Annotated in this window: 343 protein-coding genes, 9 tRNA genes, 1 CRISPR repeat array, 2 riboswitches and 1 other annotated feature; of the genes, 79 read left to right on the top strand and 273 right to left on the bottom strand. The window is 38.5% G+C overall.

The window, feature by feature from the left end; translation table 11 throughout:
- Nucleotides 1-211: 211 nt before the first annotated feature.
- A complete protein-coding gene (locus R8923_RS04855) occupies nucleotides 212-820 on the bottom strand; it encodes an HD domain-containing protein (RefSeq protein ID WP_485871643.1) in 609 nt (202 codons plus the stop codon).
- A 59-nt stretch (nucleotides 821-879) separates the two neighbouring features.
- Here R8923_RS04855 and R8923_RS04860 point away from each other — a divergent pair, with 59 nt between their 5' ends.
- Complete coding sequence (locus R8923_RS04860) at nucleotides 880-1,662, top strand: ABC transporter ATP-binding protein (RefSeq protein ID WP_485871644.1); 783 nt, start codon at nucleotides 880-882, stop codon at nucleotides 1,660-1,662.
- Between the two features lie 14 nt (nucleotides 1,663-1,676).
- Entirely contained in the window at nucleotides 1,677-2,045 is a 369-nt protein-coding gene (locus R8923_RS04865; protein WP_485871645.1) for a hypothetical protein, read from the top strand.
- 15 nt (nucleotides 2,046-2,060) lie between these two features.
- Here R8923_RS04865 and pepT read toward each other — a convergent pair whose 3' ends face one another.
- A complete protein-coding gene (gene pepT, locus R8923_RS04870; protein WP_485871646.1) occupies nucleotides 2,061-3,287 on the bottom strand; it encodes a peptidase T in 1,227 nt (408 codons plus the stop codon).
- A 27-nt stretch (nucleotides 3,288-3,314) separates the two neighbouring features.
- Entirely contained in the window at nucleotides 3,315-3,842 is a 528-nt protein-coding gene (locus tag R8923_RS04875; protein WP_485871647.1) for a DUF1697 domain-containing protein, read from the bottom strand.
- Nucleotides 3,843-3,929: 87 nt separating this feature from the next.
- Here R8923_RS04875 and R8923_RS04880 point away from each other — a divergent pair, with 87 nt between their 5' ends.
- Entirely contained in the window at nucleotides 3,930-4,685 is a 756-nt protein-coding gene (locus tag R8923_RS04880) for an exodeoxyribonuclease III (protein WP_485871648.1), read from the top strand.
- 15 nt (nucleotides 4,686-4,700) lie between these two features.
- Here the strand turns inward: R8923_RS04880 and R8923_RS04885 are convergent, their stop codons facing one another.
- The 5 genes from R8923_RS04885 to R8923_RS04905 all read right to left on the bottom strand — a co-directional run bounded on the left by R8923_RS04885 (nucleotide 4,701) and on the right by R8923_RS04905 (nucleotide 9,166).
- On the bottom strand, nucleotides 4,701-5,159 hold the full coding sequence (locus R8923_RS04885; RefSeq protein WP_485871649.1) for a DoxX family protein: 459 nt from the start codon (nucleotides 5,157-5,159) through the stop codon (nucleotides 4,701-4,703).
- A gap of 19 nt (nucleotides 5,160-5,178) precedes the next feature.
- Entirely contained in the window at nucleotides 5,179-5,925 is a 747-nt protein-coding gene (locus R8923_RS04890) for a DM13 domain-containing protein (protein ID WP_485871650.1), read from the bottom strand.
- Between the two features lie 112 nt (nucleotides 5,926-6,037).
- Nucleotides 6,038-7,087: a HAMP domain-containing sensor histidine kinase gene (locus R8923_RS04895; RefSeq protein ID WP_485871651.1), complete on the bottom strand. Its 1,050-nt coding sequence runs from the start codon at nucleotides 7,085-7,087 to the stop codon at nucleotides 6,038-6,040.
- Nucleotides 7,084-7,773 carry a response regulator transcription factor gene (locus R8923_RS04900; protein WP_485871652.1) on the bottom strand — a complete coding sequence of 230 codons (690 nt, stop codon included), beginning with the start codon at nucleotides 7,771-7,773 and terminating at the stop codon, nucleotides 7,084-7,086. Before R8923_RS04900 ends, R8923_RS04895 begins: the two co-directional genes overlap by 4 nt.
- Nucleotides 7,774-7,963: 190 nt before the next feature.
- Nucleotides 7,964-9,166, bottom strand: a complete 1,203-nt coding sequence (locus R8923_RS04905) for an MFS transporter (protein ID WP_485871653.1) — start codon at nucleotides 9,164-9,166, stop codon at nucleotides 7,964-7,966.
- A 165-nt stretch (nucleotides 9,167-9,331) separates the two neighbouring features.
- Here R8923_RS04905 and msrA point away from each other — a divergent pair, with 165 nt between their 5' ends.
- A complete protein-coding gene (gene msrA / locus R8923_RS04910) occupies nucleotides 9,332-10,144 on the top strand; it encodes a peptide-methionine (S)-S-oxide reductase MsrA (protein ID WP_485871654.1) in 813 nt (270 codons plus the stop codon).
- Between the two features lie 37 nt (nucleotides 10,145-10,181).
- Here msrA and rplT read toward each other — a convergent pair whose 3' ends face one another.
- The 16 genes from rplT to groES all read right to left on the bottom strand — a co-directional run bounded on the left by rplT (nucleotide 10,182) and on the right by groES (nucleotide 25,937).
- On the bottom strand, nucleotides 10,182-10,541 hold the full coding sequence (gene rplT / locus R8923_RS04915) for a 50S ribosomal protein L20 (RefSeq protein WP_485871655.1): 360 nt from the start codon (nucleotides 10,539-10,541) through the stop codon (nucleotides 10,182-10,184).
- A gap of 37 nt (nucleotides 10,542-10,578) precedes the next feature.
- Complete coding sequence (gene rpmI, locus R8923_RS04920) at nucleotides 10,579-10,779, bottom strand: 50S ribosomal protein L35 (protein ID WP_007477029.1); 201 nt, start codon at nucleotides 10,777-10,779, stop codon at nucleotides 10,579-10,581.
- Nucleotides 10,780-10,801: 22 nt separating this feature from the next.
- Complete coding sequence (infC, locus tag R8923_RS04925) at nucleotides 10,802-11,317, bottom strand: translation initiation factor IF-3 (protein WP_088810987.1); 516 nt, start codon at nucleotides 11,315-11,317, stop codon at nucleotides 10,802-10,804.
- Between the two features lie 320 nt (nucleotides 11,318-11,637).
- The gene (locus R8923_RS04930) at nucleotides 11,638-11,949 is read right to left on the bottom strand and encodes a DUF5713 family protein (RefSeq protein WP_485871656.1); all 312 of its coding nucleotides are present in this window, start codon (nucleotides 11,947-11,949) and stop codon (nucleotides 11,638-11,640) included.
- Nucleotides 11,950-12,030: 81 nt separating this feature from the next.
- Entirely contained in the window at nucleotides 12,031-13,581 is a 1,551-nt protein-coding gene (locus R8923_RS04935; RefSeq protein WP_485871657.1) for a hydantoinase/oxoprolinase N-terminal domain-containing protein, read from the bottom strand.
- Nucleotides 13,574-14,677: an S-methyl thiohydantoin desulfurase family protein gene (locus R8923_RS04940; RefSeq protein ID WP_485871658.1), complete on the bottom strand. Its 1,104-nt coding sequence runs from the start codon at nucleotides 14,675-14,677 to the stop codon at nucleotides 13,574-13,576. The genes R8923_RS04935 and R8923_RS04940 overlap by 8 nt, the downstream gene beginning before the upstream one ends.
- A 17-nt stretch (nucleotides 14,678-14,694) precedes the next feature.
- On the bottom strand, nucleotides 14,695-15,975 hold the full coding sequence (locus tag R8923_RS04945; RefSeq protein WP_485871659.1) for a cytosine permease: 1,281 nt from the start codon (nucleotides 15,973-15,975) through the stop codon (nucleotides 14,695-14,697).
- A gap of 131 nt (nucleotides 15,976-16,106) precedes the next feature.
- Nucleotides 16,107-17,675: a PucR family transcriptional regulator gene (locus R8923_RS04950; protein ID WP_485871660.1), complete on the bottom strand. Its 1,569-nt coding sequence runs from the start codon at nucleotides 17,673-17,675 to the stop codon at nucleotides 16,107-16,109.
- A gap of 71 nt (nucleotides 17,676-17,746) precedes the next feature.
- A complete protein-coding gene (locus R8923_RS04955; protein WP_485871661.1) occupies nucleotides 17,747-18,145 on the bottom strand; it encodes a VOC family protein in 399 nt (132 codons plus the stop codon).
- A gap of 56 nt (nucleotides 18,146-18,201) precedes the next feature.
- Nucleotides 18,202-19,266: an alpha/beta hydrolase gene (locus R8923_RS04960; protein WP_485871662.1), complete on the bottom strand. Its 1,065-nt coding sequence runs from the start codon at nucleotides 19,264-19,266 to the stop codon at nucleotides 18,202-18,204.
- Nucleotides 19,267-19,270: 4 nt separating this feature from the next.
- Nucleotides 19,271-21,112 (bottom strand): beta-glucoside-specific PTS transporter subunit IIABC, encoded by a 1,842-nt coding sequence (locus R8923_RS04965; RefSeq protein WP_485871663.1) that lies wholly within the window; start codon nucleotides 21,110-21,112, stop codon nucleotides 19,271-19,273.
- Nucleotides 21,113-21,124: 12 nt separating this feature from the next.
- A complete protein-coding gene (locus R8923_RS04970; RefSeq protein ID WP_485871664.1) occupies nucleotides 21,125-22,159 on the bottom strand; it encodes a 2-hydroxyacid dehydrogenase in 1,035 nt (344 codons plus the stop codon).
- A 109-nt stretch (nucleotides 22,160-22,268) separates the two neighbouring features.
- Nucleotides 22,269-23,111 (bottom strand): BglG family transcription antiterminator LicT, encoded by an 843-nt coding sequence (licT, locus tag R8923_RS04975; protein WP_485871665.1) that lies wholly within the window; start codon nucleotides 23,109-23,111, stop codon nucleotides 22,269-22,271.
- A gap of 412 nt (nucleotides 23,112-23,523) precedes the next feature.
- Entirely contained in the window at nucleotides 23,524-23,763 is a 240-nt protein-coding gene (locus R8923_RS04980) for a hypothetical protein (RefSeq protein ID WP_485871666.1), read from the bottom strand.
- 229 nt (nucleotides 23,764-23,992) lie between these two features.
- A complete protein-coding gene (gene groL / locus R8923_RS04985; protein ID WP_485871667.1) occupies nucleotides 23,993-25,621 on the bottom strand; it encodes a chaperonin GroEL in 1,629 nt (542 codons plus the stop codon).
- Nucleotides 25,622-25,652: 31 nt separating this feature from the next.
- Nucleotides 25,653-25,937, bottom strand: coding sequence for a co-chaperone GroES (groES, locus tag R8923_RS04990; protein WP_485871668.1), 285 nt, complete (start codon nucleotides 25,935-25,937; stop codon nucleotides 25,653-25,655).
- 208 nt (nucleotides 25,938-26,145) lie between these two features.
- Between groES and R8923_RS04995 the strand changes: the two genes are divergently transcribed.
- Together R8923_RS04995 and R8923_RS05000 are read left to right on the top strand one after the other, a co-directional pair.
- On the top strand, nucleotides 26,146-26,829 hold the full coding sequence (locus tag R8923_RS04995) for a CPBP family intramembrane glutamic endopeptidase (protein ID WP_485871669.1): 684 nt from the start codon (nucleotides 26,146-26,148) through the stop codon (nucleotides 26,827-26,829).
- Between the two features lie 9 nt (nucleotides 26,830-26,838).
- Complete coding sequence (locus R8923_RS05000; RefSeq protein ID WP_485871670.1) at nucleotides 26,839-27,045, top strand: YdiK family protein; 207 nt, start codon at nucleotides 26,839-26,841, stop codon at nucleotides 27,043-27,045.
- A 32-nt stretch (nucleotides 27,046-27,077) separates the two neighbouring features.
- Here the strand turns inward: R8923_RS05000 and glmS are convergent, their stop codons facing one another.
- The 17 genes from glmS to R8923_RS05085 all read right to left on the bottom strand — a co-directional run bounded on the left by glmS (nucleotide 27,078) and on the right by R8923_RS05085 (nucleotide 48,787).
- Nucleotides 27,078-28,886, bottom strand: a complete 1,809-nt coding sequence (glmS, locus tag R8923_RS05005; protein WP_485871671.1) for a glutamine--fructose-6-phosphate transaminase (isomerizing) — start codon at nucleotides 28,884-28,886, stop codon at nucleotides 27,078-27,080.
- Nucleotides 28,887-29,334: 448 nt separating this feature from the next.
- Nucleotides 29,335-29,946 (bottom strand): DUF5105 domain-containing protein, encoded by a 612-nt coding sequence (locus R8923_RS05010; protein WP_485871964.1) that lies wholly within the window; start codon nucleotides 29,944-29,946, stop codon nucleotides 29,335-29,337.
- Nucleotides 29,947-30,119: 173 nt separating this feature from the next.
- On the bottom strand, nucleotides 30,120-30,956 hold the full coding sequence (locus R8923_RS05015) for a hypothetical protein (RefSeq protein WP_485871672.1): 837 nt from the start codon (nucleotides 30,954-30,956) through the stop codon (nucleotides 30,120-30,122).
- 61 nt (nucleotides 30,957-31,017) lie between these two features.
- On the bottom strand, nucleotides 31,018-32,367 hold the full coding sequence (glmM, locus tag R8923_RS05020; protein WP_485871673.1) for a phosphoglucosamine mutase: 1,350 nt from the start codon (nucleotides 32,365-32,367) through the stop codon (nucleotides 31,018-31,020).
- Between the two features lie 163 nt (nucleotides 32,368-32,530).
- Entirely contained in the window at nucleotides 32,531-33,874 is a 1,344-nt protein-coding gene (locus R8923_RS05025; protein ID WP_485871674.1) for a CdaR family protein, read from the bottom strand.
- Nucleotides 33,871-34,692 (bottom strand): diadenylate cyclase CdaA, encoded by an 822-nt coding sequence (gene cdaA / locus R8923_RS05030; RefSeq protein ID WP_485871675.1) that lies wholly within the window; start codon nucleotides 34,690-34,692, stop codon nucleotides 33,871-33,873. Before cdaA ends, R8923_RS05025 begins: the two co-directional genes overlap by 4 nt.
- 186 nt (nucleotides 34,693-34,878) lie before the next feature.
- Nucleotides 34,879-37,137, bottom strand: a complete 2,259-nt coding sequence (locus R8923_RS05035; protein WP_485871676.1) for a glycoside hydrolase family 65 protein — start codon at nucleotides 37,135-37,137, stop codon at nucleotides 34,879-34,881.
- An 11-nt stretch (nucleotides 37,138-37,148) separates the two neighbouring features.
- Entirely contained in the window at nucleotides 37,149-37,949 is an 801-nt protein-coding gene (locus R8923_RS05040; protein WP_485871677.1) for a DUF1189 family protein, read from the bottom strand.
- A 24-nt stretch (nucleotides 37,950-37,973) separates the two neighbouring features.
- Nucleotides 37,974-38,825 (bottom strand): sugar ABC transporter permease, encoded by an 852-nt coding sequence (locus tag R8923_RS05045; protein ID WP_485871678.1) that lies wholly within the window; start codon nucleotides 38,823-38,825, stop codon nucleotides 37,974-37,976.
- Nucleotides 38,825-40,132: a sugar ABC transporter permease gene (locus tag R8923_RS05050; RefSeq protein ID WP_485871679.1), complete on the bottom strand. Its 1,308-nt coding sequence runs from the start codon at nucleotides 40,130-40,132 to the stop codon at nucleotides 38,825-38,827. Before R8923_RS05050 ends, R8923_RS05045 begins: the two co-directional genes overlap by 1 nt.
- 70 nt (nucleotides 40,133-40,202) lie before the next feature.
- Nucleotides 40,203-41,462, bottom strand: coding sequence for an extracellular solute-binding protein (locus tag R8923_RS05055; protein ID WP_485871680.1), 1,260 nt, complete (start codon nucleotides 41,460-41,462; stop codon nucleotides 40,203-40,205).
- A 183-nt stretch (nucleotides 41,463-41,645) separates the two neighbouring features.
- Nucleotides 41,646-43,403 (bottom strand): glycoside hydrolase family 13 protein, encoded by a 1,758-nt coding sequence (locus tag R8923_RS05060; protein WP_485871681.1) that lies wholly within the window; start codon nucleotides 43,401-43,403, stop codon nucleotides 41,646-41,648.
- Between the two features lie 297 nt (nucleotides 43,404-43,700).
- Complete coding sequence (locus tag R8923_RS05065; RefSeq protein WP_485871682.1) at nucleotides 43,701-44,153, bottom strand: lipocalin-like domain-containing protein; 453 nt, start codon at nucleotides 44,151-44,153, stop codon at nucleotides 43,701-43,703.
- A 21-nt stretch (nucleotides 44,154-44,174) separates the two neighbouring features.
- Nucleotides 44,175-44,705: a phenolic acid decarboxylase gene (locus tag R8923_RS05070; RefSeq protein WP_485871683.1), complete on the bottom strand. Its 531-nt coding sequence runs from the start codon at nucleotides 44,703-44,705 to the stop codon at nucleotides 44,175-44,177.
- 458 nt (nucleotides 44,706-45,163) lie between these two features.
- Nucleotides 45,164-46,126 (bottom strand): LacI family DNA-binding transcriptional regulator, encoded by a 963-nt coding sequence (locus R8923_RS05075; protein ID WP_485871684.1) that lies wholly within the window; start codon nucleotides 46,124-46,126, stop codon nucleotides 45,164-45,166.
- Between the two features lie 167 nt (nucleotides 46,127-46,293).
- Complete coding sequence (locus R8923_RS05080) at nucleotides 46,294-46,542, bottom strand: hypothetical protein (protein ID WP_485871685.1); 249 nt, start codon at nucleotides 46,540-46,542, stop codon at nucleotides 46,294-46,296.
- A 415-nt stretch (nucleotides 46,543-46,957) separates the two neighbouring features.
- Nucleotides 46,958-48,787, bottom strand: a complete 1,830-nt coding sequence (locus R8923_RS05085) for an APC family permease (RefSeq protein WP_485871686.1) — start codon at nucleotides 48,785-48,787, stop codon at nucleotides 46,958-46,960.
- A gap of 274 nt (nucleotides 48,788-49,061) precedes the next feature.
- Here R8923_RS05085 and R8923_RS05090 point away from each other — a divergent pair.
- From R8923_RS05090 to R8923_RS05120, 7 genes are all read left to right on the top strand, one after another.
- Nucleotides 49,062-49,133 (top strand) — tRNA-Glu (locus R8923_RS05090).
- Nucleotides 49,134-49,274: 141 nt separating this feature from the next.
- Nucleotides 49,275-49,348 (top strand) — tRNA-Thr (locus tag R8923_RS05095).
- 11 nt (nucleotides 49,349-49,359) lie between these two features.
- Nucleotides 49,360-49,443 (top strand) — tRNA-Tyr (locus R8923_RS05100).
- A 4-nt stretch (nucleotides 49,444-49,447) separates the two neighbouring features.
- Nucleotides 49,448-49,522: transfer RNA gene (locus tag R8923_RS05105), tRNA-Gln, on the top strand.
- Between the two features lie 5 nt (nucleotides 49,523-49,527).
- Nucleotides 49,528-49,600: transfer RNA gene (locus R8923_RS05110), tRNA-Lys, on the top strand.
- Nucleotides 49,601-49,668: 68 nt separating this feature from the next.
- Nucleotides 49,669-50,319, top strand: coding sequence for a phosphatase PAP2 family protein (locus R8923_RS05115; protein ID WP_485871687.1), 651 nt, complete (start codon nucleotides 49,669-49,671; stop codon nucleotides 50,317-50,319).
- A gap of 73 nt (nucleotides 50,320-50,392) precedes the next feature.
- Complete coding sequence (locus tag R8923_RS05120; protein WP_485871688.1) at nucleotides 50,393-51,475, top strand: FAD:protein FMN transferase; 1,083 nt, start codon at nucleotides 50,393-50,395, stop codon at nucleotides 51,473-51,475.
- A gap of 34 nt (nucleotides 51,476-51,509) precedes the next feature.
- Here the strand turns inward: R8923_RS05120 and R8923_RS05125 are convergent, their stop codons facing one another.
- Nucleotides 51,510-52,148: a GntR family transcriptional regulator gene (locus tag R8923_RS05125; RefSeq protein WP_485871689.1), complete on the bottom strand. Its 639-nt coding sequence runs from the start codon at nucleotides 52,146-52,148 to the stop codon at nucleotides 51,510-51,512.
- A gap of 184 nt (nucleotides 52,149-52,332) precedes the next feature.
- Between R8923_RS05125 and R8923_RS05130 the strand changes: the two genes are divergently transcribed.
- From R8923_RS05130 to R8923_RS05140, 3 genes are read left to right on the top strand one after another with little or no spacing between them, the layout of a single operon-like run.
- A complete protein-coding gene (locus R8923_RS05130; RefSeq protein WP_485871690.1) occupies nucleotides 52,333-53,235 on the top strand; it encodes an ABC transporter ATP-binding protein in 903 nt (300 codons plus the stop codon).
- Nucleotides 53,228-54,463, top strand: coding sequence for an ABC transporter permease (locus tag R8923_RS05135; protein ID WP_485871691.1), 1,236 nt, complete (start codon nucleotides 53,228-53,230; stop codon nucleotides 54,461-54,463). The genes R8923_RS05130 and R8923_RS05135 overlap by 8 nt, the downstream gene beginning before the upstream one ends.
- 13 nt (nucleotides 54,464-54,476) lie before the next feature.
- Nucleotides 54,477-54,950, top strand: coding sequence for a GNAT family N-acetyltransferase (locus tag R8923_RS05140; RefSeq protein ID WP_485871692.1), 474 nt, complete (start codon nucleotides 54,477-54,479; stop codon nucleotides 54,948-54,950).
- An 855-nt stretch (nucleotides 54,951-55,805) separates the two neighbouring features.
- Here R8923_RS05140 and R8923_RS05145 read toward each other — a convergent pair.
- The 8 genes from R8923_RS05145 to R8923_RS05180 all read right to left on the bottom strand — a co-directional run bounded on the left by R8923_RS05145 (nucleotide 55,806) and on the right by R8923_RS05180 (nucleotide 63,668).
- Nucleotides 55,806-56,045, bottom strand: coding sequence for a hypothetical protein (locus R8923_RS05145; RefSeq protein WP_485871693.1), 240 nt, complete (start codon nucleotides 56,043-56,045; stop codon nucleotides 55,806-55,808).
- Between the two features lie 367 nt (nucleotides 56,046-56,412).
- Nucleotides 56,413-56,826, bottom strand: a complete 414-nt coding sequence (locus R8923_RS05150) for a hypothetical protein (protein ID WP_485871694.1) — start codon at nucleotides 56,824-56,826, stop codon at nucleotides 56,413-56,415.
- 27 nt (nucleotides 56,827-56,853) lie between these two features.
- Nucleotides 56,854-58,257, bottom strand: a complete 1,404-nt coding sequence (locus R8923_RS05155) for a T7SS effector LXG polymorphic toxin (RefSeq protein WP_485871695.1) — start codon at nucleotides 58,255-58,257, stop codon at nucleotides 56,854-56,856.
- 148 nt (nucleotides 58,258-58,405) lie between these two features.
- Nucleotides 58,406-59,374, bottom strand: coding sequence for a FecCD family ABC transporter permease (locus tag R8923_RS05160; protein ID WP_485871696.1), 969 nt, complete (start codon nucleotides 59,372-59,374; stop codon nucleotides 58,406-58,408).
- Nucleotides 59,371-60,351 (bottom strand): FecCD family ABC transporter permease, encoded by a 981-nt coding sequence (locus R8923_RS05165; RefSeq protein WP_485871697.1) that lies wholly within the window; start codon nucleotides 60,349-60,351, stop codon nucleotides 59,371-59,373. The genes R8923_RS05160 and R8923_RS05165 overlap by 4 nt, the downstream gene beginning before the upstream one ends.
- 15 nt (nucleotides 60,352-60,366) lie before the next feature.
- Nucleotides 60,367-61,281: an iron-hydroxamate ABC transporter substrate-binding protein gene (locus tag R8923_RS05170; protein WP_485871698.1), complete on the bottom strand. Its 915-nt coding sequence runs from the start codon at nucleotides 61,279-61,281 to the stop codon at nucleotides 60,367-60,369.
- 791 nt (nucleotides 61,282-62,072) lie between these two features.
- Nucleotides 62,073-63,089, bottom strand: coding sequence for a PTS sugar transporter subunit IIC (locus tag R8923_RS05175; protein ID WP_485871699.1), 1,017 nt, complete (start codon nucleotides 63,087-63,089; stop codon nucleotides 62,073-62,075).
- Between the two features lie 264 nt (nucleotides 63,090-63,353).
- Nucleotides 63,354-63,668 (bottom strand): nucleoside triphosphate pyrophosphohydrolase family protein, encoded by a 315-nt coding sequence (locus R8923_RS05180; protein WP_485871700.1) that lies wholly within the window; start codon nucleotides 63,666-63,668, stop codon nucleotides 63,354-63,356.
- Between the two features lie 197 nt (nucleotides 63,669-63,865).
- Between R8923_RS05180 and R8923_RS05185 the strand changes: the two genes are divergently transcribed.
- On the top strand, nucleotides 63,866-64,045 hold the full coding sequence (locus tag R8923_RS05185; RefSeq protein ID WP_485871701.1) for a hypothetical protein: 180 nt from the start codon (nucleotides 63,866-63,868) through the stop codon (nucleotides 64,043-64,045).
- A gap of 49 nt (nucleotides 64,046-64,094) precedes the next feature.
- Here the strand turns inward: R8923_RS05185 and R8923_RS05190 are convergent, their stop codons facing one another.
- The 6 genes from R8923_RS05190 to R8923_RS05215 form a co-directional block, all read right to left on the bottom strand.
- The gene (locus tag R8923_RS05190; RefSeq protein ID WP_485871702.1) at nucleotides 64,095-64,382 is read right to left on the bottom strand and encodes a nucleotide pyrophosphohydrolase; all 288 of its coding nucleotides are present in this window, start codon (nucleotides 64,380-64,382) and stop codon (nucleotides 64,095-64,097) included.
- A 49-nt stretch (nucleotides 64,383-64,431) separates the two neighbouring features.
- Nucleotides 64,432-64,758: a thioredoxin family protein gene (locus R8923_RS05195; RefSeq protein WP_485871703.1), complete on the bottom strand. Its 327-nt coding sequence runs from the start codon at nucleotides 64,756-64,758 to the stop codon at nucleotides 64,432-64,434.
- Nucleotides 64,755-65,189 carry a flavodoxin gene (locus R8923_RS05200; RefSeq protein WP_485871704.1) on the bottom strand — a complete coding sequence of 145 codons (435 nt, stop codon included), beginning with the start codon at nucleotides 65,187-65,189 and terminating at the stop codon, nucleotides 64,755-64,757. Before R8923_RS05200 ends, R8923_RS05195 begins: the two co-directional genes overlap by 4 nt.
- Entirely contained in the window at nucleotides 65,186-66,235 is a 1,050-nt protein-coding gene (locus tag R8923_RS05205; protein WP_485871705.1) for a ribonucleotide-diphosphate reductase subunit beta, read from the bottom strand. Before R8923_RS05205 ends, R8923_RS05200 begins: the two co-directional genes overlap by 4 nt.
- A gap of 84 nt (nucleotides 66,236-66,319) precedes the next feature.
- Nucleotides 66,320-68,593: a ribonucleoside-diphosphate reductase subunit alpha gene (locus R8923_RS05210; protein WP_485871706.1), complete on the bottom strand. Its 2,274-nt coding sequence runs from the start codon at nucleotides 68,591-68,593 to the stop codon at nucleotides 66,320-66,322.
- A 487-nt stretch (nucleotides 68,594-69,080) separates the two neighbouring features.
- Nucleotides 69,081-70,415: an MATE family efflux transporter gene (locus R8923_RS05215; protein WP_485871707.1), complete on the bottom strand. Its 1,335-nt coding sequence runs from the start codon at nucleotides 70,413-70,415 to the stop codon at nucleotides 69,081-69,083.
- A 192-nt stretch (nucleotides 70,416-70,607) separates the two neighbouring features.
- Here R8923_RS05215 and R8923_RS05220 point away from each other — a divergent pair, with 192 nt between their 5' ends.
- The gene (locus tag R8923_RS05220; protein ID WP_485871708.1) at nucleotides 70,608-70,949 is read left to right on the top strand and encodes a YxeA family protein; all 342 of its coding nucleotides are present in this window, start codon (nucleotides 70,608-70,610) and stop codon (nucleotides 70,947-70,949) included.
- Nucleotides 70,950-70,964: 15 nt separating this feature from the next.
- Here the strand turns inward: R8923_RS05220 and R8923_RS05225 are convergent, their stop codons facing one another.
- The 3 genes from R8923_RS05225 to pdxR all read right to left on the bottom strand — a co-directional run bounded on the left by R8923_RS05225 (nucleotide 70,965) and on the right by pdxR (nucleotide 74,414).
- Nucleotides 70,965-72,374: an MDR family MFS transporter gene (locus R8923_RS05225; RefSeq protein ID WP_485871709.1), complete on the bottom strand. Its 1,410-nt coding sequence runs from the start codon at nucleotides 72,372-72,374 to the stop codon at nucleotides 70,965-70,967.
- A 98-nt stretch (nucleotides 72,375-72,472) separates the two neighbouring features.
- Nucleotides 72,473-72,940, bottom strand: coding sequence for a MarR family transcriptional regulator (locus R8923_RS05230; protein WP_485871710.1), 468 nt, complete (start codon nucleotides 72,938-72,940; stop codon nucleotides 72,473-72,475).
- Between the two features lie 58 nt (nucleotides 72,941-72,998).
- On the bottom strand, nucleotides 72,999-74,414 hold the full coding sequence (gene pdxR, locus R8923_RS05235) for a MocR-like pyridoxine biosynthesis transcription factor PdxR (protein ID WP_485871711.1): 1,416 nt from the start codon (nucleotides 74,412-74,414) through the stop codon (nucleotides 72,999-73,001).
- A gap of 110 nt (nucleotides 74,415-74,524) precedes the next feature.
- Here pdxR and pdxS point away from each other — a divergent pair, with 110 nt between their 5' ends.
- Entirely contained in the window at nucleotides 74,525-75,412 is an 888-nt protein-coding gene (gene pdxS / locus R8923_RS05240) for a pyridoxal 5'-phosphate synthase lyase subunit PdxS (protein WP_485871712.1), read from the top strand.
- A 2-nt stretch (nucleotides 75,413-75,414) separates the two neighbouring features.
- On the top strand, nucleotides 75,415-75,981 hold the full coding sequence (gene pdxT, locus R8923_RS05245) for a pyridoxal 5'-phosphate synthase glutaminase subunit PdxT (RefSeq protein ID WP_485871713.1): 567 nt from the start codon (nucleotides 75,415-75,417) through the stop codon (nucleotides 75,979-75,981).
- Nucleotides 75,982-76,016: 35 nt separating this feature from the next.
- Here pdxT and R8923_RS05250 read toward each other — a convergent pair whose 3' ends face one another.
- The 5 genes from R8923_RS05250 to R8923_RS05270 form a co-directional block, all read right to left on the bottom strand.
- Nucleotides 76,017-76,679, bottom strand: coding sequence for a CPBP family glutamic-type intramembrane protease (locus tag R8923_RS05250; protein WP_485871714.1), 663 nt, complete (start codon nucleotides 76,677-76,679; stop codon nucleotides 76,017-76,019).
- Nucleotides 76,680-76,700: 21 nt separating this feature from the next.
- Nucleotides 76,701-76,883, bottom strand: coding sequence for a hypothetical protein (locus tag R8923_RS05255; RefSeq protein ID WP_485871715.1), 183 nt, complete (start codon nucleotides 76,881-76,883; stop codon nucleotides 76,701-76,703).
- Nucleotides 76,884-77,150: 267 nt separating this feature from the next.
- Nucleotides 77,151-82,565: an immunoglobulin-like domain-containing protein gene (locus tag R8923_RS05260; RefSeq protein WP_485871716.1), complete on the bottom strand. Its 5,415-nt coding sequence runs from the start codon at nucleotides 82,563-82,565 to the stop codon at nucleotides 77,151-77,153.
- A 304-nt stretch (nucleotides 82,566-82,869) separates the two neighbouring features.
- Nucleotides 82,870-83,850, bottom strand: coding sequence for a dimethylarginine dimethylaminohydrolase family protein (locus tag R8923_RS05265; RefSeq protein ID WP_485871717.1), 981 nt, complete (start codon nucleotides 83,848-83,850; stop codon nucleotides 82,870-82,872).
- Nucleotides 83,851-83,959: 109 nt separating this feature from the next.
- Nucleotides 83,960-84,979, bottom strand: a complete 1,020-nt coding sequence (locus R8923_RS05270) for a branched-chain amino acid aminotransferase (RefSeq protein WP_485871718.1) — start codon at nucleotides 84,977-84,979, stop codon at nucleotides 83,960-83,962.
- 217 nt (nucleotides 84,980-85,196) lie between these two features.
- On the opposite strand from R8923_RS05270, the gene R8923_RS05275 reads away from it, so the two are divergent.
- The 3 genes from R8923_RS05275 (at nucleotide 85,197) to R8923_RS05285 (ending at nucleotide 87,124) form a co-directional block, all read left to right on the top strand.
- Nucleotides 85,197-85,946 carry an alpha/beta hydrolase gene (locus tag R8923_RS05275; protein WP_485871719.1) on the top strand — a complete coding sequence of 250 codons (750 nt, stop codon included), beginning with the start codon at nucleotides 85,197-85,199 and terminating at the stop codon, nucleotides 85,944-85,946.
- Nucleotides 85,947-85,963: 17 nt separating this feature from the next.
- Nucleotides 85,964-86,395: a GNAT family N-acetyltransferase gene (locus tag R8923_RS05280; RefSeq protein ID WP_485871720.1), complete on the top strand. Its 432-nt coding sequence runs from the start codon at nucleotides 85,964-85,966 to the stop codon at nucleotides 86,393-86,395.
- Nucleotides 86,396-86,500: 105 nt separating this feature from the next.
- Nucleotides 86,501-87,124 carry a DUF1361 domain-containing protein gene (locus tag R8923_RS05285; protein ID WP_485871721.1) on the top strand — a complete coding sequence of 208 codons (624 nt, stop codon included), beginning with the start codon at nucleotides 86,501-86,503 and terminating at the stop codon, nucleotides 87,122-87,124.
- Here R8923_RS05285 and rpiA read toward each other — a convergent pair.
- Nucleotides 87,121-87,789 carry a ribose-5-phosphate isomerase RpiA gene (gene rpiA / locus R8923_RS05290; protein WP_485871722.1) on the bottom strand — a complete coding sequence of 223 codons (669 nt, stop codon included), beginning with the start codon at nucleotides 87,787-87,789 and terminating at the stop codon, nucleotides 87,121-87,123. The genes R8923_RS05285 and rpiA overlap by 4 nt on opposite strands.
- A 238-nt stretch (nucleotides 87,790-88,027) precedes the next feature.
- Here rpiA and R8923_RS05295 point away from each other — a divergent pair, with 238 nt between their 5' ends.
- From R8923_RS05295 to dltD, 5 genes are read left to right on the top strand one after another with little or no spacing between them, the layout of a single operon-like run.
- Nucleotides 88,028-88,174 carry a teichoic acid D-Ala incorporation-associated protein DltX gene (locus R8923_RS05295; RefSeq protein WP_485871723.1) on the top strand — a complete coding sequence of 49 codons (147 nt, stop codon included), beginning with the start codon at nucleotides 88,028-88,030 and terminating at the stop codon, nucleotides 88,172-88,174.
- A gap of 34 nt (nucleotides 88,175-88,208) precedes the next feature.
- Nucleotides 88,209-89,729, top strand: coding sequence for a D-alanine--poly(phosphoribitol) ligase subunit DltA (dltA, locus tag R8923_RS05300; protein WP_485871965.1), 1,521 nt, complete (start codon nucleotides 88,209-88,211; stop codon nucleotides 89,727-89,729).
- The gene (gene dltB, locus R8923_RS05305; RefSeq protein ID WP_485871724.1) at nucleotides 89,726-90,910 is read left to right on the top strand and encodes a D-alanyl-lipoteichoic acid biosynthesis protein DltB; all 1,185 of its coding nucleotides are present in this window, start codon (nucleotides 89,726-89,728) and stop codon (nucleotides 90,908-90,910) included. Before dltA ends, dltB begins: the two co-directional genes overlap by 4 nt.
- Nucleotides 90,911-90,923: 13 nt before the next feature.
- A complete protein-coding gene (gene dltC / locus R8923_RS05310) occupies nucleotides 90,924-91,163 on the top strand; it encodes a D-alanine--poly(phosphoribitol) ligase subunit DltC (protein ID WP_485871725.1) in 240 nt (79 codons plus the stop codon).
- Nucleotides 91,160-92,443: a D-alanyl-lipoteichoic acid biosynthesis protein DltD gene (gene dltD, locus R8923_RS05315; RefSeq protein WP_485871726.1), complete on the top strand. Its 1,284-nt coding sequence runs from the start codon at nucleotides 91,160-91,162 to the stop codon at nucleotides 92,441-92,443. Before dltC ends, dltD begins: the two co-directional genes overlap by 4 nt.
- A 281-nt stretch (nucleotides 92,444-92,724) precedes the next feature.
- On the opposite strand, the gene fabI is transcribed toward dltD, so the two are convergent.
- The 4 genes from fabI to yjbM are packed head-to-tail and all read right to left on the bottom strand — an operon-like array spanning nucleotide 92,725 to nucleotide 95,961.
- Nucleotides 92,725-93,513, bottom strand: coding sequence for an enoyl-ACP reductase FabI (fabI, locus tag R8923_RS05320; protein WP_485871727.1), 789 nt, complete (start codon nucleotides 93,511-93,513; stop codon nucleotides 92,725-92,727).
- A gap of 47 nt (nucleotides 93,514-93,560) precedes the next feature.
- Nucleotides 93,561-94,466 carry an RluA family pseudouridine synthase gene (locus R8923_RS05325; RefSeq protein WP_485871728.1) on the bottom strand — a complete coding sequence of 302 codons (906 nt, stop codon included), beginning with the start codon at nucleotides 94,464-94,466 and terminating at the stop codon, nucleotides 93,561-93,563.
- 13 nt (nucleotides 94,467-94,479) lie between these two features.
- Nucleotides 94,480-95,274, bottom strand: a complete 795-nt coding sequence (locus R8923_RS05330; protein WP_485871729.1) for an NAD kinase — start codon at nucleotides 95,272-95,274, stop codon at nucleotides 94,480-94,482.
- A gap of 21 nt (nucleotides 95,275-95,295) precedes the next feature.
- Nucleotides 95,296-95,961, bottom strand: coding sequence for a GTP diphosphokinase (gene yjbM, locus R8923_RS05335; protein WP_485871730.1), 666 nt, complete (start codon nucleotides 95,959-95,961; stop codon nucleotides 95,296-95,298).
- 104 nt (nucleotides 95,962-96,065) lie between these two features.
- On the opposite strand from yjbM, the gene R8923_RS05340 reads away from it, so the two are divergent.
- Complete coding sequence (locus tag R8923_RS05340; protein WP_485871731.1) at nucleotides 96,066-96,650, top strand: CYTH domain-containing protein; 585 nt, start codon at nucleotides 96,066-96,068, stop codon at nucleotides 96,648-96,650.
- 212 nt (nucleotides 96,651-96,862) lie between these two features.
- Nucleotides 96,863-97,672 carry a protease adaptor protein YjbH gene (yjbH, locus tag R8923_RS05345; RefSeq protein WP_485871732.1) on the top strand — a complete coding sequence of 270 codons (810 nt, stop codon included), beginning with the start codon at nucleotides 96,863-96,865 and terminating at the stop codon, nucleotides 97,670-97,672.
- A gap of 147 nt (nucleotides 97,673-97,819) precedes the next feature.
- On the opposite strand, the gene R8923_RS05350 is transcribed toward yjbH, so the two are convergent.
- From R8923_RS05350 to R8923_RS05365, 4 genes are all read right to left on the bottom strand, one after another.
- On the bottom strand, nucleotides 97,820-101,239 hold the full coding sequence (locus R8923_RS05350; RefSeq protein WP_485871733.1) for a putative mucin/carbohydrate-binding domain-containing protein: 3,420 nt from the start codon (nucleotides 101,237-101,239) through the stop codon (nucleotides 97,820-97,822).
- 332 nt (nucleotides 101,240-101,571) lie between these two features.
- Nucleotides 101,572-102,798 (bottom strand): peptidase U32 family protein, encoded by a 1,227-nt coding sequence (locus R8923_RS05355; RefSeq protein WP_485871734.1) that lies wholly within the window; start codon nucleotides 102,796-102,798, stop codon nucleotides 101,572-101,574.
- Between the two features lie 11 nt (nucleotides 102,799-102,809).
- The gene (locus tag R8923_RS05360) at nucleotides 102,810-103,718 is read right to left on the bottom strand and encodes a peptidase U32 family protein (protein WP_485871735.1); all 909 of its coding nucleotides are present in this window, start codon (nucleotides 103,716-103,718) and stop codon (nucleotides 102,810-102,812) included.
- Nucleotides 103,719-104,052: 334 nt separating this feature from the next.
- Nucleotides 104,053-105,117 carry a glycosyltransferase family 4 protein gene (locus tag R8923_RS05365; RefSeq protein WP_485871736.1) on the bottom strand — a complete coding sequence of 355 codons (1,065 nt, stop codon included), beginning with the start codon at nucleotides 105,115-105,117 and terminating at the stop codon, nucleotides 104,053-104,055.
- A gap of 214 nt (nucleotides 105,118-105,331) precedes the next feature.
- Here R8923_RS05365 and R8923_RS05370 point away from each other — a divergent pair, with 214 nt between their 5' ends.
- On the top strand, nucleotides 105,332-106,294 hold the full coding sequence (locus tag R8923_RS05370; protein WP_485871737.1) for an LCP family glycopolymer transferase: 963 nt from the start codon (nucleotides 105,332-105,334) through the stop codon (nucleotides 106,292-106,294).
- Between the two features lie 111 nt (nucleotides 106,295-106,405).
- Here the strand turns inward: R8923_RS05370 and R8923_RS05375 are convergent, their stop codons facing one another.
- From R8923_RS05375 to R8923_RS05405, 7 genes are all read right to left on the bottom strand, one after another.
- Nucleotides 106,406-107,128, bottom strand: a complete 723-nt coding sequence (locus R8923_RS05375) for a GntR family transcriptional regulator (RefSeq protein ID WP_485871738.1) — start codon at nucleotides 107,126-107,128, stop codon at nucleotides 106,406-106,408.
- Between the two features lie 16 nt (nucleotides 107,129-107,144).
- Entirely contained in the window at nucleotides 107,145-107,849 is a 705-nt protein-coding gene (locus R8923_RS05380) for a glucosamine-6-phosphate deaminase (protein ID WP_485871739.1), read from the bottom strand.
- Nucleotides 107,850-107,868: 19 nt separating this feature from the next.
- Nucleotides 107,869-109,002 carry an N-acetylglucosamine-6-phosphate deacetylase gene (gene nagA, locus R8923_RS05385; RefSeq protein WP_485871740.1) on the bottom strand — a complete coding sequence of 378 codons (1,134 nt, stop codon included), beginning with the start codon at nucleotides 109,000-109,002 and terminating at the stop codon, nucleotides 107,869-107,871.
- A 193-nt stretch (nucleotides 109,003-109,195) separates the two neighbouring features.
- Nucleotides 109,196-110,038: a PspA/IM30 family protein gene (locus tag R8923_RS05390; protein WP_485871741.1), complete on the bottom strand. Its 843-nt coding sequence runs from the start codon at nucleotides 110,036-110,038 to the stop codon at nucleotides 109,196-109,198.
- A 15-nt stretch (nucleotides 110,039-110,053) separates the two neighbouring features.
- Nucleotides 110,054-110,371 carry a lmo0954 family membrane protein gene (locus R8923_RS05395; protein ID WP_485871742.1) on the bottom strand — a complete coding sequence of 106 codons (318 nt, stop codon included), beginning with the start codon at nucleotides 110,369-110,371 and terminating at the stop codon, nucleotides 110,054-110,056.
- 163 nt (nucleotides 110,372-110,534) lie between these two features.
- Entirely contained in the window at nucleotides 110,535-110,756 is a 222-nt protein-coding gene (locus R8923_RS05400; protein WP_485871743.1) for a hypothetical protein, read from the bottom strand.
- 102 nt (nucleotides 110,757-110,858) lie between these two features.
- Complete coding sequence (locus R8923_RS05405; RefSeq protein WP_485871744.1) at nucleotides 110,859-111,320, bottom strand: DUF4064 domain-containing protein; 462 nt, start codon at nucleotides 111,318-111,320, stop codon at nucleotides 110,859-110,861.
- 135 nt (nucleotides 111,321-111,455) lie between these two features.
- On the opposite strand from R8923_RS05405, the gene R8923_RS05410 reads away from it, so the two are divergent.
- Both R8923_RS05410 and R8923_RS05415 read left to right on the top strand, forming a co-directional pair.
- Complete coding sequence (locus R8923_RS05410; RefSeq protein WP_485871745.1) at nucleotides 111,456-112,274, top strand: alpha/beta hydrolase; 819 nt, start codon at nucleotides 111,456-111,458, stop codon at nucleotides 112,272-112,274.
- A 21-nt stretch (nucleotides 112,275-112,295) separates the two neighbouring features.
- Nucleotides 112,296-113,171: an alpha/beta hydrolase gene (locus R8923_RS05415; protein ID WP_485871746.1), complete on the top strand. Its 876-nt coding sequence runs from the start codon at nucleotides 112,296-112,298 to the stop codon at nucleotides 113,169-113,171.
- 58 nt (nucleotides 113,172-113,229) lie between these two features.
- Here the strand turns inward: R8923_RS05415 and R8923_RS05420 are convergent, their stop codons facing one another.
- Both R8923_RS05420 and R8923_RS05425 read right to left on the bottom strand, forming a co-directional pair.
- The gene (locus tag R8923_RS05420) at nucleotides 113,230-113,676 is read right to left on the bottom strand and encodes a GNAT family N-acetyltransferase (protein WP_485871747.1); all 447 of its coding nucleotides are present in this window, start codon (nucleotides 113,674-113,676) and stop codon (nucleotides 113,230-113,232) included.
- Nucleotides 113,666-114,718: an AI-2E family transporter gene (locus tag R8923_RS05425; protein ID WP_485871748.1), complete on the bottom strand. Its 1,053-nt coding sequence runs from the start codon at nucleotides 114,716-114,718 to the stop codon at nucleotides 113,666-113,668. Before R8923_RS05425 ends, R8923_RS05420 begins: the two co-directional genes overlap by 11 nt.
- A gap of 124 nt (nucleotides 114,719-114,842) precedes the next feature.
- On the opposite strand from R8923_RS05425, the gene R8923_RS05430 reads away from it, so the two are divergent.
- Together R8923_RS05430 and R8923_RS05435 are read left to right on the top strand one after the other, a co-directional pair.
- Nucleotides 114,843-115,511, top strand: a complete 669-nt coding sequence (locus R8923_RS05430) for a FadR/GntR family transcriptional regulator (protein WP_485871749.1) — start codon at nucleotides 114,843-114,845, stop codon at nucleotides 115,509-115,511.
- A gap of 6 nt (nucleotides 115,512-115,517) precedes the next feature.
- Nucleotides 115,518-116,723, top strand: a complete 1,206-nt coding sequence (locus R8923_RS05435; protein WP_485871750.1) for a CynX/NimT family MFS transporter — start codon at nucleotides 115,518-115,520, stop codon at nucleotides 116,721-116,723.
- Nucleotides 116,724-116,772: 49 nt separating this feature from the next.
- Here R8923_RS05435 and R8923_RS05440 read toward each other — a convergent pair whose 3' ends face one another.
- From R8923_RS05440 to R8923_RS05460, 5 genes are all read right to left on the bottom strand, one after another.
- A complete protein-coding gene (locus tag R8923_RS05440) occupies nucleotides 116,773-117,930 on the bottom strand; it encodes a M20 family metallopeptidase (RefSeq protein ID WP_485871966.1) in 1,158 nt (385 codons plus the stop codon).
- Nucleotides 117,931-118,022: 92 nt separating this feature from the next.
- The gene (locus tag R8923_RS05445) at nucleotides 118,023-118,253 is read right to left on the bottom strand and encodes a DUF3006 domain-containing protein (RefSeq protein WP_485871751.1); all 231 of its coding nucleotides are present in this window, start codon (nucleotides 118,251-118,253) and stop codon (nucleotides 118,023-118,025) included.
- A 9-nt stretch (nucleotides 118,254-118,262) separates the two neighbouring features.
- Nucleotides 118,263-119,402 carry an MBL fold metallo-hydrolase gene (locus R8923_RS05450; RefSeq protein ID WP_485871752.1) on the bottom strand — a complete coding sequence of 380 codons (1,140 nt, stop codon included), beginning with the start codon at nucleotides 119,400-119,402 and terminating at the stop codon, nucleotides 118,263-118,265.
- 102 nt (nucleotides 119,403-119,504) lie between these two features.
- The gene (locus R8923_RS05455) at nucleotides 119,505-119,807 is read right to left on the bottom strand and encodes a HesB/YadR/YfhF family protein (RefSeq protein WP_485871753.1); all 303 of its coding nucleotides are present in this window, start codon (nucleotides 119,805-119,807) and stop codon (nucleotides 119,505-119,507) included.
- Nucleotides 119,808-120,020: 213 nt separating this feature from the next.
- Entirely contained in the window at nucleotides 120,021-120,494 is a 474-nt protein-coding gene (locus R8923_RS05460) for a Dps family protein (protein ID WP_485871754.1), read from the bottom strand.
- A gap of 183 nt (nucleotides 120,495-120,677) precedes the next feature.
- Between R8923_RS05460 and R8923_RS05465 the strand changes: the two genes are divergently transcribed.
- From R8923_RS05465 to R8923_RS05475, 3 genes are all read left to right on the top strand, one after another.
- The gene (locus R8923_RS05465) at nucleotides 120,678-121,397 is read left to right on the top strand and encodes an SMI1/KNR4 family protein (RefSeq protein ID WP_485871755.1); all 720 of its coding nucleotides are present in this window, start codon (nucleotides 120,678-120,680) and stop codon (nucleotides 121,395-121,397) included.
- A gap of 2 nt (nucleotides 121,398-121,399) precedes the next feature.
- Nucleotides 121,400-121,870 carry a low molecular weight protein-tyrosine-phosphatase gene (locus tag R8923_RS05470; protein ID WP_485871756.1) on the top strand — a complete coding sequence of 157 codons (471 nt, stop codon included), beginning with the start codon at nucleotides 121,400-121,402 and terminating at the stop codon, nucleotides 121,868-121,870.
- 66 nt (nucleotides 121,871-121,936) lie between these two features.
- The gene (locus tag R8923_RS05475) at nucleotides 121,937-122,098 is read left to right on the top strand and encodes a lmo0937 family membrane protein (RefSeq protein ID WP_485871757.1); all 162 of its coding nucleotides are present in this window, start codon (nucleotides 121,937-121,939) and stop codon (nucleotides 122,096-122,098) included.
- A gap of 43 nt (nucleotides 122,099-122,141) precedes the next feature.
- On the opposite strand, the gene nfsA is transcribed toward R8923_RS05475, so the two are convergent.
- The 4 genes from nfsA to R8923_RS05495 all read right to left on the bottom strand — a co-directional run bounded on the left by nfsA (nucleotide 122,142) and on the right by R8923_RS05495 (nucleotide 124,701).
- Complete coding sequence (gene nfsA / locus R8923_RS05480; protein ID WP_485871758.1) at nucleotides 122,142-122,879, bottom strand: oxygen-insensitive NADPH nitroreductase; 738 nt, start codon at nucleotides 122,877-122,879, stop codon at nucleotides 122,142-122,144.
- Nucleotides 122,880-122,892: 13 nt separating this feature from the next.
- Nucleotides 122,893-123,402 (bottom strand): tRNA (uridine(34)/cytosine(34)/5-carboxymethylaminomethyluridine(34)-2'-O)-methyltransferase TrmL, encoded by a 510-nt coding sequence (trmL, locus tag R8923_RS05485; RefSeq protein WP_485871759.1) that lies wholly within the window; start codon nucleotides 123,400-123,402, stop codon nucleotides 122,893-122,895.
- A 7-nt stretch (nucleotides 123,403-123,409) separates the two neighbouring features.
- A complete protein-coding gene (gene queG, locus R8923_RS05490) occupies nucleotides 123,410-124,546 on the bottom strand; it encodes a tRNA epoxyqueuosine(34) reductase QueG (RefSeq protein WP_485871760.1) in 1,137 nt (378 codons plus the stop codon).
- A gap of 84 nt (nucleotides 124,547-124,630) precedes the next feature.
- A tRNA-Gly gene (locus R8923_RS05495) sits at nucleotides 124,631-124,701 on the bottom strand.
- Between the two features lie 217 nt (nucleotides 124,702-124,918).
- On the opposite strand from R8923_RS05495, the gene R8923_RS05500 reads away from it, so the two are divergent.
- Together R8923_RS05500 and R8923_RS05505 are read left to right on the top strand one after the other, a co-directional pair.
- The gene (locus R8923_RS05500) at nucleotides 124,919-126,913 is read left to right on the top strand and encodes a glycosyltransferase family 39 protein (protein WP_485871761.1); all 1,995 of its coding nucleotides are present in this window, start codon (nucleotides 124,919-124,921) and stop codon (nucleotides 126,911-126,913) included.
- Nucleotides 126,914-126,932: 19 nt separating this feature from the next.
- Nucleotides 126,933-127,907 (top strand): glycosyltransferase family 2 protein, encoded by a 975-nt coding sequence (locus tag R8923_RS05505; protein WP_485871762.1) that lies wholly within the window; start codon nucleotides 126,933-126,935, stop codon nucleotides 127,905-127,907.
- A gap of 35 nt (nucleotides 127,908-127,942) precedes the next feature.
- Here the strand turns inward: R8923_RS05505 and R8923_RS05510 are convergent, their stop codons facing one another.
- The 8 genes from R8923_RS05510 to R8923_RS05545 form a co-directional block, all read right to left on the bottom strand.
- Nucleotides 127,943-129,646: a carboxylesterase family protein gene (locus R8923_RS05510; RefSeq protein WP_485871763.1), complete on the bottom strand. Its 1,704-nt coding sequence runs from the start codon at nucleotides 129,644-129,646 to the stop codon at nucleotides 127,943-127,945.
- 254 nt (nucleotides 129,647-129,900) lie between these two features.
- Nucleotides 129,901-130,350, bottom strand: a complete 450-nt coding sequence (locus R8923_RS05515; protein ID WP_485871764.1) for a hypothetical protein — start codon at nucleotides 130,348-130,350, stop codon at nucleotides 129,901-129,903.
- On the bottom strand, nucleotides 130,347-130,781 hold the full coding sequence (locus R8923_RS05520) for a LytTR family DNA-binding domain-containing protein (RefSeq protein ID WP_485871765.1): 435 nt from the start codon (nucleotides 130,779-130,781) through the stop codon (nucleotides 130,347-130,349). Before R8923_RS05520 ends, R8923_RS05515 begins: the two co-directional genes overlap by 4 nt.
- A gap of 160 nt (nucleotides 130,782-130,941) precedes the next feature.
- Complete coding sequence (locus R8923_RS05525) at nucleotides 130,942-131,328, bottom strand: hypothetical protein (RefSeq protein WP_485871766.1); 387 nt, start codon at nucleotides 131,326-131,328, stop codon at nucleotides 130,942-130,944.
- Between the two features lie 214 nt (nucleotides 131,329-131,542).
- Nucleotides 131,543-132,538 carry a lipoate--protein ligase gene (gene lplA / locus R8923_RS05530; protein WP_485871767.1) on the bottom strand — a complete coding sequence of 332 codons (996 nt, stop codon included), beginning with the start codon at nucleotides 132,536-132,538 and terminating at the stop codon, nucleotides 131,543-131,545.
- A gap of 14 nt (nucleotides 132,539-132,552) precedes the next feature.
- On the bottom strand, nucleotides 132,553-133,284 hold the full coding sequence (locus R8923_RS05535) for an MBL fold metallo-hydrolase (protein ID WP_485871768.1): 732 nt from the start codon (nucleotides 133,282-133,284) through the stop codon (nucleotides 132,553-132,555).
- 110 nt (nucleotides 133,285-133,394) lie between these two features.
- The gene (locus tag R8923_RS05540) at nucleotides 133,395-134,057 is read right to left on the bottom strand and encodes a class A sortase (protein ID WP_485871769.1); all 663 of its coding nucleotides are present in this window, start codon (nucleotides 134,055-134,057) and stop codon (nucleotides 133,395-133,397) included.
- A gap of 59 nt (nucleotides 134,058-134,116) precedes the next feature.
- Complete coding sequence (locus tag R8923_RS05545; protein WP_485871770.1) at nucleotides 134,117-134,731, bottom strand: DNA-3-methyladenine glycosylase; 615 nt, start codon at nucleotides 134,729-134,731, stop codon at nucleotides 134,117-134,119.
- 211 nt (nucleotides 134,732-134,942) lie between these two features.
- Between R8923_RS05545 and ltaS the strand changes: the two genes are divergently transcribed.
- The 4 genes from ltaS to kdpDN all read left to right on the top strand — a co-directional run bounded on the left by ltaS (nucleotide 134,943) and on the right by kdpDN (nucleotide 140,467).
- Nucleotides 134,943-136,916 carry a lipoteichoic acid synthase gene (gene ltaS / locus R8923_RS05550; RefSeq protein WP_485871771.1) on the top strand — a complete coding sequence of 658 codons (1,974 nt, stop codon included), beginning with the start codon at nucleotides 134,943-134,945 and terminating at the stop codon, nucleotides 136,914-136,916.
- Between the two features lie 184 nt (nucleotides 136,917-137,100).
- Nucleotides 137,101-138,342 (top strand): dicarboxylate/amino acid:cation symporter, encoded by a 1,242-nt coding sequence (locus tag R8923_RS05555; protein ID WP_485871772.1) that lies wholly within the window; start codon nucleotides 137,101-137,103, stop codon nucleotides 138,340-138,342.
- 102 nt (nucleotides 138,343-138,444) lie between these two features.
- Nucleotides 138,445-139,194, top strand: coding sequence for an SDR family NAD(P)-dependent oxidoreductase (locus R8923_RS05560; RefSeq protein WP_485871773.1), 750 nt, complete (start codon nucleotides 138,445-138,447; stop codon nucleotides 139,192-139,194).
- A 124-nt stretch (nucleotides 139,195-139,318) separates the two neighbouring features.
- Nucleotides 139,319-140,467, top strand: a complete 1,149-nt coding sequence (gene kdpDN, locus R8923_RS05565) for a KdpD-like non-kinase potassium sensor (protein ID WP_485871774.1) — start codon at nucleotides 139,319-139,321, stop codon at nucleotides 140,465-140,467.
- A 113-nt stretch (nucleotides 140,468-140,580) separates the two neighbouring features.
- Here the strand turns inward: kdpDN and R8923_RS05570 are convergent, their stop codons facing one another.
- The 10 genes from R8923_RS05570 to abc-f all read right to left on the bottom strand — a co-directional run bounded on the left by R8923_RS05570 (nucleotide 140,581) and on the right by abc-f (nucleotide 151,195).
- The gene (locus R8923_RS05570) at nucleotides 140,581-141,954 is read right to left on the bottom strand and encodes an MATE family efflux transporter (RefSeq protein ID WP_485871775.1); all 1,374 of its coding nucleotides are present in this window, start codon (nucleotides 141,952-141,954) and stop codon (nucleotides 140,581-140,583) included.
- 81 nt (nucleotides 141,955-142,035) lie between these two features.
- Nucleotides 142,036-142,446 carry a MarR family winged helix-turn-helix transcriptional regulator gene (locus tag R8923_RS05575; RefSeq protein ID WP_485871967.1) on the bottom strand — a complete coding sequence of 137 codons (411 nt, stop codon included), beginning with the start codon at nucleotides 142,444-142,446 and terminating at the stop codon, nucleotides 142,036-142,038.
- 221 nt (nucleotides 142,447-142,667) lie between these two features.
- On the bottom strand, nucleotides 142,668-143,264 hold the full coding sequence (locus R8923_RS05580; protein ID WP_485871968.1) for a TetR/AcrR family transcriptional regulator: 597 nt from the start codon (nucleotides 143,262-143,264) through the stop codon (nucleotides 142,668-142,670).
- A gap of 75 nt (nucleotides 143,265-143,339) precedes the next feature.
- Nucleotides 143,340-144,467 (bottom strand): ABC transporter permease, encoded by a 1,128-nt coding sequence (locus tag R8923_RS05585; protein ID WP_485871776.1) that lies wholly within the window; start codon nucleotides 144,465-144,467, stop codon nucleotides 143,340-143,342.
- On the bottom strand, nucleotides 144,464-145,186 hold the full coding sequence (locus R8923_RS05590) for an ABC transporter ATP-binding protein (protein WP_485871777.1): 723 nt from the start codon (nucleotides 145,184-145,186) through the stop codon (nucleotides 144,464-144,466). The genes R8923_RS05585 and R8923_RS05590 overlap by 4 nt, the downstream gene beginning before the upstream one ends.
- A 102-nt stretch (nucleotides 145,187-145,288) precedes the next feature.
- Nucleotides 145,289-146,209, bottom strand: coding sequence for a type I pantothenate kinase (gene coaA, locus R8923_RS05595; protein WP_485871778.1), 921 nt, complete (start codon nucleotides 146,207-146,209; stop codon nucleotides 145,289-145,291).
- A gap of 90 nt (nucleotides 146,210-146,299) precedes the next feature.
- On the bottom strand, nucleotides 146,300-147,139 hold the full coding sequence (locus R8923_RS05600; protein ID WP_485871779.1) for a TIGR03943 family putative permease subunit: 840 nt from the start codon (nucleotides 147,137-147,139) through the stop codon (nucleotides 146,300-146,302).
- A gap of 15 nt (nucleotides 147,140-147,154) precedes the next feature.
- Entirely contained in the window at nucleotides 147,155-148,195 is a 1,041-nt protein-coding gene (locus tag R8923_RS05605) for a permease (RefSeq protein ID WP_485871780.1), read from the bottom strand.
- A 132-nt stretch (nucleotides 148,196-148,327) separates the two neighbouring features.
- Entirely contained in the window at nucleotides 148,328-149,512 is a 1,185-nt protein-coding gene (locus R8923_RS05610) for a GNAT family N-acetyltransferase (protein ID WP_485871969.1), read from the bottom strand.
- A 90-nt stretch (nucleotides 149,513-149,602) separates the two neighbouring features.
- Entirely contained in the window at nucleotides 149,603-151,195 is a 1,593-nt protein-coding gene (abc-f, locus tag R8923_RS05615) for a ribosomal protection-like ABC-F family protein (RefSeq protein WP_485871781.1), read from the bottom strand.
- Nucleotides 151,196-151,482: 287 nt separating this feature from the next.
- Here abc-f and R8923_RS05620 point away from each other — a divergent pair, with 287 nt between their 5' ends.
- Both R8923_RS05620 and R8923_RS05625 read left to right on the top strand, forming a co-directional pair.
- Entirely contained in the window at nucleotides 151,483-151,800 is a 318-nt protein-coding gene (locus R8923_RS05620) for a PadR family transcriptional regulator (RefSeq protein ID WP_485871970.1), read from the top strand.
- Nucleotides 151,797-152,312, top strand: coding sequence for a DUF2812 domain-containing protein (locus R8923_RS05625; RefSeq protein ID WP_485871782.1), 516 nt, complete (start codon nucleotides 151,797-151,799; stop codon nucleotides 152,310-152,312). The genes R8923_RS05620 and R8923_RS05625 overlap by 4 nt, the downstream gene beginning before the upstream one ends.
- A 121-nt stretch (nucleotides 152,313-152,433) precedes the next feature.
- Here the strand turns inward: R8923_RS05625 and R8923_RS05630 are convergent, their stop codons facing one another.
- The 4 genes from R8923_RS05630 to R8923_RS05645 all read right to left on the bottom strand — a co-directional run bounded on the left by R8923_RS05630 (nucleotide 152,434) and on the right by R8923_RS05645 (nucleotide 155,410).
- Nucleotides 152,434-153,249, bottom strand: coding sequence for a formate/nitrite transporter family protein (locus tag R8923_RS05630; RefSeq protein ID WP_485871783.1), 816 nt, complete (start codon nucleotides 153,247-153,249; stop codon nucleotides 152,434-152,436).
- A gap of 117 nt (nucleotides 153,250-153,366) precedes the next feature.
- Nucleotides 153,367-153,861 (bottom strand): GyrI-like domain-containing protein, encoded by a 495-nt coding sequence (locus R8923_RS05635; protein ID WP_485871784.1) that lies wholly within the window; start codon nucleotides 153,859-153,861, stop codon nucleotides 153,367-153,369.
- A gap of 62 nt (nucleotides 153,862-153,923) precedes the next feature.
- Entirely contained in the window at nucleotides 153,924-155,024 is a 1,101-nt protein-coding gene (locus tag R8923_RS05640; protein ID WP_485871785.1) for a DUF1648 domain-containing protein, read from the bottom strand.
- 2 nt (nucleotides 155,025-155,026) lie between these two features.
- Complete coding sequence (locus tag R8923_RS05645) at nucleotides 155,027-155,410, bottom strand: GntR family transcriptional regulator (protein WP_485871786.1); 384 nt, start codon at nucleotides 155,408-155,410, stop codon at nucleotides 155,027-155,029.
- Between the two features lie 124 nt (nucleotides 155,411-155,534).
- On the opposite strand from R8923_RS05645, the gene R8923_RS05650 reads away from it, so the two are divergent.
- Nucleotides 155,535-156,680 (top strand): AI-2E family transporter, encoded by a 1,146-nt coding sequence (locus R8923_RS05650; protein WP_485871787.1) that lies wholly within the window; start codon nucleotides 155,535-155,537, stop codon nucleotides 156,678-156,680.
- Between the two features lie 41 nt (nucleotides 156,681-156,721).
- On the opposite strand, the gene R8923_RS05655 is transcribed toward R8923_RS05650, so the two are convergent.
- The 41 genes from R8923_RS05655 to R8923_RS05855 all read right to left on the bottom strand — a co-directional run bounded on the left by R8923_RS05655 (nucleotide 156,722) and on the right by R8923_RS05855 (nucleotide 190,004).
- The gene (locus tag R8923_RS05655; RefSeq protein ID WP_485871788.1) at nucleotides 156,722-157,399 is read right to left on the bottom strand and encodes a histidine phosphatase family protein; all 678 of its coding nucleotides are present in this window, start codon (nucleotides 157,397-157,399) and stop codon (nucleotides 156,722-156,724) included.
- A gap of 15 nt (nucleotides 157,400-157,414) precedes the next feature.
- A complete protein-coding gene (gorA, locus tag R8923_RS05660; RefSeq protein ID WP_485871789.1) occupies nucleotides 157,415-158,764 on the bottom strand; it encodes a glutathione-disulfide reductase in 1,350 nt (449 codons plus the stop codon).
- A gap of 128 nt (nucleotides 158,765-158,892) precedes the next feature.
- Complete coding sequence (locus tag R8923_RS05665) at nucleotides 158,893-159,516, bottom strand: cyclic nucleotide-binding domain-containing protein (RefSeq protein ID WP_485871790.1); 624 nt, start codon at nucleotides 159,514-159,516, stop codon at nucleotides 158,893-158,895.
- Nucleotides 159,517-159,833: 317 nt separating this feature from the next.
- Entirely contained in the window at nucleotides 159,834-161,330 is a 1,497-nt protein-coding gene (gene yjeM, locus R8923_RS05670) for a glutamate/gamma-aminobutyrate family transporter YjeM (protein WP_485871791.1), read from the bottom strand.
- 244 nt (nucleotides 161,331-161,574) lie between these two features.
- Nucleotides 161,575-162,078 (bottom strand): hypothetical protein, encoded by a 504-nt coding sequence (locus R8923_RS05675; RefSeq protein WP_485871792.1) that lies wholly within the window; start codon nucleotides 162,076-162,078, stop codon nucleotides 161,575-161,577.
- A 119-nt stretch (nucleotides 162,079-162,197) separates the two neighbouring features.
- Nucleotides 162,198-162,860, bottom strand: coding sequence for a YdeI/OmpD-associated family protein (locus R8923_RS05680; protein WP_485871793.1), 663 nt, complete (start codon nucleotides 162,858-162,860; stop codon nucleotides 162,198-162,200).
- Between the two features lies 1 nt (nucleotide 162,861).
- Nucleotides 162,862-163,098, bottom strand: a complete 237-nt coding sequence (locus tag R8923_RS05685; RefSeq protein WP_485871794.1) for a hypothetical protein — start codon at nucleotides 163,096-163,098, stop codon at nucleotides 162,862-162,864.
- 245 nt (nucleotides 163,099-163,343) lie between these two features.
- Entirely contained in the window at nucleotides 163,344-164,417 is a 1,074-nt protein-coding gene (locus R8923_RS05690; RefSeq protein WP_485871795.1) for a Glu/Leu/Phe/Val dehydrogenase dimerization domain-containing protein, read from the bottom strand.
- A gap of 259 nt (nucleotides 164,418-164,676) precedes the next feature.
- On the bottom strand, nucleotides 164,677-165,060 hold the full coding sequence (locus R8923_RS05695) for an OsmC family protein (protein WP_485871796.1): 384 nt from the start codon (nucleotides 165,058-165,060) through the stop codon (nucleotides 164,677-164,679).
- Between the two features lie 108 nt (nucleotides 165,061-165,168).
- Nucleotides 165,169-165,945 (bottom strand): DUF2653 family protein, encoded by a 777-nt coding sequence (locus R8923_RS05700; protein WP_485871797.1) that lies wholly within the window; start codon nucleotides 165,943-165,945, stop codon nucleotides 165,169-165,171.
- Nucleotides 165,946-166,134: 189 nt separating this feature from the next.
- The gene (locus R8923_RS05705) at nucleotides 166,135-166,626 is read right to left on the bottom strand and encodes a hypothetical protein (RefSeq protein ID WP_485871798.1); all 492 of its coding nucleotides are present in this window, start codon (nucleotides 166,624-166,626) and stop codon (nucleotides 166,135-166,137) included.
- 20 nt (nucleotides 166,627-166,646) lie between these two features.
- Nucleotides 166,647-167,597 (bottom strand): flotillin-like protein FloA, encoded by a 951-nt coding sequence (gene floA / locus R8923_RS05710; protein WP_485871799.1) that lies wholly within the window; start codon nucleotides 167,595-167,597, stop codon nucleotides 166,647-166,649.
- A complete protein-coding gene (locus R8923_RS05715; protein ID WP_485871800.1) occupies nucleotides 167,598-167,894 on the bottom strand; it encodes an NfeD family protein in 297 nt (98 codons plus the stop codon).
- 521 nt (nucleotides 167,895-168,415) lie between these two features.
- Complete coding sequence (locus R8923_RS05720; protein WP_088809174.1) at nucleotides 168,416-168,691, bottom strand: HU family DNA-binding protein; 276 nt, start codon at nucleotides 168,689-168,691, stop codon at nucleotides 168,416-168,418.
- Nucleotides 168,692-169,095: 404 nt separating this feature from the next.
- Nucleotides 169,096-170,076 (bottom strand): tyrosine-protein phosphatase, encoded by a 981-nt coding sequence (locus R8923_RS05725; RefSeq protein ID WP_485871801.1) that lies wholly within the window; start codon nucleotides 170,074-170,076, stop codon nucleotides 169,096-169,098.
- A gap of 163 nt (nucleotides 170,077-170,239) precedes the next feature.
- Nucleotides 170,240-171,256 (bottom strand): NAD(P)H-dependent glycerol-3-phosphate dehydrogenase, encoded by a 1,017-nt coding sequence (locus tag R8923_RS05730; RefSeq protein WP_485871802.1) that lies wholly within the window; start codon nucleotides 171,254-171,256, stop codon nucleotides 170,240-170,242.
- A 17-nt stretch (nucleotides 171,257-171,273) separates the two neighbouring features.
- Nucleotides 171,274-172,584: a ribosome biogenesis GTPase Der gene (der, locus tag R8923_RS05735; RefSeq protein WP_485871803.1), complete on the bottom strand. Its 1,311-nt coding sequence runs from the start codon at nucleotides 172,582-172,584 to the stop codon at nucleotides 171,274-171,276.
- A gap of 141 nt (nucleotides 172,585-172,725) precedes the next feature.
- Nucleotides 172,726-172,816: transfer RNA gene (locus R8923_RS05740), tRNA-Ser, on the bottom strand.
- Nucleotides 172,817-172,821: 5 nt separating this feature from the next.
- Nucleotides 172,822-172,894 (bottom strand) — tRNA-Asn (locus R8923_RS05745).
- 55 nt (nucleotides 172,895-172,949) lie between these two features.
- Nucleotides 172,950-173,423, bottom strand: coding sequence for a SprT family protein (locus tag R8923_RS05750; RefSeq protein ID WP_485871804.1), 474 nt, complete (start codon nucleotides 173,421-173,423; stop codon nucleotides 172,950-172,952).
- A gap of 1 nt (nucleotide 173,424) precedes the next feature.
- Nucleotides 173,425-175,614: a Tex family protein gene (locus tag R8923_RS05755; protein ID WP_485871805.1), complete on the bottom strand. Its 2,190-nt coding sequence runs from the start codon at nucleotides 175,612-175,614 to the stop codon at nucleotides 173,425-173,427.
- Nucleotides 175,615-175,668: 54 nt separating this feature from the next.
- Nucleotides 175,669-176,265, bottom strand: a complete 597-nt coding sequence (locus R8923_RS05760; RefSeq protein WP_485871806.1) for a PP2C family serine/threonine-protein phosphatase — start codon at nucleotides 176,263-176,265, stop codon at nucleotides 175,669-175,671.
- Between the two features lies 1 nt (nucleotide 176,266).
- Complete coding sequence (gene sigB, locus R8923_RS05765; RefSeq protein WP_485871807.1) at nucleotides 176,267-177,049, bottom strand: RNA polymerase sigma factor SigB; 783 nt, start codon at nucleotides 177,047-177,049, stop codon at nucleotides 176,267-176,269.
- Nucleotides 177,027-177,500 (bottom strand): anti-sigma B factor RsbW, encoded by a 474-nt coding sequence (rsbW, locus tag R8923_RS05770; protein WP_485871808.1) that lies wholly within the window; start codon nucleotides 177,498-177,500, stop codon nucleotides 177,027-177,029. The genes sigB and rsbW overlap by 23 nt, the downstream gene beginning before the upstream one ends.
- Entirely contained in the window at nucleotides 177,484-177,828 is a 345-nt protein-coding gene (locus tag R8923_RS05775) for an STAS domain-containing protein (protein ID WP_485871809.1), read from the bottom strand. Before R8923_RS05775 ends, rsbW begins: the two co-directional genes overlap by 17 nt.
- Before the next feature lie 57 nt (nucleotides 177,829-177,885).
- Nucleotides 177,886-178,902 (bottom strand): SpoIIE family protein phosphatase, encoded by a 1,017-nt coding sequence (locus R8923_RS05780; protein ID WP_485871810.1) that lies wholly within the window; start codon nucleotides 178,900-178,902, stop codon nucleotides 177,886-177,888.
- A 12-nt stretch (nucleotides 178,903-178,914) separates the two neighbouring features.
- Nucleotides 178,915-179,325: an anti-sigma regulatory factor gene (locus R8923_RS05785; RefSeq protein ID WP_485871811.1), complete on the bottom strand. Its 411-nt coding sequence runs from the start codon at nucleotides 179,323-179,325 to the stop codon at nucleotides 178,915-178,917.
- A 2-nt stretch (nucleotides 179,326-179,327) separates the two neighbouring features.
- On the bottom strand, nucleotides 179,328-179,684 hold the full coding sequence (locus R8923_RS05790) for an STAS domain-containing protein (RefSeq protein ID WP_088809186.1): 357 nt from the start codon (nucleotides 179,682-179,684) through the stop codon (nucleotides 179,328-179,330).
- Nucleotides 179,685-179,688: 4 nt separating this feature from the next.
- A complete protein-coding gene (locus tag R8923_RS05795; protein ID WP_485871812.1) occupies nucleotides 179,689-180,522 on the bottom strand; it encodes an RsbT co-antagonist protein RsbRA in 834 nt (277 codons plus the stop codon).
- A gap of 237 nt (nucleotides 180,523-180,759) precedes the next feature.
- The gene (locus tag R8923_RS05800) at nucleotides 180,760-181,104 is read right to left on the bottom strand and encodes a type II toxin-antitoxin system PemK/MazF family toxin (RefSeq protein WP_485871813.1); all 345 of its coding nucleotides are present in this window, start codon (nucleotides 181,102-181,104) and stop codon (nucleotides 180,760-180,762) included.
- A gap of 4 nt (nucleotides 181,105-181,108) precedes the next feature.
- A complete protein-coding gene (locus R8923_RS05805; RefSeq protein ID WP_485871814.1) occupies nucleotides 181,109-181,387 on the bottom strand; it encodes a CopG family transcriptional regulator in 279 nt (92 codons plus the stop codon).
- A gap of 212 nt (nucleotides 181,388-181,599) precedes the next feature.
- Nucleotides 181,600-182,718, bottom strand: a complete 1,119-nt coding sequence (gene alr, locus R8923_RS05810; RefSeq protein WP_485871815.1) for an alanine racemase — start codon at nucleotides 182,716-182,718, stop codon at nucleotides 181,600-181,602.
- 19 nt (nucleotides 182,719-182,737) lie between these two features.
- Nucleotides 182,738-183,094 (bottom strand): holo-ACP synthase, encoded by a 357-nt coding sequence (gene acpS / locus R8923_RS05815; protein WP_485871816.1) that lies wholly within the window; start codon nucleotides 183,092-183,094, stop codon nucleotides 182,738-182,740.
- On the bottom strand, nucleotides 183,087-184,481 hold the full coding sequence (gene hemG, locus R8923_RS05820; RefSeq protein ID WP_485871817.1) for a protoporphyrinogen oxidase: 1,395 nt from the start codon (nucleotides 184,479-184,481) through the stop codon (nucleotides 183,087-183,089). The genes acpS and hemG overlap by 8 nt, the downstream gene beginning before the upstream one ends.
- A 108-nt stretch (nucleotides 184,482-184,589) precedes the next feature.
- Nucleotides 184,590-184,778 (bottom strand): hypothetical protein, encoded by a 189-nt coding sequence (locus tag R8923_RS05825; RefSeq protein ID WP_485871818.1) that lies wholly within the window; start codon nucleotides 184,776-184,778, stop codon nucleotides 184,590-184,592.
- Between the two features lie 20 nt (nucleotides 184,779-184,798).
- The gene (locus R8923_RS05830) at nucleotides 184,799-185,455 is read right to left on the bottom strand and encodes a hypothetical protein (RefSeq protein ID WP_485871819.1); all 657 of its coding nucleotides are present in this window, start codon (nucleotides 185,453-185,455) and stop codon (nucleotides 184,799-184,801) included.
- A gap of 144 nt (nucleotides 185,456-185,599) precedes the next feature.
- Nucleotides 185,600-186,346: an amino acid ABC transporter ATP-binding protein gene (locus tag R8923_RS05835; RefSeq protein ID WP_485871820.1), complete on the bottom strand. Its 747-nt coding sequence runs from the start codon at nucleotides 186,344-186,346 to the stop codon at nucleotides 185,600-185,602.
- A gap of 13 nt (nucleotides 186,347-186,359) precedes the next feature.
- Nucleotides 186,360-187,058, bottom strand: coding sequence for an amino acid ABC transporter permease (locus tag R8923_RS05840; protein ID WP_485871821.1), 699 nt, complete (start codon nucleotides 187,056-187,058; stop codon nucleotides 186,360-186,362).
- The gene (locus R8923_RS05845) at nucleotides 187,045-187,848 is read right to left on the bottom strand and encodes an amino acid ABC transporter substrate-binding protein (protein ID WP_485871822.1); all 804 of its coding nucleotides are present in this window, start codon (nucleotides 187,846-187,848) and stop codon (nucleotides 187,045-187,047) included. The genes R8923_RS05840 and R8923_RS05845 overlap by 14 nt, the downstream gene beginning before the upstream one ends.
- A 202-nt stretch (nucleotides 187,849-188,050) precedes the next feature.
- Entirely contained in the window at nucleotides 188,051-189,529 is a 1,479-nt protein-coding gene (locus tag R8923_RS05850; RefSeq protein ID WP_485871823.1) for a PH domain-containing protein, read from the bottom strand.
- On the bottom strand, nucleotides 189,522-190,004 hold the full coding sequence (locus tag R8923_RS05855; RefSeq protein WP_485871824.1) for a PH domain-containing protein: 483 nt from the start codon (nucleotides 190,002-190,004) through the stop codon (nucleotides 189,522-189,524). The genes R8923_RS05850 and R8923_RS05855 overlap by 8 nt, the downstream gene beginning before the upstream one ends.
- A gap of 121 nt (nucleotides 190,005-190,125) precedes the next feature.
- Here R8923_RS05855 and R8923_RS05860 point away from each other — a divergent pair, with 121 nt between their 5' ends.
- Nucleotides 190,126-190,614: a hypothetical protein gene (locus R8923_RS05860; RefSeq protein ID WP_485871825.1), complete on the top strand. Its 489-nt coding sequence runs from the start codon at nucleotides 190,126-190,128 to the stop codon at nucleotides 190,612-190,614.
- Nucleotides 190,615-190,742: 128 nt separating this feature from the next.
- A CRISPR array of direct repeats spans nucleotides 190,743-191,834; the repeat unit is 36 nt; unit sequence GTTTTGGAATCATTCAAAACAACATAGCTCTAAAAC.
- Nucleotides 191,835-191,972: 138 nt separating this feature from the next.
- On the opposite strand, the gene csn2 is transcribed toward R8923_RS05860, so the two are convergent.
- The 5 genes from csn2 to R8923_RS05885 all read right to left on the bottom strand — a co-directional run bounded on the left by csn2 (nucleotide 191,973) and on the right by R8923_RS05885 (nucleotide 198,716).
- Entirely contained in the window at nucleotides 191,973-192,644 is a 672-nt protein-coding gene (gene csn2, locus R8923_RS05865; protein ID WP_485871826.1) for a type II-A CRISPR-associated protein Csn2, read from the bottom strand.
- Entirely contained in the window at nucleotides 192,631-192,972 is a 342-nt protein-coding gene (cas2, locus tag R8923_RS05870) for a CRISPR-associated endonuclease Cas2 (RefSeq protein WP_485871827.1), read from the bottom strand. The genes csn2 and cas2 overlap by 14 nt, the downstream gene beginning before the upstream one ends.
- On the bottom strand, nucleotides 192,969-193,835 hold the full coding sequence (gene cas1, locus R8923_RS05875) for a type II CRISPR-associated endonuclease Cas1 (protein WP_485871828.1): 867 nt from the start codon (nucleotides 193,833-193,835) through the stop codon (nucleotides 192,969-192,971). Before cas1 ends, cas2 begins: the two co-directional genes overlap by 4 nt.
- Nucleotides 193,836-197,831, bottom strand: a complete 3,996-nt coding sequence (gene cas9 / locus R8923_RS05880; protein ID WP_485871829.1) for a type II CRISPR RNA-guided endonuclease Cas9 — start codon at nucleotides 197,829-197,831, stop codon at nucleotides 193,836-193,838.
- A gap of 399 nt (nucleotides 197,832-198,230) precedes the next feature.
- Nucleotides 198,231-198,716: a QueT transporter family protein gene (locus R8923_RS05885; protein WP_485871830.1), complete on the bottom strand. Its 486-nt coding sequence runs from the start codon at nucleotides 198,714-198,716 to the stop codon at nucleotides 198,231-198,233.
- A gap of 7 nt (nucleotides 198,717-198,723) precedes the next feature.
- Nucleotides 198,724-198,768, bottom strand: a riboswitch (PreQ1 riboswitch).
- Between the two features lie 179 nt (nucleotides 198,769-198,947).
- Here R8923_RS05885 and R8923_RS05890 point away from each other — a divergent pair.
- Together R8923_RS05890 and R8923_RS05895 are read left to right on the top strand one after the other, a co-directional pair.
- Nucleotides 198,948-199,436 carry an RrF2 family transcriptional regulator gene (locus tag R8923_RS05890; protein ID WP_485871831.1) on the top strand — a complete coding sequence of 163 codons (489 nt, stop codon included), beginning with the start codon at nucleotides 198,948-198,950 and terminating at the stop codon, nucleotides 199,434-199,436.
- 16 nt (nucleotides 199,437-199,452) lie between these two features.
- On the top strand, nucleotides 199,453-202,212 hold the full coding sequence (locus R8923_RS05895) for a YhgE/Pip family protein (RefSeq protein WP_485871832.1): 2,760 nt from the start codon (nucleotides 199,453-199,455) through the stop codon (nucleotides 202,210-202,212).
- A gap of 113 nt (nucleotides 202,213-202,325) precedes the next feature.
- On the opposite strand, the gene R8923_RS05900 is transcribed toward R8923_RS05895, so the two are convergent.
- The 23 genes from R8923_RS05900 to R8923_RS06010 all read right to left on the bottom strand — a co-directional run bounded on the left by R8923_RS05900 (nucleotide 202,326) and on the right by R8923_RS06010 (nucleotide 222,380).
- A complete protein-coding gene (locus R8923_RS05900) occupies nucleotides 202,326-202,511 on the bottom strand; it encodes an enhanced serine sensitivity protein SseB C-terminal domain-containing protein (protein ID WP_485871971.1) in 186 nt (61 codons plus the stop codon).
- Nucleotides 202,512-202,517: 6 nt separating this feature from the next.
- Nucleotides 202,518-202,784: an SseB family protein gene (locus R8923_RS05905; protein ID WP_485871833.1), complete on the bottom strand. Its 267-nt coding sequence runs from the start codon at nucleotides 202,782-202,784 to the stop codon at nucleotides 202,518-202,520.
- Nucleotides 202,785-202,881: 97 nt separating this feature from the next.
- Nucleotides 202,882-203,160 (bottom strand): hypothetical protein, encoded by a 279-nt coding sequence (locus tag R8923_RS05910; protein WP_485871834.1) that lies wholly within the window; start codon nucleotides 203,158-203,160, stop codon nucleotides 202,882-202,884.
- Nucleotides 203,161-203,212: 52 nt separating this feature from the next.
- The gene (locus R8923_RS05915; RefSeq protein WP_485871835.1) at nucleotides 203,213-203,335 is read right to left on the bottom strand and encodes a hypothetical protein; all 123 of its coding nucleotides are present in this window, start codon (nucleotides 203,333-203,335) and stop codon (nucleotides 203,213-203,215) included.
- Between the two features lie 296 nt (nucleotides 203,336-203,631).
- Nucleotides 203,632-203,967: a DUF7957 family protein gene (locus tag R8923_RS05920; RefSeq protein ID WP_485871836.1), complete on the bottom strand. Its 336-nt coding sequence runs from the start codon at nucleotides 203,965-203,967 to the stop codon at nucleotides 203,632-203,634.
- A complete protein-coding gene (locus R8923_RS05925; RefSeq protein WP_485871837.1) occupies nucleotides 203,964-205,475 on the bottom strand; it encodes a T7SS effector LXG polymorphic toxin in 1,512 nt (503 codons plus the stop codon). The genes R8923_RS05920 and R8923_RS05925 overlap by 4 nt, the downstream gene beginning before the upstream one ends.
- On the bottom strand, nucleotides 205,462-205,842 hold the full coding sequence (locus R8923_RS05930; protein WP_485871838.1) for a hypothetical protein: 381 nt from the start codon (nucleotides 205,840-205,842) through the stop codon (nucleotides 205,462-205,464). Before R8923_RS05930 ends, R8923_RS05925 begins: the two co-directional genes overlap by 14 nt.
- Nucleotides 205,832-206,101: a DUF3130 family protein gene (locus R8923_RS05935; protein ID WP_485871839.1), complete on the bottom strand. Its 270-nt coding sequence runs from the start codon at nucleotides 206,099-206,101 to the stop codon at nucleotides 205,832-205,834. The genes R8923_RS05930 and R8923_RS05935 overlap by 11 nt, the downstream gene beginning before the upstream one ends.
- A 259-nt stretch (nucleotides 206,102-206,360) precedes the next feature.
- Entirely contained in the window at nucleotides 206,361-207,764 is a 1,404-nt protein-coding gene (gene gad, locus R8923_RS05940) for a glutamate decarboxylase (RefSeq protein ID WP_485871840.1), read from the bottom strand.
- 149 nt (nucleotides 207,765-207,913) lie between these two features.
- Complete coding sequence (gene cshA / locus R8923_RS05945) at nucleotides 207,914-209,422, bottom strand: degradosome RNA helicase CshA (RefSeq protein ID WP_485871841.1); 1,509 nt, start codon at nucleotides 209,420-209,422, stop codon at nucleotides 207,914-207,916.
- Nucleotides 209,423-210,321: 899 nt separating this feature from the next.
- The gene (locus R8923_RS05950; protein ID WP_485871842.1) at nucleotides 210,322-210,984 is read right to left on the bottom strand and encodes an alpha/beta hydrolase; all 663 of its coding nucleotides are present in this window, start codon (nucleotides 210,982-210,984) and stop codon (nucleotides 210,322-210,324) included.
- Between the two features lie 33 nt (nucleotides 210,985-211,017).
- Nucleotides 211,018-212,391, bottom strand: a complete 1,374-nt coding sequence (locus R8923_RS05955) for a UDP-N-acetylmuramoyl-tripeptide--D-alanyl-D-alanine ligase (RefSeq protein ID WP_485871843.1) — start codon at nucleotides 212,389-212,391, stop codon at nucleotides 211,018-211,020.
- Nucleotides 212,392-212,451: 60 nt separating this feature from the next.
- A complete protein-coding gene (locus R8923_RS05960) occupies nucleotides 212,452-213,564 on the bottom strand; it encodes a D-alanine--D-alanine ligase (RefSeq protein ID WP_485871844.1) in 1,113 nt (370 codons plus the stop codon).
- Nucleotides 213,565-213,682: 118 nt separating this feature from the next.
- Nucleotides 213,683-214,003 (bottom strand): DMT family transporter, encoded by a 321-nt coding sequence (locus tag R8923_RS05965; RefSeq protein WP_485871845.1) that lies wholly within the window; start codon nucleotides 214,001-214,003, stop codon nucleotides 213,683-213,685.
- Between the two features lies 1 nt (nucleotide 214,004).
- On the bottom strand, nucleotides 214,005-214,334 hold the full coding sequence (locus R8923_RS05970) for a DMT family transporter (protein ID WP_485871846.1): 330 nt from the start codon (nucleotides 214,332-214,334) through the stop codon (nucleotides 214,005-214,007).
- 1 nt (nucleotide 214,335) lies between these two features.
- A complete protein-coding gene (locus R8923_RS05975; protein ID WP_485871847.1) occupies nucleotides 214,336-214,905 on the bottom strand; it encodes a TetR/AcrR family transcriptional regulator in 570 nt (189 codons plus the stop codon).
- Nucleotides 214,906-214,976: 71 nt separating this feature from the next.
- Nucleotides 214,977-215,747: a hypothetical protein gene (locus R8923_RS05980; protein WP_485871848.1), complete on the bottom strand. Its 771-nt coding sequence runs from the start codon at nucleotides 215,745-215,747 to the stop codon at nucleotides 214,977-214,979.
- A 216-nt stretch (nucleotides 215,748-215,963) separates the two neighbouring features.
- A complete protein-coding gene (locus tag R8923_RS05985) occupies nucleotides 215,964-216,110 on the bottom strand; it encodes an Lmo0850 family protein (RefSeq protein ID WP_485871849.1) in 147 nt (48 codons plus the stop codon).
- 221 nt (nucleotides 216,111-216,331) lie between these two features.
- On the bottom strand, nucleotides 216,332-217,060 hold the full coding sequence (locus R8923_RS05990) for an amino acid ABC transporter ATP-binding protein (protein WP_485871850.1): 729 nt from the start codon (nucleotides 217,058-217,060) through the stop codon (nucleotides 216,332-216,334).
- A complete protein-coding gene (locus tag R8923_RS05995) occupies nucleotides 217,057-218,475 on the bottom strand; it encodes an amino acid ABC transporter substrate-binding protein/permease (protein WP_485871851.1) in 1,419 nt (472 codons plus the stop codon). The genes R8923_RS05990 and R8923_RS05995 overlap by 4 nt, the downstream gene beginning before the upstream one ends.
- A gap of 251 nt (nucleotides 218,476-218,726) precedes the next feature.
- Nucleotides 218,727-219,101: a RidA family protein gene (locus R8923_RS06000; protein ID WP_485871852.1), complete on the bottom strand. Its 375-nt coding sequence runs from the start codon at nucleotides 219,099-219,101 to the stop codon at nucleotides 218,727-218,729.
- A 69-nt stretch (nucleotides 219,102-219,170) separates the two neighbouring features.
- Complete coding sequence (locus R8923_RS06005) at nucleotides 219,171-219,509, bottom strand: hypothetical protein (RefSeq protein ID WP_485871853.1); 339 nt, start codon at nucleotides 219,507-219,509, stop codon at nucleotides 219,171-219,173.
- 225 nt (nucleotides 219,510-219,734) lie between these two features.
- Nucleotides 219,735-222,380, bottom strand: coding sequence for a cation-translocating P-type ATPase (locus R8923_RS06010; RefSeq protein ID WP_485871854.1), 2,646 nt, complete (start codon nucleotides 222,378-222,380; stop codon nucleotides 219,735-219,737).
- A 271-nt stretch (nucleotides 222,381-222,651) separates the two neighbouring features.
- On the opposite strand from R8923_RS06010, the gene R8923_RS06015 reads away from it, so the two are divergent.
- The 4 genes from R8923_RS06015 (at nucleotide 222,652) to R8923_RS06030 (ending at nucleotide 229,325) form a co-directional block, all read left to right on the top strand.
- Complete coding sequence (locus R8923_RS06015; RefSeq protein ID WP_485871855.1) at nucleotides 222,652-223,563, top strand: AEC family transporter; 912 nt, start codon at nucleotides 222,652-222,654, stop codon at nucleotides 223,561-223,563.
- Nucleotides 223,564-223,799: 236 nt separating this feature from the next.
- The gene (locus R8923_RS06020; RefSeq protein WP_485871972.1) at nucleotides 223,800-226,079 is read left to right on the top strand and encodes a glycosyl hydrolase family 18 protein; all 2,280 of its coding nucleotides are present in this window, start codon (nucleotides 223,800-223,802) and stop codon (nucleotides 226,077-226,079) included.
- 132 nt (nucleotides 226,080-226,211) lie between these two features.
- Nucleotides 226,212-227,264, top strand: a complete 1,053-nt coding sequence (locus R8923_RS06025; RefSeq protein ID WP_485871856.1) for a GGDEF domain-containing protein — start codon at nucleotides 226,212-226,214, stop codon at nucleotides 227,262-227,264.
- Nucleotides 227,265-227,360: 96 nt separating this feature from the next.
- Nucleotides 227,361-229,325, top strand: coding sequence for a fructose-1,6-bisphosphatase (locus R8923_RS06030; protein ID WP_485871857.1), 1,965 nt, complete (start codon nucleotides 227,361-227,363; stop codon nucleotides 229,323-229,325).
- Nucleotides 229,326-229,555: 230 nt separating this feature from the next.
- Here R8923_RS06030 and R8923_RS06035 read toward each other — a convergent pair whose 3' ends face one another.
- Nucleotides 229,556-231,919: a cation-translocating P-type ATPase gene (locus R8923_RS06035; RefSeq protein WP_485871858.1), complete on the bottom strand. Its 2,364-nt coding sequence runs from the start codon at nucleotides 231,917-231,919 to the stop codon at nucleotides 229,556-229,558.
- Nucleotides 231,920-232,059: 140 nt separating this feature from the next.
- Between R8923_RS06035 and R8923_RS06040 the strand changes: the two genes are divergently transcribed.
- The gene (locus R8923_RS06040; protein ID WP_485871859.1) at nucleotides 232,060-232,626 is read left to right on the top strand and encodes a GNAT family N-acetyltransferase; all 567 of its coding nucleotides are present in this window, start codon (nucleotides 232,060-232,062) and stop codon (nucleotides 232,624-232,626) included.
- 113 nt (nucleotides 232,627-232,739) lie between these two features.
- Here the strand turns inward: R8923_RS06040 and nifJ are convergent, their stop codons facing one another.
- Both nifJ and R8923_RS06050 read right to left on the bottom strand, forming a co-directional pair.
- Nucleotides 232,740-236,447 (bottom strand): pyruvate:ferredoxin (flavodoxin) oxidoreductase, encoded by a 3,708-nt coding sequence (gene nifJ / locus R8923_RS06045; RefSeq protein WP_485871860.1) that lies wholly within the window; start codon nucleotides 236,445-236,447, stop codon nucleotides 232,740-232,742.
- A gap of 147 nt (nucleotides 236,448-236,594) precedes the next feature.
- Nucleotides 236,595-237,638 (bottom strand): alpha/beta hydrolase fold domain-containing protein, encoded by a 1,044-nt coding sequence (locus R8923_RS06050; RefSeq protein ID WP_485871861.1) that lies wholly within the window; start codon nucleotides 237,636-237,638, stop codon nucleotides 236,595-236,597.
- Between the two features lie 190 nt (nucleotides 237,639-237,828).
- Between R8923_RS06050 and R8923_RS06055 the strand changes: the two genes are divergently transcribed.
- The gene (locus R8923_RS06055) at nucleotides 237,829-239,043 is read left to right on the top strand and encodes an argininosuccinate synthase (protein WP_485871862.1); all 1,215 of its coding nucleotides are present in this window, start codon (nucleotides 237,829-237,831) and stop codon (nucleotides 239,041-239,043) included.
- Nucleotides 239,044-239,045: 2 nt separating this feature from the next.
- Nucleotides 239,046-240,413 carry an argininosuccinate lyase gene (gene argH / locus R8923_RS06060; RefSeq protein WP_485871863.1) on the top strand — a complete coding sequence of 456 codons (1,368 nt, stop codon included), beginning with the start codon at nucleotides 239,046-239,048 and terminating at the stop codon, nucleotides 240,411-240,413.
- A gap of 24 nt (nucleotides 240,414-240,437) precedes the next feature.
- On the opposite strand, the gene R8923_RS06065 is transcribed toward argH, so the two are convergent.
- Complete coding sequence (locus tag R8923_RS06065; protein ID WP_485871864.1) at nucleotides 240,438-241,301, bottom strand: helix-turn-helix domain-containing protein; 864 nt, start codon at nucleotides 241,299-241,301, stop codon at nucleotides 240,438-240,440.
- 219 nt (nucleotides 241,302-241,520) lie between these two features.
- On the opposite strand from R8923_RS06065, the gene R8923_RS06070 reads away from it, so the two are divergent.
- Entirely contained in the window at nucleotides 241,521-242,408 is an 888-nt protein-coding gene (locus R8923_RS06070; RefSeq protein WP_485871865.1) for a CPBP family intramembrane glutamic endopeptidase, read from the top strand.
- A complete protein-coding gene (locus R8923_RS06075) occupies nucleotides 242,386-243,015 on the top strand; it encodes a CPBP family glutamic-type intramembrane protease (protein WP_485871866.1) in 630 nt (209 codons plus the stop codon). The genes R8923_RS06070 and R8923_RS06075 overlap by 23 nt, the downstream gene beginning before the upstream one ends.
- A gap of 59 nt (nucleotides 243,016-243,074) precedes the next feature.
- Here the strand turns inward: R8923_RS06075 and R8923_RS06080 are convergent, their stop codons facing one another.
- From R8923_RS06080 to R8923_RS06180, 21 genes are all read right to left on the bottom strand, one after another.
- Complete coding sequence (locus R8923_RS06080; RefSeq protein ID WP_485871867.1) at nucleotides 243,075-244,004, bottom strand: nitronate monooxygenase; 930 nt, start codon at nucleotides 244,002-244,004, stop codon at nucleotides 243,075-243,077.
- Between the two features lie 52 nt (nucleotides 244,005-244,056).
- On the bottom strand, nucleotides 244,057-244,932 hold the full coding sequence (locus R8923_RS06085; RefSeq protein WP_485871973.1) for an ROK family protein: 876 nt from the start codon (nucleotides 244,930-244,932) through the stop codon (nucleotides 244,057-244,059).
- A 133-nt stretch (nucleotides 244,933-245,065) separates the two neighbouring features.
- Entirely contained in the window at nucleotides 245,066-245,608 is a 543-nt protein-coding gene (locus tag R8923_RS06090; RefSeq protein ID WP_485871868.1) for an HD domain-containing protein, read from the bottom strand.
- A 55-nt stretch (nucleotides 245,609-245,663) separates the two neighbouring features.
- Complete coding sequence (locus tag R8923_RS06095; protein WP_485871869.1) at nucleotides 245,664-246,365, bottom strand: carbonic anhydrase family protein; 702 nt, start codon at nucleotides 246,363-246,365, stop codon at nucleotides 245,664-245,666.
- A gap of 148 nt (nucleotides 246,366-246,513) precedes the next feature.
- Nucleotides 246,514-247,386 carry an ROK family protein gene (locus R8923_RS06100; protein WP_485871870.1) on the bottom strand — a complete coding sequence of 291 codons (873 nt, stop codon included), beginning with the start codon at nucleotides 247,384-247,386 and terminating at the stop codon, nucleotides 246,514-246,516.
- 21 nt (nucleotides 247,387-247,407) lie between these two features.
- Entirely contained in the window at nucleotides 247,408-248,874 is a 1,467-nt protein-coding gene (locus R8923_RS06105; RefSeq protein ID WP_485871871.1) for a glycoside hydrolase family 32 protein, read from the bottom strand.
- Between the two features lie 15 nt (nucleotides 248,875-248,889).
- On the bottom strand, nucleotides 248,890-249,738 hold the full coding sequence (locus R8923_RS06110) for a carbohydrate ABC transporter permease (protein ID WP_485871872.1): 849 nt from the start codon (nucleotides 249,736-249,738) through the stop codon (nucleotides 248,890-248,892).
- Nucleotides 249,735-250,619 (bottom strand): carbohydrate ABC transporter permease, encoded by an 885-nt coding sequence (locus R8923_RS06115; RefSeq protein WP_485871873.1) that lies wholly within the window; start codon nucleotides 250,617-250,619, stop codon nucleotides 249,735-249,737. The genes R8923_RS06110 and R8923_RS06115 overlap by 4 nt, the downstream gene beginning before the upstream one ends.
- Before the next feature lie 56 nt (nucleotides 250,620-250,675).
- Nucleotides 250,676-251,986 carry an ABC transporter substrate-binding protein gene (locus R8923_RS06120; protein ID WP_485871874.1) on the bottom strand — a complete coding sequence of 437 codons (1,311 nt, stop codon included), beginning with the start codon at nucleotides 251,984-251,986 and terminating at the stop codon, nucleotides 250,676-250,678.
- A gap of 116 nt (nucleotides 251,987-252,102) precedes the next feature.
- Nucleotides 252,103-253,086 carry a LacI family DNA-binding transcriptional regulator gene (locus R8923_RS06125; protein ID WP_485871875.1) on the bottom strand — a complete coding sequence of 328 codons (984 nt, stop codon included), beginning with the start codon at nucleotides 253,084-253,086 and terminating at the stop codon, nucleotides 252,103-252,105.
- A 221-nt stretch (nucleotides 253,087-253,307) separates the two neighbouring features.
- Nucleotides 253,308-254,381 (bottom strand): ABC transporter substrate-binding protein, encoded by a 1,074-nt coding sequence (locus tag R8923_RS06130; protein WP_485871876.1) that lies wholly within the window; start codon nucleotides 254,379-254,381, stop codon nucleotides 253,308-253,310.
- The gene (locus R8923_RS06135; RefSeq protein WP_485871877.1) at nucleotides 254,378-255,184 is read right to left on the bottom strand and encodes an ABC transporter permease; all 807 of its coding nucleotides are present in this window, start codon (nucleotides 255,182-255,184) and stop codon (nucleotides 254,378-254,380) included. Before R8923_RS06135 ends, R8923_RS06130 begins: the two co-directional genes overlap by 4 nt.
- Nucleotides 255,181-255,990 carry an ABC transporter permease gene (locus tag R8923_RS06140; RefSeq protein ID WP_485871878.1) on the bottom strand — a complete coding sequence of 270 codons (810 nt, stop codon included), beginning with the start codon at nucleotides 255,988-255,990 and terminating at the stop codon, nucleotides 255,181-255,183. The genes R8923_RS06135 and R8923_RS06140 overlap by 4 nt, the downstream gene beginning before the upstream one ends.
- Nucleotides 255,990-257,084, bottom strand: a complete 1,095-nt coding sequence (locus R8923_RS06145) for an ABC transporter ATP-binding protein (protein WP_485871879.1) — start codon at nucleotides 257,082-257,084, stop codon at nucleotides 255,990-255,992. Before R8923_RS06145 ends, R8923_RS06140 begins: the two co-directional genes overlap by 1 nt.
- Before the next feature lie 14 nt (nucleotides 257,085-257,098).
- Complete coding sequence (locus R8923_RS06150) at nucleotides 257,099-257,641, bottom strand: helix-turn-helix domain-containing protein (RefSeq protein ID WP_485871880.1); 543 nt, start codon at nucleotides 257,639-257,641, stop codon at nucleotides 257,099-257,101.
- A 195-nt stretch (nucleotides 257,642-257,836) separates the two neighbouring features.
- Complete coding sequence (locus R8923_RS06155) at nucleotides 257,837-258,397, bottom strand: LOG family protein (protein WP_485871881.1); 561 nt, start codon at nucleotides 258,395-258,397, stop codon at nucleotides 257,837-257,839.
- 12 nt (nucleotides 258,398-258,409) lie between these two features.
- The gene (locus tag R8923_RS06160; protein WP_485871882.1) at nucleotides 258,410-260,449 is read right to left on the bottom strand and encodes a Na+/H+ antiporter; all 2,040 of its coding nucleotides are present in this window, start codon (nucleotides 260,447-260,449) and stop codon (nucleotides 258,410-258,412) included.
- Nucleotides 260,450-260,533: 84 nt separating this feature from the next.
- Entirely contained in the window at nucleotides 260,534-261,133 is a 600-nt protein-coding gene (locus R8923_RS06165; protein WP_485871974.1) for a GTP pyrophosphokinase, read from the bottom strand.
- A gap of 148 nt (nucleotides 261,134-261,281) precedes the next feature.
- Nucleotides 261,282-262,103, bottom strand: a complete 822-nt coding sequence (locus R8923_RS06170) for a LysR family transcriptional regulator (protein ID WP_485871883.1) — start codon at nucleotides 262,101-262,103, stop codon at nucleotides 261,282-261,284.
- A gap of 15 nt (nucleotides 262,104-262,118) precedes the next feature.
- Nucleotides 262,119-263,108: a YeiH family protein gene (locus R8923_RS06175; RefSeq protein ID WP_485871884.1), complete on the bottom strand. Its 990-nt coding sequence runs from the start codon at nucleotides 263,106-263,108 to the stop codon at nucleotides 262,119-262,121.
- A gap of 161 nt (nucleotides 263,109-263,269) precedes the next feature.
- Nucleotides 263,270-265,153 (bottom strand): endonuclease MutS2, encoded by a 1,884-nt coding sequence (locus R8923_RS06180; protein WP_485871885.1) that lies wholly within the window; start codon nucleotides 265,151-265,153, stop codon nucleotides 263,270-263,272.
- A 651-nt stretch (nucleotides 265,154-265,804) separates the two neighbouring features.
- Nucleotides 265,805-265,992: riboswitch (Lysine riboswitch) on the top strand.
- A gap of 108 nt (nucleotides 265,993-266,100) precedes the next feature.
- On the opposite strand from R8923_RS06180, the gene R8923_RS06185 reads away from it, so the two are divergent.
- Entirely contained in the window at nucleotides 266,101-267,567 is a 1,467-nt protein-coding gene (locus R8923_RS06185; RefSeq protein WP_485871886.1) for an amino acid permease, read from the top strand.
- Nucleotides 267,568-267,634: 67 nt separating this feature from the next.
- On the opposite strand, the gene R8923_RS06190 is transcribed toward R8923_RS06185, so the two are convergent.
- The 3 genes from R8923_RS06190 to R8923_RS06200 all read right to left on the bottom strand — a co-directional run bounded on the left by R8923_RS06190 (nucleotide 267,635) and on the right by R8923_RS06200 (nucleotide 272,563).
- On the bottom strand, nucleotides 267,635-270,322 hold the full coding sequence (locus R8923_RS06190) for an immunoglobulin-like domain-containing protein (protein WP_485871975.1): 2,688 nt from the start codon (nucleotides 270,320-270,322) through the stop codon (nucleotides 267,635-267,637).
- 289 nt (nucleotides 270,323-270,611) lie between these two features.
- Entirely contained in the window at nucleotides 270,612-271,961 is a 1,350-nt protein-coding gene (gene brnQ / locus R8923_RS06195; RefSeq protein WP_485871887.1) for a branched-chain amino acid transport system II carrier protein, read from the bottom strand.
- Nucleotides 271,962-272,134: 173 nt separating this feature from the next.
- Nucleotides 272,135-272,563 carry a MarR family transcriptional regulator gene (locus tag R8923_RS06200; RefSeq protein ID WP_485871888.1) on the bottom strand — a complete coding sequence of 143 codons (429 nt, stop codon included), beginning with the start codon at nucleotides 272,561-272,563 and terminating at the stop codon, nucleotides 272,135-272,137.
- Between the two features lie 213 nt (nucleotides 272,564-272,776).
- On the opposite strand from R8923_RS06200, the gene R8923_RS06205 reads away from it, so the two are divergent.
- The 3 genes from R8923_RS06205 to ybaK all read left to right on the top strand — a co-directional run bounded on the left by R8923_RS06205 (nucleotide 272,777) and on the right by ybaK (nucleotide 274,994).
- Nucleotides 272,777-273,307, top strand: a complete 531-nt coding sequence (locus R8923_RS06205; protein ID WP_485871889.1) for a YceI family protein — start codon at nucleotides 272,777-272,779, stop codon at nucleotides 273,305-273,307.
- A gap of 278 nt (nucleotides 273,308-273,585) precedes the next feature.
- On the top strand, nucleotides 273,586-274,503 hold the full coding sequence (gene rarD, locus R8923_RS06210; protein ID WP_485871976.1) for an EamA family transporter RarD: 918 nt from the start codon (nucleotides 273,586-273,588) through the stop codon (nucleotides 274,501-274,503).
- Nucleotides 274,504-274,520: 17 nt separating this feature from the next.
- Nucleotides 274,521-274,994: a Cys-tRNA(Pro) deacylase gene (ybaK, locus tag R8923_RS06215; RefSeq protein WP_485871890.1), complete on the top strand. Its 474-nt coding sequence runs from the start codon at nucleotides 274,521-274,523 to the stop codon at nucleotides 274,992-274,994.
- Nucleotides 274,995-275,027: 33 nt separating this feature from the next.
- On the opposite strand, the gene R8923_RS06220 is transcribed toward ybaK, so the two are convergent.
- Both R8923_RS06220 and R8923_RS06225 read right to left on the bottom strand, forming a co-directional pair.
- Nucleotides 275,028-275,399 carry an iron chaperone gene (locus R8923_RS06220; protein ID WP_485871891.1) on the bottom strand — a complete coding sequence of 124 codons (372 nt, stop codon included), beginning with the start codon at nucleotides 275,397-275,399 and terminating at the stop codon, nucleotides 275,028-275,030.
- Nucleotides 275,400-275,464: 65 nt separating this feature from the next.
- Nucleotides 275,465-279,904: an acyl-CoA dehydratase activase-related protein gene (locus R8923_RS06225; protein WP_485871977.1), complete on the bottom strand. Its 4,440-nt coding sequence runs from the start codon at nucleotides 279,902-279,904 to the stop codon at nucleotides 275,465-275,467.
- A 301-nt stretch (nucleotides 279,905-280,205) separates the two neighbouring features.
- Between R8923_RS06225 and R8923_RS06230 the strand changes: the two genes are divergently transcribed.
- The 6 genes from R8923_RS06230 to R8923_RS06255 all read left to right on the top strand — a co-directional run bounded on the left by R8923_RS06230 (nucleotide 280,206) and on the right by R8923_RS06255 (nucleotide 286,577).
- Nucleotides 280,206-283,025 (top strand): sigma-54-dependent transcriptional regulator, encoded by a 2,820-nt coding sequence (locus tag R8923_RS06230; protein WP_485871892.1) that lies wholly within the window; start codon nucleotides 280,206-280,208, stop codon nucleotides 283,023-283,025.
- 272 nt (nucleotides 283,026-283,297) lie between these two features.
- Nucleotides 283,298-283,732: a mannose/fructose/sorbose PTS transporter subunit IIA gene (locus R8923_RS06235; protein WP_485871978.1), complete on the top strand. Its 435-nt coding sequence runs from the start codon at nucleotides 283,298-283,300 to the stop codon at nucleotides 283,730-283,732.
- Nucleotides 283,732-284,211 (top strand): mannose/fructose/sorbose PTS transporter subunit IIB, encoded by a 480-nt coding sequence (locus tag R8923_RS06240; protein WP_485871893.1) that lies wholly within the window; start codon nucleotides 283,732-283,734, stop codon nucleotides 284,209-284,211. Before R8923_RS06235 ends, R8923_RS06240 begins: the two co-directional genes overlap by 1 nt.
- Nucleotides 284,212-284,293: 82 nt before the next feature.
- On the top strand, nucleotides 284,294-285,109 hold the full coding sequence (locus R8923_RS06245) for a PTS mannose/fructose/sorbose transporter subunit IIC (protein ID WP_485871894.1): 816 nt from the start codon (nucleotides 284,294-284,296) through the stop codon (nucleotides 285,107-285,109).
- 18 nt (nucleotides 285,110-285,127) lie between these two features.
- Nucleotides 285,128-286,006, top strand: coding sequence for a PTS mannose transporter subunit IID (locus tag R8923_RS06250; RefSeq protein WP_485871895.1), 879 nt, complete (start codon nucleotides 285,128-285,130; stop codon nucleotides 286,004-286,006).
- Nucleotides 286,007-286,112: 106 nt separating this feature from the next.
- Complete coding sequence (locus R8923_RS06255) at nucleotides 286,113-286,577, top strand: Lmo0779 family protein (RefSeq protein WP_485871896.1); 465 nt, start codon at nucleotides 286,113-286,115, stop codon at nucleotides 286,575-286,577.
- A 46-nt stretch (nucleotides 286,578-286,623) separates the two neighbouring features.
- On the opposite strand, the gene R8923_RS06260 is transcribed toward R8923_RS06255, so the two are convergent.
- The 4 genes from R8923_RS06260 to R8923_RS06275 form a co-directional block, all read right to left on the bottom strand.
- Nucleotides 286,624-287,007 (bottom strand): hypothetical protein, encoded by a 384-nt coding sequence (locus R8923_RS06260; protein ID WP_485871979.1) that lies wholly within the window; start codon nucleotides 287,005-287,007, stop codon nucleotides 286,624-286,626.
- Between the two features lie 62 nt (nucleotides 287,008-287,069).
- Nucleotides 287,070-288,209, bottom strand: coding sequence for a serine hydrolase domain-containing protein (locus R8923_RS06265; RefSeq protein WP_485871897.1), 1,140 nt, complete (start codon nucleotides 288,207-288,209; stop codon nucleotides 287,070-287,072).
- Nucleotides 288,210-288,326: 117 nt separating this feature from the next.
- Nucleotides 288,327-288,659 carry a hypothetical protein gene (locus R8923_RS06270; protein WP_485871898.1) on the bottom strand — a complete coding sequence of 111 codons (333 nt, stop codon included), beginning with the start codon at nucleotides 288,657-288,659 and terminating at the stop codon, nucleotides 288,327-288,329.
- A gap of 48 nt (nucleotides 288,660-288,707) precedes the next feature.
- Nucleotides 288,708-289,631, bottom strand: a complete 924-nt coding sequence (locus tag R8923_RS06275; RefSeq protein ID WP_485871899.1) for a diacylglycerol/lipid kinase family protein — start codon at nucleotides 289,629-289,631, stop codon at nucleotides 288,708-288,710.
- A gap of 128 nt (nucleotides 289,632-289,759) precedes the next feature.
- Between R8923_RS06275 and R8923_RS06280 the strand changes: the two genes are divergently transcribed.
- Complete coding sequence (locus tag R8923_RS06280; protein WP_485871900.1) at nucleotides 289,760-290,743, top strand: oxidoreductase; 984 nt, start codon at nucleotides 289,760-289,762, stop codon at nucleotides 290,741-290,743.
- 36 nt (nucleotides 290,744-290,779) lie between these two features.
- Here the strand turns inward: R8923_RS06280 and R8923_RS06285 are convergent, their stop codons facing one another.
- The 11 genes from R8923_RS06285 to R8923_RS06335 form a co-directional block, all read right to left on the bottom strand.
- The gene (locus R8923_RS06285; RefSeq protein WP_485871901.1) at nucleotides 290,780-291,430 is read right to left on the bottom strand and encodes a GntR family transcriptional regulator; all 651 of its coding nucleotides are present in this window, start codon (nucleotides 291,428-291,430) and stop codon (nucleotides 290,780-290,782) included.
- 36 nt (nucleotides 291,431-291,466) lie between these two features.
- The gene (locus tag R8923_RS06290; protein WP_485871902.1) at nucleotides 291,467-292,225 is read right to left on the bottom strand and encodes an ABC transporter ATP-binding protein; all 759 of its coding nucleotides are present in this window, start codon (nucleotides 292,223-292,225) and stop codon (nucleotides 291,467-291,469) included.
- A 230-nt stretch (nucleotides 292,226-292,455) separates the two neighbouring features.
- A complete protein-coding gene (locus tag R8923_RS06295; protein WP_485871903.1) occupies nucleotides 292,456-293,067 on the bottom strand; it encodes a PepSY domain-containing protein in 612 nt (203 codons plus the stop codon).
- Between the two features lie 81 nt (nucleotides 293,068-293,148).
- Nucleotides 293,149-294,015: a metallophosphoesterase gene (locus R8923_RS06300; RefSeq protein WP_485871904.1), complete on the bottom strand. Its 867-nt coding sequence runs from the start codon at nucleotides 294,013-294,015 to the stop codon at nucleotides 293,149-293,151.
- 65 nt (nucleotides 294,016-294,080) lie between these two features.
- Nucleotides 294,081-295,334: a GTPase HflX gene (gene hflX / locus R8923_RS06305; protein ID WP_485871905.1), complete on the bottom strand. Its 1,254-nt coding sequence runs from the start codon at nucleotides 295,332-295,334 to the stop codon at nucleotides 294,081-294,083.
- A gap of 357 nt (nucleotides 295,335-295,691) precedes the next feature.
- Complete coding sequence (locus tag R8923_RS06310; protein WP_485871906.1) at nucleotides 295,692-296,306, bottom strand: flavin reductase family protein; 615 nt, start codon at nucleotides 296,304-296,306, stop codon at nucleotides 295,692-295,694.
- On the bottom strand, nucleotides 296,303-296,914 hold the full coding sequence (locus tag R8923_RS06315) for an alpha/beta hydrolase (RefSeq protein ID WP_485871907.1): 612 nt from the start codon (nucleotides 296,912-296,914) through the stop codon (nucleotides 296,303-296,305). The genes R8923_RS06310 and R8923_RS06315 overlap by 4 nt, the downstream gene beginning before the upstream one ends.
- A 4-nt stretch (nucleotides 296,915-296,918) precedes the next feature.
- Nucleotides 296,919-297,878: a ring-cleaving dioxygenase gene (locus tag R8923_RS06320; RefSeq protein ID WP_485871908.1), complete on the bottom strand. Its 960-nt coding sequence runs from the start codon at nucleotides 297,876-297,878 to the stop codon at nucleotides 296,919-296,921.
- A complete protein-coding gene (locus tag R8923_RS06325; protein ID WP_485871909.1) occupies nucleotides 297,878-298,729 on the bottom strand; it encodes a VOC family protein in 852 nt (283 codons plus the stop codon). Before R8923_RS06325 ends, R8923_RS06320 begins: the two co-directional genes overlap by 1 nt.
- Before the next feature lie 80 nt (nucleotides 298,730-298,809).
- Nucleotides 298,810-299,157: an iron-sulfur cluster biosynthesis family protein gene (locus R8923_RS06330; RefSeq protein WP_485871910.1), complete on the bottom strand. Its 348-nt coding sequence runs from the start codon at nucleotides 299,155-299,157 to the stop codon at nucleotides 298,810-298,812.
- Between the two features lie 12 nt (nucleotides 299,158-299,169).
- Entirely contained in the window at nucleotides 299,170-299,610 is a 441-nt protein-coding gene (locus R8923_RS06335) for a GNAT family N-acetyltransferase (RefSeq protein WP_485871911.1), read from the bottom strand.
- Between the two features lie 172 nt (nucleotides 299,611-299,782).
- Here R8923_RS06335 and R8923_RS06340 point away from each other — a divergent pair, with 172 nt between their 5' ends.
- Nucleotides 299,783-301,507, top strand: a complete 1,725-nt coding sequence (locus R8923_RS06340; RefSeq protein ID WP_485871912.1) for an EndoS/ChiA family endoglycosidase — start codon at nucleotides 299,783-299,785, stop codon at nucleotides 301,505-301,507.
- Between the two features lie 230 nt (nucleotides 301,508-301,737).
- Here R8923_RS06340 and R8923_RS06345 read toward each other — a convergent pair whose 3' ends face one another.
- From R8923_RS06345 to R8923_RS06360, 4 genes are all read right to left on the bottom strand, one after another.
- The gene (locus tag R8923_RS06345) at nucleotides 301,738-302,079 is read right to left on the bottom strand and encodes a GIY-YIG nuclease family protein (protein WP_485871913.1); all 342 of its coding nucleotides are present in this window, start codon (nucleotides 302,077-302,079) and stop codon (nucleotides 301,738-301,740) included.
- Nucleotides 302,080-302,090: 11 nt separating this feature from the next.
- Nucleotides 302,091-302,567 carry a DUF6530 family protein gene (locus tag R8923_RS06350; RefSeq protein WP_485871914.1) on the bottom strand — a complete coding sequence of 159 codons (477 nt, stop codon included), beginning with the start codon at nucleotides 302,565-302,567 and terminating at the stop codon, nucleotides 302,091-302,093.
- Between the two features lie 116 nt (nucleotides 302,568-302,683).
- The gene (locus R8923_RS06355) at nucleotides 302,684-303,427 is read right to left on the bottom strand and encodes an FAD synthetase family protein (protein WP_485871915.1); all 744 of its coding nucleotides are present in this window, start codon (nucleotides 303,425-303,427) and stop codon (nucleotides 302,684-302,686) included.
- 49 nt (nucleotides 303,428-303,476) lie between these two features.
- Nucleotides 303,477-304,265 carry an aminoglycoside 6-adenylyltransferase gene (locus tag R8923_RS06360; RefSeq protein WP_485871916.1) on the bottom strand — a complete coding sequence of 263 codons (789 nt, stop codon included), beginning with the start codon at nucleotides 304,263-304,265 and terminating at the stop codon, nucleotides 303,477-303,479.
- Nucleotides 304,266-304,396: 131 nt separating this feature from the next.
- Between R8923_RS06360 and R8923_RS06365 the strand changes: the two genes are divergently transcribed.
- On the top strand, nucleotides 304,397-304,627 hold the full coding sequence (locus R8923_RS06365; RefSeq protein ID WP_485871917.1) for a DUF3955 domain-containing protein: 231 nt from the start codon (nucleotides 304,397-304,399) through the stop codon (nucleotides 304,625-304,627).
- A 74-nt stretch (nucleotides 304,628-304,701) separates the two neighbouring features.
- Here the strand turns inward: R8923_RS06365 and R8923_RS06370 are convergent, their stop codons facing one another.
- From R8923_RS06370 to R8923_RS06385, 4 genes are all read right to left on the bottom strand, one after another.
- On the bottom strand, nucleotides 304,702-309,261 hold the full coding sequence (locus R8923_RS06370; RefSeq protein ID WP_485871918.1) for a SpaA isopeptide-forming pilin-related protein: 4,560 nt from the start codon (nucleotides 309,259-309,261) through the stop codon (nucleotides 304,702-304,704).
- A 129-nt stretch (nucleotides 309,262-309,390) separates the two neighbouring features.
- Complete coding sequence (locus tag R8923_RS06375) at nucleotides 309,391-309,609, bottom strand: lipopolysaccharide assembly protein LapA domain-containing protein (RefSeq protein WP_485871919.1); 219 nt, start codon at nucleotides 309,607-309,609, stop codon at nucleotides 309,391-309,393.
- Between the two features lie 68 nt (nucleotides 309,610-309,677).
- Nucleotides 309,678-311,630, bottom strand: coding sequence for a heavy metal translocating P-type ATPase (locus R8923_RS06380; protein WP_485871920.1), 1,953 nt, complete (start codon nucleotides 311,628-311,630; stop codon nucleotides 309,678-309,680).
- Nucleotides 311,631-311,857: 227 nt separating this feature from the next.
- Nucleotides 311,858-312,772, bottom strand: a complete 915-nt coding sequence (locus R8923_RS06385) for an aldo/keto reductase (protein WP_485871921.1) — start codon at nucleotides 312,770-312,772, stop codon at nucleotides 311,858-311,860.
- A gap of 148 nt (nucleotides 312,773-312,920) precedes the next feature.
- Here R8923_RS06385 and R8923_RS06390 point away from each other — a divergent pair.
- Nucleotides 312,921-313,011 (top strand) — tRNA-Ser (locus tag R8923_RS06390).
- 255 nt (nucleotides 313,012-313,266) lie between these two features.
- Here the strand turns inward: R8923_RS06390 and R8923_RS06395 are convergent.
- The 5 genes from R8923_RS06395 to R8923_RS06415 form a co-directional block, all read right to left on the bottom strand.
- Nucleotides 313,267-313,668, bottom strand: a complete 402-nt coding sequence (locus R8923_RS06395; RefSeq protein ID WP_485871922.1) for a DUF805 domain-containing protein — start codon at nucleotides 313,666-313,668, stop codon at nucleotides 313,267-313,269.
- Between the two features lie 333 nt (nucleotides 313,669-314,001).
- Nucleotides 314,002-315,531, bottom strand: a complete 1,530-nt coding sequence (gene ahpF, locus R8923_RS06400; protein WP_485871923.1) for an alkyl hydroperoxide reductase subunit F — start codon at nucleotides 315,529-315,531, stop codon at nucleotides 314,002-314,004.
- Nucleotides 315,532-315,533: 2 nt separating this feature from the next.
- Nucleotides 315,534-316,097, bottom strand: a complete 564-nt coding sequence (gene ahpC / locus R8923_RS06405) for an alkyl hydroperoxide reductase subunit C (protein ID WP_485871924.1) — start codon at nucleotides 316,095-316,097, stop codon at nucleotides 315,534-315,536.
- Nucleotides 316,098-316,322: 225 nt separating this feature from the next.
- A complete protein-coding gene (locus tag R8923_RS06410) occupies nucleotides 316,323-316,760 on the bottom strand; it encodes an SRPBCC domain-containing protein (RefSeq protein WP_485871925.1) in 438 nt (145 codons plus the stop codon).
- A gap of 43 nt (nucleotides 316,761-316,803) precedes the next feature.
- Nucleotides 316,804-318,315 carry an ABC-F family ATP-binding cassette domain-containing protein gene (locus tag R8923_RS06415; RefSeq protein ID WP_485871926.1) on the bottom strand — a complete coding sequence of 504 codons (1,512 nt, stop codon included), beginning with the start codon at nucleotides 318,313-318,315 and terminating at the stop codon, nucleotides 316,804-316,806.
- Nucleotides 318,316-318,702: 387 nt separating this feature from the next.
- Here R8923_RS06415 and R8923_RS06420 point away from each other — a divergent pair, with 387 nt between their 5' ends.
- A complete protein-coding gene (locus R8923_RS06420) occupies nucleotides 318,703-319,119 on the top strand; it encodes a hypothetical protein (RefSeq protein ID WP_485871927.1) in 417 nt (138 codons plus the stop codon).
- A 63-nt stretch (nucleotides 319,120-319,182) separates the two neighbouring features.
- A complete protein-coding gene (locus R8923_RS06425) occupies nucleotides 319,183-319,704 on the top strand; it encodes a GNAT family N-acetyltransferase (RefSeq protein WP_485871928.1) in 522 nt (173 codons plus the stop codon).
- Nucleotides 319,705-319,741: 37 nt separating this feature from the next.
- Here the strand turns inward: R8923_RS06425 and R8923_RS06430 are convergent, their stop codons facing one another.
- The 12 genes from R8923_RS06430 to R8923_RS06485 form a co-directional block, all read right to left on the bottom strand.
- Complete coding sequence (locus R8923_RS06430) at nucleotides 319,742-320,353, bottom strand: DJ-1/PfpI family protein (RefSeq protein WP_485871929.1); 612 nt, start codon at nucleotides 320,351-320,353, stop codon at nucleotides 319,742-319,744.
- Between the two features lie 80 nt (nucleotides 320,354-320,433).
- Nucleotides 320,434-321,492 carry a Gfo/Idh/MocA family protein gene (locus R8923_RS06435; RefSeq protein WP_485871930.1) on the bottom strand — a complete coding sequence of 353 codons (1,059 nt, stop codon included), beginning with the start codon at nucleotides 321,490-321,492 and terminating at the stop codon, nucleotides 320,434-320,436.
- On the bottom strand, nucleotides 321,492-322,460 hold the full coding sequence (locus tag R8923_RS06440) for a sugar phosphate isomerase/epimerase family protein (protein WP_485871931.1): 969 nt from the start codon (nucleotides 322,458-322,460) through the stop codon (nucleotides 321,492-321,494). The genes R8923_RS06435 and R8923_RS06440 overlap by 1 nt, the downstream gene beginning before the upstream one ends.
- Nucleotides 322,461-322,466: 6 nt before the next feature.
- Nucleotides 322,467-323,189 (bottom strand): ThuA domain-containing protein, encoded by a 723-nt coding sequence (locus tag R8923_RS06445; protein WP_485871932.1) that lies wholly within the window; start codon nucleotides 323,187-323,189, stop codon nucleotides 322,467-322,469.
- Entirely contained in the window at nucleotides 323,186-323,920 is a 735-nt protein-coding gene (locus tag R8923_RS06450; protein WP_485871933.1) for a sugar phosphate isomerase/epimerase family protein, read from the bottom strand. Before R8923_RS06450 ends, R8923_RS06445 begins: the two co-directional genes overlap by 4 nt.
- A gap of 14 nt (nucleotides 323,921-323,934) precedes the next feature.
- Complete coding sequence (locus R8923_RS06455; protein WP_485871934.1) at nucleotides 323,935-325,005, bottom strand: Gfo/Idh/MocA family protein; 1,071 nt, start codon at nucleotides 325,003-325,005, stop codon at nucleotides 323,935-323,937.
- A 62-nt stretch (nucleotides 325,006-325,067) separates the two neighbouring features.
- Nucleotides 325,068-325,955 carry an AraC family transcriptional regulator gene (locus R8923_RS06460; RefSeq protein WP_485871935.1) on the bottom strand — a complete coding sequence of 296 codons (888 nt, stop codon included), beginning with the start codon at nucleotides 325,953-325,955 and terminating at the stop codon, nucleotides 325,068-325,070.
- A gap of 61 nt (nucleotides 325,956-326,016) precedes the next feature.
- Nucleotides 326,017-327,384, bottom strand: coding sequence for an Nramp family divalent metal transporter (locus R8923_RS06465; protein ID WP_485871936.1), 1,368 nt, complete (start codon nucleotides 327,382-327,384; stop codon nucleotides 326,017-326,019).
- Between the two features lie 208 nt (nucleotides 327,385-327,592).
- Nucleotides 327,593-328,729 (bottom strand): low temperature requirement protein A, encoded by a 1,137-nt coding sequence (locus R8923_RS06470; protein WP_485871937.1) that lies wholly within the window; start codon nucleotides 328,727-328,729, stop codon nucleotides 327,593-327,595.
- Complete coding sequence (locus R8923_RS06475; RefSeq protein ID WP_485871938.1) at nucleotides 328,726-329,007, bottom strand: GNAT family N-acetyltransferase; 282 nt, start codon at nucleotides 329,005-329,007, stop codon at nucleotides 328,726-328,728. Before R8923_RS06475 ends, R8923_RS06470 begins: the two co-directional genes overlap by 4 nt.
- Nucleotides 329,008-329,019: 12 nt before the next feature.
- On the bottom strand, nucleotides 329,020-329,271 hold the full coding sequence (locus R8923_RS06480; protein WP_485871939.1) for a (4Fe-4S)-binding protein: 252 nt from the start codon (nucleotides 329,269-329,271) through the stop codon (nucleotides 329,020-329,022).
- Nucleotides 329,272-329,283: 12 nt separating this feature from the next.
- Nucleotides 329,284-329,910, bottom strand: a complete 627-nt coding sequence (locus tag R8923_RS06485; protein WP_485871940.1) for an MBL fold metallo-hydrolase — start codon at nucleotides 329,908-329,910, stop codon at nucleotides 329,284-329,286.
- Between the two features lie 134 nt (nucleotides 329,911-330,044).
- Between R8923_RS06485 and gloA the strand changes: the two genes are divergently transcribed.
- Nucleotides 330,045-330,425, top strand: coding sequence for a lactoylglutathione lyase (gloA, locus tag R8923_RS06490; RefSeq protein WP_485871941.1), 381 nt, complete (start codon nucleotides 330,045-330,047; stop codon nucleotides 330,423-330,425).
- Between the two features lie 92 nt (nucleotides 330,426-330,517).
- On the opposite strand, the gene R8923_RS06495 is transcribed toward gloA, so the two are convergent.
- A complete protein-coding gene (locus R8923_RS06495) occupies nucleotides 330,518-331,552 on the bottom strand; it encodes a nucleoid-associated protein (RefSeq protein ID WP_485871942.1) in 1,035 nt (344 codons plus the stop codon).
- 87 nt (nucleotides 331,553-331,639) lie between these two features.
- Between R8923_RS06495 and R8923_RS06500 the strand changes: the two genes are divergently transcribed.
- Nucleotides 331,640-331,939: an MGMT family protein gene (locus R8923_RS06500; RefSeq protein WP_485871943.1), complete on the top strand. Its 300-nt coding sequence runs from the start codon at nucleotides 331,640-331,642 to the stop codon at nucleotides 331,937-331,939.
- On the opposite strand, the gene R8923_RS06505 is transcribed toward R8923_RS06500, so the two are convergent.
- The 10 genes from R8923_RS06505 to R8923_RS06550 all read right to left on the bottom strand — a co-directional run bounded on the left by R8923_RS06505 (nucleotide 331,936) and on the right by R8923_RS06550 (nucleotide 343,784).
- On the bottom strand, nucleotides 331,936-332,724 hold the full coding sequence (locus R8923_RS06505) for a Cof-type HAD-IIB family hydrolase (RefSeq protein WP_485871944.1): 789 nt from the start codon (nucleotides 332,722-332,724) through the stop codon (nucleotides 331,936-331,938). The genes R8923_RS06500 and R8923_RS06505 overlap by 4 nt on opposite strands.
- A gap of 445 nt (nucleotides 332,725-333,169) precedes the next feature.
- Nucleotides 333,170-334,984, bottom strand: coding sequence for an oligoendopeptidase F (gene pepF, locus R8923_RS06510; protein WP_485871945.1), 1,815 nt, complete (start codon nucleotides 334,982-334,984; stop codon nucleotides 333,170-333,172).
- Nucleotides 334,985-335,061: 77 nt separating this feature from the next.
- Nucleotides 335,062-336,165, bottom strand: a complete 1,104-nt coding sequence (locus R8923_RS06515; RefSeq protein ID WP_485871946.1) for a competence protein CoiA family protein — start codon at nucleotides 336,163-336,165, stop codon at nucleotides 335,062-335,064.
- Nucleotides 336,166-336,283: 118 nt separating this feature from the next.
- Nucleotides 336,284-336,940: an adaptor protein MecA gene (gene mecA / locus R8923_RS06520; RefSeq protein WP_485871947.1), complete on the bottom strand. Its 657-nt coding sequence runs from the start codon at nucleotides 336,938-336,940 to the stop codon at nucleotides 336,284-336,286.
- 190 nt (nucleotides 336,941-337,130) lie between these two features.
- Nucleotides 337,131-337,526, bottom strand: a complete 396-nt coding sequence (gene spxA, locus R8923_RS06525) for a transcriptional regulator SpxA (RefSeq protein ID WP_485871948.1) — start codon at nucleotides 337,524-337,526, stop codon at nucleotides 337,131-337,133.
- Nucleotides 337,527-337,861: 335 nt separating this feature from the next.
- On the bottom strand, nucleotides 337,862-338,818 hold the full coding sequence (locus R8923_RS06530; protein ID WP_485871949.1) for an ABC transporter ATP-binding protein: 957 nt from the start codon (nucleotides 338,816-338,818) through the stop codon (nucleotides 337,862-337,864).
- Nucleotides 338,811-339,890, bottom strand: coding sequence for an ABC transporter ATP-binding protein (locus tag R8923_RS06535; RefSeq protein WP_485871950.1), 1,080 nt, complete (start codon nucleotides 339,888-339,890; stop codon nucleotides 338,811-338,813). The genes R8923_RS06530 and R8923_RS06535 overlap by 8 nt, the downstream gene beginning before the upstream one ends.
- Before the next feature lie 17 nt (nucleotides 339,891-339,907).
- Complete coding sequence (gene opp3C / locus R8923_RS06540; protein WP_485871980.1) at nucleotides 339,908-340,942, bottom strand: oligopeptide ABC transporter permease; 1,035 nt, start codon at nucleotides 340,940-340,942, stop codon at nucleotides 339,908-339,910.
- Nucleotides 340,939-341,868: an oligopeptide ABC transporter permease gene (opp3b, locus tag R8923_RS06545; RefSeq protein ID WP_485871951.1), complete on the bottom strand. Its 930-nt coding sequence runs from the start codon at nucleotides 341,866-341,868 to the stop codon at nucleotides 340,939-340,941. Before opp3b ends, opp3C begins: the two co-directional genes overlap by 4 nt.
- Before the next feature lie 236 nt (nucleotides 341,869-342,104).
- Entirely contained in the window at nucleotides 342,105-343,784 is a 1,680-nt protein-coding gene (locus tag R8923_RS06550; RefSeq protein WP_485871952.1) for a peptide ABC transporter substrate-binding protein, read from the bottom strand.
- A 637-nt stretch (nucleotides 343,785-344,421) separates the two neighbouring features.
- On the opposite strand from R8923_RS06550, the gene R8923_RS06555 reads away from it, so the two are divergent.
- Complete coding sequence (locus R8923_RS06555; protein WP_485871953.1) at nucleotides 344,422-344,769, top strand: DUF3899 domain-containing protein; 348 nt, start codon at nucleotides 344,422-344,424, stop codon at nucleotides 344,767-344,769.
- A gap of 46 nt (nucleotides 344,770-344,815) precedes the next feature.
- Nucleotides 344,816-345,026 (top strand) — a binding site (T-box leader).
- Between the two features lie 72 nt (nucleotides 345,027-345,098).
- Nucleotides 345,099-346,091, top strand: a complete 993-nt coding sequence (trpS, locus tag R8923_RS06560; protein ID WP_485871954.1) for a tryptophan--tRNA ligase — start codon at nucleotides 345,099-345,101, stop codon at nucleotides 346,089-346,091.
- Nucleotides 346,092-346,131: 40 nt separating this feature from the next.
- Here the strand turns inward: trpS and R8923_RS06565 are convergent, their stop codons facing one another.
- From R8923_RS06565 to R8923_RS06610, 10 genes are all read right to left on the bottom strand, one after another.
- A complete protein-coding gene (locus R8923_RS06565; protein ID WP_485871955.1) occupies nucleotides 346,132-346,548 on the bottom strand; it encodes an organic hydroperoxide resistance protein in 417 nt (138 codons plus the stop codon).
- Between the two features lie 12 nt (nucleotides 346,549-346,560).
- Complete coding sequence (locus tag R8923_RS06570) at nucleotides 346,561-347,001, bottom strand: MarR family winged helix-turn-helix transcriptional regulator (protein WP_485871956.1); 441 nt, start codon at nucleotides 346,999-347,001, stop codon at nucleotides 346,561-346,563.
- Nucleotides 347,002-347,118: 117 nt separating this feature from the next.
- Complete coding sequence (gene fabF / locus R8923_RS06575; protein ID WP_485871957.1) at nucleotides 347,119-348,360, bottom strand: beta-ketoacyl-ACP synthase II; 1,242 nt, start codon at nucleotides 348,358-348,360, stop codon at nucleotides 347,119-347,121.
- 252 nt (nucleotides 348,361-348,612) lie between these two features.
- Nucleotides 348,613-349,554 (bottom strand): beta-ketoacyl-ACP synthase III, encoded by a 942-nt coding sequence (locus R8923_RS06580; protein WP_485871958.1) that lies wholly within the window; start codon nucleotides 349,552-349,554, stop codon nucleotides 348,613-348,615.
- 265 nt (nucleotides 349,555-349,819) lie between these two features.
- Entirely contained in the window at nucleotides 349,820-350,764 is a 945-nt protein-coding gene (locus R8923_RS06585) for a DUF4822 domain-containing protein (RefSeq protein WP_485871959.1), read from the bottom strand.
- A 377-nt stretch (nucleotides 350,765-351,141) separates the two neighbouring features.
- The gene (locus tag R8923_RS06590; protein WP_485871960.1) at nucleotides 351,142-351,408 is read right to left on the bottom strand and encodes a hypothetical protein; all 267 of its coding nucleotides are present in this window, start codon (nucleotides 351,406-351,408) and stop codon (nucleotides 351,142-351,144) included.
- Nucleotides 351,409-351,536: 128 nt separating this feature from the next.
- Nucleotides 351,537-351,908 (bottom strand): hypothetical protein, encoded by a 372-nt coding sequence (locus R8923_RS06595; RefSeq protein WP_485871961.1) that lies wholly within the window; start codon nucleotides 351,906-351,908, stop codon nucleotides 351,537-351,539.
- Nucleotides 351,909-351,912: 4 nt separating this feature from the next.
- Nucleotides 351,913-353,094, bottom strand: a complete 1,182-nt coding sequence (locus R8923_RS06600) for a hypothetical protein (protein WP_485871962.1) — start codon at nucleotides 353,092-353,094, stop codon at nucleotides 351,913-351,915.
- A gap of 72 nt (nucleotides 353,095-353,166) precedes the next feature.
- Entirely contained in the window at nucleotides 353,167-353,571 is a 405-nt protein-coding gene (locus R8923_RS06605) for a DUF1310 family protein (protein WP_485871963.1), read from the bottom strand.
- An 80-nt stretch (nucleotides 353,572-353,651) separates the two neighbouring features.
- On the bottom strand, nucleotides 353,652-353,945 hold the full coding sequence (locus tag R8923_RS06610; protein WP_485871981.1) for a WXG100 family type VII secretion target: 294 nt from the start codon (nucleotides 353,943-353,945) through the stop codon (nucleotides 353,652-353,654).
- Nucleotides 353,946-354,035 lie beyond the last annotated feature (90 nt).

Raw genomic sequence — 354,035 nt, forward strand, 5'->3', positions numbered from 1 at the left:
CCTGTCCTATGAATTGATTGGTGAAACATCTGTTTCATCGCTTTTTCATCTTCGTTTTGTTCAGTTTTCAAAGGTCACATTGCTCTTTTCGAGACAACTTAATTATCATATCATGATTTAGTTGCTACGTCAATAAAAATTTTATTTTTATGAACCTCTTTTTTTGAGCTTTTTAAGTATATAATAATTATTGAAATAATTCAAGGAAAAACTACTTGATTTCGATGACTTTTTCATTTTGTAGTTCTAAAAGGAATTTTAGCATGTAGGTGTGTCGTTTTTCAGCAGACTTTATCGCGGTTTTGGTGTGCATCTTATCTTTTAATAGTAGTAGCTTATCAAAAAAGTGTGCCAGAGTGGTGTTTTGGTTTTCGAGATGATAATCGAGAGGCGGGCGGGATTTCGCGCCGCCATAAGTAAATGCTCGGATGATCCCAATTGCGCCAAGGGCATCAAGACGGTCGGCATCTTGCACAATTTTTTCTTCAAGCGTTTCAGCCAAAATGGAATTTTTACCTTGTTTATAGGAAACAGATTCGACTGCGCGGATGATTTTTTTCACGGTGTCAGGATCTAAGCCAGATTTCTTCATCCAATCGCTTAGCTCAGCTTTAGCCAAAGTGGGGTTCGTTGTTAATTTTTCATCAGGATAATCGTGAAAAAGGGCAGCAAGTTCGATGATGAGTGTGTCCCCGCCTTCCTTTTGTTGTAGGTGTTTTGCAGTTTCATAGACACGCATAATGTGCTCAAAGTCATGACCAGTGTGGTCAGCTTCGAATTTTTCTTGCATCCAAAATTTCGCTTCTTCTATTATATTCATTTTATTATCCCCTTTCTTTTTTCAGATAATTGTGTAAAATAAAAATTGAGGTGATATAAATGTTCGAATTTCAACAAGTGACTTTTGTTCGGGAAGAAAAAGAGATTGTTAAAAATATTAATTGGACTGTGCATGCTGGCGAAAAATGGGCGATGCTCGGTTTAAATGGTGCTGGAAAAACAACGCTTCTTAAACTTTTGAATGGTTATATTTGGCCAAGTAGCGGGCAAATGCAAGTACTTGGGCAGTGGTTTGGGAAGACTTCCTTACCTGAACTGCGAAAATCAATTGGCTGGGTGAGTAGTGCTTTACAATATCAACTAAAGGAATACGAAACAGCAGAGCAAATTGTCCTTAGCGGAAAATATGCGAGTATTGGACTTTATCAACCGTTTACAAAAGCGGATATGAATCAGGCGAAAGAGATACTTCAGGAAGCGCACGGCGGTTCGCTTATTGGTAAGGTTTATGCGACACTCTCGCAAGGCGAACGTCAACTAGTTCTCATCGCCCGCGCACTGATGGCAAACCCTAAATTGCTTATTTTAGATGAACCCTGTAGCGGGCTTGATTTATTTGCGCGCGAAAAATTGCTTTATCAAGTTGAAAAAGTCGCAGCAAGTGATAAAACTATCCTTTTCGTTACGCATCATACAGAAGAAATTTTACCACACTTCAATAAAACCGTTCTATTGAAAGATGGCGAAATTTTTGCAAAAGGCGATACAACAACCATGCTTTCTTTAGAAAATATGGAAAAGTTTTATGAACATCCGATTGACACATTTAAAGTTGCAAACAATCGAATAGCGATTTATCCGCAGGAAAGCTATAATGGTTAAGGGAGGCGAATTTAATGTTAGCCTATAAAAATACAATCGCAAATGCCATTTCGCATGGCTTGATTGAACCAGGAAGTGTGCCTATTTATGGTAACTTTTTATTTACAATTGAAGATGAACAGGCAAATTTAGATGGGCTGTGGATTGCAAATGCCAAGGGCGTTACTTTTTTTTCGGAAAATGATGCGTACTATTTAAATCGCACGTTTATCTATTCGGAAATTGCCCACTGCACGAAAAAAGTGAGTTTGCTTGCAATGAGTCCAAAAGTAGAACTCTCTACCTCAGATGGGCATACATATAGCATGATTGTGGAACAGGAAGACGCTAGACGATTTACGCACACTGTTCACGAACGAAAAAAAAACATCGCGAAATTTTAATTTCGCGATGTTTTTTTATGCGCGCTCTTCGAATAGCTGCACAATTTCAACAATTACTTTTGTTGCAAGTTCCATATTTTGAACGGATACATATTCAAACTTACCATGCATGTTTTCTCCGCCAGCAAAAATATTCGGTGTGGGCAACCCTTTAAAAGAAAGTTGAGAACCGTCTGTTCCGCCGCGAATCGGTTCGATAAGTGGTTCAATTTCTAAATTTTTCATCGCATCAAACGCAATATCGACGATTTCTTTTACGGGTTCGATTTTCTCACGCATGTTGTAGTATTGGTCATTTAATTCCAAGATAATTTTGTCTTTCCCATATTTTTCCTGCATAGAAGAAACGATTTCTGCTATTTTCGTTTTTCGTTCCACAAATTTTAAATGATCGAAGTCACGGATGAGGTATGCGCTTTTTGCTTGCTCTACCTCGCTGTTTAAAGTCATCAAGTGAAAGAAACCTTTATAGCCTTCTGTTTGTTCTGGTACTTCTTTTTGTGGAAGCTGTGCGTCAAACTCCATCGCCATCTTTGTTGCGTTAACCATTTTGTTTTTCGCTGTTCCTGTATGAACGCTATTCCCTTTAAAGGTAATTTTTGCGGAAGCAGCATTGAAACTTTCGTACTCAAGTTGTCCGCGCGGTCCGCCGTCCATTGTATACGCATAATTTGCACCGAATGCTTCCACATCAAAAAGGGCCGGACCGCGTCCGATTTCTTCATCTGGCGTAAATGCCACGCGAATTTTACCATGTTTTAGTTCGGGATGTTTTAAAAGATAATTCATCGCTACCATAATTTCTGTAATGCCTGATTTATCATCTGCACCAAGTAGCGTCGTGCCGTCTGTTGTAATGAGCGTTTGACCTTTGTAAGTTGCCAGTTCTGGGAATTGTTTCGGTGAAAGTGTTATCTCTTTATTCAAAATAAGATCTCCACCATCGTAATTTTCATGCACCATGGGCTTCACATCTTTCCCTGTAAAGTCCGTAGCCGTGTCAAGATGTGCTAAAAAACCAATTACTGGCACATCTTTATCCGTATTTGCGGGCAAAGTTGCCATGACGTAACCATTTTCATCGACAGTAACATCTGACATGCCAATCTCTTTTAGCTCCTCCACAAGAATGCGACCAAGCTCAAGTTGCCCTTTTGTCGTCGGACAAGTCGTACTTTCCTCATTTGACTGCGTATCCACTTTTACATACGTCGTAAAGCGCCGAATTAGTTCTTCTTTCATTTTTCTACACTTCCTTCAATTCATTGTCTACTCTATTATAGGCTTTTCTAGCAGATCTAACAACTTTTCACTCGTATTTAAATTACGCCCTGTAACGGCTTCTTCCGTCCAATTTTTGATAACCTTATCCGTCTTAACTTCATGGACTTTTGTGGTGTACATTTTAACAAAAATGGCTGCACCGCACGCTACATAACTTGCGTCTGCCGTTTCAATTTGGGCGTTTTCCAACTGTCCATTATGAAAGAAAATCATTAAACGTTCCGATTCTAAAATCGTTTGAAATGGATTTTTAGCTAGCGTCAAACGATAAGTTTCTTCATCTAACACAACGACAATTGGGTTTTTTATAGCGTAATGTGTTGTTAGATGCTTCTCTATTTTTGCGCGCACTTCTGGTCTTTTAAAAGGGGCGTTTAAAATGAGGTTACCGCTTTGAATATACGTCAAAACGTTTAAAAAGCCCTCTTCCTGTAAGCTCTGTCTTAATTCTGCCATCTTTACTTTATTGTGTCCGCCAACATTTACGGCGCGTAGAAGTACAACAAATCTCATTTTAATCCTCCTTTATAATTCGCTATTTTATTATATCTTAAAAGCTTTGTGCGGTATAATGAAAAAAAGACTTGGAGGGTGATTTTTTTGAAATTGATTTCTTGGAATGTAAATGGTTTGCGTGCGGCTGTCAAAAAAGGGTTTATGGATTATTTTCATGAGGTTGATGCGGATATTTTTTGTTTGCAGGAAACAAAGCTACAAGAAGGCCAAATTGAACTTGATTTAACTGGCTACCATGACTACTGGAATTATGCCGTCAAAAAAGGCTATTCGGGTACGGCGATTTTTACGAAACAAGAACCGCTAAACGTATTTTATGGCATTGGGGCAAAGGAGCATGACCAGGAGGGCCGCGTCATTACGCTTGAGTTTGAAAATTTCTTTTTTATTACCATCTATACGCCGAATTCGCAACCTGAACTTGCACGACTTGCCTATCGTATGACTTTTGAAGACGCTTTCTTAAACTATATTAAAAGTTTGGACCAAGAAAAGCCCGTTATCTTTTGTGGGGATTTAAACGTTGCACATCGCGAAATTGATTTGAAGAATCCGAAAACTAATCGGAAGAATGCTGGGTTTACAGATGAAGAGCGCGCAAAATTTACGGCGCTACTTTCGGCTGGTTTCACCGATACATTTCGCTATTTTTATCCCGAAAAAGAAAGTGCCTATTCTTGGTGGTCATATCGCATGAACGCTCGGGCGCGTAACACGGGGTGGCGGATTGACTATTTTGTTGTGTCGAGCCGTTTAGAAGAAAAGCTTGTTGATGCGAAAATTCATGCGGATGTGCTCGGGTCCGATCATTGTCCTGTTGAGCTAGAGATTAACTTATAAAAAAAGTGAAGAGAATCAAATTTGATTCTCTTCACTTTTTTTATGGCGGTAATAATCATACAGATTTGAAATGCTAAAATGATTTGTTTGATTAATGGCTAGAATAAGTAAGACAGCGACAGCTAATTGGGTAGGGTAAATATAAATCATGTCTGCTAGCCAGTAGTTGATACCCATAAAAATTCCTGAAATTAAGGCTGCCCATGTTAGTATGCCTGTAATAAGCCCGAGACCTACTAAAAGTTCTCCCCAAGGAATTAGAATGTTAAATAGTCCGGTGTTAGGACCAACAATATGCTCCATAAATGCTTTATACCAATCTGGCGAGTCTGTATTCATTAGCACACTCGGAACTAATCCAGAAATATCAAAATTAGCTTGTAATTTAAACCACCCTTGATGAAACCAGCTGATACCAAGAAGTATTCGAATAATCGGAAATAAAATACTGGCACCTTTTTTTATAATCAGCATTTTTCTCACTCCTGTATTTTTAGCTTAGCTTCGCTTGTCCAAATGCTTCGTGAGCTTTTTCACAGTAGATTACTACAGTGTCGTAATCCGCTGTTTCAATTCCACCTAATGAAAAAGTTTGCTCCGTTGCTTTCAAATCAATATCAGAAACTTCTTTTCCGCTATCGATATTCCCACTTTTTGTTAAGTAAACATGCAAATCAGGACCTTCATCGGTTTTAAAATTAGAGAGTTCTAAATCACTATTTGAGACAGTAACCATTCCACTAACCATATGTTTTCCGACACCTTCAAAATCACCTTTCATCATAGCAACATCATTTGCATCTTGTTTATCTGAAAGCATACCTTGCCCAAATATTTCATGCGCTTTTTCGCAATAAATCATAACTGTATCATACTTTGAAATATCTTTATCAGGAATGTCAAATGTTTGTGTCTTGTCTTTTAAGTCAATTGCACTAATTTCAAGTCCATTTTTCACATCATCACCTTTTGTTAAATAAACATGCAAATCAGGACCTTCATCTGTTGAAAAATCAGTTAGCGTCAATTTATTGTCTTTAATCATTGCTTTACCACTAACTTGATGTTTCCCCGTTCCACTTAACATAGCCATACTAGAAATTTTTTCATTCTGGGCAGACATTGAGGTTTTTTCTTCATTCATTGCTTTATCTTTACTTTCTGAATCCCCGCTTCCACATGCCGCTAATGCCAATGTAGCACCTAACGCTATTGTTAATAAACCTACTTTTACTTTCATTTTTATTCCCCTCTCTACGTTTTCTTATTTTCTACATTGTTATCATAACAATTAAAAATAAGCTAAAATTTATAAGATTCTTACGTATTTCTTAAATTTTCAAAAAGGGAATTTACGATATCATATAGGTCTCATTTATTGGAACTTCTAAAACAAATGTACTGCCATTATTTGGGGAGCTACTCACACTAAGCTCTCCTTCGCTTAGTTGTGCTAAATTGCTGGCAATGTGAAGGCCTAGACCAGAACCGCCATGAGCTAAATTACGCGATTTTTCAACTCGGTATAGTCGTTCGAAAATCCGTTTTTGTTCTTCCAATGAAATCCCGATACCGTAGTCTTTTACTAGAAAAAACATTTTTTTCTTTTCTCGTTTCACAGTGATTTCAATGTTGGTACCTACTTCTGAAAATTTCAAAGCATTCTCAATTAAATTACATAGAATTCGAACAATAAAGTTCGGATTGGCATAAATAAATTTACAATCAGGTTCAATTTGAACACATAGCTCCCTATCTTCTCGTTTTAACTGAACATCGAACATTTGTAAAACATCAAGTAATAATTGATCAATCCAAATTCGAACGATATTGATATTTGATTCTACTTTTTCAATAGCAGAAAGTTCCATTAATTCGTTGACTAGGTCGCCAAGTCGTACTGTTTCACGCTGAATCGTTCTTAAGTATTGTTGTTTTTCTCTTTCCTCAACAAGGACACCATCTAAGAGCGCTTCGGAAAAAGAACGAATGGAAGCAATTGGCGTTTTTATGTCATGTGACAAATTGGCAATTAACTCATTTCGTTCTCGTTCTCCATCTTTAGTTTTTTGAAACATTTCACCTAGTCTTGCTGACATTTCATTAAAATCTTCCGCCAACATCCGCGTTTCAAGTGACCCCGATACTTCTACTTTCCCAGAAAATTTCCCCTGTGCTATCTCTCTACTTTCTCTACTCAATTTATCGATTGCTTTAAACATGGGTAAAAGCAAAATGTAATTAATAGTGAAGGCAAGAATGCTTGCACCTAGAGTAATACATATCGTAAAGATAACCAAACTTGTTTTAAAAATCATTTTATAGGCACTAAAACCTAAAATAAGCGTTACTAAAATAACGCCAATTCCGTAGGATAACAAAATAAGCGTTCGCAGTTTCATTTTATCAGCTCCATTTCAAACTTATAGCCTAACCCCCATACTGTCTTTATAAACACGGGTGTATCGTCATTCACCTGTAGCTTTTCTCGTAAATGAAAAATATGAACATTGATGGTATTGGCATCGCCATCATATTCGTACCCCCAAACACGTTCTAACAGCTCTGATTTTGAAAAAACGCGTTTATTTTCACTGGCAAGAAGCCATAACAAATCAAATTCTTTAATTGTTAAATCTACTGTCTTTCCATCAACAAGTATTTCTCGTTTATTTTTATCTAAAAAAAGTGGTCCGTAATTTAATTGGTCCAGTTTTTTATCAAGATGTGTTCTTCGGAAAATGTTTTTCACACGTAAAACTAGTTCTCTCGGGCTAAAAGGTTTCGACATGTAATCGTCTGCTCCAAGTGTGAGACCGTATAAGCGCTCCATCTCTTGTGTTAGTGCTGTTAAATAGATAAAGGGAATATCTTTATTGCGTTGTTGTACTTCTTTGATGAAATGATGACCATCCATTTTAGGCATCATGACATCTACAATCATTAAATGCACTTGCTCTTTTTCTATTATTTGTAAAGCTTCTAGACCATCTCCAGCTGTCAAAACTTGAAATCCTTCATTTTCTAAATACCGACGGCACACATCGACTATCGTTTCTTCGTCATCTATTAATAAAATTGTTTTCAATTTCATCTCCTCCATTTGCGTTTAGATACCGATATTCGGAAAATCTTTATTATACCTAACATACTCCGAAAAAATTTTTTATAACTTATCTAATTATTAGGAATTTCTTAACTTTAATTTTCTAAATAAAAAGTGAGTCTAGGCCAATCTCAAAATCCGATTGGCTAGACTCAAATTGATAAGAGCAAGTTTAATTAGCTGGATTATTCGGTTTTTTTACTCCTAGGGCAATAGCTCCAGAGATTAAGAATGTAGCTGCCATAAAGAGAAAAGCCGTTTGATAAGAGTTTGTTGCGGCTACTAAATCGCCGATAACCATTGGGGCAAAAAAACCGCCTAAAACGCCCCCTGAATTGATGGCTGCATATTTAGTTGCAATGTGGCTTTGCTTAAATAGTTTGTGCGGTAAACCCATTAAAGTGGTGAACGCTACGATAAGAAAAATATTAGCTAGACATAAACAAATTATCGATAATATTAATTGTTTGGATAAGTAAACACCATAAACACTAAGTGCCCCTAGTATACTAAAAGAAAAAATAACTAGCTTCTCTTTTCCAATAAAGAAACGACTGATGAAATAACCACCTAAAATCCCAGCAATAAGAATACATAGCCCAGCTAGGGAACTAATGTAACTTACTTTGCTGATGGAAAGACCTCTTGCCTCATTTAAATAAGAAGCAAGCCAGCTTGTTAATCCATAGTTAGCAGCATTAATAAAGAAAGCAGATAACAATAAAATCCACAGTTGTTTATCGCGTAGTAGTTCTGAAAAAGGGACTTTATTTTTTTCTTTATTAGAAAGTCTTTCTTCTTTCGTTGATTTTGGAACAACAAGAAAAATACAAAGTCCAATTAAGACGACAATTGCCCCCATAACATAATACGTGTATCGCCAACCAATCGATACAAGTAGCGGTGCAATTAGTAATGGTCCAATGAACGCTGCAAAGCCAGAAGAAGCGAGCATGGCCGACTGTGCGAATCCCCTTTTATTTAAAGGAAAGTGTAGTGAAATATAATTGCTGACCGAAGGAGGATAACCCGAGTGACCGAGTGACCCTGCTAAAAAACGAACAATAATTAGAAAAAGTAGTGAATAACCGAAGCCGAAGATGGCTAAAAATAGTCCAACAAGAATGATGGACATCGCGAGTACTGGTCTTGCGCCGATTCGATTATTTAAGTAACCCATGGGAATTTGAAAAAGCGTATATCCCAAAAAGAAAGCGCTTAAAATTAAGCCTTTTTGACTTGGGTCAAATCCTAAATCTTGTGCAATGGGGACAAGCGAGATTCCAATTGTAAATTTATCCACATACACACTTGTGTAGCCAATGAATAGAACGAGCAAAATAATTAACGACTGTTTTTCTTTCACTTTGTTCATTTGAATTACCCCTTTGATTAAGCATAAATACTTCGATTCATAACACCTTTATTATATAATAAAAAAATGCTCCACTTGTGACAACGGTGTGTAACTTTTGATTAAATGGACATTAAAATTGTATAAACTACACATTATTAATAGGTTTATTGGAGGATGGTACAAATGAAAGAGAATCAAACCGAGCTGTTAAATGATTTATATAATTTAATTTTAAATCCTGGTACACGCGAATTTGAACGTTCCTTTTTTTTAAAAATGAAAAATAGGCTAGAAGATGGGGCTAATTTTCAAAATGAGCTTTCAAAGCTTGAAGCCGAATTGCGTCCCCTTGCACTACGAAATAATTTAACACCTGATGTTACCGACTTCTATTTAAAAATAACAGGAGACGAGTCTACGCCTTTTGATTTCACGTTACATGCAAAAAAAGCTGGGCAAGAACGTGCTATCTTTGCAGGTGGCTGTTTCTGGTGTATGGTGGAGCCGTTCGAGATGAAAGCGGGAATTATTTCTGTCTTATCAGGCTACACGGGAGGACATGTGGAGCATCCAACTTATGAACAAGTTCTTGGTGGTTACACGGGGCATGTCGAAGCGGTGGAAATTATTTTTAATCCACAAATTATAAGTTACTTGGAGCTTGTGGCGCTTTATTTCCAGTTGACTGATCCAACTGATGCATTTGGACAAATGAGTGACCGCGGCAGTCAGTACCGCCCAGTCATTTTCACATTGGATGATGAGCAGCGCCAAACAGCGGAACGCTATAAGGAAGAGCTCGTTAACTCAAAAGTGTTTAAACGTCAGATTGTAACAGCAATTGAACCGGCTAGCACTTTTTGGCCGGCTGAAAATTTTCATCAACAGTTTTATAAAAAGAATCCGAAACGTTACCGGAAAATCAAGCGGGTTCGCAGGCAGTTTTTATTTCTTCAGCATTTACAAATGAAGCTGCGTCATTTTCAGCAAAAATAAAAAGCGACCTGATACATGTCAAGTCGCTTTTATTTGTTTATTTCGCAAGTTCTTTTTTCGCTGCATCTGCGAGTGATGCGAAAGCTTGTGCATCGTTTACAGCTAAATCAGCAAGCATTTTACGGTTAATATCGATACCAGCTAGTTTTAAGCCGTGCATTAATTTGCTATATGATAAGTCGTTTAGACGTGCTGCTGCGTTAATACGAGCAATCCATAATTTACGGAAATCACGTTTCTTTTGACGACGATCACGATAAGCATATTGGTAAGATTTCATTACCGCTTGGTTAGCTACTTTAAATAGTGTATGTTTAGAGCCATAATATCCTTTGGCTAATTTAATGACCTTTTTACGACGTTTGCGAGTTACTGTTCCGCCTTTTACGCGTGGCATATTGTCTACCTCCTAGAATTTAGAAAATTATTTTTTATTATTTCATTTTAGCGACCATTTGGCGAATACGTTTGAAATCGCCAGCTGATACCATTGCCGCTTTACGCAGTTTACGTTTTTGTTTTTGAGATTTGTTAGCAAACATATGGCTAGTAAAACCATGTCTGCGTTTTAATTTTCCAGATCCTGTTCTTTTGAAACGTTTAGCGGAACCGCGGTGAGTCTTCATTTTTGGCATGAATTTTTCCTCCTCAAAACTTTTACTTTTCTTGAAGTGGTGCTAGGACTAAGAACATTGAACGTCCGTCCATTTTCGCTTTTTGCTCGACAGTGCTTACATCCTTACACTCGTCTGCAAAACGGTCAAGCACCTTTTGACCGATTTCTTTGTGGGTGATTGCACGACCTTTAAAGCGGATAGAGCATTTTACTTTATCGCCTTTTTCAAGGAATTTACGTGCATTACGCAGCTTCGTATTGAAATCATGCTCATCAATCGTTGGGCTGAGTCGCACTTCTTTTAACACGATGACTTTTTGGTTTTTGCGGGCTTCTTTTTCTTTCTTTTGCTGTTCAAAACGGAATTTACCGTAGTCCATAATACGAGCAACTGGCGGTTTCGCGTTTGGCGCAACAAGCACAAGATCAAGATTAGCCGCCTCAGCAATACCAAGTGCGTCAAATTTACTTTTTACACCCAATTGTTCACCGTGTTGATCGATCAATCTCACTTCACGTGCACGAATCCCATCATTTACCAACATGTCTTTGCTAATGGCGAGCCACCTCCGTAGTTTATTGGTACAACAAGTCAGAAAAGAGCAAATCATGCGTCTACCAGTGGCAGACATACAAAAAGCGAGTCTGCAAACTGCAAACCCGCCGATTCAAAGTCACACCAATACTGGCGCAACGGAAAATTGAACTTTTTGCCTGAGAACATTTGTTAACGAGGCGAGAAGCGGGTTGCTTCTTCTTTCTTGTTTTATAACCTTAGTAACTATAGCATAGATGAAAAGGTATTGTCAACCTAGTTTGATCTCTTTTTTGTATAGTCACCTCTCTCACTTTCTAAATCGGTTCTAGCATTGCGTATCTACCAATCTCTATTTCTCAAGGCATCTTCAAGATCAATTTGAATCTTGTGCTGGTCAAGTAAATGATCAACTGAATCAGCAATTTCCTCACGTGCAAATGTTTCTATTTCACTATCATGCGCCCAAAACTCTTCTTGAATTTTGTTAATTTTAACAGTCATTTCATCCAGCTTATTTTGAATGACTTCGTCAGTATATTGACCTTTTTCAAGAAACTCTGCCACTTCGATAATCGCCATCTCAATCTTCTCCACTAAAAAATCCGGAAAATAATCATCTTCATACATGCCTGCTAAATATCGGTTAGCCAAATCTAAAACCTCATTTCCTACTTTAGTCATTTTATTCAGTAAAAAGGAAAGAAAGATTCTTTCCCCATTTATATAACCCTATTATACTAAATTTCCAACAACTTTTATTCTTAAGCGATTTGCATTATCTGGATGATAGGCGAGTGGAATTTCATCTATCTCCACAATTTCAATGGTATCCTGAATTGCTCCTGCTAAAGTTGCTTGTGCACGTGCTTTACTTTCCGCATCTTGGAGCGCCTCTTCACGCGGCTGTTTGGCGTAAATGTAAATTTGCTCATATTGACCGCTGATTTGTGAAATTGAGGCACCAATTGCGTTTGCTACGGCACCGTTTGGGTCGCGAATGATTTTGGCAACGCCATCTAATTGTTCAGGAATAATAACACTGCCTCCACCAACAAGAATAAGTGTCACATCGCCCGAGTTTGTCTTCATTTTATCAATTGCATCTTCCGTCATCTCAGCCATTTTTGCGTAAGCTTTTTCCGCAAATTCCTGGCTAATATGCGCGACTAGCTTTTTATCCCCAATTTCAACTTTTCCTAGTCGTACAGCAATATCTGTTGCTGTTAGTTCGCTGCCACCAAATACAAGGGCCTTTTCCGTAATTTGATAACCCACACTGTCAGGTCCGACTGTCACTTCACCGTTTACTTCACGAACGATGCTGCCTCCACCAAGACCAATGGAAATAATGTCTGGCATTCTAAAATTAGTACGTACACCTCCGACATCAACAGCTAACGAAGACTCACGAGGAAAACCACCAGCAAGTACACCAATATCCGAAGTTGTGCCACCAACATCAAGCACCATTGCATTCTCAAGACCAGCAAGATAGGCTGCCCCGCGGATACTATTTGTCGGCCCACATGCAATTGTCAAAATGGGAAACTGGCGAGCGTAATCAAGCGACATTAGCGTCCCGTCATTTTGGCAAAGGTAAATGGCCGCTTCCTCCACCCCTTCTTGTTGTAGTGCTTTTTCAAACCCATTTGAAGTTAAAGCCATCACTTTCATGAGAGCCGCATTTAATATGGTGGCATTTTCTCGTTCGATTAAGCCAACCGAGCCAATGGAGGAGGATATTGAGACAGGAATGGCATCACCTAGTACTTCTTTTGCTAGTTCAGCGACCATCTCTTCCTGATCATTTTTAAGTGACGAGAAAACGCCAACAACGGCAATAGATTCCACTTCATTTTGCCATTTTTTAAAGACTTCTCGAATTTCAGCTTCTTTGAATGCAGAAAGTTCACTTCCATCATATTCATAACCACCTTGTGCGAGTGCATATGTGCCTGAAAGAGTGGCAATCATATCTTCTGGCCATGCCGTATAAGGAAGAACAGAGGCTGTCGCAGGGTAACCTAGACGTAAGACGCCCACTTTGGCTAGCTTTTTACGTTCTACGATGGCGTTCGTACATTGGGTCGTGCCAAGCATAGCATGGGTAACCAATTTGCGATCGATACCTGTATCTGCTAAAACTTGCTTTAGCGCACGTGCAATGCCTGTTTCAATGTCTTCACTTGTTGGGATTTTGACACTGTGAATTAAATTTAAGTTTTCATCTAAAATGACGGCATCGGTATTTGTTCCGCCAACATCAATTCCTATTTTATACATGATTAAGTTTCCCTACCTTTCCAGCAAGTTCTTCGACAGGCGTATATGGATAGTCGTAGCCAAAATAACGCGGTCCAACAGTTTCGATGCCTTTTTCTGTACGCCACTGTAAATCGCAAGGAAGCGCTAATGTACGCACTCGTTTTCCGTATTTTAGTCCTTCCGTTGTAACTGGATTTAACGTTTCTAAATCAACTAGGCAAATCAAATCAGGGGTTAATGCAATTGGCTTGCCGTCCATCTCAGCTACTAAGTTTTCATTTTGGAAAAAGATTTTCACTTGACTGTTTGCATATGCATGTAGGCCTTCAATCGTCACACAACCGCGATTAAACCCGCCTGAGGTGCCACGTTCGACGTCAACAATCTTACCATCAAATAAATGAAATCCTCCCGTTGCTTTTAAAAGCTCGTTTAGTTTCACCTGCTCGTCTTGTTGGTTGGAGCGAATAATTTGGCCAATTTTCTCAGAAAGTGTCACAATATTTTTGACGCTAGCTTTTTTAAGCTGACCTCCTGTACACGGATAAATGCTGACTAATGAACTGGCCCCCATTTCAACAGTTGAAACACGTGCTAAACGCTCCGTCCATTTATTATCAATCGTTTCCATGATACCAATGTTTCCTTTTTCATCCGTGATGGCCATTGGTGTAGAAGGGATATCATGCAAATGAAATGTCACCATTTGGAGTTCTGGAAAAGCTCTTCCCATTCCGTCACAATCGATTAGCGGCAATCCTAGCTGGGCGGCTACCACAATTGGAATCATTGAATTGACTCCGCCTGCTTCCATTGGAAACGTTCCTTTTACGTCACGACCTAAATAGCGGCCTAACTTTTGAAACACACGAGTAAATTCGTCGCCTTTTGGAAATTTTTCAATCAAGACAGAAGGTGCTCCCATCATTGCAGCAGGAATGAAGAAATCTTCCTCTTCCACTTCTTCTGTTGATAAAAGCTGGACTGGCCCGTATTTTTTGATTGCAGATAAGGCCATCATTTTCCCGATGTAGGGGTCTCCGCCCCCGCCTGTTCCTAAAAAAGCAGCACCTACTGCTATATCTTCAATTGCTTGTTCGTCTAAATAACGCATCATCATTCCTCCAACGCTTAATAATTTTTCTTTACGCTTCCTCGGGCGGTATTTCCAACTAGCTTTTGTCCAATAAGATAAAGGGCTAGTGAGATAACGATACCGATTAACGGTTGATTTGGTAGTTGCGGCAAAGTTTCAGGGAAAAAGGAGAAAATAACTGGGAGTGCTGCAAAAATAGCACCCGCAGACCATGCAACAACGCCTAACCAGTTAACCCCTTCTACAAGTTGCCATTTGTTTGGATCGCCTTTTAGAACAATCCAGTAAGATGCAATCATAACGCCTGCAACTGGTGGTACCATCGCAGAAAGTACGGACATAATCGGGATAAAATAATTTAAAATACCGAAAACCGCTAAGAGTGTCCCTATTCCACCTGCAATGGCGACAGCTACTTTTTCGCGTTTTTTAGAAATGTTAAAGACGTTTACAATCGCTATCCCGCCAGAAAAAGCGTTGACGGCATTGGTTGTCCATGCGGCCAGAATGAGTGCGATAACACCTAAAACTGGCATACCTAGTTCGTTAAAAACAGATGTAATATCGGCTGTTCCTGAAGTTATAGTAAGGATGGCTCCTACACCTATCATTAAAATTCCAGATGGTAGTATTCCGCTAATAGCTGCTTTGACAATATTTCCGCGTCCTTTTGTGTACTGCGCATAATCTCCGGCAATCACTGCACCTAGCGCAAATGAACCTACTGTTACAGATAAACCAGATAAAAACGGTAATGTCGTCTTCGGCGTGTAGTTTGTAATTTGAGCGAATCCTCCGCTTTGTAGGGATGTGATTAGCGCATATATACAAACGATTAATAGAATCGGAACCGCAACATAATTTAAAATATTCAAAATTCGTATTCCGTATAAAGCAGACAAGAGCATGATAATTCCCCAGACAAGTGATGAAAGCCAAACTGGAAACTGAATACCATACACTGCTAAAAATCCAGAAAAGGCAACGCCACAAACATTGGCTTGAATTCCGAACCATCCGAGACAGGCGATTGCTAAAATAATAGATATAATTTTTTTAGACCCTTGTTCTCCAAAAACTTGCGCAGCCGCTTTCACGGTTGGAAGTTTCAAATCACTCCCTTGAATCCCTTGGAAAATCATAAATAATACGATAATTCCATAACCAACACACGCGGTTAAAATCGCCTCCCAGAAAGGCATACCTCCAATTAGCGTTCCACCTACCAAGAGGGCAGGTACACAGATCATTGCGCCAGTCCATACAAAAGCTAAACTTCCCCATGACTGAGCCTGTTCTAAATTCTTGTTTGTCATGATTTTGTACCTCCAATTTTTTTAATATTTTCATTATATAGAAACGTTATACTGTTGTAATTGTTAAAAATACAAAATAAAATAAGCTTTCATTGTTAAATTGAACAACGAAAACTTATTCAGTGCGCGTTTTACGTTTGGTTCATTTCTTGAAGTAAGCGCCAAATCGCAACAGATGTGTATAAATTATAGCTTTCTGGAAGTTTTGTAACCGGATATTGCAAAATTTCATGCAACCTTGCTAATCGGTATTTGATGGTGTTTTTATGGAGAAATAAAATGTCTGCTGCTTTATTCATATTATTTTCAGTATCAAGTAAGAAAACACCCAATGTTTGTAGCAATTCCTTACCATGATGTTGCATTTTAAGAAGAGGCTGAACTGATTTAAGTTGCTCGGAAATAGCTCTTTCCCCTCTATTCATGATTTCATAACATTCGGCTGCAAACATCACTTCTTGGATAGAAAAAATGGTTTTCAGTGGGTAAATGATTTTCGCGGCAGAAAAATAGCTTGAGACAGTCGCATAACTTTGTTGCACATCTGTTGTATTTTCCTGTCCACCACAAATGATAATTTGGATGTCAAGTTCCTTAAGTAAATGTTCTGCGAGTTCACTAGACTCTCCTTGCGTTAAACTATTATCCATTAAGGCCACAATGAAATCATCATGAAAATCGACAAGTGAAACTTGAAAATGCGAGGAAAAATATGATTGAATTTTTTGTAGCGCCTGTTCATTCGCCTGTGCATTTCGTGCTTCGATAAGCCACATGGTTTGAATGCTAGCCACATCAATGCCTAATATTTTTGCTAAACGGCGCATTTTAACGCTCTCATTATTCAAAATAGCTTTCACAAGTTCAGATGTGCTAATCTCGCTATATTTTTCACCCCACAGATTCATAAAAACTTGAACAACTTCTGTCATTTGTGCGGCGAGCTCCTCTGTTAAAGCTTCATTTTCTTTAATTAGAAAAAGTTGTAACATCTTGACGCCTTCTTGCAAAAGCGGTCGTTTCGTGATGAATAGTTGCTCATGTTGCTCGATTTTCTCTTGAATTGGGAGCTGAATGACTTTGTCTAAACGAATCGTATTAATTCGTGGCCAAGTAACGGCATGCACAATTCCGCCTGCATTATCAGTTAAAACGACCGAAGAACGCGTGCGGTCTGTTAAAATTTTTAGCATGGTGTCAATATTTCGCTGATTGTTTGGCAAATTTGAAATTTGTTCAAGAAGCTCACTCGCAAAATGAGTAACGCGCATTTCTTGTTTTACAATAGCTTCTACAACTTCATAAATAACCTCGCTATAACGGAGTGTCATTTCATTTTCAGGCATAACGATGAGCGTGAAATCCAGTTTATTAGCTAATCGGATTAATCTTTCATCTACTTTTGGCATAAAAATACCGACATAATAGAGAATTAATGCTACTTCACCAGCGCTATGTAACCTTTCTATCATACTACATTGTGCGTCGATGTTATCTTTTATGTTGATAAACGCAGAAATCACAATTTCACTACCATAAAATTCATCATTATCAAATAAAGCATCTTCCAAAATTTCAACATCCGTATTTTCTAAAACGGATACGGAAGAGACTAATTTCTTCAATCCCGTCTTCCCCGCAACCACCTTTGCTTCCCGTAGTGATGGTAATTTAAGCAATTCTTCCAACTTAATACTCATTTTTTATGCCACCCTCCTCATTAAATAAAAATGAAATAAGCTCTCTTTTACGAAGAAAAGAGAGCATTACATTAAACATGTGTATAATTTAATTCCCACATGTAACCGAACTTGTCTTCCACTTTGGCGTGTGTAGCTCCCCAAAACGTGTTTGCGACTTCCATTTCAACGCGTCCACCAATTTGAAGCATTTCCATATAACGGAGGAGTTCTTCGTTTGAATTGCACTCTAACCCGGTAATCAGTGTGTTTCCGTGAGTCATCTTTCCAAGCTGCAAATCGTTGAAAAAAAGAATAAGGTTTTCAGCAATATGCAGTTCGGCGTGGATAAGTTTATCCGGAAACAGTTCGAATCCGGGTACATCTTTTCCGTAAGACTCATGAAGAATTTCGCCTCCAAATACACTTTGATAGAAAGAAACAGCTTCTGCGCAATTGTTCATCGTGAAATAAGGAATAATTTGTTTCATGAAAGCACCTCGCTTGCTCCATTTTTCTCTATCATACTTCAAAATGGCGTTGCAAGCTACCTTTTTGTAAATTCTGCCATTTCCCGGATGACATCTTCTGCTTGTGGGAATAAACCTAATTTGTCCATAAAACCGTGTATCATGCCGTCATAACGCAGAAGTGTGACAGGCACGTTTTCCGTTTTCAGTCTTGCAGCAAAGTCTTCCTCCTCCATTCGAAGCGGATCAAATTCAGCTACTGCCATAAAAATGGCTGGCAATTTCCGTAGTGAAGGAGCTAAAAGCGGCGAAATAAATTCGTTTTTACTATCCGTACCGCTTGGCACATACCAATTTGTCACTTGTTCATTTGTGCCGATAAAATTGGTGAAGTATTTTTCAATATGGGCTTTTTGTTCTGGAATTACGGCGTACTCATGAATGCGTTTTGCAAAATCAATTGGGTTAATTTCCCGATTAACGGTCGGGTATACCGTCATAATACCTTTAACCATTCCCGTACCTAGCTTTTCATCCAAAAGGCTTGTGGCAATTGCTAAGCAGCCACCCGCTGAATCACCTGCAACAAATAGCTTTTCCCGGTTAAACTGCCAGTTCTCTTGATCTAGAAAAATGGTGCGAACCACAGAGTAGCAGTCCAAAAGGCCTTCTGGGTATGGATTTTCTGGTGCCAATCCGTATTCTACCGACACGACCTCCATATCGCTATAATCTGCTAGTGCCTGACATGGCTTTTCCATCAACCTCGCTGCGCCTGAGAAGAATCCGCCTCCGTGGAAAAAGAAAATAATTCCTGCATCAGCTACTTTCTTTTCCGGCGTGTAGCGTCTGACAAATATTTCTTTCCCATTTGCCAAAAGTTGAGTATCCGTTATCGTAATTTTTTGGCGTGCGTTATAGCTTGTCTGATACGTTCCTACGCGTTTTCTAAGTTCCGCAGGCGTTAGTGAAGCCGCATCCTTATCGAATAACTTTGGGCGTTTCTCTTTGATATCATTTTCCATGCGCAGAAGCGTTCGCGGTTCGAGACCGCGAACACCTTCTGGAATTTTTTTAAGACGAAAGTCACCACATAGCTCCGAACTTTCACGTAATCGTTTTAAACATTCTTTATAGTCCACCTTTTTAACCTTCTTTCTCCAAATAAATATCAAGCAAAGGAGTGCCCACATGAACATGCTCTTTTTCTAAAATAGCGACTTCCTCGTGCTCCGTTAAATTCGTTATCACAACAATCACTTCATCACGGAATCCAGCATCCCGAACTTTTTCAGCATCGAATTTGACCAATAAGTCGCCTGCTTCCACTTCTTCGTCAACTGCAACTTTTGGTTCAAAATAATCGCCCTTAAGTTTGACTGTGTCGATGCCAATGTGAATAAGAATTTCTTTTCCGTCCGTCGCCGTAATCCCAATAGCATGCCCTGAATCAAACAATGAAGTGACTTTTCCGTTACACGGCGCGTAAACTTGACCTTTAGTCGCTTGAATGGCCACACCACGACCTACTGCGCCAGTTGCAAACGCTTGGTCTGGCAGTTCAGAAAGTGGTACGACTACGCCTTCAACAGGCGATTTAATGAATGATTCATTTGTTTTTTCTTGCTTTTCTTCCAATTCTTCTTCGAGCATTTTATCACTAAAGCCGAATAAATACGTTAAGATGGCCGCTACAGCAAAGGAGCCGAAATACGCGAGTAAGAAAATGGTAAAGTTTTTCGTCATAAAGATGGGTAGTGACATGATGCTTGGAATTGCAAAGGCAATACCGCCACTGCCAGCAAAACCGATGACCATTGCGCCAACTGAACTCGTAGCAAGCGCAATAAAGAATGGTCTTTTAAACCGAATATTCGTCCCGTACATGGATGCTTCTGAAATACCGAAAAATGAAATGATTGAAGCGGCGGAAGCAATTTCTTTTAGTTTGCGATTTCTTGTTTTTAGGAATACTCCCAATGCAGCGCCGCCTTGTGCGACGATTGTTGGTGCGACAAATGCTCCAAATGTATCAAACCCTGTGGCTTCCAAATTGGCAAACGTAATAGGTAGAAGCCCCCAGTGAAGTCCAAGCATTGTAATAATTTGGAAGAAGAATCCGACAAATGCGCCTGCAAGTCCTGCGCTAAAGCCATAAAGTGCTGTATAGAGTGTATTAAGACCTTCGCTAAGCCATGCGCTTGCTGGACCAAATAGCATAAGTGTGATAGGCACTAAAATCATCAAGGAAAACATTGGTGTTAAAAAGTTTCTCACCATGCTTGGTAAGATTTTATTCAATCCTTTTTCTAGCCAAGCAAGTAGTGCTACTGCAAAAATGGCTGGGAAAACAGAGCCAGAAAATGTTGCAACCGTAATCGGGATATTAAAGAAGGATAATGCTTCCCCTGCTTCTTTAATCGCTGTAATGCTTGGATAAAGTAAGGTTAGACCAATTAAAACGGCGACATATTGATTGGCGCCAAACTTTTTAGCGGCTGTCATTGAAAGTACAACTGGTAAGAAATAAAAGACGGCGTCAGCTGCTGCACTCCAAACTAAATACGTACCATCTGTTGGCTGTAGCCAGTTCAACATAACAAGTAATGCCAATATCCCTTTTAACATACCAGAAGCAGCTAATACATAAATGATTGGGGTAAAAACGCTTGATAAAATATCGATTAGCCCTGTGATAACGCCTTTCTTCTGTCGTTTTATTTTAACATCATCAGATAATGGCAGAATTTTTTGCAATTCTTGGTAGACTTCTAAAACTTGTGGTCCAATAACGACTTGAAATTGGCCGCCACTTTCGATAACCGCTGTGATGCCAGATAAATTTTCCAATTCTTTTTTTTGTGCTGCTTTGTGATCTACAAGTGAAAAGCGCAATCTGGTTGCACAATGTGTATAGGTGACGATATTTTCTTTACCGCCAACTAGTTCAAAAATTTGCTTTGCTAATTCTTTTGTATTGATACCCATTTTTTTCTCCTCCTAGTTTTTACAAATGTTGTTTAGTGGTTTATTTTCCAAATAGTTCACAATATCTTCATAACAAATTTCCACCGAATTAAATACCGTGTCAGCTGAAAAGCCTGCTAAATGTGATGTTAATGTAATATTATCTAACTTAAGAAGCGGCGAATCCTGAGGGAGTGGCTCCACGTCATAAACATCAATTGCTGCGCCACCAATTGTTTCCTCTTGTAGTGCTTCTATGAGCGCTTTGGTGTCGACTAGTCCTGAACGGGCAGTATTAATGAAGTAAGCTTCCTTTTTCATCTGTGCAAATTTTTCTTTGCCCATGTAGTGGGTTGTCGCTGGAACAAGGCGCAGATGCATGGACACAAAATCTGAAGTCGCAAGAAGTTCTTTTTCGGAAACTGGTATATAACCTTCTTTTTGGATGACTTCATCTGGCACCATGGGATCAAAAATAACAATTTCACACCCAAAACCTCTAAGGCGTTCTGCAACGCGGGCTCCAATATAGCCAAAACCGATTAAGCCTACCCGGCAATTTCTTAAATCATGGATATACGTTTGATTCATAAAATCTTTACGCCATAACCCAGCTTTAATCGCAGCATGGCTTCTAGCGATATTTTTATTTTCAGCAAGCATCATCCCGACTGTAAAATCGGCTACAGCGTTCGCGCTCCGCCAGGGTGAATGGATAAGCGGAATTCCCATTTTTTCCAAATATGCTTTATCCGCATTTTCAGTACCACCACGTAAAATGGCAAACAGTTTTACATTTTTAGCCTTATTGATCACCTCTTGATTAATGGCAGCACAGTGGACGATAATAATATCTTTATCTGCACAATTTTCAATAAGTTCTTGGCAAGTCGGGGCTTCCTCCACTCCTTTTTGTTCTAATAAAAGCATACGGTCAGTGATTCGTTCAATTTCGCTTAAGCTACTATCGTTTACAAAGGTCACTTCCGCACCAAGCTCCTCCAAGTTTTTAAAACGTTTCATTACTTCATAAGGTTCATTTGCATCACACACACATAAAATTTTCACTGTTTAACACCCTTTCTTTTAGTAAAAAAGCAAGCAACACTCAAGTAATCAAAATGGAGAATCCCACTTTCATTTCCTGAGTGTTGCCTGCTTTACCAGTCACAATCTCTTAATTTTTTTGTACTAATCGCTCAATATGAGCTGTTAAAAAAACGATTTCATCCTTTCCTAGTTGGTAGCTATATTGTTTGTTTAAATAATCGTCAATTTTTCGTGTGCAAGCGTACGCTTTTGGCATGTCATAAATAATTCGGTTATAAAGCCATTTATCAGTTTCAAGTACTTTTTTAGGTGTCGCTTCAAACATTCTCATTGTGAAAAAACGAAGATGAACAATTAAACGCCTATAATCTAATGATTCCTCATCAAAACTAAGTCCGAAATGATAGCGAATGATGTTTAGTACATCTTGGATTAAAATAGTTACTTGCATTGTTTCATCAACGGATTTATAACCATTACAAGCATTTACAATGTGTAGTGCCATGAAACCTGCTTCGTCTTCAGGTAAATCAACCGCTGCATGTTCATTAATACGTTTCAAACATACTTTTGCGATTGCAAATTCTTCTGGATAAAATTTTTTTATTTCCCAAAGCAACCGATTTTCAAAAAAGATGCCTTGTTTAAAACGGGATACAGCGTAATGAATATGATCAGTTAACGTAACATAAATAATCTTATTTAATGATTTTCCGAGTTCTTTCTCTGTGTAGCAAATAATATCATCTGCCAAAGAAAAATAATCGAATGGTATTTCTTCCAGAAGCTGAATAAGTTGCTTATTCGATGGATCATTGTCAGTTGTAAAAATTTTTTCAATCTTTTCTGTTGGAATCACATCGCCAACTTTCCGATTAAAGCCCACGCCAAGACCTGTGACGATGACTTCTTCTTTCGTTTGGTTGACTGAAAAAACAACATTGTTATTTAGAATTTTTGTGATTAGCATCTGTAAAAATCTCCTTTTGCACGAAATAAAACCCGTATTAGTTGACACACTGCATTTCTAATAAACAGTATGTAATAATACGGGTCTTGCCTGCTTTACCAGTCACAATCCATTAATTTATTATAGTGTATCATAAATAGTAAGCGATTACAAGATGATTTTTAATAAGTATTTCTTTACTAAAAATCAATCAATCATTTATATTCGCTTTACAAAATTACGTTAAAATAAGGTTACAAGCTTTGAACTTGTAACCTTTTAACTCCCTAACTTTAGCTAGTTGCTGCTGGCTTCAGACTGCTGACAAACAACAATCCTCGGTACTCGGATTTCATCATTTGCCAGCAGTCTTTTTTTTGTGTGGAACGTTTTGCTTTTTGTATACTTCGAGTTTTTCTACAAGCTGAGCTTTTTATTCGTTACAACTTCTTTTGGTTAAAATAATTTCTTTATCCGCTGTGATACGAACAAAGTTATTCCAATCAGTTCGAATAAGTGAAACTTCTTTTTCCGCACAGCTGAATTTTAGCAACACATCATCATCTGCGTCTACAACCAAATAAATATCTTCCGTACTTTGGTAAAGTTTTAAATCATTCTCTAATTGAATCTTCCATCCGAAAATTAATAAGTCTGTTTTCATAATCGTCATTTCCGTTCACTCCTCCTATTTTAACTTTTATTTAGAGTGAATGGACTAGCTTTTATTTCAAGTAAATCTTTTTTCCATGATTGTTTTCTCCTTCTATAGTATTAAATTCATTTTAACTGGAGGAAATAAGAATTTCAAGGACTCTTTTTCTGCTAATAAAAAAAGAGACCTCTAAAAATAGAGATCTCTTCGTAGATTTGGGTAGGAGCTAACTAACACGTTTGCCTTGTTACATCATACCGCCCATTCCACCCATGCCGCCCATATCAGGCACAGCAGGAGCATTTTCTTCTGGTTGGTCAGCAACTACTGCTTCAGTTGTAAGAAGTAGTGCTGCAACAGAAGAAGCATTTTGAAGCGCAGAACGTGTTACTTTTGTTGGATCTACGATACCTGCTTCAATCATGTTGACCCATTCTCCATTTGCTGCATTGAAACCAACGCCAACTTTCTCACCTTTTAGACGCTCTACAATGACAGAGCCTTCTAAACCTGCATTGTGTGCAATTTGACGAACTGGTTCTTCAAGTGAGCGAAGAACAATTTTCACACCTGTTGCTTCGTCACCCGTAGCTTCAATTGCAGCTACTTTATTGTAGACATTTACAAGAGCCGTTCCACCACCAGATACGATACCTTCTTCAACAGCTGCACGTGTAGAGTTTAATGCATCTTCAATACGAAGTTTACGCTCTTTTAATTCTGTTTCAGTAGCTGCGCCAACTTTAATGACAGCCACACCACCAGCTAATTTAGCTAAGCGCTCTTGAAGTTTTTCTTTATCAAACTCTGAAGTTGTTTCTTCCATTTGCGCACGGATTTGATTTACACGTGCTGCAATTTGATCAGAGTCCCCGGCACCTTCAACAATTGTCGTATCGTCTTTTGTTACGACAACTTTTTGAGCAGTTCCAAGTTGTTCCATCGTTGTTGATTTAAGTTCAAGACCTAAATCTTCTGTAATGACTTGGGCACCCGTTAAAATACTAATATCTTCAAGCATTGCTTTACGACGGTCACCAAAGCCAGGTGCTTTTACAGCTACTACATTAAATGTTCCACGAAGTTTATTTAATACAAGGGTAGCTTGTGCTTCACCATCAACATCTTCAGCAATGATAAGGAGCGGACGACCTTGTTGAACGACTTGTTCTAAAATAGGTAAAATTTCTTGGATATTCGAGATTTTTTTATCTGTAATTAAAATATAAGGTTTTTCAAGTACTGCTTCCATTTTGTCAGAATCAGTGACCATATATGGACTAGTATATCCGCGGTCAAACTGCATACCCTCCACAACATCAAGTTCAGTTGCAAAGCCTTTTGATTCTTCAATTGTAATCACGCCGTCATTACCAACTCGTTCCATCGCCTCAGCAATCAATTTCCCAACTTCCTCATCACCAGATGAGATAGCAGCAACTTGTGCAATAGAATCTTTTCCTTCGATTGGTTTTGAAATAGATTTAAGTTCTTCGATAGCTGTTACAACAGCCTTTTCAATTCCGCGGCGGATACCAACAGGATTGGCACCAGCTGTTACATTTTTAAGCCCCTCTTGAATCATCGCTTGGGCTAGAACCGTTGCTGTCGTTGTTCCATCACCGGCTACATCATTTGTTTTAGATGCCACTTCCGATACAAGTTTAGCCCCCATGTTTTCAAAAGCATCTTCTAATTCGATTTCTTTAGCAATCGTAACACCATCATTTGTAATTAAAGGCGACCCAAATTTTTTCTCAAGGACAACGTTACGTCCTTTTGGACCAAGCGTTACTTTTACTGCGTTTGCTAATTGGTCAACGCCGCGTAACATTGCGCGACGAGCGTCTTCACTAAATTTAATATCTTTTGCCATAAGTCAATACCTCCATTTTAATTCAAAAATTCTATTTAATTACTGCTAAAATGTCACTTTCGCGGATAATCAACAAGTCTTTTCCTTCAAAGGTTACTTCCGTTCCAGAGTACTTGGAGAAAATAATGTGGTCGCCTGTTTCAACTTCTAGCGCATCTTTTGCACCGTTATCAAGAACTCGACCAGAGCCTACTGCAATAACTTTACCTTCTTGCGGCTTTTCTTTTGCTGAATCTGGTAAAACAATCCCGCTCGCTGTTTTTTCTTCAGCCTCTACAACTTCAATAATAACGCGATCTCCTAATGGTTTTAACAATTCCATAACCTCCTTGAATCTTTTTAGCACTCTATACACTCGAGTGCTAACACAATTCTTATATTAGTCAAAATAGGTTAAAAAAGCAAGTATAAAGGGCTCATTTTTATTAAATTTTTTCTTTCTTATTTGCAACGAATGCCTATTTCTTAGTACAATAGAACAGAATTGAAACGAAACGATAAGTTTCATGGAAGGAAGCGGTTTTTTGGCAAAACGATATATCATCATTATTGTAAGTTATTTTATTCTACTATTTTCTGGTATTTTAGGTGTACCTCTTGTTGCAACCATTTTACATTTATTTAGCCAAGCATCAAATACTGAAATTGCAAATCTCTCTGTTGTAATCTGGAGTATTCTTGCAAACATCGCTTCACTTTGTATTATTTGGCTGACGCTCCGAAATCAACCTGAATTTAATAAAATTGCTACTGGACAAAAAGCAAAACCTTCAAGTAGCATCCTTTTTGCAATAGGTGGTTTCTTCATTTTACTAGTTGCTCAGTATGTGGCGGTGTTTGTTATTACCATTTTTGCTGGTCTACCTAGTGGTTCTGAAAATACAGCAGAACTTTTAGGCTACTCGAAAACAGCGCCCATCTTCCTCATTTTCATTAGTATCCTTGGTCCGATTTTAGAGGAACTAGTGTTTCGTAAAGTGCTGTATGGTGGTCTTTCTAACATCATAAATATTCATGTTGCCGCGGTTATTAGTTCGCTTGTTTTTGCGCTCTTACATGGTGATATTCAATATTTACTCTCCTACTTCTTAATTGGTCTTATTCTTTGTTATCTTTATACGAAAACAAAGCGCATTATTGTTCCGATGTTCGCACATATCTTAATGAATTCTTTCGTTATAATTTTAAGTCTTTTCTTTTGGGGGTAAAAAAGAGATATGAATCGACGCTTTCTATTACAAGGATTGCTTTATATTATTTTAGGTATCGTATTCGTTTATTTCGCGATACAACAAGTAAACTTAAATGGATGGGGCTTTTTTGCTTATGTGATTGCCGGCATGGCGGCTGTGGATTTTGTGACAGGTGCCCGCTTTATTATCCAAGGCTTTAAAAAAAATACTCCACCATCTGATAAAAACTAAAAAAGCTTCCAAAATTTGGAAGCTTTTTTAGTTTATTCTACTGTAACACTTTTCGCTAAATTACGAGGTTTATCTACATCGCACTCACGGTGAAGCGCCGCATAATAGGCAAGTAATTGGCACGGAATAACGCTAGCAAGTGAAGTTAAAAGCGGATGAACTTGCGGAATCACAAGACGGTCACCAGGCTGTTCTAGGCCTTTCATTGCAAATACACAAGCATTTGCCCCGCGTGCTAAAACTTCATTTACATTTCCGCGGATATTCCAGTTAATATTTTCTTGGGTGACGATAGCTAAAACAGGTGTCTCTTCCTCAACAAGTGCTATTGTGCCGTGCTTTAACTCGCCACTCGCGAACCCTTCCGCTTGAATATACGAAATTTCTTTCAGCTTTAAAGCCGCCTCCATAGCGACGAAATAGTCGACACTTCTTCCTAGGAAAAAAGCATTCCGTGTAGTTGCGAGAAACTCACCGGCAATATGTTCAACTAATTCCTTCGAAGATACCATCGTTTCCATGGCTGTCGCGACAATACCAAGCTCAGTAGCTAGATTCAAATCTAGCGCGTCTTGAATTCCTTTTGCTCGACCAAGTGCAACCGCTAGCACACTTAAAACCGCAATTTGTGCCGTATAGGCCTTTGTTGAGGCTACTGCAATTTCAGGACCCGCGAATAAATACATAGTATGATCTGCTTCACGGTCGAGAGTTGATCCTGAAACGTTTGTAAGCGTTAGTGTTGGGTATCCCATACTCTTCACTTTCACGAGCACCTGACGGCTGTCTGCTGTCTCCCCGCTTTGCGTAATAAATAAAAATAGCGGGCGCTCAGATAGAAGTGGCATATTATAGCCAAATTCACTGGAAACATGGACTTCTACAGGAATGTGCGCCAATTTTTCAATTAAATTTTTTCCAACTAGACCTGCATGATAGCTCGTGCCACAAGCAATGATGTGCACACGGTCAGAGGCTAAAATGGCATCTAAGACCGCCTCATCTACACTAAGTTCGCCAGCTTCATTTTGATACGACTGGATAATGCGGCGTGTTACAGCCGGTTGCTCATCGATTTCTTTTAACATATAGTGTGGATAAGTGCCCTTTTCAATATCTGTCGCATCAATGGTTGCTGTATAAGGTGAGCGCTCAATTTCTTCGCCTTCAATGCTTCGAATTTGAATGCTTGTACGTTTTAAAATCACCATTTCTCCGTCCATAATTTCAATGAATTGGTCAGTTTCTTTTAAAGCTGCCATCGCATCACTTGCGATAATATTAAAGCCATTTCCTTTACCGATTAGAAGCGGGCTTTTGCTTTTCGCCGCATAAAGCGTATGACTTTCTTTTTTATCGATCAAACTAATGGCGTATGAGCCGCGTAAAAGTGTGAGCGTCTCGCGAAGCGCTTCTTCGGTCGTTAAACCTTCGTTCGCGAATTTCTCAATCAACTGAACGATGACTTCTGTATCCGTATCGCTTTTAAATGTTGCCTCTTTTAAATAATTTTCTTTTAAAAGAGAATAGTTTTCAATAACGCCATTATGAACAATCGTAAAACGACCAGACGGACTTTGATGGGGATGCGCGTTCTTGCGACTTGGTTTCCCGTGTGTCGCCCAGCGCGTATGTCCGATACCAATTTCTCCGTATGCATTTTTTGCGACAGCTTGAGATAAATCAGCAATCCGTCCCTGTTCTTTTACAACATAAACATCATTTTTATCAAGTAACGCAATACCTGCTGAATCGTAACCACGATATTCTAGTTTTTCTAGTCCATTTAATAAAACATCTTTTGCATTTCTTTCACCAATAAATCCTACAATTCCACACATAATTTATCCTCCAATAGTTAAAAAGGGCAGACGAATCCAATTTTTTGCCCTCCCGAAAAATTTTCGTTTCCTTGGAGAAAAACACATGCTCTTTAGCGCTCTGTTCACTTGGTCACCCAAATGGTTTGTAGCTAAAGCATAACGACTGCATGTACAGCCGGGAGACTCCCGCCGAAATTTCGATTAATCTCCTCCTCGTCAACTAATTTCGTAGCAAGCTAGGATTTCACTAGTCGCTCGTTCCGTTCAATTAGTTCTGGCGCTTTTATTTAATTGTAAACGATCCTCCTTTTCCTTTTTTTCAAGGAAACAAAATCATTCTACACTAAATTGTATAGTTGGTCAAGCATTTTATTAAGCCAATTATTAACAATTGGTATAGACAAGAAAAAGAAAAATTTAAATAAAAAATGGAAATCTATTAATAGACTTCCATTTTTTATTAGTTTTACATACCACCCATGTAGAAAGCTTGCATTAATTCTTGGACAAATAGAACTTGGCTATCCATTTTCCATACGCTTTCATCTTTTGAGTTCACTGAAAGCTTCAGTTTTACCTCTTTTGGTGTCGATACAATGTCTGCTTTATTAATTTGATCTGTGTAAACTTCAAGTAACTTCTTAATAAGTTTATCTTTGTCAGAAGCAATTGACGGGTCTGCTGTAAGTTCCTTTTGTAATTCAGTCGTCAAATTTTCTTGTACGGCATTCATATTAAGACCTTTAATTGAATACGTAATTTCAGGATTTTCCTTATCATCATTTGTTACTTTTGCTGTATACGTTGCTTTTTCTTTAACGCGATTACGTAAAGCTTTGTATAAACTATCCACTTCACTATCAATGTTCAAAGTGCTGCCTGTCATTTGTGCTAAAGAAGATGTAAAGCTCTGTTTAAAGCCCTTTTCAAACTCTTTTTCCGTATCTGTACCGTCTTCACCGTATACATCCTTTACTTTATCCGTGTCTTTTCCGTATACAAGCGCATTAACAGTAACTTCAGCCGCTTCTTTAGGCTCCACACGGTCATTCCCGCATGCCGTTAAAAAGATAGACATAACGAAAATTAAAATTAAACTAACAATACCCTTTTTCTTCAAAACTAAATCCCCCCAAAACAATAATATACTTTCTATCCTAGTATATCATTTTTGCAAGAAGTCTCAATAGATTCCCTATAAAATTCACCTATTTGACACAGAAAACATCGAATTACTTTGAAAAAGTGAAACTATTTACTTTTTTTCCCAATAAGAATTAACAATCCTGAAAGAAAACCAGAAATACCTACGACAAATTGGATGCCGAACAAGCGATTTTCATTTTCGGCAAGGTCATACCCATTTTTTATCGCAAAGTTCATCCATTGTTCAAACCAAGTATAGTTAGACAAATATAAAAAGCCGATTCCAAGCACGATTCCCGCCATAAAGTAAGACCCTCGTTTTAAACTGGAGGCTGCTGCTATTAATAAAAGCACTGTGCTCACACAGGCAAATACTGCATCAAAATCATTTGTAAAAATGTATGCATCGCTGACTTTTGGATTTTGGAAATGCTGAATAATAATGACAGAAAGCCAAATTGTGAGTCCTGCGCTTGCTACTAAAAAGATAACACTTGTCACAAGCCACTTGCGTTTCCAACTTTCATTCTGGTTGAGCTCTGTTGTAAGTAGACCATTTTTATTAAAAAGGAAAACAAAAAATAAAATAAGGCTAATAACCGCTAAGATAGAATTGGTGTAATTAAATGGGCCTTGAATGTCTTCTGTTTTATCAAGCAAAGGCTGGATTTGATAAAAATAAACTGAAAATGCTTGAAAAGCAGTATAGGCAAGTAAAATAGTGGCTACAGCTAAACGAAAAATATCATTTTGAATCATGACTGCCCCGCTCACAATTAGGAGTAGCGCGAATAAGCCGATGACCCAGTAGTTCCAAACAAAATTGTAATTACCTGAATCGCTCATGAAATAGCCATAGACAGCGCTAGAAAAGCTATAGAGTTGGGTGAAACCTATCATTATTGTGAAACTTGCAGCCACTTGGCGTAATTTTTGCAACATAAAAATCCTTTCTTTCATAAAAATCCCGTTATCATAATCGATAACGGGATTTTTAGGTTACTCAGCTCAAACCCATCTCTGCGCGAACAACACTTGCAATTTGTTCACAATAGGCTTCTGTTTTTTCGGTTGTTTCGGCTTCGACCATTACCCGAACGAGTGGTTCTGTTCCTGAAGGACGAACTAAGACACGTCCGTTATCTCCCATATCACTTTCAACAAGACGAATCGCTTCACTTACTTTAGGATTTTCTTCTACCGCATTTTTATCCGTAACACGAATGTTCACTAATTTTTGCGGGAAAGTTTGCATTTCATTAGCCAGCTCCGATAATTTCTTACCAGTCGCCTTCATCACGTTAATAAGTTGGATACCTGATAATAGGCCATCTCCTGTTGTATTATGGTCAAGGAAAATAATATGACCCGATTGTTCCCCGCCGAGGTTATAGTCGCCAGCACGCATGGCTTCCACAACGTAACGGTCACCAACAGCCGTTTGCACATCTGCAATATTCAATTCTTTTAACCCTTTATAGAAGCCTAGATTACTCATAACCGTTGAAACAACTGTATTTTGATTAAGAGACCCGCGTTCATTTAAATATTTGGCACAAATAAACATGATTTTATCGCCATCGACAATTTCACCATTTTCATCAATCGCAATCACGCGGTCCCCGTCTCCGTCAAATGCTAAGCCGACGTTAGCTTCTTTTTCTTTTACAAATGCAGCTAAGCTTTCTGGATGTGTTGAACCAACACCATCATTAATATTTAAACCGTTTGGTGAAGCGCCCATTGACACGGTTTCTGCTTCTAAATCAGCGAACAGATGATTCGCCAAGCTAGATGTGGCTCCGTGAGCACAGTCAAGAGCTACAAGTACACCTGAAAAGTCTTGGTCAACTGTTTGCTTCAAGAATTGTAAATACTTTTGCTTTCCTTCCAAATAATCGCTCACTGTTCCTAATCCGTCAGAACTAGGGCGCGGAAGCTCATCTTTTTCTTTATCGAGTAGTTCTTCGATTTCAAGTTCTTGGTCATCTGAGAGCTTGAAGCCATCAGAACCAAAAAATTTAATACCATTATCTTCAACTGGGTTGTGTGATGCAGAAATCATTACACTGGCTGAGGCGCCTTGTGCACGTGTTAAGTAAGCAACTCCTGGTGTTGAAATAACACCCAAACGCATGACTTCAATTCCTACAGAAACAAGTCCTGCAATAAGCGCAGATTCTAACATTTCCCCTGAAATACGTGTATCTCTTCCTACCAATACTCTCGGGTGCTCTCCCACATGTTTGGTTAGAACGTAGCCTCCCATGCGTCCTAAGCGGAAAGCAAGCTCTGGTGATAATTCCTGATTAGCTATACCGCGAACTCCGTCCGTTCCAAAATATTTTCCCATTATAATTCTCTCCTTCTGTATCAAAACATTGGATTACATTTCTAACAGCAGATTTTTTCTGCTTGCATTCTTCAACTATTTCATTTCTACCAAAAGACAATGCAATTTCTATTATACCTTTTTTTATTAAAAATTTCATCTTGCCGAAAAAAATGCGACTTTATTAGCTTACAGCAGCCGTTTCTTTGACCTTAATCAAAAAATCAGCAGTACTTACAGAAAGTTTATAACTTACTTTACTAGGTAAATTATTCACTTGAATTTTAGTGCTATATTCGCCTTCTTTTGCATTTGATAGATCTGCAATTGCAGTAATGCTTGACTCACTAATTTGATTAATGGTATTTCTTGGACCGCTTAATGTGACATTCACTTTCCCATTAGCAGGCGTTATCATTTCCGCTGTATAGGCGGACGGCAATCCTCTTGTAAAGACATCTAAACTTTGGAAAGTCTTTGAAACCGTTTGATCTCCGTCAGGTTCATCATCTGAACCTTGATTAGTATCATTGTTTGAATCGGGTTCATTTTGATTCGTGTTTGAATCATTATTCGACTTTTTTGCCGTCTTTATTCGCACCTCAACAGTCTGTGGCTGAACAGATTTTGCGCCATTTGGTACTGGAATAGTCACTTTTTGCACGGTATCTGCTGTAATATTACTTACATCTACATCCACACTAATTTGATTAATTTTATCAAGCACATCCGCCTCACCTTCAACTACGACTTCCTTCGTATCAGGCGTGATGCTTGAGATTGTAATATCATCACTAGGCGTCCCCGTTTGATTTATTTTAAGCGGTACTGACTTCCCGACTTTTTCTACCGGAACTGAAACATCTACTTTTTCAGGACTAATTTCAACATCTAATTTGTTTAAATGACTGTCAAACGCAGAAACTGTAGCTTCCGCTTTAAAGTCTTCCTTGTGCGTTGTGTTTGTTTCAACGTTCGCTTTCACATAAGCAATTTGTTCAATCGTGTCTTTGGCACCTGTAATTGATACTTTTTCTGGATCTATCTTCGGCGTTCCCGCCTTATATCCGTCTGCAATGGCCGCGTTGCCAATTTCTGCTTCAACAGAAAATCGCTTCGTCACTTTCTCTTGCACATTCACTTTGGCAGATTCAGGACTAATGGTCACTTTCAATCGTTCCGAAATATCTTTTACTTGGAATTTCACTGTTTGTTCCCCAATTTTAGCATCTCTTAAATCGGCGTACACTTCAAAATCTTGTTGCGCGCGCGCATTTTGAACGATGCTTCTAGGTCCGGAAAGTGTTACCGTTACCGTATCTGGCACACCAGAAACATACAAATTTTCTTTGTCATAATAAACTTGAACTTTCACATTTTGAATGGTTTCTGTGTCCATCTGAGAAGCCGTTTGAAAAGAACCATCACCCGCATTATTTTCAGCTGTAACGGATGTAAACAAAATCGCAGCTAAAACGAGTGAGAGAATACGAATTGACCATTTATTATTTAAAATGCGATCCATCATTTTTTACGACCTCCCTTCAAACGTGAAAAGAAGGATTTTTTCGCTTCTGCTTGCGTAACTAGTTCTTTTTCCAAAATTTCCTTTAGCCGTTCTTCCGACACTTCACGGAATAATTCACCATTTTTTGTTACAGAAATCCCGCCTGTCTCCTCCGATACGACAATCGTTAAACTATCCGTCACTTCACTAATCCCAAGCGCTGCTCTGTGTCTTGTTCCAAGCTCTTTGGATAAAAAGGGGCTATCAGACAGCGGCAAGTAACTTGCCGCAGAAGCAATTTCATTTCCACGAATGATGACTGCTCCGTCATGAAGTGGCGTATTCGGAATAAAGATATTGATTAAAAGTTGGGAAGAAATATTCGCATGAAGCGGTATCCCTGTTTCAATATAGTCTTCCATACCAGTATCTTTTGCAATCGAAATAAGCGCGCCAATTCGGCGTCTTGCCATATAATTTGTCGATTTCAAAATAGAATCAACCAAATTGTGTTGCTCTTTCTCGATTCTTGTGCCGAGTCGAATAAAAATATTTCCCCGTCCAAGCGATTCAAGCGCACGACGGAGTTCTGGTTGAAAAATAATGATAATTGCAAGAAATCCCCACGTTAATGCCTGGTCAGTAATCCATTCAACCGTTTGCAAATGCAGGAAGCTACTTGCCACTTTCACAACGATAATAATAAAAATACCTTTTAAAAGCTGAACCGCCTTTGTTCCGCGGACGAGCATAATTAATTTATAAATGACAAACCAAACAACAAGTATATCTACAATGTTCGCTAAGTATTGTAAAAGTGGTATATTTGCAAAGCTCATCTTTTCGCCTCCAATGCTAAAGCAACTTAATATCTATGCTAGTTTTTCTAAACAGTTTAGACACTGTTCTTTCATAATTTTCATTATAGCATAAGTATACAGCCATAAAAAGAAATCAAAAAGACAGTTTGTTAAAGATTTTTATAAGAAAAAAGCTTTGCTAGAGTTTCCAGCAAAGCTTTTTTCTTATTGGTGCCTTAGTTTTAATTCCGCTGTAGATGTAAGTAAATATTCTTCGTCGTAAACAAAGACTGGTATCTCTTTTCCTGCTAATAGTTTTAGGCATACTTGCTCTTTTTCTACATGAACTTGAATCAGCGTATGGCGATAATTAATTTTGAAAGAATAGTCCTGCCATGTTTTTGGTAAGAAAGGAGCAAATTTTAATTTCCCTTGTGTCGTCCGCATACCTGCAAATCCTTGCACGATAGCAAGCCAGCTGCCAGCCATTGATGTGATGTGGAGCCCATCTTCTGTGTCGTTGTTATAGTTATCTAAATCAAGGCGTGCTGTTCGTTCGTACATTTCAACGGCTTTATCATGTTTACCGATTTCAGACGCGATAACGGCGTGAATCGCTGGTGATAAGCTTGATTCATGAACAGTTAGCGGCTCATAAAACTCAAAGTTACGTTGTTTGGTGTCGAAATCAAAATGATTGGGGAAATAGTAAATGCCTTGTAGCACATCCGCCTGCTTGATAAAGCAGGAGCGTAAGATTTTATCCCAAGACCAGTTTTGATTAATTGGCAAATCAGTGCTTTTTAGTGTGTCTGTTGCGCGTAATTCTTTATCAAGAAAAGTGTCGTGTTGAATAAAGATTTGCCACTTTTCATCATAAGGGAAGTACATGCGTTTTATGATGTCTTGCCACTTTTCAAGTTCTTGCGTATTAATTTGCAGGCGCTCACTCGTCTTAGCATCTAAGTTTTCTAATGTGAATTGGAGCGTCCATCTTGCCATATAATTGGTGAACCAGTTGTTGTTCACGTTATTTTCGTATTCATTTGGACCTGTAACACCATGAATCATATATTTGCTTAACCGGTCAGATAAGTGGACGCGGTCCGCAAAGAAGCGGCTAATTTCAACTAAAACGTCAAGGCCATACTCGGTCAGATAGTTTTTGTCTCCCGTATAGGTGACATAGTTGTAAATCGCGTACGCTATCGTCCCGTTTCGATGGATTTCTTCAAATGTAATTTCCCATTCGTTATGGCATTCAATTCCAGTGAAAGTAACCATTGGATAGAGCGCGCCGTTTAAACCAATTTTCCGAGCGTTTTGTTTCGCCTGTTCAAGCTGATTAAAACGGTATTTTAAGAGGTTATGTGGTACTTCTTCGCTTGTTAGCGCTAAATACATGGGAAGGGCAAAGGCTTCTGTATCCCAATAAGTTGCGCCGCCGTATTTTTCCCCCGTGAAGCCTTTTGGACCGATGTTTAGACGGGCATCCTCGCCGTAGTAAGTGGAAAACAATTGGAAAATGTTGAAACGAATTCCTTGTTGAGCAGAATCGTCCCCTGATATCACCACATCCGCTTTATTCCAGCGTTCCCCCCAGGTAGCGACCTGTTCATCGAAAAGATTTTCAAAAGACTTCATAGCTTGATCCTCTAAAATCGTTTGTGCGCGTTCTTTTAAATCTGCCCCGTCTCGCGAAGTTGTTATAACCACACGTTTTTCAAGGGTAACAGGCGCCTGCTTCTTCGCTAAAATCTTAAACCGTTTTTCGGTATAAAGCGAGCTCGTATGTTCTGTTTCCGCCAAAACTTCACCCGAAATTTTATTTTCCATATGTGCATGTACTGTGAAACGTTCTGTATCAAATGCATTTGGGATTGTCCGCGTTGTAAGTGTATTTTTTGTCACATCCACAGCTTCCCAAAACATTTCGTCATAGTTGGCATCTTCATTATGAACTTCTCCGTCTAAAAATGGCGCTAAAACAAGTTCTGCATCCCCATCGAGGGCTGTAATTGTATACTGTATAACAGCAAGTTCGCGCGTTTCAATGCTTAAAAAGCGAGTGGCGCGAATTTCGTAGCGTTTATCATTTTTTAAAACGGTGAATTGCCGCGTTAAAATTCCCTTTTGCATATCAAGTGTTAAATCAAAATCGATTAATGTATCTGTGTATAAATCTAGTTTCTCACCGTCAATAAGTACTTCGATGCCAATAAAATTAAGCGCGTTAATGACTTTACCAAAATAATCAGGATAGCCATTCTTCCACCAGCCCACCCGTGTTTTATCAGGGAACCAAACACCTGCAATATAAGTACCTTGATGTGTATCCCCTGAATAGCCTTCTTCAAAATTGCCGCGCATGCCCATGTAGCCATTTCCAATAGATGTTAGACTTTCCTGCAAACGTTTTTGTTCTTTATTTAATTCTTTCGTTCTCAGTTTCCATGCGTCTACTTCGAATAATCGTTGCCTCATGCTAAATCCTCCTAAACTAACCTCACATCTTCTTTATAAAAACGTGTTTTTAAAAATGTCATTGCAATGAGTAAGACCGCACCGAGTGACTGAATCCCAATCATTACTGTGATATCAAAATAAATGAAACCAAAAATGGTCGCGACAAGCGTTGGTAGTCCAATTGCATTCAGCGATAAATTCATCGCTTCTTTAAATGAATTGATTTTTGAAAAAGAACTTTTTTTCGTGAGCGCTAAGCAAATGGAACTAAATAAAATGAGCATGAGCGAACTTACGAATGTTAAAGTGCCTAAAACGAAAACCATTCCTAGAAATACGACCGGTTTATACTGCGCGTACCAAGTTGTGTTAATAAAATCTCCCAAGTTCGTAACCACGCCACTTTCTGGATAAACTAAGGAAAACTTGTAGCCAGATGCATCTTTTAAGTCTAAACGTGTTTCACCAAATGAAATTGCGCTCTTAGCGACATCAAATGTATGTTGCGGGACGAAAACGCCAGAGACGCCACTATCATCTTGAAAAACCATTTCGCTTCCATTTACTAGTTTCCCATCTTCAATTTTAAGCTGTTCCAATTGGCTCGCCGCCTGATTACTGGAAAGCGCATCTAAACCGCTCGTCCATTTCAAAATTTCAAAATCGTTTTGCTTCGCCTGATGAAGCGAAATCGGTATAAGTAATAGCGCATTCAGTAAAATAAAGCAAAAAAGCATTTTTAACCACGAAAGATTTTTTCGGGCTGCAAAAATCCGTTTAGGGCTCCAAATATTTGGAAAGTATAATTCCGGAAAGGTTTGCTTTTTCATTTTAGGACTCCTTTCAAAAAATGATTATCCTTTCGTACCGCCTGCTGTTAAACCAGAAACAAAGTTTTTTTGCAAGAAGAAGAAAAGGAGACAAATTGGAAGTGCTGCTAGTATGGCACCTGCCGCGAACAATGCCACTTTTTGTTGTTGTGGGTTTGAAATGAAGCTTTGCAATCCAACTGCAATCGTTAAGTTTTCTGGGGTACGCAGTAAAAATTTCGCTAGTAAAAAGTCGCCAAACGGTCCCATAAAGGCCCAAAGCGCTTGGACAGCTATCATCGGTCTAACGAGCGGTAAAATAATTTGCCCAAAAATCCGGAAATGCCCAGCCCCGTCTAGTTTTGCCGATTCGTCCAAATCGCGTGGAATGGTATCAAAATAGCCTTTCATGAGCCATGTATTCATCGGAATCCCCCCGCCGATATAAATAAGCGTTAGGAACCAGTAGTGATCGAGTGCTCCGAGTAACATTGCGAGTACGTAAAAAGCTGTTAATGCCGCCATTGTTGGTACCATTTGAATAATTAAAAAGAAGACTAGGCTATTTTTCCGCCCCTTAAAACGATATCTACTATATGTGTATCCAGCGAATGTAACGATTATAACCTGTAAAATCATCGTGAAAGTCGCAATGATTAGCGTGTTTTTATACCAATCAAGGTAGAGTGTTTCGTTAAACAAGCGCGCGAAATTACTTAGTGTCCAGTCATCCGACCATTCAAGTGAGAAGGCTGCAATGTTCCCTGGTTTAAATGCTGATGATGCGGTAATTAAGATTGGATAAAGGATGACAACGGAAAGCGCTAGTAAAAACAAATAAGTGAAAAACTTCGTCAAAAAGTTCGTTGTTCTTTGATCTTTAAAAAATGCCTTCATTACATCATCTCCTCATTTCCAAATGCATTAGTCTTCTTAAAGGCAATCATAGAAACACCAATGACAATTGCTGAAATAATAAGTGTTACAGCTGCCGCGAGTGCATATTGCGGGGATGTCCCTGTCGTGAGTTTATAGATCCATGAAATTAAAATATCGGTCGAGCCAGCGCCACCGCCAACACTGCCAGGTCCTCCTTCATTGAAGAGGTAAATAATTGAGAAATTATTAAAATTAAATGTATATTGGGTAATAAAAACAGGTGCTGTTACAAATAAAATCATCGGTAGAGTAATCTTTCTAAATCGCGCCATCGCACTTGCGCCGTCAATTCGTGCGGCCTCATACAGTTCTCCTGGAATTGCTTGCAAGACGCCTGTCACCATCACGTAAATGTACGGAAAACCAAGCCACCCTTGAATGGAAATAAGGGCTACTTTCGTCCAAAATGGATCTGTCTTCCACGGTATGGCATTAATATCTACAAATGGCAGATGGTTTAAAAGTGGAATGACTTGCGCATTAATCGCACCAATGCTGTCATTAAACATATTTGAAAAACTCATAATGGTTATAAAAGCTGGAACCGCCCATGGTAATAGAAAGATAACACCAAAAAGGCGTTTTCCTTTAATAAAGCTTTGGTTTGCAACAATTGCTGTGAATACGCCTAATACGATTTGTAGGGTAGTCGCACAAAGTGTCCAAACAATCGTCCATGAGAAGACGCTTAGGAATGTGTCACGGTAAGCGCTCAAGAAGAAAATATTAAAGAAGTTTTTAAATCCTACCCAGTCAATGAGATTGGCTGGTGGAATATGGTAAAAATCGTAGTTTGTAAATGCCATGAAAAGTGTTACTAATACAGGGAAAATAATGACAAAAGTCATGACGATATACGCCGGCATCGTAAAGAGATACGGGAAACCTTTATCCACCATATTTTTTAAGATGGCTTTTGTGCTAACATTGACACTTTCCCCGAGGTTCCACTGTTTAGCCACTCGGTTTGCATCGTATAAATTAAGTATGTAAAAGCCGATAAATATCATTGTAACAATGAGTTGCAACGTGCCTTCAATCAAAAGAAAGAGCGAATGATCGACACCAGGAATAGATCCAAGCGTAATCAAATTATACAAAGCTCGAAAACCAAACATAGCAAGCTCAATCGCAAACAAAATGAAAATAACTAAAAAGATAATTCCTTTAAAATTTTGTTTATTATAAAACTGGCCTAGCCCGGGAATGATTGATAACAAAGTCGCTTTACGGACATTTTTTATTTCCTTTTGTTCGATATCCATTTTGTTACCCTCTCACTTCTTTTAATAGTCCGTACGGGAAAGCATGAAAGCTTTCCCATACGTCATTATTTTATTTCGTGTATTTTTGCGAAATGTTATCTTCAATAACTTTTACAGCATCGTCTGCTGATTTTTGTGGTGTTTTCTTACCAGAAGCTGCATCAAACATTAAGTTTTCTGCTCCTGTCCAAACTTCAGCCATTTCTGGAATATTTGGCATTGGTTGAGCATTTTCATATTGTTCAATAACAGCATTTGTTAGTTCATCATTTTTATCAAGAGCCGCTTTTCTCGCAGCGGTATTCGCTGGTACTTCATTTGTTAAATCATAAAATGTAGATTGATTTTTTTCATTTGTAACATAATCTAGGAATTTTTGCGCTAAATCTTTTTCTTTTGAATAGTTACTAATCACCCAGCCTTTACCACCTGCAAACGGTGAATATTCTTTTCCATTTGGAAGCGTTGGAATTTTAGCAACCCCGTAATTCAATTTCGCTTCTTTATAATTTGCTGCTGACCATGGTCCACCAATAATTGCTGCTGTTTTACCTTTAACAAATTGATCTTGAATAAAGTCGTCAGCACTCTTATTATCTTGCATTCCTTTTGGCCATATATCTTGGAACCATTTCGTTGCATAAGTAATTCCTTCTACAGAACCTTCATTATTTAAACCAATATCTTGTGGATTTGTACCATCATCTCCAAATACATAACCGCCGTATCCTGCTAAAAGCCCATAAGAGAAGTAGAAATCTGTCCATTTTGCTAAGAAACCGATATTTTTTCCTTTTTCAGAACTAAAATCGAAACGTGTGTCTTTTGCGAGATTTTCTAAATCGCCAAATGTTTCAGGTGCCTTGTCAATTAAATCTTTATTATAATAAAGCACAACCGTTTCAATAATTGCTGGTGCTCCGTATATTTTTCCGTCTATTGTAACTTGTTTTACGTCTTTATCATCATATTGGTCTTTATTTCCTAGTTTTACTTCTGCCAAATGCCCTTGTTGCCCTAGCCCCCCGATTCGGTCGTAAGCAGACATCATAACATCTGGTGCCGTTCCAGCAGGTCCATCAAGTGGAAGCGCTTCTAATTGTTCAAACATATCTTTTTCAACAATTTTGATTTTCGCATTATTTTCTTTTTCAAAATCACCTTTAATTGAATCCATATATTTTTTGTATCCGCTATCAACTGAAACAGTTAATGTTTTCGTATCCCCACTACTTGCTTTATCATCAGATGCTCCGCCGCCACATGCTGCTAAACTTAGAACAAGACCAGTTGCCAGTCCTAAAACACCAAGTTTCTTTTTCAAATCCATTACCTTTTCCTCCTCAAATTTAAAAAATCAGTTTGACGCTTCTTTCGTAAAACTAGGTTAACCTTACATTTATTATAGCCATGACAAGAAAACGTTTTCAACTCCATTTTTCATGTTACCGATAACAGAATTTTGGAAACGCATTTGTGAAAAATACGCAAATTCGTTTCCAAAACCTGCTTCCTATTTCACAATCCGAAAACCATCTTTCGGTACAACAACTTCTGGCGCAATCTTTTCATTCCGAAAGACGTCGATACTCGCTTCAACAGACACGACATTCTCCTCTTTCCCTTGGTTAAAAATAAAAGTAATGGCTTCTCCGTCTAGTTCACGCTTAAACATAACCAAGCCTTCCTGAACCCGACTATTGTCCCAAATCAGTTCACCGCGTGAAATGAGTGCTTGATATTTTTTTCTGATTGCAATTAAACGCTTTGTAAATGTGAACATATCTAAATCTTGTTTTTCTTCATCCCACACCATACATTTCCTACAAAGTGGATCATTTGCACCACTCATTCCCACTTCAGTTCCATAATAAATACACGGCGAACCAGTATGAGCGAACATGAATGTGAGTACCTGTTTCACCTTATCTTTATTTCCGTCTGCGCGCGTTAAAATTCGCGCTGTATCATGGCTATCCAGCAAATTAAACATGACTTCACTCACTTGTTTTGGATAGCGCATATATTGCTCATTAATACTTGCAATCATCTTTTCAGGTGAGATTTTATTTTCAATAAAGTTTTCAATAATCGTCTGCGTAAACGGATAATTCATCACCGCATCAAATTCATCACCAAGCAACCAAATCCAAGAATCATGCCATATCTCTCCTAAAATATAAACATCTTCTTTCTCACTTCGCACGACTTGACGGAATTTTTTCCAAAAAGCATGATCGACTTCATTTGCAACATCAAGGCGCCAACCATCTATATCAAATTCTCGAATCCAATAAGCCGCAATATCGAGCAAATATTTTTGCACTTCTGGATGGCTCGTATTTAATTTTGGCATGTGCGTTGTAAAGGCAAATGTGTCATATGAAATCGATGTTGCATTCTCCACGTTCCCATTTTCCCCGTAGCGAACAGGGAAACTATGCACATGAAACCAATCTTTATATTTTGATTTCTCCTCATTTTGTATCACATCTTGCCACATTTCACTCGTATCACCGATATGGTTGAAAACAGCATCAAGCATCACTTTTATCCCACGTTTATGCGCTTCATCGACAAGCTTTTTAAACGTCTCTTTGTCGCCAAAATGTGGATCAATTTTCATATAGTCAAGTGTGTCATACTTATGATTTGTCGGCGCCTCAAAGATCGGCGTCATGTAAATCCCATTAATTCCAAGATTTTCCAAGTAATCTAAGTGCTCAGTAATTCCAACTAAATCGCCACCAAAAAAGTCGGTTGTACTTGGTTCCTTACTACCCCAAGGAAGTACATTTTCCGGTGATAAACTCGGATCTCCATCTGCAAAGCGTTCTGGAAAAATTTGGTACCAGATTGTGTTTTTAACCCACTCCGGCGCTTTAAAAGTATCCACCTCATGAATGAACGGGAATTTAAAATAATAGTCCATCGTATTCAAATTAATTAGCGTATCTTCAAAAAAGCCACGCCCGCCGTAAAATATCGTTTCCCCTTCAAAATCCTCTAGAATAAAACCATATTGCACACGTCTACGTTCTGGTTCTACGACAAAGCCAAAATAATCATGTTCTTCTGTCGTCGCGATTTTGCTCATTTCAAACCGCTCGCCCATCCACTTTTCGTTCTCATACTCATACGGATCCGCACAAATAAGCATGACCTTCTTAATATCATCCTTTTTTGCTCGAATACGAATATGTAAATCAAAACCATCATAACTAAAAGCATAGTGACTTGCCGGTTGGTGATAAATTGCAGCTTTTTCCATGAATATGCCCTCCTTTTTACTTTCTATCACAACGTTAGCAAACAATGTAACCGCTCGCAATCTTTTTTTCCTCGTTAACGGTAACAAAAAAACGTATTCTCTCTTAGAATGGTTTGAATTTTATTGAACAGATTTTCCGACCGGATTATATAATGCAGAATCCCTGTCTATCAAAAATCAATTGATTCCTTTTTCGTGTGAACATCGACTATAAATGAGAATATAAAAAAGACTAGAGTCATTATTAAAACCCTAGTCTTATATTCTATTAAAAAAACATATACTTCTATTCGTTATTTAAATTTCATCTCCATCATCAGACTTTACTTTTTTCCACACTAATTTAGATTCATTAACTTCTGCTGTTATTGTCAATAAACCATCCTCATATCTTGCAAATCTTTTTTGAACTTGACCAAGCCAAGTTGGATTCATACTCACTGACATCGTATGCAGTATGGTTATGGTATTCGTTGCTTCATCAAAGCTTGTAATTTTATAAGCACCCGCATAAGCTAAATAACCATGAGCAGCTTCTGCCATTTCTTTCTCTGTTCCGGTGTGCAAATCATGGCTTTTATAGGGAGGTCTTCCTCTTTTCATCATTTGTGCCGAGACATAACCATCTGGTGTATACATTAGAAAGCCTGTGGGTTGCAGACCTAAAGGTGTACTTTTTTTCCCATCTATTCGATACTCATAGTCAACAAGTTCCCAAGTTCCTACCAAAAACTCTGTTAAATTCATCATTCATCGTCTCCACATAACTCATTATTTTTTTCTTTTATAATTGGCATCAAAATATTTTCCGGCACGTATATCATCTGTCATCCCTTTATACGGTGCCTCTGATATAACTTCTTCATTATTTATTCCTGCGTCCCCAATATACGTAATTTTAGCAAACTCTGGAACAACTAATTTTGGATAGGTTTCATATTTTTCGCGTGCTTCAATCATCTGATCAATATGATCATTTTGGAAAGTAACAGTAATTTCAGGATGTTCTTCTACCCACTTAGGGAAAAAAATAGTCCCATGCATTTTCTTTTCATTAGGCATAAAATCAAGGGCTACATCAGTACCCGTTGGTTCCGTCCAAGTCACTTTAAAAACACCTTCTGTCAATTGAACCATATTAACTTCTTGATTTCTCACCCATCTTCCTGCTACCATACCCCCGTGAATTCGATAATCAAGAGTATGATCATTCTTACCATACCACTCATATTCCCAACCATTATCATAAGTGTAGATGAAATGAGATCCAACAAAATCATCTAAAGTTTCAAATTTCTTCATATAACCCCTCCTTAATGATATATAAATATTTGCATATCCATATTGTGCCTGTTTTAGAAATTTGTCAAGTAACTATACGTACACATAAAAATATAATTCGATATATTCCGATTAGTCAAATTGGGCAGGAAAATATGTCTTGCAATAATTTTTAAAAACGCCTTTTCAGATTGCAATCGGCGAACTTTGGCAAACTAAGTATGGCCAAATTCACCCAGCACTAAAAACTTTGAATAAAAATCGGATAGCTTCTCAAATGACAATTGTTGGGATCAAACTAGAAAAAATCTGTTCAGTGACCCCTAGAAAAAGAACAGATTAATAATTGGTTATTGGACCGACCATCATTTTCTCCGTCATAGCGGTGAAAATGATGGTCGGTCCATTTATGATATTTTAACTAAATAGCAACCCTTTCATCAATAAAAACTAAACTTTTAAAATTCTTGATAGAAAGATTACTCTAACCCTGTAGTAGAACCACGCACAATAAGTTGTGGCTCAAATAAAATATTATCTTGAGAGGCTCCGGCGTCATTTATTTTGCGAAGAAGCATACGTGCGAGCTCTTCTCCCATTTCAATAACAGGTGATTGTACGGTCGTAATATGCGGCGAGGAGATGCGGTCTAAAAAGACACCGTCAAAACCAGTAACAGCGAAGTTTTCCCCAAATTTCCGTCCAAAACTCAGCCCAGCTCGAACAACACCAATCGCAATTCGGTCAGATGCACAAACATAGGCGATATCATTCGAGTTATAACGGAGCAAATCAATCCCTTTTTGCTCGGCTACACGTGAACTGTTTTTTAAAAAGTAGGATTCCGGTGTAAGCCCGTTCCGGCGCATTGTTTCTTCATATCCCGCCAGACGAGAAACCATAAATTGCTCTTCTAATAAATCAATGCCTAAAAAAACGATACGCTTAAATCCTAAATGAATCACATGTTCCGTCGCAAGTCTCGTTCCTTTTTTATTATCCACATCAATAAAATCATAACCACGTGTATTTTCCCCGTATAAAATTACAGGTTTTTCAATATCTAATACGCCTAAGTCAAAATCTTCATTTCGAATTCCTGTTACAATTAAGCCATCATAAGAACCGATATTTTTAGATTTTCGTGTAACAAGCTGTAAGGAATAAAAATGCTTATCTAATTCCCGGCTGATACCTGTCAGTAAATTCATGTAGTATGGTTCAACTGTATCAATTTCTTCTAAAATCAAAAATTTTATCACCTGCGTCCGGTTCTGTACAAGTGCTCTGGCTGCAAAATTAGGTACATAGTCAAGCTCTTTCATCGCTTTAAAAACGAGGGTTTTTAATTCATCAGAAACTTGATCAGGATGATTGATAACACGCGAAACTGTCATTTTTGAGACATTCGCTTTTTTTGCGACATCTGCTAATGTGGCCATCAAAATCCCCTTCCAATTCGATTCTTGTACTTTAATTGTATCATCTTTTTCTATTAGAACAAGAAAATAAAAAATATCAGACTACTGATAAATAACTTTTATCAATAGTCTGATTCAATTCATCTTATAATTTCTATACAAACCGAAGTATTTCGATAAAAAACACATTAAGCCTTGTTGTATTGTGTCCCCATTTTCTTTTTGGACGACTCCTTCGCGCGATATGTACGCACGTTTTCTGCGACAAGTTTACACAACTGATGCGTTGTACCTATAATTACGCCTGTAATACATGAGATGAGTGCCACAATAAAAAAGTTCAGTAGCGGGGAAGCTACGCTATTCATAGCCGCAATACCAAGAATAAAAATGATACAAGCTGGTAATACAAAATATCTAATATCCTGTTCCGACATACAACGCACCCCTACTTTCATAACTTTGTGAAAATCTCTCACTTACACTTTTTAGTATACTCCGTTAAATGGCATTTTTCAAGGGTTTTTCAAAACGTCACAAATTTGTCAAGTTTGCGCTTTTTTTCAATAAATGGGGTAATAGCGCGTTTTTCGTTCTACGAATACGTCAACTTCTCTCCAGACATCGAAATGATATAATTGTTACCTTTTTGTAAATAAAAATCATTACTAAATACCCAATTTTGTATTTCATTGTATATTAGGCTACAAAAAAACCTCTTTTCATCCAAATGAAAAGAGGTTTTTAAATAAATTTCATTTTAAAAATAAGATTTTCTTCTTTTTACAAAACCTAAAGAAGTTGCTATCCTATAGCTGTTCCACAAATTACTTTTCTTTCCCCCGAAGAAAGTTATTCCTTCAAATGGTATGGATATGTGGCGACAACAACATCGCGTTTCATCATGAGCTTCGTTCGTATCATAAGGCTTGTCTGATTGTGCAAGACATTTTCCCATCCTTTTTTAGGAATAAACTGCGGAATGAGCACAGTTAATGAATAATTATCTTGGTCCGCTTTTTGTTTTGCGGTATCAATAAACTTCATCAGCGGTTCGGAGATAGACCTATATGTTGAATATAGGTGGGCAATTCTAACTTCAGGATGGACCCGATTCCACCTTTCAACAAACTCCTTCCCTTGTGTACGGTCTACAGATACATGAACCGCGATGACTGTGTCTCCAATGGATTTAGCATATTTCAATGCGCCTTCAACTACTCTTGTCGTATCTGAAACTGCAACGATGACAGCATTTCCTTTAAAGTCTGGCAAATCAAGATCCATTGACTCATCAACTTTGAGTTGCGGTCCAAGTTTCAAATAGTGACTTCTCGTCCGGTGGAATACATAAATCATAATCGGCAAGAAGATAAAAACTGGCCAAACGGATTCAATTCGAGTTAGAAAAAGTACAATCAAAACGGTAAATGAAATGACTGCGCCAAGCAAATTCGCCGCAAGTTTTTTCTTCCAACCTTCTGATCTTTCTTTCCACCATTTTATAATCATACCGGATTGTGATAGTGTAAATGGGATAAATACCCCGACAGAATACAGTGGGACAAGTAATTCTGTTTTTCCTTTAAATAGAATAATAAGCAAAATAGAGCCAATCGCAAGTGTAATAATTCCATTCGAGTACCCTAAGCGATCACCACGAGCTAAATACATCCGTGGCATATATTTATCCTTAGCTAAATTAAAGGCAAGTAGTGGGAAAGCTGAAAAACCTGTGTTAGCTGCTAGTACTAAAATGAGCGCTGTTGTTGCTTGGATAAAATAAAACATGAAATTGCGTCCAAATACATTTTCAGCAATTTGAGATAACACCGTCACCTTGAGTTCGGGCACTGTTCCGTACATAAAGGCAAGTAAGGTAATCCCTAAAAAGAAAAAACCTAACAGTGAAGCCATAATCGTTAACGTTTTTGCTGCATTTTTAGCTTGCGGTTTTTTAAAGAGCGGTACTGCATTTGAAATAGCTTCAATACCAGTCAAAGATGCAGAACCTGACGCAAATGCCCGTAGTAGTAAAAATACCGTAACGCCTTGTACATGTGTCCCAACTGATGCTGTTTCATGAGTGGCATCGATACCCATTATTAATTTGAATAGACCTGTAAATATTAAAACCACAATGGAAAAAACAAATAGATACACTGGAATTGCTAAAATACTTGCGGATTCTGTGATACCACGCAAATTAATGATAGTTACGATAATAACTAAAACAATAGCAATAGGAACAGCAAATGGAAATAAGGATGGAATTGCAGAGATGATGGCATCTGTACCAGAAGATACACTAACTGCTACCGTTAACATATAATCAACGAGCAGTGAACCACCTGCAATCAAGCCAGCATTTTTTCCTAAGTTTTCCCTAGAGACTACATAAGCCCCACCCCCGTGAGGGTAGGAGTAGATAATTTGTTTGTAGGATAAGTTTAAAGCTAGTAATAAAATGAGCACACAAAGTGCAATTGGAAGCGAGTACCACATTGCTGCTGCGCTCACAGTAACAAGCACAAGCAAAATTTGCTCGGTTCCGTAAGCAATAGATGAAAGTGCATCCGATGATAAAACTGCGAGTGCCTTTAATTTTCCTAATTTTTGCTCCCCTGCTTCTGAACTTTTAAGCGGGCGCCCAATTAATAATCTTTTTAGAGGCGAAGCCATGATTTTCCCTACCTTTTTTAGTTTAATTTAAATAAGCAAAAAACAATATGACAAATTATAGCACAGCTAGCCATAGAAGTAACGCGTTTTTTTTTCAACTTGAAAAAGGACTTGTAGCGTAGCTGAATTTGTACTTCTATACCCTCTTTTCAGTCAAGGAATGCAAATCTAAAAGCTCCGTTATTTTCAGAAAAATGAAACTTTATTTTAGGTATTTACAAATCTGTAAAGTGTTTATATAATAGATTTTGGCTGTAAAATTACTTTTTATTTTGGCCCGTTGGTCAAGCGGTTAAGACACCGCCCTTTCACGGCGGTAACACGGGTTCGAATCCCGTACGGGTCATTGTAATTCTTATTTCTTAAAACTAGCATTATTTAGGAAAATATTATATTATAATGAAGTAACTTTTAATGGAAGTTGTGTTTACATCTGAAATTTTAAAAGAGACTGATATTTGTTGCCTCAACATTCAGATGTGCCTATGCCGACTTAGCTCAATCTGGTAGAGCAACTGAATCGTAATCAGTAGGTTGCGGGTTCAATTCCTGCAGTCGGCATCTTAATATTTGGAGGAGTAGCGAAGTGGCTAAACGCGACGGACTGTAAATCCGTTCCTTAGGGTTCAGTGGTTCGAATCCACTCTCCTCCACCAGTAATGGGCTATAGCCAAGCGGTAAGGCAACGGATTTTGATTCCGTCATGCGCTGGTTCGAATCCAGCTAGCCCAGCCATTTTTGAGCCATTAGCTCAGTTGGTAGAGCATCTGACTTTTAATCAGAGGGTCGATGGTTCGAGCCCATCATGGCTCATCAAGGATGAAAGATTTTTCTTTCATCCTTTTTTCTTACTTTAAACTAAAAAAGGCGAGGTGGTTCAGATGGTTCAAAAGGTCAATCAAAAATATTCATTTTTAATACTTAGTATTATTTGTTATTTACTTTTTCTTTGTCTATGGATTGGCGTAATGTTTCAGCTTTCTTTCATTTCAAAATTGGATAGTACGCTTATTCCTCTTGTTCAAGGAAGCATTACAGATGCAAAAACACACTTTTTTAGGATACTTACGCAATTTGGTGGCACCGTCGCAATGATTATCTTCTCGCTTATAACGGTTATCGTTGTGTGGCGCAAATTAGGTAGTAAAATTGCAATTTGGACGGGAGCAACATTTCTTACGGGGGAGCTTTTGCTTCCACAAATTTTCAAACATATCACTTTACGTCCGCGGCCAGATGAACCGCTTATTCCAATATCTGGCTATAGTTTCCCAAGTGGTCATGCAACTGGTTCCACAACTTTTTATGGTTTTTTAGCCATCTTACTTATTCTTTTTTATCTAAAGAAAAAAAGCAGTAAAATTATTGTCCCTCTCTTATTTGGATTTTTCGTGATACTTGTAATGATTTCTCGTGTGTATTTATCGGTGCATTACCCGAGTGATGTTCTTGCTGGATGTTTGCTTGGTTTAGGGACGATTTTTCTTGCGACCTTCATTTATATAAATGGCAATTTCCGAATTAAAAAGTAGTTCACTTGCCTTATTGACTTCATTTGTCTGACAAGTTACATTAATAACGTAGGAAAAAATTCGAGGTGACATAATGAAAAAAAGCAGATTACTCATTAGTATTGCGGCTTGCTCAGTTCTTCTCTTGTCTAGTTGCGGGGGAGCTCCAAAAGAGGCAAAAAGCGAAACGAGTCAGACAGAGCGCAATTTAGCTTCTAGTCCATATACAAAAACAGAATTCCTCATGGGGACTGTTGTAACGCTTAAAATCTATGATGAAGGGAAAGAAGCCGTTTTAGATAAAGGATTTGACCGAGTTCGTGAACTCGCAAATAAGATTGATGTAAACGATGAGCAGGAAAGAGCATCTGAAATCGATAAAATCAACGCACAAAGCGGCACCTCGCCAGTTAAGGTCGATGATGATATTTTCTATCTCATAAAAGAAGGTATTAAATATAGTGACCAAACTGGTGGGACAAAAGATATTACAATTGGTCCTATTACTTCTCTTTGGCATATTGGTTTTCCTGATGCAAGAAAACCTTCTCAAAGTGAAATTGATGCTAAATTACCACTTATCAACTATAAAAATGTGACATTAAACGAGGATGACAAAACGGTTTATTTAAAAGAAAAAGGTATGCAACTTGATTTAGGTGGTATTGCTAAAGGGTTTATTGCTGATGAAGTTGGGAAAGTATTTAAGGAAAACGGCGTGACAACAGCCATCATCGATTTAGGTGGGAATATTTTACTTCTTGGAGAAAGTCCTAAAGGCGGCGACTGGAATGTTGGTATTCAAGATCCTTTCTCTCCGCGCAATACGATTCTTGGGAAGCTTCCTGAACAAAATAAATCGATTGTTACTTCTGGAATTTATGAACGCTATTTAGAAGTAGACGGTAAAAAATATCACCATTTATTTGATCCTAAAACGGGGTATCCTTTTGATAATGATATTGCAGGTGTTTCAATTATTAGTAAAAAATCAATTACTGGTGATGGGCTTTCCTCTGCTGCTTTCTCAAAAGGCATTAAAGAAGGACTCAACTTTATTGAATCACATGATGGCGTGGAAGCCATTTTCGTAAGTAAAGATAAGAAAGTATATATCACATCTGGCTTAAAAGGAAAATTTGAATTGACCAATGATGATTTTAAGATGGGAAATTAAAAAACAGGAGATTTCTAGCGAAATCTCCTGTTTTTTATGAACCAAAAAGTAAATTTACGTTATGCATATAAAATTGATTGAGTGTTTGATGACATTTTTCAAATTCTTGTTTATCTAACGAATCGATTAGCGTTTCCAAGTAGTTGATTATGCCACAAGCTTGCACATTGAAAAACGCCTGACTATCTTCCTTTTCTAAAGAAATTAAAATATTGATTAAATAGGTTGTATTTTTTTCTAGACTGGGCATTTCTGTATGTTCAATCATGCAACCATAAAAATTACGGATACTTTTTGTAAACACTTCAAAATTTTGTTCACAAACGGCTAGTTTAATTTTCACAAGTTCCTGTTTTAAACAATCAAAACAAACGGGAACATCTTTCTCTTCTAATTTTTGAACGGCGTAATTTAAATTGTAAAAAGTCATTTTCAACCGTGACATGATGCGAAAATCTGCATAGTCCGTTGTATGTACCTTATAATCATAGCTAAGTAAGCCCATTTCCACTAAATTCTCAAGTGCATCCATCGCAAAAGGTCGACAAACATTAAATCTGCGCATGACGTATTCTACTGAAATCTTTTCTTCTCGTTCAAACTTGTGGTTCAAAATATCTTTTTTTAACTCTGCATAAATTTCGTCTGCAACAAAAGTTAATTTTATTCTCATATTATTACCTTCTTCTTTAAAAATCAAAATATTTTGAGCTACTGTTATCATAACGAATTATGCGCTAATTTTTAAATCAATCTTTTCACTATAAAAGGAAAAAATTTACATTATCCATAAATTTATGCAATTCATTCTGTATTTTTTGGTAAAATAGAATATATAGAAAAAAGGAGGGGAATAGATGTCACTCGAATTACAACATGTTACAAAACAATTTGGTCAAAAAATAGCGGTTGATGACCTATCGTTTAAAATCGAACCTGGTGAAATACTTGGTTTAATTGGACAAAACGGGGCTGGCAAGACGACCACTTTCCGACTGGTTTTGCATTTTATCGAGGCAACAAGTGGACAAATTACTTGGGACGGGCAGCCAACCATGAAAATAAATCCGAATTTAATTGGTTATTTGCCTGAAGAACGCGGGCTTTATCCGAATGTAACGATTGAAGACCAGCTTCTTTTTTTCGCTGAACTAAAGGGAATGCGCAGAAAAAATGTTCTGCCTGAAATTGATCGTTGGTTAGATAGAGCTGAAGTTGTTGGTAAAAAAGGCGATTTGGTGAAGACATTATCCAAAGGAAACCAACAAAAAATCCAGCTAATTAGTACGGTCCTGCACAACCCTAAATTGCTTATTTTAGACGAGCCTTTTAGTGGGCTTGATCCTGTAAATGCTGAAATTCTTAAAAGTATTGTCTTTGAAATGAAGGCGCGAGGTACTGCAATTATTTTTTCTAGTCATCGTATGGAGAATGTGGAGGAACTTTGCGATTCCTTAATTATGCTTAAAAAAGGGAAAACTGTCCTACGTGGCGACACGGATTCGGTGAAGTTAAGTTTTGGAAGTAAACGAATTCGCTTAAAATCGCCTTTTTCAAAAGAAGAATTACAACTTTTACCTGGTGTGAAGCAGGTCGAAACAAAACGCGATGGTATTTTACAACTTGAGTTAGCTGATGAATCATTTGCAGAAGCTGTTTTTGAGCATGTAACAAAAGACGGATTTATTCCGATGTTTAGCTTGGAACCGCCAACCCTCGAGGAGCTTTTCAAATGGAAAGCAGGTGAAGAAAATGAGTAAGTTTTGGGTTATTACAAAGCAAGTTTACAAGCGGCGCGTCAAAACGAAGTCATTTCTTTTTTCACTGTTGTTCCCGATTTTAATTGCGGCTTTCATTGCTGGTCTCCCAAAAATTATGGATTATTTTAATCATGATGATATGACTAAAATTGCCGTTTTAAGTGACAATAAGGCTTTTATTACGGCTTTTCAAAAGGATAAGGATTATTTTAAAGTAAAAACGGATGTTAAGACGGAAGACGAAGCGAAAAAAGCTCTCTCGAGCGGCAAACTAGATGGCTATTTGACAGTGGCGGATACGGATGGGCAAATTTCAGCCGTTTATACAACGGAGGAAACAGCAGGTCAGGAAGTGCTATCACGAATTACGTCTGACTTAACTGCTGCAAAGGTTGCGACAAAGGCGGAAAATTATAATATTACGGAAACACAATTACAAGATATTACTTCTCCTGTGCCAGTCAAAAATCATGTTGAATCAACTGACCAACTGACGAATAAACAAAAAGAAGTTATGAGTGCCGCCATCTTAGTTTTAACCCTTATCATTTTTATTTTTGTTGTAAGCTATGCAAATATTGTAGCATCTGAAATTGCAACGGAAAAAGGCACGCGCATTATGGAAGTCATTTTATCGAGCGTTTCTGCAACAACGCATCTACTTGCTAAGCTTACTGCCATTGTTTTAATGCTTCTCACACAAATTGGCTTCTATGTCGTGGCGTCGCTTTTTGTGATGCTCGGGATGAAAAATACGGATGTTGTGCAAAATATTTTAGATCAATTAGCGGCATTCCCAACCTACTATTTAATCCTAAATCTGCTCTTTATTTTATTTGGTCTACTGCTTTACATTATTTTATCCGCGATGGTCGGTTCGATGGTGCCAAACGTCGAAACGGTTGCACAGTTTATTTATCCCCTTACGATGCTCTCGATTCTTGGCTATTGGGGTTCGATTGCTGCAAGTAACGTTCCAGACAACATTCTTGTCATTATTGGCTCATACATTCCGATGTTCTCTCCAATGATGATGCTTGCGCGCATGGATTTACTCTCTGTTTCAAACACGGGCATTCTCATCTCGCTTGGCATTTTAATCCTTACAACAGCTCTCTCCTTCCTGCTTACACTCAAATTGTATAAAGGAAACGTGCTGCTTTACTCAAATGATGGACTCATTAAAACATTAAGAAAATCTTTTTCTTATGCTAAAAAATTAAATTAGAAGGTGACACGATTTGGAAATTAGACATTCAAAAAAAGAAGATGCGGCGTCAATGATGGCGCTCGAACATTTAGTTTGGACGGCTGGAACTACACCTAGTAAGATTCATTTTGACTCCCCCGCCGATTATTTAGCGAAAAACCCTGCTGGCGACAAATTTGTGGCAGTTAACGGGGACCAAGTGGTGGGTATTCTCGGGTACCACTCTCCGATTCCGCTACCGTCCAATAAACATGTGGCAACACTTGACATTGCAGTACATCCAGACTACCAAAAACAAGGTATCGCAAAGCAATTGATGGCTTTTCTAAAAGAAACCGCCAAAAAAGAAGGCTACACAAAACTTCAACTACGCGTCCTCTCTAAAAATGAGAAAGCGATTCGTTTCTATACAAAAAACGGCTTTCACCTGGAAGGACGTCTAGAGAAAGAATTTTTGCTAGACGGGGAATATGTAGACGATATAATTATGGCGTATTTTTTGTAGGGAGAAACTCTTTTTCCTAATACAAAAATTCATTTGGTTTATGATGAAGACGAGCCTGATAAGGAGTGAATAGGGATAGAAAAAGAGAAATATTTTCCTGTTTTAGGATTTGTTTCTCTTTTTTAGTCCAACTATTCTTTGGCTCCTATAATGGAATTATGGACAAATTGTCAGATATCATTCTATAAAAGGAGTTTTTTAGATGACAAATAAAAAGAATGTAAAATCATATACCCCTGAATTTAAGGTGTCTATTGTGGCACTTTATCAGGTCGGACGGTCTGCCAGTTCCTTAGTTCGAGAATATCAGATTAGTGTGTCCATGGTAACGAAATGAGTTCATCAAGCCAATCCTACACATGAACAAACGATATCCTTACGTGAACAAGCCCTTCTAAAAGAAAATCAGTGATTAAAGGAAGAAAAGGATGCTTTTTTCAAGTCATACGCACAAAAAAGAGGTGCTTTCTATGACATCTATTGTATTCTAGGGATGAGCAGCTAGAAGAAGAAAAAAACTATTTATTCATATTTTTTGTCCCAATTCTTGGCATAGAAGCCCTTTTGTTAGCTATTCGTAACTTGATGAGTTTGGAACATAATTAGACTTTGTTCCAAAAAAGGCAAATAGACAAGTAAAAATCCAGTAATTATCCCATTTTAAAAATGGATATGACTGGATTTTTGCTTATTTTTTATTTATGTCCCAGACTCTTCGATAACTTTATGTTTCCTAGCTGAATAACTGTACAATACATACAATTAGCTATTGGCAACTTGATTAGTGAGTGCTTGCTTATTATAGTCAAGGCTTTATCACTTGATTACTAGGCTTATGATAAAGCGTCTTTTTATTTAAAAAATATTTTCTTCTAAAGCATATTGATATTTTAGTTTATCTCCATCAAATACATACAATCTTTTACACACAGGGCATCTCCAAACATCTAATTTTGGAAATGGTATATCCATAGAATCAATCATTCCTAAATTAGTTAACTCATCCCATTCCTTATCTGTATATACCCGTAGCTCTATGTCATTTGGAGACATACCATTGGACAAAATTTCTCCACATTTACATTGAAATCTCATATATCATACTCCTCCTATTCTGCACCTCCTAATAGTTAAAAAAATCTTCAATTTTAGTATATCCTTTATACGGTAACTCTACTTTTTCAATAAGCACATCACTAAACTTAAGCTCCTTAGCTGCACGTAATCTATGGTGCCCATCTACCACATACTTTTTGCCATTATAAATTTCTCAATATTGGTGGTCGCCTATTCGATTTAAATAGGCTTTTATATTTATTTAGCGTATAACGTGGAGAAACAAAAATCGAGAAATATTTCCTTCGTTAAAATTTGTTTCCCGATTTATTGTTTCACATATTGAACTAGATTTGCGATAAATCCACATCAAGCTTGATTTGTTCTAGTTTAGATAGAGTGCTAATTATTTTGGCACAAACGTTTTTGTAATATGAGTAAAGAGATGGGGAATATCAGAAACTCCATCCTCACACAATTCTTTGTATTCTTGGTTAGAAAAATAATCTTTTTCAGATAGCGTTTCCCCCCTATTATGCAGTTCTCTTTCCATTTCATACAGCTTTTCCGGGCAAAGTAAATAATTTTTTATTTTTTTTCCATAAAAGCTCTTAAAAACAGTCCATTTAATTTTACCCTGAAAGGATTCCACACTTTCTCTTAATTCATCATATAATGTTTTATCTATATCTTTCACAAACCTAAAAACTAGTACTGGCACTCTATGATAAATATCTCCCTCTACATACATGTTATATTTGATTTGCTCAATTGGAAAATTCTCCTTCAGATAATCTGCTATTAATGTTGCATTACTCATACATATACTCCTTTCCTAAAAAATAATTTAATGTTTAGTAATATCAATACCGTCCGGATTCCATTTTTTAATCTTTTTGAAATAGCTTTTCTCCAAAATAGGAGCGTCACTATATCTCGGATCATATATATACTTTCCATCCGAATATACAGAATGATACTCAAATTTTTCTGTTTGACCATATTCTTTAATATTTACCCCACCAGATTTTGATTTTATTTCATATATATTCCCTTTATTTCCAGAAGCTTCATACAAATCTTCTGCTATCTCTGAGCAATCATAAGAGTTCACATAATCCTTATAGAATTTTTTATTATTAGCTATTTCATTCATAACATTTTTATTTCCTTGTACTGTAACGATACTACGTCCCCTATACATCACACTTCCGCTAATTGCCGCCAAACTCAAACCCACGCCCGTGATCGCATCCATCACGCCTGCTTCAGATAGTTTTCCTTCCCAGTCTTCCACATAGGCTGAAGCCTGTAATATTTTCCCTGCTGCACCGGAATATACTTTTCCGTCCATGTAATACGTTTTATTTTGCCACGATTTCATGATTTTTTCGTTGAGTTCATCTAACGTTAGTATAGTATATTTATCCTTCGCTTGGTAGTCGCCTGTTCGTTTTAAATACGCTTCAAGTTCGCGGTTCGGGACACGGACGCCGTCTTTCTCCAAAAGCCACATCACTTGCTCTTTTCCATTTGAATCGGTATAAGGCACCTTGAACAAGAGATAGCCTTCCAACTGGGCTTCACGTTTTGGATCTATCCCGCGCGCTTCATTCAGCGACTGCTGCAAGCGTTGCATCGCCGACATAAAGGTTTTCGCGACACTGTACATGCCTGTTTCTGCGTTAAAGTGTACTTGATTTTGGAGCGCATCCACTGCACGCTGCACAGCGTGCACAAGCTCACGAAACGGGGCGAAAAAATGCGTATGACTTTGTTCAAAGGCGATGTATTTCTCGAGTATCTTTTCTTCCTCCATCACTTCGTAAAGTTGCATCGAATAGGTTTGTTGCTGACCTTGCAACGTTGTCCCCATACCACCGCCCATTGATTGTGCGAGTCGCTCTTTTTCCCGCTTTAGCCGCCGCACGTCCGCCATCACATCCTGCAACAGCTCCGCATCAATATATGTATCTGGCGTGGCATCAACTTGGCTATAAAAATCTTGTATGTACTGCGCGAGTAGCGCCTCACTCATATCCATGGCTTGCAAAACGGTGTCCACCAGGGGCATATAACTTGCTTCAAAATAGGCTTTTGATGCCTCGACTGCCTTCCCCGAAACACGCGATTCCTTCGTATAACCGATAACCGCCTGTTGAAATGCCTTCAGCCACGTGCGCGCCTCCGCATTGGAGGTTTGAAGCGTCACTAAAAAAGCCTTCACTTCCAAAATGGCAATCCGACTCATTATCCTCATCCCTTCTGAATTTTTATCTGTAATATCATTATACCAAACAGAAAGATGTTAGAATGTGTATATTTTTCGAACTTTAACACAGAAAGAGGCCTCAAAATCCGGGAATTGAGGCCAATAAAATATATGTTTTTGGGAAGCTTTATTTTTTAAATAACAAGTATATAAAATACGGGCTGCCGATGATTGAAATGATGATACCTGCTGGCAAATCGAATGGTTTTGCGATGGTGTCGGCAATTAAAAATAGTTCTGCACCGATGAGCATGGCAACGGGCATGAAGAAACGATGTTTTGGGCCGACTAGTGATTTTGCGATATGTGGACCAATCAAGCCAAGGAAAGTAATCGCACCAGTAATTGATACGGTTACGGCAGCAAAGACAACGGCAATTCCAATGAAAAGAATGCGCCAAATACCTGCCCGTAAACCTAAATTAATTATCGTATTTTCATCCAAAGTTAAAAGGTCTAATTTATGGTTGTATAAAAAGAGTATGGGGACGAAAATGATGAGCACCGAAAGCATCAACCAAACATACGGCCAGTCAACTCCCCAAATTGAGCCAGACAGCCATTTTGCTAGAAAATCTACTTTTTCGCGGTTTGCAGAAGACATGAGGACGACCATGAGTCCGCTCATTGCAAAGGAAAAGCCAATTCCGTTTAGGATGAGATACTTAGGATTATTGCGTGACAAGACAATGATGAGTAATGCTGTCATCAGTCCGCCAATGACCCCTGCAAGTGGCAACATCAAATTGATACTCGCTGCTCCAAATGGCATAAATAGGAAAAATATTGCCACGCCGACACCCGCGCCTGAATTGACGCCGATAATTCCGGGATCGGCTAAATCATTTTTCATGAGTGTTTGAAGCAAGCTGCCGGATAAGACAAGCGCCATGCCGCCAAAAAGAACGATAAGTAATCGTGGCAATCGTAACTCGAATAAAACGAAATTCTCGAGCATTTCGCCTTGCCCCGTTAAAACAGCAAAGAGACGTGAAATTGGTAACGCGTCTGTGCCGATTGTTAAATTGAACAATGCCGTTACAATTAGAAGGGCGATCCCGGCACAAAAAACAATAGCAAAACGGGATTTTTTCATCCTTTTAGTCCCCCTCTCACGATGTAAATAAAGAATGGCAAACCGATGACAGATAAAATGGCCACAATGGGAATTTCAAAGGGTGGATTAAGGGTGCGGCTTAGCGTATCTGCGATTAGCAAAAATAATGCGCCAACGAGTGCTGACATTGGCAGTATGTATTTATAATTTACGCCTACTATAAAGCGCGCGAAATGCGGGACAATGAGACCAACAAAGGCCACTTCACCGATTAGCGCAACAGACGCACCTGTTAAAATGGCAACGAACAAAAACAAAGTGAGCCGCATTCGATCAACCGAAATACCAAGCCCAACAGCAACCTCATCGCTCATCGTTAGGATTCCGATTTGTTTTGAAAAAAACAGCGTCACAAGAAGCGCCAAGAGAATAACCGGAGCAATTAAAATCACCTCGTGAAAAGTTGTTCCTACAAGGCCTCCGGACGTCCACATATTCATTTCTTTGGACGTTTTAAACAAAATATTTATCGCACTAGCAATTGCAGTAAGAAACGCTGAAATGGCCGCACCTGCGAGGACGATTTTGTAAATATTCCCCTGTTTGCTAATCGCTAGAACGAAAAGTGTCCCGAGAGCCGCCCCGAGGAAAGAAGCGAGCATTTTCCCGGGGAAAGCTAAGGTTGGCATGAACGCAATGACGAGCGCTAAGCTCAAATTGCCACCTGCTGATACGCCTAAAAGCCCTGGATCGGCTAGCGGATTTCGCGTGACTGCTTGCATAATACTCCCGGACACCCCGAGTGCTGCGCCAATCAGAATTGCCGCGATGTTCCGCGGCAATCTAAGTTCATATAGGGTTGTAATTTCTTTTTGATGTTGCGCGTTAAAAAAGCCATCAAAGAGGAAGCCAAATGAATAATGGACGGATCCAAAAGATAGGGCGAGACCAAATGCGCCAATTAGCAGTAAAAGTACGAGTATAAATCTGGACCAAATCGGCATTTTGAAATACATGTGAACCCACCTTTTCTATTTTCCTAAAAAGTAATCTTGAAATGTTTTTAATTGGAACTCTAATGTTAATGCATCGTTAAAGTAAAATTCATTTGCTTTCACTTGTAAAACATGATTATTTTTTACTGCGGGAATCTCTTTATATGTTGTTGTGCTCATAAAAGAGGCATCCTGACCTTCTGTTTTACTTAGCACCATGTAATCACCGGTATATTTTCCAAGTTCTTCAGGTGAAACCGCATAGTAACCAGCTTTTAATGCAGCATCTTTTACAGTTTGTGGCATTTCGAGTTTCATTGCTTGATATAAGATTTCTGTCCCTCGTCCCCAATTATCGCCAAACACATATAGTTGTTTATCAAAATTTTCAGCAACGGAAATGGTTGTATCCGCACCAATTTTATCTTTAATTTCTTGACCGGTTGCTTCAGCGCGTTTTTCAAAATCAGCTGCCCAATCAGTCGCTTCTTTTTCCTTATTCACAACTTTACCAATTTCAATATGTTGCTGTAAATAATCATTTTTACCATACGTAAAAGTCACAAGTGGCGCAATTTTTTTCAGTTTGTCTTGGTTTTTAGAAGTGCTTGCCCCGATAATTAAATCTGGTTTTAAAGCAATAATCTCTTCCACGTTTTCCTCAGAAATTTCTTTCGCGTTTTTTAAACCGTCTTTAAAATTCGGATTTTGGAAACTGTAAGAATCCGCGCCAACAATTGGAATTCCGAGTTGAATCAAATCCCCCGTGTAACCAGTTAATACGACCACACGCTTCGGATTTTGAGGAACTTTTATATCCCCATTTTCCGACTTATATGTAATGGTTTTACTCTCATTTGCCTTTGAATCTGCTTTATCTGAATCGCTAGCACTGCACGCAGCAAGAGCCAGCGTTAAAATAAGAAGCATACTAAATAAAACTTTTTTCATGTTTTTACCCCTTTTTCTTTTAAAATTCGAGACTGATAATCATTCTCATTTATATTTATCATAATCGAATTTTACAAAGCTGTCAATCTTTTTCAATATAAATAATAGTACGTAAGGCGCACTTTAATGCCAATTTTTCCCAAAAAGCAATCTTTCGACTTATTTTACTTATAAAGCGTTTACAAATACGGGAAACGGATATAATATAGTAACAAAAGAAAGAGAGGCGTTGCGAATGAAAGATTTTTTAATTCATTACGCACACATCGCATAAAATCGCTTCTACGAAAAAAAAGTGTGTGTACAAGCTGATTTTTTCAGCTTTGTCATATGCCGGTAACGTCTGATGGATGGTGTTTCGAACTTGGATGCAGGAGGAAGGCGATGGTGAATAGCCGCGACTAAGACCAAAGTTCAATTCGGAAACGACTTGAGAAACGGATTTTCGTTACGTCAATTGCTTCAATTTTAAACTTGAAGCAGATGAATACAGTATCGTATATTTAAAAGATGGCGAGATGTTAAGTAGCTACCTTATGATGTTCATCATTCGGTCAAGAGTCAGGGAACATGAAAATTAACTTTTTTCCCAACTATTGGATTGTGTGACAAGATTCCAATTAGTAAGGCTCCACTTCTCTACTTGCATAATCAAAATCTAACCGTTATTTTTACTCAAGTGAAAATGTTTAAACAGAAACATCGGGCAAACCGGCCATCAGGTGAGTGGCAAGACAACTCATCGGTAAAACCCCCTATACGAAATGTATAGGGGGTTTTATGTTGCACATTTATTCTAATTCGATTTTCAAATCACCTGTTCGAAGTTTTTCATTTCGCAATAAAATCGGACGAACGATAAGAGCTACAACTGCTGGAAAAATAACGGCGACAAGAACGAACGCTAGGAATGTTTCGATTCCGTAATTAGCGATAAGGTAGAGCGGCGCAACAAGCGCACATAAGCCCATGCCAGCAATTTCTGCTGTGGCATGTAAGTTAAAAACGAGGACACCAATGGGACCAGCGACTAGGGCCGTTAAAAGTGGTATGAACATGAGGCTTGGCTTTCGAATAATATTTGCTGTTTGCAGTTTTGGTGTGATGATAAGTTGGGCAAAAAAGCCGCCCCAATTGTTGTCGCGAAAACTTAAAATGGCAAATGAGGCAAATTGAACGCTACAGCCTATTAATGCGGCGGCGCTTGCGGTTGGGTCTAATTGGAGTGCAATGGCTAGTGCGGCGGATGATGCTGGACTTAAAATAAGAAGCCCAAAAACAGCAGCAATCACCATTGAGGAAATAAGCGGTGAACCAGACACGAGTGACGTTATAAAACCGCTTGCGGTCACTAAAATTGGCGTCATAATTTTTGCAAAAAGAATCCCTGAAAGCCCTCCTGCTAAAAGAGAAACGGCTGGGATGACAATCATGTCAAACTTTGTTTTTCCAGTAACCCGTTTTCCTGCCCAAACAGCGACAAGGACGGCTAAAATGGCTCCCACTGGCTCACCGCCTGCGATTGCAAAACTACCATTTTCAAGCGCTAAAATACCGCCGCCCCCGATAACTGCAGAGGCAGCAGCGCTAATGACAACGAGTGTATTTGCTTTTAGACAAATGGCAATTCCAATACCTAAACCCGGAATTAACATATTTTTTCCAATTGCACCAATTTTCACAAGAAAATCGAGACCTACTAAATTTCCGATGGTTTGTAGTAATAATCCCATACCAAGTGTAACTAAAACAGCGTTTGCGATTCCCATCGATGCTTTGTAAGAACGGTCAACAAAATACTCTTTCATTCTAAAATACCCCTTTTTCCTTAGATAGACGACTTATCACGCCAGTCTTTTATTACTTCTTTCACATTATAAGGGTTTTTCTTAAAAAAAGCTAACTTTAAGTGTCTTGTCACCTGTTTTGCATATTGGATCTGCTCGCCAAATAAAACTTTAACTTGGTACACAACAATAAATTAGGCTTTAATCTTATATCTTTTTATTTTAAAGGAACATTAAAAATGGAATTGCAAGCAGACTCGCAATTCCCATCTCAATTTACTTTCTCTAAATATTAAGCTTACTTCTTTCGCGGTCAAAGCCATTAGGATACCGCTTTTGTAATTTTTCAATGTTAGCATATGCCACATCTTCCATCCCAATATCCGCCCATTTAGCAATTTGCGAAACATACCATAAGACATCGCCTAGTTCTTTTGTAAGCTTCTCTTTATTTAAATCATGACCATGAAACGCATATTTTTTAATGATTTCCGTCACTTCACCAGCCTCACCAGCAATACCTAAACCATAATTCGTGAGCGCTTGTTCATGATGAGCCGCCGTTCTGCTCGCTTTTTCCTGATACTCATTAAAATTCATTCCGTATTCCCCCTGTAACATATTCCTCCTTACTATAACAAAAAAATAATTCGATTTGCAGTCTTGACTAATTCCCTGAAATGCGAACCTATGCTCCCCCAATCTCTTTCTTTAAAAACTTTTTCCTTTTTCCTCTTAAAATTTGGTTCGCTTTTCGTTATAATGAATGTACGAGATTTTTTGAAAGGAGCTTATTCGTGAAAATTACAGCGCTTATTTTACTTATCCTTGGAATTATCGGTGTTGCCGTTTCATTTAGTATTTCAGGCTTAATTGGTTTTTTCGTGTTTCTTATTTGCCTTTTGTTTATTATCACAAGTATTTTACTTTTTATCAAAGCCAAAAAACGTCGTTCAAGAAGTTACTCGTTCCGTTAACATATAAAGCCGCGTAATCTCCTGATTTCAGAAGTGTTACGCGGCTTTTTTATGGCCTATTTCGATTTATTTCTAGTTTTCTTCTAATGACTTCTGCCCCGTCCTCCCCCAAACTTTCAATAAGTTGAAGGGAGTAAATCATCACATCTGCTAATTCTTCTAAAATTTCCTCACGGTTTATAGCGATAGCTTCCTCTGAGGACTTCCACTGAAAACATTCTAAAAGTTCAGCCGCTTCAATGGAAATTGATAAAGCTAAGTCTTTTTTATAGCTATACTGGTCCGTCCAATTCTTTTCTTCTAGAAAAGCTGTAATTTCATTCTGCAAGTCTTTCATAGTTTCTCCTTCCAAAAAACCTTCCTCGAAAGGAAGGTTTAGATATTGATTAAGCCTCTTTGACAAGCGCTTCTTCAATTTTATTTGGTGGGATGAAGCCGTTTAAACGTGTGACTTCTTCACCGCTACGATATAAAACAAGTGTAGGCGTTTGGCGAATATCTTGATCAAAAAAGAAGTTTTCGCCCATTTCTTCTAATTTTACTTTTAATACTTTTACTTTTTCAGCATGATCAGAGTTTTTAAATTCCTGGAAGGAAAGGTCTAGCATTTTGCAATTTGGACAGTTATCTTTCCAAAAGTCTACATATACTAATTCATTACTAGCCATATGTTTTTGAAATTCTTCTAATGATTTAATCTCAATACTCGTCAAAGTGTTTCACTCCTTTTATCCAAAACTTGCTGGACATAATTTTTAATCGCTTGTCTATCTTTTTCCGTATGAGGCATTTGTTCAATTTTTAAACTTGGATAGGTCGTTTCGAAGAATTTTTGCATTCTATCAACCGCCCCGCAAAAATTTTCCACACCCCACTGCGTTTCACCAGTTCCAAAGAGCGCTACATGGTTAGGTTTTCCTAACTCATAAATGAAGTCTTTCATATCTGGTGGTGTTCTCCCGTAATCGACTGTCCATGCCCCTAAAATGTACAAGTCGTAGCGTTCGTCAAGTGGGTAGCTCATATCTTCTGCCACTCGAAAGGCGGTAACATCATGTCCCTGCGTTCTAAGTTCAGCCGCGATTTCATCTGCTACCATCTTCGTATTTCCACTTAACGAGTCATACGCTAGGAGAATTCTCATAAATCGTCAAATCCGTTATCAATATTTGTCTTTTTATAACTTGAATTGCGCATTTCGAAAAAGTCGGTTTTCGTTTCTGTAAAGTTATCAGCATATGCTTTAATCCATGTCATTGTATTGTCGCTATACCCTGGGTAAAGTTCTTCCATGCCTAACATACCAAGCATTTTATTCGCCCGGTATTTAACATAGTCAACCATTTCCTCTACATCGATTCCTTCAATTCCTTGAAGCACTTCTTTCGACCATTCAGATTCAAGGTCGACTGCATGCTTGAAGGCATTGTTCGTATACTCAATCAGTTCATCTGTCAAAAGCTCTGGATTTTCCCCTAAAATAGCTCGAATTACTTCTGAAATAAATTTAGAATGAGCGAGCTCGTCGCGATTAATGAAGCTAATGATTTTACCAGTGCCCGTCATTTTATTTTGGCGAACAAGATTATAGAAATACGCAAAGCCACTATAGAAATTAATCCCTTCTAAAATAGAAGACTGGATGAGTGCTTTCACAATTGTTTCGCCTGATTTATTTTGCATAAAGTCATGGTAAGCATCCATGATTGGTTCATTACGTTTAATAATTGTCGGATGCGTCCGCGCTAGTTCAAATACACGATTTTGCTCCTGCAAATTAGTAATCGAAGCAAGCACATACGAATAGCTTTCGTTATGAATAACTTCTTGTTGTGCGATAATAGCAGCATTCGCATGAACAGCAGGGTCCGTTACATATTCAGCAATGTTATAAATAAAACGGGTTTGCGGTGAATCAAGTGTCGCGAGCAAGCCAATAATCGCATCAAATGCGTAGCGTTCTTCATCAGATAACTCTGGATACTGTTTCGCATCCCCTTTCATATCTACTTCATCTGGAATCCAGTAATTTGTTGAAAGCTCTTTATACGCCCTATAAAAAGACGGATACGGAATATCATTCCAGTTTAAAATGCCGCTCGTTTCCCCATTGATGATTGCCGTTGAACGGTTTGGATTTAACGGTTCTAATATTTTAATTCTTGTTAATTCTTTGTTTTGTTCGCTCATCCTAAAGCTCCTCCCAAATATGTGATAGAATCAGTCAGACTAGCGATTAAAGCAAACGCCAGTCTGATTCATAGGTTATTTTTATCAGCTTGAGCACCATTCACACTCGTCAACATCAATATCATTTGAGCGCACATAGTAAGTTGTTTTTAATCCTTCTTTCCAAGCATTTAAATGTAGTTCTAGCAATTTGCTTGCTTTAATACCACTTGGCACATAGAAGTTAAAGCTTAAAGATTGATCCACATGACGCTGTCTACGCCCGTTTTGACGCACACTTGCAAACTGATCCACTTTATACGCCCCTTTTTCATAGTAAGGGTAAGTATTTAAGCTTAAATCAGGTGCGATTACTGGTCTTCTATAATCTTTCTTCTCTTCGTAATAAAATGCGCTATAAATTGGGTCGATAGAAGCTGTCGAACCTGCGATTTGAGCAGTACTCATGTTCGGGGCTACCGCGACAAGATAGGCATTACGAATACCATTTTTAGCCACATCTTCAGCAAGTTCACGCCAAGCGTCACTTGTATACTTACGGCGCGCAAAATATTCACCCGTGTTCCAGTCGCTACCTTTGAAAATTTTATACGCCCCTTTTTCTTTGGCAATTTCAGCACTTGCTTTTATTGTTAAAAAGTTGATTTTTTCATATAACTCGTCCGCAAATTCTTCGGCTTCTGTAGAATCCCACGCAATATTTTTTTGCGCAAGTAAGTGATGCCATCCAAATGTACCAAGACCAATGGAACGATACTTACGATTTGTAATCGTCGCTTGGGGTACCGGAAGTTCATTTAAGTCAATAACATTATCAAGCATGCGAACTTCAATTGCAATTAAGCGTTCCAGCACTTCATCGCCCGCCGTAACCGCACGACCAAGATTCACTGATGACAAATTACATACAACAAAGTCTCCCGCCTGTTTCGTAATCACAATTTGATCCCCAGAAATGATTTCCTGAATCATTCTTGTCGGACTCATGTTTTGCATGATTTCCGTACACAAATTACTTGAATAAATCATACCTTCATGTTTATTTGGATTCATACGGTTTACTTCGTCACGGTAAAACATAAATGGATTTCCTGTTTCAAGTTGGCTTACCATGATGCGTTTCATAATATCAATTGCTTTCACGATTTTTTTACTAATCGTTTCATCGGCAACCAGCTCTTCATATTTTTCTCTAAAAGAGCCACTTCCTTTTTCTTCATCGTAAAAGTCTTGCAAATACCAGCCTTTTTTCGCTTTTACTTCATGCGGGTCAAATAAATACCAGTCGCCTCGGCGTTCCACTGTTTCCATAAACAAATCTGGAATACATACAGCTGTAAACACATCATGTGCACGTAAACGTTGGTCTCCGTTGTTTAAACGTAAATCTAAAAACATTTCAATATCTTTATGGAAAACATCTAAATAAACTGCGATAGCGCCTTTACGCTGACCTAATTGGTCAACACTCACAGCTGTATTATTTAGTTGTTTAATCCACGGAATCACACCACCACTTGCACCTTTCACACCGCGAATCGCAGCGCCTGTTGAACGCACATAACCAATATAGGCACCAACACCACCGCCGTGTTTTGAAACACGTGCAACATCTGTATTGCTATCATAAATACCTTGTAAGCTATCATCAATTGTATCAATGAAACAACTTGACAATTGACCACCCGTTTTTCCAGCATTTGCAAGAGTTGGTGTTGCCACTGTCATGTATAAATTACTAAGCGCCCAGTATGCCTCATTCACAAGCTCCATCCGTTTTGCTTTTGGCTCCTCTTGCATTAAATAAAGCGCGATTGTTAGCCAGCGTTCTTGTGGCAGCTCATAAACGTTTCGTGCCTGATCTGTTGCTAGGTAGCGTGTTGCAAGTAAATAAAGACCGTTGTATGTAAACAATTTATCCTTCTCTGGGTCAATCATTTTACCTGCTTCAATTAATTCTTCCTTCGAGTAATTCTTTAAAATATTTCCAGAATAAATGCCTCTTTCGCCTAAACTTTCTTGTAACCCGACGTAAGAACCATATTTATCATCATCATTATAAAAGCGATTTTTACTAGCTTTTTTATAAAGCTTATTTAAGTATAAACGCGCTGCAAAATGTTCCCATTCTGGCAAATGAATATCTGTACGCGCCTCTGCCTCACGAATTAAATAATCCACCAATTCATCTGCAGCATACGCTTCTTTTTTTTCAATAAAATTAAAAATTTTACGCTTATACTCTTCGATGTCCAGTTTCGGAAATTCCGTATGAATTTTGTCTAAATATCTGTTTAAACGCTCTTTGTCAAACGGTAATTTACGATTTCCACCATCTTTAATAATATACGTCGTCATTTGCACTCCCCATTTCCTAAACAATAATACATAAAACTCCAATACTATTCGATTGCATGCAATTTATGTTATCACATAAAAATGAACTTTTTGAAGGCTTTTATATCGCTCTAAAAAAAGTTACATTCGATGATGCAATTTATTTTTATGACACTATATATAGTATAACTTTTTCATTGTGAATTCAAGATATAGTACTTGGAGTTTTAATCAAAAAACGCATTCAACTATTCTATTACCAGCATTTAGAGCCAAAAAAAATTTTTTTCTTGCTTTTCCCCTTGTGAAACATCATGCAAACTACAACACATTACATACAACTTATAGTGAAATTTTACGCTTTTAAAACAAGATTTAGTAATTTGAAATTGTCAAATGATTTATGAATTATTTAATTTCACAAACTAAAAAAAAGCATCCACATGTGGATGCTCCAGCTTGAAGAAAAACTTAAAGTTTACGTAACATAAAATCAGGCTGCTTACGTTTATACTTTCTTAAAAATGTGTTTTCTATAGGCATATATAAAAATCAAGCTTGCCACAATGAATTCCGAAATTGGAATAGCTACGAAAACACCTGTTGCGCCTAAAAGTGGCGGTAAAATGATGAGAAAAATGACCATTAAAATGAGCTCGCGAGCAACAGTAATGAACGTTGCCATCCCAATTCTGTCAGTAGTTTGAAAATAGGTCATCATGACAAAATTAAAGCCCATAAATAAATAACCGGAGAAAAAGACGCGAACGCCCAGAACAGCAAGGTCATGGATTTCTTGGTCAAAGTTTCCAAACAAATTCACGATATTGTCAGCGAAAAGGAGACCGGCGGCAAAAAACAACAACCCAGTGCCGAAAGCAACAGAAATTGATAGGCGAATAGTTGCCGTTTCTCGTTCTGCCATTTTGGCTCCGCGGTAGTAGCTTATAAGCGGTTGAATCGCTGAACCCATACCTAAAAATAGCATTAAAATCACGCTATGGGTGTAGTTGAGTACAGAAAAGGCCGCGACTCCTGCTGTACCCGCAACAGCAGCAATAGCGATGTTATAGCCCATTGTAAACGCAGACATGCCTAATTCTGAAAGGAAACTAGGCAGGCCGATTGAAAGTGTTCGTTTTATTGACTGACCTGTGACGCGACTTCTGGCTAGTTTTAAATGGCTAGATTTTTTGAAAAAATGTGTGCATAAAATCAGTACACCGATAGCAATTGCGGACATTGTTGCAAGTGCAGAGCCTCTTACGCCGAAGTTAAAGACGAATAAGAAGAGGTAATTTAAAATGATGTTGATGACAGCTGTTGCAATTAGGGCCACCATCGCTAAATTAGGATCACCGTCATTACGTACAAATATACTTAGAATATTTTCAAGTGTTAACACGAATCCAAATAGGAGTAATACGTTCATATAGTCCATCACATACGGCAATGTTTCATCATTTGCGCCAAGTAAATAGGCAAGTGGGATACGGAAAATGAAAGCAATGATTGCCAGCAAAATTGTAATACTAATCACTAAAATGATGGAGCGCGTAAAAATCTGCTGTGCTTTCTTAATTTTCTTCTCCCCTAAAGCGAACGAATATTGCGTGGCACCACCAATACCAATCCAAAGTGAGATCGCTGTAAAAATAGAAAAAACTGGCACGGCAATATTAATTCCGGCAAGTGCCACACCACCTAATCTGTGCCCGACAAAAATGCCGTCCATCACAATATTAACTGACATAAGTAACATCCCTGTTAAAGACGGGATTAAATATCTTAGAAAAACTTTTAAAACTGAATCTTGCTCCATGCGAGCATCCATTGATTTCATCCAAACACCTCTTTTTTACCTAACGTTTATTAGCTATTCTATTAAACCATATTTTCAACAGAAAAAGCAAGTCATTTTTAACTGACAAAATTGTAAGGTTAATCGGGCATTTTGTTAGTTTAGCCGAGGGATTCACTGACAATTTTACGGTAAACTTAAAATAATTCATCACGTCAGGAAAGGACGAGTTCAATGAAAAATAAAAAAGCACTTATTCTACTTTTATCTGGTTTATTAATGGTAACAGTACTCGTTTTTGAATATATGTTGCCAAACGAAAAAACAGCTTCACCTTATTTTGTACAAATGAATTCTGAAGGTAAGCTAGTCAAAAAAGACCAATTCAAAGGATATTCTTACACTGAAAAAGTTTATGATAGTAAAGGGCACGCCAAAACCATTTCTTTTTTAAGCGAGAAAAAACTTCCAAAAAACGGACAATATAAAATTGTTGTCGCTGGTAATAAACTTGTTATGAACTACAAAAAAATCAATGCCCTACCAAAAAATATCCAATACTTAGCGGAAAAATAAAAACAAGAAGCAACGTCACGATTCAGACAGTTGATTCCTGTTTTTTTTATGTGTTAAAAACAAACTTGGAACGCCAATAAAAATGAGCGCAACAAGAGATACTAAAAAGCCCACATGATAACCGTTTAGACTTGCCGAAATGGACGGATTCGCTCCTTGCATAAACGCCCCGACCATTGCCGCAATAATTGCCGTTCCAAAACTTGCACCAAGATTTTCTGTAATCGTCACTCCAATGCTCGCCTCAGGAATTTGCTCGTCTTTTAGCCCCGTGTAGGCATCACTCATGAGCGGCAAATTGATACCACCAACGCTAAGACCACGAATGAAAAGAATGATTGACAGCCAAAAAATACTCGTATGTTCGGTCACAAAAAGGAAAGGGAGCGTCCCTAAAATGGCTAACGCTAAACTGATAAATACAACGGATTTTGCGCCAACTTGGTCAATCATTTTTCCAATAAAGGGTCTTGCAATTAGCATCCCAACACCTTGCGGGACAAGCGCGAGTGCGGCTTCTATCGCTGTAAAACCACGCAAATTTTGGAAAAAGAGCGGTAAAATAAACATTGGCCCCATAATCGCAATATTGGCAAGAAACAACCCGGTGTTTGAAGCTGCAAAACTCTTATATTTGAATAAAATGAGCGGGACGACCGTTCTGTTCTTTTTATGCTGATTGTTTATCACATACGCCAAAGCTGAAATACAGCCAATTGTAAGCCAAATCAATGTTTCCTTGTTGTGAAATGTTTGATAGCTCGCCGCTTTTGTAATGCCATAAATAAAGGCGGCGCTAAATAGCGACAGGCTTAAAATGCCGAAAACATCTAATTTACTCGCCTTATTAAATGGCTGAAAATCAGGTAATGCACGACTCATGAGCGGCACCGCTATAGAGACCACAAAGACATTTAGAAAGAACAACCAATGCCAGCTTGCAAATTGAATAATTACACCACCAATGACCGGACCTAAAATTGGTCCTAGAATGAGCGGTGTGCTAACAATCGCCATAATCCTTCCTAAATTCTGTGGCCCCGCCGTTTTAACTAACAGTGTGGTCATAAGAGGTGTGATAATCCCCGCAGCAGCGCCTTGTAGCAAACGGAAGAAGATGAAGCTTGTGATGCTCCAACTAATGCCTGCTAAAATAGAAGTTATGCCAAACGCGATAACAGCCCCAATAAATACTTTCTTGCCATTCAATTGATTCATAAGCCATCCTGAAATCGGCACAGCAATTGCAAGCGCTAATATATATCCAGTAATGGCCCACTGGACAACATCAATGGTCGTATGAAACTCCTGATTTAATTGATCTACCGCAATATTAATCATCGTTGAATCTAACATTGGTGCAATGGCAGCTAAAGCGATTGCCCATGCGGCAGTTAAGGTTTCTTTAGGTATTCGTTCTTTCATTCTTGGTCTCCTTTTTTATTTTGTTTCCCAGTCAACAAAACATTATACCTTTTTTGTTTCCTTGTCAACAAAAAAGAAATCCTACTAAAAGAATTTCTCTAACGCCGTTTTTGACCTTCTTTTTCTATTTCATTATCCAAATGAGCGCGATAAGTCTTAATAAACTGGAGCATCGCATCATATTGCGCTTCTGTCACTTGGTCAAAAACAACTTTATCTCGCTTTTGAAAAGACTTATGCAAACGGTCGTGAATATTATAAATTTTTTCCCCTTCAGGAGTTAATAAAAAATAAACTTCTTTTTTATTCGCATCATTTTGATAGCAGTCAATATAACCTTTTTTTAGCAACTTTTTTGTAAGCTTACTAACAGCACCACGTGTCATGTAAAGTGCCTCTGCCATTTTTGTTACATTAGGATCCACATTTTGACCAATAAATTCGATGCAATGCACCTCAGAAGGCTTATAGCCATCAAGCTCTTCCTCCATTTTTTCTTTATTTAACCAGGCCATTTTATTGAACACATCCCGGAATTCTAATAAAATCTCTTCTTGCTTATCCATCGTCGCCCTCCGTTCATTAGTTTTAGTATAGCTCGATTTTGTTTCCCGTGCAACAAAATCATTTCTCATAAGAAGCGCGCAAAATTTTTGCTGCTTTTTCAGCAGACTCCTTCGTAATTTGCGCAAAACTAAGTCGCACTTTATTTTCTTTAACGCCAAATAAATAACCAGGCATCACGAGTAATTTTTCCTTCAGAAGCGCGTCAAAATCAGCTTTTTGCACAGACTCAGTCGGCAATGTCGCCCATAAATGAAAGCCTCCCACTGGGTTTTCAAAGTGAATTTCAGGCGCATATTTGTTTAAAGCAGCGGTTAAGATGTTTGCACGTTCCAGCAAAATCTCATGTAAGTTTTGAATGTGCAAGAGGTAGCTTGGCTCTGCTAAAACTTGATTGGCTAGAACTTGCGGGAAAATACTTAGGCCAAAATCCATTTCTTGTCTTGCCGATGCTAAACGTTGAACAACAGCCGCAGGACCAACGAGAAAGCCGATACGAGTTGTAGAGCCGAGTACTTTTGAAAGGGAGCCAATGTAGAGAACATTTTCATCATCCAATTTTTTAAGCGGCGTAATAGCCATATCACTTCCATATGTGAGCGCACCAAACGGGTCATCTTCAACGATTGGAATGCGAAGTTCCGCACAGATTTTCACAAATTCACGTCGCCGTTTTTCTGACATCACCCGTCCCGTTGGATTTTGAAAAGTCGGATTCACAAACACCATTTTAATTCGGTGCTTTTGATACAATCGTTCTAACTCCTCCGTCTTAACACCCTCCCCGTCCATCGGTAAAGCAAAAATACGCAAACCCGCCGACTGGAATAGCGATAACGAATAAAAATAGGACGGGGCTTCAATCGCAATCGCATCAAACGGTGATAACAGGCATTGTGTAATTAAAAATAAAGCCTGTTGTGCGCCAGATGTGATCAAAATTTGCTCCCGTTTTGCACTGAGCATTTGTTCTCGCTGCAATTCTATTTGAATGGTCTTTCGAAGCGGTAAATAACCTAAAGCATCATTTTGATCCTCCTCACGCAAAAAAGTTTGCCAAGACATTTCTGGCATTGATTGACGCGGTGCAAGATCGAGCGGCAACTCCCCTGTAGCTAAATCAATTACGTCTTCTTCGGTCGCAACCTCCGCCATTTTCCGAATATAGGGAATTTCATGATGAAACGCGCCTTTTTGAACATAGTGACGCCAATTTGTTTGGAAAGCCGCGACACCCCATTTTTCCTCATTGACATGCGTTCCGCTTCCTTGAACAGAGACGAGCACACCACTTGCCTTTAATTCATCGAACGCACGCGCAACTGTTGACCGATTGACGCCTAATTCAGACGCAAGCTTTCGTTCAGGGGGAAGTTTCTCACCTGGTAGAAGCTCCCCAGAAGAAATTTTTGCTTCAACTAATTGTGCGAGCTGTAAATAAAACGGTTTTGTCGCTTCTTTATTTAGTTGCCACATCCAATCACTCCTTTTAGAATTGGCTGGGTAAAAAAACAACCAATTGGCTGTTTTTATTTTATACAAATTAGCTTAACATAAGAGGCATACGAGTACAAGGAGGCGTTTTTATGGACAAAGTTGTTGGAACTGAAGTAGTTAAGCGTGGTATGGCACAAATGCAAAAAGGTGGCGTCATCATGGACGTTGTAAACGCAGAACAAGCTAAAATTGCGGAAGAAGCTGGAGCAGTAGCTGTTATGGCCCTTGAACGTGTCCCATCTGATATTCGCGCAGCTGGTGGCGTGGCACGGATGGCCGATCCGCGTATTGTCGAGGAAGTTATGAATGCTGTTTCCATTCCTGTCATGGCTAAAGCCCGCATCGGTCATATCACCGAAGCACGCATTTTAGAAGCGATGGGCGTCGATTATATCGATGAAAGCGAAGTGCTCACCCCTGCTGATGAAGAATATCATTTGTTAAAAAGCGAGTTTACCGTGCCATTTGTTTGCGGTTGTCGCGATTTAGGTGAAGCTCTTAGAAGAATTGGTGAAGGTGCAGCGATGCTCCGAACAAAAGGCGAGCCTGGAACCGGAAACATCGTTGAAGCTGTTCGGCACATGCGTAAAGTGAACAGTCAAATTAGCCAAATTAAAGGCATGGACCAAGCTGAACTCATGACAGCGGCGAAAAATTTAGGCGCACCATATGACCTTTTAAAAGAAATTAAAACCCTCGGAAAATTACCCGTCGTCAATTTTGCGGCTGGTGGCGTGGCAACACCTGCTGATGCGGCACTCATGATGACGCTCGGCGCTGATGGCGTTTTTGTTGGCTCCGGAATTTTCAAATCAGATAACCCTGCTAAATTCGCAAATGCCATTGTTCAAGCAACAACCTACTACACAGACTACGAATTAATTGGCAAACTTTCAAAAGAACTCGGAACGGCTATGAAAGGCATTGAAATTTCCAAACTTGAGCCAGCAGATCGCATGCAAGACCGGAGCTTTTAAATATGAAGACAATTGGAGTTTTAGCGCTACAAGGTGCCGTTTCAGAGCATTTAACTATGATTGAAAAAACCGGACATAAAGCGGTACCGATTAAGCACAAAGAGGAACTAGCCTCACTTGACGGTTTGATTTTACCCGGGGGAGAAAGTACCACGATGCGACGTCTCATTGAAAAGTATCATTTTAGCGAGCCTCTTTCTGATTTTGCAAGGAGCGGGCGTGGTATTTTCGGTACATGTGCTGGACTTGTCCTTGCTGCAAGTGCGATTTCAAGTGGCGACACAGGCTACAAATTGGCAGATTATACAGCTGTTCGTAACGGTTTTGGCCGACAAAAAATGAGCTTCGAAGCCGACTTAAAAATTGCTGACCTTGGCGAAACACCATTTCGCGCCATTTTCATTCGCGCCCCTTACATCGAAAAAGTGGGCAAAGGCGTCAAAGTTTTGGCGCGCACTGATGATAAAATTGTCGCCGCACACGAAAAAAATGTTTTAGTCACCGCATTTCATCCCGAGCTAACAAATGATACCCGCTTCATGCAGTATTTCATTTCAAATTGCTTATAAAAAATTTCCGCGCACTAAAAATGCGCGGAGATTTTTTATATCATCATAACAACAACAATACTAACGGTATCATACATACAGTGGGCTATCCAGCTTGAAATAATCGATGGTTTCTTCTCCGCTTTCAAAAAAATATAACTCAAAATAACCCTCGGAATAACTAACGTTGACAACACTTGCCCAACATGCCAGAAATAAGTACTTAAATGCAACAACGCAAAAATAACGCCACACACGAAAACCGCAACCCAAGTACTTGTTTTTTGAGAAAGCTTATTTCTACAAAGCGAAAAAATCGCTACCATAATCGCTATACTTAAGACTTCCTCACCAAAAAGTTGAATGAAAATGCCCACCCAGTTTAAAAGACGAAGACTAGTCTCCACAACCGGATTCGCACTAATATTCGTTTCCCCTACAAGAGATATATAAATAACCGAAACAACAAATACTAATACATTCGCAAGTAACGTTAAAAGTATCATTTTGATTGTCCCTTTAGGCGTTAGTTTTGAAAAAAGTGCTTGAAAGCTAGCTTTTTCTAGCCAAAGCCACACTATAATTGGCAATCCTGTAAAAATGATTTGTTTCATTAAAAGAGGCAGTGTATGCAAACTAACAAGTTGAAGAAAGCCAATTGCGACCGCAAACAACACAATAAAATAATTTCTTTTTGATTGAAATATTAATCTTTCCAACACCATTCCTACTTTCCAAGTTTATTTCGCCAATATCTTTTTAATGGCTTCCCGCTCATCTGCCTCCTCAAACTTTTTCGAGCGTTCTTTTAAGTTTTTACTTGTTGCGTGCATAACGACTAAAATAATGATTACAATCAAAGCTGCTAAAATAAATATCCATATACCGAATATTTCTGCAAAAAGCAGTGGACTAATAAGCAATTTGCTCAACTCCTCACGTATTTTTTACATATTATACTTTAACGCTTAAAAGTGTTAATTTAAATAGGGAATTAGTCGCGAAAATCATTACATTATTGTAAGTTAACATAAAATAGTAAGAAGCGTATCCCTATTTTTTACCATTATCAGCTAAGAGCTTTTGTGCATTCAAATAACTTCTCCTGCGCGGTGATTATAGAACGTTGACATTATAAAAGAAGTGAAGAATCTTTTAAAGAATTCTTCACTTCCACTAGTCTTGCTTATTTACGGTTGATTAATGACCACTGGTGTAGTAGCAACCACTTCATTTCTCGCATTAAGAGCCGTCATAACAATTTCATCTGCTGCACTTGTCACGTAGCGTTTAATATAATACGTATACGTGCCTGTTCCATCTACAGGAATTTTGGAAAGTGGCGCCCCACCATTTATGGTCGCATAAATATATTTCACATCCCCAGAATAAGTACCTACGATAGAGCTATCCGTCATACTATAGTTATTTGCAGTTATCGTACTTTCGATAATATTTTCATCGATTTGGACTATCGCTTCGGCTACTTGGACACCTCCGCCATTATAGCCAATAACAACTACTTCATCTTCTCTCGACTTAATACGAGAACCCACATAGTAATTAAAGCTTCCACCTGAAACTGGGACCTTATCTAACACAACACCATTTACTTTAACTCCCACATACTTAATACCACCTGTATAGCTTCCTGTCACATACCTATCTTCATTTAATAAAAAGTTATTCGCTGTAATCGTATTTTGTTCATCAGGTGAGAATTCATAAACCGTAATCGGTTTTTCATCAACTTTCACCCCGGCCACATTATATGCCCTAATACTTACTGAATTGCCAGGTGTAATTTTACCTTTTGAATAATAACTCCATTCTGTTGCATTATTTACTGGAACTTTACCATATTCTCTTCCATCCACTACAAGAGATACATATTTCACATTTCCACTATAAGTTCCTTGTATATATCTGTCCGAAGTTGTTACAAAATAGTTTGGTGTAGGTGTAATAGAACCTACTAGACTATCTGCTCCGTATAAAGTTACTTTCTCGCGCGTGATTTCACTTTTTTCTACATTGTAACCAATAACATAAACTTGATCTGTCGCATCAAGAATATTTGGACGCGCATAATATTGGAATGTGCCATCTGGATTAACGGGAATGCTATATAGTTCCGTCCCGTTCACAGAGAGCCCCACTTTTGTCACAGAGCCAGTATAACTTCCTCTAACATAACCGTCTATCCCCACAACAAAGTCATCCGGGGAAACTGTCCCGATTTTAAGCTGACCATCCTTCAAAGTCACTTTAACACGGTCAAGCTCTGCCCCTTTTGAATCAAGCCCCACAAGATAAACTGTTTGTTCAGTACTTGTAATAACATTTCTTGCATAATAGCCAAAGCTGCCACTTACAGGTACAGTTTGCCCTCTAACACCGTCTACCTCTAAATATACTTTTGTAATATCACCTGTTACTTCGGCCTGCACTCTACTATCATAACCCACATAAAATGCTTCTGTAACAGTAATCGTACCTTGAGAATTTTGTATAACCGTTGTACTCGCACTTGATGTTTCCCCGTTTTTCGTCGCTGTCGCCGTCACAACTGTCCCAGCAGTTTGCCTTGGAATCGTAATACTATAAGTCCCATTTGCCTCGACTAAACCACTGGCGATTTGATTATGATTTTGGTCCCTAAACACAATAGTTGCATTTGGTTCAGCTGTTCCTTCAACTTTAACAGAATCCGTTGTAAGTGCTTGAATTGTCGTCTGAGCAATATTTCCTTGCGTAACGGTTGTACTTGCGCTTGAAACCTTATCATTTTTAGTCGCTGTCGCTGTTACAACAGTTCCAAATGACTGTTTTGGAATCGCAATACTATATGTCCCGTTCGCCTCGACTAAACCACTGGCGATTTGATTATTATTTTGGTCTTTAAATACAATGGTCGCGTTCGGTTCAGCTGTTCCTTCAACTTTAACAGAATCCGTTGTAAGTGCTTGAATTGTCGTTTGAGCAATTTCTGCTTGTGTTACAGTTGTGCTCGCACTAGACGTTTTTCCGTATGCCGTAGCAGTAGCTGTCACAATAGTTCCCGCGGCTTGTTTAGGGATTAATAAATAATATCTGCCATCTGAACCTACTCGCCCACTTGTAATCTCCGTATCATTTTGATCTTTCAAAACGATTGTTGCATTTGGCTCAGCTGTTCCTTCTGCAGCTGTAGAATCTGTTGTCAAAGCACCAATTGTCGTATCCGCAATATTTCCTTGCATAACAGTTGTACTTGCACTAGATGTTTTTCCATTTGCTGTTGCAGTTGCTGTAACTACAGTCCCAACTGGTTGTTTTGGAATAGTTAAATGATAATTTCCATCTGAACCTACTTGACCACTTACGAGTTCCACATTATTTTGGTTTTTAACTACAATATTCGCATTTGGTTCTGCCGTCCCTGTTACCACTACCGAATCCGTTGTTAGTGGACGAATGGTTGTTTGAGCAATTTGCATTTCTTGCAACGGCACTTTTGATTGTGCAATCTCGTCATTTGCAGCGTTATAACCAATTACATAAACGTCGTCTGTCACACTCACAATGTTATTCTTTGCATAATATCGAAACTCTTCACCATTTAAAACCGCAACACGTTTTAGAATTGTTCCATTCACAGATAGCGCTACTTGTGTAACCGCCCCCGTATAAGTTCCTGTCACATAGCTATCACTACCAACTATATATTTAGACGGTGTTATCGTTCCTATTTTTAACTGTCCATCCCTTAAAGGAACTAAAACGCGAGAAAGTTCATTATTAGAAGCATCCAACCCAACTAGGTACGCTGTTTGCGTCGTACTTGTAATGATGTCTCTTGCATAGTAGTTGAAACTTCCACTTACCATTACTGTTGCTTGTCTTACACCATCTAACTCTAGGTAAACTTTAGTTACATCACCTGTTGCTTCCGCTTGAATGTTACTATCATAGCCAACATAATAAGGTTCCTTTATAAGAATCGCACCTTGAGTGCCTTGCGTTACCTGTGTAGATGCACTAGATGATTGATTTTTTGCTTCTGCAGTTGCCGTTATAGTTGTTCCTACCGCCTGTTTTGGGATAGTCACTGAATAATTCCCGTCTGAGCCTACCCTACCAGTTGCAAGAATAGTACTTCCTGCATAAATTGTAATTATTGCATTAGGCTCTGCTGTTCCAACCGCTTGAGTAGAGTTTGTTGTTAAATTATTAATTGTTGTTTGTGCAATCGCATCATTTACTACTATTGTGGACGCACTAGATGTTTTACCATTTGCCGTTGCAGTTGCCGTCACAATGGTTCCAGCCGCTTGCCTAGGAATTATTAAGGAATAGTTCCCATCTGAACCTACTCGGCCACTTGCTAATTCATTATTATTTTGATTTTTTATTACAATGGCTGCATTTGGCTCTGCTGTTCCAGTGGCTTTAGTAGAACTTGTTGTTATGGATGCGATTGTGGTTTGAGTAATATCACCATTTGTCACTATTGTTGTTGCACTTGATGTTTTGCCGTTTGCAGAAGCTGTAGCAGTTACAACAGTTCCTAAAATTTGTTGTTGAATAGCAAAGTGATATAAGCCTTCCGAACCCACTCGACCACTTGCCAGTATATTGTCATTTTGATCTTTGATGACAATGTTCGCATTTGGTTCTGCCGTCCCTGTGACAGTTAACGACGTTGTTGTAAGAGGATCAATTGTCGTTTGAGCGATGTCACCTTTTACTACAGTAGTAGATGCACTAGACGTTTTGCCATTTGCCGTTGCTGTTGCTGTAACAATAGTCCCTTCAACTTGCTTAGAAATTCCAAAATGATAGCTTCCATCAGACCCTACTCGACCACTTGCAAGCTGAGTTCCTACTTGATTTTCAATGATAATATTTGCATTTGGCTCCGCCATTCCTTCAACAATCACAGAATCTGTCGTAAGTGGTCCAATTGTGGTTTGAATAATCTCTCCTTGTCTAACAGTCGTATTCGCACTAGATGTCTTGCCATTTGCTGTTGCAGTGGCATATACAATGGTTCCAACTGCTTGCTTTGGAATAGGCAAAGCGTATCTCCCGTCCGACCCCACTCGGCCAGAAGCAATTTCCACTGAGCCAACTTGAATCACAATGTTCGCATTTGGTTCAGCTGATCCTTGTGCAATGGTCGAGTTGGTTGTAAGTGTTTCAATCGTTGTCTGGACAAGATTACCTTTTACGACCGTTGTAGAGGCAGTAGAAGTTTTATTTCCTTTTGTTGCAGTTGCAATTATAACTGTTCCCACTGTTTGTTTCGAAATTGGTAAACGATACGTTCCGTTACTCGCTACTTTTCCACTCACAAGCTGGTTATCATATTGATCTTTAATGACAATGTCTGCACTAGGTTCTGCGTTTCCTTCAACAAAAACCGAATCTGTTGTTACTGAATGAATGGTTGTTTGCGCGATATCCCCTTGTATGACGGTTGTTGAAGCACTTGAATTTTTCCCATTCTTCGTTGCCGTTGCCGTTACAACAGTGCCCGCCACTTGTTTCGGGATTGTCAGTCGATATGTTCCGTTAGAGCCTACTTGACCATTTGCAAGTTGCCGATTACTTTGATCTTTAATGGTAATACTTGCATTTGGCTCTGCACGACCTTCGACAACTTCAGAATCTGTCGATAAAGAGCCGATAGTTGTTTGCGCAATACTTCCTTGCGTGACTGTTGTAGAGGCACTTCGAGTTTGCCCATCTAAAGTCGCTGTTGCAGTGACTACTACTCCCGCTTTTTGTTTAGGAATGGCCACATTATAATGACCATCTGCACCAACCTGTCCCGTTGCAATTGTAGTTGCTCCTGCTTTAATCGTTAAACTTGCATTTGGCTCTGCACGACCCTCTGCTCTATTAGAATCAGTAGATAAAGTATTAATTGTCGTATCTTCCATCACGTCTAAATCTACAATGCTAAGACCGCTGACACGAATCGTACTCGCATTCACTTCTAAAGTAACACTCGCCGAATTAGACGTAGCCGTAAATTCACCTGTCCGTGCTCCGTTAGCAGTTCCCCAACCAAATGCAGTTGATGTATGCCCCCAAATTGGTGCCGGGTTTGCTAAATGATGATAAATCGTGGATCCGTTATTTACTACCAAATCAAAGCGATTCCCTCCGCCCACGTAACTAGCATTATAGGAGATTCGATAACGATGGCCAGGAACAGTAGTGAAACTTTGACCAATTCCAACCGCATGATTAACAACTGTAGATCGAAGTGTTGCCGATCCATTTCCAGAAAATTGAACAGATTGTGTGAGACTACCATTAAAATAATCATAGCCTCCCATATTAGAACCCCATGATCTACGAATGGTATCACCTGGTCCATTGGCATTCGTCCACGTTATCGGACTCCAGCTATTTCTACTGCTAAAACTTGCATCAATCAAATTTTCAGAAGTTCGTTTTAAATTAGTTGATTGCACACCCGTCTTGGAAACGTTAGTAGCACTTGCTTCCATACCAAAACCAAAAGGAAAAATTGTTGTAATTGTAGACATAACTAGCATAACTATTACAATACTAATCGTCATTTTCTTAAACTTTAGTTTTTTTCTATTCACTTTATGTACTCTCCTTAAATAATTCCGCCAAGAGTTTTCCTTTAAATTACATTAGTAAGCTAGTTCAAGAAAATTCTGCTATGTCCCCCCTTATTATATTGTTAGACTTTAAATACTAGCATTTTTTAAAAATAAAAATAGATATTAAAACCTATTTTGAAGATTGTTTTATGTAAATTTTGTGACATTCAAACGTCATTCCCCCAAAAAAAACTCAGTTATTTAATAAAATTAAACTTCAATACACCTAAAAGATAAAATATTAAAAACCCCTTTTCACTTAAAGGTAAAAGGGGCATTAAATCTAACTATTTTTTCTTAAAAGTGGTTGTGTGGTGCATCTAAACGAGCCTCCAAAGCTTCTTGAAATTTTGTAGTCTACATACTCTACATGAATTTTCTTCGCTTCCAACTGTTTTCCGAGATGTTTAAAAGAGGAATCAATAACATACGTTGACTCATTAATTGGCAACCCATTTGTAATGAGCTTTTCTGCAGCACTAAACGAAACCTCTATTTTTTCAAAAGATGCAAGTTTTTCAGGAAGTTCTTTTAAAAATGCCTCTTTACAAATGATAAGTAAGTCAGAACGAACAAAGCTTAACGCGCAATCAAGGTGTAAAATATGTGGGTGGAGCGGGATTTCAGTTACTTGATAATTAAGTGGCGTGAGTAAATTTCTAAGCCAATCGATTCCAGCTCGATTTGAAGCAAGACCTGAATTGCCTACAAAAACATCTTTACCAAGAACAAGCACATCCCCACCCTCTAAAAATGGTCCCTCCATCTCATCAAAAGTACCGAGCCGCTTGGCATTTGGCATGCCAACGTAGCACACCTGATTTTGGTAAGCTTCTTTCTGTAATAAATCCTGTAACGGGAAAACTTCATTTACACGGTGTGCCAATTTCATATTCGCTTCAATCATCATTTCACCAATTACAAAAAATGGATCACGACAGAAAAAATTAGCAAATCCCGCACATTCATTCGCTTCTTTTTCCTCATTCGTTAATAGCCGCGGACGTAAAACTTCTACACCATACTTTTCCAAAACACGTTTAAATTCAAGCTTTTCGCGTTCCCAAGCTACTTGTAAATCTGGACGAAAATCTTTGAACTCCATTCCAGCAGAACCGCTATAGGATGCTATAGTCGCATCAGTTAAAAAGCGTTCACTCACATCGTCAAAACCTTTTTCAGGAAAGCGAAATTCCGATTCAGCAAGAACAACCCGTTTCAAAGGCGCAAATTCACTTTCCACATAAACATCAGTTTCCTTCATAAAAACACCCCATTTTACCTAACGTTCATTAGTTACTGTAACGTATTTTGGAGTCGCCTGCAACTAGTAAGCACAAAAAACCCCCATCAAGTTGACTGGGGGATAACTCTTATTTTACTTTCACAATCCAATCTTCCGGGGCTTCCTTCTCACCAAATTGAATCCCACAAAGTTCATCGTACAATTGTTTTGTTATCGGTCCAACTTCCGTTTCACTGTAGAAAACATGGAAATCATCCCCGTTTTGAATCCCACCAATTGGTGTAATAACTGCTGCCGTACCACAAGCGCCGGCTTCTTTATAGTCGTCCAATTGGTCAATATAAACGTCACCTTCCTCTACTTCTAGCCCTAAACGATGTTCCGCTAAATAAAGGAGGGAATATTTTGTAATACTAGGTAAAATAGAAGGAGAAAACGGTGTGACAAAACGATTATCTTTTGTGATCGCAAAGAAGTTTGCAGCACCAACCTCTTCAATTTTCTTATGTGTCGCAGGGTCTAAATAAATGGCATCTGCAAAGTTTCGTTCTTTCGCATTTTGTCCAGGTAAAAGACTTGAAGCATAGTTTCCACCAACTTTTGCAGCTCCAGTTCCTTTTGGCGCAGCGCGGTCATAATCTGATGCAATAAAGTTCGCTGGTTGCAAACCGCCTTTAAAATATGCGCCTACTGGAGTACAAAAAATCGAAAAGATATATTCCGGTGCAGCGTGAACGCCAACGTTATCTCCAACACCAATTACAAATGGACGTAAATACAATGTTCCACCTGTTCCGTATGGCGGTAAATACTCTTCATTCGCTTTTACAACCGCACGGCATGCTTCAATAAATTTTTCAGTCGGAATTGTTGGCATTAAAAGACGTTCACAACTTCTTTGCATTCTTTGCGCATTTTGATCAGGCCTAAACAGATTAATCGAACCATCTTTCGCTCGGTAAGCTTTAAGACCTTCAAAACACTGCTGCCCGTAGTGAAGTGCGGTGGAACCTTCGCTAATATGAAGCACATTATCTTCTGTTAATGTACCTGCATCCCATTCGCCATCTTTCCAGTAAGAAATATAGCGTTTATCTGTTTTAATGTAACTAAAACCTAAATTAGCCCAATCAATATTTTTCGTCATTTTTTTCCCTACTTTCCTGTATGCTCAACTTATTCCCCTAGTATAGCACAACTTTTCAAGCCTTACAGTATTTTTCTCTAACTAAATAAACTAAATAGAAAGTATTTTCAAACTTTTTCTTTAAAAATAAGCAAATTATACACCCTTTTTCAATAAAGCATGATAAAATGAAGACATTCTACAAAAAACAAAAAATTGGTGAGAGGAGAGATTGACGATGGCTGAAGGTAAAATGCGCGAAGAAAAATTGTTTAGCAAACATTTGAATGAGGAAATGGACATGATTATTTACTTACCACCGGATTACTCGCCTCTTTATAAATACCCACTTTTTGTCGTCCAAGATGGGAAAGATTATTTAAGTTTTGGTAAGTTGCCTAAATTTGTTGACGAACTAACCAACCAAAACAAAATTCAAAAAGCTATTTTTGTTTGCTTGCCGTATAAAACAGTAGAAGATAGACGTAGAAAATATCATCCAGATGGGGAACAAAATGAAGCATACATGCGCTTTTTAGCCCATGAACTCATCCCGTATTTGGAAAACCAGTTCCCTTCCTTCCAAATGGCAAATAGCCGCTTTTTAATGGGGGATTCACTCGGCGCAAGCGTCTCTTTAAAAGCTGCACTTAAATACCCTTTCACATTTGGAAATGTCATTTTACATTCCCCTTTTGTAAACGATGACCTTTTGGAACTCGTTCAGAGCGCAAACCCCGCTGCTCTTAAAATTTTCCACATCATCGGGGACGGAGAAACTGAAGTGGAAACGACCGACGATCAAGTCGCCAATTTTTTAGAACCCAACAAAAAACTTCATTTTCTTATTGAAAAGAAAGGTTTTGAAGCTGAATTTCATCTATTTAACGGTGGACACCGCTGGAAATACTGGCAACCGTTTATTAAAACTAGCTTAACTTTTATGCTCCCAACTCATACATTTGATTTAGAGAGCATGGGCGTTTAACGAAGGGAGAAAGAATTTTGACAGTAAAAAAAGTAATCAATGAGCAAATGCGAAAAGAGGCCTTAAAAATCCGCTTCGACGTTTTTGTTACCGAACAACAAGTTGATCCTGAACTAGAGTGGGATGAGTTTGATAGCAATCCTTCCACCATCATGTTTGTCGATTATGATGAGGACGGAACACCCCTTGCCACTGGTCGTTTGCGTATCCTTCCTGAATACGGAAAAGTGGAACGAATTTGCGCTCAGAAAAAAGCGCGTGGTAAAGGGTCCGGGCGAAGGATTATGGAAGCCATTGAACTAGAAGCTAAACAACTAGGTGCTACCCAATTGAAGCTTGGCGGTCAAGTTACCGCAATCCCATTTTATGAAAAACTTGGTTACACAGTTTGCTCCGATATTTTTATGGATGCAGGCATTGAACATAAGGAAATGAAAAAAACCATCTAAAACGAACTTTTTTATTGAAGTTCGTTTTTTATTGTCTTTTTATAAATTTTTGTTAAAGAACGAACAATTTCATGTATAATAAACCTTGTTGAAAGGAGTGGTTTGATGAATAAACTAATTTGGGGTTGCCGCATTTTTTACATAAGTACGATGCTACTCCTTTTCTTTATACTAGATTACTACCATTTTTTAATTTTAAATATCACATTAGCATATATTCCTTTTGAAATTGCTACTTTTCTCCATAAAAAAAAGCGACCCGCCTTTATTTTTTGGATTTTGGCTGCCGCTTGGCTCGTATTCTTCCCTAACACTTTTTATTTAGTTACAGATTTTTTTCATTTAAAGCAATTTAACATTTATGACTTTAATGGCATTCTTCAAAAAGACAGCCTATTATGGCAAAGTTTCACGGTGATGACAGGTGCAATATTTTTTGGTCTTTTCGCTGGCAACCTATCTCTACGTTTTATTTTAGATGCCTTAAAAGAGCGTACAAATTGGCGTGAAAGCATTCTTGTCCCCATCATTTTACTTTTATCAAGTTATGGGATTTATTTAGGTCGTTTTGATCGTTTACACACGGTCCATCTTTTAACAGATCCCGGTACCGTAGTACGCAGCATTTTAGATGTTTCGAGTTTTCAATTCGAGTTCATTCTCTACTTCTTTATTTTACAACTAATGCTCTACCTCATGTTCCGGTATTTCCCTAAATCAACAAACTAGCTTAACATACTAACCGTCCCGTCATTTTTACCAATAATCAGTTCATTTGCTACACTTAAAAAAAGACCATGTTCCACAATACCCGATAAACTGTCTAATTCATTAGCCAGTTTTTTAGCGTCTAAAAGCGGAAAAACTTCTAAATCTAAAATCATATTTCCATTATTCGTTAAAAAAATCTCCCCATTTTTAGCGTAGCGAACTTTTGTCTCAATCTCTCGCTTTTTCAGTTCTCGCTCCACATATTTATAGCTAAAAGGCAATACTTCAACCGGCAAACAAAATTTTCCAAGCACTTCTACCACTTTGGATTCATCCACAACCCAAATATTCCGTTTTGAAATAAGCGCAACCAATTTTTCGCGAAGGAGCGCGCCGCCCCCACCCTTAATTCCTTCTAAATCTCGCGTAACCTCGTCCGCACCGTCAATTGTGACATCTATTTCTGTTACTTCGTTAAAGGAAAGTAAAGGAATGTGCCACTTTCTAGCCAGTTCCTCCGTTTCAATTGATGTTGCAACACCTTTTATCTGCAAGCCAGCTTGCACAAGCTTCCCTAGTTTTTCTATCGTATAAAAAACTGTGCTCCCCGTTCCAAGACCTACAATCATACCATCTTGAATTACTTCACAAGCCTTTTCTCCCGCAATGCGTTTTGACTCCACCTTTAACCACTCCTTTTTAGTAACCTTACAATTTTAAAAGAATTTTCTCGCCTAAAAATGCATTTTATAGCCTATTCTTACTAAAAATCTTTAAAAACTAGCCTTTTTAACCGAATGTAAGCGCTCCAATCTTACAAAAATGTAATTAGACTTTTCAATACAGATGCGTTACATTATATGATAGTTACACATTTAAATTTAACATTTGTAACAAAACAGAAATAAACGGGGTGAATAGATGCAAAAAGTAAAGTTGTTTTTTCATAAGCCAGCCACAATCTTTATACTTAAAACCGTATTCTATTTAACTATTTTACTTGGACTTCTATGGTTTTACGGCTTTAAAAACCCAAATGGCACCAATTTTATTTATAACGAATTTTAAAAAGAAAGGATGATGACGTATGGACTTACAAACGATGACCAAAACCCTTACCGAACGCATTGATGAATGGGCTACACTTACTCCACTAAACGTTTGTTACGAATATAATGGTACCACACTTTCTTACGCAGAACTAAAAAATCAATCTGATGCCCTAGCTTTCTTTTTAGAAAAACAAGCTTTTCAAAAAGAGGCACCCATTGTGGTTTACGGACACATGTCCTCGCTTATGATAGTCGCTTTTATGGCTTGCTTAAAAAGTGGGCATGCGTATGTTCCTGTTGATACTTCAATGCCGAAAGCGCGCATTACTCAAATTGTGTCTGCATCAAAACCAGCTTGTGTGCTTACTATAGAAGAACTTCCGATTGAAGCGGATACACCCGTTCTAACTGCCAGCGAAATCGCTGAACTTATCCGCCTAAATACCGGTAAATCACCGTGCAGGTCGAGCGCCGTTCAAGGTGATGACACGCATTATATTATCTATACATCTGGAAGTACTGGTCTACCAAAAGGTGTCCAAATTAGTCAAAACAATTTAACGAGCTTCTCAAATTGGCTCCTGCAAGACTTTTCATTAACAAGCGGCTTACGCATTTTGAATCAAGCACCTTTTTCATTCGACCTTTCCGTTATGGATTTGTATCCAAGCTTACTTTCAGGGAGCACTCTAGTTCCCATTGATAAGACTTGTAGCGCCAACTTAAAAGACTTATATAGCCGAATTCCAAAGCTTCGACTTGACGTCTTTGTTTCAACGCCCTCCTTTGCAGATATTTGTTTACTCGACCCCCAATTTAATGGCACAAACAATCCGTCGCTTACAAAATTTATTTTTTGCGGGGAAGTCCTCACTAAAGAAACTGCACGCGAATTAATTGCCCGCTTCCCAGAAGCTAAAATTTATAATACTTACGGACCAACCGAAGCAACCGTTGCCGTCACCAAAATTGAAATTACAAATGAAGTCACAGCAGCATATCCAAGTCTTCCACTTGGGCAAGTAAAGCCCGATACGCACCTTTTTATTTTAGATCCAGAAACAAAGGAACTACTACCAGACGGTGAAAAAGGCGAAATTGTGCTTGCCGGACCAAGTGTGTCTAAAGGCTATTTAAACAACCGCGAAAAAACTATGGAAGTTTTCCAAAAAGCTTCTGATTTCATGGTCTATCATACGGGTGATTGTGGTGTGATTAGAGATAATCAATTGTTTTTCCAAGGCCGTTTAGATTTCCAAGTAAAACTACACGGCTACAGAATTGAGCTTGAAGACATTGAAAACAACTTGAAAGAAGTGAGCTACATTAGGTCTGCTGTTGTCGTACCCAAACTTGTAGCAGGAAAGGTGGATTCATTAGTTGCGTTTGTTGTCGCAAATGAGCATGACTTTGATAAGCCGTTTAAATTGACGAAAGCAATCAAACAGGAGCTCGCAAATAAAATGCCAAGCTATATGATTCCGCGGAAATGGATATATAAGACTAAATTCGCTTTAACTAGTAATGGTAAGATTGATCGAAAATCTTTGGAAAATGAGGTGAACGAATGACCACCCCATATGGCTCTATCTTTTATTTTGCAATCCTCGCACTGTTTATCGCACCAATTGTGATTGCAAATTTAATGGGGAAAAGACTTCCAGTTTATAACGCATTTGTTACTTTGCTATTCATTTTCTTCATGTTCCAGAGCAACCTCGTGCAAGGCATTGCCTTTATCATTTTCATTTTTTGGCAACTCATCGTTGTTCGCCTTTATTTTAATTATCGATGTATTCAAAATAAAAACCATGGTGGTGTTTTTACACTCGCTGTGATGCTGTCCATATTGCCGCTCATCATTGTCAAAGTGCAGCCGCTTCTTTTAAATCACGTGACACTTGTTGGTTTTCTTGGAATCTCCTACCTAACTTTTAAAGCAACTACAATGGTAATAGAAATTCGCGATGGCCTTATAAAAGAGTATGATTCCGTCGAATTTGTGAACTTTCTTTTGTTCTTTCCAACCATTTCCTCCGGCCCAATTGACCGTTTTAGGAGATTCCAAAAAGATGTGAAAAAACCACTTGAGCCCTCAAAATATGTCGAACTTTTAAACCGTGGTATTTTTTATATTTTCTTAGGTTTCCTTTATAAGTTTATCATAGCCTATTTAATCGATGTTCATTGGAAGACCCCACTTGAAGGGCTTTTAATCCAACACGTTGACTTTAATATGAGTCTACTCAGTTACATGTATGCTTATAGTATGTACTTATTTTTTGATTTCGCTGGTTACAGTTTGTTCGCCGTCGGAGTTTCTTACTTGCTTGGCATACAGACACCTATGAACTTCAACAAGCCGTTTCTCGCACGTAACATTAAAGACTTCTGGAACCGTTGGCATATGACGCTTTCATTTTGGTTCCGCGACTTCATTTTTATGAGGCTCGTCTTCTTTTTGACAAAAAAGAAATGGTTTAAAAGTAAATTTACAATCGCCTACATGGCATACTTTGTCAATTTTTTTATCATGGGCGTTTGGCATGGACTCCACTGGTACTACATCGTGTATGGCCTATACCAAGCGGCGCTTATCGTCGGTTTCGACCTTTTCGAGCGCATTAATAAAAAATATAAGTTTTATCAAAAAAATAAAATCACATATGTTATTGGAATGATTATAACGTTTAATTTCGTTTGTTTTGGTTTCCTTATTTTCTCTGGCATATTTGATAAAATAACTTTCTAAGGTGGTAATAAAAATGAGTTTTCGTAATCAAATTTTAGATATATTAGAAGAAATTACAGAATCAGAAGAAGTAAAAGAAAATACTAACATCCGCTTATTTGATGAGGGCTTGCTCGACTCGATGGCAACGGTGCAACTACTTGTTGAAATCGAAAGCACTCTTGAGATAACTGTACCCGTTTCCGAGTTTGACCGTGATGAATGGGCAACACCAGAACTTGTGATTAAGCAATTAGAGGCTCTTAAATCATGAGAAAAAAACTATGGATGACATTTGGCCCTATTTTAATGGCCTGTAGTGTCTTCTTGTTTATTCTTTTTGGGCCAAGCACGCTATTTGGTGGTGTTTCAAACACTGCCGTTCAAAACGCGGCTACGTCCATGAATGGAAATGTTGTTGGCGGTGAAATTCTACAACAAACGGCGATGAGCCAAGATTACATGCCCATTTTTGGCTCATCTGAACTATCGCGCATGGATCCCTTCCACCCGAGCGTTGTAGCTAAAAAATATGGCACAAGCTACACACCGTTTTTAATTGGACAGCCAGGCACTCAGTCGCTCTTTCATTATTTGGATATTAATATGTTGTCCGACCAATTGAAAGGTAAAAAAGTCGTATTTATTTTGTCACCACAATGGTTTCAACCAAATGGCGTAGATGACGCACATTTTGGCGCCACATTTTCGCCGATTCAAGCGTACACGTTTGCGCTTCAGGAAGAAAAAGCTACACCAGAGCGCAGGTTTGCTGCAAGACGGTTATTAAGCTACAAAGTTGTTCAAAACGACTCGACGCTAACAAAACTACTTGAAAACATTGCAACCCCTGGGCCTAACAAACCGCACGACTCCGTCCTGACGCGTGCCGCTGCTCACATTCAGTACCGTATTTTAATCCGAAAAGATGAACTTGAAGCGAAATTTGTCACTGGCTCAAAAGAGAAGCAAATTCAGGACGGCGTTCAAAAGCTCCCCTCTGTTCTAAATTTCGATGAGCTCGATCACATGGCCGCTTCGCTTGGTGAAAAAAGCACTGGCGACAACCCATTTCGTGTGAAGCAAAAATATTTTGATAAAAAAATTGCGCCGAATATGGCTAAACTTAAAGATAGTCGTAAGAATTTAAGCTACGCCAACTCGCCCGAATATGATGATTTACAACTCGTCATGGACGCCTTCAAAAAAGCAGGTGCCGATGTCCTATTTGTAAATCCTCCTGTAAACGGCGAATGGCTGCGATTTATCGGTATGCACCAAGAGGGGCTCGGTGACTATTATAAAAAAACAAAAGAGCAGGTGGAACGAAACGGTTTCCATTATCTTTCACTTGAAAGAAAGCAAGATTCGCCTTACTTTTTAGAAGACCCCATTCATTTAAGCTGGCGCGGCTGGGTGCAAATTGACAAAGCTATTGCCGACTTTACCAAACAACCGGCACCAGCAAGCTATCCAAAAACATCTCGTGATTTCTATTTTCACAAAGCAAAACTGCCGAAAGAGCTCAAAAAAGATTTGGAGACAAAAAATTAAAAATAAACAGCTCAAGCGAAAGTTGGACTCCATCGTTCAACTTTCGCTGAGCTGTTTTTAGCAATTTTCCATTGTACCATTCTTTTTTCGGTAATTTCTGAGTATTTTCTTAAAATAAATCCATCTACTGCAAAAGCTACACGAAAAAGAAGCGCCGAAAGTAGTGTTACTAGAACCAAGATAGCTGACTGTAGCATATCTATACTCACTTTACGACACAAAACAAGCTCCTTGTCCCCTCATAAGAGAGAACAAGAAGCTTACGCAAAGTTTATTTTCACTTAAAAACCAATAATATGGTAACCGCTATCCACATGAATTAGCTCGCCTGTTATCCCTCTTGAAAGCGGGCTAAACAAGAAGAGTGCCGTATCACCAACTTCTTCAGGCTGTGTCGAGCGTTTAAGCGGTGCTTTTTCCTCCACAATCGCTAGAGATTTTGTGAAACTACTTACTCCTCGTGCAGATAGTGTACGGATTGGTCCTGCGGAAATCGCATTCACACGAACGCCCACTTTACCAAGGTCCATTGCCATATATTTGACAGTCGCATCAAGAGAAGCTTTTGCTATCCCCATAATGTTGTAATTTTCAACCACACGTTCGCCGCCAAGGTACGTGAGTGTTAGTAAACTCGCATCTTCAGTTAACATCTCTAAATGTTTTAATGTACGTGCGACAGCTGTAAAAGAGTATGAGCTAATTTCATGCGCTTGTAAAAAGCTTTCACGATCTACTTCTAAATAATCGCCTGCAAGAAAATCTTTGTTTGCAAACGCAATACAATGCGCTAGACCGCTGATTTTTCCAACTTGTGCTTTAATTGTCTCAAAAGCTGATTTAATACCCTCTTCACTTGTTACATCACACTGCACAACAGGTGCCGCATGATTTTTTTCAGCAAGCGTTCCAGAAAGTTCATCAATGCTTTTCTTTGCGCGCTCATCAGCATATGTAAAGACAAGACTTGCTCCTGCATCATTTAAAGATTTCGCAATGGACCAAGCGATACTGCGTTTATTCGCTACCCCCATTACCACATACGTTTTTCCCTCTAAAGTTAAATTCATTACTAATTCCTCCTCAATTTGCATTGCCTTTTCTATTTTACATCATTTTAAAACTCATTTGCCACATTTTTCTCTAAAAGCGCTTGTAAATCTTTTGGCAACGGGATTTCAAACTCCATATACTTTTCGGTAAAAGGATGCACCACGTGTAGATGATACGAGTGTAACGCGTGGCGTGCTAACAATTCATTTGGCCCACCATACATCGTGTCTCCGATTAGCGGATGACCAATATAAGAAAAGTGTACTCGAATTTGATGTGTCCTACCCGTTTCAAGCTCAATTTGCAGATGATCAAACGACGTATAGCTGCCAAGCCTTTTATAGTTTGTCTTCGCATACTTTCCGTCAGGTGTGACCATGCGCTCCATAATGCTAATATCACTGTTACGCCCAATTGGCGCCTCAATAGAACCAGCATCTTCAGCCAAGTTTCCCGAAACAAGCGCCTGATAGCGCCGTTTTAATAGCCCTTTTTGAAGAGTTCTACTAAGACGCGCATGTGCAAACCGATTTTTCGCAATCAGCATCAAACCAGATGTTTCGCGGTCTAAACGCGTCACGATATGAATCGCCGAATCAAGACCAATCGTTTCATAGTAACCCTTTAGATGGTTTGCCACCGAGCCACTCGGATGATACTGAGCCGGAATGCTCGCCATGCCTGCCTCTTTATTTAAAATTAAAATAAAATCGTCCTCATATACAATATTTAGCGGTTTAAACTCCGCAATTAGACGTGTGTTTTCCTTCTCAGGTGGAAAATGGATACGAATTTGATCCCCCGCCTGGACTTTATAAAGCACATTTTGTTCCACGCCGTTCACTTCAATTTTACCATCCTCATTATATTTCACCGAAGCAAGTAGCTGTTTTGAAATATGATGATGGCGTAAAAATGTTCGAAGTAAAATGCCCGTCTCCTGTTCACTAACTTGCCACTCTAAAAACAAAACTTTTTTCCTCCTAGTCTTCAATAAAGGAATCATGCACTCGCTTCCAAAACGGGAACGACCGGAAACGAGCAAATTGTATCTCCGCACTAGCCACCTCATACACAATTTCGCGCACATCGCGGTGCAAAATACTTAGATGATCCACTGAAATTTGAAAATCTTTATCATTCACTGGTTTTAATTTAACTTGATGATGCATTGGGAAAACAAGCGGACTTCCAATCGTCCGGTAAATTCGGTTATTGATGGAGGCCATTTCCGTAAGCTGCATGGCTTTGACAGATGGATGCATGAGGGCACCACCGAGCGATTTATTGTAAGCAGTTGTGCCACTAGGCGTAGACATACAAAGCCCGTCACCGCGGAAGCGCTCAAAATGACTTTCATTAATCATAACATCGACGACAAACGGACCCCCGGAACTTTTTACCGTGGATTCATTTAAAGCTAAATAAACGGCTTCTTTTTTCCCCAGCTCATAGTGTACTGTCGTTTTTAAGAGTGGGTAGCATACTTTGTCATATTTGCCTTCTGCAATGAGCTTCACTAGTTTTTCTGCCTCGTTCGGTCGCCAATCTGCGTAAAAGCCCAAATGACCTGTGTGAATCCCAACAAACGCCGTCTCATTCAAGCGATGCTCATACTCATGAAAAGCAGCAAGTAGCGTGCCATCACCACCAATTGAAATGACAATTTCTGGATTTAACGCATCATATTCCATCTCATAATCACCAAAGGCCGCAATCATCGTTAGCCTAAGTAAATTGGACTTTTCGTCCCCTTTCGATGTAATCACATATTTCACTATGCATTCTCCTTTTATCGTTCACTTATTTTTAGGCAATTCATGATGGCTTTGTGTTTTACTTTTCTGCACATCTTTGTTTTTGGAAAAATAAACTTGGGCTTCTTGAATTTCCTCTCGAATTTGGCTCATCTCTTCATCAAGCTGAAAGGCCGCTTCTGCCGCGCGTTTTAAACGCGTATTAATCGCTTCTGGAAATTCCCCTTGATATTTATAGTTGACAGAATGTTCAATAGTAGCCCAAAAATTCATTGCCAGTGTCCGAATTTGAATTTCAACAAGAATCTTCTCCGCACCACCAATTGTCTCAACTGGATATTCAATCACAACATGGTAGGAACGATAACCACTCGGTTTTTTATTCGCAATATAGTCTCGCTCTTCAACAATCCGAAAATCTTTTCTTTGTCTAAGTAAATGAACAACGGTTTCAATATCATCAACAAACTGGCACATCATGCGAAGTCCCGCAATATCCTGCATTTCTTCCGCCAAACGATCCAGTGCAATATTTTTTTGATTCGCTTTATCTAAAATACTCGCAATCGGCTTTACCCGCCCCGTCACAAACTCAATCGGTGAATGGTTATTTTCAAGCTGAAACTGTGCACGCATCCCCTTTAATTTCACTTTTAATTCATCGACAGCCTGCTTATATGGCGCCAAAAAATCTTCCCAATGATTCAAAAAACTCACCTCATAGACTGAACTTTTATTCATACCCTCTTATTTTACCATATTTTCTCCATTATGTTACTATAGAAGAAAAGCACGAAAAGAGGAATTTGCCTATGGAAGAACTGGAAATTGAGTTCCGCAATCTTTTGACAGAAAACGAGTACGAAACCCTTTGCGATTTGTTTCGCTTAAAAGAAAACGATTTTTTCGAGCAAACAAATTATTATTTTGACACACAAGATTTTGCTCTAAAACAGCGTCTTAGCGCCCTTCGCATTCGCCAAAAAGGCACGCACTTTGAGATGACGCTGAAAACGCCACAAGGAGATGGCCTACTTGAAACCTCTCAACTTTTAGGTAGTGACCAAGCAAAAGCCATATTTGACGGCGCTAACATTCCAACCGGACCAGTCCGCAACAAATTAGCCACACTAAACGTGTCGCATGATGACTTACACTATTTTGGTTCCTTAAAAACAAGACGCGCAGAAGTAGCCTACAAAAAAGGCCTTTTAGTATTCGATAAAAATTTTTACGGTGATAAAACAGATTTTGATTTAGAATATGAAGTCTCTGATTTTGAAAAAGGACAGGAAATCTTCAACCATTTTTTAGAGAAAAACGATATTTCTCCTAATCCTGCTTTAAATAAAATTGAACGCTTTTACAACTATATTTATAAAAGTGATGCAAATTAACACTTTTAGGCTGAAAATATGACGATTTTATTAAACCTATCTAGTTTCTGCTGATTTCTCAGGTATAATTATTTGTTAATTTATATTGTGGCTGATAGAATAAATATAGATAAAAAAAGTGTATCAGCAAATGCTAAAGAACATTTTCACACTGGTACAAAGACTATGACAACGAATACTATGTCAGAAATTGAAAATCAGGTGATTAAAAAATGATTAATCAAAATTTATATTATACGTCCATCGCAAATAGTAAGCCGATTGAGATTTATCTATTTTTCGATCCAGCCTGTAAAGACTGTTTCGATATGGAAGCTAATATTCGGCGCTTGCAAATGGAATATGGCAATTATTTTAAATTAAGATATATTCTTCATAATAATCTTCAAACTTTCATGCATAAGCAAAAGCGTTCCAAAGAAAATCTACCTTTAAAGGAACAGCAAATACTTGCTCATCGCTCCTATGTTTCTTGTCTTGCCGTCAAAGCAGCTGAACTTCAAGGAAAAAACCTTGGAATTTCGTTTTTACGCAAACTTCAAGAAGCTTATTTTGTGAATGAAGAAGATATTTCAAATGAGAGCCTTCTTTTTGAAAAAGCACGTGCGACGGGACTAGATTTAACTGAATTTCGTAAAGACTTCCATTCCAACATCGCGAAACGTTCCTATATTGGGGATCAAAAAGTGGCACGTGAAATGGAGATTACCGAAAATCCAACGGTTGTTTTTTTCAATCGCAATATTGAAGATGCCGGTCTAAAAATTACTGGCCTACACCGTTATGATATTTACGTCCACATCTTATCTGAACTTTTAAACCATTTTCCAGAACCAGAAGAAAAGCCATCAATGGAAGAATACATTGAGCTCGTTAAAGTAACTAGCACCAATTCAATGGCACAATTCTACAACGTCTCGCAATGCCAAATTGAACGCCAAATGAAAAAGTGGCGTCTTCAACAAAAAGTGACTCCAGTCGAATTAAAAGACGGTGAAATTGTTTGGCAATATATTGGTTAAATGGCCCATTAGATACAAAACAGCTTACGCAAAATCAAACTGCTGACAAAAGGTGAAATTCTAGGCAAAGCCAAGCGCGGAGGCACAAGCGAAGAAGATTGCCGTTTGTCAGCAACCTAAAAAGAGTGGTTTCCCACTCTTTTTTTGTTATTTAACGCTAGCCAAGCCATTTGCAGTTACACGATAGGTGAGTGTTTCATTTTTTTCTAAAGAAAGATGGTTCATTTGATTTTGAATGATAAGTCTATTCGGCGCTTCCGCATGTTCGATTCGAACAACATCTCCTTCCTCCATTTTCACCTTCTCTAACTTCGCATTATACGTTATTGTGCCAATAAATGACTGATGATATTTTTCTTTATTCTCACTGTTTAAAATGGTAATTGCTGCATATTGATTAGTGAAATAAACATGTGGTCGTCCAGCATACAGGTTGATTCTATATTCCATATCTTCTAATGAAGCATCAATTGTTAGAAAAGTATGGTCTCCTAAGCCATTTAATGTGTATAGGAAACTAGATCCAATTTCCGCTGTCTGAACAGGTATCTCACTTAGACTAACTTTCTCCATACCATTTTCCCCAATACGGTAAACAGCAGTTTGTGTTTTTTCAAAAAAGAGGTTATTTGTTTTATTTTGAATAAATAGGCGGCCTTCACCCTCTTCATGATGAACTTTAATATAGTCACCCTTAACTAAATGAATTTGTTTTATACTTAGAGGATAGTTAGTTATACCAACATAATCTTGCTTATATTTTTCTACACCATATTTATTGTAAATTTCGATACTTGCATAGGATTTATCAAAATAGACATGTGGTTTATTTTCGGGAGTCTCAATTGTCGCAAGCCCTTTTGATAACGAAATATCCATTTTCGCAACGATATGATCCCCTAATCCTTTTAATGTATATTGGAATTCATCTCCCTGTTCTGCGTTTGGAACAGGAATGTTTTGACTAGCTACTGGTTTTAAGCCTTCATTTTCTATAATAAAAGTGAGTGTTTTCGCTTTATCCAAAAAGGTAAAATTCGAACGATTTTGGACAGACAGACGACTTTCGCCTTCTTCATGATACACATGAATATAGTCACCTTTTTCAATATTGACTTGTCGAATTTTAGCAAGATAATTGGTTGTACCTACAAACTCTTGCTTATATTTTTCCACACCGTATCTATTGTAAATTGCGATACCCGCATAAGGTCTATTAAAATAAACATGTGGTTTATTCTCAGGCGTATCGATTGTCACAAGTCCTTTTGCTAAAGAAACATCTACTTTTGTGACAAGATGATCTCCTAATCCTTTAAAAATAAATTGAAAATCTTGACCTTTTAATTTATCAGGTAAAAGAGCCGCATATTTTTGTAGAAACTCTGATTTTGCAGGTTCCTCTAAAGAATTTACACCCATTATAAAACTTTTCTTTTCATCAGAAAGTGAGATTGAAGCTTCTTTTAAAGCCTCCTCTTTCAAAAGTAGATTTCCTAAATTAGTTAATTGCTTTTCAAAATCATTTTCCGCATTATTATTAAGCTGTTGATTGACGAGTCCCCATTTTGTCATGACCCAAGTATTTGTATTTTGCGTGTTATCTATGATGTTTTCATTTGATTTTAACCTCGTACTTGTTTCACTATGGTAAATCTCTATCAGGTAACCTTCTTTCATCGGAAATTCCCTTGTCTCAACCGGAGAATTTGTTCCTTCTAATACTTGATTGTAAATAATCTTATTATTAGCATCCTTTACAGTAATTTCTGCATATTTTTTATTAGCAAAATAGACATGCGGAGTACTTGTTAGAATAGATACTCTTGCCTTTTCAGTAGAACCATCTATTTTGAAATCCGCAATTTTACTATCACTTAAACCGAGAAGTTGAATCTCTTGATTTCGAAATGATGTTCCATGTAATTTTGAAAAAGTAAGGTTACTTTGATTTTCTTTTTCTTTCACATAAACATATTTTGTATCAAATGTATAGTTGCTCATATTAGCTCCTACAACTTCTACGCTATATACACCATTTTTTACATCAGAAAATTTCACTGTATTCCCTGTAATCGTTTTTTCCTGGATGATTTTAGCCCCGTCCCGCAAACGAATCTCGCTACCATAAAGTTCAGCCATATTATCCGCTTGTAAATTAAAGGTGATTTCGCCTTTTAAATTTAATGGCGCAATTTCTTCATTAGTTACCATTTCAAAATTAGATGTAACTAAAAGTTTTGCATCTAATAAGTTTCTCGCATCTGCTAGCTTATCCTTAGGTACTACATGTGCGAGAGAAGCAATAGCTGGATAGCCTTTAATCCGGTTGAGTTCACTTTGACTTTTCTTCAGCTGGAGTCCCCACTTTTCAAGAACTGCAGAAAAATCTAGATGGCTATATTCGCTATAATATTGATTAAACAAATCTGGCAGTAAGTAATCTTCTCTATTAAAATCACTTTGATTAGCTGAAACTCTATATCCCTGGTAAAGCTTTGTCAAAGCTTCATTTCCAGCTTTTTGACGCAATAAAGACAAAAATATAAGTTTCTCACGGAGTCCGATAGAATGATATGTGCCCTCTTTTTCCAATAAACTAGTATATAAATTAGATTCAACATTTTCTTTATGTCCATAATCAAAAAGCCAACCTAATTCGTCTGCTTTTTTACCATAAAGGTTGTATTGATACTGAACACCATATAAATTATTAAATACTTCCCCAGTATACATGCCATTACTATCAAAGCCAGCTTGATAACCGTGACCAATTTCATGTAACTGACCCCAATCACCATCTTTTAACCAACTTCCAATAGATGGACTTGTTATCGCTGTCCAATCACTACAATAATAAGCACCACCTGCTCCGTGCGCATCCGCTTTTAAGAAATAACGATTTTCTGAGTTTTCATTAAGTGGGGTCAAATTATCAAAACCTGCAACATCATTATACATTTTAAACAAATTTTTATAATGAATAATCAACTCGTCCAAATTTTCGAAATCTTCCATATTTTTAAGCGTGATTTTATCTCGTTTAGGAACTAATAATTGAAAGTCAGTCCCTTTTACAAGCGCATAATCACTATCATTTTTATCCCATTTATCAAAAAAGTCTTGTTCATTTTCTTGATATTGATAAATAGGTAATGGTTTTTGTTTGACACTACTAAGTACTTCATACTCTACTGTTGCATTTTCATTTCCATACGGCGTTGTCACAAAAGGGACTAAACTTGCAGTACTACTGATTTCTTTCCAGTCACGACCAACTTCAACAGATTTTTCAACTTGAGAATCATTCCCCAACAAACGCACAACCAGTGTACTCTTAAAATCCGGATTTGTTTGACGAATCCTTAATACCGTATTTGCTTGTAAAATAAATCCTAAATCTTGGCGGTCATGATAAATTCCTTTATTCATACCAGATTTTCTAATCCAATCTGCGCTCTCAATACTTTGAATATTCACACTTTTTTGTTCGTTAGCGAGTGCATTATGCCCCCATAAAACTGTTACAAACAAAAACAACACCAAACTAAAGAATACCTTCTTCATTTATGCTTTCCTCCCATTAAAAATTTAACTAAAGCTATATTCGCCTTAGACTTTATTAAGTATATCACAAAAAATTACTATTTCTGTGTCAATATTTTGTATTTATTCCACAAAAACAGCACTAATTTTTTAAAAAGTAAAATTAGCAAAAAAATAAATCACTTTTGTTTTTTGGGTTTATACACAAAATACAAAAGAAGTGCGACAACAACTAATCTTAAGTTACCGAGTAAAAGAATAATAGAACCAAAAACCAAGCAGTCTTGCCATTTTAAAATAAACATTGCTTGATTTTTGATTCTTTTCCAATTATATTCTAGGCTTTTATTAAATTATTTTTTCTTCCTCATAAAATAGAAAGGTTTGACAGGAAAATCTACTTCCATTTTCACTGTCATCATCGCATTTGGAGCGCGGTCAATTGCATCCCCGTCTTCATTCCAAATCTCACGAACAGTTTGTTTAAAACCTGTATCATCTGGTCCGTAAAACTCAATTTCATCCCCAACACCAAAATTATTTCGCTGTTGCAACGTCGCAATCTTCGTTTTTTCATCGTACTCAAGAACTTGCGCAGCAAAAGCATATTGCGGTATTTTCCGCGTCTTACCGAAAAGCTGCTCATCTTCTGTTGGCTCTTTGTAAAAAAATCCTGTCGAAAGTTCGCGCTGAGCTACCTTCCATAGTTCATCTTCCCAAGCTGGATCAAATTCAAAGTTTTCAGGATCCGCGCAGTAAGCATCTACTACTTTTCGGTAAATGCTTGCTACCGTTGACACATAATGAATTGATTTCATTCGCCCTTCTATTTTCAAACTATCCACGCCCGCATCTACCATATCAGGAATAAAACGAATCATCGATAAATCAACTGCACTCATAGAAAATGGCTCTTCGTCTTCATCCACTAAATTTTGCGGTTTTCCGTGGTCCATCTCAAACAAATCATATTTCCAACGACAGCTTTGTGCACAACCGCCGCGATTTGCATCACGATTCGCCATATGATTCGAAAGCGTACATCTACCCGAATAAGAAATACACATCGCTCCGTGGATAAAAGCTTCCATTTCAACATCCGTATTTTTACCGATTTCGCGAATTTCTTTCATGCTGACTTCGCGCGCCAATACAACACGTTCAAGCCCTCTCCTTCTCCAAAATTCAAGCGTTTTGTAATTCGTGGCAGATGCCTGTGTTGATAAATGGACCGGAAGTCCAGGTGCGCTATCAAAACAAATTTGAATGAGTGCGGGATCTGACACGATAACCGCATCAATCCCAATTTCGCGTAGCTTTAAGAAAAATTCTCCCGCGCCTTCTGTATCCCCCTCATGGGCAACCATATTCGCCGCAACATAAACTTTTGCCTGATATCCATGCGCAAATTCGACGCCTTCTTGCATCTCCTCAAAACTAAAATTCCCTGCACGTGAACGAAGTCCAAATGCCTGTCCACCAATATATACAGCGTCCGCTCCGTAGCGAATTGCAATTTTCAATTTTTCTAAATTCCCTGCTGGCGCAAGCACCTCAGGTTTTTTTAACATCGTCTTCATCGAAATTCCCCCTACCTCACTTCATCCGGATTTTTTAAATAGAATCCAGCACCTAGTTCACGTGTGTCTGGAGCCAGGTTTGCTAAGCGGTTAACAAAGGTTTCCGCCACAAAATCCCCCGCAATAAGCGCCTCCTTGGCTTCTACAAAAAGCTTTGCAATAGCAACAAAATCTGCGCCATGCAAAAGTATCCCGTCAAGCTTCCATGCCTTGACACCGGCGTCAAAGAGCTCCTCTAAATAGGGCATCATACTAATATCTTCCGTACTAAATATATGCGTGCCATTTTCATCCTCATAAATCGGCAACATACTGTCCGCATCATTTGGCTCACGTAAATAAAGTCCACGCGATTTGTCAGCACTCTCGTTTAACTCAACAATATTATAATAGTTCGTGACAAGCTTTCGTTTCGATTGATGGATACAAGTTGGCCCGTAAACAAGTACTTCTACGGGAACATCTAGGCGAGCCGCAATTTGTGCGACCTCTGGCCGAGTTAATTCGCGTGCGAGTACCGCTCCTTTAGCCCCTTGCTTCACCCAAAAATCAATTTGTTCGGCGCTCGTTACAAAAGTTTGTGCATCATAAATGAATGGCACAGATAATTCTAGCTCTTCAAGCATTAAAATAACGCCTGGATCCCCTACAGCAATTTTATCAACTGCCATCGCATCTAGCGCTTTTAAAAATACCGGAATCTCTTCGACATGTTCATTGTGCATCAAAGCGTTCACCGCCACAATCACCTTTTTCCCAAAAGAATGGGCTAATGTTGTGATTTCTTCTAGTTCTTCATTTGAAAAAGAAGCTGGCAGTCTAAGGCCGAAACGACTATTTCCAATATAGAGCGTATCGACTCCGGCGCGAAGCAAATTTTCAGCTTGCAGTGCAGATTCTGCTGTCGCAATAATTTCCATATTCAATTCTCCTCTTCTCCTTTTAACTTACAATGAATAATGTATCACAAGTCCGACGCACGAGCAATACTTCATTAGGGTGTTGTTTGTACCAAATAAAAGCTAGGCACCTTTTTGGTACCTAGCTTTCAGACTGCTGACAAAAGGCAATCTTCGTCGTTAAACCCTCCGTTCCGAGGTTCACGTACTCGAGTACGCTCCACTTCAGTACTCGGCTTTGCCTAGAATCTCACCATTTATCAACAGTCTGATTTTGCGTGGGTCGTTTCGTTTTGTGTAAACTTTAAGTTTTTCTTCAAGCTAAAAGCTAGGCACCTTTTTGGTGCCTAGCTTTTTAAGATTCATTCTCATCATCGCGTGCCTGCTCAATTCGCAGTAGTTTCATAATTGGGCGGTAGTTTTGACCAATTAAGCCGAGCGATTCGATAAAAATTTCAACGAGGAGAAGAAGTACACCCATTAGTAAGATGGAGCCCCAAATCGTTGACATTGTAAAAATAAATGAAAATAGTGAAAAAAGTGCTGCAATCGCATAAATTAAAATAACAGTTTGCCGATGCGTGAAGCCTAAATTCATCAATTGATGGTGGATGTGTGACTTATCAGCCATCGCAATTGGTTGTTTCGTGACGGCTCTTCTGATAATCGCAAAAATCGTATCCGAGATAGGCACACCTAAAATTAAAATTGGTACGATGAGAGATACAAACGTGACGTTTTTGAAGCCCATCACAGACAACACCGCAATGATAAAGCCTAAAAAGAGCGCCCCCGTATCTCCCATAAAAATTTTCGCTGGATTAAAATTATATGGTAGAAAGCCTAAAGTTGCTGCGATTAAAATCGCCGAAATCGAAATGACAATTGGATCTGACATGATAAAGGCCATCCCTAAAATTGTGAAAAGTGCAATTGTAGAAACACCCGCCGCCAAACCGTCCAAACCATCAATCAAGTTGACTGCATTGGTAATAGCAACAATCCATAAAATTGTCAGTGGTAAGCTGAAAATGCCAAAATGAATTTCCCCGCCAAAGGGTAGATTAATAAATTCAATGGAAATTCCGCCCCAAAAAACGATAATAAACGCGGCTAAAACTTGACCAATTAATTTATATCGCGCTTTTATTTCAAATAAATCATCAATAAATCCTGTTAACATCATTATTGTACCAGCTAGAAAAAGTGGCCAAATGAAGGTTTTATCAATCGGAAGCAAAAATAGTCCAATTGAAAAGCTTATGTAAATCGCAAGACCACCAAGGCTTGGAATCGGTCGTATATTCACACGTCTTTTATCCGGTTTATCTGTTACATCAAAATGTAAAGCGGCTAGTCGCACAAGTGGCGTTAGCACGATTGATGCAATCAAACAAAGGATAACAATTGAAGGTAACAAGGCAAGGCCTCCCCTACATTAAATTCTGTACTTAATTATACGTTGTTATTCTTGAAAAAACAACGTAAATTCTAAAATCTTAAGCTCTTCTTTAAAGCTTAGTGAGAAAAATTTCTACTAAATGTTAAAAATTGTGTCGATTTTTCGACTATTTCCTAAAAAGGCTGACGTCAGGTTTAATTTGTATTAAAATATAGTTATTGAATAAGAAAGGATGAACAATTTGCGATCTAACAAACATAAAAAGAAGAAGCGCAAAGGCTTAAAAATATTTCTTACTATCTTGCTAGTTATCGTCCTCGGAATTGCCGGGTACCTTGGCTATGCTTACTGGAAAACAACATCAACTTTCAATAAAATCCATACCCCAATTGAAGGAAAAGAAAACGCAAGTGTTAATTTAGAAAAGAAACAACCTTTTTCTGTTTTAATTTTAGGTGTCGATGAACGTGATGGTGATAAAGGGCGTTCAGATACGCTTATTGCAGCAACTGTAAATCCGAATACGAATAAAATTCAAATGCTAAGTATTCCACGTGATACAAAAACTACAATTCCCGGGTACGATTCAAACCCGCATAAAATTAATGCGGCCTACGCTTATGGCGGTGTTAAAATGACGGATGCTACAACAACACAGTTTCTAAACGGCATTCCGTTCAACTATTATATCAAGATAAACATGGAAGGCTTCCGCGATTTAGTCGATGCGGTGGGTGGAATCGATGTTGTAAACGATAAAGATGGTTTGACGCTCGCCTCACAATCGGCAAGTGGCAGTAAGAAAGTGTTTAATAAAGGCAAAATTCATTTAAACGGCGAAGATGCACTTGCTTATGTACGAATTCGTAAAACCGATGCGGAGGGCGATTTTGGACGTCAAAAACGGCAACAACAAGTGATGTCTGCTGTCGCGGAGAAAGCCTTAAGTACTGGCCTTATTTGGAGATTTGACGGTATTTTAAGTGCAATTGGTGATAACATTCAAACTGACTTCACAATGAATGATATTACGCGTATTGCGAAAGATTACCGCGGTGCACTATCTAATGTTGAAAACCTCCAAGTCAAAGGTGAAGGTAGCCGCGTTGACGGTGGTCCTTGGTACTATGTTGTATCCGATGCTGAGCGAGCTCGTTTACACGATGAACTAGCTGAAAACTTAGAAATGAAATAAAAGAACTTCCAAAAAGAAGTTCTCAAATTGAAGAAAAACGCACTTTTCAAAAAGGAGAAAAGTGCGTTTTTTGATGCAAAATGAAGAATAAGAAAGCATATTTTTTTAGATTTATTGTTTAACTTTCGCTACAAATTGAAATCTACTTCCCACATACTGCGAACGAGTAAATTCAAATGGGCGACCATCTTCTAAAAATGTAATTTGTCTAAGTTTCATAACCGGTGAACCTAATTTTACATCCAAATAAGGAGCAACTTTTTCTGAGACAAGCGCCGCCTCCATTGTTTGCTCAGCTTCACCAATTCGCTGACCTAATTTTGTTTCCACTGCTTCATACAACGAATTCATAATATCCTCTTTCGTAAGAAGTGCCGCAATATCTTCAGGAATTGTCGCTACTTCAAATAAAATGGGAACTGAATCCCCGTAACGAATCCGTTCAATTTTCATAACATTACTTTTTTCTGGTATTGCTAGTGCTTCTTGTTCCTGCGTGCTAGCAGGGCGAATACCATAAGAGACGATGCGCGTGGAAGGCTTCTTTCCTTCCTGCAACATTAAATTAGTAAAACTTGTTACCGCTTCAAGACGTTCAGTCAATTTTTTTTCCGCTATGAACGTGCCAGCTCCGACGCGTCTTTGTAGAATGTTGTCATCAACAAGACCTTGAATGGCTTGCCTAACTGTCATACGACTCACATGGAACATTTCTGCCAGCTGGCGTTCGGCCGGAATCGCTGTCCCGACCTGCCAAGCACCCGCCTCAATTTTTTGTTTAATTTCGGTTTGGATTTGAATGTAAATTGGAATTCCCGATTGTTTATCGATCATTTTTCAGCCCTCTTTTTTATAGAAGTGAAGCCGCCTCTTCGTCCACAATGATAGTTACATCTGGGTGATTTTGTAATACGGAAGCCGGGCAATCTACCTCTACAGATCCGTTTATAGTTGCATGAATTGCTTCTGCTTTAGATTTTCCAAACGCAAATAAAATGATTTTTTTCGCATTCATAATCGATTTGATTCCCATAGAATAAGCATGCGTTGGTACATCTTCCTCTTTTTCAAAGTGAATTTTATTTGCTTCACGAGTGGATTCTGTTAAAAGCACTTTATGTGTTAAAGAATCAAAAGAAGTCCCTGGTTCATTAAAACCGATGTGCCCATTTGTTCCAATACCTAAAATCTGAATATCTACTGGATGCGAATTTAAAATTTCCTCATAACGTGCACATTCAGCTTCAGCATCTGTTGCCTTGCCGTCAGGTAAGAAACTATCTTTAAATTTCCGTTTGGAGAAAAGTAACTCGTTCATATAATAATGATAACTGTTTGGATCGTCAGCTGCAAGACCTACATACTCATCTAAGTTTACAGTTGTAATATCGCTTGAGTCAACGTCACTTTTAATGAATTCTCCGTAAAACAATTCTGGTGTGCTTCCTGTAGCTAGCCCTAATGTTTTCACATCACCATTCCGGATCGCTTTTTCAACAATTTCAAGACCTTTTTTTGATCCTTCTAGTTTATCTGCTGTTTTAATAACTTGCATTTTTATTTCTTCCTCTCAATTAAACGTTTTTTTGACCATAAGAATATGTGGCGGTTAAGTTTAGCGCATCATCAAAAATGTTGAAGTCCGCGTCTTTACCTGCTTCAAGACCACCTTTTTTGATTAAATTAAACTCTCTAGCTTGATTGACGGAACTCATAAGTACCGCTTCTTCAATTGTGCAGCCCGTAAATTCAATCATATTGCGGAAAGCATCATCATATGTCAGTACACTTCCAGCGAGCGTTCCGTCTTCAAGACGCGCTTGTTTATCCTTCACGATAACCGTTTGACCACCAAGTTCGGATTTCCCTTCTGGCATTCCTTTTGCGCGCATCGAATCCGTAATAAGTGAAATGCCATGCGCCCCTTTCATTTTATATGCTAGCTTAACCATATCTTTATTAACATGAATCCCATCAACGATAAGCTCTGCTTGAATGCCGTCTTCTAATAAAACATGACCAGGAACACCAGGTTCACGGTGCGTCATTCGGTGGCAGGCATTGTAAAGGTGTGTCGCGTGCGTTGCCTTGCTGGTTTTTAAATGTTCGCGCACATCATTGGAATGCCCAACACTTGGAACTACACCGAGTTCTTGGCATAAATTTTCAAAAGCAGGAGATGTTTCGTGTTCCGGAGCATACGTAACCACTTTGATTAGCCCACCTGAAATGTCATACCATTTTTTGAATAGCTCAAGATCTGGAGCTTGAATGTATTCTTCGGGTTGTGCCCCTTTAAATACAACTGAAACAAACGGTCCTTCCAAGTGAATACCGCCAATAACTGGTTCCTCTTTCGCTACTTCGCCAATTACTTTTAAGGCAGCTTCGATATTTTTGTGTGATTGTGTCATTGTTGTAGGGAAATATGTTGTAATTCCTTCATTCAACATACCGCGCACTTGTTTTTTGAGCGCCGCTGGATCAGCATCCATCGCATCATGACCATAACCACCATGTGAGTGAACATCAATAAAACCAGGGACAATTTTTTGTCCTTTTGCATCAATGATTTCTTCCCCATCATTCGATTTAAAGTTTGTCATGGAGCCAATTTCCTCTACTTGTTTATCAAAACGCATATAAGCATCTTCTAAAACAAGTTTTCCTGTATAAATTGTTGCATTCGTTATTACTTTTTTAGTCATTACGAAAGCCTCCTATTCTCAATCGGTCTATACCAATTATTATACTGCTTTTTTCAAAAAAAGCAACTTATCTTTTCTTTTTACCCTGATGATTAGGAAAGAAACCACCTAGTCAGATGGTTTCAGAAGGATTTTTTATAGAATTCAAGCTTTTTGGCAAATTAAAACCACCTTTGCAGGTGGCTTCAACTTGTTACTTTTTATCTTCATTTTCTTCTTTTTTCTCGAGTTCCGGAATTAAAACTTCTTTTTCATCATTTTTTTCGCTTTTCTTTGATTCTTTTTCAAGATCATTTAGAAGTTCATCCATAGAAGCTTTATCTTTTTTCTTGAAATTTTGTTTTTCACGTTCGATAATGTCATCTACCATAGATGTGAAATCTTGTGCTTTATCTTTAATGACTTCTTTACTTTTAGCTGTTTTCTTTTCAAGTTCATCCATTAGCTCATCAAATGATTGTGAAAGTTCTTTAGCCATATCAGCTTTTTTGTTTGCTTCCTCAGCTAAATCACGTTGTTTTTGTGCTTCATGATAGTCTGAAACACTGCCCCAACTCATATCATGGATAACTTTATCCATTTTTTCTGAAGTTTCAGCTGCATTTTTTTCAGCCATTTCAGCTAAATGTTGCGTCTTTAAATTTTTCCATTTTAAGCGCATTTCGTGCATGCGAAGCTCTAAATCTTCTAATTGCTTGGAAGCTTGCTCATAATGACCTTTTGTTGTTTCTAATTGTTCTTCGTATTGCGCTACTTCAGCTTTTGCAAATTCAGCGAGTTTGGTTTCGCCAGCTTCTTCCGCAATTGTTATTTGGCGGCGACGTTTTTCGACATAAGTTTCCATTTCCTTATACTCTTTATAAAATAAGGATTTTAACTCGCGTTGCTTTTCAACCATGCGTTCTGCATCTTTCATTTCAGCTTTTGTTTTATCCATGTAATATGTTACGGAACTACGGCGTTTTTCAGCACGTTCATCAATTTTCTTAGTAACCTCTTTATTCCATTCTTTCATCTTATCAAAGAAATTTGCCATTTTGTTCTCCTCCAATTATTTGTTATATGGGTAATCAAATGTATCGTTGTTATCATTTCGTTTATTACGGTTGTTCTTAGTTAGGAAGTAAACAATTGCTGCAATGACTATGACAACAATTGCGCCTTTTAAATTTGTAAGAATTATTAAGGCTCCGATACCAATTAGTATACCGTACACGACTTTTTGTCCAATTGATTTTGTTTCAAGTAACTTTTTAAGCGAATAGAAACCTAAGACGGCTCCAAGTGTTGCCATAATCGCAGGCCATAAAATGGTTAAGATTAGACCGATTAAGATGACAACAAGTATCGCAATGATTATGCCTCTCATCAATTTTACCTCCTTACTTTAACTGTATCCATCATAACGTGAAACTTCAACTAAAATAAGCACCTATAGAAGGAAATTCGAGTCATACTAGAGTCTTACTTCTTCATTTATAAAAAAAAACAAAAAAAATGGCATTAAACCAATGTTAATACCACTTTTAACTTTACTCTTGTGACTTATTTGCATAATTAACGCTTGACATCGCACCTTCAGACACCATATTTTCTGCTTCAATTTCTGTTTCTTTTTCTTCATATTTCTTTCGAATATCTTCCACACTATCAAATGGATCGTTTGTTCGTTGCCGGTAAACGATATAAGATAACACACCAACTGCAGCTCCAGACACGGCACCAATAATTGCTAAACTAGATTTTTTTCGCAAAACCCGCACCTCCTTATTATCCATTTGGCTCTTTCCCGTTTGGAAATTTTTTTAAACAAAAACGACACTTAGAAAGCGTCGTTTTTGTTATGTAACTATCATTTAAAATGAATCAAATGGACTGACTTTTGGTTTACGTACCCAGCACATAATTGCTGCAATTAAAAATAGAAGTGCTGGAATGAAACCAATTAAGAAGGTTGATGCTATAACAAAAAAACCAGTAAACAAGAACAAGAAGCCGGCAAGAACGGGCTTTTTATTACGAGTAATAAAAATAATACCTAATACGGCTAAAATAATCACTAAGATGAAAAAGGCTAGAAGAAAAATAGAGTACTTGCTTAGAGAATCAATTAGTTGTGTACTTGATGGTGCATCTGCTAAACTAATCCCCGATTTGCGTAGCGTCTCTTCATAATTAGATATAAATACATCACGTCCACTTTGTGTGCTGGTCACTTTTACAAAAGTAAAAGCATAATAGGTCATGAAGCCTTGTAAAACGAGAGATAAAACTAAACCAACACTCGCTAAAATCACTTCACCTGTTCTTTTAATCAAAATTAACTCCTCCTAACTCTCATATAGTCAAGTATACTATTAAACGTTCTCTTATTCCAAGTTTTTAAGTAAGTGCATTTTCATTTAAAAGCATGTATAATCAAATCAGACTTTAAATTAGGGAGATGAAATCGCGTGATGAAGCGTATTTTATTAGCTTATGTGGTGCCAATTTTATGTATTGTGGGAGCAGTTTTCGCGCTAATCCAACTAAATCCGGTTCGACCGGAAGCAGTAAGTACTGGAATTCCAACCATTTTTATCCACGGTTACCACGGAACAGATCGCTCACTTCATGGAATGATTCGTCGTTTTGATCAAAAATATCATGTGGGTACTGATGCGATGACCGTTCACGTTAGTAAGGTTGGTGAAATTTCGACGGAGGGTGTTTACAACCCTAAAGCTAAAAACCCGCTCATCAATGTGGTATTTGACAATAATCGCGCTACTATTACGCAACAAGCAATGTGGATGAAAAAAGTAATGGCATATTTGCAAAAATATCAGCACATCACACAATTTAATGCCGTTGCTCACTCTATGGGTGGCGGTGTTTGGGAAGCGTATTTAGCATCATACTCAAAAGATCCTAACTACCCAGCCATCCACAAAGTTGTATTTTTAGCGGTACCACTTTATCCCGAGGAATATATCAATGGAGATGAACAAGTTGATATTCGAAACGAGGAAAAAGTCCATTCGAATTTTGCCGCGAAAATGGCGCAAGTTTTACCCGAAAATATTCCGATTTTAATTATCGCTGGTAACTTAGAGGATGGTACGAACAGCGACGGGGAAGTAAAAGTAGACAGTGTGATGTACGGAAAAACGCTTTTTAAAAATCAAAAAGTGTCGGCATATACTATAAAAGGTCCTGAGGCAACGCATAGCAATATGCACGAACTCACCGTAGTCGACAAGAAAGTAATCCCTTTTCTTTTTGGAAAATAAAAAAGGAGGAGTTTCTTCGATATGAAAAAAATCATTTTTTTAATGCTTGCGCTTTGTCTCCTTTTTTTAGGATTTAGTTTTATCTTTCAGACGATGGATAAACGAAATGCTGATGAAAACAAAGCAAAACAAGCTGCCACAGTGAAAGCAGTTGTGAAAAAACCTCGTGAAGTCGCGATTCCTACATTATTTGTTCATGGCTACGCAGGGACCAAAAATTCGCTTGGTGGCATGATAAAAAGACTGGAAACGCAAAATGATGCAACAAAATCACTTGTTATTACGGTTAAATCTGATGGAGGGCTTGATATTTCAGGTAGCTATGACAAATTTAGTCATGATCCGCTTATTCAAGTTTTATTTGAAAATAATAAAAGTTCAATGGTTAACCAAACAGAATGGCTAAAAACGGTAGGTAAGGCATTAAAATCGGATTATCATATTACGAAGATAAATGCGGTAGGTCATTCGATGGGTGGTGTTAGTTTAACAAATTATGTGGAGCAAACTGGAAATGATGCCATGTATCCAGTTCTTGAAAAGCTCGTTTTGATTGGTGCCCCGCTAAATGGGCTTGCAATTGGAAACAGCGCATATGATTTAGCTGATTCGGGACCAAAAACGGAGACTGAACGCTATACTAATTTTATTCAGCATAAAGCAATGATCCCACATTCTATCGAAGTATTTAATATCGCTGGTGATTTATTAGATGGCACAAAAAGCGATGGTAGTGTGCCTGTTTCAAGCGCGCTTTCCGGAAAATTCATTTTTTCCGATATTTTAAACTATGAAGAGAAAATTTTTGAAGGCGATAATGCGTCGCATAGTAAACTTCATGAAAATCCAGAAGTAGATGCTGTAATTGGTGATTTCCTGTGGGTTTCAAATGGATGATAACGACTAATTTCATATTCTTTCTCAGAAAAAAATCATGCCCATTTTAGCATGATTTTTATTTTAAGCTTATCGATAGACGAATCATATCTCGGCATTCAATACCATTTTCAAAAATAGGCTTTTCATAATACTTGGTGAAATGATTTTTTTCAATATGTGTTACTCTAAATCCGCACTTTTGATAGAGCGCAAGCTGGTCTATGCTTGAATTTCCTGTTCCAATTTCAATTGTTGTGGCGCCACTTTTTTGCGCGATGTTTATCGCCTGCGTAATGAGATTTTTTCCGTACCCTTGTCCCCTTTTTTCTTCCACAATAGCAATGTTCATAATTTCAACGGTTTTAGGACGGGTTTTGAGTAAAACGATGGTTCCAATGAGTTTTTTTTCTTCAAAAAAGCCATAACATTCGCCGCGTTCTAAATAATCTTCCACAATTTCTGCAGACGGGTCTGCATCATAAAGCAACTGGTATGGGTAATTTTCTGTAATCTCACAAATCATCTTTTTTCTTCCTCCCACCAAAAAAGTTTTTACGTGGAATTTCGCTTGTGCTTCTCACACCTAACATATCCAAAATAAATACAAAGACTGGAATACCAACAATCAGTCCCCAAACGCCGAAAAAGGCTTCTGAAAAAATGAGCACGATAAAAGTATAAAACACTGGTAAATCTGTCTTTGAAGACATTAATTTGGGATTTAAAATATACGTTTCAATAGCATGGACAATGACGACAGTGAGTAAAATGTAGAACACATCTGTAAATCCGCCAATAGAATACGCAATAATTGAAAGCGGAATGCAGGAAATAATCACACCAGCCACCGGAATCATGCCGAGAACAAAAACCATAATTGATAAACTAAGAAGTTGCGGAAAGCCCATAAGATAAAGCGCAATCGTTGTAATACATGTGTTAACAAGGGCGATAAGAAGTTGCGCCTCTAGAACAACACCGAATGTTTGGACGAACTTTCTTCCAAAATAAGCGAAATCTTTAAAAATAAAGCCGATTTTGCTTGTGAAAAATTGTGAAGTAAACTGCGTAACACGCTCTTTTTCAAGTGAAAAGAATAGGCTTAGAATAAGCGCCAAGAAAAAGGACATCCCAATTGAGCCAATGCCAGATAATGAGGCGATAACAAATTCGACACTTGCTTCTAAATATTTTTCAACATTGGATTGCTTTAACCAATCTACAATCCAATTTACGACAGCATTATTACCAGGTTGGTTATACATTTTAACAAGATTATTGACGAGATCTGAAATTTGCTGAACAAGAATTGGCAAATAATAAACAATCGCCACATATAAAAGTCCCGCTACAAGTATGTATAAAAGAATAACGATAAGTCGTCTTGGAATGCGAACACGTTTTAAAATGACATTTTCAAGCCTTGTGACTAAAAATGCAAAGATAAACGTGAGTAAAATTAAATCAATCATACTGCGAACTAAATAGATGAGCACACCAAGAATGACAAAAACAAAAAGTCGCCTTGGAGTATCTTTCTTTAAAAATTGTGTAAACCATTCCAATTTTGTCACTCTCCTCTTTAACACTTCTAATGATAGCACATCTCCTTACTCACTGCTATTTACAACTATTTAAAATTCCTTTACAATAAACCTATCATCCTACCTTTAAGAAAAGAGGGATTTTATGGAGCAGAAAATTGAACGGAAAACGCTTAGTAAACAAGTTTATTCGTTGCTTGAAGAAAAAATTTACCATGGGAAATGGCAAGTGGGCGATAAAATTCCGAGTGAGAAGCACTTGATGGAAGACTTACAAATTGGTCGAAATACTCTTCGGGAAGCCATCCAAGCTTTAGCCCAAGTTGGTCTATTAGAAGTGCGGCAAGGGCATGGTACTTTTGTTGTCGCAAATAGTCCGCTTCAAGCTATTTTACATCAGCGCGTTTCGAAGTCGTCGCTATTTGAAATTTTTGAAGCTAGGCATGCGCTTGAAAGTGAGATCGTGGCACTGGCTTGTGCTAGGCGTACAGAAGCAGAACTTGAAACGCTTTATGAGCTTGTAAAAAAATGCCAGCAAGCAACTAGTGTGGAACAGTTTATTCAAGCCGATATGGCACTTCATCATCAAATTGCACTTTGCTCAAAAAATGCGTTGTTATCAGATATTTATGAGCATTTATTTGATAAAATCCACATATCGATTATGCATTCTACTTGGCTGAAAGAAGATCGTTTGACTAGCCACGTGGCGCTTGTTGATGCTATTTCTGATCGAGATGTAAAAAAAGCGCAATATGAAGTCGATATCTATATTTCCGTTTACAAAAATAGAGTTTCAGATAAGGGGTTTTAACTAACAATGCTAGAAAATTCAGAGAGAACACGAAATCAAAAGATTTTTTTAATGATTGGCATCGTTTTAGTTGCCATCAATTTACGGATGCCGCTTACGGCGATTAGTCCACTGCTTGATTATATTCGGGAAAGTATTCCCATTTCCAACACACTCGCAGGTTTTTTAACGACGCTTCCACTCATTGCCTTTGCGCTTATTTCACCTTTTGTTTCCAAAATCAGTCAAAAAACGGGTGTAGAAAAACTCGTTTTCTATACATTACTTATGATTTTGCTTGGGAGCATCATTCGTCCGGCAGGGAGCTTAACATTTTTACTTATTGGGACACTTTTTATCGGAATTGGAATTGCATTTGGAAACGTTATGATTCCTAGTTTAATAAAAAAAGAGTTTCCATTTCAACTTGGTATGATGACTGGAATCTATTCTATTTCAATGAATTTATTCGCTGCCATTTCTTCGGGTTTGAGCGTGCCAGTGGCAAATAAAATGAATGGTGACTGGCAGGCGGTGCTTTTTATTTGGGCGGGATTTGTAGCAATTGCCCTTTTTGTTTGGCTACCACAATTAAAAAATAAGCCCGCTCAAATTGAGCAGGCAAATATAACGAAATCAGTTACTAAAAAAAATGTTTGGCGTTCGAAAATGGCTTGGCAAATTGCTGTTGTAATGGGGATTCAATCGGCTGTTTTTTATATTTCAGTTGCCTTTTTACCAGTCATGGTTCAAGAACACGGCTTCTCTAGTGCTGAAGGCGGTTTTATGCTTTCGCTCATGCAATTCGGCATTATGCCCATCACCTTTATCATTCCGATTATTGCATTTAAAATGAAAAACCAACGCGCACTCGTTTTATTTTCAACTGTTATGATGGTCTTAGGAATTTTAGGTTTGTTGTTGCCGGTTCAAAGTCTCATGCTGCTCTCTATTGCCATATTGTTTCTTGGTATTGGCTCTGGGACATCATTTAGTCTTTGTATGATGTTTTTTAATTTACGAACAAATACGGCAAGCGAAGCAGCGGACATGTCAGGAATGGCGCAGTCAATTGGTTATCTGCTTGCTGCTTGCGGTCCAATTTTGTTTGGGAGTTTGCATGACCTGTTAGGTAGCTTTGTTGTGCCGCTCATCATTCTACTTTTCGCACTTGGTATTTTGTGTATTTGCGGATTGAATGCAGCGCGCGATAAAACCATTTTCGATGACTAACTACGATGTTCTAGGAAGACTTAGCTATTAAAAAATTTATTTCATCGTTTTATTCTTGCTTTAAAAGGCGCACTTGGTCCTGTTTGATTTCTTCAAGTAGGTCTGTCTCCTTGTAAAGTTGTAGCGCAGTCAAAGCGAGTAGTTTTGCCCCAAGTAAAAGGGCTTTATCTCCTTCGCTTGATTTTGCTGCCTCACGAAATTCATCTGTATGTGCAACAAGTGTTTCAGGTCCGATTTTTATAAAGGGATGAATCGTTGGAATGACTTGGCTAACATTTCCAGCATCGCTTGACCCGACACCTTTTCCAGTTGTATCACATGGAATATCAAGACTTCTCGCAACCTCACTAAAAAGGCGATTAAATGGCTCATTCACCCATACATTATCGACACCATTTTGAATACGAATCGCGTTCATTTTAGCGCCTGTCTGCAAAGATGCGCCTTCCGCAATTTGAATAACTCGCTCAGTCAAACTGTTTAAATCTTTCCGTTTAGCCGAACGGATAAAAAAACGCGCCTTAGCATAATCTGGCACAATATTTGCTGCCACTCCGCCATCCGTTATAATTCCGTGGATACTGGCATCTTTTGGTAAATGCTGTCTAAGTGCATTAACCCCGTTATAAAACTGAATGACACCGTCAAGTGCATTAATTCCTTCATCAGGATTCGTTGCCGCATGTGCCGCCTTACCAATAAATTCAAAATCGAGCACATCGACAGCTGGCGCCTTCACCGTAGCATGTGTTTTACCATTTGGGTGAATCATGAGTGCCGCATCAATATCAGTAAATAGACCCTCGCGGACAAAGCTTCCCTTAGCGCTACCATTTGGACCGCCTTCTTCAGCTGGCGTCCCGTAAACAAGCACATCGCCGCCAATATCAGCCAAAACCCGAGCAAGAGCAATCGCTGCAAAAACACTCGTCGTCCCAATCAGATTGTGCCCACAAGCATGCCCAAGACCAGGCAGCGCATCGTATTCCGCTAGAAAAACCACTCGCGGACCTTTTTTACCACTTCTTTTTTCGGCAATAAAGGCTGTTTCATGATTTGCGACACCGCGTTTCAAACTAAACCCTTCTTTTTCAAGCGTTTCCGCCAAAAGACGACTCGCAAAAAACTCTTCGTTCCCAATTTCTGGTCGCGCATGAATCGCGTGACTAATCGCAACAAAGTCCGCCTGATTTTCTTCTAAATACATCAAAATTCGCTCTTCCAAATGAAATCCCCCTCATGCAAAAAAAATCTCAGATTCTTCTATTTGAATTAATATACCTCGCTTATTTTCACATGTCAACGTCCGTTTTGCTTTCGGAGGCGTTCTAATTTAGCTTCAATTCGCGATTTAGCATCTCTAGAGGTGGCTTCATTTTTCGTCACTGTCCCATCCGCGGCAATCCAAACGCTGTCCCCTTCTTTTAAGTCAGTTGGCATTTTAGCATGCTCCATTTCAAATTCAGATTCATCCTGTTTTATAATAAAAACTGCGATACCATCTTCAATTCGGTCAAGTACAGCCTCCACATTTCTCACCTACTTTGTTACCGCAATTCCTTGCGCTTTTATTTGTCGCACTATCCCGTCACCAATTCCGTTAATGCGTTTTAAATCGTCAATAGACGTATAGGGTCGCTCTGCAATAATTTTATTCGCCAGTTCTGGACCAATAAGCGGTAAAAATTGTAACTCCTCAAGCGAAGCCGTGTTTAAATTAATCGAAGTTGGCATTTCTTCTGCCTCTCCCTCGTCCGTTTTAGATGCCGCTCTTTCCTTTGTGTCAGCCTCGTAGCTACTACCGGATTTTGGTGTGCCTGTTTTTTCCGTTGCCACATTAAGCGATTGTCCGTCTGTCGTAATCGTCACAGTCCCATTTACATCCGTTCCGTAAGTTTCGATGTTTCGTTCCTTCAACCATTCTAAAACCTCAACATGAGGATGTCCATAACTATTTCCTTTTTCCGCAGAATAAATGGCTATCTGAGGCGCCACTTTATCCAAGAAAAAAGGTTGATTGGACGTAGAGGAGCCGTGATGCCCAAGACTTAAAATATCAGCTTTCAGATTTAAATTGCCAGCCACCATTTCCTTTTCGCGCTCTTTTTCAGCATCCCCTGTGAAAATCGCCGAAATGTCCTTATATGTAAGTTTAACCGCAATACTATCATTATTAGCGTCATTACTAAGCTCTTTTGGGCTTAAAACGGAGAGTTCAAACGGTCCAAAAGACGCCTGATCTCCTGTACGGGGCTCCTTATACACCGCATCAGAATTAAGCGCCGCATCAATTACTCGCTCATAGATGGAACTGTTAAAAGTTAAGCCGTCCATCCAAATTTCCTTTGGCTGGTAGGTTTGAATTATTTTGTCTGCATTTCCAATATGGTCAGCATGCGGATGGGTTAGAAGAAGCAAATCAATTTTTTTGATGTTTTTTTCTTCCAAGTATGTCAAAATGCGATTATCATCGCTTCGACCCGTATCAATTAAAATGGTTGTGCCGTCGTCCGCCTCAATTAGGGTGCTGTTCCCTTGACCAACATCAAAAAATGTAAAACTCGCGCCGACTAGCTTTTCTGAAGAAATTTTGCTCTCTACCTCTCCTGAAACAATCGACATGTTGCCGCATCCAGCTAACAAAAGCAGTGCGGTAATTAAAACTACTAATTTTTTCATCTAGTAAAAACCCCCTGTTTTAGTAGCTTAACAGAACATACGTTTCGAGTCAATCTCTAAAAAACTGCAAGCATATCTGCTTGCAGTTCATTAAAATGATATTTACCTGACCGTTTCAGTATAGGAATATTTTACTTCCTCTGTATCAGGGTTGTAATCAATTTCCCAGTCATGTTCTTTAAAATACCAGTAATCATGTTCTTCGATAAAGAACAGAATTCCTTCTTCTTGATCGGTTACGACAGCTTCATGTGGAACTGCAGCAGATACTCCGATTGAAAAACCTGGATGCAAGGAACTGTTGGAGCCACCGTATTTAGCGAATAGGCGAATACCGTTATCGCCTGATACATCGAACTCATCTTTAAACCAGCTTTGGGCATTTTCCGTCACTTTAATTTCCATAATTTCACTCCTCATTCCTTCATGATTTATAGCTAGATTAGCAGATTTTTACCAATTAATCATGTATTCTGCTTTTATGCTTGATTTTTTTATACCTCTTTTCATAAAACTTTAAACATTTTGTTAAATAACAATTTTAATAAAGGAATTCTGTTATATAACATAAATTGTTTACATAAAAAAAGATGTGACAAAGCGCCACATCTTCACTCCTTATTTGTCTAAAGGACCTTTACCAAGATAAGCTTTAAACATCCAAATATGTTTGTCAATCTCTGCCTTAAAGCCAATTAACATGTCATTTGTAACATCATCGCCCTCTTTTTCAGAAAGCTCAATTCCTTGCTTATACTCATCACGGAGAAGTTCTAAAGTACCCACAAGATCTTCCATCAACTCTTCCATCGTTTTTGGTTTTGTGTAAGGCGTTTCTTCAACACTTGCATTGTCTAAAAATTCTTTTAATGTACTGAACGGGCTACCGCCAATTGCAAGTAAACGTTCTGCTACTTCGTCCATTTGTTCCCCAAATTCGCTGTATAAATCATCCATTTTTTCATGTAAAGTGAAAAAGCTACGTCCGCGCATATACCAATGAATTTGATGAATTTTTACCGTAAATACATTTAAATTTGCAACTTGGTGGTTTAAGAATTCCTTCGTATCAACTGAGTTAATTGTTTTCATAATCTTTTTTCTCCTCCTAAATTATAATTACTATTATATAATAATTATTATAAACTAAGACTTGCATTTTGTCCAGTGTGGAAAGTATCACAATCTAAGTTTACCACAAAATTAGTTTCCTAAACGATTTAAGGTTGCAAGCTTCAAAAATCTTTAGCATAATGGAATTTGGAGGTGTTTAAAATGTGGATAGAATCCAAAACAGCACAGGCGTTAGAGCATGACATGGATGCATTTGAAATAGCGAATCAAATTCAGTTACCAAAAGCCTACCGAAAGCTAATCGCAAAACAAAATGGCGGCTTTATTCAAAAAAACCATTTAAAAACAAACGAACCAACTTCATATGGTTTTGATTTTTTGGAAATTTATCAAATTTTTGGTCTTAACCATTTAATTACAGACCCTCCAGCCCTATCTGAAAACCCACTTCCTAGGAAAATCATTTATTTTTCTAAGGATAGTGAACGTTATCTCGGTTTTGATTATAAGGCGGCTATTCCAAGTATTTTATACGCCGATTTTGAAACTTTGCAGACACTTACAGTTGCTCCAGATTTTGATACTTTTTTAGAAGCACTTTATTTTGAACCGTTTGATGTTGAAAATATTGAAACGTACGGGCATATAAAGCTTGAGCAGATGTTACTTCAAGCGGACTCTTCTAGAAAGAAAGACATTTTAACCTTGCTTGAAGATGAAACGGATAAGTCGTGGTATTTTCATCATTTAGAAATGCTTATTTTGGCTGGTGACGCAAAAATTGCTTTTCCTATATTTGAAAATCAAATTTTATATTTTAAACGAAAATTACCAAAAGATCTTGTAAATGATTTTTTTCAGCAATTTCAAGCTTGCGGTATTGATATTTCGGCATTAGAGAAAGAATGGAAGGAGGAATAATCATGATTAAAGTGGTTTTTGTTTGCCTCGGAAATATTTGTCGCTCTCCGATGGCAGAAGGTTTTTTTAGAAAGGAAGTTTGGGAGGCGAATTTAGCTGACCAGTTTGAAATCGATTCAGCTGCAACGGGTACTTGGAACTTAGGAAATCCACCTCACCGCGGAACGCAAAAGGTTTTAGAAAAACATCAAATTGATTTTAGTCATATGCGTGCTAGGAAAATAAGCTTAGCTGATTTTGAAACGGCAGATTATATTATTGGAATGGATGAATCTAATGTGGAAGACATTTACGCGCTAGGTGGTACGAATAGCTCAGCTTTAATTTATAAATTGATGGATTTTGTTCCAAATTGTGACCGTTCGAGTATTCCTGACCCGTATTACACGGGAGATTTTGATGAAACAGAACGACTAGTCTCAGCTGGAACAAAAGGACTCTTACAAACTATTCGTGAAAAGCACCATCTCTAACATGTTTTGTACGCTTCAAATTGTGGTAAATATTTAACGTACAATCAAAGGATTTGAGGTTTTAATATGTTGGGTATAATTTGGGGAATTATCGTTGTTTTATTCGTTGTTTGGCTTATTGGGTTGATTTTTCACATCGCGGGTGGTTTAATTAACCTCCTTCTTATTGTGATTTTAGTTCTCATTATCTGGAACTTAATTCAATCCGCCCGAAACAAGCGAAACTAGTAATAGGACAAAAAAGTGCAGGTGAGAAGTCACCTACACTTTTTTATTTTACCCCTAAATGTTTACTTTCAATAAAAGCTTTCAACTCTGTGCGCGTTTTATGACTCATACCTTTGGCAATTTGTTCCGTCCATGCTTCAACACGCGCACCGCCAGTTCGTTCCTTATAATAATCTCGAATAATCTTATCATACGCATAATATAAATCCTTTTCTTTTTCCTGATAAGTATTCTCATGATAAATTAGCCCTTCTGGCATCCGCGGTTTAGGCGCAGAATTTTGCACTGGGTGCCCCACTGTCAAGCCAAAAAGTGGCACCGCATAATCTGGGATTTGAAGAAGCTCGGATACTTTCTTCAAATCATTTCGAATACCGCCAATATAGCAAACCCCAAGTCCCATTGATTCAGCCGCAAGCGCCATATTTTGAGCCGCAAGCGCGGCATCGATGACCGCCACTAAAAACTTCTCAACTGTTTCTAAAGAATCAACCGAAGTATTGTATGCTTCCGCAATACGTTTATTTCTTGCTAAATCTGCGACAAAAACGAAAAATTGCCCTGTCTTTTCGATGTAACCCATATTATTTGCAATTTTAGCCAGTTCTTTACGAATCGATTTATCACTTACTCCGATTACCGAATACGCTTGGACAAAGTTGGAAGTAGATGCCGCTTGCGCACTTTTCACGAGTAGTGTAATTTGTTCCGCAGATAGCGGTTTATCTTTAAACTCACGCACAGAATAATGTCCTAAAATTTGTTCAATCGTTTCATTCATTGTAACTCCCCCTTTAGTCTTCAAAAATTTGGCGTTCATAATGCGGCGCCTGATCAAGCTCTCCAAAATTTTGTTGTCTCAAAGTTTCATAAATTAAAATCGCTGCCGTATTAGATAAGTTAAGTGATCTGATTTTATCTGTCATTGGAATTCGAAGAGCCGTTTCCTCATGCGCTTTTAATAACTCATCAGGCAACCCCGTTGTCTCCTTCCCAAAAATAAAAAAGTAATCTTTATCAGGGTTGCTATAATCCACATCACTATATACATGACGACCAAACTTTGTAATAAAATAAAACTCGCCACCCACATTTTTTTCAAAAAACTCATCCAGTGAGTCGTAATAATTTAATTTTACGTGGTCCCAGTAATCTAGACCCGCGCGTTTCAACATTTTATCATCTGTGCTAAAACCTAGCGGGCGAATAAGATGCAAATAAGTATCCGTCCCCGCGCACGTGCGCGAAATATTTCCCGTGTTCGCCGGTATTTCTGGTTGATAAAGAACAATATGATTGGCCATTTTTTACTCACCTTACCCCTAAAATTTTTTTTGCTTGTTTAATTTCTGTTAAAACCTCTTCATTTGTTTCTACTTTTTCTGCCGTTAAAATGGCATTTTCAGCGTTTTGACCACCAATTCTAGCAAGCGCCCATGCGGCAGTGCCACGAATGACTGGACGTGTGTCATCATATAAACAGCCAATTAAATCAGGTATTGCCGTCTTATCTTTATAGCGTGCTAGGACAATAATTGCATTGCGCTGAATTGGCTTTTTCCCCCGCCAAGAGCCCGCCATATGCCCAAACTTCTCCTTAAATTCACGATTAGAAATGTGTAATAGCGGCTTAAGTTCTGGCCGTACACGTTCTGGATCTGGTTCCATTTCTTTATGCAGGTGAAAATCTTGTCCGCGGTTATACGGACAGACGACTTGGCACGTATCACAGCCATATAAACGATTATGCAATATATCGCGATATTTTTCCTCTAAAAAGCCTTTCGTTTGCGTTAAATAGCTTAAACAAATTTTAGGATTCATTGCGCCTTCGCCGAGCAGTGAGCCAGTTGGACAAGCTTCGACACATTTATTACAGTCACCACAGAGGTCCCCGGTAGGTTTATCTGGTGGAAAAATGATATTTGTTAACATTTCGCCCAAATACACCCATGAGCCATATTCTTTTGTAAGTAATAGCGTATTTTTAGCACGGGCACCAATACCTGCACGTTCGGCCACAGCCACATCAGACAGTTCACCCGTGTCGACCATACTCTTCATTTTAGCATCGGGCACTCGTTTTAAAATAAAAGCTTCAATAAGTGCTAGCTTTTCGCGCAAAATTTTATGGTAATCAGTCCCCCAAGAAGCACGTGCAAAAACACCGCGCCGCGACTCGCGTTTACTCACTGGGCTCTCCTTAAGTTTTGACGGATAGGCAAGCGCAATTGCGATTATCGATTTTGGCTCTTCAAAAATAAGCTCTGGATACACTCTTTCGTCTAAAATAGGATGTTCAAACCCGGTTAAAACCTCTTCTTTTTCGGCAATTTCTAAACGTTCTTTTAAAAACAAAAAAGGGTCCGCAGTCGTGAAGCCAATTTTCTGCACACCAATTTCGGTCGCATACTGAATTATTTCAGCTTTTAGCTTTGCTGTGTCCATGCGAAAACCTCCTTTTAAATAAAAAATAAACGCAATGCTTCGCTTAAAAAGGTCGAAACACTGCGTTAGTAACAGTATGTAAAGAGCGGGTGAGGAGAATCGAACTCCCGACAACAGCTTGGAAGGCTGTGGTTTTACCACTAAACTACACCCGCATAATTGGCTTTATAACGTTGTTTGTAACAACTTTTATATCATAACACCAGTTACTAATTTTGACAAGACCTTTTTTAAAAATTTATGTTTTTTTTGTAAAAAATTGGGTATATCGCTCATCAGATTTAATTTTAAACTTCTTTCTAAATTTATTCATAACCTATTCACATTTAGCTTTTACACTTAGTTTATTCATAAAAAGAGAGAAGTGATTTCATGAAGAAAAAAATTGATTTTTATTTAATTGGTATTATTTGTATTGCTATTTTTGTTAATTTTTATGGTATTTGGAATGATGCGACGGTTAATCCTTATTATACCGCAGCCGTGACAAGTATGGTACAAAATTTCCACAACTTCTTTTACGCCTCCTTTGATCCAGCAGGTTTTATTACTGTAGATAAGCCTCCAGTTGCCTTTTGGTTTCAGGCAATTAGCGCTAAACTATTCGGGGTTCATGGTTGGAGCGTCATTTTACCGCAGGCTCTTGCGGGCGTTTGTTCTGTTATCATTTTATATTTCCTTATTCGCCCGCGGTTCGGGAAATGGGCGGCTCGTATTTCAGCCCTCATCCTCGCACTAACGCCCATTGCCGTTGCCGTTTCACGAACCAATAACGTGGACGCTATCTTAGTTTTCTTCCTAATGCTCGGCACGCTCTTTCTTTTTAAAGCTGTTAAGCGCGGAAAACTTGGTTGGTTGCTTCTTGCTTTCGTTATGATTGGGGTTGGGTTTAACGTTAAGATGTTACAGGCGTACATGGTTCTTCCCGCTTTCGTAGTTTTCTATTTACTTGCGACAAACATTTCTTGGAAAAAAAAGGCGGTCCATTTGGCGCTATCTCTCGTCCTTATGCTTGGTGTATCCGTTTCATGGGCGGTCATTGTTGATCAAACAAGCGCGTCTAGTCGTCCTTATATTGGAAGTAGCCAGACAAACTCCGTCCTAGAACTCGCTTTTGGCTACAACGGTATGGAACGTTTACTTGGACAAGAAACAGGTACTGGTACTAGTGGTGGTGGCCCGTCTAGTAGTGTTTACGGCATGCAAGGCGGCGCACCTGGCGGACAAAATGATGGCAGCCAATCATTTGGTGGTGGAAGTTCAACTGGCATGCCAAGCCCTCCTTCTGGACAAGGAAGCGGTGGACAAGGCGGCTCAAAAATGATGGGCAGTAGCGGTATGTTTGGTACGGGTGAAAAAGGCCCGTTACGACTTTTCCAAACAGCCTTAGGCGACCAAATTAGTTGGTTCTTGCCACTAGCACTCTTTGGCATAATCGCGATTTTTATTGCGTATCGCCGTGAAAATGAAAAATGGTTCCATTTATCAGACGCTCAAAAGGAAATGGTTTTCTGGACTGCTTGGCTTATTCCAGTTGCTGGTTTCTTCAGTGTAGCTGGCTTCTTCCATCATTATTATCTAATCATGCTTGCCCCACCAATTGCGGCGCTAGCTGGCGCAGGTTTAGTCGCTCTTTTCAAACTTTATCGCGAGAAGAAAAATTGGCAATCCTTTTTACTCCCAAGTGCTATTACTTTAACGGGGCTCTTGCAGGCATTCTTTGTCTTTCAGTACACCGTACCATTTGCGATTGGGATTGCACTTCTTTCAGCGGCGATTTCACTATTCCTCGTGCTATATCGTCATGAATCAAAAGGACTAACTGCAAAAATCACAGCGCTCGGACTAGCGATTTTACTAGCAGCTCCGACTTATTGGTCACTAACACCTCTTATTTATGGTGGCAATAGCTCACTTCCTGAGGCGGGACCACAGCTTGCGAGTTCAAGTGGCGGCGGTTTTGCAGATGCTTCTGTCGATACTGGGCTAATCGCTTATTTAGAGAAAAATAATACTGGTGAAACTTATTTATTTGGCACAACAGATGCGACAACAGCAGGTCCTTACATCATTAAAACACAAAAAGCCGTCATGGCGATGGGTGGATTCAACGGGACTGACCCAACGCTTTCAGTAAGCGAACTTAAAACGATGATTAAAAACGGCGAAATAAAATACTTCTATATTCCAAGTAATAGTAAGGCAGCCGATTCAGATGTCATCAAGTGGATAGAAGAGAACGGCACTGCAATTGATTCTAGCGAATATAGTTCAGAGACAGATACCAATTCATCTGCCACTACAAGCAATTTCGGAACTCAAGGCATGAATGGAACTGGAAATGGGACGCTTTATTTATTGAAATAGGAAAGGACGATGATGTGAAATGACAAATCAGATGGAGCTTTCAGTAGTCATTCCAGTCTATAACGAGGAAGAAGTTTTACTAAGCAGTTACGAACGACTAACAGCCGTCATGCGAAAACTAACACCTCATTTCGAGCTGATTTTTATAAATGACGGAAGCCAAGATAATACACGTTCCATTTTGGATGCCCTCCAAGAGACAGATGCACATGTGAGAACTATCCATTTTTCAAGGAACTTCGGTCATCAAATTGCGATTACAGCAGGTGTTGATTATGCAAGTGGCGCTTCCGTCATTGTGATTGATGCCGATTTGCAAGACCCACCAGAACTCATTCCCGAAATGGTAGAAAAATGGCGTGAGGGCTACCAAGTTGTCTATGCGAAACGTCTTGTTCGAAAAGGTGAATCTTTTTTTAAAAAATTTAGTGCCAAAGTGTTCTATCGTGTTCTTGAAAGGCTTTCCGATACACCCATTCCTGTTGATACTGGTGACTTTCGGCTAATGGACGCAAAGGTGTGTAGCGCGCTACGAAATTTGGAGGAGAAAAATCCGTTCGTCCGGGGTCAGGTGAGCTGGCTCGGATTTAAGCAAACGGAGGTTGAATATGAACGAGACGAGCGGCTTTACGGCGAAACGAAGTATCCGCTTAAGAAAATGATTAAACTTTCACTAGACGGCATTACTTCTTTCTCTTATTTGCCTCTAAAACTCGCAACTTATTTAGGTGTAACGGTTGCCACATGTGGCTTTCTCTACATGATTGTTGTCCTTTTTCAAAAGCTCTTTACAACCATGACGGTGCCTGGATGGGCATCTATTGTCATCATTCAGCTTATCTTTTTCGGCATCGTCCTCCTCGTCCTTGGTATGATTGGCGAATACATTGGCCGCATGTATGAAGAAGTGAAGCACCGCCCGCTTTACGTGGTTGACGAGGCCAATGGGTTTGAGCCAAACAATTTATATGCGCTAAAAGAACAGATTAAATAAAAGGAACCGCCCAACTTACGGGCGATTCCTTTTATTTAATTGGGCCATAAACTTGGATTATGATAATATGCATCCAGATCAGCACTAAACCAGCGTCCATTTAACACATGATGAACGATTTCATTTTTCGTAGCTTCAGAAATACTTGTATCTGCTTCAATACGTTTAATGACTGCTTGATTTGTATCTGTTTCTTTCTCCATTTTAACTTGTGCATGATTGTCATCCGCATCTAGTATCAAACTAGCATGATTTTGTTTGCTCCATTTAGTCCAGTTCGTCAAATCATCACCGTTTGGATTCCCTTCATGCAAGAAGTTTTTCAAATACGCTCTGAATTCCCCTTGTAGTTCTTTTGCACCTGGTAATCCATATGATTCTGTAATGGTAGATAAATACGTTTGATTATTTGTATCTAGGAATGGAATAAATACACCGTGAAAAGCTCCTACAAGACTCATATCTGTTGTCGTTTTAAGATTTGTCCCAAAAGGCATTTTCGTGTTGTAAATATCGCCTTTATAATGTTCACTTAATTTTTCTGCTGAAAGCTCCGTATTAAACAAAGCATAAAAGTCGCTTCCATATTGTTTTGCAAAGTTAAATTCAGCAAGTTTTTCTTGATTTTTTGGAATATCGCCATTTGCTAGGCTTTCAGCAAAATAAGGATCTCCCATTGCGAAAAAGGAAAATTCGCTTGTTCCTGACAACATCATTAATGGCACATCATTGTATTCTTTCGTATTAAAACCGTTTTTAGGTAACACAGCTCCGTCTGTATAAAGATGCGGGAAAGCACTCATACGAATCGAGGCATTACCCATCAACTTGCTTAGTCGTTCAGCAGACAAACCGTATAAATAATCTCGCACTTCTTTATTATCTTCTTGTAGCCATGTATAAGCTTCGTCCGTTGTCTTTTTGACACCATCTTCAACAACAAGTGGCGCTATTGCTTTTGCAAATACTTTCACGCTATCTTCTGGATCTGCTACCGTCATACCACCACTAAAGGCAATCGCTTTTTGATACTTCCCGTCAAAAACAGGCGAAGTTAACGAAGCCATAACATCTCTTCCCCCTGCGGAAAAGCCAGAAAATGTAATGTTTTTTGGATCTCCACCAAAAGCGGCAATATTTTCCTTCACCCAATCTAATGATTTAGCCATATCAAGTAACGCATAGTTACCAGAGTCCTCTAACTTATCACCAGTGTTTAGAGCTGGCAGTGGATTAAATCCTAAAGCCCCAAGACGATAGTCGACTGAAATAAAAATTGCATTTAAATCCTTTACAAAAGCTTCGCCACTAATTTCCGTAGCGCTTCCTCCTTGGTTGTTTCCACCATGAATGTAAACCATAACAGGTAGATTTTTCTCTTTTGTATTAGGTCTGTAAATATTCAATTTTAAGCTTGATTCGCTTCCTGTTACACCATCTTGAGAAGATTGAATAAACATTTCGCTGTCCTTTGTTGCGTCTAATGTACCTTTATATTTTTTGGGGTTTTCTGGTTTTTTCCAACGTAATTCATCAACAGGAGCCTTGGCATAAGGAATTCCCTTCCAAATTAAAACGTTTTCATTTTTACTCGTATACCCCTTTACTTCCCCGTATTTTGTGGTTTCTAGCACGCCTTGTTTATACGTTAATCCAGCTGGGGCTTCTGATTGACTCGTTCCACATCCAGCTAAAGCAATTAAACAGCCCGCTAAAATCAACATAATCCACTTTTTCATAGTTCCACTCCTTTTTTTGAATATATAATAAAAACCTGAAACAAAAATACACAAAAAAGGTGTGCATCATTGTTTCAGGTTATGCCCATAAGGTTACATTCCTAAAAGGTTATATATAAATTTATAAATTTAATATAACATGTATTTTAGTGAAAGCAAGAGAAAGCGCTTAAAATTTTATAAAATGACATATTTTTTAAATTTCATGTGTGATTTACACACTTTTTTAAATTAGTTATTTCATACGCCCCTTATTACAAATTTGCTTGATATTCCTTCAATTTCTCTGTATATCGTTTCCCTTCTTTTCTGAAAAATAATTCACCTAAAATAGCTATAACGATTAATCCAGTAGCAACAATTGCTGTAACAACAATCCATAAATTTACCCATTGAGCTGATAAAGAAAGTAGTGTGAGTGCGCCAATTTTAACAAGTCCAATAAGAACAACTGCAAAAATGATTAGTCGTATAAAGGTCCGACTTTTCCTCTTATTATGAAACAAGATGGACCACAAGCACGAGATTACTAACGCTAACACAAGTCCTTGTAACACAAAGCTAAATGGAATTTTATAATCAAAGTCCGTGTTATACATAGCCCCAAATAATACGCCTGTCACCATGTAAAGAATGATAAATCCTGCAAAAATCATTGCCGCGAAATTTTTCATTGGTAATATATATGCCATTATTTTATTCATTTTAAACCAATCCTTTCTTTTAATTGCCGAGCATATTGCCTTGAAACAATTAATTTTTCTCCATTGTCTAAACTAACTTCTAACTTACCATTAAAATCTGGACGAAGAGCTGAGATATGCGAAATGTTTAATATTTGGGATTTGGCACTGCGGAAAAGGCTACTTTCAGGAAACCTTTCCTCAAATTCATACAATTTCAAAGAGGTTTCATATGCTTCATCTGCCGTATAAATAAAACTTTTCCTATCTACAGATTCAACATACAATACATCTGGTAATTCAAGGAGATAGGTTTTGCCATCTAGTTCCCCACTAATTTCCTGCCCAATGCTTCTAAGCAAGCTTTTAGCCCTCCTTATTTCTTCATCTTCAAATGGACAAAATATTTCAGCTTTAACTACCGGAAAGCCATCTCGGATATCCACTTTCATCTTCTTACCTCCTCACTTCATACACTAATTATAATCAAAAAACATAATATTTAATAGGTAACTTACGTAGCTGAATAAACAGGTTACGCTAAATAAAAAAGTGATTTAAAAGTTTCTACAACTCCTAAATCACTTTAAACATACCTTATGTAGTTTTTACTTACTGCTTATTACGTGTTGATGTAGGCGTTACTATATAATAGTTGTTGATGGAATAAAATAAAACGACAAGGACACATACTAACAATGCTCCTGCTATGATGATACCCTTTAAAAAGATTGATAAAATTAAAAGAGCTACAAAGATTCCAAATAAAAGCAATGCTGTCGGATTTGTTTGAATTTCTACAGAATCTCCTGCAGCGACTTTCACACCTTTACTTCCAAAGAACCATTGATTGGCATTTACTTCAGCTGACTCTCCTTGTATATTAACTTCTACTTCTTCATTGTTTTTTAGTGCTTTTACCTTTTGTTGATCCACTTTCAAGGCAATTTTACTAGCTCCCCCCATAAAACCAGTATTTCTTTTCACTGTTATTTTCATTCTTTCCAGAGCATCCCTTCTTTGCTTCATCCTACCCTGTGTTAAAAAATACCACCTGATAATCATTCAGCCCATTTTTATTTTGAAAATTTTTTCTAACAATAAGTATAGCATATATATAACGAATATTTTGTGTCTATTATGTGAATTTTTCAGTTTATTATTTATTTAGAAATAATAAAAGAGGATAGGCAAAATGCTACCCTCTCACGTGTTAATAAAGCAATTCGAAAAATTCTTCTTTCGTAATATTACCAAAATATTTTTGGATGTCTAAATCAGCAAGCGCCGTTTCAAGTGCCTCTTTTTTGTAAGTGACTCCTTTTAAACGCTCTTCAATATCTGCTACATTTAATACGCCAAAGAAGTCCCCAAAAATTTTGATGTCGGAAATGATGCCCTTATTAACATTCAAACGAATATCGACAGAGCCGACTGGAAAGCGTTTTGTTCGCTCCAAGTCAAATTTAGGTGATTTTCCGTAGTTCCAATCCCAATTGGCGTAGCGCTCTTTTGAAATTTCGTGAATGCGCGTCCAATCGGCTTCTGTCAGCTTGTATTCTTTTACATCGGCTACGTTTTCTACATCAAAAATGTAAAGTAATAATAAATCGCGAAACTCCTCTGTGGTCATCTTTTCATCCAAAAAGTCGGCAATATTAGCAACTCGGCTGCGTACAGATTTAATCCCTTTTGATGTCAGCTTATCTTTGCGCGGTTTGAGCGAAGCTGCAACATTATCAAGGTTTAAGTTGTACATGAGCGTCCCGTGTGAGAACATTTTTCCTTTTGTCGCAAACTGTGCATTCCCAGATACTTTGAAGCCATCAATCAACAGGTCATTTCGCCCTTTCAGCTCCGCATTTACGCCAAGTTTTTTAAGCGCCTCAACAATCGGCTGCGTAAATTTCGCAAAGTTATGGAAAGAGTCACCATCATCTTCTGTTATAAAGCTGAAATTTAGATTTCCTTCATCATGATAAACTGCCCCACCACCCGATAAGCGTCGTACAACGATGACCTCTTCTTTTTCGATATATTCCGTGTTAATTTCCTCAATTGTATTTTGATTTCGTCCAATAATCACAGATGGCTTGTTAATATAAAATAGCAACACAGGCTCATCTAAATGCAGCTCCGTTAAAATGAACTCTTCAACCGCAAGATTAATGCGCGGATCTTTTTCATCATTATTATCAATAAAATACACGTTCCTTACCCCTTTTATATATGAATTTTCAAACCTTTTTCAGCTAATTTCGTGTCACCGGTAAAAATCGATTTCGCTTCATTTTTCAATTGCTCTAAATCTCCTTTTTGTGGCAAGTGGCTTAACAGCAACATTTTAACGCCCGCTTCTTGCGCAACTTTCCCCGCTTCAACGCTCGCCATATGCACCTTGGACTTTCCAGCCATATCCTTAAAGAAATTTGTATCGGTAATAAGCAAATCAGCACCCTTAGTAAATGGAATAAATGCCTCCTGGTACGCGCTGTCAGCCGTATAAACTAACGCCTTACCATTTGCTTCAATCCGCATCGCATAGCACGGAACAGGATGAATGGTTTTTAAAAACCGAATTTGAAAAGGTCCAATTGTAAGCTCTTCATTTGCCCGGTATTCATGTGCTTTTGAAACACCATTCATATCTAAATACGAATAACCTCGTGCATCTTCTTTATGCGCATAAATTGGCAAAACAGGTGGTCGATCTTCCGAACTTGAAAGTAAACGAATATGTTGTAAAATACCCACATCTGCAACATGGTCTGGATGATAATGTGAAATGATAACCGCATCCAAATCGTTTGGATGCATGTAATTTTGCATAATTGAAACGGCACTAGCTCCGACGTCAATTAATAGATGAAAGTCACCTTCTGTTAGCAAATAACTACTTGTCCCGTCATTTGCAAGCGGATACCCACCCCAGTGACCAAAAACAGTAAGTTCCATATGTTTTTCACCCTCTCCTCAACTTAATTCCATGATACAACACTTCGTTTTTAAACCAAAGTGATAGGCCTCTATATAAATAAGCCGCAAGAATTACTTGCGGCTTATTTTCATTCGAAATATTTACTTTTAAGTTCTGGAGTTAATTTCTGTGTGTTAGTTAGTTCGCCAACTGCGACAAAACGTTTTGTAGTTTCAGTCGGCTTATCGCACGTGATAAGTGTAATACGGTTATCACCTGCATCATCTAGTACACCAACATTTGTTTCATCAATGATTTTAGTTGATGTGATTTTATATTCATAAAGTGAGTTTAAATCTGTTAAATAAACTTTAGCGCCTTCTTTAACATCCATAAGCGGACCAAAGAGCATCGACTCATTACGCATATGATGACCTGCAAGTGGATAATTGCCCTTACCCATTTCTTGATCTGGGAGCATCGTTGTCGCACCAGCAAGCAAATTAGCAGTATTTGTACCTTTTAATACCATAAGTTGAATATCTACAGACGGAATGGCAATGGAGCCAATCACGGCGTCTTTATCATAGTTCGCCGCGCCTTCAATCACATTTTTCATCGAAGGAAGTTGCACACTATCATAATCAAATGTAGCCTCTTTTTTATTATTATCGTCTAAAGTTTGAGCTGAATAATTCGTAATGTTGTCATGCCCACTTAAATATTTCACAATACCACTTTTTATAAACGGGGAAAAAATAAGTAATAGACCGACAACTAAAATGATAATCGCTATAATTTTCTTTGCCATAATCTTCCTCCTTTGCTTTTCTATTATATAGCAGCCCCTGCGTCACATCAAATTAAAATTCAATGAAAACCGTTATTTTTTGAGATTTCTTTAACTTTTCCCGAAACATATGGATTTCCACCCACAATAAATCTTAGGGGAAAATGCTTCGCCAACTTTTTATTAGGGAGGCCAATTCTTTCGGTCGCAACAATTTGAACCGGCTCTTTACCTTCTTCAAGCCAGATATTACTGTCAAAAAGCGTTTTACCATAGTCCTGCATCGAAAAAGCCATCGCCTGTGTCAATTTGCCAGGTCCGTTCGAAAGATCAAAACCTACTTTACCACCGCGATTTAGTTCCATTTCAGCTAGAGGACTAAGCGGCGCAACAGCGCGAATTAATACAGCTTCTGGGATACCCGCTTCCATCGTAATGAAATTTAGTAAAACTTGGCGATGCATTTGATACGTGTAAATCGCACCCGCTCGCCGAAACATGACTTCCGTGCGATTTGTGCGCCGTTTCTGATAGCTATGAGCCGCCTGGTCGGTTTCGCCTAAATAAGCTTCGGTTTCAACGATTAAGCTTTCATACTTCACGCCACACGTATCATGTACGAGTTTGGTCCCTAATAAGTCCCGCGCCACTTCAATTGTAGTCTTTCTTTCAAAAAAATTTTCTGCTAGTTTCAATGATTTCCCTCTTTTTCCTCTATAATAACTGATGCGGAATACTTTTTTCCAGTCATCCATCTCAAGACCCATGTGTTATGTTTTCCCTTTTGTTAAAATTATGTTAAGATTATGTTGGTGCAGGCTTTGTATTTTATATGCGAAACCCTGCTTTTTTTCATCAAAATCTAAAAAATGCTAGATAGTAAATAGAGTGTAGGAGAGGTGTACTATGAAGGATGGGAAAGGAAAAATCCTTACTTTTCTAAGTAAAAATTATGGATTTTTTATTCTAGCCGTCGTTCTGTTTTGGCTAAAATCAGTCATTGCCTATGAAACGCAATTTAACCTTGGTATTGAAAATGCAATGCAACAATTCTTATTAATTATTAATCCGCTTAGTACGGCTGTGTTCTTTATGGGGCTCGCACTATTTGCAAAAGGTAGACGTTCTTTTATTTGGATTATCGTAATCGATTTCCTTTTAACTTTTATTCTTTTTGCAAACATGGTGTACTACCGTTTCTTCTCGGACTTTATTACGCTTCCAAATTTAAATCCGAAGCAAATGCAAAATATGGGTGACATGGGGGGAAGTATTCTCGCCTTAATAAATTGGACGGATATTTTATTCTTCGTCGATGTGCTCTTTTTAATTGCTTTGCTTGTTTTTGGTATCGTACGTCCAAATAAAGAAGCGCGAATTCGTGCGCGAAAAGTAGTCGGTGTTCTAACGCTTGGTGTTGCGATGTTCTTCGCCAATCTTGGTTTAGCCGAAATTGATCGCCCGCAGCTTTTAACAAGAACATTTGACCGTAATTATATTGTGAAATACCTAGGAATGACCAATTACCAAATCTACGACGCTGTGAAAAGCACTGAATCTCAAACGCAAAAAGCGCTTGCTGATTCAAGTGATGTCAATGAAGTACTTAATTATACGAAATCAAAATATGCGGCACCAAACATGGAATATTTTGGGAAAGCAAAAGGTAAGAATGTTATTTACATCCATTTAGAAAGTTTCCAACAATTTCTAATCAACTACAAATTAAATGGTGAAGAAGTAACGCCGTTTATTAACTCCTTCTTTAAGGATGAAAACACACTTAGCTTTACAAATTTCTTCCATCAAACGGGGCAAGGTAAAACGGCTGACGCCGAAATGATGCTTGAGAATTCCCTTTACGGCTTATCTCAAGGGTCCGCCTTTACAACAAAAGGTTCAAATACGTTCCAATCTGCTCCAGGGATTTTAGCAAACTATGGTTATGATTCAGCTGTATTCCACGGAAATTATAAGAGCTTCTGGAATCGCGATGAAGTTTACAAGCACTTTGGTTACAATCATTTCTTTGATGCAAGTTACTATGATATGAACGAAAATGATGTTTCGAACTACGGGTTGAAAGATAAACCATTCTTTAAAGAGTCAGAGCCATATATCGAGACGCTTAAACAACCGTTTTATGCGAAATTTATTACTTTAACAAATCACTTCCCTTATCCAATTAATGAAGATGAGGCAAGTATTGCACCTGCTACAACGGGGGATTCATCGGTTGATACTTACTTCCAAACAGCTCGCTACTTAGACGAATCGGTGAAATCATTTGTCACATACCTAAAAGAAACAGGGCTATACGATAATTCTGTCATTGTAATGTACGGTGACCATTATGGAATTTCTGACAACCATGCTTCTGCCATGACTCAAATTTTAGGAAAAGATTACAACGCTTATGAAAATGCCCAAGCTCAGCGCGTGCCGTTTATGGTTCACGTTCCTGGCGTAAAAGGTGGCATTCAAACACAGTACGGTGGTGAAATTGATGTACTCCCTACGATGCTTCACTTATTAGGGATTGATACAAAAAATTACCTACAAATGGGAACAGACCTTCTTTCGAAAGATCATAAAGAACTCGTACCATTTAGAAATGGTGATTTTATTAGCCCAACCTACTCTTTAATTGGTGGAAAATATTATAACCAAGCAACTGGTGAACCAATTGAAACAGAAACAAAAGAAATGGAAGCAACGAAAGAAACCGTTTCTAAAGAACTACAGCTTTCCGATTCTGTTTTACAAGGCGATTTGCTAAGGTTCTATACACCAGAAGGCTTCAAAAAAGTTGACCCATCAAAATACAACTATAATAAAAAGAAACAAGACAGCGACGAAACGTCTGAAACAACGAAATAAAATGAAAACCACCTTTTAAAGAAGGTGGTTTTCATTTTATTAGTAAAGCAAAATACCTGTTAAACAAATGCATAACCAAAGTATTTCACCTATTTTATTTAGCAAACCTTACATAAATTTTCCTTCCATTCCCCTACTATCTTTGCTATTCTATTAAAGTACTTACTAGAAAGGGAGATTTGGAATGAAACTTTTACGAAATTATGCTTTTACCCTATGTCTTTTACTTGGGATTGTTTTAGGCGGACTTTTTGGGATTATTTTTGGAGATAAAACGGCAGTTGTAAAGCCGATTGGAGATATCTTTTTAAACTTGATGTTTGTTGTCATTGTTCCGCTTGTTTTTCTTAGCGTCTCATCAGCTATCGCAAATATGAAGCAAATGGCACGTCTTGGAAAAATTATCGGTACGATATTCGCAGTGTTTTTTACAACAGCCGCTATTGCTGGAATTATTGCATTTATTGGGATTTCAATTTATAACCCATTACATAATGTGGATTTGTCGGCAATAACAGCAAATTTGCCAAAAGCCCCTACTGAGGAAGGAAAAGGACTTGCGGAAATTTTGGTTACAACTTTCACTGTTCCTGATTTCCTTGAACTATTTACAAAGTCCAATTTGCTCCCACTTATCATCTTCTCGGTTCTATTTGGCCTTGCTACTTCCATGTCCGGGGAGAAAGGACAGCCCGTTGCTGCACTCTTAAATTCAGCAACCGAAGTTATTCTAAAGGTCGTACAGTTTATTATGTACGGTGCACCAGTTGGTCTTGGCTGTTATTTTGCTGTTACTGTTGGCGCATTAGGTCCACAAATTATTAACGGCTATCTTGGTATCTTCTTCCTCTATCTCGTCCTAGCCGTAATCTACTTCTTCGGCATGAACACACTGTATGCTTTTATTTCTTCTGGGAAAACTGGCGTAAAAGTTTTCTGGAAACATGTCACAACGCCAGCCATTACGGCAATCGCAACATCTTCAAGTGCTGCCTGTATTCCTGTTAATCTTGTTGCGACTAAAAAAATGGGTGTTCCAGATGACATTGCTGAAACGGTCATTCCACTCGGGGCAAACACCCATAAAGATGGTTCTGTTATGGGCGGTATCATGAAAATTGTGTTTCTCTTCACCCTGTTTGGAAAAGATATGACGAGTGTTTCAAGTATTTTAGCAATCCTCGCTGTAGCCTTTTTAGTTGGTGCTGTCATGGGTGCCATTCCAAGTGGCGGAATGACTGGCGAACTTTTAATCATCTCCATTTTTGGGTTTTCACCTGAACTTGTCGCAACCATCATGATTATTAGTACAATCATTGACATTCCTGCAACATTGCTCAATTCAACTGGTAATACAGTATGCGCCATGCTCGTATCGCGTTTTGTAGAAGGAAAGAATTGGCTAAAACGTAAAGTTAGTTTTTGATACTAAAATTTAAGTACTATTTTTTGAGCAGTTTTCTGGAACTGCTCTTTTTTTCGTTCTATAATAATATTGTAAGCGTTATCAAATTAGGAGGGATTTAAAGTGAGATTAAAAGACAAAGTTGCAATCATTACAGGTGCCGCTGGTGGACAAGGGAAAGAAGAAGCCCTGCTGTTTGCGAAAGAAGGGGCTTTCGTAATAGCGACAGATATGCAAGAAGAAGTTTTAAACAAAACTGGCGAAGAATTAAAAGCTATACAGCCAAAATGCGAAGTTTTAAAACATAATGTTGCACTTGATGAGGACTGGGAAAGAGTAATTCAACTTGCTTTAGATAAATTCGGACGTGTTGATATTTTAGTGAATAATGCTGGCATAAGTACGGAATTAAACTTGGTTAATACAAGCATCCCGCAGTGGGATAAAGTTATCGATGTTAACTTAAAAGGGACATTTTTAGGTATGCGCCATGTTATTCCTCTTATGGAAAATCAGGGTGGTGGCTCTATTATTAACATTTCTTCCATCGCTGGTTTGACAGGTGGTTCAGGAGCGAGTGCTTATACAGCATCAAAAGGTGCTGTTAGATTGCTTACAAAAGCTGTAGCCGTTGATTATGCCAAACAAAATATTCGTTGTAATTCAGTGCATCCTGGCTATATTGAAACACCGATGACGAAAAAACTATTTGAAGATGAAGCGACTAAAGGCTGGTTTGAATCACTCACACCACTTCCTCGTCTCGGTCAATCACGCGATATTGCATACGGTGTTCTGTATCTTGCAAGCGATGAATCTAGTTTCGTCACTGGAATTGAATTACCTGTTGACGGAGGATATTACGCGCAGTAAAGTAGGAAGAATGGAAGCTGGCAAAATTGCCAGCTTTTTTTATTTAAAAAGAGCTTCTTTCTTAAAAGAGTTTGTGCTAAAATGAATATTTGTAAACAGCTTAAAGTTAATGGAGGTGCGTCTAGTGAGCAACAAAAATCTTTCCTTCCATCGTAAAAGTCCGGAAGAGTTGCTAGCACAGATTGAAAAATTAAAGCGTGGTAAGTTGAAAATTTATATTGGATCGGCGCCTGGTGTCGGGAAAACGTACCGAATGTTAACGGAAGCGCATGAACTGGAAAAAGAAGGTATTGATGTGGTTATTGGACTTGTGGAAACACACGGCCGGAAAGAAACTGCCGCATTAATTGATGGGCTCGAACAACTTCCTTTAAAAGAAATTCCATATAAAAATAATACGTATTTTGATTTAGATGTTGAGGCGATTATTGCTCGAAATCCGGAGGTCGTCATCATTGATGAGCTGGCGCACTCGAATATTCCTGGCTCAACGAACGAAAAGCGTTATCAGGACATTCAAAAAATATTAGAGCACCGAATTAATGTGATTTCAGCCGTCAACATTCAGCATTTGGAAAGCTTACGTGATGTTGTCCAAGATATTACTGGGGTCGTTGTACGCGAACGAATTCCAGACTTTTTATTAGAAGTAGCTGATGAAGTGATTTTAATTGATGTGACAGCGGAAACTTTGCAAAAGCGGCTGAAAGAAGGCAAAATTTATGCGCCTGAAAAGATTGAGCAATCCCTTGAAAATTTCTTCACAACGAAAAACTTGTCTGCCCTTCGCGAAATCGCGCTTCGAGAAGTGGCCGATGATGTGGACGATAAAACGGATAAAAAAGCGGCACGCCTCCGGGCAGCGATGATGAACGAAAAGATTCTTGTCTGTATTAAAAATGATGCCAACGCTGAAAAATTGATTCGCCGTGGCTTCCGCATTGCAGACCGTTTACGGAGTGAGCTATATATTTTAGCTGCCATTTCAAAAGAGCTTGATGAGCTCCCTGAAAAAATTCAACAAGAGTACGTTATGTGGCAAAATTTAGCGAAACAATTTAACGCCCATTTCTTGGTGGAACCCATTAAAGAGCGTAAAATTGCGCAAGTGATTACAGATGTGGCAAACAAAAATAACATTACGCAAATTATACTAGGTCAATCTATTAAAACAAGGGTGGAAGAAGTCACAAAAGGTTCCATAGTCAATTCCATCATGCGCAAAACTGATGGTGTAGATATTCATATTGTGGCAAATTCACGAAAAAATTGATCAAGAAAAGGCAAATTCACGGCAGACTCGCCTAACATGAGTTTGCCGTGTTTCCTTTTTTTTAGCGAATCATATGGTGCGTATTCACGTAAGAGTCAATTATTTTTGCATTCTTATTGTTGCAAGGCTGGCAATTCATTTTTGCTTAGTCTATTCAAGTAAGGCACTAGCATAATAACGCCAGCTATAAAAGCAATTCCTTCCGTCACTGTCATTGACCAAATCAATCCATCTAGTCCGTAAAAATAGTGGAGTAGTAAAACGACTGGGATAAAAAAAGTTCCTTGAATTGTTGACATGACGCCAGTTTGAATACCACAGCCAGATGCTTGGAAAATTCCAGTAAATAAACCAGAAAAACCGTTAAATACTGAAGAAATTAATTGTGCTGCCAAAACGGTCAAACCAACTTGTATGACAAGTGGATCACTGGTGAATATACTTAATATAGGTATGCGGAATAAGTAAACTACAAAAGCAAAGAGGATGGAAATCCCTCCAATCCATAAAGAAACTTCCTTCAACGCTTCTTTTAACCGCTTTGTATTCTTTGCGGAGAAGGCGTAGGCAAATAAAGGCATTACGCCTAAGAATAGGCCCATTGTCAAAAATTCAGGTAATTGGGTGATTCGAACGGCTATGCCAAAGCTAGCAACAACATTATCCCCATATTCAACGGAAAAATTGTTCAACAATAAAGTCGTAACAATCATAAAGGCGGATTTAAACAACTCCGAAACACCAATTTTGTAGACTTCTAATTGATTTTTAACTGAAAGTTTCAAATGTTTTAAGAAGCCTTTTAAAGACTCACTTTTGTTTTCTAAGAACCAAACATAATAAATGGTTGAGGCAAGATTGGCAACAACTACCGAGATGCCTGCTCCAATCATATGAAGATTAAAGACTAAAATCAATAACGCATCTAAAACAATATTGACAGCAACACTAATGAACATGCCATACATGGATTCTTTTGACGCTCCTTCTGAACGTACCAATTGTTCCAAAGCGAAATTTAAAATAAAAGCAAAACTGCCTGCAAATAGGATTGTTGCATATTGTTTTGTATAAAGTAGTGTTTGACCGTCTGCACCAAGTAAATGGACAAATGGATTCATAAAAATAATCGCAATAATTCCGATAATCAAGCCAACTATAATGCTCATGTAAAAAGAATACCCGGCCACTTTCCGACCTGTTTCCTTATCACCACTCCCTAACAAACGTGAAATAAAGCTTCCTCCACCAACTCCAAACATATTTCCAACAGCCATCAAGATGATTGTAATTGGTAACGCTAAAGTAACTGCGGACATCATATTTGTATCACGTAGCAAACCAATAAAGTAAGCATTAATCAAATTGTAAAGCGTTGTTGCTGAAATTCCCACCATCATTGGAATTGATAAGTGAGCGATAGACTTACGAATCGGACTTTCCTTTAAATAGTAAATATTTGATTCATTGACTTCAAATTCTTCCATGATAATTCCTTCTTTTCGTTAGATTTATAATTGTTAGTTTTCTAACTATCAAGTTGCAAGCAGGGACTGACTGCTTGTTAATTAAAGGCTACGGTCAATTTTTCTTAAAAGTGCTGTCAGTTGCTGAACTTCTTCTTCACTTAGAGCATGGATTAGTTCTTTCTCCGCCTCATAAAAGGCTGCATTCGTTTCAGCCACCAAGGACTTACCTTTAGGAAGAGCATAAATATTTTTTTGCCGCTCATTGTCTATAGGGATACGTCGTTCAATATAGCCTTTCTTCTCTAACCCTTGCAACATGCTCGTGATACTTGCACCGCGACGTTGAAATACTTCTGCCAAATCTTTTTGGATTAATCCTTTCTCTTCATTTTGCGCGATATAAGAAATCATTCGACCTTGCTGTGAACTAACGCCCATTTCTTTAACGCGCTGTTCCATCGATTCACGGGATTTATGCATGATTGAGCGCAATAAATTTGAAACAACCATTTGATCCAAAAAAAATTCCTCCTCAACTAAATAATTAGATGTCTAACTGTTCGAGATAAATATACACGCTTAAAACGAGAATGTCAACTATAAAATTCCATTTCTAACAATTAGGTTTCTAATAATAAAATAGGAATTATATATTAAAAAACGAAACTCATTTTGCTTGAATGAGTTTCGCTTTCCAATAAACTTTCAGATATCATGTAGTACAAATGGGGTTACTTGACAAGTCCTTGCATCATATAGCGAACGGTGAAATTAATTTCGGCTTCATCGTCCCAAGTAGCATCTGGCATAACGATGAAGCGAGTGAGGATAAATCCGACAATATTTGTGATAAGCGCACGCATGATGGTGCTGTTTGGCATGTCAGCAAGTTCTCCTTTTTCCTTATAGAAGTCAATAAGTGCATCAAAATGCTCTTTTACATGTGTCATGAAAATCTCAGAAAACTGTGTCCGCAACTCATCATGGTACATGAGCTCCATAAAATAAATTTTGATTACTTTTCCGTTATCTTTTGCAAACTCAAAACGGTTTTTGATAATAGCTTTTAGGAAAGTTTCAAAATCGGCATACTCTTTTTGGAACACTTCTTCGGCAAAATCTTGCGCTAAAAACGGGACGACACCTTCAATTAAAGTTGGCATTGTAATCGCCATTAGCAAATCTTTTTTTGTTTTATAGTGCCGGAAAATCGTGCCTTCTGCGACCCCAGCGCGTTTTGCGATTTCACTCGTACTTGTTGCAGAAAACCCTTTTTCGGCAAAAAGCTCAATTGCGGCTTTGACAATATTTTTTTGCTTCTCGCTCATTCGCTTATCTTTTTCGGTGACATCCAAAATCTGGCGTAAAAGATCAATTGGTTGTTTCTCCAAATTTATTCACTCCTATACTTTTCGGTATTTCTTTAGTGCAAAGATGTTAAGAATTAAAAATGCTGCTACGAATAGAAGGAGGATGTAGAAATCACCAGCAAAACTACTGAAACCTTCCCCTTTAATCATAATGCTTTGTAACGCCTGTGCACCGTAATACATTGGCATAATGTGTGCAATCCATTGCAACCAGTCAGCCATTCCTTCAAGCGGGAAAATTCCACAGAAAAGGATTTGCGGCACAATCACAATCGGAATAAATTGGATAATCTGAAATTCATTATTCGCAAAAGTTGAAAGTAACATGCCAAGTGCAAGTGACGCCATGGCAAGTGTTAAAGTGATAAGTAAAACATACCAAATGGAGCCATTTTGAATCATATCGAGTACTTGAACAGAATAAACAGCTACTAAGACGGATTGAAGAAGTGCAAAAATCCCAAAGCCAATCATATACCCAAGTTCAATTTCAAAACGTTTAATTGGTGTGGCCATAAGACGTTCAAGTGTGCCAGTTGTGCGTTCACGTAGAAATGAAATACCAGCAATTAAGAAGACGAAGAAAAATACAAAGAAGCCAATGAAAATGGGACCAATTGTATCAAAAAACGTTGTATCCTTATCTCCGTACACATAATGCGCTGTTACTTGAATATCCGCACCATTTGTTGGCATCGTAATGAAATTTCCTTCAATGTCTACGCCACTTGCTTGCAGTTGTTTGGAAATATTTTCAATTTGTTTAGCAGCATCTTTCATGGCTGTTTCTTGTTCTTTTAATAGGGCCCCTTGCATTTTCATCGCAATTTGTTTACTTTTTGTAGGATCACTATTTTCATAAGTGATAGTCAATTTATTGCCTGACAAATCGATGAAGGCATCTAAATCATCTTGTTCAATTTTTTCCTTAGGACTCGCATTATTGGCATATTTTTTTACATCCAAATCATTTTTTTCCAGTTGAGTCACTATATTTTCTGTCATACCGTGAACACCAATTTTAGGTTCCACAGAGTCGCTATCAAATAAGAAATTGAGAAGCGTAATAAGGAGAAGAGGTGCAATAAACATGAGTGCAAGCGTGCGTTTATCACGTTTAAATTGGTTGGCAATTCGTTTTACAATCGCTAAAACTCTCATTTTGTCACCCTCCCAAATTTTAAGAATGCATCTTCCAACTTGCCACTTTCCGTCTTGCTTGCAAGCTCCTCTGGTGTGCCTTCTGCTATAATTCGTCCAGCCCGTACCATCGCAAGGCGGTCACATTTCTCCGCTTCATCCATCACATGTGTCGTGACAAGAATGCACTTCCCAGCATTTTTCAGCTCATTTAGCTCGTCCCAAATCGATTTCCGAAGTTCTGGATCAATTCCAACAGTAGGTTCATCTAAAATCAACACATCAGGATCAGCAAGCACCGCAATTGCAAGCGAAAGCCGGCGCTTCATTCCACCAGAGAACGCACTTACTTTTTTGTTTAAATCATCGGTCAAGTTCACAAGCTTAGCCGCATATGCAATCCTTTCACGTTTTACTGCCCCTTTAAGCAAATAAAGCGATGCGAAAAAATCTAAGTTTTCCCTTGCCGTTAAATCAACATATAAAGCGTCTGATTGTGCCATATAGCCAATTTGATTCATAACGCTAAGTGTTGGCATTTTTGCATGCAATACGTGCACTTCCCCGCTATTTGCACGTTCCATTCCAACAATAGCTTTTACAAGCGTCGTTTTACCAGCACCTGAGGGGCCAATTAGACCATAAATTTCGCCCTTACTTACGTTCATCGTCACATCAAATAAAATCTGTTTATTATGAAACTGGATATTCAAATTTTCCGTTGCAATAACCGCTTCCATATCACATTCCCCACTTTACATTTTAATGAGTGATTACTCACTTACAATATACATCTTTTTTGTTTGAATGTAAAGGAATAACCGCCTAGAATTTCTAAGCGGTTATTTGCGTAAGTACACATCTGAAATTAGGTGATTATCCCCTTTATGCAAAATCAAATCAGCACGGTACTTTGTTTTTTCGATATTTTCTTTTAAGTTCAAGCCATTTATCGTGTCCCAAATTTCTAGTGCATAGTTTTCCGCAACTTGCTCACTAATTTTGGTGTACTGATGAAAATAAGAGCTCGTATCTTGAAATGCTGTTTCACGAAGCATGAAAAAGCGCTCTAAATACCAGCGTTTAATACTTTCTTCCGCAGCATCCATGTAGATAGCGAAATCAAAAAAATCACGCGGAAAAAAGGTTGAAGTCGCATCCGTTTGCAACACATTAATCCCTTCGACAATGACAATATCTGGATTTCGCAAAGTACGCGTATCTTCCAAAACATCATAGGTCAAGTGCGAATAAAGTGGCACTTCAACATTCTTTTTGTTTGTTTTCAAATCCATCAAAAAATCAATAAAACGATTTTTATCATAACTTTCAGGGAACCCCTTCTTATTCATAATGCCACGTCGCTCAAGCTCTGCATTTGGAAACAAAAAGCCATCTGTCGTCACAAGCTCCACTTCACGCGTTTTTGAAAACCAGCGATCAAGCATAAGCTTCAGCACACGTGCTGTTGTACTTTTACCAACTGCAACCGATCCAGCAAGCGCAATAATGAAAGGAGGTCGTTCCTCTTTCTTTTTTAAGTATTCCATTTTTTCACCGTGAATAAAAATCGCTTCGTGGTACTGAATTGCAATCAGTTTTATAAGCGGCAAATAAATTTCCGATATATCTAGAAGAGAAATTCGGTCATTCAAACCACGGATTTCCTCTAGTTCATCTGAAGTTAAAATTTGATCTTTACTTACTTCAAGCTCCTGCCAATCAGCACGCGGAAAATGATAGTAGTGACGATAATCATTCATTGTTAAGTCCATCCTTTTATCGATTCGTGAAAACGTAAACAGTTCACAAAAATAAGCATACCCCAATCATGTTAAATCCGCAACCAATAATTAATATTTTCGGTAGACGTATACATCTTTTGGCTTATCAATTTTCGTATAGCGATCCACCTCAAGTGCTGGAATATTCATTTTAAACGGCGCATAATAATCCTGCGTAATTTCACCAGACACCCTTACCCAAGTATCATTCGGTAATTCTTCTGTTCCCTGAGGCATTTTCGCAAGCATCCCAAAAACACCAGAATCTGCCACACAATGAATAATCCCAAAACGGAATAGGAAAACATTGTCCGATTTTGTAACAGGGTCATTATAAACAAAACCAGTGAATTCAATTTTCTTCCCCGTAAACTCACCTGGATAGTTATATAAAATTTCCATTGTCATTAAATAGTTTTCGTCTGTCACTTGGATTGGATTTTGATTGACTATCGCTGCCTTTTCTTTTTCCATCATTTTTTCATAATCGGTTTTTCCAAAATAGCCGCTTGTATCAGGTCGTAAAAATTGGTTTGCGGCATACGGGTCGTCACCCGCTGCATTATTTTTCGGAAAGTGAAAACCTTTCGCGGAAACAATCGTTGAATCAAGCGTGGCAACAGGAAAGAGAAAGCCTACCATTAGCGGATAAATCAGCAAACTATAAACAAAGATTTTTTTCCAAAGTGTGTTTTCGCCTTCATGTGTGTGCCCTAAATGATTGTGGCTACCTTCGTCTTCGTCGCGAAATACCATAATAAGCTGAATTGTGGCGAGTAAAAAGGACGCAATCATGGCGGAAAAAGAGAGGTAGGAGTACTTCATATTAATATATTTACTAATATCGCCAGAAATGTGCAGAAACATCATGTAAAAACCAAAACCGAATAATATAAATGCGCGTAACATCGAACTCCTCCTTTTCTAAATTATAAGGGCGTAAATGAACACCACTATCGTGACGGTAGTGACAAGAAATAAAACAAATTTTGCTTTAAATGACACCATCATCATCATGAGATTTTTAATGTCGAGCATTGGACCAAATACGAGAAAAGCGACAATCGACTGTGTAGAAAAGATACTGCGGAAAGAGGCGCCTATAAAGGCATCTGCTTCGGAACAGAGTGACAAAACAAAAGCTAACACCATCATAAGTAAAATCGATAAAACAGGACCATGTCCAATTTGCATGAGTGTAGAGGTTTTAATATATGTTTGCATGGCGGCGGCTATGAATGCTCCGAATACCAAATATTTGCCCACTGAAAAAAATTCATCAACAGAGTGTTGGGCAGTATGCCATAATTTTTGACCAAATTTCATGTCCGCATGCTGATGGTGGTCGTGGTGTTGGTTGTCATCATGATGGTGATGGTCGTTGTGACCCTCTCCTTCTATTGCGACATTTTCTGTGCCACTAGCAAATTGCGTAATGGTAGTTTCACTTCCAGCTAGCTCAAGTGATGTCATTTGGACAGTCTCAACTTGTTCTTTCGGTTCAAATAAAATTTTCTCTTTCAACCCTTCACCTTTATAGAAAAAGGCAATTAAATTCCCTACGACCATCGCTACAACAAGACTTCCTATAACACGTAAAAGAGGGATTTCAAATGAACTTCCAAAGGCAACATATGTTGAGAAAAGCACGACTGGATTAATAATTGGAGCGGTCAACATAAAAGCGATTCCCGCATGAAGGGGTACTCCTTTTTTTAATAAATTACGAACGATGGGCACAATTCCGCATTCACAAGATGGGAAGAGAACGCCAATACATGAGCCAACAACGACCGCAAGAAAGCGGTTTTTAGGAATGACACGTGCGATAAATTGTTCGGAGATAAACATTTGAATGAACCCAGCGATGAAAACGCCGATTAAGACGAATGGGAGTGCTTCTATTAAAATGGAAATAAAAATCGTATTCATTTGTAAAAATGAACTTGGTAAATTGCTAAACAAATTTATGCCTTCTTCCTGTTTCAAATCTTTGTTTATTCTATTCCTATCAGACACATAAATCAAGTTAAAAAAGCACACCTTTCAAAATTGGAAGGTGTGCTTAATCTCTTTACTTCGTTTTGCTCACTTTTTTTAAAAATAATCCGAGAAGTAGGCGGTTTCAAGCGGAATGAGTTGTTCAAGCTGAGCAATAGTAGCTTGAGTTGCCTTTATCCGACCAATTTTGGCTAGGTAGCTCGGGCGTTTGTAGCTAAATAACATGGTGGTCAGTGTTCCAATGTCAATTTTCACTTCAGGGCCGATTGCTTCTTGGGTAATACGTTTCTCACCATTTGCAAATGAAATACCGAAAGGTCCCAAGTTCCAATCTAACAGCGGATCCTCTACCACAAAATGGAAGGCACGCTCGTTTTCTTGATGTCGAAATGGGTATTTTTCTAAGAAGCCCAGAACGTCCACAATACGCGCCATGTAATATGGCTGAATCGTTTCGACAATCTCGCTATCTTCGAGTAGGTAAGCGATTGGCTCGTTCGTATATGTTCGCCCCTTAACATCGGTCACCATTGAAAAATGCGCACTAATAAAATTCCAAAGGCCAGAACGCGCCTCTTCAGTTAAATAAATCATTTCTTTTAGATGGAAAATATCGTCCGCAATCCAGTAGAAGACAAAGCCCAGAGGTGTGTGGTTCGCATCGTAATAAACACCCGCTGTAAGTTCATCTTTTTCCCAGCGAAAATATTCTTCCCAAGATAACTCCCCGCGAATCATTGCTGCGTGGTGCGTGCGGGCAAAGCGGTCGTATGTCATTTTTATATCTGGATGATGAACATCAGTACGCTCCACCATGCCAGAAACTTGAACAAGGCTTGGGAGCTGCGTATCTTTAATGGAAAAAGTCATCATATCAGATATGATTTCCCAACCTTTTCGGCGGTAATAAGGAATCGAATAAGGAAATAAATAGGACACAGTTTGCTTACGGTCACGCATATCTTTTAAGCTTTGCCGCATAAGTTGATGCATCAAGCCAAAATTCGCATACTCAGGATATGTGCCAACACCCGTTAAGCCGCCCATCTCATAAATTTCACCGTGAATATTCACAAGAAGCGGATAAACCGCAAGTTGTGAAACTAGTTTATCCTGATCAAACCAACCTAAAACATCAGCTTGTTTTAAAACGGGACGTTTCGCCTGCTCGATTTCGTCCTCCTCGTATCCTACTTCTTGCAAGTCTTGGTTCGTCACTTGAAACACATAGCGCAAAAGTTCATTAAACTGCACTAAATGCTCCATCTCAACTTTCTTCATTTTCAATCTATCATGAACATCATTTTGCAATGTAGTCATACCTCGCTTTAACTTGAATTAAGTTCACTTTATCATAAACACCTCGATAATTCACTTTTCAAGTTGCCGCAAAATTCTACTATTTTCTAAATACGCCTCGTTTAGCTGTTCTTTTTCCACTGCACTTATTTTTGGGTCGGAAAGCTTCGCGGCGATTTCTGTCAGCCTTAACTGGACAATCAGTTTATCTTCCGCAACCGTTTCTTTAGAATTTTCTTCTTCCGCCAAAATATCCGTCATCGCTTTTGGAATCCATTTCATCTGTCCGTCTTGAATACGAATCACCTGTTCAGATACGTTACGCACAAAAGCCCCATCATGCGAGACGAATAAAACGGCACCGTCAAAACCACGTATCATGCCCTCGAGCGCTTCCATCGCATCAATATCCAAATAATTTGTCGGTTCATCCAAAATGAGCAAATTGGCGTCACTAAGTAAAATCATAGAGAGGTACAACTTGACGCGTTCGCCGCCAGATAAAATGGTGACTTTTTTATTTAAATCGGCTTGTGTGAAATGCATGCTACCTAAAACGTCCATCGCAAGCTGCTTATCATGGGCATTCACACGATTTACGTTTTCAATAAGCGTATCTTGAAGTTTAAGTCCAGCTAGTTCTTGGTCGAAGTAGGCGATTCGAACTTCCTTTGTCCGCCGTAAAAAATCACTCTCGTTTAAAATTGCCCGCAAAAAGCTCGTTTTCCCACTAGCATTTTTTCCAACAAGTGCCACTTTATCTCCTATTTTTATTGAAAAAGCTTCCGTTTGAAAAAGCTTCTTCGTAGGAACTGCGACTTCTCCTTTTGAGATTTGTAGCAGTGTCGTGCCTTTTTTCAGTCTACGTGTTTCAGGTAGTGTAATTTTAACGGGCTTAAATTGAAATGGTTTGTCGACGTGTTCCAGTCTCTCCAGCCGTTTTTCAGTCGCCTTAATCGTCTTATGCTGGCTTTTTTGCTGGACGCCCTTAAACATCTTACCGTATGCCACTTCTTTTCGTGTCAGCCCTTTTTTAAACAGCTTCTCCTGTTTGGCATCCATGCTACCAGCCATGTCTTTCCGATATGAAATCGCTGCCTCCAGCCGTTTTTTCTCCGCCATATTTTCCGTATACGCTTTTTGCTGAGTTTCCTGTTCTTGCGCTTTTTGCTTACGATATGCCGCATAATTCCCTTTATACCTTGTAACGGTTTCCCCTTCAAGTTCCCAAATTTCCGAACAAATTGCGTCTAAAAAATCTCGGTCATGTGAAATGACAAAAATTGTTCCAGTAAATTTCTTAAAATCGCGTTTTAAATGCGCCGCACTGTCCGCATCTAAATTCGAAGTTGGTTCATCAGCAAACAAAATCTCTGGTCTTTGTCGCAACACTTCCTGAATCAATTTCCGCGTTTTTTCTCCGCCACTAAGTCGCTCATCTTGCGGATTAATTTGACGAATGTAACCTGTCGTACCATTACGCAAAACTTGCCCCGCATCCATTTCAGTTTCACCAGCTAAAATTTCAAGTAGTGTCGTCTTCCCTGTCCCGTTCCGTCCAACAATACCAATTTTATCGCCATGCTTTGCCGTCAAATGTTGAATTTCAAATAGTGTTCTAGCACCAATATCTTTTTTCAAATCTTTCACTTCTAATGTAAACATAAAAAAACCTCCTATCCACTTTCCGGATGAGGAGTACACAAAATAAACTTACGTCACAACGATGTTAACAAGCGAAATGAGCATACGTATCCTGTCCGAAAAAAATGGTTTTACATTCATTTTTTCATATAAAACAGGATTATAATTTCATTGGCTTAAAAATAACACCCCTTTAATTTAATACATTAAGTATATAGACATTCTACTTTTTTTGCAAGCCCTACTTGCTAAATATATCGAATCGTGATATATTTAAGACATCAAATATATCGAGGTGTGATATAATGCTGAATGATCGTTTAAAAAAAGCATATCTTCCCATGACAGAAACCGCTTTTTATATATTATTTTCTTTAAGCCATGCTATGCACGGTTATGCCATCATTCAACATGTTGAAGATTTGACAAAAGGTCGCATTAAATTAGGACCTGGAACTTTATACGGCAGTCTTTCTAAAATGAAAAAAGATGGCTTAATTGAGCCTGTAGAAGAAATAAGCAATCGGAAAATTTATCAAATTACCCCGCTCGGTCTCGAGCTTTTAACACTCGAAAAAAAGCGTATTACAGAGCTTTACGAAAATATTTGGAGGGAACAAATATGAAAACTAGAAAACGCACCATCAAATTTTTTACTGTAGCTAATTTTGAAAAAGAAGAACGCTATTTAGAAAAAATGACTGCTTCTGGATGGCACTTTGAAAAATATCGTTTCCCTTTTTATTATTTTAAACGCGATGAACCAAAAAAAGTCACTTATCACATTGACTTTAAAGAAGACTTAGATAATTTACCAGAATATTTAAGTATTCACCGTGATGCTGGCTTTCAAAATGTTTTTCAGTATCCTATTTTACAAGGCACATGGATGTATTTTAGGCATGAAACGGCTCCAAACGAAGCGAAAGCTAAACTGTATACGGATTCGGCATCACTCATTGACCTTTGCAAAAGAATTCGGACAAGATGGACAGTTTTTGGGCTATGCATTATTCCATTTACTTTTATTCCGACCTTTACAATATCCACGTATTGGATAATGATGCCAATTCTACTCATCGTTCTTTATGGCAATATCTTTATCACCCTTACAAGAAAAATGGCAGCACTTCGCTAATTTTGTTTATTCGTAGAAACTAGATGAAGGCTAAAACTTAGAAATTTTTAAAAATCGAAAAAAGGCGATAAACAAAGAATTTCCTAACTTTGTCTATCGCCTAAATTATTGGGCGTTCATATTACTCGTTTTCTGTAATTGGTAGCTTAATTTCTTCTTTCTTAGCATGCGGGGTTTCCTTTTTAAAGGCTAAGAAATAACAAAGGCTTACAAAAATGGCGCCACCAACAACGTTTCCGAGATATACAGGAATGATATTTAAAATGAAATCCGTCCATGTGTAATGCCCTGCGAAAATCGCTGCTGGAATGATGAACATATTCGCCACAACGTGCTGGAATCCAATGGCCACAAATGCCATGACAGGAAACCAAATGGCGAAAATTTTACCAGCAAAATCTTTTGCCCCGTAAGATAACCAAACGGCAATTCCAACAAACCAGTTACAACCAATGCCCGAAACGAAAGCCACCCAAAATGGCGCTTCAATCTTCGCCCCCGCTGTTGCAACAGTTTTTTCTAAAAAGTCCCCTTCTGTAAGGCCGACAAAATGACCGAAAAAGTAAGCAACAAATAAGGCGCCGACTAAATTCATCACCGTGACAATAGCCAAATTACGCAGCAGCATTGCGGTCGTTATTTTTTTATCAAAAAAAGCAAGCGGAACCGCCATCATATTCCCCGTAATCAACTCGCCACCACCGAGTAAAATGCAAACTAAACCAACTGGAAATACACTTGCCCCAATAAACGTAGCAAAACTTCCCCACTCATGTGGCATCGTGCCAACAACGCGAACATAAAGCAAATACCCAAGCGAAATAAAAGCACCGCCTAGAAATCCTAAAATAACTAAGCTTAACGTACTTGATTGCGCTTTTTGAATCCCCTTTTCAATTGTCACATCAGTAATTTCTTTTGGACTGTAATAGGACAAACTTAATCACTTCTTCCTTTTTGTTAATTCATTCACAAAAAATGCGACTTCATTATAGCACACTTCGGCAATTCCTTCTAGCTATTTCCAAATAAAAACGCAGGAAAATTTCCTGCGTCAATCCATCATTTTACGAACAACGGGAATGCGGATTTCAAATTCACTTTCTCCGTTAATATCTTGTTCTAAATCAAAAATTTCAATTTTAAATGGTAGTGGGTCAAAAACAGGAAAATCGGCCGTCATGTAGGGTTCATAATTGCGATTTTCGATTTCTAACGCAACTTCTTGATAAGTTGCCTCAACATCTGTTTTTCCCTCGTGTTTTCCAACAAAGTAAGTGTGTGCTGGGATTTCTAGCCATTCAAGTTCATCTGGCAAGTGTTTGGGCTTGTGGTCAGCTAAAACCGCTGAATAATGCGTCAAGCCTTCCTCAATGTTGTGAATGGAAATTCCGTAAAGCTCTCTAAACTCGCCTCCTAGAAGCGATTTCATTTTTTGAATAACCTCATGTATGTTTCCCTTGCGAGCCTCAGAAAACGTTCCCTGCCAAGCTAAACCAACTAAAAAGAGATCTTCATGTTCTTCTAACCGTGCGGATTGTAAAGACATTTCACTCACTCCTCTGCTGCTTTATAGCTAAAAGGATAACACAAAATGACAGAAGTTGCACATTAAAGGATGACACCAATTAAAATTGAAATCAAAATGATAGAAAGGAGTAAAATCCAAGCGAGAGGTCGCCCCACATTAATCGTCCAGCCGATTCCAAATCTTTTCTCAACAAAGAGCGAAGGATCTTTTTTGTTTAAATAAAAGATACCGAGTTTCCAGTACTTGTCGTCGTCCCGAATGGGCTTATCTGTATTTCCCCGCCCCCCAATTTTCAGCCTCGAGCCGCCTTGACCGACAAAAAAGGCTAGTAGGAAAATGATAACTAAAATGAGTAACACGAAAACAAGTGTAATCGTCGTCATCACTTTTGCATTTAACCCAGTTAGAAATGTCAATTGAATCCCAAAAAGCATTAAAACCATTAAAATGCACATGACAAGCATGGCTTTACTAAAAATTGCGCGCGCAAGCTGATTACGCCTAACCGAATCACTTGGATTGTCATTATCTAGCACCTGTTTGCTGCGTGACATGATAAAATTGATTCCCATAAAGATACCAATCATGAAAAGCTGCATCACGATAAGTAGCGATACATTTCGAATGGTTTTTGGCATTTCATCTGTCACATTTCCATTGAAATCATAATGACTTGGTATCACATCTGGAGCTGAGGTGTAAAACACGATGGTCATCGCAAGTGTGATGAGTGTAATCAAAAATGGAATTAAAAACCATGCATATGAAATAATCATTTTATTCCGGTGAAAAGCCGTATCCACTAAAATAACACTCGATTCGCTAATTTCCCCACTCTTCACTTTTTTTGCCTTCCAAGCAACTGTTTGCCTGTGGTATTTCACGTAAAGCACAAATGCAATAATTAAAATTAAAAACATCGATGCTGTAAATAAAAATCCTTGCGCCCTCTCATTACCTGAAAAAGCCGCCATTAAAGCAAAGCTAAGCATCACGACAAAAATACCGTACAATACAACTTTAAAAGCATATTGCTTTTTCATTTGCTTTAGTTCAGGCTCCTGATTCGCACGAACCCCAACACTTACACCAAAACATTCCGTTCGGTGCACAATAAAAGGGGTAACGGCTTCAAGTAAAATAATAAGTAACGATATTGCAATGAAGATAATGGCCTCCATTTCTATTCTCCTTTCATCTCGGTGTATAAAGCAGTAACCAATTTCGTTATTTCATCAAGTGGCATTTTGCGCGCAGCCGCTTCCGCAATTACCGGCCGAATGTCACGCTTCAACTTTTCAAAATAAGCTTGATCAGCTTGATATGCGCCATCAGGATGAATGACAACCCCTTTTTGTCTATGAATTAAAATAAAGCCTTCCTGCTTCAATATTTGATACGCTTTATTCACGGTATGAAAATTAATGCCTATATCAGCACCTAAACTCCTAACAGAAGGCAGGTCGTCCCCTGGCTTTAATTCCTGCTTTGCAATCCCTTCAATAATTTGATTGACAATTTGCATGTAAATGGGTTCTTCTGCTTGCAAGTTAATCTGTAAGAGCATACTTCCTCCTCCTTACTGTTATATATATAATATAACAGTTCTCCTAGAAGGTCAATTTATACATGGCTATTTCATGCTGATAATGGTACACTATAAAAAAAGAATTTTTAGAAAGGGGCTCCAAATGAAAGGTTCACGCTTTAGAGAAAGCAAGCTATTCTTTTGGACAATCGAAGTTTTAGCGGTTGTCGCAATTGTTTTCTTACTACTTCAAATGAAATATATCTTCTCGCCAATTGGGGTTATTATTTCAACTTTATTTTTACCAATATTAGTTTCAGGGTTTTTATTTTATATGTTTAACCCACTCGTGCTTTTTTTAGAAAAAAGAAAAGTGCCGCGCCTGCTTAGCGTTATTTTAATCTTTATCGCATTTATTGCGGTAGTTACACTTGCAGTCGTTCAAATTGGTCCCGTGCTCGCTAATCAAATTAGTGAACTTGCGAAAGCAATTCCAGGTTACTGGGCCGATTTTGAAAAATGGCTTGGTGGCATTACAAAAAATCCACCACTAAATGATTTTGATATAAAAGGCGAACTTGAAAAAGCAAATATTTCGGTTCCTCAAATTTTAAATAGCGTCCTAAACGGTGTAACAGCAGGAATTGGTGCCATCGCAAGTTTCCTTACAAGTTTTGTCATGATTCTTGTTACAGTCCCGTTCATCTTACTTTACATGTTTAAAGATGGTCATCGTTTTATGGATTCTGTTGAAAAATTTTTCCCGAAAGTAATTCGTCCAGATGCAAAAAAAATTATCCAAGAAATGAATAAAACATTATCCTCTTACATAAGTTCACAAGCTTTGGATTGTTTATTTGTAGGTATCTTTACATTTATCGGCTATTTAATTATCGGGCAGCCTTATGGTTTACTATTCGCCTTAATTGCTGGTGTGACGAATATCATTCCATATTTAGGGCCTGTCATTGGGGCAGCACCAGCTGTTATTGTGGCACTCTTCACTTCGCCATTTCAGGCGCTACTTGTTATTATTGTAGTTGTCATTGTTCAACAAATTGATGGTAATGTCTTACAGCCGCTCATTATGGGACGTTCGCTTAAAATCCATCCTTTAACCATTATTATTATTTTACTTGTTGCCGGTAATTTAGCCGGCCTACTTGGAATGGTTCTAGGTGTCCCACTTTACGCTGTAGTGAAAACAGTCATTATAAACATTGTTAAGCTCATCCAACTAAGGCGTAGTGACAAGAACTCCTCGCCTCCTGATGGCAAGAGCGCACCAGATGCTGAACAGGCAAACTAAATCCACGAAAAAGGCTGAGACAGAGGTCTCAGCCTTTTTTCTCATGATTCAGCTTGAAAATGAGAGATGTCATTCAATCGTTCCACTTTAAATAAACCATTTTCGTATACTAAAACCGTCACGCTTGCATTGTCTAAAATAAAGCTTTCTGTAATGGACGGTTCAAGTTCGTGGACAATATTACGAATAGTATTTCCGTGGGCCACAATTAGGACGTTTCCACCTGTATCACGGTGCTGGTTGATGACGTGAAGGAAACCTTTTTCTACGCGTGTCCAAAAAGTCATGAAGTCTTCGGCATCGCCAGTTGGGTCTGCTTTTTTTGTGTCATTCATCATTGTTCTAACATCGACTTTTGAAAAGAAGTCTTCCTGTGAATCGTAGCCGCTCAATCGAGCGATTTCGCTCCACGCTACACTCCCTTTTTCTCCCTCAAAAGAACCGAAGAAAGTTTCACGAAATTCGCTGCGAGGTTCTAGTTTCAGCCCAAAACCATGTTTATTCTCATGAAGCAATATTTCAGCAGTTGAGATGGTGCGGTGTAAGTCGCTGGAGTAGGCAGCAACAAATTCAGTATCCGCAAGTCCTCGCCCGCTTTGGCGTACAATTTCAATGCCTTCTGGTGTAAGCGGGGTGTCCGCCCAACCTTGCATACGTAAATTTTTGTTCAAATAGGTTTGACCATGTCTAACGAAATAAAGTGCAAGTTTTTTTGTCATGATAGCTCCTCCTTTTTAACGCATTGTAACGAACTCTTCGGCGCTTGTTGGGTGAATTGCAACGGTATTGTCAAAATCGGCCTTCGTTGCTCCCATCTTAATGGCTACTGCAAATCCTTGAAGCAGTTCATCCATGCCGGTTCCAATTCCGTGTAGTCCAACAATTTTTTCATTATCACCTTCACAGACGAGTTTCATGCGGCAAGGCTCGCGGTGTTCGGTAATAACCGAGTACATGGAAGTAAACGACGACGAATAAATTTTAATATTTTTCTCCCCAAATTTTGCTTTTGCTTCTTCTTCGGTTAAACCTATCGTGCCAATTGGCGGATGGCTAAATACGACAGTCGGCACAAGATTGTAGTCCAAATGTTCATCAAGCTTCCCGTTAAACAGTCGCTCAGAAAGCCGTCTACCCGCCGCAATCGCTACAGGAGTCAGCTCGATATGCCCGGTCACATCACCTACCGCATAAATTCCCGGAACCGAAGTGTTTTGATATTTATCAACTTTGACAAAACCTTTTGCGTCAAGTTCTACGCCACTAACGTCAATATTTAGCGTCTCAGTAACTGGTGTCCTCCCAATCGCCCAAATTAGCTTATCAACGACCGTTTCTTGCCCATTTTGAAGCTCAAGTGTCAAGCTCCCATCTTCATTTTTCCGAACCGCTTTTGGTACACTTTCTGTGTGCAGTTTCGGTCCAGATTTCTCCATCAATTCTTTTAAAGTATCTGAAATCATGGAATCAAAATGGCGCAGCGGCGCAGATTTACGAACAAAAAGATGTGTCTCTACACCAAATGCGTGTAAAATTCCCGATAACTCGACAGCAATGTAACCAGCACCAACGACAGCCACACGTTTTGGCAACTCACGCATAGCAAAAAAGCCGTTTGAATCCGTCCCAAGCTCAGCACCCGGAATATCTGGAATAGCCGGCTTACCTCCAGTTGCAATTAAAAAATGATCTGCTGAATATGTTTCACCTGCGACCTCAATAGATTTTTCACTCGTAAATTTTGCATAACCATTTAATACCGTTACTTTATTTTTGTCTAAATTGGATTTATAAATACCATGTAGCCGCTCGATATAGGCTTCACGATTTTTAACAAGTGTTTCAAAATCAAAGTCAACCTTACCGTTTAAACCATAATCCGGTCCCAGTTTCTCAATGCCTTCTTTGATTTGCGCCCCGTACCACATCACTTTTTTAGGGACACAACCAACATTGACACATGTCCCGCCAAGATGGACTGGCTCAACTAATGCCACTTTTTTTCCGTACATTGAAGCCCGGTTTGCAGAAGCAATCCCACCACTTCCGCCGCCGATAACAATATAATCATAATGTTTGCTCATAAAAATCCTCCATTCCTGACTAGCTCTTCTCACTTAAGTGTACTAGAAAAACTAGTTTTCTAATAGAGAAATGCTTGTTATGTTTTAAGTGTTGTGATAATTTACACCTTTTAAAGTTGAAAAAACTATCAGCTTTTGAAATAAAGCGTTCGTTGTTCCATTTTAATTACATTTTTTTGAATAAGAGTTGCTAGCAGCATATCTAATTGTTGTCGCGAAATATTGCTATATTTGGATAAAGTTACTTTACTTATGAAAACTGGAATTTGATAGTATCCATTCCTTTCGGATATGCTCAACTTTTCACATAATGTTTTTAGTGAGCTCAATAACCTTTCTTCTGACGGATATTGGTATTTTATTAACTCATCATATAGATTCATATTATTTACTAAAGACATATCGAGAAACCATTTTAAGTAACTTGGCTTATTCGTTGCGAAATTAAGAAAATATTCTCGGTAAACAAAGGTTAATGTAACGTCTGTATCACAAACTAATTGAAGATTATTATTCGTACTTAGCTCCGAAACCAATTGATTAATCACATCCCCTTTAGAAAAGAAAAGTATAATCTGTTTGTTTTTGTTCTCTAAATGTAAAATTCCATCCATGACTATCATAAACTCATTTTTAAAATATTTCCCCGAAATCAATGTATTCTTAACTAAATCCATTTGGCGAACCCATGTAGAGTCTGCCTGATTTCTTTTCAAATCCTTTATGATTCCGGCTGTTTCATTTTTTTCCATTCCACTCACTCCTATTTTTTATTTTTATAACTTAGAATATCAAAAAGCTTCTACTTTAGCTTGTATAAACTATACACAACCATAATCTTTCATTAAAAATAATGTGACAAAATTTTCATAAATAAGCATAACTTCCATATGAATAGCGCTAGATAGCGGAATCTTAGTTGGTTTAGGCGCGCTTTTACTAGGAGCTTTTGCAGTATTTACTCGTAGACAAAGAAAAACAAAATAAATATGATGAACACTAAATATATCTATTAAAAAGAAGGCAACAACTCTTGGAAAATTCAGGAGTTATTGCCTTCTTTTAAAAGTTACTTTTTCAATTTCTTTTGTCTAATTTGATAGTTTTCATAAATTCCCATTGCGATAATGGCGAACACAACTGGTCCTACTATCATCCAAATAGTATCATTCCAATTGCCACTCATTGCAGGTTCAATAATTGTAAACACATTTGAAAATCCTACAATCGCTACCACAATAAAGGTTACGATATAAGTAATTGCCTTTGTTTTATATACAACAAAAGGTCTTTCAAGTCCTTCACGATTTTTAAAGAACGGGAATGCAAACCCTAGGAACACATATGGTAAGGTCATAGAAACATTTGCCATAAGCGTTAGTGTGTTATAGAATGCCGATGCACTTTTCCCACCGAATGAAACAATTAAAACGATGATGACAACAAGTAGACACTGCATCCACATAGCAAATTCAGGCATACCAAATTTGTTGATTTTGCTCATGCGCTTCGGCCAGTACTCAGCTGTTCCTTGAACAATTGCTTTTAGCGGTGAATAGATGAGCGTAAAGAAAGCACCTGTATAGGCTAAAAACATGGAAAGACCCGTGACTCTTGCGAACCAATTGGCCATTTGTGATGCTGCATCCGTTGCAAGACCAAGCGCGTTCCCAAATTCTAAACCGAGATTATACATTAGAACGTATGTGATATTACCGTAGTTGACATTAGAGCCACTTAGAATTTTATCCCAATTGGTACTAATTCCCCACATGAAAATTTCTAGAGCGTAGCCGATTGAAATAATAAAAGCGGCAATCATAATCCCTTTTGGAAATGTTTTCGTTGGGTTTTTCGTTTGGTCAACTAGGCCGGCTACAGCCTCAGTTCCCCCATATGCAAATATCGCAAATACGCAGAATGATAGAATGGCTATTGGGCTAAGATAACTTGGATTTGGCGATACAAGGAAATCTTTTACTCCCGAAATATCTTGCGCAAAATTCCCGCCATTTAACATTAAAATAAGTAAACTCACGACAATTAAAACGACGTTTAGACCCATAACGGCGATTCCGCCGACAGCCGTCACTTTTGTAATTTGTTTTAAACCTTTTGAAGCGAGTAATGTAACAATAATCATCCAAACTGCAGCAAGTATCCCGACGGTTTGGGTTGGCGATAAGCCAAAAAGTGACCATGTTTGGGTTTTATCTTCGCCAAAAATGAAGATGGAAAACGGAATCCAAACTTTAGAAGCAGTTCCGACCATCCAAATGACGTATGAGGTAAACCACATGAATGTAACGATGAAGGCATAGCGCGGGCCAATGCTGTCGTTCATCCATGAATAAATTCCCCCTTTTTCTTTACGGTAAGCAGCCCCGTATTCGGCCATCATAAGCGCAAAGGGAATAAAGAAGAAAATCCCTGCTCCAATGTACCAAGGAATCGCACTATAACCCATTCGGTAGAAACCGATTGGACCGTTTGCAAAACCAAATACGGAAGTGAAAATCATTAGAATTAAACTAATAAGTCCCATTTTTTTAATTTCGTTTGACATTAATCTCATTCCTTTTTTGTGTAATAGTATACATATCATTTCTAATTATTGCATCCCATCCTAGACCGTCATTATACCATTAAAAATTAAAAATCCTTTTTAAAAGAACAGTTCAAATAGAATGGAAAGTCTGATGTGCGTGATTTTTCCGATAATAGTGCATAAAATAAGCGTCCGAAGCCCATAAAAATTATGCTCCTAAACAAAAAATCAGACTAATGACACTAGATATAGCCCGTCGTCATCAGTCTGATATAAATTTCTCACCGCGCATTACAGTTAATACCCGCGGATTTGGTAAGTAGCGTTTAATTTCCTTTAGCCTTAAAAGTGTATAGGTATCATTATAATGTTCAGCAATCCCCATTGCAACAGCGCTACTTCGGCTAACGCCAGCGTTACAGTGCACAACAATTTGGCCATGATTTGGGTGATGATCTAAAAAAGAATAAATCGCAGCAGCATGCCGCTCATTAAAAAGCTTCATCTCATGCTCTTCTTTTTGACTTAATCCCCAGTAATCATCTTCTTCATTAATGTCATTAAAACGCACTTCAAGAATTCCTTCAAACAGCTCAGAATTTTTAAGAGATTTAAAAGCAAAACCAACATCTGCTATTCGGATTAAAAGCGCATTTTCTGATTTTGGCGTGAAAGATACCGCCATAACTTCTGGGATGGCAATGATTGGCAACTGAAGTGGATCGAAATCAATTTGTCGCTTTTCCTTATTCACATAATTCGCCATATAAAACGAGTCCCTTCCACTATTCCTACTCGTATTGTACCATATTTTCCTTAACTCCATACGAATTCGAATCGTAGAACTGAAAAACGTACTCAGTGAAATCACTGAGTACCTCATGTTTATTTTTTATTTTGACGGTATAAGTCTTTGCTTTTAAAACCCGCTTTTAAAATGGTTTTAGTTTCTTCTATACGTTTTGCCTGAGTTGTTGCTTGCTTCGCACTAAAAACGTAGCTAGCCCAAGTTTTTTGATAGCCAAGAGTAAGATTTTCATACCGTAAAAGAGCCTCTTTATCTTCTAAAAGTAGCGCTTTTAAATCAGGAATTTTTTCCACATAGTTTGGCTCATTATTCGCCGTTTTTTTCCCTTTTTCATGCAAAGCTTCTTTCATACCAACAACCGTAAACGTATCATCCATACTCACCATACGTGAAAATTTTAAACTGCTTTTCGGTAAAAAGCCTTCTGCATCTACTTTAAGCGTCGGCATAATTTCATCACGATGCACAAACGTATCGTATACCGTACTCCCTTTTTTAGGATACGAAATAAACAAATACCCCTTCTTAGCTAGGCGGTCATGCCGAATAACATCGGTCACAAAAGCCTCCATTTCAGCCATCGTTAGCGCAAAACCGAAAATCAAGTCATACTGTTTTTGTTTAAAAGAATGGTCCACGTTAGCTAAGGCATCAAGCTCCGTAAAATCCTGTGGCACGTTTAGAACCGCTTTTTTCGCGTATTTCGTTAAATTAAGCTTTTCTACAATCGTCTTTGCCATGTTACTTACTCACATGACTTGCGCCAAATTTTTGAACTACTTCCATGACCTCATCACGCTTTTCCAAACGAACATAAGCTATCATTTTTGGAACCATCGCCATCAAATACTTTTGATCAAAATTTCCTGAATTCTGTTTGTCAAAGCTTTCGGTAAGAAGTTCCTTCATTTCGGACTCCTTGCCTGTTTCAGTACGCTCTAAAATAAAATCAAGAAACTTTTGTTGTCCTTCATTCATTGCCAATTCCTCCTTGTGTCTTATGAAATAAGTATAATGATGTAGCGGCTTTTAGGCAAGAAAAAGCACCATACTACTGACAAGCGGTAATCATAGTTGTTATCCGATATTTTGTACCCATGCATGTTTTGCTTTACCTAAAAAGGCAACATTTGCCAGTAGTATGATTTTTCGTAAGGCATTTTATTTGGTCTAAATCTTGAGTTTTTCTACAAGCCTACATCCTTCAAAAAAGGATTCTTACATCATCTCATCATCAAAAATGTACTCCTAACTTGTTTCATCATTTCAATTCGTTTTTCAGACATGCGGTCAGCTGCTTTTGCCGGAATAATGCCCTCGTCATTTGAGATTTCATACACTTTTCCAATTTGATCATAGATTTCATCAATTTTTTTCTTTGCGCGCTCCTCGTTATATCCCAGCAATTCGTCTGCCACATTAATGACGCCACCAGCATTTACAATATAATCTGGCGCATATAAAATTCCGCGTTCATAAAGCAACTCGCCGTGTTTTTGAATATCTAGTAATTGGTTGTTTGCACTACCACAAATCATTTTAAATTTAAAATTTAAAATGGTAGCATCATTTAAAATTCCACCTAGCGCACACGGGGCAAAAATATCCGCGTCAACCGTATAGATGTCATTTGGCAAGACAGCTTCCGCACCAAAATTGCGTACCGCTCGTTTGACCGCTTCCGTATTAATATCCGTCACGATAAGCTCCGCGCCGTCCGCGCGTAACAGTTCACAAAGCGCGTACGCCACGTTGCCAACACCTTGGACTGCTACTTTTTTCCCGAGTAAAGAATCACTTCCAAAAACTTCTTTTGCCGTGCGTTTCATTGCTGCATAAACTCCCCGCGCTGTCATTGGACTTGGATTACCAGATGAACCAAACGTTTCAGATATTCCTGTCACATATTTGGTTTCTTCGTGAATGTAGTCCATATCTTGCACGGTCGTACCGACATCCTCGGCAATAATATAACGGCCGTTTAGACTTTCCACGTAGCGTCCTAGCGCACGAAATAATGCCTCGCTTTTATCCTTTTTGGGGTCCCCAATAATGACCGTTTTCCCGCCACCTAAATTAAGCCCTGCCGCCGCATTTTTATAAGTCATCCCGCGTGCTAGACGAAGGACGTCTTCAAGCGCTTCCTCCTCTGTTTCATACGGCCACATTCGGCACCCACCAAGTGCTGGTCCGAGTGTCGTATCATGAATCGCAATAATCGCTTTTAGTCCAGAAGCCTCATCCTGGCAAAAAACAACTTGTTCATAATCATATTCTTCCATCTTCTCAAATAACATGTGATATAGTCCCCCTTTAGTCTAAACCATATTAAAATCAGCTATCTATTTATATTATACGAATTTTGAAAGCGCTTTAAAAGTTTTTGGATTATTTAAGACGAAATTCATACTTTTTATTTAAAACAAAAACTTTTGACCTATTTAAATTGTATGCGCTTTCACTAAAAAAGGACTTTTGTTTTAGCTTTTACGTCGCAAGACATGTTATAGTTTGAAAATTGACTCGAAGCAGAAAAATAAAAAAGCAGGCAGGCACCTACTTTTCCAAAAACGTCACATGTTCTATAATTTCAATATCTGGGTGCATGCTTTTGGCAACTGGGCATGCATCTTTCACGAGATGGACCGTTTTTTCAGCTCTTTTTTGAAATTCCTCAGCCACTTTTAGCTGAAAATGCACATCAATTTTTTTAATCACATGGACGGTTTGTTCTAAATCTTGCTCATAGCTCACATCAACATCCAAATCTTCAAACGGAATTCGCTTCTTGTCAAGCAACTTTGCATACACATAAACACTACAAGCCGCGACCGCCGCCACCGTAATTTGAACTGGCGAGAAACCTTCTTCTTTGATTAAAGGCCAGTTCCCAGTTTCATGTTCTAGTTCCACTTTTTTTCCTACTTTTTTTAAATGCACAATAAACCCCTCCAAAATCCGACTAAATAAGTAAGGATAATTATACCGCTACTTGCATGGCCTGTCAAAAAAGCAGCTAAGCTTTTACGCCTAGCTGCTGCTTTCATGTTATTGTGTGACAACCGCATAAATGCCATCACGTTCCGAGTATTCAAGCTTCAAGCCCATATTTGGATCCATACGTGCAAAATGCTCTGCCCAGTAACGAATCGCTTGAACAAGCGAAAAATGGTCTAATTGCTGAATCACACGGTCATTTTGAATGACATCTGCGCCAAAGCCAATTTTATCATCATACGTTAATGCAACTTGTACATCATCCAGTGTCAAACCTTTTTCATGCGTGAAGAAAGCGATAACCGCGTTTGAAATATTTCCCTCATCAAGAATTTCCTCACGCGCACTCGTTCCAGCTTGAATCGTTTCATGTTGAACACTCGATTGAGTACCACGACTAGATTCAAGGACAGGTTCCGCATGGCGATTTTTTCGTTTATTAAATAACATCATGACAAGACGAATAATTAAAATAATCGCCAAAATGTTAATCATTAATCCTAAAACATTCCCAAATGCGCCCATCCCAGAGAGTAAACCACCAAATAATAGCCCTGCGATTCCGCCCATCATTAAGCCGCCCATAAGTCCGCCGCCGCTAAAGAAACCACGCTTAGTAGCATTCGTATTCGTCTGCGAGCGGTTTACATTTGAACGATTGACTCCGTTGTTATTTGACTTAAAAGACCGAACAGGTGAGCGATACCCCCTTGCGTCCGCCTCTTTTACTTGGGAATATTGTGCAGGAACTAGGTTGTCGACAATTGTACCTCCTACTGGCGTAAAAATTAAGCCAGCTGCTAATAATACTGAAACTAGTTTTTTCACACTTTTCCTCCTTCTTTTGCGTACAAAAAGACCTTACGAAATAAACGTAAGGTCTTGCAAACAATTTAAAAATTGCTAACTATGCCGGGCATAAAATCCGGATTGACGACATAGCTATGACTGCTACTCCCCTTAGGTGGGAATTTCTTATGAACTTAATTTCAACTATACATGTTTTTATAACAAATTTCAAGATGAATGATCACGAAGAGATACAGGTTTGTCTAAAACCTCTTTCGCAATCATGGCACTCTTCAAATTTATGCTTGATAGTTTTTGTCTGTCCGCACGTCGCGTCTCAAATTCACTTCTTGTCACGTTAATATCGTCAATTGTCGACTCACGCTCCATTTGTTTTCGCGCACGTTCCGCTTGTTTTTTCGCCGCCGCGTCCACTTTAGCAGTTTGAACTTGTGGCGCACTCGTATAAGTTCCACTGGTTACGGCCGTTTTTGCTTTTGGACGCGGTTTTGAATGGGTCTTCACCGCATCACGATATTCATTTCGCGCTTCATTCATTATTTGCTTCATCGTGCTTTGTGGCGCTTTTTTATTTCCTGCTTTTCGCTTGTTTTCAGCCTCTTTTTTAGCATGCCGAGCAAGCATGACACCACCTACCATGATAAACAGTGGTAAAAAGCCCATCAAGTCGCTAATGAAATCCATTAGATCAAAAGACATATTAGGCACCTACTTTCCTATCAACCGATTGGTTTGTCGTCGCCAGCAATTGTTTCGCGCATACTCGTATCCGCTTGAACGTTCTCCATCTTATAGTAATCCATGACACCTAGTTTTCCAGCCTCAAAAGCACTTGCTATAGCTCTTGGAACTTCGGCTTCTGCTGCCACAACGGCTGCGCGGTTTTCTTGTTCCAGCGCAATCGCCTCCGCTTTACGTTTTGATGCTGCTGCCTGAGCAACTTCCATATCAGCGTTCGCTTTTTCAATATCAAGTTTTGCTTTGATATTGTCCCCGATGCGCATTTCCGCAATATCAATGGATAAAATTGTATAAGCGGTCCCGTCCCCAAGTCCTTGTTCTTGAACCTTTTTAGAAATGCTGTTTGGGTTTTCTAAAACATCTGTATGTTCACGCGTTTCACCGACTGTTGAGACAACTGCTTCACCAACACGAGCGATAACAGTATCTTCACCGGCACCACCGACGATACGTTCAATATTAGATTGCACCGTAATTTGTGTAATTACTTTTACTTCAACCCCGTTTTGCGCTACACCAGTAAATTCAGGTGTGCGAATAACTTTTGGTGTTACAGAAGTTTGAACGGCTTCTAAGACGTCACGACCTGCTAAATCGATAGCTGCTGCTCGACTAAAATCAAGTTCAATGTTCGCACGGTGAGCCGCAATGAGTGCATCAACCGTATTATCCACATCCCCACCAGCTAAATAGTGACTTTCCAATTGGTTAACTTCAAGTTCAAGACCTGCCTTTACCGCTTTAATAAGCGGTTTTACAACACGTGATGGTACAACGCGACGTAAACGCATTCCAATAAGCGTTCCTAGTCCAACTGGTACCCTTGCTGAAATTGCACTAATCCAAAGTCCAACTGGTACTAGTGTAAAGAAAATAATTAAAACTAAAATAATAAGTACTGCAATAATAATTGGTCCTGCATACATCATCTACTTCGCCTCCATTTTTAGTTCTTCTACTAGCAAATAGCCAAAATCAATTCCAACTACTGTAATCGGCGTCCGAACATCCAAATAACCATTTTCAAGTCTCGCCTCATACACTTTGCCTTCAATCTCAACACGCCCAATCGGCTTCATCGTCGTGACAGCAATACCAGACTTCCCGTAAACCTTATCTCGTAGCGCTTTCATTCTTTCAATTTCCTTATCCTCTAAAACGCCACGATGAACCAGTCCAAAAGAATCTCCATATACTAGCTCATCTTCTGAAAAATTGTGCGTCATTTTGTCACCCTCTTTCATCAAGGTCATGCGCAACTGCTATACCTTTACCATACCTTAATTACCATACATTTACAATTATTTTTTTGTAAAAAAGCTCCTTTCTTGCGATTTATTTAACGCCAATAAATAGTTAACTGAAAATTTTCGCTTATAAAATAATTATAACTTACCTAACGTTCATTTTCTAACGTCTAGGAATGTATTGTGCATCCGTCTTAGGTCTGATTCGTGTAGACATGGTGGGAATTACAAGGAGGTATCTGAAGGTCCATTTTGTAGCGAGGAAATATGAATCGTAATTCTAGCTTTCAGAGGTCGTGTTAAATTTTGGGGATTAACACCTCTTTCCGTTCGGTCTTATATTGGGTTTCTAAACACTGAAAGTGTTAAGAAACTTAATGGATTAACACCTCTCTTCGTTCGGTCTTATATTGGGTTTCTAAACACTGAAAGTGTTAAGAAACCCAATATAACCCATCCACGATGTGGATGGGTAGTTTTAGCTTAAAGTCGTATGTAGATTATTTAACTGCTTCTTTAAGCGCTTTACCAGGTTTGAATGCCGGTACTTTACTTGCTGGAATGTCGATTTCTTCTTTAGTACGTGGGTTGCGGCCTTTACGAGCAGCACGTTCACGAACTTCGAAGTTACCGAAACCGATTAATTGAACTTTTTCACCTTTAGAAAGGTTTTCTTGAATAGTTTCAAATAATGCTTCTACAGCTTTCGCAGCATCTTTTTTAGAAAGTTCAGCTTTTTCAGCTACACTGTTTACTAAATCTGTTTTGTTTGCCATTTTTGTTTCACCTCCCTCAAAAGAATAATCCAAAATAATCAGGTCTTAATTATTACTTGGACGTTCCTTTTCCCAAAATTACTTTAAGGCTCAAGAAAAATCTTTGAAGAATTAAGACCGAAACGGCTTAAATGCAAGCCTTTGCAGTAATTCTGATAAAAGATTATCACATAATCCCCGCAACTGCAAGGATTTATGCCAAATTGACACTATTTCTTAACATTTAAAACATAACACATTATGCTCAAAACGTGATAGTATCAATCTGTTACCCATAATACTAACTTGGAAGGCTTATAATAGCAAGCGAAATCATCGCTAGGAGCGAAAATAGTTCTTTTTCCTTATAAAAACAAAGTGAAAACATACCTGTTGCCTGAAAAATCTAGGTTTCTTCGCCTAGTTTAAGCCAAAAGCATATTTTGTAAACGCGCTTTCATTTCACTATCGATACCAATTCCTTCTTCAATGAACGCATCTACAGAACCATACAGCTTTTCCATTTCTGTAAAAGCAATCTTCAAATAGCTCGGCTTTGCTTCTGCCATTGGTCGAACGGCATTTACGTCAAGCGGAGCGCTCTTCCCAGTGAAAGCTTTGATTAAATCAACCATTTCACTTAAAATTTCGTCTGTATACTGATTTGTAAGCTCATAGTCGCTAAAAATTATTTTTTCAGGGACATCTAGTACTTTTAATAAAAGAGCGCCCAAAACGCCCGTACGGTCCTTTCCGGCAGTGCAGTGGAATAAAAAGGGCGTTTGTCGTGTGAGAATCTGTTCGAAAATTTCGCGATAGCTATCAAGTGAACTTGCAAAAACTTTGTAACTCTCACCCATCAGTGGTTCATAAATCGACTGATCCGCTGGCAAATCTAGTTTTTGATGCTCTACTGGTTCATTTTTCGCTGTACCAATTGGGATGTTGATGTTTGGGATATTGGGGATTTCAGGCGTTTGTTGCGCAGTCACTTCGGTCGTGCTACGTAAATCGCAAATCCATTTGATACCAAGCTGTTCTATTTGTGCTAAGTCGCCTTTAGTAAGACTAGCTAAACTGCCGGAGCGGTACAGCGTCCCCCACTTGATTTGTTTACCGTTTGCACTCACATACCCGCCTAAATCGCGGAAATTAAACGTACCTTCAAAATTTAGAATTCGCTGGGCTGAAATCTTTGTTTCTCCATTTGGCTGCTCCAAAATAAAATACGGCCGCGCATTTGTATCAGAAGTGTAGACAACAACTCCAGGATTTTCTTTAAGAGTTGCAACCAGGCGGCTTTTACTAGTTTTTCCAGGCTCTGTATCCACATATAGAATGGAGCCGTTTTCAATTTTTTCATCAAAGGTAATCTTGTATTGTTTTTCTTCCTGAATCACGAACATTTTGCCCCTCCTTTTGCTTTTTATTCTAGCATAAAAACCGACTCTAAAATAGAGACGGCTTTTAAAGTGCCTAAATGGCTTATTTTATAGAGTTTAACGTTTTTTAGAATATAAAATGCCATTTTATCCGTTGTAAAATCACTCTATTTTAGAGTTTTTAGTTTTAAAACTTTTCTTTTTCTACTTTTTTCTCGCGTCCCATCAACATATCAACAGCTTCGCCCGGGTCTTTTTCGGCAAAAAGGACTTCATAGATTGCTTTTGAAATCGGCATATCGATATGAAGCTTTTCCGCCCAACCATAAACCGCTTTTGCAGTTCTTACGCCTTCTACGACCATTCCCATACTTTCTAAAACCTCATCTAAGCTTTTCCCCTTACCTAGCATGTTCCCAGCTCTCCAGTTACGGGAATGCACACTCGTACAAGTAACGATTAAATCACCAATCCCAGTTAAGCCATAAAACGTTTGCGGATGTGAGCCTACTGCAACACCTAGACGGGTAATTTCCGCCATTCCGCGCGTCATGAGTGCAGCTTTTGCGTTATCCCCGTAGCCAAGACCATCAGAAATTCCTGCACCTAAAGCAATAATATTTTTAAGGGCTCCCCCAATTTCAGCGCCAACAACATCTTCATTTGTATAAATGCGCAAATTATTGTTGATGAAAACGTCCTGAACTTGCTCGGCCAGCGCTAAATCGTGGCTACTAGCACAAAGCGTCGTTGGATGACGAAGGGCTACTTCCTCGGCATGGCTCGGACCAGATAGGACTACAATACCTTTTCGTTTCGCTGCATCAATTTCTTCTGCAATGACTTCTGACATACGCAAGTTCGTCTCTGGTTCAATCCCTTTACTTACATGGACGATGATTTTCGGCTCTGTGAGCGTTTCATTTAGCTGTTTACAAACAATGCGCATTGCATTTGTTGGAATCGCAATGACGAGTATATCTGCCTGGCTAATCGCCTCTTCTAGTGAAAGTGTAGCACGAATAGACTCCGGTAGCTTAATATCAGGAAGATAATGTCCATTTTTATGCGACTGGTTAATTTCGTCCACAATCGGCTTATGATTTCCCCAAATCCAAACCTGTTCATTATTGTCAGCTAAAACCATAGCAAGAGCAGTTCCCCAGCTTCCCGCACCGAGAACTGCGATTTGTTTTTTAGTCAAAATAAGCTCCTCCGTTTCTATTTCCGTTTGCGTGGTATGACTCGAATTGGTGTTCCTTCAAATGGAAATGCTTCGCGAATTCGGTTTTCTAAGAAGCGTTCGTATGAAAAATGCATAAGTTCGGGTTCATTGACAAATACAACAAAAGCAGGTGGTTTGACAGCTACTTGCGTTGTATAGAAAATTTTAAGTCGCTTCCCTTTATCCATCGGTGCTGGATTCATGGCAACGGCATCACTAATGACGTCGTTAAGCATGCTTGATTGCACACGCAGTGAATGATTATCGCTCACTTGGTTAATAAGCGGGAACAAGTTGGTTAGCCGCTTTTTCGTTAATGCAGATACAAAAACGATAGGGGCGTAGGTTAAAAATTGGAATTGTTCACGAATGTCTTCCGTAAAAGTATTCATTGTTTTCTCGTCTTTTTCAATGGCATCCCATTTATTTACGACAATAATGATAGCACGTCCTGCATCATGAGCATATCCTGCAATTCGCTTATCTTGCTCTCGAATACCTTCCTCGGCATTTAAAACGACAAGGACGACGTCAGAGCGCTCAATTGCGCGCATTGCACGTAAGACACTATATTTTTCAGTACTTTCGTAAACCTTCCCTTTTTTTCGCATACCGGCTGTATCGATCATTACGTATTCTTGATCTTCAAACGTATAACTGGTGTCAATTGCATCGCGTGTTGTTCCAGCAATGTTTGAGACAATAACGCGGTCTTCGCCTAGCATAGCATTGATAAGCGAGGATTTACCAACATTCGGACGCCCAATCAATGAAAACTTAATGACATCATCGTCGTATTCGTCGTCTTCTTCTTGTGGGAAATGTTTTCGAACTTCATCAAGTAAATCCCCAAGACCTAAACCATGCGATCCAGAAATTGGATAGGGTTCGCCGAAACCAAGCGAATAAAAATCATATACTTGATCGCGCATTTCAGGATTATCTACTTTATTAACGGCTAAGACGACTGGTTTTTTTGAGCGGTATAAAATCTTAGCCACTTGCTCATCGGCATCGGTCACACCTTCGCGCCCATTTGCGATAAAAATAATGACGTCCGCCTCATCAATTGCGATTTCTGCTTGTGCACGGATTTGGTCTAAAAACGGCTCATCGCCAATTTCGATACCGCCTGTATCAATAATATTAAATTCTTTCCCAAGCCATTCTGCTGTATTATAAATTCGGTCACGCGTCACGCCTGGAACATCTTCTACAATAGATACACGTTCCCCAACGATACGGTTAAAAATGGTCGATTTCCCAACGTTCGGTCGACCTACAATTGCAACAACTGGTTTCACCATTCTATTCACCTTCTTTTTCTTTCAAATTCCTATTTATCAGACTTTATTAAGTTTATCAGTAATTGCCCCTTATCGCAACAACTGAAATTTAAACATAAAAAAAGCTTTACCAGAGAAGGTAAAGCTTGCTTGGTTTGTTTATGGCGGAGAAAGAGGGATTTGAACCCTCGCGCCGCGCAAACGACCTACACCCTTAGCAGGGGCGCCTCTTCAGCCACTTGAGTATTTCTCCGAGAACTCCACAGGCAGGACTCGAACCTGCGACCGATCGGTTAACAGCCGATTGCTCTACCAACTGAGCTACTGTGGAATAAATGTAACAATTTTAATTATAATCAGCTTTTTATAAAAAAGCAAGCGAAATTTCAAGTGAAATTCCGCTTGCTCGGAGCCGTTCCATTCGCTATATACCGTAACTTTCCGCCACATTTACCGCACGCATAACGATTCACGTTAAACTTCCTTTTTCTAAAAAAATCTTGCCCGCATTGTTCGCAAACATAGGCGTGTTTCGGAGCTTCTGGTTCAATAGCTTTACAAAAGCGCGGCGCATCGACTTCTTTTAAAAGTGCGCGAAATTCGGCATCACGGTGCATATAGCCTTTTCCTTCTAAATGTAAATGGTAATGACAGAGCTCGTGTTTCATAATGCCTAAAAAATAGTCACTGCCGTAGTGAGACAAGTATTTCGGATTCATTTCAATGTCATGCGACCGAAGCAGGTAGCGCCCGCCCGTTGTTCGCAGTCGTGTATTAAAACGCGCCTGATGTTTAAACCTTTTACCAAAGTAGTGAAGCGATGTTTCTTCCATCCATTTTTGTAATTCCGCTTGCTCCATCTTAAGCTCCTGTTTGTCCTATCATGGAAAGAGCGATTCGGTTTTTCTTTAAATCCACTTCCTCCACCCAAACGGTCACAATATCACCAACAGAAACGACATTCATCGGATTTTTAACAAACGAACGACTTAGTTTTGAAATATGAACAAGTCCGTCTTGTTTTACTCCAATGTCAACAAAAGCACCAAAGTCCACCACATTTCGAACCGTCCCTTGAAGTTCCATTCCCGCTTTCAAATCTTCCATTTTAATAACATCTTGTTTTAGTAATGGCGCTTGGAGCGAATCACGTAGGTCACGCCCGGGCGCAATTAAGTTTTGAGTAATATCTTTTAGCGTTTCTACCCCAATTTCAAGTTCTTTCGCTGTCTCTTTGATATTCAAATCAGCGAGCGCTTGTTTTAAACTATCTGAACCAATATCTTTTACGGTATGATTCGTTTTTTCAATAAGATTTTTTGCAGCAGGATAGCTTTCTGGGTGAATCGCGGTTTTATCGAGTGGATTCTTGCCTTCTAATATTCGCATAAAACCAATGCTCTGTTCATAAGATTTCGCACCAAGACGAGGCACTTTTTTTAGTTCGGTTCGTGATTGAAATGGTCCGTTCTCCTCGCGATATTTGCGAATGTTGCTCGCAACCGTTTTGTTTAGTCCTGCCACATATTGAAGTAGCGCAGCCGATGCTGTGTTCACGTTTACGCCAACTTGGTTTACGGCCGTTTCAACGACAAACGTCAATGTTTCATTTAATTTCTTCTGTGCCACATCATGCTGATACTGCCCAACACCAACTGATTTTGGGTCAATTTTAACGAGTTCCGCGAGTGGATCTTGTAGACGACGTCCAATTGAAACAGCGCTTCGTTCTTCGACTTGATAATCTGGAAACTCTTCACGCGCTACATCGCTTGCGGAGTAAACGCTCGCACCAGCTTCATTAACAATCGTATAAAAGGCCTTACTATTCGCTTCTTTTATGACTTCCACAATAAATTGTTCCGTTTCTCGCGATGCAGTGCCGTTTCCAATGGCGATAACTTCAATTGCATATTTAGAAAGCCAATCTGTTACTTTTTGTTTAGCCTCAGGACGACGTGCTTTAGCCGTATGTGGATAAATGACGCCAATTTCAAGTACCTTTCCGGTAGAATCTAAAACGGCAAGTTTACAACCTGTACGATAAGCTGGATCAACACCTAACACTACCTTCCCTTTTAAAGGTGGTTGTAGCAATAATTTCCGCAAGTTTTCTGAAAAAATATCAATCGCATGGTCTTCAGCGGTCTCGCTTAACTCGGCGCGAATCTCACGTTCAATTGCCGGACCAATGAAGCGTTTATAGGCATCTAAAATCGCGACACGGACGACTTGTACGGAAGCGTTCTCCTTTTTCGGCAGCATATTTTCTTCCAAAAAATGATGAATTTTTGTCGTATCTACTTGCACAGCGACGCGCAGAACGCCTTCTTTTTCGCCGCGGTTGAAAGCTAGGACGCGGTGATTTTGCATTTTAGCAATCATTTCTTGGTAATCGTAGTACATCTCGTAAACGCCTTTTTCATCTTCGGCATCATTTTTTTTCGCGGAAATAATCATTCCAAATTTTCGAGTGAAATCACGAATCCATTTACGATACATAGCCACATCGCTCACTTGTTCGGCGATGATTTCATGTGCACCTTGAAGTGCTTCCTCAGCGGTTTGAATGTTGTTTTCAGCCGAAATATAGCGGGCCGCCTCTTCTTCTTTTCTCCCATCAGAAAACGTGAGTAGCCACTCAGCAAGCGGCAATAACCCTTGTTCTTTGGCAATGGTTGCTTTTGTTCTTTTCTTTTGTTTAAAAGGACGATAAAGGTCTTCTAGCGTTTGTTGCTTATCCGTCCCTAAAATTTGTTTGCGCAGTTCTTCTGTTAATTTCCCCTGTTCTTCAATCAGACGAATGACTTCTTCTTTTCGCGCTTCTAACTTGGTCACATATTGGTAAGTTTCTTCAATATCTCTAATCTCAACCTCGTCAAGACTACCCGTTTTTTCTTTACGATAGCGGGCAATAAACGGGACTGTATTCCCTTCCTCAAGTAATCCAATTACTGCGTCTATTTGTGCAGGCTTATAAGTTAATTTTTTGTAAATAAATGGTAAAACACTTTTTTCCACGTTATGTACCTCCTCAGGCTTCCTTCTCATCCAGTGTATCAATAAATAGAAAAAACTGCCATTCTAAAATGACAGTTTAATCTCTTATTCCGGAAATTTCCCAAGCACAAAAGTAACATCATCCATTGGTATATCGGGCACTAACCGTTCGATGCTATGACCAGTTTTTGCGATGCACTGCGATGAAGTTAAATAATTTTTCACTTTTTTTAAAACTAATCCGTCTGAATGGAGGAGGAACTTTGAGCCGGGCTTAAATTCCAGATTTTTTTGCTTAAAATGTTGCGTTCTTCCAGACAGAAATCCAGTCGTAGAAAGTGGAAAACTTAGTTTCCCTTGACGATCCAGCATGTAAAAACGAATATTACCAAGCCCCACATACGCCAGTTTTTGCAGTTGAAAATCTGCACGGATGATGGCAACTGCTGCACCTCGAAGTCCGGCAACAGCTTGATTGCAATGTTCAATCATCGTCACCAAATCTGCTTCTGGTTCACTTTCCACAATATCCGTTACGGCTTTCGCAGCTAAATTCGCTTCATAACCACTCCCTAAGCCATCTGCTAATACACACAAAAAATGGTCCTCTTTTTCATACGTATAAAAAACATCACCACAGTACTGCTGAAGCAACTTTGCACGTTGGAATGTGAACAAATCTAATTTATTCTCCGTTGTCATTTTAATCCACTTCCTCATTTTGTAAAGCATCTCGCAGTTTTTTGATGGCTTGACGCTGAATGCGCGATACGTGCATTTGCGAAATATCAAGCAGTTCGCCTGTTTCTTTTTGACTACGATTTTCAATAAACGTATATTGTAAAATTTTCTGTTCGCGTTCATCTAAAACTGGAAGAACCTTTTCTAAAAGCATGCGCTGATTGACTTGTTCAAAACCATCGTCATTATTTCCGACAACATCTAAAAGTGTAATTGTGCTCCCATCTGAATCCGCTTCAATGGAATGATCAACAGAAAGTGCTTGATAACTCTTGCCCATTTCCATCGCTTCCAAAACTTCTTCTTCGGAAACACCAATGTAATTTGCAATATCTTTAATTTGCGGTGAATTCTGCATTTCTCGTGTTAATTCTTCAACCGCATTTTTAATTTTCGGACCAAGTTCTTTAATTCGTCTTGGCACATGAACACTCCATGTTTTATCACGTAAAAATCGTTTAATTTCACCGACAATAGTTGGAACAGCAAAGGCTTCAAAACTTTTACCAAATGTGGCATCATAGCGGCGAATGGCTCCAAGTAAACCAATATTTCCGACTTGAACTAAATCTTCATGGAAGGACTTACCTTGCGAATATTTACGCGCAATCGACTCGACCAAGTTTTTATAGTGCACAACGAGTTGATACTGCGCTTCGTCGTCCCCTGTTTCTTGGTAAGCCTGTATCCATTCATAGACTTTTGCTTTTGCGGCATCTTTATCAGGTTGAGACACTCTCTGCATTCTCCCCCACCTGCTTTTCATCAATATATTTGGTCATTACTACAGAAACTCCGTCATCATAATACAACTTCACATCGTCCATAAGCGTTTCAATCAGAAATAATCCTAGACCTCCAATGCGCATAACATCTGTTTTATCTCCAACTTTGTATGGTCCAATATCAGCTTTTTTTGCTTCTGGATTAAAACTTTTTCCTTTGTCCGTGACAATAACGTCTAGTCTGTCTTCATACAATTTAAACTCTACTCTCACTTCACCGTCCGCCACTTCTTTTAACCCGTGGTGAATTGAGTTTGTTATCGCTTCGCTAACGGCGATTTTTAAATCCTCAATTGCTTCATAGGAGAAACCGGCTTGACTTGCAATACCAGAAAGAGCAAGGCGACCAAGACTTACATATTCTGGTTTTGCCGGAAGCAGTAGTTCAATTTTATCACACGTTGTTGCCATTTATTTCACCCTCTATATTTTTGATTTCAATAATATCTGACAGTCCAGTAATTTCAAATAGGCGATATAAACGTTCAGAAAGTCCGACAAGCACGAGTTCACTCTCATTTGAACGCAAATTTTTAAATACACCAACAAAAACACCTAATCCTGTACTATCCATATAGCCCACTTCTGTTAAGTCTACTTTTAAAACAAAACTCTTTTTATCTTGAAAACCTTCAAGTGCTTCTCTAAGCTTTGGAGCCGTATAGGCGTCAATTTCCCCAATGACAAAAGCACTTGCCGTATTTTCATTCTGCTCTTTAATTTCGATTTTAATGTTCATTTTGTCACCCCATTAAATTTTGGTATACCCAGTGCTATTACCCTAACCTTTTTATCATTAAACCTGCTTACTACGCTTTATTGCGATTAGCGTAAAATCGTCATGCAATAAAAAATTTTGCATTTTAAGTAAATGATTATAAACCGCTTCAACCATTTTTTGTGGTTCTAAGTGTATGTATGTTTCAAAAATCTTGATTAAGTCATCTCGTTCGATAAAGTCATTTTCAACTTTCGTTTCTGTTACGCCGTCTGACATGATGAAAATAATATCTTCTTTAGCTACTACTTTTTCAAATTCACGATACTGCGCATTTTTATCTACACCAAGTGGTAATCCTTTCGCATATAAGTCTGAAAATGTGGCGGTATCTGCTTGATAGTACAATCCGAGTTCATGGCCTGCTGAACTGTATTCAAATAAATTTGTATCAACATGATAAATCCCAAAAAACATCGTTATAAACATATTATCATTGATATTTTTTTCAGCGATTTCATTTAAAGATTCGAGTACTGTTTTAGGTGTGAATTTTTCACCAACCATATTGCTTAGCGCGTACTTGATCATTGAAATACTAAAAGCAGCTGGAATGCCTTTACCAACAACATCTGCAAGTGCCACAGAAACTTTTTCTGGGAACAATTCATCTCGAATAAAAGAATAGTAATCTCCACTCATCTGTCTTGCCGCTTTGCTTACAACACCAAATTCCAGGCCGTCTTGGCAAGGTAATTCAGTTTTCATCAATGTTTTTTGAATTGTTTCAGCCTGTTCAATCTCACTTTGAAGGGCTCGTTGTTCTGTTCTTAAACTAATGTGTTCTAAATAGGCGAGACCGTAACCAATCATCATTTCAAGCAAGACATCAAATGATTTTCTAACGTGCTCCGGCAAATTTGGGTCATATTCTTCAAGAACAGAACGATGAATGTTAATAATTTCTTCAGGCGGAATGTTATTTTCCATTGCCACTTTTGTTAGTTTTTCACAGCTATACAAAATTTCTTCATCTTGATGCTTTAAATATTCAGTTAAAATCTTTTTATATTGCGTATTAAATCGTTCGTTCATTTTACTTGCCCCCTAGCGAACCCACTTCGTTGCAACAATTATTGTCCCCTTCTCATCTCCACTTGTATAGGAATCAATATTGAAGCTATCCATAAGGCGTTTTACTCCCGGAAGACCTGCACCTAATCCGCCTGACGTTGTATAACCGTCTTGCATCACTTTTCGAATATCCAAAATACCTGGTCCTTTATCTTTTGCTTCAATTTGCAATCCTTGTTTACCCGCTTCTGTTACTTTCATTATGCATATTTCCCCAGTCCCAGCGTAGAGGAAAATATTTCTTGCAAGCTCACTAATTGCAGTTGTGATTCTCGCTTGATCGACAGTACCAAAGCCGATTTCTTTTGAAATTTTCCTTCCAAGTTGTCTAGCTGAAACAATATCCCATTCATCAGTAATTTTTACACAGGATTGGAAATTCATCTCTATTCCCCCAATTCCTGTTTCAATTTTTCAAGACCACTTTCAAGGTCCATGGCCGAAAGAACACCTTCAAATGTAATCCCAAGTTCAATTAAAGTAATCGCGACTGCTGGTTGTATTCCCGTTACAACAACACGCGCTCCCATAAGTTTCGACATACTGACAACATCTCCAAGAATTTTAGCGATAAAAGAATCAATAAAATCAATGGACGTAATATCAATTACAACACCACGAGCAGAAGTCTCGTGAATTTTCGCCAGAAGGTCTTCTTGAAATTCCATTGCTGTTTTATCATCGAGTTCACTTTGAATCGAAATTAATAAACATTCTCCTAGTTTTAAAATTGGAATCCCCACAGTTTCACCCCTCTTTTTCTACTATTTCTCTATTTGTTAAAGCAAGCGCACGCTCCATTCCTTTCTTCAAGGTATTTGTTGTAATAATCTGATCGAGTTCTATCCCTAAATTAACGATGGTTTGTGCGATTTCAGGTCGAATGCCGACTAGCATTGGCTGGCAACCAACTAACCGAACTGCTTCAGAAGCCTGAATAATATGATGTGCGACCATTGTATCTACAACAGGAACTCCTGTAATGTCAATGAGCACTACCTCTGAACGATGTTTTACAACACCCATAAGTAGGTTTTCCATAATTTGACGCGCACGTTCTGTATCAATCGTTCCAATTAAAGGCATGACTGAGATGTTATCAAAAATGGGTAAGAGTGGTGCCGATAATTCTTGCAGCGCAAGCCGTTGAATGGAAACCGTCTTTTCCCAAGTATCCGCATATGCTGTCACAATTTTGTTGTACATGGAGGATAGCCAGTTTTCAAAGCGATAATAGGCATCGTTTTCAGCCGTTTCTTCTCTTTTTTCGAAAAATACTTCGTCACGAATTTGTTTGTAAACGAGCAGTCCAAAAATACGTAAACCAGTTGTTACAAAATGGACAGGCCAGCCTAAAAGGACTACTTTTTCAGCAAAGTCATCTAGCTTTTCATTAAATGTGTCTACATCAATAACATTCGAAACAATTAAATCAATAAATTCATGACTTGTTTCTTCGTACATAGCCTCTGTGACAACATCAGAGATTCGAGAATCAACTTGTAGCTTCATTTCGTTCATCCATTCGGCCAAAATATCATCTCGATTTAAATGGATGAAATTCGCAAAATCTTTATACATCTGTTAAAATCCAACCTTTCTTCTACCACCTAGTTAAACTCCCTTTTTGTTTCAAAAAACCTGACATAAGGAAACATTATTGAACAACATAGGTTCGATGCTTCTTATGCCAGGTACTTCAGACATTTCAATATGATTGTTTAAAATTATGTACAAGTAGCCCGTCATCTAAAATGCCTTTTTCGCGAAACCTTGACCTTATTGCCATCATTCGTTTTCCCATTTTGTTATGTATTTTTAGAACTCAACAATCCCTAAACTAATTTCGAGTGCTTGGTTTACTTTATCCATGAGTTCATCGTCTAAATGGGTGATTTTATCCGTTAAACGCTGCTTGTCTATCGTTCTAACCTGCTCTAGTAAGATAACCGAATCTCGGTCAAAACCATGTTTTTTGGTAGCTTCAATATGTGTGGGTAGTTTTGCTTTCTGAATTTTCGCAGTAATGGCCGCAACAATAACGGTTGGGCTAAAACGATTACCGATGTCGTTTTGAATGATGAGAACAGGCCGTATTCCCCCTTGCTCGCTACCGACCACGGGGGAAAGATCCGCGTAGTAAACATCACCACGCTTAATCAAAAGCCTAACCTCCTAATACTTCAATATTCTTACTTTCTGCTTCTGCCTCAACATGAGTGCATTCACAAGCGATTGCAAAATTTATTTTGGCCATTTCAGTGTAGCCACGTTCCATTTCCGTGCGCATTTCACGTGCCTTCTTCTGTTTCAAAAATTCTTGAGTTGCCTCCATAATTACTTCACTCCGCTCCACTTTTTCTTCTACCACTAGACGGTCGATTTCATCAATCACTTCTTGAGACAAAACAATCGAAATCTCTTTGTGTTGTTCTCTTTCTAACACGTCTTACACCCCCAAAGCTGCATACAAAACTTGTATCACCTCTATGGTAACATTATGTGCTATTTTAGAAAAGTATTTTTATGGTTTTTCTAAGTAAAAAAAGCAAATTTTAGCTATTAGTCCTATGGAAACGAAGAATTTTTAAGCCAATCTAGTTATTTCGTATTATTCATTATAAACTTCATTTGTCATAAAAGCACGAAACTTGACTTCTAATCAGGATAGATTCTTGGTAAGCGCTCAGATAATAGACAGGTTACCTCATAATTAATGGTTTCTAAATAGCCCGCTACATCCGTTGCGGAAATTGAGGCGGAACCGTCTTTTCCAATTATTGTTACTTTTGTCCCAACAGAAACTTCACCCGGAAGGCGGATGATGAGTTGATCCATGCAGACACGACCAATAATTTCACATGGCTTTCCGCCTACTAAAACGTGGAAGCCACTGTAATGACGGATGATTCCGTCTGCGTAACCAATTGGGACTGTTCCAACCCATTCGTTTTTGTTCGCTTCATAAGTTGCGCCGTAACTCACATGGTCGGAAGGGTGCAGTTCTTTTACTTGCACGATTTTTGAAAAAAGGGAGAGTGCTGGTCGTAATTTAAATGGCAATTTCGCTTCAATTTCAGGCGACGGGGTGAGCCCGTACATGCCGATTCCAAAGCGGATGGCGTTGAATTCTTTTTGGGCATCAGCATGCAAAAGTGATGTGGCGGAATTGGCGCAATGAACGTAGCGCGGCTTTTCTGGCAGCACACTTAGCATGTCTTGGAACTTATCCCACTGCGTATTAAAATAGGTGGTGTCCACTTCATCAGCGGTTGCAAAATGCGTGTAGATGCCTTCAAAATGAAGATTTTCATGGCTTTTCAAGCTTTTTAGTGCCGTTTCAATTTCTGGTTTTGTGCGGAAGCCAAGGCGGCCCATTCCGGTATCAACCTTTAGGTGAATTTTAAGCGGACGGCTACTAGCACATAGGTCTAGTTCATCAAAAAAAGCTTGGTGGAAAACCGTTACGGAAATGTCATTTTCGATAGCCAAGACGGCGTCTTCACTTAAAATTGCACCCATGACTAAAATAGGCTCACAAAATCCAGCGGAACGTAGCGCCAGAGCTTCATCAAGAATGGCAACACAAAAACCCGTGGCACCAGCTTTTTTTGCGGCTTCCGCGACAGGAATCATGCCGTGTCCGTAAGCATTTGCTTTCACTACAGCAAAGATTTCAACGTTTTTAGGCAATTGTTTTTGTTCGTTTTTAATATTGGTCATAATTGCATTTAAATCAACTTCAACCCATGTCGGTCTATGCCACCCTGTTACCATTTAAAACACTCACTTTCACTTAAATTTCAATAATGACTTGCGCTGCGGCTGAACGACCCGTGTGTGTAATGCTCACAAAAACTCGCTCGCCTTGTATTTGCGGCTTTAAAAGCTTAGGTTCGCCGCTCTCACCTGTTAAAATTTCAACATCAAGGAAACTGAGCTCCTTGCCAAATCCAGTGCCATTCGCCTTGGCGTATGCTTCTTTGGCGGAAAATCGTCCCGCTAAAAATTCCACTTGGCGTCCGCCTGTAAATTTGTGGTACAAATCTTGTTCCCTAGGAGTTAAAATCCGCTCCACAAAACGTGGATTTTGTTCAACTGCCAGTCGAATCCGTTCTAGGTCAATCATATCAAGCCCAATGCCTTTAATCAATTGCTTTCACCTCATTCAAAAGTCTCTTTGCCCCTAATTCTGCACCACGAATACAATCTGGTATCCCTACACCATTGTAGCTCATTCCGGCGAATCCGACACGCGGGTAGTTTGCCGCTAAATTCTCTTCAAACGCGCTAAGGCGTTCAATATGCCCAACATCATACTGCGGCATTGCTTGGTTCATTCGACTGACCTCTGCAAAAAGTGGCGTTTCTGTAAGGTTCATCATTTTTTTATAATTGTTTAAAACAATCGCAGTGAGTTCCTCATCACTTTTTTCTGCGACTAAGTTTTCGCCTGATTTCCCGATAAAACCGCGCAGTAGCATTTTATTTTCAGGCACCATGTGCGGCCATTTTTTGTGTACCCATGTGCAAGCTGTTGTTTCGTCATTTCCTGTTCGGGAAACGAGGTATCCAGTCCCTTCTGGCAAATGCGCACGCGAGGCATCCTCGTAGGCGAGTGATACGGTAGCGAGCGTTGTGAGCGGTCTGTTTTGAAACGGCGCGGTTGTCGCCGTATCTAGTAGCGTAATTAGCGCATCATGTGTTGTGGCAATTAAAATCGCGTCTGCATCTTCTGTTGAGCCATCGGTAAATTTCACCGCATAGCCGCTACCACGTTTCGCGATTTTAATGGCCTGTTTACTCGCGTGGAGTTGCGCGCCGGGCAGCTTGCGCACAAGTTCAGCCGGCAGTTCAGACAAGCCGCCAGCAAGTGTGCGAAAAGCCCCAATTGTATTTTTCGTGCCAGTCGTATTCATCTTCACATCACTCGGCGTCTTTAGCCCTTCCATCAAACTGCCTGCTTTTAAAATCGCCTGTTCAAATTGTGGAAAGGTGGCGCGCAGGCTCATCTTATAAATATTCCCCGCGTAAATCCCCGAAAGTAGTGGCTCGACCAAACGTTTCACGAGCTCATGGCCAAATCTCGCCTCAAAAAATTCACCAAGCGACACATCTTTTAATTCAGGTTCATAAGGCAGGGTTTTCTCCAAAATCGCTCTTTCTTTCCCAGCAGCAGTCAACAAATCACTTGCAAGAAGCGCCTGTTCATCGGTCGGAATGCCCATCACAGAGCCTTCTGGAATAGGGTGCAACTTTCCTTCGTTAAAAATATAAGAACGCCCCGTCGCGTTCGCAATCAGCTTATCCGCTAGCCCAAGTTCACTCACTAACCCTACGCCCGCAGGTTTTCTGGCTAAAAAGGAGTCTGGGCCTTTCTCAATTAAAAAGCCGTCCCGTTTCACTGTTTCAAATTTCCCGCCAAACGTTTCAGCTTGCTCATATAAATCCCACGTGACGTCTTCCGTTTTATTTTTTTCTAGCGTATACGCCGCGGTAAGCCCCGAAAGTCCGCCACCAATAATTAAAATCCGTTTCAAGCCCATTCATCCTTTCTATCTTACAATATGTCTATTTTATCACAAAAAGACGCCCGATTTAAATCTCGGCCGTCTAAAAGATAGATTATCATAAGCTGTTTTTTACTTTTAACTTTTCTTCACATATGCCTGTTTTGCTATTCGGTAACGTAAAAACTGAACAAAAGCCCCAAAAAGGGCTATGCCAGCTAAAATAAGCATAACTAAACCAGATAAAAGGAAATAAAAGCCTAAACAAATGAGACTTACCAATATGTAAAAGCTAATCATCCATTTTTCTTTTTTTATCTTTTTCATCCGTAACACCCTCTTTTCATTCACCCGTATGGACGGTATTTATGTGAATAGGTTTTAATCAAGCTTGTATAATTTGATTTTTTATAGAAAAAATAATCATTTTTTATCTCTCTTAACCCAGCATTATAATATTGTTTAATCTTGATGTAAACTTCTTTTTGCGTTGTCAAAGATTTAAGTCCAGACACAATACCAGCAACAGTAGAAAAGGCTCCAATTGGTCCGCCAACAAGTCCAGCTAACCCGATACCTATTGAGGCGCTTGTTTTTTGTATAGACATTTTGGTTTTAAAAGTTGTCACGTACTTATAACTTGTAGCCTTCAATAATGGCCGTTTCTCTTCTTCCTTTTCTATTACTATCTCTCCAATAACTTCATTATTCAAATAAATTTTACCATCTTTTTTTATTAACCTATCAATTGTTTTATCCGAATTTACAATCTCCGCTTTCGTAAAATCAGGTGAGAAAGAAATAGTACTTTTTTCATTGGATTCTCTATCTTCTACAACGAAAACGTTTTCATTTATTTCCTTTATTTTGAGCTCACCTATTTCTGCTATACCACCCATAATTTCATCGTTTGAGCCATCGCTAGCACACACTAACGATGGTGTAATTGTAGTTGTTATAAAGAAAATAGAAACTAATAGAGTTAAAACTTTCTTTTTTTTCATGATGATTCATCTCCTCAATATTTGAACAATTAATGTTCATCATTTGTCAATAACAAAATGCTCAACTTTTAACAATCTATCTATTTTATCATAACACATCTTTTAGTTTAAAGTCCATTCACTAAAAAAAGCACATCCGTTTTATTAAATCGGGTCAAGTATCCGCTCTAAAAATTGTTTTGTGCGTGCTTCTTTTGGATTTTTGAAAAACTCATGTGGGTCCCCTTGCTCCACCACAACACCACCGTCCATAAAGACAACTTGACTTGCCACATGTTCAGCAAATTTAAGCTCGTGTGTCACGACAACCATCGTCCAGCCCTCAGCCGCAAGCTCCTTCATGACGCGAAGCACATCGCCTACAAGCTCAGGATCAAGTGCCGAAGTTGGCTCATCAAAAAGTAAAAGTTTTGGTTTCATCGCAAGCGCCCGCGCGATGCCAACGCGTTGCTGTTGCCCACCAGACAGCTCATAAGGATATTGATTTGCCTGCGCCTCTAAATTCACTTTTTTAAGTAAAGCAAGTGCTTCCTCGCGCGCCTCATTTTTATCCATTTTCAACACTTGAACAGGGCCCTCCATCACATTTTCAAGCGCCGTTTTATGCGGAAAAAGATTGTAACTTTGGAACACCATTGACGACTCACGGCGCACATCCGCAATTTCTTTTTTGGTTAATTTCTGAGAAAAATTGATGGTCAAGTCATCGAAACGGAGGACTCCTTCTTCTGGAATTTCAAGCGCGTTTAGCGAGCGCAAAAATGTTGTTTTGCCAGAGCCAGACGACCCAATGATAACCGTTACACTTCCTTTTTCAACCATTAAATCAATGCCCTTTAGCACTTCGTTTTCGCCAAATTTTTTATGAACATTTCTTGCTTCCACATACATAGTAAACGCCTCCTTACTTTGCAACATAGCGGTCTAGCCTCTTCTCCAAGCGATTTTGAATCCCAGATAAAAAGACACAAAGAATCCAGTAAAGTAGTCCTGCTTCCATATAAATAAGTAAAAATTCATAACTTGTCGCCGCAATTTCTTGTGCCTTTCGAAAAAGTTCAGAAACCAGCACAAGTGACGCAAGCGATGTATCTTTTACAAGACTAATAAAAGTATTTGAAAGTGGCGGAACAGAAACACGTGCGGCTTGTGGAATGATAATGCGAAACAGTGTTTGGCGATAGTTCATTCCAATTGTATAGCCTGCTTCCCACTGTCCTTTTGGGACGGATTGAATGGAGCCGCGCACAATTTCCGCAGCGTAACCTCCGACGTTCAGTGAAAAAGCAATAACCGCAGCGAGGAAAGGATCAAATTTTAATCCAATCGTCGGTAAACCGTAAAAAATCACGAAAAGCTGCACTAGTAGCGGTGTTCCGCGAATGATTGATACATATACTCGGCCGATTCCACGTAATAGTTTAGAACTAGAAAGACGGCAAAGTGCAATAAGAAGCGCAATGACCATACCGATAATAAAGGAAATGAGCGCAAGCGGAATCGTATACTGAATTCCGCCCATAACCATCGGCCAAAACGCTTCTTTTAGCACATCCCAGTTCAAATTATTAAACGAGATATCCCCAAGATTAATTGGTAACATCTTCACCAAACCATTTTTCGGAAATCTTTTGTAGTGTGCCGTCTTCTTTCATTGCCTTAATTTCCTTATCAAATGGCGCTTTTAGACCCGTATCTTTACGGAAAGCAAATGCGGAGCTACTTGTTTCTTGATCAAGTTCAGCAGCGATTTTAATATTTTTATCGCCAGTTTCTTGAATGTAATCTAAAACAGCAAGCTTATCATTGACTGTTGCGTCTACGCGCCCTTGTTTAATTAGTTCAAGCGACTGCGCGAGCCCTTCCACAGATTGAATATCTGCATTCGCATCTTTTGCGATTTGACCATAGTTACTGGTTAAACTTTGGGCTACTTTGACGCCATCTAAATCATCAATCGATTGAATCGAATCGTTATCCTTTGCGGTCACAATAACAGCCGTGCTTTTCGAGTATGGAAGAGATAAATCATATTTCTTTTCACGTTCAGCGTTTATGCCCACTTGGTTCGCAATCACATCAAAACGCGATGCATTTAGTCCAGCAAACATCGAATCCCACTGAGTTTCTTCAAATTTCGTCTTCAGTCCTAAACGTTTAGCCACTTCGTTAATTACATCAATATCGTAACCAGTTAATTTATTTGTTTTACTATCATGAAAAGTAAATGGGCGATAAGTCCCTTCCGTTCCAACAGTTAGAACCCCATCTTTTTTTACTTGATCATATAATGAATCGTCAGCTGATTTTGAATCGCCCCCATCTGAACTCGAGCAAGCTACAAGAACCACAGCAAGAAGAGATGTAAATAAAACGGCAAGTAATTTTTTCATTTTGAAACGCTCCTTTTTTGTGTCAGACCTCCAGAAAATCAAACTATTCCGATTTAAATAGAAGGGATTGACGTCATATAAAAATTGATTTTAGCAATTCTGTTTCTCATTTTAGGTAAATTTCACCTTTTTTGCAAGCAAAGTGACTTACCAAAGATAAGTGCGTCAATTGCCATATAAAAAGAGCTAAAGCATAATTGCTTTAGCTCAGAGGGCGATACCAGGCGTACAAGTCACTCGTTTGTTCGTCACCTAGATAGCGCAGGTAGGCTGCTGTATTTCCGTTTCCGGATTTAAGCGCGATTTGAATGTGGTTTGTTTTGCTTTTTGCCATCCACATACTTTGGCGTACGTGCATAGATTGAATGCGTTCTTTGCGAACGAGATGCGTTGTTTTAGACAGAACGGGTCTTGACTGAAAAAGAACGGTTCCGCTTCTGAAATGAAATCCCGTGGCGCGGTAGCTAAGAATGGCTTTTAAAACGGCGAGTGCCGGTAAGATAAGCGCGATTAGCCCGAGTGGATAAAACAGGATGCCAAGTGCGACGGCTGGAATAATCGTCCAGATGAAATAAATCCAAATGAAGCGTTTTAAACTTGCTTTTGGTGCATGTTTTAGTCCTTCGTTTGGCACATGATATTGGGGTAGCATTTCTTGAATGATTTTCAACGCCTCTTTTTTCTTCATAATCGGAAGCATTAAAATATCGCCTGAATGCTCCTTATCGCCAGAACTTCCTGCTGTAATGAGTTTGACGGCAACTAACCCGAGCATTTGGCGAAACGGCGATTCAGTAATGATGACGCCTTGAATTCTCTCCAAACGAATTGTCGTGTGATTTCGTTGCAACAATCCCTTTTCAATTTCTAAATGATTCTCAAACTGCTTTAATTTAAACTGGAAATACTTAAATAGTGTGGCAACAATGGAAATGCCCCACATGATAAGCAGTGCCAAAATAGCAAGAATGACAAACATTATCACGCCCAGTTTAACGATTTGATCGTAGCTTTCGGAAATAAGTTCATCTGGTATGAGTTCTCGAAATTGACCAAATAAAGCGAGCAAAATTACAAATCCCCCGAGCACCCCACTTGAAGTGACTGCCATAAGTAGCAATTGGTTCGTTTTAAGCATAACCGTTTGAATAGGCTGATCGGATTCTTTTAATTTTGGAACGTCAAACGGGTTTCCTGTATCATCTTCTATTGTGGAAGCCTCTTCACGCTTTCCTTCGCGTAAATCGCGCAATTCAGTTGCCACTTTTTTAGGAACTGCAGACAAGTCCCCTTCAGCCTTTCCTTTTGTACTAGCAGTTTCAATTAGGATTTGCGTCACATCAAATGGTATGTAGAAAAACCATTGTTTCTCTTGAATCGTTTGAATTCTTTCATACGGAATGTAAATATTTTTTCGAAACACGAAACCATATTTAATCCGAATGCCTTCCTCTTCAAGCGTATAACGATACGTCAAATATTTCATAAAAGCCGGTGCTAAAATAAGCAAGGCTAGTAAAATTACAATCAGAACTAAAAGCCACATTGGCAAAAAACCATTATTACGAATCGCCTGAAATGCCGAGAAAAAACCGACGAAAATAGGAACAATATTTTGTCTCACATTTACAATAACTTCTTTAATCAGTGCAATCGGATGCAGTTTTCTTTCCTCAAACATCTTCTTTCGCCACCTTTACAAGCTCTAAGATGTGATGGCGTAGCTCATCTGAAATTGAGGCATTAACCGCTTCAATCACGTGAGCTCCTGCTGCTGTTGTAATGGAAAGCGACACCAAATTTTGCATACGTAAAAGTGGTCCTTGCGCTGTTTCGACATGCTGAATACGAATCATTGGGATTAAAATACGACTTCTGAAAATGATGCCGTGCTGAATTTCAATTTCATCGTGACGAATTTGGTAGCTCCACCTTTTCCATCTAAACGGGATAAGAAATAGATAGCAAAATAAAAAATAAGCGATTGTTACAAAAAAACCAATCAAACTAAATATAAGATTAATATCGGCAAAATAAAAAATAATAAAAAGTGCAACAGAAATAAGCAGTAAAAAGGCACCACTAATCCCATACGTTTGACGCCACACTGTTTTAATTTCTGTTGGTAACTGTTTTTCTAATTGTTTTAATTCCACAAAAGCCCCTCCTTTTTATTTCATCATACTGTATTTTAGTTCACAATAAAAGACTTTGTTCATGGTTTGTCCATAATTTTATGCTATCATGGGTTTACTAACCATTCTAGGGGGTTTTAGAATGCGAAAAAAATCACATTTATTTGTCGTTTCGGTCATCGTATTTGCTGTACTTTGCTGGGTCGCTCCACTTGCAAAAGCTGCACCTACACCAGAATCTGAGATTACCTATTCGACTAAAACGGCCGAAGAACTTTCTGATATGTTTTTAATTGATGACTATACGTTTGAGGAACCTTATGTCATAATGAATGCTAAAAATCAAGCAACCGTTATGTTTGGAACAACTTCTGCGGTAAAAGTATCGTATGCTTTTCAAAACAAGAAAATGACGGAGCATACTTTTACGGAAAGCCACCAGTTTACGATTTCTAATTTAAAAGCTGGCAAAAATGACATTCTGATAAAAAGCGCTAATAAAAATGGGAGAATTGAAACGGCGATATTAACAATTAGAGTCCCTATAAAAGAAACTTCTAAACAAAATCATGATTCCCACTTCGCATTTTACAATTTAGCCGCCACTCGAGAAGTAAAACCGTATGAATAAAAAACATACATCCAGTAAAAACCATTTATTATATGGTATTTTTACTGGATGTATGTTTTTACAGAATAATTACATCTCTTCCAACATGCCCAGAAACTTCTAGCATGACAAGAAAATTTGCACTGATTATTTGGGAATCATTCAAAACAACATAGCTCTAAAACCGATACGGGACGAATGACGGGACTTTACAAGTTTTGGAATCATTCAAAACAACATAGCTCTAAAACTGGCGGTCATAAGGTGGAACAGAAATTCCGGTTTTGGAATCATTCAAAACAACATAGCTCTAAAACTCACTAAATGGTGAAGGGGCTTCTATTTTTGTTTTGGAATCATTCAAAACAACATAGCTCTAAAACACACCATACAGCTCTTGTAGTTCCGCATCGGTTTTGGAATCATTCAAAACAACATAGCTCTAAAACTGCGCATCGAGCCATCTGAACGCATATAAGGTTTTGGAATCATTCAAAACAACATAGCTCTAAAACCTTTTCTTTCTTGTTTCTTCGCTTCTGCTTGTTTTGGAATCATTCAAAACAACATAGCTCTAAAACTTCAGGTAGTTCATATGGCATTTTTGACACGTTTTGGAATCATTCAAAACAACATAGCTCTAAAACTATAACTTATTTATAAAGTTCTGTAATTTCGTTTTGGAATCATTCAAAACAACATAGCTCTAAAACACGTGTTATCTCCACGCGGCAACTCACTGAGTTTTGGAATCATTCAAAACAACATAGCTCTAAAACTGGCAAGACTTATCGGGACAATCGAGAAACGTTTTGGAATCATTCAAAACAACATAGCTCTAAAACAGCGCTTCTTTTGCATAAAGCGGGATAGGTGTTTTGGAATCATTCAAAACAACATAGCTCTAAAACAATTCTGCGCTAACTTCTTTCAACATGTTTGTTTTGGAATCATTCAAAACAACATAGCTCTAAAACAAAGTAAAGTTTCGGGAAAGTTTTTCCAAGGTTTTGGAATCATTCAAAACAACATAGCTCTAAAACTAAAGCAACCGCCTTATTAAAAATAGCTCTGTTTTGGAATCATTCAAAACAACATAGCTCTAAAACAAGAATTAGAGTTCTTCAATAAAGATTGACGTTTTGGAATCATTCAAAACAACATAGCTCTAAAACAGCTAGAGATACCGTCATTACGCTTCATCCGTTTTGGAATCATTCAAAACAACATAGCTCTAAAACTCGTAGTTTTTTTCAAAGTTTCGTAATCGCGCTACTCAGCCTATAGCAGGGCTTATATTTTGATGATTCGTGTTAAAGAATAAGTTTACTTTAAATTTACACTGAAATGACGGAAAAAGCTATCTTTTTCTTCTAGTTTTAAAGGCTCGATGGTTGATGGTAGCTTAAAAAATAATCTTCATCCAAAACAAATTGCTCACACCCAATAACTTGCTTTGGCTCAATCATTAAAGTTTTTACTTGATTTAATGAAATGTAATTTATGATTTCTAACATTTCTTCTGTCGTTAAATAAGAGCAAACATTTATTAAAACTAAAAGTTTTTTCTTGGATAGATATTTGTACACTTGGACAATTTCAGTGATTTTTTCAAAGAATGAATCACTTTTTGTTTCGATTTTGATTCCAAGTGCCTTAAATAACTCCGAAACTGTTATCTCGTCTCCTTCTAAATCAAGTTCATGTTCTACTAATTCGTAGCCAATTAATTCGCCGATTGTCGCAGTTAATTTATCTATCATCGACTTCACTTCTGGTTTATCATTTAATTGCTCTTCTAAATCCGCGTAAATTAATTTTAAAGTTGTTGGAGAGTTAATATCAAACCCTAGAATATCAGTAATAAGCATTAATTCATTTTTTCTCAAAGCGGTATATTTTGCATCAAATAATTTTAATACATTATCTTCCTCATACTGATAAAAATGTTGTACAGTTTTCGAAAACAATTTTACATTTTCAATGACTAACACAGTTCCTGGAAAAATTTCAATCGGCCTTTCCAATAACGGAAATTTAATATTCACCATAATCCTCTCCTAAAAAAATGATTCTTGCGTCTGTGTTTCGCACACTACTATCTTTTGCACCGCTTAGATAAATCATTCTAGCAAATTGTTTTTCCGTAACTGTCAATAATGTAATCAATCCTTTCTTAGGTGCATGTTGTTTTAAACGCCCTACCATTGCTGTATTGGCCGACCCATTTAATAGAATTTTACTGTATACAGAAAACTGGTGCATAATGAAGCCTTCATTTATTAAGAAGCGACGAAATTGCCTATAGCTCTTTCTTTCCTCAGCTGTATCTGTTGGCATATCAAACATTAACATCATTCGCATAAATCGATAACTCATATCCTAAATTCCGGAACCCTTTCTATTTCTTTGTTTAAGACCTTGATTACTTTCTTAGTATAATCACTAACGATATTTGTTAAAAACATTTGCTGGTTACGGTATAAGTAATGATTCTCAAATAAATCAAACAACCTTCGTTTTATAACTAGAAATTCCTCGTTTCTATGCGTATAAACAATTTGATCGACTAACGGACGAAATGGCTCCATTATATCACTAGCTAAATTGAAATCATTGAATTGATTTGCATGTTTTAGACCTAATTGAGTTAAGCATCCTGACTTTACAACTTCCCTTGCAAACATACTCATTAATAGTGTATAACCATAATCTAAAGCGCTGTTTACCGCCATTTCTGATTCTCTCGTAAAATCTTTTCCAAAGAGGCTATTAAAATAAATACGCGCTGAGTGACCTTCCCGATTAGAAGGATCAAATTGTTCTAAACTATTATGCAATTTCTTTAATGCCTCAGCTTTTTCATACTTTTCTAATTGAGTAAGGTATTGTTGTTGATTTAAAATTTTTTGTGATATAATCTCCGTCCAAATAATTTTTTTATGAGAATCTTGCCAGGCGATTTGTTTAGCAAGCTGGAGACTACTATCATGACGAGCGTAAAATGGTTGCAACTGGGCAGTTGGTAATCGTTTTTCATCACAAAAAATAACTAAAACTTGTTCATCAACTAACCTTTTCATCAGCATTGTTGTCACTACAATATCTGTCGTTTCCAGCAATAAAATATCGATTTCTGAAAGGTGAATTAATTCTTGCTCACTTGATGTTCGGTAAATTAAATGATTGTTTTTATAAGACAATTTTGAATGTTTATTTACAACAATAGTCCGAAACCCCATTTATTCACCTAGATTCCTTCTCGTTTCATATAAACCTGTAATAGACTGGTAAATGATTGTAGCATTTAGCAATTCTGTTACACTCGTGTAGCGATTTCGATCAATTGGCTCACCAAAAAATTCAAATTTAGCAGGAGCCCCCATCTTATTGAATTGCATTAAATTTACAAATGAAGCAGCTATCATTTTAATATCACCGTCTTTATTTTTCTCATACAATGCCTCAATTTGTTCTAATCGCTTAGGTGCTAAAGTGTATTGTTCCGCAAAAACTTTGACAGTAGATAATACTTCCGGGAAATCTTCTAGGTGCCTTTTTATGTATGCATAACTCTCATCCGCATCAAAAGAATTATTCAAATAGTTTTTCGAGTGGTACAATAACTCGATTAAATAATTAGGTAGTATCATTTGGTTCCCTTTTTGAGCTTCACCGGCACTTGCAAGCATTCGCCGTCTACCATCATGGAACTCAAACAAAGTATATTTAGGTAGCTTTAACTGTAGAATAGGGTTTATATACCCTTTATCTTTTAAAAATTGAGTTGAATTCTTTTCAAATTCCGTTCGTTCCATAATGGTAATACCTATAAGCGCCTTTATGACTTTTCGATTTTTCCCTTTTTCGTGAGAAAATAAGACGGAATAGGCTACATTTTGGCTATCAAAGCCACCATATTTCGTTGTATCCCAACCGGTTTTCCGTGGAAACAATTTCTTTGATGGACCTTTTTCTAAAATAGATTCTTTAGAGAAACTCCCCGTTTGGATTTCAGTTTTCTTCACAATATTCATTTGATGATAATTTAAAACCTTCCTTATTGTGAACATATCACGTTTTTGATCCCATAAAATTTCTCTGTCTTCATTAATTTGGAGTGCTTCTTTGAAACAATTCATGATATTGGAATAGAACCTTTTTTTCTCCGTTGCTTTTTGTCCTTTAAAGAGATCAAATTTACGGTAATCCCCATAAACAAATTCGGGTTCTAAATTTGGATATACCTTTAACAAAGTATTCGCGATAACGCCATTTAAATACGCATCGTGCGCATGATGATAATCATTCACTTCCCTCACTTTAAATAATTTAAATTCTTTCCGAAATTGGCTCGTTAAGGTAGATTTTAATGTTATAATGCGAACTGGTTGATCTTCTTCTGAAATTTTTTGAGCGTTAAATTGTTGTTGCAATATGCTAGCGACATGTTTGGTAATTTGTCTTGTTTCAACAAGTTGTCGTTTAATAAAGCCTAATTTATCTTTTTCCGTCAAACCGCCTCTTTCCGCTTTCGTTAAATTTCTTAATTTCCTGTCACTAATGAGTTTTGAACGATGGAGCGAGTTCCAAAATGGTTTCATTTTATCGACAACACTCTGACTAGGGACATCATCAAGTTTCCCACGATTTTTAGTAGATGCAACGAGCACACGATTATCGAAAGAATTATCTGTTATAAAGCTTTGAGGTATAATATGATCAATATCATATTGCCAGAGCTTATTTATATCTAAGGAATCGTTTGTATACATATCCCGCCCATTTTGCAAATAATACAAATACAATCGATCATTTTGCAACTCCTCATTTGTAACTGGGTTGTCCTTTAATATACTGCCTTTTAGCGCTTCTTCTAGTTTTTTCAACCTCGATTTAGAAGCACTTTTCCCTCTTCCCGTTGTTTGATTTTCTCTTGCCATCTCCACAACAATATTTGTTGGAGGATAGCCCATAATTTCCCAAAGTTCTTGAACAATCTTTAAACTTTGTCGGATTCCTTTTTTTATAGCCGGGCTCCCTGGCAAAGCTTGCACTACTTCATCAATATCTGGGCTTTCATCAAAACTAGATTTTTCAATAGTTTCTTTGAAAGATAGCGTTTTATCATTTATAAGCTGCATAAAATTACGATTCAAATTCTTCTTGACACCATCGTCTTCCATCAAATAATCTAGAATCGTTTTTTGAGACTGGTGATCACGAATCCCCGTTAGCAATTTTTTAGAAAAGCGTCCCCAACCAGTATAATGACGACGTTCCAGTTTTCTTATTATATCTTTTGAAATAAGCGATTCGTATTTTTTCAATTGTTGGTGAATCATCTTTCTGTCTTCAAAAACTGTTAAAATTTTAACAATCTCTTCGAATACTTCTTGATTCTGAGGGTCATTTAAAACCTCTTTTGAAATACCCACTTTATGAAAATCGTGATAAGTTTTAAGCCCAGCATTAAATGCCGTTTCAATGCCCTTTATTTTAGGACTATCCAATTCAAAAATATTGAACAAATAATTTTCTAACATTTTTTTAGTGACTTTACGTTGATTTTTAAATAAATTTGTAAAAATATCTCGTTTCTCACTACTAGAAAAGTTTTGCATTATACCACGTTCATCACAGTATGTAACTTTTGTTAATTCATTATATACCATATATGTTTCATAGAGCATACTATGTTTGGGTAATACTTTCTCTTCTGGTAAATAGGTATCGTAATTGGTCATTTTATCAATAAATTCTACTGCTGAATTTATTAAATCTACATTTTCATTCATATTCCATGGTCTGACTGCTTGTTCTGTAGTCCGTTCTAGCCACGCAAATCTACTCTGTCCCTTCGCCAGTGGTCCTACATAATAAGGTATTCTAAACGTGAGAATTGCTTCTATTTTTTCTTTATCTTTTTCTAAAAAAGGATAGTAAGCTGACTGTTGTTTTATAATTGCTTGTAATTCCTTTAAGTGAACTTGATGCGGAATGACACCATTATCAAATGTTCGTTGCTTCCTTAAGAAATTTTCATTTTCAATCTTAGTAAGAAATATGTCTGCTCCCACACTTCCAGAAAGCTTTTTTTTCAAAAAAGAATAGAAATCAGCTTGAGTCGTTTTATCTTCAATATATCCGGCATATCCATTTTGTTTTTTATCTTTAAAAAGAGCGCCATATTCAAGCGGCAAATGTAACTTTACGTATTTCTTCAGTGCACTCAAATCATCCCTATGCTCCTCATACCGCTTTATCATCGAACTCGATAATTTCGCTCTTGTCTCGACATCATTCGTAGTTAAAATATTGGCAAGTTCCATCGCTTCATATACATTTTTAGCAGCTACAAAAAGATCCGCATACTCATCACCAATTCGATTTAATAGCTCTTCCAAGTCCTCGTCATACTCTTCTTTATTAAATTGAATTTTTGCATCTTCTGTTAATTTAAATATTGTTTTAAAGTTCCCTTGATTTCCAACGATAAGTTTTAAAAATTGGCCGAACATCCCATTTGACTTTTCAACAGGGAATAAGCTAAGCAGTTGCTCAACCTTTTTTGCTCTTGCTAATTTATCTTTCAAAATATTTTCTATGTTTTTTAGTAAAGAATGTTTATCAATTACCTGTACTTGAGCATCTATTTTTTCATTGTAAATGTTTAAAAAATGTTGGAAATTTTCTTGAATAGAATTATTTTCAAGATTTAATTCTCCCTCAATTAAAAAATGCCCCCGAAATTTCACAATGTGTGCTAACGCTAAGTAAATTAAACGTAAGTCAGCCTTCTCTTTTGAATCCGCTAAAAATTGTCGTAAATGATAAATTGTTGGAAATTTTTCGTGGTACTCTTTTTCTTCTTTTATCGTCCCAAAAATAGGATGCCTAGGATTATTCTTATCATCTGCAACTAAAAAGCTCTCATTTAGTCTCGCGAAAAAGTTCTCATCCGACTTCATCATTTCGTTCATAAAAATATTTTGCAAATAAATCAGGCGATTTCTCCGGCGTCGTAGTCTTCGACGAGTTGTGCGTTTTAGACGTGTGTCTTGTGCAACTTGACCTTCATCAAAGAGCCTAACACCCCAAAAATTCTTCTTAACTTTTTTTATTCCCGTATTTGTGCTCACTTTCATGCGACGGCGAACAAGATTATAATCTTCCGTCAAAACAGCCCATCCAACGCTATTTGTTCCAATATCCAAGCCAATTGTGTAATTTTTCATTCGAGTTCCTCTTTTCTTCTAGTGATATAACCTTTGATGGTTTCTGAAACATTATTCAAAAAATAAAACTTAGATTTCTAGTGAAAACTCCATTTATAGCTTGCAAAATACAATGGATTTGGTATAATGTATTTGTTGGAATCATTCAACACAACATAGCAAGTTAAAATAAGGCTTTGTCCGTAATCAACTTTTTAAGTAGCGCTGTTTTCGGCGCTTTTCTTATGCCATCAAGCTTTTACAAATCTATTTTTTGAAAACGCTTCATACTATATTATACAATAAAAAGGAAACGATGGATACAAATGTAATAAATTAATGTGTTTTATTTGTACTTTTCCTAGAAAATATAACTATAAAAAACTTCCAGCGTCCATTTGCTATGAACGCTGGAAGTTTTTATTCTATCATTTCTTTAAATTTCACACGTTTATTAATAAAGTACATTAGTGGAATGCCGATTCCCATCACCGTTAGTTCGCCAATTGCGCATGTTAACCAAGTGAAGAAAAATGGTAATCCAAAGGCTAAATGCAGTTCAAAGGCGATGATGAACATGGTAAAGGAGAATAGGAGCGTATTTAAAATCATACGCAAAATGGTTCCCTTCGCATATTTCATAATGCCAAACATCAAAAGCATGGATATAACAGATTGTCCGACACCAAAGACTAAATCATACCAGCCTAGTGGCGAAAACAGATTGGTAATGAGCACGCCTAGCGCGACTCCCCAAAAATACTTTTTACTAAATACAATGAGATGGTTAAACAATTCTGGCACTCTAAACTGGATGGCACTAAACGCGATGGGCTGAATTAAAAAGCCCAAAATGACGTATAGCGCAGCCACAATGGCGTTAACCGTAATTAATTTTATTTTCATTTTTTTGCACTCCCTAGTTTTTTTACGTAGGATGGTTTCGAACTACGTGTTTATCAAACTATATCATTATAGCCTAGTTCATTCGTAAAGGAAAGACTTATTTTTTTCAAAAAAAAGAGTTTTTTCTCTTGCATTTTCTGAAAATGGGTTTATAATCAATATAGACTTTAAATATCCATGATGGATATGAGATATCCCTAAAGTACTTTTAAACAAATCGAGGTGAACATGATGAAACTCACGAAAGGGCTTGAGCAAGCCGTTTGTATTATCACGCTACTTTCTACACAAGATAACCGAGCACCACTCGCATCAGACGCGATTAGCGAACGCCTACTTGTCTCTCCTTCTTACTTAAAAAAAATCATGCGCAAACTAGTTGTAAAAAACATTATCAGGTCCGTTCCTGGAAATAACGGTGGTTTCTTTTTGGCAAGAAGTCCTGAGCAAATCAGTTTATTCGAGATTGTTGAAGCTGTTGAGGGCGAAACAAATTCTTACCCTAACAGCGGGTTGATTAAACAGGTGTTTGGCGACATCCGAAAAGAAGCTGCAGAAAAAGGCGAAACGATTTTAACACATGCGTTTAGTGCGGCTGACCAAGTTTGGAAAGAAGCGCTAAAGAAACAAACGGTCGCCGATTTACTGTTAGAAACACTTGGCCGTGATAAACTGCCTTACACAAACTGGAACGAAATTAACCCTGAATTACATTTTTAGATTGGTGATGATAGAAGTGTTTAAAAACGAATGGAAACGATTATTTAATAATAAGATTTTACTTATTTCTTCCATTGTTATTTTGTTTATTCCGATTTTATATGGTGCATTTTTCTTGAAATCCGTTTGGGATCCTTACGGTAAAACAGGCGACCTCCCTGTTGCCGTTGTAAATCAAGACGAAAGAGTAAACTACGCGGGAAAAACGCTTGATGTCGGCGATGAACTTGTAAATAATTTAAAGAAAAATAATGACTTAGATTGGAATTTTGTCAGTGCATCTGATGCCGAAAAAGGATTAGAAAACGGGAAATACTACATGGTAGTCACAATTCCTAAAGACTTCTCCAAAAATGCCTCCACACTACTAGATGACAAACCTAAACAAATGGATTTAAGCTATAAAATTAATCCATCACAAAACTACATTGGCGAAGTCGTGACAGAGCAAGGCGCTAACCAACTTAAAAATGAAGTCGCAACAAGTGTCACAAAAGAATACGCCAAAAGTGTTTTTGCACAAATTAAAGAAGTTGGAGTAGGCATGACTGAGGCCGCTAGTGGCGCGCAAAAATTACATGACGGCACAGCGAAACTAGCAGACGGGAACAAAACGATTACCGACAACTTAAACAAACTTGCAAGTAGTACGCTTACGTTTAAAAACGGGGCAGAGAGCGCAAATGACGGGGCAACAAAACTGAAGAACGGCGCCGACCAAATTAATGTCGCAGTCGGGGCAGCCATTCAAGGTTCTGGTAAACTGACAGACGGCGCAAACAAAATCGCAAATGGCGCAAATGATTTAAAAAGCGGACAAAGTACCTTCAGTGCTAAATTAAATCAATATACAGATGGTGTGAGCCAGTCAGCAAACGGTGCGACCAAATTGTATCCCGCAATGAACCAGCTAAATGGCGGTTTAAGTCAGCTACAAGGACAACTTCCTGCCTTATCAGGTGGTGTCAACCAACTTGCAAGCGGCCAAAAAGACTTAAATAGCGGCATCAGCCAATTGGTATCTGGGCTTGATCAAGCTGCTCAAAACGTAGAAGCAAGTATTAAAGCGGGGAACTCCGCCGAAACACAAAATAATATAAAAGCATTAGAAACTGGTGCTAGGCAACTTGAAGCAGGCATCGCACAACTAAATGCAAATGTTAATGCGACCGGAACTGGTGACAACAATGCGCTATCACAACAATTAGCTTCGCTTAAATCTGGTCTTGAAACATTAAAAGCAAGCAATACATCTTCCTATGATTCTGCCATCGATCAAGGTGTCAACCAAGCAATACAACAAGCTGGAATTGACCCAAACTCTAAAGAAGCAAGCGAAATCATTGCAGCCGCTAAACAAGGCGCTAAAAGTGGAGTAAATAGCGTTAACACCGCTCAAAATCAAGAAATTGATAAAGCCATCACACAAATTACAAATTCGCTTCCTTCGATGAAAGCATTATCAGATGGTATCACGCAATTAAATAATGGGGCACCAAAAGTAACAGCCGGCGTCAACACGCTAACAGCCTCAACTCAAAACTCACTTACTAAAATGCAAACCCTCGCTGATGGGTTAAATCAACTAAAAGCAGGTGCCATTAAAGCGAAAAGCGGCAGCACTCAACTTGTTAACGGTACAAGCCAATTACAAGCAAACGTGCCAGATCTTTCAAATGGCGTAACGAAGTTAACAGATGGGTCACAACAAATTACAACGGGACTAGGTAGTTTAAATGGTGGACTCCAAACGTTATCTAGCAACAACGGAGCTTTAAACGGCGCTAGTGCGCAATTAGCAGCAGGATCTTCCACCCTTTCAAACGGTGCGAACGCACTAAGCGGCGGACTAAATCAACTTTCCGCACAGCTTCCAACACTATACGCTGGAACAAATGCGCTCGCAAATGGACTTACCGCATTAAATGATGGTACCTCGCAACTTTCTAGTGGGGCCGGTCAAATTAGTGACGGGGCAGGACAACTGGCGGACGGCTCGAGGACACTTGGCACCGGTTTAAACCAAGTTGGTAGTGGTTCAAAAGAGCTTTCTGATAAACTGGGTGACGGCGCAGAGCAAGTGAACGATGCGAAAGCGACTGATAAAACGTATAACATGTTCGCAGCTCCAACTAAACTTTCTGAGGAAAAAGTTAGTCACGTTCCAAACTACGGACACGGTTTAGCACCATACGTCTTGTCTCTTGGGCTTTATGTGGGGGCATTAGTATTTAATTTCATCTTCCCAATCCGTCGTCCTTCCATGACGCCAACAAGTGGTCTTTCTTGGTGGTTTAGCAAATTTTCGATTGGTTTTGTCGCTGCGGTCTTACAAGCAATTATTTTAGATGTGATTATGCTCATGCTCGGTCTTGGTGTTGAAAATCTTGCGCAGTTCATTACGATTTCGATTCTCACTTCGCTCACATACATGTTCCTTGTGATGTTCCTTGCGATGAGTTTTGGAAATCCAGGACGATTTATTGCAATGGTACTACTCGTCTTGCAACTCGGCGGTGCTGGCGGTACATTCCCTATGCCACTTACTAATTCATTCTTTAACTTTATCCATCCTTTCCTTCCAATGTCCTACTCCGTTTACGGATTTAGACAAGCGATTTCTGCTGGGTTAGGAAATTCGGTTTATGTGCATAGCGCCATTATCCTGTTCGTCATCTTCATCTTATTCAACCTCCTACTAATTGGGACAATGTATTTGAGAAAAAACAAACGCTTTAAAACAGACAACCAAAGTTTAATTGAACAAGAAGCGTAAACTGAAAAGATATTAAGACTAGTAGGCAAGCCAAGTTCATGGTCCTGCCTACTAGTTTTTTGTTCTAGTAGTTATGAAGTATAGATTGACAATATCAAAAATTTCACCTTTATTTAGGTGTTTGAAAAAGAGATTAATTCTTTTAAATTATTTTCGTCACTACTATCAATGACTAATAAATTGCTCTTATTTACTTTTTCACGGATTAATTGAATTAAAAATGCAGCGTTGATTACTGGGTTTTCCGTAAAATAGTGGATTAGTTTACTCATCAATTTTTCTGGGAGCTCACTGGGTATCCCAAATTATACATTCTCATTTTTCATTATATTAGAATCTTCACTAATAAGATTTAAAGTCTCTTTACTTATAACTAAATTATCACTATAAGGATTGATTACAGTTCCATAAAGTGATTGATCATTTCTAATAACTGTTAAACAATCCTTCAGAGGAAAAAAGACCGCTTGAGAAAACTCGTGATTTAATTGCAAATTATCCCAATCAGTAAAAACGGGAATAAACTCATTTCCTTTTTCATCTGTAATTTTAATGATATTTATTTTCTTCATGAATTTTTGCAGGAACTAATAATTGGGATTTCTTAACTCTTCTTAATAGCTTTTATAATTGATAATAAAGCTGGATTTTTTATTTCTTCTTGCTTATTCATTTAGTTGTCTCCTGCATCAGCATTAAATCATCTTTAATTTTCTCAAATCCCAATATTATAGGGCTTCTATATTGTGTCGTTGCATCTACAAATTGTCTGACTAAGCTGTCCCAATTGATATTCTTATCTAAGACTTCATCTTTTTTAGCGAAATAAAGAATTTGATCTACAATATCATAAATATTTTTGATGATACCTGCATATTGTTTTTGTGAAGGGAATTCTTGATTAATTAAATCCATAACTTTTACGCAATCATTGATTAACCTATCCATTTTTTCACTCCTTATTTGGTATAGGTCTTATTTTTCTAATCCAGTTTAAAGATCAATCTTGTGGCATCAATATTTGATCAACTCCACCAACCAATTTTGTTCCAACTCCCGGAATAGTTTTAGGTGCTACTTTTACTATATTTAATTTTTCTCCCTTTGGAATAACAAATTCCACTTAATACATACGGGTATTCTTCCACTCAGGTAAGAGAGCTACTTCTATTTTTGCATTTATTCGGGATTGAGCAGGACTAGTTGTGAAGCCACCACCTGCATCTGCATATACACCAAAGGCTCGATAAACGGTAACCTCTTCAGTCGTCTCAACAGTTCTATAATACCCCTTTATTCTAACTCTTAGTTTTTTTGTTAGCTATTGGCAACTTAATTGGTGAACCCTAGCTACTAGTTAGCACCTTTCCACCTGTGATTTTCATTTTACGCTTCCTTGCTATTTTAAAAATAATTATCCTACTTTGTAATTTTCATTGCATGTGGAACCCCAGTTTCTTCATCCACTAAATATCTTCTACCTAAGAAATCATTAGCGTGTAACTTTCCATCGTTGAAGTTAATCATCGTATAAACTGCTTCATCACCCTGAGGTCTCGGTTGAATTTGCCAATTTAATTTGCCCTCTGTTGAATAAGAATAAATATTATGATAGTCGTTGTAATCTAATTCTGCTTTGGGAGAAATATCTAACAAAATATATATTCTATCTCCTTGTTCCAAAATACAATCAATACGCTCATTAAATTCAATTTTTACATTTTCTAAAAATAGTTGATTTTCTTCACATCTCATTCTAATGAACTCCAATCTTTTATAGTTCCAATCTCCTTAAATTCTCCAACAAATTGTTGTTTCAAATCAAACTGGATTCCCCCACCTTTTTGCCCAAAAAGTGGATTAACCTCTCCCATTCTTAGTTGTGTACCTGCTGGAAGATTTACTTCTCCAACAAAAATAGGTGTCGTCGGAAGTGCAAATTTTTCTTGAATTTGTTTTTGTGTTAACCCTTGTACATCCTCTTCTCTCATGAGCCAACCACCTTTTAATCCTGAATTTTCTTTATCATAAACTCTCACAAATTTCTCAGGTTTCTTTAGTGTTATATCTTGTATCACTGTTTTCGGTGTATATGGAGGCGAAGCATAACCTTTTTCGCTCCACCAATTATTAACACTTTCTGCAGATTCATATTTTTTTATGTCGATCCTATTTTTCAAACTACCTAATTGATCATCAAAATACTGATAACCTTTACTATTTTTCAATACTATTGAGTCTTCTTTAGTTAATTTAACTCCTTCTAGAGCTTTATTTCCTTTCCCCATATTCTTCAAAACCTTTAGAGCAGTGGCTTCTGTCACAACTGTTAGAAGAAACATCAAGGACGAAATGGCTTGCTCATTATTTGTGATTTTTTTACTGGTTAGCGGATCTATCCCGTCCACCATTCGGATATAATCATTGATTCCTACAACCTCTTTAAAGAAATCTTTTGCTTGGTCCATTTCTGCTTTTTTCTGCAATTGATTAAATTTATCGGTAGCTTCAGGGTCATAAAGCCCATTTTTATACAGACGATACTCATACGTATAGCCGTGATTCGTTTTGACGGCAATGCGTTGCACTTCATAATGATCCTTTTGACTCACATTATAACGACTTAGTTCTTTATAAAACTTTTCTTGACTAAAGTCAACCGATTGATATGTATTGGAAGAAGCATCGTATCTCCCATCTTTTTTCAAACGATCTAGGTAGGTATCGATATGATCCCATATTTCACTAACTGCAGAGAAGTCAGAGGCATGACTCGATTCAAAACGACGATAATCTTCTAAAATTTGAATATCCTTATTAATATCTTCCATGGCATTGTCAAAGCTCTGCCCAACGGAACCTGAATAACCACCTGCAACATACGACTGCGTAATTTTACTTTTCATCATTTCAAGCACTTGTGCCTTCGAAGCTTTAACGGTTTTTAGACGATCATTTAAGTCCTCTAAATCGGCTGTATCTAATTTATTTTTAGGAGACCCTACTTCGCTCTCAAAAGCAGCGAGGTACTGCTCAAAACGTTCTCCGAAGTCTGCTAGTGCATTGAAAATACCATCTGAAATTGGAATATACTCACCGAAATGTCGTTTAGCCGAATCCCAACTCGTTCCTTTTAACTTGTGGGTTCCTTCAAACTCTTTCACTTCCGTTTCAAATTTCCCAAATTTGTTTAGAATCTCTAATCTCGATTTTTGAGTCATTTCTTTCGCAGATGATAACTCACTTTTACTAATTCTCGGCATAATCATCACTCATTTCATTCTTTTGAGCTATTTGGTATTCTTTTTCAAGTACGGAAACTTCTTGTTTTAATTTTTGAATATAGTCCATATAACTCTCTTTCATATCCTGAAAAAGATAACGATGCCCTAACTCTTCATGGTATAGTTGATCCATTCGTTGCTCTTCAAACCTTCTTGCCCTGGTTCCTTCACTAAAGAAAAGAACTTCTTCCCTTAACTGACGTTCTTTTCTTATCCAATCGACAAGTTCTTCCGAGAGCTGATCGATTTCACGGGCTTCTTTTTCGATATCTGATAATTCTTCATTTTTTTGAATCAATTCTTTCTTTAGTCGAATCACTTGGTCGGTTCGTTCGTTACCCCCCATATTTTTTCGCCTCATTTATATCTGTCTTTTCGAGTGCATCACTGATACTTTGGATGGTTTGACTATCTTTTTGAACTTGTGCAGAAAATTTTTTCACAACCGCTTCTGAATGTTTTAAAATTTTTTTGATATCTTTCACAGCTGGGCTACTCGAATAATCAATTTGAACAACTGGTTTAAATTCCATATCTGTTTGTTGTTGAAATTGGTTGGCAAAGTCTTGGGCTACCTTTGAATCATTTACAATTTCCTCATTCATTTTATCAACTCCTCTTAAAATCCAACGTTTTGAGACAGTTGTTCTTTCGCTTATTATGTATTTTTCTTACAATTTTAATGTACCATATTTTTTCAAAAAAGTGTGTGTCGATTCGATGAACTTTTAAGCTAAATATACATAAAAAATCCTCCCACAAAAGGTGAGATTAGACCAAAGAAAACACACTTTCCAGAAGGAGAAGGATGCATTTTTCTTCATTCTAAAAGCCACAGGGTTAGATACCCTGTGGCTTTTTCCTTTAATGTGTAAATCCATACGTCTTTTTATCATCCTGATTATGATACAAAATCCGTGCTTCGTTTAGCTCAGTAATGGCATCATTAAAATCCGCTACCAGCTCTTCTGCCATGTTAAACCCTAAATCTGCTCGGCAAACATAGCGCTGAATCACCGTGTCGCTCATCTCACTCGGTAGTGGATACGCTGGAATTTGCCAACCTCGCATAAGCAATCGATCAGCCAAATCATATAGCGTCCACTCTACCTCCGCATCTTCTTTCAACTTATAGCAAACAATTGGGATATTTTCACCATTGTTATAAATTTCAAATAAACCCGTTTTGCTTATCTCTTTTGCTAAAAAGAGCGCTACTTTTTTTGTTCGTTCGTGGATTTCCTGATAACCACTAAATCCAAACCTCAAGAAGTTATAATACTGCCCAATGATTTGGCTTGCGCTTCGCGAAAAATTAATGGCCATCGTAGGCATCTTGCCGCCTAGATAACTCACTTCAAAAACTAATTCTTTTGGCAAATACGCCTTGCTACGCCAAACAATCCACCCCACACCTGGATAGACAAGTCCATATTTGTGCCCCGAAGTATTAATGGAAACAACATTTGGCAAACGAAAATCCCATTCTAGTTCTGGTTCAACAAATGGCGCAAACATCGCCCCACTCGCCCCGTCCACATGAATCACAAGCTCATGGTCATGCGTTTGATTATATTCGCTAACCAATCGGTCAAGTTCCTTAATATCATCAAATTTCCCTGTATACGTAATTCCCAAAATCCCTACAATTCCAATCGTGTACTCATCTACATAATCCAAAACCTTCTTTGTATTTATGCTTAAATGGGCTGCGTCCATTGGTACTTCCCGCATTTCAATATCCCAGTACACACAAAATTTTTCCCAACACACTTGATAGCCTGACGAAATCACCAAATTCGGTTTTTTACGCGTCACATCAAGCCCGCGCTTTAAAGCCAAATTGCGCCATCTAAATTTCATCGCCATCCCGCCCAGCATACAGGCCTCACTAGAACCCACCGTTGAAGTTCCCATATACGTTTCACTATGCGGAGCATTCCAAAGGTCCGCTAAAATATTCACACAGCGGTTTTCAATTTCCGCAGTTTGCGGATATTCCGACTTATCAATTGCATTCTTCTCTAGTGTTTCTGCCATCAGACGCTCTGCTTCGGGCTCCATATACGTTTGGCAAAACGTCGCCAAATTTTGTCTAGCATTTCCTTCATCAATCAGTTGGTCTTTCACGAGCTGATAAGCAATCCGCGGGTCCATCCCGTCTTCTGCTATTTTATATTTTGAGATCTTTTCTCCCTCTTCTTTCGAACCAAAAATTGGTACCTCATAGCGCTTATCCTTTTTCTTATCTTTCTCACCGTACAACATTAGGCGTACCTCCTTTTCATATCTCTTTTCAGATACCCTGAAACGAAAGAAAGAAACCCTCTGATTTTGTATGTGCTGTTTTGTGTTGTGTAAACTTTAGGCCTTTCTTCAAGCTAAAACCACCTGCCTATGGCAAGTGGTTTGAATGGTTATTTTGATTTTTTATAGTTGCTTTTTCCGCCAGAGCGTTCACTGTTCGGGCGACGATCACGACTGTCGCTACTAGAACCACGACGACCTTTTCCGCTGTTGTTACGGTCGCGGTAGCCACCTTTGCCACCGCCACGGTAATTTCCGCCTTTTCCTTTACCGCCGCCACCTTTTCCGTTATAACGAGACGGAAGAGGACGTTCTTCGGTAATGTGAACAGGTGTTTGATCAGGTTCTTTTGCAAGCATTTTAAGCATAGCTGCTGCAATATCTGTAGCATCATATTTTTCAAGTAACTCACTAGCTACAGCTTTATAATCTGCTAGGTTTTCTTCTGTCACAATTTCAGTGATTTTCTCAGTTGCTACACGAAGTTGTCCAGCAAATGCTTCATCCCAAGTTGGTGGCTTAAGAGGTTGCATACGTTTTTTCGTTGTTTGTTCAACTGTACGAAGGTAACCCATTTCACGTGGCTGAACAAATGTGATTGCCATACCTTCTTTACCAGCACGACCAGTACGTCCAATACGGTGAACATAACTTTCAGGGTCTTGCGGAATATCATAGTTATAAACATGTGTTACGCCTGAAATATCAAGTCCACGAGCGGCAACATCAGTCGCGACTAAGACATCAATTTTTCCTTCTTTAAATTTACGTAACACACTCATACGTTTAGCTTGTGTTAAATCACCGTGAATACCTTCTGCAACGTATCCGCGCATATCTAATGCTCTTGAAAGCTCGTCTACACGGCGTTTCGTACGTCCAAAAACAATAGCAAGTTCTGGAGATTGTACGTCAAGAAGACGACTTAAAACATCAAATTTTTCCTTTTCATGAACTTTGATAAAGAATTGTTCAATTAAAAGGGCCGTCATTTCTTTTGCTTTAATGCGAACCATTTCTGGGTCGTGCATAAAGCGCTCACCAATACGACGAATTGGGTCAGGCATTGTAGCAGAGAATAAAAGTGTTTGGCGTTCACTTGGTACTTCTTTTAAAATTGACTCAATATCATCGATAAAGCCCATGTTTAGCATTTCATCCGCTTCGTCAAGTACAAGCGTCTGTACATTATCAAGCTTCAATGTGCGACGGTTAATATGGTCTAAAATTCGACCAGGTGTTCCGACAACAATTTGAGGTTTCTTTTTAAGCGAACGAATTTGGCGACTGATGTCCGAGCCACCATATACAGCAAGAACACGTACATGTTTATCGTAGCTTAATTTATATAGCTCCTCTGAAACTTGAATGGCAAGCTCACGTGTTGGCGCAATAATAAGCGCTTGAACGTCCCCATTTTTTTGGTCGATTTTTTGAATCATTGGTAGGCCAAATGCCGCCGTTTTCCCTGTACCAGTTTGCGCTTGCCCAATTAAATCTTTTCCTGCTAACCCAATTGGGATGGTTTTTTCTTGAATTGGTGTTGCCTCTTCAAACCCCATACGCTTTACTGATTTTACAATTTTTTCGTCCAGACCGAACTCTGAAAACTTTGTCAATGTCATTTCTCCTTTACCTAATTAAAGTTTGGTAGGAGAGCTTTATTTTCTCATCTACATGTTTCCAAACGAATATTTCAATGAAAATAAACGTTCTAAGTTTCATTTTATGGCATAAAAAAATTGATTTTAAAATCAATGCCACTCTGCACCTTCCAAAAATGCTATCAAAAATAGCAAATTCGATGCACATAAATAAAAAAAGCCCTCATAATTATCACTAGGCCGTAATTTTTAACCTAATAAACATCCGTCTTATATTTTAACACGTATTTTAGTTATTTTCAATGTGAAAGGCTTATTTCTACCCCAATTTCGCGAATAAAAATATAGAAAGCGCTTTAAATATACGGGAAAATGGCAATAAATGAATACAATTAATCAAAACTGGTAACCTACATTTTTGACATTTATGCTTAGAACTACAAATAGAGAATTTAGGATATTCTCACCCTGTATTTGTGATATAATTAACATATAATCGTATTACAGCTTAACAACACTAACAAATAAATGTGCTTGTCAAAAATAGAAAGCATGTGTAGCACGCAGTTATGCAACTTATATGGCATCTGAGTTGCTTACAATTTGTTCGTTAAAAAAGGGCAAGTGCATACAGGAGGCAAAAATGAATAGAGATCGATTTTTCTATATAATAAGTTCTTCAGTAGCTTCAATAATTTTTTTAGTATTGTTATGGAATTTTAAATGGTATGTATCAGGGATTTTTTTAATAACCTATTTTGTAGCGCAAGGACTACTAACATCAGCCAACAAAAAAAGAAAACAAAAAACAGAATAAGTATCATTTTAGTCCACACACGAAAAAGAAAAGAACCAAAAATCAAGCATTCTGGAGCTTTGCCTGGTTTTCGTTTCTTTTCTAATGATGTTTTGGACTATTTTTCCGTAAGAAAGCGGAGTAGTGCTTCAAATAATTGCTCGCTCTCACTGTCCTGACAAATGAAATGACCTGATTCATTTAGTACTAACAGCTCTTTTTCCGATTGAATCGCATCCATCAGAAACTGAACGCTTTGTTCGGCCGGAATGATGTCGTCTTTTGCACCTTGGGCGATAAAGGTCGGGACTTCAATGTGTTCAAAAACAGGTTTGGCGTGTGCCATCATTTTGGCAAGTTGCATTTTTGATTGATTGGGCACATCCGTAAGCTTTTTAAAATAGCGACTTAGCACGGATTCTGGTTTTTCTGCTATTTCAGAAACAAGACTTGGCCAGTCTAAATAGTTGGCGGATGTGCTAAGCAAACCAAGTTTCTTCACTTCTGGATGATGTCTTGTTAGCCAGCCTGCTAGAAGGCCGCCAGAGCCAAAGCCGATGATATACACTTCCTCGTCCTCTTTCAACAACTGCGTAAGAATACTTTCGATGAAAACATGCCAATCTAGGAACGTAGCATTTTTTAAAAAATGAGCTCGGTTTTGACCTGGAAAAGTTGGTGTTAAAACATCCCAGTCCGTATTTTTCTTCAAAAAATCGCTTAACGGCGTAATTTCATCGGGTGTCCCAGTAAAACTATGGATACACAAACTCGCTACCATTCTTGTCAACTCCTGTTTTGTAGTTACCGCATATTACCCTATCATAAGTTTTTCTACAATATCTTTCAAGCCCATTCCGTAAGAACCTTTGACCAGTAACCACTCACTTCCGTCAAGATTCTGAATAACGGCTTTTTGAAGCGCTTCTTTTGTTTGAAAATAATGGATTTTTTCTTGACCAATTTGTTTAGCGGCAGCTTCGCAAAAAACAGCCATCGCTTCTCCGTATGCAAAAACCGCATCAATACTTTCTTGTAAAATGGCGCCTGATTCGCGGTGGAAACGCTCTTTATCATCGCCAAGTTCGAGCATATCAGCCACTAAAATCTTTTTCGCTTTGCCTTCTGAGTCCATGTGCATAAACGTATTTAAGACAGCTTGTAACGCCGTCGGACTCGAATTATATGCATCATTTAAAATCATTGTTCCATTTGGCGCCTGTAGCCATTCTAGGCGGCTTTTTGAACGCTCCATCGTACTAAGCGCTGCCCGAACGTCTTCACTCGAAATCTCAAGCGCTTGTGCCGCCAAAATGACAGCCATCGTATTAAACACGTTATGCTCCCCAATGATGGGCACAAAAATAGGCGTATCAGAAGCCACATTAGTCGTAAACGAAGTGCCATCTTTCTTCGTATCAATTGTGAGCGGATAAATCGTAGCGTTTTTTTCGCGTCCAAATGTTGCCGTCTTAAATCCCTTAGCGCCATCAAGATATTTATCAATTAACGCCTCTTCATTCGGATAAATGAGCATCCCATTTTCCTTCAAACCAGCAGTAATTTCGAGTTTTGCCTTACAAATCTCATCGCGTGAACCTAAATATTCGATGTGCGCCTCCCCGACGTTTGTAATAATTGCAATATCTGGCTCTGCAATAAGGGATAACTTTTCAATTTCACGGCGATGATTCATACCCATTTCCAAAATCGCGACTTCAGTTTCTTCTGGCATCGTTAAGATGGTATAGGGAAGTCCAATGTGATTATTGAAATTTCCTTTTGTCGCATGCACCTTATATTTTGAGCTAAAAATAGCATTTGCAATATCTTTCGTCGTCGTTTTCCCGTTACTACCTGTAATTGCGAGAACAGTCGGCCTCACTTCTGCCAAATATTCTTTAGCCAAATTTTGCAAAGCTGAAAGTGTGTCATCCACAATCATAACCGGGAAGTCTGTCGGCGGGTGCGGAACATCTTTTTGCCAAAAAGCTGCTGCTGCACCTAATTCAATCGCTTGCTTAACAAACGTATGTCCATCACGAGTATCGCCAACAAACGGAATAAACAAGTCCCCTTTTTTAATCTGTCTTGTATCAAAGCAAATGCCTGTAATGAGCGTGTCGCTAAACGCCTCATCATACTGAATAGTAATGAGTTTTGCAATTTGTCCAATCGTTTTTTTCATACTAAATCTCTTCTCCCATAAAAAAGCAGTTTGCAAGAAAGTCAAACTGCTTTGCCTATTTTAATCTTCAAAACTATGTTTCAATTTATTTTTTACGTCATAACGCTCTAACGCCAGTTCTACAAGCTGTTCAATCAATTTATCATAAGCTAAGCCACTCGCCTGCCATAATAACGGGTACATACTAACTGGCGTAAATCCTGGCATCGTATTCACTTCATTTAAATAAATATCCTCATTCTCCGTTACGAAAAAGTCAGCGCGCACAAGACCACTTCCGTCGATACCTAAAAAAGCCTGAACCGCATAATTTTTAAGCTTCCTAAGAACATCTTCCGAAACCTCTGCTGGAATCACAAGCGTCGTATCGTTATCTTGATATTTCGCTTTATAATCATAAAAACTTGAATCTGCACCTTTTGGTAAAATCTCGCCAGGTACGGAACAAACCGGCATATCGTTCCCGAGCACCGCCATTTCGATTTCGCGTGCCACAACACCTTGTTCCACAACAACACGACGATCATATAAAAATGCCTCTTCCATTGCGGTCACAAGTTCTTGTCTGTCCGTTGCCTTGCTAATTCCAACACTTGAACCTAAATTCGCTGGTTTAACAAACATTGGATAAATGAGCGCTTCTTCCATATCTGTTACCATTTCATCTTTATAATTGCGCCAATCAATTTGCCTAACAGCAACTGCTGGAAGTTGCGGGATGCCAGCATCTGCAAATATTTTTTTCATAACAATTTTGTCCATCGCAGACGCCGATGCTAACACGCCGTTCCCAACATAGGGAACATTTAGAACTTCAAGCAAGCCCTGGACCGTACCGTCCTCCCCGTTTGGCCCGTGTAAAAGTGGGAATACAACGAGATTTTCCGTTTCATCAGCAATCGCGGCCGGACTTACCGCATAGCCTGTCGAAAGTTCTCCTTCTTTTTCAGCAAGTTTAAATGCTTCTGCCGGTGCAAAGCGCAATTGTTCGCTAAAGCTGAGTTTATTTGTAATTTCTGGACCGTTAATCCATTCGCCCTCATTCGTTATGTATATCGGAATCGCTTCAAATTTATTTAAATCAAGTGCATTAATGACCGAAAAAGCCGTCTGAATAGATACTTCATGCTCAGCAGATTTCCCGCCGTATAACAATATTAATTTTGTTTTCAAAATAACCCCTCCGAAACTTGGATTTCTGTAGTCTATTTTACCATGTTTTAGACAGATTAAAAGGAATTTCTTCTAAATACAAACGAAAAAGAGGTATATACCTCTTTTTCGTTTGTATTTAGACGCCAGAAGTTAATTTGAGTCCGATAACTCCGGCGATAATCATTGTGATAAAAAGCAATTTTAGTGTGCTTTTGCGTTCTTTGAAGAGAATCATTCCGGCTAGCACACTTCCAACTGCGCCGATTCCAGTCCAAATGGCGTAGCCTGTCCCAATCGGAATCGTTTTTAGTGCTAAGGAAAGAAGAAAAAGGCTTGCTGCCATAAACAGGATTGTTAAAATCGAGTATTTTACATTTTTAAACCCATTAGAGAACTTCATCGTGACAACAAAGGCCATTTCACAAACACCTGCGACAAACAAAAAAAGCCACTCCATGCTAATTCTCCTCCTTCCCATCAACTAATTTCAAGCCAATAATCCCCGAAATCAGCACCATTAGCGAAATAATTTTCCACAACCCCGCTGTTTCGTCTAAAAAGAGCATCCCGATAAGCGCCGTACCCGCGGCACCGATTCCGGTGAAAACCGCATACGCCGTACCAATTGGAATCTCTCGCATCGCTTTTGCAAACAAGTAGAAGCTAATAATAAGAAAAATAATTGTGAGTAGGCTCCATCCTGTCACTGTAAATCCGTGTGATTGTTTAAGACCAAATGCCCAAACGATTTCTGAAAGCCCTGCTAATATTAGATAAAACCAAGCCAATTTATGATCCCCCTTGTGCCATCAATAAACTTAACGTGTCAAACGCTGATGCACGTCTTTTTTCAAATTCCATTTTATTGTATAATTCATGTTCTACGCTCAAACCGTCAATAAAGCAGTAAAACGTATGAATCCATTTCTCTTTTGCTTTTTTCGCCATGTTTAATTCGTTTAAAAAAGTACCCATGATCTCAAAAGTAAGTGCCTCATAACTTTCCGTCTCTTGAATTAAACTCATTTTCAAGCTCGCAGGTGGAAAATAGACGGATCTTTGAAAGAATTTTTTCGTTTCTGGATTCGTTTCAAAATCTGTTGCATCATAAAAAACGGCTTTAAAATAGGCTTCGAGCGACTTGAACTCCTGCCGATTATGCTCTTTGAAACTATTTAATTCCGTTTGAATAACTTCACGGTAAACTGCAATGTAGAGAGCTTCTTTTGATTCGAAATGCGCATAGATGGATGGTGTTTTAATTCCTGCTTCCTTCGCTATTTCAGAAAGCGCCGTCCCGTCGTAACCTTTTTCAGCAAATAAATGTAGCGCCGCCTTTTTTAATTTTTCTTTTGACATTGAAAAGCCTCCTTAACTAACGTTTGTTAGTTTTATACTAACAAAAAATAGATTAAATGTAAAGGTTTAATCTATTTTTCAAGGCATACCCATTCATTTTTCTTTAAATCATAAACTAAATGCGCCACAGTTTCTGAATAAGAAAGTTCTTCACCACTATGTAACATTTCCATCATATCCTCATCAAGACCAAACCCGATTGGAATACGTACTTGCGATCTTGTTTTCTCTGCAGTAGCAAAGGAAATACAAGCCCCTTCTTTAAAGTAATCCGCAAACCGTTTAAGTAGGTCAACAGAAGGAGTGGGAATATATTTTCGCTTGTTTAATGATAAAAATGATTTCTCATTTAAGATTAAAGCGGTCTTTTTCGAAATAACGGTGCTTAAAAGCGCATAAAAGTGGTTCATGTTGCGATAATAAGTTTTATTATAACGACCATCTTTTCGAGTTAAATAAACGAAATTATTTTGTAACTTATAATAAAAAGGTGAACGCAAATGTCTTCCCGTATGAGCGAGATAAAGCATCTCTGCGACTTCTTGGGGTGAAAGTTGATTCACTAAATCAATATCTTCAAAATCAATCCAACAAAGCTCACCAAATTTTTGCCCTTGACTATTTTGCAACTGCTCTAAATCATGTGACTCAAGATAATCAAAAGCCGTATGAGCATTGTATGAAGAGTCTTTCATATGGTGTTTGATTAACAAAATATTTTCAGGCGGAAGTGTGACACCCTGCATAAAATCACAAAAAGTAATGCCACTAGTCACGACGTTGTTAATGACATTGTCCATATGTATATAAATAGATTTTTGTTTAAATGTTTCTTTTTTCATTCACTATTCCTCATTCTATAGCTTTTTTTGAACTATCGCCGTATACAACTATCATACACCATTTTTAGCTAAGTTGTATAACAATAAAATCAAATCTACATCACTATATGATTACAAAACATTTAAAATAGCCATTTCGAATATAAAAATTTAAAAAATCTTAAAAAAAAGCTTTTTAAACCTATGCGGATTAAAAAGCCATTCTTCTAAATTTCTTTAACGCAACCCTAATTTTACATTAGGCATTTGTTTCACTTTTAAAGCTTTCCAAATATCTGTACGCGATTTTGTTTTTTCTACAACAATACCTTTTTGTTCTAACTCTCGAATGATTTTATTAAGTTCTGCATGGCTTTCTCTCATATAAGACCACTCCGTTCCCAAAAATAAGTTTTCATTCATTTCTTTCTCTTTGTATTCTCACTTTACCATAAATATAAACATAAAAATAGCCCTATTTTTTATTTTTATGCAAAATGTATCGCTATTTTTTTAAGAAAGCGATTCAAAAACGAATTTTATATAAATTTCTCTTTTGATTATTAAGTTTTTACTAAAAAAAGATTGGCGTAAAAGCCAATCTTTTAGAGAACTTTATCTAGGAAACTAATTGTCCGCTCGTGCTTAGGTGAATCGAAAATCACTTCTGGCTGTCCTTCTTCCACAATATATCCACCGTCCATGAAGATGACGCGATCACCCACTTCTCGCGCAAAACCCATTTCATGTGTGACAACAAGCATTGTCATACCTTCTTTTGCTAAATCTTTCATGACCGTTAGTACCTCTCCAACCATCTCCGGATCAAGTGCTGAGGTTGGCTCATCAAACAACATAATATCAGGATTCATTGCAAGTGCTCGCGCAATTGCCACACGCTGTTTTTGTCCACCTGATAATTCGCTTGGATAGCTTGATTCTTTATCGGACAAACCAACACGTTTTAATAAGTCACGCCCTAAAGTTTCTGCTTCGCTTTTTGATTTCTTTTTTAATTCAATTGGAGCAAATGTAATATTTTCCAGCACCGTTTTATGCGGGAATAAATTAAAGTGTTGAAAAACCATACCGATATTTTCGCGCACTTTGTTAATATCCGTTTGTTTATCTGTTAAATCAAAATCATCTACGATAATCTTACCACTATTTATTTCCTCTAATTGATTCATACAACGTAAAAATGTACTTTTCCCAGAGCCAGAAGGACCAATAACACAAACAACTTCGCCTTCTGCAACTTCAAGGTCAATTCCTTTTAGTACTTCGTTATTTCCAAAACTCTTTTTTAAAGCTGTTATTTTTAACTTTGTCATTTTGAAAGTCTCCTTTCAAGCACATTAGAAAGTTTGGTGAGAAGCGTGATGACAATGAGATACATAATCGCGACAACTAACCAAATCCCTGATGTTTCAAATGTGCGGGCAATAATAATTTTACCAGATTGTGTAAGCTCAACAATTCCAATGACACTCATAATAGATGTGTCTTTTAAAGTGATGACAAATTGATTGATGAAACTCGGAACCATGACACGTACTGCTTGCGGTAAAATAATTTTCGTCATCGCTTTCCCGTACGGTATGCCGAGCGACCTTGCTGCTTCCATTTGCCCTTTATCGACAGCTAAAATACCACCACGAATAATTTCCGTAATGTAGGCCCCCGCATTCAAGCTTAGTGTCAAGACAGCAGCCAAATTCGGATCCATTTTAAAGCCAAATGCTTGCGGTATTCCAAAATAGATGAAAAACGCAAGGACAATAAGCGGAATCCCTCTGAAAATATCTACATAGATAGTCGCAATGCCTCGGAGAAACTTGTTACGACTTACTTTTAAGAATCCAAATAGAAGTCCTAGAAGTGCTGCAAAGAATAATGAAATGAAAGTTAATTTAATCGTATTCCAAAGTCCAAGCAGTAAAGCTGGCATGCTAGCCATTAGTGTGTCCCAAAATGAATCTTTTTCAACATCAGAACCGATGTACGTATCTAAAATATCATCATATGTTCCGTTTGCACGAATGTTCGTTAAACCTTGATTAAATTTCTCAAGCAATTCGGCGTTTTGACCTTTCTTTACAGCAAAGCCATACTGAGCGCCGCTTTCTTTGTCAGTTACGATTTTTAAACCATTTCCAATTTTAACACCGTAGGCAAGTACGGGGTAATCATCAAACGCAGCAGCTGAATTTCCAGTTTTAACGTCCTCGTACATACTTGCTGAATCATCAAATGGTACAAGCGTGTAGCCATACTTGTCTTTATTTTTTTCTGCAAAAGCATAGCCTTCTGTACCTGTCTTAACAGCCACTTTCTGCCCTTTTAAATCTTTGTATGATGTGATGTCATCATTGTCTTTTTTAATTGCCATGACAACGCCAGAATCAAAATACGGAGCGGAGAAGTCAAATTTTTGCTTACGTTCGTCAGTAATGCTCATACCAGCAATGACACCGTCCACTTGATTTCCTTCAAGCGCTTGAACGGCTGCATTAAAGCCCATTGGTTTTACAGTATATGTAAAACCTTGGTCTTTTGCGATGGCCTTTAGAATATCCATATCGATTCCGATAAGTTCACCTTTTTTGTTTTGGAACTCAAATGGCGCAAAAGTCTCATCTGTCGCAATTTCATAATCAACATTTGCAGCATGCGCCGGTGTTAGAAAACCGCTAAACACAAATGCAAATACGAATAGAATAGGTAATAAAAATTTAATTCGTTTCATTGTATCCTCCCTTATGTAACAAATAACTGTTGGAAGCTTTAAGCTAAGTTGAAAAACTTTTCACTTTTAGAATTTTACCATAAGGGAACGTTATTGACCATAATTATTTATGATAAGTTTTTGTATATAACAACATGATGTCAGGTATTAAATCTTCTTTTTTTACACCTAAAACCTAGATATTTAAATCATTATATTCATGCATACAAAAAAGTTGCACCTCACATCACGAGGTGCAACTTTCTAAAAAACTATACTTCAGCAACAACTTCAATTTCAACGAGCGCATCTAGCGGAAGTGCTGCTACTTGAAAAGCACTCCTAGCAGGGAATACGCCTGTAAAATAAGTCGCATAAATTTCATTTACTTGTTGAAAATCTTGTAGGTCTTTCAGAAATACAGTGACTTTGACAGCCTTGTCTAAGCTTGAACCAGCTTCTTCTAACACATTTTTAAGATTCTGAAAAACTTGTTTTGTTTGACTTTCAATATCTTCTCTTAAATTCCCCGTTGATGGATCTACTCCAATTTGACCTGACGTAAAGATGAAACCATTTGTTTTCACAGCATGTGAATAAGGTCCAATTGCTTTAGGCGCTTTCTCACTATGTACTTTTTCTTTCATAAAATCTCCCCCCATTTTTTGTATTTCTACTATCTTAATCGAATTATGACTATTTTTCAATCAATCAAGTTAAATGGTCGAGAGTAATGATTGTTTCTCAAGCTGAAGCTGATAAAGCTGACGTCCGATTTGGTCTTCTTCTGCCAATAATTGTTCGTGACAAGTTATAATGCATCGCTTAATTTGTTGTTCTAAATTTTGTAAGCTTTGCTCCCGTAATTCGTGAATTACCTTTTTCAATTCATTTATTTCTGTATCTTCTTCCATTTCTTTACTTAAATGTGCGTTAAAATCATTTGGGTTTTTTAACAGCAAATTTAATTTTTCTTGTTCCGTTCTGATGTGCAGTAAAGCTTTTTTAAGTTGTATTTCCTTGTCTTGTAATTTAGCTATTTTTTCTCTATGCACAAATCCAACCTCCTATGTTTGCTCATTCACTCTTCTAGTCTATCACGAAAACTTCAGAAAATCTGTGACATTTTCATGAACGTTTGTACTCAGGAGGAGTATGAATTATACACTTTTCCTAATGACACATAACAAATAGGCACTAGGACTTTTAAAAACCCTAGTGCCTATTTTTACGTAAGACGTTTTGTGTTGCATAAATTCCCAAGTTCCTCTACAAGCAAATTATTTACTTAATTTATTCGATATAAACTTGATAATTTCCATCAAAACAACTGAAAGAATTGCTAATCCCGCTGCAATTCCCCACTCATTCCAACCAAAACTTACAGGAATAGAGAAAATTTCACGTGCGCCAGGTAATACCGTAATCACATAGAGAACAAAACAAGTTAAAACCGCGAGCAAAACATATTTATTGCTGAAAAATCCCGCCCCGAAAGCAGTCTGTGTATTTGATCGTGCAGCAAACGTTTGAAGTGTCCTTGCTAAAATTAAGGTTGTAAAAGCCATAGCGACACTCATTTCAGGGCTATCTTGAAGTCCGATAAATTGCGAAAGAATGACAGCTAGCCCAATTAGTGTCCCCCTTGTAACAACAGCACGCATTGTGCCGCCTGCAAAAATACCTTCATCAATATTACGAGGTTTCCGCTTCATCACATCAGGCTCAGGTTTTTCCATTCCAAGCGCAATCGCTGGAAGAGAATCATTGACCAAATTGATAAACAAGAGCTGCAGTGCCGTAAATGGATTAATCCAGTCGACAATAAGTGCAAATAAAATGGCAATGATTGCCCCTAGATTCCCCGCAAATAAGTAGCCAATTGCTTTTTTAATGTTGTCAAAAACAGTTCGCCCAACGCTTACCGCATCGACAATCGAAACAAAATTGTCATCCGTTAAAATCATCGCCGAAGCATCTTTTGCAACATCCGTACCGCTTCCCATGGCAACACCAATATCAGCTTGTTTTAATGCTGGGGCATCATTGACACCATCACCAGTCATGGCAGTAATTTTATTTTTCTTTTGCCAAGCTTTTACAATACGGATTTTATTTTCAGGAGAAACTCGTGCATAGACCGCAATATGCTCTAGTTTCCCGTCCAATTCTTCCTCGCTCATCGCATCAAGTTCTTGCCCCGTAACAGCAAAATCAGATTCATCCATTAAACCAATATCTCGTCCAATTGCTTGTGCAGTCGTCTTATGGTCACCTGTTATCATGACCGTTCGGATACCAGCTTTTTTCGCCTCTTCAATCGAGCCATAAACAGCTTCGCGTGGCGGATCAATCATTGCAGTTAAACCGACTAATACAATATCATGTTCATCTTCAAGCGAAATGTCTACTTGCTCGGGGGCTAAACGTTTATAGCCATACGCTAGGACGCGCAGAGCTTGATTAGAAAATTCCTCATTAACCCTTTGTAGCTCAGTCAACATTTCATCTGTGATTTCAACTTCTTCTCCGTCTTTAAACACATATTTCGCCCGATTGAACATCACATCAGGGCCACCCTTTGTAAGCATGGCTTTATTCCCGAGAAACGTGTGCACCGTCGACATTAATTTCCGGTCCGAATCAAACGGAATCTCTCCTTCACGAATAAAGGCTTCGCGGATTTCATTGTAATTTTTATTTTTCTTATTGCTAAACGCAATTAAAGCGACTTCTGTCGGATCGCCTAATTCCATCCCCTCTTCATTAATATTAGAGTCATTACATAAAACGGCGATGTGAATGAGGCGGCGCTCCCCTTCCGTCCAGTTTTCAGGAGTATCAGGGAAGTTTTCCTTTGTACCATCTGGCAAATAATAATCAACGACGGTCATTTTATTTTGCGTCAGCGTCCCTGTTTTATCTGTACAAATGACACTTGTCGAGCCTAATGTCTCAACTGCAGGGAGCTTACGAATAATTGCATGTTGCTTCGCCATCTTATTTGTTCCAACTGCCAGTACAATCGTAACAATCGAAGAAAGTGCTTCAGGAATGGCAGCAACCGCAACGGCAACCGCAAACATAAAGGCATTTAAAATCGCTTCAGTTAAAAGAACACCATCGCTCCCGCCTAAAAAGACACGAGAAGCCTCGACTGCAAAGATCAGAATACAAAGCGCTAAAATCGCAAAACCTAGCTTTTTACTAAAACTTTCTAATTTTTGTTGAAGTGGTGTTTGTTTGGCTTCAGCCGTTTCTAGTAATCCGGCAATTTTACCGATTTCTGTTTGACTAGCTGTTCCTGTCACTACAAATACGCCACGACCATATGTAACGAGTGAACCACTAAAAACCATATTTATACGGTCCCCTAAGCCTACTTCTTCCGGAATGACAGCAACTGATTTTTCAACCGTTTCCGATTCACCAGTTAGCATGCCCTCATCCACTTTTAAAGTGCCACTTTCAAGTAACCTACCATCTGCAGGCACAAAATCTCCTGCATCCAGTAAAACAATGTCCCCGGGAACTAATTCATTTGCGTGGATTGTCTGCTTTTCGTTATCACGAATGACTTTTGCCGAAGGGGCAGACATTTCACGAAGCGCATCAAGCGAGCTTTCTGCTTTCCGAGTTTGTACAACGCTAATAATGGAGTTGACGATTAACACAATAAAAATAATAATCGATTCCATAATTTCGCCTAAAACAAGTTGTACGAGTGCAGCAGCAACTAACACGATGACCATTGGATCTTTAAATGTTTCTAAAAAAAGTTTCCAAAGTGGGTCTTTTTCTTTTTGTTTTAATTCATTCATTCCATATTTCGCTCGACGTTCTAATACGGAAGAGTTTGTTAAACCTTTATCTGTTGCCTCTAGCGATTTTAATGTTGTTTCCGTTGTTTCTTGGTAAAATTTCACAGGTGAAAACAGCTCCTTCCAAAATAGCAATACTCATTTATTATAACAGTTTGATAAGTAAACTTTCTTACCATTTACAAAATCTTAACATTATTTACCCGAAATCTGAGGTTTTAAAGCTTGTAAAAATAGCTAGCAAACAAATTATGATGAACTAGCGAATTGATGAAGTATTTGCTAAACTGTTAAAGAAGCAAATTTTCATCGCTAAATTAACTCACCTATACAAAAGAAACTAGTTTTATAATATACATAGAAAGAAGCGGTTTAAATGTCCTTTATTCTCATCTTACTACCCGTTTTCGGAATTTTTGCAATCGGCTTTATCGGTCAAAAACTACTCCACTTTGATATTCCAAACCTATCTAAATTAACCCTTTATTTAATGTCTCCATTTCTAGCCTTAGGTACCTTTTATAAAAATCCGCTTACGATGGACTATGCTTATTTAGCGGTTTATATTTTTGTACTTTGCCTCGTTTTAGTTCTTATTGTTAGCATTCTTTCAAAAATAATGGGCTATTCAGTTCGTGACCGTTGCGCACTCATTTTAGCAAGTGCCTTTATGAATAATGGCAACTACGGTACACCTGTTGTGCTACTCGTTTTTGGTGCCAGCGGTTTAAACATTGCCGTTATTTTAATGGTCTTGCAGCAACTTGCCATGAGTACAATTGGGATTTATTATGCGGCGAAAGGAAGTTCTGACTTAATTGATTATAAAATCGTGCTAAAGCGAGTTGTGCGAATGCCAATTGCGTACGGAGCGCTCATTGGTCTATTTCTACAACTTTTTTCGATTAAGCTTCCAGATCCCCTTTTAACTTGTATCGATTTAGTAGGTAATGCGGCCATTCCAACCATTATGATTGTACTTGGAATGCAACTTGCGGTTATTTCATTTCGCCAAATTGAGCTATTAAAAGTTAGTTTTGCGCTTGTTCTCCGTCTGCTACTCTCGCCAATTATCGCATTTTTACTTACCTTATTTTTACCGGTTGACCAAATGACAAAGCAAATTATGATTTTACTTGCGGCAATGCCTACAGCTGCAAATACAACGCTTATGGCTGTACAATTTGATACGAAACCTGATTTAGTTTCAAGCGCCACATTTATTAGTACCGCACTCAGCATTATCACACTTCCAATTGTTTTAGCACTTATTCACCTTACCTTTTAATTTTTCAATATCTGTGTACTCTTTTACACATTAAAGCTAGAAACGTGTGTAAAGGAAAACTAAGTTGTTAGCGCTTTCATTATTGGCATGAAAATTGCATACTATTCAAACGTCTAGAATTCAATTTGCAAAAAAGGGAGGAAGATTTATTAGCGAATTCTGGCAAGCAAGAAAGTCACAAGTTTCTCAGTCAAGATTCTATAAAAATAAAAATCGGGGTGAGAGTTTTGAAGAAGATGAAAAAGAAAATTTTTAGTATGTTTTCGATTGCAGCTCTAGTACTATCAGGATTTGCGATCACACAAGTTTCTTTACCTGCAAAAAGCGTTCAAGCAGCGACAACGGAAACGCCTAAGTATCGCAATGTTATGTACTACGGGGACTGGTCAATTTGGGGAGGAGAAGGCAATTTCTATCCAAAAGATATTCCAGCTGATCAATTGACACATTTAAACTTTGCTTTTCTTGATTTTGATAGTGACGGGAATTTGAAATTCACAGACACAGATGCAGCAGTTGGTGCCCCTGTTGGACAGGAAGGTGTCCAGTGGAATAGTGCTAACTCAGGAATTTTAAATGCTATCCAAGATCTTCGAGCAAAAAATCCAAACTTAAAAATTGGAGTTTCTATTGGAGGTTGGTCGAAATCAGGCGATTTTTCTGAAGTTGCGGCCGATCCTGTTAAACGGGCTAATTTTGTAAAAAACATTACCAAATTCATCAAGTATACGAACATGGACTTTGTTGACTTAGATTGGGAATATCCAGCTTCTGTTCGTCAAGCGGATTTAGTTGATAATAAAAATGATGAGGGTACGCCAAAAGCAACTGCAGCTGATAAGCAAAACTTCATTACTTTACTTAGTGACATCCGCACGGCAATTGATAAACAAGGTAGTGACTTAAATAAAAAATATGAACTATCGGTAGCACTGCCTGCCTCGCAATCAACGCTACAAAATGGAATTGATACGGCAAAACTGTTCCAAATCGTCGACTTTGCAAATATCATGACTTATGATATGAACGGAGCTTGGACACCAAACAGTGCCCATCAAACAGCTCTTTACGGAAATCCTGCTGATCCAAATTACAATAGTGGACTTTCAGTAGATCAAACGGTCACTTATTTGAAAGGACAAGGTGCTCCGTCAGAGAAAATTGTTATTGGTGCGGCTTTCTACACGCGCGGCTGGAACAAAGTAGCCGAAGGCAACAACCCGCTTCAACCAGGGCTTTTCCAACCAGCTGAAAAAAATAATAAAGATGCAGATCAATCACCTACTTACGGAGCGCCTAACGCGAGTCCATTAACAGTCGGTGACGGCGGACGCGCTGGTGGCGTTTGGCCTTACCGTTCGATTGATCAATTAAAAGCGAAATCTGCTGGCTTAACAGAATACTGGGATGACGTGGCAAAAGCGCCTTACATGTACAACAAAACAACTGGCGAGTTCTACACTTACGATAATGTCCGTTCTATTGGCTATAAAACGGATTATGTGAAAGAAAAAGGGCTCGGTGGTGTCATTTCTTGGTCTCAATCACAAGATAAAGCAACGACTTCTACAAAGCGCGACGAACTTACTAAAGCTATTAAAACAGGCTTATTCGGAAGCACTACTCTTCCATCTAGTCAAACTGTATATTCAGATTTAGATTTAGCAGTTACTGTAACACCTTATAACGAAAACGGGGTTGGTTATGAGATTACAGTAAAAAATAATGAAACCGTCGATGAGACAAACGCTGTTTTGAAATCTGTTGAATTTGCACAAGAAACGGTGAAACTACCGAAATTTTATATCCCGGTAAATGCGAGTGAAACGCTAACTGCTGGTGACTATAAAGCTGGGACTGTTCAAACGGGAAACGGTTATGTAACGGTAGATTTAGCATCTGTTTATGATGGGCAACAACTTCCTCAAGGGGCATCTTATACGTTCCGCTTGAAATCAAGTGCTTCTTCTGTGGATGTAAATCGTATTTCACGTATTGATTTAACACAGCGCATATCAAAAACAGGGGCAGAGTTAAATCAACAAACGGTATTTGGTGGCGGAGCTGTCATTCCAGATCCATCAGACACAACACCACCAACAGCACCAACAAACTTAGTCGCTTCAAATGTAACAAACAACTCTCTAACGATAACGTTTGCACCTTCTACAGATAATGTAAAAGTGGCTGGTTACCAAATTTTCAGAAACGATGTATTAGTTGGCACTACAGGCACAACTAGTTTTCTTGATAGTAATCTTCAAGCTGACACAACATATTCTTACAAAGTAAAAGCTTACGATTCTGCTGGAAATGTTTCTAATTTTAGTACAGCTCTTTCAGTAAAAACGAGTGCTTCAACCACACCACCTGTATCAAATGCTTGGGACGCAAATAAAGTATATAATACAGGGGATATTGTCACCTATGAAGGACATTCTTACAAAGCAAAATGGTGGACACAAGGTAATGTTCCAGGAGCCGAAGAATGGGGACCTTGGGAATTACTAAATTAATAAGCTAAACATTAAAAGAAGCAACTTATAACGGGGAGTTGCTTCTTTTTTATTTACAACAGCTATCTCTTAGGGCACTTCAATTGACGTAAAAATATAACTCCCCTAAGATGAAGATGTGGAGGTGGTAAAATGGATTTTTGGAATTTTTCTAAAGTTGCGAGCTATGCTTTTGCCAATGTATCTGTAGTCGTATTTGCTTATTTTTTACTTGCGCGCCTTATGAAATTCCAATTTGAGAGTACGCCAACATGGTCTATCCGCATTATTTCTAGCCTTTTCGGAGGAATTTTTGGCTTTATTCTCATGAATTTTTCCATCGTCGTAGAAGGCTCCAGAACGCTAAACTTAATTTGGGTGCTTATTTTGCTAAACGCCTATTATTTCGGCGGTGTATCCTCTTTTTTAACAGCTACCTTCATTGCTTTTGAACGTCTCCTCTTTGGGGAAAGCGAGATTGCTACAATCTTCATGTTCGTTTACCTTGCCATAGGTATCGCTCAACTAATTGTAGCCCCTTACATACGAAAAAAGAGCAATTTGGTACAGCTTTATGTTATTTTCTCGATCACAATCATTCCTTTAATTATCAGTGGGTTACTAATTGCGCCACAAATTAGTTTTCAAGTAATTATTGAAATTATGATTTATATTTTACTCGGTGTTTTTACATATTTCTATATTGTCACGGATCTTACAACGCTCGGCAAGAAAATGAATTTTTTTGAACGCACGTCAAAAATTGATTTTTTAACGAAAATTGAGAACCGTTACATGTTTACAACGAAACTAGAAAGCCTTTTGGGGCACGAAAAATTCTATTTATTTTTGCTTGATATTAATCACTTTAAGAAAATTAATGATGTGTATGGTCATGATATTGGCGACTTAGCATTAAAACTATTCGCGGAGAAGCTTTACGAACTTTATCCCGGGCATTGCTACCGACTCGGTGGTGATGAATTTGCGATAATCGTCGTAAGTCGTTCTCCGTTTAACCCTGACAGCGCATCAAGACTGCTAAAAAAAGAGATGGCTACCATTCAAGTTGAGCTGCCCAATGAGGAGTTTATTCATTTTTCAACTTCTGTTGGGTATGTGAATTCTTATGAGGCTAATTCTGAGGAAAAACTTTACCGCCTGGCAGATAAAGCTTTATATGAAGACAAAGCGAATAAATTTTGATATATACCAATCAAATCCAATTCATTGATATAAATTGCATTTAAAGATATAATGACAACATTATTATATATACCAATTTTTTGGAGGTTGATGTTTTTGGAAACGGCTAATTTAAAATATTTACATTTACTCGCAAAAAGCTATCCGACCATTGCAAAAACTGCCACAGAAATCATTAATTTAGAAGCCATTTTGAATTTACCGAAAGGGACTGAGCATTTTTTAAGTGATATTCACGGGGAATATAGCGCGTTCTTACAGGTGTTACGAAATGGTTCAGGGGTCATCAAACGAAAAATCCACGATGTATTTCCTGATCTTTCAGAGGAGGAAACTGGACGGCTTGCGACTCTTGTTTATTACCCTGAACAGAAATTAGATTTGCTTTTAGCAGAAGAGGAAAACCCTAATTTTTTCTACAAAGAGACGCTCTTTAAGTTAATTGAACTGTGTCAATATGTGTCTTCCAAGTACACTCGGTCGAAAGTGCGAAAAGCCATGCCTGCTGATTTTGCTTACATATTAGAAGAATTGTTGCATGAAAATTATGACGGGGCTGATAAGGAGCTTTATTATGCGGAAATCATTCAAAGTATAATTGCGCTAGACCGGGCGAAGGATTTTATTCAAGCACTCTCTAAACTCATTCAGCGCCTTGTTGTAGATCACTTGCATGTAGTGGGTGATGTTTATGACCGCGGACCTTATCCGGATAAAATTTTGGATGCACTCATGGATTATCATTCGCTTGATTTCCAGTGGGGCAATCATGATGTACTTTGGATGGGGGCGGCATCTGGTTCAGAGGTTTGCTTGGCTAACGTGGTTAGGATTTCAGCGCGTTACTTAAATTTAGATATTTTAGAGGATAGTTACGGGATTTCGCTTCGTCCGCTCGCTTTATTTGCTGATGAGATGTATGGTGATGATCCTTGCACGGCATTTCAACCTAAAAATGAGGATGGAAATGAATTCAGTCATGCTGAAATTGCACAAATTGCTAGGATGCATAAGGCCATTTCCATCATTCAGTTCAAACTTGAAGGACCGATTATCGCACGGCATCCTGAGTTTGCAATGGAATCTAGGCGAATTTTGGAGTTGATTGATTTTGACAGTGGGACTGTTCGCTTAAAAGGTAAGGAATATCCCCTTTTAGACAGCCATTTTCCGACAATTGATGTGAAAAATCCGTATTCACTAACGGAAGCGGAGCAAGATGTTATTCGGAAGCTTACTAGTTCGTTTCGTAACTGCGAACGTTTAGCGGCGCACGTGCAGTTTTTATATGCGAAGGGCAGCATGTTTTTAACCTATAATGGCAACCTGCTCTATCACGGCTGTATTCCACTTGAAAAAGATGGGAGCTTTATGGCCCTCACTCTTAAGGGAAAAAAATACGCCGGAAAAGACTTGTTCGTCCAATTTGAACATTTAGCGCGTGAAGCTTACTTCCTCCCTTTTCATCATAAAGAAAAAGAATATGCGTTAGATGTGGTTTGGTATTTATGGACTGGGGCGGCTTCTTCTTTGTTTGGCAAAAGTGAAATGACAACATTTGAACGTTATTTTGTAGCGGATAAAAATACACATCTAGAGGAAAAAAATCCCTATTATAAAAAGCGCGATGACGAAGCAATTTGTAAACAAATTTTGCATGAATTTGGGCTTGACGCTGAATCAGGACACATTATTAACGGGCATACACCTGTTAAAGAAGGGCGTGGTGAGAGCCCGATTAAAGGAAACGGGAAAATGCTCGTCATTGATGGCGGGTTTTCAAAAGCTTATCATAAAACAACGGGACTAGCAGGTTACACACTTTTATATAATAGCTACGGCTTACAACTGGTGCGCCATCAGCCATTTACAACGACAGAAGATGCCATTCGAAAAGAAACAGATATTTTATCCACCCGCAAAGTTATTGAAACGGAGACGAAGCGAAAACGTGTTTCAGATACAGATATTGGAAAAGAATTAAAACAACAAGCGGCTGATTTAAAATATCTTTTAGAAGCCTATCGTAAAGGCCATTTACACGAACAAAGCACTTTTTAAATTTTGTCATAAAACTTTCACAATTTCAGAAACCTAATACTATCAATGCTTTGCAGACTTTCGTGCTGTAAATCACAAAAATTTTAGGTGCAACTTTTGAAAAATCTATTATAATGATAAGAGTAGTTAGTCCTTTTTATAAAAGATTATCTATTCATACATCCCTTTTTACCTAAAATACCCACAGATTTTAGGTAAACAAAAAACGCGTCTTTTTCCGGACGCGTTTTTTATTTAAAAAATCGTAGCATAAACGCACGAATAAAATGGAAATATGGATATACACTAACGAGTAGTGGTACATAAATCATTGCCATGCTTACATTCCAGATTGGCGCAAGGGCAAAGAACTTCCCTGCAAATAAGAACAGCAAAACAAAGGCTGTCATTAACAGTGTAATTAATACTTTGATTTTAAAATCAAATGGTTTTGCAACGGTAATTAACGTCGTGAAACATACAGCACCTGTTAAGAGGACATTAATTGTTGATGTTTGCTCGAAAGTAAGGTGGACAAGTTGCCCGAGAAGCATGGTTACGATAATATATGTGACGACTGCAAATGCAGCAGGAAAAGCATTATGCAATACTTTCTTTAAAAATTCGCCTTGAATGCGTTTATAGTTTGGCTTAATTGCTAAGAAAAATGATGGTATGCCAACAGTTAACGATGAAATCGGACTAAGCTGAATGGGTTGAAATGGATATTTGCTATTTACGAACGTAAAAATGATGGTCAAAATAACAGAATAAATCGTTTTAATTAAGTAAAGGGAGGCCACTCGTTCAATATTATTAATCACTCGGCGCCCTTCTTTTAGCACGTGAATCATGGAATCAAAATTATTATCTAGTAGGACAAAATCGGCGACACTTGTTGTCGCATCGCTTCCTTCTGCCATCGCGATACTACAATTCGATTCTTTAAGTGCAAGCACATCATTTACGCCGTCACCAGTCATGGCCACTGTATGCCCTTCACTTTGGAAAGCTAAGATGAGCTGTTTCTTCTGATGCGGCGTCACCCGTCCAAAAACAGTAAATTCCCGCACAAGCTCCAAAAAGTCCGCCCCTTCGCCTACTCGGCTCATATCGATAAAGCGATCGCCATTTTCAATTTCTGCTTGCATAGCAACGTTTGAAACTGTGACAGGATTGTCTCCTGAAATTACGCGAATTGAAACGCCCTGTTCCTTAAAATAGCGAAATGTATCGCGCGCTTCATTTCTTAGTTCATCAGCCACTAAAACATGGCCGACAAGTTGCAAATCAGTAGGTTCCGCCTGTAGACTTCCCGCTCGTTTAGCGAGGCATAAAACGCGGTATCCTTTTTCTGCAAAAGCGTTAACTTTTTCAGCATGTTTTGGATGCATGTTCCGAAAAACAAATTCTGGCGCTCCGATGATGTATACACCGCGATTTCCAAATGCCGCACCACTCCATTTTCTATCAGAGGAAAACGGAATTTTCTCTGTGGCTTGCCAGCCCGGATTGTTTGGGAAAGCTTTTTTTAGAGCGAGGCTTGTCGCGTTATTATCATTTAAAGCATAGACAATTGCAGCAATTGCTTCGTCCATTTCTGCTACTGTATAACTTTGCTCAGGTAAAACATCCGTTACGTTCAAGTTTCCGTTTGTAATGGTCCCGGTTTTATCGAGGCAAAGAACGTCCACGCGTGCAAGGGTCTCAATCGCAGGCATTGTTTTCACTAAGACGCGGTGCTTTGCCAAATTGATGACGCCAACTGCGAGCGCAATGGAGGTCAAAAGAACAAGACCTTCCGGAATCATGCCAATCATGGCTGCTGCTGTGCCTAAAATAGAGGCATTAATATCGCCACTTTTTGAGAGTTGTGAGAAAAACAAAATTAGTCCTAGCGGAATAATAATGAATGTTAAAATTTTAATAATGGTTTTGATGGAACGAAGCAATTCACTATAAACTGTTTTTTCTTGTTTTGCTTCCAGTGACAATTTGGAGATGAAGCTTTCCTCACCAATTGCCGTCGCCTGCACATACGCGCGTCCACTAATGATGAAGCTCCCAGACATGATTTCATCAGATTCGATTTTCCGAACGGGGTCGGCCTCGCCGGTAAGTTGTGATTCATCTACCTCAAGACCAGTCGTTTCGAGCACAATTCCGTCGGCACAAACTTGGTCGCCTGCCGTGAGCACCATAACATCGTCTTCTACTAAATCTGGTTGCTCGATGAGATTCTCCACGCCACTACGTACTACTTTTACTTTGGCCTGTGTCAAAATCGTTAGTTTATCAACTTGTCTTTTAGCCCGAATTTCTTGAAAAACCCCCATCGCTGTATTACAGAGCGCAACGCCTAAAAATAGCAAATTTTTATAGCTGCCTGTATAAATAATAAAGCACGCGAGGGTTACATTGATTAAATTGAAAAGCGTCAGTGTGTTATCAGCAAAAATACGTTTAATGCTTCTTGTCATCGGTTTTAGTGGATGATTTTTCCGTCCGTCTAAAACGCGCTCATTCACTTCGTTTAGAGTTAACCCGGCGTGAGGATCTACTTTTCTATGGTTTGCTTGCTTACTTGTTTCCAAATCCATCACATCCTTTCTCAATCTTATACCCTTTTCTAATTTAAAAATATCAGAAAGAAGGTAATCTATCCATTTATTATACTTCTAAATTGTGACAAACTTATAACTAAAACACTTTTTTTAGGGTATATTTTAACTAATTAGAAGCAGGAGATGAAAATATGAATTCAATTTATTTTAATCCATTCCCCGTTTTACTTACAGAGCGTTTTATTTTACGGGCTTTAACAGATGCCGATTTACAGCCTCTTTTTGAGCTGAAAAGCAGTGCTCAGGTTGCGAAATATACTGGTCTACCGCTCGACAAATCTTTAGAGGACACGAGAACTTTTATAAAAAAAATAAACACCTCTATCGCGCAAAATAAATCTGTTTATTGGGTGATTGAAGATAAAAACACGCACAACTTTTTAGGAACTATCTGTTTATGGAATATTAACGTAGACGAAGAAACAGCAGATGTCGGTTATGAACTTCTGCCCGCATTTTGGAAGCAGAAAATCATGACTGAGGTTTTAACAGTTGTAATGAATTATGCATTCAATGTCATTCGTTTCAAACAATTATACGCCGTCACAAACCCAAACAATACCGCTAGCATTCGCCTTTTAGAACGCCTCCATTTTGTGCAAAACAACGAGCTAAACGATTTCGACCTTAGCGAATCTGGCGAAAAAATCCCGCTCGTTTTTTATGTGTCGACAAAAAAGAGTTCAGGACATCAATAAAAAATAAGCAAAAATCCAGTGAATTCCATTTTTAAAAATGGCATGTTCACTGGATTTTTGCTTATCTACTTTCTTTTTTTATAAAACAAAATCTCATTACGTCCTAAACTTTTTTATTTCTCCTCTTGCTCCATTTTTGCCTTTTTGCGTGCTTCCCTCGCTAAGCGTCTAGCCTCACGCTCTGGGTCAATTGGCTTTTTGGCGCGCGCTGCTTCGCGTGCAAGTTTTCTGGCCTCGCGCTCGCTATCATTTGCTTCTTTCTTTGCTTCACTATTTTTTTCACCTAAAATTTTATCAAGATCGAGCCCGGCCATGTTTGCATAGCGTTTAAAGCGGCGTAACGCATCTTCTTTTGTGGCATTTGAGATGGAGAGCGCCGTATCTGGATTGGCCTTGTAAAGTGCCGAAAATCGCGTTTCACGTTTTAAAAAGTCATAAAACTGGTTAAAATCCGGTTTTTTAAAGTCCATCACCATCGGATTCTTTCCTTTTTCAAGTAGTTCTGGATTGTAGCGATATAAATTCCAGTAACCGCATGAAACTGCCATATCTGTTTCCGTTAACATGGTTTTCATACCTGCTGAAATCCCGTGCGTGATGCAAGGTGTGTAGGCGATAATTAGCGATGGACCATCAAATTGCTCCGCTTCAAGAAACGCTTTGATGAGTTGCTTTTTGTTTGCCCCCATAGCCACTTGAGCCACATAAACATTACCGTAACTCATCGCCATAAAACCGAGGTCCTTTTTCCCCATCCGCTTCCCAGAACTTGCAAACTTCGCAAGAGCCGACATCGGGGTCGCCTTAGATGACTGCCCACCCGTGTTCGAGTAAACTTCATTATCCATTACGAGCATGTTCACATTTTCACCAGATGCAAGTACATGGTCGATACCTCCAAAGCCAATATCATACGCCCAACCGTCGCCACCAACCATCCACTGCGACCTTTTTAGGAATAAATCGCGTTTCGAGTATAGCGACTCAAGTTCTGCATGACCATTCATTTCTGCGAGAAGAGCCAGTTGCAGATTTTCCGCACGTTCCCGAGTCCCTTCGCTTTCCTGCATACCGTCCCGCCATTCCGTGAGCGCAAAACGAAGATTTTCGGAAAGCGTATTTTGTTTTAGGACTCCGTCAACGTCGTGTGCGAGGGCCTCCCGCATCGTCTTGTTCGCAAGGTGCATCCCAAAACCGTATTCCGCATTATCTTCAAGAAGTGAATTGGCCCAAGCAGGACCATGTCCGTCAGCATTTACCGTATACGGTGTTGCAGGTGCAGATGCCCCCCAAATGGATGAACAGCCAGTTGCGTTTGCAATCATCATTCTATCGCCAAATAATTGCGTCAGAAGCTTCACATATGGCGTTTCACCACAACCCGCACAAGCGCCAGAAAATTCAAGAAGTGGCTGTTCAAACTGGCTACCAGGTAATGTTTCTTTTTTGCCAGGATTTTTCTTCGGCGTGACTGTCATCGCAAAATCCCAATTGCTTGCTTCTTTTTCAGTCATTTCTTCAAACGGCTTCATAACAAGCGCTTTATCTTTTGCGGGACAAGCATGTGCACATAAATTGCAGCCTGTACAATCCATTGGTGACACTTGAATACGGTAATTTAACCCGTCTTTCCCGCGCATCTCACGCGTCAAAAATCCAGCCGGAGCCGCATCTTTTTCAGCATCATTCACGAGAACTGGACGGATAGCCGCATGTGGACAAACGAAGGCACATTCATTACACATCGTGCAGTTTTCAGAGACCCATTCGGGCACTTCAAGCGCCACACCACGTTTCTCGTAAGCCGCTGTACCTTGCGGGTAACTACCGTCCACCATACCATTTGCAATGAGCGTACCAACCGAGAGCGAATCGCCCTCTAGGCGGTTTACGGGTTCTAAAATGTGCTTCACGTAAGCCGGTTTATCAGCATATTCAGGCACCGCATCCTCAGAAGCCGCCTTCCAAGACGCAGGAACTTCTACTTTGGTTAAATGCGTAAGCGTGTCACTCATGGCACAAATATTTTTTTCTGCAACCGCCATATCTTTTTTTCCGTAGGTGCGAATGGCAGATTCTTTTAGTTCGCTGAAAGCCTCTTCAAAAGGCAAAATATTGGTCAGCTTAAAGAAAGCTGTTTGCATGACCGTATTCATACGACGTCCAAGCCCGGCATTCGCCGCTATTTTAATAGCATTTATCGTATAAAATTGAATATCATTTTCCGCCATGTAACGTTTCATTTTGGCAGGCAAATGCTTTTCAAGTTGTTCACCTTCCCAAACCGTATTAAGTAAGAAAGTGCCGCCTGGTTTTAGACCATCAAGTAGGTCGTACTGGCTTACGTAAGACGCTGATGAGCAGGAAACAAAATTTGGCTTCGAAATTAAATATGCTGAGCGAATCTTATTTTCACCAAACCGAAGATGCGAAATGGTTAACCCACCCGATTTTTTCGAGTCGTAAGAAAAATAACCTTGCACGTTTAAATCTGTCTTGTCACCGATGATTTTAATAGCTGCTTTATTCGCCCCAACTGTACCATCAGAACCAAAGCCAAAAAATTTACATTGGAATGTATTTTCGTTCGTCAAATCCTTCGTTCCAATTGCTGGTAGCGACAAATGCGTCACATCATCTAAGATTCCAATTGTAAAGCGCGCTTTTGGCGATGCACTTTTTAGGTGCGAATAAACGCCCAGTATCTGGTCTGGGGTAACATCTTTTGAACCTAAACCGTAACGCCCACCAATGACAAGCGGCCGCGTTTTGGCATCATAAAGCGCACTTTGAACATCTAATAAAAGTGGCTCACCAGAAGCGCCTGGCTCCTTTGTTCTGTCAAGCACTGCGACACGTTCCACTGTTTTTGGCATTTTCTCTAAAAAAACATCTACTGGGAACGGACGATACAGGCGAATATTCAGTAGTCCGACTTTCTTTCCTTCTCGCATCATTTGATCGATAACTTGCTCCACAACTGGCGTTACAGAGCCCATTGCTACGATAATATCAGTTGCTTCTTCGTCTCCGTAATAATTAACTAAATCATAGTTTGTGCCACGTAAGCTGTTAATTTCGTTCATATACTCGCGTACGATGGTTGGAATTTTTTCATAATACTGATTGACGGTTTCACGTTGTTGGAAAAATATATCTGGATTCTGGTTGGATCCAGACGTTGTAGGACGATTGGGCGACATGGCTCGTTCACGAAATTCGGCGAGGGAACTTTCGTCCAAAAGTGCTCTTAGCTCTTCGTATTCAAGTACGTTGATTTTTTGAAGTTCATGGCTCGTTCGAAAGCCGTCGAAAAAATTCATAAATGGTAGCCGGCCTTTTAATGTAGCTAGGTGTGCGACTGCCGATAAATCCATGACTTCCTGAACTGAACCTTCTGCAAGCATAACAAATCCAGTTTGTCTCGCTGCCATTACATCACTATGGTCCCCAAAAATGTTTAGCGATGCGGCAGAAATAGTTCGTGCGGAAACATGAAAAACGGTTGGCAATAGTTCACCAGCTATTTTATACATGTTTGGAATCATAAGTAACAGCCCTTGCGAGGCTGTATACGTACTTGTTAAAGCCCCTGCGCGTAGTGAACCATGTACCGTTCCAGCTGCCCCTGCTTCTGATTGCATTTCAACAACCTTAACTTTTTCCCCAAACAAATTTTTCTTACCAGCAGACGACCACTCATCCACGAGCTCTGCCATTGTCGAACTTGGTGTGATTGGATAGATTGCGGCAACTTCTGTAAAGGCATAGGAAACATATGCCGCAGCCGTGTTCCCGTCCATTGTTTTTTGTTTTCGCATGATTGCACTTCCAGTCTCTAATTTTTTGTTCAAACTTTATCATATTATTTTACACCAGTTTAGCTCGAGGCTCAATTGGCATTTTTACCTGTTTTTGTAAAAATAAAAAGCACGACCCGCAATACTTCGCAGGTCGTGCTTTAATTTTTATTTTTCATCCAAAAATTCTTGAATTAATTCATATGTTTCTTCTGCCGCAGCCGTTTCTGTATTCATGAAATCGTGCGGAACTTTTTCAAGACGTTTCGCATAGACAGGAACGCCAGCATCTTTTAATTTTTCTGCATACGCCTCGCCTTGGTCACGAAGTGGATCATACTCGGCTGTCACAAGGAACGTTTTCGGTAAGCCACTTAAATCTTTGCTCCGAATTGGCGCTACAAGCGGATCGTATTTCCGGTCCGTTGCATTCCGTAAGTATAGTTTAAAATACTTATCAAGCGATTCTTTCGTAAGTACATACCCCTCGCTAAATTCATCCATGGATGGGTATAAAACAGAAGCATCACGACTAAAGATATCCGTAGCCGGATAAAGTAAAATTTGCTTGCTGATTTCTGGCTGTCCTTTCGCTTTAGCGAGCTGGGCTACAACCGCCGCGATATTGGCACCGGTACTATCACCGGCAACAATTAGTTGGTCCGTTTTATTTCGCAAACTAGTTCTATGACTTGCTGCCCAAAGTAGTGTGGCATAAGCATCTTCAATGGCTGCTGGGAAAGGATTTTCAGGCGCCAAACGGTAATCGACAGATACAACGCGTGCACCTGTTTTTTGAACAAGTTTACGTGCAATTGTATCATGCGTTTGAAGTCCACCCGTAATAAATCCACCACCGTGGAAGTAAATAATAATATCATATGGACCTTCTTCTTGCGGCGTATAAATTCGTAGTGGAATTTTGCCAGCTGGACCATCAATTTTCTTATCTTCTGTGTCCCCAATTTCAATTTGTTTTGCTGCTGGAATTGCTTTTTCAGCTAGGCGCATGTATTTATAACGAGAATCCACATCAGAAAGTGGCGCCTTTTTCTTCACATACTCCTGCGCAGCCTCTTCTAGATTATCCAAAACATTTGGATCATAATCCCGCTTACCAACCGCTTTTTTATAAATAAACAAAACAGCTAGTAGTGGCAATAAAATGATTCCAAAAAGAAGGATACCCACCCATTTTAACGTATTTTTCAATTGCGCTCATCTCCTTATCAGTAACTTACGTACTAAGTATATCAGTTTTATTTCTGTTAACCAATTATAACGCAATGTGGATTTTTAAACATAAAAATGAATAAAAATAAATTTTTATTGCCAAAATAGTTTATTGATGTTAATATATATTAAATTAAATGTATATTTATAAATTTAAGGGGTTGTTAACATGGTGAAGGAAAAAATTATTTTGGCTTATTCTGGTGGTTTAGACACATCTGTTGCAATTAAGTGGCTCGTTCATTCTAATTATGATGTCATTGCTTGCTGTTTAGACGTCGGGGAAGGGAAAAACCTTGATTTTATTAAAGAAAAGGCTTTAGAAGTTGGAGCCTCCGCATCTTACACGGTCGATGCAAAAGATGAGTTTGCCGAAGATTTTGCTTTAGTAGCGCTTCAAGCTCATGCTTATTACGAAGGAAAATATCCGCTTGTTTCGGCACTTTCAAGACCTTTAATTGCGAAAAAACTCGTTGAGATTGCCGAAAAAGAAGGTGCCACGGCTATCGCACACGGCTGTACGGGCAAAGGCAATGACCAAGTCCGCTTTGAAGTTGCTATCCATGCGCTAGCGCCGCATTTAAAAGTAGTCGCGCCCGTTCGTGACTGGAAATGGTCGCGCGAAGAAGAAATTGCCTATGCAAAAGAAAATGGTATTCCAATTCCAATTGATTTAGACAACCCGTTCTCTGTAGACCAAAATTTATGGGGCAGAAGCAATGAATGCGGCATCTTAGAAAACCCTTGGGCCGCGCCACCTGAGGAGGCGTATGATTTAACTGCCGCGCTTGAAGATACGCCAGATACGCCAGAATTCATTGAGATTGCATTTATTTCTGGCGTTCCAATCGCGTTAAACGATGAAGAGATGGGACTTGCGGATTTAATTCTTACGCTGAATAAACTTGCAGGTAAACACGGCATTGGACGTATCGATCATATCGAAAATCGTCTCGTTGGCATCAAATCGCGTGAAGTATATGAATGCCCGGGTGCCGAGACACTTATTGCCGCGCATAAAGCGCTTGAAGATTTGACTTTTGTTCGCGAAATGGCGCACTTCAAACCGCTTATTGAGCAAAAAATCAGCGAGACCATATATAACGGCCTTTGGTATTCGCCACTCACTGAAGCACTTATCAGCTTCCTAAAAACGACACAGCAGTATGTTAACGGCGTTGTCCGCCTAAAACTTTTCAAAGGGCACGCGATTGTGGAAGGAAGAAAATCACCTAATTCCCTTTATGATGAAAACTTGGCCACGTATACCTCGGCAGATACTTTTGATCAGGAGGCTGCAGTTGGTTTTATTAAGCTGTTTGGTCTGCCAACTAAAGTGAACGCTGAGATTAATGCACAAAAAACGGCGATAAGCGAGGTGTAACGATGGAAAAACTTTGGGGCGGCCGCTTTGACGGCGTAAGTGAAGACTGGATTGATGCGTTTGGTGCTTCGATTTCTTTCGACCAAAAGCTAGCAGATGAGGATATTACAGGTAGTCTGGCGCATGTGAAAATGCTTAAAAAAACTGGGATACTCTCACATGATGATGCCGAAACCATTGAAGCGGGTCTTCTTACGTTACAACATAAATTGCATGCAGGGGAGCTCTCGTTTACTATCCAGAATGAAGATATTCATTTAAATATTGAAAAGTTGCTGCATGATGAAATTGGTGCGGTAGCAGGTAAGCTACACACGGCGAGAAGTCGCAACGATCAGGTGGCGACCGATATGCACCTTTACTTAAAACGCGCGGTAAGCGATATTTTAGCGGAGCTTGAACATTTGAAACTCGTGTTAATCCAAAAAGCAGAAAGTCATGTGGAAACGATTATGCCTGGCTATACGCACTTACAGCATGCGCAGCCGATTTCGTTTGCGCACCATCTTATGGCCTATTACAACATGTTTTCGCGTGATGCGGAACGTTTTCAGGAAAATTTGGCGCGTATCGACTATTCACCGCTCGGAGCTTCTGCACTTGCTGGCACAACATTCCCAATTGACCGCGCGTATAGCGCAGAGCTATTAGGTTTTAAAAATATGTATACGAATAGTTTAGACGCCGTAAGTGACCGCGATTATATTATCGAATTTTTGAGCCATTCCTCACTTTTAATGATGCACTTGTCGCGTTTTTGCGAGGAGCTCATTTTATGGACGAGCCATGAGTTTCAATTTATTACGCTAACGGATGCCTTTTCAACTGGTAGCTCTATCATGCCACAAAAGAAAAATCCCGACATGGCAGAGCTTATTCGGGGGAAAACTGGACGGGTCTACGGAAATTTATTTTCACTCCTAACCGTTATGAAAGGCCTTCCTCTCGCCTATAATAAGGATTTTCAAGAAGACAAAGAAGGCATGTTTGATACTGCCTGGACTGTCACAAAAAGCCTCGCTATTTTCGCTGGCATGATTGACACAATGTCAGTGAATGAAAAAGTGATGCAAAAAGCGACTGAAAGAGATTTCTCAAATGCGACTGAGCTTGCTGATTATTTAGCCAAAAAAGGCATTCCCTTTAGAGCTGCCCATGAAATCGTTGGAAAACTCGTTTTGGACTGCACAAAAAAAGGCATTTTCTTGCAAGATATTCCGCTATCAGACTATAAAACTGTCTCTCCGCTAATTGAAACTGATATTTATGAAGCGCTATCGTCAAAAACAGCCGTAGAAAAACGCATTTCATACGGCGGAACTGGGTTTGATTCAGTGCGGGAAGCGATTCAAAAAGCGAAAGAAAAATAGAGAGCCTCTTTCGGCTCTCTCAAATTATGTTTCTTCATTCAGCAAAATGATTAACTCATTTGCTATAGATGTTTGTCCACAAGTTAAAATCATGGATAAAATTTCTTTAGCTGCTAGATAACTCGCTTGATGGTTGTCCCGTTTAAAAGCGAAAACTTTATCAAAATAAACTGCAAGGGTTCGGTGAAAAAATTCTTTATAGCTTGTGCTTAGAAGCTTTAACTGTTGATTTAATACCTCTGCATAATCTAAATAACCATGTTTAATTGCTTGTGTGATTAAATTTACTAACATCGCACAAAATATTTCTCGCCCTTTATCATAGTCAGTATACAGGTTAAGTGATTTTGATAAACTTTTAAATAGCGGGAAATGCATTTCAAAATCTAAAAATTCAATTGTATTTCCAAACAATTGAACTTCTTGTAATGTCCACGTTTCAATACTCATTAAATAGTCTTGAATCAATCGCCTGTCTTCCACTAAAATACGATTAGTATCAATTTTTTTTGGATCTTTTATGTTTTCGATGAAGTGAATACGACAGCGAACTTCCGCACAACGAACACGACTCACAAGGTCATCCTTTTCTAAGAGCTTATTTAATAATTTATTTAAAGACTTCACATCGTGTAAATTCGAGTATTTTGATAATTGGTAAATATAATCTGAATATGAATTTAAAAGATATCCTCTATATATAAATAAAAACTCATCTATATCCATGGAAAGACGATCCAATATCTCAATTAATAAAGTTGTTGAAATATTGTGCTTCCCTTTTTCAAACTCAATCGAGTATGACTTTGAAATAATCCCATTATATATTTCCTTTTGAGAAAAACCTTTCTTCTGTCGAATGTCCCTTATAGCAAATCCAAAATTCACAGAAACCACTCCTTTTCAGAGAATATTTACCCCAAAAACTCATTTTTTAACTAAACAATGCTCGTTCTCTCTTTCGAGTCGCCTCATCTATTTTTGATAAAAAACTTAGTCCAACATATAAGACCATTTCATCTATAAGATAATAAATCCTGTATTATCAAGTTTATCAACAAATCTATAGGGCTATATTATTAAAAATGTATAAAGGAGATTACAAAATTGAAAATACCGTTCAATGAGTCCATTCAATTAACTAAACAGGAAAGAAGAGGCTTCCTTGGCATAACCGTAGTTGCCGGATTAGTGATTGCCATTTTAACACAAACTCTACTAAGCTCTTTTTCAACATATATTTCAAATCCTGGATGGAGCGAAATTTATGACAATATCTCAACAATTGGCATCATCCTAGTTGTTTTATTATACTGCCGGTTAGTCGAAAAGCGAACACCTGAGTCTTTAGGATTTATTAAAAAAAATGCAGGTAAAAATTATTTGATTGGCATCATGATAGGCTTTCTTTTCATTAGTAGTGTATTTATTATTAATCTTCTCACTAATTCTATAACGGTCACATTTGATTTTTCGTCTATCCAGTGGTGGTATATCATTTTTTCTTTTATTGGTTTTATGTTCCAAGGCCTTATGGAGGAAACTGTTTGTCGCGGTTTTATAATGAATAGTATCGCATCTAAACGAGGCGTCTTAGCCGGTATGATTATCAATTCTATTATTTTCGCATTGTTGCATTCTTTCAATAGTGGATTCACTATTTTTGCTGGTATTAATTTATTTTTAGTTGGCATTTTATTTTCAACATTATTTTACTACACAAGTAGCATCTTTTTAGTAGCTGCTGTCCATACCGCTTGGAACTTTACTGTCGGACCAATATTCGGTGTAGAAATTAGTGGTACTCCAATCTATTCACCCATTATTACTACTGTCGGAAACAAAGCGCACTCCCTTTTGAACGGTGGAGATTTTGGCTTTGAGGGCGGACTTTCTGTAACGCTAGTCACTTTAATATTGTTTGCTATTGTGCTTTATTTTATCAAAAATAAAAAATGGGAAGATGTATTAAATGGATCAACTCATAGACGTTAATATAAAATGGAAAAATAGTATCATTGGAATACTAATTATCCTAATAGGTTTTTTCAATCTAAGCTTTGGATGGATTCCAACACTTGCTCCTTACTCTTTAATGCTTTCTGGTCTAATTGCTTTCTGGATTACATTCGGAAAACATACTCTATTTCTCTTCTCTAGACCCGTCAAACCGATAAGAAATTTTTTGATTTTCTTTCCACTCTCCATTATTATCCCTTTAGGCATCAGCTTTTTTTTAATCATGGAGCTACATCTCAACTTAAAAGAAAACGTAGTAGCGCAACATGTCCCGTGGGTGCCACTACCTTTTATGTTACTTGGCGAAGAACTAATCACTTTCTTTATCCTGCTATTAATTGCTAAAGGGCTAAAAAATTATCCTCATAAACTTTTGATTGCAAATATCGTGAGTGCCTTATGTTTTGCTTTCATGCATATTTTAACTTATTGGAACGGAGATTTTTTTGTTACGTTGTTACATGTTTTTACCCTCCAAGGTATAACTCGATTGCTATACAATGAAGCAGGACTAAAATCAAACACGATTATCGTTCCGTGGATTATCCATATTTTATTCGATACTATAACATTTTTATTGTAGAATAAAAAAGCACCGCTATATAAGGTTAACACATAGCGGTGCTTTATTTTTCACTTCCCCTATTCGATAGATAAACTCCCCGCCGCACGTTTTGCATCACGCATCATTTCATCGATGATTTCTTTACACGGTTTCACCTCCGTAATCATCCCTGTAATTTGACCAGCCATAATAGAACCATTTTCCGTATCGCCTTCTAAGACGGCTTTTCGTAATGAACCAAGTGTCAGTGCTTCAAGGGCATCGCGGTCGACATTTTCCTCTTCCAGACGCAAGTATTCTTTAATCATTTTGTTTTTAATCGAACGCACAGGCGCGCCCGCTTTTCTACCCGTGACCGTCGTATCACGATCACTTGCCTTTAACATAGCAGCCTTGAAGTTAGGGTGTACAGGACATTCATCGGTTGCTAAAAAGCGGGTCCCAACCTGAACGCCTTCTGCGCCTAGCGCAAAACAAGCCGCAATCCCCCGCCCGTCTGCAACGCCACCAGCCCCGACAACGGGTATATCGACAGCATCTACAATTTGCGGTAACAAAGCCATCGTCGTCGTTTCGCCGACATGCCCACCAGCTTCCGTACCTTCCGCAATAATCGCATCCGCCCCAAGCTTCGCCATCCGTTTAGCAATCATAACAGACGGAACAACTGGCATGACAATAATACCTGCTTCCTTCCAAATGGGCATGAAACTTTTTGGTGTGCCCGCACCAGTTGTAATGATTTTAACGTCTTCTTCAATTAAGACGTCCGTAAGTTCCTCAATATTTTCCATCATGAGCATTAAATTAACGCCAAATGGCTTATCCGTGAGTGCCTTCGTTTTTCGAATTTCAGCTCGCAAATCATCCGCACTCATGCCACCTGATGCGATAATGCCAAGCCCACCTGCATTTGAAACAGCAGAAACAAGTGGTGCCTTCGCAATTTGTGCCATCGCCCCTTGAATGATGGGGTATTTAATTCCCAGTAAAGTAGTAATTGACATGGTAATCCTCCAAATGTGTATTTTCTCACATTATACCAAAAATATCCCCGTTTTAAAACTCTCTTTTATACGTTTGAACAGCTAAAATCACACAGCCTGTAATACCAGCATCGTCTTCTAGAAGCGGTGGAACGATGTACTCATCAAGTGGTGGTAGCTGCACGTACTGATTCATGAGACCTTTCAATTTTTGGCGAATAAGTGGGAATAATTGGCGCTGTTTCATGACGCCGCCACCTAAAATGATTCGTTCGGGTGAAAGAATTAAACTGTAATTCATAACCGCCTGCGCTAAATAATGCGCTTCTAGGTTCCAGACTTCTTCGTTCTCGGCAAGTGTGACGCTTTTTTGCCCCCAACGTTTTTCAATCGCTCCGCCTGCCGCGAGTCCTTCCAAACAGTCATCATGTGAGGGACAATTCCCTGTGAAACGGTCGTGTTTATGGCGTTTTACCATGATGTGCCCCATTTCCGGGTGAGAGAATCCTTCTAAAATCTCGCCTTGAGTGACTGCACCACCACCGATTCCAGTGCCAATCGTCACATAAATACAACTGTTAAGTCCTTTCGCCGCACCAAGTGTCACTTCACCAAGTGCCGCTGCATTTACATCTGTTGTAAAGCCCATCGGTACATTAAACTCTGCTTTAAGTCCCCCGATAATATTGTAGTTTCGCCAAGCGAGCTTCGGTGTATGCGTGATATAACCATAAGTTACGCTGTCTTTTCGAATGTCAATTGGACCAAACGAACCTACGCCAATCGCCTTTAAATCGCTTTCATATTGTTTGAAAAACTGAATTACTTGTTGCATCGTTTCCGCGGGTTCCGTCGTTTTGTAGGTTTCACGCTTTATAATTCGACCTTTTTCATCACCAACCGCGACAACAAATTTTGTGCCACCAGCTTCAATCGCTCCATATACCATCATTCATTTCCTCCCATATAAAACGTTTTCAAATACATCTTACCGCATTTTTTTAAAAACGCAAAACTATTTTTAGAAAATTACTGTTTTTGATTCTTTTTACCTAAAAAAACAGATAATTAAATCCAAAAATTTAGCTTCGAAAAACCGTTTTGACTAGTCGCGCATATTGTCCGAAAAAAGCTGGCACTTCGTCTTTTGAAAGGCCACACAACATCACTTCTGCAACACTCGTGTAATACCACTTCTGCTCACTATAGCCACGTTTAAAATACGTCCATGCTCGATTGCCTTCTGAGCTAAGGGCGTACTTGATCGAGGTTAAGTTGTCTAATTTATCGGCAACAATTAGGGATTTCACTTCTAGGTCGCCTGTTTCGACGACATGAATGGTGTGACTTTTCCTATTTTCCCAAGAAAGCGATTTATCCTCCGTGTGAGCTGCTACAAGTCTTGCAACTTTCTCGCCAAATTCCCGCTCAATATCAGCTAATGTAAGCATCGTATCTTCCACTGCATCATGAAGAAGCCCAGCTACGACAACGTATTCGGGCATCTTAGCCTGACGCAAAATGCGCGCTACATTTAGTGGGTGCGAAAAATATTTTTCACCTGTAATTTTACGTTTTTGACCTTTATGTGCGTCTCGAGCAATTTTTACGGCTTTTTCATACATCTGTCATCATCCTCATTCTGTCATAAATAAGACGCAAAAAAATTGCGTCTTACTTTTAATTATGAAACGTAATTTGGCGGCCGTTTAACTCTTGAATCGGGCGGTTCGTACCACCAATAACTTTTTCAAGCGCCTTATGTGCCACATGCCCAAATACACGTCTGTTTTTAAGCACAATCCATGTAACGCCCTCCACAGTTGGCGGTGTCGTTAGCGACCCTTCATAGGAGAAAAAAGCTTTTTCTTCGGGTAAAAAGTCGCAAACATTGAGTGTTAGCTCACGCTCGATACCAAATTCTTTGAAAACTTCTGGAAAAGCACGTCTGACATTGGTTAAATCAATGGAAATGTTCGTGCCAACTTCCATGAAAGCCCCAATAACTAATTTTTCCCCGCGCGCATTCTCATGAACAAAATGCCACTCAATTGGGTAACTTTCTCCGTCTAAATGATGTTCACTTGGCATATGTGCGTGGAAAGCTTGAAGCGTATATTTCTCATCACGGAATGTGACATATTGGTTATGTTCATGCGGAAAAAGATGCACAGAATTTTCCACACGTTTTATTGTAAAGTTTGTATTTGTATAGTGGAAATCGATCGGACTTCCGTCTACAATTTTGACTTCTTCAGTCAGAATATTAATTGGTGATTGTTTTTCTCCAGTTTGCGCAATTTCAAAATCGGAACAAATATGTCCCCAGTTCTCTGGCCCTTTCTCGCCTTGATACGACCAATTTATCTCATAAGCAGGCATAGTTATCCCCCATTTCTAACGAACTTACAAATATTGTAGCAAAAAAGTTGACTAATTTACAATTGGGATGCTTACGAAAAAACAAATTAATTTTTTCACAAAAAAAGAGAGAAGAATCACTTGCTCCTCTCACTCTAAAATATTATTTCTATTGACTCAATAATTTTTTAGCCAAAGCTAAGCAACCAATTGTCCCTGCTTGATTACCTAATTTTGGCGTTACAACGTAGTTTGCCATATCTGGCGTCTTGACATAACCGTTCATTAACTCAAAAAAAGTTGAATGAACTTTTGGAAGTATATGCCGCTGATTGATTACACCGCCACCTAGTATAATAATATCTGGCGAAAATAACAAAGTCGTGTTGTAGACGCCTTGAGCAATATAATAGGCCTCTATTTCCCAAAACGCATCATTCTCTACTAACTCTTGACCCTTTTTCCCGTACCGTTTCTGAATAGTTGGTCCAGCAGCCATTCCTTCTAAACAATTTTTATGAAAAGGGCAATTCCCTTCAAAAAAGTCCTTTGGATGTTTATTTACAAGCATATGGCCCATCTCTGGGTGACTAAATCCCTCAATAAATTCTCCATTTTGTAAAACAGCTCCGCCAACACCCGTACCAATGGTGTAATAAGCCACACTAGAAAAACCTAGACCGTTTCCTTTCACATATTCGCCGTAGCAGGCGGCATTAACATCTGTTGTAAAAGCAATGGGCAAATTAAAATGTCGTTTTAAGGTTCCAACAAAATCAAAATACTGCCAAGAAATCTTAGGCGTGGAGGTGATGTAACCATAACTTTCAGAATCTTGCCGTATATCAATTGGTCCAAAAGAGCCTACTCCAATACTTTGTAATTCTTTAGTAAATTTGCTAAAAAAACGAATGACATCTTCCATTGTTTCGTTCGGGGCTCTGGTAGGGAAACTAACTTGTTCTATGATTTCTAAATCACGATTGCCGACTGCACATACAAATTTTGTACCTCCAGCTTCAATTGCGCCGTAAAGTTTCATTTATTCCATTCTCCCTTCTGGTTACTCTATTTCTCCCACCTGAATATTGGTTAGCGTAGCTTTATCCGTTGATGAAATCGTTAAATTATGCCCTTTATTTTTTTCATAAAAGGTAAAAGTCATAGAACTAGTTGAATTAATAAAGATTTCTGCCGACGACGTATCTCGCACAATCTCTAAAATTAATTTCCCATCTATTAAAGGTGTATGCATACTACGAGTGTGATGTGAGCTTCCTTCATTTCCGTCGATATGCCAACCTATGTCTTCTCTACTAACTGTGAGCAATGCTTCATCTGAGGAATACAATATTTTCAGCCTTTCTTCTCCTTTAGCAAAATCTATCCTAATTGTTTGAGGTGTTAAAATTTCAAAAGCGAGTTGGGCATATGTTTGGTCTGAAATCACCCCTTCAAACTCTTTTAAAGATTCATCAATAGAAATATTTTTCTTTTGAAAATGAATATTTGTTGCGTTAGTCAGTTGTTTTATTGGTTTTTGACAAAGTCGATTTCCTTCTACCCGAAGCTCTCTTGGCAAAGTCATTGTTCCTGACCAGTGGTGCTCTAGCTCTTTACTAGGTATTGTACGATGCCACATTTGCATCCATGCTACCATGATCCGCTTTCTTTCATCACCTAGGCAAGTTTGTGGGGCATAAAAATCCAGTCCAGCATCAATTTCATGAAAATTTTCAACAGTGAATTTCCCATTCTCCCAGTCCACAGTCCCGATAAATGCAGCTGTCGAGCTAGTGTTCCAATAGGAATATCCTTGTTTTGGCATTTCAATGGGGGACATAATCAGTACATCTTTGCTATCCAAATGGAATAGGTCTGGACATTCCCACATAATCCCCTGTTGCTCTGTTCCTTCCAATAAAACGGATTTAAACTGCCAGTCAAGAAGGTCCTCTGATTCAAATAAAAGAATCTGTCCTCTATTATCCGTTGTTCTTGAAGCAACAACCGAATAAAAATGATTGTCTTTTTGAAATACTTTTGGATCACGAAAATCTTCTATTGGCGCTATATTAGCAATATGTTTTTCAAAAATAATAGGATTTTTTTCATACTTTTCAAACGTAATACCATCATCTGAAACAGCCAAGCATTGTACTTGTCTAACTTGTCCGTCAATCACATTATGTCCTGTGTACATTAAATAAAGTCGACCGTCTTTTTCAATCGCACTTCCAGAAAAGCAGCCATCTTTATCATAGGCCTCACCAGGGGCTAGCGCTACTGGTAAATGCTCCCAGTGAAGAAGATCTTTTGATTTTGCATGTCCCCAGTGCATAGGACCCCAGACACTATCATATGGATAATACTGATAAAACAAATGATATTCTCCTCTAAAATAAATGAATCCATTTGGATCATTAATCCAGCCAATAGGTGCCATCAAGTGGAAATGATTACGATATTGTTTAACTACTTCTTTTGAATGTTCTTTTATATAATGATTAGCTTTTATGAGTGATTTCATTTTTCCCTCCTCGGGCTATTTGATTCCTGTACCAGAACCACCAAGCCCTTGTAAAATATACTTTTGTGCAACAATATAGACAATGATTAGCGGAATCGTTGAAATTGTTAATACCGCCATCACTTGATTAATATAAACTGGTTGTGTCGTATTAATTGTTGTAATAGCAACCTGCATCGAAAATTTACTGCGGTCAGTTAACACCATTAGCGGCCAGATATAATCATTCCAGCTTCCGATAAACGAAAGTACACCTACAGTCGCAATTGCTGGCTTCGACATAGGTAGCATAATTCGAAGAAAGATTTTAAAAATACCTGCGCCGTCCAATTTTGCAGACTCAATCACTTCTTCTGGTATCGCAATGAAAAAATTTCTAAACAAGTAAATATTAAATACGCTCGCCATTGCAGGTAGTATTACAGCAAGTCGATTATTTACTAATCCTAATGAATTGACAATTGTGAATTGTGGAATTAGCACTGTTTCAACGGGTATGATTAATAATGCCAATAATAAGCCAAAAATAATTTTTTTCCCTTTAAAATTTATTTTGGCAAAAGCAAAGCCTGCTAACGAGTTGACAATAATAGACCCAAAAGCAAAAGTAACACCATAAAAAATACTGTTTAACAAATAGGTGCCAATACTAAAGCGGCTCAAAATTTCTTGATAGGTTTTAAACCAATTGGCTGGATTTAAGCTAGGTAAAAAAGCTTCTAAAGAACTTAAATTTTTATAAACATCTGCTTCTGGTTTCATAGATGATACAACCATCCAAAGCATCGGAAATACGAACAAAGCAGCAAGTAAGATCAATAAGATATACTCAATTAGTCGCAAAGGTCCAAATTTCTTCATCATACGTCTTCATCCTCCTTGACAAGCTTTCTTTGTACAATTGTGATTATCCCAATCATGGTCGTAAAGAGCAGTGCAATGGAACTTGAATAGCCAACTAATCGGTCTGTAAAGCCTGTTTGGTAGATATAATAAACCATTGTCATAGTTGAATTCATTGGCCCTCCTTGGGTCATTACCATTGGCTGGACAATTAACTTGAAGGCGGAAATAAGTGTTGTAAGCAATACAAAAATAGCAGTCGGTTTTAAAAGCGGCAACGTAATATAGCGGAATTGTTGGAATTTTGAAAAGCCGTCAATTTCCGCTGCCTCATAAAGGCCTTGTGGAATATTTTGCATGCCGCCTAAAAATAGCAACATTTGATAGCCTGCACCTTGCCATGCGGAAACAAAAACAATGGCATACATCGCTTGTTTAGGACTAGTTAAAAATGGCTGTGCGGGAATACCAATTTTACCTAGTAAGGTATTAATTAAGCCATCATTTGGATTTAATAAATAAAGCCATAAGACAGAAATGACAACTAGCGACATGACAACTGGCGCAAAGAAAGCTACTTTAAAAAACATATTCCCTTTTCTTTTTTTATTTATGATTAATGCCATTCCTAGTGCAGCACCTAATTGTACAGGAATAATCCAAATTACAAATTTCCCCGTATTCCATATACTTTTGATAAATAGCTCATCATTAAATAAACGTTTAAAATTAGCAAAGCCGATAAATTGTCTCGCATCTGGTGTTAATAAATAATAATCTGTAAAAGCATAGTAAAATACCATCGCCACAGGAATAATTAAAAAAACTGTTAATAAAATAAGGGCTGGTGCCAAAAAACTGTAACCTATAATCGTTTCTTTTGCATTCGCTTTTTGTTGCATAATAGTTCCCCCTTAAAGAGGGTACTTTAGCCTGTGCCAAGCACCCTTTAAGTTACTTATTTTAATGAAGTATCAATAGCTTGCTGCATTTCTTTTGCTTTCGTATCTGCCACTTTCTCTACATCTGGATTTTCCTCGTAGTAACTAATATCTTGCACGGCTTGTTGGAAGGCTCTTGAAACCTGAGGATAAGCCACAACAACTGGTCGGGCATGCCCTGACTTTTGGTTTTGTTCCATGAGGAAGCGCATATTTTCTGAAACATCATCCTTAATTAATTCAATGGTTGAATTACGAATTGGCAAGACACTATTTCCTAAGCTCATAATTCGGCTAGATTCCGTGTTCGTTGCATATTTTATGAAGGCTGCAGCTGCGTCCTTTTTCTCGGTTTTACTTGTCATGCCTAATTGCCAGCTACCTGTTGGGGAAACAAGTTCCTTCGTATTATCTGAAACTGGGTAAGGTAAAATTCCATATTCAATATCTTTATAGTTTTCATCCAAATCAGCCATTGCCCATGAACCACTTAATAGCATTGGATATTTTCCTGTTTCAAAACCCTTTTTGACCGGGCTAATCGTCGTATAGTCTTTTTTCACAAGTCCTTGAATAAAACTAAGCGCTTCTACTGTTTTTTCATCATTGAAAATCCCTTCAGCTTTTGTGCCAGCTTTATTCACAACATCTCCACCATTTGACCATACAAAAGGTGTATAGGCATATGTAAGCATCTCATCACCTGACGCTAATTGAAGATCAATAGCAGGTCCTCCGTGTTTATCCTTTAGCTTTTTACAAATAGCTTGAAATTCTGTCCATGTCCATGGCTTATCTAATGTAGGCAATTCTGCATCCGTAATTCCAGCATCTGCAAACATTTTTTTGTTATAGTAAACACCTACGTTAGATTCAGAAAAACCAAACGCATAAAATTTATCTTTATAGGTTCCTTGTTCAATAATACTATCTAAAACATCGTCCATATCTGCATCCTTTAAATAGTCATCCAGTGGTGCTAAAACTCCTGAATCCGCATATGCTGCTGTATTTGGACCATCTAACGTAATGACGTCTGGCAAGCTGTTCGTTGTAATAGCAGCATTTACCTTATCTTCGTAACCACCGCCGCTTCCACTTCGCGGAATGTATTCCGTTACAGCTTTATACTTGCCTTTATTTTCTTTGTTAAAGCCATCTACAATTTCTTCCCAAGCTTTTCCTTCAGCAGTTTCATCAGAAAATTGGACCCAAACTTTGATTTCTCCAGGCTCACTACTTTTCCCTTCAGATTCTGAACTACATCCACTGAATAGCACTAAAATGAATGCACACGCTGTCATTATTCCTAAAAAATGTTTTTTCATAAACTAGTCCTCCTCTTTTTTGAAACGTTTCCATTTTGTTTTAATATAAATGGAAACGTTTCCTTTATTGGGTAAAGAATACCATTGGAAACGTTTCCTGTCAATATCAAAATGACTTATTTTTTTATTTTTTCTCCTGTCGTGTTTCCTTGGACAAATTTTACTGGCAAAACTACTCTTTCCGGCAAAGCTTTTTCTTCTATCATCTTAACCAATAATTCTACGGATTTCCGCGCCATATCAGGGATAGGTTGTGCAATTGTTGACAGTAAAAAATCTTTTTTTTGCGCGATTCGTATCCCGTCAAAACCAATAATTTGATAATCTTGAGGCGCTGTTCGTCCCAATTTCTCTAAAACTTTAATGACTTCTATTGCCATAAAATCATTTATTGCAAAAATACCATCAATATCAGGATTTTCAACAAAAAAGGCAGTTAGATGCGTTTCTAAATCTTGAATAGGTTCTAGCATATTTAAAATTTTTACATCTTTATTTTGCGAAGCACAAAAGCTTCCAAAGCCCTCTTTTCGGTTTTTGGTTTCATTTGGATAAGGTGAGTTCCCACCAATAAAAGCAAGTTTTTTTGCATTTCTCGTAATCAGTTCCTGGGCAGCTAACTGTCCACCAACAAAATTATCAGCAGTCACATAAGCTACTTTTTCCGAGAAATGTCGATCAATGCTGACAAAAGGAAGGTTAGAGGAAATATATTTGTCAATATCAGAATAGGTGATGCCAATAATTCCATCTACTTTGCTTTGTTTCAACATTTGAATATATTCTTTTTCTTTTTCTGCGTTACCATCCGAGTTACATAGAAATAATTTGTAGTTTAAATTGCTAAGCGCCTCTTCGACAAAATAGGTAAATTCCGAGAAAAAAGGGTGCCAAATTGTTGGTAAAATCAGTGCTATTGTATTACTTTTATTAGTCTTCAATCCCCTAGCATACTCATCAGGTTCATAGCCCAATTCTTCAATCGCCGCTAAAACTTTATCTTTTGTAATCTTTTTAACTCTGACACCATTTATAACACGAGAGACTGTCCCAACACCCACATTCGCAAGTTTTGCGACATCTTTCATCGTTGCTTTCATATCATCACTCCTTTATTTACTTATCATAACAAATAAAATGAAACGATTCCAATTTTTATATAAAATATGGCTAAGTGCTTTCAGTAAAATTTATATCTGACCGCTGCTTTTTTAATAAACTCTTCCGCTAGATTTTAAACGATAAGTACCTAAAACATTCACAACCCTCTCAAAACAAAAAAGCACCGCTATCCATGTAACGATAGCAATGCCTTATTATTTTACTTCCGATACATCTTAAATTCCAAAAATAGTTCATTGTAATGCGAAAGCATGCGCTTGCCAAGGTTGTCGTAAACTTCTAAATTGTCAAGTTCATTCATATCTGGATAAAAACGTTTATCTTGCGAGACTTCTTTCGGCAAAAGTTTAATGGCTGCCTTGTTTGGCGTCGCATAGCCGACATATTCCGCGTTGATTGCGGCGTTTTCAGGTTTTAACATGAAGTTGATAAATTGGTGTGCCCCGTCTACATTTTTAGCGGTCTTCGGAATGACCATGTTATCAAACCACAAATTGGATCCTTCTTTTGGAATAACGTAGTCTAAATCCTCGTTCTCACTTAGCATTTCAGACGCTTCGCCGGAAAATGTGACGGCCACACCAGCTTCATTATCGGCCATCAAAAGCTTGATTTCATCTCCAACGATTGCCTTAACATTTGGCGTCATTTTTTCTAGTTTCAAAAGAGCTTCCTCAAGGTGTGCCTCGTTTGTGTCGTTTAGCGAGTAGCCGAGGCTATTTAAGCCGAGCCCCATAACTTCTCGTGCGCCGTCAATGAGTAATATTTGGTTTTTGAGTTCTGGGTCAAAGAGCGAATCCCAGTTATCAAAATTTTTATCTGGAAACATCTTTTTGTTATAAATGATGCCAAGTGTACCCCAGAAATAGGGCATGGAATATTTATTGTCTTCATCGAATGAAAGATTCATGAATCGTGTATCTAAATATTTTTCGTTTGGAAGTTTAGTATGATCAAGCGGGATAAGTAAATTCTCTTGTTTCATTTTATTAATGGCATAATCACTTGGTACTGCAATATCAAATGTTGTACCACCCTGCTCAATTTTTGTCATCATCGCTTCATTCGAATCAAAGGTTTGATAGATGACTTTCATACCAGTTTCTTTTTCGAATTTTTTGATTAAAGCAGGGTCGATATAGTCACCCCAGTTGTAAATCGTAAGTGTATTACCGCCTGAATATCCTTCAGAACGGTTCATCATGGTTGCTAAAATCATCATTCCGAAAGCGAGAATGAGAACTGGAATAAAAATTTTAAGGAGTGCCTTCATTCTTTTGTCGCCCCCGATCTGATTCCTTTATTGCCATTTTTACGGTTAATGAAATAATAACCGATGACGAGCAAAATGGTGAAAAGGAAAATTAAAGTGGAAAGTGCGTTAATGGACAAGGAAATCCCTTGGCGCGCGCGCGAATAAATTTCGACAGCGAGCGTTGAGAAGCCATTTCCTGTGACAAAAAAGGTGACGGCAAAATCATCAAGCGAATACGTGAGAGCCATAAAAAAGCCTGCAAGTACGCCTGGCGCAATGTATGGCAAAATGACTTTCGACAACACATTCCACTGACTGGCACCTAAATCGCGAGCGGCATCGATGAGCGTTGGACTCATTTCTTGTAGCTTCGGTAAGACCATTAAAACGACAATTGGAATACTAAAAGCGATATGCGAAACTAGGACGGAAATGAAACCGAGCTTAATTCCTAAAATCGTAAAGAAAATTAGAAAACTTGCGCCAATAATAACATCAGGACTAACAATAAGGACGTTATTTAAGCTTAAAAGTGAGTTTTTCCCAAAAGGCCGTGGCATGAATTTGATTGCCAGTGCACCACAAACGCCAATTGCTGTTGCGATAACTGATGAAAGTAATGCGACAACAAAAGTATTTAAGACGATAATTAAAAGACGCGTATCGCTAAAAACTTCTTTATAGTAACCAAGTGTGAATCCTTTAAAACCATGCATTGTACCGCCAGAGTTGAAAGAGTAAAACATTAAATAAAAAATCGGTGCATAAAGCAAAATAAAGACGATGATAAGGTAAATATTCCCATAATTTCGCTTTTTCATTTACGGACACCTCGCTTCCGTTTTGAGCCAGTTAGGAACATAATTAAAATCATTGCAATGATTAAAAAGACGCCGATTGTCGATCCCATACCCCAGTCTTGTGTGACGAGAAAATGTTCTTCAATCGCGGTTCCAAGTGTAATGACGCGGTTCCCAGCGATGAGTCGGGTAATCATAAAAAGTGATAATGCTGGTATGAATACGGCTTGGCAACCTGATTTTACCCCGTCAGCAGTCAGTGGTAAAATGACACGCCAAAACGTCGTAAAGCCAGATGCACCTAAATCTTTAGATGCTTGGATGAGCGATGGACTTAATTCTTCAAGCGCGTTAAAAATGGGTAAAATCATGAATGGGATAAAAATATAGGTGGAGACGAATAGGAAACTAAAATCGGTGAACAAAATTTGTTTTTGCCCGATGCCAATAAGTTCCAAAAATTGGTTCGCAGCGCCATATGTCCCGAAAATCCCAATGAATGCGTATGCTTTCAAGAGTAAATTTATCCAAGTCGGCAAAATAATTAAAAGTAGCCACAATTGTTTATGTTTAAGTTTTGTTAGTAAATAGGCTGTCGGATAGGAAATTAAAAGTGTAAAAACGGTAATCAAAAACGCGTACCAGAAAGAACTTAGCGTCATTTTCATATAAACAGGTGTAAAGAAATGTACGTAATTACCAAACGTGAAATTACCATCCACATCGAAAAATGAGTAGTAGACGATGAGGAGAATTGGTGCGATAACAAATAGCACAATCCAGAGAACGTAAGGGACGAGATACATATTTCTTGCACGTTTCGTCATTACTCTACCTCGTCGTAGCTTTCTAGGCGTTTGTCGAATTCTGCTTCGGTTTCACCTAGTCGCATTACGTGAATAGCTTCGGCATCAAAAGTTAAGCCGATTTCATCGCCAATTTTAGCTTTTTTCGTTGTATGCACAAGCCATTCGTTGCCGTCCACATCGATGCAGCCCATTTCGTAGTGCACACCTCTAAATAAGAGCCAGTCTACTTTAACACGTAGCTGTCCTTTATCGGCGGCAGTAATTTCTAGGTCTTCTGGGCGAATAACGATTTCTACGGTTTCGTCCAGATTAAAGCCTTGGTCGACACACTCAAAATGACGGCCGACAAATTCCACTTCAAAATCTTGAATCATTTTGCCAGGGACAATGTTTGATTCGCCGATAAAATCCGCCACGAACCGATTAATTGGCTCGTCATAAATATCAATCGGCGTCCCGCTTTGCTGGATCTCCCCTTTATTCAAAACAAAGATTTCATCACTCATGGCAAGCGCCTCTTCCTGATCATGTGTCACGAAAATGAAGGTGATGCCTAAGCGACGTTGCAAGTCGCGGAGCTCATATTGCATTTCTGTGCGTAGTTTTAAGTCGAGTGCGGAAAGTGGTTCATCGAGTAGAATGACTTCTGGCTCATTAACGATGGCACGAGCAATGGCAACACGTTGACGCTGACCGCCACTCATTTCACTGATTTCGCGTTTTTCATAGCCAGAAAGATTGACGAAACGAAGTGCTTCTTTCACTTTCTCATCGATTACTTTTTTAGCTAATTTTTTAATTCTAAGTCCAAAAGCAACATTTTCATATACGTTTAAATGCGGAAAAAGCGCATAATCTTGAAAAACAGTGTTAACTGGGCGTTTATTCGCTGGAATCGCGTTAATTTTCTTCTCGTTTAAATAAATATCTCCTTCTGTCGCTTCTAAAAAACCTGCGATAAGGCGCAAAATCGTTGTTTTCCCGCAACCAGATGGCCCGAGAAGTGTATAAAATTTACCTTTTTCTATTTCAAAGCTGACATTGTCCAAAACTGGCGCATCGTCATCAAATTGTTTCGTTACATTTTCAAAGCGAATAATTGTATCTTGCACGCGTTATTCCTCCCTCACAAATACGAATCTGTTGCCACTAAAATGAGCATGGCAGGTTCTTTCCCGTCATTTATAATTTGATGCTCATCAGCTGCATGAAAATAAATCGTTTCATTTTGCTTTGCTTTATAAGTTTTGTCACCTAACTTCACAGTCACTGTCCCTTTTAGCACGTAAGCAAACGTTTCTGAAAGCGATGGTTCAAATTGTTTAAAACAGCTTCTAGCACTGATTTCCAGTAGAACAGGTTCCATTTCTTTTTCGTTCGATTCTGGTACGAGCCACTCAATTCGGTAGCCTTTCTCGGCATCCTCGTAAAAAGTTCGCTCCTCTTTATTATAAATTACCTTTTGTTGCCTTTCTTCTTCGTCAAAAAAATCTTTTGGTGATTGCCCTAATACTTCCAAAATAGCGAAAAGCGTCTCAATGGAAGGTGAACTAAGGTCGCGTTCTAATTGCGAAATATACCCTTTCGTAAGATCCGTTCGCTCACCTAATTCTTCTTGCGTTAAATTTTTACTCAGTCGTAAATTTTTAATTCGATTCCCAATTTCCATTCGCGCATTTTCCTTTCGTGAAGTTTAGTTATTCTAAACTCTAAAGCACACTTGTTTAGTGAAATTAAACTTTAGGTTTAGTAACAGCAAGACTCATTATACAACAAAGCATTTTGAACTTCAATAGCTTTTTTAAATAAAAAAATCCCCACCGAAAGTTAATCAAAAACTAACTCCCGAAAGGGATTTCACCATTTAATATTGTCTCACATTTGTGGCCTTATAATTCGCAATAAACGCTTCAATTTCGGCAAAATCATCGCTAAATAAAATATTGGCACGATCTTCTGCCGTCAAAAAACCGTCTTCTACCATTTTGTCATAAAACATTTGCACCAAGTGATAATAGCCTCCGGCGTTAAAAAAGATACACGGATTTTGATGCTCCAAAACACGCCCCCAAGAAACAACCTCTGAAATTTCTTCAAGCGTGCCTGGACCGCCTGGAAGTGCAATATAAACATCGGCAAGTTGCATCATTCTACTTTTCCGTTCATGCATATCCTTTGTAATAACAAGTTCGGTTAATTGGTCATGGGCAATCTCACGGTCCACTAAAAATTGTGGCATGACACCATAAACTTTTCTGCCAGCATTTAAAACGGTATCTGATACAATACCCATCAAGCCAACTTTACCGCCGCCGTATACCAGATTATGCCCAGAACCAGCTAACCACTGCCCTAATTGTGCGGCACTTTCAGCATAAACCGCCTTTTCGCCAACACTCGCACCGCAATACACTGCAATATTCAATCTTATCTCCCCTTACGCCATTTCTTCTTCCATCGTGTAGGTTTCAAGCATATTTAGATTTTGCCTCAAATCACGCGCTAAATCACGTGAGATACTACCATTTTCAAACATAGTTTGGATGTTGTCGCGCTCCATTTGAATGCCAAGCAATTCGATTTCGCGCGTTTTTTGATTTGCTTTTGGACGCTCGCCTGGCCGCATTTTTTCCTCACCAAGACGGTCAAGGAACATTTTATGCTCCGTAATGAGCGGCCCAATTAAATCCATATTTTTATCTGTAATTTGTACTTTCAAACGACGAATAACTAACTTTTCATTTTCCTCACGTAAAAACTTCATTTCCGCAAAAGCAGCTTGTTGTTTTTCCGATGTGTTTTCAGTTTTTAATTTCGCATCCCTAAATTTCTTCGGATGTAAAAGAAGTTTCAGTGCGCGTTTTGCAAACATTAAAAACGTTTTAGTTCGAGCAAAGAATTTTTGTTTTAAAGCCGATTCCATCATACCAAGATAGCTTTCATAACGGTAAACCGTGTTCGCACTAATTTGTTCATTATCTCGCAGTTCTTGCATGTTTTCGCGCTCCCAGCCGATAATTTCCAGGCGCTTCGCTCTTTCCTCATCTGACATTTTGCGCCTCGCCTCGCCTTGCTGGAGACTATGAATCCGGCCGCGATACTCCTGCATGACAAGCTCCGTTGCCGCTTTATTTTCAGGCGTAATCTGAGCATGCAAACCGCGAATGACATTTCGCAAAATCTTAATTTGCACTGCTCGCTCAAGCCGTAAATCGCCCACATTCGCTTCATTGCCATGCGCCAAAATTGGCAAAATAAACGTCGCAATCAAAAGCGAGCAAAGAATCACACCCGAAGCGATAAAAATAAGTAAATCTCTCTGCGGGAAACGCTCGCCATTATCTAAGAAAAAAGGAATCGATAAGGCGGTAGCAAGCGTTACAGCTCCCCGAACCCCAGAAAGACTTGTCAGTAAAGCCGTTCGTAACGCTGGCCGTTGTTTCGTCTTCCTCGCTTTACGAAAGTGGTCAAACTGCCAAAAGCCAAAAACCCAAACAAAGCGCAGTAAAATGAGCGCCGCCGTAATGAGTAAAATATACACTGTCACTTGTAAATTACTAATACCTGAGTCACGCCAAACCACTTCTGCGATAGACGGCAATTGCGTCCCTAAGATTAAAAAAACAAGTCCATTCAAAACGAATACAATAACCGACCACGTACTTTTTGAAACAACATTTAGTTTCACCTGTTGTGGATCCATTTTCTTTCCTTCAACCGCGTGAACAACACCAGCCGCAACGACTGCTAAAATTCCAGAAACATGAAGCTCTTCTGCAGCTAAGTAAATTAAAAACGGCGTTAAAATTTGGATGAGCATATGAAACGTTACATCTTCCATACCAAGACCGCGCACCCATTTTAAAAATAGAAATTTTAAAAGGCTAAGAATTAACCCAACTAGTACACCACCAATTGAAATGAAAAGGAAACTAAGTGAGGCATTAAACAAACTAAACATCCCTGTAACCATTGCAGCAATCGCAAATTGGAATGACACAAGACCTGATGCATCATTAATTAATGACTCTCCCTCTAATAAATTCACAATTCTTTTTGGCAAATGAATGCGTCCTGAAAGTGAGCCAACAGCAACCGCATCAGTCGGCGCTAGCGAAGCAGCCAGTGCAAAGGCGGCAGCTAGCGGAATAGTTGGTATCATCCAGTTCACAAAGTAACCAATAATAAGTACCGTAGCAAAAACTAAACCTAGAGCCAGTAACAAAATGGGTGTCCGAAGCCTCCAAAGCGCTTTCTTATCCGTTCTTTTTCCATCATTAAAAAGAAGTGGTGCAATAAACATGACTAAAAACAATTCTGGATTTAATTTTATTTCTGCGCCAATCGGTAAGAGAGCAATTAATATCCCGAGTCCAATTTGAATAAGTGGGACCGAAACAAATGGGATAAACCGGTTTAGTAAATTGGATATAAAAATAGCGACTAATAGTAGTAATACAAATAGGAATATCTCCAAGTTACTTCTCCTCCTCTAGAATATTATGCCCGAAAACGCAAAAACGCGCAAATAATTAACGAAGTTAATCATTCACGCATCGAACTAAATATTTTTTTCTTGCTCAGATTTATATTTTTCAATTTCATCATTCAAATTCTTCATCTTATCATCAAGTTCTGTCACAATTTTTGCCGCCGCACGAAGCTCGTTGACTAAATGCTCTGGCGCCTCTTGTTTATATTTATAATAAATCTTATGTTCTAAACTTGCCCAAAAGTCCATAGCAACTGTGCGAATTTGAATTTCAACGACAATTCGTTCTACACGGTTCGTCAAGAAAATTGGAACCTCACATAATAAATGCAAACTTCTGTAGCCATTCGGCTTCGGATGTGTGACGTAGTCTTTTTCGCGCAAAATCTTCAAATCATTTTGGCTTTCAAGCATCTCTTTAATTTTAAAAATATCTGAAACAAATGAGCAACTAACACGTATTCCAGAAATATCATGTACATGTTTCCTAGCATTTTCAGGTGTAATATCCACTTGCTTTTTTTCGAGTTTTGCACCGATACTTTCAAACGACTTTACACGCGATTTAATATGCTCCATCGGATTATAATCATGCAAAAACTGAAATTCTTCATTTAAAATTTTCAGCTTCGTATTGACTTCCTCAAGGGCAAAACGGTGCATTAACATGAGGTCCCGCCACTCTTTTAGTTCGTTTACTGAAGGTTGTTGTTCCACTAGTTAATCTCCTCTCAAACTTCTCACCTTCTATGTTACTACATTTTCCGGGAAAGTACTGCCAAAATGGAAAAAAATTTATGCAATTCTCATGAGATTTTTACTTTAATTGCGTTAAAAGATGAAAAACATTTTTCTTTATCTCTAAGTCTAAATTTCGATTTTGTTCGCTTGTAATCAAATAAAAAGGCCGACTCAAATCCGTTTGTTCTTGCGTCACGTGCTTTGAATGTGTGACGAATTTCGATTGCAGCGTGCGACCAAGTCCGAGCTCAATCGCCTGGTGAATGATGGCATTATGGTTAATCACCATTTTTTCTTCAGGTTGGATATTTTCCTCAAGTAAATACTGATCTGTATACGCTCGGATGCCAGACCCTTTTTCTCTGAAAATCCACGTTTTGCTTTCCGAGCTACCAAAAACAGCCATTTCATCCCACATAAAAATTTCCCGTTGCACACCTGGCACAATTTCTGGCGACTCTACAAGCCCAATATCGGCATCTAACATATGCACGGAATGGAACACATGACTCGAATTTTCAATAAAAAAATTAAAATCAATCTGCGGAAACTGCTCTTTTAATGGCTTTATAATTTGCGGCAAGAGAAAATCACCAATCGTTTGTGAGGCAGCAATTTTGAATTTCTTACGCTCAAAACCGTCAATACGCGAAAGCTCACTTAGCACTCCGCTCCAATTGTTCTTCATTTGCGTGGCTTTTTCATATAAGAAATCAGCCGCTTTTGTCGGCGTAATCCGGTTGTTACCACTTCGCAAAAACAGTTTTATTCCTAAATCACGCTCTAGCTTTTCAATATGCACGGAAATTGTCGGTTGCGAGATATAAAGCTTTTTCGCCGCTTTCGTGAAATTTCGCTCTTCGTAAACAGTCGTAAACGTCTCTAAAAGTTGAAACATCGCTTCTCCTCCTGATTAAAAAAAGAATTTACTTGCCAAAAATGAAAAGCCAAACAGCACAGCTGAACTAATGCTAGCCGCTAAAAACACATTGCCCCCACGCGCCCGAATAACCTTGAAATTCACACTCATGCCTAGTGCTGCCATCGCCATACCTAGAAAAATATATGCGGCACTCACAAGCCCGTTTAGTAACGCCGCGCCGAGTGGTAAAAATGTTCCTGCAACACTTGCGAGTAAGAACCCGACCATAAACCACGGGACTAGCAATTTGCGTTTTCCTTCTGCCCGACTTTCCTTACGCCCAAACCACATGCCAACGAAAATCGCAACTGGTGCTAACAAAATGACACGCGATAACTTCGTAATTAAAGCCGCATCAAGTGCTGCAGCACCGCTTGAACTTCCCGCTGCCACCGCATGGGCAATCTCGTGTAAAGACGCCCCGTTCATCACCCCAAATTGCGTTGCTGACAAACCAAGCCACGGCTTCAAACCAATTTCAATGAGTGTAAAAACTGTCCCTAAAATACAAACGACCGCAACCGCGAGCACCGAGTCATCTTTATTCGCCTTCACTTCTGGTGATACGCCCATGACAGCCGCTGCCCCGCAAATCCCGCAACCAGTTGCCGTTAGAATGGAGAGTTTTTCATCCACTTTAAATAAACGACATAAAAAATAGGTTAAAAAAATCATTCCTGTTACGACAACGAGTGCAAGCAAAATTGTTTTTACGCCTGACTCTGCAAGTACTTTTAAGTTGAGCCGAAAACCTAACAGAATAATACCTAACCGTAAAAATTTATTGGAGATAAACGCCATCCCTATTTCACTTTTTTGAATGACTGGTCTACTCACTTGAAAAAGCATCCCAAATAAAAGCGCAATAACAAGCGCCCCTATCAAACTAAAGCCTGGCAAAAGCGCCAAATATTTCCCCGCAAGCGAACAAATGAGTGTCACTCCCGCCGCAATCCAAAAACTTTGTTTCGTAAAAATCATTTTTATCCTCCTCAGTCCATATCTTACTTTTAGTATAAAAGATTTTCATAATTAAATAAAATAGTAATAATAAATGATTTTAATTATATTTTTTAATAACAAAAAACTATAGATAAAGAATTTTATATCTTCATCTATAGTCTAGGAATCACCATTTGCAATTATTCAAGCGTTTTCTTCATTTCCTTCTGTATTTTGCGCAATGCTTTTTTAGAGCCACGCTCGAAATCATGCACTTCCTTACGTTCAGCAAAAGATGTGAAAAGCGAGTCTAAATCGTAGTCGGCTGGATACAAATCGCTTGCCTTAGCAAGTCTCTTTAGTCGTTTAGCGCGTACAGTCACTTGTTTTTCTCTCGCAAAAACGGTCACATCATCTTGGTCCTGTGCGTAAACAAGACCCACTTCTTTTGTTTCTAAAAGCTCAACTCGGTCACCTTTCGAAAATATAATTTGTGGTTCATACACTTCTTGTTCGACTTTTCGAAAAGTGATTTTTTCATAAGCGTAATCTTTTGATGTCATGTAACGCGAAGCTTGGCGGATGATTTTGTCATCCAAATTCATTTTTTTGGCAATAAAAAGCGCATTGCTTTCCCCGGATTCGCCGATGATGAGCTGATATTTTGGCTCAAGTGTCTCCTGATTAAAGGCCATTTTCGCATTCATGAAGTCTGGATGTTCGCTTCCATATTTTTTAATTTCCGCATAATGGGTTGTCGCAATGGTTGTTGCCCCTTTTTTGTAGCAGGTTTCTAAAATCGCGACTGCGAGTGCCGCCCCTTCATTAGGTTCCGTTCCACTTCCAATTTCATCAAAAAGAAGTAGTGTCTGTTTATTTGTGCGCGACACAATGTCTGCAATGTTTTGCATATGGGAAGAGAACGTGCTAAGCGCATTTTCGATACTTTGGTTGTCGCCAATGTCCACGAAAACACCGTCGAAAATCGCCATTTCTGCACCCTCATCAGCTGGAACATGCAGCCCCGCCATCATCATGAGTGTAAATAACCCAATTGTTTTCAGCACGACCGTTTTCCCGCCAGCATTTGGTCCCGTAATGATAAGACTTCGATAATTTTCCCCAATTTCAAATTGAAGCGGCACATTTTTAGTCCCTAAAAGAAGAGGATGCCGCGCATTTTTCAGCCGAATAATCCCATTTTCATTAATGTTTGGTGAAATGCCCTCCATTTGTCTAGAAAGCTTCCCTTTAGCAAAAATAAAATCAAATTCACCAATAATATCTTTATTGTGCTTAATACCGTCTAGTTGTTCGATAATGCTTCCAGTTAATGTCATCAAAATCTGATAGACTTCCGCACTTTCAAACGCGTAAAGGCCAACAAGTTCGTCATTTAGTTTCCGCACCGCTTCAGGCTCAATAAAAACCGTCGTCCCTTTTCCAGAAGATTCCACAATCGTTCCTGAAACAAATTTCTGGAAACTCGCTTTGATTGGCACCGTATAGCGGTCATTTTTTTTACTCACAAAAAATTCTTGGATATATTTACGATTTTGGCTATTCTTCATGAATTTTTCAAGTCGTTCAGAGATTTTTTCTTGTGTGTCTAAAATCGCTTTCCGCACTTTCCTGAGCGCACGGCTCGCCTCATTCACCACTTCGCCATTTCGAATCGCTGCATAAATTTCATCTTCTACATCCATAAAACTTTGAATGCTAGCCGAATAGCCCGTTAAAATCGGCGCAACATGTCCATTTTTCTCCATAAACTGCTTTACACGTCTTGTACTCCGCAAAAAATCAGCTATTTCAGTGAGTTCTTGCGGCATTAGTTCAAGTCCGCGGTCAATTTTTCCGACAAGCTGGTCAATATGACTGACGCCCGCAAGCGGTAAATTTTGTCCACTATTTAAAATTGCGCGTGCTTCGGAAGTCTCCGCTAATTTATGCACAATTGTTTTTTTCGTTTTATAGACATGCCCTTCCTGCGCTTTTTCTTTTGCAACATTACTTATGCAGTTTTCACCTAGGCGTGTCATTAATTCATTAAATCCTAATTTTTGATACGTTTCTGTATTCATTTCTTCCATTCTCCTTTGTTTAAAAGTGGAAGATACCTTGTTACTTGCGTCCATTTTTATTTTATTAGTGTTTTAGGTTGGTCGTTTACTCCACTTGATACTCGCATCAACGTTTCGCTCTACTTACCTTGTATTGCACCTCTAAGCGCTAAAGCGCTAAGTGGCTCCTTGGATCAACGTTTCGCTTTGCTCAACCTTGTATTGCACCTCTAAGCGCTAAAGCGCTAAGTGGCTCCTTGGATCAACGTTTCGCTTTGCTCAACCTTGTATTGCACCTCTAAGCGCTAAAGCGCTAAGAGGTGCAACAAAAAACTGCAACACCTATCTTTGCAGTTTCATAAACATATCAAATTATGGTAACCATAATCGTGAATGTTCTTTGAAAGAGTTAGGTATCTTCATAGGCAAACCAAATAAACTTTCGATTTTGAAAAATTTAATTGGTTATTTATTTCCTAAATTAAGATACGACTACACTCACAAAAAGCACCTCGATTATTTGTTTGGACGCTAAACTTTCTTTCAATAACAGAATACAAGCTGTGTGGTGTTTTGTCAACCTTAAATCTTTGAATCACTTTTAATAAAGGGTTGATTTATTAAGGGTTTTCCTTTAAGATAATACAAGTAATTAAATAAAATCCTCATCATTGGTGAGGTAGAGGTTGCAAAAATCACAAGTAGATTTCTTGAAGCGCGCGAAACGCTATTGACGGGAATGGAAAAGGAGATTTGCCGAAGTAAAATGAATTTTTGCGGTTTATTTTGCTGGGACAGTTTGCGAAAGCGGCTGGACTGCTACTAAAATAGTCTTTTTTAGTAGGTGCGCTATCTGACAAGGATGCTTTGAATGTTATCCCCGACTTATAGCCATAAGACGGGGTTTTTTATATGACTAGAAAGTCCTGAATACAGCGCGAATTATAAACAAAAAGGAGTTTTTATAATTGACGAAAAAATCTAGTGGGGAGATTAGGAGATCTCTTCAAACACGACATTTATCAATGATTGCAATTGGGGGATCGATTGGGACGGGGCTATTTCTTGCAAGTGGGAACGCCATTGCCACTGCAGGACCAGGCGGAGCCCTTGTGGCGTATGCAGCGATTGGGCTGATGGTATTTTTCCTGATGACAAGCCTTGGCGAAATGGCCACATATATGCCAGTATCAGGCTCTTTTAGCACATATGCAACACGATTTGTTGACCCCGCTTTCGGGTTTGCCCTTGGCTGGAATTACTGGTTTAACTGGGCGATCACGCTCGCCGTTGATATTTCAACCGCAGCGCTCATTGTACAGTTTTGGTTACCAAATACGCCTGCTTGGCTTTGGAGTGCGATTTTCTTACTACTTATTTTTGGATTAAATGCACTATCTGTTCGTGCTTACGGGGAATCCGAGTACTGGTTTTCCATCATCAAAGTTGCCACCGTTATTGTTTTCCTTATCGTAGGCGTTTTAACGATTTTTGGAATCCTTGGCGGGGAATTCATTGGGTTTAAAAACTTTACAGTTGGGGAGGCACCATTTAAAGGTGGATTTTTCGCGATTCTTGGAACATTCCTCATCGCTGGCTTTTCCTTCCAAGGAACAGAGCTTGTAGGTATTGCAGCTGGTGAGAGTGAAACACCTGAAAAGAGCGTTCCAAAAGCGATTAAACAAGTTTTCTGGCGGATTTTGTTATTTTACATCTTTGCAATTTTCGTGATTGGTTTGATTATTCCTTATACAAGTCCGAACTTGCTTGGCGGCGAGGCAACTGATGTGGCGATTAGCCCTTTTACACTTGTTTTTGAAAAAGCCGGCTTAGCATTTGCGGCCTCTGTCATGAATGCGGTTATTCTGACGAGCGTTTTGTCTGCTGGAAACTCTGGTTTGTATGCTTCAACTCGTATGCTTTGGTCGATGGCAAAAGACCGAAAAGCACCACAATTTTTGTCTAAAGTAAATCGTCGTGGTATTCCGATGGCGGCCCTTGCGGTCACAACAATTGTTGGAGCACTTACATTTGTTACTACTTTAAGTGAAAATGGAACCATTATTTACACGTGGCTACTAAGCGCATCTGGCTTAACTGGCTTCATCGCCTGGGTCGGTATTGCCATTAGTCATTACCGCTTCCGCCGTGCTTTTATTAAACAAGGTCATGATTTAAATGAACTCAAATATCGCGCAAAATTCTTCCCATTCGGACCAATACTCGCGTTAGTCTTATGTATTCTCGTCATCATTGGGCAAGATTACAATTCCTTTTTGCATCCTGATTTTACTAGTGCTAATTGGTGGCAAAAAATTGGAATTTCTTATATTGGATTGCCTATTTTCTTCATTTTCTGGCTCTCTTATAAATTGACGAAGAAAACAAAAATTATTCCACTTGAAGAAGCAGAGTTTGACCATAAGAAGATGTAATTTACTCGAAAAAAAAATCACCCTTCCTACTTAAAGGATAAGGGTGATTCTTTTTACCTTAAAATACTTATTTCTTTCTCCAGAAGAATAGACTTCCAGCAATTAGAAGACCCAAACCAATTAATCCTGTCGTTTTGGATTCACTATCCCCGGTTTTAGGAAGAGCACCTGTTATTTCTTTCACTGTTGGTGAACTGCTATAGGCTTTTTGCTGGTTTCCTGAATCATTATTCATCGCATTTGGGTTCGCTTTATTTGTTACGTCGTCTATTTGTTTTTCTGCATCATTATCTTGAGCGTTAGAATCCGTGTCATCTATCGGGAGTTCAGTAATAATAACAATTCGTGAAAAGTTTGTTTTATTCCCGTCGCTATCTGTCACTTCATATACAATTTCATAAGCGCCGGGTTTACTTGTATCGAGATTATTCTGGATGATTTTCACTTGATTTGTTATATCCCCATCTTCTTTATCGGTTGCCCGAATATCGCTCATTGGATCAAACTTACTATTTACTTGTAAACGAACTATTTCCTCTCCCGCAATTTCAGGAGCTGCTGTGATAACGACTGTACGTGTGAATGAAGTTATGTTTCCATTGCTATCTGTAACCTCATACATTACTTCATAGGTGCCAGGTACACCTTCTCTTACTGTATTATTTATCACTCGAATTTGACTCGTTATATCTCCGTCTTCTTTATCGGTTGCTTGAATATCAGTCATTGGATTAAAAGTATCACTTGGATTCAGTTGAATAGTTTTTTCTCCAGTTATTATAGGAGCTTCTGTGACCTCGACCGTCCGATTAAATGTTGCTGTATTCCCGTCGCTATCTGTCACCTCATAGGTGACTTCATAGGTGCCAGGCACTCCTTCCTGCACGGTGTTACTTGTCACTTGAATTTGACTTGTTATATCCCCGTCTTCTTTATCTGTTGCTTGCAATCCACTCAGTGGACTAAATTCGTCTGTTGGATTTAGCTGAATGTCTTTTTCTCCCGTTATTTCAGGAGCTTCTGTGACCTCGACCACCCGTTTAAATGTTGCCTTATTCCCGTTGCTATCTGTCACTTCATAGGTGACTTCATAAGTGCCAGGTACACCTTCTTGTACAGTGTTATTTGTCACTTGAATTTGACTTGTCAAATCCCCATCTTCTTTATCCGTTGCTTGTATATCAGTCATTGGATCAAAAGTATCGGTTGGATTTAAGCGAATAGTTTCTCCTCCTGTGATTTCAGGTGCCTCTGTCACAATAACTGTCCGCGTGTACGTTGTTAAATTCCCATCGCTATCTGTGACTTCATAGGTGACCTCGTAAGTGCCAGGCACTCCTTCTTGCACGGTGTTATTTGTCACTTGAACTTGACTTGTAATGTCCCCGTCTTCTTTATCTGTTGCTTGAATATCAGTCATCGGATTGAAGGTGTCTGCTGGATTTAAGCGAATTTCTTGAGTTCCAGTAAATACAGGAGCCCCCTTAACAATTACTTGACGAGTAAAGGTTGAGGTGTTTCCATCGCTATCAGTCACTTCATAAGTCACTTCATACGTCCCAGACTCTCCCAAATTCACCGAATCATTTGTGACTTTTATTTGGCTAGTTAAATCTCCATCCTCTTTATCCGTTGCTTGTATCGTACTCATCGGATCAAATTCGCTGTTTGGTTGAAGAATCGTTTCTTGCTCTCCTTGAATAACAGGCACATCATTGCTTGTGATAGCTACAGATTGATCTATACCTTGAGACGTATAGGAATCTTCTTCAAAATTTTGATCGTGATATTCTACAGATGTTTCAGGAGTAACAGCGGTAGCTTCTATCGCTCCTTTTAAAGGAATATCAATGTTTACTGTAGCATCTTTAGCAATATTCCCTGTTGTAAATGTTAATGTCCTTGTTGCTGCATCATAACTCTCACCAGTTATTGCAGTATTAGCAGAGGATAAACTTCCTTCAGTATACGTTAACTCTTCTGGAATTTTAACTGAAAACGTGTTATCTGCTGCAGTCATTCCTCCCGTATTCGTTGCCTTTATACGGTATGTCACATCTTTATTAACTTTTGTGCTAGGTGCGGAAAAAGCTCCTTCTACTTGAAGATCGGATTGTGTTGCGAATTGAACATTATCAAGTAAGTTCCCTACTGCATCGTTTCCTCCAGCAGATGAAACTGCACGAAATTGAAAACGCGTTGTTGTTTGACCCTCAGGAATTGTATAGCTCCCTTTATAAAGACCCCACTCCGAATTCCCATCAACCATTGTGGTTTGTTCGACCATTGTACCCCCTGGTGCCCCAAACTCTACAACCGCAGTATCCGTTCCTTTCCGTCCTTTATGATAGACTTGCCAGTGCACAGTAACGCCTGGTGTGGTTGGAATATCTTGGTATAAAGCACTCGCTGTATAAGCATTAAGTTCAGCCCATTGACTGCCTGATACAGGTTTTGTACCATCAATATTTCTCTGTAATTCGATTTTCCCGTCGCTAGCTGTTGTGCTCCAGCCTGGAACACTTCCTTGAGCATATATTTTGCTAGTTGCACTAAACTGAGGACTTTCAAAATCACCATTCACTAAAGAAATTGTAGAACTTGATGCTTGCACATTAGCCGCTTCTACATTGGATGTTTGAAGACTCGTGGCAGCACTTACTTCAGAGCTTACAGGGATTATAACTAAATTTGATAAGAAGATAGTTGAAGAAACTGCTAGCATACTTTTTTTTAGTTTCTTTTTTTTCGCCATCAATTAAAATCCTCCTTTTAAATTATATATCTAGCATACCAGTAGCATTTATTCATTCCATTGGTATTTTTTACATTTTTCCTTAGAAAATGTGACATTTTTGTGAAGAGAATTTCCAAATCAAAAAAAGAGTAGAGAACACCGAAATGGTATCCTCTACTCTTTTAGCATTATTTTCACTTCATTAGCCATTTTTCTTTTTGAACATATAAAGGCCTAGCCAAATTAACAAAAATGGTGTTGCAATAATTATTACACTTACTATAATTGAAAACATTACACTAACTCCTTAGACATTAATTTCATTATGAACAGGCTCTACAGTAGGCTTTGTTACAAGCGCGATAATGATTCCAACTACAAAGCCGACAACTGCAAAAGTTGCCCATCCCATCGAAATGTCGTAAAACGGAATAAAACCTCTAAAAAAGACATGAATGCTATCAATTGGTAAACTAATAGCTTTTGCTCCTTCTAAAATCGATATAATGGCCGTAAAACAAATTGTCGTCACATAAACTACTCGGCGCCCTTTAAACAAAGGATTAAGGAATGTGAGAAGAATGAGGACAATGGTTAACGGATAAATCATCATAAGAACCGGTAATGAAAATTCGATCAACTTGCTAAGTCCAACATTTGCAACTAAGCAGGCAAATACAGAAAACACAACGACGTAAGTTTGATATTTAAATTTGGGCATTAATTTCTGGAAATAGCTCGCACACGCTGTAATGAGTCCAATACTTGTCGTCAAACACGCAAGCGTAATAATGAACGCGAGCAAAATCTTACCAGAATACCCAAAATAAAACGAAGCTGCTCCAGATAAAATAGGTCCTCCGTTATCGAAAAGTCCAAGGCGGTCCACACTCATGGACCCAATATAAGCTACAAAAATATAAATGATCGCCAAAAAACCTACCGCAATAAGACCCGTTTTTAAACAAGCTGCCGCAATCTCACGTTTCGATTTTGCTCCGTAAGATTTAATTGCATTAATGACAATAATCCCAAATACAAGTGAAGCGAGTGCATCCATTGTGTTATAGCCACTGATAAATCCAGTAGAAAATGGCGCTGTAATATACTCACCCTTTGGCATAGTTTGTTCCCCTAGCGGTTTTATAAGCGCTGCTATAATCAAAATGAAAATAAAGATAAGTAGCGCTGGTGTCAAGTATTTACCGACACGGTCCACAATTTTCGATGGCGAAAGCGACAGCCATAATGATATGCCAAAAAAGATAAGCGTGAAGACGAACAACGCAAAAGCATGACTCCCCTCATTTAAAAATGGAGCTACTCCAATTTCAAAAGATACGGTTCCCGTACGAGGTAATGCAAAAAATGGACCAATGGTTAAATATAAAACCACCGTGAAAATTACCCCGTAAATGGGATGAACACGGCCCGCTAAGCTTTGTAAATCATTGCTACCTGATATTCCAATTGCTAAAACGCCAAGAAGTGGCAAGCCTGCTCCCGTAAGCAAAAATCCTGCTATCGCCACCCACACACTCGTTCCTGCTAATTGACCTAAGTGAGCTGGAAAAATTAAGTTTCCCGCTCCAAAAAATAATGCGAAAAGCATCAGGCCAATAAAAAGGTAGGCTGAAAATGATAGTTGTTTATTCAAATTATATCTCCCCTTTAAAATCTGTCTTGTTTCTTTACCATACAGATTCCCTGGGTCAAAAGCAATAGCGAACAGTCATTTTAGCCTATTTGTAATAGCTGAAGTAGTTTTGTTTTCGAACAAATCGGGAATTTTTACCTGTTTTCTCAAAAAAAGTATTATTTATCGGAAAATTAGCTGTTTAACATCTTCGCGATTTTTTGATTATAATTTTGTAATATTTCTAAATCGCTGTCATCAAGTTCTGTACAAACTTTCATAAAAGCTTTATAAATATAGGTATTCATCTCATTTTCATCTAAAATCATCTTTCCTTTTTCTGTTACAGTCAGTTGAAAATTTTTTACTTGAAGTAAGCCTCTTTCAGTCAATCCTCGTATATTCGCAGCTGTAACTTGATGCTTGTCCTTTACTTCATATAAAAGCTCACGTAAAAAGATATGTTTTTTCTCTGCACATTTTTTTAAAATCCGTAGTTGTTCATATGAAATGCCCATGCTGTTTTGATGCTCTTTAGTCAATACTTTCATCGATTTTTGAACATTTATATAGCTAGAAACTAGTTCTTTCATTTGTTCTACTTTACTTTCTTTTATTTGCATCGTAGCACCTCCCTCTTTATTTTAAAGGAAAAACAAGTATTCAAAAGAAAATTTACAAAAACCTAACGAAAAAATAACTTTTACATTTTATTAGTTGCTTATGTTTTGTAAGTGTGATATAGTTTATTTATAAACAATAACATTTTGTGTTTAACATCACTTTTTAAAGTGAATACAAAAAATGTAAAAGAAAAAAATGGAGGCATGATTAATATGGCAATAGAAAAATGGAACGTTGATCCAGCACACACTTCAATTGAATTTCAAGTAAAACACATGATGGTATCAAAAGTGAAAGGTGTCTTTAAAAATTTTGAAGCTGATATTCAAATGGATCCTGAAAATTTAGCTGATGCTAAAATTAAATTTACTGTTGATGCAGCAAGCATTGACACTCGCCAAGCACAGCGCGATGGCCACCTAAAAAGCGATGACTTCTTTAACGTAGAGAAATACCCACACGTTACTTTTGTTTCAACTGAAATTACGCCAGATGGTGACGCTGAATATGAAGTAACAGGTGATTTAACAATTCGGGATACCACAAAACCGCTTACACTTCACGTGACTTATGAAGGTTCCGGGAAGGATCCAAATACTGGAAATATTGTAGCCGGCTTTGAAGGATATGGTAAATTCAATCGTAAAGACTTTGGTCTAAATTATAATGCAGCACTTGAAACTGGCGGCGTTTTAATTGGTGATGAAGTTAAATTAAATATTCAAATCGAAGCATCTAAATAAGTACAAAATCCCCTTGAGACAAATTGTTCAAGGGGATTTTTTTATGCTTTATTTAATACATCACCTGCACTTAGCGCCCTTTTAGTCAGACTGGCAAAGTATTTCTGCTTCTTTTCAAGTCTGACATTAATGGTGTCGTCTTGTTCATTGCTAGTCTTAATTTGTTTGTTTTCACTGAGACGAGTGTGTAGGAAATCCAATTTTATGAGCAGGTCCCTAGTTTTCTTCCCAAAAATGCGTTAAAATGGTGTATTGCTATTTTTTAGAGAAAGAGGGACATTATGAATAAAAACGAAAAATTAATCGGTGTCGTAGCAGGTGCGCTCGCCTACGTTTTATGGGGTATTTTGCCGATGTACTGGAAACTCGCAACTGAAGTTCCGGCAATGGAAATTTTAGCTTATCGCATTGTTTGGTCCTTTGTTTTCATGGTATTTTTAATTGCAATTTTACGCAAATCGAATGAGGTTTTCCTTGAAATCAAAGATGTTTTTAAACGGCCGAAAACAGCAACACTCATTACGCTGGCAGCGATTTTGATTACTGCCAACTGGTTTATTTTTATTTTCACTGTAAATAGCGGGCACGTGACAGAAGCGAGTCTTGGCTATTATATTAATCCGCTCGTTAATGTACTCATTGCGACTATTTTTTTGAAAGAACGTTTAAGTCGGGGGGAAATCATTGCGGTGGTGCTTGCTTTTATCGGTGTTTCCATTTTAACGTATCATCAAGGTACGGTGCCCTATGCGGCGCTAGGCATGGCTGTTTCCTTTAGCCTTTACGGGTTAATTAAAAAATTCGTTTCGGTGTCAGTATGGACGGGATTAACACTAGAAACGCTAATTATAATGCCGTTCGCACTTATTTACTTATTATTTTTCTCCCAAAATTTCTTTATGAGTTATTCTGTAAGTATTGACTTCATCATGATTGGCGCCGGCATTGTGACGGCGATTCCGCTTCTTCTTTTTGCGACAGCTGCGAAGAAAATCAGCTATACGATGGTCGGTTTCTTGCAATATATTGGTCCCACGCTCATGTTCGTTCTAGGCGTTCTTCTCTATAAAGAAAGCTTTGATAAGGTGCAACTTATGGCCTTTATTTGTATTTGGGCAGCGATTTTAGTCTTTACGATTTCGCACATTTATTTAAATGCTAAAACGAAACAACTAAAATCTGCGGCTTCAAAATAAGTCGTGAGGTGAGAGTTTTGGTACACAAAACAAATGCGTGTCGAATGCTTGATCAAAAGAAAATTTCCTATTCGCTCCATGAATACGTGGTCGATGAAGATCACTTAGATGCGGTTCATGTAGCAACGGAAACGGGCCGAGATCCCGCACAAATTTATAAAACACTTGTGACCGTTGGCGACAAAACCGGATACAATGTAGCTTGCATTCCAGCGAATCAAACACTCAATTTAAAAGCCTTTGCAAAAATTAGTGGCAATAAAAAAGTGGAGATGATTCATGTGAATGATTTAGAAAAAATTACAGGTTATATTCGCGGCGGCTGTTCCCCGATTGGCATGAAAAAAGCCTTCCCAACCTTTATTGACGAGGCGGCGCAAAAGCGCGATACGATTTTCATATCTGCAGGTAAACGCGGCTTGCAAATTGAACTAAACGCAAGTGACTTACAAGCCGCGTGCCGCGGACAATTCGCTAATATTTCAATGTAATAAGAAAGAGTCATGCCTCAGCATGACTCTTTCTTATTTCCGCCAAAACGTCGTACAGCTCGCCTTGTCTTCAATATTAAATTCAATAATACGTTGCAGTAAGTCGTAGTCAATGGGTTTGTCCCACGGGAATTGAATGAGCATTTTTGTATGCTTATAGCCCGCTTTTTTTATTTCTTCTGAAAAAGCTTCAATACCCACTAATTCAGGAGACATGGCTAAATGCTTTTTGGAAACGCTAAACCCGGCAATGAATGTGTCGTGATCCGTGAACATCGGTTGGTTCCAAGCAATTCGTTTACCTAAGTTTGGAAACGTCTTCTCCACCCATCCTAGCACTTCAGCAGTACGTGCCTGCTGTTCGGTATCCTCAATTTGTCCAATAAAATCTTCAAAAGTTTCCATGTTTGCTTCCTCCTTTGGTTATGCGTCTATCTTTATTGTAGCGAAAGAAGCAAAATTTACAAGTTTTACTCACGGCAATCGCACTGACAGCCGCCACCGCAACAACCTTGCTGGTTTCTTGCAACTTGTGCAATCGTTTCAGCAGGCACACTTTCTTTCGCTGCCTTCACAGTTTCGCCGATTTTCATTGCTGGCGCGCTCTCGCGAACTTTTCGCGCTTTATCGAGAATGGCATTTTTCGGATTAAAACGCTTCGCTTCTTTGCTTATTTCGCCTTCTTGCTGTACGTCTTCCATGCCTTTTTTGGCTATCGAAAGCATCAGTTTAATGCGATTCAATTGGTTCACCGCACTCGATCCAGCATCGTAGTCAATCGACATAATATTCGCATGTGGATAAAGCTTTTTAAGCCCTTTAATCATGCCGCGCCCAGTAATGTGGTTAGGCAGACAGGCAAATGGTTGTAGACAGGCAATATTTGGCACATCACTATCTAAAAGCTCGAACATTTCGCCCGTTAGGAACCAGCCTTCACCCATTTTGTTTCCGAGTGACAATAACTGACTCGCTTTTTCAGCGATGACTTCAATGCTTTCTGGGGCATCAAAACGCGTGCTTGCACGAAGCGCATCTGTGACCGGTTTGCGGTACTGATTGATGGCAGGAATGGCAAGGCTTTGTTTGGCGAATGATTTCACTTTGGAACGTCCAAATGTGTTGGCTGCAAAATGGTCATCATAGCAGCAATATAGCAGGAAGTCGACCAAATCTGGCACGACAGCTTCCCCGCCCTCTTGTTCAATGACGTCAACAATACTGTTGTTGGCACCTGGGTGGAACTTCACCAAAATTTCCCCTACAACACCGACACGTGGCTTCTTCTCCCCGCTAATTGGTAGCTTGTCAAACGCGTCGACCATTTCTTTTGCAAAAGCTTTATACGCTCTAAAAGAATACTGTTCCATGAGTGTCTTCGCTTTTTGGAGGTAAGTGTGATACAACTTGTTCGCACTACCTTCTGTGATTTCATACGGCCGAGTTCGGTACAGCATTCGGTCTAGCGCATCACCAATTGCTAGCCCCGCCATAAATCTCGTTAATAGTTTTGGCGAAAGCTTAAATCCAGGTTGCTTCTCAAGTCCATTCGCGTTTAGTGAGATTACTGGGATACCTTCAATTTCGGCTTCACGAAGCGCCTTTTTGAGCATTGAAATATAGTTTGTCGCCCGGCACCCTCCGCCTGTTTGCGTCATTAAAACAGCCGTTTTATTCAAATCATAATCGCCGTGCTTAAGCGCATCCATCATTTGTCCAATGGTTAGAATGGCAGGATAGCAGGCATCATTATTAACGTAGCGCAAACCTTCATCGACAGCTCGCGGTGTAACGGCCGGTAATACTTCCAGGTTATAACCGCTAACTCGACCAGCCGCTTCAAGAAGTGCAAAATGGGTTGGCGCAAGTTGCGGTGCTAAAATAGTGTAACCAGCTTTACGCATTTCTTTTGTAAAGAGTGTTCTTGGTTCAGGTGGTGCCATTTCAGTTGGTAAAACACCATTTCGGTCACGCTCATCAATTGCCGCTTTTAAAGAGCGCACGCGTATTCTAGCTGCCCCTAAATTATTGATTTCATCAATTTTAAGAAGCGTATAAACTTTCCCGTGACCTTCAATGATTTCCTGACACATATCCGTCGTGATAGCATCAAGCCCACACCCAAATGATGTCAATTGGACAAACTCCAAGTCTTCCCTTTTCCCCGTAAAGCTTGCAGCACGGTAAAGTCTAGCATGGTATTTCCACTGATTTTCAACGCGCAAATCATGCTCAATTTCGCCAAGATGAGAAATCGAATCTTCAGTTAAAACAGCCATACCATTCATCGTAATGAGTTCTGGAATGCCATGGTTCACTTCTGGATCAATGTGATAAGGGTGCCCAGCAAGCACAATGCCCTTCACTTTGTTTTTCGCCATATATAAAAGAGCCGCTTCACCTTCATTTTGAATATCTTGACGGCATTTCTCAGCTTCCGCAAGTCCTGCTAAAACAGCTTGTTCCATTTCCTCAGCAGGAATATCTGGGAAAGTGAGTTTCATTGTTTCAATGAAGGATTTTTCATTGTCGAGCGCGATAAACGGGCTATACATTGGAATTTCTTTTTCCTCAAGTGCATCCACATTGACACGAATTACTTCTGGATAACCCGCCACAACCGGACAGTTAAAGTTATTCGTCGCTTCGCCAAATTCAGGTTTCTCATATACCACTGACGGATAGAAAACGGCATCGACTTTTTTACGGACTAAGTCCATCACATGTCCGTGCGTGAGTTTTGCTGGATAGCAAACCGCTTCAGATGCAATCGTTTCAATACCTTTTTCGTATAAATTCTTCGATGACTTGCTAGAGAGAACAACCCGGTAACCCAACTGATTGAAAATAGTAAACCATAGCGGGTAGTTTTCAAACACATTCAAAGCGCGCGGAATACCAATTGATCCCCTTGTTGCTTCGGTTTTCTTAAGCGCCTTATAATCAAACGTACGTTTTAGCTTATACGCATACAAATTGGGCAATAAATTCCGTGTCGTCTCCACACGTTCACCGCGTTCACAGCGGTTTCCACTTACAAACGTGCGGTCGTCGCCAAAGCGTGTTACAGTCAATTGACATGTATTGCTACACAGGTTACATCTAGACTGCGATGTTTCTGCACTAAATTCGCGTAATTTTTCCAAAACTAGCATTTCTGTGACTTCACCAGTTTCATAATTTTCACGCGCAATTAGCGCCGCCCCGTAAGCGCCCATCATACCAGCAATATCAGGACGAACCACTTCGCGACCTGTTAAAAGCTCAAAAGCACGTAAAACGGCTTCGTTATAAAAAGTTCCACCTTGTACGATAACTTTTTCACCAATATCTTTTGGACTGCGTAGTTTAATCACTTTTTGGAGTGCATTTTTCACAACAGAATAGGCAAGCCCTGCTGATAAATCTTCAAGGGTAACGCCTTCTTTTTGAACTTGTTTTACCTTTGAATTCATAAAGACCGTACAACGCGATCCTAAATCAACAGGTTCTTTCGCGCTAAGCGCACGTTCTGCAAATTCTTCAATCGGCACATCGAGCGTATGGGCAAACGTTTCAAGGAACGAACCGCAACCGGCTGAACAGGCTTCATTTAGCATGAGGCTATCTAATGCGCGATTTTTAATTTTCATACATTTCATATCTTGGCCGCCAATATCCAAAATAAAATCAACATCTGGCAAGAATTCTCGTGCCGCCCGGTAATGCGCGACCGTTTCAATTTCACCTACATCAATTTTAAGCGCCGCCTTAATAAGCGATTCTCCGTAACCCGTTATACCCGACTGCACAATTTGAACTTGCTCCGGCAGTTTTTCATATAGGTCACTCGTCGCATCAATGACCGACTGTAGCGGATTTCCATTATTACTTCCATAAAAGCTATATAAAATTTCGTTGTTTGTTCCCATCAAAATAAGTTTCGTTGTCGTTGAACCCGCATCAATCCCCAGATACGCATCCCCTATGTAACTCGACAACTCCGCACGCGGCGCCTTCATTTCGCCGTGTCTTGTCCGAAAGGCCACTAAATCTTCTGCTTTTGTAAAAAGAGGAGGTAGCGTCACCGTATCTTTTGCGAGGCTGGATAAATCCATGCCTGATAGCCTGCTTGTCACACTATCGATTGAAATTGGTTCGCTATTAAACCCAGTAAACGCTGTGCCAAGCGCAATGAAATACTCTGCATTTAGCGGCGCAATAATATCTTCTTCCTTCATTTTAAGTGTTTCCGTAAAACGAAAGCGTAATTGATCTAAAAACGTCAGCGGTCCACCAAGAAATGCCACCTTCCCTCGAATTGGACGCCCACATGCAAGTCCCGAAATGGTTTGCGTGACCACACTTTGAAAAATAGAAGCCGCAATATCTTCTTTTCTAGCCCCTTCATTTAAAAGTGGCTGAACGTCCGTTTTAGCGAAAACACCGCACCTTGAGGCAATTGGATAAATGGTTTGCGCATTTTTGGCGAGCTCATTTAAACCGGTCGGATCAGTCTGTACAAGCGTTGCGATTTGATCAATAAACGCACCTGTTCCACCTGCACACGCATTATTCATGCGCTGTTCAATTCCACCAGAAAAATAAATAATTTTCGCATCTTCCCCGCCAAGTTCGATAACCACATCTGTTTCTGGAATTACTTTTTCGACAGCCTCTGTACAGGCGATAACTTCCTGAACAAAATCAACTTCCAAGAATTTGGAAATTGCAAGACCTGAAGAACCCGTAATCTTAAAGGTCATTTCATCTGTTAAACATTTTTCTTTTAAATCTTCCATAATAAGGAGTGTCACTTTTTTAATGTCCGAATAGTGTCTACGGTATGTTTGAAATAAAATTTCTCCTTCTTCATTTAGTGCGACGGCTTTTGCAGTAGTTGAGCCGACATCCAGTCCGACATGAATCATTCTTCTCATCCTTCCCCTTTGGATGTTCAAAACATCACATTTTTCTTTTGATTGTACCTTCATTCACATAAAAAACCATTTTTTAAAAATGAGTGATTACTCACTCAAAAGACGAGTGCAACAGAATTATTTAGACACCTCTATTTTTACACTTTTACTTCCATTTGTAAAGAAAAAAAACTATTGCATGACGGAAATTGACATTTTCATGAAGCGTGCTAAAATTAATACAGAAAGGAATAGTGTATTATTTATTTCCAATACACTTTTATGGTAGTAATTTTAAAAAGGTGGGTTTAAGTTGAAGCGGATTGATAAAATTTATCAACACTTAGTAACATTATCTTCAAAAACAACTATTCGTAAACAAATTGCTGAAAAAGAAGGGTTTACGGCCTCCATCATTGCGGATGACTTACATATTTTAAGAAATAATGTCAGCATGGAATTGAATGAACTTTTTAGGCAAGGAAAAATTGTTAAAGTAAATAGCCGACCAGTATTATACTTCGTTCGGCAAACGATTGAAGAAGCCATTGAGCGCCCTCTTTCTGAAAATGAACTTACCTTTAGTCAAGTAGAAGATATTTTAGCTCTCTTCACTTCCGATACGATGAAAAAAAGTCCGTTTGAAAACTTAATTGGGGCTAGCGAAAGTTTGAAAACGCCTGTCGAACAAGCCAAGGCGGCAATGCTCTATCCACCAAATGGGCTTCATACACTAATTTTAGGTCAGACGGGGGTTGGGAAAACACTTTTCGCCAACTTAATGTATCGTTTCGCCCATCATGCGAATCGTTTAACGCAAGAAGCTCCTTTCATCGTCTTTAATTGTGCCGATTACTATAACAACCCACAACTACTCATGTCACATATTTTCGGGCATGTAAAAGGTGCCTTTACTGGTGCTGATGCTGAAAAACAAGGCCTTGTTGAAAAAGCAAACGGCGGCATTTTGTTTTTAGATGAGATTCATCGCCTTCCTCCTGAAGGGCAGGAAATGATTTTCTACCTGATGGATTCTGGCACCTTTAATAAACTTGGCGAAACGGACCGCAAACGAAAATCGAATGTTTTAATCATCGGAGCAACGACCGAAAACCCCGCATCCTCGCTATTAAAAACATTTGTAAGACGTATTCCGATTACGGTTTCCCTTCCCTCACTTGATGAGCGGACGGCGAAAGAACGTGTAGAACTACTTACCCACTTACTTTCCAATGAAGCGCACCGGGTCAATAAGCCAATTCGAATTGAAGATGAAGCCGCGAAAGCCTTGCTTGGTAATACGACGAGCGGAAATATCGGGCAATTGAAATCAAATATCCAACTTGTTTGTGCACAGGGATTTTTAAATAGTTTTGACCAGGATACTGATATTGTCATTGACTTTAAAACGCTGCCAATTGAAATTAAAGACGGTTTCTTCCATTTTAGTGGGCGCCGAAAAGAATTACAGGAAATTTCGGAATACCTTGAGCCATACACGACCATCTATCCTGAACAAGTTCGCCCACTCATCACAACTGATGAATATGAGCCAAACTTTAATTTATATAAGATTATTGAAGATAAGGCTTCTATTTTAATGGATCAAGGCGTTTTAGATGATGACATTAAAAAATTCATTACGATGGACATCGATATTCATTTAAATAGCTTCTACAATAAGTTTAAAAATACGATTCAGACGCGTGAAAACATTTTAAAAATCGTTAATGAAGATATTTTAAATTTCGCAGAAGAAACTAAACTTCGTACGGAGCGTCACCTAAACAAAAAGCTGAACGAACGATTTGTGTTAGCGTTTAGTCTTCATTTAACTTCCTTTATTAAAAGAGTAGAAAGCAATAAGCCTTTAAAATACACAAACATTGAAACGGTTATTAATGATAAACCGGAAGCTTACGAGATTTCTTGTGAAATAAAAGATGAAATTGAAGCGGTCTTTCACATTCGCGTGCCGAATATGGAAGTCATGTATTTAACACTCTTAATTAGTTCGCTTTTGAAAGAGCAAGAGAACGCGCGGGTTGCCGTCTTAGTTGCGGCGCACGGTAACAATACGGCTAGTAGCATGGTCGGTGTGGCTAAAAAACTGCTTGGCGATGGTCTCGTTGAAGGAATTGATATGCCGCTTGACCAAAGTCCAAAAGTCGTGCTCGATAAATTGACTGAGCGCGCGAAGGAACTGGATACGGGGCGTGGTGTCTTGTTACTTGTTGACATGGGCTCACTTACTGGCTTTGCACAAGTCATTTCTGAACGTACGGGCATTGAAGTTCGCTCTATCGACATGGTTTCAACGGCGACTGTCATTGAATCTGTGCGAAAATCAAATATTTTAGATATGGACTTAGGCAGCATTTATGATTCACTAAAAGACTTCCGCGGTTACGGCGGTTATGCTTCTGATAATGATTTGCAAGATGCAACTGGGAGACCTCATGCCATCGTGACAATTTGCGCAACTGGTGAAGGTACGGCGGAAAAATTACAAATTTTTATTGAAAACATTTTAGATACGATTACGACCGAGCGCATCCCTGTCATTCCAATTAGTGTGGCAGATATGCAGCCGCGCCTTGCGGAACTTCAAAACGAGTATGATATTCTCATGGCAGTTGGGATTCGTGATCCGCAAAATGCGATACCTTTCATTCCAATTGAACGTTTATTCGCGAGTGACGGCGAGGAACACCTTGTTAACCTCGTTAAACAGCGAAATATTTTCGTCAAAAAAAGTGAAACGAACCGCATAACAAAAGAAGTTGTAGAAGATAGCCTGAATGAATTTCTTACGTATTTGAACCCAAGAAAAACACTCGATATTTTAAACACCTTTAATACCGTTTTAGAGGAAAAACTCGGTCAGAAAATCGAAAGCGCCCACCAAATCAACCTACTCATACACGTCGGATGCGCGCTCGAGCGAATGGTCATAAACGATAGTTTGATTTACCGAGAAACAGAAGAAAACTTTGACCCACACATTTTAGCTGCCTTAGAAGCAGCTAGCGATGCCGTCAAAAGACGAATGAATCTCTCTTTAACAAAAGATGAGCTTTACTATATTCATGATATTTTAAAAGATATTTATTTACCAAAAACCATGCAGTAATATGACGGAATAACCAAGACGGAAAGAGGTGAAGTTTGCCTCTTTTTTGTTTGCCATTCAATATTACAGGGTAATGTAGTTTGTATCTCAAATATAAAATTAGTGTATTGTCGTTCTTCTTTAGCGTATTAAGCATAGCCTTTTACATATTTAAACATCACTTTCTACACTGATTTATAAAGTAAAGGAGGGAATACTTATCATTGGCATGTTTCTTGCTTTCTATATGAATTGCGGGATTTAAATATTCGTCATAAAGGAGGAGATGGATGATGCCAGTAGGGATTATTATTGGCACGCACGGTGAATCTGCCCGTGAACTGTTGAAGTCAGCTGAAATGATTATTGGTAAACAGGAAAACGTAGAATATATTACGTTTGTTCCTGGTGAAAATACAGACACTTTAATTGCCAAATATACAGAAAAGCTGAATTTAATTGACTCTTCGGAAGGCGTTATTTTTATGGTTGACCTCTTTGGTGGAAGTCCTTATAACGCTTCCAGTACGATTGCCTTACCAGAAGAGAATATGGATGTCGTAACAGGTGTAAACATTCCAATGTTACTTGAAACACTATCAATGCGCGCTGGCGCTAACGTTAGCGACTTAGTTGATACTGCGATTCGTGCAGGTAGCGAAGGAGTGAAATCATTAAAGCAAACATTACCGAAGACAAATGAAAATGAAGGGGAGGACGATTTATAATGGATATTCGTCTAGCAAGAATTGATGACCGTCTTATCCACGGTCAAGTAGCCACAGTATGGACTAAAGAAACAAAAGTAGAACGCATTATCGTAATTAATGATGATGTTGCTAAAGACCAAGTACGTAAAACTTTACTTACGCAAGTTGCACCACCTGGCGTTAAAGCTAGTGTTGTCGATGTTGACAAAGGAATTCGCGTTTACAACAACCCTAAATACGCCACTACACCAGTTATGATGTTGTTTACAAATCCAACAGATGTTTTAAAACTGGTTGAAAATGGTGTAGATATTAAGTCTGTAAACATTGGTGGCATGGCTTTCCGCGAAGGGAAAAAGCAAATCACTAACGCTGTTTCAGTTGATGAGCAGGATAAAACTTCTTTCCGTGAGCTTGCAAAACGTGGCATTGAACTTGAAATCCGTAAAGTCGCATCGGATAATAAAGTCCAATTAATACCGCTTATTGAAGACTGATTTATAGTGAATTTCAAGCGTTACTTTTTTCTAAAAAAATCGATCTTATTTATATCTTACTTAAAAACTGGGAGGGAAAATAATGACTGCTATACAACTCGTTCTTGTATTTTTAGTTTCTTGTGTCAGTGGTATGGGGAGTATCCTCGATGAGTGGCAAACGCATCGTCCGTTAATTGCCTGTACGCTCATCGGTCTTGTTCTTGGGGATATTACAACTGGTATTATTATTGGTGGTACCCTTGAAATGATCGCTCTTGGTTGGATGAACATCGGAGCAGCAGTTGCACCAGATGCGGCACTCGCTTCTATCATCTCAACCATTTTAGTTATTACTGGAGGGCAAGATATTAGTGTTGGGATTTCGCTTGCCATTCCACTCGCAGCTTTAGGTCAAGTCTTAACTATTTTAGTTCGTACAATCACAGTTGCTTTCCAACATATGGCCGATAAAGCTGGAAAAGCTGGTAACCTGCGAAGTCTCGACTGGATTCACGTCACAGCCCTTTTACTACAAGCGATGCGTATTGCGATTCCTGCACTTATTGTCGCTGTGACAGTTGGTACCGATGTCGTTACTGATATGTTGAATGCTATTCCAGATGTTATCGTAAATGGGCTAAATGTAGCTGGCGGATTCATTGTTGTTGTAGGTTATGCAATGGTTATTAATATGATGCAAGCCAAATATTTAATGCCGTTCTTCTTCTTAGGATTTGTCGTTGCGGCATTTACTGCCTTCAACTTGGTAGCCCTTGGTGTTCTGGGACTTGTAGCAGCAATTGTTTACATCCAACTCAACCCTAAATATCAACTTAAAGCGGCTATTGAGCAATACGGCGGGGGCGGCGGAAAACGCCAATCAGATGATGACTTAGATGACGACTTGGATGACTAAGAGAGGGGGATAATAAACATGGCTAATGAACAAGTTACTGTCGGTGAAAAGAAACTAACGAAACGGGATTTAATGGGTGTTTTCATTCGCTCAAACCTTTTCCAAGGTTCATGGAACTTTGAACGTATGCAATCACTCGGATTTTGTTTTTCTGTTATCCCTGTGATTAAACGCTTATACCCTGAAAAAGGTCCTGAACGCGAACTTGCCATTAAGCGTCATCTAGAATTCTTTAACACACATCCTTATATGGCAGCACCAATTTTAGGGGTAACAAGCGCGATGGAGGAACAAAAAGCAAACGGGGCTGATATTGATGAAGGGGCAATAAACGGGATTAAAGTTGGTCTTATGGGACCACTTGCCGGTGTAGGTGACCCAATTTTCTGGGGTACTGTTCGACCAGTTCTCGCTGCACTAGGCGCAGGTTTTGCTACAGATGGTAGTATTATTGGTCCTATTTTGTTCTTCGTGCTCTTTAACGCAATTCGACTTGGTTTCCGTTATTGGGGTGTCGTCTATGGTTATACGAAAGGAACAGATGTTGTTTCCGATATGAGCGGCGGCGTGCTTCAGAAGTTGACGGAAGGTGCTTCAATTCTTGGACTATTCGTTATGGGGGCGCTCGTTAACAAGTGGACCACGATTTATGTGCCACTTGTAGCTTATACAACAACTGATGATAACGGTAAAACAGTAGAAACAACGGTTCAAAGCATATTAGACCAATTAATGCCTGGCTTACTTGCTTTAGGACTTACATTCTTATGTATGTGGATTTTGAAGAAAAAGGTCAATCCGCTTTGGCTTATTTTAGGTCTTTTCGTGGTCGGAATTGTTGGCTATGCTACAGGCGTTCTTGGCATTCCACCAGCAAACTATTCTCCACTTGGTTAAATCAATTAAAATGGCGAGGAATCTGGGGTGTCCTAGGTTCCTTGTCTGTTCTTTCTATGCTACAATGATGAAGAAATAATTTTTAAAGAATGTGAGTGAAGTATAAATGGAGTGGACTGCTACAAACATTTTTCTACTTATTTTCAGTATTGGCGCTTTAGCTTTTATTCTCTATGACGGGATTGTAATCACTTTCTGGAAGGGTCGGACAAAATTAAAAGCCCGCCTTCGTTCACGTGGAAAGTGGGATGGATACATATTTATTGGGTTAATTATTCTTCTTTTCGGCATGAATATTTCGCGAAATGGTCCTTTCTCAACCACGATTTTGCTCGGAATTTTAGCGGTACTCTTTATTTACATTAGCTTCTTTCGTAGTTCAAATGTCGTTTTTAAAGAAGAGGGTTTATTCTATGCCCTACTCTTCTTCCCTTACTCAAAAATTGAGCGAATGAATTTATCAGAAGACGGCGTTTTAGTGATCGAAACTGACCGCAGACGACTCATGCTTTTCGCAAAGTCAGAAGATGATTTAGAAAAAATGATGAAGGTTCTAGCAACATATAGTTAACCAACATAAAAGGGGATGGGTTTATATAAACCCATCCCCTTTCTATTTATAGTCCCACACTATTCAGCCTAATCTCAGAAACAAATACATCTATAAATTTACCGTGCAAATGTTCAATTTGCTCATCAAAATCTGTGTCAAAACAAATGATACTCTCTTCAAGACGCAAAACAGCAAAGCCGTCTTCCTCATAGTCTTCAAGTTGACCAACAATGTGGATTTTTCCATTTTCATCAACTTCAATTAAACAGTGCTTTTCTTCACTTTCATTTAAAAACTCAAACGTGATTTTTTCAGGAATCGTTACCTCTACCGTGTACTTACTCCCCGGGTCTGGCTCCTCGTCCATCCAAGTGCCAACACCTTCACCAAAATCACTTAGAAAAGCCACCTTATTATCTTGAATTTTACTTCGAACCATTATTTCCACCAATTATTTCCTCCTGTGTCATCAAGTTCTGTCACTATTATAGCACGGCTTTTTTAATCAGCCTAATTTTTTTCCATAATATCCAGAATTTTTCTCGTATCCACATAAAAAGCTGTTTTCGTTTCAGCGTTTCTAGCATTTGTTAATAAAATAATCGTTTTTGTATGGTCTTTCGTAAAAACATTGGCAGACTCATAACCATATAATACACCTCTCGAAATATAATAATTCCCAAAATCATATATACCAAAGCCATATTTCATAGCCCCTTTTTGCAAAAGGCGTTTCACTCCAGCTTGCGAAATTAATTTCCCAGAAAGCAGTGCATCATCAAATTTTTTCACATCCGTTGCTGTCATATACATGTCCCCAGCACCAAAAAACTGCGACAAATCTTCTTTTAACGGGGCCAAAATTCGTTCATGATTTTTTGAATAGTAACTCGTTGTATGTGCTGCAAGTTTATAAAAGTTTTCTCCAAAGCCCGCTGAACTCATTTCTGCAGGAATAAAGATATGCTCTTTAACATAGTCATTCAGCTTTCTACCTGAAATTTGCTCAATTAAGTAAGCAATTACGGCATAATTATCATCAGAGTAATTCCATTTCCCTGGTTTCTCTTTAATTCCTGCACGTTCGATCGTTTTCACAATTTGATACGGCGTTGTCGCTCCATTTCCTTTTTGGTGCTCTTTTAATCCACTCGTATGCCCTAAAAAATTTTTCATTTTAATGGCTTGGCCGTTCGGAAAATGAGGTAAAAATTTTTGAATAGGGTCATTTAAACTGATCTTTCCTTGCTCAACCAGTTGCATAAATGCTGTTGCAATCATCGCTTTTTGCATTGAACCAATCAAATAGACACTGTCCGTCTGATTTTTCTTCCTAGTAGCTAAATCGGCATTGCCGTAACCTTTATTTATCACATATTTGCCCTTGTCTTCAATATAAATGGTACCGTTAAAACCAATATCTTCCAAATACGTATCAATTGCTTTTTCAGGATCAACATTTGCCTCTACCACTCGTTGTGGTTTCACTAGCGCTTTCGATGTTTCTTTCACATTCTCTTTAGTTATGTAAAAATAAAAACCTCCACCCACTATACCTAAAAGAAAAATAAGACTCATGATACCATAAATATTTTTGCGACGCCGTTTCAACTTTCTTCGCTTATTTTTTTCACGACGTGTCTCTATCATGAATTGCTTCACCTCTTGCTTTCATTTGAGCTATCTTATCATAAAATAGCGACTCACTTAAAGAGGTCATATTGCCTATTTTATAAATAAAAAAGGGCGCTTATCATAAGCCCCCATTTAGTCCCCTAATTTTTTTGACTGACCATTTTCAGAAAATAATTTTGTAATTGCTTCTAGCCATTTTTTTTGTTTATTTACTACAAACTGATAAATTGTCCCGTTTTCCAAGTGAATTTCAATAATATTAGGAATAACTTCCCTCCCAAAAATCTTCGTCTTCACTCCGCGGATTTTAGCTACATCATCAAAAGAAATAACCAATTCCTCATCAAAATATTCATTTGGCTGATGTACCAATTTAGTTGGCGTCAAATAAAGTTTTCCCGGAACAGCCTTAAAATTCATCTTCAAATTTGCAAGCCCTTTATAGATTACATCAAGTTGTTCCATGACTATTGCCTCCTTTTACCCTTTCGCCTCTATTGTAGCAAATTCCCGCTAAATTAGCCTACCAAACACCTTTTTCTTATTTTGCTTTTCTGGAACAAACAGCTCCAAATGACTTGGCAAAACCTCAATTTTAACAGGTAAACTCGGTCCTGGGTCACCGTCTACATTTACAGAAATACCGTCACCACTTGCTTCAATCTCTAAATGGCTCGTCTTATAATACTGCACACCATTCGCCTTTTGAAGCGTTCCCCTGACAAGTTGCGGGAGAATATTAGCCGCATCAATCAAACCGAGCTTTGTTAGGATGAAAACGTGAAGTAAACCATCATCTAATTCAGCTTCTGGCGCCCATTTTTCCATTCCACCAACTGAATTCGTAAGCCCGGCAACAACTAATGCAGCTTTATCATCAAAATCCACTTCCTCACTCCGAATTTTAAAATGGAGCAATTCATGCCGATTGAATGCCTTTAAACCTTCAATAAAATAGGCAACTGGACCAAATTTTGTTTTTTGTTCCACACTCACTTGATCGACTGCTTGAGCAATCATCCCAATGGCTAACACATTCATAAAATATTGGTCATCAATTTTCCCAACGTCCATTGGTTTTAAAACAGCCGTTTCAAGCATTTTAATCGCTTTATCAGGTTTTAATGGAATTCCCGTTGAGCGCGCTAAATCGTTTACAGTACCAAGTGGAATAAAACCAAACGCTGGACGCTTATCATGTTTAGCAAGACCATTAATTGTTTCATTTAATGTACCGTCACCACCCATAGCAATCACTGCATAAAAGCCTTCTTCAGCAGCCGTAGAAGCAAATTCCGTCGCGTCACCACCTTTTTCAGTAAGCCTAACCTCTACACTCTCAAAACGATTTTTCAAAACTTTTTCTGCTTTTTCCATATAGGTTTTCGCCTTTTCTTTCCCTGATGACGGGTTTACAATGAGAAGAACTTTTTCCATGTGTCATTTACCTTCTTTCCTGACAATTCCTATTTTATTATACCCAAAACGTAAATTAAATACCATTTTCAGTTGATTAGACCTTCATTATTCGTTACATTTAACGTATATACTAAAGGAGGAAAAAGATGTCTAAATTTCGCGCTCTATTCGTAAACCAAAATGCAACTGTTACTATCGCCAAAACAGACTTCACTGCATTACCAGAAGGCGATGTCACCATACGCGTTCACTACTCCAGCGTTAATTACAAAGATGCTCTTGCGACTTTGCCAGACGGAAAAATCGTCACACACTACCCGTTTATTCCAGGAATCGATGCAAGTGGTGTCGTTACAGATTCAACATCTTCTCTCTTTAAAAAAGGCGACCAAGTTATCGTCACAGGCTACGGACTCGGCGTAAGCCATTTTGGTGGATTTAGCGAATTCATTCGCGTTCCAAAAGAATGGGTCGTTCCGCTCCCTAAAAATTTAACATTACGGGAAGCCATGTGTTATGGTACGGCCGGTTTCACAGCAGCACTAAGCGTGCAAGCCCTTTTAGATGGTGGTGCCAAACCAGATGACGGAACTGTTGCTGTTAGCGGGGCTTCAGGCGGCGTTGGAAGTATTGCAACAGGTATGCTAGCTAAAAAAGGCTTTTCAGTTGTAGCCTCTAGCGGAAAATTAGGGAACGAGACGCTATTACGCGAACTTGGTGCAGCGCAAATTGTCACTCGGTCCGATTTTAATCCCGAAAAAAAACGGGCATTAGATACGGAACGTTTCGCTCACGCTACCGATTGTGTTGGCGGTGAAGTGCTTAGTTACTTGCTTTCTGCTACAAAATATGGTGGCTGCGTAACTGCGTGCGGTATGGCGCTTTCTGGGAAACTGGAGACTACGGTTTTCCCGTTTATCTTGCGAGGTATAAGCCTTCTTGGCATTGACTCCGTTTATTGCCCGTATGAAAAGCGTGTACAAATTTGGGAGCAGATTGCAACTGATTTACGTGTGGATAAGCTACCCTCGTTATTAACTGAAATTACGTTAGAAACTTTGCCAGAAGCGCTACAGAAAATCATGGATGGTGGTATTCTTGGTCGCTATGTAGTCAAAATTGCTGAGTGAAAAGAGCGGAAATCTACTGATTTCCGCTCTTTATTGCTAACGATATGCTGATAAAATTTGAAATTCTGTTGCTTGATCTACTATCATTTTAGCTTCAAGATAATTTTCACATTCGATTGCATTTAAAAGGTCATCCAATTTACTAACGAGTTCTGGACCAGAATGTTCTAAAATAAAATTCACTTCATGATCTGCAAATTGACCAATTTTATCGAAATAAGCAACTAAAATTTCATGATAATATTCATTTTTCAAGCAGTTTACAAGTTCCAAAACAACCACACGACAATAATTTGTATAAGCCGCTTTATCGCCATTTTGAACCTGCCATTCAAACTCTACTTTTCTAGGAATAAGTACCCGATGATCGAATCTAATTTTTTTAGATTCAATTCGTTCAATCGTATGTTTTAAAAATAAACCGACAATATCCAAAATTTCAATATAATTATCTTTAGATATTTTGCTACTCTTTACGATTGCCCCGCGGTAATCTATATTTTCTACAAATCCATCCGCTGTGAGCATCGCAATCGCCTTTCTAACAGGCGTACGACTTATTTTTAGTTCTCGTGAAATCGTTGTTTCAATTAAACGTGTTCCCGATTCATATTCCCCTGACTGAATTCTTCTTTTGATTTCCTTGTAACATTTCGTCTCCATTGTCTCCTTTTGACCTTTTTCCATCTCGTACCCTCTTCTCTCTGTTTTTAGTAAACTGTATTATAAAAAGGATTTGGAAAGAATGATTTCCTGTAAGAATGGATTTTCTCGCGTTTTTCTCTCTACTGCAAGAAAAGGACTATATTCCGTATTTTCACTTGTTAAAAGAACGGTTTGAATCGCAATAATCTGCCGCACTAAATAAGCTCTTAGACGCGCTTCTTTTTGGGTGAAATGCCGAAACAATTGTTCCATCATTTTTCCTAAATAATAAAGAACCAAGGCTAAAATAATAATGATAAGCGCAACAATAACTCTACTTTTCTCATCAAAAACTTGAAATAAGAAACTTCCACCAAAAATAGCCAAAAAAACAGCAATAAAAACACTCATGACTATTCCAAGTAAATTCCATTTTTTAGATGTGTTAATCTGTTTCGTTTCAGATTGAATAAACAAAATTAACTTATCCAAGTCTTCTCGCGTAATAAAACCATTTCTTTTTAAATAGGCATAGAGAAGATATTGTTTTAATTTTCCTAGCTCATTAAAATTACGAATTTGATAGTTTAGTTTAATGTATCTACGAGCTTTCCTTGTAACTAATACATGAAACAATAGAATCATTAAAAATAGTACTGCGCCTAGCACGCTCCAAGCAATTGAATTCGAAAGATACATAAAGCTGAAGATTGCAACTCCACTTAGCGAGATACAAATAAGTAAATACGTTACCCAGTAACCTTTTACAAAACTATAAATTAAATTCCAATTCCCTAGTTTCTTAAAATAAAAATGAAATAATTTGTCTACTGCCATTGCTACACTCTTTTCTATTTTTACCTATTCTTAGTTTAACATGGATACGCCTCATGTGGAAGTTTAATTCTACTTATCTCGTGTAAGTTTATACTATAAAATCAGCCTGCCTAAATCTCTCTATATACTAAAAAGCCGAAAAATGTTTAGGAAAAACTCCAACAAAAAACCAAGCAATACAGCCATTTCAAAAAATGGATTTGCTCGGTTTATTGTTTTAAATAGTATTTTTAGTCATTTTCAACATTTAATATGGAACCGTTTTGAGCATTTAAGCGAACTTCGGATTCGTTTGCACCATTTTGGATCGATACGTCATAAACTGTATCGTTATAAGAACGATCTAGCTCAACGCTTTCGACAGCACCTTCTACTTCTGCTACTGCTTTTTGCATAGCTTCGTCCATTAGGATGACATTCGTTACATCAATTTTTTCATTGTCGACTTCATTTTGATCATCTCTATCCAGTGCTTCACTTGAATCTTGTAGCACTTCTTCAGAGTCAGCATCAAATACCATTTCATATTCATTTGCGTTATCCATGCCTTCGACTTTATAAACAACTTTTCCGTTTTCATATTCCAGTTTTACCGATGTTAAATCCGCATTTTTATTTTTTGATTGGAATTTATTTACAACATCTTCCATTGATAAATTAAATGTTTGGCCCTTCAAATCATTTTGTTGTACGGAAGAACCGTTAGAACTTTTTGATGAAGAGGACTGTTTTGAGTCATTCTTATCATTTGAACGATAATCGTCATCATCTCCACAAGCTGCAAGAACTCCTAGCGATAATACTAATGTTGCGGCGATTCCTATTATTTTTCTATTTTTCATGTTGTTTCCCCCTTGTAAAATAATATACGTTTCTATTTTTATTATAAAGAGGATTCCTCGAAAACACGTCCTACTTTAGTCTTAACTTTCTCGTTTCAAATGGAGGCGCACAATTTCTGGATTGTTTAAAACACGAGGGATAATCGTCGTATTCCCGAGCCCCCTGCTTACTATCATTGCCCTTCCATTTGCCAAATGACAGCCAGCCGTTAGTTTTGGTAAAAATCCTTGTCCTGGGGAAAATAGCCCTTCTGTTAGCGGTAAGCGAATTTGTCCGCCGTGTGCGTGACCACACAAAACAAGATCCACTGGCATATTTTGATAAATCGACCAATATTCTGGACGATGGGCGAGTAAAATGGTGAACGCATCACGTGGAATATTCGCGGTCGCGCGTGTAATTTCATCTCTCACAATTTCACTCATATCAGATTTATGCTTCACCCAACTTGGTTTTTCCTCTTCGGGTAAATGAAAAGTAGGATCATCCACGCCAGCAAGCGCGATTCGTTCTCCGCCGCTTCCCAAAAATACGTGTTCATTGTGCAAAATTTGAACGCCCTCTTCTTTTAGCGAAACGAGTAAATCTTTGAAAAACGCGCTTTTTTGCTCATGATTACCACTTATATAATAGAGCGGACAGATTTTTTTCAACTTGCGAACTAATGCCATGGCAACATTATGCGGCTCGTCACCATCAATTAAATCGCCTGTCAGAAAAATACCATCTGGCTCCATCAAAGCAACTTTCTTAATAAGTTTATGGTTAAAACGGCCAAATGAACAACTGTGTAAATCGGATAATTGGATGTATGTTTTTTCATCAAATGACACAGGAATCTTGCTTGAACGTATTACATAATCTGTTACCACTAATTTTTTTGTCGCATAATACGAATGGCACATAAAACCAGCAAATGCCGCGATTCCAACAATATTTTTTTTCATGCTATTTCCTCACTTTGCATTTTCCTATTCGTTTTATTCTACCATTTCTAAACATAAAATGCTGATTATTTCATTTGGAAGGCATGAAACCTTTCCGCATCAACCGGGCTAACCTCGGCGCGTAGTTCAGCTCCAGATTCCGTATATTCCTGCGCTAACACGCGTGCATGTTCATTTAAGTATGAAATAATATCACCGCGATCAAACGGGATAAGGAAAACTATTTCTTTATAGTCTTCGAAAACTTGCTCAGCAATTTTTTGTGTTAGCATTTTTAAACTTCTTGTATCTTTTGCAGAATAAATGAGACCACCATCTTTTAGCTCGGGATACTCGGCTCCTGCTACTTTATCGGCCTTATTGAAGATGAATAAAACAGGGATATCCTTTATTCCAACAGCCTCTAAAGTCTTTTCCGTTGTTTCTATCATTGCGTGATAATTTTCATCTGAGTAATCCACCACATGTAGCAATAAATCGGCCTCTTTTGCCTCCTCAAGCGTTGAGCGAAATGCCTTCACAAGGTGCGTTGGCAATTTACTGACAAAACCAACCGTATCTGTTAATAAAAACTGTTTTTTGTCTGGTAAAATGATTTCGCGTATGCTCGTTTCAAGCGTTGCAAATAGCATATCTTTTTCAAAAACCTGTTTGTGGGCGGATTTGCTAAAACGTTCAACCAGGCCGTTCATCGTGGTAGACTTGCCCGCGTTTGTATAGCCGACGAGTGAGACAATTGGAATTTCATTTTTCTTTCGCTTGCGCCGTCTTGTTTCGCGCTCCTTTACAATCTCTTCCAATTCTTTCGTCAAGTGGCGAATTTGATTTTTAATAATTCGCCGGTCGCTCTCGATTTTTTTCTCCCCTGAACCACGGTTTGCCATACCGCTTGCGCCGCTTTGTTGGTCAAGTTTATCATCGCCAAAAGCAAGGCGCGGGAGTTCATACTTCAAGCGCGCAATTTCCACTTGAAGCTGAGCTTCACGTGTTTTTGCACGTTCCGCAAAAATCGCCAAAACAAGCGCTGTTCGGTCAATGATTTCCAGTTCAAGCTCCATTTCCAAATTGCGAATTTGCGATGCCGTAAGCTCATCATTCATAACAAGCGCATTCGCACCAAGCATTTCCGCAATTTGTTTTAACTCCTCTACTTTTCCTTTTCCAACATAAGTCGCCTTGTTTAGTCGGTCCATATTTTGCTTCACGACATCTAATACCTCGTAATGATTTGCCTCTGCCAAATTGCTAAGCTCAATCATTGAGTATTCAAAATCCTTATCTGAACCACTAACGCCAACTAAAATAACTTTTTTGTTCATAAAAAATGACCTCCTGAAAAAATTTTTTCTTTCAGTGCGGTCAGGAATTGTATAGATTTGCGCCTAAAAAAGCGTACAAAAAAAGAAGCATACACTTCGCCTCTTCGAAAAAATTTCCGTATCAAATTAAAGCCACGCAAATTATGAATAGACAAATCCCGTTACCCACGTCAAATAAACGTAGATTTCCGCACTATTTAATTAGTTGCAAGAACCGTTTCCGGAACGAAGTCTAATCCAAATCATAATTCGCCGAGCCTCCTAGCCTTTTAGATACCGCCATCATAACATGCATATCTTTAAATTTCAAGCACAAAAAAATCAGCCTGAAACTTTATGATTTCAGGCTGCTAGCATTTATTTGGGCCGATTTAATTGAAAGCGCTCGCCTAGTTTGGCATAATCACTACCCGCTAAGCGCGATACGGGCTTTATTTTGTCCGCAAGCAAATATCCTTTTTCGGCATTTAAAACCGACTCATCCATATCGTATTCCCGAATACGAACTAAAATCAAATCGGCGGTAGTCGCACCAGCATCATTTTGAACTGGAAGCACTTGCCAAACCTCTCCCGCCAGTTTAATTTTAGCTTCCTCGATTTTTGGCACATTAAAATTTTCATCATATGCAAGATGTAAATTCGTAAGCATAAGCTCACTTTCATCAGGCGGCAGACTAGCCGCGGTTTCATTTACATCACGCACAAAATCTTCGCTCACAATATGAATCATGAGTTCACCAGATCGAATCGCATTTCGCGCCGTGTCCTTCATCTCGCCATTTCGGCGCTGAACTGCTAACGATACAATCGCCGGATCACTCGACACAACACTAAAGAAACTAAACGGCGCCGCATTCACAATACCATCAGAAGATTGCGTCACAACAAAAGCAATTGGTCGCGGGATAATAGCACCACTTAAAAATTTATAATTCTCTTTTGGGGAAAGCTCGTCTGAAAAGAACTTCATGCTCCCGCACCCAAATTTTCATACCATAATTTTGCTGCCTGCACTTCATCTGCCGTCAAATTGTGCCCAGCTTCCGTCCAGACGGTTTCAATTTTTGCCGCGCGAGCTTGGAACAGTTCAACTAATTTTTTAGACGCAGCGAAGCTTACAAGTGGGTCATTTACGCCGGCACTTAGAAAAATACGGCGCGTCTTTAAAGAGAATTTTTTCGGAGCATTTTCAGCGGGCATGGCGTGGAACAAAATGGCATTTTGAAAACCGTCCACATCTTGCAAAATGGCATTCGCTGCAATATTCGCCCCGTTTGAATAGCCAATAACAACTAATTCACCAAAATCCAAATCATACGCTGCCGCAAGCTCTTGTGTCGTTCGTAGTAATTTTTCCGTCTGCAAAGCAAGGTCCTTAAGATCCAAACTGCCATCACTAAAGCGTTTGAAAAATCGATTTGCGCCGTGTTCCGAAATTTCACCACGTAACGATAAAATTGGTGCGCCTTTCGCAATAAGACTTGCTAGTTCTACTAAAGAATGTTCGTCACCACCTGTTCCGTGCAACAAAAGTAGCGGCTTTTTCGTTTTATCACCGGGAATGAAAATGTGTTCCATCTCTTCAACTCCTTTTTGTGTCGATTGGTCGTACTTGCGCCTCAATTTCCGCTCGTTTCCCTTCTAAAAAGGGAGGTAAGCTTAGCTTTTCACCAAGGGTTTCATATGGTTCGTCGCTAGTAAATCCGGGGCCGTCCGTTGCAAATTCAAAGAGGATCTGCCTACTCACAGGTACATAAAGTGATTCAAAATAGAAGCGGTTTACAAAGCCACTGTTTGGTGCCTGAAAAGTATTTATTCGCTCAATCCATTTCATCAGTTCCTCGTGATCGCTAACGCGAAAAGCCACATGATGAACGCCGCCAAAACCTTGCATCGCACTAGGAATATCCGTTCTTTCCTCCACAATCACTTGCGCTCCGTTTCCACCCTCGCCCACTTCATACAAATGCAAACCATTCTCCTCGCTAACAAAACGGAAGCCAAGAATCGCTTTTAGCACCGCATCCATGTTTTCAAGTGAGGGAACCGTAAGGAATACGGGGCCTAAACCGTAAATCGCATATTTTTCGGGAACTGGGCCGTTTTTCCACGGCACGCCAGGTGCGACCCCTTCATTTTGTTCGTCAGAAATTAACTGTAAGGCTTGCTCGTCAAAGTCTTGAAACGCAAGCACTTTTTTCCCAAATAATGTTTCAATCTCTCCGTGCGGCACATCTAATTTTTGGAACCTGTCCTTATAGTATTCAAGCGCCGCATCACTTGGCACACGAAAGCTCGTTTTGGAAATGCTATCCGTTCCAGGTCTACCTTTTGGCAAATTTGGAAAATCGAAAAAGGTCATATCTGTCCCAGCATTTCCAGCATCATCGGCATAGAACATGTGGTACGTCTGGATATCATCTTGATTGACTGTTTTTTTAACTAAACGCATACCTAGAACGTTCGTGAAAAAATCATAGTTCTTCTCAGCACTACTTGTCATGGCTGTTACATGGTGAATTCCTTTTAAATCTTTTATCATTATTTTTCCCCTCCAAAATAAGTTTCAATTTCATTTCTTTTTTCTTCTAAAAATGGTGGTAAACTAAAATGTGTGCCGAGTTCTTCTACCGTTTCATCTAATGTGAATCCTGGCTTGATGCCTGCAAATTCAATTCTTAAACCAAATGGATCAAGGATATAAAGGCTCATAAAATAGCCTCTGTCAACATATTCTTCCACTTCCATTTTATTTGTTTTGGCAAACGTGTAGAGGGCTTCTAATGCTTCGTTGCTTTCTACAAGGTAGGCGACGTGATCAATTGTGCCTCGACCAAACCTCGTTTTTTCTAAAGAAGAAGTTTTTTCAGTTGTTAATTCATTTACGTCAAACCTAGCTAGAAATTTTTTCGTCTTATCTGGCTCTGGTATATGATAAACCACATCTAAAATACGAATAATTTGTTTATCTAGCGGAATATCCGTGTGCGTTGTTGCATTTTCTTCACGGATTTCCTCTCTCAATTCGAAAAGCTCAATTGTAAGTCCATCTGGGTCGGTAAAATATAAATTCCCTTCTTGAATAGATGTTTCTACGCCAAAATCTGTTAAACGTTTTCGCCAAAAACTCATACTGTTTATCGGTATCGCAAGTGTGATGCGTCCAAAAAAGGCTTTTTCATTGTATGTGCGTCCTATCCGCGGAATTTCAAAGAATGTTAATAGCGTACCTGGATTCCCTCTTCTATCGCCATAAAACAAGTGCCGCATTTGAATATTCGCCTGGTTGACTGTATTTTTCACAAGCCGATAACCTAAAATATCTTGATAAAAATGATGGGACTGCTCAAAATTTTTAATAAACGCAGAAATATGATGGATTTTTTTAGTCATGTCGCGCCTCCTTTCGATATCTAAAGTTTATAACTAAACAATTAAAATGTAAAGCAACTTGCTTACAAAAAATAAGTGCATTAGCTCCTTTTTAGTTTTACGTTTTGGCAAATGACACCACTTGTCTCTCCAACTAAAGCATAGGTGCCCATGGAAGTGACTTTTAAACTATTTTGCTCATCTAAGTAGGTAAGCGAATAAGGTTTCATGTAAATTGAACCGAGCGTTGATGGCAAGAGGCTACTATACTCCGCTAAATCTTCATTTTGTGGGACGATAATTAAATCGAAATAAAGATCTGCCGCACAAGACGCGCAGAAATCAGAATATTTTCCAGCACCGTCGTTTAAATTTAATACGAGCCGTTCATTGGATTGCCGCAGTGCTGCAATTTTTTCTTGAATGATTTGGCTAATGGAAAGATACATCAATAGCACCTTCTAACGTAAATTTTTTCGTTTCATCCAGATATAGCGGTCATCAAATGGTTTGATTTCTTCAAAACCGAAACTTTTGTATAGCTTAATAGCGCGTGTGTTTTCTGGCAAGACGCGAATAAAAATATCATCATAGGGAAATGTTTTTGCTTCTTCAAGTAAATCTTCGACTAGTTTTCTCCCGTAGCCTTGTCCTCTCATTTCTTGTGATGTAATGAGATGTGCAAGTTCTAAGTCACCTTCCTCCTCGTCTACCCAAATTTCGCCATATGCGGTTGGGATATCTTCTTCATAGGCGACAAACGGAATTTGATCAGGCGTTTTGAACCATGAAAAAATATCTGCTTTTTCAATAATCCTTTTATTTGTAGCCATATAATTATCGGCTTCATTTTGGAAAAGTGGTAAAATCCGAATAATATCACTTTCTTCTACTTTTTTCATTTCATCGCCTCCGTAAAATATCTATCAGTCATTTTAGTATAACAGAAAAAGAATCCCTATGATTATTACTTAAAATACTTTAATTTTTACATATTAATATGATTCATTTGTGATAAAATTCATTTGAAAGCGTTTACTTTTTGCTTTCAACAATAAAAAAAGGGGTGTTTACATGAAAAAGAAAAGCTTTATAGTTGGTTTAATTCTGCTACTCTGTATTAGTTTGATTCCCGTAATCCCTCCCGCAAAACATGCCGAAGCGGCGGAAAGTAAAAACTTTATGATTTACTACCGAGCATGGCGAGACAAAGAGATGAAAGGTGTTAACACAAGTTTGCCAGATGAAAACTGGCTATCTATGAGCGACATTCCATACGGGATTAATATTGTGAATGTGTTCAGTTATGTACCTCCTGGTCAGGAAGACTTAGCAGAGCCTTTTTTTAAAAAGTTAAAAGAAGTCTACGAGCCAGAGCTTCATGCGCGAGGAGTCAAATTGATTCGTGGTTTCGACTACACAAAATTACTCGAAATACCTTATGCTGGTGATTTTCCAACTGAAAAAGAATTTGATGACTATGCTAAAGCCTTGCTAGATGAACTGATGTTACCTTGGGGACTTGATGGTCTTGACATTGATATGGAAACTTTCCCAACTGATGAGGAGGTCCGTATCTCTGATGGTGTCATTCAAGCACTTTCAAAATATATTGGGCCAAAAGCAAACAATGGCACTCTCTTCCTCTATGACACAAATGGTCAAAATACGAAGCCTTTCCAAAATGTAAGTGATAATTTTGATTTACTAGCCTATCAACAATACGGAAGTAATGCTGATCGAACGGCACGTGCTTCTGACGCCTATACTCCTTTTATTCCGAAAAGTAAGTTTTTACCTGGTTTGACTTTCCCAGAAGAACAAGACCCTGTTAATCGTTGGTATGATGCAACCCTTCCATATGAACAATCTAACATTTATCAAGTTGCAAAATATTCCCGAGAAAACAATTTAGCTGGTATGTTTCTCTATGCTTTTGATAGAGACGGGAAAACCTATGAAGAGCCAGATATAAGTAGCATTTCTCCGTCTAATCTTTTATGGACGAAAACTGCGATTTTAGAAGTGAATGGCTACTCTCTTCTTAGCGCAAAAAATTTCGCTCTTCATCACTTAAATCGGATTAAATATGCGAAAAATTTAACTGCAAAAGAAATTCAAACGATTGAAGGAAAGATTCAAAATGCAAAAAATTTATATGATGTAAATGTTGCTATTTTAGGAGCTACTTATGATGAAGCGGTAAACCCAACCTATGATCCTATTTTAGAAAAAGAACTTATGGCTACTGATTTAACTAGTGCAACAACCGCTTTAGACGAGGCAGATGCACTTCTACAAAGCCATGATTTACCGGCTCTAAAAGCAGCACGTGAAAAACTTGCTACTTTGTTAGGCGAGAAAAAATATACTGCCGCAGAAGTTAATTCGCTTACAACGGCACTTCAAAAAGAACTTCAAAATGTAGCTGCCAAGCCGGCAACAGCTAAATATCAAGATGAAAGTGGTAATAAAATTGCAGATGATGTTGTACTTACGGGCGAATTAGGCGAGAGTTTTGCTTTTTCAAAAAAAGAAATCCCTGGCTATACGTATATGAAAACAGTAGGAATAGCAAATGGTACTTTTTCAAGCCAAGCACAAGAAGTAACCTTTGTGTATTCTAAGAAGGATTCAGCAGTACTTGTTAGCGGGGATAAAGCAAAGCCAGAAAAAACAAGCGATCCAAAAACAACGAAACTGCCACAAACTGGTGATAGCTCTGTTAACATTTGGGTTGCGTTTGCTACGATACTAGTAGGCTTAATTCTACTTAAGAAGAAGAAAGTAACAAAATAAGACTAAAAGAACCGCTAGTTAGCGGTTCTTTTAGCTTGAAGAAAAACTTAAAGTTTACACAAAACGAAACGACCTACGCAAAATCAGACTGCTGACAAATGGTGAGATTCTAGGCAAAGCCGAGTACCGAAGTGGAGCGTACTCGAGTACGTGAACATCGGAACGGAGGGTTTAACGACGAAGATTGCCGTTTGTCAGCAGTCTGAAAGAACTGCTAGTTAGCGGTTCTTTTATTTGCACTTCTCTTCCCAAATTTCAAACAATACATCACATTCTTCTTGAATATCTTCACGCGTCATTTCTGGTTTTACATCTACGCGTTCGAGCACTTCAAACGTGATATTTTCCACACCTGATTTTCGTGCCTCATCAGCCATATAACGAGGTAACATGCTTCCCTCTCCTAGCTTTAGACCAAATTCAAGCTTGGAAGAAGCACCTTTTAGGTTCATCGTTTTTCCAATTAAAAATACACCTGTTTCTTTGTTTAAAAAGCGGTACACACCAGCGTCAGGCGGCGTTTCTTTATACGCACGGATTTTTGCTTTTCTGTCATCGCGATTTTGTCCCATTTTACCAACTCCTAGTAGCCAGATTCTTTCAGCAACTTGCTTAAAACTCGTAAACGTTCACTTAAAAGTTCATCATCATCATGTAAAGCTTGCTGGAATAGCTTCATATCTTCATCAATATATGGATTTTCTTCACAAACTTGAACCGTCATCGCATCACCTTGAAGCCCAATGCGATCTAATTCAGGTTTTTCTTTATCATAAAAGTGATCATATTTATATGCATCGTTAAAATGAACTTTTGCACGTGCAATTAAAATAGCTAAATCTAACACACGATGTAGTGGCATTTCTTCTGATTGGCGTGACCATTTACCACCTGTATGGCGCCATATCTTAGCGGAAATATCCACCTTGCCGCGGTCATTCCACTGTGCTAAGCCAAGTGAAAGTCCTTTAGCATCTGAATGATAGGCGAGTTTTCCATCAACATCTTCGTAGTTTGGCACAACAAATACTGGTTTATGTTTTAAATTTACAGGAATCATATTTATTCTCCTTTTACTAATTTACTAAATTAGTATATTACTAAATAAGTAAAATGTAAAGCGCTCTACTTTTGCCTATTTTCAAATAAAAAAGCCCAGAAAATACTGGGCTAGGGCTAGCTTAATGATGGAGTGGCTATAAAACGGAGCGTATGCACTCCATCTGATAGATCGACTTTTATTTGATGATTTTTTGTAATTTGGACGAGACCGTGGTTCGTCTCATAGCTTGTAGCGGTTGGCAGACAATAATCGTCTAGTCCTGTCATAATACCGTTTTTGACTTCACCAGACACATACCACGGGTGACCTAACCATTTTTCAGCTTCCCGAAATTCTGCACGCCGAATCATAGCACGGATATCCGTCGAACTCACTTTATTTTTTCCGTCCTTTTCCACAGGAACAGCCGTCACTTGAATATTAAAAGGCTTACAAAGCTCTGATAAGAGATCCACATCAGAGGCGCGACCTTTCCCAAAGTTAAACTCTTCACCGACAACTATACGGGATAAATGAAGCGCGGCCAAATGTTCATATACAAAAATTTCGGGTGTTGTTTCTGCATATTTTGGTGTAAAATCTGTTTCAAATAGCACATCTACACCGTAATACGCGAGCCAGCGTTCCTTCTCTGTTCCTGGTGTAATCGCTTCCCGGTACTCGGGCAAATTTTTTAAAGCCCAGAGCGGGTGCGGACTAAAACTTATCACCGAAAGCTGCTCATCCTGCCGCTTTAGTTGATGTGCTACTTCCAAAATTTTTTGATGCCCAAGATGAATACCGTCAAATTTCCCTATGGACAAAACGGCTTTTCGTTTATCGGGCACTGGCCCCATTTCCACATGATAAATCTCCATAAACTTCACTCCCACTTTTACTGTAAACGTCACACTCAAAAAGTACAAATTAAACGCTTAGAATCACTTTTTCAAGCTTTGCAAGACGTTTTTCATCAAGAGAAAAACCACGTTTCGTACAAATTTCCTGTACTAATGCTGAAAACAAATCAAATACCTCGACAACCTCATTTTTTCGGAATAAAAGCTGAATTTTGTCTAGCCACACCGTTGGTAGCCAGTCGGCCATGCGCCGACCAAGGAAATGCGGCTTCTTGCCAGCTAAATAGGCGATTTCCTCTAAAAGTGGCAGAAAATAATTTTCACGTATGCCAGCTTCCAGTTGCCCGACAAACCAGAAATCGCCACGCTTTAGAAACTTCGCCACATAATGCATCTCCAAATAAAATTCATCGACGAGCGTCTGAAATTCCGTCTCTCCTATTCTAGCCTCATCTTCTTTTTGCAAAAACGGAATAAGTTTTTCGCTGAATTCTTTTTTATCAAGCAAAACTAAATATTTCTTGTAATATGGAAACGGAGATTCAAGTAAACGAAGTGGCCAAAATGAAAAATCAACTTTAACACCATTATCAAAAATCACAATTAGTGAGCGCATCTCTTTTTGAACAGGAAAATCAAGCGGCACTGCTACGAGCGGATATCCAATTTTTTCAAGCCAAGTGAGCTCTTTTGTAAAATCACGGCTTCCTTCGAACCAAACATTTATATCTAAATCTGACCATTTGTCGATATGCTCTTTTTTGGCGAAGGAACCTTCTTGAACTAGCATTTTGACGCTCTCTTCTGTTTGAAAATACGTAACTATCTTTTGTAGAATTTCATCTGTTTTTATCATTTTACACCTCTTTATTATTGTTTTTCGATAAAATTATATTGTTTTTTAGAATCATATCGTTTATAATGAAAACATGAAAGTGATACTTTCAATTTATCATAAAAAATCGATTTTTTGAAAGGATGAAAAAAATGAATTTAGCATTTAAATATAGCGGTCCTATTTTTATTGTTTTAGGTTTTGTCTCGTTTGTTTTATCCATGCTCTTTGACGTTACAGTTGATGCAAATGGGATTGTTCACGAGCCTGGTTTGGCCTATGTAGCATTAGGACTTCTTAGCATCTATTTTGGAATATTCCTCGTCATCGTTTACTGGATTGTAAAACTTATTAAAAAACGTTCAGCTAAAAAATCAAATTAGTTTGCAACTAAAAACACCCCACTATGCATTATCGTTAAACCGAGTTAGCATAGTGGGGTATTTTAACAACTTGATTAACTATCCTTCCGATATTCTCTAATCACAAATATTCCTGCTGAGCTAACAAGTAGCAAACCTAGAATTAGCCACCAATTCGTACTACTTGTATCCCCTGTTTCAGGGAGTTTTGTGAAATCTAAATGAGATGTGCGGTTGGAATTGCCGCTATTCGTATGATCTGCTGGGGTTACATTCGTATTTTCATTCGCCTGATTTATAGCTGTTAGTTCAATTCGTTTAGGCTCTCCTGCTGCTTCAGCTACAATATTAAATTGAATTTTTGATTCATCCAGAACATAGCCATTTGGTGCCTTAGTTTCGATAAAATAATAGCTCCCCGGCAAAAGATTTGAGATTTGGATGACACCGTTTTTATCCGTCACCAAATTGCTTTTTACAAGAGTCCCGTCCTCTTCATATAAACTAAAAATAGCACCAGAAAGCGGGTCTTTGGAATCGTTTATTTTCAGAAGTTCAACGCTTCCTCGGTAATTCACGAGCGCATCTAATTGCATCACACCCGGGTCACCTGAATACTCACTAGGAATCGTAAATGTGACCGGTGTCGTATTCTTAATATAACCACGAGGGGCACGAACTTCAATTAAACTGTATTCACCAGGAGCTAGATTATCTACTGAAACTCGCCCATTTCGATCAGAAATAACCCGTTTCACTAGATTTTGCTCAGAATCTCTCACTTCAAAGATTGCTCCGGGTAAAATTTGTCCAGATTCGCTTTGCTTCACAGCTTCAATGCTACCTGTATAATTTATGAATGGCCCTAGCGTAATATCTGGAATTTGACCTTCAGCCGTTTCTGAAACCGTGAATAAGATAGGTTCCGTATTTAAAATATAGCCTGCCGGAGCATAGGTTTCCGTCAACCGATAATCTCCTGGTAGAAGCCCATCAATTTCAAGTTGTCCATTTAAATCCGTCTTTAGTTCTTCGTCCGTTTGAACCGTACTCCATGAACCTGCAATGTTTTGCTCCAATTTAAATTCTGCGCCAACTAAAGGCTCACTAGAATCATTCTCTTTTTGAAGAATGACTTTATTTGGATTGTTCACAATTTCAATTGGTGTTGTTCCCGCTGTTGTTCCCTCATCAATTGTGACAACTTTTCCATTTAGAAGCTCATCGCTAATCGTATATCCAGCAGGTGCTTCAATTTCTTGCAAAATATAGTCGCCATATGGCAAATTACCAAAAGTCAACACGCCGCTTGCATCTACTGCTCCTTCTCTAAGAATAATCGTTTTATCTTTATTCCAAAGTACAAACTTCGCTCCCGTAAGCGGCTCTCCAAGGTCGTTAACTTTTTGGAAACTAATGCCACCTGTTTCGCCAACAGCGGTTCCAGAACCGTTTATGACTACCACATCGACGGTCGTATCCGCACCATCATTAATCGTAACATCATTATTCCCGTTTACCGTAACGTCATTTGTAAGCTTTTGCTCAGGCGCATTACTTATAAATACAAAAGAACGATATTCAATAATATAAGGCGCTTTAATTTGATGTAGAAATTCAATCTGCAATTCCTGCTCTCCAGTTGCTGGGTCAGTTGTTAAAGAAACCGAGTAATCCGTTCCTTCAACTAACGGTAAATATGGATTTTTAACAATCGTCCCGTCTGGTTTTACAATCGTTCGATACACGACAATCGAATTCTTATCTATTGCTTGATTCTTCGACGGATGATCGGTTACAACCACATCATTTAACGTCGAACCACTTGGATTCACAGTAATGGACCAGTGCGCAAACCCCTCTTCATCCTGATAGCCCGTTTTATTTACAAAATCTCCACCATTTTGGATAGAAACCTCAGCCGTTAAGTGGTGCGGCGCGGCATCGCCGTTTGTAAATGTTGCGTCATTATCATAAGTTGGCTGAATAACTTCACCATTTAGTGACGTTTTAAATTCAACAATATATGCCGCAGACTCCTCATCCGGGAATCGAACCGTAAGCGTTTGATTATTAATATCAGAAGGCTCAATAATGGTGAAGTCACCGTAGTTGTCGACCTCATCTCCTTTTTCAACACTGCCATCTGGGTTTACTGTATAATGGTAAATTTTAACTGATCCTGGCACAAATTGTTGATTTCCTAAAATCGGATCAACTAGCGTAGCGTTCTTTAGTTCTTTTGAGTCATAATTGATTCCAATTGACCAAGTAATTCTTGAAGTCGTTGCATTATAGCTCCCGTTTTTAAATCCATCATATTTGGCTGGATCATTCGGATCAAAAGTTGCTCCATCAGTACTCGTATGAGTGTCACTATTTTCATCCGTCCAAGTTGTTGTAGCTGTATTAGGGAAAATCCGATTTGGATCATCAATTCCGTCCACACTCGTATTAAATATCGTTTTATACGTAATACGGAAATCATGGTCCGTTCCCGCCGCGTACGTATTTAAAAATTTAACTGTAAATTGAAGATTGGGTTCATCATAAACTAAAGAATAATCCTCATTTTCAACAAGCGTATTCCCTGTTACATTATCTACCATAACAAACGTTTCAGGTACGAGAGTCAAACCCGGACTCAGTTCATCTGTCATTTGCCAATTGGTCATCATATAATGATTTTTATTAATGTCAATCTGCCAAGAAACCTCTTTTGCATCATAATCAACCGTTCCAAGCGTTTTAATTACATTTTGTTGCACAATACCGCCTGAGGAATTGCTCGTATCCCCAGTATCTGTAGTGATGGAATTATTAATCGTCACATTGTCATCAACAAATCCCGTTAGTTGTGTCTGATATTTAATTTTCACAGCATAGTCAATATCATGTAGAAAGACAATATCAAATCCGTTACTTGTATTTTCAATTCTATAGTCGACACCTTCAATGAGTTGCCTACCCTGAACTTCCGAACCGTCTGGATTAAATGTAATCACATGAAGTTCCATAGAACCATCTACAAGTTTCATGCGACTATCCCCAAATTCATCGTGCAGTGTCGCATCTTCTTTCGCAATTGTTTTTTCACCGTAGTTATATTTGACAGTCCATTCCGAAGTTTGTGTATCAGAATTATAGTTACTTGCCTGTTTCGTTAAGAGTACTCCGTATGAACTCGCAACAGATGCTTTAGCCGGAAGCTCCGTCCCGTCTGCATTTAAAACAGCCGTATTTTCAAAGGTCTTATTTCCGCCATTTTCAGGTTTTGCGTCCTCATCAATTTTTGTTGTATATTCTAAGCGGTAGGCATCACTAATTGGTGTCGTGAACGTCACATTACCGGAAGCATCCACAATATAGCCCGAAGTGACAAGCTCTTCACTTCCCGGATAGATTTCCCCGTATAAATCCACTTTTACTTTATAAACTTCCACAGATTGATAGGTTGTACCTGGTGGAAAACTCTCTGTTACAACAGCTTGATTAATTGTATCAAGCGCTTTATTAATATCCACTTGCCAGTAAATAAAATCTGGATTTAATTGTTTATCAAAGTGCCCACTTTTTTCAATTGTACTATCTACAGCAGGTTTAACGTTAATGTCAACTGGAGGGATGTTATCTTCAAAAGGAATTTTAATCGTAATTTCCCCAGGTCCATCAATATCTTCTGGATTTAGCTGTGTATCAAATTCCAAAGTTCCGTGCACGTTGGAATTTTCATGAACAGCATCAGTAAAAATAAATTTTATCGTCCCGTCCGTATTCACTTCAACATTCGCATATGGATCAAGCGATATAGTTTGATTTTGTGATACTTTTACCGTATCTGGTAACACAAAAGTATAATAGTCCCCTGCATTAATTTCTGCACCAACATCATTTGGTATCGCCCATGTGAATTTAAAATGGACGTAATCATCAACAGTTGGTTCGTCAACAGGGTTTCCATCTGCATCAAAATAAGTTAATTCCATCCCTGTTAGAATCGTTGAGTCCTCCGCGGGATAGCCAAGACTTTCAAAAATGTCTTTTACATCTTGTGGCTCATCTGCAGCAACTGCTCTTTGCTCAGGCTTTTCAGTAGAAGCCATTGTATCACTCTCAGTTTGTTCATTTTGTGTTACTTGTTCCGAATCACCTGTTACATTTGGCGTTTCCGCTTCACTTTCATTTGGCTTAGCAGGTTCTTGATAAAGGGAAACTTCTTTGTTTAAATGATTTAGACTTGTTGAAAAATCAATATTGTCTTTATCCGGCACAGTTTCCTTTTCTAAATAAGTGGTTGAAACCACAAGCGAAATATCTGAGTCAAACTCTTTTGGTATATCAAATAGCAATTGATTGCCTTTAATTTCATAAGTGCCAACCGCCTGATTGTTTGAATCTAAAATCGCTCCCTCATTTGCTTCTTGTAGCGAAAAATTTTCAGAAACCGAAATTGTTTCACTTTTTGATTGTATTTCACTATTTTTTGCATGTGCTGTCAGTTTAAATGTCACTTGATTCTTTTCATTTACTTCTTCTTGCTGATCTATGCTAAGTAAACGAACCCCTTCTTCTTCCGAATCAGCATTTACAATGTACGGTAAAAACATTTGCGTTATAAGCAGAAAACTAAACAACAAATAAAAGGCCTTTTTCAAACCAATTCCCCCCCTAAATATATTTTTTAAAATAAAAAAAATCTATTTTAGTTATTCCCCGCCCTTTCACCAACGAAACAAAAAAAGACCCATTCACATGAACGAATCTTTTTCCTTAATAAGCCATATTTATTTTTCTTTTTTCCTAACTTTTGGTACTAAAAAGCCAACAAGCCAACCTAAAATTGCAGAAATAGCTATGACCATGAAGAGAGGAATCGTCATTTTACCAAATAATAAGTTGATCGTGACACTTTCTCGGTTAAGAATCATAAACAAAACAACAAGCGCAATGATAATACATATGACGATGAGCCTTATGGATATTTTTTTGGAATCATCTTCCATGTTGTAGCCCCCTTTTTTAATTTATTCTTCTCTTCTTTTCCCTTTTCTTACAGCTAGAAACGTTCTTTTTAAAACAAGTTTTTCGTGGTAGTCTGCACATAGATTTTAGGTTGTATTCCTTTTTTGGCTTCTCGATTTATTTGTTTTTTAGGCTTCCGATTATTTATAAGCAGCCTCAAGCCGTTTAAAATGACGAGTATTGTGCTACCCTCATGCCCAATGACGCCAAAAGGCAAATTAATGGACTGAAATACATTTAAAATGACGAGTGAAATAATCACCGCAATCGAGAAGAAAATATTTTGTTTAACAATACGGGAAAGTCGTGCTGAAAGTTTTCGTGCATACGCTAATTTTTCTAAATCATTTTTCATAAGGACTATATCCGCAGCTTCCATCGCAATATCAGTGCCTTCCCCCATCGCAACCCCGACTGTTGCATGTGCAAGCGCGGGTGCGTCATTAATACCATCACCAACCATACAAACGCTACCGTAAGAGGCTTTTAAATCGTTCATTACGGCAACCTTATTTTCTGGCAAACAACCCGCGATAACATAATCAATGCCGATTTCTGAGCCGATAGCAAGACCCGTTTCCTCGTTATCTCCTGTCACCATAACCGTTTCTAGCCCTTCCGCTTTAAGCGCAGAAATCGCCCAGTAAGCCTCGATGCGTGCCTCATCTCGAAGCGCAAGTACCGCAACAACAACATTGTCTTTTGCTACATAAACGATAGTTTTCCCTTCTTTGGCTAAATTTTCGGCGTATTCATCTGCATATTTGGCCGTATTTTCTGCGCCTATAAAACGGGCTTTGCCGACTTTCCAGTTATGACCCGCATAAGCGGCCTGAACACCAAATCCAGGTACATCTTCGGTCACTAAATCGGACAAGTAGATGGCGCCTCGGCGTCCTAGTGCTTCTGAAATCGCTCTTGCTAGCGGGTGAGTAGAATTTCTTTCGAGCGTATAGGCGACATTTAGTAGTTCAGCTTGGTCTTCCGTTTCTACAATAAAATCGGTGAGGGTGGGCATTCCACGCGTTAGGGTGCCCGTTTTATCGAAAGCTACCGCACGAACGCGTTTTAAATGCTCAAGGTGAACGCCCCCTTTAAACAAAATCCCGTGTCTTGCTCCGTTTGAAATTGCGGCAAGTGTCGCGGGTGTAACAGAGGCAACGAGTGCGCACGGCGAGGCGACGGTTAGGAGAACCATGGCCCGGTAAAAGGTTTCATTCCACGTCCAACCGAGTGCAAAATGCGGTAAGAACAGCATGATGCCAACTAAAATGAGTACGGCTTTGACGTATTTGTCTTCAAAGCGCTCAATAAAAGCGGCGGTTTCAGATGGCTGATTTTCGGCGTCCTGCACCATTTGAATAATTTGGCTAAAAAGCGTCTCTCCTTCCGTTTTGCTGACGGAAACTGTGATGGCTCCAGTCAAATTGACGGTCCCGCCAAACACATCAGCGCCATTTGCTTTTTCCTTTGGCATCGATTCACCATTTATCGCGGACTCATCCACAGTCGTTTCCCCGCCGCAGATGGCGCCATCAATTGGAACGCGCTCACCGGGGCGAACTAAAATGAGGTTGCCAATTGCTAGGTCGCTGACGGGCACTTCTGTCAACTCTCCTTTTTCCCCTTGTAGAAATGCGGTTTTGGGCTTTAAAGCCATCAATTTCGTAAGCTCGCGCTTGCTTTTGTTTGTCGTGTAAGTTTCGAGCGCCCCGCTTAGTGAGAAAATGAAAATCAAGACAGCCCCCTCTAGCCAATATCCGATGATAGAAGCGCCTGTAGCAGCCAGCACCATCAATAATTCAACGTTCAACTTATGCGTTTTAACAGTGTCCAAAATGCCAGATTTTGCTTGCTCAAATCCGCCAATGATGAATGCTGTTATAAAAATTATCGCGATGCTAGTGTCCGAAATTTCACCTTCAAGTTGCCAGCCAATCAGAATAAGTATCCCGCTTACTGCTGTTGCGATAAAAGCGATATTTTCTCTTAATTTTTGCATTTTCACCCACGTCCTTTCTACTTGAGAATCATTTTCGTTGCCCTAAAAAACACGAAAATCTGCTCCCACTAGTGTGAGAAACAGATTTACAATACATTTATATTATTTTCAACTTCATTATACTAAACTTGTTAAGGTATTTCAATATAAGGAGCTATCTTTCATAACATTTTACTTAACCTCATAAAAAAAGCCATAAAAACATATTCTATGGCTTTTTAAAATTATTATGGCAATACATTTCCTGCTGCACGGTAGATTTCGTACCATTCTTCACGTGACAGTTCAATATCTGCGCCTTTTCGAATTCCTGCAATACGTTCTGGGTTCATCGTTCCAAGCACCGTTTGAATCTTAGCCGGGTGGCGTAATATCCAAGCCACAGCAATTGCAGAATTTGAAACTTGGTATTTTTCCGCCAATTTGTCGACTGCTTGATTTAACTCCGGAAATTTCGGGTTATCCAAAAACACGCCTTCGAAAAAGCCGTATTGGAACGGCGACCATGCCTGAATGGTCATATCATTTAAACGACTATAGTCCAAAATCCCACCATCACGAACAACACCAGCGTCAACCGTCATATTCACATTCAGCCCGGCATCAATCATGCCCGTATGCATAATACTAAGTTGCAACTGATTCACAAGCAAATCCTGCTCGACATATTTCTTCAAAAGCTCAATTTGTAACGGATTCTGGTTACTTACGCCAAAATGACGCACTTTCCCACTTTTTTCAAGTTCAAAGAAAGCTTCCGCTACTTCTTCGGGACAAACAAGCGTATCCGGACGGTGCAGTAACAGGACATCCAAATACTCCGTACGCAACCGTTTTAAAATGCCATCAACCGAGTTTATAATATGTTCCTTCGAAAAATCAAAGAAGCCATTTCGAATTCCACATTTCGATTGTAAAATAAGTTTTTCACGTGGCACCGAAGCCATTTGAACCGCCTCTGCAAAAATTTCTTCCGATTTTCCGCCACCATAAATATCCGCATGATCAAAAAAGTTTAAACCATTTTGAAGAGAAGTTTGAATCACTTTATCTGCTTTTTCAACTGATAAATCAGCCATACGCATACAGCCAATTGCGATACTAGGTGCAGCGAGTTTGCCGCCAAGTTTTAACTGTTCCAATATATCCACCTCTTTAATTATGATAGTTTCATTTTACCACTTCATGAAAACGATATCACCTTTTAATAAAAAAACTCGCTAAATCCCCTATTTTAAACAACTTGCAGTTGCTTTTTAAAGTGTTTTATTATACAATAACTTTTGTCGTGGAGAAATACCCAAGTCCGGCTGAAGGGGACAGACTCGAAATCTGTTAGGCGGGTCTAACTCGCGCCGGGGTTCGAATCCCCGTTTCTCCGTTCGCACAAAACAAAACGACCCACGCAAAATCAGACTGCTGACAAATGGTGAGATTCTAGGCAAAGCCGAGTACCGAAGTGGAGCGTACTCGAGTACGTGAACCTCGGAACGGAGGGTTTAACGACGAAGATTGCCGTTTGTCTGCAGTCTGAAAGCCTTGAATTTTCAAGGCTTTTTGTTTTAACAGAATACTTTTTATTATTCTTAAGATCATTATCCATATTTTGTGATTTCGAGTTATTTAAAATAAACATTTATAAATTCTCATCCTTCTTTTCCGAAGGCTTTGTACCGATAATAAGAAAAGATACGATTACAAAAATATTTGCAATAATTAAAAGTAAAAAAAGAATGTCCGTAATTGGTGGAAGGAAACTGACGATGATATAAGCTGTAATCACTGTTATTTTATAGCCTTTTCCGACACTCGCATCATTACAGCGGCGCGCAATTAACGCAATAAGCGGAATAAATAGAATAAGCTCAAACACACTAAGCGAAATAAGAATGATTAGTGACTCGTTTAAAAAGAAGCCTAATGTTCTTCCAATTGCATAGTACAAAATAAAATTGCACCAGAACTCCATTCTACCTGCCCTTCCCTTGAAATTCGCAAAATTAACCCAAAACGATTGTAGTCCTTTAAAAAATGTCATGTTGTTAGCCCCTTTTTGTTGTATTTTAAAATTCTTTTTATAACTGAAAGAAATCAAGTAGCAATATTTTATCAAGTCGCCAAACGATTAATTAGTGAACGCATAGATAAAGATAAGCTTTTACTACTATTTTATAAGTCAAGTTTTTCTACCCAAATTCAAGACGCCTATTTTACGATACATAGATTTAAAGCGATTGAAGCGCTCGTGAACATTTATTTCGTTATATTATCCACTTACATGACAACAGATGAATTTTTCCAGTATATTACTATCTGTCTGATTCTGACAACCGCAAAAACATAGCAGGCATAAATATGCCTGCTATGTTTTTTAATTCCGAATCATATAATCAAACGCACCCAGCGCAGCTGTCGCACCTGATCCCATCGAAATGATAATTTGTTTGTAAGCACTATCCGTACAGTCACCGGCAGCAAATACACCTGGCACATTTGTCGCGCCACGTTTATCTACTATAATTTCACCCATTTTCGTACGTTCTACGGTGCCTTCTAGCCATTCTGTGTTTGGTGCCAGACCAATTAGAATGAAGACACCTTCCACGTCAATATGTGTTTCCTCGTTCGTTTCGCGGTCCACATATGTGACGCCATTTACTTTGCTGTCGCCCGTAATTTCTTTCGTTTGGACGTTTTTCAGCACCGTTACATTTGGTAAGGAGTATAGGCGGTTTTGTAGCACCTGGTCAGCTTTTAATTCTGGCATAAATTCGAGCACCGTCACATGTTTGACGATTCCCGCAAGATCAATTGCGGCTTCAATTCCCGAATTACCGCCACCCACTACAACGACTTTTTTCCCTTCAAAAAGAGGACCATCGCAGTGCGGACAGTATGCTACACCTTTATTTTTAAACTCCTGTTCGCCAGGAACGCCAATATTACGCCATCTAGCGCCCGTTGAAATAATGGCGGTTTTACTCGTCAATACAGCACCATTTTCAAGTGTTACTTCTACTTGTTCGTTTTTCGAAAGGCTTGCTACACGAACGGATTTCATCACGTCAACATCGTACTCGTTCACATGTTCTTCCACTTGTGCCATAAGTTTCGGGCCTTCCGTATATTTCGTTCCAATCACATTCTCGATGCCTAAAGTCTCTAAAACTTGGCCCCCGAAAGTTTCAGCTACGATACCCGTTCGAATGCCTTTTCTAGCCGCGTAAATCGCCGCGCTAGCACCAGCCGGCCCGCCGCCAATAACGAGGACATCAAACGGTTCTTTCGTTTCAAACTCGGATGCGTCAGATGCACCAGCAATTTTAGTTACGATTTGTTCGATTGTCATACGGCCGTTTCCAAATGGCTCACCGTTTACAAAAACGGTCGGAACCGCCATAATGTTTTTCGCTTCGACTTCCGTTTTAAACATACCGCCTTCAACCATCGTGTGGCTAATATTTGGGTTTAAAATGCTCATGATGTTGAGTGCTTGAACAACGTCCGGGCAGTTGTGACAAGTTAGGCTAACGTAAGATTCGAAGTGGAACGTTCCACTAATTTTTTTAATCTGCGAAATGATTTTCTCGTCCACTTTCGGTGCGCGACCGCTCACTTGTAAAATCGCTAATACGAATGAAGTAAATTCATGCCCGAGTGGGATGCCAGCAAAAACGACACCCATATCTTCATTAACGCGTTCGACACTAAAGCTAGGCGTTTTCGGAAGACTCGCTTTTTCCATGTGGATTTTAGGCGACATCGTAGCGATTTCTGTTACGAATTCTGCCAGCTTCTCTGAGTTTTCATCTGATGCGACACTTACTTTTAACACAATATCTTGCTCAAGTAATTCCAGATAACCCGCTAGCTGTTCTTTGATTTCTTTTTCCAAAGCCATCTTTAGATTTTCCCTACAAGGTCAAGGCTTGGTTTAAGTGTTTCAGCGCCTTCTTTCCATTTCGCTGGGCAAACTTCGCCTGGATTGTTTCGCACATATTGACCTGCGCGGATTTTATCAATTAAAGTACTAGCGTCGCGACCAATACCATCTGCGTTAATTTCTACAGCTTGAACAACACCATCTGGGTCAATAATAAAAGTCCCACGATTTGCTAAGCCTTCCTCTTCGTCCAACACATCGAAAATCGTTGAAATGGTGTGTGATGGATCGCCAATCATTATGTACTCAATTTTTCCGATGGCCTCTGAAGAATCGTGCCATGCTTTATGTGTAAAGTGTGTATCAGTAGAAACTGAATAAACTTCTACATCTAAATCTTGAAGTGTTTTATATTGGTCTTGCAAATCCTCAAGCTCCGTTGGGCAAACAAATGTGAAATCTGCTGGATAAAAACAAACCACACTCCATTTTCCTTTAAAGTTTTCAGATGAAACATCAATAAATTCACCTTGGTGGAATGCTTTCGCCGTAAATTCCTCTATCTCTTTTCCAATTAATGACATATATTTTCCTCCTAAAAGCTTTAATTTGTGATTGCTCACTCTTAAATTATCAACTGATTTTAGACAGATGTCAACAGTAAATTATAATATTTATAAACTAAAAATAAATACAAACTGAACATTCTAAGCTTTACACCAGCTTGAAATCTTGATATAAAGCCATGTTCAGTTTGTGAAAACATAAGTTAAATTTGTGATATTTTTACCATTTTATCAATTAGCTAATTATTTTTCTCTATCAATGCGCGCATTTGGATGCTTATCTTCTATTAAGTTCAACATAATCCCATGTTCTAAATAAGCTTTCAATCCACTTAAAACGAGCGTGTAACCTTCCGTTGCATCAATTATTTCATGCAGCTCATCAAATTCACCATTTTGAATTTTAACGATTGTTTCCGTCTCTGAATAAGTTTCAAATTCCCAAACCGTTTCTTTCGTGTTAGCATGGCGAATGTGAATGCGCGCATTTGGAACGATTTCTAAAACTAAAATTTCTTCGGAAACACCATACATTTCCCATTCCCATGTTATTTTTTGACCAGCAACTAACTCTCCTGAACTTTTTGTAAACCAAAACTTGGTTGTAATTTCTGGATTAATAAAGGCTTGAAATACAGTTGCAGCAGGTTTTTTTATTAGTAAACTTACATTGGCTTGCATAAGACTCCCCCTTTTCTTCTATTGTAATAAAATCTATTCTTCCTCACAACTTTAATTCGCGGTCTACTAAATTTTTATAAAAATCAGCTTCATGCGATACTAAAAGTAAACTCCCGCCATACACTTGAAGGGCCTCTCTAAGCGCTTCTTTCGCCAGCGCATCCAAATGATTGGTCGGTTCATCTAAAATTAAAAAATTCGTTTCCAAAAGCAGCAACTCCGTCAATTTCACTTTCGCCTGTTCGCCTCCGCTAAGCGTTATAATTGGGCGTTCTACAAACTCAGAGCGGATGCCGCCATGCGCTAAAATTTGCCGCACTTCTTTTGTCCCTTTTTCAGGAAACTTATTTTTAATGTAGGTAAGGGGCGTCATTTCTGGTGCTTCGAAAATGAGGTCCTGTTCAAAGTAACCAACACGCACATTTTTAGCAAAAACAGCTTTTCCAGAAAGCGCTGGTATTTTGTCAAGAATCGTTTTCAAAAGCGTCGACTTCCCAATACCGTTGAACCCAGTAATCACAAGCTTTTCACCGGCATGCAAACGAAAATCAATCTCTTTTAAAAGCGCACTCTCATATCCGACCAAAAGTTTTGATACAACAAGACTTTCGCCACTAACTACATCCATTTTTTCTTTAAAAGTAAAGCGAGGTTTTTCGTGTGATGTCGGAGGGGTAATCCGTTCCAGTCGATTCAATTGCTTTTGTCTCCCCCGTGCCATTTTAGAATTAACACCGGCCTTATTTTTTCGAATATACGCTTCCGTTTCCGAAATCTTCCTTTGCTGTTTTGTATATTCACGCGTATAAGCTTCCTGTAGATGTTTTTTCTGTTGTAAAAACGCGTTATAGCTTCCCGTATATTTTTTTATTGTCCCAAATTCAACATCTAAAATATGCGTCGTCACATCCTCTAAAAACGTCTGATCATGCGACACCACAATGAAAGCTCCCTTTGTAGCTTTTAATTCGCCTGAAAGCCACTTAATATGGAATTCATCTAAAAAGTTGGTCGGTTCATCTAAAATTAGAATATCTGGCGCAGCAAGGAGTAGCTTCGCCAAAATCACCTTGGCGCGTTGACCGCCGCTTAAACTTTTCACCTTCTGCCCTAAAAACACATCAATTCCAAGCCCCTGCGTCACTTTCACAATCTTCTGGTCAATCCCATAAAAATCCATTTGGAGCAGTGTTTCTTGGATTTTCGCCGCCATTTCAATTGCTTCTTCGTCACCAGTCGCATATAGCTCATTCATCTTTTCTTCTTTATGAAAAAAGTCAGAAAAAGCGAGCTTCAAATAAGCTTCAACGTCATGTTCTCCGTCTACTTCCGCATATTGGTCTAAATGCCCAATTTGTAAGCCTTTTTGCCACCTGATGTTGCCACTGTCTGGCAAAAGCTGTCCAAGTAAAACTTGTAATAACGTGCTTTTTCCAGCACCGTTTTGACCTACGACACCAACGTGTTCCCCTTTAAAGATACTAAATTCCGCCTTCTTATAGAGCAAACGGTCTGGAAAACTTTGTGTCAAATTTCTTACTTCTAAAATACTCATTTTAATCTCCTCTTCAAACCAAAATAAAAACAGGAAGCATTCCGTTCGCCTCCTGTTTCAAGTCAAACAAAAGGCCAAAGACAATCGCAATTGTCTTTGGCCTTTTACTGAAATTTTAATTACTGCCGGTAAATGTGCAACACAAATAAACTTCCATAAATGTGGCTTTTACCGACAAGGAATTTCAAATTTATTAGCCTCTACACAATGCCTTGTCCAACTCATTTGTGCAGAGGAAAATTTTTCTATTAACGGTACAATTAGTCTCAATTTCAACACTTCCTGTTCAACAGAAGAATAAACCATAATTTAATTTCTGTCAAATGCGTTTTAACTAAACTGAAAAAAGGTATAAGAACCCTAATTAGAATAGAGGGAGGGAATTTTATGTGGCTCTATGAAAAATCTGTAGCTGAACGCATTGTCTCCGCGCCAATTGATAGAGTTTGGGAATTATTAGCTAATCGCAGTAACGTTTCTTGGCGAACAGATATTATGCATGTAGAAACTGAACTTTCTCAAAATAAAATAACTGAATTTTATCCGAACGGCCAAAAATTGGAATTTTTTATCATCGATGAACAGCCGAATAAATATCGCATTTATAAAATTAAGCATCGTTTTTTTAGTGGCTACATCTGGGAGGAATATAAAACCGCGAAGAACAATCAAACGCGCATCATTATTACAGAGAAAATTCGTTTGCACAATGACGTACTAGGCGTTATCTCCCGTCTCGCTTTTAATTTAAAAAATGGGCAAATTAAATATTTACATGATATTGAAATGGTTTTAACGCATTAAAAGTCGTCGTCCCTTCCTATCTCGTGTATACTAAAAACAGTTGAATGTTTAGGGAGGGATTTTATGATTCATCTACGGCAAATGGAAGTGGCTGATGCAGAAGATTTGCTTGCGCTTGAACTGAGGAACCGAGAATTTTTTCAGGGCTATACTGGACTACGAAACGAAGATTTTTATACACTCGCTGGGCAAAAAATCCGCATTTTAAAAGCCATCTCAGATAGTGAAAATGATTTAGCTTATTCCTTTGTGATTGAAGATAACCAAACTATTATCGGCCTTATCGCGCTCACGGGTGTACTACGCCATAGTTTACAAAGTGCTTGGGTTGGTTACTTTTTAGATAAGGAAATGAATGGTCGCGGGTATATGACGGAAGCGGTCAAAAAAGTGGTCCATATCGCCTTTTCAGAACTAAAGTTGCACCGCCTTGAAGCTGGCGTCATGCCACACAACATTCGAAGCATGCGTGTTTTAGAAAAAGCTGGTTTTGAAAAAGAAGGTATTGCACGAAAAAACGTTAAAATTAATGGAAAATGGGAAGACCATATGACCCTTTCCATTATTAATCCAGAAGATATTTAAATAAAACAAATGACAATGAGCGACTATCCGCCCATTGTCATTTGTTTTTCTTTTTCGCTTCATAATAGCCTAGTTTAAAGAAATCATACCACTCTAAAATTTCCTCTTTCGGAAAAGCTTCCATCGCGAGCATGACTTCCTTGCCAAATTCAAAAATGGCAGAACCATTTGCTGTAACGATTAAACCATCTCGAACAGCTTGTTTTTCTTCAAAGTGTTTTTCACCCGTATAGACAGGAACATCTTGCAACTCTTCTAAATAGTTTGCCGTATGCTGTACTTGATTTAAGACGCCATGCGAGCCAATAAAGTAGGCAGCATCACAAATTGCTCCTAAGACGGCATTTCGCTTAATTGCATAATGTACAAGCTCCATCACATCTTCACTTTCTTTTTTGCGCCATGAGTTCCCACCAATTAAAATAAGTGCTGCAAAATCGGTTGGAACTTCGTTTAATGCATAATCAGGGAGTACTGTCATTCCACCAATGGATTTAATTGGCTCTTTCGAAAGTGACACGGTTTCCACTATATAGCGCTTTTCTTCGCCATTTTCTGGCGTTTCATTGATAGCCGCTGCGAGGGAGGCAATTTCCCAGTCGGCGAATTCGTCTAGCAATACGAATAGTACTTTTTCCAAGATTAACACCCCTTTTCTAAAAAAAAAGCCTGATTCCTCTATGTAAGAAATCAAGCTATTTTTTAGTATTGTTCCACTATAGAACTTTTTTAAACTATATCAAAGCCTTCAATGATTTTATTTTCTTCTGCTGCTTTAAAAATGGCTTCGATTAAAAGTAATACACGATGAACTTCTGTATTTTTAATAATCGGTTCTGCGTTTTTCAAAATGACGTCTGCGAAATTGTTATATAGCGTTGTTTCCATTTCGAGTGGTGCGGGAAGCGCGGTTGTTTCAGTTGCTTCTTCTGATGGTGGCGCCATTGTTTTAGTTAGACCTTGTCCCGCTTGAATCGGTGTTGGCTCCGAATTATGCAGATTCTCCGTTGCAACAACCATCTCGCCGCTCATATCCCAGTCGTGAATGACCGCCGTTCCGTTCGTGCCGAGAACATACCAGCGCGGCAACTTAATAAAGTTTGTTGTTCCCACTTCAATATGAGCTATCACACCATTTTCAAATGTGATTAAACTTGTGAAACCATCATCCACTTCATCTCCTAAAATAAAGCTTAGATTTGCAGATACACTTTTGATACGCGAATCAACCATAAATAGTAGCTGGTCGAGCAAATGAACGCCCCAATCAAGTACCATGCCGCCGCCTTGCGCTTTCAAATGTCGCCAGTCACCTGGGATACCATTTGCCCCTTGCACTCGCGATTCAATTCGAAATACATCACCAATTGCTTTTTCTTGCAACATGCGTTTAATGATTAAGAAATCTTGATCAAAGCGCCGATTTTGATGCACCATAAACGTTCGCCCCGTCTTATCTGCCACCGCTAAAATTTCTTTTAGCTCCTCGCTATTTAACGTAACTGGTTTTTCACATAAAACATGCTTACCAGACTCTAATGCTCGAATGACTAGCTTTTTATGCACATCATTTGGTGTCGCAATTAAAACCGCATGGACCGAATCATCTGCTAAAACTTCCTGATAGCTTCTATACACGCGTAGACCCTTTTCTTGAATCTTTTCATGCACTTTTCCATCAATATCAAACGCTCCCACAGGAACAACATGATTACTCATCTTAGCGAGCTCCACATGGTAGGTTCCCATGCCACCAAAACCGACAATAACTAAATTCACTTTTTCCATTACGCCCACCACATATCTTGCGGCGTATCACGAATCAAAATCGAACGTAAATTTGTTACCGCACGCTTGAAACCTTCATCAACCGACATGAGTGGATCTTCATGCTCGATGCTCACAACATAGTCGTAGCCGTACGTACGAAGCGCACTCATCATATCAGACCACTCCGACAAGCTATGACCACACCCCACTGAACGGAATGTCCACGCACGCGTTTTCACTTCCCCGTATGGTTGCATATCTGTGAGACCGTACATATTAATATTATCTTGGTCTAAATAGGTGTCTTTCGCATGGAAATGATGTATCGCACTGGCTTCGCCTAAAATTTTAATTGCGCCAACCGGATCAATCCCCTGCCACCACAGATGACTTGGGTCAAGGTTGACACCAATTGCGTCACTTGTTTCTTCCCGTAATTTCAAAATTGTGTAAGGTGTGTGACAAAGGAAGCCGCCGTGAAGCTCAATGCCGATTTTGATGCCGTGTTCCTCCGCCAATTTTCCAATTTCTTTCCAATACGGGATAAGTTTTGTTTCCCACTGCCACGTTTTCATATCACTATAAACCGTTGGCCACGGAATGACAGGCCAGTTTGGCGCTTTCGCTTCGTCCGAATCCCCTGCAGTGCCCGAAAACGTATTGACAACTGGCACATTTAAAAGTGCCGCAAGCTTAATTGTTTTCCGCAAAATCAAATCCGCCGCCACACGCTCCTCTTTTACCGGCGAAATTGGATTATCGTGACAGCTTAACGCACTAATTTGAATCCCACGCTCTTTAAATTTCGCAAGATACGCCTCGCGCGCCGCCGCACTTTCCAAAAGGTCATCTGTCGGACAGTGGTGATTTCCAGGATTCCCTCCCGTTCCAATTTCCACCGCGTCAAGTCCACTTTCCTTTGCCTTATCAAGCATCTCTTCTAAACTCAAGTCCGCAAATAGCGGCGTAAAAACTCCTAATTTCATCACACATTACTCCTTCCCAATTGAATAAAATGGTTGCTGATTCCCGTACTCTGGATACGTCTTCCGATTTTCCGAACACCATTTAACCCCGTTTACAATCACCTTTTGCACCCATTCATGATAATAAGTTGGGTAGGATTCATGCCCCGGTTGGAAGTAAAAAATTCGTCCATTACCGCGTTTATACGTAATCCCACTTCGGAACACATTTCCACCTTCAAACCAACTCAAGAAAACTGTCTCATCAGGCGCTGGGATATCAAAATGTTCGCCGTACATTTCTTCTTTTTCAAGCTCAAATGATTCTGGAATACCTTCTGCAATTGGATGACTCGGATCAACTACAAAAATCCGCTCACGCTCATCTGCCTCGCGCCACTTCAAATCACAACTCGTACCCATTAGGCGCATAAAAATTTTCGACATATGACCCGAATGAAGCACGACAAGCCCCATGCCGCGGAGAACATGTTTTTGCACACGTGAAACAATTTCCTCCGACACTTCCGCATGCGCCACGTGCCCCCACCAAATCAAACAATCGGTTTTGTTTAAAACTTCTTCCGTAAGACCGTGTTCAGGCTCATCAAGTGTAGCTGTCTGCGTGTCAAAGCCCGCCGCCTTTAAAAATGATGCTATCTGACCATGAATTCCGTCCGGGTAAAGGCTTTTTACAACCTCGTCTTCTTTCTCATGGCGAAACTCATTCCAAACTGTGACTTGTGTCATTTTACAACCATCCTTTCTAGGCTATGAAAGCCCGCTTCAACACTCCTAAGTGGTTCAAATTTCTGAAACGCTTCCTGCTCCACAATAAGCCATTCAGTTCCATTTTTAGATGCCACATCAACAAAACTTTGAATATTTAAATGGCCATTGCCGATTTCAGTACTTTCATCACCCAAACGGTCTTTTAAATGTACAAGTGACATTCTTGTTTTATATTTATCCATGTATTCTACTGCCGACACACCAGCGAATTCCGCCCAGTACGTATCCAGTTCGAGCGAAACATGTGGCGCTTTTTCAAGCAAAAAGTCTAAAACATATTGGTCATTAATTGTTCTAAATTCATGCGCATGATTATGGTAACTAAATGTCATCCCCTCTTGCGTTACGAGCTTTGCTATTTGTTCAAACTGTACAGCAAGCTCCCCCCATGCTTCCGCCGATTTAAAATCCGCATACGGACAGATGATATGCCTATTACCGAGTATTTTTTCATATTCAATCACTTCTTGAATATCACCAAGCAAGCGGTCGAGCGGAATGTGTGAACCCGCTACCGCGAGCCCTAGTTCAGCTAGCTTTGCCTTTAAATCCGTCGCACTCACACCGTAATAGCCCGCAAATTCAACGCCGTCGTACCCCATTTCTGCAACTTTTTCAAGCGTTTCAAAAAAATCGCGCTCCGCATCTTCCTTCACACTCCACATTTGTAGTCCGATTTTCTGTTTCATAAAACCCCTACTTTCTAATTAAAAAATACTGGTTTTCCAGTTTTAGCCGACTCATAAATGCCTTCTAAAATTTGCGTCACAACAAGTGCCTGTTCTGGCTTCACAACTGGTTCACGTCCTTCGCGAAGCGCCTCAATCCAAGTTTGCGCTTCAAGCACAGCAGGATCCTCACCAGTCCCGTCATAAAAGTCAACGCCACCCGTTTCAAGATCAATTTTTTTCTCATACGTTAAGCCATGAGCCTCCCCGTTAATTCGAAGGCCATCTTCCATGTCCGCGCCGCCTAACGTCCCGGAAAGTACAGTTTTCGCTTCTCCAACATCTAACGTGTTTAACGCCCAGCTCGCCTCCAGCACAATTGTTGCACCATTTTCCATCGTAATAAAGCCGAATGCCGAATCTTCCACAGTAAATTTAGCCGGATCCCATGAACCCCACGCATTTGCAGCATTCTCCGTTCCGGAAAGTTTATGGTAGCTATTTCCAACCACATATTTTGGCTTATAATTATCCATCATCCATAGCGTCAAATCTAGCGCATGTGTGCCAATATCAATTAATGGACCCCCGCCCTGTGCCTCCTCATCTAAAAATACACCCCAAGTTGGCACAGCACGTCTACGAATTGCTTTCGCCTTTGCATAATAAATATCCCCTAGTTCCCCGTCTCCGCACACAGTATGTAAATAGCGCGAATCTTTACGGAAACGATTTTGATAGCCAATTGTTAATTTCTTTCCTGTTTCTTTAGCCGCATCAACCATCGCCTGTGCTTCCTTAGTCGTTTTCGCCATTGGTTTTTCACACATCACATGCTTATCCGCATGAAGCGCTGCAATTGTAATTTCTGCATGAGAAATATTAGGCGTACAAACATGGATAACATCAATACTTTTATCCATCAAAAGTTCTTTATAATCTGTGTATACGCTTGCATTTTCAGTCCCAAAATCACGTTTTGCCGCCTCTGCACGTTCTGGAATAATGTCACAAAAAGCGATCATTTCTACCCCTTCCACTTGTGCTAAACTAGGCATATGTTTTCCGTTCGCGATACCACCACAACCGATAATTCCAATCTTCATAAAAAATCCCCCATTCGTTTTTGTATAGCCTAATCATACAAAACAAATGAGAGAAATTCTTCCTACTTTATTGTCCGATTCTTCCCGTATATTGTCTTCCTAAATTTGAGCGGTGCAATTCCCATCGCTCGTTTAAAAGCATGATGAAAAGTTTTCACACTGCTAAAGCCCGTCATCTCTGCCACTTCCGTAACCGGATAGTCTTCATTCATTAAAATCCATTTTGCTTTATTTAAACGATAATCATTTAAAAAGGTCACAAATGTCATACCCGTATTGCGTTTAAAAAACTTTGTAAAATAATAAGTGCTAAAACCTGTTAAATCAGCCATTTCCTGTAAGGTAATCTGCTCCTTGTAACGTTTTTCAATGTATGAAAAAATTTCATCGAGCATCTCTAACGTTTCTTGCGACTTTAAAACAGCTTCATCCCGTAATAGATTATCTGTACTAACCTCAATTTTTGGTACTTCTCGATATAATAAAACGAGCATCTCTAACATTTTTGCTTTTGTCGCATATTCAAATCCATGTTTCTGGCTTTGTTCTTCTTCATGAACGTCTAAAATTAGTTTACGCATCTGTGAACGAATGGCGTCAGCCCAGTACTTACTTGAGCTTTCGCATGTTTGAAACAAACGCCTTAAATCCGCCTGTTCATCCGTCTTTTTATCTTGCTGAAAAAAAGCTAAATCAAATTGAATCACGATTCGCTCACTGTTCGGGGAAGCTAGAAAATAGTGCACATCTCCTCCGTTAATAATTTGAATTTCTCCTGCATTCATTTGGATTGGCACATCATTCACACCTAGATTCAAGCTACCGCTAAGCACATAAATTATTTCAATTTCTTTATGCCAATGAGGATACACAAGAACTTCACCGTCATTTGTAAATGTACGAAATGGAAAATTTTTGTCCAAATTCGGGATTTCAAGATAATTGCCCATCAGATATGCTCCTTTTCACTCAGGCTTCTTCTCCATTTTACTATAAATCACGGACAGAGTGTTACCCTAAATCTTGTCCCGTTAAGACGATATAACATAATAAGAAAACATTAAGCATGACAATTAAAGCCGTTAAGCACCATGCTGTCACTTTTACTAGCCAACTATTCGCAAACTCACCCATTTTCTTTTTACTACTCGTAAACAAAACGAGCGGAACAACCGCAAATGGTAGCTGCAAGCTTAGAATCACCTGGCTCCAAAGTAAAAGCGAACCCGTTCCTTTTTCGCCTGCTAAAAGCGTCACAATAAATACTGGAATGACCGCAAGAAGACGCGTAATTACACGCCTCAGCCACGGTTTCATCCGAAGGTGAATAAAACCCTCCATGACAATTTGACCGCTTAAAGTACCCGTTATGGTCGAATTTTGCCCAGAAAGAAGAAGTGCCACAGCAAATAACGTACTCGCAATTCCCATCCCAAGCGTTGGACCGAGCAGATCGTAAGCCCCCTCAATCTCCGTCACATTCAGCCCCGTTCCGTGAAATGCTGCGGCACCAAGAATAAGAATCATTGAGTTAATAACAAAAGCTACGGTTAGGGAAAAAGTGGAATCAATCTTCGCAAATTTAACAGCTTCCTTCTTCCCGCGAAGCGTCCGGTCGTAGCGTCTCGTCTGCACAAGTGAAGAATGCAAATACAAATTGTGCGGCATTACCGTTGCCCCGAGTATCCCAAGGGCAATAAAAAGCATCGCAGGATTTGTTGCAACTTCTTTTTGCGGAATGTAGCCTTTCATAAGTTCAGCTACATTTGGATGCGAAACCACAACCTCAAACCCAAAAATCAAAAGAATCGTTGTCATTAAAACAATCACGATTGATTCAATAATACGAAACCCTTTTTTCTGTAAAAGTAAAAGCAGCAAGACATCAAGCGTTGTAATCGCCACCCCTAAAATAAGCGGAATACCAAACAACAAATTAAGCGCAATGGCTGAGCCAATGACTTCCGCAATATCCGTTGCAATAATAGCAAGCTCCGTCAAAATCCACAACACCACCGCTGTTTTTTTCCCAACAGCAGCCCGAGTTGCCTGTGCGAGATCCATTCCCGTCACAATTCCAAGTTTCGCCGACAAACTTTGCAAAAGCATCGCAATTAAGTTGGAAATTAAAATAACACTAAGTAATGTATAGCCAAATCTTGCGCCCCCAGCAATTGATGTCGCCCAGTTCCCTGGATCCACGTAACCAACCGCAACGAGTGACCCTGGGCCCATAAAAGCTAATAATTTTTTCATGAAACTTGCATTTTTAGGAACCCGAATCGTACTATGCACTTCTTCCAGGCTAACATTATGTGCTTTTTGAATCCAAGCATCTTTTTTCTTTTTTTTATTTATAATAAGCTCCTCTGACTCCATACGTTTGCCTCCTCTCTATCATTCTGATACATATATTTTGCATCAAGGCAACTTTTTTGTCAATAGGAAAGTATTGAGTTTTATGAAAAATAATTCTCACCTTTCTAGTAGTCCATTAACTACGGTTGAACCAAGCGCTTCTTGATTTTAGAATGCATAATAAAAATCAGACAAGCGACCACAGTCACCCATCTGATTTCACATAAATTCACTTAGCGCGCACTTGCCGCGTTTTCCTAAATTGCAGCGCCAAATCAAGAAACGCAATAAGCCAGAGCGAAACGAAGCTTGCAACAACTGGTAAAGTCGTCAATTGGTTGATGAAAAACGCGGCGACTAGAAGCAGCACTAAAAAGGTGTCTTTCCAAAAAGAAAATTCGATTTCAGCTTTTTGATGATAGCTAAACACAATTTGTTTCGCAACAAAAAATACAGCGACCGCACCATAACTAAACAGCAGTAAAATATTCTTTTCAAGATGTCCGGCAAAAAGCAAATGAATATTTGCGGCAAGAATCATGATAGCCACAATAATAAAATAATGTCCGTACAACAACACTTGCCCATTTGTTTCTTTCCCGTGGTCCAAAGCATGCTCAAAACTATGAAAGTAAGACACAAAAAGTGTGGCAATCAGACCGAAACTGAGTATTGTATAAAGTAACGTATATAAGTCTTCCGTGCGTCCAACTAAAAGGCTTGTAATTGCAACGATACTTTCCCCAAAAGTAATAATGACAAACAAACCAAAGCGCTCCGCCAAATGCGGGAAATCTACTGGTACCTTTTTTAGGCGGCGAGTAAGCAAAATCGGCATAATGATATCAAATGAAATCCCAACATACATAATAAAATAACGAATTGGACTAGCGAAAAACACCGAGCTTAACGAAATCAGTATACCTACTAGAAAAACTGTTCCAAGTAACTTAGAAACGTGCCTAGCATCCGCCAAAAGCCTTTTTCTCACAATAAAATATTGCAAGACTGTAATCAGCCGAATTCCCGCATACCCAATGATAAATGTGTAGAACGTATTGTTAAAATTCAAATCGAAGCTCGCCGTCATTAAAATTAGGAAAAACATTTGACCAAGCATAAATATTTCTGGTTTTTTCACCTTTTCCCCGTAGCGATTGAAAAACATCGTCTGACCAATCCACGCCCAAAACATCGGGGTTACCATCAGCAAATATTCACCAAAGTAAACAGCCACTTTCCCTGGATGCTCATCAATTTCTAGCAATAAATGCGTCGTACTCGATACCGCAGTGACGAAGACTAAATCGAAAAAGAGCTCAAGCCAGGAAACTTTTCGCTCTTTTTTCAAGTCTAAAACATTCATTTACGGTTCGCTTCCACTTCTTGATACTCCTTCTTGCGTGCAAACTCTGCTTTTGCAAACGGACAAAGTGGAATCACTTTTTTGTTCTCCCGTCTCGCTTTTTCAACAGCAAGCGCCACTAATTGACTAGCGATTCCTTGACCACGCATTTTATCATCCACACCAGTATGGTCAATGATAAACATCGTTTCACCTGCATCCGTAAAAGTAATTTCGCCTACTTCTTCTCCGTTATCACTAAGCGCGTAAATTCGATTTTCACCATTTTTAAATTCCATCACACATCTCTCCTACTTTTCATTTTCAGTCGTATGAACAATGTACTTTAGCGCCCCGCTTGGACACGTATCAATAACACGAATAGCCTCCTCAGGCGCCACATTATCTGGTAAAATCCACGGTTTCCTATCTAAATTAAATAGCTCACCATTGCCGCGCACACAATTTCCAGAGTGCGCACAAATTGACGTGTTAAAAAAAACATCTACTTTTTCCCCACTATATTTGCGATAACCTTTTTCAAGTAACTCCTGCTCACTCACCAAACATTCCTCCTAATTAAAATATGGATTTGTCGCTTTTTCAAAACCTATAGTAGAAGACTCACGGTGCCCCGGGTAAATAACTGTTTCATCCGGCAAAGTAAATAGCTCATTTTGAATGCTACTAAGAAGCGTCTCCGTGTCACCCGTATAAAAATCTGTCCGCCCAATACTGCCTTTAAAGAGAGCGTCACCAACTACGGCAAAATTATCAAAAATAAAACTCACACTCCCAATCGAATGTCCTGGCGTCGGAACGACTTTAAATTTGATACCAGAAAAATCATACTCGCGCATCTCCAGTTCAAATTCCGCGGGACGCGCTTTAATCAAAGAAAGTCCGTAATCTTTTAGCATAATCGAACCATTATGTTCTGGATTTCCGAGCCATTCCTGCTCAAGCGGACTCACATATACAGGAAGCCCGTAATGGTCGCGAACAGCGTCTAACGCACCGATATGGTCATAGTGCGTATGCGTCAGCAAAATCGCCACCGGATTTGCACCCGTCTTTTCAATCATCTGAATGATTCTCTCCGGCTCACTCCCTGGATCAATCACAAGAAGTGTTTTCCCGTCATGAACAACGTACGTATTTTCCTCCACTGGTCCTGTTACAATATGCTCTACTTTTAGCATGCAAACACCCACACCTTCATCATAATTTCTAGCTTCATTATAACGCAGGAATCAAAACAACGCGAGTCCTCGCAATTGAAATTTGTAAGCTGCTATACTAAAATAAAACAAGAACCAATAGAGGAGGAAATAAAATGACAAACATGCTACATACATGCATCCGCGTCCAACATTTAGACAAATCCCTTGATTTTTATACAAATGCTTTTGCTTTAAAAGAAACCCGTCGTAAAGACTTTCCAGAACATGAATTCACACTCGTATACCTCGCTTTTACGGAGGGCGGTTTTGAACTTGAACTCACTTATAATTATGATAAAAAGGAGCCTTATAATATTGGCGACGGCTATGGCCACCTAGCTGTTGGTGTAGACGACTTGAAAGCCTCTCACCAAAAACACGTCGAAGCGGGCTACAACGTTACAGACTTAAAAGGTCTTCCAGGGAGCGATCCAACCTACTACTTCATCACCGACCCAGATGGTTACAAAACAGAAGTTATTCAAAATCGTTAAACATAAAAGGGCCAAAAATGAGCAAAACTCATTTTTGGCCCTTTTTTAAATTCCGTAACTACAATACAACCTAGTCCCAAGTAAATTCCTCTTCACTCATCGAAATAAACAATCATATATTTCCGTCCGCGCTCTTTGTCGTATCCTTGCACAAAATCATCTTCATTCAAGTTTTCCAAATCCTTAACCGTAAGTGTAATATTCCGCCCTAGTTTAAGTGTTTTTCTCACTTTTTTAGAAAGCTTCTCCGCTTTTTCCTCATCTACCTGAAATTCCTTCGGCAAACGAAAATTATTTTCCTGCTCAAAATTCTCCACAACCGTCTTAAATTCAGCCTGTTGGACAGGGCTTTCAATCGTTTTCTCAACAAATTTATCCACATCAAGCATCTCAGCAGACTGTATATATTCACTCGTTGCCTTCACAAAACTTGCCTTCTCCATGAGCGACTCCTCTTTTTGCTTAATGTAGTCCGTACAAATATTGACAAAGCTCTCCGTATAAAATTTCTCATCCGCCGTTTTTTCAATCGCTAAAAAGCGGTCCTTCCAGTATATTGAGTCATTTTTTGATAGCCGACTGAGTACTAAAACCTTGCTGCCATCTTCAACCATATCATTAAAAATAAAACAACCCTTATCTAAATCAGTCCCCGTAACCCCAGAATCATAACTAATCGTGAATTTTTCTCCGCTGAAATCATTTTTTACATATACTTCTTTATTTTCCACTTTAAAAATGCCAATTGCATTTGTAATATTTCCATCTACAACGCAGCCTTCCAACTCAAAAATCCAAACATCCCCACTTTTAATGTTAGGATGAGTCGATTCACTATATAAATGCTTTAAAATTTGCTCCGTATCTTCTAAAAAATGCGTATTATCCGCAAAAATATTATTCGAATATGTATATACCTCATTAAAATCCAAGCTTGTTTCATGTGTAAAATGAAAAAAATCATCGCTTTGAAAACCATCACAAAAAATCGAAACAAGTGTCCGGTTTAAGTCCTCGGAAATATCTGTTAAGCAATTTTTTGACACCTCATAGCCTTCCTCCTGCGCTTTATTCCCCACAAAATGAACGACAAGCTGCTTCACTTTTGCATATGTAAAATCCACCATTTACTTCTTCACTCCAATCTTTCCAATTATCAGCATACCTGACATTCCAAAAATTTGCTATACTAAACTAAAAAGGAGTTTTTTCGCATGGTTACCCAAGCTTTTATCGATAGCGTTTATTCCATCATAAAGCAAATCCCAGAAGGAAAAGTCACAACGTATGGTCAAATTGCCTATATGATTGAACGCCCGAAAAACGCTCGTCTAGTTGGTAGCGTACTAAAACATACAGATCGCACACTTAATATGCCGTGCCACCGAGTTGTAAATGCCTCTGGGCGCACCGTCCCTGGTTGGCCCGAACAAACAACATTACTACAGCAAGAACACGTTCCATTTAAGAAAAACGGCTGTGTCAATTTAAAACAGTGCTTCTGGCAAGGCTAGAAGTGCTTATCAAGCTCGGCAAGCACACCCGAATCATTATTTGATTTTGCCTCAAAATGAGCAGCTTTTTTCACATAATCTGGCGCATTTTCCATAGCAAAGCTAAATTTTGCTAACTTTAGCATTTCCAAATCATTACCGCCATCCCCAAAAGTCATGACTTCTTCTTCAGAAATGCCCCATTTCTCCATCAAAATCTGAATCGCATGCCCCTTATGGTTACCCGGCTGAATAAGATCAATAGAACCATGCCCACTACTAACAGGCGTCGCCAAATGACTAATTGACCCACTTAATTCATCTAGGAGCCGATATGTTTCCTCCTCCTTACAAGAAAGCGCAAATTTAAACACCATATCATCAACTTCCGAAAAGTCTGCCACTTTTATTAAAACAGGACAATAAAATTTTACAAAATCACAAAATTCTTCTGACACTGTATCAAGTACATACGCGCCTTTTTTTCCACAAATAATAGTCTCAAAATCCGTTTTTTCACGCAAAACTGCTGTAATTTCAGCAAATGCCGCCTTATCAAAAACACCAGCAAAAATATCCTCGCTACCCTTTCGCACATAAGCCCCATTATCCGAAACAAACGTAATCTCATCTTTAATCTCTTCAAAAAATGTAGCCAATTGGATATACTGGTTGCCACTTGCAACAACAAATTCCGCTCCCACGCGCTTCATACGCCCGTAAATATCCAAAAACCTAGTTCTATCATAGTTCTTCTTATCATCTAAAAAAGTCCCATCCATATCTACTGCCACTAATTTAATCATTTCAACACACCTTTCCCTATCTCCACTATATCAAATGAAATGCATTTCATGTCAACTTTTTTCTAAAAAACGAAAAAAGCCGTGGACTATAGTCCACGGCTCCTTTCAGCGCAATCAAAAGGAGAAATTCACACAATCAAATAAAGGGGGTATTTGTTTGTGATATATTTCACTGTATAAATATAACATACTTCCCCGTTTAATTCAATACTTCACAAACTTTTTATTTTAAATTCATTCCCACCTAATTATTAGTATAAAAAATATTATTTAAACAGGATACTACTAAACAATGTAACACCTCCATAACTTGCTCTTAATATTACACCTAACTGTTTTCATCTAGCGCTCAAAAACTATAACAAAAAGAAGCCTTCTCAAATAGCAAAGCTTCTTTTTACAAGTTTTTTAAAACTTTTTTTCATACAGCCAATATTTCACAAATTTATTTTGTTAACGACTCTAATTCATTTAGCTTATCTTCAAAAACTTTGAGTGCATCTTCAACAGGTTTTGATGTCGTCATATCCACACCAGCGCGCTTTAATACTTCAATTGGGAAATCTGAGCTCCCAGCCTTTAAAAATTGCACATAATCTTGAACTGCCTTTTCACCTTCATTTAAAACTTTTGCACTTAATGCAGAAGCAGCTGAAAAACCAGTTGCATATTGGAATACATAATAATTCATATAAAAATGAGGAATTCTAGACCATTCATACCCAATCTCATCATCATACTTCATATCATCCGTCCCGTAATAGTTTTGATTAATTCTAAAATAGTTTTCCGTTAAATATTCTGCTGTAAGAGCCTCACCCTCTTGATCCGCCTGATGAATCAAGTGTTCAAACTCAGCAAATTGTGTTTGACGGAAAACCGTGCCCTTAAAGCCATCTAAGTAATGATTTAACAAATATGCTCGAACTTTTTTATCCTCATACTGCTTCAATAAATAATCTGTTAATAGATTTTCATTTGTTGTTGATGCCACTTCCGCTAAGAAAATAGAATAATCCCCGTATACATACGGTTGATTTTTCCGCGTATAATAACTATGCACACTATGCCCTAATTCATGCGCAAGCGTAAATACATTATCAATTGTATCTTGCCAATTCATTAATATATACGGACTTGTACTATATGCACCTGACGAATACGCGCCACTGCGTTTTCCTTTATTTTCCACAACGTCAATCCAACGTTTATCAAAGGCTTCTTTTAAAATCTCTTGATATTCCTCACCTAAAGGACGTAGGCCATTTAAAACAATATCTTTAGCATTTTCATAGGTGAACTCAAGATTCACATCATTTGATAAGGGCGTATACATGTCATACATATGCAATTCATCTAAGCCTAAAAGTTCTCTTCGAAGAGCAACATAGCGGTGCAATAAAGGCAAATGCTCGTTAACCGTTTCAACAAGTGAATCATACACCGATTCTGGAATATGATTTGTTGACAACGCAGCTTCTCTTGCCGATTTGTACCCTCTTGTTTTCGCATAAAAATTAGACTTCTTCACTTGACCGCTAAGCGTCATTGCAAGTGTATTCTTCAAGCCTTCATATACCGAGTACATTCCCAAAAATGCATCTTTACGAACTCGACGATTTCCACTTTCTAAAAGCTTCCCGTATTGACCATGAGTAATTTCAATTTTATTCCCATCCTCGCCCTCAATTGCCGGAAACTTCAAATCAGCATTATTTAAAGTATTAAATGTTCTAGACGGACTTCCTAACACTTCACCCGCACTTGCTAAAATGGTTTCCTCTTTCTCCGATAAAATATAAGGACGACTTAGATTTAAATCATCTAACAAATGTTTATAAAGTTTCAAGTCATCATTTTCTTCTAAATAAGCAGCTAGCACATCTTCATTGATTGCCAAAATTTCTGGATCAAAATAGGATAGCCCTGAAATAACTTGTGTAATCAAACTTCCAGCACGACTATTTAAGCCTTGATATTTCGCATCTGCTGTATCTTGGTCTAACTTCAAATGTGCGTATACATATACATTTTCTAATTTATTTAATACATCATCTCTAAATTGTAAAGCATTAAGTAACTGATTAGCACTTTTGCCAAGAGTCCCTTTATAAGTAGCACTCTTTTCGCTTAATTGTTGTACCTCTTTAAATGCTTTTTCCCATGCATCATCACTTTCAAAAATAGTCGTTAAATCCCATGTTAGCTGTTCAGGCACTTCATTTCTTGCAGGAATCGTTTTGATTTTATTTTCCGCCATAAATCTATAACCCCCAAAGTCATATTTCTTTTTATTATGAGCTAAGAAAACCTAAATTGCAAAAAAATTGCTACTCTTTAGCTAAACTGTTTTTCCATATAAAGAATTTGTCGTTTTATTCGAAAACGCCCAGAAATATATTCAACCAAAACACCTTCTTCTTCTAAGAAAAGCAAGTATTCCTCAAGTAGCAAATGACATTCACTAAGCGACAAAAAAATCATTTGGATTCCGACAACATACTTCCTAAAATATTGAATAATATGATCTTTACTGAAGGTATCCCCCTCTTCAAGTAATTTAAAGAAATTTTCCCATAGCAAAAACTGCCATTCTATTGCTGGTGTATGGGTTAGAAACTGTCGTGACAATTGAACCCCAATTTCTTTTGGAAGATTCAAAATCGCATAGCCCGACTGATACAGCTGTTTTAAAAATATACTTTTACTTTTATATTTTGCGTAGAAATAACTCAAATGTTCCCGTTCCATTTTACGGTTGCGTTTAATATATAAACTTTTAAATCTAATTTGCGCTATTTTAGCTTGCATCTCTTCTAAGGGAATAGAAAGCGGTAATTTCATCGAGGAGGCAAAAAAATATTTCCCTATATAATGATGAATATGATAAATTAATTCAAAATAATTTTTCTCTGGATGAAAACAAAATAGATAGTAACCTAAATTTTTATCTTTTAGTAAAAAAGCTAATTGGAAAGCAGAAAATACATATTTACCTCCGCGAATAATTAATTCCTGTCCTAATATCCAGTAGGGCTTTAATCCAAGAGATAAGTAGTTCTCTGTACGTTCTATCATTTCTTTAATTGGGATTGTAGAACATTGGTATTCAAGCACAATATTCCCTTCAATAAACAAATCTGCTTGGCGCTTGATTTCTGGAAAATAATGTTCTAAATTTACTCGAAAAGCTTGAGCGGTTAGCCAGCCTAATAGAAGCTCTTTAGCCATTAGATGCTTAGTGGATTCACCCTCAGAAGCTGCTTTACATCTCCCACTTTTTTTATGAGCAAAGTGCGGGACTTTAATATCACCATTTTTTAAAATAACTTCTTCCTGACAACAACAACATACATAACTTGCAGAACTCTTCTTCAAAAAATCACGATTGATCTTTGTAACCGTCACAACTTCACCAGTTTCAGTTTGAGCAGTAAACATAGTTGCACCTCTTTTATATTTTAAATTCGCCGTAAAGCCTTAAATTCCTTCTTTAGCCAAAAATTTTCGTAAAAAAAAGACTTACCCGCACACGGCGGAAATAAGTCTCTTAGTATTTTTAACTAAAGTGTTTCTTAATTTGTTCTAGAGCAGGTGTATCTAAAACCAAATTGCCATATTCCTCAAGAATATAACCTGTTAGGCTTGATTCTAAACCATATTCAAGTAAAATACTCACAACATTGTCAATGTTTTTTTCATTAATTTCTGCTTCAGGAAACTCAACATACAAATAATAGTTATCCTCATATGAAAATAATTTTGTCGTTACATGTTCAAGCCCAGTTGCTCGGCTCATTGTAATCAAATCTTCAAAATCATTAAATTCTAAAATAAACTCTAATGCATCTTCAGTATTTGAATTATCCTTTTTAACTGGATTAAAATTTTCCTCCAGCATTTTTTCAATTCGTTCTTCCGCTAATTCATCACCTTGCGTTACACTAAGGTTCAAATTACCTTCACCTTTACCAGTAATACTAGCTTTTGTAACAAATACTTCTAAGCCATGCTTTAGCGCTTGTACTTGAATCCAGAGCGGACCTTCCGGAGAGAACTCTTCTTCATATTTCAGCTCGTCCATCATTTCCCAGAAAAGTTCTTCACTTTTCTCACGGTCATACCAGACATCTTCCTGATTAAAACCACGCTCTTCTAAATCAAGATAAGAAATATAAAACTTGATTGTATCTTCATTAATTCGTTCAATTTCCATCGTCACACTCTCCCTTCCAATTTAGTCATTGACAATGAAGGGTATTACTTTAATTATATTTTAGCTCAAAATAGCATTTTATACCACCATTATTTACTGGTAGTCATATAATATTAGCCGAAAATCCAAAAATAAGCAAGAAAAAAAGTTGCTGAACAATAAATCATCCAACAACTCTAGTATAATTAGTTTAATTAACCATTTTTTGCGCTTCTCGAAGTTGGTAAGTTCTTACTTTTCTTGGTAAAAAACGACGGATTTCATCTTCATTGTAACCAACTTGTAAACGCTTTTCATCAATGATAATCGGACGTCTAAGAAGACCCGGATTTTTTTGAATCAACTCATACAACTCTTGAAGAGGTAAGCTGTCTAAGTCAACGTTTAGTTTTTGGAATGTTTTAGAACGTGTTGAAATAATTTCATCTGTTCCATCTTCCGTCATACGGAGGATTTCTTTTATTTCATCTAAACTTAGTGGTTCAGAAAAAATATTTCTTTCTTTATAAGGGATTTCATGTTCTTCTAACCATGCACGTGCTTTACGGCAAGATGTGCAACTAGGTGAAGTGTATAACGTTACCATTAGACATTCACACTCCTTAATCGGTTTTAATTTTGTTTCATTCACAAACGAATCGCTAATTCATTTCTCTATATTGAAAATAGCAAGTATAAGAACTTATATTTCCATTATACACTAAACTTGTGAAATTCTATATACTATTTTCGAAAAAATTATAACAAATATGTAGAAATGTTTTTAGTAAGTCGCTCTTAGTATGTACCCCTACTATACTTGGTTTAAACTAGAATTACATGAAAATTTCACAAGATTTATTAAAATTCCATGAGAATTCACTATCAATATTTCTCATAAAACAAAAGAGTTCTAGCAACACGCTAAAACTCTTCTGCTTATTATACTGTCGTTTTCAAACTTGCATGCTTTTCTTTATACATTTCAAGCTCCGCCAAAGAGCAATAAACAAAATGTCCTTCAGCAACTTCACGCATTTTCAATTCTTCACCATCTTTATAATCATGCACTGCCGGATCATATGCTTTACGCACACGAGTACGTTCATAATTCGGATCTGGAAGTGGAATAGCTGATAAGAGTGATTCCGTATAAGGATGTAGCGGAGCACGATATAGTTCATTAGCTGGTGCTAATTCAACTAACTTACCAAAATACATAACGCCAATTCGGTCACTAATATATTTTACCATGGAAAGGTCATGTGCAATAAAAAGATACGTTAAACCTTTCTCTTTTTGCAATTCCTTCAACAGATTTACTACCTGTGCTTGGATAGAAACGTCAAGTGCCGAAATCGGTTCATCGGCAATAATAAATTCAGGTTGAACAGCAAGTGCACGAGCAATTCCAATCCGTTGTCTTTGTCCGCCCGAGAATTCATGTGGGTACCGACCAGCATGTTCCTTACTTAAACCAACCGTTTCAAGTAACTTATAAACTTGCTCATCTGCATCTTCTTTAGATTTCGCAAGTCCATGGATATTGATTCCTTCAGCAATAATATCTCGCACTTTCATACGTGGGTTTAAAGATGCATAGGGATCTTGGAAAATCATTTGCATTTTACGGCGAAATTCATGCATCTCTTTACGAGACTTTTTCGCATGCACATTATTGCCATTGTATAAAACTTCGCCATCTGTTGCGTCATATAAACGAATAATGGTACGACCAGTGGTTGATTTCCCACAGCCCGATTCACCTACAAGGCCAAGTGTTTCGCCTTTATAAATATCAAAAGAAATATCGTCCACAGCACGAACTTCATTCGCTTTGCCTTCGTTAAAATATTGTTTTAAATTATGGATTTCAAGTAGTTTTTCACGTTCACTCACCTTGTTCGACCCCCTTCGCATGAACAGCTTGCATACCAGGATGTTCCTTCGCAAATTGTTCTTGACGTCTCAATACAGCATCTGGAGGCGTCACTTCAGGCGCATCAGGATGAAGTAACCAAGTTGCAGCATAGTGCGTATCAGATACTTTAAACATCGGCGGTTGCTCCTCTAAATCTATCGCCATCGCATATTGGTTACGCGCAGCGAACGCATCACCTTTTGGCGGTTTTAATAAATCAGGAGGGGTCCCTGGAATAACATATAATTCTTCATCATCCGTATCAAGCGTTGGCATTGAGCTAATCAGTCCCCATGTATATGGGTGTTGCGGATTATAGAAAATTTCATCTACCGTCCCAATCTCAACAATTTTTCCTGCATACATAACGGCGACCCTATCAGCCACGTTCGCTACTACACCAAGATCATGCGTAATAAAAATAATCGATGTATCAATTTTTTGCTGAAGATCTTTCATCAGGTCTAAAATTTGGGCTTGGATTGTTACATCTAGTGCTGTCGTTGGCTCATCCGCGATTAAAATTTGCGGGTTACATGCGAGTGAAATAGCAATAACAACACGTTGGCGCATCCCTCCGGAAAATTGATGCGGGTACTGTTTAATACGTTCCTCAGCATTTGGAATCCCCACCAGTTGAAGCAAGCGAAGTGCCGTTTTGCGCGCTTCCGCCTTGCTAATTTTCTGATGCTTAATAAGTGGTTCAGCAATTTGTTTCCAAATTGGCATTGTTGGATTAAGTGATGTCATCGGATCTTGGAAAATCATCGAAATATCTTTACCACGAATTTTTTGCATTTGCTTTTCAGATGCTGTTGCCAAGTCTTTTCCATCAAATAAAATTTGACCAGATTTTATGCTAGAGTTGCTTTCAGGTAGCAATCTCATAACTGCTTTTGTCGTAACTGATTTACCAGAACCTGACTCTCCCACGATAGCAAGAGTTTCACCTTTATGAAGATCAAAATTCACTCCACGAATGGCTTGGACTTCGCCGGCATAAGTGTGGAAGGAAATGTGTAAATCTTTAACTTCTAATAGTTTTTCCATTTTTCCTCACCTCTCCTTTAGTCCCGCATTTTCGGATCGAACGCATCGCGAAGTCCGTCAGCTATTAAGTTAAATGCTATCATAATGATACATAATACGATTGATGGATAAAGAACCATGTACGGCAATACTTGAAGCGTTTTATAGCCATCATTAATTAACGTTCCAAGTGAAGCTGTTGGTGCAGGTAAACCTAAACCGATAAAACTTAAGAATGCTTCAAAGAATATCGCACTTGGAATACTGAACATAACATTAATGATAATAACACCGGCTACATTTGGTAAAAGATGCCTACTTAAAATCTTAGGAACTGATTCACCTAGTGTCAAGGAGGCTAGAACGAATTCTTGGTCTTTTAGTTTTAATACTTGCCCTCTCACAACCCTGGCCATCGTTATCCAACTGGTTATTGCTATAGCAATAATTATGGATATAATTCCTGGCTCTAGAACTAGCAACATTAAAATAACAACAACTAAATTGGGAATGGCTGATATTATTTCTAAAATACGTTGCATTATATTATCCGTACGACCACCTACAAATCCTGAAATAAGACCGTAAGAAACACCAATTATTAGATCACAGAGAGCTGCTACCACAGCTATGATAAGCGATACACGTGTCCCAGCCCAAATACGAGCAAATTGGTCACGCCCTAGAGTATCACTTCCTAGCCAGTAGTAAGTGCCCTCTTTAACATTTTTTTGTTGATAAACATCTACTTCCGTGCCACCAATATTTTGCTTTCCATTCCAAAATGGTAGATTCTCAAAACCCGGTACTTTAGGAGGCAAACTAGCATACTCGTTTTTTTGATAGTTAACACTATTATTTGGGCCTAAATTGGCTGACATATACTGACCAAAAATCGCCATTAAAACAATAACCCCAAGAACTATAATAGAGATTAGAGCAGCCTTATTTTTTCTTACTCTTATCCATGAATCTTGAAGGAAAGTCAAACTTGGGCGTGAAATTTTTTCAGCTTCTGCATCTTTAACTTGAACTGGCTGAAACATTTCTTTTGCAATTTTTTCTGACATTATCTCTTACCTCCAGACACACGAATTCGAGGGTCAATTAATCCATATAAAATATCCACAACGAGGATAACCAAGATTAACATTACTGCAAAGAGGAGCGTTGTCCCCATAATAACAGGGTAGTCATTCGTTTGAATTGATGATACAAATTGGCTACCAATTCCAGGAATTCCATAAATATTTTCAATGACAAGTGAACCTGTCATTAGAGACACTGACAATGGTCCTATAACAGTTATAAGCGGAATAAGTGCATTTCGAATAGCGTGTTTTACTGCTATTTCAGGTCTACTGTTTCCTTTTGCTTTTGCAAGCAAAATATAGTCAGATGCAAAAACATCAATTAACTCAGTTCTCATAAAACGAGCCGCTGTTGCAAGCGGGAACATTGCAAGCGCAAATGCTGGTAAAATAGATTCAGCAAAAGTACCCCAACCAGCTACGGGTAACCATTGCAGTTTTGCTCCAATCCAGTATTGCAGGACTGTAGCGAAGACGAAAGAAGGAATCGATTTACCTAGTATCGCAATAAAGGTACTGGTATAATCCGGCCACCTATTCTGATACATGGCGGCGATAACTCCTAAAATTATACCAAAGAAAAGACCAAAAACCATTGCTTCTAGTGCGAGTGTGACAGAAGGACCGATAAGCGCGCCTAGAATTTCAGATACTGGACGATTGTCAAGTTGGAAAGATACCCCTAAATCCCCTTTTACTAACCCTGTCATATAGTTGAAATATTGAACAGGCACCGGATCATTTAAACCATATTTTTCATTCATAATATGAATTTGTTCATCAGATAATTTTTCCTGATTACGATATGGTGTACCCGGCAAAAGCTTCATTAGGAAGAATGTAACCGAAGCAATAATGAAGAGTGTTATTAACATGTAGAAAACGCGTTTTAACGTATATTTTGCCATCTATCTCTACACCTCCCAAATTTATTTTTATGTGTGAAAGGTTCTCAAAAAATTGTCTATTGTATTAGAGCCTTTACTTCATCAACCTATGTTAATGAAAAACAATATTCTCAAAACCTATTTTTTCCAAATTTAAATATGACGTTAAAGCGTTTTGATAAGTCTCGCAAAACATCAGCAAAATGAGAGAGTATATCGAAATATACTCTCTCTCAAGTCAAGCATTTCTTAAAAACTTATTTAGTCAAATACGTATTTTTGTACGTATAGTCTGGACCAAATGGATTTTTTTGTAAATCCTTAATATAAGATTGTTGCAAGTATGCATTTGAACGGTGATAAAGTGGAGAAATCGCTACATCATCTGTAAGCAAGATTTGTTCCGCCTTAACCATTTCGTCCCAACGTTTTTGTGGTTCAGCCGCATAAGTGACTGAAGCATCTTTTAAGATTTTATCATAATCAGGGTTAGAGTAACTCATTCTGTTTTGAGCACCACCTGTTTGGAATAAATCTAAGAAAGTAGATGGATCTTGATAGTCAGGACCCCAACCACTCATAGAAACGTCATAATCTTGGTTTTGATCATTTTGTAAGCGAATTTTAAATGGTACATTTTTAAGGTTCACTTTCAAACCATCAAGATTTGTTTCTAATTGGTTTTGAATAAATTCAGAAGATTTTTTAGCATTTTCAGTGTCATCACTTGTAAATTCTAAAGTAAGGTTACTTACACCTAACTCTTTCAAGCCTTGTTTCCAAGCTTTTTGAGCTTCTTCTTTATTATATTCTAAGTGTGCGCCAGATTCTTTTACATAATCCTCTTTGTTACCAGGATCAAATGTGAAATCTGGTGGCACCAAGTTATTAGCTGGTTTAGAACCATTTTGAAGAACAGTATTTACATACGCTTCTTTGTCAATTGCAAGGGCAAGTGCTTTACGGATGTTTTTATTTGCAAGTGCTGTTTTCTTACCTTTACGTTCTTGGTTAAATTTAATATAGAAAGTTGAAGAATCATTAACTACAGTATAGTCTTTATTGTCTTTATTTTGTGCAGAATACTCAGCACTTAAAAGCGCACGGTCAATTTTGCCCGTATTATAAAGGTTTAAGTTAGTTCCTGGGTCTTGAACAACCTGAACATTGATTTGTTTCAATTTCACAGCGTCTTTATCCCAGTAGTTATCATTTTTAACGTAAGTCCATTTTTTATTCGTTCCTGTCCAATCTTTCAATACGAAAGGACCGTTATATAAAATGTTATCACTGTTTTGAGCATATTTTTCGCCTTTTTCCGTTACAAACTTCTCATTTAATGGGAAGAACGTAGGGAATGCGAATAATGAATTAATATAAGCAGCTGGTTTAGATAATGTAACTTCAAGCGTTGTATCATCTACTGCTTTAATACCTAATTCTTCAGGTTTTTTCTTACCTGCTACAATATCTTCACCATTTTTGATAGCGGAGAATAGGTAAGAATAAGTTGCAGCTGTGGTCGGGTTAACCGCACGTTGCCAAGCAAAAACATAATCTTTTGCTGTTACAGGGTCACCGTTAGACCATTTTGCATCTTCACGTAATTTGAAGGTATAGACTGTTTTGTCATCACTAATTTTTGGTTCTTCAGCGGCTCCAGCAATTGCAGGAATGCCTTCTTTGTCAAGTGCGTACAGACCTTCATTTGTTTGGTTAAGTACATTTAAACCAACTTGGTCATCTGCTTTTGAACTATCAGCAGAAGGAATTAAAGCTGATTCTGACAAGTTAAGAACTTGTTCTCCTGATGCTTTACCATCACCTGAGCCTTTTTTATCGTCGGATGAAGAATCATTTCCTCCTCCACATGCTACTAAGACTAAGCTCAGCACTAGTGTCAATCCAAGAGTTAAAAATAATTTAGATTTTTTCACTAAATATACCTCCCTTTTTTATTTTTCTGAAAAATTGTTTCACTTGTTATTATACCCCAGTTTTTTAAGCTTTGTAAATTGATTTAACCAAATCTTTCAAATCAAGGCTAAAAGTGATAAATTTCAAAAAAATTCTCACAACGGCTAAAAAACAAGAAAAGTCTGACAAATAACACATACATTCGTACATTGATTTGAAAGATTTAATGCCGTTGATTAAGTTTTCAGAAAATAACCCTAGTTTAGTCAAACAACTTTTTTTCCTTGAATTCGGAATTCGTCAACCAAAAACCGAGCAAAACTAAAATAATAACAAAAAGTGATGTTAATCCCGAATAATTTTAGGATTATATTTATTTATATACTTTTTTTTTGCTCTTGTCTATATAAAAATACTAAAAAATAAATTAAATTTATGAATCTTTATAAAAAAGGTTGATATAATGGGATTTTCTAAAACAAAAAAATGTTATAATACATGACATCATCGAAAAGCTAGTCTCTCACTCGTTTATTACTAATTGTCCACTTTTGACAGAATATTCTGTTTTTTGTTATGAAAATCAATTAAAATTCGTCTACCTTCTTTTTTTATGCTAAAGTAATACAAGAATCAAAAACGCGAGGTGACATACTTTTGTTAAAACGATTAGTCATTTATACAATTATTCAGGAAGTTCTTATTTTAATTCTTATGCTTTTTCAACCAAATTTTACGCTTTTACAATATATTGACCTTTCTTTTTATGTTGGTTTTAGTGTATTTATAATTGGTCTTATCATCTATATTATGCGTTCTGGTTTTCTTGACCGCGCGCATGATGGCTTTCGTAAAGTATCCCGGAAATTTAGAGGGGAAGAAGAAAATGAGTTTTCGGATATGATGCTTTCTGAACTTGTAGGCATTCCATATCTCGATATTTTATTTAGTTCGCTCATTGTCCTTGCCTCAAGCTTTCTTGTTATGTTGTTTTATTACCAATAACCGTTTGACAGTTTATCCCATTTCTTGATAAACTATTATTACTATAATAGATGCGTTAGAGGGAAAATAGTACATTTTGTATATACTATTTATAGAGAGCTTGTGTTTGGTGGAAACAAGCATAGAACAAAATGGAATGGGCTTCCTGAGAACTACTTGTGAACATTTAGTAGCAAGTGGCGGCTTAAGACCGTTATCTTATGAGTGCTTTTTTAAAGCAATTAGGGTGGTACCGCGGACAACCGTTCGTCCCTAGCAATTTTTTTTGCTAGGGACGAACGGTTTTTATATTCTCTCAATCGCATATTAATTTTAGGAGGAAAATTAGGATGAAAAAAGTTATTTTTTCTGGTATTCAACCAAGTGGTGATTTAACACTTGGGAATTATATCGGCGCATTAAAACAGTTTGGTAGCTTCCAAGATGAATATGACTGTTACTACTGTATTGTTGACGAGCATGCTATTACGGTGCCTCAAGACCGCTTAAAACTTAGAAAGCAAATTAAAAGTTTGGCCGCGCTATATTTAGCGGTTGGTTTAGACCCCAAAAAAGCGACCTTGTTTATTCAATCAGAAGTTGCAGCCCATGCGCAAGCCGCGTGGATATTGCAATGTAATGTGTACATTGGTGAGTTAGAGCGCATGACTCAGTTTAAGGATAAATCTGCTGGTAAAGCTGGTGTTAGCGCTGGTTTACTAACATACCCGCCGCTAATGGCTGCCGATATTTTACTTTATCAGACTGATCTTGTTCCAGTCGGGGACGACCAAAAGCAACATATTGAATTAACACGTGACTTGGCCGATCGATTCAACAAAAAGCATAATGAAATCTTTAAAATGCCTGATATTTTTGTTCCAAAACAAGGTGCTCGCGTGATGTCTTTACAAGAGCCAACGAAAAAAATGAGTAAATCCGATGAAAATATAAAAAGTGCCATCTATTTGTTAGATCCACCAAACACGATTAGGAAGAAAATTAAGAGTGCGGTCACCGATTCATCTGGTGTGGTGCAATATGACAAGGAAAGTAAGCCTGGTATTTCTAACTTGCTCTCCATTTATTCAGCCTTAACAGGAGACTCCATTTCTGCAATCGAAGGAAAGTACGCTAATAAAGGTTATGGGGATTTTAAATCCGACCTTGCAGAACTTGTTGTTCAAGAATTAGAGCCCATTCAAGCGCGCTATGAAGACTTTCTTCAATCGGATGAATTGGATAGAATTCTTGATGAAGGTGCTGAAAAAGCTCGTTTTGTCGCGAATAAGACCCTTAAAAAAATGGAAAACGCCATTGGACTTGGTCGCAAACGCCGTTAAAAAAGAAAAGCCAAAATCAATTTTGATTTTGGCTTTTTGCTTATACAATTTGCAGCGTGACATCGATGTTACCACGTGTTGCTTTGCTGTAAGGGCAAACTTGGTGGGCTTTTTCAATCAATTCTTTGGCAGTCGCTTCGTCTACGCCGTCAATATGTGCCGCTAAGTCCACACCGACTTTAAACCCGTTATCTTCTGGATCACTATAAAGGGAAACCGTTGCAGTTACTTCACTTTTGCCAGTTACACCAGCTTTTCCCATGACGAGTTCAAGTGCGCTGTTAAAGCAAGAGCTGTACCCAGCAGCAAATAGCTGTTCTGGATTCGTACCCCCACCCCCGTCACCACCCAGTTCCTTTGGTGCCGAAATATCAAAGAAAAAAACATTGTCCTCCGAATGCACTTCCCCGCTTCTGCCGCCTGTATTAATAACCGTTGTTTCATACAATTTTTTCATTCTTTTCTCCTCCTAAATTAAATGACTTTTAAGTGTTTCATTTAAGCGTTTCATATCTGCAAGTAAATTTGTCTGTCCTTCCTGTTCAGAAAACAGTTGCTGAATGCAAGCATCCACTTCGCCGATAACAGCTTCTTCCAATCTACTACCTTTTTCCGTCAAAGAGATGACAACAACACGCTCGTCGCTTTGATTACGGTTCCGGAGGACTAGTCCATCTTGTTCCATTCTTTTAAGCAACGGAGTAAGTGTTCCGCTATCTAAGTCTAGGTGAGCTCCGAGCTCCATTACACTCTGCGCGTCTTGTTCCCATAGCGAGAGTAAAACGATGTACTGAGGATAGGTTAAGTGAAAGGGGCTGAGCGCTTTTCGATAGTATTTTGTGAAGTTTCGCTGGGCATTATAAATCGCAAAACATAGCTGCTCATCAAGTAATCGATGATTTGTTCCCATAAAACCATCTCCTTTATATTGTTCACAATTTAATTGTAAGCAATTTTTTAACAAAAAGCGACCATTTTGCTCAAAAAAAGAACTTGAACATTCTTCAATGTTCAAGTTCCTGAATGATTATCCTTCAAATTTCTTAAATACGAGTGTTGCGTTATGACCGCCAAACCCAAATGAATTGGACATAGCCACTTTTACATCTTGCTTCCGTGATACATTTGGCACATAATCAAGATCACAAAGTTCATCTGGATTTTCAAGATGAATAGTTGGTGGTATTACACTATCACGAATTGTTAGGATTGAGAAAATCGCTTCAATCCCCCCTGATGCGCCCAGTGTGTGCCCTGTCATCGATTTTGTGGAACTAACAGCTAGTTTGTAAGCATGTTCGCCAAAAACGGTTTTAACGGCAGCAGTTTCAAATTCATCGTTATAGCCTGTACTTGTCCCGTGTGCATTAATATAGTCTACACTTTCTGGTTCTAAACCAGCATCATTTAGTGCTTGCTTCATAGAACGAGCTGCTCCCTCACCGTTTGGAGCTGGTGCAGTAATATGATGCGCATCACTTGTTGAACCGTAGCCGACAACTTCTGCATAGATTTTAGCGCCACGTGCTTTTGCGTGTTCATACTCTTCTAAAATAACAATTCCTGCACCTTCACCGATAATAAAGCCATCGCGGTCCTTATCAAATGGGCGACAGGCTGTTTCAGGATCAGGATTGAGTGATAGAGCTTTGTTAGCACAAAAGCCAGCTAGTGACATTTTTGTAATTGGTGCTTCACTTCCACCCGTAATCATCACATCGGCATCACCGCGCTCGATCACTTTAAAAGCGTCTCCAATTGAGTTTGTACCTGTCGCACAGGCCGTTACGGTTGCTGTATTAATCCCTTTAGCACCAAAACGGATAGATACTTGACCAGAAGCCATATCTGGAATCATCATGGGAACAAAGAACGGACTAACCCGGCGAAGCCCACGATTAATATACGTATCATACTGTGTTTCAAAAGTTTCCATTCCGCCAATACCAGAACCAATCCAAACGCCTACACGTTCAGCATTGGCATCATCAATTTTAAAATCAGCATCGTTTAACGCCATTTCTGCACCAGCAATTGCATAGTGAGTAAAACGGTCCATCTTACGAGCTTCTTTTTTCTCAATGTATTTCTCAACATCGAAGTCCTTTAATTCAGCAGCGATTTTCACTGGGAAATCATCAGGATTTAAACGCGTTAATTCTTTAACCCCGTTTACACCATTTTTCGCGTTTTCCCAAGAAGTCTCTGCATCATTTCCAAGTGGAGTAACTGCTCCAACACCAGTAACGACTACTCTTCTTCTTTCCATGTACTCATCTCCTTGTCTTTGGGCTCATGAAAAAACAACTTCTATCAACTGACAGGAGTCATCCTTAATATTTGTTGCTTCAAAATTATAAATAAAAATATAGCAAAAACATATAGCCAATATACTGGCCACTGCACAAAATAAATAGAGCTTGGTTTGAAGCAAATTTCAAGCCGATTTTATTATACCACAAATGAAAGAAAGGTGTCTTTATCTATACATAAAAACACCCTAGGTTGACAATCAGAACTTCTATTTACCCCAACGAAGCACTAAAGCTCCCCACGTTAACCCTGCACCAAAGCCAACAAGAAGCAAGTTATCGCCGTCTTTTACGCGACCTTCTTCAACTGCATCAATTAGAGCAAGCGCGATAGAAGAGGAAGATGTATTACCATATTTGTGAACTGTTTTCATTAATTTTTCCTCTGGCAAGTCAAGTCGCTCGCGCGATGCTTCCATGATGCGAATGTTTGCTTGGTGAGGAATAAGTAAGTCTAAATCTGCTTTTTCTAATCCCGCCTTTTCTAAAACTTGCATCGACGCATCGCCCATTTTACGCACAGCAAAACGGAAAACTTCACGTCCGTTCATATATAATTTGTCATTTTCTTCTTTCAAATTTAAATATTTCCCGCCAGAACCATCTGAACCTAAAACAAATGATAATAAGCCTTTATCTTCAGAAACTGGTCCCATCACAATTGCACCAGCACCATCACCAAATAATACAGCTGTACTTCTGTCATCCCAATCGGTAATTTTGGATAGCTTATCCGCACCGATAACAACAACATGTTTATAAGCCCCGGTTTGAATAAACTGGGATGCAGTTACAACACCATACGTAAACCCTGAACATGCTGCTTCTAAATCCATTGCCGCTGCATTTTTAGCACCTAAACGGTCCTGAATAATATTTCCGACAGACGGGAAAGTAGCTTCTTGCGTTACAGTAGCTACGATAAATAAATCGATATCTTCAGGCGTTAGCCCAGCATTTGCAATTGCTTTTTTAGCTGCTTCATAAGCCATATCGTGTGTATATTCATCATCACGTGCAATTCGTCTTTCCTGAATTCCTGTACGTGTTCGAATCCATTCATCAGATGTTTCCATCATTTTTTCCAAATCAAAGTTTGTTAATACTCTTTCAGGAACATATTTCCCTACTCCTAGAATACCTGCGTTCATTGCTTCTCCTCCATATATAGCTGTCTTTATGACCTGGTACTAATTTTAACAGATATTAAGCTGTTTAGCAATTGTATTGTTTTTCTATATACAAAGAAATTCGTCTTGATGTGTCTTCCCAAAACTTATTGAACCTTCTAAAATACGTTGTAAGAGCGCGTCTAGAAGTTCTTTCACTTTAAAAGTAAAGAAAGAGCAGTTAGTTTTTAAAATTAACTGCTCTTTTTAATGACTGCTATCCTATTGATCATTTTCTTAAACGCGATTAAAAACTAAATTTTGGGTTAAATTGTCCTTTATACGGCTTATGCTCTACAAAAACGACAACATCATTTCCTGCCGCATCTTTACCCATGCGTTTATACGTAAATTTATTTGGATTTAATTCAGTAAGCTCAAGCGCTGCGCCGTATTTATTTGTCCCAATTGAAACGTGTGCACGAATTTTATTTCCATGTAACACATCGAAGTAACCGAAGTCCGTCCGACTTTCTCCCGTTTGTAAATTGAAGAATTCATACTTATTTGTTTTGCTATCGAATTTGGCTAGACTTATGAAGTTACGATTTTGTGCTGTTACATCATTTCCTTTTTCATCTAAAACTTTTGTACCATTCCAAAGTCGGTTCCCTAAAATTTTGTCTCCATCAACATATTTCAAGATTCTTCCAGTTTGTGAATTTAGTTGTTTATCTGGTTTTGTAAATTGTAATTCTTTCCCTTTGTACGGAACATGCTCTACATAGACTTCCACGTCTTTGCCTTCCTTATCTTTCCCCATGCGTTTATAAGTGAACATGTCACGATTAATCTTTTCCATCTCCACAACGGCTTGATAATTTAGTGATTCTGAAATTAAAATGCGTTTTTTCCCATCGTTTGTTATAAAGAAAGTTCCCGCATCGTTTCTTGATTCTCCGGTTTTAGCATCAAAAAATTCATATCGTCCGGTTTCAGACTCGTATTTTGCCAAACCTATAAAATTTTGATTTTCTGCTGTAAGGTCATTCCCCTTTTCATCATAAACTTTTGTGCCTTGCCAGTTTGTGCTCCCTAATATTTGTGTTGCTTTTTTCCCTGAAACCGCCTGGTCGTATTTTTTCGCTTCAACGTTTTTTGTCTCGCCAAAAGAAGTTTGCTCGAATGCTGTTGTAAATAGCACGGTTGTTCCGAGCAAAAATGCCCCCATTATTTTTACTTGTTTATTCATTATTTTTCCTCCTTTATTTATTTCTATCGTCATCTTACCGAAAGAAACTAAACTACAACTAAAGAAAAAATAAACTTTTTATGAACAAAAATCCCATACCCTTCTTTTACTATTATTCTATATCACAAATCAAGTCATATCAATAATTTACGGCATGATAACAATTTGTGAATATCTATTTAAAAATATTTAAAACTAAAAAACAAGGGTAAATGAGGAGCAAGCCTCAAAGCGCGGAACGAATAAATAAACAGGCTGCTGAATAAACATCAAAGTAGCCTGTTTTTATTTGCTTATAATTCCCTCGTGTCAATTTCACAATTAACCACTTTTCAATAGGAAGATAGACAAAAAAAGCGATAGTCTATGCTAACGCGTCAAATGTCTTCAAACTTATTTCTAGCCTCTTTCAGCGCTTTTTCTGCCGAGTCGAACCATTTCCCCTTAATCGCACGGTTAAGGCTCTTCATTTGTTTTTTATTTTTATCTTTAAAAGTTTTAATTTTTTCTTTTTCTGTTTCTTCGGTTAACTGCTCTCTATTTTCAGCGCTTGCAACTGCGTGGCTTGCGGTAAAAGTAGATATAAGTAACTTGTCTAACTTTTTTTCTGCTTCGCCTAAGGCATCACCTATTGGGTTGCTCATGCGGGTAATCCTCTCTTTCTTGATTAGTCCTCAATAGTTCATCTAGTAATCTCTTTTCATCTCACCATTAGTCACTTTTTGGCATAACTGATTGATTGTAAGGTCGTGTATAAACCTTCACGTTTCAACTATTCCGCCCCCTCCTCTCTGTTCTTCTTGAATAATTCCCCCTCTAATCGTTCAACCTCTTTTCTATATTGTCCATCTGCCTCTTCTCGCTTGTTTTCAAGTGTTTCCAGCTCACTTCGTACAATATAATTAACCTCGTCTTGCGTATGACTAATCATATTATAGCCATGGGAAAGTGGCGGAATGCTTTCAGGGTCATATTCCGAAACAATAAAGCGCAAGCGATTGGCTTTGTCATCTAGCCTTTTAGAAAATTGATGATTTGTTTCTCGAACCTCTTCCTCTTTCGCTTCTATTCGTCTAGTTTCTCGTTTGTGGTCCTCTTCTAAGTGGTCTATTCGTTGTAAGATTGCTTGTTTTGATATGTCCAAATGGTTACCCCTCTGCAATTGTTCGCGCAAGTTCTTGATCTTTTTCAATCACTTCATTAATAGCCTGTTGTATTTGATTGATGACTTTAGTATAATCTTCTTCAATTTCTTTCAGTTTATTTAATTTCCTTTTACGTTTCTCAATGGGCTTAAGTTTTATTTTCTCCTCTGTTGCCCCACCGTCCGCCAACGCCTCAATAATTTCATTTTCTGTTAGTGAATCTCCGTAGTGTCTTGCATCTGAATGTGTTTTCTTCCAAAGTTCGCGGGCATTTTCCATGTCTTTTTTATAGAGCTTTTCTAACCCCTCACAAGCATGTTTCATTTCCATTTGCATCGTGCGAACGTAAACGAATGCCTCTGATGCTTCGAGAAATTTTTCTTCTGATGATGTCAGCCCGCCTCCGCTTGCGCTAAGTTTTTTCTTAAGCTTAGCTACATCTTTCAACCCTTCCGCTTGAAGTACTGCGGCTTTTTTGCTGTTCCCTGCTTCTGTTAATTTCAAATTGCCGTCTTTGTCAAACTGGTATCCTCCCCACATGTGTTGTTTGCCCATGCTCCCTGTGTCTTTCCCGTCCACAAAAAGAACATTTCCAACCGCCTTTTTATCTTCACCGTACCCCAAAGGCACAACGTCGAGAAGATCAGCATAGATAAAACCTTTATTTGAGGCTGTGAAAGCATCAGCGGTTTTCTTTTGCTCGGCATCTAGAAGATTGTAAACATTGGGGCATTGGTACAAGTAAGCTCCGCCTATTCGCTTGAGTTGTTCTTTACTTAAGTCGGCAATGGCATAGCTCCCATTCATTCCCCCCAGAGAATGCGCATATACATATCCTTTAGCATTGGGATAGGTATTCAATGTCTTTTTTAAAGTTTCCGCCGAACTTTTTAATTGGGGGGTAGCTTTTCCTTTTCCCATCAATATCATAGTGGCGGTAGGTACATCATTTTGAAACCAGTCCGCCGCAACATCGTTATTTATATCTGGCTTACCCAAGCCCATTTCATTAGGGGCTGAAGAACCGCGATAGAGAATTGTTACTTCTTTAACCTTTTCACGTTCGGAAAGTGGCGAATTGGCGGTTACCTTCTTTCCTCCGTTTGTGATAATATAGGTCTGTTCGCCTGTTGCTTTGTTGTCGATGATTTGGGAGACTTTCCCTGATACAGTATTTCCCTTCACAATATAATCATCTCCGACTTTTACCTTATCATATTCTTTTTTGCAATTTTAACATTTTGTTTATCTGTATATTTACTCACTTTGTTTCAACTCCAATTCACTTGAAAGTTCACCTGCTATACTTGAAACAATATCAGTATCAAAATCCCCTGAACTATCTTTATCAAGGTTAAAATTAATATATAAATTTTTGTCATCATTTACATATATTTGCCCATTGATGCCGCCCATTGGATTAGCTTTTATAGTTTCGTTGTTAACTCGATAGCTTTTGATAACCCCTTGATTTGTTAAAGCTTTACTATCTAATTTCTTTAAACTATGCTCAAAAATGCTTTTCGCTTCCTCACTATGTACAATTTCCGTCATTTCTTTTTCTTGTTCATTTTGCATATGCTTATCAACTCCTATTTTTATACCAATTCCGATAACAATAACTAGCATAATACTTATAATAATTATTAGCGTCTTTTTCATTTTGTCGCTCCACGCCCCTTTTCTCTATTTATATTAAGAAACACCTCTTATAATGTACAATAAGAGGCGCTTTTTTAAAATTAAAATCCAAAATTCTGCGACAATTGTTGGTCTTGTTCTTCCACTGCACTCGCCGTTTTTTGAAGTTGTTGTTCGATTTGATCCATCAAATTCGCGAACTCTGTCACTTTTGGTTTTAGTTGATTGAATTGGTCGTCAAAACGTGCGAACGCTTGCCCTTCCCATTCACTGCGTAACTGTTCTTGTGTTTGGGATAAACGTTGTAATAATTGTTCAATATCTCGCGCACTTGTGCCATACGTTTTTGCACGGTCGCGAAGTTCTGCCGGGGTCATTCTAATTTGTCCAGACATATCATTCATCTCCTGTTTATGTATTTTTCTTACAATTATAATATAACATACTACTATTTTACCGTCCATGTAGATTTTGTAAATTTTTTG

This window comes from Listeria tempestatis, assembly GCF_963575625.1.
In the GTDB taxonomy this organism is placed as follows: Bacteria; Bacillota; Bacilli; order Lactobacillales; family Listeriaceae; genus Listeria; species Listeria tempestatis.

Excerpts from the sequence above, each read along its gene's own strand:
- R8923_RS04855 (WP_485871643.1), bottom strand. The coding sequence starts at position 820 with ATGAATATAATAGAAGAAGCGAAATTTTGGATGCAAGAAAAATTCGAA.
- R8923_RS04860 (WP_485871644.1), top strand. The coding sequence starts at position 880 with ATGTTCGAATTTCAACAAGTGACTTTTGTTCGGGAAGAAAAAGAGATT.
- R8923_RS04865 (WP_485871645.1), top strand. The coding sequence starts at position 1,677 with ATGTTAGCCTATAAAAATACAATCGCAAATGCCATTTCGCATGGCTTG.
- pepT (WP_485871646.1), bottom strand. The coding sequence starts at position 3,287 with ATGAAAGAAGAACTAATTCGGCGCTTTACGACGTATGTAAAAGTGGAT.
- R8923_RS04875 (WP_485871647.1), bottom strand. The coding sequence starts at position 3,842 with ATGAGATTTGTTGTACTTCTACGCGCCGTAAATGTTGGCGGACACAAT.
- R8923_RS04885 (WP_485871649.1), bottom strand. The coding sequence starts at position 5,159 with ATGCTGATTATAAAAAAAGGTGCCAGTATTTTATTTCCGATTATTCGA.
- R8923_RS04890 (WP_485871650.1), bottom strand. The coding sequence starts at position 5,925 with ATGAAAGTAAAAGTAGGTTTATTAACAATAGCGTTAGGTGCTACATTG.
- R8923_RS04895 (WP_485871651.1), bottom strand. The coding sequence starts at position 7,087 with ATGAAACTGCGAACGCTTATTTTGTTATCCTACGGAATTGGCGTTATT.
- R8923_RS04905 (WP_485871653.1), bottom strand. The coding sequence starts at position 9,166 with ATGAACAAAGTGAAAGAAAAACAGTCGTTAATTATTTTGCTCGTTCTA.
- msrA (WP_485871654.1), top strand. The coding sequence starts at position 9,332 with ATGAAAGAGAATCAAACCGAGCTGTTAAATGATTTATATAATTTAATT.
- rplT (WP_485871655.1), bottom strand. The coding sequence starts at position 10,541 with ATGCCACGCGTAAAAGGCGGAACAGTAACTCGCAAACGTCGTAAAAAG.
- rpmI (WP_007477029.1), bottom strand. The coding sequence starts at position 10,779 with ATGCCAAAAATGAAGACTCACCGCGGTTCCGCTAAACGTTTCAAAAGA.
- R8923_RS04935 (WP_485871657.1), bottom strand. The coding sequence starts at position 13,581 with ATGTATAAAATAGGAATTGATGTTGGCGGAACAAATACCGATGCCGTC.
- R8923_RS04940 (WP_485871658.1), bottom strand. The coding sequence starts at position 14,677 with ATGCGTTATTTAGACGAACAAGCAATTGAAGATATAGCAGTAGGTGCT.
- R8923_RS04945 (WP_485871659.1), bottom strand. The coding sequence starts at position 15,975 with ATGACAAACAAGAATTTAGAACAGGCTCAGTCATGGGGAAGTTTAGCT.
- R8923_RS04950 (WP_485871660.1), bottom strand. The coding sequence starts at position 17,675 with ATGAGTATTAAGTTGGAAGAATTGCTTAAATTACCATCACTACGGGAA.
- R8923_RS04955 (WP_485871661.1), bottom strand. The coding sequence starts at position 18,145 with ATGAAACAAATTATTCCTTATTTCACGATGAACAATTGCGCAGAAGCT.
- R8923_RS04965 (WP_485871663.1), bottom strand. The coding sequence starts at position 21,112 with ATGGGTATCAATACAAAAGAATTAGCAAAGCAAATTTTTGAACTAGTT.
- licT (WP_485871665.1), bottom strand. The coding sequence starts at position 23,111 with ATGCTAATCACAAAAATTCTAAATAACAATGTTGTTTTTTCAGTCAAC.
- R8923_RS04980 (WP_485871666.1), bottom strand. The coding sequence starts at position 23,763 with ATGACGATTATGAAAACAGACTTATTAATTTTCGGATGGAAGATTCAA.
- groL (WP_485871667.1), bottom strand. The coding sequence starts at position 25,621 with ATGGCAAAAGATATTAAATTTAGTGAAGACGCTCGTCGCGCAATGTTA.
- R8923_RS05000 (WP_485871670.1), top strand. The coding sequence starts at position 26,839 with ATGAATCGACGCTTTCTATTACAAGGATTGCTTTATATTATTTTAGGT.
- glmS (WP_485871671.1), bottom strand. The coding sequence starts at position 28,886 with ATGTGTGGAATTGTAGGATTTATTGGTGAAAGAAATGCAAAAGATGTT.
- R8923_RS05010 (WP_485871964.1), bottom strand. The coding sequence starts at position 29,946 with ATGTCTATCTTTTTAACGGCATGCGGGAATGACCGTGTGGAGCCTAAA.
- R8923_RS05015 (WP_485871672.1), bottom strand. The coding sequence starts at position 30,956 with ATGTTGCAAAAATTACGCCAAGTGGCTGCAAGTTTCACAATAATGATA.
- glmM (WP_485871673.1), bottom strand. The coding sequence starts at position 32,367 with ATGGGAAAATATTTTGGAACGGACGGAGTTCGCGGTATAGCTAATCAG.
- R8923_RS05025 (WP_485871674.1), bottom strand. The coding sequence starts at position 33,874 with ATGATGGATCGCATTTTAAATAATAAATGGTCAATTCGTATTCTCTCA.
- cdaA (WP_485871675.1), bottom strand. The coding sequence starts at position 34,692 with ATGAGCTTTGCAAATATACCACTTTTACAATACTTAGCGAACATTGTA.
- R8923_RS05035 (WP_485871676.1), bottom strand. The coding sequence starts at position 37,137 with ATGAGGCAACGATTATTCGAAGTAGACGCATGGAAACTGAGAACGAAA.
- R8923_RS05040 (WP_485871677.1), bottom strand. The coding sequence starts at position 37,949 with ATGAAAAAGCAAACCTTTCCGGAATTATACTTTCCAAATATTTGGAGC.
- R8923_RS05045 (WP_485871678.1), bottom strand. The coding sequence starts at position 38,825 with ATGAAGGCATTTTTTAAAGATCAAAGAACAACGAACTTTTTGACGAAG.
- R8923_RS05050 (WP_485871679.1), bottom strand. The coding sequence starts at position 40,132 with ATGGATATCGAACAAAAGGAAATAAAAAATGTCCGTAAAGCGACTTTG.
- R8923_RS05055 (WP_485871680.1), bottom strand. The coding sequence starts at position 41,462 with ATGGATTTGAAAAAGAAACTTGGTGTTTTAGGACTGGCAACTGGTCTT.
- R8923_RS05060 (WP_485871681.1), bottom strand. The coding sequence starts at position 43,403 with ATGGAAAAAGCTGCAATTTATCACCAACCGGCAAGTCACTATGCTTTT.
- R8923_RS05065 (WP_485871682.1), bottom strand. The coding sequence starts at position 44,153 with ATGATGAATTTAACAGAGTTTTTGGTAGGAACTTGGGAACTTGTTGAC.
- R8923_RS05070 (WP_485871683.1), bottom strand. The coding sequence starts at position 44,705 with ATGAAGAAATTTGAAACTTTAGATGATTTTGTTGGATCTCATTTCATC.
- R8923_RS05075 (WP_485871684.1), bottom strand. The coding sequence starts at position 46,126 with ATGGCCACATTAGCAGATGTCGCAAAAAAAGCGAATGTCTCAAAAATG.
- R8923_RS05080 (WP_485871685.1), bottom strand. The coding sequence starts at position 46,542 with ATGTCGGAACAGGATATTAGATATTTTGTATTACCAGCTTGTATCATT.
- R8923_RS05085 (WP_485871686.1), bottom strand. The coding sequence starts at position 48,787 with ATGGCTTCGCCTCTAAAAAGATTATTAATTGGGCGCCCGCTTAAAAGT.
- R8923_RS05115 (WP_485871687.1), top strand. The coding sequence starts at position 49,669 with ATGGTTCAAAAGGTCAATCAAAAATATTCATTTTTAATACTTAGTATT.
- R8923_RS05120 (WP_485871688.1), top strand. The coding sequence starts at position 50,393 with ATGAAAAAAAGCAGATTACTCATTAGTATTGCGGCTTGCTCAGTTCTT.
- R8923_RS05125 (WP_485871689.1), bottom strand. The coding sequence starts at position 52,148 with ATGAGAATAAAATTAACTTTTGTTGCAGACGAAATTTATGCAGAGTTA.
- R8923_RS05130 (WP_485871690.1), top strand. The coding sequence starts at position 52,333 with ATGTCACTCGAATTACAACATGTTACAAAACAATTTGGTCAAAAAATA.
- R8923_RS05135 (WP_485871691.1), top strand. The coding sequence starts at position 53,228 with ATGAGTAAGTTTTGGGTTATTACAAAGCAAGTTTACAAGCGGCGCGTC.
- R8923_RS05145 (WP_485871693.1), bottom strand. The coding sequence starts at position 56,045 with ATGAGATTTCAATGTAAATGTGGAGAAATTTTGTCCAATGGTATGTCT.
- R8923_RS05150 (WP_485871694.1), bottom strand. The coding sequence starts at position 56,826 with ATGAGTAATGCAACATTAATAGCAGATTATCTGAAGGAGAATTTTCCA.
- R8923_RS05155 (WP_485871695.1), bottom strand. The coding sequence starts at position 58,257 with ATGAGTCGGATTGCCATTTTGGAAGTGAAGGCTTTTTTAGTGACGCTT.
- R8923_RS05160 (WP_485871696.1), bottom strand. The coding sequence starts at position 59,374 with ATGAAAAAATCCCGTTTTGCTATTGTTTTTTGTGCCGGGATCGCCCTT.
- R8923_RS05165 (WP_485871697.1), bottom strand. The coding sequence starts at position 60,351 with ATGTATTTCAAAATGCCGATTTGGTCCAGATTTATACTCGTACTTTTA.
- R8923_RS05170 (WP_485871698.1), bottom strand. The coding sequence starts at position 61,281 with ATGAAAAAAGTTTTATTTAGTATGCTTCTTATTTTAACGCTGGCTCTT.
- R8923_RS05175 (WP_485871699.1), bottom strand. The coding sequence starts at position 63,089 with ATGAAAGAGTATTTTGTTGACCGTTCTTACAAAGCATCGATGGGAATC.
- R8923_RS05180 (WP_485871700.1), bottom strand. The coding sequence starts at position 63,668 with ATGAATTTTAATGAGTATCAGGAAAAAGCGAGCAGAACGGCGGCTCAT.
- R8923_RS05190 (WP_485871702.1), bottom strand. The coding sequence starts at position 64,382 with ATGAAAGACTTGCAGAATGAAATTACAGCTTTTCTAGAAGAAAAGAAT.
- R8923_RS05200 (WP_485871704.1), bottom strand. The coding sequence starts at position 65,189 with ATGAGAATTCTCCTAGCGTATGACTCGTTAAGTGGAAATACGAAGATG.
- R8923_RS05205 (WP_485871705.1), bottom strand. The coding sequence starts at position 66,235 with ATGAGCGAACAAAACAAAGAATTAACAAGAATTAAAATATTAGAACCG.
- R8923_RS05210 (WP_485871706.1), bottom strand. The coding sequence starts at position 68,593 with ATGACGACGTATATTATTAAAGATGGTGGAAATCGTAAATTACCGTTT.
- R8923_RS05215 (WP_485871707.1), bottom strand. The coding sequence starts at position 70,415 with ATGAAATCAATGGATGCTCGCATGGAGCAAGATTCAGTTTTAAAAGTT.
- R8923_RS05220 (WP_485871708.1), top strand. The coding sequence starts at position 70,608 with ATGAAAAATAAAAAAGCACTTATTCTACTTTTATCTGGTTTATTAATG.
- R8923_RS05225 (WP_485871709.1), bottom strand. The coding sequence starts at position 72,374 with ATGAAAGAACGAATACCTAAAGAAACCTTAACTGCCGCATGGGCAATC.
- R8923_RS05230 (WP_485871710.1), bottom strand. The coding sequence starts at position 72,940 with ATGGATAAGCAAGAAGAGATTTTATTAGAATTCCGGGATGTGTTCAAT.
- pdxR (WP_485871711.1), bottom strand. The coding sequence starts at position 74,414 with ATGTGGCAACTAAATAAAGAAGCGACAAAACCGTTTTATTTACAGCTC.
- pdxS (WP_485871712.1), top strand. The coding sequence starts at position 74,525 with ATGGACAAAGTTGTTGGAACTGAAGTAGTTAAGCGTGGTATGGCACAA.
- pdxT (WP_485871713.1), top strand. The coding sequence starts at position 75,415 with ATGAAGACAATTGGAGTTTTAGCGCTACAAGGTGCCGTTTCAGAGCAT.
- R8923_RS05265 (WP_485871717.1), bottom strand. The coding sequence starts at position 83,850 with ATGAAGGAAACTGATGTTTATGTGGAAAGTGAATTTGCGCCTTTGAAA.
- R8923_RS05270 (WP_485871718.1), bottom strand. The coding sequence starts at position 84,979 with ATGACGAAAAATATTGATTGGGCTAATTTAGGTTTTAGTTACATTAAA.
- R8923_RS05275 (WP_485871719.1), top strand. The coding sequence starts at position 85,197 with ATGGCTGAAGGTAAAATGCGCGAAGAAAAATTGTTTAGCAAACATTTG.
- R8923_RS05285 (WP_485871721.1), top strand. The coding sequence starts at position 86,501 with ATGAATAAACTAATTTGGGGTTGCCGCATTTTTTACATAAGTACGATG.
- R8923_RS05295 (WP_485871723.1), top strand. The coding sequence starts at position 88,028 with ATGCAAAAAGTAAAGTTGTTTTTTCATAAGCCAGCCACAATCTTTATA.
- dltA (WP_485871965.1), top strand. The coding sequence starts at position 88,209 with ATGACCAAAACCCTTACCGAACGCATTGATGAATGGGCTACACTTACT.
- dltB (WP_485871724.1), top strand. The coding sequence starts at position 89,726 with ATGACCACCCCATATGGCTCTATCTTTTATTTTGCAATCCTCGCACTG.
- dltC (WP_485871725.1), top strand. The coding sequence starts at position 90,924 with ATGAGTTTTCGTAATCAAATTTTAGATATATTAGAAGAAATTACAGAA.
- dltD (WP_485871726.1), top strand. The coding sequence starts at position 91,160 with ATGAGAAAAAAACTATGGATGACATTTGGCCCTATTTTAATGGCCTGT.
- fabI (WP_485871727.1), bottom strand. The coding sequence starts at position 93,513 with ATGAATTTAACTTTAGAGGGAAAAACGTATGTGGTAATGGGGGTAGCG.
- R8923_RS05340 (WP_485871731.1), top strand. The coding sequence starts at position 96,066 with ATGGAAGAACTGGAAATTGAGTTCCGCAATCTTTTGACAGAAAACGAG.
- yjbH (WP_485871732.1), top strand. The coding sequence starts at position 96,863 with ATGATTAATCAAAATTTATATTATACGTCCATCGCAAATAGTAAGCCG.
- R8923_RS05350 (WP_485871733.1), bottom strand. The coding sequence starts at position 101,239 with ATGAAGAAGGTATTCTTTAGTTTGGTGTTGTTTTTGTTTGTAACAGTT.
- R8923_RS05355 (WP_485871734.1), bottom strand. The coding sequence starts at position 102,798 with ATGAAGACGATGTTAAAAAAACCTGAGGTGCTTGCGCCAGCAGGGAAT.
- R8923_RS05360 (WP_485871735.1), bottom strand. The coding sequence starts at position 103,718 with ATGGAAATTATTGCGACAGCAGAATCTGCACTGCAAGCTGAAAATTTG.
- R8923_RS05370 (WP_485871737.1), top strand. The coding sequence starts at position 105,332 with ATGAACAATTTGCGATCTAACAAACATAAAAAGAAGAAGCGCAAAGGC.
- R8923_RS05375 (WP_485871738.1), bottom strand. The coding sequence starts at position 107,128 with ATGATCGATAAACAATCGGGAATTCCAATTTACATTCAAATCCAAACC.
- R8923_RS05380 (WP_485871739.1), bottom strand. The coding sequence starts at position 107,849 with ATGCAAGTTATTAAAACAGCAGATAAACTAGAAGGATCAAAAAAAGGT.
- nagA (WP_485871740.1), bottom strand. The coding sequence starts at position 109,002 with ATGACTAAAAAAGTAATAACGAATGCAACAATTTATACAGGAAAACTT.
- R8923_RS05390 (WP_485871741.1), bottom strand. The coding sequence starts at position 110,038 with ATGGCAAATTTCTTTGATAAGATGAAAGAATGGAATAAAGAGGTTACT.
- R8923_RS05395 (WP_485871742.1), bottom strand. The coding sequence starts at position 110,371 with ATGAGAGGCATAATCATTGCGATACTTGTTGTCATCTTAATCGGTCTA.
- R8923_RS05415 (WP_485871746.1), top strand. The coding sequence starts at position 112,296 with ATGAAAAAAATCATTTTTTTAATGCTTGCGCTTTGTCTCCTTTTTTTA.
- R8923_RS05420 (WP_485871747.1), bottom strand. The coding sequence starts at position 113,676 with ATGATTTGTGAGATTACAGAAAATTACCCATACCAGTTGCTTTATGAT.
- R8923_RS05430 (WP_485871749.1), top strand. The coding sequence starts at position 114,843 with ATGGAGCAGAAAATTGAACGGAAAACGCTTAGTAAACAAGTTTATTCG.
- R8923_RS05435 (WP_485871750.1), top strand. The coding sequence starts at position 115,518 with ATGCTAGAAAATTCAGAGAGAACACGAAATCAAAAGATTTTTTTAATG.
- R8923_RS05440 (WP_485871966.1), bottom strand. The coding sequence starts at position 117,930 with ATGTATTTAGAAGAAAATCAGGCGGACTTTGTTGCGATTAGTCACGCG.
- R8923_RS05450 (WP_485871752.1), bottom strand. The coding sequence starts at position 119,402 with ATGAAAAAATTAGTAGTTTTAATTACCGCACTGCTTTTGTTAGCTGGA.
- R8923_RS05455 (WP_485871753.1), bottom strand. The coding sequence starts at position 119,807 with ATGGAAATTAAAGTGACGGAAAATGCCCAAAGCTGGTTTAAAGATGAG.
- R8923_RS05460 (WP_485871754.1), bottom strand. The coding sequence starts at position 120,494 with ATGAAAACAATTAACTCAGTTGATACGAAGGAATTCTTAAACCACCAA.
- R8923_RS05465 (WP_485871755.1), top strand. The coding sequence starts at position 120,678 with ATGTGGATAGAATCCAAAACAGCACAGGCGTTAGAGCATGACATGGAT.
- R8923_RS05470 (WP_485871756.1), top strand. The coding sequence starts at position 121,400 with ATGATTAAAGTGGTTTTTGTTTGCCTCGGAAATATTTGTCGCTCTCCG.
- R8923_RS05475 (WP_485871757.1), top strand. The coding sequence starts at position 121,937 with ATGTTGGGTATAATTTGGGGAATTATCGTTGTTTTATTCGTTGTTTGG.
- nfsA (WP_485871758.1), bottom strand. The coding sequence starts at position 122,879 with ATGAATGAAACGATTGAACAAATTTTAGGACATTATTCTGTGCGTGAG.
- trmL (WP_485871759.1), bottom strand. The coding sequence starts at position 123,402 with ATGGCCAATCATATTGTTCTTTATCAACCAGAAATACCGGCGAACACG.
- queG (WP_485871760.1), bottom strand. The coding sequence starts at position 124,546 with ATGGACACAGCAAAGCTAAAAGCTGAAATAATTCAGTATGCGACCGAA.
- R8923_RS05500 (WP_485871761.1), top strand. The coding sequence starts at position 124,919 with ATGAAGAAAAAAATTGATTTTTATTTAATTGGTATTATTTGTATTGCT.
- R8923_RS05505 (WP_485871762.1), top strand. The coding sequence starts at position 126,933 with ATGACAAATCAGATGGAGCTTTCAGTAGTCATTCCAGTCTATAACGAG.
- R8923_RS05510 (WP_485871763.1), bottom strand. The coding sequence starts at position 129,646 with ATGAAAAAGTGGATTATGTTGATTTTAGCGGGCTGTTTAATTGCTTTA.
- R8923_RS05515 (WP_485871764.1), bottom strand. The coding sequence starts at position 130,350 with ATGAATAAAATAATGGCATATATATTACCAATGAAAAATTTCGCGGCA.
- R8923_RS05520 (WP_485871765.1), bottom strand. The coding sequence starts at position 130,781 with ATGAAAGTGGATATCCGAGATGGCTTTCCGGTAGTTAAAGCTGAAATA.
- R8923_RS05525 (WP_485871766.1), bottom strand. The coding sequence starts at position 131,328 with ATGAAAATAACAGTGAAAAGAAATACTGGTTTTATGGGGGGAGCTAGT.
- R8923_RS05535 (WP_485871768.1), bottom strand. The coding sequence starts at position 133,284 with ATGGAACTTACTGTTTTTGGTCACTGGGGTGGGTATCCGCTTGCAAAT.
- R8923_RS05540 (WP_485871769.1), bottom strand. The coding sequence starts at position 134,057 with ATGGCAAAGAAAATTATAGCGATTATCATTTTAGTTGTCGGTCTATTA.
- ltaS (WP_485871771.1), top strand. The coding sequence starts at position 134,943 with ATGAAGGATGGGAAAGGAAAAATCCTTACTTTTCTAAGTAAAAATTAT.
- R8923_RS05555 (WP_485871772.1), top strand. The coding sequence starts at position 137,101 with ATGAAACTTTTACGAAATTATGCTTTTACCCTATGTCTTTTACTTGGG.
- R8923_RS05570 (WP_485871775.1), bottom strand. The coding sequence starts at position 141,954 with ATGGAAGAATTTGAAGTCAATGAATCAAATATTTACTATTTAAAGGAA.
- R8923_RS05575 (WP_485871967.1), bottom strand. The coding sequence starts at position 142,446 with ATGGTTGTTTCAAATTTATTGCGCTCAATCATGCATAAATCCCGTGAA.
- R8923_RS05580 (WP_485871968.1), bottom strand. The coding sequence starts at position 143,264 with ATGAGCGAGAAGCAAAAAAATATTGTCAAAGCCGCAATTGAGCTTTTT.
- R8923_RS05585 (WP_485871776.1), bottom strand. The coding sequence starts at position 144,467 with ATGAGAGTTTTAGCGATTGTAAAACGAATTGCCAACCAATTTAAACGT.
- R8923_RS05590 (WP_485871777.1), bottom strand. The coding sequence starts at position 145,186 with ATGGAAGCGGTTATTGCAACGGAAAATTTGAATATCCAGTTTCATAAT.
- coaA (WP_485871778.1), bottom strand. The coding sequence starts at position 146,209 with ATGAATGATTATCGTCACTACTATCATTTTCCGCGTGCTGATTGGCAG.
- R8923_RS05600 (WP_485871779.1), bottom strand. The coding sequence starts at position 147,139 with ATGTTACGCGCATTTATATTATTCGGTTTTGGTTTTTACATGATGTTT.
- R8923_RS05610 (WP_485871969.1), bottom strand. The coding sequence starts at position 149,512 with ATGAAGAAAGTTGAGATGGAGCATTTAGTGCAGTTTAATGAACTTTTG.
- abc-f (WP_485871781.1), bottom strand. The coding sequence starts at position 151,195 with ATGTTTACATTAGAAGTGAAAGATTTGAAAAAAGATATTGGTGCTAGA.
- R8923_RS05625 (WP_485871782.1), top strand. The coding sequence starts at position 151,797 with ATGAAAACTAGAAAACGCACCATCAAATTTTTTACTGTAGCTAATTTT.
- R8923_RS05635 (WP_485871784.1), bottom strand. The coding sequence starts at position 153,861 with ATGTCTTTACAATCCGCACGGTTAGAAGAACATGAAGATCTCTTTTTA.
- R8923_RS05640 (WP_485871785.1), bottom strand. The coding sequence starts at position 155,024 with ATGGAGGCCATTATCTTCATTGCAATATCGTTACTTATTATTTTACTT.
- R8923_RS05645 (WP_485871786.1), bottom strand. The coding sequence starts at position 155,410 with ATGCTCTTACAGATTAACTTGCAAGCAGAAGAACCCATTTACATGCAA.
- R8923_RS05650 (WP_485871787.1), top strand. The coding sequence starts at position 155,535 with ATGAAAGGTTCACGCTTTAGAGAAAGCAAGCTATTCTTTTGGACAATC.
- R8923_RS05655 (WP_485871788.1), bottom strand. The coding sequence starts at position 157,399 with ATGACAAAAAAACTTGCACTTTATTTCGTTAGACATGGTCAAACCTAT.
- gorA (WP_485871789.1), bottom strand. The coding sequence starts at position 158,764 with ATGAGCAAACATTATGATTATATTGTTATCGGCGGCGGAAGTGGTGGG.
- R8923_RS05665 (WP_485871790.1), bottom strand. The coding sequence starts at position 159,516 with ATGGAAAAAAATGAAACAGCCGGAATCATAAAGGATTTGAAAAGAAAT.
- yjeM (WP_485871791.1), bottom strand. The coding sequence starts at position 161,330 with ATGTCAAACGAAATTAAAAAAATGGGACTTATTAGTTTAATTCTAATG.
- R8923_RS05675 (WP_485871792.1), bottom strand. The coding sequence starts at position 162,078 with ATGGCGAATTATGTGAATAAGGAAAAGCGACAAATTGATTTCGATCCA.
- R8923_RS05680 (WP_485871793.1), bottom strand. The coding sequence starts at position 162,860 with ATGGCAAAGACGATTGTAGAAAAGCTTAATTTAACGAAATACGCGAAA.
- R8923_RS05685 (WP_485871794.1), bottom strand. The coding sequence starts at position 163,098 with ATGAATGAAGGACAACAAAAGTTTCTTGATTTTATTTTAGAGCGTACT.
- R8923_RS05690 (WP_485871795.1), bottom strand. The coding sequence starts at position 164,417 with ATGTTATTTGAGAAGATGGAAGAATATGATTATGAACAAGTTGTTTTT.
- R8923_RS05705 (WP_485871798.1), bottom strand. The coding sequence starts at position 166,626 with ATGTCTTTTGATCTAATGGATTTCATTAGCGACTTGATGGGCTTTTTA.
- floA (WP_485871799.1), bottom strand. The coding sequence starts at position 167,597 with ATGATGTATGCAGGACCAATTATTATTGCAGTACTTATTATTTTAGTT.
- R8923_RS05715 (WP_485871800.1), bottom strand. The coding sequence starts at position 167,894 with ATGACGCACAATTTTTCAGAAGATGAGCTAGTATATGGAGATTCTTTT.
- R8923_RS05720 (WP_088809174.1), bottom strand. The coding sequence starts at position 168,691 with ATGGCAAACAAAACAGATTTAGTAAACAGTGTAGCTGAAAAAGCTGAA.
- R8923_RS05725 (WP_485871801.1), bottom strand. The coding sequence starts at position 170,076 with ATGTTCGTGATTCAGGAAGAAAAACAATACAAGATTACCTTTGATGAA.
- der (WP_485871803.1), bottom strand. The coding sequence starts at position 172,584 with ATGGTGAAACCAGTTGTTGCAATTGTAGGTCGACCGAACGTTGGGAAA.
- R8923_RS05750 (WP_485871804.1), bottom strand. The coding sequence starts at position 173,423 with ATGGAGCAAGCGGAATTACAAAAATGGATGGAAGAAACATCGCTTCAC.
- R8923_RS05755 (WP_485871805.1), bottom strand. The coding sequence starts at position 175,614 with ATGAGAAGGAAGCCTGAGGAGGTACATAACGTGGAAAAAAGTGTTTTA.
- R8923_RS05760 (WP_485871806.1), bottom strand. The coding sequence starts at position 176,265 with ATGACAACGGAGAATAAATTAGATTTGTTCACATTCCAACGTGCAAAG.
- sigB (WP_485871807.1), bottom strand. The coding sequence starts at position 177,049 with ATGCAGAGAGTGTCTCAACCTGATAAAGATGCCGCAAAAGCAAAAGTC.
- rsbW (WP_485871808.1), bottom strand. The coding sequence starts at position 177,500 with ATGGCAACAACGTGTGATAAAATTGAACTACTGCTTCCGGCAAAACCA.
- R8923_RS05775 (WP_485871809.1), bottom strand. The coding sequence starts at position 177,828 with ATGAACATTAAAATCGAAATTAAAGAGCAGAATGAAAATACGGCAAGT.
- R8923_RS05780 (WP_485871810.1), bottom strand. The coding sequence starts at position 178,902 with ATGAACGAACGATTTAATACGCAATATAAAAAGATTTTAACTGAATAT.
- R8923_RS05785 (WP_485871811.1), bottom strand. The coding sequence starts at position 179,325 with ATGAATTTCCAATCCTGTGTAAAAATTACTGATGAATGGGATATTGTT.
- R8923_RS05795 (WP_485871812.1), bottom strand. The coding sequence starts at position 180,522 with ATGTATAAAGATTTTGCGAATTTCATCCATTTAAATCGAGATGATATT.
- alr (WP_485871815.1), bottom strand. The coding sequence starts at position 182,718 with ATGGTAACAGGGTGGCATAGACCGACATGGGTTGAAGTTGATTTAAAT.
- R8923_RS05825 (WP_485871818.1), bottom strand. The coding sequence starts at position 184,778 with ATGAAAAAGATAAAAAAAGAAAAATGGATGATTAGCTTTTACATATTG.
- R8923_RS05830 (WP_485871819.1), bottom strand. The coding sequence starts at position 185,455 with ATGAAAAAAAAGAAAGTTTTAACTCTATTAGTTTCTATTTTCTTTATA.
- R8923_RS05835 (WP_485871820.1), bottom strand. The coding sequence starts at position 186,346 with ATGTATGTGGAAGCAAGAAATGTTCATAAAAAATTTGGCGAAAACGAA.
- R8923_RS05840 (WP_485871821.1), bottom strand. The coding sequence starts at position 187,058 with ATGTTACCAATTAATCTTGGGGATATCTCGTTTAATAATTTGAACTGG.
- R8923_RS05845 (WP_485871822.1), bottom strand. The coding sequence starts at position 187,848 with ATGAAAAAATTACTTGCCGTTTTATTTACATCTCTTCTTGCTGTGGTT.
- R8923_RS05850 (WP_485871823.1), bottom strand. The coding sequence starts at position 189,529 with ATGTTTGAGGAAAGAAAACTGCATCCGATTGCACTGATTAAAGAAGTT.
- R8923_RS05860 (WP_485871825.1), top strand. The coding sequence starts at position 190,126 with ATGCGAAAAAAATCACATTTATTTGTCGTTTCGGTCATCGTATTTGCT.
- csn2 (WP_485871826.1), bottom strand. The coding sequence starts at position 192,644 with ATGGTGAATATTAAATTTCCGTTATTGGAAAGGCCGATTGAAATTTTT.
- cas2 (WP_485871827.1), bottom strand. The coding sequence starts at position 192,972 with ATGAGTTATCGATTTATGCGAATGATGTTAATGTTTGATATGCCAACA.
- cas1 (WP_485871828.1), bottom strand. The coding sequence starts at position 193,835 with ATGGGGTTTCGGACTATTGTTGTAAATAAACATTCAAAATTGTCTTAT.
- cas9 (WP_485871829.1), bottom strand. The coding sequence starts at position 197,831 with ATGAAAAATTACACAATTGGCTTGGATATTGGAACAAATAGCGTTGGA.
- R8923_RS05885 (WP_485871830.1), bottom strand. The coding sequence starts at position 198,716 with ATGAAAATAAAATTAATTACGGTTAACGCCATTGTGGCTGCGCTATAC.
- R8923_RS05890 (WP_485871831.1), top strand. The coding sequence starts at position 198,948 with ATGAAACTCACGAAAGGGCTTGAGCAAGCCGTTTGTATTATCACGCTA.
- R8923_RS05905 (WP_485871833.1), bottom strand. The coding sequence starts at position 202,784 with ATGAAGAAAATAAATATCATTAAAATTACAGATGAAAAAGGAAATGAG.
- R8923_RS05910 (WP_485871834.1), bottom strand. The coding sequence starts at position 203,160 with ATGGATAGGTTAATCAATGATTGCGTAAAAGTTATGGATTTAATTAAT.
- R8923_RS05920 (WP_485871836.1), bottom strand. The coding sequence starts at position 203,967 with ATGAGATGTGAAGAAAATCAACTATTTTTAGAAAATGTAAAAATTGAA.
- R8923_RS05925 (WP_485871837.1), bottom strand. The coding sequence starts at position 205,475 with ATGCCGAGAATTAGTAAAAGTGAGTTATCATCTGCGAAAGAAATGACT.
- R8923_RS05930 (WP_485871838.1), bottom strand. The coding sequence starts at position 205,842 with ATGGGGGGTAACGAACGAACCGACCAAGTGATTCGACTAAAGAAAGAA.
- R8923_RS05935 (WP_485871839.1), bottom strand. The coding sequence starts at position 206,101 with ATGAATGAGGAAATTGTAAATGATTCAAAGGTAGCCCAAGACTTTGCC.
- gad (WP_485871840.1), bottom strand. The coding sequence starts at position 207,764 with ATGTTGTACGGTGAGAAAGATAAGAAAAAGGATAAGCGCTATGAGGTA.
- R8923_RS05950 (WP_485871842.1), bottom strand. The coding sequence starts at position 210,984 with ATGGTAGCGAGTTTGTGTATCCATAGTTTTACTGGGACACCCGATGAA.
- R8923_RS05955 (WP_485871843.1), bottom strand. The coding sequence starts at position 212,391 with ATGAAAAAAACGATTGGACAAATTGCAAAACTCATTACTATTCAGTAT.
- R8923_RS05965 (WP_485871845.1), bottom strand. The coding sequence starts at position 214,003 with ATGGAGTGGCTTTTTTTGTTTGTCGCAGGTGTTTGTGAAATGGCCTTT.
- R8923_RS05975 (WP_485871847.1), bottom strand. The coding sequence starts at position 214,905 with ATGTCAAAAGAAAAATTAAAAAAGGCGGCGCTACATTTATTTGCTGAA.
- R8923_RS05980 (WP_485871848.1), bottom strand. The coding sequence starts at position 215,747 with ATGAAAAAAGAAACATTTAAACAAAAATCTATTTATATACATATGGAC.
- R8923_RS05985 (WP_485871849.1), bottom strand. The coding sequence starts at position 216,110 with ATGAGAGAAAGCCATGCAGAACTTAATAAAATCATTCGAGAGTTAGAA.
- R8923_RS05990 (WP_485871850.1), bottom strand. The coding sequence starts at position 217,060 with ATGACAAAGTTAAAAATAACAGCTTTAAAAAAGAGTTTTGGAAATAAC.
- R8923_RS05995 (WP_485871851.1), bottom strand. The coding sequence starts at position 218,475 with ATGAAACGAATTAAATTTTTATTACCTATTCTATTCGTATTTGCATTT.
- R8923_RS06000 (WP_485871852.1), bottom strand. The coding sequence starts at position 219,101 with ATGAAAGAAAAAGTACATAGTGAGAAAGCGCCTAAAGCAATTGGACCT.
- R8923_RS06015 (WP_485871855.1), top strand. The coding sequence starts at position 222,652 with ATGTCCTTTATTCTCATCTTACTACCCGTTTTCGGAATTTTTGCAATC.
- R8923_RS06020 (WP_485871972.1), top strand. The coding sequence starts at position 223,800 with ATGAAAAAGAAAATTTTTAGTATGTTTTCGATTGCAGCTCTAGTACTA.
- R8923_RS06025 (WP_485871856.1), top strand. The coding sequence starts at position 226,212 with ATGGATTTTTGGAATTTTTCTAAAGTTGCGAGCTATGCTTTTGCCAAT.
- R8923_RS06040 (WP_485871859.1), top strand. The coding sequence starts at position 232,060 with ATGAATTCAATTTATTTTAATCCATTCCCCGTTTTACTTACAGAGCGT.
- nifJ (WP_485871860.1), bottom strand. The coding sequence starts at position 236,447 with ATGCGAAAACAAAAAACAATGGACGGGAACACGGCTGCGGCATATGTT.
- R8923_RS06055 (WP_485871862.1), top strand. The coding sequence starts at position 237,829 with ATGGTGAAGGAAAAAATTATTTTGGCTTATTCTGGTGGTTTAGACACA.
- argH (WP_485871863.1), top strand. The coding sequence starts at position 239,046 with ATGGAAAAACTTTGGGGCGGCCGCTTTGACGGCGTAAGTGAAGACTGG.
- R8923_RS06075 (WP_485871866.1), top strand. The coding sequence starts at position 242,386 with ATGGATCAACTCATAGACGTTAATATAAAATGGAAAAATAGTATCATT.
- R8923_RS06080 (WP_485871867.1), bottom strand. The coding sequence starts at position 244,004 with ATGTCAATTACTACTTTACTGGGAATTAAATACCCCATCATTCAAGGG.
- R8923_RS06085 (WP_485871973.1), bottom strand. The coding sequence starts at position 244,932 with ATGGTATATGGAGCGATTGAAGCTGGTGGCACAAAATTTGTTGTCGCG.
- R8923_RS06090 (WP_485871868.1), bottom strand. The coding sequence starts at position 245,608 with ATGTATGAAAAAGCCGTAAAAATTGCTCGAGACGCACATAAAGGTCAA.
- R8923_RS06095 (WP_485871869.1), bottom strand. The coding sequence starts at position 246,365 with ATGCCTGCTTATGAGATAAATTGGTCGTATCAAGGCGAGAAAGGGCCA.
- R8923_RS06100 (WP_485871870.1), bottom strand. The coding sequence starts at position 247,386 with ATGAAACTTTACGGCGCAATTGAAGCTGGAGGTACAAAATTTGTATGT.
- R8923_RS06105 (WP_485871871.1), bottom strand. The coding sequence starts at position 248,874 with ATGAAATCACTCATAAAAGCTAATCATTATATAAAAGAACATTCAAAA.
- R8923_RS06110 (WP_485871872.1), bottom strand. The coding sequence starts at position 249,738 with ATGATGAAGAAATTTGGACCTTTGCGACTAATTGAGTATATCTTATTG.
- R8923_RS06115 (WP_485871873.1), bottom strand. The coding sequence starts at position 250,619 with ATGCAACAAAAAGCGAATGCAAAAGAAACGATTATAGGTTACAGTTTT.
- R8923_RS06120 (WP_485871874.1), bottom strand. The coding sequence starts at position 251,986 with ATGAAAAAACATTTTTTAGGAATAATGACAGCGTGTGCATTCATTTTA.
- R8923_RS06125 (WP_485871875.1), bottom strand. The coding sequence starts at position 253,086 with ATGAAAGCAACGATGAAAGATGTCGCAAAACTTGCGAATGTGGGTGTT.
- R8923_RS06130 (WP_485871876.1), bottom strand. The coding sequence starts at position 254,381 with ATGAAGGCACTCCTTAAAATTTTTATTCCAGTTCTCATTCTCGCTTTC.
- R8923_RS06135 (WP_485871877.1), bottom strand. The coding sequence starts at position 255,184 with ATGAAAAAGCGAAATTATGGGAATATTTACCTTATCATCGTCTTTATT.
- R8923_RS06140 (WP_485871878.1), bottom strand. The coding sequence starts at position 255,990 with ATGACGAAACGTGCAAGAAATATGTATCTCGTCCCTTACGTTCTCTGG.
- R8923_RS06150 (WP_485871880.1), bottom strand. The coding sequence starts at position 257,641 with ATGGAAATTGGGAATCGAATTAAAAATTTACGACTGAGTAAAAATTTA.
- R8923_RS06165 (WP_485871974.1), bottom strand. The coding sequence starts at position 261,133 with ATGTTAATGCACCGTTTTGCCCTTGAGGAAGTCAATACGAAGCTGAAA.
- R8923_RS06170 (WP_485871883.1), bottom strand. The coding sequence starts at position 262,103 with ATGTTTCAACTTTTAGAGACGTTTACGACTGTTTACGAAGAGCGAAAT.
- R8923_RS06175 (WP_485871884.1), bottom strand. The coding sequence starts at position 263,108 with ATGATTTTTACGAAACAAAGTTTTTGGATTGCGGCGGGAGTGACACTC.
- R8923_RS06180 (WP_485871885.1), bottom strand. The coding sequence starts at position 265,153 with ATGAATACAGAAACGTATCAAAAATTAGGATTTAATGAATTAATGACA.
- R8923_RS06190 (WP_485871975.1), bottom strand. The coding sequence starts at position 270,322 with ATGGCGAAAAAAAAGAAACTAAAAAAAAGTATGCTAGCAGTTTCTTCA.
- R8923_RS06200 (WP_485871888.1), bottom strand. The coding sequence starts at position 272,563 with ATGCAAATAAAAGAAAGTAAAGTAGAACAAATGAAAGAACTAGTTTCT.
- R8923_RS06205 (WP_485871889.1), top strand. The coding sequence starts at position 272,777 with ATGGCAATAGAAAAATGGAACGTTGATCCAGCACACACTTCAATTGAA.
- R8923_RS06220 (WP_485871891.1), bottom strand. The coding sequence starts at position 275,399 with ATGGAAACTTTTGAAGATTTTATTGGACAAATTGAGGATACCGAACAG.
- R8923_RS06225 (WP_485871977.1), bottom strand. The coding sequence starts at position 279,904 with ATGATTCATGTCGGACTGGATGTCGGCTCAACTACTGCAAAAGCCGTC.
- R8923_RS06235 (WP_485871978.1), top strand. The coding sequence starts at position 283,298 with ATGCCAGTAGGGATTATTATTGGCACGCACGGTGAATCTGCCCGTGAA.
- R8923_RS06240 (WP_485871893.1), top strand. The coding sequence starts at position 283,732 with ATGGATATTCGTCTAGCAAGAATTGATGACCGTCTTATCCACGGTCAA.
- R8923_RS06245 (WP_485871894.1), top strand. The coding sequence starts at position 284,294 with ATGACTGCTATACAACTCGTTCTTGTATTTTTAGTTTCTTGTGTCAGT.
- R8923_RS06250 (WP_485871895.1), top strand. The coding sequence starts at position 285,128 with ATGGCTAATGAACAAGTTACTGTCGGTGAAAAGAAACTAACGAAACGG.
- R8923_RS06255 (WP_485871896.1), top strand. The coding sequence starts at position 286,113 with ATGGAGTGGACTGCTACAAACATTTTTCTACTTATTTTCAGTATTGGC.
- R8923_RS06265 (WP_485871897.1), bottom strand. The coding sequence starts at position 288,209 with ATGATAGAGACACGTCGTGAAAAAAATAAGCGAAGAAAGTTGAAACGG.
- R8923_RS06270 (WP_485871898.1), bottom strand. The coding sequence starts at position 288,659 with ATGGAACAACTTGATGTAATCTATAAAGGGCTTGCAAATTTGAAGATG.
- R8923_RS06275 (WP_485871899.1), bottom strand. The coding sequence starts at position 289,631 with ATGGAAAAAGTTCTTCTCATTGTAAACCCGTCATCAGGGAAAGAAAAG.
- R8923_RS06280 (WP_485871900.1), top strand. The coding sequence starts at position 289,760 with ATGTCTAAATTTCGCGCTCTATTCGTAAACCAAAATGCAACTGTTACT.
- R8923_RS06285 (WP_485871901.1), bottom strand. The coding sequence starts at position 291,430 with ATGGAAAAAGGTCAAAAGGAGACAATGGAGACGAAATGTTACAAGGAA.
- R8923_RS06290 (WP_485871902.1), bottom strand. The coding sequence starts at position 292,225 with ATGGCAGTAGACAAATTATTTCATTTTTATTTTAAGAAACTAGGGAAT.
- R8923_RS06295 (WP_485871903.1), bottom strand. The coding sequence starts at position 293,067 with ATGAAAAATAGAAAAATAATAGGAATCGCCGCAACATTAGTATTATCG.
- R8923_RS06300 (WP_485871904.1), bottom strand. The coding sequence starts at position 294,015 with ATGAAAAAAAATATTGTTGGAATCGCGGCATTTGCTGGTTTTATGTGC.
- hflX (WP_485871905.1), bottom strand. The coding sequence starts at position 295,334 with ATGAACAAAAAAGTTATTTTAGTTGGCGTTAGTGGTTCAGATAAGGAT.
- R8923_RS06310 (WP_485871906.1), bottom strand. The coding sequence starts at position 296,306 with ATGAAGTTCTTTTCAGACGAGCTTTCCCCAAAAGAGAATTATAAATTT.
- R8923_RS06315 (WP_485871907.1), bottom strand. The coding sequence starts at position 296,914 with ATGGAACACATTTTCATTCCCGGTGATAAAACGAAAAAGCCGCTACTT.
- R8923_RS06320 (WP_485871908.1), bottom strand. The coding sequence starts at position 297,878 with ATGATAAAAGATTTAAAAGGAATTCACCATGTAACAGCCATGACAAGT.
- R8923_RS06325 (WP_485871909.1), bottom strand. The coding sequence starts at position 298,729 with ATGACTAAAAAAATCCATCATATTTCTGCGTTTATTAAAAATTTTGAG.
- R8923_RS06330 (WP_485871910.1), bottom strand. The coding sequence starts at position 299,157 with ATGTATCTTTCCATTAGCCAAATCATTCAAGAAAAAATTGCAGCACTG.
- R8923_RS06335 (WP_485871911.1), bottom strand. The coding sequence starts at position 299,610 with ATGAAAAAAGTAGAAGAAAGTGATATTATTCGGATTTTACCACTTTTC.
- R8923_RS06340 (WP_485871912.1), top strand. The coding sequence starts at position 299,783 with ATGAAAAAGAAAAGCTTTATAGTTGGTTTAATTCTGCTACTCTGTATT.
- R8923_RS06345 (WP_485871913.1), bottom strand. The coding sequence starts at position 302,079 with ATGGGACAAAATCGCGATGACAGAAAAGCAAAAATCCGTGCGTATAAA.
- R8923_RS06350 (WP_485871914.1), bottom strand. The coding sequence starts at position 302,567 with ATGATTCCTGTAAATTTAAAACATAAACCAGTATTTGTTGTGCCAAAC.
- R8923_RS06355 (WP_485871915.1), bottom strand. The coding sequence starts at position 303,427 with ATGGAGATTTATCATGTGGAAATGGGGCCAGTGCCCGATAAACGAAAA.
- R8923_RS06360 (WP_485871916.1), bottom strand. The coding sequence starts at position 304,265 with ATGATAAAAACAGATGAAATTCTACAAAAGATAGTTACGTATTTTCAA.
- R8923_RS06365 (WP_485871917.1), top strand. The coding sequence starts at position 304,397 with ATGAATTTAGCATTTAAATATAGCGGTCCTATTTTTATTGTTTTAGGT.
- R8923_RS06375 (WP_485871919.1), bottom strand. The coding sequence starts at position 309,609 with ATGGAAGATGATTCCAAAAAAATATCCATAAGGCTCATCGTCATATGT.
- R8923_RS06380 (WP_485871920.1), bottom strand. The coding sequence starts at position 311,630 with ATGCAAAAATTAAGAGAAAATATCGCTTTTATCGCAACAGCAGTAAGC.
- R8923_RS06395 (WP_485871922.1), bottom strand. The coding sequence starts at position 313,668 with ATGACATTTTTTAAAGGACTACAATCGTTTTGGGTTAATTTTGCGAAT.
- ahpF (WP_485871923.1), bottom strand. The coding sequence starts at position 315,531 with ATGGCTTTGGAAAAAGAAATCAAAGAACAGCTAGCGGGTTATCTGGAA.
- ahpC (WP_485871924.1), bottom strand. The coding sequence starts at position 316,097 with ATGTCATTAATTGGAAAAGAGATAGAGGAATTTACGGCGAAAGCATTC.
- R8923_RS06410 (WP_485871925.1), bottom strand. The coding sequence starts at position 316,760 with ATGCAAGCCAATGTAAGTTTACTAATAAAAAAACCTGCTGCAACTGTA.
- R8923_RS06415 (WP_485871926.1), bottom strand. The coding sequence starts at position 318,315 with ATGAGTATTTTAGAAGTAAGAAATTTGACACAAAGTTTTCCAGACCGT.
- R8923_RS06420 (WP_485871927.1), top strand. The coding sequence starts at position 318,703 with ATGTGGCTCTATGAAAAATCTGTAGCTGAACGCATTGTCTCCGCGCCA.
- R8923_RS06425 (WP_485871928.1), top strand. The coding sequence starts at position 319,183 with ATGATTCATCTACGGCAAATGGAAGTGGCTGATGCAGAAGATTTGCTT.
- R8923_RS06435 (WP_485871930.1), bottom strand. The coding sequence starts at position 321,492 with ATGGAAAAAGTGAATTTAGTTATTGTCGGTTTTGGTGGCATGGGAACC.
- R8923_RS06440 (WP_485871931.1), bottom strand. The coding sequence starts at position 322,460 with ATGAAATTAGGAGTTTTTACGCCGCTATTTGCGGACTTGAGTTTAGAA.
- R8923_RS06445 (WP_485871932.1), bottom strand. The coding sequence starts at position 323,189 with ATGACACAAGTCACAGTTTGGAATGAGTTTCGCCATGAGAAAGAAGAC.
- R8923_RS06450 (WP_485871933.1), bottom strand. The coding sequence starts at position 323,920 with ATGAAACAGAAAATCGGACTACAAATGTGGAGTGTGAAGGAAGATGCG.
- R8923_RS06455 (WP_485871934.1), bottom strand. The coding sequence starts at position 325,005 with ATGAAGATTGGAATTATCGGTTGTGGTGGTATCGCGAACGGAAAACAT.
- R8923_RS06460 (WP_485871935.1), bottom strand. The coding sequence starts at position 325,955 with ATGGGCAATTATCTTGAAATCCCGAATTTGGACAAAAATTTTCCATTT.
- R8923_RS06465 (WP_485871936.1), bottom strand. The coding sequence starts at position 327,384 with ATGGAGTCAGAGGAGCTTATTATAAATAAAAAAAAGAAAAAAGATGCT.
- R8923_RS06470 (WP_485871937.1), bottom strand. The coding sequence starts at position 328,729 with ATGAATGTTTTAGACTTGAAAAAAGAGCGAAAAGTTTCCTGGCTTGAG.
- R8923_RS06475 (WP_485871938.1), bottom strand. The coding sequence starts at position 329,007 with ATGGAATTTAAAAATGGTGAAAATCGAATTTACGCGCTTAGTGATAAC.
- R8923_RS06485 (WP_485871940.1), bottom strand. The coding sequence starts at position 329,910 with ATGCTAAAAGTAGAGCATATTGTAACAGGACCAGTGGAGGAAAATACG.
- gloA (WP_485871941.1), top strand. The coding sequence starts at position 330,045 with ATGACAAACATGCTACATACATGCATCCGCGTCCAACATTTAGACAAA.
- R8923_RS06495 (WP_485871942.1), bottom strand. The coding sequence starts at position 331,552 with ATGGTGGATTTTACATATGCAAAAGTGAAGCAGCTTGTCGTTCATTTT.
- R8923_RS06500 (WP_485871943.1), top strand. The coding sequence starts at position 331,640 with ATGGTTACCCAAGCTTTTATCGATAGCGTTTATTCCATCATAAAGCAA.
- R8923_RS06505 (WP_485871944.1), bottom strand. The coding sequence starts at position 332,724 with ATGATTAAATTAGTGGCAGTAGATATGGATGGGACTTTTTTAGATGAT.
- pepF (WP_485871945.1), bottom strand. The coding sequence starts at position 334,984 with ATGGCGGAAAATAAAATCAAAACGATTCCTGCAAGAAATGAAGTGCCT.
- R8923_RS06515 (WP_485871946.1), bottom strand. The coding sequence starts at position 336,165 with ATGTTTACTGCTCAAACTGAAACTGGTGAAGTTGTGACGGTTACAAAG.
- mecA (WP_485871947.1), bottom strand. The coding sequence starts at position 336,940 with ATGGAAATTGAACGAATTAATGAAGATACAATCAAGTTTTATATTTCT.
- spxA (WP_485871948.1), bottom strand. The coding sequence starts at position 337,526 with ATGGTAACGTTATACACTTCACCTAGTTGCACATCTTGCCGTAAAGCA.
- R8923_RS06535 (WP_485871950.1), bottom strand. The coding sequence starts at position 339,890 with ATGGAAAAACTATTAGAAGTTAAAGATTTACACATTTCCTTCCACACT.
- opp3b (WP_485871951.1), bottom strand. The coding sequence starts at position 341,868 with ATGGCAAAATATACGTTAAAACGCGTTTTCTACATGTTAATAACACTC.
- trpS (WP_485871954.1), top strand. The coding sequence starts at position 345,099 with ATGAAAAAAGTTATTTTTTCTGGTATTCAACCAAGTGGTGATTTAACA.
- R8923_RS06565 (WP_485871955.1), bottom strand. The coding sequence starts at position 346,548 with ATGAAAAAATTGTATGAAACAACGGTTATTAATACAGGCGGCAGAAGC.
- R8923_RS06570 (WP_485871956.1), bottom strand. The coding sequence starts at position 347,001 with ATGGGAACAAATCATCGATTACTTGATGAGCAGCTATGTTTTGCGATT.
- fabF (WP_485871957.1), bottom strand. The coding sequence starts at position 348,360 with ATGGAAAGAAGAAGAGTAGTCGTTACTGGTGTTGGAGCAGTTACTCCA.
- R8923_RS06580 (WP_485871958.1), bottom strand. The coding sequence starts at position 349,554 with ATGAACGCAGGTATTCTAGGAGTAGGGAAATATGTTCCTGAAAGAGTA.
- R8923_RS06585 (WP_485871959.1), bottom strand. The coding sequence starts at position 350,764 with ATGAATAAACAAGTAAAAATAATGGGGGCATTTTTGCTCGGAACAACC.
- R8923_RS06590 (WP_485871960.1), bottom strand. The coding sequence starts at position 351,408 with ATGAGCAACCCAATAGGTGATGCCTTAGGCGAAGCAGAAAAAAAGTTA.
- R8923_RS06605 (WP_485871963.1), bottom strand. The coding sequence starts at position 353,571 with ATGAAAAAGACGCTAATAATTATTATAAGTATTATGCTAGTTATTGTT.
- R8923_RS06610 (WP_485871981.1), bottom strand. The coding sequence starts at position 353,945 with ATGTCTGGACAAATTAGAATGACCCCGGCAGAACTTCGCGACCGTGCA.